Source organism: Amycolatopsis sp. NPDC023774, assembly GCF_040639695.1.
In the GTDB taxonomy this organism is placed as follows: domain Bacteria; phylum Actinomycetota; class Actinomycetes; order Mycobacteriales; family Pseudonocardiaceae; genus Amycolatopsis.
The window spans coordinates 1-453,935 of record NZ_JBFAAJ010000004.1; the positions used below are offsets into that span (position 1 = coordinate 1).

Below are 453,935 nucleotides of genomic sequence, written 5' to 3' on the forward strand. Positions count from 1 at the left end.
TCTTCCTCCCCCGCCCCCTTTTGTGCGTGCGGGCGACACCCCCCCCCCCCCCGCCACATCGGGGCCGCTTCAGGTCAGGAGCGCGCCCGCCGGACTCAGGAGTTCAACCGCTCCGCAGCGGCGTCGATGCGCTCGTCGGTGGCGGTCAGCGCCACGCGCACGTGGTTGCCGCCGGCCGGGCCGTAGAACGTGCCCGGCGCCACGAGGATGCCGCGCTCGGCCAGCCACGCGACGGTGTCCAGCGCCGGTTCGCCGCGCGTGGACCAGAGATACAGCCCGGCCTCGGAGTGGGAAATTTCGAAACCGTTGTCCTGCAGCGCTTTCCGCAACACGAGCCGGCGGCGCAGGTAACGCTCGCGCTGCGCGGCCACGGCCTCGTCGTCGGTCAGGCCGGCCACCATGGCCTCCTGCACCGGCCGCGGCACGATCATCCCGGCGTGCTTGCGGATCTCCAGCAGCTGATTGACCAGCCGGGGATCGCCGGCGATGAACCCGGCGCGGTAGCTCGCCAGGTTCGCCGACTTCGACAGCGAGTGCACGGCCAACAGTCCGTCGAGCCGTCCACCGTGGACAGACGGGTGCAGCACCGACACGGGCTCGGCGTCCCAGCCGAGCGAGAGGTAGCACTCGTCCGACGCCACGATCACGTCGCGCTCACGCGCCCACTCCACGACCTTGCGCAGGTGCTCGACCCCGAGCACCTTGCCAGTCGGGTTTGACGGCGAGTTGAGCCAGATCATGGCCGGACGACGCGGCCCGAGCTGTGTGAGCCCGTCCGCGCGGATCACGTCGGCGCCGGCCAGCAGCGCGCCCACCTCGTAGGTGGGGTACGCCAGCTCGGGGATCACCACGGTGTCACCCTGACCGAGGCCGAGCAGCCGCGGCAGCCAGGCCACGGCTTCCTTCGACCCGATCGTCGGCAGCACCGCGTCGGGCTCGAGACCCTCCACGCCGTAGCGCCGGCCCAGCGCCTCCACCGCGGTGGTCCGCAGCGCGGGCGTGCCGTGAGTGGCCGGGTAGCCCGGGATCTCCGAGACCGACGCCAACGCGTCACGGATCCCGGCTGGAACCGGGTCCACGGGCGTGCCGACGGAGAGGTCGACGAGCCCACCGGGATGCGCCTGTGCGCGGGCCTTGACCTCGGCGAGCGAATCCCAGGGAAAGTCGGGCAGCGGGCGGGTCGTCATTCGCCCTGCGGGGGCAGTGCCTTGATGAAGGCGGGGTCGTGGCTGGTCTTGCCGACCTTGGAGGCACCACCGGGTGAGCCCAGCGCGTCGAAGAAGTCGACGTTGGCCTTGGTGTAGTCGGACCAGTTGTCGGGGACGTCGTCCTCGTAGTAAATCGCCTCGACCGGGCAGACCGGTTCGCAGGCGCCGCAGTCGACGCACTCGTCGGGGTGGATGTACAGCATCCGCTCGCCCTCGTAGATGCAGTCCACGGGGCACTCGTCGATACACGCCTTGTCGAGCACGTCGACGCAGGGCTCGGCGATCACGTAGGTCACTGCGTACTCCTGCTTTTCTCTGCTTAGCCAGTCCCTGCGGACATTACGCGCTTCTCGAGGCACCGGTAGTGCTTAGGCAACCCTTAGCCATACCCCTGGTATGGGGCCGAATGTCCCGCTCAGCGGTCCCGGCGGCGGGGCTTCGGGGCGTTGCGTGCGTCGCCGGTGATGGTGAAGCCCGGGCCGGCGGGCTTGGTGTCGCCCTCGCGCTTCTCCTTGAGAGTGCGTTCGAAACCGTCGGCGATCTCGTCGACCAGGTCGTCGTTGTGCTTGTCGTCCCTGCGCACGTAGCTCATCGGGTCTCCCTGCGAAAATGGGGTGCCGCCTCAAGCACAATCTAACCGTGAACGGCTCGGAAATGCTCGAACTCGTGTGCTCGCGGGCGTGGTCCCCGGTGGTCGACGAACCCCTCGGCGACTGGCGCCTGCGCTGGGCCGACGGCTTCACCGGGCGCGCCAACAGCGCACTCGCCGTGGGTGATCCCGGCCGGAGCGTGGCCGTCGCGTTGAAGGCCGTCTGTGACTTCGCCCACGATCGAGGGATCCCACCCGTCGTCCAGGTGATCCAGGACAGCGCCACCGAGCATGAGGTGGCCGCCGCGGGCTGGCGTGAGTGGACCGAACACGCCGCGGGCTACCAGGTGTCGGTGCTCGTCGGGCCGCTGCCGGCCGGGCCCGCGCAGGACGCGGAGATCCTCGACGAGCCGACCCCGGCGTGGTGGGAGCTGGCTGCCGACAACCCCTCGCCGGGCGCGGCCGAACGCCACGTGCTGAGCACGGGCAAGGTGGGTTATGGCGTGGTCGACGTGGACGACGCTGCCGGCGTCACTGCCGGAGCCGTGCGCGGTGCCGTTGTGGACGGGTGGCTGCACGTGTCACGGCTGGCCGTGCGGCCGGAGTTCCGCCGGCGTGGGCTGGCGTCGGTCCTCATGTTCGCGCTGGCCGGCTGGGGCCGCGCGCACGGCGCGGAGAGGTGGGTGTTGCAGGTGTCGGTGGGCAATGAAGGCGCGTTGAAGCTGTATTCCGCGCTCGGCTGTACGGAGCACCACAGGTACCGCTACTGGGGCCCCGGTGCCTGGGCGTGCGAGGATCCGCAGTCGTGAAGATCGTCGTACTGGTCGGCGGAGTCGGTGGCGCGCGCTTCCTGCTCGGCGTGAAGACCGCACTCGGGATGCCCGCGATCGGCGAGCCGGAGAACCCGTCCCCGAACGAGGTCACGGCGCTGGTGAACACCGGTGACGACGTGTGGATGCACGGCCTGCGCATCTGCCCGGACCTCGACACCTGCATGTACACCCTCGGCGGTGGCATCGACACCGAACGCGGCTGGGGCCACGCGGGCGAGACGTGGGTCGTCAAGGAGGAGCTCGCCGCGTACGGCGCCGAGCCGACATGGTTCGGGCTGGGCGACAAGGACATCGCGACGCACCTGATCCGCTCGCGGATGCTGCGCGCGGGCTACCCGCTCTCGGCCGTCACCGAGGCGCTGTGCGACCGTTGGCGCCCGGGCGTACGGCTGCTGCCGATGTCGGACGACCGCGTCGAGACCCACGTCGTGATCGACGACCCCGACCAGCCGGAGCAGCAGAAGGCGATCCACTTCCAGGAGTGGTGGGTGCGCTACCGCGCCGACCGCCCGGCGCACTCGATCGTCTCGGTCGGCGCCGACGAGGCCAAGCCCGGGCCGGGGGTGCTCGAAGCGCTGGGCGAGGCCGACCTGGTGCTGTTCGCGCCGTCGAACCCGGTGGTGAGCGTCGGCACGACGCTCGGGGTGCCGGGCGTGCGTGAAGCGCTGCGCAAGTCGAAGGCCAAGGTCGTGGGCATCTCGCCGATCATCGGCGGCAAGGCGCTGCGCGGCATGGCCGACGCGTGCCTCACGGCGATCGGCGTGGAGACCTCCGCCGAGGCCGTCGGCCGGCACTACGGCGCCCGCTCCGACGGCGGCGTGCTGGACGGCTGGCTCGTCGCCGAGGAGGACCACGACGTGACGGTGCCGGGTGTCGACGTGCGCGCGGTGCCGCTGCTGATGTCCGATGTGGACGCGACCGCCGCGATGGTGCGGGCGGCCTTCGATGTTGCGGGAGTTTCCGGTGTCTGATTCGGCCAAGCCTGAGTTCAGCGATCACGCCTCGGCGAAGGTAGAGATCCTGCCCGTGACCGGGCTGCCCGAGTTCCGGCCCGGCGACGACCTCACCGGTGCCATCGTCGCGGCCGCGCCGTGGCTGCGGTCCGGTGACGTCGTGGTGGTGACGAGCAAGGTGTTCTCGAAGGTCGAGGGCCGGCTCGTGCGCGTACCGAGCGACCCGGAGGCCCGCGACGCGGCGCGGCGGGAGCTGATCGACCAGGAGACGGTGCGGGTCGTCGCGCGGGTGGCGCGCACGGTGATCACGGAGAACCCGCTGGGGATCGTGCAGGCCGCGTCGGGGATCGACGCGTCCAACGTGCAGGGCGACGAGGTGGCGCTGCTGCCCGCGGACCCGGACGCCTCGGCACTCGCGCTGCGCGGCGGGCTGCGGGAACGGCTGGGTGTCGAGGTCGCCGTGGTCGTCACGGACACGATGGGCCGCGCGTGGCGCGTCGGGCAGACCGACGCGGCGATCGGCGCTTCGGGACTGCGCGTGCTCCACGCGTACGCGGGGCAGATCGACTCACAGGGCAACGAGCTGGCCGTCACGGAGATCGCGGTGGCCGACGAGCTCGCCGCTGCCGCGGACCTGGTGAAGGGCAAGCTCGGCGGCCTGCCGGTGGCGGTCGTGCGCGGCCTGCAGCTCACCGACGACGGCTCCACGGCCCGGAACCTGATCCGCCCCGTCGACGAGGACCTGTTCCGCTTGGGCACCAACGAAGCGCTGGCGCAGGGGCGGCGCGAAGCCGTGCCGCACCGGCGTTCCGTGCGCACGTTCTCCGATGCGCCTGTGGATCCGGCGGTGGTCCGGCGTGCGGTCGCGGCGGCGCTGACCGCGCCCGCACCGCACCACACGCACCCCGTGCGGTTCGTGTGGCTGCGCGACGCCGGGTTGCGCACGAAGCTGCTGGACGCCATGCGCGAATCGTGGCGCGCGGACCTTTCGAGTGACGACTTCACGCCCTCGCAGGTCGAGAAACGCTTGTCGCGCGGCGACATTCTGTACCGCGCGCCCGAGGTCGTGATCCCGTTCCTCGTGCCCGAGGGCGCCCACACCTACCGCGACCAGCGCCGCAACGACTGTGAGCACACGATGTTCACGGTCGCCGCCGGTGCCGCGGTGCAGGGTCTGCTGGTCGCGTTGGCGGCGGAGGACCTGGGCTCGTGCTGGATCGGGTCGACGATCTTCGCGGCCGACCTCGTGCGGTCGACGCTGGGCCTGGACTCGCGCTGGGAACCACTGGGCGCCGTCGCGATCGGGCACCCGCTGGAGACGCCGCCCGTGCGTTCGCCGGGCGAGCCGGGAGAAGGGCTTGTCGAGCTGTGAACTTGCATGCGGACGCCGTGGAGACGCTCACGGCTTGGGCCCCCGGGGCGAAGTCCCAGGAGGCACTGCGCCAGGCGTTCCTCGGTTTTCTGGCCTCGCGCGAGGACACTGTGCAGCGCTCGTGCGAGGCGGGGCACCTCACGGCGTCGGCCGTGGTCCTCGACTCGACCGGTACGCAGGTGCTGCTGACACTGCACCCGCGGGTGGGCCGCTGGGTGCAGCTGGGTGGACACTGCGAGCCGTCGGACCCGTCGGTCGTCGCCGCTGCGCTGCGCGAGGCGACGGAGGAGTCGGGCATGACCGGCCTGGAGATCGGCGCCGAGCCGGTGCACCTCGACGTCCACCCGATCACGTGCTCCCTCGGCGTGCCGACGCGGCACTTCGACGTGCGCTACGCGGTCCGCGCGCCGGCGGGGGCTCTTCCCGTCCGCAGCGATGAGTCCGACGACCTGCGCTGGTGGCCCGTCGACGCCCTGCCCGCTGGGTCGGAGGATTTGGCCGAACTCGTCAACGCGGCCGTTTCGTCCCGTTAGGGTGGCGGGCATGCCCCTGGTGCCCGCCAACCCGCACATCCACACCGGCGACGGCGGTTTCGTGAGCGGCTGGGTCGTGGCCGTGGGGTTCGGGGTGGCGATCGTGCTGGTCGTGGTGGGTGTGATCGTCAGCCTGCGCAGGAAGCGCCGGCGTTAGGGAGGTTCCGCGGTGACCGTGAGCTACGACAGCGCCTCTTCGGTGCCGCCGTTCGAGCAGGTGCGCTCGTCGATCGCCACGCAGATCAACGACGGCGCGCTCGCCGTCGGCACCAAGCTCCCCACCGTCCGGGCGCTGGCCTCGGACCTGGGCGTCGCCCCGAACACCGTGGCGCGCGCCTATCGGGAACTCGAGGAAGCCGGCCTCATCGAAACGCGCGGGCGGGCCGGGAGTTTCGTGGGGACCTCGGGGGACGAGTCGCGTTCGCGGGCCCAGGCGGCGGCTGCCGATTATGCGGCCGCCACGCGGCAGCTGGGGCTGTCGACGGACGAGGCGCTGGCCATCGTGACGGCCGCGCTGCGCTGACCGTCTCGGTTTCGGCCGGCCCCTGACGGCGGGTCCCCCTACGATGGCGTTGGCCTGTGGCTTCTGGCCGCTGGCCGGGGAGAGGGGATTTCGTCGTGAACGCCATTCAGCCATGGCATCTCATCATCTTGTTGCTGCCGGCGGGCATCGTCGTGGCGGGCGTGGCGGGCGTTCGGGCTTCGAAGAAGCGGCGTCAGCAGCCAATTCCGCCGCTGTGGCAACAGCTCGGGTATCCGCCGGGCCCCGGCTTTCCGCAACAGCAGCCTCCGGCGCCCGGCCAGTACCCGCGCCAGCCGTACCCGCCCCCACCAGGTCAGCAATCGCCGTCCGGATTCGGGTACTGAAAGGAGATTCAGCCGCCGTGTCACGTTATGTGCTCCCAGCGCTGTTGATCATCGTGCTGGTGGTCATCCTCGTGCTGAAGTTCACCGTCGGGCGGAAGCCGAAGCAGCAGCCTGGTCCGCAGTACCCGCCGCAGCAGCAGTACCCGCCGCAGCAGTTCGGGCAGCAACCGCCGATGCAGCCTGGGCAGTACCCGCAGCAGCCTGGACACCTCGGGCAACAGCCAGGTCGATATCCGCCGCAGGGATATCCCGCGCAGCAGGGGCAGCCGAATCAGCAGGCTGCGCAGAACTGGCAGCCCTATCCCGCACCGCAGCAGCCCGGACAGCCAGGCCGGCAACAGCCGAACCACCGGCCAGGCCAGGGTCAGCAGCCGCCGCGGTAGGTCACATCGCGCGGTAGTCGCGGAGTTCGATGCGGGGCCCGAAGCGCGGTGCGCGGGCCCCGCCGATCTCCAGATACCGGATGGCGCGCTGGCGTTGCGGGGCGTAGGGCGCGAGGAGCTCGGCCATGACCTCGTCGTCGATGCGGCGGCCGAGGAGCGTGTGGCCGACCATCGAAGGGATGTTGTAGTCGCCGAAGCTGACGGCGTCCGGGTCGCCCCAGGCGCGTTGGGCGATTTCGGCGGCGGTCCACACGCCGATGCCGGAGACCTTGCGCAGCAGGGCCCGCCCCTCGGAACCCCGCAGTGTTACGGCTTCCTCCAGCCGAGGAGCCACGCACGCGGCGTTGATCAATGCCGTCCGGCGTTTGAGGTCCACACCGATGCGATGCCAGTTCCAGTCCACAATGGATCGGATCGCGACCGGCGAAGGCGGCACACGCAGCGAAGCAGGCCCCGGGCCCGGCGCGGGCGTGCCGAACCAGCGGCACAGCTCGGCCCACGACCGGATCGCCTCCTTGCCCGAGACCTTCTGCTCCAGCACCGCCAGCACGAGCGAGTCCCACACGCGCCGCGTCGAGCCGAGGCGCAGGCCGGGTGCGTCGTGGCGCGCGCGGGCGACCACGGGGTGGTGCGCGACGAAGCCGGAGTCGTCATCCTCTGCGCCCAGCAACGCCGGCACGCCGTCGAGCAGGAACTCCGCGCCGGGGCCCCACGCCTCGGCCTCGACGACCCCGTCGGGCCGGCGCAGCAGAGCCAGCGTGCCCTCTCCGGACGGCGTGTTGGCGGCCAGCCACCAGACGCCACGTTCGCTGCGGAAGTTCAGTGAACCGCGCCCACGGCTGAGCGGGCCGAGCACTGTGGCCAGGTCCACGGGGAAGGGTGGTCGCCACTCGATCATGCGTCGCTCGAGAACCGGATGCCGCCGTCGGGCAGGGTGACGCCGGGCCAGACGCGGGCACCGTCGAGGAGCTCGCAGCCCGCGCCGACGGACGCGCCGTCGCCCAGGATCACGCCACGCAGCACGGCGCCCGACCCGACGAACGCGCCGCGGCCCAGTACCGAACGCTCCACAGTGGCCCCGGCCTCGACCACGGCTTCGTCGAACACGACCGAACCGTCGACCGTCACACCGTCGCCGATCACGGCCTTCCCGCCGACCGTCGTCCCGCCCGTCAGCTGAGCCGACGAAGCCACGGAAGCGCCGTCGAGCACCAGCGACTCGCCGGTCGGGCCCGCCAGCGCGGACGTCGGCGCGATGCCGCGCACGAGGTCCGCGCTGCCGCGCACGAACGCCTCCGGCGTGCCGACGTCGAGCCAGTACGAGGAGTCGACAAAGCCGTGCAGGTGTGCCCCGGCTTCGAGGAGCCCGGGGAACGTCTCACGCTCCACCGACACGCGGCGGCCCGCCGGGATGGTCTCGACCACCGAGCGGCGGAAGACGTAGCAGCCCGCGTTGATCTGGTCCGTCGGCGGGTTGGGCGTCTTCTCGAGGAAGGCCTGCACGCGGCCGTGCTCATCCGTGGGGACGCAGCCGAAGCGGCTCGGGTCGGGCACGCGCTGGAGGTGGAGGGTGACGTCGGCGCCGGTGTCCACATGGGTCTGGAGCTGGTGGCGCAGGTCGGCGCCGGAGAGGATGTCGCCGTTGAAGATGATCGCGTGGTCCGCGCGCAACCGGTCGTACACGTTGCGGATGGCACCGCCGGTGTCGAGTGGCTCGTCCTCGACCACGTACTCGAGTTCGAGGTCGAGGGCCGCCCCGTCGCCGAAGTACTCCTCGAAGACTTCGGCGCGGTAGGACGTGCCGAGCACGACGTGGCGGATCCCGGCCGCGCGAATTCGCGAGAAGAGGTGACTCAAGTAGGGGCTGCCGGCCGTCGGCAACATCGGCTTCGGCGCGGACAGGGTGAGCGGCCGCAGGCGGGTGCCCTTGCCCCCGACCAGCACGACGGCGTCGACCTCGAGCTCGGACGTCACAGAAAACTCCTCTTGTATCACGCACCGCTGAGCGACAAGCCGTGGGAAACGCTGACGGCTGCGCCCCCGAGGGCCTACCCTAGACAGGAAACAGGTGGGCCTTTCCCCAGAGGCCCCGGGTCAGTCGGGAGGCCGAGGGGATGGACCCCCGCGATCGCGCGGACGCTTTGCTCGCACGCGCACGTTCCCGCGGCGCCTTCGTGGTGACGCCGGACAACATGACGTCGCCGATGGACGCCTCCAACACGCAGCAGATCCCGAGATCCGTGGTCTCGGAGCTCGACCAGCAGGATCCCGACACGACGACGCAGCTGCCGGCGTCGTTGATCGAGGAGAATGACGAGCACCCGCTGGCGAAGCCGAGCACGACCACGCCGCTGGAGGTGCCGGCCGCGCAGGTGACCACGCCGCTGGTGCCGCGTCCTCAGGCCGCGCCCGTGCCGAGTCCCCTGCGGGAACCCGCCGAGGAAGAGCTGACCGGGCTGGTGCCGACGATCAAGCAGAGCAGCGGCCGGTCGAACCTCTCGCGGCGTCTCGACGGGCTGTGATCAGGCTCCTTCGAGCTTGACGCGCACGGCCAGCCCGAGCTTCACCGCCGCCAGCACGGGCTTCCACAGCACGCCCTGGTGCCGGTCGGCGAGGTAGCGGTAGGCGCTGGCGTGGTGCGCGCGCAGCATCTTCTTCGACACGCGCGCCGTCGACACGCCGCCGATGTGCATCACGCTCGACGAGGGCGCGTAGACGTTCAGCCAGCCGGCCTTCGCCAGCCGATCGCCGAGGTCGACGTCTTCGAAGTACATGAAGTAGCGCGTGTCGAAGCCGCCGACCGAGTCGAACGCCTCGCGCCGGAACAGCTGGCACGAGCCGCTGAGCCACTCGGACGTGCGCTCCTGCGGCGTGGCGTTCTCCTGGCGGTACTGGCGCGTCCAGGGGTTGCCGGGCCAGACCTTCGAGAACACGGCGTGCCCGATCCCCCGCCCGAACGAGGGCAGAAGACGCGCGGACGGGTAGACGGTCCCGTCGAGGTCGTGGATCAACGGCCCGAACGCGCCCCCGCGCGGCCACCGCTGGGCAACCTCGAGCAGCGCGTCCAGCGACCCCGGCTCCCACTCCAGGTCGGGGTTGACCACCACGACCCACCCGTAGCTGTCGTCGAGCGCCGCCACGCCGCGGTTGGCGGCCGTGCCGTACCCGACGTTCTCGCCGATGCTGACCAGCTCGACGTTCTCGCGCTCCGCCGCCTTCTCGGGCCCGCCGTCCGTGGAGGCGTTGTCCGCGATCACCACGCGGACGTCCCGGTCGGTCGCCTTTTCCAGCGTGTCGAGGAACTTCTCGAGCATGTCGCCGGGGAAGTAGGTCACGGTCACGACGGCCAGATCGTCGCCGTAGCTGCGCTGCTCAGTCACGGCACTCATTGTCCCCCGCTCACACACGGCTACGGCCATGCATCGACCCCGTCACCCAGGGTGAGGTTCGGAGGGCCGGTCCCCCTTCGAAGCCAACTCATCGATCACATGGCCGAACAGGCAGCACCTGGCAGCCGTCAGCGCGTTCGGCGGTGCCGGTCCCACGCCTTCTCGTACGCCTCGCGGTGACGTTCCGCCGTCGTGGCCCAGGAGAAGTCCTTGGCGCGCCGCTGGGCGGCCGCGGACAGGAAGGCGCGGCGGGACGGGTCGGCGAGGAGTTCGGTGATCGCGGCGGCCACGTCGCCCGCACCGACGCCGCAGTAGGCGACGGCGTCGCCGCCGACTTCCGGTAGCGACAGGCGGCGGGTGGTCAGGACGGCGGCGCCGCAGGCCATGGCCTCGAGCACGGGCAGGCCGAAACCCTCGCCCAGGGACGGGTAGGCGACCAGTTCGGCCCCGCCCAGGAAGCCCGCGAGAGTCCCGAAGTGCAGGTACCCGGCGCGGATCACGCGCAGGCGGTGGGGCACGGCGTCCAGCGCGCGTTCGACCTGGGTGTCCCAGCCCGGCTGGCCGGCGAGCACCAGAGCGGGCGCGTCCGGCCGACCGGCGACAGCCCGGGCGTAGCCGCGGATCAGGGCCGGCACGTTCTTGCGCGGCTCCAACGCCCCGAGGAACGCGATGTACGGCGTCCGCCCGATGCCGACGGCCGCGCGCGCCGCGGCGATCTTCTCGGGGGACGGCGGGTGAAAGCGTTCCGAGTCCACCCCGTGGTGGATGATTTCCAGTTCCGCGTGTCGCACGGGGGTCACGCGGCCCAGCTCCAGCGCCGTCGCCTGGCTCGGGACGACGCACAGCGTCGCGCGGCGCAGGGCGGCCACGGTCCACGCGCGGAAGAACCGCGCCTTCACCGACGAGTGCAGCACGGGGTCGGTGAAGAACGTCGCGTCGTGCAGCGTCACGACCGAAGCCACACCGCTCGCGAGGGGCATCGTGTAGTGCGGCGAGTGCACGACGTCGGCTGCCAGCTTTCGGACGAGCCGGGGCAATGTCGCCTGTTCCCAGGTCAGGCGGGCTGTGCGGGTGGACGTCGCGGGCGACGCGGGCACAACGCGCGCGCCGGGGGCGAGCCGGTCGTACAGCGACAGGTCACGGGGCTGGCACACGACCGTCAGCCGCGCACCATCCTGGTCCAACGCCGCGACGAGCGAGTCCACGTACCGGCCGACGCCACCCCGATCCGCGGGCACCGCGGTCGCGTCGATCAGCACACGGGGATCACCGGTCACGTGAGCAGAGTACGGCGATCACCCTGCGCGCTGGTGAGGAACCGACGAACTGTGCGGTCTGCTGTGTTGTTCGCCTCGGCTCCGCCGAGGCGGCGAGATCGCCGCAAGCCGGCTTCTTCCCTCCCGATCTCACACGGCCCGTGGGCCGTGCGAGATCGCTCAGTCCGGAGGCCGGTGTGATCTCGCACGCAGGTCAGGTTCGCTGCCCAGGCTCAGGCGGTGCCGAGAGGGAGGTCGCGCGCCGGCCGCCGGCACCACCCACGCGGAGTAGTGGGAAACCGATGCTGGGGTCCGGCAGCAGCTCACGTAAGGCGCTCACGCAGAGCGACGGCCCGCACCGCACCGGCACCCAGCCGACTGCGCGCGCCGTCATCCCACTCACCTCCGTCGCCAGCGCTCGATTCACGTCCAGCAACGGTCCTTGCGCATCAGCACCCAGCCGAGCCCACCGCCGGCACCCAGCCGACTCGAGCGACCCGGCCCGTGATCACGTCCGCTTCCGGTGCGCCGCCCACACCGCCTCCGCCGCAGCGCGCCACGTGAACTCGCGCGCGCGGTCGCGGCCCAGCCGCACCAGTTCCGCTGCGCGCGCCGGCGACCCGAGCACCTCGCGCAGCCCCGCGGCCAGCGCCACCGCGTCACCTCGCGGAACGACCACCCCCGCCCCGCCGGCGACCTCTACCAGAGCCGGCACGTCGGTGTGCACCACGGGGACCCCGGAAGCCATCGCCTCCAGAACCGGCAGCCCGAAGCCCTCCGCCAAGCTGGGCACCGCCAGCACGCGCGCGCCGCGCAAGGCCGTGGCCAGTTCCGCGTCCGTGACCTTGCCCAGCACGTGCACGTCCGTCAGCCCGCGCGAAGCGGCGAGCGCGACCGGGTCGATGCCGCCCCAGCCGGGCTGGCCGGCGAGTACCAAGGCCACATCTCCAACGGCGGCGACGGCGTCCACCAGCACGTCGATGCCCTTGCGCGGCTCGATGGTCCCCACCGCGAGCACGTACTTCGAAGGCAGGTCCAGCACCGCCTCGCCCTGAGGAACCGTGACACCGTGGGGCACCACGCGCACCGGCGCCGTCACGTCCACCAGCACGGCCAGCTCGTCGGCCACCGCCCGCGTCGGCACGATCAAGGTCGACGCCCGACGCGCCGCCCGCGCGATCATCGACCGGTGCCAGCTCACGCCGCGAGCGGTCAGGGTCTCGGGGTGGGTCCACGGCACGGTGTCGTGCACGGTCACGGTCAGCGTCTTGCCCGCGGGCGGGCGCGGCGGGGCGAACGGCGTCGGCGCGTGCACCGCGTCGCCGCCCGGCCACCACCGCACGCCCAGCTGCCACAGCCCGACCAGGGCGCGCGGCGGCACCGGGAGCACACGCGGGCCCTCGACACCTTCGAACTCGATGGACGACACAACTGCGTCTGCTCTGTGGCGCGCGACCACGCTCGACACCGTCCAGCCCGGCGGCGCGGTGCGCGCCAGCGCGGGCAGCAGTTCGGCGGTGTACCGGCCCGTACCACCCGGGACGGGGGCGAGCAGCTGCTCGGCGAGCACTACCAGTTCGGGCACGCCGCTATTCTCACCCAGGTGACCAGCGCGGAAACCGGCAGCACCGTCGTCGTGGTCACCTGGCGTGGCGCGGCTCACGTCGAAGCTTGCCTCGACGCCCTCGCCGCCCAGACGCGTCCACATCGGACGCTTGTGATCGACAACGCCTCCGACGACGGCACTGCGGCCCTCCTGAGCAGCCACCCGTCGAAACCGCAGGTCATCCGGCTCAGGCGCAACACGGGCTACGCGGGTGCGATGGCGGTGGCCCTCGACCACACGACAACCGCGCACATGGCCTGGCTCAACGACGACGCAGCCCCCGAACCCACCTGGCTCGCCGAACTCGAAGACACCCTCGACGAACAACCGCTCGCCGCCGCCGTCACGAGCCGCCTGGAGCTGGCCGACGGCACCACCCAGTCGACCGGCGTCCGCCTCACCGCCGACGGCCACGGCGCCGACCTCACCGAATCCGTCGACGAGGTCTTCGGCTTCTGCGGCGGCGCCGCGCTCCTGCGGACCGATGCCGTGCGCGCCGTCGGCGGCGTCCCCGCGAGCTTCTTCTGCTACTACGAGGACACCGACACCGCGTGGCGCCTGCGCCTCGCCGGCTGGCACGTCGTCTCGGCCCCCGAAGCCCGCGTCCGCCACCTCCACGGCGCGAGCACCAAACCCGGCTCTCCCCGGTTCCACCGCTGGAACGAACGCAACCGCCTGCTCATGCTCCTGCGCTGCGCCCCGGCCGCGATCGCCGTGCGCGAAATCGTCCGCTTCGCCCTGATCACCGCGCTGCTCCCCCTCCGCCGCACCAAGCCCGACGCCGCCAACTTCCACGTCGGCCTCCGCGCTCGCGTGCTGGCCGAAGTGACCATGAGACTCCCCGCCGCCCTGCGCGCCCGCAGACGCACAGGCGAGATCACCACCCTCGGCCGAGGGGCGATCTGGGACGCCTGGGCGGGCCTTTAAGCTGGGCAAGGCCCGACATCACGGACAGGAGCTCGTTTTGGCGCTGGGGGAACCGCAACCGCTCGTCTCGGTGATCGTGGTGAACTACCGTGGTGCCGAAGACACGATCACCTGCCTTCGCGCACTGTCGGCCGACCTGGACTACGAGCACCTCGAGCTGATCTGCGTCGAGAACGCCTCCGGTGGCGACGACGCCGAGCGCATCCGCGCAGCCGTGCCGGATGTGAAGTTGATCGAGTCGCCCGTGAACAGCGGCTTCGCCGGGGGCTGCAACCTCGGCGCGAAGCACGCGGGAGGCACCGTCCTCGCGTTCCTCAACAACGACGCCCGCCCGGCGCCCGCGTGGGTCTCCGCGGCCGTCGCGGAGCTGCAGGCGCAGCCGACCGTCGCGGCGGTGGCCAGCAAGGTCGTCGACTGGGACGGCACCGGCACCGACTTCGTCGACGCGGGCCTGACCTGGTTCGGCATGGGCTACAAGCGCCACGCGGGCAGCCCGCTGGCCGACGTGCCCGAGGCCGAGCGCGACGTCGCCAAGGACGTGCTCTTCGGCACCGGCTCGGCGATGTTCGTGCGCGCCTCCGTGTTCGCCGAGCTCGGCGGGTTCGACGAACGATTCTTCATGTTCTACGAGGACGTGGACCTCGGCTGGCGGCTGAACCTGCGCGGCTGGCGCGTGCGCTATGTACCGGAATCGCTGGCGTACCACCGCCACCACGGCACCATGTCGGCCCTCGACGCACCCGAGACCGGCCGCGAGACCTTTCTGCTGGAACGCAACGCGCTCGCCGCCCTGTACAAGAACCTCTCCGACGAGTCGCTGGCCAAGGCCCTGCCCGCGGCGCTCGCGCTGGCCGTCCGGCGCGCCACCGCCCGCGGCGGGCTGGACCCCGAGCAGCTGAACCTCGAAAAGGGCGTCGGCCCGGTCGAGACGGGTGACCTCGCGGTGGCGCGGACCACGGTCGCGGGTGTGCTGGCGATCGACCGGTTCGTGGAAATGATGCCGTCGCTGGCCGAGTCCCGCGCCGCGGAGCAGGCCGCCCGCGTGCGCACCGACGCCGACCTGCTTCCTTTGCTGCGCAAGGCTTTGGAGCCCGCGTATCCCCTGCCGGACTACCTGCGCGCCCATGACATCCTCGTGGCGGCCTTCGGCATCGAGGGCGTGTTCGGGCAGCGCCGCAAGATCCTCGTGCTGACGGGCGACTCGATCAGCGAGCGCATGGCCGGCCCGGCGATCCGCGCGTGGAACATCGCCGCCACGCTCGCCGCCGAGCACGAAGTGCACCTGATGACCACCAACCCGCTGCTCTCGCCGCCGGCCGCGGCGTTCCGCATCAGCTCGGGGAAGTTCCGGGACCTGGACGGCCCCATCGAGTGGGCCGACGTGATCATCCTGCAGGGCCACGTGCTGGAGCTCGCCCCGACGCTGAAGAAGCAGCACGCGAACAAGATCGTGGTCGCCGACGTCTACGACCCCATGCACCTGGAACTGCTGGAGCAGGGCAAGGGCGTGGCCGACGACCAGCGCGCGCTCGACCTCGCGGGTGTCACGAAGGTCCTCGACGCACAGCTGGAGCGCGCCGACTTCTTCCTCTGCGCTTCGGAGCGGCAGCGCCACTTCTGGCTGGGCCACCTCGCCGCGCTGGGCCGGCTCTCGCCGCGGCTCTACGACGCCGACCCGACCACGCAGTCGCTGCTGGCCGTGGTCCCGTTCGGCCTCTCGCCGCAGGAACCCGTGCGCACCGGACCCGGCCTGCGCGCGTCGCTGGGCCTCGGCGAGTCCGACCGCGTGGTGCTGTGGGCCGGCGGCGTGTACAGCTGGTTCGACCCGCTCACACTCATCCGCGCGATGGATCTGCTCCGCCAGAACCGGGACGACGCGCGGCTCGTGTTCCTGGGCATGAAGCACCCGAATCCCGAAGTCGCCGAGATGGACATCGGCGCGCGCACCATCCGGCTGGCCGACTCGCTGGGCCTCACCGACAAGCACGTGTTCTTCAACGAGCAGTGGGTGCCCTACGGCGAGCGCCAGAACTGGCTGCTCGACGCCAACTGCGGCGTGACCACGCACTACGAGCACGTCGAGACCACGTTCGCCTTCCGCACGCGCGTGCTCGACTACCTGTGGGCGGGCCTGCCGATCGTCACCACGGACGGCGACGCGTTCGCCGACCTCGTCCGCACCGAGCGGCTCGGAGTCGTCGTGCCGGCCGAAGACGCGGAGGCGCTGGCGGCCGCGCTGGAGAAGTCGCTGTACGACGAGGAGTTCGCGGCCGGCTGCGTCGAGCGAATCGCGGAGGTCGCGCGCCGTTACGCGTGGCCGGAGGCGCTGAAGCCATTGGTGGAGTTCTGCCGCGACCCGCGGCCCGCCGCCGACCGGCTGCCGGGCACCGCGGACCTCACGACCACCGCCCCTGTTCGCGGCACGGCGCTGGTTCGCCGAGACGTCGACCTCGTCCGCGAGTACCTGGCGCAGGGCGGCCCGAGCGAGCTGGCCCGCCGCGTCGGCGGCCGCGTCGTGAAGGTCGCCCGGCAACGGTTGCGCCGTGGCTGACCGACCGTTGCGCGTGCTGCTCGACGGCACCCCGCTGCTCGGCTCCCGCACGGGCATCGGCCGTTACACGGCGGCGCTGAGCGAGGAACTGGCGTCGATGTCCGAAGTGGACCCCCGCGCGGTGGCGTTCACGCTGCGCGGCTGGCGAAAGCTGCGCGGCGTCCTGCCCCATGGCGCACGGGCTCGCGGTATGCCGGTGCCCGCGCGGCTGTTGCGGCGCGCGTGGCTGCGTTCCGAGCTCCCGCCGGTCGAGCTGTTCGCGGGCCCCACCGACGTCGTCCACGGCACCAACTTCGTCCTCCCCGGCCGCCTGCGCGCCGCCGGCGTGCTGACCATCCACGACCTGGCCTTCCTCGACGAACCCGGCGAGCTCGCGCCATCCGACCGGACGCTGCCGGAGCTGGTGCGCCGCGGCGCCCGCCGCGCCGACGTGATCTGCACTCCCACCGCGGTCGTCGCGGACTCGGTCGCCGAACGGCTCGATGTCTCCCGGGACAAGATCGTCGTCACCCCGCTCGGCGTGAACCCGGCGTGGTTCACCGCGCGTCCGCCGGACGACGGCCAGCGCGCGAAGCTCCGCCTGCCCGAGAAGTACCTGCTGTTCGCCGGCGCCGCCGGGCCGCGCAAGGGCCTCGACTGGCTGGGCCGCACGCACGCGTCGGCACCCGATCTGCCGCCGCTGGTCTTCGCCGGGCCGGGTCCGTTCCCGCGGCTGCCGCGCTCCGGGCAGACGGGTTATCTGTCCGATGTGGACCTCAGGACCGTGGTCGCCGGGGCTGCCGCGTTGGTGCTGCCGTCACGCGACGAGGGCTTCGGGCTGCCGGTGCTGGAGGCCATGGCGTCCGACGTGCCCGTGGTCTGCACGGACATTCCGGCGCTGCGGGAAGTGGCGGGTCCGTGTGCGACGCTCGTGCCCTACGACGACGTCGACGGTTTGGCAACGGCCTTGCGGCAAGCAGTGCTCGATCCCCACGCGACGGCCACGTCCACGGCCCGCCGCACGCACGCCGCCGGCTTCACCTGGCGCAACTGTGCGACGTTGACCGTCGAGGCCTACCGCCGGGCCGCCGACCGCTGAACCGCCGGTGCGGGCGCACGCTGCGTGCGCCCGCACGAGTCAGCTCCGGAAGTACTCCGCCAACGCCTCGCGCCACGGCCGCAACGGCGTCAACCTCGCGTCGCGCCAGGACGCGTTGGACAGCACCGAATACGCGGGCCGCGGCGCCGGCCGCGGGAACTCTTCGGTCGTACACGGCCGCACCCGCTCGGGATCCGCGCCGATCTCCTCGAAGATCGCCTTCGCGAACCCGCACCACGTCACCTCGCCCCCGCCGGTGCAGTGCAGCACGCGCGACGACGGACCCTCGCCGGCCGCGATCCGCCCGGCCAGCTCCACCAGCCCACCGGCCAGGTCCGCGGACCACGTCGGCGACCCGACCTGGTCGTCCACCACGGTCAGCTGGTCCTTCTCGCCGGCCAGCCGCTGGATGGTCTTGACGAAGTTGGCCCCGCTCTTGCCGTAGACCCAGCTCGTCCGCACCACCCAGGCCGACGCGCCGGACCCGAGCACCGCGTCCTCGCCGGCCGCCTTGGTCCGCCCGTACGCGCTCTTCGGCCCCAACTGGTCCGTGACCTCGTACGGCCGCGAAGCGTCACCCGGGAACACGTAGTCCGTGGACACGTGCACCAACGGCACCCGCCGCGACGAGCACACCGCGGCGAGCACCCGCGGCCCGTCGGCGTTCACCCCGAACGCGCGGACCTCGTCCTGCTCGGCCGCGTCGACCGCCGTGTAGGCCGCCGCGTTCACGACCACCGGGGCCGCACCCGAGGCGGCGGCGCGGGAAACCAGCGCGTTGAGCGCCCCGACCACCTCGCCGGCCGAGCGGAGATCCAGCTCCGCCGAAGCCGGCGCGACCACCTCCACCTCGGGACCCGCGAGCGCTGCCAGGTCGCGGCCGAGCTGGCCGGAACCGCCGGGGACGAGCAGAGCGAGCCGCACCGTCTTACCTCCACACGAAAAACTTCACGAGCACGAAAAAAGTTCAGGATGTCCCGAGCGCGGCGCGGCCCTTCAGCGGCTCCCACCACGCGCGGTTGTTGGCGTACCAGCGCACCGTACCCGCCAGACCGTCCTCGAAGGACACCCGCGGAGCGTAACCGAGCTCGGAGCTGATCTTGGTGATGTCGACGCTGTAGCGCCGGTCGTGGCCCTTGCGGTCCTCCACGGGCTCCACGCGCTCCCAGCCGACGCCCGCCGCGTCGAGCAGCCGCCCGGTCAGCTCGCGGTTGGTGAGCTCCGTGCCACCGCCGATGTTGTAGATCTCGCCGGCCCGCCCGCCGTCGGCGACGAGCTGGATGCCGTGGCAGTGGTCGTCGACGTGCAGCCAGTCGCGCACGTTCAGGCCGTCGCCGTAGAGGGGCAATTTCAGTCCGTCGAGGAGGTTGGTGACGAAGACCGGGATGACCTTTTCAGGGAACTGGTACGGGCCGTAGTTGTTCGAGCACCGCGTGATGCACACGGGCAGCCCGTGTGTGCGGAAGAAGGAGCGCGCGATCAGGTCCGAGGACGCTTTCGACGCCGAGTACGGCGAATTCGGCTCCAGCACGTGGTCTTCCGACCACGAACCGTCCGCGATGGACCCGTAGACCTCGTCGGTGGACACGTGTACGAACTTGCCGACGCCCGCCTCCAGGGCGGCCTGCAGCAGCGTCTGGGTGCCCAGCACGTTGGTGAGCACGAAGTCGGCCGAGCCAAGGATCGAACGGTCCACATGCGACTCCGCAGCGAAGTGCACCACCAGGTCGACGCCGCGCATCAGGTCCGACACCAGGGGGGCGTCGCAGATGTCGCCGCGGACGAACCGCAGGCGGGGACTGTCGGCGACCGGGTCGAGGTTCGCCTCGTTGCCGGCATACGTGAGCTTGTCCAGCACCACGACCTCGGCGTCACGCAGCGTCGGGTAGGCACCCGAAACCGCCTGCCGGACGTAGTGCGATCCGATGAACCCCGCACCGCCCGTGACCAGGACTCGCATCCTTCTCCACCCTTCGTGCCCGCTTCTCGTGCCCGACCGGGCAATCCGACCACCAGACTACGGATGACTCACACGAGACTCGGTAGAGTCTCCCGGAGGCACTCCGGTGCCCACGGGGGCATCGGTGGGGGAGGAATGCGTGACCGAGTGGCCTGGGTCTCCGCCGCCGTTGCAGCGGGTACCGGCAGCGCGCGGCCGCGGTGTGCTCGTGGGGCTGCGCCGCGGTGGCAAGGTCGTGCTCTCGATCCTCTCGATCGTGATCCTGGCGCTGACCTGGTACGGCTGGCAGTTCATCGGCGACCCGCAGGCCGGGTTCACGACCACGCAGATCTTCGACCAGCCCGAGGCGCACGCCAAACCGCTCGACGGCGCCATCGACATCCTCCTCGTGGGCCAGGACAGCCGCACCGACGCGCAGGGCAACCCGCTGCCGCGCGAGGTGCTCGACATGCTCCACGCCGGCATCGCGGACGGTGAAAAGCAGACCGACACGATGATCCTGGTGCACATTCCCCAGAACGGGCAGCACGCGGTCGCGATCTCGTTCCCGCGCGACTCGTGGGTGGAGATCACCGGCGGCTTCGGCAAGCACAAGCTCAACAGCGCGTATGTGTACGCCTACAACGACACGTTCAAGACGCTGCAGCACCGGGGCGCCACCGACCTCAAGGACGTCGACGAGAAGTCCAAGGTGGCCGGTCGCAAGAACCTTGTCGCCACGCTGGAGAAGTTCATCGGCAAGCCGGGCATGATCGACCGCTTCGCCGAGGTGAACCTCGCGAGCTTCTACGAGATCACGAAGGCCATCGACGGCGTGGACGTGTGCCTGAACAAGGCCGTGAAGGAGCAGAAGTCCGGCGTGGACCTGCCGGCGGGCCGCCAGAGCATCTCGGGCGTGCAGGCGCTCGCGTTCGTGCGCCAGCGCTACGGCCTGCCCAACGGCGACCTCGACCGCATCGCGCGCCAGCAGGCGTTCCTCTCGGGCCTGGCCAACAAGGTCCTCTCCGGCGACGTGCTGACCAACCCGGCCAAGATCGCGCAGCTCGTGGCCGCGGTGAAGAAGTCCGTGGTGCTTTCCGAGGGCTGGGACCTCACCGAGTTCGCGGAGCAGATGCGCGGCCTGACAGGCGGCAACGTCGAGTTCCACACCATCTCCACGCAGGGCAACGCGGTGATCGGCGGCGCTGACGTGCTGCGCGTCGACCCGGCCCAGGTACAGGCTGAGGTCGACCGGCTCACCTCCGACGGCACGCCCGACACCCCCACCTCGACGCCCGCCGCCCTGCCCGGCGCCGGTGCCGTCACGGTCGAGCTGTTCGACGGCAGCGGCGCCGACGTCGCCACGCAGACCCACACCTTGTTGCAGGGCAAGGGCTTCAACCTCGCAGGCGACACCAAGCTGTCCAACCGGTCGAGCACGGTGATCCGCTACAACCCGGCCGACGACGCCGCGCTCGCGCTGGTCCGCCAGGCCCTCGGCGGCGATCTCGAGGCCGAGCCGGACTCCGACGTCACCGCCGGGCACGTGCGCGTGCTGCTGGGCACGGACCGCCGCGGCGCCGGTGCCGGGTCGGGGTCGACGGTCACGACCACCCCGACGAAGCCGAGCGCGCCGGCCGCGCCACCCGCTCCGCCGATTACGGCCGGCAGAGTGCCCTGCGTCAACTAGAGTCGGGCACTCAGCGTGGCGGCCGGGGGTGGCCTCTAGGCTGGGCTATGGGGAGGTACGTGGGGTGGACGAGAACGAGGACAAGCCGGAACGGGCCGAGAGCCCGGAGCCGTCGGAGCCGTCACTGCCGTCTTCAGAAGAGGCCGTCGAGCCGGCCGCGGCTGACGAGACTCCGGATTCGGACACGGACGGTGACGAATCCGCAGGGCCTTCCGGGTGGAAGCCGTCGCCCTACCCCCGGTTGGACCTGCCGCAGCCGACGGTGCCGACCCGGCGTGTCCGTCCGGGCCGAGCGGGCCGGATCACCCGGCGGATCGCGCTCGGGCTCGTCTCCGTGCTGGCGCTGGGCGCCACCGGCTACGCGTACGTGACGAAGGACCAGCTGCAGAGCAACGTCCCCACCACCGACGTCCTCACCCCGCGCGCGGGTGAACCGCCGGCCCCGCCCGCCGACGACGGCGCCACCGACATCCTGCTCGTCGGCAGCGACGCGCGCACCGACGCGCAGGGCAATCCGCTGCCGCCGAGCATGCTGAAGTCGCTGCGCACCGAGGAGAAGGCGGGGATCAACACCGACACGATCATCCTGCTGCGCTTTCCGAAGGACGGCAGCGAGCCGTCGGGCGTCTCGATCCCGCGGGACAGCTGGGTCGACATCCCGGGCCGCGGCCAGGCCAAGATCAACTCGGCGTATGGCGTGGCGAAGGCCCAGTTCGCCGACGCCGAGCGCGCCAAGGGCGAACGCGACCAGGCGAAGATCGAGCGCGACTCCGACAGCGAGGGCCGGCGGGTACTGGTCCAGACCGTACAGGACCTCACGCAGATCCGAGTGGACCACTACGCCGAGATCAACCTGCTGGGCTTCTATCTGCTCACCGAGGCCCTCGGCGGCGTGAAGGTGTGCCTGAACCACTCGACGTCGGACAAGGACTCGGGCGCGGACTTCCGGCGCGGCGTGCAGACGGTGTCGGGCGGCGAGGCGCTGTCGTTCGTGCGCCAGCGCAAGAACCTGCCCCACGGCGACCTCGACCGGATCGTGCGGCAGCAGGCGTTCCTGTCCTCGGCGCTGCACCAGGTGCTGTCGGCGGGCACGCTGACCAGCCCGTCGACGATGAGCAGCCTCATGGACGCCGTGCACCGCTCGATCACACTCGACGACGGCCTCGACGTGCTCGACTTCGCGCAGCAGGTGAAGGGTGTGGCGTCCGGCGACCTGAACTTCACGACCGTGCCGGTGATCACGGCCAACGGCCGCAGCGCCGACGGGCAGAGCATCGTCGAGATCGACCCGACGGCGGTGCGCAAGTTCGTCGCCGGCCTGGTCGGGCGCACGCCGATGGGCGGTGGCGGGGCCGCGGCCGGCGCGCCCGCCCCGCAGCTGCAGTCGGGTATCCCCGGCGTGCCCTGCGTCGACTGAGGCCCCGGCTAGCCTGGGCGGCATGAGCCTCACCGAACAGCTGCTGCGCCCGCTGCTGGCGTCGCCGGCGAAACCGCTGATCACGCACTACGACGACCAGCTCGGCAGCCGTGTCGAGCTGTCGGTGGCGACCACGCTGAACTGGGCCGCGAAGACGGCCAACTGGCTCGTCGACGAGTTCGACGTCGAGCCGGGTGACGACGTCGCCGTGCAGCTGCCCGCCCACTGGCAGACCGCCGGCATCCTGCTCGGCGCCTGGTGGTGCGGCGCCCGCGTGGTTCCCGAATCCCCCGGCGCCCGAGTGGTGTTCATCGGCCCGGACGCTTCCGTCGACGCCTCGGCCGTCGCTGTGGTCTCCCTCGACCCGATGGGTCGGGGGCTGTCCACTCCCCCGGCGGGCGGCGCCCTCGACTACCTCACCGAGGCGCGGATGTCGGGCGACCAGTTCACGCCACTGTCGCCCATCCCCGGTGACACTCCGGCACTGGGCTCGTCCACTGTGGACGAGGTCTTGGCGGAAACTCGAGCGCGGGCTGAGAAACTGGGCCTGAGCGCCTCCGACCGTGTCCTGTCCACCCTGGACTGGACCATCCCCGACGGTGTCCTGGACGGCTTCCTCGTGCCCTTGGCCGCGAGCGCCCACCTCGTCCAGGTCACTCACGCGGACCCGGCGAAGCTCGACCGCAAACGCGACGCCGAACGCACCACCACCGACCTCGGCTGACGTCCGCGCCGGGCACCTTCAGGAGACCCCCGCAGGTGCCCGGCACGGAAACGCTGTGGTCAGACGGTTTCCAGCTCCCCCCGCGCCGACCGAGCCTCGCGCCCGCGCCCGAACAGCACGTGGTCCAGCGGCAGGCGGCCGCCGTTGAAGCCGAGGGCGAGAGCGGCCAGGCCGAGCACCAGGACGAGCTCGTAGCCACCCGTGCCGGTGAGGCCGTTGGCGACGTGGACCGAGAGCAGTGCGCCCGCCATGTCCACGACGTAGCCGACCGCGATCAGCGGCAGCAGGAAGCCGGCGACGAACGCGATCGAGCCGAGCACCTCGAGGATGATCGCGAGGACCGCCGCGATCATGGGCAGCGACACGCCGACCTGGCCGAAGAAGTCCGCGGTGGCGCCGACCCCGCTGTTCCACTTCTGCAGGCCGTGGGCGAAGAACACCACTGCCACGCCGATGCGGCCGAGCAGCGGTGCGACGTCCTTGACTCAAGCGAACATGAAAACTCCTGACGGGTGTTCTTCCCACTGCCCCGGCCGCAGTCGGTCGGCCGGAACCGCCGAAGCCCGCTCCGAGGAGTGATCTACCGGAAACCGACAGCCACCGGAAAATAACTCGCTGTACGCGCCCGTCACCGAGCGGTAGCGTGCCCACCGCCCTGTTCGAGACGGTGAGGAGACCCCGATGCGCCGACAGTCCGACCGACCCCAGTTCGGCCTGTCCACCGCATCGATGAGGACCTCACCCGCCCATGAAAACCCTCACCCTTGGCATCATCGCGCACGTCGACGCCGGTAAAACCAGCCTGACCGAGCGCCTGCTCTTCGAGACCGGCGTGATCGGCCGGCTCGGCAGCGTCGACTCCGGCGACACCCAGACCGATTCCCTGGAGCTCGAACGCCGCCGGGGCATCACCATCAAGTCGGCCGTGGTCGCCGTGACCACGGGCGAGCACCGGCTCACGCTCGTGGACACTCCCGGCCACTCCGACTTCGTCGCGGAGGTCGAACGTGCCCTCGGTGTGCTCGACGGCGCCGTGCTCGTGGTGTCCGCGGCCGACGGCGTGCAGGCGCAGACCCGCGTGCTCATGCGAACCCTCACGCGCCTCGGCATCCCCGTGCTCGTGTTCGTGAACAAGATCGATCGCGTGGGTGCGCAGGAAACCGCCCTGCTCGACGCTCTGCGCGAGAGGCTTTCCCCGCGTTGCGTCGCGCTCGACACCGTGATCGGGCTCGGGACGCCGCAGGCGAAACCCGTTCCGCTGCCCCCCGGCGAGGAGCTGGCCGAGGCGCTGGCGGACGACGACGAGTTCCTGGCGTCCTATGTAGAGGGACGCGAACCGAACTACCACGCGGCCCTGGTCCGGCAAGTCGGGCGCGCAGCCGTGCACCCGGTGGTTTTCGGCTCGGCGATCACGGGCTCGGGAGTGGCCGCGCTCGTTTCGCGCGTGCGGGAGCTGTTCCCGGCAAGGGAACGCACGGAGGCCGGAGACCTGGCCGCCACCGTGTTCAAGATCGAGCGCGGGCGCGCCGGGGAGAAGATCGCGTACGTCCGCGTGCGGTCGGGTTCGCTGAGCCCGCGCAAGCCGTTTCCCGTCCACCGCCGCGAAACCGACCGCACGCTCACCGAGCTGACCGGCCGCGCGTCCGCCGTGCGCGTCTACGAACACGGCGCCACCCCGGTCGACGGCCCGGCGTGCGCCGGCGATGTCGCCCGCGTGTGGGGCCTCAAGGACGTGCGGATCGGCGACCAGCTGGGCGAGCCCGACGACACGGCCGCGCCCGGCTTCTTCGCCCCGCCCAGCCTCGAGACGGTGGTGCGGCCCGTCGACCCGGACGACGCCGTGGCCCTGTACTCGGCGCTGGAACGACTGTCCGAACAGGACCCGTTGATCAGCGTCCGCCGCCACGAACACGAAGTCTCCGTGCGGCTCTACGGCGAAGTCCAGAAGGAGGTGATCCGCTCGACGCTGGCCGAGGACTTCGGATTGACCGCACGGTTCGAGGAGTCCCGCATCCTGCTCGTCGAACGCCTGTGCCGTGCGGGCCACGCCGTGGGCCATCGGGCGCCTGACGAACGCGTGTACTTCTGGGCCACCGTCGGCCTGCGCGTGGCACCCGGCCCGCCGGCCTCCGGCGCCGCGTACCGGCTGGAAGTGGAGCTCGGCTCGCTGCCGCTGGCGTTCCACAAGGCGATCGAGGACACCGTGCACGAGCAGCTGCGCGACCGTCCGCGCCCGGTGATCGACTGGGTGGTGACCCTGACCGAAGCCGCGTTCTTCCCGCCGCTCACCACGGCCGGCGACTTCCGCGGCATGACTGCGCTCGTGCTCGCCGAAGCCCTGCGCGCAGCCGTCACCCGCGTGCACGAACCCGTGCACAGCTTCGAAGTCGAGGCCCCGGCGAACGCGGTGAGCGGCGTGCTCCGCAAGCTCGTGGAGCTGCGCGCGGTGCCCGACGAGCCGAAGGTCACGGCCACCGGCTGCACCGTCACCGGCACGATCCCAGCCGCGGCACTGCACGAGTTCGAACAGGCGTTACCCGCTCTGACGCAAGGCGAGGGAGTGTTCTTCAGTCAGTTCGCCGAATACCGGCCGCGCTGAGCGTCACCGCCGGTGCGCCCACGCGGCCCCGAAGCAGTACGCGCCGAAGGCCGCGAGGCCCAACGCGACGATCGTGAGCAACACCGTGCCGAACGGCTGCTCGGCCAACGTCCGCAGCGCCGCGTCGAGGCCGCCGGCCGCACGCGCGTCGGACCGCAGACCGGCGTACCCGAGCAGGACGGCCACTACGGCGAGGACCACGCCTTTCGCCACGTAACCGCCCGTGCCGAGGCGGGCCACCCAGCGCCGGGTCCCCCGCGGCAGCTCGCTGGTGTCGAGGTCTTCGAGGAACGACTGCCGCACGCCCTTCACCCCGGAAGCGACGGCGACCGCCGCGACACAGCACGCCGCGACCACCACGAGCGCGGGTCCGGCGGGCAGCGACAGGAGCTCTCTCGTGGCCTCCTGCTGACGCTTGTTGCCCGCGGACGACCCGGCGCCGACCGCGATCCGGATCGCGCTGTAGCCCAGCGCGAACACCACGATCGCGCGCCCGGCCGAACCGAAGCGCTTGCGTACCCGCTTGCCGCCGAACACCCACTCGTAGCCGGTCGTGGCCATGAGCACCTGCCACAACCCGAACGCGATCAGCCCGACCGCGAGCACCCACAGCACCGCGATGCCGAACGCGTTCGAGCCGATGTCCTGCAGCGCACCGTTCTGGTCCGCGGGTTGACCACTGCCATCGCCGAAGGCGATGCGCAGCGCGAGGTAGGCGACGATCAGGTGCACCAGGCCATAGCACGCCATACCGGCGCGGCCGAGGGTTTGCGCGATCTTGCTGCGGCGCGGGTTTTCGACATGGGGTCTCGCCGCGGGTTCGGCGGACTGGGGAGCGGTCATCGGGCACCTCCGTTCCCGGAGACTTACCCGCCCGCGCCGGTCGTTACCCGCCTGGGCGTGGATCGTGCCGGCGATTGGGCCGTTCGGCGCAACCGGCTCGTCTGTCGCATGTGGACTTAGGCCGGACGGCGGCGCACCGAGTCGAGCGCGGCCCAGCCGCCGTGGGTGGCCAGGAGCGTCAGCACCTGCTCGGCATGGGCGGCGAAGCGCTGGAGGTCTTCGTGGAGCTTGGGTGCGCGGTCGGAGTCCAGTGGCGCGAAGTCGTCCCACCACAGCCCGATCACGGCGCTCGCGCACAGCGCCAGCGACTGGATGACGTGCACGAACTCTTCCGACGGGTCGGCGGAGGTCTCGCGGTACACGGTCTCGATGTCGTCGCACGCGTCGAGCAGTTCGCGCAGCTGCTTGACCGCGTCGGCGGGGGTGCCGTCCCACGCGGCCGTGGGCCAGGCGCGGTCGCTCAGCTCGAGCCACAGGCGCCAGCCGGCGACCAGCTCGGCGTCGTCGCTCGGCTTCCAGGTGTCAGGGACCGGCCAGAACATGTCGACGACTGTGACACTCTGCCGCGGGCCTGCACAACCGGAATGGCACAACGGGACGAAAAGAGTTCGCGTTCGTACCTACTTCTGGAATTCTCGTTTCGTGCTGATCCGCGACGCGACGGGCGAAGACTGGCCCGCCATCTGGCCGTTCCTGCACGACATAGTCGCCGCCGGCGAGACCTATGCCCTGCCCCGTGACCTGGGTGAACACGCCGCACGCGACTTCTGGCTGAGGCCACCGCCCGGTCGCACCGTCGTCGCGGTAAACGATTCCGATGACATTCTCGGCTCGGCGAAGATGGGGCCGAACCGCGAAGGACCGGGCTCGCACATCGCGACCGCGAGCTTTATGGTGGCGCCCGCTTCTGCCGGTCGAGGCGTCGGCCGCGCGCTCGGCGCGCACATGCTGGAGTGGGCCGACGCCGAGGGTTACCACGGCGTGCAGTTCAACGCCGTGGTCGAGACCAACACCCGCGCGGTCGCCCTGTGGACATCACTCGGCTTCACCGTGATCGGCACGGTGCCCGGAGCGTTCCACCACCCGGTGCACGGGTACGTGGGGCTGCACGTGATGTACCAGTCGCTCAGCTGATCACCGGAGGCACGAACACGCACTTCGGGGTCTGCGCGTGCGCCGGGTCGAGCGCGTTGAGCACCTCGTGCCCGGCGATCGGGTCGTACGGGATGCCCAGGTGGTCGGTGAAGTCCGCCGAGCAGACGTCCTGCAGCAAAATGTTCTTCACGTTCGAAGCCGGCTTGAGGAACGCGTTGGTGTAGGGCGTGACCACGTCGTCGTACTTGGTCTGGATCACGGTGTAGTCGATGCCGGGCACGGTGTCGCCCCCGGCGTTGAGGTCGGTGAGGAACGCCGAGCCGCCTGCCTGCTCGTTGCACGACGCGCACGCGAGGCCCACGAGGCCACGCACCGGCGGAATGGCCTGCAGGGTGCTGAGCAGGCCGAACAGGCTCGTGCCGTAGTTCGACGGCGAGAGGCCGACGAGCTTGCCGATCTTCGAGGCCCCGCCGAGGTACTTGATCCAGTAGCGCGGGTTCATCCCGCCCTGGGAGTGCCCGACGACGTCGAGCTTCGCCGCGCCCGTGGCCGCGAGGACCTTGTCCCCGAACGCCGCGAGCTGCGCGGCCGTGCCCGCGACCGGGCCCACGGTCTGCAGGAAGCTGCCCGGCGAGCCACCGAAGTTGCCGGCGAACACGCAGTAGCCGTGGTCGGCGAGGACCTTCGAGAGGTTGGCCCAGTTCTCGTACGCGTTGGCAGTGGTGCCGTTGGACAGCAGCACAGGGTTGGGGTGTTCGGCCGACGGCTTGCAGTTCCAGTCGTTGGCGCCGGGTGGCGCGATGGACGGCTGCACCACGGAGTACAGCGCGGCCGAAATGATGTTCGGCTGGACCGGACCGGTCGGCTCTTTCACCGCCGCGTCCGCGGTGCCGGTACTCAGGGCGAGCGCTCCCAGCGCCGCCACGAGAACCACTACCCGACGCCCGAACGCGCGCACGCCCATCCGCTCCACCTCTCCGTGAACCGATGGTGACCCCAGTCACCTGATCAGTTAACGCGTTGAGGGAGGAACGGCAACTCCTCCGAGTGGGTTACTTGCCCGCAGCGTGGGCTTCGAGGAACTTCTTCAGGTGCGGGTACACGTCCGACGCGTGGGTGAGGCTGAGAAAGTGCGCGCCACTCACGACCGTGACCAGCGGTTCGGCGTTGGGCAGCGCGCCCACGAGCGACTCGGCGCGGGCCATCGGGTACTCGTTGTCGCCGCTGCCGTGCAGCACGAGCACCGGCATTCGGATCTCGCCCGCGCGTTCGAGCACGCTGTCGCGGCTGACGAGCGTCTCCATGATCCGCTGGAACTTCTCCCCTGGGACCTTCAGCCACTTCGTCTTCCAGGCGGACGCTTCGTAGTCGCCGAGGCAGAAGGTGGCAATGCCGTCGACCAGCGGCTCCGGCCCGGCTTCGAGCCAGGCGGCGATCAGGTGCCGGTAGACCGTGGCGGTGCCTTCGGCTTCCTGCTCGGCGGACGTGCCGAGCACGGCCATCGCGGTCACGCGCTCGGGCTGGAGCAAAGCCATGCGCAGGGCGATGAACCCGCCCTGGCTGGTGCCGATCACGGCGGTGCGCTCGATGCCGAGGTGGTCCAGCACACCGAAAGCGTCGCGGGCGACGTCCCAGTAGTCGAAGTCCGCGTCGGCCGGAGTGCCCCCGTGGCCACGTTCGTCGATCGCGATCAGCCGGTAGTCCGCGCCGAAGGACTGGACCTGCGGCTCCCACATGTCGATGTCCATCAGGAAGCTGTGCAGCAGCAGGACAGCGGGGCCGTCACCGCCGTAGTCGACGAAGTGGACCTGCTGCCCACCGTTGACGGTCACCGTAGCCATCCGACACCTCCGCGTTGGGGATCAGCATGGCACATGTCTCACATGCGCCCGGATCGGGCAAGAGGCGGGGAAATCCTCACCCGAATGCCCTCCGGTGGCGCGGGTTTCGCCGGTGCGGCGCGGGTCAGTGCGCGGCGGCGTGCGCGGCGAGGAAACCCTTGAGGTGCGGGTTGACGTCGGCGGCGTGGCTGAGGCTGAGGAAGTGCGCGCCGTCCGCGATCGTGACCAGCGGCTTCGCGTTCGGCAGGCCGCTGACGAGTTCCTCCGCCTTCTCGACGGGGTAGGCGCGGTCGGCCGTGCCGTGCAGCACGAGCACCGGGGTCCGGATCTCGCCGAGTCGGTCGAGCAGGCTGTCGCGGCCGGCGAGGACGCCGATCAGCAGGCGCGCGTGCTCACCCTGGTAGCGCTCGCGCCATTTGGTCTTCCAAGCCGCCGCGCCGTCGAAGCTGTCGCCGAAGCAGATGGCGGCGACGCCGTCGATCACGCCGTCGGGGCCGTCCTGCAGCCACACGTCGCCGAGCTGCCGGTAGACAGCCGCGACCTCGTCGGGCTCGGCGTCGGCCGACGTGCCGAGCACGGCCAGCGCGGTCACGCGCTCAGGGGCGAGCAGCGCCATGCGCAGGCCGACGAACCCGCCCTGGCTGGTGCCGATCACGGCGGCGCGGTCGAAGCCGAGGTGGTCGAGCACCGCGAGCGCGTCGCGGGCGACGTCCCAGTAGTCGAAGGGCCCGTCCGCCGGGGTTTCGCCGTGGCCGCGCTCGTCGATCGCGATCAGCCGGTGGTCGCCACGGAAGGCTTCGACCTGCGGAAGCCACATGTCGGCGTCCATCAGGAAGCTGTGCAGCAGCACGACGGCCGGGCCGTCGCCGCCGTGGTCGACGTAGTGGACCTGTTGCCCACCGTTCACGGTCACCGTGGCCACACCGCACCTCCGCATTGAGACAGACACAGGTTTTGTCTCACGTTCAGGGTGTTTTGGCAAGCGGACTCGGCCATACTGCGCGGATGACCGGCCCTCCCTCCACCGACGACGTCGTCCGCGCGGCGACCGAGGCGTACCTGCGCGGCCGGCCGATCGACATGTCGGCACTCGCGGCCGAGCTCGGCTTGAGCCGCGCGACGCTGTACCGCCGCGTCGGCAACCACGAGCAGCTGCTCGGGCGCGTGCTCGCCGACAGCACCGAACGGACCTACCTCGCGATCGAGGCCGGCGTGACCGGTCCCCCGGGCCTCGCGCGCACGCTGGCGGTGGTGGAGCGGTTCATGCGCACCGTCGTCACGCTCGCGCCGCTGAAGGACCTCGCCCGGCGTGACCCCGTGCTGTTCGCGAAGGTGATCATGTCGCCCGGCGAGGTCGAGTCCCGGGCAGCGCGCCTGTTCACCGAGCTGCTCCACCGCAACGGCCTGCGCTTCGACGCACCGACGGCGTCCGTCGCGCAGGCCGTGATCCGCATCGGCGACTCGTTCATGTACTCCCAGCTCCTCGGCGGCGAACCGCGGCTCGACGACGCCGTGCAGGTCATCGGGCTGCTGCTCGCCACCGCGAAGTGACCCGTCGAGGATCGCCGGCGTGGGGTTGATGTAGAAGTCACCCGAGTGCACGTCGACCCCAGGCGGCACGATCTCGTCGATGCGGTCGAGCACGTCGTCGCCCACCTCCACGTCGGCCCCGGCCAGCAGGTCGGTGAGGTGCTCGGGCCGTCGCGGGCCGATCAGCACCGACGTCACCGCCGGGTGAGCGCGCACGAACGCGATCGCCAGGTGCGGCACGGAGATCCCCGTGTCGGCGGCGAGCTCGGTCAGCTCCGCCACGGCGGCTGCCTTCGCCTGCACACCCGGCCGCGAGAGGTCGAACATCTGCGCGCGGCGGCCGGCGTTGCGGTGCCCGGCCGTCGGGTCGGCGCGGCCGGAGAGCCAGCCGGAGTTGAGCGGGCCGAACGTGAGCACGCCCATGTCGTAGCGCTGCGCGGTCGGCAGCACGCGCTGCTCGATGCCGCGCGTGAGGATCGAGTACGGCGGCTGCTCGGTGCGGAAGCGGTGGTGGCCGCGGCGTTCGGCCGTCCACTGCGCGTCCACGGTCTCCTCCGGCGAGAAGAACGAACTGCCGATCGCCCGCACCTTGCCCTCGCGCACGAGGTCCGAGAGCGCGCCGAGCGTCTCGTCGATGTCGGTGTCCGGGTCGGGCCGGTGCATTTGGTAGAGGTCCACGTAGTCGGTGCCGAGGCGGCGCAGGCTGTTCTCCAGCGCCCGCTTGACCCAGCGCGGTGAGCCACCGCGCTGGTTCGGGTCCTCGCCCATGGGGAGGCCGAACTTGGTCGCCAGCACCACGCTGTCGCGCCGCTCCGCGAGCGCCTTGCCGACGATCTCCTCCGACTCCCCGGCCGAGTAGACGTCGGCCGTGTCGAGGAAGTTGAGGCCGGCATCGATCGCCGCGTGGATCATGCGCACCGACTCGTCGTGGTCGGTGTTGCCCATGGCGCCGAACATCATCGTGCCGAGCGCGTATTCGCTCACGGAGATGCCGGTGCCGCCGAGAATGCGTCGCTTCATGGTTCCCACGCAACCGCCGTGGGCGCCCGAGGGGAGAAGACTCCCTCAACCGGGGGTCCAGCAGACCCCCTCTCAGGGCAGCGATCGGCCCTACGCTCAGTTGCATGAGCGAGCAACTCCGGGACTTCCTGCGCTCGCGCCGAGCGAAGATCACCCCGCCGACGCGAGCCTCGCCTCGCACCCCGCACCCCGGCCCCCGGCGCGTGCTCGGCCTCCGCCGCGAGGAGGTCGCCCAGCTCGCCGGCGTCAGCGTGGACTACTACGTCCGCCTCGAACGCGGCCGCAACCTCAACGTCTCCGAGTCCGTCCTCGACGCGAGCTCCCGCGCCCTGCAGCTCAACGATCTCGAGCGCACCCACCTGTTCACCCTCGCCAAACCCACGCGCTCCCGGCCGCGGCCCCTGCCGCCCCAGCGCATGCGCCCGGGCCTGCAGCTCGTGCTCGACGGCCTCCACCACGTGCCCGCCCTCGTGCTGGGCCGCAGCATGGACGTGCTTGCCGCCAACCGCCTCGCCGGCGCCCTCTACACCGACTTCGACGCCCTCCCTCCTCTATCCCGCAAGATGCCCCGGCTCATCTTCCTCGACGACACCGTGCGCGCCCTCTACGCCGACTGGGAAGGCGCCGCCCGCGGCGTCGTCGCCACCCTCCACCTTTATGCCGGCCGCTACCCCCACGACCCGGCGCTCGCGGAACTCATCGGCGAACTTCTCCCTGCGCGACCAGGACTTCCGCCGCTGGTGGGCGGGTCACGACGCCTTCGAACGCACCCACGGAGTCAAGCACTACCACCACCCGCTCGTCGGCGAACTGACGCTCGGCTACGAAGCCATGACTCCCGTCGACGACCCGAACAAACCCTCGGCATCACGACCGTCGAGCCGGGCTCCCCGTCCGAGGAACGCCTGTGCCTCCTGGCGAGCTGGACGTCACCGGCCAAAGTGGACAGTTAGCTTTCCTTCCCGCGCTCCCCCTCGCCCAGCGTTGTGACCAGACGCGCTCGCAACGCCTCCCGTACCTCGGCGTCATCGGGATCGAGCACCTGACCCCGCTCCCGCAACGCCCGCTCCACTTCCGCCAGCAGCCGCACAGCGCCCGCGGTGTCTCCATCCCGCTCCGCCAGCACGGCACTCGCGAGCACGCCGTACGGCACCAGGTCACCGACGCCGTGTTCCCCCGCGTACCGCCGAACCCCGTCGAACAACTCCCGTGCCCGGTCGACGTCGCCCGACTCCAGCTCGACATACCCGAGGTTCAGCTGCTCCCAGGCCACGAGATCAGCCAGCCCCGCCTCCTCCCGCAACGCGATGCTCCGCGCGAACAACTCCCGCGCTTCCTCCAGCTCGCCCCTCATCCGAGCGACCGCCGCCAGTACATGCACCGGCTCCTGCTCCAGCGCGGAATCGCCATCGCGGTGCGCGACCTCGAGCGCCTCCAGGGCCAGCTCCCGGCACCCGGCCAAGTCCCCACCCCGCACGGCAACCCTGGCCAACATGCACAGCGCGTCGACCTCGCCGGCGGCGTCACCCACGGCCTTCGCCCGCCTGAGCTCAGCGCGACTCAACCGATCGACAACCGCCGTCTCCCCGCGCCGAAACGCAGCCAACGCCTCTTCCGCAAACGCCATTCCACTCCTTTCCCACCCAGCGACCGACCCACCGGAGGTCACCCGGCGGTCGCAGCTCGGTCCCTCACCTTTTGTTCGACCTCGAGACCGGCCCGGCAATCCCGGCTTTCGACGCGCACAGCGGCGCCACTCCGCGTGCCGACAAGACCGCGCCACCCCTGCCACACCGGCCATGCCTTCATCATCACCACTCACCTTTCGGTGCTCCTCGTGCAGCACAGTGCTCCATCAGCACCGCGTTCACCCAGAGTGCCTCAAGCGACGCTGCGCGTCAAGCACTACACTGCTCCTCGTGCAGGATCACCCGGAACCGCCGCGCGAAGCACCCGGCGACGCCATCGGTGCCCAAGCCGAGCGCACCTTCGCCCTGAACATGCGCGCACTGAGAGAAGAACTGGGCGTGTCCCAGGCGGGCCTCGCGAAGAAGCTGGAACGAGTAGGAATTCAGCTCGACAGCACAGCGATCACCCGCATCGAAAAACACGCCGACGGGACCACCGGGCGGACAATTCGCCTCAGCGAAGCCGTCGCCATCGCGAAGGTCCTCAACACTTCGCTCGCGAACATGGTCCTGCCCGCGCGCTCAAGCCTGTTCGAACAACTGTCCCACGCCACAGAAGAGCTGGAATCCGCAACCGACGCCGCCGACACCGCCAATCGCCACCGCGACGACGCCGAGGAAAAAGTCCGCACGTTGCAAAGCCGCTTCGTCGAACGCGAAGTCCCCAGTCTGCAAGAGATCCTGCGCTACACCGCCCGAGACCTGCACCGCCTGGCCGACACCTGGAGCGAGCAACGGGAATCGTTCAAACAACAGCGGATCAACCTGGCGAAGAACACCGATGCGACCGACCCCGAAACCGAGGCGAGGCTGCTGCAGCTCGAAGAAAAAGAACTGATCTGCCTCGACGTCCTCTACCGAATCGAAGACGCCGCCAAGATCCGCGCCGGCTGGCGACGACAATGAAAAGGCCCGCGCACCCGGAAAGGGCGCGCGGGCCGAACACCAAGAACTCAGCCCTTGAGCAGAGCCCGAGCCATCACCATGCGCTGGATCTGGTTCGTGCCTTCGTAGATCTGCGTGATCTTCGCGTCGCGCATCATGCGCTCGACCGGGAAGTCACGGGTGTAGCCGGCGCCGCCGAAGAGCTGCACGGCGTCGGTGGTCACGGACATCGCGACGTCGGACGCGTAGGCCTTCGCGGCGGAGGCCATGAAGCCCGCGCGCTTGTCGCCGCGCTCGGAGGCGGCGGCGGAGGCGTAGACGAGGTGGCGGGCGGCCTCGATCTTCGTGCCCATGTCGGCGAGCATGAACTGCACGCCCTGGAACTCCGAGATCGACTTGCCGAACTGCTTGCGGTCCTTGACGTACGCGATCGCGGCGTCCAGCGCACCCTGCGCGATGCCCAGCGCCTGCGCGCCGATGGTCGGGCGTGTGTGGTCGAGCGTCTTCAGCGCGGTCTTCAGCCCCGTGCCCGGTTCGCCGATGATGCGCTCGGCCGGGATCGTGCAGTTCTCGAAGTAGATCTCGCGCGTCGGCGAGCCCTTGATGCCGAGCTTGCGCTCCTTCGGCCCCACGGAGAAGCCCGGGTCGTCCTTGTGCACGACGAACGCGGAAATGCCGTTGGACTTCTTCTCCGCGTCCGGATCGCTCACGGCCATCACCGTGTACCACGAAGATTCACCCGCGTTGGTGATCCACGCCTTGGTTCCGTTGAGCACCCAGTGATCACCGTCGAGCTTCGCCCGCGCGCGCATCGACGCGGTGTCCGAGCCGGCTTCGCGCTCCGACAGCGCGTACGACGCCATCGCCTCGCCCCGCGCGATGGACGGCAGCACGATCTTCTTCAGCTCTTCCGAGGCCGACAGGATGATCGGCTGCGTGCCCAGCTTGTTCACCGCCGGGATCAGCGACGCCGACGCGTCGACCCGCGCGACCTCCTCGATCACGATGCAGGCGCCCACGGCGTCGGCGCCCTGGCCGTCGTACCCCTCGCCGATGTGCACGGCGTTGAAGCCCGACTTGTTCAGCGCCGCCAGCGCCTCGGTCGGGAACCGCTCGTTCTCGTCGACCTCGGCCGCGTACGGCGCGATCTCCTTCTCGGCCAGAGCCCGGACCGCGGCCCGCAGCTCCTCGTGCTCCTCGGCAAGCTGGTACAGGCCCTCGGCCACTTCCGTCACCTTCTCTGCAGCAATGGGGAGAGTTTTGTCGATGTTAGCGCTCGTTCACGCCGGGCGCGCCGTTCGTTCTTGTGTCGTTGACCGCACTCTTCGTAAGGTCGGGTGATGGCCATCACCGCGTCGACGCCGCCGCCCGGATTGCCCGCTTCCCTCACCTACCCCGAGGTTCCGGTGGGTTCGATACTCGCCGGCGCCGCCGCCCGCTTCGGTGATCGCACCGCGTTCGCCATGGGCGACGACAGCCTCACCTTCACCGAAACGTACGCAGGCGCGTGCCAATTCGCCAACGCACTGCTGGCCCGCGGCATCGGCCATGGCGACGTCGTCGCGATCCACCTGCCCAACTGCCTCGCCTACCCCGTCGCCTACTACGGCACCCTGCTCGCCGGCGCGACCTTCAGCCCGACGAACCCGCTGCTCCCGCCCGACGACCTGGCCTTCCAGCTCACCGACTGCGAGGCCGCCGCCGTGGTTACGTTCGGTCCGGTCGCGGGCACCGTCGCGGCCGTCGCGGACCGGATCCCGGCCCGGCTGACGATCGTCGTCGCGCCGAGTGCGCCCGCCTGGTCCGACGACGTCGTGGAGTTCAAGCAGTTCTTCGCCGAAGCGCCGGCCACCCGGCCCGACGTGGCCATCGACGTCCACCACGACCTCGCCCACCTCGCCTACACCGGCGGCACGACCGGCCGGTCGAAGGGCGTGGAGCTCACGCACCGCAACATCGTGGCGAACACGTTGCAGAGCGCGTGCTGGAGCAGCGGTTCCGTCCCGGCGTTGGACACGCACGGTGACGTGGTCCTCGACCAGATCGGCAGCGAGGACGAGTGGGTCGGACGCCTCGGCACCGGCGTCGCGATCAACCTGACGCCGTGGTTCCACGCGATGGGCGTGATCGCCGGTCTCAACGCCGCGCTGCTCAGCGGTACCCACACCGTGCTGCACGCGCGCTTCGACCCGGCCGCGTACGTCGCCGAGGCCGAGCGCCTGCGCGTGACGTCACTCGGCGGCGCGCCCGCGCTGTTCGCCGCACTACTGGCCACGCCCGCGTTCCACACGGCCGACCTGTCGTCCGTGCGCAGCATCGGCTCCGGGGCGGCGCCGATGAACCACGAGATGATCCGCGCGCTCCACGAGCGCTTCCCCGGCGTCGTGATCGCCGAGGGTTACGGCCTGACCGAGATGACCATGGGTGCGGTGATCTCGCCGTCGTACCGCTCGGGCGTGCGCAAGGTCGGCTCCGTCGGCGGGCCGATCTTCGACACGGAGGTGAAGATCGTCGGCCTCGACGAGGAGCCCTTGCCCGCCGGCGTCGAGGGTGAAGTGTGCCTGCGGGGGCCGCAGATGATGCGCGGCTACCGCAACCGCCCCGACGAAACCGCCGCGGCGCTCGTCGACGGCTGGCTGCACACCGGCGACATCGGCGTGCTCGACGAGGACGGATACCTGTCCATTGTGGACCGAAAGAAGGACATGCTGCTGTACAAGGGGTACAACGTCTTCCCGCGCGAGCTGGAGGAGCTGCTCATCGCGCTGCCGGGCGTCGCGGCGGCCGCGGTGGTCGGCCGTCCGCAGGCCGACGTCGGCGAGCTGCCCGTCGCGTTCGTGGTGGGGCAGCTGGATGCCGACCTGAACGCCCAGGGGCTGATCGCCGCGGTGAACGAGAAGGTGGTGCCGTACAAGCGCATCCGAGAGCTGTACTTCGTCGACGAGATCCCGGTGTCGGCGGCGGGGAAGGTGCTGAAGCGGGAGCTTCGAAAGCAGCTGCCCTGACCTACTGGCCGGCCTTCTCGCGCAGCGCCGCGTCCTTCTCCAGCACCAGCGTCTCCAGGCTGGACTGGAACTCCGCCAGCTTCGACTGCAGCTGCAAGTCCGAAGCCCCCAGGATGCGCACGGCGAGGAGCCCGGCGTTGCGCGCGCCGCCGACGGAGACCGTGGCGACGGGGATGCCGGCGGGCATCTGGACGATGGACAGCAGCGAGTCGAGGCCGTCGAGGTACTTCAGCGGCACCGGGACGCCGATGACGGGCAGCACGGTGGCGGAGGCGACCATGCCGGGCAGGTGGGCGGCACCGCCGGCGCCGGCGATGATGGCGCGCAGGCCGCGGGAGGCGGCGGACCTGGCGTAGTCCAGCATGCGCTGCGGCGTGCGATGGGCGGAGTAGACGCCGACCTCGTACTCCACGCCGAACTCGGCCAGGGCCTGGCCGGCGGCCTCCATGACGGGCCAGTCGGAGTCGCTGCCCATGATCACGCCCACCTGCGGCGCCATATGTGTTCCCTTCAGTGGACTCAGTGGATCTCGTAGCCGTCGAGCCAGACGGCGTGGGACAGCCAGTGGGCCGACAGCAGCGCGCGGTTGCGCAGGTCGTCCATGTTCTCGCCGACGAAGTTGACGTGGCCGAGCTTGCGGCCGGGGCGGTCCTGCTTGCCGTACAGGTGGATCTTCACCTCGGGGTAGCGCGCGAACAGGTGGTGCACGCGCTCGTCCGGGCTCATCTGCGGCGCGACGTCGGCGCCGAGCACGTTGGCCATCACGCACGCGGGCGCGACGAGGTCGGTGCGGCCCAGCGGGTAGTCGAGCACGCCGCGCAGGTGCTGCTCGAACTGCGACGTGCGTGCGCCGTCCATCGTCCAGTGGCCGGAGTTGTGGGGCCGCATGGCCAGCTCGTTCACCAGCAGGCCCTGCTCCGTCTCGAACAGCTCGACGGCCAGCAGCCCCGTGACGTCCAGCATCGACGCGATGCGCAACGCGAGGTCCTGCGCTTCGTGCACGCGCTCCTCGGACAGGCCGGGCGCGGGGGCGAGGACCTCGGTGTTGATGCCGCCGGCCTGCACCGTCTCGACCACCGGATACGCGGCACCCTGACCGAACGGCGAGCGGGCGACCAGCGCCGCCAGCTCGCGCTTCATCTCGACCTTCTCCTCGACCAGCAGCGCCGTGCTCGCGTCGAGCAGCCGCGGCACCACCTCGCGCGCGTGCCGCGCCGTGTCGAGCATCCAGACGCCACGGCCGTCGTACCCACCGCTGGCGGCCTTGAGAACCACCGGCCACCGGTGCGCCGCGCCGAAGCTGATCACGTCGTCCACAGTGGACACTTCGGCGAACGCGGGGCCGGGCACCTCCATGCCGGCCATCATCTCGCGCATCACGAGCTTGTTCTGCGCGAACCCGAGTGCCGACGGCGCCGGCCGCACCACGACGCCCTCCATCACGAGCGTCAGCAGGTGCTCGCCGGGCACGTGCTCGTGGTCGAACGTGAGCACGTCGACACTCTGCGCGAACTTCCGCAGCGCCTCGAGGTCCGTGTGGTGCCCGATGACCACGTCGGACGCCACGAGCGCGGCCGAATCGTCCGCATTCGCCGACAGGACCCTCAGCGACTGACCGAGGGAGATCGCCGCCTGGTGCGTCATGCGGGCCAGCTGCCCACCGCCCACCATGCCCACCACGGGAAGACCGGTTCGTTTGTCCATAGCGCCGATCAGATTACTGGGCGAGGCCAGGCCGAGCTGCGGGTACCGGCTCAGTGACCTGCGCCACCGGCACCCGCGCCCAGCCGCGCACTCCCGATTCGCTTCCCGGCTGCGGCCTCGGTGCGCGCGGTCAAGTGCTTCACGACGTACTCGGCATCGCGGCCGGCGCCACCGACGAGCATCGACGAGAACGCCCACTGGAACGACAGCCCCACGAAGTACAGCCCCGGTGCCGTGATCGCCACGCCGCGCTCCTCACGCGGCCAGCCCGACTCGTCCGTGACGGGCGGGTCGATCCAGGAGAAGTCCTGGCGGAACCCGGTGCACCACACGACGTTGGCGACGTCGAGCACCCGGCCGTCGGCGAGGACGGGCGCACCGCCACGGATGCCGGTCGTGCGGTCAGCGACGTGCTCGACGCCCTCGCGGACCAGGTCGGCGCGCTTGATCCGGATGAGCGGCCCGCCGTGCGTCCGGATTTCCGGTCGCATCATCCGGCCCCACGGCGTCCGCATGGTCAGGATGTGCTTGGCCGCGAAGAACAGCACCGGGAAGAGGACCCGGGCCGGACGCCGGTTGATGTCGAACGGGAGCTCCCCGCGGATCGGCCCGCTGAGCACCACCCGATGACCGGCCCGAGCGGCCTCGAAGGCGATGTCGCCGCCCGAGTGCGACGCCCCGACGACCAGCACCGGCCCGGGCCTGAGCTGCTCCGGGTTGCGGTACTCGCTGGAGTGCAGCTGCCGGATCCCGGGGTCGAGCCGGCCGGCGAACTCCGGAACGCGCGGCGCGCGGCCGAACGTGCCCGTCGCGACCACCACGTTGTCGCAAGTGAACGTCGTGGTCGGGGTGGTCACCTCGAACCCGGTCCCGGTTCGCGACACCCGCGCCACGCGCTGCCCACCCCTCACGGGCAGCGCGAACCTGTGCGCGTAGGTCGCGAGGTAGCCGGCCATCTCGTCCTTGGTCGCGTAGTGCATCGGTGGGCCCGGGTAGGCCATCCCGGGCAGCCCGGCCGCCAAGGCCGGGGTGAACAACCGCAGCGTGTCCCAGTGGCAGCGCCAGTTGTCCCCGATCTGCTCGTTGCCGTCGAGGACCACGAAGTCGCGGTCCCGCCGTGCGAGGTGGTAACCGGCCGACAGCCCCGCTTGCCCCGCTCCGATGACCACGGTCTCGGTGCGCTCGTGCTCGTTCATCAGGTGTGCCTCCTGACCAGCACGTTAGGAGCCGGTGGCGCGGGCGGCATCGAACAGCCGTACCACTTCGGCCGAGGCGGGATGGTCCGTCCGTACCACTCAGATGAGGTGGTGCTGCACCGCGTGGGTGGCCGCGGCGGCGCGCGAGGGCACGCCGAGCTTCGCGAACACGTTCTGCAGATGCCGGCGCACGGTGTGTTCGCTGATCACCAGCCGCGCTGCGATCTGCCGGTTCGACAACCCCTCGGCCACCAGCGCCAGCACCTGCAGTTCCCGCTCGGTCAGCGAGGTCTGCGAGGTCGGTGGAGCCGGCGGAGTGCTGATGCCGGCGCCGAGGCGGTGCAGGACCTCGCGCGCGGTGGCGAAGTCCACCTCGGCCGCGTCGTCGTCACCCGTCAGCTGCCGGGCCCGACCGATGAGCAGGCGCGTGCGAGCCCCGTCGTACGGCGCGTCGAGCTCGGCCCATCCCTCGCACGCGGCGCGAAGCTCGCCGAGCGCGGCCGAGGGATCGCCCTCCGCCAGCAGGACCGAGCCCCGCGCGTGCGCGGCGGTCGCCCGCAGCAGCGGCATCCCGATCTCGGCCGCGATCGCAGTCAACTCGCCGGCCGCGCCGCGGGCGGCGCCCGGTTCTCCGGCGGCCAGCACGATCTCCACCTGCGCCGCGAGCATCCGGGCGCGCACGAGGTGGTCGTCCGCCGCCTCGACCACGGCGTGGCCGATCGCCGAGACAGCCGCCGCCGTCCGGCCCTGGGCCAGGCGCAGCAACGCGCAGCCGGGTTGGGTGGGATGGCCGTACTCGCCGGCTTTCCGGTAACCGTCGTCGGCCGCGGCGAGCTCGCCGCGCAGCCGCCGCAGCTCGGCTTCCTGGTACAGCGCCATGCCGAGCGCCGGCTGCCGGCGCGGGCCGGAGAGCCGCTCACCCGCGCGGCGGGCCTCCGCCAGGGCCTCCGGCCACGCGCCGAGTGCCTGCAGCACCTGCGAACGGTGCACCAGGCACTGGCCGCGGAACAGCACCAGGTCCGGCTGCGCCGCGCACCACGCGCTCAGTGACGCCGTCCACTCCTGCGCCCGGATGACGTCGAAAACCTCGTGGCAGCCTTCGATCGCGCTGCAGTAGACCACTCCGGCGGGGATCGGCGACACCTCGCCCGAGGTCACCGAGACCATCGCCTCGTCGAGCAGCGCCAGTCCTTCGGCGGTGCGGTGCAGCTTGATCAGGGCCCGGCCCTGCGCGTGCCGGCCCAGCGCCAGCAAGTCCGTGTCACCGAAGCGGGAAGCGAAGTCCACTGCGGAGGTGAACGCGTCGTGCGCACCCCGGGTGTCGCCGCCCTGGATGCGCTGCAGGCCGACCGGAACCAGGAGGTAACCCCGTTCGACACAGTCCAGCCCGTGCTCGTCGAGCAGCCGCCGCGCCCGCGCCAGCCAGCCGTTCGCCCGCGCCGGCTCACCCCGCAACAGCAACGGCAGGGCCAGGAAGAACGCACACCGGGCAGCCTCGGCCGGGCAGGCACCGCGCACGTACTCGAGATACGCGCGCTCCCGCGATTCGAAACTCTCGTCGTCGTGCCCGAGCAGATAAGCCGCCGTCGAAAGGCGTACGAGATCGTCCGCAGTCAGTGCCGCACGGCCTCCGGTGAGCCGTGTGTACACCTCCCGCCACGCCTGTCCGGCGAAGGCCCGCTCGGCCGCCTCGCCGTTCACCACCGCCATGCACCTCCCGGCAGTCGTTCCACTGTACGACGCGGATTCGACGCTGGGGAGCGGCGAGGCTACTTCGCCAGCCTCGCCACCGGAGAACTCAGCCGCAGCTCGCGCACTGCCAGGCCGACGATCGTGCAGGCCGCCGCGACGACGTAGGCGTTGCCCAGGATCGACCAGCCCAGGCCCCACGTGAACTCCACGTCAGCGCCGTTCGGGACGAGCATGACGACTTCCGAGGCGAACAGGGCCGCGGCCGCGAGGGCCCACCAGAGGCGGCCCGTGGTGACGAGCAGGGCGATGAGCGGCACCGCCCACACCCAGTGGTGCGACCAGGAAACGGGCGAAAGCAGCAGACCGTAGAACGCCGTCACGAGCAGGGCGGCCACCGGTTCGCCGCGGCGGTGCAGCCGGATCACGAGCCACACGGCGGGCACGGCGAGCACCGCGCCGACGCCGACGGCCACCGCGAGCGACCACGGGGCGAGGGCGGAGGCGCGGCTGACGAGGCCGTTGAGCGACTGGTTGAAGATCCACGTGACCGAGCCGACGCGGCTCGGGTCGGTGGCGGACTTCGTCCAGAAGAACCACGCGTCGTGGGGGATGACGGCGAACATGACCGCTTCGAGGCCGACGAAGGTCGCCAGTGCGCGCAGGCCGTCTTTCCAGCGGCCGGTGAAGAACAGGTGCGGTACGAAGATCAGCGGCGTCAGCTTGATGGCCGCGGCGACACCGATCAGCACGCCCGCCCGGCGTGAGCCACGCAGCGAGAGCACCAGGACGTCGACGACCACGAACGCCATCAGGATCAGGTTGATCTGGCCCAGGAACAGTGTTTTCCACACCGGTTCCAGCGCCAGTGACAACGCGGTGCAGCCGAACAGCCACCAGCGCGAGGGGTGCGCGACGACCGCGATCACCACGGTCAGTGACACCACCGACAACACCGTCACCACACCCCACACCAGCCCGCCCGGCACGAGGGCGAGCGGCAGGAACAACGCGGCCGCGGCGGGGGTGTAGGTGAACGGCAGGCGGACCCAGTCGGGCAGGGTCGTGAGGTCGCCGGTGGTGTAGAGCGGCTCGCCCTTGAGCAGGGTCAGCGGGCCGGCGCGGTAGACGGCGCTGTCGGCGCCGAGGTGCCGGTGGGTGAGCCAGACGACGGCTCCGAGAACGAGTGCGAGAAACGGCAGCGCCAGCAGGCGCGGGTCAGTGAGCCGGCGTGGCGTCGGCACGGTCCGTGGCCTCCCCTGAGCCCGAACCGGAATCCGAATCCGGCCCCGAGCCCGCGGCACGACCGCGCGCCCTCCGCTGCAGCCCCCACCGCAGGATCAACGCGACCCCGAGCACCACCGGCGTCAGGATGTAGGCGTCGCCGAGGACGTTCTGCCACACCTTCCAGTGCAGCTCCACGTTGCGGCCGTTGGGCAGGATCAGCAGCACACAGCTGACGAACACGAACGCCACCAGCCCCGTGCCCAGCCACCGTTTCCACGCGGTAGCGGGCGTCGTCTTCGGCAGACGCGACACGAGCAGCACGATCAGCGGCGCCACCCACACCCAGTGGTGCGACCACGAGATCGGCGACATCAGGAGTGTCCAGAACGCTGTGACCAGCACCGCGGCCAGCGCCTGGCCCTTTCGGTGGAACCGGATCAGCAGCCACAACGCCGGGATCGCCAGCAGCAGCCCGAGGCCCATCGCGGCCTTCGACGCCCACGGCGCGAGGTCGGTGGCTCGGTTCATCAGCCCGTTGAGCGACTGGTTGCCCGCCCAGTGCACCGGCCCGATCCGGCCGGTGTCGGGCAGTGTCGAGGTCCAGTACTTGAACGCGTCGTGCGAGTTGATCACGAACATGAGGCCTTGCAGGACCACGAACGTCGCGAGTCCGCGCAGCGCGTCCTTGCGGCGGCCGGTGATGAACAGGTGGCCCAGGAACACCAGCGGCGTCAGCTTGATCGCCGCCGCGATGCCCACCAGCACCCCGCCCCACCGGCTGCCGCGCGCGCCGAGCACGAGCATGTCCAGCAGGATCAGCGCCATCAGGATCAAGTTGATCTGACCGAGGAAAATCGTGCGCCACACCGGCTCCAGGCCGAGGAAGACCACGAAGAACACGATCGTCGACCGCGCGGGCGAGGCCCACCACCGCGGGCCGTCCTCCTCCGGCCGCGGCAGTGCGCCGATCGAGATCCGCACCGACAGGGCGAGCGCGCTCAGCGAGACCGCCGTCAGGAACCCCCACGCCACCTGCGTCGGCACGAGCGCCAGCGGCACGAAGAACAACGCGGCCGTCGGCGGGTACGTGAAGGGCAGCATCGCCCAGAACGGTTCGGTGGAGAGCGTGTTGGTGTCGTACAGCGAGTCCCCACGAAGCAGCGTGAGCGCACCGCCGCGGTAGACCGCGCTGTCGACGCCCAGCCCCCACTCGTGCGTCCAGCCCCAGATCCCGACGCCGATCGCGACCAGCGGGATCACCGACAAGATCAGGATCGAGCGCGGCCGCACCGACAGCCTGGCGAGTGACTTGCGCAGGGCCAGGCGAGGCTGAGCAGCGCTCACCGGAACTTCGCCGTCGACGGCGGAGGGTACGGTCCTGGTCACCACACCAGGAAATCATGAACGCGCCGGAGCAGGCCCGATGGGTCGGGCCGCGGCCCAGCGTCAGCTCCGGGCGAGTTCCGCCAGCAAGTCGCACGCGCCGTCGTGCGAAGCGGGCAGGCGGACCGCCGAGACGCGCGGCCGGTTGACCTCCCGAAGCTGCGCGTCGACCGACAGCCGGTCGTTCAGGGCCCGGCGCAAAGCCACCCCCTGCGAAGCCAGCCGGCCGTCCCGGCGGCACAGCACGGCGACCACCGACGGCCCCAGCGTCGCATGGCTCTCGCCGGTGTCGAAGACCGCGCGCAACGCTTCGGCCACCAGGATCATCCCCGTGAGACGAGGCCAGCCGGACACCGTGGTCAGGTCCATCGCCACCACCAGCAGCACGTGCTCGTCCGCGGCGCTCGCCCGGTAGACCTCCGCCAGCCGCGTCCGCAGGTACGCGGCGGAAGGCAACCCGGTCAACGGGTCGGTCACCTCCGTGTGCACCAACTGGTCCGTCGCCACGTCCGCCCACGCCAGCGCGGTCACACGCAGTAGCCGCGCGGGTGTGGCGTCGACGTCCGGTGAGACGAAGCCGTCGACCGCCTCCGGGTCGGCGAGCACGGCGTGCAACGCGGCCAGGTCGGACAGCGTCTCCGCGAGGTTCGCGCCCGCGGCGGCCCGGGCGCGGCCGAGGCCGGCCAGCGCCGTTTCGGCGCCTGTCGCGCCGTGGCGGACCACGGCGGCGCACACGGCGTCCACTTCGGGCAGTGCCCAATCGCTGGGGAAGCGCCACCCCGCGGCGAGACTGGCGGTGCGCCATCTGGCCCGCAGGGCGCGCAGGTGCCGGTCCCGGTCGAACCGGGCGCGGGACTCCTGCTCGCCGGCGGGACCGGACAGTGCCCCGGTCGCCGGTACGTCCACTGGCCACCGCTCCTTCCCGGTCGATGTCGATCTTGTCGTGCTCCACTCAGGGGACGTGACACCGCCGTCCGCGTGACGGCGTTCCGGGGTCTTTTTCGCAGGGCCGCCGCAGCGACACACCCGAGACCCGGGTGAACTTGTTGCGCCGACGGAGTCAACACGCCGACCACGAGGTGACGCGTATCGCCGCGTCCGTCACACTGTGCTCGCGTTAGAGAGGTAGATCGTGGCTGGCCAGGCCGCGTGCGCCAGATAAAGGAGCCCCGTGTCCACCGTTCCCGCCGATCTGTCCGGTAAGAGCGACGCCGAGCTGATCGCCGAGGTCCGCTCAGGGAACATCGCCAGCTACGGGCCCCTCTACGAGCGCCACAGCGGCGCCGCCCACAACCTCGCCCGCCAGCTCGCGCGCTCGAGCTCCGAGGCCGACGACCTCGTGTCCGAAGCCTTCTCGAAGGTCCTCGAGACGCTGCGCGGCGGCAAAGGTCCGGACACGGCGTTCCGCGCGTACCTCCTCACCGCCCTGCGCCACACCGCGTACGACAAGACCCGCCGCGACCGCCGCGTCGACCTCAACGAGGACATGAGCGACGTCGGTGGCGCGGTCGGCGAGGCGCTCACTGTCCCGTTCTCCGACACCGCCGTGGCCGGGCTCGAGCGCACGCTGGCGGCGAAAGCGTTCGCGCGGCTGCCGGAACGCTGGCAGGCCGTGCTCTGGCACACCGAGATCGAGCAGCAGAGCCCGGCCGAGGTCGCGCCGCTGCTGGGCCTGACCGCCAACGGCGTGTCCGCCCTCGCTTACCGCGCCCGCGAGGGTCTGCGCCAGGCGTACCTGCAGGTCCACCTGCAGGAAACCGCCGCCGAACGCTGCCACGCCACCGCCGAGCGGCTCGGCGCGTGGACGCGCGACGGGCTGTCCAAACGCGAACGGGCCCAGGTCGAGAGCCACCTCGACGAGTGCGAGGACTGCCGCGGTCTGGCCGCCGAGCTCGCCGACATCAACGGCGGCCTGCGCGCGATCATCGCCCCGATCGTGCTGGGCGGCGCCGCGCTGGGTTACCTCGCGACGATCGGCGCCGCGAAGGCGAGCGCGGCCACGGCGGGTGCCGCCGTCGGTGCCGGCGCCGCCGCGGCGGGTGGCGCCAAGGCCGGCGCCGCGGCCGCCGCTTCCGCGCCCCGGCAGTTCGCGGGCGTCGCGGCTTCGGGCGCCGCCATCGTGGCGGCAGTGGCGGTCGCGCTGGCCGCGGCCGGCTCGCCGCAGGAGATCCCCGTGGCCGCGCAGGTCCCGCCGCCGGCCGCCGCGCCCGCGGTGCCGCCGGCCAAGCCCGCGCCTCTCGCACCGCCGGCCCCGCCCGCGCCCCCGCAAGCGCCACCGCCCGCGGTCCCCGCGCCCCCGCCCGTCCAGCCCCCACCCGTCCAGCCGCCGCCCGCCGCGCCGCCCGCGGCACCGCCTCCGCCGGCGACACCCGCAGCGGCGAAGATGTCGGCGACCACTCCTTCGGGTGATCTCGAACTCCAGCCCGGCGCCGGGCCGGTGAACCTGCCGATCACGGTCCGCAACGACGGCAGCAGCCCGTCCGACCCCGTCCAGGTCGCGTTGAACCTGCCGCCGGGTGTGTCCGCGGTGCCCGCGGGTGGCGGCGGTGCCGTGAGCGGGTTCTCGCGCCAGGCCGATACGCCGGAACCGACCCAGCTCAGCGTCGACTGCCCAGGCGGCACCGGCACCGTGACGTGCAAAACGGGCTCCGGCCTGCAGCCCGGTCAGACCGCGGTGCTCACCTTCCGCCTGCAGGCCGACGACTCCGCGCAGGGCGGCACCGTCACGGGTTCGGTCACGGCGGGTGCGACGATCAAGGTCGCCGTGAGCGTGAAGGTCACCGTGAAGTCGCCACCCGACCTGCTCGCGCTGCAGGCCGACACCGACGGGCTCTCGGCCTTCCCGTGGACGCGCAACCCGCTCGTCTACGTCCGTGTCCGCAACACCGGTGACACCACGAAGCCGGTCACGGTCACCTTCGACCACGCGCTGTACCAGTCGTGGAGCCTCAGCGGATTCCCGTGCCACTCCACGGACACGGGCGCCACGTGCACCACGCGCGGCGCGCTCGCGCCCGGCCAGCACGTGAACCTGTGGGTGCGGCTCAAGGGCCGCCCGGCGCACAACGCGGCCGTGACGGTGAACGCGACGCTCGGCAAGGCGACGCACCAGGCCAAGGTGTCGTTCGGCTGCTGGCTCGGCATCTGCGACGTGCCGTACCCGACGACCGGAGTCCCGCCGACGCCGTCTTCCTCCTCGACGACGACCTCGGAAACCCCCGAATCGTCCAGCTCGTCGAAGAAGCCTCCGCACAGGAAACCGACCCCGCCGAGCACCCCGCCCGCGAAGCCGACGGAGCCGGTCACCACCACCCCGCCGAGCACGCCGCCGACCACCACGAGCGCGCCTCCGACACCGGGAAGCGGCAACTCCGGCAAACCCGGCGAGACTCCGCCGTCGATCGAGCCCCGCGGCTTTTTCGACTGGCTCAGGGGGTAGCGTCGCCCAGGTGCGAGGGTTCCTGGCGAAGCACCGCGAGCTGCTGCGGTTCGCCGTGGTCGGCGGGATCAGCTTCTTGATCACCACGGCGATCACCTACGTCCTGAAGTTCACCGTGCTGCGGAGCAACCCCGTCACGGCGCTCATCATCGGCGTGCTGATCGCCACGATCTTCTCCTACGTCGCCAACCGCGAGTGGTCCTTCCGCACGCGCGGCGGCCGCGAACGTGCCCACGAGGCCGCGCTGTTCTTCCTCATCAGCGGCGTCGCGCTGGGGCTCAACGCGTTGCCGCAGTGGATCTCACGCTATGTGCTCGACCTGCAGATGCCGCACCTCACGCTGCTCGGGCAGGAGGTCGCCGACTTCGTGAGCGGCATGATCCTCGGGACGCTGCTGGGCACGCTGTTCCGCTGGTGGGCCTTCAAGAAGTGGGTGTTCCCCACGGAGGGTGCCCGCCTGCGCGCGGTGAGGTCATCGGACGATGCGGACATTCCCGACCGGAAGGCCGCCTGACACCCGCGATGACCTCGGGTTCTCTAAACTGGCGGGCGTGACCGTTGTCGAGACCGTGCTGGCCCGCACGCCGGAGCCACTGCGCTCGGTGCTCATCAAGCACCGGGAGATGCTGAAGTTCGCGATCGTCGGCGGGACGACTTTCGTGGTCGACAACGGCGTCTGGTACCTGCTCAAGCTGAGCGTCCTCGAGTCGAAGCCGACGACCGCGAAGGCCATCGCCATCATCGTGGCCACGATCGTGTCGTACGTACTCAACCGTGAGTGGTCCTTCCGCACCCGCGGCGGCCGCGAGCGGACCCACGAGGCCGCGTTGTTCTTCGTGATCAGCGGTGTGGCTGTGGTGGTGAACCTGATTCCGCTGTACGTCTCGCGGTACGTGCTGCACCTCGAAGAGCCCTTCGTCTCGAGGTTCGTGCAGGAGCTCGCCGACTTCGCGAGCGGTTCGATCATCGGCATGCTGCTGGCGATGGTGTTCCGGTTCTGGGGCTTCAAGAAGTGGGTCTTCCCGGCTGAGCTGGGCGAACGTCGACGTGAGCAGGTCACGCGCTTGCCGCGGTGAATTGGTTGCTCGCAGACATGCACTTGTCCGAAGTCATGCTTGCCGTTGTTCCTTCTAGACGCCGCCCGCACCGGCAAGGTCGGCCGCGCCCTCGTTCCCGCACGCCGGCGTCGCTCACCTCGTCAAGCTGTCCACCACAGGCGTCCACTTCGGACAGACCGACCCGATCACCCTCGCCTGGCTCCACTCCGCCCGCACGGACGGCGCCGTGTACGTCCCCGAAGGCGACCCCGCGTCGGCCCTGGTGCACGTCGCGAAGAGCCCGAACCCGCCGCCCGTGCGCGCCTGCTCGCCCTGGGCCGGCCGCCTCGGCGATCGACGGCTCGGTCGAGCTCAAACGCCAGCCGGCCGGCCGGGAGGAGGTCGTGTTCGACACGGTGCAACGGCTGCTGGGCCGCAGACCGTTGACGTTCGCCGATGGGGCCAGGGAACTCGCCGGGTGAGCGAGCCGGGGGCCGGTCCCGGCCGCGGCCCCGGCCTCCGCCTCCGGAAAGGGGGCGCGAGGTGGACCGGATCCTGTCGTGCCCGGGTACGTACTCATCGGCGCGATCTGGCCGGTCGGCATGTCCTGGTACACCGTCGTGAAGATCCGCTCGTCCTGGGCGTTTCGCCGCCGGCAGGTGCTGCAGATCGCCGGGGTCAGGGAAACGAACCCCGGTCCTGCCGAGCTGGGTGCGCTGGTGTCGGTCCACCGCACGGCGGGCCGACACCGGCGGCGCCGGGTCGCGCGGTGGGCCACGGTGGTCGGCAAGGCCGGGTTCCCAGCCGTGCTCTGGCACGGCGCTCGCCGACGACTCAGGCGACGACGTGGTGCCGATCGGGGGCTACGCGGCGCTGCCCGCTCTCGCGTTCGCCGTGCCGGCGGGCGGCGTGAGTGTCGGGGCTCGCGACCTGCGGCACGGCGACAAGGAGTTCCGACCGCACGAAGGCGGGTTCCTCCAAACCGATCGGCACGCGCACGGTCAAGTGGCCGATCTCGCCTACGCGCACCAGCGCATCGGCGGCACCCGGTGGACCGCCGTCGGCAAGGCCGAGCTCCGCGACGGCGCGCAGATCGGCGTCGCGGGCCTGGTGGGGAACGGCTTCTCGCGGCTCGAAAAGGCGAAGCGAGCGGCCACCTCGGCCGGTACCCGCGCCGCTCGGGCTAGCGCGGCACCGGCTCCGCCGGCCAGCGGACCTCGCCGACGTCGTCCGGGCGGGGCACCTTCAGGAACAGGCTGAAGATCGCCGGCCGCTTGTTGGACAGCTCCAGGCGGCCGCCGTCGGCTTCGACGAGGGCACGCGCCAGGGCGAGGCCGACGCCGGTGGAGCCGCCGCCGGAGAAGCCGCGTTCGAAGATGTGCGGGGCGAGCTCGTCGGGCACGCCGGAGCCGGTGTCGCCGACCTCGATGACCACCGTCGCGTCGGACTCACCGCGGCGGGCGGCGAGGGTGACGGTGCCGGCGCCGTGGCGCAGGGCGTTGTCCAGGAGGACGCCGATGACCTCGCGCAGGCGGCCCGGGGTCGCGCGGGCCATGAGGCCGTCGGCGATCTTCAGGCGCAGGTTGCGGCCCTCGACGCGTAGCAGCTGCCGCCACTCCTCAGCGACCTCCGGCAGTGTCGCGTGCAGGTCGACGGGCTCGGCGTCCACCTCGCGGGCCGCGCGGGCGGCGGCGAGCAGCTCGTCGAGAGCCTCGGCCAGGCGGTCGGCCTGCTCCTGCGCGGCGCGCGACTCCTCGACGACGTCGGGGTCACCGTGCACCGTCAGCGGTTCCAGCCGCAGCTGCAACGCGGTGAGCCGGCTGCGCAGCTGGTGCGAGACGTCGCCGACGAGCTGCCGCTCCCGCTGCACGAGCTGCGCCAACGCCGAGGCCGACGTGTCCAGCGCCTCCGCGACCATGTCCAGCTCGGCCACGCGGTAGCGACCCGGGTCGGGCCGGAAGTCGCCGCCGCCGAGGCGCGACGCGCGGTCCGCGACGTGCCGCAACGGTTTCGCCAGCCGGCGCGCCGTCACCGTCGCCACGACCGCGCCGGTGCCGACGGACAGCACCACCAGGAGCACCACGAGCAGCGTCACCTGCGTCTGCTTCGTGCGCACGGGACCTCTCGGGATCGACAGGACCACCTCGCCGTGGCGTGCCGTCGGCACGATCTCCACGACCGGGTCGGGCCCGGGGTTGACACCGAGGTGCTTCTCGATGAGCCCGTCGCCGCGGACCTCCAGGAATCCGCCGTGCGGCACGCCGACGCGGAACTGCTGGATGTCGATGTCGTCGCCGTTGGCCACCTGGGTGTCGACGGTCGCGGCGATCACCCGCGCGCGTTCGGCCAGGCTCTCGCGGTTGAGGTTCTCCACCAGCCGCCAGGCCGTGACGCCGAGCGGGATGCCGAGCACAGCCGCGGTCACGAGCACGGCCAGCAGGATCGCCATCAGGATGCGGCGGCGCATGCTCATCGCGCGGCGCTATTCGACGTTGAAGCGGAAGCCGACACCGCGGACGGTCGCGATGCGCCGTTCGCCGTCGGAGTGGGTGGACTTGGCGGGGCGCCCGGCCGCCTCGTCGGCCGCGACGGCGAGCTTGCGCCGCAGCCAGGACATGTGCATGTCGAGCGTTTTCGACGTCTTCGACTCCAGGTCGTTCCACACCTCGGCGAGGATCTCGTCGCGACTCACGACCTGGCCCGCGCGGCTCATCAGCACGCGCAGGAGCTCGAACTCCTTGTTCGCCAGCTGTACCTCGTGCAGGTCGACCGTGACGAGCCGCGCGCCGAGGTCCATGCGGACACCCCCGGACTCGAGCACCTCCGGCACCCGGCGGCGCAGCAGCGCGCGGATGCGGGCCAGCAGCTCCGCCAGGCGGAACGGTTTGGCCACGTAGTCGTCGGCCCCCGCGTCGAGCCCGACGACGAAGTCGACCTCGTCGGTGCGGGCGGTGAGCATCAGCACCGGCAGCTCGGTGCCGCCGGCGCGGAGTCTGCGGCACACCTCCAGCCCGTCCATGCCGGGCAGGCCCAGATCGAGCACGAGCAGGTCGACGCGGTGGGCCGAGGTGGCGCCCAGCACCGCCGGTCCGTCGGTGACGACCTCGACCTCGTACCCCTCTCGCTGGAGCGCGCGGGACAGCGGCTCGGCGATGGTGGGGTCGTCTTCGGCAAGTAGGACCATGCTCACCTCGCCAACCTTACGGCGAACACCCGTGAAACCATCGTGACCGTGCCTGGCTACGAGGATGATCTGACCCTTGCCACCCGGCTGGCTGACGCCGCCGACGCGATCACCACAGCGCGTTTCCGCGCGCTCGACCTCTCGGTGTCCCGCAAACCCGACCGCACTCCGGTGACCGACGCGGACACCGCCGTCGAGGACGCCATCCGTGCGATCCTCGCCACAGAGCGGCCCGGCGACGCCGTCGCGGGCGAAGAACGCGGTGGTACGGCCGGCGCGAGCGGCCGCGCGTGGGTGCTCGACCCGATCGACGGGACCAAGAACTTCCTGCGCGGCGTGCCGGTCTGGGCCACGCTGATCGCGCTGGTCGAGGACGGTTCGCCCGTCGTCGGCATGATCACCGCGCCGCTGCTGGGCCGCCGCTGGTGGGCTTCGCGCGGCGACGGTGCGTACGGCAGTGACGCCGCCGGTGTGCGGCGGCTCGCGGTGTCGGCCGTGGCTTCGCTGGAAGACGCGTACCTCTCCACGACGGACCTCAACACGTGGAGCGAGTACCACTCCCGCGAGAAGTACCTCGCCCTGACGGAGGCCTGCTGGGAGAGCCGCGCGTTCGGCGACTTCTGGCAGCACTGCCTCGTCGCGGAAGGCGCGCTGGATCTCGCGGCCGAGTGCATCGTGAACCCGTGGGACGTCGCGGCCGCGCAGGTGCTCGTGACGGAAGCCGGCGGGCGGTTCAGCGACCTCACGGGCGCGGCGACCTACGAGGGCGGCTCGGCATTGTCGAGCAACGGCGCGCTGCACGACGCCGCGCTGGCTGTGCTCAAGCGCTGAGCCGGCCTGCTCCGGTGCCTGCTCCGACAGGCTCGTGAGTGGCGGTTCGCCCCGCCGCTCACGAGCGGTTCAGTGTCCGGGCAGCACGCCGACGGCGCCGCGCGCGACCTGCGACCACGCGAGGCGGCCGAAGAGGTAGTGGCAGGCGACCTGCTCGGACGTGAAGCGCGCCCAGTCGTAGCGGTTGCCCTGCTCGCGCCAGAAGACTTCCCAGCCCTCGTCGTCGGCCGGCATGAGGCACCACGCGTTGTCGGCCTCGGTGCCGACGGAGACGACCTCCGCGGGCACACCCAGCCGGTCGAGCCAGCGCCGGATCGACTGCGTGTTCATCGCGCCTCCCGCGTGACGTCGGCCAGGAACCCCAGGGTGACCAGCTCGTCGGCGGCCAGCACGGCACGGTAGCGGATCCCGCCGCCCGGCTGTCCGAACCACTCCGGCGCGGTCGAGGTCCACATCGGCACCGGCTTCACCACGCGGTAGCGCCGATAGCCGGCGTGGCGCGCGGACTCGGGCAGCGAGCGCTGCGCGAACGGCGTGCCGTCGGCGGCGAAGAGGCGGCCGTGTTCGTCGCCGAAGCGGTCGAGCAGCGTGTTTTCCGGGAGTACCACGGCGGTTTCTTCCCGAACCGGTGGCCACGCCGGGTCCTCGGCGCCCGGCTCGTAGCCCTCGAAGAGCGCGGCGGGGGGCTGCGAATCGGCGGGCGGCGCGGGCGTGCGACGGAGACCGCGCGAGACGTACTCGAGCGTCGCGGTGTCGTCGAGCAGCGCCGATTCCGGGTGGTCGAACGGCCCGGACCCGTTGTCCGGCAACGGCAGTTGCACCGCGGGGCGGCCGGCGGCCACGGGCAGGTGCCCGATCGGGAACATGTGGACCAGGAACAACGCCAGCACGCTCTCGCGCTCGGTGCGCAGCGCGCCCATCGGCGGAGGCGGGGCGGGCGCCGGGTACGGCACGGGCCCGCGGAAGACCTGGTTGTGCGGCCGCCCGGGAAACGGCAGGCGCGGCGCCGGCTGTGCGGGCGGGAGGCGGGTGCCGGTCGGGGGCGTCGGGACGTCGTCGAACCCGCCGTCGAGCAAACCGCCGTACTGCGCGGGCAGCCGGATGGGCCCGGTGGCCAAGTCGGTGTCGACCGGTTCGGCGTGTTCGGACACGGACACCCTCTTCTCGGTTGCTCCGGCTTCAGGAAAGACGTCCGCCGCGCCAGCCGGTTCCACACAATTCCCCGATAGGGGGAACTTCCGCGCGGCGCCGGACAAGGTGGTGATTCCACCTTATCCGGCGCGGGCGATCTTCCGCCTCACCAACGCCCGCGCCGCTCCGCGTCGTTCGACGACCTCGAAATTCGCGCGCGTGAACAGACCGAGGGTGCCGTGGTAAAGATCCGCGGGCGGCCGGTCGCCGGCAGCCACGGGGTAGCCCTCGACGACATCGGCGCCGCGCTCCGCCGCGTACTCGACGGCCGCGTGCAGGAGTTCCGCCGCCAGTCCTTGCCGACGGCCGCGGCGATCGACGTAGAAGCACGTGAGCGCCCAGACGTTCCCGGGTTCGGCCGAAGCCGCCACGGTAGAGCGCGCCAGGCGCGGGTTGTCCGGCTTCGGCGACACGGCGACCCAGCCGAGCGGCTCGCCGTCGACCACGGCGAGCAGACCCAGCGGTACGCCGGACCCGGCCTCGCCGCGCACGTGCGCCTTGCGTCCGTCGGGCCCAGCGGCCTTGAACTCCGGGCCGGTCAGGCGGAAGAACGCGCACCAGCAGCCGCCCTGCACACCGCCCGGCCCGAACAGCCGCTCGAACAGCGGCCACGACGCTGTGTCGAGCGGGACGAACTCGGGCATCGGGAAGTCAGCCCGCGAGGGCGTTCACGACTCGCGAAGGAGATGGCCGGCCGAGCCGGCCGGCCATCCACACGCTCGTCTCCACGAGCCGGCCGAGGTCCACGCCGTGCGCTACGCCGAGACCTTCCAGCAGCCACACGAGGTCCTCGGTGGCGAGGTTGCCCGTGGCCGATTCGGCGTACGGGCAGCCGCCGAGGCCACCGGCCGAGGAGTCCACGGTGGACACCCCGGCGCGCAACGCGGCCTCGGTGTTGGCCAGGGCCTGGCCGTAGGTGTCGTGGAAGTGCACCGCCAGCGTGGAAACGTCCACTCCGGACTTCTCGAATTCCTGGACCAGCCGGGTGACCTGGCCCGTGGTCGCGACGCCGATGGTGTCGCCCAGCGACAGCTGCGAGCAGCCGAAGTCGAGCAGCCGCTTGCCCGCGCGCACGACCTGCTCGGCCGGCACCACGCCTTCCCACGGGTCGCCGAAGCACATCGACAGGTAGCCGCGCACGTCCAGGCCCTCGGCGCGCGCCCGCGTGACGACCGGCTCGAACATCGCGAACTGCTCGTCGAGCGTGGAGTTCAGGTTCTTCTGCGCGAACGTCTCGGTGGCGCTGGCGAAGATCGCGATGTCGGAGACGCCGGCGTCGAGCGCGCGGTCGAGGCCGCGCTCGTTGGGCACGAGCACCGGGTAGCGCACGCCTTCGCGGCGGTCGAGGCCGGCGAGCAGCTGTTCGGCGTCGGCGAGCTGCGGCACCCACTTCGGGTGCACGAAGCTGGTCGCCTCGAGCGTGGTGAGGCCGGCGCGTGCGAGGCGGTCGAGGAACTCCAGCTTCACCTCGACCGGGACGACGGCGGACTCGTTCTGCAGACCGTCGCGTGGACCGACCTCCCAGATCGTCACGCGCTGGGGCAGGCCTTCGGCGGGGACCCGTTCGGGCAGGCCGACTTCGCGGGCGCCCACGTCAGCGCCGCCGTCCGCGCGGCGGGTGGTTCGTCGGCGGCAGCGGCTCGGTGTCCTGGGCACCACCCCGGCCACCCGGCCCCGGTGCGCCGCGGTAGTCGTCGTACGGGTTGTCGTTGACCTCGCGGTAGATCACCGTGTGCACGCGCTCGACGTGGGGGATGTCGTCGAACTTCAGCGGCTCGTCCGAGGCCGACTCGATGATCAGCGTGCCGCAGCCGAACACCCGGTCCAGCAGGCCGTGCTCGAACTGGACGCTGTTGATGCGCGACATCGGGATGTCGATGCCGGTGCGCTTGACCACGCCTTCGCGCGCGATCAGCCGGTCGGTGGTCACGATGAAGTGCGTGGTCCGCCAGCGCACCAGCGGCGCGAGGAACAGCCACACCACGAGCACGAGCGCCACCACGCCGATGGCGATCATCGCGACGTTGTTCCACGGCGCCGTCGCGTCCTGCGCCAGCAGGATGAGCCAGACGGCGGCCGCGATCGTGATCACGAAGGCCACGAACGGAAAGATCAGCATCTTGAAATGCGGGTGGCTGTGCACCACCACTTCCTCGTTCTGGCTGAGCAAATCGTCCGGATAGGCCACGGCGGACGCTCCCCTGGTGTGTGCCTGTGCTGTGTCTGCGCTGGTCGACTCACCGTACCGGCGCGAGGCGGCCCGCGGCGCCCGGACACCGCGTTTGAAGTCACGCCGGGCGCACGTGCACCACGTCGCCGGCGGACACGGTCACGCGACGGCCGTCGGTGGCGTCGACCAGGAGCTGCCCGGCCGCGTCGAGGTCGGCGGCGCGGCCGGTGAGCGCGCGGTCGCCGGGCAGCTCGACCCGCACGTCCTGGCCGAGCGTGGCGCAGTGGGCGCGGTAGTCGTCGAGCAGGCCGGCCGCGGTGAGGTCGCCGAACGTGGCGCGCCAGCGGCGCTCGAGGTCGTCGAGGCGGGTGAGCAGGGCGAGCGCGACTTCGGTGCGGTCGGGATCGGTGGCGCCTTGTTCGGCGAGCGACGTCGCGGGCAGCCCGCCCGGACCGGCCGGCACGTCTTCGCCGAGCGGCAGCACGTTGAGGCCGATGCCGAGCACGACCGCCGGTTCGCCACCCGCGACGGCCTCGGCCAGGATCCCCGCGCACTTGGCGCGCTCGGGTCCGGCGAGCACGTCGTTGGGCCATTTGAGAACGGCGTCGACCCCCAACTGGGCGGCGACCCCGCGCACGGCGAGCCCCGCCACCACGGACAGTGAGCCGAGCGCCGAGAACGGGACCCCCGCGGGCCGCAGCGCCACGCTCAAGTACAGCCCGGCACCCTTCGGCGAGCTCCACGAGCGGGCCCGCCGGCCGACGCCCGCGGTCTGCTGCTCGGCGAGCAGCACTGTGCGGTCCGCGGCCCCGTTCTCCAGGGCTTCCCGCAGGTCGGCGTTGGTGGAACCGGTGGTCTCCACCACGTCCACCCGGGAGTACCGGTCGCCGAGCCCATCCCGCAGTCGCGCTGCGTCCATGCCAGACATGTGCCCAGAATATGAGAGTCCCCCTAACGTGCAAGCGACTCGCTCGTTATGCAGAGGTGCGCTCTTCTAGATTGGACGCCGTGACGCCGCCTGACCCCGAGCACAGCGCTGTGCCCGATCCAAAAGCCGTGCCCAAGTCCTGGGCGCGCGGTGCGTTCCACCGTGGACTCGTCGCGCTGCCGCTCGTGGCCGGCCTCGTCACCGCGGGCTGGCTGGTGGCCGACCGTGACCAACCCGTCCCGCAGACTCCCGTCGCGACCGCCGCCACGGCTCAGGCCGGACCGTCGGTGCTCGAGGTGAGCGCGCCCGTCGCGGCGCAGGAACCCGGGCAGGGCGCCTCCGGCGGTGGCGGCAAGACGCCGTTGCAGCAGTGGGCCGAGTCGCTCGCCGGCCCCCTCGACATCCCAGCCGACGCGCTGATCGGCTACGCCAACGGCGAACTTGCGCTGCGCTCTGAAGACCCCGGCTGCCACCTTTCGTGGGTGACGCTCGCGGGCGTCGGCGAGGCCGGCTCCGACCACGGCCGCCATGGCGACAACCCGATGGGCCTCTCGCCGGGGGCGTGGAAGAAGTACGGCACGAAGATCCCCGGCATCGACAAGCCGGCTCTCACCGACCCCAGCTCCGCGTCGGTCGCCGCGGGCCGCGCCCTGTGCGCTGGCGGCGCCGACCTGTCCGCGGGCGCCGGCTGGTGGAAGTCGATCGCCGCGTACGCGAGCAAGGACAGCGAGCTGTTCCGTCAGCGCGTGCTCGGCAACGCGCAGCTCTACGCCACGCTGTCCCTCGACCCCGCGAAGGCGCACAGCCCGGCCGTCCGAGCCACCCGCTTCGCCCTCGGCCAGCTCGGCCTCCCCTACGTCTGGGGTGGCAACGGCCCCGACGCGGGGGCCGCGGGCTTCGACTGCTCCGGGCTGACGAAGGCGTCGTACGACAGCGCCGGCGTCGCGCTGCCCCGCACGGCCGACAGCCAGTTCCGCGCCCTGCCCCCGGTCACCGGCGAACCCCAGCTGGGCGACCTCGTCTTCTACGGCTCACCCGCCACGCGCATCCACCACGTCGGCCTGTACCTGGGCAACGGCCTGATGATCAACGCGCCCACGGAGGGCCAGGCCATCCAGATCCACACCTACCACTCCCGAGGCGACGACTACGCCGGTGCGGGCCGCCCGGCCTGATCACCGTCACTTCAGCCGTCCTGGCGACGGCTCGGTCAGCCTTTCGCCGTGCACAGCCAGGAATGCGCTGAGCCGATCCGCTCGCGCCCTACGCACGGGTGAACGCCGACCGGATGTTCCTGACGGACGCGGGTGTCTCCCCCTGCCGAGGGTGACGGATGCGACGAGGACGTGCTGGCTGCCTCCGGTCATCGGCACGACGCGCTTCGGCGCACCACCGACGACGAGGCAGCGGCCACGCTCAGGGAGCTCGGTGGGATCAGACGTGTGCCGGGCGTGCGGGACGAAGGCAGTGCCGGTGCTCGCGCCGACAGCCGCGTGTACCGGCGGCGGCACACCGAGGCGCGCCGATCGACGGTGAGGTGCCGGGGCACGTCCTGGCTTGGGAGGAGCCGGCCGGGCAGCCGCGTCCGGTCCCGTCCGAGCACGACCGATGGTTGCTGGGCGCAGTGCTGACCGTGTTTCGCACCTTGCCCGATGGCGAGGGCTGCGGGGCGGCTCGCGCGGAGCACAAGCGCCACGGGCGCTGGCCGCGGATCTGTTGCGGGACACGGAAAAGACCATCGCCCAAGTCGCCGGCGAGACCGGTTACACCGATGCGTTCGCGTTCAGCGTGGCGTTCAAGCGCGCCCGCGGCGCCAGCCCGTCGGACTGGCGGCGGGCCGTTGCCGGCTAGTTTGCTAGCATGCTATCCTCGCGGGCGTGGGCGACGAGGACGTGAAGCAGTTCAACGTGTACCTGCCGGTCAGCCTGATCAAGCAGGTGAAGATCCGCGCGATCGAGACGGGCTCGTCGCTGTCCGCGCTGGTCGCAGAGGCGCTGCGCGAATACCTCGGACAGGAGGGCGAATGACCACCGAAGGCATCGAGACTGTGGTTCTCGAAACGCACAACTGGGGCAAAGCCGCGAAGTTCTTCCAGTCGCTGGGGTTCGAGCTGGAGTTCGAGACCGACCACCACTCGGGGCAGTTCCGCGGCAAGCGGGGGCCGTCCGTGTTCATCGCCGAGGTGCCGGAGACACAGGAGACGCGCACGCGGCTCGTGCTCAAGGCGCCCGGCGCAGCCGAACCGGGCCCGGACGTCGAGGTCGTGAACCCGTACCAACCCACGCACTACGGCACCGAAGAGATGACTGTGCGCGATCCCGACGGTCGCTTGTGGACGCTTAAGGCGTGAGCTGTGTTGTCTGCCCCGGCTCCGCCGGGGCGTGCGAGATCGCCTTTGAGCCGGCGCGATCTCGCCGGTGGTTGCCTAGGAGCTGGTGCTGCAACGAAGCGTGAGCCTGTGCGTGGTCCTCGGCGCCGGCCTCGATTCCTTCGCTCAGCGTCACCCCGGAAAGACCACCGTCTTCGAGGTCGACCAACGCGGCACCCAGGTGTGGAAACGCGAGCGCCGGCAAGCCCTCGGCCATCCGCTGCCGACGCTGGTGCCCGTCGACTTCGAGTCCGGCCAGTCCTGGCCCGCCGAACTCGAAAGCGCAGGCTTCGAGCCGGCGCAACCCGCGGTGTTCGCGTCCACGTGCGTGAGCAGGTACCTGTCGAAGGCCACGACCGCGGAAACCCTGCGCGCCATCGCCGGCCTGGCGGAAGGCACGACCTTCGCCATGACCTTCCTGCTGCCCCAGGACCTCCTCGGCCCCACCGACCGCCCCGGCCCGCGCACAAGCCGGGACGGCGCGAAAGCCGCCGGCACCCCGTTCGTCAGCTTCTACCGCCCGGAGGAAATGCAGGCGATGGCCCGAGACGCGGGATTCACCGACGTCCGCCACGTCTCCGGAACCGCCCTGGCCGAGCGGTACTCCGCCGGCCGCGCGGACGGGCTGTGGCCGTCCACCGGAGAGGACTTCCTCATCGCCCGGGAATGATCCGGCCACACACCGCGCCAACCGGACGAATGCGCTACTCCACCCCCTTGTTGTTCATTTTCCGACCACGCGCCGGACTCCAACCGGGCACACCCCGGCCCGCTGGCGTCCGCATCATGAGTCGCCCTTCCCCCCGACCCAGGAGGACTCATGATCCGCAAGCGGATCGTGGCCGCGCTCGCCGCGGCGACGCTGGCCGCGGCCGGCATGGTGACGGCGGCCGTCACCACCACCGCCGAACCGGACGTGGCGAACGCCGCCGCGGCCGTACCGGCGTTCGACCACATCGTGCTGGTGATGTTCGAGAACAAGAAGGCCTCGTCCATCACCTCGTCGGCCGCCCCGTACTTCACCTCCCTGGCAACCCAGGGAGCGAAGTTCACCAGCTCCTTCGCCATCACCCACCCCAGCCAGCCCAACTACGTCGCCCTGTTCTCCGGCGCCACCCAAGGCGTCACGTCCGACACCTGCCCCGCCAACCTCGGCAGCAAGGCCAACCTCGGCCAGCAGCTGATCGGCGCCGGCAAGTCGTTCAAGGGCTACTCGGAGTCCATGCCGTCGGACGGCTACACCGGCTGTTCCAGCGGCACCTACATGCGCAAGCACAACAGCTGGGTGGACTTCTCGAACGTCCCGGCCGCCAGCAACGTCCGCTACTCCACCTTCCCCACCGACTACACCCAGCTGCCCACCGTCTCGTTCGTGACGCCGAACATGTGCAACGACATGCACGACTGCTCGATCGGCACCGGTGACACCTGGCTCAAGAGCCACCTCGACTCGTACGCGCAGTGGGCCAAGACGCACAACAGCCTGCTGATCGTCACGTTCGACGAGGACAGCGGCACCTCGGTCAACCAGATCTACACCACGTTCGTCGGCGCCCACGTGAAGCCGGGCAGCTACTCCGAATCCATCAACCACTACACGGTCCTGCGCACCATCGAGGCCTCCTACGGCCTGCCGGGGATCGCGGGCGCGGCGAGCAAGTCGCCGATCCTCGACGTCTGGCAGTGATTCCCGCCGCGGGTGTGTCCCCTGCAGACGCACCCGCGGTCTCCAGAAGGGCGCCCCCGTGTACCTCTCCACCATCGGCCGCAGCGAGCACAAGGTCTCTCGCGGGAAGATCGCCGCGAACGTGCTCGCCCTCGGCACCGTCAGCCTCGTCACGGACATCTCCTCGGAGATGGTCACGGCGGTGCTGCCCATCTACCTCGTCCTCAGCTTGCACCTGAGCCCCGCGATCTACGGCCTGGTCGACGGCCTGTACACCGGCGCGACGGCGCTGCTGCGGCTCGTCGGCGGCTACCTCGCCGACCGCGTGAGCCGGCGCAAGACCATCGCCGGGATCGGGTACGCGATCTCGGCCGTCGCGAAGCTGGGGCTCGTCGCGGCCGGCGCGTCGGCGGGCGCCATCGGCGCGGTGATCACCGCCGACCGCACCGGGAAGGGCCTGCGCACCGCCCCACGCGACGCGCTGATCACCTTGTCGGCGCCGCAGGACATGCTCGGACGCGCCTTCGGCGTGCACCGCGCGATGGACAGCGCCGGTGCGTTCGCGGGACCGCTCGTGGCATTGGGCGTGCTCGCACTGGTCGGCGCTTCGAGCACCGACGCGTTCGACGCCGTGTTCGTCACCAGCTTCTGCATCGCGGCGATCGGCGTGCTGCTGCTGATCCTCTTCGTGCGCGACCACCGCACGCCGCGCCCGGCCACGGGCACGGTGTCCCCTCGTGCGGCGGCAGCGTTGCTGAAATCGGCGCCCCTGCGGCGGCTGCTCATCGCCGCGTGCGTGCTCGGCATGGCGACCATCGGCGACGGCTTCGTCTACCTGCTGCTGCAGCGCCGCGAGGACATCGGCACGGGCTGGTTCCCGCTGCTGGCCGTGGGCACGAACCTCGCCTACCTCGTGCTGGCCGCGCCGCTGGGCTCGCTGGCCGACAGGTTCGGGCGGCTGCCGGTGGTGCTCTGCGGCTACGGCGCGCTGGTCGTGGTCTACCTGCTGCTGGCCGGACCCGTGTCGGGCTGGCCGCTGGTGGTGCTTTCGCTCGCGCTCTACGGCGCGTTCTACGCGGCCACCGACGGCGTGCTGATGGCGCTGGCGGGACCGGTGCTGCCGGAAGCCCTGAGAACCACGGGCATCTCGCTCATCCAGACCGGCCAGGCGGTGGCGTACTTCGTCTCGTCCGCGCTGTTCGGGCTGGCGTGGCAGGTGTGGGGCATCGTGCCGTCGATGGCTGTGGCGGCCGGCGCGGCCGTGCTCGCGATCGTGGTGACGTTCGGACTCCTTCGGAAGGCGCGATGAAAACGCGGATCTTGGTCGCGGTGGCGGGCATCGTGATGCTGGTCGCCGCGGCGGCGGTGTACGTCGGGATGGCGGCGGCGCGCAACCGCGACGTCGCGGCCACCGGCGCGGTGTCCCTGGCTCCCGGCCCGCGGCTGCTCGTGCGCAGTACGGCCGACGCCTCGCGCGGCCACGTGGTCACGGTGTCGGCGGTGGACCCGGATGGCCCGCGCGCGGTGTCGCCGGTGACCTGCGCGCGCGTCTACGCCGCCGCGGGCACCGGCCTGTGCCTGCGCCAAGACGGCGATCTGACCACCTACCAGCTGGCCGTGCTCGACTCCGGGCTCATGTCGAAGCGCGAGATCCCGCTGGTCGGCCTGCCCAACCGTGCGCGCGTCTCGCCGAGCGGCAACCTGGTCGCGTGGACGGTGTTCGTCACCGGAGACTCCTACAACGGTGGCGTGTTCTCCACCCGTGCCGGCATCCTCGACACGCGCACCGGCGAGCTCGCGCCGACGCTGGAGGACTTCGCGGTGACGCTCGACGGCAAGCCGTACCAGGCCGTGGACCTCAACTTCTGGGGCGTCACGTTCACCCGCGACGACCACACCTTCTACGCCACGATGTCCACGGCCGGGCACCGCTACCTCGTCCGCGGCGACTTCCGGGCGCACACGATCGTGTCCATCCGGGAGAACGTGGAGTGCCCGTCGCTGTCGCCGGACAGCACGCGTATCGCGTTCAAGTCGGCCATCGACGACGACCCCGCGAAGGGCTGGCGCCTGTCGGTGCTCGACCTGGCGACGGGCCGCGTGACGCCGCTGGCCGAGACCCGCAGCGTCGACGACCAGGCCGCGTGGCTCGACGAGCGCTCCGTCGCGTACGCCATTCCGCGCGGCACCCAACACTCGGACGTCTGGACCGTGCCCGCCGACGGCAGCGGCGTAGCGCGCGTGCTCGTGCCGGACGCAGAGTCGCCGGCCGCGCTGGGCTGATCGTCGCCTGGACCCCGACGGGTGTCAGACTTGTCCTTCAGCAGCGGATCTGACACCCAGGGAGACCGATGAGCGCGGAGCCGGACCCGGCCGACGTGCTCGCCGCGGAGCTGGCCGCGCTGCGCGCGAGCGCCGGCAACCCGTCGTTCCGCAAGATGGCCGAGCGCTCCGGCCGCATCTCCCACACCACCTTGCACGAGGCGGTGAAGGGCACGCGGTTCCCGTCGTGGGAGACCACGCGGGAGTTCGTGAAGGCGTGCGGCGCGGACGAAGAGCCGTGGCGGGCACGGTGGGTGGAGCTCAAGGGCGTGCCGCCGGTGCCGGAACCCGCCGCCGTGGCCCGGCTCGGCACGTCCGAGCCGAACCCTGCTGAGCCGACCGCTGCCGAGCCGGGCGTCGAAGGTGTCAGCCTCGCGCCCCCGCCGCGCAAGCGCGCTACCCGACGGAACGCCCTGGTCGTGGCCGTTGCTGTGGTCGCCGTACTGGCGGCGGTGGCCGCGTTCGTCATCCCCGGCAAGCTGAGCACCCCGGCGGGTGACGCAAGCGCCCGCATCCCGGGCGACAACACCAAGTTCATCGCCGACGTGACGGTGCCCGACGGCACGGCGGTGCACGTCGGCGTGACCGTGCAGAAGGTGTGGGAGCTCGAGAACGCGGGCTCGGTCGGTTGGCACGAGCGCTACCTGCAGCGCATGGACCTGCCGCCGGCGCCGGGCACCTGCCGCACACCCGACCGCGTGCTGATCGGCGACACCGCGCCCGGCGAGCACGTGATGGTCAGCGTGCCGGTGACCGCGTCGGACGCGCCGGGCCGCTGCTGGATCGGCTGGAAGATGGTCGACGCGGCAGGCACGGAGTTCTTCTCGACGAAGCGTCCGGTGTACGTGCTGGTGACCGTGGTCCCCTGACGCTGTCAGATTCTGTAAGACCTGGTCAGGTCGGTACCGAACACCCCCGCGCCCGCCGGAAAATGGATCGCAGCGAAGGCGTCTCTTCCCCGTCTTCGACGGATTCTGGGGGTCGGTCCGTGGGGTGGCCCGGGCGAAGGGTGCCCCACGGACCGCCGATTTCACGCCGTGCGGCGGAACGTGCTCCGGTAGGCGCTGGGCGAAACCCCGAGTGCGCTTTGCAGGTGCTGGCGCAACGACGCCGCCGTGCCGAAGCCGCACTCGGCCGCGATGCGCTCGATCGGCAGGTCCGTTTCCTCCAGCAGCTGTCGCGCGCGTTCCACGCGCTGCTGCGTGAGCCACTGCAGCGCAGAGATCCCGACCTCCTCGCGGAAGCGCCGCGTGAACGTGCGCACGCTCATCGCCTCCTTCGAAGCCAGGTCACGCAGCGTCAGCGGCCGGTCGAGGTGCTCCAGCGCCCACGCCCGCGCGGCGCCCGTCGACGCGGTCTGCGGCTCGGGCACCGGGCGGCGGATGAACTGCGCCTGCCCACCCTCCCGGTGCGGCGACACGACCGTGCCGCGCGCGACCTCGTTGGCCACGGCCGCGCCGAAGTCGCGGCGGATCAGGTGCAGGCAGAGGTCGATGCCGGACGCGACGCCGGCGGAGGTGAAGACGTTGCCGTCCTCGGCATAGAGGACGTCCGGGTCGAGTTTCACCCGCGGATACTCCAGCTGGAACTCGCAGGCCGAGCGCCAGTGTGTGGTCGCGCGGCGGCCGTCGAGTAGGCCCGCGGCCGCGAGCACGAAGGCACCGGTGCAGATCGACGCGATGCGGGCGCCGGGGCGGACGCGGTCGATGGCGCCGGCCAGCGTCGGCGGGTACGCGCGTCCCGTCGGTTCGTACTCGAGCGACGACGCCGGGACCACCACTGTGTCGGCCTCGTCGATCGCCTCCGGCCCCACCGCGACGGGGATGACGACGTCGGAGTCGGTGCGGACGTCGCCGGGCTCGGGCGTGCACGTGACCACCTCGTACAGCGGCTCGTCCTCGGCCGAGCGCGCCTGGCCGAACAGGCGGTGCACGATGCCGAGCTCCATCACGAGCATGCCGTGGCGCACGAGCACCGCCACGTGGTGCCTCTCCGGGTGCCGGAAAACGGACATGGCCCGATTCTTGCACAGGTTGTCCATCGGGCCACTTTTTCCGGTTCGGCCCGCGAGCGACCCTGACGACATGAACGTCCTCTGGCTCTTCGCCCACCCCGACCCGCACTCCCTCGGTGGCGGACTGCGCGATGAGGGCCTGGCGACGCTGCGCGCCCTCGGCCACGACGTGCGCGAGTCTGACCTGTACGCCATGCACTGGAACCCGGTCGTCGACGAGATCGCCGCGGTTCCGGACGACGTCGCGGCCGAACAGGTCAAGCTGACCTGGGCCGACGTCGTGGTCTTCCAGTTTCCGCTCTGGTGGTACGGCATGCCCGCCATGCTGAAAGGCTGGTTCGACCGCGTCTTCGTGAAGGGCTACGCCTACGACGTGCGAGGCGCGGACGGCCGCACCCTCCGCTACGGCGAAGGCGCCCTCGCCGGCAAACGCGCCCTGGTCGTCGTCACCACCGGCTCGCCCGCCCCCGCCCTCGGCCCGCGCGGCGTCAACGGCCCCCTGCCCGACCTGCTCTTCGGCCTTCAGCACGGCACGCTCTTCTACACCGGCATGTCGGTCCTGCCGCCCTTCGCCGTGTACGACGCGGATCGGATGACGCCGTGCGCCTTCGCTTCGGCCGTTTCGGCGCTGCGCACCCGCTTGCGGGACCTCGCGTGCACCGAACCCCTTCCGTTCCGTCCGCAGAACGGCGGTGACTACGGCTGCCACCTGGTGCTGCGGCCCGAAGTGGCGCCGGGCCGCTCAGGTCTCGACGTTCACCTCGGCTAAGGCTTCCTACCCGCTGAAGAAAGACACGGCCGACTTCATGGCAGCGTCGTCGGCCAGCACGTCGCCGGGCCTGCTGCCGTTGCCCACCAGCACACCACCCCAGTCCATGCCCAGGTACGCGGCGGTCTTCGCCAACGTGCCCACGAGCGGGTCGGCCTGCTCGGACCCCTCACTCAGCACGCTGACGCCCCACAGCGTCTTGCCCTTCATCCGCGCTTGAACTCCGCCCCTGGCATCCGCAGCCACCCCGACCAGTAGTCCAGGTACAGCGTCACGCTCGTCGCCACCGAATACCAGTACACCGGCGAGGCGATCACCAGGTCCGTGGCCGCGAACGTCGCGTCCATCAGCACCTTCTCGTTGCCCGCCGGCTCCGGGCGCTCGCCGTAGCCGTGGCGCCGGTCCTCGAACGCGGGCAGCGGCACCTCCGGCAGCCGGATCGACGCTTGCTCGTACTGCCGGGGGATCTCCCTCGCAGCACGTCGGGCCAGCGTCGATGCCGTGCTTGCGCTGCAAGGCTTTCGTCAGCTCCTGCTCGACCCGGGCGTGGAGCGTGAGCAGCCGGCCCCAGGCGTCTTCGTCGTTGCTCATCGGCCCTCCCCTTGGGTTGTCCGAGTACCGCGCACTCGGCAAGCTGGCGGCCGCCCCCAAGGGCGAGCTGTGGATGCAGTCGCTGGCCGAGGCGGTGGGGCTGAACCAGAGCTCGGTGAGCCGCATGGTCGCGCGCCTGGAGGACCGGGGCCTGAGCGTCCGCGATCTCTGCGAAGACGACCGCCGCGGTGTCTACTCCGTGATCACCGAGGCAGGCCGAGCCCGGCACGCCGAGGTCGAGCAGACCTACCGCACCACTCTCACGGCCGCGCTCGACAAGGCGGGCGCCGACCCCTCGCTGGCGGCCGCGATGCGTCGGTCCGAACCACCTGACTCCGGCGCGGACGCCTCGGGAACTCAGCCCAGCGCGCGGTTGTACGGCGCGAACCTCCGCGCCGCGTCGCCCGGCAGCGGCCTACCGCCGTGGACCAGGCGGGGAGCCGGGGCGATCGGGAGCAGTCCCGAAGCGCGACACCATTCCGAGAGGCCTGTCCGGGTCAGATCCACGTCCACGCGGATCCGTCCGCCGGCCGCACGCGCGATGCCGCGGATCAAAGCCCGGGCCTGCTCCTCGTCGGGCGCGACCACCGGACCGATCACCGTCACGCCGTCCTGCACTGTGCCCAGTGCGAACCCGTCGTCCGTCACGTGGACGTGCTCGGCCTCGAACAGCAGCCGGTCCAGCAACGCCTCCCGCGCGAAGCCCTGCGCGCCGGCGTCGAGTGAGTACACGCGAGCCACGTCGGCGGGCGTGATCGGCCGCGAAACCGGACCGCCGTCATCAGCGAGCACGCCGATGTGGCCTTCGCAGCCGCCGTCGGCCACGAAGCCCAGGGACTTGTACAGCCGCAGCCCGAAGTCACTCGCGTGCAGGAACACCGTGGCGTCGCCGGCGGCCGAGATGGCCTCCGACGTCACGCAGCTGCCCAGGCCCTGGCGTGCGTAGCGGGAAGCGACCACGACCATCGAGATCGACGCGACCGGTCCCGTCTCGACCAGGATCGAGGTTGCGGCGAGCCCGCCGTCCGGCGCGTCGATGCCGAAGCCGCGGCCGACGTCGAGCAGGATCGACCACTTGCGGTGCTCCCGCGGCCAGTCGCGGTCGGCTCCGAGGTCGAGGCAGGCGGACAGGTCGGCGGGCCCGAGCGGGCGGACGGGAAGCACGCCGCCAGCCTATGCCGGGGGAGGCGTACGCCACACGCGAAGCGACCTGGCGGTAGCTAAGCTCCGCTTCATGAGCAGTGCGACGCAGCCGCTCGGGACTCCGCCCGAGGAAGAACCGGACATCCACACCACGGCCGGCAAGCTCGCGGACCTCTACCGCCGCTACGACGAGGCCGTGCACGCCGGATCCGAGCGCGCGATCGAGAAGCAGCACGCCAAGGGCAAGAAAACGGCCCGCGAGCGCATCGACCTGCTCCTCGACGAGGGGTCGTTCGTCGAGCTCGACGAGCTGGCGCGCCACCGCTCCACGAACTTCGGGCTGGAGAAGAACCGCCCGTACGGCGACGGCGTGGTCTCGGGCTACGGCACCGTCAACGGTCGGCCCGTGTGCGTGTTCTCCCAGGACGTCACGGTCTTCGGCGGCGCGCTCGGCGAGGTGTACGGCGAGAAGATCGTGAAGGTCATGGACCTCGCGATCAAGACCGGCTGCCCGATCATCGGCATGAACGAGGGTGGCGGCGCGCGCATCCAGGAAGGCGTGGTGTCCCTCGGTCTCTACGCCGAGATCTTCCGCCGCAACACCCACGCGTCGGGCGTGATCCCCCAGATCTCGCTGATCATGGGCGCCAACGCCGGCGGGCACGTCTACTCCCCCGCGCTCACCGACTTCGTGGTGATGGTCGACGAGACGTCGCAGATGTTCATCACCGGCCCGGACGTCGTGAAGACCGTGACGGGCGAGGACGTGACCTTCGAGGAGCTCGGCGGCGCGCGCACGCACAACACCAAGTCCGGCGTCGCGCACTACCTCGGCTCCGATGACGAGGACGCGATCGCCTACGTCAAGGAACTGCTGTCGTACCTGCCGCAGAACAACCTGTCCGAGCCGCCGGCCTTCGAGCCGGGTGAGCCCGCCGGGTTCTTCGACGACGTGACCGACACCGACCGCGAGCTCGACACGATCATCCCCGACTCCCCGAACACGCCGTACGACATGCACGAGGTCGTCACCCGCGTGCTCGACGACGGCGAGTTCCTCGAGGTCCACGAGCTCTTCGCGCCCAACATCCTCGTGGGCTTCGGCCGCGTCGACGGGCAGAGCGTGGGCGTGGTCGCGAACCAGCCGACGCAGTTCGCCGGCTGCCTCGACATCGCGGCGTCGGAGAAGGCCGCGCGGTTCGTGCGCACGTGCGACGCGTTCAACATCCCCGTGCTCACCTTCGTGGACGTGCCCGGCTTCCTGCCCGGCACCGACCAGGAGTGGAACGGCATCATCCGCCGCGGCGCGAAGCTGATCTACGCGTATGCGGAGGCCACGGTCCCGCTGGTCACCGTGATCACGCGCAAGGCCTACGGCGGCGCGTACGACGTGATGGGCTCCAAGCACCTCGGGGCCGACGTCAACCTGGCCTGGCCGACCGCGCAGGTCGCCGTGATGGGCGCGCAGGGCGCGGCGAACATCGTGCACCGCAAGACGCTCGCGGCCGCCGCGGCCGAGGGGCGTGACGTCGACGCGCTGCGCGCCGAGCTGATCCAGGAGTACGAGGACACGCTGCTGAACCCGTACGCCGCCGCCGAACGCGGGTACGTCGACTCGGTGATCGTGCCGGCGCACACGCGCGGCCACATCACGAAGGCGTTGGCGCTGCTGAAGACCAAGCGCGAAACGCTGCCGCCCAAGAAGCACGGCAACATCCCCCTGTGAGGTCTCCCGTGAGCGATCGCCCCCTGCTCCGCGTCGTCCGCGGCAATCCGGACGACGCCGAGCTTGCAGCTCTCACTGCCGTCGTCGCGGCGGTGGCGGCGGCGTCGTCGGGTGGCTCTCCCGCGCCCGAACGACGGACGTCGTGGTGGAACGACCGCGCGACCCGGCTGGGCACGATGCCGCAGCCGGGCGACGGCGCGTGGCGGGCTTCGGCGCTGCCGCGCTGACCCCGGCTACCCGCAGCCGTCCACGACACGGTCGGCCAGCGCGTCGGTGAACTCGCGCGTGACGGGCGCGCCCGTGACCAGCACGCGGTAGTGGACGGGCCCGATGGCCTGCTCCACCAGGCAGTCGAGCTCGGTGTCGGCGGGCAGCTCGCCCCGGGCGACCGCACGTTCGAACGGCAGCCGATCGCGTTCGTGCTGCCCGTGGATCTGTTCCGCACGCAGGCGCGCGGCCAGCTCCGGGTCGTGCTGGGCCTGGCCGATCAGCGCGCGGAACACCGCGCCGGCGTCGGCCGTGGTCAGGAAAGTCGCGACAGCCGCGAGGTGCTCCCGCAGGTCGCGGCGCAGGTCGCCGTGGTCGGGCGGCACGAGCTCCTCGGCGAGGTCGTCGCCCAGCGCGTCCAGCAGGATGTCCACTTTGGACGGCCACCAGCGGTAGATCGTCTGCTTCGCCACGCCCGCGGCGGCCGCGATCCGCTCGATAGTGAGCCCGGCGAAGCCGTGTTCCACCAGCAGGTCGTCGGCGGCCTCCAGCACGGCGCGGCGCGCGTCTTCGCTGCGGCCGTAGCGGTTCCCGTGGTGCCGGCGCGTGTCCGGCGCGGTGGTGTTTCCCACGTCGGTGAGCCTAATCGGCTTCTAGACAAGACGCAACGTCGCGTCTAGCGTAGGCCGCGGCATAAGGGGGTCACTCGACATGTGTTCCGCGTGTGGCGTGCCGACGCACGTCCTGGAGGAAGGCGGCGAGAACGGCGCGGTCGCGGCCGCGCCGCGCAAGTTCGCCGCGCTGTACAACAAGGACTGCCGCCCGTACCTGTTCGGCGCGGCGCTCGCGATGATGGCCGACAACATCGAGCACGTCATCACGTACTGGGTGTTGTGGGAGAAGTTCCACTCGCCCGCGCTCACCGGGTTCGAGGTGATCAGCCACTGGGTGCCGTTCCTGCTGTTCTCGGTGTACTTCGGCGGACTGGCCGACCGGCACGACTGCCGGCGGATCATCCAGGCCGCGCAGGCGTTGTTCATGCTCGTGTCGGCGCTGTGGGGCGTGCTGATCCTCACCGACACACTGCAGGTCTGGAGCGCGTGCGTGCTGCTGATCTTGCACGGCGTCGCGGGCGCGGTCTGGGGCCCGGGCGAACAGCTGATGCTGCACGACTTCGTCGGCCCCGCCGAACTGCCGAGCGCCGTGCGGCTCAACGCGACCTTCCGCAGCCTGGGGATCCTCTTCGGCCCGGTCGTCGGATCGGCGCTGTTGCTCGGGCTGGGGCCGGTGGCCGGGATCTTCGTGAACGTCGCCTTCTACCTGCCGCTCATGATCTTCTTGTTCCGCACCAAGTTGACCGGCCACACGCGCGACGGCAGCATCGTGGCGCGGCCCCGCGTGGGACTGTTCGACTCGGTGCGGGTGCTGCGTGAGGTCGGCGCGAACCCGACGATGGTCGGGATGATCGTCCTGGCCGGGCTCGGCGCGTTCTTCGTGGGCGCTTCCCTGCAGAGCTCGATGCCGATCTTCGCCCAGGACCTGGGCGCGGGCAGCGCCGGCACGGCGTACGGCGTGCTGCTGTTCGCCAACGGCGCCGGCGGCGTGCTCGGCGGCATCCTGCTGGAGGCGACTGGCCGGATCAAGCCGAGCGTGTTCGCCGCGGTGGTCTCCACGGCGGTCTACGGGTTGTCGAGCCTGTTCTTCGCGATGACGGCGAGCTATCCGCTCGCGTTGGTCCTGCTGGTGATCGGCGGTGTCGCGAACCTGGCGTCGATGTCGATCGGGCAGACCGTGGTGCAGCTGCTGGCGAAACCGGCCGAGCGCGGGCGCGTGATCGGGGTGTACAACGTCTCCGCCAACGGCCTGCGTGCCGGCAGCGGGTTCACCGTCGGACTGCTCGGCGCGGCGGCGGGGTGCACTGGTCGCTGGGGCTGAGCGCGGCCGCGCTGACGGTGGGCACCGGGATTTCCGGCTGGTACTCGCTGTGGGGAAAGCGGGCACGGGAGGCTCGGAAGCAGCTGCAGCACATGGCTGAGTGACGTCCGGGCAGCCGCTGTTCCGGTGCCCGACAGGTCACCGAGCCGGTTCCGGTGCCCACGCCCACCCCGGCACCGCGAGACCCACACCAACCAGCCGCGGCACCCAAGACACGCCTCCGCCCGGTGACAACACCGCAACACCCATGCCCACCCAGCCGACATCCCGTGCTCGCCTCCAGCCACCGCGACACCGCAACAGCCGCCCCCACCGCGACACCCGGCGCCGTTGCCCAACCACCCCCCACCCGCGACACCCCGTGCCCGCGCCCACCCCGGCACCGCGAGACCCACACCAACCCGCCGCGACACCCACGCCCACCTACCCGGCACCCCGGTGCCCACCTCCAGCCAGCCACCCTGACACCGCGACAGCCGCCCCACCGCGACACCCCGCGCCCTTGCCCAACCACCCCCACCCGCGACAACCCGTGCGCGCGCCCATCCACCACGGCACCGCCAGACCCACACCAACCCGCCGCGACACCCCACGCCCACCTACCCCCGCCGCGACACCTAGCCGCCCGCCGTCCGCTTGCCGGGCTGCGGGCGGCGGGCGGCGTCGTTCTCGTCGTTTGCGCTGGTCACGCACCGCGACCGCGGTTTTTGTCAGTGCCCGCGGTTAGCGTGTCTCCTACGTTCCAAGCCTTGCCATCACCGTGCGCGACACCGCGCTCACCAGCGCGAATCACACTGGACCCGCCCGTCCTCGAAGCCGTACAGTCCCCCTGGATATAGTCCACACGGAATAACCGTACTGGATCACTCGAAAGGATCAACAGCCATGGTTGCGGCGAAGCTGACCGCTCTGGGGGTGGCTGTGCTGGAGCTTCTCCACGAAAAGCCGATGCACCCCTACGAGATGGCTCAGCTCATGCGCGAGCGCTACGTGGATCAGCGTGTGAAGCTGAAGGCCGGGTCGCTCTACCACACCGTGGAACGGTTGCAGCACAACGGTTTCGTCGAGATCGTCGACACCCAGCGCGACGGCCGGCGGCCCGAGCGGACCGTGTACGCGATGACGGCGGCCGGCAAGGACGTGTTCGAGCAGCGAGCGCGGGAGATGCTGGGCGACGTCGCCCAGGAGTACCCGGAGTTCCTCAGCGGGCTGGCGGTCATCGACGACCTCGGCCGCGACAAGTCGCTGGCCGAGCTGGAGCACCGTCTCACGCTGCTGCGCGCGAGCGTCGCGGCGGACCAGGTCATGTTCAAGCGCGTCTGCGACGACGCGGTCCCCGAGATCTACTGGCTCGACTTCCGGTACGCGGCCGCCCACCGGGCGTTCGAACTCGAGTGGTGCGAACGCCTGCACGCCGATCTTTCTTCAGGGCGCATCCGGTTCCAGGACGAGAAGCCCTCCCTCAGCCTCATCACCAAGGAAGACCATGAACGCAAGACAAGCTAACCCGTGGGCCGCGCTGAGCGCGTTGTGCCTGGGGTTCTTCATGATCCTGCTGGACACCACCATCGTGTCCATCGCCGTGCCGAACATGCTGAGCAAGCTCAACACGGGCTTGAACTCCGTGGTGTGGGTGATCAGCGTCTACCTGCTGACCTACGCCGTGCCGATGCTCTTCACCAGCCGCCTGGGCGACCGCTTCGGGCCGAAGCGCGTGTTCCTCGCCGGCCTGATCGTGTTCACGGGCGCGTCGCTGTGGTGCGGCCTGTCCGGCAGCGTCGAGATGCTGATCGCGGCGCGCGCCGTGCAGGGCCTCGGCGCCGCGCTGATGACGCCGCAGACGCTGGCGTTCATCACGCACCTGTTCGCGCCCGCCAAGCGCGGCCCGGCAATGGGCGCGTGGGGTGGCGTCGCCGGCCTGGCCACGATCGCGGGCCCGCTGCTCGGTGGCGTGCTGGTCGACCACCTCGGCTGGGAGTGGATCTTCTTCGTCAACGTGCCGATCGGCGTGATCGCCATCGTGCTGACGGTGCTGCTCGTGCCAGACTGGCAGCCGAAACACGCGCACGCGTTCGACTTCATCGGCATCTTCCTGTCGGCGGCCGGGCTGTTCTGCCTGGTGTTCGGCGTTCAGAACGGCCAGCAGTACGACTGGGGCACGGTCTTCGCCGGCATCACGGTGTTCGAGTTCATCGGCGCCGGCGTGGTGCTGCTCGTGGCGTTCGTGCTGTGGCAGAAGTACAACCGCCGCGAACCGCTCGTGCCGCTCGCCGTGTTCGGCAACCGCAACTTCTCCGCGGGCACGCTCACGGCAACGACCGTCGGTTTCACGATGACCGGGTTGTTCCTGCCACTGATCATCTACATCCAGACAGTGCTCGGCCTGAGCCCCACGCTCGCCGGTGTGCTGACCGCGCCGATGTCGCTGCTGTCGGGCGTCATCGCGCCGTTCGTGGGCCGCGCGTCGGACCGCATCAACGGCAAGTACCTCGTGATGGGCGGGCTTTCCGTGCTCGCGCTGGGCATCGGCATCATCGCTGTGCAGGCTCGTCCGGACACCAGCCCGTGGGCGCTGATTCCGGCGCTGCTCGTTTGCGGTCTCGGCATCGGCTGCATCTTCTCGCCGATGAGCAACCTGACCATGGCCTCGGTCCAGCCCCAGCTCGCCGGCACCGCGTCAGGCATCTTCAACACCGCCCGCCAGGTCGGCGGCGTCCTCGGCAGCGCGGCCATCGGTGTGCTCCTGCAGGCCCGCATCAGCGCCTCCATCGCCGACGAGGCCACCACCGCCGCGGCGCAGCTGCCCGAGCAGTACCGCCAGCCCTTCGCCGACGGCATCGCCCACGCCGCGGCGTCCTCGGGCGAGTTCGGCGCCGCCGCGGGCCCCGCGCCCATCCCGGGCCTCCCCGCCGACGTCGCCGCCCAGGCGGGCCGCCTCGCCTCCGAAGCCGTCCACAACGGCCTCACCGACGCCGCCCGCACCACCCTGATCCTGCCGATCGCCGTGCTGATCCTGGGCGTTTTCTCGGCCGCCTTCCTGCGCCGCGTCACCCCCCGCCCCGCCCCGACGCCCACCAGTCCCACCTCGTCGGAAACCCCGGTCACCGCCTGACTGGGTCGTCGACCCGCGTCGGCCGCCCGAGCCACCTGCCGCCACCGAGCCCCGGGCGTGGGCTCGCGTCGAGGCGGCGGCAGAAGCAGGAGTGTTGGAGCCGGTAGTCACCAGCGCCGACACTCACCGGGCTTGGGCAAACAGTCCAGCTGAAGCACGACGCAAACGCGCGCCCCCGTCGCGGGCCGCACGCCGTTCGCGGAGTCGTCGTCAACCAACCGAAGGCGGCCAGGTCGATGGGCTCAGCTCGACGCTGCCATGAGGACGTGCAGCGCACAGATCTTCGTCGCAGCAGGTACCAAAGCCGCGCACTTCCTCGTGATGATCTTCTTCGTTCGCTTGACCGCCTTCCTCAGCTTGTGGAGGTCGCGGATGGAAGCGAGATCCATGATCAGCAGAGCGATGAGCAGCACCGAGGCCCGACCGGGTGCCGGGCGCAACCCACCAACCCGCACTCTGGCGTCGTGAGGCTGCGCCACCCAGCTCCGCCGACCGGGCCGGTCGCATCAGCGCGGCCTCGAGCGCCGTCTCTGTCCGCGGTGGGCGACGGCGGCCGCAGGGACCGTAAGCAGGCGAGGCGGTGCTCAGTGACGCCGACCAGCACCCATGGGTCTCAGCGATCGCGGTGCACAAGACGTGCTGCCCCTCGGCGGCCGGTGCGGGAGCCGGGGCCGAGGGGCGGCACGTTTACCGCGGGAGAGAAAGTCGAGGGCTCAGCGTCGGCTGAGTCGAGGAACCACCGGCCCGGTGGCGCGCCGGCCACGGGCAGCCGGTCACCAACACAGCTCACCCGCGCAAAGGCGGGGAGCTCTTCAGCGCCTCACTACCACCAGCACGAACGGGGTCGCGGTGTTTCGGCGCGCGCAGGCGCGCCCACCACGCGGAGCGCAGCCTGGTCGGCGGCGTGGATTCCGTCACCCGGACCGTCATGCGGCACCGTGGTCCCTTCCCGGCATCCGTTTGATACCGCCGAAGCGAGCTGAGCCCGATATGTTGCGAGCAACAACAAACTAGCTCCACGATCGGGTGTTGCAGGTCACAATTCGGCAACTCTCACTGCGCGCGGTAGCTTTCACCCGTGCGTCTCGTACTTGCATCCCAGTCCCCCGCCCGGCTCGCGTTGTTGCGCGCCGCCGGCGTTGAGCCGAGTGTTGTGGTGTCCGGTGTCGACGAGGACGCCGTGGCGGCGGCGCTCACCGATCCGGCGCCCGATGAGCTGGTGATGGCGCTCGCCGCCGCGAAGGGCAACGCCGTGTTCGCCGAGGTGGCCGGTATCCACGCCGACGCGGTGATCGTGGCGTGCGACTCGATGCTGTCGATCGGCGGTGAGATGGTCGGCAAGCCCGGCACGCCGGAGGTCGCGCGGCGGCGCTGGGAGGCGATGGCCGGCAACTCCGGCGAGCTGCTGACCGGCCACGCCATCATCCGCGTCGAGAACGGCCACCGCACCAAGGAAGCCGCCGGCACACAGCGCACCACCGTCCACTTCGGACGGCCCAGCGCCGAGGAGCTCGACGCCTACCTCGCCACCGGCGAGCCACTGCAGGTGGCGGGCGCGTTCACGCTCGACGGGCTCGGCGGCTGGTTCGTCGAGGGCATCGAGGGCGACCCGTCGAGCGTCATCGGCCTCAGCCTGCCGCTCGTGCGCCGCCTGTTGACCGAGGTCGGCGTGAGTGTCGTGGATCTCTGGACGCCTCCCACATCCTGAGAAGACTTTCCCTCCACCGAGTGATCGAAGAAAGTTCATGTTCGGCCCGGTTCGGGCCTGAACGGGACTTTCGACCTCTGGGGTGGCTTCGTGTCCTTCCTCCGCGCGTACACCAAACCTCGAGTCTTCGCGGCCGCGGTGATCGGCTCGCTCGTCGTGGGCGCGGCGCTCGGCGTCCTCGCACGGACGACGGGCGCCACAACGCTGACCAACGTCCTCCGCGCAATCGGCGAAATCTTCACGACGCTGCTGCAGATCGCGGTGATCCCGCTGGTCTTCACGGCGATCGTGGTCGGCATCACCAGCCTGCGCGGCCTCGGCGGCGGGCGCACGGCCGCGCGGCTCGGCGGCCGCACGGTGCTGTGGTTCGCCATCACGTCGTTCATCGCCTCGCTCATCGGCATCGCGATCGGCAAGCTGTTCAACCCGGGTGCCGGCGGCCTCGGCGCGGGCATCGCGGCCACGGCGAAGAACGCCGACAAGGCCGCCAAGAGCGTGAGCAGCTGGGGCTCCTGGGACGCCTTCATCGAGGGCCTGCTCCCCCAGAACTTCTTCTCCGCCTTCGCCGAGGGCAACACCCTGCAGGTGCTCTTCCTCGCCGTGCTGATCGGCGCCGCCGCCTACAGCCTCGGCGACAAGGCGAAGCCGTTCGTCGACTTCACCACGAGCGTCTTCGAGATCATCCAGCGCTACCTCGGCTGGATCGTGCGCCTCGCCCCGCTCGGCATCGCCGGCCTGATCGGCGCCGCCGTGTCGAACTACGGCGACGCCCTCTTCCGCCCACTGCTCTCCACGACGGCCGCGGTCTACGTCGGCTGCCTGCTGGTGCTGTTTGTCGTCTACCCGATCCTGCTGAAGTTCGTCGCCAAGATCAGCCCCGCCACGTTCTTCGCCAAGGCCGGCACGGCGATCCAGTTCGCGTTCGCCTCGCAGTCCTCCGCCGCGACGCTGCCGCTCACCCGCCAGGCCGCGGTGAACCTGGGTGTCGAACCGTCCTACGCCGCGTTCGCCACGCCACTCGCCAGCGCGACCAAAATGGACGGTTGCGCGGCCGTTTTCCCGGCCATCGGCGCCATCTTCATCGCCAACCTGGCCGGCGTGCAGCTGAGCATCGGGCAGTACGTGGGCATCGTCGTGGTCGCCGTGCTCGGCGCGCTCGCCACCGCGGGCACCACGGGCTGGCTCACCGCGCTCACGCTCACCACCGCGTTCATCGGCCTCGACGCCAAGCAGGTGGCGCTGGGCATCGCGCTCATCTACTCCGTGAACCCGATCATGGACATGATGCGCACGGCCACCAACGTCGCCGGCCAGATCGTGGTCCCGACCATCGTCGCGCGCGCCGAAGGCCTGCTCGACGACACGGTGCGCGACACCCCTGCCCCCAGGGCGAAGGCCGAGCCGGTCAGTGCCTGACCAAACCGCCTGACGAAACCGCCTGACCAAACCGCCTGATCCGACGATACGGCGGCTGGGCAACAGCAACAGCCGAGCTCAGCCGCCGTCCGCACACGGCCGCAGCTCCGAGGCCCGCACCTCGACCTGCGGCCACCCCCTCAGATCCGAAGGGGACACCACCGTCCGGGTACAACCGAGCTCCGTACCGCTGAGCTGGTAGACCTCGGCGAGCACCGGAGCGGCCTGGCACTTGGGCGTGCCCGGTGTCGCATCCGGACACTCGTGCCGCACGACGATCACGTCGGGCCGGCCGTCGGTGTTGACGTCGAAGAGCGAAAGCGTGCCGGCATCGGCGAAGTAGGGTTTCCCGAAGTCTCGCCACACACCGCCCGAGCCGATGAACAGCTCGCCGTACGCGCCGCCCGCGCCGTCACCGCCGCCGACGTCGCCGGTCACCAGGCACGCCGACGTCTCCCCCGCGATGCAGCGCAACGACTGCGCGGTGAGCTTCGCCCCCATCGTGGTGATCGCGAGCTCGAACTCGGTACCCGGCTGCGGCCCCACCCGCACCCGCCCCCAGCCGCCCGACGCGTCGGAGAGCAACACGACCGGGGTACCGCCGACGGTCATCGCGGCCAGCTGGCGGCACGCGCCGCTGCCGCAGGTCGCCGCGGTGGGCGCCGCCGGCTCCAGGCTCACGGGCGGAACACCGGGCGCACCGTCGGGTTTCGGGCGCAGCACGACGACAACCACCAGCGCCGCCACCGTCACCACGGCGGCGAGCACCGCCGTGAGCAGCGCGGACCGCGGGGTCCGGGTCGGCGAAGTCCGCATAACCGAGACTGTAGGCGACCTTGCAGACAGTGGCCGTCTATGTTGTTCCGGTGACGAACCCCAACCTCCCCCCGGCCCTGTACCTGCCGACCGGTCCGGTCTCCGGGACCACCGACGGCGCCACCGGTGCCAACATCGAGCTGCGCCGCACTCCCGACGGCCGCGTGGCCCTGGTCGCGTTCACCGCACTCGACCGGCTGATCGACTGCTGTGGCGAGCACCAGCCGTGGATCATGATCAACACCGAGCACCTGCCGAAGATCCACCAGGTCAACCCCTACGACGTGATCGTGCTCGACTCCGAACTCCCGATCGAGCTGCGCCACACCGCGCGGGTATAACGAAACCACCGGGTGGTCCAGCTCTCATCCCAGCGGGTAGTGCGGTCCGTAGACTCCGGGACACCAGGCAGTGGAGCTCACGGGAGGTACCGGGTGACCGAGCAGGACGTCGCGAGCACGGGTGGTCCGGTGACCAAGATCCTCGTCGCCAACCGCGGTGAGATCGCGGTCCGCGTGATCAGGGCGGCGAAGGACGCGGGTCTCGAAAGTGTGGCCGTGTACGCCGATCCCGACCGCGACGCACCCCACGTGCGCCTGGCCGACGAAGCGTTCGCGCTGGGCGGCACGACCGCCGCCGAGAGCTACCTCTCCATCGACAAACTCCTCGACGTGGCCAAGCGATCCGGCGCCGACTCCGTCCACCCGGGATACGGGTTCCTGTCGGAGAACGCCGATTTCGCCCAGGCCGTACTGGATGCCGGGCTCACGTGGATCGGCCCGAGCCCACAGTCCATTCGCGACCTCGGCGACAAGGTGACCGCGCGGCACATCGCGACGCGCGCCGGCGCGCCGCTCGTGCCCGGCACCAAGGAGCCGGTGAAGAACGCGGACGAGATCATCGCGTTCGCCGACGAGCACGGCCTGCCCGTGGCGATCAAGGCGGCGTTCGGCGGCGGCGGGCGCGGCCTCAAGGTCGCCCGTACGCGTGAGGAAATCCCCGAGCTGTTCGAATCCGCGACGCGCGAGGCGGTGGCCGCCTTCGGCCGCGGCGAGTGCTTCGTGGAGCGCTACCTCGACAAGCCGCGCCACGTCGAAGCGCAGGTGCTGGCCGATCAGCACGGCAACGCGATCGTCGTCGGCACCCGCGACTGCTCGTTGCAGCGCCGCCACCAGAAGCTCGTCGAAGAGGCGCCCGCGCCGTTCCTCACCGACGACCAGCGCGCCCGGATCCACGAGTCGGCCAAGGCGATCTGCAAGGAGGCCGGCTACTACGGCGCCGGCACCGTCGAGTACCTCGTGGCCACCGACGGCACCATCTCCTTCCTCGAGGTGAACACCCGCCTGCAGGTGGAGCACCCCGTCTCCGAGGAGACGACGGGCCTCGACCTCGTGCGCGAGATGTTCCGCATCGCGCGTGGCGAGAAGCTGCGCATCACCGAAGACCCGGAGCCGCGCGGGCACTCCATCGAGTTCCGCATCAACGGCGAGGACGCCGGGCGCGGCTTCCTGCCGGCGCCGGGCACCGTCACGAAGTTCATCTCGCCCAACGGCCCCGGCGTGCGCGTCGACTCCGGCGTAGAGTCCGGCAGCGTGATCGGCGGCCAGTTCGACTCGATGCTCGCGAAGCTGATCGTCACCGGTTCCGACCGCAACAACGCGCTCGAGCGCAGCCGGCGCGCGCTGGCCGAGTTCGTGGTGGAGGGCATGGCGACTGTGCTGCCCTTCGACCGCGTGATCGTGGACGACCCGGCGTTCATCGGCGACGAGAACGGCTTCTCGGTGCACACGCGCTGGATCGAGACCGAGTTCGACAACAAGATCGAGCCGTTCACCGCACCCGATGCCGAGGCCGAGGAAGAAGCGCCGCGGCAGAACGTGGTGGTCGAGGTCGGCGGCCGGCGGCTCGAGGTGTCGCTGCCGGGTGGCTTCGCGCTCGAAGGCTCCGGCGGCGGCGCGACGGCCACGAAGGCCAAGCCGCGCAAGCGCTCAGGCGGCGCGAAGGCGGCGGCGAGTGGCGACGCCGTCACGGCGCCGATGCAGGGCACGATCGTGAAGATCGCGGTAGAGGAAGGCCAGCACGTCGAGGCGGGCGAGCTGATCGTGGTCCTCGAGGCGATGAAGATGGAAAACCCGGTCACAGCGCACAAAGCGGGCACCGTCACGGGGCTTTCGGTCGAGGTCGGCGCCGCCGTGACTCAGGGCACGCAACTTCTCGAGCTCAAGGACTGAAGTTGTGCCGAATGTCGTGGGTCCGCGGACCCGCGGCGGCATACCATCATCGGTGTGACAGAGGTGCCGTCTCCGCAGCTGCGGATCAGCGACCAGGAACGGGAATCCGCGCTGAACGCGCTCGGTGAGCACATGAGCGCGGGGCGGATCGACATCGACGAGTACGGCGAGCGCTCGGCGCGCATTACCGCGGCCAAGACGCGGGGTGAGCTGGCGGGCCTGTTCGACGACCTGCCCGCTCCGCACCCGGTGTACGGCGGTGCGGCGCCTGTCGCGCCCGCGCCTGTTGCTGCCGCGCCTCCGCAGACGGCGGTGGCCCGGCCCCACGGGTGGAACGGTGGCCAGCGAGCGGCGGCCGCACTGGTCCCGCTGGTGTGGATCGCGACGATCGCGCTCATCGCGACGACGACGCTGCCGGCCTTCCCGCTGATCCTCGCCCCGATCGCGCTCACGGTGGTCGGGCGGGCGTTGTGGGGCCACGGCTGGGACCACCGCGGCGATCGCCCCCGGGTCCGGCGCGAACACCGCATCGACCACCGCGAGGCCCGTCGGGAGATGCGTGACGAGATGCGCGACGAGTTCCGTCGCCGACGAGACCGCTGGTGAGGCGCATCCCGTGCCCGACATGCGGCTGAGCGACGAGGAACGCCAGGACGCGCTCGACGTGCTTTCCGAGCACGTCCGCACCGGCCGCCTGGACGTCGACGAATACGGCACCCGTTCGGCCAAGGTCACGGCCGCCAAGCGGGTCAGCGACCTGGAACCCCTGTTCGACGACCTGCCCTCACCCCGGCCGAGCGCGCTGCTGGCGCCGCGGGCCGGGGCCACGGCCGTGCCCGATCCGAGCCCCGCCGGCGACAGCGCGCTGATGCGGTTCGCCCTGCGGTTCGCCGTGCCGATCGCGGTGGTGGTGGCGATCGCAGTGTTCGTGCTGTCGCGCGGGCGGCTCATCCTCGTCTTCGCGCTGCCCTTGGCCATCCTGCTGATCACGGGCTGGCGCCGGCGCTGATCCACCGATCGGTGACGGCCGGCGTCGAACGGTGGACCCCCGGTGTGCGCTTCGAGCTGCGAGAATCGCGCCCGTGATGGGTGTGGTGCCAGGTGCCGTGCCCCCGCGCGGGGAGCGGCCGGCCGGGCCGCTGTTCGCTGCGTCGGGATCGTGGCGCTCGCCGTGTGCACGATCTGGGCGGCGACGGGTGACCACGTCGGTTCGGTGACGCTCGTCGTCGCGGCCCTGTCGGCGGTGTGGCTGCTGCTGCTCGTGCCCCTGTTTCCCGCGGCGGGCGCAGCACCCGTGGCTCGCGGTCGGGTTCTTCTGCGGCCTGCTGGCCGGGGCGGCCGCCCTCACGACGCTCGACACCACATACACGGCCTTCGCGTCGATCGGCTACCCCATCGCGTTCGTGCTGTTCGCCGCCCGCTGGAGCATCTTCGCCGTGACCGCGACGGCCGTGGTTCCCTTGCTGGAAAAGGGAATCTGGGGCACGGACGCGCCGACGCCGGCCTGGGTGTTCGTCGCGTCGGTGGTCGGGCCGATGCTGTACGCCGCGTGGTTCGTCGGCGCGGAGAACGACAAGCGCCAACGCGGCCCTCGCCGAGGCCAACGCGCGCCTCGAAACCGCGCTAGAGGAGAACGCGGGCTCCACGCGCAGCTGCTCACGCAGGCGCGTGAGGCCGGCGTGCACGACGAACGCCAGCGCATGGCCCGCGAAATCCACGACACGCTCGCGCAGGGGCTCACCGGCATCGTCACGCAGCTGCAGGCGGCGGACCGTGCTGCGTCCGCGGAGTCCCGGCAGCGCCACCTCACCCAGGTCCACACGCACGCCAAGGACAGCCTCACGGAGGCCCGCCGCGCCGTGCAGGCGTTGCGGTCCGAGCTGCTCACGGACTCGCGCTTGCCCGACGCGTTGGCGGAGCTGGCGCGGCGCGTCAGGGACACTTCGGGCGTCGCCGTGACCGCGGAAACGAGTGGCGAACCCGTGCCGCTGCTGCCGGAGCTGGAGGTGACGCTGTACCGCGTGGCACAGGAAGCCTCGGCCAACGCGGAAAAACACGCGCGCGCTTCGCGGATCGCCGTCTCGCTCACCTACGCCGGCAACGTCGTCCTCCTCGACGTCCGCGACGACGGCGCCGGCTTCGACCCCGCGTCACCGGCGCGTGGCGAGGGCACCGGGTTCGGCCTGCAGGCGATGCGCCAGCGCGTGCGGCGCGTGGCGGGGACGTTCGCGCTCGAGTCGGCACCAGGCGAAGGCACCGCGGTCAACGTGCAGCTCCCCGCGATCCCGGCGGACCGATGATCCGCCTGCTGCTCACCGACGACCACCCGATCGTCCGCGACGGCCTGCGCGGCGCGTTCGAGGGCTGCCCCGACATCGAGGTGATCGGCGAAGCGGCCACGGGCGTCGAGGCGCTGGCTTTCGTCGCGCGCCACCACCCCGACGTCGTCCTCATGGACCTGCGCATGCCCGAGCTCGACGGCGTCGGCGCGATCCGCCGGCTCGCCACCGAGCACCCCGCCGTGCGCGTCCTGGTCCTCACCACGTACGACACCGAGGCCGTCGTCCTGCCCGCCATCGAGGCGGGCGCCACCGGTTACCCGCTCAAGGACGCGCCCGTCGCCGACCTGCAGCACGCCGTCCGCGCCGCCGCCCGGGGCGAGCCGGTGCTGGCCCCCGCGGTGGCTGCCCATCTGATGGCGTCCCTTCGGAGTCCTGCGCCGGGCGTGCTGACGGCCCGCGAGCTCGACGTGCTGCGCCTGGTCGCGGCGGGCGCGACCAACCGCGCGGCGGCGAGCCGGCTGTTCATCAGCGAGGCGAGCATCAAGACCCACCTGCTGCACGTGTACGCGAAACTCGGTGTGAACGACCGCGCGGCCGCCGTCGGCGAGGCTTATCACCGCGGGCTGCTCTGACTTCACCCGAATGCCGGACAACGCGGGCGCCGTCGTGCTGGCGGGCCTGGGGACGGCACAGGCACAGGCGGACACGTGGCACGCGACTCTGCTGCCGCTGCCACGAGGGCACGAGGACGTGACCGGTTTCCTCACGGGCACCGACGGCAAAGGTGGGTTCGCCGGGGAGTTCATCATCGACGGCACCTCCCAGGTAGTCACCTGGACTCACGGGCAGCCGACAGTCCGCGGCATTCCGGCCGGGTACGAGTTCGCGCGAGTCGACGACGAGAACAGTTCCGGCGTCGTCCTCGGCAACGCCCTCGCTACGACACCGGCATCAGCCGCGGTTTCCTCTTGGACGGCAACGGTTTCCACCTCCTGCCGGTGGTGTCGGGCTACGTCAGCCCGACGCCGTCGCCTTGAACGACCGAGGTGACGTCCTCACGCTGCTCGTCTCCGCGGACCCGGCCAAGAGCGTCGGCGCGTTGTCCCCGGCCTTCGGCTCGGGCCCGGCCACGATCCCACCGACCGGCGACTGGGCCGACGTGGCGGACGTCGACGAGGACGGCACCGTGCTGACGGCGGCGGTCTCTGGCAGAACGGAGTGCTCACGCCGCCGGCGGTTCCGGCCGGGTACTCCTCTGTCGGCGGCTCGGCCATCCGCGGCGGGGTTGTCGTCGGCTACGGCGTCTCCGCGACCGCCACCGAACGACCTTCCGCTGGGCCACCCCGGACCACCCCGAGATGCTGCCGGACGGCGACGAAGCCACCGACGTCAACAGCACCGGGCTGATCGGCGGCCAGCTACCCAACCGGACCACCCCCAACGCCGGCGCCCCCTTCGGCTGGCAGAGCACGGAACCGAACGGCAAGCTGCCGCTGCCCGCCGGCTACGACCGCAGCGACGTGAAAGCCATCGGCGACGACGGCACCGTCGCCGGCATCGTGTCCAACCGGCCACTCGACGAGGGTGGTGTGCCCGTCATCTGGGCGCGCTGAGGGCCTGACTCTGGTTACGCTCGTGGTGTGGAACCCGTGGAGATCAACGCGGGCGCGTACTACCTGCGCCAGCTGCGGGCGGACCGGCACCTCGATGACCGGGCCGCGTTGATGGAGGCGTTCGCCGATCCCGAGCACCGGCGGTACGTGCTGAACTACCGGCTGCGAACGCTCGACGAAGCGACCGAGTACATCGCGCTGCGCACGGCGCAGTGGTCGCGCGACGAGCGGTGCTCGTGGGCAGTCGCGGAGCCGACGACCGGGCGGCTGCTCGGGGAGGTCGGGTTGCGGGACCTGGACCTGACGTTCGACACGGCCGAAGCCTCCGTCTGGACGCATCCCACCGAGCGGGGCAAGGGCGTGGCCGGCACGGCGCTGAACGCGGCTCTCCGCTACGGCTTCGGCGGGCTCGGGCTGCAGGAGATCAGCTACCGGCACGAGGAGAGCAACGTCGTGTCGGCTTCGGTCGCCGCGAAGTGCGGGTTCACGTACGTGGGGCCGGAGCGGACACCGGCGCCGACGGGTGAGCCGCTGATCCGGTGGATCCGCAAGGCCTGAACCGGCGGTGAAAATTCAGCGAAGGCCGCCTCGGCCGAGCCGGGGCGGCCTTCGGGGCAAAGCCGTGAAGGGCACCCCGAGGAAACCCGAGTCCCTCGAGGTGCCCTCCACGGACCTCAGCTCACTGGCTCGATGATCCCCGACCGAGCCTCCGGCGCCGAAGCGCGCAAGGCGTCCGCCGACTCGTCCGTCGGCTGCGACTGCGATTCGCGTTCGGCCTCCACCCGGGCCGTGTAGACGTCGACCTCGCGCTTGATCGTCTCCGCGGACCAGCCCAGCACCTCGCCGACGAGGCGCGCGACCTGGTCGGCGCAGTCGGCGCCGCGGTGGGCGTACTCGATGGAGATGCGGGTGCGCCGCGCGAGCACGTCTTCCAGGTGCAGCGCGCCTTCGTGGCTGGCGGCGTACACGACCTCGACGCCCAGGTAATCGGGCGCGGAGTCGATCGGCTTGAGCAGCTCGGGGCGGCCGTCGGCCAGCGCGAGCACCTCGTGGACCATCGAGCCGTAGCGGTCGAGCAGGTGCCGCACGCGGTACGGGTGCAGGCCGTGCTGCGCGGCCAGGTGGTCGGCCTGGTTCACGAGCGCGTGGTAACCGTCGGCACCGAGCAGCGGCACCTTGTCCGTGATGGACGACGGCGGCCGGCCGGGCAGGTCCACCACGGCCGCGTCGACGGCGTCGGCCGCCATCACGCGGTACGTCGTGTACTTGCCGCCCGCGATGGCCACCAGCCCGGGCGCCACGCGCGCGACGGCGTGCTCGCGGGAAAGCTTCGACGTCTCCTCGCTTTCACCCGCCAGCAGCGGACGAAGGCCGGCATACACGCCCTCGATGTCATCGTGCGTGAGCGGCGTGGCCAGCACCGTGTTCACGTGGTCGAGGATGTAGTCGATGTCGTGCTTCGTGGCCGCGGGGTGCGCCAGGTCGAGGTGCCAGTCGGTGTCCGTCGTCCCGACGATCCAGTGGTTGCGCCACGGGATGACGAACAGGACGGATTTTTCAGTGCGCAGGATCAGCCCCGACTCCGAGACGATCCGGTCGCGCGGCACCACGATGTGCACGCCCTTGCTCGCGCGCACGCGGAACCGTCCGCGTCCGCCCGAAAGCCGCTGCAGCTCGTCGGTCCACACACCGGTGCAGTTGATGACCGCGCCGGCCTGGATCTCCGTCTCGCGCCCGTCCTCGACGTCACGCACCCGCACGCCCGAGATGCGGTCGGCCTCGCGCAGGAAACCCACCACCTGGGTCGACGTGCGCACCACGGCGCCGTAGTGCGCGGCGGTGCGGGCGACGGTCATGGTGTGGCGGGCGTCGTCGGACTGCGCGTCGTAGTAGCGGATGCCCCCGATCAGGGCCGACCTTTTCAACGCGGGAACCATCCGCAAAGCACCCGCACGGGTGAGGTGCTTCTGCCCCGGGACGGACCGCGCGCCGCCCATCGTGTCGTACATCAACAGGCCCGCGGCGGTGTATGGCCGCTCCCACCCGCGGTGGGTCAGCGGGTACAGGAAGCTCACCGGCTTCACCAGGTGCGGGGCCAGCTTGGTCAGCATCAGCTCGCGCTCGTGGAGCGCTTCGCGGACCAGCCCGAACTCCAGCTGTTCCAGGTAGCGCAGGCCACCGTGGAAGAGCTTGCTCGACCGGCTCGACGTGCCGGATGCCAGGTCACGGGCCTCTACGAGGGCCACGCGCAGGCCGCGCGTCGCCGCGTCTAGTGCTGTCCCGGCGCCCACGACGCCGCCACCGATCACGACCAGGTCGAAGGTCTCCTTGCCGAGGCGCTGCCAGGATTCCTCGCGCGCCGCCGGTCCCAGCTTCGCTTCCGTCACCGCGGCTGCCCTCCTCGCGACTGGCTGCTGTGCACCCCTCCAGCATTGCACGACTACCGAGCGCACCGCTCGGCCTGGAAACTTGTCCGTTCCAGCGAGGCAGAGCAGCATGGTAGGTCTCGGCGCAAGGAGGCGTCGACTTGAGAGGGGAAGCGATGAGCGAGCAAATCTCTCAGAGGTCAAACGCTTGGAGCCGACTACGCTCGAACATTGGCGGCGAAATGCTCGCCGAGTTTCTCGGGACAGCCGTCATCATCCTGCTCGGCTGCGGCTCGGTCGCGGTCGCGGTGGTGGGTCTCCCAGGATCCGGTCGGCAGTCGGTCGATTTCGGTGCGTCCAACTGGCTGATCATCGCGTTCGGCTGGGGCTTCGCGGTGATGTTCGCGGTCTACATGTCCGCCGGCGTCAGCGGCGCGCACCTCAACCCCGCGGTGACTCTGGCCTTCGCCGTCCGGCGGAAGTTCGCGTGGGCCAAGGTGGTGCCGTTCTGGGTGGCCCAGGTGCTCGGCGCCCTGGCCGGCGCCGCAGTGGTCTACGCCGTCTACCACGATGCCATCGACGCCTTCAACGCCGCGCAGAACCCACCACTGTCGCGACCGGACTCATTGGGCACGTTCTCCATCTTCGCGACCTTCCCGGCCGAGTACTTCGGCAACGGGGTGTGGGGACCGCTGCTCGACCAGATCGTCGGCACCGCGATCCTCGTCGGGATCATCGCGGCGTTGATCGACAACCGGAACAACGCCCCGGAGAGCAACTTGGGGCCGGCCCTGATCGGCTTCGTGGTCGTGGGGATCGGGCTGTCGTTCGGCACGAACGCCGGTTACGCGATCAACCCCGCGCGTGACTTCGGACCGAGGCTGCTGACCCTGTTCGAAGGGTGGGGGAACAAGGCGTTCCCCGGCAACGGTGCCTGGTTCAGCAACTACTGGTGGATCCCGATCGTCGGGCCACTCGTCGGTGGTTTGGTCGGCATTTTGATTTACGACCTCCTCATCGGCCAGGTCCTGACGGCCCGGGAGAAGGCTCCCGGCGAGTTCCTGCCTGAGCCGGGGCGCGTCCCTGCCGACCAATCGGCCGAGAGCCAGCGGACGAGTGCCGAATGATCCGCGAGATCACCGTTCCGATGGAGCTCGCCAGAGCGAGGGAGCAACGATGACTTCGTACGTAGCCGCGATCGACCAGGGCACCACGTCGACCCGCTGCATGATCTTCGACCACTCCGGCCGGGTGGTCGCCGTCGACCAGCGCGAGCACGAGCAGATCTTCCCGAAGGCCGGCTGGGTCGAGCACAACGCCGAGGAGATCTGGGAGAACACGCGCGCCGTCGCTGCGGGCGCGCTCGCCAAGGCGGACCTGACCGCCAAGGACATCGTCGCCGTCGGGATCACCAACCAGCGCGAGACGGCGCTGGTGTGGGACCGGAACACGGGCAAGCCGGTGTACAACGCGATCGTCTGGCAGGACACGCGCACGGACAAGATCGTCGGCGAGCTCGGCGCGCTGGGCGGTGGCCAGGAACGCTATCGCCAGAAGGTCGGCCTCCCGCTCGCGACGTATTTCTCCGGCCCGAAGGTCAAGTGGATCCTCGACAACGTCGAAGGCGCCCGCGCGAAAGCCGAGGCCGGGGACCTGGTCTTCGGCAACATGGACACCTGGGTCCTGTGGAACATGACGGGCGGCGTCGACGGCGGCATCCACGTCACCGACCCGACCAACGCGTCTCGCACGCTGTTGATGGACCTCGACACGCTGCAGTGGGACGCGGACATCGCCGGGGAGATGGGCATTCCGCTCTCGATGCTGCCGGAGATCCGCTCGTCGTCGGAGGAGTACGGCAAGGTTCGCGAAAAGGGTGCGCTCGCGGGTGTGCCGATCGCCGGGATCCTCGGCGACCAGCAGGCCGCGACGTTCGGGCAGGCCTGCCTCTCGCCCGGCGAGGCCAAGAACACCTACGGCACCGGCAACTTCGTGCTGCTCAACACCGGCACTGAAAAAGTCATGTCGGACAACGGCCTGCTCACCACGGTCTGCTACAAGATCGGCTCCAACGACACCGTCTACGCGCTCGAAGGTTCGATCGCCGTCACCGGTTCGCTGGTGCAGTGGCTGCGCGACAACCTGGGCATGATCGCGTCGGCCGCGGAGATCGAGGAGCACGCCCGCACGGTGGAGGACAACGGCGGCGCGTACTTCGTGCCGGCGTTCTCCGGTCTGTTCGCGCCGTACTGGCGCTCGGACGCGCGCGGCGCAATCGTCGGCCTCACGCGGTTCGTCAACAAGGGTCACCTCGCGCGGGCCGTGCTCGAGGCGACCGCGTTCCAGTCGCGTGAGGTCATCGACGCGATGGACGCCGACTCCGGCGTGCCGCTGAAGTCGCTGAAGGTCGACGGCGGCATGGTCGTGAACGAGCTGCTCATGCAGTTCCAGGCCGACATCCTCGGCGTGCCCGTGATCCGGCCGGTGGTGGCTGAGACCACCGCGCTGGGCGCGGCCTACGCAGCCGGGCTCGCCGTCGGGTTCTGGGAGTCGGAGGACGACATCCGCACGAACTGGGCGCAGGACAAGCAGTGGGACCCGTCGATGGACGAGTCGCGCCGTGAGTCGGAGTACCGCAACTGGAAGAAGGCCGTGACGAAGACGTTCGACTGGGTCGACTGACCCGCGCCTTCGTTTCGGCGAACGGCCCCCGTCCGGCTGCGGACGGGGGCCGTTCGCGTTCTCGGATACGGCACCACGGCGGTATTCGGGTCAGGCTCCCCAGCCCTCTTGGGTGCCGGACTGCTCGTTGGGCGCCATGAGCTGGAACGACGCGCCCTGGTTGTCCTTGGCCACGAGCATCCGCCCGAACGGCGTGTCCACCGGGTTCTCGGTCACCGTGCCGCCCAGCTCGGGGATCTTGGCCGCGGCGGCATCGACGTCGGCGGACCAGAAGTAGGTCATCCAGCCCGGTTCGTAGTCGCCGTTCGCCTGGCCGAGGCCACCGGTCGGGCGGCCGTCGACGTCAAGGGTGGCGTAGGTGAACTCGTCGTTGGAGATGTCGTTGAACGAGTAGCCGAAGACGGTGCCGTAGAAGGTCTTGGCGGCGGCGAAGTCGCGGGACATGCTCTCGTTCCACGCGAGCGTGCCCGGCGCGAGCGTGACCTGCGTGCCGTAGTGCAAGCCGGCCTGCCACAGGCCGAACACGGAGCCCGTCGGGTCTGCCGCGATCGCCATGCGGCCCTGGGTCATCACATCCATCGGCGGCGCGACGACGCGGCCGCCGGCCTCGGTGATGGCGGCCACGGCCTTGTCCACATCGGACACCGCAAGGTACGTGGTCCACGCGGCCGGCATCCCCGCCTGCTCGGCCGGGATCTCCCCCACCCCGGCCACCGGACGCCCCGCGAGCTGCGCCATGCCGTAGTAGCCGGTTTCGGCGCCACCGAACTGGACGTCCCAGCCCAGCAGGCTTTCGTAGAACTTCGCGGCGGCGGTTCTGTCGGGCACCATCAGGTCGACCCAGCACGGCGTGCCGTCGGGCCAGCGTTCGTCGCGGAACAACATCTGCACTCCCCATGATCAGTTGCGATGCGGATTGTGTCTGCGGCCACAGTCTTGCACCGGGCACCGACAAAACCGGAGAACCATCACGAACGAGCAGCGATCAGTGACCGTCGGCGACGAACCGCGCGTAGACGATCACGTTGTCCTCGTAGTTGTGCGCCGCGCGGTCGAACGCGCCGCCGCACGTGATGAGCCGCAGCTGCGCGTCGGGAGTGTCGCCGTACACCGCGTCGCTCGGGAACACGTCCTTCGGCACCTGGTCCACCTTGGTCACTTCGAACCGCGCCGTGCTGCCGTCTTCCCGCTTGATCGACACCTGGTCCCCGGGCGCCATTTCCTTGAGGTGGAAGAAGATCCCCTCGTGCTTGTTGCCGTCCACGTGCCCGAGCACCACCGCCGGCCCACGCTCCCCCGGCGTCGGCGAGTACTCGTACCAGCCGGCTTGCAACGGTGTGCTCACCGGCGGTACCTGCACGGTGTTGTCGGCGTTGAGCCCGAGCGGGACGAGCGTGGAGTGCGCGTCGATCTTCGGGATGTCCAGCGACACCGGTCTGGACTTCGGCAGCACCACGGCCGTCTCGGGCGCCGGCGCGGTCACGGAATGCCCCACCGGCGGTGGCGGCGCCGATGCGGACGGAGCGGCACAGCCACCGAGCGCGGCCAGTGCCGCCAGAGCCACCGCGGCAAGCGTCTTTCTGAGCATGTCTCCCCCTTCGGGTGCCGAGGGCGCACTGAGCACCCAACCAGGTGACCGAGCGCGGTCGCCGGAGGGGCCACGACTCCCTCCGGCGACCGGGTTCCGTCAGCCGCGCGAGCGCCGCCGCGCCAGCACCATCCCCGCGCCGCCGACGGCGAGCACGCCCATCGCACCCGCGGCCACCGCGCGCCCGGAGGACGAGTCGTCGACGGGACCGTCGGTGCCACCGGTCTGCGGCGCCCCACCGGCACCTTGGTGACCTGCTTCGGCGTCGTCGGCGTGGTCAGACTCCCCGAACGTGATCACCGGTGAAGACAGCTTCGTGCTCGTCTTCGGCGGGCACACCACCCGCGCCGTGACCGAGTCACCGGCTTTGGCCGCACGCGGTAGGACCGTCAGCGACAGCTTGGGCCGGCGGTGGTCGCCCGTCGGCGTGGCTTGTCCGGCGTGGGCTTGTCCGACGTGGGCGGGACCGGCGTCGAGGTGCTCGACGGCGGCTGCTCCGGCGTGGCCGGCGTGGCGGACTCGGCCGCGAAGGCGGGCGCCGCCGTGAACAGGCCGATCGTGAGAATCGGCGAAAAAACGGCAATGCGCTTCATCGAAGTTCCCCTCAGCTGATTTCCGCAACGGAGCACAGCGTATTCCGCAACCACGCGCGCACAGTTCTCCCTGCCGCGCGGCCGGTGCTCCTCCGACACCATGAAGACGTCTCTGACCTGCACCGAGTTGTCAGTCAGGGTAACAATGGGGCACGCCGGGAAGCCAGGCAAGCGCACACGAAAAAGCCGCCAGAAATGGTTCCCGGCGGCGTTTTGTGAAACTGGTGCACTATTTGGCGAGGCTTCCGTCGCCCGCCTTGGCGGCGCCTGCCGGAACCGTCGTCACCTGGGCGGCCGGCACGGTGAACGTGGCGGTGTAGTTCTTTCCGCCGCACGCCACCGTGAGCGGGTAATCGCCGGCGGCGGTGCCGGACACGAGGTCGGCGTCGGCGGAGACCGTGGCGTGTACGCCGAGGAAGGGGCCGAAGTCGTAGTTCGCGAACTTCAGCACGGGCGAGCTGAACGTGGTCGAGCCGGCCTTGGCGCCGGGGCAGTCGGCGAGAGCGACGTTGGACTCGCCGCGCTGGAAGTGGTTCACCAGCCCGTGCAAGGCCGCCGTGTCCTGGTTCAGCTGCACGGTCACGGCCGGCGCGGGCGCCGCCGCGGGCCCTCCGGTCGCCGCCACCGCTTGGCCGGCCACGGCGACCGTCCCGATCGCCACCGCCGCAACGAAAACCGCCCTCTTGCGCACCCTCGGCCCCTTGTCCCGCTCAGTCATCAGCCTGTCACCGCACAAGACGCGGCGAGCCACGTGGGGTTGCGCGGGAACGGAAATCCGTTCGAACCAGATCGGTCGGGTCAGTCGAGGTCGTCGTGGCGCATCAGCTGGCGCCCGGCCTCGGTGATCGAGCCCGACAGCGACGGGTACACCGAGAACGTCAGCGCCAGGTGGTCCACCGTGAGCTGGTTCTGCACGGCCAGCGCGATCGGCAGGATCAGCTCACTCGCCGACGGCGCCACGACCACACCGCCGACCACCACACCGGTGGCGGGGCGGCAGAAGAGCTTCACGAAACCGCGGCGCAGACCTTCCATCTTGGCGCGCGCGTTGGTGGCCAGCGGCAGCATGATCGTGCGCGCGGGCACCTCGCCGGAGTCGATGGCGTGCTGGCTGATGCCGACGGTCGCGATCTCCGGGTGCGTGAACACGTTGGCGGCCACGGTCTTCAGCTTGATCGGCGCCACGCCCTCGCCCAGCGCGTGCCACATCGCGATGCGGCCCTGCATGCTCGCCACGGACGCGAGCATCAGCACGCCGGTGCAGTCACCCGCCGCGTAGATGCCGGGGACGGTGGTGCGCGACACGCGATCGACCGTGATGAACCCGCCAGGGCCGGGCTCGATGCCCACGCGGTCGAGACCGATGTCGGAGGTGTTCGGGACGGACCCGACGGTCATCAGGGCGTGGCTGGCCTCGATCACGCGCCCGTCGGCGAGGTGCACCTCCACGCCCTTCTCGGTGCGCTCCACGCGCTCGGCGCGCGCGTGCTTCGCGACGGTGGTGCCGCGCTGGGAGAAGACCTCTTCGAGGACCGCGGCGGCGTCGGCGTCCTCGTGGGGCAGCACGCGGTCGCGGCTGGACACCACGGTGACCTTCACGCCCATCTCGGTGTACGCGGAGGCGAACTCGGCGCCCGTGACACCCGAGCCGATCACGGCGAGGTGCTCGGGCAACTCGGTGAGGTCGTAGAGCTGGCGCCAGTCGAGGATGCGCTCGCCGTCGGGCACCGCGCCAGGCAGCACGCGCGGGGTGGCGCCGGTGGAGATGAGGACGACGTCGGCCTGCAGGGCCTCCGTGGTGCCGTCGGCGTGGGTCACGGCGACCTTGTGTGTCGCCAGGCCCGGCTCGTCGTCGCAGAAGCGGGCGGTGCCGTTGACCACGCGCACACCCTCGCGCTGCACGCGGGCGCGGATGTCGGCCGACTGCGCGAGCGCGAGTCCCTTCACCCGACCGTGGACAGTCGGCAGGTCGACGCTCGTGTCGGCGAGGTCGGTGTTGATGCCCAGCTCACCGAGGTCGTGCATCTTCGCCAGCGCGCCGGACGAGGCGATGAACGTCTTCGACGGAACGCAGTCGTAGAGAACACAAGCGCCGCCCAGGCCGTCACGCTCGACGATCGTCACGTCGGCGCCGTGCTGCGCAGCGACCAAGGCGGCTTCGTAACCCGCCGGGCCCCCGCCCATGATCACGATCCTGGTCACCTGAGGTCCTCCTCGATACGCGTGCGGCCGGTGGTCACAACGTTACGCGGAGGGCTTCGCGACCAGCGAAGTGGCCGGACACGGCATGTGCATCCGCTTGGGCGTGGAGCGGGTCGCTAGGCTGTCGCCCGTGCCGTTGTATGCCGCTTACGGATCGAACATGGAGCCCGCCCAGATGCTGGAGCGCGCCCCGCACGCACCGATGGCCGGCACCGGCTGGCTGGAGGGCTGGCGGCTGACCTTCGGGGGCGAAGACCTCGGCTGGGAAGGCGCGCTGGCCACCATCGTCGAGGACCCGGACTCCCGGGTCTTCGTGGTGCTCTACGACGTGACCCCGCTCGACGAGGCCGGGCTCGACCGCTGGGAAGGCGGCGAGCTCGGCATGCACAACAAGATCCGCCTGCGGGTCCAGACCATGGACGGCTCGGTGCTCGCCTGGCTCTACGTGCTCGACGCGTACGAGGGCGGCCTGCCGTCCGCCCGCTACCTCGGCGTGCTCGCCGACGCGGCCGAAGCCGCCGGAGCGCCCGCCGACTATGTGGATGACCTGCGCACCCGGCCGTGCTCCGGGATCACCGGCTGACCACAGCCCTGTGGACAACTCGGCCGATTTACGCGCCGACCTGGGCATCATGAACGGTGTTCACCCTCAGCCGGTTAAGCTCTGACACCGCTGCACGTTTTCTGCTTGCGACGTTTTGTTTTGCGGCCGTCGGGCGATTTGTCAAACGTGCTTATAGGCGGCTTAGATCCGTTGGAACGTAAGTAAAAACGGTCGTTTCAAGCACTTCCCCGGACCTGACTCGGCGACTGTTGATCACCCGCTGTGAATAGGCAGCCCGGCGGCTCGATGAGGGTTCACGAGACCGGGTGAAATAGGTGTCCACAGGGCTTTGCTCAGACGCAAAAACCACCCGCTTGAGTTATCCACAGCTCGGCTTGGCTGTGGATAACTTAAGCGGGTGAGGTTGTGGACAACTCAGGCCAGAGCGGCCAGCGCGGTGTGCACCAGCGTGCGGACACCGACCATCAGCGCCCGCTCGTCGAGGGTGAAGGTGGGGCGGTGGATGTCGGCCTGAGGGGCCGGCGGGCCGGACCACACGCCGAGGCGGGCGAACGCGCCCTGGACGTGCTCGAGGTACCACCCGAAGTCCTCGCCACCGGAGGACTGCTCCGTGCCGGCGAGGCCTTGCTCGCCGAGAGCGGCTTCGACACCGGCGCGCAGCAGGGCAGTGGACTCCGCGTCTGAGACGACCGGGGGCACTCCACGGCGGTAGTCGAGCGAGAAGCCCACGCCGGTCGGCGCGAGCAGCGACTCCACGGACGACGCGACGAGCGGTTCGAGTGCCGTCCACACCTCGTGGTCGGCCGTGCGCAGGGTGCCGCGCAGCACGCCGTCCTGCGGGACCGCGTTGGCGGCCTGGCCGGCGTGCACCGCGCCCCACACGAGCACCGTGCCCGAGCGCGGGTCGACGCGACGGGAAAGCACCGACGGCAGCGACGTGATGACCGTGCCCAGCGCGTACACGAGGTCCGCGGTGAGGTGCGGCCGCGACGTGTGGCCGCCCGGCGAGGTGAGGCGCAGCTCGATCAGATCGGCGGCCGAGGTCAGCGCGCCCACGCGGGTACCGATCTTGCCGACCTCGAGCCGCGGGTCGCAGTGCAGGCCGAAGATCCGCTCGACGCCTTCGAGCGCGCCCGCCGCGATCATGTCCAGCGCGCCGCCGGGCATGACCTCCTCGGCGGCCTGGAAGACCAGGCGCACGCGGCCGGGCAGCTCGGGAGCGCCGGCCAGCGCGCGGGCCGCGCCCAGCAGGATGGCCGTGTGGGCGTCGTGCCCGCACATGTGGGCCGCGCCCTCCGTGGTGGAGGCGTACGGCAGACCCGTGTCCTCCGTGAGCGGCAGCGCGTCCATGTCGGCACGGAGAGCGACACAGCGCTCGCCCTGGCCGATGTCGCACACCACGCCGGTGCCGCCGGGCAGCACCCACGGCTTGAGGCCGACGGCGCGCAGCAGCGACACGACCAGCTCGGTCGTCGCGAACTCGTGCCGCGACAGCTCCGGGTGGGCGTGGATGTGCCGGCGCCACGCGAGCACGTCGGTGACGTTGGCCCGCAGCCAGCCGTCCAGCCAGAACGGGCCGCGGCCCGCACCGAGATCCTCCACAGGTGCCATGCTGACGCCGGCTTCGGTGATCAGCGCGGTGGGCGCCTCGATCGGGTTGGCCATTCGACCCTCGGAATCACCTGGAACGTCCGGACGTGAATCAAGCACAGTCACGCCGCACCTCCTCCCGCAACACGGGTGGTGCCTGGGGACCCGCACCGTGCCGTTCGATCTGTCGTACGCATTTGCAGATGATCGTGCACCATGCAGGTGGCAAGCCGCGCGCCGCGACGGGGGACCCGAGACGGCCGGTACCGGATCTGCGTTGAACGGCCCGACGGAATTCGGTCAGGGTGAACCGGGCCGCTTCAGCCGTTGCCCTTCTTACGCTTCCGGCGCCCGAAGAACACGATGGCGAGCAGCACGATGGCGATACCGCCCGCGATCAGCTTGTTCCGCGTCTTCTGCGCGTTGGCCTTGTCGGTCTGCGTCGGGTCCAGCACCGGACCCGGTGCCGCCTGCTGCGGGGCCGGGAGCAGTCCTTCCGCACGTGCCGCGCTCTGCGCCTGGACCTGAACCTGAGCCGGCGCATCGACGACGGCCGCCTGCGCCGGAGCCGCGCAGTAGCACAACGCGCCCAGCAGGCCGACCAGCAGCAGTCCCCGCACCTTCGCCATGACATCCCTTCTACGGCACTGCGTCGCATTCTGCCTGCCGAACGGCCGCGACGTCAGCCGCCACGCGGTGGAGCCTCTCCACTCAACCCGCACCACCGCCCGCCGACCGCATCTCCACACGGTGACCGGTCGTCACGGAGCGTGGAGCGGTCATGAGGTCAGACCAAAGTCACTTTGGGGGACCGTTCGTCAGCCGAACGGGACCGGTGGCCCACTGAGGGTGGGTCCGGTGGGCGTTTCGTCGCTTCACCGGCTCGAACGGGGTTGTTGGCGGTGGCTCGGCAGTCGTTCACGGGGTTGGCGGCGGTGGCTCCGCGTTCGTCCACGGGGTTGGCGGTCGCGGCTCCGCGTTCGTTCACGCGGTTAGCGGTGGTGGCTCCGCGTTCGTCCACGGGGTTGGCGGTCGCGGCTCCGCATTTGTCCACGCGTTAGCGACCGCGGCTCCGCGTTCATTCACGCGGCTAGCGGTCCTGGCTCCGCATTCGTTCATACGCCTGTGCGCCGCATGCCGCCCGCGGGATGGCGGTCGGGCGGCCGGCAACGCCACGCGGCGGTTGTCCGGAGAGGCACGCGGCTCAGCCGTCCAACGGCTCCGCGAACGCCGTCAAGATCCGCTCCGCCGCCAGTGTCGCCGTCAGCTCACCCTCGCGGACCGCCCGTTCGACGTCCGCAACCTGCGCGCGCACCGAAGGGTGCGAGGTCAGCCGGTCCAGCAGCTGCTCGCGGACCATGGACCACGTCCAGTCGACCTGCTGTTGGCGGCGGCGGTCGGAAAGCTCACCCGACTCCTGCATCAGCGAGCGGTGGCGGCCGATGGTCGCCCAGATCTCGTCCAGGCCGGAGCCCTCCAGTGCGCTGCAGGTCAGCACGGGCGGCGTCCACGGCGCGTCCTTGCCGTAGATCATCCGCAATGCGCCCGAGAGCTCGCGCGCGGCGCGGGCGGCGTCGCGGGCGTGCGGGCCGTCGGCCTTGTTCACGGCGATGACGTCGGCCAGTTCCAGCACGCCCTTCTTGATGCCCTGGAGCTGGTCGCCCGTGCGGGCCAACGTCAGGAACAGGAAGGAGTCGACCATGTTGGCCACGGCGACCTCGGACTGCCCGACGCCGACGGTCTCCACCAGCACCACGTCGAAGCCGGCCGCCTCCATCAGCACGATCGTCTCGCGGGTGGCCCGCGCGACGCCGCCCAGAGTCCCCGACGTCGGCGACGGCCGGATGAAGGCCCGGGGGTCCACGGCGAGCCGCGACATGCGTGTCTTGTCGCCGAGGATCGAGCCGCCCGTGCGGGTGGAGGACGGGTCCACGGCGAGCACGGCGACGCGGTGGCCGGCCGCGGTGAGGTCCGTGCCCAGCTGGTCGATGAACGTCGACTTGCCGACACCGGGCACGCCCGTGATGCCGACCCGCTGGGCGCCCCCGGCGTGCGGCAGCAGCTCCACGAGCAGCTCCTGCGCCTGCGCCCGGTGGTCCGCCCGGTGCGACTCGACCAGCGTGATCGCCTTGGACAGGGTGCCGCGGTCGCCCGCGAGCACGCCCTTCGCGTAGGCGGCGACGTCGATCCTGCGCGGCAAGGCTCAGGACTCCTGGTGCGCGAGCTGCTCCAGCAGGCCGATCGCCGCGTCGGCGATGACCGTGCCCGGCCCGAAGATGGCGGCGGCACCGGCGGCGCGCAGCTCGTCGTAGTCCTGCGGCGGGATGACGCCACCCACGACGACCATGATGTCCGACCGCCCCAGCTCGGCCAGCTCGTGGCGCAGCGCCGGCACGAGCGACAGGTGCCCGGCGGCGAGCGAAGACACGCCGATCACGTGCACGTCGGCCTCCGACGCCTGCCGCGCCACCTCACCGGGCGTGGAGAAGAGCGGGCCGACGTCGACGTCGAAGCCCAGGTCGGCGAAGCCGGTGGCGATCACCTTCTGGCCGCGGTCGTGGCCGTCCTGGCCCATCTTCGCGATCAGGATGCGCGGCCGGCGCCCCTCGTCCTCGGCGAACTTCTCGACCAGCGAGCGCGCCTTCTCCACGTTGTCCGACTTCCCCACCTCTTCCCGGTACACGCCGGAGATCGTGCGGATCTGCCCCGAGTGGCGGCCCCAGATCTTCTCCAGCGCGTCGGAGATCTCACCGACGGTGGCCTTGGCCCGCGCCGCGTCGATGGCCAGCGCGAGCAGGTTCCCGCCGTTGCCCGCTCCCTCGGTCAGCCGCCGCAACGCGTCCTCGGTGGCCTGCGAGTCACGCTCGGCGCGCAACCGCCGCAGCTTCTCCAGCTGCTGCGTGCGCACCCCGGCGTTGTCGACCTTGAGCACGTCGATCTGCTCGTCGTCGGTGACCTGGTACTTGTTCACGCCGATCACGGGCTGGCGGCCGGAGTCGATGCGCGCCTGCGTGCGCGCGGCAGCCTCCTCGATGCGCAGCTTCGGGATGCCCTCGTCGATCGCGCGCGCCATGCCGCCCGCGCTCTCGACCTCCGTGATGTGGCCCCACGCCTTGCGCGCGAGGTCGTAGGTCAGCTTCTCGACGAACGCACTGCCGCCCCACGGGTCGATCACGCGCGTGGTGCCCGACTCCTGCTGAAGCAGCAGCTGCGTGTTGCGCGCGATGCGCGCGGAGAAGTCGGTGGGCAGTGCGAGCGCCTCGTCGAGCGCGTTGGTGTGCAGCGACTGCGTGTGGCCCTGGGTCGCGGCCATCGCCTCGACGCAGGTGCGCGCGACGTTGTTGTACACGTCCTGCGCGGTCAGCGACCAACCCGACGTCTGCGAGTGCGTGCGCAGCGAAAGCGACTTCTCGCTCTTGGGATCGAACTGCTTCACCAGCTTCGCCCACAACAGCCGCGCCGCACGCAGCTTCGCGACCTCCATGAAGAAGTTCATGCCGATCGCCCAGAAGAACGACAGCCGCGGTGCGAACTTGTCCACGTCCAGCCCCGCGTCGACGCCGGCGCGGAGGTACTCGACGCCGTCGGCCAGCGTGTACGCCAGCTCCAGGTCGGCGGTCGCCCCCGCCTCCTGCATGTGGTAGCCGGAGATCGAGATCGAGTTGTACTTCGGCATGTTCTGCGAGGTGAACGCGAAGATGTCGGAGATGATCCGCATCGAGGGCTGCGGCGGGTAGATGTAGGTGTTGCGGACCATGAACTCCTTGAGGATGTCGTTCTGGATCGTCCCCGCGAGCTGCTCCGGCTTCACCCCCTGCTCCTCCGCCGCGACCACGTAGAGCGCGAGCACCGGCAGCACGGCGCCGTTCATCGTCATCGACACGCTCATCTTGTCGAGCGGGATGCCGTCGAAGAGCTGGCGCATGTCGTAGATCGAGTCGATCGCCACGCCCGCCATGCCGACATCGCCGGACACCCGCGGGTGGTCGGAGTCGTAGCCGCGGTGGGTGGCCAGGTCGAACGCGACTGACAGGCCCTTCTGCCCGGCCGCGAGGTTGCGGCGGTAGAAGGCGTTGGACTCCTGCGCGGTGGAGAACCCGGCGTACTGGCGGATCGTCCACGGCTGGTTCACGTACATCGTGGGGTAGGGCCCGCGCAGGAACGGCGCGATGCCCGGGTACGTACCCAGGAAGTCCACATCGGACAGATCGTCGGCCGTGTACACGGGCTTCACGCCGATGCCCTCGGGCGTCTCCCAGGCCAGCGCGTCGGGGCCCTTACCGGTGGCCTCCTGCACGGCCTGCGCCCACGCGGCGCGATCTACCGGCTCGGGGTTGCCGAGCGGAACGTCGGCGAAATTCGGAATGGTCATGCCGTCACTCCCAGTCGAGCGTGAATGCCGGTCAGGACTTCGAGCGCGTCGCAGCCGGCGAAGACGTTGCCGCTCACTCCGGGGTAGCTCGCCTTGCCGGCGAGCAGCACCGTCTCGGCGCCGAGCGACGCGGCGACGTTGGCCGCTTGCTCTTCGTACGCGGCGTCGGTGCCGCAGAGGCACGCGATGCGCGCGCCGCTCTCGTGAAAGGCAGCGGGCAGGTCGTCGGTCGCGCCCGGGTTCACGGCCTCGAGGCCGCCGGCCTGGAACAGGTTCGCGGCGAACCCGGCGCGGGTGGTGTGCGCGGCGACGGGACCGATGGTGGCGAGGAAGACCTTCGGCCGCTCGCCGTGCTCGGCCAAGTACTTGTCCGAAGCGTCGCGCAGCCGCTCGAACGCTTCGGCGTAGCGGTGTCTCGGCAGACCACCATCCACAGTGGAACTCACGGCCGCCCTGGTCACGGGTTTCTCGGCCAGGTTGGGGAATTCGCTCACGCCCGTGATCGGGTCTCGGCGCGTAGCCAGGCGCTTCGCGCGCTTGTCCCACGTCGCGGCCAGTCGCGCGGCCAACGCGCCCGACGCCAGCTCGGCCTCGACGCCGCCCGCGCCCTCGATCGCGGTGAACTCGGCCCACGCGGCGTTCGCCAGCTCGTCGGTGAGCTGCTCGACGTACCAGGAGCCGCCGGCCGGGTCGATCACGCTGCCCAGCTTCGACTCCTCCAGCAGCACCGCGTTGGTGTTGCGGGCGATGCGCGCGGAGAACGCGTCGGGCAGGCCGATCGCGGAGTCGAACGGGAGCACGGTCACGGCGTCCGCACCGCCGACGCCCGCGGCGAAGCACGCGACAGTGGTGCGCAGCATGTTCACCCACGGGTCGCGCTGAGTCATCATCGCGGGCGAGGTCACGGCGTGTTGGTGCATACCACGTGCGCCGGCGGGCGCTCCGGAAACTTCGAGCACGCGGTCCCACAGCCGGCGGGCGGCGCGGAACTTGGCGATGGTGAGGAACTGGTCGGCCGTGGCGGCCAGGCGGAACTCCAGCTGCGCGGCCGCGGCGGAGACGTCCAGACCGGCTTCGGTCAGCGCCCGCAGGTACGCGACGCCGACGGCGATCGTCGCAGCCAACTCCTGCGCGTCCGAACCGCCGGCCTCGTGGAACGGCAGGCCGTCGGCCACGAGCGTGCGCACCTTCGGGTACTTCGCGGCGACGCGCGCGGCCAGCTCGGCGGCCGGGGCGACGGGCAGCGCTTCACCGGAGCGCGCGCCTACGCCGATCGGGTCCGCACCGAGCACCGCGACGGCCTCACTGGGCGGAATCTCGCGCTCGGCCAATACGTCCAGCAGCGCTTCGGCCGCGGCGGCGTACTCCGCGCCCGCGTCGAGGACCACCGGCGCGAGGTCCAGGTAGACCTCGTTGAGCGCGTCGGCCAGCGCGTCGAGCGGGAGCGCTTCGCCACCGACGCGCAGCCACACGGACGTGGCGCCGCCTTCGAGGTCGGCGAGGATCGCGGCGTTGGTCGCCTTGGCGTCGGCCCGCAGGTGGCGCGCGCGCACGTCCCACCCGGTGCCGATCACGCCTTCCGGCCGCGCGCCGCGGATGAACGGCGGCAGACCCGGGTAGCCGGGCTCGCCGAGGGCGTCTTCGCGCGTGTACAGCGGCTGGATGTCGATACCGTCGTACGTGTGGGTGACGAGTTTGCTCTCCGGCGCCCCCGCGAAGTCCTCCGGCAGGCGGCCGCTCTTGCGCAGCACTCCCGCCACGAGTTCCTGCCACCGGGCCCGGTCAGCGGCCGGAAACTCGGCCGCCAGCGCGAGCTCGGGTTCGGAGATCGGCACCGACTCCGGCCCAGCCACGTTCGTCATACCCAGTGATGGTAGAGGCACGCCAGTGCCGACACCTGTGACTCTAGTCGCCCCGCCAGAGTGTGCAGGGGTATCCGCCGAACACGGGCGGGCAGGTCTTGCACACTGGGTCGAAGAGTGTCGGTGCCTTACGACACAATCAGGGGGTGTCCTCCTCGAAGGAAGAGCCGAACTCGAAAGAGTCGAGCGCTGCACAGTCGAGCGCTGCACAGTCGAACGCAGCCGAGCAGCAGTCCCGTGTGGTCGCCGGGCGCTACCGGCTGCGATCCGTGCTCGGCTCGGGGTCGATGGGCACGGTGTGGTCGGCCTACGACGAGTTCCTCCACCGGCCGGTGGCCGTCAAGGAGATGAAGCTGCCGCCGGGCGTGCCGGCGTCACAAGCGGACGAGTTGCGTGAGCGGACGCTGCGCGAGGCGCGCGCGATCGCGGTGCTGTCCCACCCGAACGTGATCATCCTTCACGACGTCGCGCGCGACAACAACGAACCGTTCGTGGTCATGGAGCTGCTGCCCTCGCGCAGCCTCGCGCACATCCTGCGCGACCACGGGCCGTTGAGCGTGGAGCAGGCGGCCGCCGTCGGCATCGCCGTCGCCGCCGCGCTCGAAGCGGCGCACGACGCCGGCATCACGCACCGCGACGTGAAGCCGGGCAACGTGCTCGTGGCCGGCGACGGGCGGATCAAGCTCACCGACTTCGGGATCGCGCGCAACGTTTCCGAAGCCACGATGACGCGCACCGGCATCATGCTCGGCTCACCTGCCTACATCGCGCCGGAGGTCGCGTCCGGCGGCGCGGTCACGCCGGCGGCCGACCTGTGGGGGCTGGGGGCGACGCTGTTCGCCGCGGTGGAGGGCGCCCCGCCGTACGACGCGGACGGCGATCCACTGGAGACAGTCGGCAAGGTCGTGAATGGCTCGGTGCCCAAGCCGAAGCCGGGTCCGCTGGCCGACGTGATCGCCGCATTGATGAAAAAGGAGCCGGAGAAGCGGATCTCGCTGCGCGAGGTGCGCCACCGGCTGTACCCGTTGCAGGGCAAGACGGCGCTGGACCTGTTCGGACCGGAGCTGTTCCGCACACCGGACGGCAAGAAGACTTCGGCGCAGCTCGACGCGACCGACACGCAGGTGCTCGAGACGGTGGCGCCGACCGACAAGAAGGCGGAGGCCAGTGGCGCGCTGGCAGCGGACCCGGGTCCGCTGCCGTTCCTGCGGCAGGGCGCGGCTCCGACTCCTGCTGTCGCGGCGCCGGTTGCGGCCGCCTCGCCGCGACGCAGTCCGCGGGCGTCGGCGTTGCTGGCCGTGGCGGCGGTGGTGCTGTTCCTCATCGCCGGTGCCGGCGGGTTCGCGCTGGCGCGGCTGATCAGCGGGCAGTCGCTGATCCCGCCGGCCGGCAGCGCGACCTCCGCCGGTGCACCGGGTACGACGGCGCCGCCGCAGGACGTGAAGCTGGTGGAGCAGCACGGCAACGCGAGCGAGACGGCGAACGTCTCGCGCGAGACCCAGTACGTCGTCTCGGTGCCGGATGGCTGGCAGCGCTTCATCGCCGCGCGGACCGCGAGCATCGTCGGCTCGTCCACGGTCGTGCAGTACGTCTCGCCGGACGGGCGCGAGTCGCTGCGCATCGAGCGCTTCCCGAACTTCTTCAAAAAGCACGACGTTTCGGACTACAAGGCGAGCCTGCGGGCCGGGACCGACGACGGCGCGTTCATCGTGAAGGAAGCCACGACGGCCGCCGGAACCGAGATGGTCTACCGCACCGCGGAGCGCGGCGGACCCGGGCAGAGCGGCGCCGACTCCTCGATCACCCGCACGACGTTCGCGTTGCTCAAGACTTCGGGTGAGGCGCTGTGGGCCGTCTCGCTCACCGTGCCGTCGGAAATCGAGCCCGACGGCGTCACCACGTGGGACAAGATCGAGCCGACGCTGTCGTTCCCGGGCCAGCAGTAGGGGTTCAGCCCAGCCCGTCCGGGTACCGCCGGCCCGACTCGGCCGCCTGCGCGAGGCGGCGCAGACCCGCGAACAGCCGGTCGCCCAGCACCGTGCCGACCACGGCCGCTTCCACGATCCGGTCCAGCGACGGATGCGCGGCGAGCGTGTCGAGGTCGACCTCGGCGATGCGGTCGGCGAGCGTGGCGTAGTCCTCGATGCGCTCGATCAGCGCGGGGTGACCGAGCGCGCGGATCGTGCACAGCGTGGTAATCAGCCCGGGCGCCGCGGGATGCTCGGGAGCGAACTTCCAGCCGTGGGCGGCGGTCAGCTTTTCCAGCAGGTCCAGCGCCCACGCGCGGGCCTCTTCGCCGACGTCGCTCGCGCCGCCGACGAGGGCGCGCTGGGTGACGCCGAGGACCTCGTTGGTGGGCTCGCCCGCGTCGATCGCCGCGAGCACGCCGCCGACGGTGGCCACCGACAGGCCGCCGACGTCGAGCAACGCGCGGATGAGCTTGAGTCGCTGCACGTGCTCGTCGCCGTAGCGCGCCTGGTTGGGGCTGGTGCGCTCGCCCGGGTGGAGCAGGCCTTCGCGCAGGTAGTACTTGATCGTCGCGACCGGCATGCCGGACTCGGCGCTCAGCTCGGCCATCCGCACGGCCGCATCAACTCCTTGGTGTTTCAGGACCCGGTGCTTTCAGGGCCGGGTCATTTCAGGGACATCCCTGAGGACTTCTCAGCTTGGATAGTCTAGCTTCCCATAATGGATACTGTGACTATCCATTCTGGGAGGGCATCATGACCTTGCTTACGAGCCGAACGAACGCCTGGCACCGGCCGTCGACACTCTTCGCGGCGGGACTCGTCGTCACCGCGCTGGCCTGCGTCGTCGCGATGGTGGTGGACCCGCGCACCGTGCTCGGCGCGCCCGTGTGGGCGAAGCTGCTGAAGTTCGCCATTTCGGGTGCGCTGTACTTCTTCACGTGGGGCTGGCTGGTGTCGCTGCTGCCCCGCTTCCGCCGGACCGCCCACGTCGCCACGAACGTGGTGATCGTGCTGTTCGCTGCCGAGTACGTGGTGATGGTCTTCCAGGCGGTGCGCGGCCGGCCCAGCCACTTCAACAACGCGACGCCCCTGGACAACACGCTGTTCCAGCTCATGGGCGGCATGGTCGCCGCCATCTGGATCGCGACGCTGGTGCTCACCGTGCTCCTGATGTTCACGCGCCTCGAAGACCGCGCCATCCACTGGGCCGTCCGCACTGGCGCGGTCATCTCACTCATCGGCATCGGCCTCGGTGCCCTCATGACGGGGCCGACGGCCGCCCAGCTGCAGGCGTTGAACACGACCGGCGTGTCGGCCCTCGTGGGCGCCCACAGCGTCGGTGTCCCCGACGGCGGCCCCGGCTTGCCCGTCCTCGGCTGGAGCACCACCGGCGGCGACCTGCGGATCCCGCACTTCACGGGCATGCACGCGCTGCAGCTGCTGCCGTTGGTGGCCCTGGGGTTGGGCCTGCTCGCGACGCGGCTGCCGCGCCTTCGCGACAGCGCGGTCCGCGTCCGCCTGGTGTGGGTCGCGACCTTCGGCTACGCGGGCCTCGTCGCCCTCGTGACCTGGCAGGCGCTGCGCGGTGAGTCGCTGATCCACCCCACCGCCCCGGTCCTTGCGGCCGCCGGGACCCTGCTCGCCGCGGTGGCACTGGGCGTCTTCGCCTCGGTGTACCGCCCGACCCGGGAGCTCGTGCGATGACCGCGCTCACCCACCCACCCCGCCGGGAGCCGGCGCGATGACTCAGCAGTTGTTCACCTGGACCTTCCCGCTCGCGACACCCTTCTGGGCCCTGATGATCTTCGCTCCCACCTGGCGGTGGACGCGGCGGATCATGGCGTCGCCGTGGGTACCCTTGCTGCCGTTGGCGTGCTACTTCGCCATCGCGATCCCGCACTTCGGAGAGCTGTGGCAGGCGGTGAGCCGGCCGGACCTGGCCCCGCTGCAAGCGTTTGCGGGGTCGTCGGCGGGGGCGGCGTTGCTGTGGGCGCAGCTGATCGCGTTCGACTTGTTCCTCGGGCGGTGGATGTTCTTCGAGGCGCATGCGCGGGGGATCCCGTGGTGGCAGGTCAGCCCGGTCCTGGTGCTGACGATCTTCCTGTCGCCGTTCGGGCTGGTGGTGTTCCTGGCGCTGCGCAGTGCCCGGATACGCTCGGCGCCATGACCAACCACGAGGAAGCGGCCGCGGCCGCCATCGCCGAGCGGACCGGCGTCGACAAGCACGACATCGCCGTGGTGCTCGGCTCGGGCTGGCGCCCGGCCGCGAACGTGATCGGGACGGCCGATGCGGAGATCCCGTTCGGCGAGCTGCCCGGTTTCACCACTCCCGGCGCCGTGGGGCACGGCGGGACCCTCCGGTCGCTGAAGATCGGCGACAAGCGCGCACTCGTGCTGCTGGGCCGCACGCACTTCTACGAGGGCAAGGGCATCGACCCGGTGGTGCACAACGTGCGCGCCGCCGCGGCGGCCGGCGCGCGCACCGTGCTGCTCACCAACGCGGCCGGCGGCCTGCGCGAGGGCTTCAGCGTCGGGCAGCCGGTGCTGATCTCCGACCACCTCAACCTCACGGCCCGCTCGCCGATCGTCGGCGCCAAGTTCGTCGACCTCACCGACCTCTACTCCCCCCGCCTGCGCGGCCTCGCGAAGGAGATCGACAGTTCACTGGAGGAAGGCGTCTACGCGGGCCTGACCGGCCCCCATTTCGAGACGCCCGCCGAGATCCGCATGCTGCGGACGATGGGCGCGGACCTCGTCGGCATGTCGACGGTCCTGGAGGCCATCGCGGCCCGCGCCGCCGGGGTCGAGGTGTTCGGGCTGTCGCTCGTCACCAACCTCGCCGCCGGCATGACGGGCGAGCCGCTCAACCACGAAGAGGTCCTCGAAGCCGGCCGCCAGGCGGCCACCCGCATGGGTTCGCTGCTCAAGGAACTCATCGCCCGCGCGTGACGGGTGCCGGGCACCTCGAACGCGAGGCGCCGGGCACTCATCGTCAGACGTAGTCGGGCAGCTGCGCGGCAACCTCGTCCGGCGACGGCATCGCCGCCACCTCCGCCGCCAGCGCCCGCACGGCATCGGCCACGGCCGAGTCCGTCAGCAGCCGCTGGGCCTTCTCGCGCACGGCTTCGGTCGTCACCGCGTCGCCCACCAGCTGGTCACCCACACCCGCCGCGGTCACGGCCTCGGCGTTGCTGAACTGGTCCGCCCCCTGTGGCAGCACGAGCTGCGGTACCCCCGCGGTGAACGCGCCCAGCGTCGTGCCACTGCCGCCGTGGTGCACCACGAGGTCCACGTGCGGCATGAGCTCCGATTGCGGCACCCACGCCTCCAGCCGGACGTTCGCGGGCACCGCACCGAGCGACGACACCTCGACCGACGGCCCGGTGGCCACGAGCACGTCGGCCTCCAGCTCCGCCAGCGCGGAGATCGCCGAGGCGAGGATGTGCGCCTGGCTCATCGGCGTGGTGCCCAGCGTTAGGTAAACCAGCGGACGGTCGCGGTCGCGGGCCGCGACCCCCGCAGGCAGGTCCCCCGGCTCGCTCCAGCCGACCGGCCGCAGCGGCAGCCGCCGCGCGCCCGCCAAGAACTCCGGCGACTGCACCGACGGCGGGCAGATGTCCACGAACGGGTTACCCCAGGAGAACCGCTCCTCCCCGGCGATGCCGAGTTCGATGGCGTGGTCCTCGACCGACTTGCGGATCCCGTCCGCGATCCCGCCCGTCGCGACCCGGCCGAAGCCGTGGCCCATCGCGGGAATTCCGGCCTTCATCGCGGCGAACGCGCCGCCGGGATTGCCGATTTCGTAGACCAGCAGGTCGGGCCGCTGCTTCGTGAACATCGCGTCGAGGTCCGCGATGAAACGGTCGGGCAGCACCCGGCTGAACACCCGGGCGATGGTCGCCTCGAGCTCGGCCGGCGGCACCTCGTTGCGCTTGCGCAAGTCGCCGTCGTACTGCGCCATGAAGGCGTCCTGGATCGTGAGCCCGACATCGACCGGCTCCAGCCCGGCCTTCTCCACCGTCGGGTGGAAGTCGGCTGCCGTCGCGAACACGACGTCGTGCCCGGCATTCCGGGCGGCGACGGCGAGCGGGAGCAGCGGGTAGAGGTGGCCGTAGGACGCGAGGGAGGTGAAGATCAGTCGCACTTTCCCGAGGGTAACGACTTCTCCCGCAACCGCGAGGCGGTTTCCGGCAGAACCTCGACAGTTCTTCGTTGCTCCGCGACGGATCCTTGGGCGAAAAGAAGAATTCAGTCACACCGGTGTCGCGCAGCCCTTCCGACTGCGTGTCCACGGCTTCCTCGTCGCCCGCCACCTCGACCGCATCCCCCGGCCACGTCTTCGCGCTCGACCGCCGCGACGAATTCCGGCGACCGCGCCGCCCTGGCGAACTCCGCCGAATCCGCGCCCGCACGCCGGTTTCGTCGATCGTGCCGCACACCGGCGGCCCGGCGCCCAGCCGCGGCGATCGCGCCGACGCCTTCGTGATCGACGGAACGACGTGCTCCCCGACGTCCTCGGCCCGGCCGGCCACGTCGTGGTGCCGCCCGGCAGCTCGCGGTCCAGCCACGGGCCCGAAAGCCGTGATCGCATCGCCGGAAAACGCGACGTTTCCCCATGCTGCAACGGAACCAGCATCTCAGCCGCCGCGCCGGGCGGTCGACCGGCCGGCCGACCATCCCCGCGACAAACCCGGCCGAGACCAAGCTCTCGCCTCCTGCTGCTCGGTGCCAAGAAGGGCCGCAATTACCACGCGAAGATCCTGGATGCCGGTCACCGCCCGTGGCCCGCGCGCAGCAGGCGGGCGCGGCGAACGAAGCCGCCGGGATCGACGACCTGCTCGTGCTCGTCAACACGACCTCCCCGGCCACCGAGGACGACGTGGACCGCGCCGACACCCGGCTCACCCTCGTCGTGGCCGGAGCGCCGCGTCCGAAACCCGTAGGCTGATCCGGTGCAGAACACGATTACCCCCGAGCTGCGCGACGCCGCCCACCGGTGGATCGCCGAAGACCCCGACCCGTCGACGCGCGAAGAACTGCAGCAAGCGCTCGACCGCGCCCTCGCCGGCGACGCCACCGCGGCCGACGACGTCGCCGACCGGATGGCGGGACCGCTCGAGTTCGGCACGGCCGGGTTGCGCGGGCCGGTGCGGGCGGGGCCGAACGGGATGAACGTCGCCGTCGTCACGCGGACCACCGCGGGCGTGGCGCAGTGGCTCACCGACAAGGGCCTCGCGGGTGGCGTGGTGGTGGTCGGGCGCGACGCGCGGCACGGGTCGGAAGCGTTCGCGCAGGCGGCCGCCGAGGTCCTCACCGCGGCGGGCTTCGCCGTGAAGACGATGCCGCAGCCGCTGCCGACGCCGCTGCTCGCGTACTCGGTGAAGCACTACGACGCGATCGCCGGAATCCAGATCACCGCGTCGCACAACCCGCCCGCGGACAACGGGTACAAGCTCTACGACAGCACCGGCGGCCAGATCGTGCCGCCGTCCGACGGCGAGATCGAGCACGCGATCCAGGCCGCACCCGCCGCGGTCGACGTGCCGCGCGCGCCCGGCGCCGAGGTCGTCGACCCGCGCGCCGCGTACCTCGCCGACGTCGCGAAGCTGCCCCAAAGCCCGGAGCGCGAACTGCGGATCGCCGCCACCGCGCTGCACGGCGTCGGCGCCGCGACGCTGGAAACGGCGCTCATGCAGGCCGGGTTCACCGACGTGCACTTCGTCGCCGAGCAGTCGCGGCCCGACGCCGACTTCCCCACCGTCTCGTTCCCCAACCCGGAGGAGCCCGGCGCCACCGACCTGCTGCTGGCGCTCGCGTCCGAAGTGGACGCCGACCTCGCCGTGGCGCTCGACCCGGACGCCGACCGCTGCGCCCTCGGCGTGCGCGGCCGCGACAGTGAGTGGCGCATGCTGCGCGGCGACGAAACGGGCGTACTGCTCGGCTCGCACCTGCTGTCCACAACGGACAACCCCGACCCGCTCGTGGCCACCACCATCGTATCGTCCTCCCTGCTCGGCGAGCTGGCGAAGGCCGCCGGCGCGCGCTACGCCGAGACGCTCACGGGCTTCAAGTGGCTGGTGCGCGCGGGTGAAGGCCTGATCTTCGCCTACGAGGAGGCGCTCGGCCTCTGCGTGAACCCGGGTTTCGTGCGGGACAAGGACGGCATCGCCGCGTCCGTGTTCGCCGCCGGGTTCGCCGCGACGCTCAAGGCCGCGGGCCGGACGCCGCTCGACGTGCTCGACGAAATCGCCACCCGCCACGGCGTGCACCTGACGGACCAGGTTTCCTTGCGTGTCACCGACCTTGCCGTGCGCGGCAGGCTGATGGCAGGCCTGCGCGCCGAGCCGCCGGTGACACTCGGCAGCACACCTGTCACGCAGGAAGACCTCCTGCCCGACGCCGACGTGCTGCGGCTGCGCGGCGACGGGCTGCGCGTGGTGATCCGACCGTCGGGCACCGAGCCGAAACTGAAGGCCTACCTGCAGGTGGTCACGCCGGTGACCGGAGACCTCGCGACGGCGCGCGAAACCGCGTCGGCGCGGCTCAGCGCGGTGCGGGAGGACGTGAACACGCTGCTGAGCTGATCGAAACGGGGATCCCGGGTTCGACGTCGCGGCTGAGCAGGCTCGGTCCGAGCAGGCCGACGACGTCGACCAGCAGCAGCACCACGAACGCCGCGATGTACTCCCGCCGCCGCAAGACGATGGCGATGAGCAGGCCGACCACCGCGGGCACCATCCACGGCCACAGCCGCTCCACCTCGGTGATCCAGTCGCGGGGCGCGAAAATCGCGTCGGCGAACGCGGCGAAGACCAGTGAGAGCGTGCTGACGAGCCCGGCCAAGCCGAGCAGTACGAGTGCGGCCACGGCAAGACGGGGCCGCAGTCTCTCCCCCATCACCGGACCCAGCCTGCCCGCGCGTGAGCACGGGCACAAGTGGCAGGCTGCGCTCATGGCCACGCTGTTATTCGTGCACCACACCCCGTCGCCGTCGATGCAGGCGATGTTCGAGGCCGTGCTCGCCGGCGCGAAGCACCCGGACATCGAAGGCGTCGACGTCGTCCGCCGCCCGGCGCTCAGCGCGACCGCCGCCGACGTGCTGGCCGCCGACGGTTACCTGCTCGGCACGCCCGCGAACCTCGGCAGCATGAGCGGTGCTCTCAAACACTTCTTCGACACCGTCTACTACCCGTGCCTCGACTCGACGCGGGGCCGTCCGTTCGGCGCGTATGTGCACGGGAACAACGACACCGCCGGTACCGCGCGCCAGCTCGCGTCGATCACGACCGGGCTGGGCTGGACGCAGGTCGCGGACCCCGTGCTGCTCACGGGAGAACCCGACAAGGCGGCACTGGAAGCGTTGCAGGAGCTGGGCGCGACGGTGGCCTCGACACTCATGGGCTGAGCGGCCACTCACCGGCAGACCGCGGAAAAGCAAGGGGCCTGTCACCGGAAGCCCTGGGGGTCGACCTCCGGCGACAGGCCAGATCAAGGGTTCGCTACGAGGCGATCAACCTTGACCGACCAAGCGTACTACAAATGGCTGATCACGGCGAGCCAGACGCAGGGCAAGACCCCGCTCCGGGTTACGAGCACCCCCATAGTGCGGACGTGTCCGAAGCGGGACGCGGCCGCTGTAAACCACTGCATACAGGTGGTGTCAACAAATGCGTACAGTGGACACGACGCTACTATCCGGACAACGGAGAAGGGGGCGGTGATGCCACGGCAACGCACCTTCGCGGAGAAGCTCAGCACGCTCATCGACTCGTCCCGCGCGGACGGCCGCGCACCGCACAGCTACCGGGAGATGTCGGCGGCGATCGAGCGCGCGGGCGGGCCCGCGATGTCGCCGGCCTACCTGCAGCAGCTGGCCACGGGCAAGCGGATCAACCCGAAGATCCACTACGTCGAGGCGCTGGCGAAGCTGTTCGGGGTGCCGGTGACGTACTTCTTCGACGACGAGGACGAGCGCGCCTCCGGTGACGCGCCGGCCGTCGAGGCCAAGCTGATGGCCATGCGCGCGCAGGAGCTCTCGCCGCAGGGCCGCCGTCAGGTCATGGACCTGCTCGACCTCGTCGAGCGCTACGAGCGTGCCGAACGGGAAGGCCACAGCGGACGGTGAAGGAACGCGAACTCCGCAAACGCTGCCGGCAGCTGCTGAAGGACCTCGACATCAGCCCGCCACTCGACGTCGGCAGCTCTGCGAACGCCTCGGCGAGCGTCGCGGCCGCCCGATCCGGCTCATGGCCTACCCGCTCGAGGTGCCCGGCCCGTTCGGCTGCCGGATCGCGACCGCCGCGGCCGACTACATCTTCTTCCAGCAGGAAACCACGAAAGCCCACCAGGACCACATCATCCTGCACGAGCTCGGCCACCTGCTCGCCGACCACGAACCCGGCTGCGACGCGGAACCGGCCGACTTCTTGCGCGGCCCGGCCGTGGAAAGCCTCGACGGCGACGCCGCACGTTGCGGCGCACCTCCGACGACGAGGCCCACGAGTGGGAGGCCGAGACGGTGGCCACGATCATCCTCGAGCGGGCCTCGGTGCTGAACTACACGATCCCGCACGCCGCGGCCGACCACGACCTGCGGCGCATCCACGGCACGTTGGGCGACCACCAGGGCTGGCTGTGACCGTCGCGTTCTTCGCCCTCTTCACCGCCGCGCTCGCCTGGCACGTCTACCAGTTGGTGCGCTCGCCGCGGCTGCCGAACTGGGCCGTCACGGTCACCATCGCCGCGTTCGCGCTGGCGTTCCTCGTGCAGCAACGAGAAGTCACCACGTGGTTCGACGGCCTGACCGCGCCGGGAGGCGCGCGGCTGGCGAACAACGTACTGCTCGCCTGCGGTGTCTGCGCACTGCTGATCTTCTTCCTCGGCTGCGCACTCGGCCCACACCAGGTGCGCCGCGTCGCGCTGGAGCTCGTGCCGCCGACCGTCGCGATCGCCGTGATGACGTTCGCGCCGGCGACCACGCCGGTGCCGCTGCGGGGCGCCGCGCTGGGGCCGGACACGGTGCACGAGCCCGGGATCGCGTGGTTCTACTTCGGCGGCGGGGCGTACCTGATCTACGCGATCACGGCGTACGCGGTGTGGATCGCGCGCTACCAGCGTGTGGCCGACCCGCACCTGCGCACGGGCTTGCGCATCGGTGCGGCGAGCCTCGTCGCGGCGGCCACCGGCAGCGTGGTCCGGGCGCTGTACCTGGTGGTGGCGTGGGTGTTCGACGTGACCTTGCCGGCGTTGCTGTGGCTCAGCGTGCCGCTGGTGGTCCTGGGCAGCGTGCTGTTCCTCGCGGGCATCACCTACCCCGGCGTGCGGGCGCGGGTCGCAGCCGTGGTCCGGCGGCGCCGGCACCGGGCCGACCACCACCGGCTTCCTCCACTGTGGACGCGGCTGGTGGCCGCGTACCCGAGCATCGTGCTGCGGACGCCGGGCAACGGCCGGCGCGACCGGTTCGCCGTGCACCGCCGCTACTACCGGCGCGTGATCGAGATCCGCGACGGCCTGGTGCAGCTGAGCCCGTACCTCGAGACGAATCTGGCCTCGCTCGCGGCCGACGATCCGTCCGCCGCGGCCGCAGCACTGCGGGGCGCGCTGGCTCGGCAGGCGTCGGGTGAGGCGAGCGACGGCGGGCCAAGCTCGTGCTGCCGGCCGGCGGGCGCGGACCTGGAATCGGACGTGCGGCCGCTGCTGTCGCTGTCGGCAACGCTCGCGGGAAAGGAAAGCTGAACGTGGACACCCTGATCACGGCCGCCCGGGTGCTGCCCCGGCCCTCGACCCGGATCGACGGCGGCGCCGTGCTGGTGCGCGACGGCGAGATCGTCGCGGTCGGCCGGCCGGACGACGTGGCCGCGGCGGCGGTCGACCCCGTGGTGCGCGACTTCCCGGACGCAACCGTGCTGGCGGGGCTGTTCAACTCCCACGTGCACCTGTGTTTCGACGCCACGCGCGACATGCTGCCGAACTTCCTGGCCGGCAACGACGCCGATGTCTCGGCCGGTGCGGAGGAACGGGTCGGGCAGCTGCTGCGCGGCGGCGTCACGACCGTGCGCGACCTCGGCGGCCGCACCGTGGTGAAGCCGGCCGGCGGACCGCGGGTGCTCGCGGCCGGGCCGCCGCTGACCGTCCCGGATGGACACTGCCACTTCTTCGGCGGCGTAGTCTCCTCCGACGCCGAGATCCGCGCGCGGATCGACGCCAATGCGGCGGCGGGCGCCGACGTGATCAAGGTGATGGCGGGCGGCGGCCAGATCACGCCGGGCGGCGCCCAGATGTGGGAGTCGCAGTTCGACGCGCGCCAGCTCGGCGTGGTCGTCTCGCAGGCAGCGCGCCGCGGCCTGCCGGTCGCCGCGCACGCGCATGGCGCCGACGCGATCGCCGACTGCGTCGAGGCCGGCGTCTCGACGATCGAGCACTGCACCTTCATGACCGGCCCGCAGCAGACCGATCTGCGTCCGGAGGTCGCGCGCCGCATGGCCAAGGGCGGCGTCGCGGCGTGCTCCACGAGTAGCCGCAACTGGCGGATGATGGTCGAGCGCATGGGCGAGGTGCTCGCGCGGCGCGTCTACGGGCGGCTGCCGTGGCTCGAGGAACACGGCGTGCGGCTGATCTCGGGCACCGACGCGGGCCTGCCGGGCTCCGCGTTCGACGACCCCGTGGGTGCGCTCGAGCTGTACGAATGGCTCGGCTTCTCGCGGCGGCGGATCCTCGAGATCGCCACCGAGGACAGCGCGGCGGGCCTCGGGCTGGGCTCGGTCACGGGGCGACTGGAGCCCGGACTGGCGGCCGACCTGCTGGTGGTCGACGGTGACCCGCTGGCCGAGCTGTCGGCGCTGGGCAAGCCGCTGCTGGTCATGGCGCGGGGCGTCGCGGCTTCCTGAACTACTGAACTACTCACTTACTGAAGTACTGAGTTGCTGAGCAGGGACGGTCTTGACCTTGATCACGCTCCCTTTCGATACACCGACGTATTGAGTACGCTGACGTATCGAAAGCGGGAGGCCTGATGATCGAACCGGCGGCGGACCGCGTGCCGCGCCGTCGCGCGGAGACCCGCCGTCGCCTGCTCGAGGCCGCGCTTCCGGTGTTCGCCGAAGCGGGCTTCGGACGGTCCACAGTGGAGCAGATCTGCGAGCGCGCGGGCTACACACGCGGCGCGTTCTACTCGAACTTCGCCTCGCTCGACGAGCTGTTCCTGGCCGTGTGGGAAGGGCGGTCGGCGGCGATGATCGCGGCCGTGCGCGCGGCGTTCGACGCGTTCACGCCGGTCGATCTGCCCGACGTGCGGGCGGTCGTCGAGCGCGTGCTGCCCGCGATCCCCGTGGACGACGCGTGGTTCCGCGTGAGCGCCGAGTTCACCGCCCACGCCCTGCGCAACCCCGGCCTGCGGCGCGTGATGACCGCGCGCGAGGAGGCGATCGCCGAAGCGCTGATGCCGCTGATGGTCGAGCTGCTCGCGCGGGCCGGCCGCTCGATCCCCGACCCCGTGGCGTTGGGCCAGGCGCTCGTGGCGATGCACGACGGCACCAGCGTGCAATGCCTGATGGACCCCGACAACCCGCTCGTGTGGCAGCGGCGCCGCGACCTGTGTGTACAGGTGATCACGGCTTACACCGAGGAGCTTTGAGTTGGACGCCTTCGAAGCGGACGCGATCGTCGTCGGCGCCGGCTTGGCCGGGCTGGTCGCGACCCACGAGCTGGTGAAGGCGGGGCGCCGCGTGCTCGTGCTGGACCAGGAGAACCGCGCGAACCTCGGCGGCCAGGCGTTCTGGTCGCTGGGCGGGCTGCTGTTCGTGAACAGCCCCGAGCAGCGCCGGCTGGGGATCAAGGACGCCTACGAGCTGGCGTTGCGCGACTGGCTCGACTCGGCCGGCTTCGACCGCGAGGACGAGGACCGGTGGGCGCGCCAGTGGGCCGAGGCGTACGTCCGCTTCGCCACTTATGAGAAGCGCGGCTACCTGCACGAGCTGGGCCTGCGCGTGACGCCGCTGGTCGGCTGGGCCGAGCGCGGCGGTGGCAAGGCCGGCGGGCACGGCAACTCCGTGCCGCGGTTCCACCTGACGTGGGGCACCGGGCCCGAGGTGGTGCGGGTGTTCGCCGAGCCGGTGCTGGCGGCGGAGCAGCGCGGCCAAGTGCGCTTCGCATTCCGGCACCAGGTCGACGAGCTGGTGGAGACCGACGGCGTGATCACGGGCGTGCGCGGGACCGTGCTGGAACCGAGTGATCTGCCGCGCGGCAAGAAGTCTTCGCGGGTCGCCGCCGGTGAGTTCGAGCTGTCCGCGCCGGCCGTGCTGGTGAGCTCCGGCGGCATCGGCCACAACCACGAGCTGGTGCGGCTGAACTGGCCCGTCGACCGGCTGGGCCCGGCGCCGAAGACGATGATCCCCGGCGTTCCGGCCCATGTGGATGGTCGCATGATCGGCATCAGCGAGGCGGCGGGCGCGCGCGTGGTGAACCGCGACCGGATGTGGCACTACGTGGAGGGCATCCACAACTGGGACCCGATCTGGCCGGACCACGCGATCCGGATCATCCCCGGTCCGTCGTCGATGTGGTTCGACGCCAACGGGGTGCGGCTGCCCGCGCCGAACTTCCCGGGGTTCGACACGCTGCAGACGCTGAAGGCCGTGCTGTCGACCGGTTACGACTACTCGTGGTTCGTGCTCACGCAGTCGATCCTCGAGAAGGAGTTCATGCTGTCGGGCTCCGAGCAGAACCCGGACATCACGGGGAAGGACCTGAAGCAGACGCTGCTCAGCCGCGCCGCGAAGGGCGCGCCGGGACCGGTGGACGCGTTCAAGCGACACGGCGTCGACTTCGTGGTGGCTGACGATCTGGCCACGCTCGTCGAGGGAATGAACAAGATCGCGCGCGGGCCGGCGCTGGCCGTTTCGACGCTGGAACGCCAGATCGTGGCGCGTGACCTGGAGGTCGGGAACCGGTACTCGAAAGACCTGCAGCTGATGGCAGTGGCCAACGCGCGCAAGTTCGTCGGCGACCGCGTAGCGCGCGTGGCGAAGCCGCACCGGATCCTCGACCCGGCGCACGGGCCATTGATCGCCGTGCGGCTGAACATCCTCACGCGCAAGACTTTGGGCGGCGTGCAGACCGACCTCGACTCGCGGGTGCTGCGGGCCGACGGTGCGCCGTTGCCCGGCCTGTACGCGGCGGGCGAGGTCGCGGGCTTCGGCGGCGGTGGCGTGCACGGCTACAATGCGCTGGAGGGCACGTTCCTCGGCGGCTGCATCTTCTCCGGCCGCGCGGCCGGACGCGCCATGGCCCGGGCGGTGGAGTGATGCGGCGACCGACCGGCACCGTCCTCGACGTCGACGGGGTCGCCCTGCACCTGCGCGAAGACGGCCCCGCCGACGCGCCGGCCATGCTGCTCGTGCACGGCTTCAGCGGCTCACTGCACTCCTTCGACCGCCTGGCGCCCCTGCTGGCCGACCGCTTCCGCGTGCTGCGCCCCGACCTTCGGGGCCACGGCTGCACGGGCGGCCACACCGGCCTCGACGCAGTCTCCCAGGCCACGACCCTGGCCGGCGCCCTGAAGCTCCTCGGCGCCGGCCACGTGGCGGCCGTCGGCCACTCCTTCGGCGCCGACGTGGTGCTGGCACTGGCTTCGCTTTCGGGGGCGGTGACCCGGACCGTCCTCATCGGGCAAGCGCCGGACTACAGCCACGCCACGTTCCCGCCGGGCAACGGTTTGCTCGCGGCACCGTTCGTCGGCCGCTTGCTGCACCGCTTGGTTTCGCCGGCCCCACTCGGTTTCGTCCTGCGCCGGACCCCGCTGCGCCAGGCTCACGCCGACTTCTCCGCCACCAGCCCGGCCATGGCCCACGCCGTCCTCACCGAACGGCGTCACCGCCTGGCCGCCAACCCGCTCGACGCGCAGATCTCCGCGCTCGGCCTGCCCACCCTCGCGATCCTCGGCCGCCGCGACCGACTCTACGACCACACTTCCGCCGCCACCCGCTACCGCACCGCCGGCGCCGAGGTCAGGTTCCTCGACGCCGGTCACGCCCCGTTCGTCGACCAGCCGGACGAAGTCGCCTCGCTGGTCGCCTCCTTCTCCCTCCAGCCCTGACCCGGCCCCGCCGAGGGGGCGGGACCGGGTCAGCGGGCGCGCGGGAGACACGGAACAGCCCCGCCCGGCTTTCGCCTGGCGGGGCTGTTCCGGTTTGGGTGGCTCGTGGGTAGGTGGGAAGGAGAGCACGCAACAACGAGCGTGCCCAACGGTCGTGCTCGCCCGACCCGTAACCGGCCCGCAACGGAACGGCCCGCCGCGACGCATTCGCGCCGCGGCGGGCGAAGCCGGCCGAACCGCAGCGTCGCGTTTCGCTGTCCCCGCACCGAAAACAGCCCCGCCGGTGTCGCGCCGGCAGGGCTGTTTCCGGTGATCTACAAGGAAGTTCAAGCCGGCGTGACCAGCCCACCCACCGTCGTGGCAACGTCCGCCAGCGCGACCTGCTGCTGTTCCCGCGTGGCCAGGCTCCGGACGGTCACGTTCCCCGCGTCCCAGTCCTCCTGGCCCACGATCACCACGGCCGCCGCGCCGGCCTTGTCGGCGCGGGTCAGCTCCTTGCCGAGCTTGCGGTGCTCGATCGGGGTCGACGTGCGGAGGCCGGCCCGGCGCAGGGACGTCGCGACCTGCCGGGCGGCGTCGGCGAGCTCCTCCGTGACCGGGATGACCATCACGTCCACCTCGTTGCGCGGGGCGGGCGTGAGGCCGTGGGTGTCGAGGAAGTCGATGAGCGTCACGTCGCCCATGCCGAAGCCGATGCCCGGGATGCGTTCCTTGGTGAACAGCGAGGCGAGGTCGGCGTAGCGGCCGCCGCCGAAGAGCGCGCGGCGGTTCTTCGGCGAGGTGTCGAAGACTTCGAAAACCGTCGACGTGTAGTACGCCAGCCCGCGCACGATCATCGGCTCGAACTTCACCAGGCTCGCGGCCGAGCTGGACAGCACGCGCACCAGGTTGGACTGCTCCTTGACCTCCGCGGGCAGCTCGTCGAGCAGCGCGGCGCCGGAGCCGAGGGCCTCGGTGAGCTTCTCGAACTGCTTGTCCGTGAGCCCGATCTCTTCGGCGGACGTGGCGTGCTCCTCCGCGGACGTCTTCTCCCAGCGGTCCACCAGGCCGAACACGGCCGGCAGGTGCTCCGCGGAGACGCCCACGACGTCGGTGAGCGCCGACGTCAGCAGGTTCCGGTCGTTCACGCGCACGGCGAACATGTCCGAGGACGCGCCCACCGACTCCATGAGGTCGTGGATGAGCTCGAACATCTCGATCTCGCAGTTCGCGCTCTCGGAACCGAAGATGTCCGCGTTGATCTGCCAGTGCTCCCGCACGCGGCCGCGCTGCGGGCGCTCGTAGCGGAAGCAGTTCGGGTGGCTGTACCAGCGCACGGGGAACGACAGTGACTTCGCGTTGCCGGCGATCATCCGGGCCACCGACGGCGTCATCTCCGGGCGCAGCGCGAGGCGCTCGCCGCCCTTCGTCGTCAGCGTGTAGAGCTGCTGGTCGGCGATCTCCTGGCCCGACTTCCGCTCGTAGATCTCGGCAGGCTCCAGTACGGGACCGTCGTAACGCAGGAAGCCGTAGCGCTCCAGGACGTCGTAGAGATGGCCGAACACCTGCGTGCGAACGGACATTTCGGCGGGGACGAAGTCTCGGGTCCCCTTGACAGGCGCGGTCGACAGGTATTCAGGCACGTCATCAAGCTTAACGACCGCGCCCAACCCTCAACGGAACGCCACCCCATACGCGGTGAGCAGCGTCGCGGCGCCCAGCAGTACGGCGCCGGTCGCGGTGGTCGCCATGCCGAGGCGCGTGCGCAGCATCGACAGGAAGAACCCACCCGACTGCGCCAGCACGCCGAACAGCAGGAGGAAAGCACGCGACCCACTGCCCGGTGTCCCCGAGCTCGCTGCGGTCGAGCACCTGCAACGCCACCAGCACGAGCACGAGCAGCACCCCAGCGTGCGCATGGCCGGCGCGGAAGAAGCTGTTCTGCCGGTCGTTGGGCACCCCGCGCTCGAGCAGCCCCATCAGGGCGTAGCCGCCGTACATCACGGTGGGCAGCGACACGAGGGCGATGACGGTGAACAGCCGGACCGGTCCGGGCATGGCTTTCTCCTCCCAGAGCGTTCCGGAAGCAACCATAACGACGTTTTAAAACGCTGTCACGGTTAATGCCGCGTGAGCCCGGTCGAAGTTGGCGGTGTCGTGAGCATGGTGAACGGAACGTCGGCACCGGATCAGCGAGATCCTTGATCGAGTACCCCCCGTGCAGCGGCCCGAGCTGGTCACCGTGGCACTGCGCGTCGGTCAACTCGGCCGCGTCGCGCAGCGCCTGCTCCACCCGGTTCTCAACCACTGCACAGCCGAGCTCGGTCTCCTGACGAGACGAGTGCTCAGGCCCGCGTGAACCTCAACGTGAACGTCGCCCCGACGCCCGGCACCCCAGCCGCCGCGATGGTTCCGCCGTGGCCCGTCACGACTTCGTGCACCAGCGCCAAGCCGAGCCCGAACCGGCGGCCCTCGCCCTGGTCGCCGTGGGCGAACCGCTCGAACAACCGCTCCGCATCCCGCTGCGCGAAGCCGACACCGGTGTCGGCAACGCGGATCTCGACGTGCCGATCGTCCGGGTTCTCCAGGGTCACCTCGATCGACCCGCCGGGCGGAGTGTGGCCGATCGCGTTGTCCAGCAACGCCGACAGCACCCGCCGCAACGCCGCCGGCACGCCCGGCACCACGTCGAGAAGTCCCGGCGAGCGGCGCACCTCGATCCGCACGCGCTGGTCCCCCGCGCGCACGGCTTCGGCCTCCACCGCTTGCTCCGCCAGCAGACCCAGCTCCACCGGCTCCAGCAACGGTCGCTCGTTGCATGCCTGCGTCGACAGCAGCAGGTCCTCCACGACCTCACCCAGCTCGCGTGTGCCGGACACCAGCAGGTCCAGGTCGTTCGACGGCACCGGCGCCACCCGGGCCCGCCGCGCGAGCAGTTGCGCGCGTGTGTGCAGGCGGGTGAGCGGCGCGCGCAGCTCGTGCGACGCGTCGGCGACGAAGGTGCGCTGGCGCCGCAACGCCTCGCCCAGGGGCCGGATCGCGCGCGCGGCCAGGACGTAGCCGCTGAAGACGGAAACCAGCAGCACCACCAGTTCCGCAATCACCAGGCCCATCAGCAGCTGTTGCCGGTCGGCGGCCTGGTAGCGCTGGTCGACGAAGACCTGCCACACCTGGCCACCGCGGTCCACCGCGCGGACCGTGTAGGTCGAGCCGGCCAGTGCCTGTTCCGTGGTCACGGAACCGCCGGGCGGCACGGCGGGCGCGGGCGGCGGCGCGAACGGCAACGCGGCGGGCACGTGCCCGGCCGGCGTCACCAGGAACACGCAGCCCGGCGGCGTCGCCGACAGGCCCTGGGCCAGCGTGTAGTCGATCTGCCGGTCGACCTCCTCGCGCTGGCCGTGCACCAGCACGCCGTACGCGATGGCGCCGGCGGCGAGCACGACCAGCGTGATCACCACGGCGATCTGGCTCGCGATCGTCCGCCGCGCGCGCCGCAGCGCCCGTGCGTCGGGATCGACGATCACCGTCACATGGCCCCGATCTGGTAACCCAGGCCGTGGACGGTCTTCACCACCTCGCGCCCCAGCTTGCGCCTCAGGTAGTACACGTAGGTGTCCACAATGGATTCCCCCGTCGAGTCGGCGAACACGTGGGTGCGCAGCGCCTCCCGGGGGTGGATGGCCTTCGGCCGCTGCGCGAGCGTGCGCAGCAGCTCGAACTCGCGCCCCGACAACGTCACGCGCTCGCCGCGGGGCAACACGACCTCGTGGCGCAGCAGGTCGAGCGCCGCGGTGCCGAGCGGCAGGCACTCCGCACCGTCGAGATCCCGCCGGCACAAGGCGCGCAGCCGGGCCAGCAGCTCGTCGGTCTCGAACGGTTTCACCAGGTAGTCGTCGGCGCCCGCGTCGAGGCCGTGGACGCGGTCGGCCAGCTCGCCCAGCGCCGAAAGCACCAGCACGCGGGCGGTCACGGCCCGGCGCCGCAGCCCGGCGAGCACCTCGAGCCCGTCCATCACCGGCAGCCGCCGGTCGAGGATGATCACGTCGTGGTGCCCGGTGAGACCGCGGTGCAAACCGCGCTGACCGTCGTGGGCGAGCTCGACCTCGTAGCCCTCGTCGGTGAGCAGCTCGGACAACATTCCGGCCAGTTCACGATCGTCCTCCACGAGGAGCACTCGGGCTGCCGTTCCTGCCTCTTCGTGCACGCGTTCATACTCGCAGTCAGATCGCCGATTGAACCCTCAACTTTCGTAGGGAATCGATCACTTACCAGCGGGTTGGGCCGAAAGGAGGAACTCCGGCAGCTGATCGGCCGCGTACTTCCGCCGATCGCGGCGATCGAGCCAGCCGAGCACGGGCGAGGTCATGATCGTCGTCACCAGAGCCACCAGCACGAGCACGGTGAACAGAGCGGGCGACACGATCCCCGCCGCCAGCCCGACGTTCAGCGCGATCAGCTGCATCAGGCCCCGCGCGTTGACGAGGACCCCAACGCGCAGCGCGATCGGCTGCGACTCCCCCGCCAGCCGCGCCGCGCCCCACGAAGCGCCGAGCTTCCCGATCACCGCGACCACCACACAGACCACCGCGAACAGCAACAGGTTCGGGTCGGCCAGCAGCGCGAACCGGGTGTTGAGGCCGGAATAGGTGAAGAACAGCGGCAGGAACACGATCTGCCCGAGCGGCATCACCTTCGCGAGCACCTTGTCCGACGCCTCACCGCGCGGGAACGCGATGCCGATCACGAACGCGCCGAACACCGCGTAGAGCCCGATGGTGTCGGTGAACCACGCCGCCGCGAAAAGGATCATCGCCGTCACGAGCACGCGCTGGTCCACCGTCACGCGCGGACTGGTCATCATCTTCGCCAGCACGCGCCGGACGACGAGCCACACGAGCAGCGCGAACAGCAGCCCGCCGCCGACCGCCGTCGCGACCGGTCCCGCCGAGCCCGCGTGCATGCCGAGCACCACGGCCAGCAGGATCCACGCGAGCACGTCGTCGAGCGCGCCACACGCCAGCGCCAGCGAACCGAAACGGGTCGACGCGATGCCGCGCTCGGTGATGATCCGCGTCAGCATCGGGAACGCCGTGATCGCGATGGCCACTCCGACGAACGCGGCCGACACCACCGGCGACACGCCCGGCTTCAAGATGCCCACCCAGCCGGCGCCGAGCACACTGACCCCGACGCCGAGCACGAGCGGCACGACGGTGCCGGCGGAAGACACGGCCGCGACCGTGCGCACCGAGCTCTTGACCGACCCGACGCGGAACTCGTAGCCCGCGCCGAACATGTAGATCACAAGCCCGATCTGCCCACCGAGGTACAGCAGCTTCCGCACGTCGTCGGGGAAGAGCACCTCCTGCGCACCCGGCCAGAGCAGTCCGAGCAGCGACGGCCCGAGCAGCACGCCGGCCACCATTTCACCGACCACAGGCGGTTGGCCGATCTTCACCGCGAGTGCGCTCACCAGCCGCACCACGGCGAGGATCACCACCACCGCCAGGAAAAACGCCGGCGCCGCTTCGGTCGCGGACATCATTCGCCTCCGTGGTTCGCGAAGTAGTTCACGCACAAACGCTTCTGCCGTGCGTCGAGCACCATGTAGGTGCCGAACACGAGCTGGGCGACGCTGCGCCACACGTCTTCCCAGCGGTCGCGCACGGCGAGGTACGCCAGCGGGCCGCGGGTCGAGCGCGCCGAGCCGCGCGGGGTGAGGAACACCGGGCCGCGGTTGGGGATCGAGCGCGTGTGAGCCGCGCTCGACGCGACGGAGTAGCGGCGCAGGAACTCCCGAGTCACCACGCGCATCGTGATCGGCGCCAGCCCGCGAGCCGGACACGCGCGGTTCTGCGCGACGCCGAAGGGCAGGAAGTTCGCGTCCTTTTTGGACAACCCCGCCGGCGCGTTGCTGGGCGCGGCAGCGTGCGCCGGGCAACCGGCCGGTGGCTCCCAGCGCGCCAGGTCGAACTCGTCGGGCCGCTCGAAGCCCGCGTGGTGGAAGTCGGGGTAGCTGAACAGCAGCACGGTGCCGGCGTCGATCGTCGTGTCGTCGAGCTCGATGGCGCCGGTGGTGATGCGGTGGGCGATGCCGAAGAGCGGGTAGGTGCGCAGGCCCTCGTCGATCACGCGGTCGAGATACTGGTCGTCGTCCGGGTTCGCCACCAGCCGCTGCTGCACGTCCGGGTGCTGCGCGATGATCATCAGCAGGTGCGCCATCGCCTCCGACATCTGCACCACTGCGGTGTTGAAGAACGTGCCCTGCAGGTAGAACACCTGCTCGTCGCGCGTGAGCCGGGTCGGCAGCGCGTGCGGGATGTCGCCGAGGCGGCGCCGCAGGTACTTCGTGAGCTTCGCGCGGCGGCGCATGTTGCGGGGCCGCACGCACTTCAGCGCCGAGACGACGTCGTCGGCGTGGCCCACGATGAGGTCGCGCGCCTCGGGCGGGCACGGCTCGCCGAACACGAGCTCGTAGTACAGCTCGGCCCAGATCGGCATCATCTCGTCGCGCAGCCGGATGTGCTTGCCGTCGCCGATCTCCAGGCCGTCGAGCACGTGCTCGGTGACGCGGCGAGTGAGCTCTTCGGACTCCGCGCGCGTCTTCACGAGGATGTGGCGGGTCGTCTTGGCGACTTCGTCGTAGCGCGGACCGGCCTCCAGGTGCTCCTGGTGGACCTGCGGGCCGGGCGCGAGCCAGTACCAGAACAGGTCCGACAGCGCCGCGCCCTTGCTGCGGCCGTTGGCCGCCGGGTCGGCGTACACGCGGCGGAAGTCCTTGACCCCCACGCGGTCACCGGGGATCGGCAGGCCTTCTTCGCCGTTGACCAGCGCGAAGATCTTCACCCGCAGCGCGACCACACGGCCGGGCAGCCACTTCGGCAGCGAACCGACGAGCCCGGCGGCCAGCGCGGCCGTGAGCAGCCGCCTCATCGGACGAGGTCCGCGGTCAGGTCTGCCGATGCGGTGGCCCCGCACAGCGCGAACGTGTGGTCGGTCTCTTCTCGGAGGCGTTCCAGCACTTCCGTCACCCCTTCCTCACCCGCCGCGGCGAGGCCCCACACCACGGGCCGGCCCACGCCGACGGCGGTGGCACCCAGCGCGAGCGCCTTCACCACGTCGGTGCCCCGCCGCACGCCACCGTCGAGCACGAGCGGGACAGTGCCCGCCACGGCTTCGGCCAGCTCGGGCAGAGCGTCCACAGTAGACACCGCGGTGTCGAGCTGACGGCCGCCGTGGTTCGACACCACGAGCCCGTCGACGCCCGCCTCGACCGCGAGCCGCGCGTCGTCCGGGTGCAGTATTCCCTTGAGCAGCACGGGAAGCGCGGTCGTGCGCTTGAGCCAGGCCACGTGCTCCCACGTGAACCCGGCCGACATCTCGATGTCGCGCACGCGACCCGAGCCGTCGCGCAGGTTCTCCACGACCAGCCCGGGCGGCAGGTCGTGGAAACCGTTGCGGTGGTCGCGTTCGCGCCGCCCGAACACCGGCGAGTCGACCGTGACCACGACCGCCCGCACGCCTGCGCGTTCGGCCCGGCGCACCACGGACTCCGTGAACTCGAGGTCCGGCTGCAGGTAGAGCTGGAACCACAGTGCCGGGTCGGCCGCGGCTTGGCGCGCGGCGTCGGCGATGTCCTCCACCGCCGTGGTCGCGGCCATGCTCACCACCAGCACCGTGCCGGCTTTCGCGACCGCCTTCGCCGTCGCCAGCTCACCGTCGGGGTGCGCGAGCCGGTGGAACGCCGTCGGCGACACCAGCACCGGCATCGACAGCGGCGAGCCGACCAGCTCCGTCGCGAGGTCGCGCTTGGCCGCGCCCCGCAGCACCCGGGGCACGAGCACGCGCCGGGAGAACGCCTCTTCGTTGGCCCGAAGCGTCAGCTCGTCGCCGGCGGCACCCGCGTAGAAGTCGTAGTGCGCCGGGTCGAGCCGCTCACGCGCCGCGGCTTCGAGTTCCGCGATCGTGCGCACGGCTCAGGCCAGCTGGTCGGTGAAGAACTTGGTGAGCGCCTCCACGTGCACGGGGCGGTCCCACTCGTTCTCGAGGTTCTCCGTCACGTGGTGCGTGGCCACGAGCTCGCCCCGCCGGTAGTGGCGGATGATCGGGTGCAGGTAGTGGCCCTCGCCGCTGTCGTTCGCGACGTCCTGGCTCGCGCGCTTCACGGTGAAGTCGAACGGGTCGACCTTGTCGTGGTCCGGGCCGTAGTCAAGCGTGATGAGGAAGGCGTTTTCGGCATCGCCCAGCGGGGTGTCGGCGAAGCGGGCCACCGGCATCTCCTCGAGGTAGCACGCCTGGCCGCCCTCGACGACGAGGATGTCGGCGAGGAAACCGAACTGCTGGAACAGCCCGGACGTGCGGTTGATCCGCTTGAGCACGGCGTCCACGAGCTCGCCGGTCTCGGCCTTGAGCACGGTCTGCGGCCACTCGTTGTCGTGGTAGCGCTCTTCGAGCACCTTCGACAGCGCGCGCACGCCGTAGCGGAAGCCGTGGATGAACCCGCTGGTGGCCTTCTTGAAGTCGCGGGCCTGCGTGATCGTGCCGGCGAAGTACAGGCCGGGCACGTTCACCGATTCCCACGACGACGTCTGCGCCGGGAAGCGGTCGTTGATCATGAGCTCGGGGCGGCAGTCCTCGTCGAACATGGAGGCGTCGAAGCGGAAGCCGGTGGCGGCGATCACGCGGTCGTAGCGGATCTCCTTGACCACCTCGTCGGCTCGGACGAAGGCGAACTTCACGTGGTAGCCGTCTTCGTCCTTGCGGATCTCGCGCACGTCGCCGTCGAGAATCGCGTGCTGCAGCTTGAGCTGGTACATGTCGAGGACGCCGGCGTTGAAGGCGCGCAGGTGGCCGACGAAGTGCGTGCGCCAGGCGAGCTTCACCGGCCGCGGACCGGCGACGTGCAGCACGGCCGCGTAGGCGTTGATGCTGTCGGCGGTCTCGAAGGCCGAGTTGGCCTTGCCGAGGATGAGCACGCGCTTGTTGGTGAACTGCGCCGGGTCGGTGTCGAAGTCGGCATACTGGTCCACGAGCTCCATGCCCGGAACGTCGGGGATGTACGGTTTCGTCACGCCAGTCGCCATGATCAGGCGCTTAGTGGTGTAAGTGTTCCCATCGCCGTCGGTGAGTGTGAAGAGAGCGCTTTCCGCGTCACGGCTGATCCGCGTCACCCGGGTGTCGTAACGGATGGCGATCTTGTGCTTCGCTGCGTAGTCGGCGGTGTAACGCACGAACGTCTCGGCCGGCGGGAAGAGCTCGGCGCTGTAGTCGGTGAACAGCAGGGGGTCGGGACCGTCGTCGAGGAGTGAATTCCAGTCGACGCGCAGGTTGAGCTCCGGGTCGGTCCAGCCCGTGTGCTTCTTGTTGACCGAGATCAGCGTGCGGTGACGCGGGAATCTGGTGAAGAACGTGGCCGGCGTGGGGCCCGCTTCCAGCAAGAGGTAGCGGTGACCCGCCTGTTCGAGCTGCCGGCCGAGCTGCAGGCCCGCGGGCCCCGCGCCGACCACCAGATAGTCCAGAACGTCGTCCACCACACCGGCCTCCAGCCTCGATCTTCGCCTGACGGCCGACAGCCTGAACCCGAGATCTCAGAAAAGGCTCAGAGATCCCGAGCAGCGGGTGGGTAGGTGAGAAACCGTGAAGGGCACCTTGAAGGAGTGTCCCTCAAGGTGCCCTTCACCGTTCGGTGGCTCAGCGTGACAGGAGCTTCAACGCCGTCTCGGAGTAGCGCTTGCCGGCCACTTCGGCGGCGGGCACGGCGGCCTCGATCGCTCCAGTGTCCTCTTCGGACAGTTCGAGCACGACGGCGCCGACGTTCTCTTCGAGGTACTTGCGCCGCTTCGTCCCCGGGATCGGTACCACGTCCTCACCCTGCGCCTGCACCCACGCGAGCGCGAGCTGACCCGCGGTCACGCCCTTCTTCTCGGCCAGCGCGCGCAGCGCCTCGACCATCGCGAGGTTCTTCTCGAGGTTCCCGTCGGCGAAGCGCGGTTGCGTCTGCCGGCGGAAGTCGTCCTCGTCGAAGTCCGCGGCCGAGCTGAACTTGCCGGTCAGGAAGCCGCGGCCGAGCGGGGAGTACGGCACCAGGCCGATGCCGAGCTCGCGGCACGTCGGCACCACGGCGTCCTCGATGTCGCGCGACCACAGCGACCACTCCGTCTGCACGGCCGAGATCGGGTGCACGGCGTGGGCGCGCCGGATCGTCTCGGCGCCGGCCTCGGACAGGCCGAGGTGGCGCACCTTGCCCTGCTGCACCAGCTCTGCCATGGCCCCGACCGTCTCCTCGATGGGCACGTCCGGGTCCACGCGGTGCTGGTAGTAGAGGTCGATGTGGTCGATCCCCAAGCGCCGCAAGGAGTTCTCGACCGACTCACGGACGTACGCCGCGTCGCCACGCACCCCACGCTTGCTCGGGTCTTCGCGATCGCGCACGAACCCGAACTTCGTGGCGAGCACAACCTGGTCGCGCCGGTCGGCGATCGCGCGGCCGACGAGCTCTTCGTTGTCCCCCATGCCGTACATGTCAGCGGTGTCGAGCAGGGTCACGCCCAGCTCCAGTGCGCGGTGGATGGTGGCGATCGATTCGGTGTCGTCACCCTCGCCGTAGAACTCGCTCATCCCCATGCAGCCGAGGCCCTGCGCGCTCACTTCGAGCGTGCCGAGACGGCGCGCAGGCAGCGTCGATCCAGCCATGTTCTCTCCTGGAGTTCGGTCGGTGAAGGGCCCCGAGTTCCCCGGGGCCCTTCACAGAACGGGGTTTACTTGCCGGCCGCGCGCGCGAGCCGCTCGGGGTAGCGCGCTCCGGCCACGGCGTCGGCCGGAGCCGCCTGCTCGATCGCGGCGATGTCCTCTTCGGACAGTTCGAGTTGCGCCGCGGCGACGTTCTCTTCGAGGTACTTGCGGCGCTTCGTGCCCGGGATCGGCACCACGTCCTCGCCTTGGGCCTGCACCCACGCGAGCGCGAGCTGCCCGGCGGTCACGCCCTTCTTCTCGGCCAACGTGCGCAAAGCGTCCACAATGGCCATGTTCTTCTCGAAGTTCCCGGCGGCGAAGCGCGGCATCCCGCGGCGCATGTCGTCCTCGGGCAGGTCCTGCACCGACGTCACGGCGCCGGTCAGGAAACCGCGACCCAGCGGCGAGAACGGCACCACGCCGATGCCCAGCTCACGGCACGTCGCCAGGATCTCGTCCTCGATGCCGCGCGTCCACAGCGACCACTCGCTCTGCAGCGCCGTGACCGGGTGCACCGCGTGGGCGCGGCGGATCGTGTCGGCATTCGCTTCGGAAATCCCGGCGTAGCGGATCTTCCCGGCGGCCACCAGCTCGGCCAGCGCGCCCCACGTCTCCTCGACGGGCGTGTCCGGGTCCACGCGGTGCTGGTAGTAGAGGTCGATGTGGTCGACACCCAGGCGCTGCAGCGACTCGTCGCAGCACTGCTTCACGTACGCGGCGTCGCCGCGCGCGCTCATGCCACCGTCCTTCCACACGATGCCGAACTTCGTGGCCAGCACCACCTGGTCGCGTCGGTCCGCGATCGCGCGGCCGACCAGCTTCTCGTTCTCCCCCGCCCCGTACACGTTGGCCGTGTCCAGCAGCGTCACGCCCAGCTCCAGCGCGCGGTGCACGGTGGCGATCGACTCGCTGTCGTCGTCTCGCACCCCGTACGCCTGGCTCATCCCCATACAGCCCAGGCCCTGGGCGCTTACTTCCAGCTCACCGAGTTTCCTCGTAGCGATCACGCGGAGATCTCCTCCATGGCGGACACGTGGCCGAGGACCTTGCGTTCCACCTGGTCGTAGTTGCTGATCTTGTAATCCAGAATGTCCAGGCACCCCTGGAGCTCGGCGATCCGGTCGGCCACCGACTGGCGTTGCTCGACGAGGATCGCCTTGCGGCGCCCGGCGCTCGCGACGCCGTGGCGCCGCAGTGACGCGTACTCGCGCATGCTCTTGATGGGCATGCCGGTGAGCCGCAGCTTGGTGAGGAACCCGAGCCAGTTGAGATCGTCGTCCGAATACGCGCGTCGCCCCGCCGCGTCGCGGGCCGGCGGGTCCAGGAGCTTGATCCGCTCGTAGTACCGAAGGGTGTCGATCGACAGGCCGCTACGTCGTGCGGCTTCCGCTATCGAGTAGCTCATACGCTCGACAGTACGACCTGGAGTGCACTCCAGGTCAAATCCCGACCGGGTGGGGTGCTGCCCGCACCTGCGCAGGTCAGCAGGCGACGAGCGCCACAATGCCGGCTCCGTGAAGCGGATCAGCCGAGGCACGACCGTCCCGGGCCCGCTCTCCGCGCACCCGATCACCCTTCGAAGGGTCGCGTACCGTAACACCGTTGCGTTACGCTGAGCGCATGCCCCGTCCCCGTACGCACGACAAAGCCCTCCGGCTGAAGCTGCTGGACCGGGCCGGCGAGCTGATCTCCGCCGACGGCCCGAAGGCCCTGTCCCTGCGCAAGCTGGCCGCCGACGCCGGCACGTCGACCACGGCCGTGTACTCGCTGTTCGGCAGCAAGCCCGACCTGGTCAACGCGCTGTACGTCGAGGGCTTCCGCCGCTTCGGCGAGCGACTGAACGCCGTGGCGCGGACCGGCGACGCCGTCGCGGACCTGGTGCGCCTCGGCGTCGCCTACCGCGCCAGCGCGCAGGCCGATCCACACCTGTACGCGATCATGTTCACCCGTTCCGTGCCCGGCTTCGAGCCCAACGCCGAGGCCGACCGCCTCGCCCGCGCGACCCTCGAGCCGCTCGAGGACACCGTCCGGCGCGGGATCGCGTCGGGGCAGTTCACGGACGTCGCGCCCGAGGTGATCGTCGTGAGCTCGTGGGGACTGGTGCACGGGCTGGTGTCGCTGGAGCTGTCGGGGAACCTGCCGCCGAAGTTCAGCGTGAGCGGCGCGTACGAGCAAGCCCTGCGCGCCAACGCTTCCGGCTGGCTGAAGTAACCGAGCCCGGCGTGAGCGCCACGGCGCTGACGATCGCCGCCGCCCGCGCCATCGAGACCCACCGCCCGGACGGCCTCATCCGCGACGAGTGGGCCGAACGCTTCGTCAGTGCGGCCGCAGACGTCCGGCTGCCCACCCGCATCGAGGACGTCGCAGGAGGCGACGCCGACCCGCTCTGGGTCGCGGCGGCAGCTACTCCGGCCTGCGCACCCGCGCCTTCGACGACTTCCTCCTCGCCGCGAGCAAGACCTTCACCCAGATCGTGCTCCTCGGCTCCGGCCTCGACACCCGCGCCTGACGCCTCGACCTGCCCGCCGGCCTGCGGTTCTTCGAGCTGGACCGCGCCGACGTCCTCAGCTTCAAGCGGCGCGTCCTCGCCGGAACCGCGTCGCGCACCGCTTCCTCATCGCCGACCTGGCCGCAGCGTGGCGTTCGAACAGCTCGCCGAACGCCCTCTCGTCCCCGCCCGCCGCGCGCCCGAACAGCTCGGCGTCCACGGCTGCCCCTTGGATGGTCACACCGGGAAGTGGCCGGGAACCTCGGAAGTGTTGTGGGTGATTTTCTCGTGGCTCTGGTGGTTCAGGCCGCTTGGTGAGACCGTTTGGTCAGGCCGCTGGCTCAGACCGCGCCGTACTGGCGGTCTCCCGCGTCGCCGAGCCCGGGGACGATGAAGCCGGAGTCGTTGAGCCGCTCGTCGATGCTCGCGGTGACCACGCGCACCGGCAGCCCGGTCTTCTCCAGGTGCTCCAGACCTTCGGGCGCGGCCAGCGCGCAGATGGCCGTGACGTCCGTGGCGCCCCGGTCGGTGAGCAGCCGGATGGTGTACTCCATCGACCCGCCCGTCGCGAGCATCGGATCGAGCACCATCACGGGCCGGTCGGCCAGCGACTCCGGCAACGATTCCAGGTAGGGGGTCGGCTTGAGGGTTTCCTCGTCGCGCGCCAGCCCGACGAACCCCATCTGCGCGTCGGGGATCATCTTGTGCGCCTCGTCGGCCATGCCCAGGCCGGCGCGCAGCACGGGGACCAGCAGCGGCGGGCTGGCCAGCCGGTAGGCCTCCGTGCGCGCGACGGGCGTGTGGATCCGCTCGGTGCGCACCGGCACGTCCCGGGTGGCTTCGTACACGAGCATCACGGTCAGCTCGTGCAGCGCGGCCCGGAACGCCGCGCTGTCCGTCCGCGCGTCACGCATCGTGGACAGGCGGGCCTTGGCCAGCGGGTGATCGACGACGTGCACATCCATGCCGCCTAACTTAGCTGCCGGGTGTCATCCGCGTCTCGGCTCATCTCGTAGTAGTTCACCGCCTCGAAGAAATGCCCCACCACGGGAGCCAGCTTGTCGTACGGCCACTCGGGCACATCCGCCGCGTTCGCATCATCCGGCGGCTCGATGCTGACAATGATCCTCCAGTTGGCGTACGATCCACTGATCTTCCAAGACTGGCGCATGGGTTTCCTCCTCCGCGAGAACACGAGCCAAACGTTCTCCCGATGCCAGAACCGCACGCAACCTTCCTTCAGGTGAGCGATCTATCGTGCCACCATGGCAAGAGGACAAAGTGTGCCCATGACGAAGAACAAAGGGGTCTCCGTGCGGCAGCGGAGGGTTTCCGGGGAACTGCGCCGTCTGCGGTTACTGCGGAAGATGACCTGCAAACAGGTGGCCGAAGGCGTGGACTTCTCGGAGAGCAAGATCTCCCGCATGGAAACCGGCGACCGCGGCTTGTACCCCGACGACGTCGCCGCGATCCTGGGTTTCCTGCAGGCTCCGTCGGATCTGCGGCAAGAGCTCATGGCGCTCGTGAGGGGCGGCGAGGAGCGCAACTGGCATGAAGTGAACGGGAAATTGCCACCGACGTGGAAGGACTTGATCCGGTTCGAGGAGCAGGCTTCGGTCATCAAGAACTACGAAACCCTGCTGATCCCCGGCATTGCCCAGATCCCCGAGTACAGCCGCGAACTCATCCGCGGCAACGATACTTTGCTCACCGAGTCTGAGGTCGAGAGTCTGGTCGCGGCCCGCGCCACCCGGCAACTGATTTTGAGCCGCAGAGATGCCCCCCTGGTTCACCTCATCATCGATGAAATGGCCTTGCACCGTCAAATTGGCGACTCGGCAACAATGCATAATCAGCTCCAGCATCTCCTACAGCTAAGCCGCCGCTCCAACGTAACCGTGGAAATCGCTCCCTTCGCGGCCGGCGCGCACCCAGGTTTGCGCGGCCCGTTTGTCCTCCTCGAATTTCACAACGAGCCGACCCTCGCGCACGTCGAGAGCCGGGGCACCAGCAGCTTTCTCGAAGAAGATGACTACATCGACAGTGTCAAGACCGCTTGGCGCAACATCCGCTCCATCGCCCTGTCATCAGACGCCTCGGCCCGGATGATTGCCGATATGATCGGCGAGTCGACTCAAGCCGAGGAGTACGAACCATGATCGCCCCCGACTTCGCCCAGGCCACGTGGCGGAAGAGCTCCTACACCACCAGCGACTCCAACTGCGTCGAGTTCGCAGCCTGGCGCAAGAGCTCCTACAGCACCAACGACTCCAACTGCGTCGAGGTCGACACCTCACCGGTCGAGATCGGGATCCGCGACACGAAGGACCGCGCGGGCGGCCACCTCACCCTGTCGCCGGCCGCGTGGACCGCCTTCCTCACTTCCGCGCGCTAGCGAACCAGTGAACCCACCGCCGCTGCCAGGCCGTTTCGACGGCCCGGTGGTGGTGGTTCTCGCGTACCCACTCGATGGCGTCGTCCGGGGACAAGCCGGCGGTGGTGGCGAGGCAGGCGAGGACCGTGCCGGTGCGGCCGACGCCTCCGTAGCAGGCCACCTCCACCGATTCCCCGGCCAGCGCGCGGGCGTGCAGCGCGAGGATCTTGCGCCGTGCCTCGGCCCAGTTCAGCGGCAGGAGGAAGTCCGGCCAGTGGATCCAGTCGTGGTCCCAGGTGAGCCCGTCGTCGTGCTTGCGGCGCAGGCGATTCGACCCCAGGTAGAGACCATACGTCGGTGCCGGGCCTGCCGGCGCGGGCCGGCCGAGGCCGCGTCCGCGCACGACGGCGCCGTCGGGCAGTGCGAGGGTCCCCACCAGAGCAGATGCCATCGCCCCATCTTGGCCCTTGTCCGTCGTCGATGAACCCCGGACCACCCCCGATCGGGCTAGGCTGCCCCGGGTGAGTGACGACGCAGCCCTTCCGAGCCCCGACCAGATGCGGGCCTCCGACGCCGACCGCGAGCAGGTCGCGCAGGTTCTGCACCAAGCGCTGTCCGAGGGCCGCATCACGATGACCGAGCTCGAGGAGCGGCTCTCCACCGTCTACGCGTCGAAGACCATCGGCGAGCTGAAGCCCGTCACCCGCGACCTGCCGATGGGCGCCACGCCGTCGCCGCCCACGGCGCCCTCTTCGGCTCTGCAGCCGGCCACCAGCCGCGCCCTCGGCCTCCCCGACAGCCGCATCGGCGGCCACCCGGGCTCGAACGTGTCGATCGGCGTCCTCTCCGGCGCCGTCCGCAAGGGCAGCTGGGTCCTCCCGCCGCAGCACACCAGCGTCGCCTTCTGGGGCGGCACGGAAATCGACCTCCGCAGCGCCCGCTTCGCCGACAAACAGTCGACCATCACCGCCGTCGCCATCATGGGCGGCATCGAGATCACGGTCCCCGACGACATCAACGTCGACGTCACCGGCCTCGGCCTCATGGGCGGCTTCGTCCTCGAAGACAAATCCGGCGCCCCACCAGCACCCCCCACGGCCCCCACCCTGACCATCAACGGCCTCGCTTTCTGGGGCGGCGTGGTCGTGTACCGCAAGAAGGCGAAGAAGGACAACCCGCAGATCGAGTCGTGAGCGCGTTGCCAAGAAGTGAGCATGTGAATCCAGGCGTCGCCGCCGTCCGCCGTCTGGCCGAGCTGGGCTGCTGCACGATCGCGCCCGGCCTGACCGACGCCGAATTCGCCCGCATCGAGGCCGAACACGACTTCGAATTCGCCGACGACCACCGAGCATTCCTCGCGGCCGGGTTGCCGATGAACAGCCCGTTCGTGCCGGAACCAGGGACCTGGACCACCTGGCAGGAATCGTGGCCCGAGTGGCGCGACGGCGACGCCGTCGAACTCCGCAAGCAGCTCGATTGGCCGGTCGACTACCTGCTGTGGGACGTCGAGAAGATCGGATACTGACGCCCGGACTGGGGCACCCGTCCGGAGATGCTCGAGGCAGCCCTGAGCGTGGCCCGCCTGGCCCTGGTCGACATGCCGAAGCTGGTGCCTGTCTACGCACACCGGTTCCTCCCCGCCGGCCGCGGCACGTGCGGGCACCCCGTCCGAACTTCCGGCCGACTGGTCGCCCCAAGCCACGGTGCCGTTCTGGCGCGGCTACGTCGCTCCGCCGTTCAGCGGCTCCACGACCACATGATCCGAATTCCTGTCAATGACTCGGCACAGCGAGGGGTCCTGGCGGTCGAATCCTGACCGCGCAGGCCGCCGCAGCGCTACGCGCCCCTGCTGTTCGGCTTGGTCTCGGCCTCCGGTGCTGCGCGCGTTGTGCTGGAGGAGGCCGGAATCACGCGAACCGAGTTCCCGCCGACTGCTCCTTCGTTCCCCGGGCGTAATCCACAGATTTCCGTGAGTGACCCGGCACAGGACGTGGCCCACCTACACTCACAGGCATGACCACAACCACCAGCCCGAACGCGGCGCCGGACACCCCGGCGCCGCTGGCGGACGTGACTCGCGACGAGGCGAGCCTGCGGCGGTTCCTGCACGGGCTGCCCGGCGTCGACCAGGTCGGGGTCGAACAGCGAGCGGCGGCCTTGGGCACACGCAGCATCAAGAAAGACGCCAAGCGCTGGGCGATCGACACCGCCATCTCCATGGTCGACCTGACCACGCTCGAAGGCGCGGACACGCGGGGCAAGGTCCGCGGGCTCGCGGCGAAAGCCCTGCGCCCGGACCCGGAGCGGCAGGACTGCCCACGGGTGGCCGCCGTGTGCGTGTACCCGGACATGGTCGAGGCCGCGGTCGACGCGCTCAAGGGCAGTGCCGTGCACGTGGCGAGCGTCGCGACCGGGTTCCCGTCCGGACGCACCAGCCGTGAGGTCAAGCTGGCCGACACGCGCCTCGCTGTGGAGTACGGCGCCGACGAGGTCGACATGGTGATCGACCGCGGCGCGTTCCTCGAGGGCCGCTACATGGACGTCTTCGACGAGATCCGCGCGATCAAGGCGGCGTGCGGCGAAGCGCACCTGAAGGTGATCCTGGAAACCGGCGAGCTGGCGACCTACGACAACGTCCGCCGCGCGTCGTGGCTCGCGCTGCTGGCGGGTGGTGACTTCATCAAGACGTCCACCGGCAAGGTCTCTCCCGCCGCGACGCTGCCGGTGACCCACGTGATGCTGCAGGCGGTGCACGACTGGCACGAGCAGACCGGCGAGCTGCGCGGTGTGAAGCCCGCGGGCGGCATCCGCACGGCGAAGGACGCGATCAAGTACCTGGTCGCCGTGCACGAGGTGGCCGGCGAGCAGTGGCTGACCCCGGACCTGTTCCGCTTCGGCGCGTCCAGCCTGCTCAATGACCTGCTGCTGCAGCGGCGCACCCAGGTGGACGGCCACTACAGCGGCCCCGACTACGTGACGGTGGACTGACATGGGCATCTTCGAATACGCCCCCGCGCCCGAGTCGCGCGAGATCGCGAACCTCAAGGACCACTACCGGCCGTTCATCGGCGGCGAGTTCGTCGACGGTTCGGGCGAGCCGCTCAAGACGGTGAATCCGGCCACCGAGGAGATCCTCGCCGAGGTCGGCACCGCGTCGGTGTCCGATGTGGACGCTGCCGTGCGCGCGGCCCGCGCCGCCTACGAGACGGTCTGGTCGCGGATGCCCGGCAGCGAACGGGCGAAGTACCTGTTCCGCATCGCGCGGCTCATCCAGGAGCGCTCGCGCGAGCTGGCCGTGCTGGAGTCGCTCGACAACGGCAAGCCCATCAAGGAATCGCGCGACTCCGACGTCCCCACGGCCGCGGCGCACTTCTTCTACCACGCCGGCTGGGCCGACAAGCTGGAGTACGCGGGCTATGGCCCGAACCCGAAGCCGCTGGGTGTCGCGGGTCAGGTGATCCCCTGGAACTTCCCGCTGCTGATGCTGGCGTGGAAGATCGCGCCCGCGCTGGCCACCGGCAACACCGTCGTGCTCAAGCCTGCGGAGACCACGCCGCTCACGGCGCTGGTGTTCGCCGAGATCTGCCAGCAGGCGGAACTGCCGCCGGGGGTCGTGAACATCCTGCCGGGCGCCGGGGACATCGGCGCGGCGGTGGTGGAACACGGCGACGTCGACAAGATCGCGTTTACGGGTTCCACCGAGGTCGGCAAGCTGATCCAGCGCACGGTGGCGGGCACCCGCAAGAAGCTCACGCTGGAGCTGGGCGGCAAGGCGGCCAACGTCGTGTTCGACGACGCGCCGCTGGACCAGGCCGTGGAGGGGATCGTCAACGGGATCTTCTTCAACCAGGGCCACGTCTGCTGCGCGGGTTCTCGGCTGCTGGTGCAGGAATCCGTGGCCGAAGAAGTCCTGGAAAAGCTGCGCTACCGCGTCTCGACGCTGCGGATGGGCGACCCGCTCGACAAGAACACCGACATCGGCGCCATCAACTCCGCCGAGCAGCTGGCGAAGATCCGCGGGCTCGTGGAATCGGGCGACGCGGAGGGCGCGCAGCGCTGGACCAGCCCGTGCCCGGTGCCCGATCGCGGGTTCTTCTTCGCTCCCACGGTGTTCTCGGACGTGCACCAGTCGATGCGGATCGCGCGCGAGGAGATCTTCGGGCCGGTGCTGTCAGTGCTCACCTTCCGCACGCCGGACGAGGCCGTCGCAAAGGCCAACAACACGCCGTACGGGCTGTCGGCCGGCATTTGGACCGAGAAGGGCTCGCGCATCCTCTGGATGGCGAACAAGCTGCGGGCCGGCGTCGTCTGGGCCAACACGTTCAACCGCTTCGACCCCGCCGCGCCGTTCGGCGGCTACCAGGAGTCCGGGTTCGGCCGCGAGGGCGGGCGCACCGGCTTGGAGGCCTACCTCAGTGTCTGATTCAAATCTGTCTGAGACTCGTATTTCCGTCGCGAAGACGTACAAGCTCTACATCGGCGGGGCCTTCCCCCGCTCGGAGTCGGGCCGGGTGTACCCCGTCACCGACCCGCAGGGGAAGTTCCTGGCCAACGCGGCGCACGCGTCGCGCAAGGACGTGCGGGACGCCGTGGTGGCGGCGCGCAAAGCGTTTCCCGGCTGGTCGGGCGCCACAGCCTACAACCGCGGCCAGGTGCTCTACCGCGTCGCCGAGATGCTGGAGGGCCGGCGCGAGCAGTTCGTGAGCGAGGTCGCCGCGTCGGAAGGTCTCGCGCCGAGCCAGGCGGAGTCCCTTGTGGACGTCGCCATCGACCGCTGGGTCTGGTACGCCGGGTGGACGGACAAGATCGCGTCGGTGCTCGGCGCGGCGAATCCCGTTGCGGGGCCGTACTTCTCGTTCACCGTGCCCGAGCCGACGGGTGTGGTCGGCGTGCTCGCGCCGCAGGAGTCGTCGCTGCTCGGCCTGGTGAGCGTGCTGGCGCCGGTACTGGCCGGTGGCTCCACGGCCGTCGTCGTCTCGAGCGCCGAGCGGCCGTTGCCGGCGATCACGCTGTCGGAGGTCCTGGCGACGTCCGATCTGCCGGGCGGCGTCGCCAACGTGCTGACCGGCCGTGCGGCCGAACTCGGCCCGTGGCTGGCCTCCCACGGTGACGTCAACGCTCTCGACCCCACAGGCGCCACGCCGGAGGACCGCATCACTCTGGCGCGCGAGGCGGCGGGCACGGTCAAGCGCGTGCTCACGGTTCCCGACGCCGAACCTGACTGGACACCGACGCCGGACCTCTCGCGGCTGCGCCGGTACCTGGAGGCGAAGACCGTCTGGCACCCGCTGGGCGTCTGAGCCGGAACAATCCGAAACAAAAGGGGCGGGCGGCACCCCCCGGTGTGCCGCCCGCCCCGAAACAAGACCCGTCACGCGGTCGGCGCGAGCCCCTGTGTCACCGCGCCGACGTCGATGGTGTGGCTGACCGAGTCGGCGTCGACCTCGCCGAGGGTCCAGTCCACGGTGACGTTCGGGTTGATGTAGTCACCGTGCTGGTTGGAGTCGGACGGCGCCACGACGGTGAGCCCGTTGGGCGTCTGCTGCTGGGCGTAGGGCTCGATGCCGGTCCAGTGCAGCGGCACGTAGGCCGAGGAACCGTCGACGAGCGCCACGGCGGGCGCGTCGGCCGGGGCCGTGTTGTCGATCAGCACGTTGTGCGCGCCGACGAGGTCCACCTCGAGGTTGCCGGGCAGGTAGCAGCGCTCGCCCGGGTTGGCGGTGAACTGCAGGGCGCCGTAGCGGTTGCCCGCGCCCGCGCCGCCGTAGACGAGCTTCGAGGTGAACTGGTTCGACGTGCACGGCTGAACAGACGAGGCAGACGAAGCAGGCGCGGCGCTCGCGGTCCCCGCGGCCAGAGCCGTTGCCCCGGCGGCGATCCCGGCGACGGCGACGGCGGCGACAACGCGGCTGATGGTCTTGCGTGTGGTCATGTCGGACTCTCCCCTTGTTCGAATCCCGGGCAGCCTCTCCGCCCGGCAGAGCGACCGTTTTGGTGATTCATTCCCCTCGGTCGCTCTCACCAGGAAAGACGTCCACCTCCCTGGCGGGATGTCCGACTGTGGGATCAGCCGCAGAAACGCAACCCCAGCCACCCCGAAGCGTCACAAAGAGTGAACCCGCGCGCGGGCGCGGTTCAGTTGATGTCGTGCCGGCCCAGCGGCCGGCCCGGCAACGGCGTCCCCGGCCGGGCCTGCAGCCCGTCGATCATGATCGCGATGCTGCGCGCGGTGGACATCCGAGCGATTTCCGGCGAACGGGACTCCAGCTGACGCAGCAGCAGCGCGAACAGCATGGCCACGTCACCCTCGGCGACGTCCGGGCGCAACGTCCCCTCGTTCTGCGCGCCCTGCACCATCGCTTCCAGCTCGATCAGCAGCTCTTCGCGCAACGTCGCGATCGCCGGGTCTTCCTTCAGGATCTCGTGCGCCTTCTTCGACAACATCGCCAGTTGCACGGAAAGGTGCAGCTCAACGGACTGGTGCAGCAACCGCACCAGCGCGCGCCAAGCCGTGGGTTCCTGCTCGGCCGCCTCGCGCGCGTCGTCCAGCACCCGCGAGAAGTTGTCGACGGCCACCGCCCGGATCAGCGCTTCACGGTCGGGAAAGCGCCGGTACAGCGTGCCGACGCCGACGCCGGCCGCGCGCGCGATCTCCTCCATCGGCACCTCGGGCCCGAAGTCCGCGAAGATCGTGCGCGCCGCGGCGATGATCTGGTCGCGGTTGCGCCGCGCGTCCGCGCGCAAGGGGACCTGGGGATCCACACTCATGGCCCACCTTCCGCTCGCCGGGAACTCGTTACGCGCGCAAATTCTCGCATGGACCGCGCTCCATGCACTGCGACCACAGCCCGTCACCCCTTTGCTAGTGGACGAAGATCCTCCGCTTGGGTAACGTGGGTGATGAACCGGAATGTAATCCTCCACATACATTGCGTAAAGGTTCAAAACTACCAAAAGGGGATCCCACCATGCCAGAAGTTGCCGAACCCGAGCTCGCCAGCTTCCCGATGGCGCGCACGTGCCCGTTCGCGCCGCCGCCGGAGTACAAGCGTTTCGAGGACGAGCGGGCGAAGCTCGTCGAGCTCGATTCCGGGCAGCGCGCCTGGGTGCTGTCGAAGCACGAGGACGTGCGCGCGATGCTGAACGACCCCAGGTTCAGCTCCAACCGCTTCAACCCTGGCTTCCCGGTCCTGTTCCGCGATGGAGCCCCGCGGCGCGAACGCAAGCTCAACCCGTCGCTGATCAACATGGACGCGCCGGAGCACGGCCCCGCACGCCGCGAGGTCGTCGGCGAGTTCACCGTGAAGCGCATGAAGGCGCTTCAGCCGCGCATCCAGGAGATCGTCGACGAGCACATCGACGCCATCCTCGCCGGCGACAAGCCCGCCGACCTGGTTTCGGCGCTGTCGCTGCCGGTTCCGTCGCTCGTGATCTGCGAGCAGCTCGGCGTCCCGTACGCCGATCACGACTTCTTCCAGAAGCACAGCTCGCAGATCCTCAGCCGCGAGATCTCCTCCGACGAGCGGCTCGAATCCGTCCTCGCGCTCGAGAACTACCTCGACAAGCTGGTGACGACCAAAGAAGAAACTCCGGCTGACGATCTGCTTGGCCGCCAGATCGCCAAGAGGCGCGAAGAAGGCACGTACGACCACAACGACCTCGTGTCGCTCGCTTTCCTGCTGCTCATCGCCGGCCACGAGACCACGGCCAACATGATCTCGCTCGGCACCGTCGCGCTGCTGGAGAACCCCGATCAGCTCGAGGCGATCAAGGCCGACCCGGGCAAGACACTCGACGCCGTGGAGGAGCTGCTGCGCTACTTCACCATCGCCGAGTTCGCGACCACCCGCGTCGCCACGGAGGACGTGGAGATCGCGGGCGTCACGGTCAAGGCCGGCGAGGGCGTGCTGGGCCTGAGCTACGCCGCCAACTTCGACGGCGACGCCTTCCCCGAGCCCGAGAAGCTCGACATCACCCGCGGCGGGCGTAAGCACGTGGCGTTCGGCTTCGGCGCGCACCAGTGCCTCGGCCAGAACCTCGCGCGCATGGAGCTGCAGATCGTGTTCGACACGCTGTTCCGCCGCATCCCGACCCTGAAGCTCGCCGCCCCGGTCGACCAGCTGCCGTTCAAGCACGACTCCGCGATCTTCGGTCTCCACTGTCTGCCCGTCACCTGGTGAGGGAGGAAGCATGAGCACGATGGAGGAACTCCCGGTCGCCCGGAAGTGCCCGTTCGCGCCGCCGGAGGAGTACACGGCCACGCGCGAAGAGGCGCCGGTGCACCGGGTGAAGATCCCGGACGGCAAACAAGCCTGGACGGTCTCGCGGCACGAGGACGTGCGGGCTGTGCTCAACGACCCGCGGTTCTCCGCCGACCGCCTCCACCCCGACTTCCCGACGCTCGTCCCGGGCGGCAACGTCATCCGCCGCACCGAGGCCGAGCGCACGATGCTGGCCATGGACGCGCCGCAGCACGGCCCGGAACGCAAAGCGGTGCTCGGGGAGTTCACCGTCAAGCGCGTCGCGGAGCTGAAGCCGCGGATCCAGGAGATCGTCGACAGCCTGATCGACGACATCCTGCAGGCCGAGGGACCCGTCGACCTGGTGGAAAAGCTCGCACTGCCGGTCCCCTCGCTTGTGATCTGCGAAATGCTCGGTGTCCCCTACGAAGACCACGACTTCTTCCAGGAGAACACCAAACAGCTGATCAACCGCGCGACCACCGCGGACGACCGGCGCGCCGCGTTCGAGCGCGTGCAGGCGTACATGGGCGAGCTCATCGCGAAGAAGGAAGCCGACCCTGGTGACGACCTGATCAGCCGGCAGATCGCAAAGCGTCGCGAAGACGGCACGTACGACCGGGCGAAGCTCGTCAGCCTCGCGTTCCTGCTGCTCGCGGCCGGACACGAGACCACGGCGAACATGATCTCGCTCGGCACCGTCGCGTTCCTGCGGCACCCGGAGCAGCTGGCGCTGATCAAGGCCGACCCGACCAAGACGCTGACCGCCGTCGAGGAGCTGCTGCGCTACTTCTCCATCGTGGACAACACCACACGCATGGCGAAGGAGGACGTCGAGATCGGCGGCGTCACCATTCCCGCCGGCGACGGCGTGGTGGTGATGACCTACGCGGCGAACTGGGACCCCGAGGTGTTCGAGGACTCGTCGGCGTTCGACATCGAACGCGGGGCGCGCCACCACGTGGCGTTCGGGTTCGGGCCGCACCAGTGCCTCGGCCAGAACCTCGCGCGCACGGAGCTGCAGATCGTCTTCGACACGCTGTTCCGGCGCATCCCGACGTTGAAGCTCGCCCAGGACGTCGACGACCTGCCGTTCAAGGACGACGCGCTCATCTACGGCCTCTACGAACTGCCCGTGACCCGGTGAAGGAGGAGCGATGAGCACGGCCGAGTACCTCGAACTGCCGGTGGCGCGAATGTGCCCGTTCGCACCGCCCGAGGAGTACACGCAGATCCGCGAGGAACAGCCGATCACGCGCGTGAAGATCCCCGACGGCAAAGAAGCCTGGGTGGTCTCGCGACACGAGGACGTGCGGACGGTGCTGAACGACCGCCGATTCTCCTCCGACCGCTTCAACCCGAACTTCCCCATCCTGGTCAAGGGCGGCAACGTCTTCCGCCAGACCAACGCCGAGCGCACGATGATCACGATGGACGCGCCGGAGCACGGCCCCGCGCGCAAGTCGGTGCTGGGCGAGTTCACGGTGAAGCGGGTGAACGCGATGCGGCCGCGGATCCAGGAGATCGTCGACGGGCTCATCGACGAGATCCTCGTGTCCGAGAAGCCCGTGGACCTGGTCGAGAAACTGTCACTGCCGGTCCCGTCGCTCGTGATCTGCGAGCTGCTGGGCGTGCCGTACTCCGAGCACGACTTCTTCCAGGAGAACACGGCGAAGCTCCTCAAGCGCACGGTGAGCTTCGAGGAGCGACGCGCGGCGTTCGAGCGCGTGCGCGGTTACCTCGACCAGCTCATCACGACGAAGGAAGCCGACCCGGGCGACGACCTGCTCGGCCGGCAGATCGTGAAGCTGCGCGAGGAAGGCAACTACGAGCACGGCGGGGTGCTGGGCTTGGCGTTCCTGCTGCTCGTCGCCGGCCACGAGACCACGGCCAACATGATCTCGCTCGGCACCGTCGGCCTGCTGCAGAACCCCTCGCAGCTGGAGACGATCAAGGCCGACCCGGGCAAGACGCTCGACGCGGTGGAAGAGCTGCTGCGCTATTTCACGATCGTCGACACGGCCACCGCGCGCGTGGCGGTGGAGGACGTGGAGCTCGACGGCGTCACCATTCGGTCGGGTGAAGGTGTGCTCGCGCTCGGGTACACCGCCAACTGGGACCCGGCCGTGTTCGACGAGCCCGACAAGCTCGACATCACGCGCGGCGCGCGCCACCACGTCGCGTTCGGGTTCGGGCCGCACCAGTGCCTCGGCCAGAACCTCGCGCGCGCCGAGCTGCAGATCGTGTTCGACACCCTGTTCCGGCGCATCCCCTCACTGCGGCTGGCCGTCGACGTGGCTGACCTGCCGGTCAAGGAAGACGCGTCGATCTACGGGCTCTACCGGCTGCCGGTGACCTGGTAAACATCACCACACTCCCACCACGGGCAAGGAAGAGGAAACCATGAAGATCATCGCGGACACCGGCAAGTGCGTCGGCGCCGGCCAGTGCGTGCTCACCGAGCCCGCCCTGTTCGACCAGAGCGAGGACGACGGCACGGTGATCGTGCTCAACGAGACGCCCCAGGGCGAGCTCGTGGACAAGGCCCGCGAGGCCGTGAACGTCTGCCCGAGCCAGGCGCTTTCGCTGCAGGAGTGAGTCAGTTGGCCGCGGTGAAGAGCACCGTGGTGTAGTCGCAGGTGAACTGGCCGCCGCGGGCGTCGATGGCAGTACCCACGGCGGTCAGCACTTCGTCCTGCTGGTGTTTCGGCACGCGGGTGAGGCCGCCCTGGGTGGGGAGCAGGTCGAGGTACTCGGCGCGGGTGTAGTTCTGCTGCCAGGTGTAGAAGCGCCGTTGTGAGTTGTGGAAGCCTGCTTCGAGCAGGGCTTCTTCGGTTTTGTCGATGATGGGTTTGTAGGCGTCGCTTTTCGGTGTTCTGTCGACCTTGATGGGGAAGGTCGGGGCTACCTTGCGGAACGCTTCGCCGAAGGCTTCGGCGATGTCGTCGGGTGGCAGGAAGAGATGCCAGAAGACGGCGAAGGTCCCGTTCTTCCTGAGAACTCGGGCTGCTTTCTCGGCCCCCCGTCGGGGATCGACCCAGTGCCAGGCTTGGCCGGCGGTGAGGATGTCGAAGGTGCGGTTCTTCGGGTCCCACTCTTCGAAGGTCGCGACTTCGACGTCGATCCCGGTGGTTCGGGCGAAGTCGGCCATGCGGTCGTCGGGTTCTATGCCGAGCACGTGGCAGCCCTTGTCTTCGAGTTGTCGCGCGACGATGCCCGTGCCGGTGCCGACGTCGAGGACCTCTTTGCCGCCGTTGGTCACTTCGGTGATCAACTCGTCGGGATACCTCGGACGCGCACGGTCGTAGCGCCCGGCGTCGATCCCGAACGACTCGGCTGTCTTCCTCAGCTCGTGCGGCTCGGGCCGTTTCTCGCCTTGCTGCTCCGGCAAGGTGGGCATGCGCCCACTCTAGTGGGCACTCGCCCACTTAGCTATCGGAGTTTGCTTTGCCGACCGGCGTCCACCTCCGTGACGTACGCACCCAGCTCTTCGACGCCGCCGAACGCGTCCTGCTCCGCGGCGGGCCGAGCGCCTTGACGAGCCGCGCCGTCACCGACGAAGCCGGCTGCGCGAAAGGCGTGCTGCACAAACACTTCACCGACTTCGACGGCTTCCTGACCGAGCTGGTCCTCGACCGCATCGCCCAGGTCCACGCCCTCGCCGACACCCTCACGGACGCGGCGGGCACCGGCTCGGTGGTGGACAACGTGTGCGCCGCTCTGCAGCAGATCTTCACCTCGGTCGCCGTCTCCATCGTCGCCCTCATCACCTTCCGCGACGAACTCCGCACCCGCCTCCGCACCGCCCGCCCGGGCACCGGCATCCCCCTCGCCTCCGACGCCGCCCGCATGCTCGCGCGCTACCTCACCGCCGAACGCACCCTCGGCCGCCTCGCCCTCGATGCCGACGTCGACACCCTTGCCCCGACGCTGGTGGGCGCCGGGCACCTCCACTTCGCCGACCGCTCCCCGGACGCGTCTTCCTTGCGCCCCATGGTCGCGGCGGTCCTGTCGGGTGTGCTGACATAGGACCACAGCACCCTCACCCGATCCGGCTGGGGGGAAGTACGGCATCCAGGCAAAATCTACTTCACCGCTCCCATCGACAACCCTCGCACCAGGTGGTTCTGCGCGAACCACCCGACGATCATCACCGGCAACGAAGCCAGCAACGCCGCTGCGGACAGCTGCGCCCAGTACAACCCTTCACTCGTGATGAACCCGACCAAAAACACCGGCACCGTGCCGGCGCGGGCAGCCGTCAGGTTCACTGCGTAGAAGAACTCGGTCCACGAAAAGATCACGCAGATCAGCGCCGTCGCCGCGACGCCCGGGGCGACGACCGGCATGATGATCCTGCGCAGCAGCGTGGGGAGGTTGGCGCCGTCGATGTGGGCCGCCTCGATCATCTCGCCGGGAACCTCGAGGAAGAACGAGCGCATCATCCAGATCGCGAGCGGCAGGTTCATCGACGTGTACAGGATGATCAGCGCCCACACCGTGTCGAGCAGGTTGGTGTTCTGGGAGATCACGTACAGCGGGATGATGGCCGCGACGATCGGCAGCATCTTGGTGGACAGGAAGAAGCTCAGCGCGTTCTTCGTCTTCTTCACCGGCGCCAGCGAAAGCGCGTACGCAGCCGGGATGCCGAGTAGCAGCACCAACAGCGTGGACACCACAGTCACGAACGCCGAGTTCGCCAGGTACGGCAGGAAGCCGCCCTTGAGAACCCCGGAGATCTGGTCGAACGTCGGGCTGAAGAAGAGCTTCGGCGGGTCGGTGTAGGCGGCGGACTCCCGCTTGAACGCCGTGAGGATCATCCACGGCAGCGGGAACACGAAGAGGATCGCGACGACCCACGTGACGACGGTGAGCGAGCCCGCCCCGTAGCGGCGCTTGCGCCCGGGAACTGCGGAAACAGCCGTGGTCATTTCGCCCCTCCGTCCACGGAGAACGCGCGGAACATCAGGCGCAGGGCGAACGTCGCGACGATCATCGTGATGATCACGACCACCACACCCATCGCCGACGACTGGCCGATGTCGAAGCCCTCGAACGCGCGCTGGTAGATGTAGAACGGCAGGTTGGTGCTGGCCGTGCCCGGACCGCCCTGCGTCATGAGGAAAATCGCGTCGAAGCTGTTCACGATGTAGATCGCGCCCAGCAGCGTCGCGAGCTGCAGGAACCGTGACAGGTGCGGCAGCGTGATCGACACGAACGTCCGCCGGCGGCCCGCGCCGTCGACCGACGCGGCCTCGAGCACGTCCTTCGGCTGGCTCTGCAGGCCGGCGAGCGTCAGCAGCATCATGAACGGCGTCCACTGCCAGATGACCTGCGCCATCACCGCGGCGAGCGGGAACTGCGAAAGCCAGTCGACGTCGGTGCCGAACACGAAGTGCAGCAGGCCGTACGTCGGGTCGAACATCGTGGTCTTCCACAGCAGCGCGCCGGCCGCCGGCAGAATCAGGAACGGCGTGATCAGCAACGTCCGCACGAAACCGCGGCCGACGAACTTGCGGTCCAGCAGGATCGCCAGGCCGAGCCCGAGCAGCAGCGACACGAACACGCACACCACCGTGAGTACGACGGTGTTGAGCAGCGCACCGAGGAACGTGGAGTCGGTGACGACGTCGGCGTAGTTCTGCAAGCCGACGAAGTGCAACGATCCCGGCCGCACCAGGTTCCAGGACTGGAACGAGTAGTAGATGGTGAGCAGGAAGGGAATCTGCGTCACCGCGATCACAAAGATCAAGGCGGGCAACAGCGGCAGGCGCCGCTTGCCGGCCGTGCCGGTGGCCTTCTTCTTCGTGGTCGCCGGGCGAGTGGTGGCCGGCGCCGTGCCGGCGGGGACCGAGATGGTACTCATCCCTGCACCTCCTGGTACGACTTGCCGACCGTGGCGGCGTACTTCTGTGACTGCGCCAATGCATCAGCCACGGACGTCTGTCCCGCGATCGCCGCGGACAACTGCTGGCTGACGCGTGTACCGAGGTCCTGGAACTCCGGGATCCCCACGAACTGGATTCCCGGGTACGGCACCGGGCTCACCATGGCCTTCTGCTGGTTGGCGTCGGCGATCCCGTCGAGCGTCGGCTGGGCATACGCCTTGGCCGCGTCGCGGTACTGCGGAATCTCGTACGTCGACTGGCGGGTGCCCGGCGGCACGCGGTTCCACCCGTAGGTCTCGCCGACCTTCTTCGCGTACGCCTTGTCGGTCATCCACGCCATGAACTTCCAGGCGTCATCCTTGTCTTTGGCGACCTTCGGGATACCGAGCGCCCACGTGTAGAGCCAGCCGCTGGCCTGAGTCTTCTCGACCGGGGCCGGCGCGTAGCCGTTCTTGCCGACGACCTTGCTGCTGGTGGGGTCTTCGGTGGTGCCGGTCATCGACGTGGCGTCGTACCACATCGCGACCTGACCCTGGGCGTAGCGCGTGCCGCACTCGGAGAACCCGGCGCTGGAGGCGCCGACCTCACCGTGGTCGCGCACGAGGTTCACGTAGAAGTCGGCCGCCTGCGTGAACTCCGGGCTGGTGAGCCTGGCGTTCCAGTCCTTGTCGAACCACTGCGCGCCGAAGGTGTTGGCGACAGTGGTGAACGGCGCGAGGCTCTCGCCCCAGCCCGGCTTGCCGCGCAGGCAGATGCCCGCGATGCCGGCGTTCTTGTCGTCGAGCTTCGCCGCGTAGTCCGCGATCTGCTGCCACGTGGGGTGCGCCGGCATGGTGATCCCGGCCTGCTGGAACAGGTCCTTGCGGTAGACCACAAAGGACGATTCCCCGTAGAACGGCACCGCGTACATCTGGTTCTCGTACGACAGCGACTGCCGGATGCTGGGGATGAAGTCGTTCTCGTCGTAGCCCGGGGTGGCCTTCAGGTGCGGTTCGAGGTTCTCGAGCCAGCCGTTGGCCGCCCACTGCGGGGCCTCGTAGTTGCTGATCATCACCACGTCGAACTCCCCGCCCTGGGTGGCGGTGGACGCGGTGATCTTCGCGCGCGCCTCGTTCTCCGGCAGGGAGACGAACTTGAGGCGCACGCCCGGGTTCGCCTTCTCGAACTCACTCGAGAGTGAGATGGCGTCCTTCATCTGGGGATTCGAGACGATCGCGATGACGAGCGTCCGCCCACCGTTGCCGAACGACCCGGCTCCGGCGCATCCCGTGACGAACAACGCTGTCGCGGCAAGGAGGCACAGGAGTTTACGCACGGCCGCCTCCGGGGAGCACCTGGATCTTGAGGCCGGAGCCGCTGCGCATCTTGGCCAGCGCGTCGGGGTACTGCGCCAGCCCGAAGGTATCAGTGATCAGCGCTTCGGTGTCGATGAAGCCCTTGGCGACGAGGTCCAGTGCGCTCGCGTAGCTGTTGAGCACGGCCATGGAGCCGACGATGGTGATCTCGTCGTTGTAGATGCGGAAGGGCGAGAGCGCGACGCGGGCCTCGGCGGGAGCGACGCCGAACACGAGCAGACGGCCGCCGCGGCGCACCGCGTCGAAGGCCGACTCGATGGCGGGCGCGGCGCCCGTGCAGTCGACCGCCGCGTCGTAGAGCTCACCGTCCAAAGCGGACACGTCCTCGGCCACGGCGGTGGCGCCGAGGTCGGTGGCGCGCGGCAGGCGGCTCGCGTTGCGGTCGACGACCGTGACTTGGGCGCCCGCGCGCTGCAGGAGCTGCTGCATGATCAGGCCCATCGTGCCGGCGCCGACGACGAGGAAGCGTTCGCCCGCCTCGACGCCGATGCGGCGCACGCCGTGCACCGCGCACGAGACGGGTTCGACGAGCGCGCCCTGCTCCCACGTCATCGAGTCGGGCATCTTGTGGCAGGTGTCGGCCGGCACGGCGACGTACTCGGCGAACGCGCCGTTGACGGTGTCGCCGGTCGCGTTCCAGTTGGCGCAGAGGTTGCCGTGGCCGGAGCGGCACGGCGTGCAGTAGCCGCAGTACAGCGACGGGTCGACGGCCACACGGTCGCCGATCTTCCACTCGCCCGGCACGTCGGCACCGAGCTCGACGATCTCGCCGGCGAACTCGTGGCCGGGAACGATGGGGTACGGCGTCGGCGGGAAATGCCCGTCGGCGATGTGCAGGTCCGTCCCGCAGATCCCGCAGGCGCCGACCTGCACGACGACCTGGCGCTCTCCGGGCTTCGGATCGGGAACGTCGCCGGCCCGGATTTCCCCGGGCCGGTCCACGATCGCGGCACGCATGCCTCATCCCCTTCCTGGGCGCTCGTCTGAGCGGTATTAACGTGTGGCGGTGCTAATTGGTGGAAGCATTACAGGCGTTTTCTAGGCGCTTCGTCAACCTTTTGAGTGAGATCCTGCGCTATGGTGCTCATATGAGCAGGAAGAAAGCCCGGCCACTCCTGACCGAGAGCTTGGAGCTGGCCACCATGGCCCGCCGCTTCTACGTGCAGGGCCGCTCGAAGCTGGAGATCGCCGAGGAGTTCGGCGTGAGCCGGTTCAAGGTCGCGCGCCTGCTCGAGACGGCCCGCGAGACGGGCCTGGTCAGGGTGGAGTTCGACCTGCCCGCACCACTCGACGTGGAGCTGTCCGACGAGGTCAGGCGCGCGTACGGGCTTCGCCGCGCTTTGGTGCTCGAACGAGCGGCGGCGAAGGAGCCGCGCGAGGTCGTGCGCCAGAAGGTCGGCACCCTCGCCGCCCACCTCCTCGAGGAGATCGCCCGCCCGACGGACGTCATCGGGCTGTCGTGGGCCCGGTCGGTCAACGCGATGACCGAGGCCATCAGAACACTTCCGCGCTGCCCGATCGTGCAGTTGTGCGGCGTGCAGGCCGGCATGGACATGCGCGGGCGCTCCGTCGAAACCGTGAGCCGCGTGACCTCGGTCTCCGGCGGCGACGCTTATCCGATCTTCGGCCCACTCGTCCTCCCCGACCGCCGGACGACCGAGATCCTGCGCCACCAGCCCGGCATCGCCGAGACTTTCGGGCAGTTCGGCAAGCTGACGAAGGCCGTGGTGAGCATCGGCGCCTGGCAGCCCGGCGAGTCCACCGTGTACGACGCCCTGGACGAAGCCGAGCGCGCCGCCATCGCCGCCCGCGGCGCGACGGCCGAGGTCGCGGCCCGGCTGTTCGACGCGTCGGGAAACGTTCTGTCGACCGGCTTGGCGCACCACGTGCTCGCGATCAGCACGGAGGAGCTGCTCGCGGTGCCGGAAGTGATCGCGATCGGCTACAGCGAGCCGAAGGCAGCCGCAGTGGACGCCGTGCTGCGGTCCGGCATGGTGTCGACCCTGATCACGGATGCTGCCGCTGCGGTGCCGTTGCTGGAGCTGGCGGAGAAGCGGCCGCTGTCAGAGTGAACTGCCGACGGCGAGTCCGCCGGCTCCGGCGCGGCGAGGTCCTCGGGCGCTGCCAGGCTAGGCGGTCAACCGCGAGCACGCCGCTCGACGCGTAGGTCGGCGCTGCCCAGCGAGCGCGAGTCGCGCCCGCTTTCGCGAAGTGAGGCAGCACCGCTGGGGACCGCGCTGATCCCGCGGCGGCTGCGGTGCCGCTGCCCGGGCTGGCGGCCACTGTCAGAGTGAACTGTCGAGGGCAAGCACGCCGGCGAGGATGACGAAGCAGATGCCGGAGCCGACGTCGACCTTGCGCTGGGTCCTGGCCTTGACGCCGGCGACGCCGATGGCCCGGCCGACCAGCACGTAGGCGAGGCCGACGACGAGTTCCACCCCGAGGTAGGCGGAGCCCAGCTCGGCGAGCGCCGCCGGGCTGCCGGTCGTGGTGAACTGCGGCAGGAGGGCGGCGAACAGCAGCAGCGCCTTGGGGTTGCTGATGGCGACGGCGAACTCGTTGACCACTACGGCTCGCAGGTTCTTGCTCTTCGGCGGTTCCTGCGCCTGGCTCATCTCGCGGCGGGCGCGCAGGATGCTGCTGAGGCCGAGCCACAGCAGGTAGGCGACGCCGACCCACTTGAGGATCGTGAGCAGTTCGGCGGACGCGGCCAGCAGCGTCCCCAGCCCGGCCGCGACGAGGGCGATCAGGACCACGAACGCGGCGAACCGGCCGCTGATGCCGGCCATGGCGTGGCCGACGCCGTAGCGGGCGGCGTTGCGCAGGCCGAGCAACTGGTTGGCGCCCGGAATGAGCGACACCACGATCGCGGCGGGGACAAAACCGGCCCAGTCGATCATGGCTCGCCTCCTCGGATTTCGTCCGGGACGGTAACCCGGGTGTCCGGCTGGGGCAGGGTTTGTGACGAACTCTTCAGGCATCACCGGCCTCGAACGGGCGATGTCGCCGTTGGGGCAGTTATCGGCCGAATGCCTGACCCTGACGTACCGCGCGCGACGAGGTCATCGACCTTCGCCGCAACTCACCAGCACATACCGCCTCGCGCCGGCGGGCGGGCTGTCTCGGACAGGACCTTCCCAGTGCTCCCGCCAAGGCGCTCCGCAGCTCACCGCGGCACCGACCCGGGGGTGTTGCGGCAAACGCGAGAGTCAAAGAGCCTGGGCTCTTGCCCGCGCTCAAGCCGCGCCGATCCTGCCGCGCGTCCGACGCCGGCTAGCGAACACGATCTCCTGTCCCCGGCTGAAGTCGCCGGCGTCTCGGGAGATGACGCAGCCGGTGCAAGTCCACGCGCCGCAACAGTGCCTTCGGCTTGCACCGCCGTGAAGGCGTTCGACCTCGCTCCGGGGAAACCTGGCGGACGACGCCGCCACCAGTCGTAGGTGACCGCTCGCGGTGCCGTTGTGCGGCGCTCCGGAGACGCGGTGCCGGAGCTCATCCGGGACGTCGGCCACACTCCGCCGGCCGCGGGCGGCCTGGAGCGCACCGCCTTGCTGGAGGCGACCGTCGCATTCGCGATCGGCCCCGTGGCGCGCCGGATTCGACACGCGGGCGGCGTTCGTCTCGGGGTGATCTCAGGGTGTTCACCGGATGTGCCCGCGGTGGTGTCCAGGCGATTGTTACTGCCGTGACCAGGGTCTCGCCGCGGTGGCGGCAGGCGGTGGTGTGGCTGCACGCGGTGTCGTCGATCGCGTGGATGAGCCAGGCGTTCGGGCTCATGACGCTGACGCTCGTGGCGCTCCAGGGCGACCGGGCCACGCGCGCCGCCGCGATGAACATGGCGCGGCACCTGGACACGGCGTTGCTGGCGCCCATGGCGAACGCCGCCGCGTTCACCGGGTTGGTGCTGGCCGGCGCGACGGCCTGGGGATTCTTCCGGCACTGGTGGGTGCTGGTGAAGTTCGGGCTCACACTGGTGCAGCTGCACGCCGGGATCTTCCTGCTCTCGCCAGCCCTGGAGCACGCCGCCGCGACGGCCACCCCGACGTGGCAACAGGCCGCCGGCGCGAGACTCATGGCGGGCGGGCTGGCCGTGCAGGCGTGGATTTCCGTGGCGAAGCCGTGGCCCCGCACGCCGTGGTCCCCCGCCACCAAACCCGCGACGGCGCCCACGTGGGTGTTCGTGGCGGCGGTCGTCGCGCCGGTTCTCGACACCACTGTGGGTCTGGTGGTGGGCTACCCGTCGCCCGCGCTGTCGCTGGTGATGCTCATCGTCCTGCTCAGCGGGCGGCGGCAGCGCCTGGCCGTGGCCTGACGCTACCGCCGGTCGTCACTCGACGTCCCCACCGCTGGCGGGCTTGGCCTCGACGTCGCCGCCGCTCGCCGGCTTCGCCTCCACGTCCCCGCCGCTCGCCGGCTTCGCCTCCACGTCCCCGCCGCTCGCCGGCTTCGCCTCCACGTCACCACCGCTGTCGTTCTTGTCCTCCACCATGGTTCCCTCCTCCTTCTCGGCCCGGTCAACGCTAGGGCGCGCCGGAGGACACCATGGCCACTCAGGCAAACCTCACTCAAACGGACGCGCGTCGTCAGAGTTGATTGACGTCCACGATGCGCACGACGGCCGAGCCGACCTCGTCCGAGGCGCGCAGATCGACCTCCGCGCTGATGCCCCAGTCGTGGTCGCCCGCGGGGTCGTCGAAGATCTGGCGGACGCGCCACACATCGGGTTCCTGCTCGATGAGCAGCAACGCGGGCCCGCGGGCGTCCGGTCCGATGCCCAGGGTGTCGTGCTCGTCGAAGTAGTCCTCGATCGCGTCTTCCCAGGCGTCGGCGTCCCAGCCGGCGGCGGCGTCGAGCTCGCCCAGAGCGTCGTAGTTGCGACGGGCGGCGAGCTCGACGCGGCGGAAGAGCTCGTTGCGCACCAGGACGCGGAAGGCACGTTCGTTGCGCGTGACGGCGGGGGGTTCGGCGGGCGGACGCTGGGAGACCGGGCCGTCGGCGGAAGAAGGGTGCCGCAGGGCCTCCCACTCGTCCAGCAGACTGGAGTCGACCTGGCGAACGAGCTCGCCCAGCCACTCGATGAGGTCCTGCAGCGCCTCGGTCTTCGCCTCGTCCGGGACGGTGTGGCGCAGCGCGTCGTACGTGTCCGCCAGGTAGCGCAGCACCAGACCCTCGGAGCGCGCCAGCTGGTAGTAGCCGATGTACTCCACGAAGTTCATCGCGCGCTCGTACATGTCGCGCACCACGGACTTCGGGGACAGCTCGTAGTCCGCGACCCACGGGTGGCCCTGGCGGTAGCTGGCGTACGCCGCGGACAGCAGCTCCTCCAGCGGCTTGGGGTACGTCACTGCCTCGAGCAGCTCCATGCGCTCGTCGTACTCGATGCCCTCGGCCTTCATCGCCTGCACGGCCTCGCCGCGGGCCTTGAACTGCTGCTGCGACAGCACGGGCCGTGGGTCGTCCACGGTGGATTCCACAATGGTCACGACATCAAGCGCGTACGAAGGCGATTCCACATCCAGCAGCTCCACCGCCGCCAAGGCGAACGGCGACAACGGCTGGTTCAGCGCGAAGTCGAACTGCAGATCCACCGTCAGCCGCACGATCCGGCCATCGGCGTCCGGAGTGGACAGTCGCTCCACGACACCCGCGGCGAGCAACGCCCGGTAAATGGCGATCGCGCGCAGGATCAGCTTGCGCTGCGTCGGGCGGTCCGAATGGTTGTCCTCCAGCAGGTGGCGCATGTGGTCGAACGCGTTGCCCGGCCGGGAGATCACGTTCAGCAGCATCGAGTGGCTGACCTGGAAGCTCGAGGTCAACGGCTCGGGGTCGGCCGCGATCAGGCGGTCGAAGGTGCTCTCCGTCCAGTTGACGAACCCCTCCGGCGCCTTCTTCCGGACGATCTTCTTCCTCTTCTTGGGGTCGTCGCCCGCCTTCTCGAGAGCCTTGGCGTTCTCCACGACGTGGTCGGGCGCCTGGACGACCACATACCCGTCGGTGTCGTACCCGGCGCGGCCCGCGCGGCCGGCGATCTGGTGGAACTCGCGTGCCTTCAGGTGGCGCTGGCGCACGCCGTCGTACTTGGTCAGCGCGGAGAACACGACCGTGCGAATCGGCACGTTGATGCCGACGCCGAGCGTGTCCGTCCCGCAGATCACCTTGAGCAGCCCGGACTGCGCGAGCGTCTCGACCAGGCGCCGGTACTTCGGCAGCATGCCGGCGTGGTGCACGCCGATGCCGTGGCGCACGAGCCGCGAGAGCGTCTTGCCGAAGCCCGCGGAGAAGCGGAAGTCGCCGATCAGGTCGGCGATCGCTTCCTTTTCGGCCTTCGTCGTCACATTGATGCTCATCAACGTCTGCGCCCGCTCGATGGCCGCGGCCTGGGAGAAGTGCACCACGTACACGGGCGCCTGGCCGCCGTGGAGCAGCTCGGACATGGTCTCGTGAATGGGCGTGAGCGCGTAGCGGAAGGTCAGCGGCACCGGCCGCTGCGCCGACGTGACGACCGCCGTCGAGCGGCCCGTGCGCCGCGTGAGGTCCTTCTGGAAGAACGAGACGTCGCCCAAAGTCGCCGACATCAGCACGAACTGTGCACCGGTCAGCTCGATGATCGGGACCTGCCACGCCCAGCCGCGGTCGGGCTCGGAGTAGAAGTGGAACTCGTCGGCGATCACCTGGCCCACAGGCGCGTCGGCACCGAAGCGCAACGCGATGTTCGCCAAGATTTCCGCGGTGCAGCAGATGATCGGCGCGTCCGCGTTCACGCTGGAGTCGCCGGTCATCATGCCGACCTTGTCGGCGCCGAAGATCTCGATGAGCTGGAAGAACTTCTCCGAGACCAGGGCCTTGATCGGGGCGGTGTAGTAGCTGCGGCGGCCGTGGGCGAGCGCGGTGAAGTGGGCGCCGACGGCCACGAGGCTCTTCCCGGAGCCGGTGGGCGTCGAGAGGATCACGTTGGCGCCCGAGACGACCTCGATCAGCGCCTCCTCCTGGGCCGGGTACAGCTGGATGCCCCGCTCGGCCGTCCACGTGGAGAAGGCTTCGAACAGGGAGTCGGCGTCGGGATCCGCTGGCAGGAGGTCTGTGAGTGTCATCGCGCTGCCCATCGTGCCATCCCCGGGCCGCCGGTTCCCCAGGGGCGATCGCGGCTGCTTGCCCCAACCCGTAGGCTTCGCGGTACCGCGCACCGACCGGGGGATACTTCCGGGCGGGCGCGCGTACACGGGCGGTACTCCGGAGGGTTCGCAGAATGGCACAGGACATCATCCCGATCGAGCTCGGGCTGCCGCAGGGCGACGTCGTCACCCTGTGGGCTCCGCGGTGGCGGGAGGACGGCGAGGAGTGGGAAGCGTTCCTCGGCGACGAGGACGACCTGTACGCCTTCCCCGACGCCGCTCACCTGGCCGCTTTCGTGCGTACGTCCGACCAGCACGACCTGCTCGACCACCCGGCGTGGGACGCGGTGCCGGCGCTGAACGTGCCCGAGCTGATCCCCGACGACGACCACTCCTACGACCTCGTCGGCGTGCCCGAACTGGTCGCCGAGGAGCCCGACTCGTGGACGATCGCGGAGCTCGCGGAGATCGTCGGCATCGTCCGTTCGCTCGCCGACGTCTGCGAGCTCGAGGAGGTGCACGAGGTCCTCGACGCCTACGAGGGCTTCTCGCTCCTGGAGCAGGGCCGGCTGCCGTTCACCGGCCGCGAGGGCGAGGCCCTGTGGAACGACCTGTCCAAGGCCGTGTCCGAGAAGTGGGACATCGTGCTCGACGCGATCGACAACCTCGTGACCGTGCCCGAGGTCGACGCCGCCGTGCTGGAGCAGACGGCCGAGGAGCTGGCGGCGTTCCACGAGGAGTCGGCCGAGGCCGAGGCTGCCCAGCCGGAGGACCTCGAAGCCGTCGACGCGCCCGACTCCGACGAGGAGGAGGACGACGAGCCGGTCGGTTTCTGGGGTGAGGTCGGCATCGACCCGATCAAGATCGTCACGGCCGGCGCCGAGTACTACACGCTGCGCTGCTACCTCGACGACAAGCCGATCTTCCTCGGCAGCGAAGGCGAGATCGACGTCTTCTCCTCCGAGAAGGCCCTGCTCGCCGCCCTCAAGGACGGCAAGGACGTGGCCGACACCGACCTCGCCGACGTGTCCACTTGGGACGACGTGCTCGAGAAGGCCAAGGCCGGCGAGCTCGAGGTCGAGGTCGACGCCGAGAACACCTACGTACTCACCGGCCTCGACGACGACATCGCCGCGGGCGTCGAGTCCATCGACCCCAACCAGCTGGAGCTGGCGGTCGAGCTCATCACCGACGCCGCCGACTGGGCCGAGGACGACTCCGTCGAGACGGCCCTGTCGCAGAACGAAAGCCTCGGCTGGCTGGTCTCCTTCGTGCTGCGCCCGGACCCGACCCGCCTCGAGCCGAGCGCGCCGTTCGACACCGAGCAGAGCGCATGGCGCAAGCTGGTGGAGTCGTTCGAGAACCGCCTGACGGTGGTCTGAACCTCTTGGAGTGAACTGCCGGCGGCCGCACTCGGATCCAGGGTGCGGCCATCGGCGTCTTTCCGGGCCGGGTGAGCCGGGCAACGATTCGGACCGCGTCCCGCTCAGCGGTGCGCTTCGGATTCCGCGCGAACCGGCACCACCGCAATCGCCAGCGCCGGAAAGACAGCCACCACGCAGAATGCCAGCGCGAACCGGCTGTCCCCGATCAGCAGGCCGAGCAGCGGTGGAGTGAGGGCCCCGGCGATGTTCTGCGCGGTGTTCTGGGTGGCCATCGCGCGGCCCGACCAGGCGACGCCGGCGAGCTCGGCGGACGCGGTGAAGCCGAGGCCGTTGTCGGCGACCGTGATGATCGCGGCGAGGACCAGCGCGACCAGCACGAGCCATAGCCACGTCGCGTCGCCGAGGGCCACGAGCAGCATCACGACCACGCCGGCCACCGCGAGCTGCCGCATCGGGCGCAGCCGGCTGCCGACGCGGTCGGACCAGTAGCCCGACCCCAGCCGGCCCGCCGCGCCGAGCACCTGGGCCACCGCGAGGAACACACCGGCCCCCGACGGGCTCCAGTGTTGCTGCGACACGAGGTACACCGGCGCGAACGTCGAGACCGTGAACTGCGGCACGACCAGCAGCGCGCTCGCGCCGTGCACGCGCCACAGCCACGGCTTGCGGTACGGCGAAGGCGGCTTCTCGGCACCGCGCGCGGGGCGCGGCGGCCGCGGCGGGTCGGCCACGAACACCACGACCAGCAGTGCGATCAGGATCGCCAGCACGGCCGGCAGCAGCATCGCGGCCTGGAAACCCCAGCGCGCGGCCAGCGGCGGCAGGCCCAGCGCGGCCACGCCGACACCCAGCGGTTGCGCCGTCTGCCGGATGCCCATCGCCATGCCGCGCTCGGACTTCGAGAACCAGCCCATCACGACCCGGCCGCTCGCCGCGTTGACCGAAGCCGTGCACGCTCCGGCTACAAGAAACACGCCGAAGAGCAGCCCGACCGAGTGATGCCACAGCGCGGCATACACCAGGAGTAACCCTGAAGCACCCAGTCCGAGGGCCATGATCAAGCGCTCTCCGTAACGGTCCGCAGCCGCGCCCCACACGATCAGGGTGAGCAGCAGGCCGATGCTCGGCGCGGCGACGACGGTGCCGGCCTCGGCGAGCGTCAGATCGTCGGCGGCGCGCATCGCAGGGACCAGGAAGGGCAGCCCGTAGAGGAAGGAACAGCTCGCGGTCTGCGCGGCGAGGCCGTGCGCGAGGATGAGCCACCGTCGAGAACTGGACTCCTCGCGTATCGATTCCCCGGCCGCGACCTGCGACATCTTTTCCCACCGTCTCACATATTGAGAATTAGTTCCTACATTCTGAACTTTAGTTGGGCATGCTAACGGACGCAACCGCCTTGCCGGCGGCCGCGTCCGGGAGCGTCGACGGTCAGGCCAGAGCGGCGTACCCGGGCTTGATCACGTCGTTGATCAGCGACAACCGGGCGTCGAAATCGAGGAACGCGGATTTCATGGCATTGATCGTGAACCAGCGAAGATCATCAAGGCCGAACCCGAACGTGGTCGCCAGAGCGGTGAATTCACTGGTCATCGTGCATCCGCTCATCAGCCGGTTGTCGGTGTTCACCGTGACCCGGAAGTGCAGCCGGGCGAGCTGGGCGATCGGGTGCTCGGCGAACGACGAGACGGTGCCCGTCTGCACGTTCGACGTCGGGCAGATCTCCAGGGGTATGCGGCGGTCCCGAACGTAGCTCGCCAACCGTCCAAGGTGGACCGTTCCGTCCGAATCGGTCTTGATGTCCTCGACGATCCGCACGCCGTGGCCGAGCCGTTCGGCGCCGCAATACTGGATGGCCTCCCAAATGGACGGCAAACCGAATGCCTCACCCGCGTGAATCGTGAAATGCGCGTTGTTCGAACGCAGATATTCGAATGCGTCGAGATTTCGGGTGGGCGGAAAGCCGTCCTCGGGGCCGGCGATGTCGAAGCCCGCCACGCCGGCGTCGCGGTGGCGCACGGCCAGTTCGGCGATCTCGAGGGCGCGCGCGTGCTGGCGCATCGCGCATAGCAACGTGCGCACCTTGATCGCGCCGCCCGCCGCGGCCACGCGCTGTGTTCCCTCGTCGAGACCGGTCTGGACCGCTTCGACCACCGCATCGAGTGACAGCCCGCGTTCGACGAACAATTCGGGCGCGTAGCGCAGCTCGGCGTAGACGACGCCGTCGGCCGCGAGGTCTTCCACCGCCTCGGCCGCGACCCTGACCAGCGCTTCCTCGGTTTGCATCACGCCGCAGGTGTGGGCGAACATCTCGAGATAGGACACGAGCGAGCCGGAGTCGGCGGCTTCGCGGAACCAGCGGCCGAGGGCCTCGACGTCGGTGGTCGGCAGGGCGTCGTAGCCCGTCGCTTCCGCGAGCTCGACGACGGTGGCCGGACGAAGGCCGCCGTCCAGGTGGTCGTGCAGCAGGACCTTGGGGGCTCGGAGCAGGGTCGCTGCGTCGAGCGGGGTTACGTCTGACATGCACCAACGGTAGTCTCGTTGTCATTCCCCTACATGGCGGTAACTCCGCGCGTCGAGGCAACCCTCAGCTTTGACGATCAAGGAAGGAATCGGCCATCCGGGTAACGCCGCCGTTATCCCGTCTTGGCGGGGCCCACACGCACAGCAATTTTTCACTGGATAAGCTTCGGGCCACGTCCCTTCCATTCCCCGCCGACGAAGGACACAGCAGTGACCACTGACAACCACATTGCCGCTCCGTCCTTCGACCGGATGCGCAACATGCTGGTGCGCGCGGCCGAAGTGCGCGAGAGCGAACAGCAGCAGATCTTCGACGCGCTGGACGACATCTACGCCCGCCTCGCCCCGGTCGACTCGCTGGGCGCCGTGCGCAAGCGGCTGTCCGAGATGCCCGACCGCACCGAGGTCGGTGTGATCGCGGAGCGCCTCGACGAGGCCATGACGCGCCTGGAGGCCCAGGACAACGCGATCGCCGCGCTCACCCACGCGGTCGAGAGCATCGTCGACAAGCTGGCCAAGCCGTTCGCGCAGCTCGACGGCCGGCTCGACGGCGTCGCCGCGCGCTTCGAGGGCGTCGCCGGCCGGATGGACGGGCTCGAGGACAAGCTGCAGAACATCCACCGCCGGCTCGACGAGCTGGGCGGTCACCTGGACAAGCAGGACGCGAAGCTCGACTCGATCCCGCAGACCACGCAGGGCCCGGTGCGCGAGCGCATCGAGCTCGCGGAGGCCACTTTGCGCGAACGCATCGAGAGCGCGGACGCGAGCCTGCGCGAACGCATCGAGACGGCCGACCACGAGCTGCGCACCCGCGTCGACGAACTCGACCGCGCCACTCGCGAACGCTTCGACAGCACCGCCGACGCTCTCCGCACCGCCATCACCGAGACCGGCGAGATGGTCGACGCCTCCGAGCGCCTCGAAGGTCTGGTCAACCGCCTCGACACGGTCACCCAGCGCCTCGACGACCTGGGCAACCGCCTGGACAAGGTCGAAGACGGCTTCGTCTCTCAGCTGGGCGACCTGGACGGCTCCATCAAGTCCGGCCTCTCCAAGGTCGAGGGCACGCTGGCCAAGCAGCCTGACACCGACTCCGTCGACTCCCTGGTGCGCCGCTCGAACGACGAGTCCGTGCGCCGGATCGGTGGCCAGCTGGACGAGGCCATGGCCACCTTTGCCGAGCTGATGCTGGGTGGCGGTCCGGCCGTGCAGCAGATCGCGCCGCCGGCTCCGGCGCCGCGGCAGCCGCGGCGTAGCTCGCGCAACGGCCGGTCCCCGAAGGCGGTGGACCCGAAGGCGAAGAACGGGTCCGAGCCGGAAGATGCTGCTGGTGAGTGAGGTCTAGTGCTCTTGACGAAAGCCCCCGCCTCGGCGGGGGCTTTCGTCGTCTGAACCACCTGACGAACGCGTCCCGCAGGCTTCCTGCGGGACACTCTTGTGTTCAGGGCTGGGACAAAACCCCGCTCTCCGCAGGCGGCGTCGAGAACCAGTCAAGACGCGTGGACGAGTTGCTGTGCGGTCTTCGGCTTGGGCGGCTACTGCGGGTCTTCGGTGTGCCGGGGATAGCGGAACTGGTCGGGGTACAGGTGCCAGGCTTCGAGGGTGGAGGCCAGGTCCGGTTCACCGACCACGGTCGCGGTCTTGATCAGGATCGCTCCGACTTCGTGGTCGAAGCTGTCGAGGCGGCCAGCGGCGTAGTCCCAGCTGGAGTGTGAAGGTGCGGCGTGGTCGGCTCGTTTCCAGCATTGGCTGCGGGCTTCGGTATCCGCTGCGGTGCTGAGCGGGCTGATGTCGATGAATGCTCGTCGGCCGGGTCGGGAGGCCGGCAGTTCGGCGACCAGTCGCCGGCCGCGTCGCAGCGCGGTCAAGGTGTCGGCGAGCCACTGACCCGCGCGGTCGGTCGGGTGGGATGGCGTGCTCACGAGACCGCCGCCGCTCCCCGCCGCTCGACGAGCCGGCCGTGGTCGAAGAGCGCACCCGCACGGACAAGGGCGACGAGGTGAAGTGCCGTCACCGCGGGCCGCCGGGCCGAGCGGGGGCCCTCGGTGAGTTCGGTGCGGCGGCGCACAGTCGCCGACACCTCGCCCGCGGCCGGGCGGACGTTGGCACCGCACGCGGAGTCCGGGACCGCGGCGAGCATGGCGTGCCTTCCCGCCCGACGCGCCAATGTCGGCCTGCCTGAGACCTCTTACTCGATCACCGCAAAGGTGGACAAAATCGGTGGCCAAGGCGATCGGGGCCGAGTCGTCCACCACTCAAGGATGGTGTCAACAACTCGGCGCGAGTCAGGAGCGGATGGTCTCCAGGACGATCGGCCCCACAGCCGGAGCCGTGTCCGACACCGAGAACGCACCCTCCAAAGCCGCCAGCGCGCCGGCCACCGCGGCGGGCGTGTCGGTGTGCAGTTCCAGCAGCGGGTCGCCCGCAGAAACCGCGTCACCGGGTTTGGCCAGGCACAACACGCCCGCGGCCGCCTGCACCGGGTCTTCTTTGCGGGCCCGGCCCGCGCCGAGGCGCCAGGCGGCGACGCCGACCGCGTAGGCGTCCAGAGAAGACAGGACGCCGGAAGCGGGGGCGGGAACCACGTGGACATGCGCAGGCGTAGGAAGCGGAGCCGACGGATCACCACCCTGAGCGGTGATCATGCGCGACCACGTTTCGTACGCCTCGCCCGAAGCCAGCACCGCCGCGGGGTCCACTGAGGACAAACCGGCCAAAGCGAGCATCTCGCGGGCCAGCGCGACCGTCAGGGAAACCACGTCGGCAGGACCGCCGCCCTGCAAGACCGAGACCGCCTCGGCGACCTCCACGGCGTTGCCGACCGCGCGGCCCAACGGCACGTTCATGTCCGTGATCAGAGCCGTCGTCGCGACGCCATGGGCCGCACCGATGGAGACGAGGGTGGAGGCCAGCGAACGAGCGTCCGCCACTGTCTTCATGAAGGCGCCCGAGCCCGCCTTCACGTCCAGGACGAGGCCCGACGCGCCCTCGGCGATCTTCTTCGACATGATCGACGAGGCGATCAGCGGGATCGACTCCACGGTCGAAGTGACATCCCGCAGGGCATACAGTTTCTTGTCCGCCGGAGCCAAGCCCTCGGTGGCCGCGCACACGACCGCGCCCACCGAAGACAACTGCGCCGTGATCTCGTCCAACGACAGCGCCGCGCGCCAGCCCGGGATGGACTCCAGTTTGTCCAGAGTCCCGCCCGTGTGGCCGAGGCCGCGGCCGGACAGCTGCGGCACGGCGGCACCACAAGCTGCGACGAGCGGGGCCAGCGGCAAGGTGATCTTGTCGCCGACACCGCCCGTCGAGTGCTTGTCCACCGTCGGGCGCCCGACGGAGAGCGACAAGCGTGAGCCCGACGCGATCATCGCGCCCGTCCAGCGGGAGATCTCCGAAGGGGCCATCCCGCGCAGGAAGATGGCCATCGCCAGGGCGGCCATTTGTTCTTCGGCGACAACACCGCGCGTGTAGGCGTCCACCACCCAGTCGATCTGCGCGTCGGACAGCTCGCGGCCGTCGCGTTTGGCCCGGATGATGTCGACCGCCGCGAAAGTCACGGGAGGTCCTCGGGGCCGAAGGCGTCGGGCAGGACGTCGGACATCGGCAGGATCCCTCGCGGAGTGTCGACCAGACAGGCGGATCCGCCCAGCTCGAACAGGATCTGCCGGCACCGCCCGCACGGCATGAGCAGCTCACCCGCGCCGCTGCGGCAGGCGACGGCCACCAGCCGGCCGCCGCCCGACAACCGCAGCTGGCCCGCCATCGTGCACTCAGCGCACAAACCCAAGCCGTACGAAGCGTTCTCGACGTTGCAGCCCGTCACCATCCGGCCGTCGTCCACAATACCGGCGACGCCGACGTGCAGGCCGGAGTAAGGGGCATAGGCCGAAGCAGCAGCGGTGACCGCCGCCGCGCGCAGGGCGTCCCAGTCGAACGAGGTCATCAGTCGCCCTCCCCACGCCGGTAAGGCGCACCGTCGGCCTTCGGTGGACGAAGCCGTTGCGACGCCACCGCGAGCACGATCAGCGTCACGAAGTGCGCCGTGTACGGGATCAGGTCGCTCGGCAGCGTGTCGTTGGTCCAGTAGATCGCGTACAGCGCCCCGGCGGCGATCACGCCGAGCGCGGCCGACAGCCAGCGCTTCCGGAACAGCTGCACGATCACGATGATCGCCACGAGGATCACCGCGCCGTACAGCAGCGCGAGCACCGCCTCGCCACCGCCGGCGAGCTGCAGGCCGTCCGCGTACCCGAACAACGCCGCACCGCCGAGCAGGCCGCCCGGTCGCCAGTTGCCGAAGATCATGGCGGCCAGACCGATGTAGCCGCGGCCGTTGGTCTGGTTCTCGAGGTAGTCCGCGCCGCCCTTGAGCAGCACCAGCGAAGCGCCACCCATGCCGGCGAAGCCACCGGAGATCAGCACGCCGAGGTACTTGTAGCGGTACACGTTGACGCCCAGCGACTCCGCGGCCACCGGGTTCTCACCGCACGAGCGCAGCCGCAGGCCGAACCGCGTGTGCCACAGGAGCCAGTAGCTGACCGGCACGAGGATGATCGCGATCATCGTCAGCGGCGCGACGCCGGTGATCAGGCCACGCAGGATGCCGGCGACGTCGGAGATCCCCACGCGCTGCTCGTTCTCCAGCGTGCCGAGCCAGTCGGACAGGCCCGACGCGGAGTACGTGTCGAACTTCGGCACCGGCGGCGACTGCCGCGGGTTTCCCGAGATCGGCTCGAAGATCAGGTTCGCCAGATATTTCGCGACGCCCAACCCCAGCAAGTTGATCGCCACACCGGAGACGATGTGGTTGACGTTGAAGGTCACCGTCGCGACCGCGTGCAGCAGGCCGCCGATGGCGCCGAACGCGATGGCCGAGATCAGGCCGACCCACACGCCGCCGTAGTACGCCCCCCAGGCCGCACCGAACGTCCCGAGGATCATCATGCCTTCGAGACCGATGTTGACCACGCCCGCGCGCTCGGACCACAGGCCGCCGAGCGCACACAGCAGGATCGGCAGCGCGAGCCGCAGCGCCGTCGACGCCGTGTTGCTCGACGTCAGCGCCGAAACACCCGTCGCGTACGAAGCCGTGGACATCACCGCGATCGCCACCACGGCCCAGATCACGCCGCGCACCCAGCCGGGGACCCGTCGTCGCCGCTCCACCACCGGCTCGGGCATGCCGGAGGCGGGCCCCGGCATGGAGAACTCCGTCACCTGGCTCACACCGCACCGCCTTCTGCCACAGACGAACCCTTGCGTCCGTTGCCGGCGAGCGCCCGGCCCACCCTGCGTTGTTCGGCCGCGAGGTCGGCGCGGCGCACGATCTCGTACGCGACGACGACCGACAGCACGATGATGCCCTGCATGATCGTCGCGATCTCCTTGGACACGTTGATCTGCTCCAGCGACACCGCCGAGGTGTCGAGGAACGCCCACAGCAGCGCGCCGAACGCGATGCCGCCGGGGTGGTTGCGGCCCAGCAGCGCCACGGCGATGCCGGTGAAGCCGTACATCTGCGTGGCCGTGATGCCGTAGCTGTAGTCGCGGCCGAGCAGCTCCGGCATGGCGACGAGACCCGCCACCGCACCGGAGAGCAGCATCGCGATCAGCGTCATCCGCTTCGCGCTCACGCCACCGGCGGCCGCGGCCGTCGAGGACTCGCCGCTCGCCTTGAGCTCGAAGCCGAACCGCGTGCGGTTGAGCATGAACCAGTAGGCGATGCCGATCACGATGGCGATGAAGAAGAACCCGAACAGCACACCCGAGCCGAGCGGGATGCCCGGGATCCGACCCGACGGCGCGATCGTGCGCGTGCCGATGTTGTTGCCCGACTGCACACCGAACTGGTCGGCGTTGACGAGGAACGCGATGATGCCGGCGACGATCGAGTTCAGCATGATCGTGGAGATGACCTCACTGACGCCCCGGGTCACCTTCAGCACCGCGGGAATCGTCGCGTACAGCGCGCCCGAGGCGACCGCCACCAGCAGGATCACGATGGTGTGGAGGACCGGCGGCAGCTGCAGCGCGCCCCCGATGATCGCGGCGACCACGGCCGCGAACCGGTACTGGCCCTCGACGCCGATGTTGAACAGGTTCATCTGGAAGCCGATGGCCACCGCCAGCCCGGACAGGTAGTACACCGTCGCGAGGTTCACCGTGTCCACGGCGGTGGAGCCCTTGAAGAGCTGCCCCACCATGGTCCCGTACGCCTCCAGCGGGTTGGCGCCGGAGATGACGAGCGCGATCGCCGAGAGCAGCACGGCGAACACGATCGCGAGCAGGGGCGGCAGCAGCCGCGTGCGCCACGAAGTCATCACGCTTCTTCACCTTCTTCGGCACCGGTCATGGCGGAACCGAGTTCCTGCGGGGTCACCGTTGCGGGGTTCGCCTCGCTCACCAGGCGCCCGCGCAGCATCACGCGGATCGTGTCGGAGAGCCCGATCAGCTCGTCGAGGTCGGCGGAGATCAGCAGCACCGCCAGGCCGTCGGCGCGCGCCTGCCGGATCTGTTCCCAGATCATGGCCTGCGCACCGACGTCGACACCGCGCGTCGGGTGCGAAGCGATGAGCAGCACGGGGTTGCCCGACAGCTCGCGCCCGACGATCAGCTTCTGCTGGTTGCCGCCCGAGAGCGCGGCGGCCGGCACGTCGATGCCCGGCGTGCGCACGTCGTACTCCCGCACGATGCGCTCGGTGTCGCGGCGCGCGCCGGCGATGTCGAGCAACTGTCCACTCGAGACGGGTTTGCGCGTCTGGTAGCCGAGGATCCGGTTGGCCCACAACGGTTGCGTCAACAGGAGGCTGTGGCGCGTGCGGTCTTCGGCGATGTAGCCGATGCCGGCCTCGCGCCGCGCGAGCGTGCCCAGCTTGACCAGGTCGTGGGTTTTGCCGTCGGCCTCGAGGAGCTCGATGTGGCCGCCGCTGGCCTTGCGCATGCCCATGAGCGTCTCGACGAGCTCGGTCTGGCCGTTGCCCTCGACGCCCGCGATGCCGAGCACCTCACCCGCGTGCACGGTGAACTCGATGTCGTCGAGCAGCTTCAGCGACGAGTTCTCTGCCGTGAGGCTCAGGCCGGTCAAGCGCAGCACGTCGCGGTCGGTCACCGTCGACTCGCGCGTCTCCGGGCTCGGCAGCTCGGAGCCCACCATCATCTCCGCCAGCTGACGGCTGGTGATGGACTTCGGGTCGACCGTGCCGACGGTGGTGCCGCGCCGGATCACCGTGACGGTGTCGGCGATCGCGCGCACCTCGTCGAGCTTGTGGGAGATGAAGAGGAAGGTGTAGCCGTCGGCCTGCATCTCGCGGACCGTGGTGAACAGCGCGTCGACCTCCTGCGGCACGAGCACGGCGGTGGGCTCGTCGAGGATGATGATCTTCGCGCCGCGGTAGAGGACCTTCACGATCTCCACGCGCTGGCGGTCGGCCACGCCGAGCTCCTCCAGCAACGCGTCCGGCTCGGCGCGCAGGCCCGTCTGCTCCGAGAGCTTCTTGAGCCGGGCACGCGCTGCACCGCCGATGCCGTGCAGGGCCTCGGCGCCGAGGAACACGTTCTCGGACACGGTGAAGTTGTCGGCGAGCATGAAGTGCTGGTGCACCATGCCGATCCCGGCCTGGATGGCGTCCTGCGGGTTGCGCAGCTTCACCTCGGTGCCGTTGATCGCGATGGTTCCCTCGTCGGGCTGCTGCATCCCGTAGAGGATCTTCATCAGGGTCGACTTGCCGGCGCCGTTCTCGCCGCAGAGGGCGTGCACCTCGCCCGCTGCCACGGTGAGGTTGACGTCGGAGTTGGCGACCACACCCGGGAACCGCTTGGTGATCCCGGTCAGCTGGACGGCCGTCGTGCCCCGGTCTGGGACGGCATCGGCCTCGGCAGTGCTCATGGAGGGGGATCCAGTTCTGTCGAAACGCGTGAGGGCTCGGAAGGAAGATCCTTCCGAGCCCTGGCACGTGGCGGGTACTACTTGGTCGGCTTGTCCGAAACCTGGATGGCGCCCGAGATGATCTGGGCCTTGTACCCGTCCAGCACGTCCTTGATGTCGTCGACCTTGCCGCCGGAGGTGGCATAGCCGACGCCGTCGACCTTCAGATCGAAGCGCTGCGGCAGCACGCTCAGGTCACCCTTCGCGTCGGCCTGCAGGAAGTCGAACACCGCGACGTCCACGCGCTTCATCATCGAGGTGAGGATGATGTCCTTGTCGGCGGCGACCGTGGCCTGGTTGTACTGGTCGGAGTCGACCCCGATGGCCAACGCCTTGCCCGACGTCTTGGCGGCGTCGAACACACCCTTACCGGAGGCACCGGCGGCGTGGTAGATCACGTCCGCGCCGTTGTTGATCTCGGCAGCGGCCTTGACGTTGCCCTTGGCCGGGTCCTGGAAACCGGAGAAGTCACCGGCCGGCGTCAGGTACTCGTCCTCGATCTTGACCTTGTTCGACGCGGCCCTCGCACCCTGCAGGTAGCCGGCCTCGAACTTCTGGATCAGCGGCGTGTTCACCCCACCGACGAAGCCGATGTGGCAGTTCTTGCTCTTGTAGACGGCGGCGACGCCGGCCAGGAACGAGCCCTGCTCCTCGGCGAACACCAGCGGCGTCACGTTGGGGAGCTTGATGGTGTCGTCGTCGACGATCGCGAACCGGGTGTTCGGGTGCTTCGGCGCGACGGCGGCGACCGACGGCGCGTAGGCGAAGCCGACCGCGATGATCGGGTTCAGGCCCTGCGACGCCATCTGCTCGAGCCGCTGCTGCTTGGCCGACTCACTCTCGCTCGGGCTGGCCGTGCTCTCGCTGACGGTCGTGATGCCGAGCTCGGACTTCGCCTTGTCGACGCCGGCCGCGGCCGCGTCGTTGAACGAGGCGTCACCCCGGCCGCCGATGTCGAACGCCAGGCCGACCTTGAGCTTGCTGCCGTCCACCTTCTCGCCGGACGAGCTGCTGGTCGTGGCTGCTGCCGGAGCCGCGGGCGGCTTCGGCGCGGTGACGCAGCTCGAGCCCGAGCTACCGGCCGCGGCGGTGTTGTTGCTGCTGCCCCCGCCGGTGTCCTTCGCGCACCCTGCCAAGGTGAGGACCCCGGCCATGGTCGCGGCGGCCAGCGCGGTTCCACGCATGCGACGCAACGTGTGTCTCCCTCCCCGCTGATCCAGCGGACTAAGTGGAAGCGACCCGGCCCCCGTGTCTTCCGTGAGTGCCGAGTTCAACCGCCAGACCGTACCCAACCGCCAGACAACCGCCATAGGAAAGGCACGCTACGTAACACAAACGTTTACTCAGCGGTCTGATTCGCGACCGATCGTGTACTTACGGTGATCCACTGAATCAGGCAAGTGCTCACCAGCTGTCACGGCCCGGGGTGCCGCGGCCCGGCGGCACCACGCGCTGGAACCCGTCCGGACGATCTTCGTCCACCGCCCGGCGAAGGGCCTTAACGAACGGGCGTTGCGGACATCACGAAACCCATTCGGGCCCAGCTGGTTTTTCACCCGCCACCGCAAGCGGTACCGGCTGCTGAATCGAATCGACCGGGCCGGGAGCCGCAGGTCGGATTCGCCCTGGACCGCCCGTCTCGCGTGGCCGGGGCCACACGTCCGAGTGGTGCGGGACGCTCCGGGTGTCTGGTCCATCACAGAGACGAACCCGGAGGTGAGCCGGGTCCAGATGGCGGGTCTAGCATCCTTTCATCCACGCTCGATGGCCCTAGATCTCGGCACCGCTGCCGGCGTTGTCCCCAGTGGAAGGACGCGGAAGCGGGTGCGGACCTCACCGGTCAGCCGGGCACAACAGATGACGCTGGAGGCCGTTCACCGATGTCCACCACGGCGAGCACTGCCACCGAGGCAGGAGCGAGCGATCGGGCGGGTGCCTCACGCCGGCAGGGGACCTTCTACCGGGGCGACCCCGGCATGTGGTCCTGGGTGCTGCACCGCATCACCGGCGTGCTGACATTCTTCTTCCTGTTCGTGCACGTGCTCGACACCGCGCTCGTCCGCGTGTCGCCGAACACCTACGACCAGGTGATCGACACGTACAAGACGCCGCTCGTGAACCTGCTCGAAGTCGGTCTCGTCGGCGCGGTCCTCTTCCACGCCCTCAACGGCATCCGGGTCATGCTGGTCGACTTCTGGTCCAAGGGGCCGAAGTTCCAGAAGACGATGCTGTGGGTGATCGGCGTCGTGTGGGTCGTCGTGATGATTCCCGGTGCGTTCTTCATGCTGAAGCGCACGGCCGAGATGCTCTTCGGGGGTAACTGACCATGGCCGACTCACTCGTCATCGAATCGCCGCGCACTCCGAAGCGCCCGGCGGCCCGCCGCAGCAACTTCGAGCTCTACAGCTGGCTGTTCATGCGCATCTCGGGCCTCGCGCTGATCATCCTGGTGCTGGGCCACCTGCTCATCATGAACATCCTCGACGGCGGTGTGCACCGCATCAACTGGGGCTTCGTCGCCGGTCGCTGGGCTTCGCCGTTCTGGCAGTTCTGGGACCTCGCGATGCTGTGGCTCGCCGAGATCCACGGTGGCAACGGCCTGCGCACGATCATCGACGACTACGCCCGCAAGGACTCCACGCGGTTCTGGCTGAAGATCCTGCTGTACGTCTCGATGGTCCTGATCCTGGCCGTCGGCACGCTGGTGATCTTCACGTTCGACCCCGAGATGCCCGCCAGCTAGGCGCGCCCACCACACACAGTGCTCGATTCCTGATAAGCGGAGCAATCCCTATGCAGTTCCACAAGTACGACGTGGTGATCGTCGGCGCCGGCGGCGCCGGCATGCGCGCGGCCATCGAGGCCGGCCAGCGCGCCCGCACCGCGGTTCTCACGAAGCTGTACCCCACGAGGTCCCACACCGGCGCGGCCCAGGGCGGTATGTGCGCCGCGCTGGCGAACGTCGAAGAGGACAACTGGGAGTGGCACACCTTCGACACCGTCAAGGGCGGTGACTACCTCGTCGACCAGGACGCCGCGGAGATCATGGCCAAGGAGGCCATCGACGCGGTCCTCGACCTCGAGAAGATGGGCCTGCCGTTCAACCGCACGCCCGAGGGCAAGATCGACCAGCGTCGCTTCGGTGGCCACACCCGTGACCACGGCAAGGCGGCCGTGCGCCGCGCCTGCTACGCCGCGGACCGCACCGGCCACATGATCCTGCAGACGCTGTACCAAAACTGCGTCAAGTACGGCACGGAGTTCTTCAACGAGTTCTACGTGCTCGACCTGGTGACCAGCGAGGACGAGAACGGCAACCCCGTCGCGTCGGGCGTCGTGGCCTACGAGCTGGCCACCGGCGAGCTGCACGTGTTCCAGGCCAAGTCCGTCGTGTTCGCCACCGGCGGCGCGGGCAAGATCTTCAAGACGACGTCGAACGCGCACACCCTCACCGGTGACGGCCTCGGCATCATCTTCCGCAAGGGCCTGCCGCTGGAGGACATGGAGTTCTTCCAGTTCCACCCGACCGGCCTCGCGGGCCTGGGCATCCTGATCTCCGAAGCCGTCCGCGGCGAGGGCGGGATCCTGCGCAACGCCGACGGTGAGCGGTTCATGGAGCGCTACGCCCCCACCATCAAGGACCTCGCGCCGCGCGACATCGTCGCCCGCTCGATGGTCCAGGAGGTGCTGCAGGGCCGCGGCATGGGCCCGAACAAGGACTACGTGGTCCTCGACGTGACGCACCTGCCGGTGGAGGTCCTCGAGACCAAGCTGCCGGACATCACCGAGTTCTCGCGCACCTACCTCGGCGTCGACCCGGTGAAGGAACCCGTGCCGGTGTTCCCCACCTGCCACTACGTGATGGGCGGCATCCCGACCAACGTCCACGGCGAAGCGCTGCGCGACAACGAGAACGTGATCCCGGGCCTGTACGCGGCCGGCGAGGTCGCGTGCGTCTCGGTGCACGGCTCGAACCGCCTGGGCACCAACTCGCTGCTGGACATCAACGTGTTCGGCCGCCGGGCCGGCATCGCGGCCGCGGAGTACGCGCTGGCGCACGAGCACGTCGAGCTGCCGGAGCTGCCGACCAAGCTCGTCGAGGACCAGATCGCCGGCCTGCTGTCGGAGCACGGTGACGAGCGCGTCGCCGACATCCGCAAGGAAATGCAGCAGACGATGGACTCGCACGCCTCGGTGTACCGCACCGAGGACACGCTCAAGCAGGCGCTGACCGACATCCAGGCGCTGAAGGAGCGGTACACGCGGATCACCGTGTCGGACAAGGGCAAGCGGTACAACACCGACTTGCTCGAGGCCGTCGAGCTGGGTTTCCTGCTCGAGCTGGCCGAGGTTCTGATCGTGGGCGCCCTGGCGCGCAAGGAGTCGCGCGGCGGCCACGCCCGCGAGGACTACCCGAACCGCGACGACACGAACTTCATGCGCCACACCATGGCGTACAAGCAGGGTGAGGGCCTTTCGGCCGACATCCGCCTCGACTACAAGCCGGTGACCTTCACGCGTTACGAGCCGATGGAGCGGAAGTACTGATGACTGCGGCAACCACCGAAGAAGCACCCGCGGCCGCGCAGGACCACACGCCGATCACGGTCACGCTGAAGATCCTGCGCTTCAACCCCGAGGTCGACACCGAGCCGCACTGGGAGTCCTACGACGTCCCGGCGCAGCGCACCGACCGGCTGCTGAACCTGCTGTTCTACGTCAAGGACTACATCGACGGCACGTTCTCGTTCCGCCGGTCGTGCGCCCACGGCGTGTGCGGCTCCGACGCCATGCAGATCAACGGCATCAACCGGCTGGCCTGCAAGGTGCTCATGAAGGACCTGCTGGAGACGGGCGGCAAGAAGACCGTCATCACCATCGCCCCGATCAAGGGCCTGACGACGTTGAAGGACCTCTACGTCGACATGGACCCGTTCTTCGAGGCCTACCGGTCGGTCAAGCCGTACCTCATCAACTACGGCCACGAGCCCTCCCGCGAGCGCATCCAGTCCCAGGCCGACCGCGACCGCTTCGACGACACCACCAAGTGCATCCTCTGCGCCTGCTGCACGTCGTCCTGCCCGGTCTACTGGAACGACGGCTCGTACTTCGGCCCGGCCGCGATCGTCAACGCGCACCGCTTCATCTTCGACTCCCGCGACGACGCGGCCGAGGAGCGCTTGGACATCCTGAACGACTCCGAGGGCGTCTGGCGCTGCCGCACGACGTTCAACTGCACGGACGCTTGCCCGCGAGGGATCCAGGTGACGAAGGCGATCCAGGAAGTGAAGAGAGCACTTTTGTTCAAGCGTGTCTGAGAATTTCGTTGCGAGAGGCCCCCACCCTGTGCCCGGGTGGGGGCCTCTCCGCGTTCTGCGCCTCGCGAAAAGCAGACATAACTCCCCTGTTCGGCGCTAACACGACCCTGCGTGACTGGGCTATTCTTAACCGTTACCGATGACTCGGACGGTCGTGCGACGGGGAACGAACAGATGAGTGCTGGTGCGGAACTGCGGAAGGTGCTTTCCCAACACTTGGCACCGTTCATCGCAGATCTCGAAGAACTCGTGTTCCGACATGGCTACTTGCGGGTGTTCGCGGCGACGGTCGCCATGCTCGGCAGCGTGGGCCTGCTCGGCGAGGTGCTCGGCATGGAGTGGTTGCGCACGACGTTCGCCAGCATCGCGGGCGGGTTGTTCGTGATCGCCAGCGCGATCTCCTTCGCCGGCACCCACAAACTTCGCAACCAGGTGCAGCACAGCGAGGAGCTGCTGCACAGGTACGCCGACGCGCTCGCCGTGCGCACGCGCAAGCCCATCGCCGTTCAGGAGTGGATGCAGGAAGTGACCATTGAGGACAACGGTGACGCGTTCTGCCGCCGCGTGCTCGTGCTCCACGAGGCGAACGACAACATCCCGCGTTATCTGTCCGTGAATCTCGTCTACTACGGCACCACGCCGATGACCGAGCGGGACCGCCGATTGGTGCAGTGCAAGGCTTTCCACGCGGGAACCGAAGACATCGACCAGAAGACCCGCGCCAACGCGACTTCGATCTGGTCCACGTCCGCGAACGGGAAACCGAAACTGGACATCTACATCCATCTCGGCACGGTCGTTCAGGAAGGCGACGTGGTCACCGTGGAATGGACCTGGCCGAAGTACTCGGTGGACCTGATGTCGGGGAACGAGCCGGAATCGTTCGACGTGATGTTCCGCAAGGAAATCAGCAAGTTCGAGCACCGGGTGATCTTCCGCAACGTCAAACGCGACTCGGCCTTCGTCGTGCGAAACCAGGGCGCGCAAGGACTGCGGCGGCTCCGGCAGGGCAAGGACGTGATCGTGGAGTTCTCCGCGGCGAACCCGAAAATGTCTCAGTACATGGGATTCATCGCCGACTATTCACCGGATTCTTGACGGGCATAAAAAAACCCGGAGTGCGGACTCCGGGTTTTTTTCGGATGCACGATCGGAACAACCGATCAGTTGCCACCCGTTTCGGAACCGCCGGACATACGAATTCCATTCAGGTAATGCGAGCCAACGCTGGAGCGGCTCGCGTGAGCGTTGACCTTACTCCATTCGCGCTCCGCTGTCATATCGGCTGGCGGCCGTATCCGGCGGACGCCGAGCCACCCTGCCCCGGGATCAGGAGTCGTCCGAAGATCGTTCCTTCGATCGGGTGGAGCGCAGCGCTCGCCAGCCCAGGACGCCGATGATCGTGCCCAGCACGAAGGACACCACCGTGAGCACCGCGTGCACGATGAAGTACGCCGTGGGGGAACCATCGGCTGACCAGGACTGGGAGCTGGCCCAGAGGTTCTTGGCGAAGGTGATCCAGATGATCCAGGACCACACGCCGAACAAGAGCAGGAAGACCGCGGTACCTCGCGAAATGCGCATGTCCCTGAGTATGCAACCGGGCTCTCGACGCTAGATTGCGTGGGTGCACAGCGTTTTCTCCCGGTCGCTCCCGGTCCTCGTCGCGGTGATGGCCATTGGGCTGTTCGGCGGCGGAATCGGCCCGACGGCAGCCGTAGCCCAGGCCCAGCCCTGTCAGGACCAGGCCGCGCCGCCGGCGCCGGTGGACACGTCGGAGAAGCCGGCGCCCGGGCAGCCGACCCCGCCGCCGTTGCCGGTACCCGTGGAGCCGGTCGGGGGGCTGCGCATGGGCGGCTGCGGGATGATCCTGCCCGACGGCGCGCTCAACCCGCCGGACGGCAACACGGCCGCGTCATGGGTGGTACAGGACCTCGACACCGGCGACGTCATCGCGGCGAAGAACCCGCACGCACGGGAGCGGCCGGCGTCGCTCATCAAGACGTTGCTCGCGCTCGTCGTCACCAGCGAGATGAGGCCCGACCAGATCGTGGTGCCCACGAAGGAGGACGTCGAGCAGGAGTGCACCTGCGTCGGCATCGTGGCGGGTGCGAGCTACACCGTCGACCAGCTGCTCCACGGCCTGCTGATGCATTCGGGCAACGACGTCGCCCACGCGTTCGCGACCGCGCTCGGCGGCGTCGACATCGCGACCACGAAGATGAACCTGCTGGCCCAGCGCATCGGCGCCACGGACACACGCGCGGCGACGCCGTCGGGCCTCGACGGGCCCGGGATGTCGACCTCGGCCTATGACCTGAGCCTGATCTTCCACTACGCGATGAAGCAGCAGGAGATCGCGCAGGCGGTGGCCACGAAGTCGTACACGATTCCGGCAGTGGGCGGCAAACCTGCCATTCCGGTCTACAACGACAACAAGCTCCTCGGCGTCTACCCCGGCTTCCTCGGCGGCAAGACCGGCTTCACCGACGACGCGCGCCACACCTACGTCGGCGCCGCGGAGAAGGACGGCCGCCGCCTCGCCGTGGTGATGATGCGCGCGGAGCAGCGGCCGACGAAGGTCGTCGACCAGGCGGGCGAGCTGCTCGACTACGGCTTCGCGCTCGAAGCCGACCACGCCGAGCCCGTCGGTCGCATCGCCTACGAGGCCCTCGTGGCCACGGCGCCGCCCGCTCCCCCGGCGAACGTCGCCGCCGGCGCCGCGTCGTCGGCCGCTTCGCCGAAAGACCCATTCGGTACCACGGGCTGGATCCTCACGCTGGTGGTCGCCCTGATCATCATCGGCGGGTTCGTGGTCGGCCACCAGCGCAAGAAACAGGCCGAGCAGTAGATCAAGCCTAGTCCCGCCGTCGTCCCATCCAACCGAGCAGAGCACCCACGCTGAACACGCCCGCGGCCGTGCCCAAGCCGAACCCGCGCTGGACGGTCACGCGCGGCTCCAGCAGCACGGGCGCCGGCGGCCGCACGACCTTGCGCTGGTTCTCCTTCGCGGTCGCCGTCCACGCGGTGACCATGAGGAGGAACCGCGAGACGAGGTTCGCGAACACGAGCAGACCGATGATCGGCCCGAAGATCGCCGCGGCCGGGGAGTTCGTCACGCTGGCCAGGTAGATCGACGCCACCTGCTGCAGGATGACGAACCCGATCGCGGCGACGATCGCGCCCTTCACCGCGCTGCGCATGGCCACGTGCTCACGCGGCAGCCGCGCGATGACCCACACGAACACGAGCGTGTTGGCCGCCAAGCCGAGGATGATCGTGGCCACCCGCAGCACCCATACCGCCCAGGTCTCGTGCTCCAGGCCGACGAGTTCGAGCAGGTACTGCCCCACCCCGCCGCCCGCGGCGGTCACCGCGAACGACACGATCAGTGCCACGCCGAGCCCCACGAGCGACAGCAGGTCCTTGATCGTGGTCGACACGATCGGCTGTTGTTTCTTCTCCTGGCCCCACTGTGCCGTGAGCGCGTCGCGCAGGTTCGACATCCAGCCGATGCCCGAGTAGAGCGCCAGGAGCAGACCGAAGATTCCGATGCCGCTTCCGGATTTGATCGCCGCGTCGACGATCTGCGTCACGAGTCCCTGGAGCGCGTCAGGCACGGAGCTTTTGATGCCGGCGGTGATCTGGTCGATTACCGCCGGGTTGTCGCCCACGACCATGCCCACGATCGCGAACGCCACCATGAAGATCGGGAACACCGAAAGCACGCTGAAGTACGTGATCGCGGCGGCGTAGTGATTGCCGTAATGCTCGCCGAAGGATTCATTGGCACGGATCAGGTGATCCAGCCACGGGTACTTCCGCCGCAGCCGAGGCAGCAGCTTTTCCTGGTCACCATTCTTGTTCGCCACCGTAAAACGCTAACCACGGTGGGTGATAGCCGCAACGCGAGCGGGTACCCGCGGGTCAGTCCAGAGCGGCGACCACCGCTCGGTAGGCGTCGTCGACGCGACCGGCCGACGTCGTGATACGCGCGCCCACGGCCGGTCGGTGAGGAGGGATTCGAGGCGGTCGTGGAACGCGGCGGCGTCGGCCGCGGAGGTGCCGTGGTGGTGCGGTCCGGGCGTGCGTGCGGCGAAGCGGGCCAGGACGTTTTCGCGGGTGTCCATGAGCATCAGCTCGTGAAAGGAAGCGCCGACGTCGTGAGCCAGTTCCGCCAGCTGTACAAGGAACTCCGGACGCCCGAACAGCTGGGGGACGACCACGTCGTGACCCGCGGTGAGGTGCGCACGAGCGGCCGCGAGGGCCAACGCGCGCGCCGCCAAGCCGCCCGTTTCGGGGCCGCGTGCGCCAGCCCCCGACAAGTGAACGGACACGGTCGATGTCGAGGTTCAGCGTCGGCGGGTGGTCTTCCGCGAACCGCTCCGCCAGCGTCGACTTGCCGATGGCGGGCGGTCCGTTGAGGACGATCAGCCGCACCTACGTTCCCTGAAAACCCTGTGCGATCTTCTGCCTGGCGGGCACCAGGAGGCTGTTGGCCTCGGCGAGGGTGCTGCCGTTGGGGTGCCCGTCGTGGTCGATCAGGTACAGCTCGAAGGCGAAGCGGCCCTTGCGGAAGATCAGCACGCCCTGGGTTTTCACCGACATGGGGTCGGTCATGATCCGCGACTCGTCGCCGATCGCGGCCGAAGGTGCCTGGCCGCCGTGCGCGCCCGCGGTGTTGTCGACGTGTTCCTTGGCGGCCTCGGCGGACAGGAAGCTCGTGGCGGTCAGGAAACGGGCCTTGCGCGAGAGCGGGTCGTCCTCGCCGGTGCCGCGCTCGCAGGTGAGCTGCACGTAGTTGCGCTGCTGCGGGTCGTGCGGGAACGCGATGTCGCCGACCGCCGTGCCCGGCGTCTCGGACACCAGCGGCGACGCGTCGGTGCCGATGGCAGGGCTCACCACGTCGGCCGTGAGCAGCGGCCACGGCTGCGCGGCCGGTTCCGAGAACACCGGGCTCGAGTAGTCGACGGTGCTCGGGCCGGTCGGCGCGTTGGTCTGCTTCTCGAGGTTCTGCATCACGCGCTTGGCGATGTCCTGCAGCTTGCCGGCGCTGCCGTTGCCCTTGAGGTCGAAGTCGAAGCTCGCCACGGTGTCGCCGAGGATCACGGTGGCCTGGCCCGACGCGTCGGGCGCCGGAACCGGGCGGCGCTTCGAGTAGGCGTGCACCGGGCCGAGGATGATGCTCGCCGGTGCGCCCGCGAACGCCGCGGCCGCCTCGGCGACGGGTGGCACGTAAGCGGGCTGCGACACCGCGACCGCCAGGCTCTCCTGCAGCGTGCCGTCCGTGGACTCCGGGGCGTAGGCGCACTTGTTGAGCGCCAGCCCTTCGCCCATGGAGTACGTGATGGCCGAGGTGTCGATCGGACCCTTGCCGTCGCCCGCCAGGTAGACGCGCTCGAAGTTGACGGAGTTCGGGTCGGGCCGCGAGCCGACCTTCACGCCGAGGTCCTTCAAGTCGTTCAGCGACAGCAAGTTGCAGGCCTCGATCACCGGCTTGCCGCTGACTCGCACAGCCTGCGGGTTCGGCTTCTCCTCGAGCGGCGCGGCATCCGGGTAGTCGGAGCCCTCGTGGCCGGGTCGCTGGGTGGTCTGGCCGTCGGCCACGGCCATGGCTTTCTGGCTGTCCGGAGTGGACTCCCCGCACCCGGCAAGCAGCCGCAGGACCGCCAAATGGACAGCCGTGTCTTCACTTCTTGTGCCCCGACAAAAGATCGATCAGCGAGAGGCGGGCAGGAAGCCCAGCCGCTCGTACACGGTGGCGAGCGTGGGCGCTGCCACCTCCCGCGCACGCTGCGCACCGCGGGCGAGAACCTTGTCGAGCTCGGCGACGTCATCCATATAGGACTGGACTTTGACCTGCAGCGGCGTGACCCACTCGACGAGCACCTCGGCGAGGTCCTTCTTCAGGTCGCCGTAGCCCTTGCCCTCGTACGCCGCTTCGAGGTCGGCGATCGAGCGCTCGGTGAGGGCCGAGTAGATGCTCAGCAGGTTGGAGACGCCGGCTTTGTTCTCCGCGTCGAACTTGACCTCGCGACCGGTGTCGGTCACGGCGGAGCGAATCTTCTTGGCCGAGCGCTTGGGGTCTTCGAGCAGCTCGACGAGACCGTTGGCGGCGGACGCCGACTTGCTCATCTTCGCCGTCGGGTCCTGCAGGTCGTAGATCTTCGCGGTGTCCTTGACGATGTAGGGCTCGGGCACCGTGAACGTCTTGCCGAGGCGGTTGTTGAAGCGCTGCGCGAGGTTGCGCGTGAGCTCCAGGTGCTGGCGCTGGTCCTCGCCCACCGGCACGGCGTTGGCCTGGTAGAGCAGGATGTCGGCGGCCTGCAGGATCGGGTATGTGAACAGGCCCACACTGGCGCGGTCGGCGCCCTGTTTGGCCGACTTGTCCTTGAACTGCGTCATCCGGCTGGCCTCGCCGAAGCCGGTCTGGCACTCGAGCACCCAGCCGAGCTGCGCGTGCTCGGGCACGTGGCTCTGAACGAACAGGGCACTTCGGTCAGGGTCGACGCCGATCGCGAGCAGCTGCGCGGCCGACCGGCGCGTGCGCTCCAGCAGCACCTTCGGGTCCTGCTCCACCGTGATGGCGTGCAGGTCGACGACGCAGTAGAAGGTCTCGTGCGTGTCCTGCAGCTTCACCCACTGCCGCAGGGCGCCGAGGTAGTTGCCGAGGTGGAACGAGTCGGCCGTCGGCTGGATCCCGGAAAGCACCCGCAGGCGCCCGTTCTGTTCGTCGGACACGTCGGCGATTCTTTCAGGAGCCGGAGAGGCGGGTCACAGGGAGGTCTCCCTGGCGCGCTCGGCGGGGTTCCCGGAGGCGTTTCTCAGGGGTGCTGGATCGGCGCGAGGGGCCGGGTGGGCCCCTCGGTGTCGGCGGACTCAGGGGCGGGCAGGGCCGTCGCGGTCGCCGCACGCGCCTTGCGCCGCTGACGCAGGACGCCGAGGGCCATGCCGACGATACCCAGGGCCACGGCGACCAGCCCGACCGGACCGAGGATGCCGAAGCCCGCCGAAGGGGTCTCCGCACGGGCGACGCCGTCGTCGGCGAGCGCCGTGCCGCTGCCCGCGAGCAGCAGGACGGCCGGCAGCACGACGAGCGTCGCCGATCGAGCCGAGCGCAGCGTGGACCGCAACAGGAGATGACCTGGGTTGCGCACCGGAGTGCCTCCCGCGAAGTGATGTTCCTGGCGAGATCTCTCACCCGTAAGGATGAGTCATACAGTGAAAAAACTACCGAGCGTGTCAAGACCTGTCGGTTCTGATCAACTCGGGCGCCGAGACTAGCGCCCGTCCGGGGAGGGCGGGTGGCCACCCCCAGGCTGACGGCGTCACTGGTGGTCAGGGCGCTATTGCCGGTTTTTCGAGCGCCCGAGGTCGCTCGAACGACTGCCATGAGTGTCGGGTTGGTCCGGTTCCGGTCGCGCGGCGCGAGCAAAACGTGAAAGGCGTTCACCCGTTCGGCGGCGACGAACTACGGACAGCAAGTTATTCACCAACTCCGTTGGTTTGATCGCGTCTTTTTGACCTGAACCCGAAGCCGGACCCTGGTTTTTTCTCCGGTTATTGGTCTATACCTTTTTGGTATAGACCAAATCAGGGCGAACAAAGGAGTGAGCCCATGTCTCTCCGAAGGATCCTCACCGCCGTCGGGATGGCCGCCGCTGCCGCGATCACGGTGCTCGTGCCGGCCGGCACCGTTGCCAACGCGGCCCCGGCCGCGAGCTTCGTCGTCAGCGAGTCGCAGTTCAACCAGATGTTCCCCGGGCGGAACTCTTTCTACAGCTACAGTGGACTGACCGACGCGCTCGGCGCGTACCCCGGCTTCGCGAATTCCGGCACTGACACCGTGAAGAAGCAGGAGGCGGCGGCGTTCCTCGCGAACGTGAGCCACGAAACCGGTGGCCTGGTGTACATCGTGGAGCAGAACACCGCGAACTACCCGCACTACTGCGACACCAGCCAGTTGTACGGCTGCCCGGCGGGCACCGCCGCGTACTACGGGCGCGGCCCGATCCAGCTCAGCTGGAACTTCAACTACAAAGCCGCGGGCGACGCGCTCGGCATCGACCTGCTGAACAACCCGAACCTTGTGCAGAACGACTCGGCCGTCGCGTGGAAAACCGACCTCTGGTACTGGAACACCCAGTCCGGCCCCGGCACCATGACCCCGCACCACGCCATGGTCAACGGCCGCGGCTTCGGCGAGACGATCCACAGCATCAACGGCTCCATCGAATGCAACGGCGGCAACCCCGGCCAGGTCCAGAGCCGCATCGAGGCGTACCAGAAGATCACCGGCATCCTGGGCGTCGACCCGGGTGGCAAACTCAGCTGCTGAGGCTGTTGCAGGTTGCCCGGCACAAGGGCCCCTCGGTGGCGGCCGAGGGGCCCTTGTGCTTGGCAGGTAAGGAAATCAGCCCCGGCGGCGCGGCGGTGGTCCGGCTGGGCCACCACGCCGCACCCCGTTGCCTGATTCGGCGGGCAACGCATAACCGCGCCCATCCCACGGCGCGCCGCGCGACGGCCCGCGTGACGGGCCTCGACGCGACTCGCCGCTCAGTGAGCGAGTGCGTCACGTACGAGCTCTTACCGCGCGCGCAGCGACCCAGGCACAACCAAGCGCGCCCCACCGTCACCCGCGTTCGACACCGAGCAGCAACCCGCGGGCGATCGAGCGCGCCACGCACCGAGCCATTACCGCACGCGCGGGGCGAGCCGAGCACAACCAAGTGCGCCCCCCACCGCCACCAGCGTTCGACACCGCGCCGGGGCCGCAAACCACGCGGTGCCCCCACACCCCGACAGGGCCGCACACCATGCAGCAACCCCCACGCGGTGAGCGAGCCCGCCACGCACCGAGCCATTACCGAACGCTCAGCGACCCGACCACAACCAAACGCATCCCACCGCCACCCGCATTCGACACCGCGCCGCCACCGGAAACCACGCGGCGCCCCACACCCAGGCAGGACCGCACACCAAGGAAATCAGCCCCGGCGGCGGCACAACCGGCGCCGGGGCTGTGCCGCGCTTCGGCCGGCGGTCAGCGGGGGAATGGGACGTCGTACGTCGCCGTGACCGGGGCGTGGTCGGACCAGCGTTCGGCGTAGGTGGCGGCGCGCTCGACGACGACCGACTGCACGGCGTCGGCCAGGGCCGGCGTGGCGAGCTGGCAGTCGATGCGCCAGCCGGAGTCGTTGTCGAAGGCCTGGCCGCGGTAGGACCACCAGGTGTACGGGCCCGGGCCGTCGTGGAGGCGGCGTTGCACGTCGGCATAGCCGGCTTCTTCGTAGACGCGGCCGAGCCAGGCGCGTTCTTCCGGCAGGAAGCCCGAGTTCTTGTGGTTGCCCTTCCAGTTCTTCAGGTCGACGGTGTCGTAGGCGATGTTCCAGTCGCCCACGACGACGACCTCGCGGCCGGCCGCGGCGGACTTCGCGCGCAGCTCGCCGAGGTAGGGCAGGAAGGCCGCCATGAAGCGCTCCTTCTCGTCCTGACGCTCGGTGCCGACGTCGCCGCTCGGCAGATACAGGCTCGCCACGACGACGCCCGGCAGGTGCATCTCGAGGTAGCGCCCGCTGTCCTCGAACTCGGGCTCGCCGAAGCCCACGCGCACCTCGTCGGGCTCTATGCGGCTGTAGAGCGAGACGCCGTTTCGCCCCTTCACAACCGAGGGCGCGTGGGCGGCGAACCACCCCTCGGGTTCGACGACGTGCGCGGGCAGCTGCGCGGCCTCGGCCCGCACCTCCTGGCAGGCGACGACGTCGGCCTTCGTGGTGGCGAGCCACTCGACGAAGCCCTTCTTCACGGCGGCCCGCAGGCCGTTGACATTCACGGTGGAGACGGTCAGCACCCCGCGCACGCTACCCGCCGGGCCCGACAATCCTGTGCCAGACTGCGCGCATGGCGGGACTCACCGTGCTCGGCAGCTGCGGTGCCTGGCCCGAACCCGGCCACGCGTGCGCGGCATTCCTTCTCTCGCAAGGAAACCGCCACGTAAAGTGCTCGATCTCGTACGGCCGGCTTCTTCTCGCATGTGAGCGCCGGCGAGCTCGACGCGGTCGTGATCATCCACGAGCACCCCGACCACATCGCGGACCTCACGGCGCTCAGCCGCGCGCGGCACTACACCGTCGAGGACCAGCGCGGGCCGCGGCGAAACGCGACCGGCGCAAGGCGCGCACGCCGGCGCTGATCGCGGCGCTGGCCAGCGTGCTCACGGTGGCGCTGGACTTCGCGGGCGTCTGGCCTTTCGAGCCGGTCAGCGCCGAAAACCACTCAGCACTTCGAGCCCTCGAGCGGCTTCACGAAGCTGCTCGCCACCCACTTGCCGTCGGAGACCTTTCGGAACCCGTTCTGCTGCACCGGAAGCGCGTCGAACTGAGCACCGTTGAGGTACTTGCCGACGATCTTCCCGTTGCCGTCCGGGGTTTCGCGCGCGTTGAGCACGTCGGCGGTCACCGCGACCTTGCACCCGGTCGGGGAACCCTGGGCATCGGCCTGGCCCTTTTGGTTGAGGACGTAGATCACGATCACGGCAACGATCGCACCGATGATGATCAGGGTCTTCTTCGGGATCAACCCCAGGATCACGGCCGCTCCTCAGTCTCCACGAACCTCAGTCGCCAGAAATTGGGCTCTACCAGGGTAGACACGGAGAACGTCCGCCCGACAGGTCCGGCCGCGCAGACCACCCGGAGGCGCCAACCGCGTCACCATCTGGTGACAACCGGTAGTCATCGCGAAGGGGCACCTCGGAAGACTCCTCCGAGGTGCCCCTTCGCGATGGCGGGAAAGGCAGGTCAGCCGGTAGCCGGTGCGGCCTTCGAATCAGCCCTGGGCGATCTTCTTGGCCAGGTTCTCGTCGAGCGTCCCGAGGAACTCCTCGGTGGTCTGCCACGCCTGGTCCTTGCCGACGAGCAGCGCCAGGTCCTTCGTCATCTTGCCGCCTTCGACGGTGTCGATGACCACGCGCTCCAGCTTGTTCGCGAAGCCGATGAGCTCCGAGTTGGAGTCGAGCTTGCCGCGGTGCTCCAGGCCCCGGGTCCACGCGTAGATCGACGCGATCGGGTTCGTGGAGGTCGGCTTGCCCTGCTGGTGCTGGCGGTAGTGGCGGGTGACCGTGCCGTGGGCGGCCTCGGCCTCGACGGTCTTGCCGTCCGGCGTGCGCAGCACCGACGTCATCAGGCCGAGCGAGCCGAAGCCCTGGGCCACGGTGTCGGACTGCACGTCACCGTCGTAGTTCTTGGTGGCCCAGACGTAGCCACCCTCCCACTTGAGCGCCGCGGCGACCATGTCGTCGATGAGGCGGTGCTCGTAGGTGAGGCCCTTGGCGTCGAAGTCGGCCTTGTACTCCGCCTCGAAGATCTCCTGGAACACGTCCTTGAACATGCCGTCGTAGGCCTTGAGGATCGTGTTCTTGGTGGAGAGGTAGACCGGGTAGCCGCGGTCGAGGCCGTACTGCAGCGACGCGCGCGCGAAGTCTTCGATCGACTTGCGGTAGTTGTACATCCCCATGGCGACGCCGCCGCCCTCGGGGAAGTTGGTGACCTCGAACTCCATCGGCTCGGATCCGTCGGCCGGGGTGTAGGTCATGGTGACCGTGCCGGGGCCGGGGACCTTGAAGTCGGTGGCCTTGTACTGGTCGCCGTGGGCGTGGCGGCCGATGATGATCGGCTTGGTCCAGCCCGGTACCAGGCGCGGCACGTTCTGCATGATGATCGGCTCGCGGAAGACCACGCCGCCGAGGATGTTGCGGATGGTGCCGTTGGGGCTCCGCCACATCTTCTTGAGGCCGAACTCCTCCACGCGCGCCTCGTCGGGCGTGATCGTGGCGCACTTGACGCCGACGCCGTGCTTCTTGATGGCGTTGGCGGAGTCGATGGTGATCTGGTCGTCGGTGCGGTCCCGCTCCTCGATGCCCAGGTCGTAGTAGTCCAGGTTCACGTCCAGGTACGGGTGGATCAGCTTGTCCTTGATGAACTGCCAGATGATGCGGGTCATCTCATCGCCGTCGAGCTCGACGACGGTGCCCTGGACCTTGATCTTGGCCATGAGCAGCGGTGCTCCTTCCGCGGATCTTCGCGTTACTTCTTCGACTCATCGGTAGCGGTACAAGCGTACTGCTTGCCGGAGCGGGATGGTTCCAGAAGTGGTCGGTATCAAGTCTCCACCCCTCGCGCGGGGCTCCGACGGGTGGGCACGCACCACACGTCCGCCGGTGACGGAACCGGGTGAGGTCCGTGACCATCCCTTCGGGAACCAGCCACTCGGGAGGTCACGCTGTGTCGTACTCCGACCCGTACACCACCTTTCAACCACCCGCCTACCAACCACCGCAGCCGAGCCGGGCCTTGGCCGGGTGTTCAGCGGGCTGCTGGGCCTCGTCCTCACACCCGTGGCGCTGGGCCTGCTCGCGGCTGGGGGCTACCGGCAGCAGGTGATCGTGATGGAGGCCTTCGCCGCGCGCCGCGACGCGCTCGGCATCGCCCTGATAGCGGCCGGCGCGATCCTGTTACTGGGCGTGGCGGCCGCTGGGCGCGTGGTCGTCCTCGGGACCGCTGCTCGGCGGGCTCGTGTGGGGCGTGCTGCCCGGCGCGATCGCGCCGGCGACGCCGGAATGGGGGTTCGACCTGTTGAACGGTCTCCCGCACGGCGGGCTGTCGTTCGGGTTGACGTCGTGGCTGTTCTCCGGCGCGCTGCTGGCCGCCGGGTTTCTGCTGGTGGGCACGGGTCTGGCGACGACGGTGGCGCGACGGGGACCTGGGCGGTGAGTCGGTTCGGGCCGCAGTGAGAACATCGTCACATGGGTCTGTTCACCGTGGCCGAGGCGCGCGCCGAGCTCTCCCGGCTGCTCCCGGTCCTCGCCGAACTCGTCCGGGTGCGCGCCGACGCCGCCGAGCTCGCCGCGTCGCTGCGCCCGGGCGGCCGCGACACCGACCTCGGCGGCCTGCCGGAGTGGAAGGCCGCGCAGGCCCGTCTCGACGAGCTGATGACCACCGTCCAGCGCACGGGCGCCGAGCTGAAGGGCTTCGCGCCCCTGCTGGTCGACTTCCCGGCATCGTTGGACGGCGACGACGTACTGCTCTGCTGGCTTGAGGGCGACCGCGAGCTCGCCTGGTACCACCGCGCCGACCTCGGCTTCGCGGGCCGCCGTCGGTTGAGCTGAAATTCGCTGGTCAGGGCCACTACCGTAGGGCTTCGTGAGCTCGATCTTCGACGAAATGGCCGCCGAGTACGACGACGATCTCTTCCACCCGCTGGTGGCGGACACCTTGGTCTCCTTCTTGCCTTCCCGCCCCGGCTTGCTGCTCGACGTGGCCACCGGCACGGGCGCCGCGGCGTTCGCTTCGCTGCGGTTGTCACCCGGCTCGGTGCTGGGGGTGGACATCTCCGAGCGCATGGTGGCGCTGGCCCGCGCGAAGGCTCCCAAGCTGGACCCGGCCGGGGTGATTTCCTGGCAGGTGGGGCCGGCTGTGCCGCTGCCTTGTGCCGACGGGACCGCCGACGCGGTGGTGTGCGCGTCGGCTCTGCACTTCCTCGGGGTTACCGCGCTGGCCGATTGGGCGCGAGTGCTGCGGCCGGGTGGGGTCGTGGCGTTCAGCATCTCTTCGTCGGCCCGGTTCAACCCGTGCGGCTCGATGTCCGAGGTGATGGCTCACGATCTGCGGATCCCCGGTTCGGAGGCAGAAGCTGCGGCTCTGGCCACGGACGCGGGCTTCCACTCGGCGACGGCGCAGACGGTGACCGCGCACCTCGGTGGGCGCGACCGGCTGGTGTTCGCGGTGCGCGCGGTGCGCTAGCCGTGGAAGTGGGCCTCGCCGGTCGTGGCGGGGCCGGCCGGGCCGGAGCAGTGCAAGACAAAGGTCGTGTCGAGATCAGTGAGGGTGCCGTCGGCTGCCCGGGCCAGGTCGGCGACGGTGAAGTCGGCGGTGGCGTCGCCGGCGACGTCGTCGCACGCCTGGGTGCCGTCGGCCTGCGTGCCGCGGAAGGCGGCGAAGCCCGCGGTCGTCAGCTGCGGCTCGGTCTGGCCCCGGAACCGGGCGCCGGTGTAGGTGCCTACGTGCAATTCCTGGCCGGCCGGCGCGCTGAGCTCGAGGCGGGCCCAGTCCCAGCCGCCGTCGGCGTCGACCTTCACGGCGCCGTCGTACTCCCAGACGCTCAGCTGGTCCGCATCCCACGAGGCGCTGCCGACGAACGCGTGCGCCCCCGCCTCCGACGAGTAGGTGAAGCCGCCCTGCGGATCCGCCTGAGCCGTGGCGACGCCTGTCGTGCCCACCAGGCACGCCGCAGCCGCGACAACCAGCACTCGCCTCAACACCATGATTTTTCCTCCCTGGGGGACCACGACCGCAGCCCCGGCGAAGATCCTTCCGACTCCGGGGCCGTCGCGGATAGCCGCCGTTGGGCGGATCCCGATCAACGGGACATCGCGGGTGCTTCGCCGCGGGTGTGCTCGTCGCGGTGTGGCGTGCGGGTGCTCGGCTCGTCCGCGGTCGCGCCAGGGCGGCCCGAAGAACTTCACGATCGGGGAGCCCGTGATCAACCGCCGCCGCGCGTTGCCGCCTCGGTGTCGGCATCCCGGCCCGTCGAGGGGGTGACGGAAGCCGCGGCCCGGACGAAGACCTACTTCTTCGCCGCCGCCTCAGCCTTCGCAGCCTTCTTGAACGCCCGAACCTCCGCCAACGTCTTCGCGTTCACCACATCAGCGATAGACCGCCGCGATCCACGATCCCCATACGCACCCGCCGCCTCGCGCCACCCCTTGGGCTGCACGCCATACTGCTTACCCAGCAGCGCAAGAAAAATCTTCGCCTTCTGCTCCCCATACCCAGGCAGCGCCTTCAGCCGCTTGAGCACCTCAGCACCATCGGGCTTGGGCCGCCCCTCAGTCCAGATCGCCTCGGCGTTGCCGTCATAGTGCTCCACCAGGAACTGACACAACGCCTGCACCCGACGTGCCATAGACCCGCCGTAGCGGTGGATCGCCGGGGGCGTCACACACTTCTCGACGAACTCGTCCGTATCGGCCTCCGCGATGCGCCGCACGTCGAAGCCGCCCATGCGGTCGGCGATCTTGCGTGGGCCGAGGAAGGCGACCTCCATCGAGATCTGCTGGTCGAGGAGCATGCCGACGAGCAGCGCGACCGGGTCTTCGCTCAGCAGCTTGTCGGCCTCGGCGTCGCCGCTCAGGTGCACTTCACGCGTCATGCGGTCCATTTTGGCAGGTCGCGAGCCAGACGCGCAGCTCCCCGAGCGGGGTGGCGCCGGAGGCGAGGGCCGAGGCCAGCTCGTCGCCGTGTTCGTAGCCGACGATCGGCAGGCCGGGAACGCGGCGGCGACCGCGCGGCCCAGTCGTCGCCGGTGAAGTTCCACAGGCCGACCGCGGCCGCACCGCGGTGGGCGATGGTCGGGCCGTCGAGGTGGACGAGGGACGGGTCCGGTGCCGCAGCCAAGGCCACCCCGGCGACGACAGCACCGGGAAATGCAACCAGGTCGCTGAGAACAGCACCTCGAAGCCCGGCAGGTCGAGGGACGCGAAGCTGTCCTTCACGGAGCAGCCGGCCGAAGCGTCCAGGAAGGGCAAGATGTCGGCGGCGGTGGCGTCGAGCGACAAGGTGACCGTGTCGGGATAGAACTGCGGCGTGCGCGCGTGCGCCGTCACGCGCGCGGACCGAAGGCGCCGGAAACGCCGCTGATGCGGCAGAAGACGTCACACCAAGCCGCGTTCTCCGAGACGGCCGCGCTCAGCAACGGGCGAACCACAGCACGTCCGGTTCCCCGCGCGGTACCGGGACCTCGACCACCCGTACGTCAGCGAAGCGCCCCTGCAACCGATCCGTGAACGCAGGAGAAGCGCCGGCGCTCCAGACCGCCAAGACGCCGCCCGGGCGCAGCAGGCGGGCCAGACCGTCCACTCCGGACTCGCCGTACAACGGGGCGTTGCCCTCCGTCACCGTCCACTCGGGACCGTTGTCGATGTCGAGGCAGAGCGCGTCGAACGTTTCTCGCGAAGAACTCAGCCACGAAACCAGATCCGCCTCCACCAACGACACCCGGTGATCCTCCAGTGCCGCACCGTGCACCTCGCACAGCGGGCCGGTGCGGTTCCACGCGATCACCGCCGGCTCGCGCTCCACCACCACAACCGACCCGACGTGCGGGTGATCCAGCGCCGCCCGCAATGAAAAACCCACCCCCAGCCCGCCGATGAGCACGCGGGCGCCCGGCGCGAGCAGATCTGCGGCCCCGGTCACGAGCAGCCGTTCGGATTCCCCGTTTCGGGTGTCCATCAGGAACACACCGTTCTCGATCACCTCGAGCGCCGCGCCTTCACGGCGGAGCACGAGCTCACCACCCAACCCGTGGGCCACGTCCAGCACCTCAGCCACACGGCCAGCTTTTCACAACTGCCCTGTACGCGGCCGCGAGGCGCTCCTACGCTGAACCATGGAGGTGAAACCCCATGCACGCGACAGTAGGAGACGAGATCCAGGTCCACGGCCGCACGGTGGGGGCCGCCGAGCAGCGCGCCGAGATCCTCGAGGTGCGCGGCCCGGACGGCTCACCACCGTACGTCGTGCGATTCGCCGACGGGCACGAGGCACTGCTGTACCCCGGGCCCGACTGCGAGATCCTGACGGACTAGCCGACGGCCACTTCTTCCCGGGCCGCCACGCGACGAGTGCGGCGGGTCTCCCAGAAGAACACCATCACCGCGATCGCGACGGCGCTCAGCACCGCGGCGATCTCCGGCAGCACCGTCGGCCCGGCCGACGTCAGCACCGCGCCGCCGACAATGCCGGAGAGCCCGACGCCGAGGTAGATCGCCGACGCGTTGAGCGAGAGGGCCAGCCCGGCGTGCCCGGGCGACAGCTCGATGAGCCGGTGCTGCATCGGCGGGTTGATCGCCCACGTGATCGTGCCCCACACGAAGAACGTCACGCCCGCGCCGGCCACGGTCACCGACGTGAACGGCAGCAGCGCCAGCACGACGGTCATCGCGCCCAGCACCAGGAGCACCGGCACGCGCGCGCCCCACCGGTCGGCCGCGCGGCCACCGAGGTAGTTGCCCAGGGCGCCGCCGATGCCGTAGCAGAACAACAGCACCGTGACGGTGCCGCCGGTGATGCCTGCCGTCGCCGCGAGCAGGGGCGACGAGAGCGTGTAGACCATGAACGCGCCGAGGCACGCGAGCACCGTGGTGACGAGCAGCGCTACCACGCGCTTGTCGCGCGCCACCGCGAAGCGCTCGGCCAGCCGCACCGCGGGCGGCGGTGCGACCCGCGGCAGCACGAGCCGCACGGCGACCGCACCGGCCAGCGACAGCACGCCGACGAGCAGGAACGCGGCCTGGTAGTCCCACTGCTGCGAAACCAGGCTGCCGAGCGGCACCCCGAAGATCAACGCGACCGTGAGCCCGCCGAACACCATCGCGACGGCGCGGCCGCGGCGTTCGGGCGTGGTCAGCTCCGCGGCCACGGCGCTGGCGGCCGGTGTGAATACCGCGGCACCCACGGCCGTGACAACCCGCGCGAGAAGCAGCATGGTGTAACCCGGCGCGACGGCGGCGAACAGGTTGCCGAGACCAGTGACGACGAGCGCGGCCACGAGGAGCGTCCGGCGCTCCCAGCGGCCGGTGACGGCGGCGAACAACGGCGAGCCGATCGCGTACGCGATGGCGAACGACGTGACGAGCTGCGCAGCGGCGGTGGCCGACACGTGCAGCTCCGAGACGAGGGAAGGCAGCAGTCCGGCGACGATGTAGCCGCTGGTGCCGACCCCGAAAGCCCCGAACGCCAGCACGGCGTTCCGCGAGCTCCCCGAGGTGGAGACGCTGGACATGGTGGTGCCCCCAATAGGTGACCGGGATTGGTTCGACGAACGTCGTAGTTCGATGGCGACCGTACACGGCGGGCCTGACAATTTCGAGGGACGTCGTACTATGGATTCATGGCCGCCACCACGCACCTGACTCCGCTCGTCCACCCCGAGCGCGACGAGATGACCGTCGAGGCCGTGCTGCGCGCGCTCGCCGACCCCGTGCGCCTGGCGATCGTGCGCCAGCTGGCCCGGTCGGAGGCCGAGGTGTCGTGCGGCGGGCTCGAGGTGCCGGTGACCAAGTCCACACTCACGCACCACCTCGGCATCCTGCGCGCCGCGGGCGTGATCGCCGGCCGCCAGGACGGCACGACGCGGTTCAACTCCTTGCGTCGCAACGATCTTGACGAGCTGTTCCCGGGCCTCCTCGACGGAGTGCTCGCCGCGCGCCGCTGACGGTCGCGTTGAGTGAAGAGCCTCACCCGGATACCGGGATGACAAACCCACACCCCATCGGTTGAACTGGGTTGCAGACAGCACGACGGCGTCGGGGCCGCACACGGCTGTCTTGTTTTTTGCCCTTCGTCTAAAGCGCTTCAGAACGGGGTCGCCCCGGGCTGAGTAATCGATTTCTCACGAAAGGAGAGCCGTGCCCGTCGCGTTGCTCGCGCTCGCCATCGGTGCCTTCGGCATCGGGACCACCGAGTTCGTGATGATGGGTGTGCTGCCCCAGGCCGCCGCGGACTTCCACATCGACATCCCCACCGCCGGCTACTTCATCTCCGCTTACGCGCTCGGCGTCGTGATCGGCGCCCCGCTGCTGACCGCGGTGGCCGTGCGGCTGCCGCGCAAGGCCATGCTGCTCGCGATGATGGGCCTGTTCACGCTGGGCAACGCCCTGTTCGCGCTGTCGCCGAACCAGGGTTTCGGCATCGCGTTCCGGTTCCTGGCCGGCCTGCCGCACGGCGCGTTCTTCGGCGCCGGCGCAGTGGTCGCGTCGAGCCTGGTGAAACCCGGCGACCGCGCGAAGGCCGTGTCCATGATGTTCATGGGGCTGACGTTGGCGAACGTCGTCGGCGTGCCGCTCGGGACGTTGCTGGGCCAGCAGGTGGGCTGGCGGGCCACGTTCGGAGTGGTCGCGGTGATCGGCCTGTTCGCCATTGCCGCGATCGCCAAGCTGGTGCCGCACCAGGGCCGGCCGGCCGAGGCAACGCTGCGAGGTGAGCTGGGCGCGTTCCGGCGGCCGCAGGTGTGGCTGGCGCTCGCGATCGTGACGTTCGGGCTCGGCGGGGTCTTCGCGTGCATGTCGTACATCGCGCCGATGCTCACCGACGTCGCCGGCTACTCGCCCGCGGACGTGACGCTGCTGCTGTCGCTGGCGGGTGTCGGGATGACCGTCGGCAACTACCTCGGCGGCCGGCTCGCGGACCGGGCGCTGATGCCTTCGCTGTACGCGGCGATGTTGTCGCTGGCCGTGGTGCTGGGGATCTTCACGCTGACGGCCCAGTCGAAGGTCGGCGCGGCGATCACGATCTTCTTCGTCGGTGTCGCGGGCTTCATGATCGGCCCGATGATGCAGACGCGGATCATGCAGAAGGCCGGTGGCACTCCGTCGCTGGTGTCGGCGGCCGTGCAGTCGGCGTTCAACATCGCGAACTCGATCGGCGCGTACCTCGGCGGGCTGGTGATCGCCGGCGGCCTCGGGCTGGTGGCGCCCAACTGGGTCGGCGCGACGCTGGCCGTGCTCGGGCTGTCGATCGCCGCCGTCTCCGGCACGCTCGACCGGCGCGACGCCCGCGCGGCCGAGCAACGGGAGCTCGCTCTGGCTTCGTGATCCGGACCAGAGCCGAAAACACAGCGGCCCCGCACCCACCCGGTGCGGGGCCGCTGTCGGTTGAAGGCTTCAGGACGTGGCGTCGAACGGACCGCCCGTGATCGTGAAGGCGATGTACAGCACGGCGGCGCACAGAGCCGCGTACGTGACGATGTCCACGACCTTCCCGCGGATCGCCAGCAGCCCGACGCGGTCCTCCGGCAAAAGCAGCCGCAACACCCCACCCACGAGCAGCGCGGCGCCGACCAGCACCGCCCCCTCTCGCCAGTGGTACTGCAGGATCCGCAGCGCTGCGGCGAGAAGCAGCAGCATGACCAGCCCGAACGGCACGTGAACGGTCCACGACCGTTTCGTGTGGGGCCGGTCGGCGGTCATGGTCACCGGCTCGCGGTCGCGCGCTCGGCGGCTTCGACGACGTTCGACACGAGCATCGCGCGGGTCATGGGGCCGACGCCGCCGGGGTTCGGCGAGAGCCAGCCCGCGACTTCCGCCACGCCCGGGTCCACGTCGCCCGTGAGCTTGCCGTCGACGTGGGAGACGCCGACGTCCAGCACGGCCGCGCCGGGGGCCACCATGTCCGGCTTGATGATGCCGGGGACACCGGCGGCGGCGATGACGATGTCGGCGCGGCGGACCTCCGCGGCGAGGTCGCGCGTGCCGGTGTGGCAGAGCGTCACGGTGGAGTTCTCACTGCGGCGCGTGAGCAGCAGGCCCATCGTGCGGCCGACGGTGATGCCGCGGCCGACCACGGTCACGTTGGCGCCGTCGAGCACCACGCCGTGGCGGCGGAGCAGCTCGATGATGCCGTACGGCGTGCACGGCAGCGGGCCGGGCTGGCCGAGGACGAGGCGGCCGAGGCTGGTGGGCGCGAGGCCGTCGGCGTCCTTGTCCGGGTCGATGCGCTCGAGGACGCGGTTGGCGTCGAGGTGCTTGGGCAGGGGCAGCTGCACGATGTAGCCGTGGCAAGCCGGGTCGGCGTTGAGGTCGTCGATGACGGCCTCGAGCTTCTCCTGCGAGATGTCGGCGGGCAGGTCGCGGCGGATCGAGTTGACGCCGATCTTCGCGCTGTCCGCGTGCTTCATCTTCACGTACGAGTGCGAGCCCGGGTCGTCGCCGACCAGCACCGTGCCCAGCCCCGGGACGATGCCCCGCTCGGCGAGCGCGGCCACCCGCGGGCGCAGCTCCGCGAAAATGGCGTCCTTGGTGGCCTTGCCGTCCAGAATCTTCGCCGTCACGGTGACCATTCTCGCAAAGCGCCGCTCGCGCCCGGACCTCGCCCGGGGCGCACACGCAGCGTGCTCGCCGCGCCACCCGATCGGCCCGCGCGTCGCGGCCGGACGCGCAGGGCCACCGGCCGTAGACTCGTCGTCACCCCAACGCCGGAGCCCAGACCCCAGCCCGCACGGGTGTGTGATCTTGAGCATCGCGCGTCGACCGAGGTCAGACCGCCCCTGAGTGGCAAAAGACCAATGCGGGGTGCGTTCGCGCGCGCGAACAGTCAAAATGTTCCCGTGGCACAACCGACGACGCAGCTGAACGCGACCGAGCAGGACACACTGGTCAAGCAGATCGGGCTCGCCCTGCTGCGCGCAGCACCGCGCGACTGGCGAAAGGTCACGGTGGAGTACCGGGCCGTCGGCAGGTACCACGAGCTGACGGGCGAGATCCGCACCGAAGACGGCACCGGGCACGAGTGGGTCGCCACCCACGACATCGCGACGCTCTTCGGCCGGCTCCGCGCGGGCATGTACCGCGACGGCCGCGGCACGTGGTTCAACGCGCGCTACCAGCTCGACCACCCGTCGAGCTACAACCTCGAGTACAACCGCGAGGAGCCCACGTGGCACCTCGCGCCGCCGCCCCAGGCGTACCAGGACGAGCTGCGCATGTTCCCCCGTACGGAGGAGAACGTGCCGGAGTGGCTGATCCGGCGCCTGTCCGGCCTCGGTCCCGAGCAGCCCGGCCCGCACTTCCGCATCGCGCGGATCTTCGACACGATCGGTCCCGCCGGGCGTCCGGTGATCAACCGGCCCGACCTCGACGTCGCCGAGCAGGACCGCCTGCTCGACTACCTCGACCACGCGCCCGTGGTGGTGCAGGACCGCGGCTACGACATCGACCGCCTGGCGCAGACGCCCGAGGCGACCGTGCCCGTGGCCTTCCACAGCGACGGCCAGTGGATCTGGCCGGCGGCCGTGAACTTCTACCTGCGGCAATACGGCGTATCGCCCGAGCCCGATCTGGTGGAGCACATCCGGGCCAACGGCTTCCAGCTGCCGCAGGTCGACGACGGCGCGCTGCAGGGCGCCGCCGCCTACCTCACGCGGGGCAGCCAGCAGCAGCGTCCGGGCCCGCCGCCGCAACAGCAGCAACCGCAACAGCCGCCGCAGTCGCCCATGCCGCCCGCTCCCCCCGCCGCGCCGGCGCCGCCGGCCCCGGCTTCCGAAGCGGCGCCACCCGCGCCGGTCGACGTGCCGCTCGCCGTGCACACGCCGCCCGCCGAGCCGAAGGCGCCGACCGAACCGCCGTTCGAGCAGGTCTTCGACGGGTCCGGCCCGCAGCACGACGAAGGCCCGGGCTTCGAGAACGAGCAGTACCAGGACGAGCACTACGACGAGTTCGGCGACCACTTCGCCGGTGAGGACCAGTTCGAGGACCAGCAGCCTGCAAACTTCGAACCGGCCCACGACCAGGCTCCCCACGGTGCCGGGTCGAACGCGGGCGCGCCTCCGAACGGCGGCGGGGCCGACCACCCGACGCCGGTGGCGGAGCGGACCGCGATGTACGCGCCCGTGGACCCCAACACGGCATCGCCGGCGCACGAAGAGCAGCAGCGCACGGCGATGTACGCGCCCGTCGAGCCGGGGGCCGCTTCGCCGCAGCAGCACGACGAGCAGCGGACGGCCCTTTACGCGCCGGTCGAGCCGAACTCCGCCCCGCCGGAGGAGGACGCCGAGCAGACCGCGCTCTACGCGCCCGTCGACGCCCCTCCGGTCGAGCAGCCGCTCGAGGAAGAGCCGGTGCTGTTCACCCACACTGAAGCACCTTCGCGCCACGAAGAGCCGGCCGAGCAGCACACCGCGCTGTACGCCCCGGCCGATCGCGGCCAAGAACAGTACGAAGACACCGAGCAGTACGAAGACACCGAGCAGTACGAGGACGCCGAGTCGTTCGAGGACGCGCAGTCGTTCGAGGACGCGCAGTCGTTCGAGGGTGGCCAGCCGCTCGAGAACACGCAGACCTTCGAGAACGGCCAGTCGTTCGAGAACAGCCAGCGCTTCGAAGGCGGCCAGTACCAGGACGAGCAGTACGAGGACGAGCAGTACGACGAGCAGCCGTACGGCAAGTCCCAGTACGGCGAAGGGCAGTACGGCGACCAGCCGCGCGACGGTGGCGCCCCCGCCGGCCGGCAACCGGACTTCGATTCAGGCCCGCCGACCGCGATGATCACGCCCGACGAGGGTGTGCCGGGTGTCCCGCCGGTACCCGAAATGCCCGCGCCGCCGCGCACCGCCGCCCGGCCGGAGCCGGCCGCCGAGCCGCAGGCTCCGCAGCGGCCGTCCCAGCAGCCGCCGAGGCGGCCGCGCCGCGAGCTGCCGGCCGAACCCGCGCTGGCGAAGCTGCAGACGCGCCTCGACGAGCTGGACGTGCCGGACGCCGCCTACCAGCTGGGCACGCCGACCGAGCGCGGCTGGACCGTGGAGCAGGTGGACGAGGGCTGGCGCGTCGGCTGGTACGACGGCGAGCTGATCAACCCGGCCGTCTTCGGCGACTCCGACGACGCCGCCGCGTTCATGCTCGGCAAGGTCCTGCTGCACCCCGACGGCCACGAGCCCGCCGAGGAGCAGCCGCCCGCGCCGCCGGCGGAGCCCGTGGCCGAAGCGCCGAAGCCGCCGGTGGTGGCGACGCTTTCGCCGGAGGTCGCCACGGGTTCGTTCCCGGTGCGCCCGCGCGAGGCCGTGCCGCCGCAGGAGCAGACGGCGTTCACGTCGGCCGAGGAGCTGCTGGGTGACGAGCCCGAGGCGGAAGAGCCGCCGCAGCGACAGGTCCCGCCGCCCCCGCCTGGGCAGCCGGCGACGCAGGTGACCCCGCCGGTTCAGCCGCTGCAGCAGCGCCGGGAGCCGCCGATGCCGCCCGCGCCCCCGGTAGGTGGCGGGCTGGGCCTGCCGACCGGCCCCGGTGTGCCGCCGGGTGCTCCCGTCGGCGGACCGGGTGGGCCCGGTGGCCCTGGCGGTCCTGGTCTCGGTGGGCCGGCCGGTCCCGGTGGACCGGGTGTGCCCGTCGCACCACCGCGTCGGGAAGAGGCGGCGCGGGCCAACGGAGCGCCGCGAACGGCCGCCGGTGGGAGTGGCAACAACCAGTGGCCGATCGGGCCGCTGTCGGGTGAGCCGCCGCTGACGTTGTTCCGCGGCAAGGAAATGCGGGAGCTGCCCGCGGGCAGCGAGCTCGACCGCTTCGGTGGCCCGAGCGGCAACCTGACCTACGCCGCGGGGACGCCGTTCGAGGAGCGTTCGCTGGTGCCGGAGTGGGTGCACCGGCCGTACCACGTGTACCGCGTGCAGCGTCCGCTCGAGACGCTCGCCGGTGTCGCGATCCCGTGGTTCAACCAGCCCGGCGGGGGTTCGGCGTACCTGCTGCCCGCGTCGATCGAGGAGCTGCTGGCTGAGGGCGATCTGCTCGAGCTGGAGCCGGGCGAACCGCCGATCGACTGAGTTGTTTTGGTGACAAGGGGCGGGGCCTGCGGGTCCCGCCCCTTGTCACCTGTTGCGGGTATAGCGGTGCTTGACGCCGGCCGGGAAGTACTCGGGATCGCCGGCGGGACGCAGGACGACCTCGGGCAGCTGCCGTTCGGCGGGCACGTAGTGGGCGAACTCGCTGTTGAGGCGCAGGAGCTGGTCGCGGATCGAGGTGGCGAGCAGCACGGCGTCGCCTTCGCGGCCGGGTGCCAGCTCCACGGTGATCCGCAGCCGACGGTCGCGGTCGGCGTCCTCGTACGTCTCGAGCACGAACTTGCCGGTGACCCAGCCGCTGACCTGCGGCTGTTCGAGGCCGACGGTCACGTTCTCCGGATAGATGTTGGCGCCGAAGAACGACACCGTGAACAAGGAGCGGCCGAAGAGGTAGACGAACGGCAGGTCCGGGCCGTCGGCGGGCGTGAAACCGTGGCTGGAGCAGAACTCCAGTAGTTCGGCGTGCGAGAGGACGCCGCCTTCGTCGGCGATGTGGTAGCGGATCAGGGGCACGCCGTTGTCGCCGGAGAAGAGCAGGGTTCCGTTGTCGGCCTCGAAGAAGCGGCTGGCGGGGTCGTACTGAACAAGCGTCGGGAGACGGGATTCGCCGAAGAGCTCGCGGGCGAGCTCCGGTCGTCCCGCGAGAAAGCGGCGGATCGACACGGACGTGGGGGTTTCGGTGCCGAGCACGCCGGCGTCGGCGGTGCCGTAGAGGGAAACCATGTCCGTGACCGGATCGGCGACGCCCGCGCGTGAGGCGACGAGGTCGCGCCACTCCTCGCTGAACACCTCGCCGGCGAACACCATCTTGATCACGTGGCCGGCCCAGCCGGCGCCGCTGTCGACCACGTCCTTGACGAACGGCGGGTAGCCCATCAGCACGACCTGCTCGAAGTGCGGCGCCAGCTCCGGCAGTACGCGCAGGATCTCGGCCTTGTTGTTGCCCGGCGCGACGGTGGTGATCGGGAAACCCTTGGCGGCCAGGTGCCGCACGCACGCGGCCGTGAACAGGCCGCCGACCCACGTGCCCAGCGGGAAGCAGACGACGGCGAGCGTGCTACGGGTGTCGGCTTCGAACGTGCGGAAGACCGTTTCGAAGCGCTCGGCGACGTGCAGTTCGTCGGCCAGGGACCGCGGCCAGATCGTCGGGGCGCCCGACGAACCCGACGAGACGGCGATCATGTCGCACGCGTCGAGGCGGCCGCCGCGGCAGAGCTCGGGCAGCGGGTACTGGCTCTGGTAGGTGGCCTTCGACGTCAGCGGGAGCCGCCGGAAGTCGTCCGCGCTCCGGACGGCTTCGGGGTCCACGTCGGCGCCCGCGAGGAACTTCCGGTACGCGGGCACGGTGGCGGCCACGTCGTGGAAGAAGCCGACGACGTCGAGGGGACGCCGCTCGCCGGCGAAGAACGCCTGGTAGGCCTGGATCACGTCGTCGGGTTGCACCCGACCATCATGTCCCGGCACCCAGGCAGGCGGCCAGCGCCGGTGGCTCGTGCGTGCCCGGTTCTACTTGACGATGAGGCCGTGGGCGGCGGCGAACCCGATCGCCGTTTCGACGTCGACGTAGGCGCCGCGCAGGTCGGCCTGCACGAGGGCGTTGGCGTCGAGCCGGGTGCCACGCAGGTCGGCGTCGGGGAGCTTGGCGCCGAGGAGGCGGGCGCCGGTGAGGTCCGAGCCGCGCAGGTCGGTGCCGGTGAGGTCGGCCTCGGTGAGGTTGACCTCGCGCATGCGCAGGCCGGACAAGTGCAGCTTGCGCAGCCGGCCGCGGGCGAGGGAGGCCAGAGACAGGTCGCACTCCGTGAGCGCGATGCCGAGGAATCGGCAGTCCACAAAGGACGAACCGAGCAGCGAGCACGAGGACCACCGGCTGTCGGCGAGCACCGCGCGGTCGAACGTGCAGCTGCGGAAGGCCGAGGCGTCGTGGCGCGAGCCGGCGAGGTCGGCCTTGGTGAAGTCGCAGTTGTCGAACGTGCAGCCGCGCGTGCGCAGGTCACGCAGGTCGGCCTCGGTGAAGTCGCAGCCCGTGAACTGACGCTTTTCCCACCACTGCCCGGAAAGCACGGCGTCGCGGTAGTCCTCACCGGTCTCGATCACCTCGACAGGATGTCACACGGCTTCAGCGGGTCTGGCTCAGCGCCCTCGCCGGTGCTTTGTCGGGGTCAGCGGAAGTCCCGCGACTTCGCCGTGATCCGCAGGGCAACGGCTCCAGCTTCTGAGCGCGCACGCTCGCCACGCCGTCCGCCTTCTCGACGACGCCGCGGACCAGCAGGGCGGTGCTGGAGCGCGCGACGCGGTGGAAGCGTTGCCAGAGGCCGAGGGTGCAGACGACGTTGACCATGCCCGTCTCGTCCTCGAGGTTGATGAAGGTGACGCCGCCTGCGGTGGCGGGGCGCTGGCGGTGCGTGACGGCGCCGCCGACGAGGACGCGGGCGCCGTCGGGCTGGTCGAGCAGGCGGGAGGCCGGGACGACGCCCAGGGTGTCGAGGTGGTCGCGCACGAACTCCGTCGGGTAGCTGTCCGGCGAGAGGCCCGTGGCCCACACGTCGGCGGCGGCGAGGTCGAGCTCGTCCATCCCCGGCAGAGTCGGAGCGTCGACGCCGGGGGCCGTGCCCGGCAGCTTCTCCGGGCGGTCGTGCGCGACGGCGCCCGCGGACCACAGCGCCTGCCGGCGGTCGCCGCCGAAGCACCCGAACGCGCCGGCCGTGGCGAGGGCCTCCAACTGCGGCGCGGTGAGCCGCACGCGGCGGGCGAGGTCGGACATGCTCGTGAACTCCCCGCGGGAGCTTCGCTCGGCCACGATCTTCTCCGCAAGCTCGTCGCCGATCAACCGCACAGTGCCGAGGCCGCCGCGGACGGCGTGAAGGCTTCCCTTTCCCGGCAACGGTTCCAGCGTCGCATCAGGTTGGCTGCGGTTGATGTCGGGGCCGAGCACCGTGACGCCGTGGCGCCGCGCGTCGGCCACCAGCGACTGCGGTGAGTAGAACCCCATCGGCTGCGCGCGCAGCAGTCCCGCGCAGAACGCGTCCGGGTGGTAGTACTTGAAATACGCGCTCGCGAATACCAGGTAGGCGAAGCTCAGTGCGTGGCTCTCCGGGAAACCGAAGTTCGCGAACGCCTTGAGCTTCGAGAAGATTTTCTCCGCGAGCTCCAGCTCCAGGCCCTTGGCGGTGGCGCCGTCGAGGAACCGCTGCCGCAGCAGCTCCATCTTCCGCTCGGACCGCTTGGACCCCATCGCGTGGCGCAGCTGGTCGGCCTCCGCGGCGGTGAAGTTCGCGACGTCGAGCGCGATCTGCATCAACTGCTCCTGGAACAGCGGCACGCCTTTGGTCTTGTGCAACGCGTTCTCCAGCAACGGGTGGTCGTACTCCCAGTTCTCGCGCTTCTGCTTGCGCCGGATGTACGGGTGCACGGAGCCGCCCTGGATCGGGCCGGGGCGGATGAGCGCGACCTCCACGGCCAGGTCGTAGAACTCCTTCGGCCGAAGCCGCGGCAGCGTGGCCAGCTGGGCGCGGCTCTCGACCTGGAACACGCCGATCGCATCGGCGCGGCAGAGCATCTGGTAGATGTTCTGGTCCTTCAAGTCCAGGTCGGCCAGATCGATCTTCTCGCCCTTGTACTCCTCGACAAGGTCGAGCATGTAGTGCAGCGCGGACAACATGCCCAGGCCCAGCAGGTCGAACTTCACCAGCCCGGCCGCGGCGCAGTCCTCCTTCTCCCACTGCACCACGCTTCGGTTCTCCATCCGCGCCCACTCCACGGGCACGACCTGGCTCACCGGCTCCTGGCAGATCACCATGCCGCCGGAGTGGATGCCGAGGTGGCGCGGAAAGTCTTCGAGTGCGAACGCGAGCTGCACGACGTCGTCGGGGATGTCGTGGTCGTGGTCCTTCTCGGTGCTGCGCAACGCTCCCCAGCGGTCGATCTGCTTGCTCCACGCGTCCTGCTGGCCTGGTGAGTAGCCGAGCGCGCGGGCGGCGTCGCGGACCGCGGAGCGGGCACGGTAGGTGATCACATTGGCGACCTGCGCGGTGTTGAGGCGGCCGTGTTTGGCGAAGACGTATTGGATGGCCTCTTCGCGGCGGTCGGACTCGATGTCGAGGTCGATGTCGGGGTAGCCGTCGCGGTCGGGAGCGAGGAAGCGTTCGAAGAGCAGCTTGTACTTCACCGGGTCGACCTTGGTGATGCCCAGGGCGTAGCAGACGGCGGAGTTGGCGGCCGAGCCCCGGCCCTGGCAGAGGATGGTGTTGTCGCGGCAGAAGCGCACGATGTCCCAGACGATCAGGAAGTAGCCGGGGAAGCCGAGGTCTTCGATGATCTTCAGCTCGTGCTCGATCTGGGCGTACCCGGCGGCTTCGTCCGCCCTGCCGAGGTAACGCTCTTCCGCACCCTTCATTGTGAGGTGGCGCAGGTACGTCGTCTCGGTGTGGCCCTCGGGCACCTCGAACGGCGGCAGCTCGGGCGCCAGGAGCTCCAGCTTGAACGAGCATTCGACGCCGAGCAGCGCCGAGCGCTGGACCGCGCCGGGGTAACGCCGGAAGCGCTCGGCCATTTCCGTGCCGGAGCGCAGGAAAGCGGCGCCGTCGCTGGGCAGCCAGCCTTCGAGGTCGTCGATGCTGCGGCGCGCGCGGATCGCGGCGACGGCGTCGGCGAGGCGACCGCGTTCGGGGCGGGCGTAGTGCGCGGCGGTGGTGGCGACGGTGGGCAGGCCGAAGTCCTTCGCCAGTTCGGCGAGCAGGTCGTTGTGGATGCTGTCCAGGGGCTGGCCGTGGTCGAAAAGCTCGACGTAGACGTTGTCGCGGCCGAAGAGCTCCACGAGCTTTCTCAGCTTCGTGGCAGCGGCAGCCGGGCCTTCGCCCAGCAGCGCCTGCCGGACGGAGCCTTTGCGGCAGCCGGTGAGCACGGCGCACTGGCCGGTGATCTCCTCGGCAACGGCGCGCAGGTCGTAGACAGGACGGCCCTTTTCGGCCCGCTCTCGCTCGCCTGCGGCACCGACGGTGCTGTCGTAGCCGCGCAGCTGGCCGGAAGTGATGGCGCGGCACAGACTGCGGTAGCCGTCGTCGCCGCGCGCGAGCAGGAGCAGGTGCTCGCCTTCGGGGTCGGCGACGCCGTTCTGCGGGGCGGAGAGGCCGAAGCTCAGCTCCGTGCCGAAGACCGTGGCAACGCCCAGCTCCTTGGCGGCTTCGGCGAAGCGGACGACACCGTACATGCCGTCGTGGTCGGTGAGCGCGATGGCGTCGAGGCCGAGCCGCGCCGCCTCTTCCACGAGCTCCTCGGGGTGGCTGGCGCCGTCGAGGAAACTGAAGTTGGAGTGGCAATGCAGCTCGGCGTACGGCACGCGCGGGCCGGACTCCACCTCGCTGCGCGGCGGCGGCACGTCGGCGGGGCGGCGGTAGACGTCGCGCTTGCGACCCCACGCCGGGCTGTCGCCGTGGTCGCCGGGTGGCACGTCGCCGTCGCCGGACAGGGCCCGCGCGAGGTCCTGCCAGGGGACGGGCGGATTGTTCCAGCCCATCTAGTCGTTTTCGGGGGAACTGCGGGGCCCCGGGATGAGCGGGGGGTCGCGGCGCACGTACGCGGTTTCGGTTTCGTCGTCCATCAGTCGTAGATCCCTTCCACTGTCCACACAGGATTTTCAGTGCCGGAGCACAGGACGAGCACGGCTTCGTCGGCGTCGTCTCGTCCGGAGGCGGCCAGGAGCAGCTGCAGGCGGGCCTGTTGCGGCGTGGCCACGCGACGGCTGGCCGCGACGGGCCACGGGCCGGCCCAGTCGAGGACCGTCCGCGGCGGGCCGCCCGCGACGCTCAGCCGGCACGGCGGCGCCGTGAGCTGCTTGCGGCTGGTGATGCCCACGGGCATGCCTTGCTCGTCCACGACCTTTACCGGCACGGGCTGTTCGAGCACCGTCGCGGGTGACGGCGCCGGCAGGCGGCCCGGCCACGTGGCGTCCGGCGGTGAGACGGGCTCGCGCGGGTCGCCCCACGGGATGAGGCGGACGCGGCCGGCGGGGTCGCGGCCGCCGTCGAGGATCGGGGTGACGACGCCTTCGGCGCCGAGCAGGCCCTGCACGCGCACGAAGGCGCGGGCGGCGCGTTCGGTGGTGAGCTCGTCGTCCTCACTGCGGTTGCCACCGTGCCAGAGGCCGAGCTGCAGGGACTTGCCCTCGACCGTTTCCTCCGGCTCCAGCCGCAGCCGCGCGACGCCCGAGGTGGGCCGGTTACCTTTCAGCCAGCCCTCGAACTGCCACCGCACGCGGTCGGCGGCCCCTTGGGGCGTCAGGGGTTCCGCGCACCGCCAGACGCGGCCGAGCTGCTCGCCGTCCTCGGTGGTGGCGTAGATGCCGAGGCGCGTGCACGCCAGGCCGCGGCCGGCGAGAGCTGCGTGGAACCGCGCGCCGAGGTTCTTGGCGAGGAACGCCGCGACGTCGATGCGCTCCAGCACCGGGTCGAACTCCTCGGTGAGCGTGAGGTCGGCCGGCGGTTTGCGGCGCAGCGGAGGACGCTCCGACAGCCCGCGCGCCAGGCGGTGGGCGAGCACACCGTCGAGCGCGAAGCGGGACATCACGTCGCGCTCGGTCAGCTCCGCGAACGCCCCGAGCGTCTTGAGGCCCAGGCGCGTGAGCAGGTCGACGAGCTCCTTGCGGTCGACGTCGGGCTGGTCCAGCTCGGTGATGCGCAGGGGCGCGAGGAACTGTGCTGTTTCCCCGGGCGGCACGAACTCACCGTGCCGGGCCGCGATCGTGGCCCCGAACAGCCCCTCCGCCACCCCGACCTGGCACTCGACACCCGCCACCGCGGCCACCTGGTCCAGCAGCTTCTCCGCGAGCGGGTGCTCGCCGCCGAAGTACCCCGCCGCGCCCGCCACGGGCACCGCGATCAGCCCCGGCCGCACCACCTCCAGCCCGACGACCAGCTCCTCCACGGCGCGCGCGACGTTCTCGAACAGCCGCGCGTCCCGCCCGTCGTCCACGCCGAACACGCCCAGCTCGGGACACTTCGACTCCGCCTCCCGCCGCCGCATCCCCCTTCGCACGCCGTTCTGGCGCGCCACCGCGGTACACGCCACGACCCGGTTGGCGAGAAACACCGCGGCCGGCTTGGTGAGCGGCGCACCGGCCGCGGCGACCGCCGCGACGGCGGGCCAGTCGGGGCACCAGAGGACGAGCATCCGGGTGGGGAGGTTGGTGGTTCTGGCAGGTTCTCGGGTGATGGTCATCCGGCCACCTCGGGGTGTCTGATGTGGAGGGATGTCACGCGAGTTCCGCGGTTCTGCGCCGAACGGCCTGCTGCGGCGGACCACGATCGGGATCCGGCGGTGGCCGGAAAGCAACGGTCCTGCGAATCGGGCGCCCGCCGGCGCAAAGCCGACCTGCGCGGCACAACGGCGAAACCCGCGTGGGCGGCGATCCCCTCCGGCTCCCCGCCGGTCTTCACACGACCATCTTGCACAAAGTTCGGCGCGGCACTGCGACCGAAGCGACGTGAATCGCGTAGTCGTCGCCCCAGCGATCTGCGTGGCGAAGCGGGCGCGAAACCCGCGCCGGCGGCGGTCATCCCACGGCCTCCTCGTCGAGACGCTGCAGCGGAAGACCCACCGGCACCGCGAGCGGCTCCGCAGGAAGCGCACGGCCGTCGGGACCGGGCAAGGCGATGGAAACCGACCGGGGCCGGGCAGCGGAACCCCGCCCACGAGCGTGGATCTCGGCGGGCCGGGAGCGCAGAAACCCCGCCCCGGAGCCGAGTAACCCCGTCCACTCGCCCGGGAGGCAGTGGAGTTCCACGTCGGCCGCAGGCCAGGGGCCGAGGGTGAGCAGGACGGTGCCGCGGTGGCGGGCGCGGGCGGAGAGGCGCCGGGCGACCGCCGGGCGGACGGAGCGGGGCTCGGTGACCACGAGGTCGACGCCGTCGAGCAGGGCGGCGACCACGGACGGGTACTCGGCGCCCGGGCGGGGCACGAGGGCGAGGCGCGACACCGCGACGCCGTGTTCCGCCGCCGCGGCGATGCCCAGGGAGGGCACGCCGACCACCGCCGCCCACGACCCGGCGGCGGTGGCCTCGGCGAGCAGGGCGAGGAGCAGCGACGGGGAGCGGTGGATCGCCACGGTGCTCCCGCGCCGAAGCCCCGCGTCGGGCAGCAGGCCGGCCAACGCCGGGGACACCGGGAGCACCCTTCCCGTCGTCCTGGCGTGCTCAGCCTGCTCCGCGACCCGGCTCGCCGTGCTCACACCGGGCAGCGCAGCGAGCCGAGCCACCGGCTCCACCACTGCCGTCACCGCACACCCCTCCCCTTCACACACACGCCGGCGCCCACCCTCACCGCGGGCCCAGGCCAGCGCCCCACAGGACGAGCACCGACGCACCGCGGGGAAGGCGGCCCTCGACACCCTGCATCGAACACCTGTTCGATGTCTCAAGTACACCGGGATCCGGCAGCCGTGTCAAGCCGGGTGTGACTGTGACTCTTACCTGCCACCTGTGAGCTGCCTCTGCCATTGGTCTCGTGTCGGCTGGTGCCGGGCGAACCGCGTCGAGGTCGGTCGCGAGCCACCGGGCGCTGTCTTGGGGCAGCACGCCAACAGGTGGCGCTGATCGCGCCGCATTGGCCTGGCCGGAGTGCTCAGGTTGAGGTGCGAGGGCGGCTGGTCATCCGGAAAATCGTTGACAGGCCTGTCTTTTTGGCCCGTCGCGCCGGTGCCGAACTGTGGGTGGGCCCCGCCGTTCGTGAACCGCGCTGAGCCCGGCTCACGTGCTGGCCGTGCATCGCACGCACCTCGGACGTTTTGAGGCTCCGGCGAGCGGCACCGCGTGGCCTGGGCCCCGTCGTTTCGCCGAGTCTTTCGCCTCGGCGGGTGCCGTCCGATCATGGGTGTATCCGCCTACGGCAGGTGCGGGTCCGAGGTGGCGTCGAGTTGAGCGGCGAGTCGCTGGGCGTAAGGGTCCAGCGCTTGGAGGAACGTGTGTGTGGCTGCGACCTCCTGGCGGAACTGATGGTGTAGGGCTTCGAGATCGACTGAACGTCCCCCCAGGACCGTCCTAAGTGGAGCAGCAAAACCCGAAGCGCGACAACCACAGCACCCTCAGTGCCCGCGATACACTGGCGAGAACAGGGCCACCGGCCCGCACCAACTCCGAGCGAAGCTGGTGGAGACAAGTATGAAACACCTCGCCCTGCGGCCGTTCGCCGAGGAAGACCTGCCGGTGCTCGATCGGTTCGCTACGGAGCCCGAGGTCCTGGGCGCGTTCCAGTGGGCCGGGTTCACCAGCGCGCAGGCCCGCAGACGGCGGTTCGCCGAAGACGGGTTCATCGGTGACGAGTCCACGGCCCTCGCGGTCACCGTGGACGGCGTCGTCGCCGGGATGGCCAGCTGGGAGGCCGCCGATCGCGGCGGGCCGGCGGGTGGCTGTTTCGAGATCGGGGTGACGCTGCTGCCCGACCACCGCGGCCGCGGCCTCGGCACGAAGGCCCACCGCCTGCTGGTCGAGCACCTGTTCCGCTTCACGCGCGCCCACCGGCTCGAGGCGTTCACCGACAGCGAGAACCTCACCGAGCAGCGCGCGCTGGAGAAGGCTGGCTTCCACCGGGAGGGCTTGATGTGCCAGGTGACCTGGCGAGACGGTGCCTACCGCGACGAAGTCGTGTACGCACGCCTTCGCGAATAACGATGGGGCCGGCCCTCGAAAAAGAGAGCCGGCCCCCACGAAAACGTCAGTGCGCGAAGTGGCGCGTCCCCGTCAGGTAGAGCGTGACGCCCGCCTTCTCGGCCGCCGCGATCACCTCGGCGTCGCGGATGGACCCGCCGGGCTGCACGACGGCGCGCACGCCGGCCTCGAGCAGCACCTCGAGCCCGTCCGGGAACGGGAAGAACGCGTCGGACGCGCCGACGGAACCCTTCGCCCGGTCGCCCGCGCGCGCGACCGCCAGCCGCGACGAGTCGACGCGGTTGACCTGGCCCATGCCGACGCCGACGGTCGCGCCGTCGTGAGCCAGCAGGATCGCGTTGGACTTCACCGCGCGCAGCGCGCGCCACGCGAAGGCCAGGTCGGCCAGAGTCGCCGCGTCGGCCGCCGTGCCGGTGGCGAGCTGCCAGTTGGCGGGGTCGTCGCCGGGCGCGTCGATCGCATCGACGGTCTGCACGAGCACGCCGCCGGAGATCGGCCGCAGCTCGACGGGCGCCGGGTTCTCGATCACGGGCAGCTTCAGCAGCCGCACGTTCTTCTTGCGCTGCAGGATCTCCAGCGCCTCCGGCTCGAAGTCGGGCGCCAGCACGACCTCGGTGAACACCTCGGCGATCTGCTCCGCCGCGTCCACGGTCACCGGGCGGTTCGTGGCGATCACGCCGCCGTAGGCCGAAACCGGGTCGCACGCGTGGGCCTTGCGGTGCGCCTCGGCGATGTCCGCGCCCACCGCGATGCCGCACGGGTTGGCGTGCTTGATGATCGCGACGGCCGGGTCGGCGAAGTCGAACGCGGCGCGGCGAGCGGCGTCGGTGTCGACGTAGTTGTTGTACGACATGGCCTTGCCGTGCAGCTGCTCCGCGTGCGCGAGGCCCGGCTGCGTGCTCCGGTACAGCGCGGCCTTCTGGTGCGGGTTCTCGCCGTAGCGCAGTACGTCGCCGCGGTCCCAGGTGGCGCCCAGGAAGTCGGGGAAACCGGAGTCGTCCGCCGGCGCGTACACGTTGGCGAACCACGAAGCGACCGCCGAGTCGTACGCCGCCGTGTGCGCGTACGCCTGCGCGGCGAGCCGCTTGCGGTCGACGAGCTCGAAGCCGCCCGCCGCGACCTGCTCCAGCACCCACGCGTAGCGCGCCGGGTCCACGACCACCGCGACGCTGCCGTGGTTCTTCGCAGCCGCGCGCACCATCGCCGGGCCGCCGATGTCGATGTTCTCCACGCAGTCCTCGGGGCTCGCGCCCGACGCGACCGTCTGCGTGAACGGGTACAGGTTCACCACGAGCAGGTCGAACGCCGCGATCTCGAGCTTCCGCAGCTGCTCGACGTGGTCGGGGTTGTCCTGGTCGGCCAGCAGCCCCGCGTGCACGCGCGGGTGCAGCGTCTTCACGCGGCCGTCGAGCGACTCGGGGAACCCGGTCACCTGCTCGACCGGCGTGACGGGGACCCCGGCGTTCGCGATCACCTTCGCGGTGCCGCCGGTCGACACGATCTCCACGCCCGCGGCGTGCAGACCGGTCGCGAGCTCGAGCAGGCCGGCCTTGTCCGAGACGCCGATCAGCGCGCGCCGGACCGGGCGTCGTCCCTCTGCAGTGCTCACGAAAACCTCACCTTTCGTCCGTCCACGGTGCAGCCACCACGGCCGAGTCGCTCGATCGTTTCAACCAGCAGCCTGCGTTCCACGGCCTTGATCCGCTCGTGCAGGACGTCTTCGGTGTCCTCGGCCTCCACGACCACCGCCTCCTGGGCGATGACGGGGCCGGTGTCCACGCCCGCGTCGACGAAGTGCACGGTCGACCCGGTCACCTTCACGCCGGCCGCCAGCGCGTCGGCGACCGCGTGCATCCCCGGGAACGACGGCAGCAACGCCGGGTGCGTGTTGATCACCCGGTTCGCGAACCGGGACAGAAACTGCGCGCCGAGGATCTTCATGAACCCCGCCGACACCACCAGGTCGGGCGAGTACGCGGCAACGGCCTCGGTGAGCGCCTTGTCCCATGCGTCACGATCGGGGTGGTCGGCGACGCGGACAGTGAACGACGGCACGCTCGCGCGCTCGGCGCGGGCCAGCGCCTCGATGCCTGTTCGGTCGGCGCCGACGGCCACGACCTGCGCCGGGAACGCGGGGCGCGCGACGGCGTCGAGCACCGCCTGCAGCAGCGTGCCCGAACCGGACGCGAGCACGACGATCTTCACCGGGGTCGGCAGGTCCAAGCGGCTGGCCAGAACGGGCTCCTTGCACGGCGGCGGCGCACCTCGGGCGCACCGCGCTTCACCAGGTCACCCCAACCCTAACGGTCGCGCTCGCGGCCCTCGTCCTCGCCGGAGTCGTCGGTGGACTCGGTCACAGCTCCGGACCCGTCGGAGGCATGCTCCGGACGCGTTTCCGGCTGGTCGAGCGAGACGTCTTCGGGCAGCTCGAGGCCCAGTTCGGCCTCGGCTTCGGCGTCGAACTCGTCGTAGTCGGGCTCGGGCTGCCGGGGCCGGGGAGCTGTTCCGGGCTCCGGTTCCGGCTCGGTGAACTCGGCCTCGAACTCGTCGGTGTCGAGTTCTTCCGGGTCGACGTCGGCCAGCACCTCTTCGGGATCGAGTTCGTCGACGTCTTCCTCGCCCGGTTCGTCCGTGCCCGCTTCGGACTCGTCGGAATCTTCGGCCAGGTCGTCTTCGGCCAGGCCCTCTTCGTCGACGAACTCTTCGCCGAACTCCTCCTCGACGTCCAGCGTGTCCGGCGGCGCGGCGGGTGCGTGCGCACCAGCGAAGAACGCCACGAACCCACCCGGGATCACGATCCAGCAGAACGCCACGATCGACGCCACCCCGACCGGCACGCTCACCGGGTCGAAGGGGCCATCGGCGAGGCGTCCGCCCGCGAGCGTCCCGAGCACCACGCAGCCGAACCCGACCACGGCGCCCGCGATGGCGACGATCCGGATCCGGCCGGCCGGGTCGTCGTCCGCGTGGCGCACCGACCAGCCGACCAGCGCGCCGACGGCCGCCGGCAGCACCAACAGCACGGGCCACCACGCGGCGGTGTGCTCGGGGATGCCGCCGAGCAGCGGCACCGCGGGCACGGAGCCACCGCGGTAGCCGACGAGGCTGACGTCGAGCGAGCCGATCGTGAAACCGGGTCCGCTGACGAACGACAGCGCCGCCACCACGGCGTTGGGCAGGTAGGCCACCGAAAGCAGGAACAGTCCGAAGCTGTTGCCGAACGAGGGCTCGAACAGATCATCCACAGTGGACATCGAGGCCGCCGTGGCGACCGTGAACACGATCGCGCCCACCGCCAGCAGTGCCGCGAGCCCCAGCGCGCCCGCGCGCAGGCCTCGTGCGGCCAGCGGGTCGAGCCGGTCGGCGATCGCCGCGGGCAGGCCGCAGCGCCGCAGTGCGCCGCCCGTGGCCGCCAGCACGGCGAACACGCCGGGCACCACGAACGCCAGCACCGGGTTCACCCGCACCGGCGCGCTCAGGGAGAGCAGCCCGATCAGGAGGCCGAACAGCGCGTGGGCGGCGCCGATCACGGAGATCAGGGGAACGGCCCGGCGCAGCGTCGTGCAGCCCAGCCGCAGGGCGGCGCCGGACGCGGTGCGGGCCACGAGCAGCACGGCGCCGATCGTCGGCAGCAGCGGGAGCACACCCAGCGGGTGGCCGCCGATGCCGAGCTGCACCTGGAACCCCGCGAGCCAGCCGGGGCCGGCCGAGAGCAGCACGTCGGCGGCGGAGAACGCGGTGCGCTCGGCGGTCAGCGCGACGAGTGCCACCACCGTCGCGACCACGGCGTACTCCGTGATCAGGGGGCCGAAGGCGGCGGTGAGCAACACCCGCACCCGGGTGGCCGGAGCGGCCTCGGCGTCGAGTTCGACGGTGTCGCCCACCGGCTCGCCGCCCGGCGGGCGTGGAGATCTGGTGAGCAGCTGCATGCTTCGCACCTTGACACCCGCGCTGGGCCGTCCAGGTGAGGCACGCCGCCCGGCCCAGGCGTGGCGAAGTTAACCCACCCGGTCGGGGCACCCGGACAACAAAAACACCCGCTGTGACACGGAGAGTCACAGCGGGTGTTTTCACGAGGTGACAAGCGCCCCAACGCCACATTCGTTGCGCCCAACGCACCGAACGCCGCATTGGAGCGGTCGGCCCGGGCGCGGCGATCAGCTCTGCTGGCCGAAGCCGCCCGGCGGCGTGCCCGGGGGCTTGCCCTGCTCCCCCTGCGGCTGCTGGAAGAACTGGCCCTGCTGCGGCGCGTACGTGGTGGCTTGCTGACCCGGCGGCGTCACACCCGGCTGCTGCGGGTACTGGCCCGGCTGCTGCTGCTGCGGTTGGAATGGCCCGGCCTGGCCGTACTGCTGGTGGCGCGGCACGGCGGGCTTGGGCGCCGGCGGCTTGAGCACGCCGTACTCCATCAGCAGCGCGGCCACCGCGACCAGCATCTGCACGATGCCGAGAATGAGCACCACCGTGACGATGCCCGGTGTGCTCGCCTCGGCCACCACCGTGTCGAGCGTCCCGAGCGCGCCGACCACGCTGAACAGCGCGGCGAACGGCAGCACCCGCGGCGCCTTCGGCAGCGCGTGCAGCGCCGCGAGCAGGCCACCGGTGAGCAGGAAGATCGTTTCCTGGCCGACGTCACCCGCTTCGTCGGAGAAGCCGATGAAGTACTGGACGACGCTCAGCACGGTCACCACGAGCGCGAGGACGAGCGGGAGGTTCTGCGGCAGCACGGGCCCGGCCGAGGGCGGCGGTCCCTGCTGCGGCTGCTGTTGCGGGAACCCGCCCGACGGGGGCGGTCCCTGAGGGGGCTGCTGCTGGCCACCGCCCTGCTGGGGGTAGCCAGGCCCGCCGCTGGGGAAGGTCATCGGAAGCTCTCCTGTCGTTCGCCGGCAACTCCGGGGGAAGGTGGCACCCGGACGAATCACGTGACGGCCGCGTCGGGCGAACGCTAGCGCATCCGAGGGTCCCCCGTCTGGGCCGTTGGACGCACGGGATGCCCGATCGGTTGCGGCCGGAAACGCCGCGGGCCGGGCACCGATCCCGGCGCCCGGCCCGCGTTGACCGCGTTTATGCAGGTCAGAGGTTGTTGTACAGCTCGCGCGCGAGGACGGCGGTCTCGCTCGGGGTCTTGCCGACCTTCACGCCGGCGGCCTCGAGTGCCTCCTTCTTCGCGACCGCCGTGCCGGAGGAACCGGACACGATGGCACCCGCGTGACCCATGGTCTTGCCCTCGGGGGCGGTGAAGCCCGCGACGTAGCCGACCACCGGCTTGGTGACGTGCTCCTTGATGAAGGCCGCGGCCCGCTCCTCGGCGTCACCACCGATCTCACCGATCATCACGATGACCTTGGTGTCGGCGTCCTTCTCGAACGCCTCGAGGGCGTCGATGTGGGTGGTGCCGATGATGGGGTCACCGCCGATGCCGACGGCCGTGGAGAAGCCGATGTCACGCAGCTCGTACATCATCTGGTAGGTCAGCGTGCCGGACTTCGAGACAAGGCCGATGTGGCCCGGGCCCGAGATGTCGGCGGGGATGATACCGGCGTTGGACTTGCCGGGGCTGATGACGCCCGGGCAGTTCGGGCCGATGATGCGGGTCTTGTTGCCCTTGGCGACGGCGTGGGCCCAGAAGTAGGCCGAGTCGTGCACCGGGATGCCCTCGGTGATCACCACGGCGAGCGGGATCTCGGCGTCGACGGCCTCGATCACGGCGTCCTTGGCGAACTTCGGCGGCACGAAGATGACCGACACGTCGGCGCCGGTCTCCTTGATCGCCTCTTCGACGGTGCCGAAGACCTTGAGGTCCTTGCCCTCGATGGTCACGGTCTGGCCGGCCTTGCGGGCGTTGACGCCACCCACGATGTTCGTGCCGGACTTCAGCATCTTGGTCGCGTGCTTCATGCCCTCGGAGCCGGTGAGCCCCTGCACGATGACCTTGCTGTTCTCGTTCAGGAAGATCGACATCTCACGCACCTGCCGCGGCAAGCTCGGCAGCCTTGTCGGCCGCGTTGTCCATTGTGTCCACCACGGTGACGAGCGGGTGGTTCGCGTCGGCCAGGATCTGGCGTCCCTCGACGACGTTGTTGCCGTCCAGGCGGACGACCAGCGGCTTGGTGGCCTCGTCGCCCAGGATCTTCAGGGCCTCGACGATGCCGCGGGCGACCTCGTCGCACGCGGTGATGCCGCCGAAGACGTTGACGAAGACGCTCTTCACGTCGGTGTCGTTGAGGATGACGTCCAGACCGGCCGCCATGACCTCCGCCGACGCGCCGCCGCCGATGTCGAGGAAGTTCGCCGGCTTCACGCCGCCGTGCTTCTCACCCGCGTACGCCACCACGTCCAGAGTGGACATGACGAGCCCGGCGCCGTTGCCGATGATGCCGACCTGGCCGTCGAGCTTGACGTAGTTGAGGTTCTTGGCCTTGGCCTTCGCCTCGAGGGGGTTCTCGGCGTCCTTGTCGACCAGGGCTTCGTGCCCGGCCTGACGGAAGGAGGCGTTCTCGTCCAGGGTGACCTTGCCGTCGAGGGCGATGATCTTGTCCTGGGGGTCGCGCACCAGCGGGTTGACCTCGACGAGGGTGGCGTCCTCGGAGACGAAGGTCTCCCAGAGCTTCACGACCACATCGGCGGCCTCGTCGATGATGTCGGCCGGGAAGTTGCCGGCCTTCAGGATCTCGAGCGCCTTCGCCTTGTCGACACCGGCGATCGCGTCGACCGGGATCTTCGCGAGCGCGTCGGGGCGCTCCACCGCGAGCTGCTCGATCTCCATGCCGCCCTCGGAGGACGCCATCGCCAGGAACGTGCGGTTCGCGCGGTCCAGCAGGAAGGAGAAGTAGTACTCGGACGCGATGTCCGACGCTTCCGCCACGAGCACGCGGCGCGTGATGTGGCCCTTGATGTCGAGACCCAGGATGGCTTCCGCCTTCTCCTTGGCCTCGTCCGGCGTCTGGGCCAGCTTGACGCCACCGGCCTTGCCGCGACCGCCGACCTTCACCTGCGCCTTGACGACGACCTGGGTGCCGATCTGCTCCGCGGCGGCCTTGGCTTCTTCGGGGGTGTTTGCCACCGAGCCCGGCAGAACCGGTACTCCGTGGGCGGCGAAGAGATCCCTCGCCTGGTACTCGTAGAGGTCCACTACTCCAGTCTCCTGACGACACGCCACTGTGGTGGTCCGTTACCGAACCGCGCTGTCGGACCAGTCGAGGTTAGCGACCAGCGCAGAAGCAGGGGACTCCGCACCTGGTGAAGTCGGTCACCGTGCGCGGTCAGGGGGTGTGAGTCCGCCCACCGGGGAGCTTTTTTCGCGCCCTGCGGCGGCCGTGGCGGCGGATGTCGCCGTGACGACGATCGCGGCGAGGCCGAACCAGAACCCGAGCGCGGGCGTCCGTCCGGCGATCCCGACGAGCGGCAGCTGTGCCACGTGGACGGCCAGCACGAGCGCCGCCCCGGTGAGCGCGGCCGCGGCGGCGCCGGGCCGCGAGCGGACGCTCAGCGCGAGCACGCCCAGGACGACCAGGAGCGCGGTGAGCAGGCCCCACGACGGAGTGTCGAAATCGGACCAGAGCCCGGGCGAGGGATAGTCGGGCGCGGTGAACACGGGCGTGCCGAAGGCGAGGACGGACAGGACCGCGGCCGCGGCGACGGGCAGCAGCACCCGGGGGCGCGGGCCTTCCGTGCCTTCGTCGTCGCGCTCGACGACGCCGGTGATGGCGGCAGCGAGGGCCATGAGCCCGGCGAGGCCGAGCGCGATCGCGGTGAAGACGGCGCCGGCGCCGAGGTGGTAGCTGATGGTGCCGCCGAGACCGTCCAGCCCCGTCAGCCCGGTCGCTTGTGACGCGGTGATGGCAGTGCTGAGCACGGCGGTGCCGGCGAGGACGACGCCGGCCCAGAGGACGGCGAGGATGCCGCGCGCGGTTTTGTACGCGAACAGGAACGGCACCGGGAGGACGACGAGGACCGCGGCCGTGAGCAGGAGCCAGCGGGCGGGGCTCTGGGTCGCAGTGGCCGCGTCGAGCTGTGGCGCGAGGGCGCCCACGACTCCGACCACTGCGGTCAGCAGGGCGAGCAGGGCGGTGGCGGTGCGCCACAGCGTGAGGCTCGGGACGCGCGCTTCGCCGGCGAAATCGGTGCGTTCGACCTGCGCGGTTTGCGGTGTCGCCAGGGGTGCCAGGACGAGCACCACCAGCATCGCCACGACGGCGACGACCGGACCCCACGCGAGGTGCAGTCCGCTGACCGCCAGCCCGCCGACCAGCGGCGGCAACGCCACGGCGAACGTCGCCGCCGCCGCGCCGCCGAGCGTCCCGCGCGCCACTCCGTCGGACGCCGCACCGAGCCCGAGCACGACGGCGAGCAGCAGCGCACCCGCCATGACGAGGTAGCCGGTGAGCGCCAGGCCGGGGCCTTCGAACGCCGAGTGCGCCGGGAAGAACGGGTTGTCCGAGATGACGGGCACCATCAACAGGCCGATGCCCGCGGCGATGGTGAGCAGCGGCACCACGAGCCGCCAGCGCCGTCGCCCGCCGTCGTCGCCCGCGATCTCGTTGAGCCGCCGCGCCACCTGCCCGGCCGCGATCCCGGCGGCGATCGTGAGGGCGTGGCCGGCCAGGAGCAGCCAGAACCCGGCACCGACCGCGCTGCGGTCCAGCAGGCGGTCGGGGAGGTACAGCTCCGGGCGGACGGTTTTGGAGCTGTTGGCGAAGAACTGCAGGTCGAGGAGGAGCCGGCCAAGGGCCAGGGCGGCCAGGCCCACGGTGAGCCCGGCGGCCAGGCCGTGCCTGCCGCTGTAGGCCGCCGCGGCGACGATGCCCGCGGGGATCAGCGCGAGGAGGGTGAGGAGGGGCCAGGCGAGGTAACCCGGGTTCGCGTCGGGTGAGACGGGGAGGATCGCGCCGGCCGTCAGGGCGAGGGCTCCGATGCCGAGGAGCACGACGGCGGTTTTGAGCTCCGGGGAGGGGGTGCGGTCGACGTATTCCAGGTCGGGGTCGAACTGCGGGCGGGGGGCCTGGCCCGGTTCCGTGGTCGGGGCACCGCTGGGCTTGGTGCGGGTGACGCCGTCGCTGACCGCTGCGCTCTCCTTGCTCGCCTCGCCACGACTGCCTCGGCTGCGCCGACTCGTGGCGGCTTCACCCACCGAGCCGCGGTTCACGCTTGCGTGGCCGGGTTCCCCGGCGGTGTCGATCGCGTTGGCGGGTGCCGGGCCGTTCGCGAGGACGTCGCCCTTCGCGCGGGACGAGACGCCACCGGCGGCATCGAGGTCGGCCGCGGCGCCGGGGCTGCCGGCGGGCGTGCAGCCGCTCGCGCGGCGGGTCTGGGCGCGGGCGCGCTCGCGGGCGGCGGCCTTGCGCTCGGCGAGGCTGGGCCGTCGGGGGCCGGCGGACGGCCTGGGGCTGTCCGGGTCGGAACCGGAACGGGCCGGGGAGGAGTCCCCGTCGTGGGGTCCTTCGGACGAAGTCATCGGACGCGACGCTAGCAAGTCGGACACCGAGCGGCCCCCGCAGTGGGACCGCTGCGGGGCGGTCGGCGGCGGCAGGGCACGGCTTCGCCGGGGCTGCAACCGGTGGCGGCAAGGCGTCGGCCCACGTCGGCAAGTTGGTCGGGCGAGCGGGTGATCATCCGCGGAGGCGAGTGACCGGCGCCACAGGCGCGGGCGTGAATTCCCTTCAACACGAGGCCGCAAACGTTTATTTCAACGAGCGGACCGTTTGGTCGGGTGCGAGGGGACCGTTCGGGGGCGCGAGTGCCCGAAAGTCCTGTAACAGAGATCACACTGATCGGAGTAGTTTCAGATTAACTTTGGGTAATCCCTAAAGCTAGCAGCGTGATGGGAGCCGCCCGTTCGGCCGAAACGGCGGGGACATCTTGCTCACAACGGTGCCCCTTCGTTACTGTCCCCCGGTCCCCATTACAGTCAGGTCACGAAGCGCGGCGCCGAGCGAACCACCCCCGAGGTTGGTTCAACGGGACCCCCGCCCGTAGTCCGCGACGACCCGGCTCCCCGACGATGGAAGGCCCTGTCTTGGCTTCACACCGCTCCCCCGGCGGCCAAGCCCCTTCCCCGGCGCTGAAGGACGCACTGGACGGTGCGGTCATCCGCGTGCGGGGTTCGCACCGCATCGCACCGCCGTCCTCCGCCCTGCGTGGGCGGGTCGTGGTCGCAGCTGTCGCGGCCGGCGCGTTCGCCGCTGCCGCCGCGGGCCAGACCCTCAAGACCGTGACGACCGACTCCGACGCCGCCGTCACCCCGCTCGCCAACGCCCAGGACGCGAGTGCCTCGTTCACGCTCGGCAGCGCGGGTTCAGGGGGAGCCCCCGAGTTGTTGCCCGCCGGGCACTCGATGGACGCCTCCGCCGAGGCCGCCCGCATGGCCGACAGCCTGAAGGTCACCGAAGCCCGCGAGAAGGCCGAAGCCGCAGCCGCTCAGAAGGCCAAGGAAGAAGCCGAGCGCCCCAAGACCTGCCTGCCGGCCCACGGCACATTCACCTCGGGCTTCGGCGCTCGCTGGGGCAGCAGCCACCTCGGCATCGACATCGCGAACTCGATCGGCACCCCGATCTACGCCGCCTCCGACGGCACCGTCATCCAGGCCGGCCCCGCCAGCGGCTTCGGCCTCTGGGTCCGCATCCAGCTCGACGACGGCACCATCCAGGTCTACGGGCACATGAACAGCTTCTCCGTCCACGAAGGCCAGAAGGTCAAGTGCGGCGAGCAGATCGCCGAGATCGGCAACCGCGGCGAGAGCACCGGCCCGCACCTGCACTTCGAGGTCTGGCAGAACGGCACGAAGAAGATCGACCCGCGCCCGTGGCTCGCCGCTCGCGGCATCGTCGTCTGAGTTACGGCCGTCTCTCCTTGCTGTTCTTCGGTTCAACACCGTTTTCCGGCTGCAACACTGTTCCACCCGGCCACGGTCAGCGCCCCCGCGCTCGCCGTGGCTGTGTGCTTTCCGGGCCCTGCCGAGGGCAACCGGCCGCCCGCGCCGCGATGTCCCCGACACTGCCGCCAAGACGCCGAGAGAACCGACGGGTTTTTCGTGAGCCGCCGAGACTCTGTGATCGATCCGCTCGCTTCCACCTCCTAGCTCTGCCGAGTTCAGCCGTTCCTGCGCCCCCTGGCCACGTTCCGGCCCCTGCGATGGCGCTCGCCGTCGCAGTGCGATGCCCCGCTGCTTCCGCAGCACCGCTCTGCCAGACCCCAACCTCGCTCCGGACTCCCCTGGCTCCGTGACCAGCCGCGCCGAGCGACCGGCCGCCCCGGCCCGCGCATACGTCGCTCATGCGACCACCAACAGCATCGCCAAGCGCTACCGCGAGCAGGCGATTCCGCCGCGCGCGAAGCTACGGCCCCGCCCGAACGGCCAGCACGGAGTCGGACCGACCACCTCGCTCCGGACTCCCCTGGCTCCGTGACCAGTCGCGCCGAGTGACCGACCACCCGCGCCCGCGCGCCCGCCCGTGCGTCACTCACGCAACCACCGACAGCATCCCTCAAGCGCTACCGCGAGCAGGCGAATCCGGCGCGCGCGAAGCTACGGCGCCGCCCGAGCGGCCAGCACGGAGCTAGCGTTCCCCGGTGGGCGCGCGGCGGATGAAGTAGGCGACGGCGACCTGCCAGACCGTGCAGAGGCCGGCCGGGCGGCGGAGGGGCCAGCGGCCCAGGCGGCCCGCGCCGCAGGTTTGGCAGTGGCCGTCGGGGCCGAGGTCGTGGTGGCGGAGCAGGGCGCGCCACGCGGCGGCCAAGCGGTGGGCTTCCCCCGAAGCCCACCCGGAGGCGGGCTCGGAAGAGCCGGGAGAACCGAACTCCGACGGGCCCGCAGCGCCGCTCCTCGAGCCGGCCGAACCGCCGGCACCCCCTGTGGGTCCCGAAGTCCCCAGAACTCCCTGTAAATAGTCCTGCACCCCCGCGGCCAGGACCCCGAACAAGATCGCGTCCACACCCTCGTGCTCCCTCCCGAGGCGGCCGGCGAACGAGCACCAGCCTACCTCATCCATTCGAACTTGTGTTCGACTGAGGGAGCCTAACCGAGGGGTCCGACAAAAATCAGAGCTTCACCATCGGCACGCTGCCGATCAGCATGAGGCGGACCTTGCCGGATGCGCCGAAGTCGATGGTGGCCGTGGCGCGGGGGCCGACGCCGTCGCAGGAGATGACGGTGCCGAGGCCGTACTTGTCGTGACTGACGCGGTCGCCGACGTCGAGCTTGAGGGCCACCATGTCCTTCCAGCCCTTGCCGAACGGAGACGACGAAGTAGTAGTCGACGGAGACCGCCGGCCCCACGTGGTGGCCGCGCGCGGGCCCGAAGAAGACGAGCCCGAAGAAGACCCGAAGTTGCCGAAGCCCGGCGAAGACGGCTCCAGCCGGCGCCAGTCGACGAGGTCCGGTGGCAGCTCGTCGAGGAAGCGCGAAGCCGGGTTCATCTGCGGCTGGCCCCACGCCGAACGCACCAGCGCCCGCGAGACATACAGCCGTTGCCGCGCGCGCGTAATGGCCACGTACGCGAGCCGACGCTCTTCCGCAAGCTCCGTCGGGTCACCGAGGGCGCGCATGTGCGGGAAGACGCCGTCCTCCCAGCCCGTGCAGAACACCACCGGGTACTCGAGGCCCTTCGCGGTGTGCACGGTCATCAGCGTGACGACTCCGGCGCCGCCGTCGCCCTCGTCGCCGCCGTCGGGCGACGGGATCGAGTCGGCGTCGGCGACCAGGGACACGCGCTCCAGGAACGCGGCGAGCGAACCGGGCGCGGGCACGCCGTCGTCGAGCACCAGCTCGGCGTTCTCGTCCTGCTGGACCTCGGCGGTGAACTCCGCGAACTCGCGCGCCACCGTGACGAGCTCCGTGAGGTTCTCCACGCGGGAGGCGTCCTGCGGGTCGTCCGACTCCTCGAGCTCGGCGCGGTAACCCGTGCGCTCCAGCACGGCCTCCAGCAGATCGTGCACCTCGGACCCCGACGCCGCCAGCTCGCCCAGGTCGTCGAGCAGCGACACGAACCCGGTGATCGCCTTGGCCGACCGCGGGTTCAGCAGCGCCACCTTGCCCTCGACGGCATCGCGCAACGCCGCCGCGAAGGTGATGCGCTCGCGCTCCGCGTGCGTGGCCACCACGGCCTCCGCGCGGTCGCCGATGCCGCGCTTGGGCACGTTGAGGATGCGGCGCAACGACACCGTGTCGTCCGGGTTCGACAGCACGCGCAAGTAGGCGAGCATGTCGCGCACCTCGCGCCGCTCGTAGAACCGCACGCCGCCGACGACCTTGTACGGCAAGCCCAAGCGGATGAAGATTTCCTCGAACACCCGCGACTGGTTGTTGGTGCGGTAGAAGACGGCGACGTCGGAGTAGTCGGCCTCGCCTTTCTCCGCCAGCGCGTCGATCTCGCCCGCGACGAACGCGGCCTCGTCGTGGTCGTTGTCCGACACGTAGCCGACGATCTTCTCGCCGTCGCCCGAATCCGTCCACAGGCGCTTCGCCCGCCGGTTGGGGTTGCGCTCGATCACGGCGTTGGCCGCCGACAGGATCGTCTGCGTGGAGCGGTAGTTCTGCTCCAGGAGGATGGTGTGCGCGTTGGGGAAGTCGCGCTCGAACTCCTCGATGTTGCGGATCGTCGCGCCCCGGAAGGCATAGATCGACTGGTCCGCATCACCCACCACGACCAGCTCGGCCGGGTCGATGCCGGTGTCGGTGGCCTCGGTCCCGGCCAACACGCGCACCAGCGTGTACTGCGCGTGGTTCGTGTCCTGGTACTCGTCGACGAGGATGTGGCGGAACCGTCTGCGGTAGTACTCCGCGACGTCCGGAAACGCCTGCAGCAGCGAGACCGTGCGCATGATCAGGTCGTCGAAGTCGAACGCGTTGGCCGCTTCGAGCCGGCGCTGGTACTCGACGTAGACCTCGGCGACGCGGCGCTCCAGGTCGTTGGCGGCGTTGGCCACCGCCGCGTCGGGGTCCGTCAGCTCGTTCTTGAGGTTCGAGATGTGCACCGCGAGCGTGCGCGCGGCGTACTTCTTCGGGTCGATGTCGAGGTCGCGCGCGACGAGCGTGATGAGCCGCTTGGTGTCGTCCGAGTCGTAGATGGAGAAGCTCGACGACATGTCCAGCGTCTTCGCCTCGCGGCGCAGGATCCGCACGCACATCGAGTGGAACGTGGACACCCACATCGCGTTGGCGCGGCGGCCGACGAGCGACGCGACGCGCTCACGCATCTCGGCCGCGGCCTTGTTGGTGAACGTGATCGCCATGATCTCGCCGGGGTGCACACCCCGCTCCGCCAACAGGTACGCGATGCGGCGCGTGAGCACGCGGGTCTTGCCCGACCCCGCGCCGGCGACGACGAGCAGTGGCCCGCCGGCGTGCATGACCGCTTCGCGCTGCGCGGGATTGAGGTCCTCGAGCAGCTCGGCGGCGGCCTTGCGGGCGGGCGCGGGCTTTTCTGCGGGGAGATCGAAGAGGGTGTCCATCGCCCATCCACGCTACCCCTGGGGCACGACAGGTTCTCAACAGGCAACTGCGCCTGTCGACGTACGCCGCGGTGCCGCCTCCCGTCCGACGCGCACAGGCGTTCGCGGGCGGAGCATCGAACGGTATGGACGACAAGATCCCCGCCCGGTTGAGGGCATCCGACGGCGACCGAGAACGCGTCGCCGCGACCATCCAGTCCGCCGGTTCCGAAGGCCGGCTCACGCTCGAAGAGGTCGAGGAACGGCTCGGCGCGGTCTACGCGACGCGGTACGTCGACGAGCTCGGCGCGCTCACCACCGACCTGCCGCGCCCCGAAGTCGCGCGCCGGCCGGAATCCGGCTGGCCGCTCACCCGCGCCGCGTTGCGCGAGCACCCGGCGCTGAGGATCCACGCCGCGATCGTCGTGGCGCTGGCGGTGCTGCTGATCGTGCGGTGGGCGGTGCTGGGAGTCGGGTTCTTCTGGCCGGCGATGCCGTTGTTCTGGCTGTTCGTCACCCTCGTGGTGCACGCGCGGGTGCGGAGTTTCCGGCGGCGCGGGGAAACCCCTGTGCCATACTGATCGCGTGCGGCACAGCAGTGAGCGATTTTTCTACGGGACCCGGACTCCGGCTCCCGTGATCGCGTAGTGCCCCACCCGCCATCACCCGCAGCCCCGGAGTCCACGGACCCGGGGCTTTCGCCGTCCCAGGGGCCACTGGGAGTCCGGACTTCAGAGAGGTCCCGATGAACGCGCAGACTCAGAACGCCGACGGACAGCCCGCCGAGAACACCGCTGCCGGCGAGGACATCTCCGCGCTGCGCAAGGAGATCGACTGGCTCGACGCCGAAATCCTGCGGCTGGTCAAACGCCGCGTGGAGGTGTCGCAGACGATCGGCGCGGCCCGCATGGCCGCCGGCGGCACGAGGATCGTCTACAACCGCGAGATGGACGTGCTCGCGCGCTACCGCGAACTGGGTCCGGAAGGTCGCCAGCTCGCGATGGCGCTGCTCAACCTGGGCCGTGGCCGCCTCGGCCGATGAACTTACGGCCACATCGGGGACTTCCCCGATCCGCCGGTCCGCGAAAACGGGCAGACTGGACCCATGATTAACGTCATCGCCGTCATCATCGCGATCGCGAGCGTGCTGGCGGCACTGGGCCATGTCGGTTACCTGGCGCTGCTCAACAACGCGGCGGGCAAGCGAGCCGGCGGTGCACCAGTCGCGCAGTACGTGCGCAGCCGCTGGGTCATCGCCGGTGGTACCACCGCGGCATCACTGTTCGCTTGGCTGCTCACATTAGGGGGAACTGGGGCCGACATCGTCGCCATCATCATTGCCGTGGGTAGTGGTGCTGTGGCGACGAAGGCACTCAAGTCGACCCAGGAGAAGTACCGTAGCGGAGGGTGACCGGCGCAAGCTGCGGAAATCGCACTGCGTAGCGTGACCCCGCGCCCGTTCGGTCACACCCGACAGAGTGAAACCTGTGCAAGTTGCAGGTTGCCCCGAGACTTTCGTCTGGCGGTTTCCTAGTCTTGGGTTCGTGAGGACCCATGCGTCTGGGTCGGGCGACCCCCGGAGGACGCGCGGGAGCTGCGGCTCCGCGCGCCCACTGCCGCGTGCGCGTGCAGATGCGCGGGAGTTCGCAAGTGTGGACGCAAGTGACTCCGTTCGCGCCTCTGCTCCGATCGGGTTGATCGGAGTGCCGGTGCCGTCACGCTCACACCGGGGAGGGGTCGGACGGGCATGACGGGAAACGCGATGGGTGGGTCGAGAAGGTCGAACCACCCGGACACGGTGACGGCCGCGGAGGTCACGGTGCCGGGCAGGCACCGGGCTCGCAGTCTTCAGGACACGGACACGTGGACGCCCGTGGTCCCGCCGCACGGCGGAGGCCACCACCGCCACCGGCCCGGCGGCGAGCACGTCAACGCACCGGCCGGCGCCCTGCCGTTGCCCCCGCCCCGCCGGCGGGCGGCCGATCCGCGCTCGACGTTCGCGCCGTTGCACGGGACTCTGCCCACGCCCGGGCCCGGAGTGCTGCTACCGCATGCCCCGCAGGCCCGGCAGACGCCCCCGCGCCAACCGATCGCGCTCCCGCAACCGACGCGCAGGCCGGACGAGCCGCGCGAAGAGCACCGGGTCCACGAGGACTACCGCGCCTACGCCGCGCTCCCCGAGCACGCCCTGAACGGACGCGGCCCGTACGCGCCGCCGACGCGAGCCCGCACCGAGCTGCCCCAGCCCGGCCACGGCGACCGGGGCTCCACCTCCGGCCGGCTCGACGAGTCCGGTCCGATCGACGGCCCTCCGGCGCCCGCACCCGAGTCACCCTGGAGCGGGGCACAGTCCGGCGACCTCGCCGACGCGGCCGGGCCGGAGTTCGCGCAGGACCAACGACGAACGCCCGCCACGCAAGCCGTGCCGCCGCTGCTCGGCGACCTCGCCGAGGTGGCCGGGCCGCAGTTCGCGGACGACGAGCGGCGCGGGCCCACCGGACAGGCCGTGGTACCGGACCCCCAGCCCGTGAGCGAGATCGACCGCGCCTGGGCGGCGCCGGGGACCACGCGTTCGCTCGCCGACGTGCCGATGCGCGACGGGCTCGGCCGGGCGCAGGTGCGCCGCAGCCGGCGCGAGCGGGTCGCGGCGACCGCGGCCACGCTGGCCCAGCCGCAGGCCCCGGAGCACGACGAGGCCGAGCTCGCCCGCGCGCACGTCGAGCTCAGCGCGCCGCCGGAGCCCGCCGCCGAGCAGCCGGCGAAGCCCGAGCCCCCGCGGCGCCAGCGCGTCACGCTGCGGGCCCCGGCCAAGCCGCGCGTTCGCGGTCCGTTCGACGACGCCTCGCTCGACGAAGACGACGAAGTGCGCGTGTACGCCGCTCCCCTGCTCGACGGGCTCGGCAAGTTCGACCTCGGCTCCGTGCCCGCGTCGGTGACCCCGCCCAAGACGTGGCGGAAGGCGGCGTGGTTCGCGACCGGCGCGTCGGGCGCGGTGGTGGTCGGGCTGCTGTTCGCCGGGACCTTCCTCGTCGGCGGACCCACCACGACCACCGACGCGCTGGGCGGCGGCTGGCCGGGCCGGCAGAACGGCGGCAACCCGCTGATCCTCCCGGACCCGTCGCTCGGCCAGCAGGGCAGCACGGGTGGCGACCCGCATGAAAGCAGCAGCTCCGGCGGCAGCCGCTCCGGAACCCGGGACGAAGACCCGAACACCCACCCGCAGAACGCCGTGGGCTCTGGGACCAGCGAAGACCAGTCGCCGACGGACACCTCGTCCGGCGGCGACTCGTCGGACCCCGTCACCACCGGGCCGACGTCGACGCGGGCCCAGCCGCCCGCGAAACCGCCGATCACCCCGGCGCAGCGCGAGACCTCGCCGACCACCGTCTTCTACGCCGCCGGCCAAGACCCCAAGGCGATGGGGGACAACTCCGAGAAGTTCTTCAACACCGTCACCACCGACCCGAACGAGGCCGCCGCCGTCACCACCGGGGACCTCAAGCAGGAGGGCCCGCAAGGCCTGCGCCAGCGCTACGCGAACGTCGCGTACTTCGAGGTCAAGAAGGTCGAGATCGACCCGGACAACAACACGACGGTCAACACGCTCGAGGTGACCCACACCGACGGCACCAAGACCGTCGAGCAGCGCACGCTCACCTTCGGCGACGACGACAAGATCGCCGACGACGGCGCCTGACCAGGCATGATCGTCCGGCACGGGCCGACGTTTCGTGCAGGTGCAAAGTGCCCGTTCCGATGCACGTGCGGTGCGGTAAGCGGTTGAGCTTGCTCCGGGTGGGTGACATAAGCTGCCGCTCGTCGTATGACGACGGCATTCCGCCGACTGAGCCTGGCGGGCGCCCGTCGCCACAGGGTTACCTGGCGACAGCGGGTCCGGGAACCGACCACGAATCGGCCGACCGGACCAGCGGCGGACTACCGAACGGCCGTACCGCCGTCCCCCGAAACCCCAGAGCGAGGACTTCGTGCTTGATCGGCAGCGCACACGGCGTGAGACCCGCGAGGTCACTGCCGTCCGCGTCGAGGACGTGATCCCTCCCGAGCTGCTCGACGGCGTCGGCGACGCGGACCGCGACTACCTCGAGCAGGTCTTCCGCGAGCCGCAGAAATACCTGCCGCCGCGGTCGCACCGCGCGGAGACCGCCAGATCCGCCGAGCCGGCCGAAGAGCCCGAGAGCCGCTTCGCCCGCCGTGCCAAGCAGGTGGGCCTCGTCGGCGCCGGCGCGCTCGTCGCTGGCGCCGTGGTCACCGCGGCCCTGCTCAGCGGCGGCCCCCGGCCGAACACGCCGGTCGCCGAGGACACCATCCCCACCGGTTTCAGCGGCGCCGCCGCGCTCGGCGGCCAGGCCGTGCCCGGCCCGCAGGAGCACGGCGCCGGCGGCACCACGTCCGGGCACCGCGGGGGCATACAGACCGAGTCCGGCACCGGCACCACGCAGCCGGCGCACGAAACCGGCTCGACCACGCAGCAGACCGGCGCGCCCAGCACGGCCGCACCGAGCACCACGCCGCCGTCGGAGCACTCCCAGGCCGCGGGCGCGGAGACCACGTCCGACGCCGACAAGCTGCGGGCCGTGAAGGCCTTCTACGCCTCGATCGACAAGAACCCCGACAGCGCGCTGGCGCTGCTCGCCCCCAGCCTCGCCCAGGGCGAAGCCGGCAGCCTGGTCCGCGCCTGGAGCGCGGCCCGCTCGATCGACGTCCAGGAGACCCGCGTACAGGACGACGGCTCGGTGGTCGCCGTCGCGGTGCTGCACCAGGCCGACGGAACACTGCTCCGCGTCACGCAGCTGTTCGACGTCGTGGAGCGCGACGTCATCTCCGAAGCGCGACTGCTCTCCGCCGTCGCATTCTCGTGACCTGCGGCGATCCTGTTCCGGGTAGACGATCAGACCGTGCCGAGTGTGTGTGCACAGAGTGAACGCCTAGCCTTGTCGCGGGCCGGTCTCGGGAAAACCGGCACACGGCCCACGACAGGTGCTTACGCTGCGGTGCTGCGGCCGGTTCGAGGTCGCATCTTCGGGGTGGGCACGTCCCGCTCCGGGCAGTCGGAGCCCCAAAGGGAGGTCGCGTGAGCGACGAGGGTCGTCTGGTCGCCGGCCGGTACCGCATCATCGGCCGGATCGGCACGGGCGCGATGGGTGCCGTCTGGCAGGCACACGACGAGGTGCTGGGCCGCACGGTGGCTGTCAAGCAGCTGCTGATGCAGCCGGGCCTCGATGAGCACGACGCCGAAGACGCCCGGCAGCGCACCATGCGCGAGGGCCGCATCGCCGCGCGCCTGCACCACCCCAACGCGATCTCGGTGTTCGACGTCGTCACCGACGACAACGGCCAACCGTGCCTGATCATGGAGTACCTCAACTCCACGAGCCTGGCCCAGGTCCTGCAGGAGCGCGGCACGCTGCCGCCGCTGGAGGTCGCGCGGATCGGCGCGCAGGTGGCCGCCGCGCTGCGCGAGGCGCACGCGGTCGGCATCGTCCACCGCGACATCAAGCCGGGCAACATCCTGCTGGCCGGCAACGGCACCGTGAAGATCACCGACTTCGGCATCTCGCGCGCCAAGGACGACGTCACGGTCACCAAGACCGGGATGATCGCCGGCACGCCCGCCTACCTCGCGCCCGAGGTCGCGATCGGCGGCGACCCGGGCCCCGAGTCCGACGTGTTCTCGCTCGGCTCCACGCTGTACGCCGCGTGCGAAGGCCAGCCGCCGTTCGGGCTGTCGGAGAACACGCTGAGCCTGCTGCACGCTGTGGCCGCGGGGCAGATCAACCCGCCGCGCCAGTCGGGCCCGCTCGCGAGCGTGCTCGCCGTGCTGCTGCACCCCGACATTCACCACCGGCCCACCGCCGAGGAGTGCGAAGAGCTGCTGGCGGCCGTCGCGCGCGGCGAGACACCGCTGGGCGGGCCCGCTGACGAGACCGTCATGGCGCCTTCCGCCGGCACACTGGGAGCCGCCGCCGTGGCCGGTGCGGCCGCCACGCGCCTGTTCCCAGAAGAGGACATGGACGACGCCGCGCACTCGGGCACGCTGCTCGACGCGCCCGGTCCGGCGCAGCAGTACTACGACGACGAGGACGAGTACCCCGAAGCCGCCGCCTACCCGCAGAACGACTACGACCAGTACCAGGCGGAGCCCCCGCTGTACGGCGACCCCGGTCGCAACGGCCTGGCCGCCACCCGCGCCGTCCCGACCCACGACGTCTACGACGACGACCAGTACGACGACGGCTACGACGAGCCGCCGCCCCCGCGCGCGCAGACCAGCCCCACCGACGACGAGGACGAGAAGCCCGGCGCGTGGAAGAAGCCGGCGATCATCGGCGCCATCGTCGTGGTCGGCCTGGTGGCGCTCGGCGTGTGGCTGCTGAGCTCGAACAACCCGCCGGACGCGTCGCAGCAGCCCGCGCCCCCTGCCACTTCGTCGAACGTGGTGCCGACCACAAGTTCAGTGCCTTCGACCGAGGAAGCAACCACGAGCGAGGAAGAGACGTCCTCTTCAGAGGAGTCCTCTTCCCGCGAGACGACGTCGTCTCGCCGGACATCCCAGCGGAACACTCCTTCGCGGGAGACCTCGTCCGAGCAGGAGACCCCGTCCACTACGTCGAGTTCGAAGACCGTCTCGCCTCCGACCTCGTCGGACACGTCCACGGGCAGTCCGCCGTCGTCGAACAGTTGATCCAGGATCAGATTTGAGTTCAGAAGGCACCATCGTCGGCGGCCGGTACCGGCTCGACCAGCCGATCGGCCGTGGCCGCGCGGGCATCGTGTGGCAGGCGTTCGACACGCGGCTGTTCCGCACGGTCGCGATGAAGCGCATGTACCTGCCCGTCGGCCTGCCGCCGGACCGCGCCGAACAGGCGCGTGCCACGGTGATGCAGGAGGGCAAGGACGCCGCGCGCGTGGACCACGCGAGCGCGATCACCGTGTACGACGTGCTGCCCGACGGACCTGACGTCTGGCTGGTGATGGAGTACATCCCGTCGCGTGGGATGGCGTCGTTCCTCGCCGAGCACGGGCGGCTCACGCCCGAACAGGCGGCGTCGCTCGGGATCATGCTGGGCGACGCGATGGCGGCGATCCACGCGGCCGGCATCGTGCACCGCACGCTCGAACCCGGCACGGTACTGCTGGCCGACGACGGCGGTGTGAAGCTCACCGACATCGGCATCACCGGCGGCGGGGCGCATCCCGCCTACCGCGCGCCCGAGGTCACCCGCGGTGCCCCGGCCTCGCCGGCCGCCGACGTGTTCTCGCTCGGCGCCACGCTGTACACGGCCGTGGAGGGCGTGCCGCCGTTCGGTGAGGACGGCGAGGGGTCCGAGCGGCCGCCGCAGAACGCCGGCGTGCTCGCCGGCGCGTTGCGCAAGATGCTGCGGATGGACCCGACGGCGCGCCCGACGATGGCCGACACGGTGGCCGCGCTCAGCGCCATCACCGAGGGCCGCGAGCAGACCGCGTTCATCCCGCCGACGGCGCCCGCGATGCCGACCATGCCCGTGTCGTGGCCGCTCCCCCTGCAGCAGTCGGGACCCGGTCAACCACCTGGTCAGCCTGGTCACCCGGCGCCACTGATGCAGATGCCGGTGCAACAGGTGCCCTACGCACCGGCCGCTCCGCAGCCCATGCAGCAGCCGATGATCGCCCAGCCCACGCAGCAGATGCCGCCCCAGCAGCAGCAGCAAATGCAGCCGCTGTCCGCGCGGTTCGTGCCGTCGGCCGCTCAGCAGGCGGCGTCGGCCGCGGAGGTGCGGCAGAAGGCGGCCGCCCGCCGGAAGCTGATCCTCACGGTTGCCGCGATCCTGTGCGCGGTGCTGATCGGCATCGGCGTTTCCGAGCTGTTCTTCGTCTGAGTCGTAAGGCCGTAAGGGCCGTCAGGCGGCCTTCGCGGTCGCCTCGCGCATCGCGTCGATCAGCGTCCGCACGGCCGGATTTCCGACGGCCCGCGCGGCGATGGCGGCGTGGATGATCCGGCACGGCTCGGGGTTGCGGATCCGCCGCACGGCCACGCCCGGGTGCGCGGGCCCGACGCCCAGTTCCGGCACCAGCCCCACGCCGAGGCCGGCCGCGATGAAACCCTGCGCCGTGAGGTAGTCCTCCGACTCGACCACGATGTTGGGCGCGAACCCGGCCGAGGCGCATGCGCCGTCGAGGATCGCGCGGCACATCCCGGGCATCGGGTCCACACCCACCCACGGTTCGTCGGCGAGGTCGGTCAGATCGAGCACGCGCTTGCGCGCCAACGGGTGCGCGCGGGGCAGCACCGCGCGGTACGGGTCGTCGAGCAGGTGCACGAGCTCGATCCCCTTCGCCGGCGGCGCGGGCCGCGGGAAGACAACGATCGCGACGTCGGCGCGGCCCTCCTCCACCTCGGGCATCGGGTCGTCGGGGTCGACGAGCTTGAGGTCGAGCCACACGCCGGGGTGCTCGCGGCGGACGGCGGCCACGGCGTGCGGGATCACCGACGCACCGGCCGTGGCGAAGTAGCGGATGGCCAGCTTGCCGGTGCGGCCCTCCTTGAGCTCGGTCAACGCCGCTTCGGCACGCGCCAGCTCCGCGCTCAGCGTCTCCGCGTGCTCCGACAGCAGCACGCCCGCAGCCGTGGCGCGGATGCCGCGGCCGACGCGTTCGAGCAGTTCGGTGCCAGCTTCGCGTTCGAGGACCGAAAGCTGCTGGCTGATCGCCGACGGGGTGTACCCGAGGTTGCGCGCCGCGGCGGTGATCGACCCGCTGGTGATCACCGCGCGCAGCACCTGCATTCGCCGCACGTCGAGCATGCCCGAATTCTACAGCTCTGCTTAAGCGTCCCTGCAGTTATTTTCGCTTGTCCTTACGTCTCGGCGGGGCCACGCTGGACCGTGGCCGTGAGGAGGAACTGGGGTGGGCGAGACGAAGACCCTGCTCAGGATTGCCGCGCTGGCACTGATGTGGGGTTCGAGCTTCTTCTGGATCAAGCTGGGGCTCGCGGCGTTCTCGCCGGTGCAGCTCGTGCTGGCGCGCTTGGTGCTCGGCGCCGTGGTGCTCGTGGCGCTGTGCCGGCTCGGGCGCCGGCGGCTGCCGACGGACAAACGCACGTGGCGCCACCTCACCGTGGCCGCGTTCTTCCACAACGCGTTGCCGTTCCTGCTCTTCGCGATCGGCGAGACCACCGTGGACTCCGGCATCACGGGCGTGCTGAACTCGACGACGCCGCTGTGGGTGCTCGTGGTGGCGCCCTTCCTCGGGGTCCGCCACCGGATGACGGCGCTGCGCGCGGCCGGGCTCGTCGTGGGCCTCGCCGGGATCCTGCTGATCTTCGCGCCGTGGGAAGCGTCCGGACTGCTGAGCTGGGGTGCGCTGGCCTGCCTCGCGGCGGCGGCGAGCTACGGATTCGCCTTCGTCTACGAGGGCCGCTACCTCTCGGACACGGGCGACTCGCCCTACGCGCTGTCGGGCGGGCAGATGATGATCGCCGCCGGGTTCCTCGTGCTGGTGGTGCCGTTCGGCGGGCTGTCGCCGGTGCACCTGACGCCGCTGGCCGCGTTCGCCGTGGTGATCCTCGGCATCGGCGGGACCGGGGTCGCGTTCGCCCTCAACTACCAGCTGCTGGCCAGCGAAGGCGCCGTCGCGGCGTCGGTCGTCGGGTACCTGCTGCCGATCGTGTCGGTGGCGCTGGGCGCGATCTTCCTGCACGAGCAGCTGAGCTTGCGCGTGATCGCGGGCATGGTCGTGGTGCTGGGCGGCGTCGCGCTCACGCGGGTGCAGCGGAAGAACGAGGCCGTGGCTCCGCCGCCGCTGGTCGCTCCCGAGCGAGTCTGACCCCACCCGAAGCGCCCCAATGTGGCGTTCGGTGCACAACGCAACGAACGCCGCATTGGGTGCGCTCAACGCAACCAACGCCACATTGGGGTGCTTCAGACGAGCCGGCGGTCCGAGGCCCAGCGGGACAGCTCGTAGCGGTTGGACAGCTGGGTCTTGCGCAGGACGCTCGACACGTGCGTCTCCACCGTCTTGACCGAGATGAACAGCTCCGACGCGATCTCCTTGTACGCGTAGCCGCGCGCGAGCAGGCGCAGGACGTCGCGCTCGCGCGGGGTGAGCAGGTCGAGCTCCGGGTCGTTGATCGGCGCCGAGCCGGGCCGGTCGGCGAACGCGTCGAGCACGAACCCGGCCAGGCGCGGGGAGAACACGGCGTCGCCGTCGGCCACGCGCACGATCGCGCGCACGAGTTCCTTCGACGAGATGGTCTTGGTGACGTAGCCGCGCGCGCCGCCGCGGATCACGGCGATCACGTCCTCGGCGGCGTCGGATACCGACAGCGCGAGGAACACGACGTCGGGCAACTCCGGGCGCACGCGGCGCAGCACCTCGGCGCCGCCGCCGTCGGGCATGTGCACGTCGAGCAGCACGACCTGCGGTTTGGTGCGCGCGATGCCGGCGACGGCGTCGGCCACCGAACCGGCTTCGCCGACCACCTGCACCTCGTCGGTGATCGAGTCGAGCTCCGTGCGGACCCCGGCGCGGAAGAGCGCGTGGTCGTCCACGAGGAACACCTTGACCGGCTCGCGCTGGGTCTCCGTCACCGTGCTGCTCCCTCGCTCGTTGTCGCCCAGGCTGAGCATAGCGACGTCACGCCGCACCCTTGGCCGCTTTGAGCGGCATGGCCAGCTGGACTTCGGTGCCCTCCCCCGGCGCGGTGCGCAGCTTGCACGTGCCGCCGTGGCGTTCCATGCGGCCTCGGATCGAGTCGGCGAGGCCGTGGCGGTCGGCCGGGACCACGTCGGGGTCGAAGCCCTTGCCGCGGTCGCGGATGAACACGGTGACCTCGGTGGGCTCGACCTCGGCGTACACGCTGACCTCGTCGACGCCGGCGTGCTTGGCCGCGTTGACCAGCGCCTCACGGGCCGCCTGCACGACGGCGGTCAGGGGTTCGTCGATCTCGACGTCGCCGACTACCACCTGGCTCACGGAGATCGCGAAGGTGTCCTCGACCTCGCCGCACGCGGCGCCGAGCGCCTCGGACAGCGGGACGGCGCCCTCTTCCTGCTCCTTCGACTTCTTGTCGCTCGGCTTGCCGTAGCCGCCGGGGCCGTAGAGCCAACCGCGCAGCTCGCGCTCCTGGCCACGCGCCAGCCGGGCGACCTCGTGCGGCTGGTCGGACTGACGCTGGATCAGGGCGAGCGTCTGCAGCACCGAGTCGTGCAGGTGCGCGGCGATCTCGGCACGCTCGTCGGTGCGGATGCGTGCGCGGCGCTCGTCGCCGAGGTCGCGGACCAGGCGCAGCCAGAACGGGATCGTCAGCACGGCGACGCCGACCAGCGTGGCGAGCACGGCGATCAGGGCGAACTTGACCTGGTCGAAGCTGCCGCTGCGGAAGACCACGACCCCGATGCCGGTGGCCACGAGTGCCACCCCGGCCAGAATCCGGATGATGGCGGCGCTGCGGCCGCCGCCACCCACGAACGCGCCCGTGACGCCGTCGCGCGCGCCCGTGCGCCAGCGCCGGCGTTGCGATTCGTCGGCCTCGCGCCAGACCACGGCCGCGCCGAGCATGGCGATGGCCAGCGGCACGGCGACCCAGCCGCGGATGGTGCCGCTGAGCGTGCCGCTCGCGATGGCGAGGCCGATGCCGAGCGCGATGAGGCCGAACGCCTGCTGACGTTCCTTCGTCGCCTTCTTGCTGTCGGCTTCGGCGGTGTCCTCGGCCTGCTGCGGCACGAAGACCCACAGCAGCCCGTACGCGAGCAAACCGGCACCGTTGAGCGCCGCGAGCAGCGCGAACGCCGTGCGCACCCACACCACGGGCACGCCGAGGTGGTCCGCGAGCCCGCCCGCGACACCGGCCACGGCCCGCCCGCTGCGGCGCCGGTGCATCTTCGGCCGCCCGGCCTGCCCGCTGACCTCGGAAGCACCGGAGGCACCGGAAGTCCCAGGGGTCCCGGATGCCCCGGATGCGGCGGTGGCCGTCACGACGGCAGGCGGCACCGGCCCGCGGACCGGGTCGCTCACCTGCCCGGCGGCGCCGAGGTCGAGGAAGTCCTGCACGCCGTCCATCGTCACACGCGGCGAGGAGTTCTGACATCGGGGAAGCCCCTGATCACGACCCGGACACCGGCCGCACTCAGGGGAAACCTCAGGGAACGTCCCCGATGTGGCGCCGCCGCGGGTCGCGCATGCTTTGCCGTATGAGTGGTGCGAACGAGGCGCCGAGCCCGAAGTCGAATCCTTTCAACGGCTTCGAGGAGACGGTGAAGGATTTCTGGGTGAGCCGGCCACGCCGGCCGCACGTGGGGCGCAAGGTCGCGGGGGTCGCGGCGGGGCTGGGGAACCGGTACGGCATCGACCCGGTCGTGATCCGGGTGGCGCTGGTCGCGGCGATGGTGTTCGGTGGCTTCGGGCTGGTGTTCTACCTGCTCGGCTGGTTGCTGTTCCCGAGCGAGGGTGACGAGACGTCGGGCTTCGAGGCGATGCTCGGTCGCGGGCACTCGACGATGTCGAAGGCGTTCGCCGCAGTGCTGACGCTGGCGTTGATCCCGGCCGTCGGGTGGACGTTCGGCAACGGCTGGTTCGACGGCGGTGGCCTGATCGGGTTCGCGCTGCTCTCGGCAAGCCTCTACCTCCTGCATCGCAGCCGCGGGCAGAACAACCGCCCGGCGCCGGTCGTCGCGTACCCCGCGTATGAGACGGCCCAGGCCGTGCCCGGAACCGGAGCCTTCACGATGACGGACACCACGACGGAGCCCATGGGCACCGCCGCTCCCGGCTGGGACCCGCTGGCCGCCGATCCGGCGGGCTGGGACCTGCCCGACCCGGCGGGACCGACGCCGGAGAACCCGTACCACTACGAGTCCGGCGATCCGACCCCACAGCCGCGTCAGCCGCGGTCGAAGATCGGCGGCGTGACGATGGCCGCGGCCGTGGTTGTGGCCGGCGTCGGCGTGGCCCTGAACCTCAACGGCGTCGACTGGTTCTCGGTGCGCCACATCATCGGCCTGGTGCTGGGCGTGCTCGGCGTCGGCATGGTGGCGGGCGCGTTCGTCCGCGGGTCCCGCGGGCTGATCGGGCTCGCGGTGCCCCTCGCGATCGTCGGCATGATCATGACGACCAGCGCGTTCAACGGCGTCGACCTGCGCGGCGGCGTCGGCGACCTCGACGCGACCCCGCACTCGGTGGCCGAGCTGCAGCCGGTGTACCGGCACGCGGCGGGCGACATCGACCTCGATCTGACGCAGCTGCCGGCCAGCGACCCGATCACCACCTCGGTCAGCAACGGCGCCGGTGACACCCGGGTCACCGTGCCCGCGACGGCCGACGTCACCTACACCTGCAAGAACTCCGCCGGCGACGTCGACTGCCTCGATCGCTCCACGAGCGGTGTCGGCCAGGCGGCCCTGACGGGCACCGACTTCGGCGACGACGGGCCCGGCGGACAAAAGATCACCCTGAACGTGACCAACGGTGCCGGCAGCGTGGAGGTGCTCCGTGACTGACAACTCGAACATCCCGACCCGCCGCCGCGGCGTGGATGTGATCACCCTGATCGTGGGTCTCGCGACCCTGCTGGTCTCGGGTTACGTGCTCTCCGACGGCGCGAGCTGGCTGCCCACCTTCGACTTCCGTTGGGTCGTCGCGGGCGGCGCGGTGTTCATCGGGGTGCTGCTGCTGGCGGCTTCCTTGCGGCGCAAGCGGTACTGACCCGCCGGAAGCACCACCGCACTACTGAACGGCGAAGGGCCCCGTCGAATCCCGACGGGGCCCTTCGCCGTTCAGCCGACGCTCATTCCCATTCGATCGTGCCCGGCGGCTTGCTCGTCACGTCGAGGACAACGCGGTTGACCTCCGGCACCTCGTTGGTGATGCGCGTGGAGATGCGTTCCAGCACCTCGTACGGCAGCCGGGTCCAGTCGGCGGTCATGGCGTCCTCCGACGACACCGGGCGCAGCACGATCGGGTGGCCGTAGGTGCGGCCGTCACCCTGCACGCCGACGCTGCGGACGTCGGCCAGCAGCACCACCGGGCACTGCCAGATCTCGTGGTCCAGGCCCGCGGACGTGAGCTCCTCGCGCGCGATGGCGTCGGCCGCCCGCAGCGTCTCGAGCCGGTCGGCCGTGACCTCACCGATGATGCGGATGCCCAGGCCCGGGCCCGGGAACGGCTGGCGCCGAACGATCGTCTCGGGCAGCCCCAGCTCGAGGCCCACGCGGCGCACCTCGTCCTTGAACAGCAGGCGCAGCGGCTCGACGAGCTCGAACTGCAGGTCGTCGGGCAGGCCGCCGACGTTGTGGTGGCTCTTGATGTTCGCGGTGCCCTCGCCGCCGCCGGACTCGACGACGTCGGGGTAGAGCGTGCCCTGCACGAGGAACTTGTAGTCGCCCTGCGCCTTGAGGTCGCGCTCCGCCTGCTCGAACACGCGGATGAACTCGCGCCCGATGATCTTGCGCTTCTCCTCCGGGTCGGTCACGCCGGCGAGCGCGCCGAGGAACCGTTCGCGCGCGTCGATGGTCACGAGCTTCACGCCCGTGGCCGCCACGAAGTCCTGCTCCACCTGCGTGCGCTCGCCCGCGCGCAGCAGGCCGTGATCCACGAACACGCACGTGAGGCGCTCGCCGATCGCGCGCTGCACGAGCGCCGCCGCGACGGCCGAGTCGACGCCGCCGGACAAGCCACAGATCGCCCGCCCGGCACCGATCTGCTCGGCGATGCGCGTGACCTGTTCGTCCACAATGGACGACGTGGTCCACTGCGGCTTGATGCCCGCGATGTCGGACAGGAACCGGCGCAGCACCTCCTGGCCGTGGGGCGAGTGCGCCACCTCCGGGTGGTACTGCACACCGGCGAACCCGCGGTCGACGTCTTCGAAGCCGGCCACGGCCGCGCCGTCGGAGCTGGCGGTGACGACGGAACCCTCGGGCGCCTTGGTGACGCTGTCGTTGTGGCTCATCCACGCCGTCTGGTGGCCCGGCAGACCGGCGTGCAGGCGCCCGCCTTCGCCGACCACGCGCACGTCGGTGCGACCGAACTCGCGCACGCCGGTCGGCTCGACGACACCGCCGAGCGCGCGGGCGAGCAGCTGGTGGCCGTAGCAGATGCCGAGGATCGGCACGCCGGCCTCGACCAGCTTCGGGTCCATGCCCGGGGCGCCCTCGGCGTAGACGCTCGACGGGCCGCCCGACAGGATGATCGCCGACGGGTTCTTGGCCAGCAGGTCCTCGGCGGTCGAGCTCGACGGCACGACCTCGGAGTACACCTGCGCCTCCCGCACACGGCGGGCGATCAGCTGCGCGTACTGCGCCCCGAAGTCGACGACGAGTACCGGACCGGTGGGATTGGCCACCTACGACCTCCAGGCGAATGAGCGCTTTTGCCTCCATCGTCCCAGGTGGGCTGGGTCACGCCGCCCTCACCCCGTAACTGTGCCCCGAATGAGGACCGCACCTGTCCGCGAAGCGGCCTACGGTTCGCCCATGACTGTCGCATGGACCACAGAACTGCACGACCAGCTCGACTGGCACTGGCAGCACCACGTGCGCCCGCGCCTCGACGGGCTCACCGACGACGAGTACTTCTGGCAGCCCGTGCCGAACTGCTGGACCGTGCGTCCGCGTGCGGAGAAGCCGGACGGGCCTGGGGCCGGCGACTTCACCGTCGACTTCGCGTACCCGGAGCCGGTGCCGCCACCCGTAACGACGATCGCTTGGCGCCTGTCGCACGTCATCGTCGGCGTGCTCGGCATGCGGGCCGCGTCGCACTTCGGCGGGCCGGCGATGAGCTACGAGACCTTCTCCTACGCCGGCACCGCGGCCGAGGCGCTTGACCAACTCGACTTGGCGTACGCGAACTGGATCGGCGGAGTGAAGGCACTCGACGCCGAGGCGCTCGCGCGGCCGGTGGGCAAGGCCGAGGGGCCGTTCGCCGAGTACCCGATGGCGGCGCTCGTGCTGCACATCAACCGCGAGACCATCCACCACTGCGCGGAAGTGCTGCTGCTGCGGGATCTCTACCGGAACCGCTGACACGACGACGGCCCGGTCCCCCGACCGGGCCGTCGTACCCCCCGCACCCGGCGAGCTAGGCGCGCACCTTCGGTATGAGCAGGAACCCGAGTGCCATGCCCAGCAGCGCTGGCAGACCGTGGTTGTCGTGCGCGAGCGTGTCGACGACCGCGAGCGGCGCCACGAGGATGGGCACCACGATCGCCTGCGTCGGCAGCTTCACGCCGTGACGGGCCGGAGCCCGCAGCAGCGCCATGGCCAGCGCCCCAATGAGCCCCGCGACGCACATCGAGTTGCCGGCGCCGACGGGCTGCAGCCAGAGGTAGCTCATGACCTGGCCGAACAGCCCGCACCCGAAGTACAGGACGAACGTGCGCACGCAGCCGAAGTAGCTCTCCGCCAGCGTGCCGAAGATCGCCAGGATCGCCAGGTTGAAGATGCCGCCGAGGAGTCCGCCGTCCTGGAAGAACATGCCGGTGAGCAGCCGCCACCACTGCCCGGCATCGATCGCCGCACCGTCTCGCCGGACGTGCTCCAGCAGCCCCGGCACCGCGAGCTGAGCGATGAGCGCCGCCGCCGTGACGAGGAACACTGCGCCCGTGAGGACGGGCACCCGGCGCGGGCCGATCCGGTCGAAGACGGCCACGAACGGGTTGCTGTGCCAGCGTTCCGAGGTCGGGTTGGTCATGCTCTGAACCTAAGGGGAGACCCGCCTGGGCACCCCGGACATTTGTCATGACACGGCCGGGGCATGCGTCATGAGGAATGAATCCCGGCCCGGATGACTCGGAACAGGGAGACGCGAAAACCCGGAAAGGATCTTTATGCGAGCGACACTCATCTACGGCGCCGGCGACGTCCGGGTGGAGACGGTGGCCGACCCGAAGGTGGCCCAGGCGACGGACGCCGTGGTCCGCGTCGTGCGCTCCTGCATCTGCGGCAGCGACCTGTGGCCGTACGGCGGCATGCCCGCGCAGGAGAACGGCCGGCCGATCGGCCACGAGTTCCTCGGCGTCGTGGAGGAAACCGGTGCCGACGTGACCAGCGTGCGCAAGGGCGACCTGGTCGTGGCGCCGTTCGTGTACTCGGACAACACGTGCGAGTTCTGCCGCGAGGGCCTGCAGACCTCCTGCCTGCACGGTGGCAACTGGGGCGTCGACGGCGTGGACGGCGGCCAAGGCGAGGCCGTGCGCGTGCCGCAGGCCGACGGCACTCTCGTAAAGCTGCCGCACACTGACGACGAAGACCTGCTGGCCTCACTGCTCACCCTGTCGGACGTGTTCTCCACCGGCCATCACGCGGCCGTGACCGCGGGCGTCGTGCCGGGCAAGGCGGTGACCGTGATCGGCGACGGCGCAGTGGGCCTATCCGCCGTGCTGGCCGCGAAGCGCCTCGGCGCCGAGCACATCGTCCTCATGGGACGCCACCAGGCGCGTACCGACCTGGGCCGCGAGTTCGGCGCGACGGACGTCGTGGCCGAGCGCGGTGAGGAGGGCGTCGCACGCGTGCGCGAGCTGACCGGCGGCCACGGCACGCACACCGTGCTGGAGTGCGTGGGCACGAAGGCGGCGTTCGAGATGGGTCTCGGCGTGGTGCGGGCGGGCGGTGCGCTGAGCCGCGTGGGCGTGCCGCAGTACCCGGAGGGCCCGATCGGGCGCCCGGTGTTCACGCGCAACATCACGATCACCGGCGGCGTGGCCCCGGCGCGCCACTACATCCCGCAGCTGCTGCCGGACGTGCTCGAGGGCCGCTACCAGCCGGGCCGCGTGTTCGACCGGACGATCGGGCTGGCCGACGTGCCCGCGGGCTACCAGGCGATGGCTGACCGCGAGGCGCTGAAGGTTCTGGTCAAGCCGTGAGCGACGCGCCGCGTGAGCCCCGTAAGGGTGGGGGTTCACGCGGCGCGCACCGCGCCCCCATACCTTGGTACGCATGGACATGATCACCCCGGAGCCGCGGCCCGCGTGGGTCGCCGGACGGGCGGAGCAGGGGGCCGAGACCCTCGTCGTGCGGCACCCGGTCGACGGCAGCGAAGTGGCGACCGTGGCGGTGCCCGGCGCGGAGCAGGTGGAGCGCGCCGTGGCGGCCGCCGCGAGCGTCGCGCGGGAGTTCCGCCGCTCCCCCGCGCACGAGCGCGCGGCGGCGCTGGAGCAGGTCTCGCGTGGGTTGCGGCTGCGCGCCGAGGAGATCGCCGAGGTGATCACCGCGGAGAACGGCAAGCCGCTCAAGTGGGCGGAGTCCGAGGTGAGCCGCGCGGTATCGGTGTTCCGTATCGCTTCCGAAGAGGCGCGGCGGTTCAGCGGCGACGTGCAGCGGCTCGACGCCGACCCGTCGGGCGACGCGCGGCTGGCGCTCACGCGGCGGGTGCCGCGCGGGCCCGTGCTGGGGATCTCGCCGTTCAACTTCCCGCTGAACCTGGTGGCGCACAAGGTCGCGCCGGCGTTGGCGGTCGGCGCGCCGATCATCGTGAAGCCGGCGCCGCGCACGCCGTTGTCGGCGCTGATCCTCGGCGAGATCCTGGCCGAAACGGACCTGCCGCCCGGCGCGTTTTCCGTGCTGCCGCTGGGAAACGAACAGACGCAGGCGCTGGTGGGCGATCCGCGGCTGCCCGTGGTGTCGTTCACCGGCTCCGGCCCCGTCGGCTGGTCGATCGCCGACGCGGCGCCGCGCAAGCACGTGGTGCTGGAGCTCGGCGGCAACGCGGCGGCCGTGGTCCTGCGTGATTGGCCAGACCCCGAGGGCGCGGCGCAGCGCATCGCGACGTTCGGCAACTACCAGGCCGGCCAGTCGTGCATCTCGGTGCAGCGGGTGATCGTCGACACGGCGGTGGCCGAGGAGTTCGTGCCGGCACTCGTGGAGGCCGTGGAAGCGCAGCAGACGGGTGACCCGTACGACCGCAACACCGACGTCGGCCCGGTCGTCGACGAGGCCGCGGCCGAGCGGATCATCGCGTGGGTCGAGGAGGCCGTGGCCGCCGGCGCGAAGGTGCTCACCGGCGGCACGCGCGAGGGCACCCAGGTCGCGCCGACGCTGCTCACGGACGTGCCACCGGACGCCCGCGTGTGGGCGGAGGAGGTCTTCGGGCCGGTGCTGGCGGTGTCCGTTGTGGACGGTGTGGACGAGGCCTTCGCCGCGGTCAACGACTCCGCGTACGGGCTGCAGACCGGGGTGTTCACCTCCGACGTGCAGCTGGCGTTCCACGCGGCGGCGGAGCTGGAGGTGGGCGGCGTGATCATCGGTGACGTGCCGTCGTACCGGGCCGACCAGATGCCGTACGGCGGGGTGAAGGGCTCGGGCGTCGGGCGCGAGGGCGTGCTGGCGGCGATGAACGACCTCACCGAGGAGCGCGTGACGGTGTTCACCGGGGTGGATCTGTAGGCGCGGGGACTCCCCGGGCTCGTGACGGCTGAACGCCGGCGCGCAGCCGTCCGGCCGGGGGCACGCCGGTCGGGGCTGGTCGCTGCCGCAAGGCCACGACCGATCCGGCCAGCAGCGCGACGGCGGTGACGCCGGCGGTCAGGATGGTCGCGTGCGTGCCGGCGGCGGCCAGCGCCACCGGCAGGGCCACCCCGACGCTGCCACCGAGCGGCTGCAGCGTGGTGCCGACAGCGCCGGCGACTCCCGCATGGGGCCCGGCGTCCTGGTTCATGGCGCTGTTCGCGTTCGCCATCACCTGGGAGGTGCCCAGGCCCACGAGTCCCAGGGCGGCGAGGATGGCGCCCAGCCCGTCCGGCGAGACGGCGAAGGTGATCTGTCCAGCACCGATCAAGGCGAGCCCGACGCCGATGGCCAAGGCCGGTGACCTGGCGCCGGCTCGGCGGGAGACGAACAGCCCCAGTTGGATGGTGGCGGGGTAGATGAGGAAGAGCGCGCCGTCCACCAGCGGGCGGAGTGTTCCTGCTGGAGTGAACGGCTGGCCGCCACGAAGGTGGCGATCGTGGCGACTCCCCACAGCAGCAGCCCGAGGCAGGCAATCCGCCGCGCCGGCTCGCGAAACAGCGCGACCGGGATGAGGGTGCGCGCGAGCTCCAGCCGGAAGCGGCGAACACGCCGATCACCGCAACGCCGGCGAGACCGAAGGCCGCTGCCTGCCCTGGCACGTCGACCACCGTGAGCCTGATGATCGATGCCGCCCCGATCGCCAGGAGGGCACCGCGCCACCAGCCGCGCCCGTGTCCGGGTGACCGGTCGACCCGGCCCCCGGCGAGGATCGACAAGACGAGCGCGACCGCGACGAACACGACGTTGACCTCCAGGCAGGCACGCCGGCTCGCGAGGTGCGTCAGCACGCCTCCGAGCACCACGCCGAGAGCGGTTGCGCTACCCATGATCATCCCGAAGGCGCCGTACGCCTTTTGGCGCCCGCACCGGGAAACGCGGCCGAACGCCGCGCCATCGCCGCCGGAGTCATGGCCGCCGCATCGACGCCTTTGGCGACTCGGGCACTGATCAACACCCAGCCGCGACCCCTACCGCGGATGCGACGCCGAATAGGATCAGGCCGAGGCTCATCACGCGGGCGTAGCCGGCCGCCTGCGCGATCCGGCCGCCTGCGATCATGAGCGAACCCCCGGCGAGGACGTAACCGGCCATGACCCATGCGAGCGCCCCGGGGGACAGGTGCAGATCGGACGCCATCCCGGGGATCGCCGGCGCCAGGATCGTCGCGTCGACGGCGACCATCAGCTGGGCCGTCACCATCGCCCCGAGAACGAACCAGGGTGTCGGCTTCGTGATCACAAGTACCCGCATGGTTGGTCTCACCAATAGAGCGTTGGTATCACCAACACAAGGTGGAGCCGTGACCGAGCGACCGCCCCAGCGGCTTTGGGACACGCCCAGCCGGCTGCGCACCCAGATCGCGGCGGGCGGAGGCCGGCTGAGCCGTGAGGTCTTCGACTCGGTCGGCGCCGGTCGCTACCACTGCGCGATCCTCTGCGCCGTCGAGGAGTTCGGTCCCTGCTGTCAGGCCGAGCTCGGCAGGCGCCTGCGCATGGACAGGAAGGACGTGGCCCAGCGTGTCGTCGAGCTCGAGGACGAACGCTGCGTGCAGCGCCGTGCGGATCCGGCCGACCCTCGGCGCAACCTCGTCCGGCTGACTGCCGGAGGCCGTGAACGGCTGGACCTCATTCAGGCCCGGTTGGCGGTGGCTCAGAACGAGCTGATGGCACCGCCAACCCCGCAGGAGCGAGCCGGCCTCGTCGCGGCACTGCAGAAAATCCTCGACCGCTAGGCGCCTTCGCCGAGGTTTGGTCAGGCGCTCTGCGCGAACTTGAGGACGCCGTCCGGGTCGTAGGTCTTGGCGACCTGGTCGAGCCGGGCGGCGTTGTCGCCGTAATAGGCGGTTTTCCAGTCGGGCATGGCCGGGTCGAGGTAGTTGACGTAGCCGCCGCCGGCGCCCGCGTCGGCGAGTCCCCTGACCACAGTGGACACCGACTTGGCGACGGTGGTGTGGTTGCCCGCCGTGGCGGGCGCGTAGACCTGGATGCTGGCGAGCGCCTTGCGGTGCGGGAACGCGGTGTCGCCCGGGGCGACGTCGGCGACCGCGCCGCCGAGGCCGTCGATGAGCAGGTCCATGCCCTTGTGACCGGCGGCGAGGCCGCTGACCTGCGCGCCCGCCACCGGGTCGGTGATGATCCGCGACGAGGCCACGAACGTCTGGCGCGCGGAACTGCCGGAGAAGTAGTTCATGGCGCCGCCGTAGCTGAGGCTCTTCATCGTGCGGCTGGACGGCGAGGCGTTGAGCTTGGCCAGCAGGGTGTTCAGCTCGGCGGTACCGCCGACGAACGCGCCGCCGACCCGGCACGACACCGGCGAGCCGCCGGACACGACGAGGTTCGACCAGAGTTCGGGCGGGGTCGTAGGAAGCCACTGTTGCCACGCGTCGAGCACGTCACCCGCCGAACCGCCCGGGAAGTGCAGCGAGAACACCGTGATGCCGGGCGCGGGGTCGGTGCGGAAGGTGAACGACGTCACGATCCCGAAGTTGCCGCCTCCGCCGCCGCGCAGCGCCCAGAACAAGTCGGGCTCGGAGTCGGCGCCGGCGGTGCGCAGCTTGCCGTCGGGCGTCACGACCTGGGCGGAGACGAGGTGGTCGCAGGTGAGGCCGTATTTGCGCGCCACGACGCCGATGCCACCGCCGAGGGTGAGCCCGGCGATGCCGACCGTCGGGCACGAGCCGGCGGGCAGGCAGCGGCCGGCCTTGGCCAGCGCCGCGTAGACGTCACCCAGCCGCGCGCCGGCGCCGATCACGACCTGGTCGCCCTGGACCTGGACGCTCGACATGCTGCCGACGTCGACGATCAGGCCGCCGTCGGGCACGGAATAGCCGGCGTAGCTGTGTCCCCCGCTGCGCGCGGCGATCGGCAGCCTCGACGCGGCTGCTTCGAAGCAGGCCTGCACGTCCTCGGGTTTTCGCACTTTGGCCACGGCGGCCGGGGTGTGGCCGTCGAACAGCGGGTTGAAGCCACGCTTGGCGGTGGCGAAGCCGCTGTCGGTGGGCAGTACGAGATCGCCGCTGAGCTTGCCCCGCAACGCGTTCCAGTCCGGCGGCCCGGACGGCTTCGTCGACGGAGGTGGCGTTGTGGTCGTCTGGGTCGGCGTCGCCGGCGGCTGCCCGGGCGGCGCCGAGTCCGGTGCACACGCGGCGGCCACCGCACCGAGGGTGGCGAGCCCGGCGGCCCGCAGCAACGTCCTTCTCCCGACAGTCATGTTTGATCAGACGTTCCGGACAGCGGGGTGGTTCATCGGGTCGCCCGAGCGGGTGTCGGCCGGCTCGGCAAGCAGGGTCCCGGGCGGTCTGCTGGTTCTGCCGACGTTCGGCCGGAAAGGGTCGGGGCCGAAGACTTGGCCGGTGTAGGAGCGGGTGGCGGAGCGGCTCGAGACCGCCGCTGCCGAGACCAGGACGGCCACCACTGAAAACCACCGCATGACTCGGGCCTCCCTACGAGCAGACGCGGAAGTCGCGAAGGAACCGCGCCGTGCCCGGCTCGGCGGCGAGGACCCGTCGCGCCGCTTCGAAGGAGGTGTGGACCTGGCCGGCGTCGGTCTGGAGCTGGGGGCCGAAGGTCGCGGCGGCCGCGGGCGACAGGGCGGTGACGCGCTGCTGGATCCGGGTGAGGTCGGCCTGCAGTTGGACGTACACCGTGGTGAGGCGGTCGCGGGTGGCGCTCGGCGAGGCACCGGCGACGTGGGCCGCGTTGGTTTTCACGACTTCGACCAGCGTCGCGAGGTTCTGTTCTGCGTCCCACTGGGCCTTCTGGCGCTCCGCGGTGGTGGCGTCGGCCATGGCCGCGTAGGGGACGGCGCCGTAGCCATTGTTCTGGAGGGCCAGCAGCGCTGCAGACGGACCGCCGCAGAACTCACCGACCCAGTGGTAGGCCTGCGTTTCCGCTGGTGAGAGAACCGGCGACGACGAGGCCGGCGAAGAGACGGGAGCCGCCGGCTGGGCCGTCGAACAGCCCGAAGCACCAGCGACGACCAGCACCGCCACCACCGAAAACCACCGCATGAGCTGGGCCTTTCCACGAGTAGATCGGGTAGTCGCGCAGGAACCGCCCGGCGACGGGCCAGGCGGCGACGCTCTGGCGAGCCGGTTCGAAGGAGGTGTGGCCCCGAGCGGCGGCGTCGCGCAGATCGGGGCCGATGCAGAGCTCGCCCGCCCGGGTCCCGAGCCCGGGTTTGCCAGCGCACCAAGCCGGCTCCTCCCCAGTACCCGGCAAAGCCGAGCACAACGGGAAAATCGCCTCACACCAGGGAGTTGAACTCCGGCACGGGGCCCTCCAGCGCTTCGCCGGGGCCGCGGCCCGAGAGCCACGCGAGGACGTCTGCGGGGGAACCGGAGACCAGGCCCTCCGCGCCGGAAGCCATGGTCCACGTGTGGGTGCCGTCGGTGAGGCGGATCGGGGGCAGCTCGCCGAGGTACATGCGGATCATGTTGGCCACGACGTCGTCGATGTGGTCGCCCAGCAACGAGCACGCGCTGGTGAAGTCGTGGCCGGCGTCGAGGTCGACGAGGTGGATGGTGGTTTCGGCGAGGCGCAGCGTCAGGGCGTCGGCGCCGGTGATGGGCTGGCCGCCGCGGCCGCGGACGGGCGCGGTCCACGCGTGGTCCGGCAGCGAGGCTGCCAGGTCGACGAGCCGCTCCCCCGACGCGACCACGTCGGCGAGGATCTCGGCGGCACCGCGGGAAGCGCCGGCGGCGATGTCGTCGTCGCGGGCGGTGCCGGGGCCGTACATGGGGTGCTCGACGCCGGTGGCCGCCCAGGTCAGGAGGTTGCCGACGGCGTCGGCGTTACGGGCGAGGTGCGTGAGCAGGTGCGCGCGTGTCCAGCCGGGCAGCGCGCTCGGCGCGCGCACCGCGGTCTCGTCGAGGGAGCCGATGACCAGGGCCCACTCGTCCTGCAGTTCCCGCACGCGGGTCAACGCCGTTGTCGTCACCCGGCGATCGTAGGAGCTATCGGCCGGAGGAGCTATCGGCGCAGCGCGGCAGGGGCGTCGGAGGGAACCGCGGGGTTCTTCGGCGCCACCGCCTCGAGCCGCGCGTACGGCGCGTCCTGCCCTGGGCGCCGGTCCGCCTCGCCCTTGTTGGGCCAGAACGAGAACGCCCGCTCAGCCTGCGCCGTGATCGTCAGCGACGGGTTCACGCCGAGGTTGGCCGTGATCGCCGAACCGTCCACAACGGACAGCCCCGGATAGCCGTAAACGCGGTGGTACGGGTCGATCACGCCGGACTCCGCGCTGTCGCCGATCGGCACGCCGCCGATGAAGTGGGCCGTGAGCGGGATGTCGAAGATCTCGCCCCACGTGCCGCCGGGCATGCCACCGATGCGCTCGGCCGTGCGGACGTTGGCCTCGTGCCCGGCCGGGATGAAGCTCGGGTTGGGCTCGCCGTGGCCCTGCTTCGACGTGTACTTGCGCCGCCCGAAGAGCCCCGGCCGCGTGTACGTGGTGATGGAGTTGTCGAGGCTCTGCATCACCAGCAGGATCACGGTCCGTTCGCTCCAGCGGTAGCCGTTGAGCAGCTTCGCGGACTGCAGTGGGTGCTTGACCAGGAACGTCAGCGCCTGGCGCCAGCGCGGCACCGGCGAAGCGCCGTCGGTGGCGACGGTCTGCAGCAGGCTCATCACGTTGCTGCCCTTGCCGTAGCGCACGGGCTCGATGTGGGTGTTCTCGTCCGGGTGGATCGACGACGTGATCGCGACACCGCGGCTGAAGTCGCGCGTGGAGTCCACCGCGGTGCGCGCGGCGCCGATGATCGCTTCGGAGTTCGTGCGCGTCAGCTCACCCAGCCGCCGTGACAGGCTAGGCAGCGCGCCCGTGTCTTTCATGCGGTGCAACAGGTTCTGCGTGCCCCACGTGCCGGCGGCGAACACGACCTGGCCCGCTGTCACGGTGGTGCGGAAGCGCTTCGAACGCGTGCCGGTCTTCTGCAATGTCACGCGGTAACCGTCGCCCGCCGGCTCGACCGACGCGACGGTGGTGAGCGGGATGACCTTCGCGCCGTCCTGCTCGGCGAGGTAGAGGTAGTTCTTGACCAGCGTGTTCTTCGCCCCGACGCGGCAGCCCGTCATGCAGGCGCCGCACTCGGTGCAGCCGACGCGGTCGGGTCCGGCGCCCCCGAAGAACGGGTCGCGCACGGTCTCGCCGGGCTTGCCGAAGTACACACCCACCGGCGTCGGGTGGAACGACTCGCCCACGCCCATGTCCTGGGCGACGTCGCGCATCACCACGTCGGACGGCGTCAACGTCGGGTTCGTGACCACCCCGAGCATCCGGCTCGCCTGGTCGTAGTGCGGCGCGAGCTCCGCCTCCCAGTCGGTGATGTGCGCCCACTGGCGATCGGCGTAGAACGACTTCATCGGGCGGTACAACGTGTTCGCGTACACCAGCGACCCGCCGCCGACACCCGCGCCGGCCAGCACCATCACGTCGTTGAGCATGTGGATGCGCTGGATGCCGTAGCAGCCGAGCCGCGGTGCCCACAGGTACCGCTTGAGGTCCCACGACGTCTTCGCGAACTCGTCGTCCGCGAACCGCCGTCCCGCCTCCACCACGGCGACGCGGTAGCCCTTCTCGGTGAGCCGCAGCGCCGCCACGCTGCCTCCGAACCCGGACCCCACCACGACGACGTCGTAGTCGGGCCCGCTCTGCGCTGTGGTGGTGTTACTGGCAGTCACAGGTCCGAGCGTAACTCGGGTATGTCCTTCTGACCAGAGGTAAGTTACTCACTGGTTACATCACCGGATCGCAGCTGCCCGGCCCGGCCGACCGATACGATGCCCGCCGGTGACGGTGAATTCGGTCCGAGCCCGGCGGCGGGCCGGCGCGGGGGCCAGACCGGCTTGAAGGTGCGCCTGCGCGAGATCCGCCCCGCCGACCACCGCGTGCTCGCCGGGTTCGACCGCGTCGCGGCGCGCAGCCACGACCTGCGTCTCGGCGGCTACCGGCACTGGGCCGCGCACCGCGGCCACGCAGCCGATCCCGGCGACGACTTCCACTTCGCCATCGAAGCGGTGCACAGCCGGCAAGTGGTCGGGTCCATGTGGATCCAGGCCGACCCGGCGACGCGCCGCTTCAGCTACGCCATCGGGATCGGCCCGCAGCATCGCCGTTGCGGGTACGCCGCCGACGCCGTCACCGTGCTGCTCACGGTCATGTTCCAGCAGCGCGGCTACCGCGAGTGCGTGGTGAGCGTGAACGGCGCGAACTTCGCTTCCCTTGCGCTGCACGGAGAACTCGGCTTCCGCGAGGAAGGCCGGCCGCGCGACACCGAGCTGCGGCACGGAGAGGTGCGATACCCCGTCCTGATGGGACTCACCGCGACCCGGTTCGCCGCACACCAGTCGACCATGCGCGGACCCCTCCGTCCTGAGCGCGGACGGCACTGGAGAACTCCGCGGCGCGGCCGGCACTGGGCGTCCCGCACGGCGTCGTGAAAAAGGCCCCCACGTCCAGGACGCGGGGGCCTCACCAAGCTGACGATCAGCGGCGGACGGTCAACCCGACCCGCTGGAACTCCTTCAGGTCCGAGTACCCCGTCTTCGCCATCGCGCGCCGCAGGGCGCCGAAGAGGTTCACCACGCCCTCGGCGTCCGACGAAGGGCCGAAGAGCAGCGTCTTCAGGTCCACCGCGTAGTCGGAGTCCGGGCCGGCCACGACGCGCGAGCGCGGCAGCGACGGGTGGGCCGCGGCGGCGGTCCAGTAGAGGCCCTGGCCGGGGGCGTCCGAGGCGGTCGCCAGGGGCGCGCCGAGCATCACGGCGTCGGCGCCGCAGGCGATGGCCTTGGCGATGTCGCCCGAGGTGGTCATGCCGCCGTCTGCGAGCACGTGGACGTAGCGGCCGCCGGTCTCGTCGAGGTAGTCGCGGCGGGCGGCCGCGGCGTCGACGATCGCGGTGGCCATGGGGACGCCGATGCCGAGCACGCGGTCGGTGCTGGTGACGCCCGTGGTGTAGCCGTGGCCGACGATCACGCCCGCCGCGCCGGTGCGCATGAGGTGCATGGCCGTGCGGTAGTCGCTCACGCCGCCGGCGATCACGGGCACGTCGAGGCGGCCGATGAACTCCTTGAGGTTGAGCGGTTCCGTGTCGCGCTGCACGTGTTCGGCGGAGATGATCGTGCCCTGCACCACGAGGATCTCGACGCCGGCGGCCAGCAGGTCGGGCGTGAGCTCGGCGGCGTGCTGCGGGCTCACGCGGGCGGCCACCGTGACGCCCGACTCGCGGACGGTCTTGATCGCCTCGCTCAGCAAGTCGAGCCGGACCGGCGCGGCGTGCAGCTCCTGCAGCTCGCGGACGACAGCCGCGGGGTCCTCGGTGTCCTCAGCGGCGCGCACCAGCCGGAAGATGGCGTCCTCGACGTTGGCGTGGCGCGCCCACAGGCCCTCGGCGTTGAGCACGCCCAGGCCGCCCAGCTCGCCGATCGCGACGGCCGTGCCCGGCGACACGATGGCGTCGGTCGGGTGCGTGACCAGCGGCAGGTCGAAGCGGTAGGCGTCGATCTGCCAGGCCGTCGACACCACCGACGACGACCGCGTGCGCCGCGACGGCACGATCTCCACGTCATCGAGGTCAAACGCCCGCCGCGCGGTGCGACCCATCCCGATCTCGACCAGATCCCGCACGTGATGTCCCTTCTCGCACCGACGACAACACCCTCCATTGTCGCTAGTCCGCGTGGGTGACGAACGCACGGGGGGCGTTCGAGGGCGAACAACCCCACGTTGTCGAGCGCTCCGGGAGGTTGTTTGCCACCCGCGCTTGCGCCGCTGTTGGATGCGTCGGACGACGACAGGGGGACAAGAGTGGCGCTGGGACAGGACTTCCGACGGCTGTGGCTCGCCTACGCGACGAGCACCGCAGGCACGTTCCTCGCGCTCGACGCGTTCCCGTTCATCGCCGTGACGGTGCTCCACAGCAGCACCACGGAGGTCTCGGTGCTGGCCGCCGCGGGCCTGGCCGCGGGCGCGCTGATCGCGGTGCCGCTGGGCCCGTGGGTGGAGTTCCGGCGCAAACGGCCGGTGCTGGTGGCGATGGACACCGTGCGCTTCGTCGCACTGTTGACCCTGCCACTCGGCTATGTGCTGGGCGGGCTCAAGTTCGGGCAGCTTGTGGCCGTGTCGGTGGTCGTGGCGGCCGCGAACATCGTGTTCACGGCGGCCAGTGGTGCGTACCTCAAGGGCATGGCGACGGGCGAGGACCTGCTCGTCGCCAACGGCCGGTTCGAGACCACGCAGTGGACTGCCACCGCCGTCGGCCCGCCGTCGGGCGGCGCGCTGATCGGCGCGTTCGGACCACTCACGACAGTGGTGCTCGACAGCGTCAGCTACCTGCTCTCCGCGCTCGCGATCGGCGCCATCCGCACGCCCGAGCCGCCGCCCACGGCGCGCCCGTCGACGGTCCGGACCAAAGACGTGCTCGACGGCTGGCACTACATCCTCGGCCACCCGCTCCTGCGCGCGTTGTTCCTCAACACCACGCTGGTCAACGGCCTGATCATGGCGACCTCACCCCTGCTCGCAGTGCTGCTCCTGCGGGAGCTCGGGTTCGCCGCGTGGCAGTACGGGCTGGCGTTCGGCGTGCCGTGCCTCGGCGGGCTGCTCGGCTCGCGGCTGTCGCGCCGGATCACCGCGCGCTTCGGCCCCGAGCGCGTGCTGCTGGCGACGGGCACGCTGCGCGTGATCTGGCCGGTGGCACTCGCGTTCACGCCGCACGGGCTCGCCGGGCTCGGGTTCGTGATGCTCGTCGAGTTCGGGCTGATCCTCACGATCGGCATCTTCAACCCCGTCTCGGCCACCTACCGGCTGCAGGAGACCGAAACCTCGCGCGCCGCCCGCGTGCTGTCGGCGTGGGGCATCACCGGCGGCGCGACGCGGGCCGCGCTGACGCTGGTGTGGGGCGCGCTCGGCGCGTGGCTCGGCACGCGCGAGGCGATCGGCCTGGCGGGCCTGCTGATGCTGGTCACGCCCGCGCTCCTGTGGCGGGTCAGAACAACGTCACGCCCGCCACGGCCCCCGCGACCGCGGAAAGCAAGCCCACCGCCAGCGACACCGGCAGCGCCCGCTTCCCGCCCCGCACCATGAGGAACACCGCGTAGGCCAGCACGATCACCCCGAGCACGCCGCCCCAGACCGGCCCGACGAACAACGAGGTGCGCACGATCGTCGTCTCGCCGCCGCTGCGCACCGCGCGCACCGCACCGGAGTGGTCGGCCCGGGTGAGCTCCACGGCGGCACCGACGCCGGCGTCGAGGCCCGGGTCGTCGCCGGAGACCTCGACGTCCTCGCCGATCTGTGTGGTGAACCGCACCACGTAGCGGATGGGGCGGTCGCCGGCGCCGCGTACTTCGCGGCAGCTCACGACCTGCGCGGCCTCGACGTGCGCCGGCCCTCCGTACTCCACCACGAGACCCGCCGCGACGGTCGCCGGCACGGCGAAGCCGACGACGACCACGAACAACTCGGCGAGACGATCGCTTTCACCGCACCACTCAGCCGCACCACGGCCGTCGCCGGGAGGGGACAAATGCCCGCCGGGTCAGAACGAGACGGCGCGCCACGGGAAGGCACCACCCGTCGTGATACCGACATCCCGCCCGGCCCTTCGAGAAGATCAACGACCTGGTCGAAGCGTGGTGGTACGGGCGGAATGTCGGGAAGATCCGAACGGACGGACTTGCCGGACTTACCGCGCGGAGTAGTTCGGGGCCTCGACGGTCATGGTGATGTCGTGCGGGTGGCTCTCCTTCAGCCCGGCCGCGGTGATGCGGACGAGCTGCGCCTCCTGCAGCTGCGGGATCGTCTCGGCACCCGCGTAGCCCATGCCCGCACGCAGGCCGCCCACGAGCTGGTGCACGACGTTGGCCAGCGGCCCGCGGAACGGGATGCGGCCTTCGATGCCCTCCGGGACGAGCTTGTCCTCGTTGAGCACGTCGTCCTGCGCGTAGCGGTCCTTGGAGTACGACTTGCCCTGGCCGCGCGACTGCATCGCACCCAGGGAGCCCATGCCGCGGTACACCTTGAACTGCTTGCCGCCCACGAGGATCAGGTCGCCGGGCGACTCGGCGGTGCCGGCGAGCAGGCTGCCGAGCATCACGGTGGACGCGCCGGCCGCGATGGCCTTGGCGATGTCACCGGAGTACTGGATGCCACCGTCGCCGATCACCGGGATGCCGGCCGGGCGGCAAGCCTGGTCGGCCTCGTAGATCGCGGAGATCTGCGGCACACCGACACCGGCGACGATGCGCGTGGTGCAGATCGAGCCCGGGCCGACGCCGACCTTCACGCCGTCCACACCCGCGTCGACGAGCGCCTGCGCGCCCGCGCGCGTGGCGACGTTGCCGCCGACGATGTCGACGGTGTCGCCCAGCTCCTTCTTCAGCAGCTTCACGGTCTCGACCACGGCGCGGGAGTGGCCGTGGGCGGTGTCGACCATCAGCACGTCGACACCGGCCTCGGCCAGCGTCATCGCGCGCTTGTGCCCGTCGGCGCCGACGCCCACGGCCGCGCCGACGATCAGGCGGCCGTCGGTGTCCTTGGTGGCGTTCGGGTACTGCTCGGTCTTCACGAAGTCCTTGACCGTGATCAGGCCGCGGAGCTTGCCCGCGCCGTCGACGATCGGCAGCTTCTCGATCTTGTGCCGGCGCAGCAGGCCGAGCGCGGCGTCGGCCGTGACGCCGACCTGCGCGGTGATCAGCGGCGCCTTCGTCATGACGTCGCTGACCAGGCGGGTGTAGTCCACCTCGAACCGCATGTCGCGGTTGGTGATGATGCCCACGAGCGAGCCGGACGCGTCGGTGACCGGGACGCCGGAGATGCGGAAGCGGGCACAGAGGGCGTCGACCTCGGCCAGCGTGTCGTCGGGCGAGCAGGTGACCGGGTCGGTGACCATGCCGGCCTCGGACCGCTTCACCACCTCGACGGCGGCGGCCTGCTCGTCGATCGGCAGATTGCGCTGCAACACACCGATACCGCCCTGACGTGCCATGGCGATCGCCATGCGGGCCTCGGTGACGGTGTCCATGGCGGCGGAGACCAGCGGGACGTTGAGGGTGATGTTGCGCGTGAGGCGAGTACTCGTGTCGACCCCGCTGGGCACCACGTCGGATTCGGCCGGCAGCAGCAGCACGTCGTCGAAGGTCAGGCCCAGCATCGCGAACTTGCTGGGCACGGGGGCGGTGATGCTTTCGCTGGTCATAGCGGGCGAAGGGCCTTCCTGGCGGGGGTGAGCGATCTGGCCGAGGGGCTGGCTGAGCCTTCCCCTCATGATATCCGGGCTCCGCCCCTGACCCGGGTGGGTGGGGACGGGCGCCACACGGCGGGTACCGTGCAGGCCGTGCCGCACGACGTGTTGCCCCCCGACCCCTTCGCGGACGACCCGGACGATCCGGCCCGGGCGTTCCTCGATCCCGAAGACCAGCTGGACGAGCCCATCAGCCCGGACGAACGCACCGAGCTGCTGGCCGACCTCTCCGACCTGGCGGTGTACCAGGCTCTCCTGGAGCCCCGCGGCGTCCGCGGCATCGTCGTGGACTGCGGCGAATGCGACGAACCCCACTACCACGACTGGCACCTCCTGCGCGCCAGCCTCGAACAGCTCCTCGCGGACGGCCGCATGCGCCCCCACGAGCCGGCCTTCGACCCGAACCCTGGCGACTACGTGAGCTGGGACTACTGCCGCGGCTTCGCCGACGGGGTGACGGCGAACGAGAGCGCGTACTGAGTTTCGGTGCTGCGTTGAACGGCCCTGGTGAGACTGCTCACCGGGGCCGTTCTCGTCTGGGCGCCTTGTCCCGAACGGCCCCGGTGGTCTTCGGATGCCGGGACCGGTTTGCTGTGCTCGGGCTTGCCGCTTCGGTGGGAGCTCGCGGCTGCTGACCAGCCGCGGCGGCGAGGACGGAGCCCGCCCTCCCGAGGGGGCCATCCCAGCCCAGTCTATCGACCACCCCCGACGAAACCGCTGTTCAGACCGCGAAGGCACGAAGCTGTCCACAACTCGGCAACCCTGTGGACAACCGGCCCGCCGCGCCCGGCCGACAACACCCGCGCACGAAAAACGCCCCGGCCGGAGCCAGGGCGCTTTCGACGCTGAGCCTTACGGGTTCTCCGGCGTGTTGTTCTGACCGCCGACGCTCCCGCTTTCCGAGGATTCGTTGCGGGGGCTGCCACTGCCGCTGCCGGGGTCGTTGCCCGTGACGTCGGTGGGTGTCGTGGACGGCGGCGGCGTGACGGTGGTGGTGTCCGGCGGCGGAGGCGGAGGAGGCGGCGGCGCGGCGACGCTGGTCGTGTCCGGCTGGCTGGTGGAGCCGGTGCCGGGCAGGGAGGTCGGCTGGCCGCTCGACTGCTGCGACGCCGTGTTGGCCGGGTTGTTGACCGGCGGCGGCGTGGACGGGTTGTTGGACGGGTTCTGGCCCGTCGAAGGCACATTGGGCGCACCGAGTTGGGCGGCGAGCTGGCGGTGCTGCTCCAGCAGCTGGTCGCGGTTCTCGTCGTCGGTGACCTGGTTCAGGGCGGCCTGCGCGTCGTCAAGGGCCTTGCGGGCGTCTGCGAGACGGTTGTCGGCCAGGGCGAGGTTGGCCTTCTCGAGGTCGAGCTTCGCCGCGGCGGCGGCTTCGACCGAGTGGGCGTGGTCGGTGTACAGGACCTTGGTCAGGCCCCACAGCGTGTCGCCGGGCTGGGCGTCGCGGGCGGCGAGGCCGGTGCCGGCGAACGCGATGGCCACCGCGGCGCACGCGGCGGCCACCGGCACCAGAATGCGGCGCCGGCGATTGCGGTCGGCACGTTTGCGCGCCAGCGAAGCCGTCTTCACGGTGGTGACGGCGGTGTCGACGTCGACCAGCTCGGCCAGCGGCTCGCTGTCGATGTCGCGGCGCCAGGCGAGCAGCAGCGCGTTGAGCTCCTGGTCGCCGAGCCCGTCGGCGATGGCCGGATCCGTGCCGCCGAGCGCGTCGAGCAGTGCGTCGTCGGCCTGGATGGCCGTGAGGTCACCGTCGGCTTCCGGGTCGAAGGCCGTCATGCCGCTCGTGAACGCGGACGGCGACAGGTCACGATCGTCGTCGTGATCGGTCACTCAGATCACCTCCTCGGCGGCGAGCACCTTACGCAGGCGGGCAAGCGCTCGGTGCTGGGCCACTCGAACGGCACCCGGCGTCGACCCGACGGCCTCCGCCGTCTCTTCCGCCGACAAGCCCACCACGACGCGCAGCACGACGATCTCGCGCTGCTTGTCGGGGAGCACCTGCAGCAGCTGCGCCATCCGCTCGTTCAGCTCCCCTTGCAACGCGCGCTGCTCCGGACCGACGCCGACCTCGACCTCGTCGGGGACCTCGGCCACCGGTTCAGCCCGGTTGCGGGCGGCCGCGCGGTGCGCGTCGGCCACCTTGTGCTGGGCGATCCCGTAGACGAAAGCCAGGAACGGGCGGCCCTGTTCACGGTACGAAGGCAATGCCGTGAGCACCGCGAGACACACCTCCTGCGCAACATCGTCTGCCGAAGCGAACGAACGCTCCTGCCTGCCAACCCGAGCACGGCAATACCGCACTACCAGGGGGCGGATGGCCGCCAGCAGCCGGTCCACCGCCTGAGGATCTCCCTCTACGGCAGCGGCGACCGGCTCATCCGGTCCATCCCCCACATTGGCCATCGCAGACAACAGTCCCAGTGTTACGTGTAGGCGTGCAAAGAATCCGGCGCGTGGTCATCGTGCCCCCCGCCCGCCGGTGACAGTTACCGTACCGTCGGCGACCTTTCCGACAACCGCCAGAGGTGGCCACCGGCGTGCCGCGTCCGTGGACGCGGCTGCACCGCACACATCGATCTGAGGACCAACGAGCGGCTGACCTGCGGGGTACGGTTTGCTGCCCGGGAGGGTGGCGCCGGATGGCTAAGCCTGCCCGAGCGGTGGGGACGAAGGCGACGAACGTGACAGGTGACACATCTGTCACCGATGGCACAGGTCAAGACCGAGGACACAGGTACGGGCCAGGGCGGCAACCCTGGCCCGTCGTCACCGTGGCGTCAGAACGGACAACCTGTCACGCGGAGCGTGGTCTAGCGGGTTTTCAGCTTCAGGACACGAGGCCACGGCGGAAACCGTGGGCCACGGCCTGGGCGCGGTCGCGGACGCCGAGCTTGCGGAACAGCCGCCGCGCGTGCGTCTTCACCGTGTCCTCGGACAGGTACAGCTCACGGCCGATCTGACCGTTGCTCTTGCCCTGGCTCATGCCGCGCAGCACCTGCAGCTCACGTTCGGTGAGCTGCACGCCGGGGTCCGACGGCTGGCGCGGCGCCGGCACCGAGGTGCTGGCGAGCGTGTGGGCCAGTGCGGCGACCAGCTCGGGGCGCGAGGCGTCCCAGCGCAGGTAGCCGCGGGCACCGCCGGCGATGGCGGCGGCGATGCTGCCGGCGTCGTCGGGGGCACCGAAGACGATGACGTTCGCCTGGGGGTTCGCGGAGACGAGCCGCCGAGTGGCTTCGACGCCCGTCGGGACCGCGCGCTGCGTCCCGACCAGCACGACGTCGACCGGCTGACGGGTGTACCGGGCCAGCAGCTCGTCACCGTGCGCTACGCAGTCGATGCGACTGACCCCTGGGACCGCGGACATCACACGGGTGAGCCCTTCGCGGACACTGCGTCGGTCGTCGCAGATCAAGACCGTCGTCACGGGGTTTCCTTCCTGCAGCCGGGTGACATTCCACTTCCCCTATCGGACGCTTTAGCCCGAACCTTGACACGATCCGGTGGCTTTTTTTGAAGTTTCTTAGCCCGGATGCCGGAACGGCGTTTCCAGAGGGCTCAACCCGACCCCTCGGGTACCCATGGTGAATCTTCTGCGATCCGCATCACGCAAGGATCTGCGTGCCGTAACACTGCGTGCAACACCTCGAGGCTTCTGAATCGATACTTCTCGGCGTGTCCGGGGTCCAGATCGGCCGCCACGCGGGTGGCCACCCAAATAAGTGAATAGAGTTCGTATTTTTCCGCGGTCATGGCGGCATTTGTGACGACGTCGAGTGCAGTAGCGCGTTGCTCCGGTTCCCCGGCCGTCGCGAGTGCGACTCCGAGCACGATGTCGGATTTGACGACGTGCCGGCGGGAGCCGCGCACTCGCGCCGTTTCCGCAGCTCGCCGCGCGGGCGCGATCGCTTCACGCGGGCGGCCGGCGGCCAGCTCGATCTCGGCGCCGACCCATCCGCCGCGGACGGTCGCGCGCCAGCGGTCGTCGGCCTCCGCCGCACGGGCGGCCAGGCGCCGGGCGGCGGCGAGGCGGCCCAGAGCGAGGTTGTCGGCGGCCAGGCCGAGCAGGGCGTCGGCTCGCGCGCCGGTCGCGTCGAGACCGTCCGGGTCCGTCCGGGCCCCGGCGGCACCGTCCAGGGCCACCAGCGCCTCCCCGTCCAGCACCCGCGCGGCGACGTGCCCACCGAGCTGACGGCGGTGCGACGCCAGGGTGGTCGCGGCCAGCGAGGCCAGCACGGGGTCGGCGCCCCGGCGCAGGTCGGCCAGCGCCGTGGCCGCGGCGGCGTAGCGGCCCTGGGCGCCGAGCACGACGGCGGCCAGCAGCCGCTGCCGGGGAGCGGCGGAGCGCGAGGCGGTGACGGGCACCGGCGGCGGCACGAGATCGCCGAACGCGAGCTCGGCGAGGGAGGTTCGGAGCACGGGACCTTTCTAGCGCCCTGCTCCGACAAGTACGTGCTCGACGCGGCCCGCGGCGGCGGGCAGGTCGGCGAGCAGCTCGACCTTGTCCGGCAGCGTGGCCGCGTCCCAGCCCGGCCCGCACGCGAACAGGCGGCTGCGCTGGCGGCCGCGGGACACGCGCGCGAACAGCCGAGGATCCGCCACCTCGCGCCGGTGCGCCCACAGGACCACCGCGGCGGGCGCGCTGCGTCGCACAGCCACCGCCAGGACCTCCGCGGGCAGCGGCACGCCGAACAGCTGCGCGCCGATCCGCCGCCCGGCCAGCGCGGCCGCGAGCGCGTAGACGGGCATGGTGTCGCGTTCCTCCGGCACGCAGGCGAGCAGCACCGGACGCAGGTTGAGGGGCGCGTCGAGGACGGGCGTCGCGCGCACGAGCGCCGCGTAGACGCATTGGGCCAGCAGGTACTCGACCTCGGCACCGGCGCTGACCCCGCGCCAGCGCGCGCCGAGCGCCGTGAGCACCGGCTCGACCACACCCGACCACGCGGCGAGCACGCCGAGCTCGTCGAGGGCCTCGGCGAGCATGCGCTGCACGGCGCCGACATCCATGGCCAGCGCGGCCGTGCTCAGGCGGCGGGCCAGGCGCGACGGGACCTCGCCGTCGGCGGGCGCGGGGTGCGCCGGGGTCGCGGGTTCGTCAGCGGGCGGGACGATCGCCGTGCGCGGCATCTGCTGCAGCGCGTAGCGGGCGGCCTCGGCCGTCGACGCGCCGCGGAGCAGGGCGCGCTGCATGAGCTCGAGGCGGTCGATGTCGGAGCTGCCGTAGCGGCGGTGCCTGCCGTCGGTGTGGCGGCTGGGGCCGAGGCCGTAGCGGCGGTCCCAGGTACGGAGGGTCGACGGGGCGACCCCGAGCCGGCGAGCGACCGAGGCCACCGGCAGGGTGGGTTCTCCTTCACGCGCTCCGGATCCCACCCGGCCAATATCCAGGTCCGCGAGAGTCACGGCAACCGGAGCCAAAACCCCTGCTCACCATTCCGGGGGATGCCTAACGGCTGAATCATCCCGAAGCCCTTGAACAACTATTGGCGCGCTTCTAACGTTACCGCCGTTGCACCGAATGGAGTATCGGCACCACAGCAGAGCAGCTAATGGCATCGACCGGATGACGGAGGCGGTCAGGATGGCAGACACGCGCAGGCTCCCCGGTCCCAACGCAGATATGTGGGACTGGCAGCTGGAGGGGTCGTGTCGGGGAATGGACAGCGCGGCGTTCTTTCACCCGGACGGCGAGCGGGGGCCGGCCAGGGCACGCCGTGAGGCCAGGGCCAAGGCGGTCTGCCTGGCCTGCCCGGTACTGGACATGTGCCGGCGGCACGCACTGGCCGTGCACGAGCCCTACGGGATCTGGGGCGGACTGTCGGAGTCCGAACGGGAGAACCTGATCAAGCAGGACAAACGAGCACTGAGCATGTCCGGCGGCTGAGCGCGCTCACGAACTCGCGACAGGGGCGGTGTCCATTTCGGACGCCGCCCCTGTCGCGTTTTCGGTTGCCTTGGCGCCAGGCCAGCACGACATCGCCGCGTCGATGATCGCGGTGAGCCCGGGCAGGCCGACACCGTCGCGAGCCTGCATCGACAGGCCGAACAAGATGGTGGCGTAGTACGCGCCGAGCGCCTCGACGTCGACGGTTCGGGCGAGCTCACCCTCCTCGACCCCGCGGTGCAGGCGGGCGCGGATCAGCTCGCGTACCTCTTCCCGTTGCGCCTTGAGGTGATCGCACACGTCCCGGTTCGCGGGCGAGCAGTTCGTGGCGGCGAGCACGACCATGCAGCCTGTCGGGTGCTCGGGGTCCACGTACGTGTGGGCGTTGTCGCGAAGCATCGCTTCGATGGCCGCGCGTGCCGTCGGCTCTTCGCGCAGCGCGCGGGGCGTGTAGCTGCCGTACGTCTCGCCGTAGCGCTCGACCGCTTCGCAGAACAGCGCCTCCTTGCCGCCGAAGGCCGCGTACAGACTCGGCGGGTTGATGCCCATGGCACCGGTCAGGTCGGCCAGCGACGTGCCCTCGTAGCCGCGCTCCCAGAACACGAACATCGCCTGGGTGAGGGCGTGTTCACGGTCGAACGCGCGGGGCCGGCCTCGCGGTGACATGGACCACCTTCTTTAGCGAGCGATACAGAAAACCTTGACGGCCCCATGGTACGTCGTCTTTTATGTAGTCATCGATACAGAAAGGGTGACTCATGGGTTCGCTTGACGGCAAGGTCGCACTGGTCACCGGCGGTAGCCGGGGCATCGGCGCGGCGATCGCGAAGCGGCTGGCCGAGGACGGCGCCGACGTCGCAATCACATACGAACGCTCCGCGGACAAGGCGGCCAAGGTGGTCGCCGGGGTCGAGGAACTGGGCCGGCGCGGCCTCGCCCTGCAGGCCGACTCCGCGGACGCCGCCGCGGTGACGGCGGCTGTCGACCGCGTCGCCGAGGAGCTCGGCGGGCTCGACATCCTGGTCAACAACGCCGGCATCTCCGTCGCGGCGCCGATCGACGAGCTCTCGCTCGCCGACATCGACCACACGCTCGCGGTGAACGTGCGCGCCGTGTTGGTGGCCACACAGGCGGCGCTGAAGCACCTCCCCCGCGGCGGCCGCGTCGTGTCGATCGGCAGCGACCTGGCCGAGCGCGTGCCGTTCCCGGGCATGAGCCTGTACTCGGCGAGCAAAGCGGCGCTGACCGGCTTCACGCGCGGCCTGGCTCGCGACCTCGGGCCGCGGGGCATCACCGCCACCGTGGTCCACCCGGGCTCGACGAACACCGACATGAACCCGGTCGACGGTCCCGCCTCCGCGGCCCAGGTGCCGCACATCGCGCTCGGCCACTACGCGGACGCGGCCGACGTCGCCGCGACCGTGGCCCACGTGGCCGGCCCGGACGGCCGCTACCTGACCGGCACGGCGATCACGGTCGACGGCGGCTTCACGGCGTAACCGGCCGGCGTCACCGGGGCCGCGCCGCCAGACCGGTCCAGAACCGAAGCGCGGCGCGGTCCAGCTCGAGGGCCGGCTGCGTGGCGTGGTCGGACGCGGCGGCGGTGCCGTGGCCCGCGATGCGGCTGCGGTGCTGCTCGACCTGTCCGACCGCGAGCTGCGAGAGGCTCTCGGGGTCGGTGAGGTCGCTGAACGCGAGCTTGAGCCAGGCCACGGTGCGGATCTCGGTCGGTTCGGCGTCGGGGCGGCTCAGCCGCCGCCGCAACCCCGATGGCCGGATTGGGTGACGCAGTAAGTCTTGCGGCGGCCAGAGGTCTCCTGGTTGCCGTGGAGCAGGCCTGGTTCCTGCAGCTGACCGGAAATCGCGTACAGCTGCGCGTGCGAGCTGGGCCAGTATCGCCCGATCGAGCGGCGCAACGCCTGCTTCACCGCATACGGCGTGCTCACGCCGAGCTGGGCGACCATGCCGAGCACCACGTAGGCCCTGGCGGAAAGCTCTCGCGTTCCCGAAGTCATCGGCACCTGGAAACCCGGCGGCCAAGATCTTCGTCACGCGATCGGTCAGGCCGCGGCGACGGCAGACGGCGAGCTGCAGATCGAGCGGCGCGACTGGCACGTTGTGCCCGCGCCAGCGCACGTGGTCGAGGCGGGCGGTGGGGCGTTGCTCGTGGAGTCGCCCGTGTCGTGGACGCCGGCGATCCACTCGACCACGCACCCCCGCGAACGCCGCCCGCGCGGTCGGCGGACAGAGAAGTCGAGGTCGCCGCCGGGGCCGGCGTCGATCCCGCGCACGACCAGGGCACCGGAGCCGTAGCGGAACCAGCTCAGGTCGCTGCCTTCGACGCGGTTCAGGACGATCTCCAGCGCGTCCTCCCACGGCACCGAGCGGCGGGCGTTTTGCAGCAGCATGTCCTCGAGGTGGCGCGCGAAGTTGGCGTGCCCCGGACGTCGCCGGTGGCGGACAGCCGGCGGACGAACCGGTCGGTACTCGCGGGGGCGAAACCCCGGTGCACCAAGCGATCCTGGTAGAGCGTGACATTCGTGCGGACCTCGTAGGTCGCGCGATCGCCGTCGAGGTCGAGCGAGGTGGCCAGGTTCACAGACGCTCCCCGGGGCCAAGAGAAGCGGGGCGGTACCCCCTCGGAAGGGAGTACCGCCCCGGTTCGGCGTGCTGGGTGGAACTAGTGCGAGTGACCGTGGCCGTGGCCGGCGTCGGGTTCCTCGTCGACCGGCTTCTCGACCACGGAGCTCTCCGTGGTGAGCACGAGCCGGGCGATCGACGCGGCGTTGGCGACCGCAGAGCGGGTCACCTTGACCGGGTCGACGATGCCCGCCGCGATCAGGTCGGTGAGCTCGCCGGTGGCGGCGTTGAAGCCCTGGCCCCAGCTCTGCTCCTGAACCTTGTTCACGATGACCGCGCCCTCGTGGCCCGCGTTGCTGGCGATCCAGAACAGCGGGGCGGTGAGCGCGTCGCGCACGATGCGGACGCCCGTGGCCTCGTCACCAGTCAGGCCGAGGTCGCCCTCGAGCTCCTTGACCGCGTGGACCAGCGCCGAGCCACCACCGGGGAGGATGCCCTCCTCGACGGCCGCCTTCGTGGACGCCACGGCATCCTCGATGCGGTGCTTGCGCTCGTTGAGCTCGGTTTCGGTGGCCGCGCCGACCTTGATCACGGCCACGCCGCCGCCGAGCTTCGCGAGCCGCTCCTGCAGCTTTTCGCGGTCCCAGTCGGAGTCGGTGGTCTCGATCTCCTTGCGGATCTGCGCGATGCGGCCGGCGATGGCGTCCTTGGAGCCCGCGCCGTCGACGATCGTGGTGTCGTCCTTGGTGACGACGATCCGGCGCGCGCGACCCAGCGAGCTGAGGTCGATCTCCGACAGCTTCACGCCGATCTCGGCGGAGACGACCTCGCCGCCGGTGACGAACGCGAGGTCGTCCAGGAACGCCTTGCGGCGGTCGCCGAAGAACGGCGCCTTGACCGCGACGGCGGTGATCGTCTTGCGCAGCGAGTTCACCACGAGGGTGGACAGCGCCTCGCCGTCGACGTCCTCGGCGATGATGAGCAGCGGCTTCTTGGCCTCGACGACCTTCTCCAGCACCGGGAGCAGGTCGGCCAGCGCCGAGATCTTCTCGCGGGACAGCAGGATGTAGGCGTCCTCGAGGATCGCCTTCTGGTCCTCGGGGTTGGTGGCGAAGTGCGCCGACAGGAAGCCCTTGTCGAACTGCACGCCCTCGGTGATCACGAGCTCGGTCGCCAGGGTCGACGACTCCTCGATGGTGATCACGCCGTCCTCGCCCACGCGCTCGACGGCCTCGCCGAGCAGCTGGCCGATCGTGGCGTCGCGGGAGGTGACGGTGCCGACCTGCGCGATGTTCTCGCGGCCCTTGACCGGGGTGGCCTTGGACTTGAGGATCTCGACGACCTTCTCGGCCGCGGCCTCGATGCCCTTGCCGACCGAGGTCGGGTTGGCACCGGCGGCGACGTTGCGGAGGCCGTGCTTGACCAGCGACTGGGCCAGCACCGTGGCGGTGGTCGTGCCGTCACCGGCGACGTCGTTGGTCTTCGTGGCCACGTTCTTGGCCAGCTGCGCGCCGAGGTTCTCGAACGGGTCGTCGAGCTCGATCTCACGGGCGACGGTCACGCCGTCGAGGGTGATGGTCGGGCCGCCGAACTTCTTGTCGAGAACGACGTGGCGACCACGCGGGCCGAGGGTCACCTTGACGGCGTCGGCGAGCTTGTTCACCCCGCGCTCGAGCGCGCGACGAGCGTCCTCGTCGAAACTGATCTGCTTGGGCATAGCGTGTTCCGCTTACCTTTCAGGGGATTTTGAACGCAAGAACGCCCCGTCCCCCGGCTTGTGCGGGGCCCGGGGCGTCATGCGCTGCGAGCGGACGTCAGTTGATGACGGCCAGCACGTCGCGGGCGGAGAGGATGAGGTAGTCCTCGCCGTTGTACTTGACCTCGGTGCCGCCGTACTTGGAGTAGATCACGACGTCGCCCACGGCCACGTCGAGCGGCACGCGGTTGCCCTTGTCGTCGATCCGGCCCGGGCCCACGGCCAGAACCTTGCCCTCCTGGGGCTTTTCCTTGGCGGTGTCGGGGATGACGAGGCCGGAAGCGGTCGTCTCCTCGGCCTCGCTCGTCTGGACAACGATCTTGTCCTCGAGCGGCTTGATGTTCACGCTCACCGGGTTGACCTCCACGGTCGTCGAAAGCGTCGGCAGGATGACTTACGGCTTCGACCACCCCCGCCGTCGCGGGTGCCGGGCGTGTTCGGGCCGTTCGATTAGCACTCTAGCCACGGGAGTGCCAGCATTGCAAGGAGGGTCCATCTGAAGTGGGGGAATCCTCGGGGAGGCGCGCTGACCGGGGATTTTGTTTCGCACTGTTCCGCCACCCGTGGCTAGGCGCCGTCGATGAGGATGAGCAGGCCGATGCCGATCAGCACGACGGGCAGGACGACGTCGCCCGAGCGCGCGAGCGCCCGCGCGACGGCGGGGCGCGTGGCGAGGTGGCGGCCGGCGGCGAGCCAGGCGGCGACCAGCACGAGGAACACGACGGCGTAGACGCTCGTGCCGCCCGGGCCGGCGGTGGCGAAGACGGGGACGTAGACGCCGATGTTGTCGCCGCCGTTGGCGAGCGTGACGGCGGCGACTTCGAGGGTCCGCGGGCCGCCGGGGCGAGTGATATCCCCGTCGTCGCCGCGGTGGCGCCAGGCCTCGACGGCGGCGCGGAGTCCCAGCGCGATCGGCAGCAGGCCGAGGTACGGAATGAAGCCGGCCGGCAGGAACGTCACCCCGAACGCGGCCGCCACGGCGACGGCGAGGGTCGCCAGGAATCCGAGGTACTGGCCGATTACGACGGCCCCGGTCGCGCCGGATAGGCCCGCGCCGCGGGCGAAGAACAGGGCCAGCACGAGGATGTCGTCGACGTTGGTCACGGCGAACACGCCCACGGCCTGGCCGACGACCTTCGGGCTCACCCTTGCGACAGTGCCAGGACTCGCTCGATCAGGCGGGTTTGGTGGCGCGGACGATCGCCGAGTGCATGCCGTCGGCGACGGTGCGGGTCGGGGTGAGCTCGATGTCGGTGAAGCCGGCCACCTCGAGGCCGCAGCGGTATTCGGCGAAGGACAGGGCGCCTGCGATGCAGCCGACGTAGTCACCGCGTTCGGCGCGCTGGGCCGGGGTGAGGGTGTCGTCGGCGACGACGTCGGACACCCCGATCCGCCCACCGGGCTTGAGGACGCGGAAGGTTTCCGCGAAGACGGCGGGTTTGTCGGTGGACAGGTTGATCACGCAGTTGGAGATGACGACGTCGACGGAGCCGGCGGGCAGCGGAATGGCTTCGATCGCGCCGCGCAGGAACTCGACGTTCGTGGCACCGGCCTTCTCGGCGTTGGCGGTGGCCAGCGCCAGCATCTCGGCGGTCATGTCCAGCCCGTAGGCCTTCCCGGTGGGGCCGACGCGGCGGGCCGACAGCAGGACGTCGATGCCGCCGCCGGAGCCGAGGTCGAGGACGTGGTCGCCGGGCCGAAGATCGGCCACAGCGGTCGGGTTGCCGCAGCCCAGGGAGGCAGCGACAGCCTCAGCGGGCAGCTCGGCGCGCTCGTCGGCGGCGTAGAGGCCGGAGCCGAAGTCCACCTCGACCGGTGCCGGGCCACAGCAGGCGGTGCCGCCCGAGGTGACTTCGCGGGCCGCCGCGGCGTAGCGCTGTCGCACGGTTTCACGCAAGTCAGTCATCGCGCTTCTCCTCGCTGGATCAGCCTATATCGACGTTTGTGGATACAACCTTGTGCCCTGGATCGGCAGATGTCAATATAGAAGCATGTCGATGCAAGAGCTGCCGGTGCTCGACCAGCCCGACGCGTGCTGCGCGGGGCTGACCTCCGCACCACTGGCCGACGCCGAGGCCACCGAGCTGGCCCGCGTGTTCAAAGCGCTGGGCGACCCGGTGCGGCTGCGGCTGCTGTCGATGATCGCCTCCCGCGAGGGCGGCGAGATGTGCGTGTGCGAGCTGACGCCGGCGTTCGACCTCGCGCAGCCGACGATCTCGCACCACCTGAAACTGTTGCGCCAGGCCGGTTTGATCGACTGCGAACGACGGGGCACGTGGGTCTACTACTGGGCTCTTCCGTCCGCGATGGAGCGCCTCGCGGCTGTGTTGCGCGCGCCGCGATCAGCACCGGCGTGACGACGTCGCTCGTCCGCCGGGCCGCGGCCGAGGCCGTGGGAACGGCGTCCCTGGTAGCCGTGGTCGCCGGCTCCGGCGCCCAGCCCGCCGCGCCGTCGCACGATGTCGGCGCGCAGCTGGTGGCGAACTCGCCGGCCACCGTTTTCGGGCTCGGCACGCTGATCACGTTGTTCAGGTCGGTGTCCGGCGCGCATTTCATCCGCTGATCTCGCTGGCGGCCTGCCTCACCCGTCGCTGGGGTTTCGCGTTGCCCTCGCGAAGGGGCTGGGCGAGGTCCGGCGCGTCACGAAGGGTCCCGTCGCGATCCTGACGTGCGATCCCGACCGGGTGCGGGACTTCTGGTTGTACGAGTACGCCCCGAAAGTGCTCGACACGGAGGCGCGGAGGTACCCCGACGATCAGTGAGATCGCGAAGTGCCTTGGCGACACAGAGGTCGTGCCCGTGCCCGTGCCGCGGGACTGCGTCGACGGGTTCAACGAGGCGGCTTAGTACGCGCGGCCGGAGATGTTGCTGGAGCCGGCGGCGCGGCAAGCGTGTTCGGCTTGGAGCTTTGTCGGCGAGGCGGCCGAGGAGCGCTTCGCCCGGAAGCTCACTCGGGATCTCGCCGACGGGACCTGGGCGGCCAAACGCCGAGCCCTCACCGGCCATCCGGTGTTCGACGGCTCCCTCGTGCTCGTGGCCGCTGACGACCGCTGGGCGAAAGCGCCGTCGCGGAGGCTTACGAGGCGCGCGGGTTTCTGGTTAAGTTTCGCCGGAAAAGCACCGACACCTGGGGGTTCCCACCAATGGTCCACTCTGTTGCGCGGCGGCTGGCCGTCGCGGGCGGGGCGGGGCTGCTGGCGGTCGCGTTGGCGACGTCGGCACCCGCCCAAGCCCAACCAGCAAACCAACAGCGCCAACAGGACTTCGCGAGCGCGGCAAGCGAGTTCGGCGTCCCGCTCGACGTGTTGCTCGGCGTGTCGTACCTGGAGTCCCGCTGGGACTACAACGCCGGCACGCCCAGCACCGCCGCCGGTTACGGGCCGATGCACCTCACCGACCTGCGCACGGCCGGCGTCGTGACCAGCGAGTTCGACCAGAACGGCGAAGACCCGCGCGGCGACGACGCCCGGCCGGCGCTGCACCCGAAGCCGGCGCGGCAGCCCGCGTCGATCCCGCCCGGCCTGCAGACCGTGGACCAAGCCGCGGCCCTGCTCCACACGGACGCGGCGACGCTGCGCACCGACCCGAAGCAGAACATCCGCGGCGGCGCGGCCCTGCTTGCCCAGTACCAGCGCAAGCTCGGTGTACGCAGCGAAGACGCGAAGGACTGGTACGGCGCCGTCGCCGCGTACAGCGGCTCCGAGGACGTCACGGCGGCCCAGACCTTCGCCGACGAGGTCTACCGCACCATCGCCACCGGCGAGACGCGCACGACCGACGACGGCCAGGCCGTCACGCTCGCCGCAACCCCCGGCGTCACGCCCGACAAGGCGCAGGCCGGGCGGCTGGGCCTGCGCAACGACGCCCCGCCCGCCACCGAATGCCCCCAGTCCGTGGCCTGCGAGTCCGTGCCCGCGCCGTACCAGGAGCTGCCGGACGGCGACTACGGCAACCACGACATCGCGAACCGGCCGCAGAGCCAGAAGATCGACACGATCGTCATCCACGACACCGAGGGCTACTGGGACGACGCGCTCACGCTGGCGCAGGACCCGACCTACCTCGCGTGGCACTACACCGTGCGCTCGCAGGACGGCCTGATCGCCCAGCACGTGCCCACGAAGGACGTCGGCTGGCACGCAGGCAACTGGTACGTCAACACGAAGTCCATCGGCGTCGAGCACGAGGGCTTCGCCGCGCAGGGCACCTGGTACACCGAGGCGATGTACCGGTCGTCGGCCAAGCTCGTCGGGTACCTGGCGAAGCGCTACGGCGTGCCGCTCGACCGCGCGCACATCATCGGCCACGACAACGTGCCGGGCACCACGCCCGCCACGATCCCCGGCATGCACTGGGACCCGGGCCCCTACTGGGACTGGTCGCACTACTTCGACCTGCTGGGCGCGCCGATCAAGGCCACCGGCCGGGCCGGCTCGTCGATGGTGACGATCGCGCCGAAGTTCGCCGCCAACCAGCCCGTGTTCACCGGCTGCGACAAGATCGGCTCCGGCACGCCGTGCGCCGCGCGCGGCTCGGAGGCCGTGGTGCTGCACACCGCGCCGGACGCCGCGTCTCCCTTGCTGTCCGACGCCGGGCTGCACGGCACCGGGCCGTCCACTATGGACGTCTCCGACGTCGGCAGCCGCGTGGCCACCGGCCAGCAGTACGCCGTGGCCGGACGCCAAGGCGGCTGGACCGCGATCTGGTACCTGGGCCAGAAAGGCTGGCTGCCCAGCAACACCGTGGTCCCGGCGAGCGGTCTCGTGGCCACGCCGAAGCCCGGCAAGGCGACGATTCCCGTGTACGGGCGGGCGTTCCCGGAGGCATCGGCGTACCCGGCCGGGATCGCGCCGCAAGCGCCGGCCCCCATGCCTTACACGTTCGCGGCGGGCCAGACGTACTCCGTCGGCGGCGTCGTTCCGTCGGAGTACTACTCGGCGACCACGTTCGACGTGTCGGACCACGTGGTGGTGCGCGGCAAGATGAAGTACGTGGAAGTCCAGTTCGGACACCGCGTCGAGTACGTGAACCTCGACGACGTGGTGCTGAAGCCGGCTTTCTGAGTCAGAGAAACGAGAAGGGCCCCCCGCGGAGGGGCCCTTCTTCGTTTCCTCAGCTGTCCAGCGCCACCTTCACGCCGTTGGTGACCTCGGTGTTGCGCCGCGTCTTGGACCAGCCGTTGCGGCCGCGCACGAGACGGGTCACAGCGCGCCAGGACGTGATGTAGAAGGTGTAAATGTAGGCCGCGTACAGCAGGCCCATCCCGAGGCCGCGGAAGATGTTCTTGCTGCCCAGGCATTTCATCTGGTAGATCGGGCCCCACACCACGAACGGCAGCAGGCCGAACGAGCCGTAGATGGCGAAGAGGATCCAGGCGCCGCCGGTGAACCAGGTCCAGACCTGCGCCGGGTCGCCGGCTGTGGTGGCCAGCAGGAGGATGAACGGCACCGGGTACAGGAGCGAGCCGAGCAGCTGCATCCACGGCTGCGCCAGGTAGTACATCATCTCCGCGGCGCCCAAAGTGGACACGTGCGGCGAGTCCCAGATCCGGCGCAGGTACCGCGAGCACTGCATCGTGCCCTGGCCCCAGCGCGTGCGCTGCACGAGGAAGCGCCGCAGGCTGTACAGGCCTTCCTGCGCCACGTGGGAATCCGGGGTGAAGCCGGTGCGCCAACCGGCCGTGAGCAGGTGGACGCCGAGCTCGAAGTCCTCCAGCAGGGAGCCGCGCCAGGGCTGGTGCTCGTCGCCGCCGATGGAGTCGAGGGCGGCCAGGCGCGTGAACTGGCCGTTGCCGCCCATGGAGATCGTGCCGGTGAAGCCGCGGGAGGTCTGGATCGCCGCGATCGCCGTGCGGAACTCCAGGTCCTGCAGCTGCGCCAGCTTGAGGCCGAATGCGCGCGCGAACCAGGTGCGCCCCGGCGGACGGGTGCGGACGTTGCTCATGCGCACGTCGAGCTGCACGGCACCGAGCTTCTCGTCGCCGAAGAGGTGCTCGGCCGCGCAGACCTCGAGGCAGTTGGCGGCGGGGCGGCCGTCGGCGTCGACGACCACCACGACCACGTGGTCGCGGTCGGTGCCGGGTTCGAGCCATTCGTTGAGGGCCTGGTAGGCGGCGTTGAGCGCGTCGCCCTTGCCGGTGCGGGCCTCGGGCCGCTTGCGCGCCACCAGGTGCAGGTTGGGGTCGTAGCCGCCGTTGCGCCGCCACACCGAGCGGACGACACGGGCGGTGCGGTCGTCGGAGTCGTCGTCGACGACCCACACGTGCGCGCGGCGGAAGGTGGCGCGCAGGTAGCGCACGGTCTCGCGGATCACGGCTTCCTCGTCGCGGCACGGCACGAAGAAGTGCCAGGCGAACGCGTCGGGGTCGCCCACCGGGGCGGGTTTGCGACGCAGGTAGGGCACCACGATCATCGCGACGTAGACGGTGAACGCGACGCTCATCGTCAGCGCGAACGCCTGGGTGATGGAGAGCAGTACCTTGAACCCGGTGTCGTTCACGCGGCCGCGCCCTGGTTCTTCTCCGCCTTCGTCTTGCGCGTCGCGAGCCAGACGAACAGCACGAGCGACACCGCGCCGCCGAGCACGCTGACCATCGAGCCGAGCAGGGTGTGGCCCCAGTAGTAGCCCTCGTCGGTACCCAGGGCGTGGACCAGACCGACGATGGTGAGAATGCGCAACTGGTTCACGAGAATGACGACGATCGCGGCAATTGCCAGCGAGAGAAACAGTCGGCGCGCATTCTGCGGACGGAAGTAGAGGAGTACCGCGGTCACGAGCAGAAGTGGCAGCAAGAGGAATACAGAAGAGCATTCCGGGGTCATTCTCAACCCGAACGGAGTAGCGCCGGTCAACCCGAAGTACACGGATTCACGACTACCGGCCACATAAACACCCGATGAGGTGATGATCCGAAGTATGGCCCCCGCGAGTTGCACTTCCAACTCGCGGTAGGACCGCTCCACGAGCACGAGGACCACGCCGACCGCGACCACCCCGAGCACCGCCATACGCAGCGGAAACCGGGAGACGGGGGACACAGGTGTGTTCGCTACTGCCACGACGACCCTCTCAGCCGGAAACCTTGGAAGAACGGCGGACCCCGGCGCCAGCGTAGGACACAGGTGCCGGAACTTTCGACGGGTATCCCCCTTCTCAGGGATCTCCCAGCGCCTTTCGGCACGAATGGCGAGAACCTTGCTAGGCCATTGGGGTGATGCCTGCACCGACGTGGGAACCGGTCCGAATAAACCACCCGATACGGTGGTCTGCCCGGAATTGTGTGCCATTTCCGGCAACGCCACCGATATTCGATCAGCGTGCCGACTCTTGATCAGCGGGATTCGTCCGTGCAGCGGCTCGCCCTGACAAAAATCGGAGGACCAGTGAAGAAACACCTCTTGCGACGAGGCGGGACGCTCGCCGCTGTGGTGGCGAGCGTCGCCCTCGCCGGAGCAGTTCCGGCCTCGGCGGCGCCCGGTGACGGCTCCGCCTACGGCGTGAACGTCGACGTGAAGCTGCTCGGCGCGTCCGCGGTCAAGCTCGGCCCGCTGGCGGCGGCGAACACCAACGGACCGACGAGCAACAGCACGGTCAGTGCCAACGCCGCCGGGATCCTCACCGCAGGCGTCATCAACACCTCGGCCGTCCGGGACGAGAACTCGGGGGCGGTCACGGCGAAGGCGAGCACCGCCGACGTGGGGCTGCCGCTGCTGAAGGCCGCGCTGGGCAACGTCGGGATCAAGGCCGTGGAGGCCGTGTGCACCGCGACCCAGGAAGGCGTCAAGGGCAGCTCGACGCTGGTCGGGGCCGATCTGGGCAGTGTCGGCGACGTCGACTCGAACCCGGCGCCGAACACGCAGATCAAGGTCGGCCTCGGCCCGGTCAACGTGGCGACGCTGATCCTCAACGAGCAGATCAAGAACAAGGACGGCAGCCTCACGGTCAACGCCCTGCACCTGAAGCTGCTGGGCGGCGTCGTGGGCGCCCTCGGCAGCGGCGACGTCGTCGTGTCGTCGGCGACCTGTGGCCCGGCCGCTCCGCCGATGCCGCTCGCGTCGGGTGCCGGCCTGTGGGTGGGCCTCGGCGTGCTCGCGGCCGTCGCGGTGCCCGTCGGCCTTCGGTTCACGCGTCGTCGCTCGGTCGCCTGACCGGCCCGGGGTGATCGACTGATGTACAAGATGCCAGGTGCGGGCGTCGGCGTCGCCGGTGGCGGCGTGGGCACTCTCGCCGCCACCGGCGCCGACGTCGGCTGGTGGATCACGGTCGGCGCGCTCCTCGTGGTCCTCGGGACCGTCGCGGTGATCGCCGCGTACCGCCGCAACCGGCGGCTCGCCCGCGGTTAGCGGCGCCGTGGGCCACCGGCTCCAGCCCGTGGCCCGCGGTTCCGCGACCGCGCCGGGCTGCCCGCCTCCCGCGGGCAGCCCGGCGCCACTTCACAGACCGAACAACAACGAGGGGCGACCGGCCACAAGCGACAGTCGGCAACCGCGGCGACCATCACCGGGCGACCGGCACCGCGCGGCTGTGCTCAGAACCGGCGCCACCCACGCGGCCCACCCGGGCCGCTGTGGCAGCAACGAGCCGAAGAACACAACGACAGGGCGCACGTGATGGCAACGGTGGTGCCACTGCGGCTGCCATCGAACGGTGCCGCTTGCGGGCACCGGTACGGGTGTCCTGCACCCCGCCAGTCGCCCGGGACGGAGGCCAACCTGGAACCCAGCGCACCTCGAGAACCACCCGCCCAGACGTCGCAAGCAGCGCGGGCACAGGCCACCGGCAAGACCGACGCGACGGGCACCCGCCCGTCGCCCGGAACGGAGACCAACCTGGAAACCAGGCCACCTCGACAACTACCGCCCAGTCGCCACAACCGTCGGCACAGGCAACCGGCACGACTCGCGCGACCGGCACCCGCCGGTCGGCAGGCAGCGGCGCGAAACCGCGGCGCCTCCGGGCGCGCGGAAGCAGGACACACAACCAAACAGCACAAGCCCCGCCACCGGCAGCCGCACCCGCGGCGGCTCGCGCGCGGCGCGCGGTGAAAGACCCGGCCGTTCGCTCGAACGTCGGTGGGCTGGGGTTTCCGGGACACTCGAAAGTGTGGAGCACGTGGACGTGATGTTGCTGGCCGGCACGCGGCCGGAGGCGGTGAAACTGGCACCGCTGGTTGTGGCGCTCGAGGGGCGCGACGGGGTGCGGCCCGTGTTGGTGCACAGCGGCCAGCACCAGGGGATGGTGGAGCAGGCGCTCGTGCCGTTCGGGCTGGGCGTGGACGCGTGGCTGGACGTGCCGGCGCGGGTGAGCGGGACGCAGGCCGAGCTGGTGAGCGGGCTGTTGCCGGCGTTGGACGCGCAGTTGCGGAGCCTCATGCCGGCGGCGGTGGTCGTCCAGGGGGACACGACGACGGGGCTCGCGGGAGCGCTCGCGGCGTTCTGGCTGGGGATTCCGGTGGTGCACCTCGAGGCCGGGCTGCGCACGAACGATCTCGCCGCCCCGTTCCCCGAGGAAGGCACGCGGCAGATGGTGGCGCGGATCGCGGCGTTGCACCTGGCTCCGACCGAGGCGGCGGCGAAGGCGTTGCGCGCGGAGGGCGTGGCCGAGGAGAAGATCGTGCTGACCGGGAACACGGTCGTCGACGCGGTGCTGGCGATCACGGCGCGTGACCTGCCCGCACACGACCCGGCGCTCGCGTTGCTGGAGATGGAGATCGCGGAGGCCGGGGAGCGGCTGGTACTGGTCACCTCGCACCGCCGGGAGTCCTGGGGCGAGCCGCTGGACCAGACCCTGAACGCCGTGCGGCAGATCGTGGAGACTCACCCGGACGTGCAGGTGCTGTTCCCCGTCCACCCCAATCCCGCGGTGCGGGCGCAGGTGACGGCGACGCTCGGCGGCGTCGAGCGCGTGACGATCACCGAGCCGCTCGAGTACCCCGACCTCGTGCGCGCGCTGCGACTGGCGTCGCTCGTGCTCACGGACTCCGGCGGCATCCAGGAGGAGGCGCCGACGTTCGGCACGCCCGTGCTGGTGCTGCGCGAGGTCACGGAACGCGCCGAGGCCGTCGACGCCGGGTGCGCCTGGTTGGTGGGCACGGATCCGGAGAAGATCACCGGCACCGCGACCCGGCTGCTGGCCGGGAGCCTGTGCCCCGCGCAGACGCCGAACCCCTACGGCGACGGCCACGCCGCCGAGAAGGCCACCACCGCGATCGAGCGCCTGCTGGGCGTGAAAACCGCGCTGGAGCAGGCCCGCTCCTACTGTGCCGATCGTTGGTAATCCGACCACAGTCACGGCCGAATGGCTTCGTAGCGACAGTTACGTGCGGCGAGGGGGGTCGGCCTGCTTTTGGCCGGATTACTAAAGTGACACGATCTCGACCGAAAGCCCGGGGGTCGCCGAGAACTCCCACGGTGCTGTCGGCCGCCCGGCCGCGACGACGTGGGCGCCGAGCGCCGCGATCATCGCGCCGTTGTCCGTGCACAACCGGGGCCGCGGCACGCGCAGCTCGATGCCGGCAGCGGCGCAGCGTTCGGCCGCCAGCTCCGACAGCCGCGAGTTGGCCGCGACACCGCCGGAGATCACGATGGTGCCGATCCCCTGCTCTTGAGCCGCCTTCACGGCCTTCGCGGTCAACACATCCGCCACGGCTTCCTGGAACGAAGCCGCGACGTCGTTCACCGGCACCTCGCCACCGTCGCGTTCGACGTTCTCCACCCACCGGGCCACGGCGGTCTTCAAGCCCGAGAACGAGAAGTCGAACTTCGCGTCGCGCGGACCGGTCATGCCCCGCGGGAACGCGATCGCGGAGCCGTTGCCCAACCGAGCCGCCTTGTCGATCGGCGGCCCACCCGGGTACGGCAGATCCAGCACACGGGCGACCTTGTCGTAGGCCTCACCGGCGGCGTCGTCCACAGTGGACCCGATCTCGGTGATCTTCGACGCGATGTCGTCCACGCGCAGCAGCTGCGTGTGCCCGCCGGACACCAGCAGCGCGAGCACGGGCGACGGCAACGGACCGTGCTGCAGGGTGTCCACGGCGATGTGCCCGGCCAGGTGGTTCACGCCGTAGAGCGGCACGTCGAGCGCCGACGCGTAGGCCTTCGCCGCCGACACCCCGACCAGCAACGCACCGGCGAGCCCCGGCCCGGCAGTCACCGCGATGGCATCCACATCGGACAGCTTCAGCCCGGCCGTCGCGAACGCCCGCTCGGCCGTGGGCACCATCGCCTCCAGGTGCGCGCGGCTGGCGACCTCGGGCACCACGCCGCCGAAGCGCGCGTGCTGCTCGACGCTGGAGGCGACCTCGTCGGCGAGCAGTTCCACCGCGCCGTCGTCGTGCAGGCGGACGAGGCCGACGCCGGTCTCGTCGCAGGAGCTCTCGATGCCCATGATGACGCGCGACATCAGCCGGCCACCTCATCTCGTGCCGGGGTCCGCGCCGGGCGGGCCATGGTGAACGCGTCGGCTCCGGAGGGCTGGTAGTAGCGCTTCCGGATGCCGAGCTTCTCGAAACCGTGCCGTTCGTACAGGCCGACGGCCGTGTCGTTGTCGGTGCGCACCTCGAGGAACACGGGCGCCGACACCTCGTCGGCGCGCTCGAGCAACGCGCGCAGCAGAGCCTTGCCGATGCCCTGGCCCTGCGCCTCGGGTACTACGCCGATGGTGTGGATCTCCGCCTCGTACTCACCGCGGCGGCCGACCACGGCGAGGCCGCCGTAACCGAGCAGTTCGGTGCCGTCCTCGGTGCGCGCGGCCAAGTAGAAATGGCCCTGGTCGAGCTCGGAGTGGAACGCGCGGGCGCTCCACGGGTCATCGCCGGGGAAGAGCACCTGCTCGATCTCCGCGCAGCGCTTCAGGTCGCTGCGGCGCAGGCGGTCGAGCTTCATGGCGACGTCACCCTCTTGCGAGCGGTGGGCTCGACGGCGTCGGGTCGGCGCAGGTACAGCGGCGTCAGCGGCTCGGGCGTCGCACCGGACAGCAGAGCTTCGCGGGCGACGCGGACCAGCCCGGCGGGCGACGGGAACCGCGGCTCGATGGGCACGACGCCGACCGCGTCGGCGTACTGCAGCGCACCGTCACCCGCGGCGACGCGGGAAGTGGTCTCGACCTCGGCGGGCCGCTGCACGTGGGGCCCGCTCACGCGCGTGCCGGCCGCGTCGTACTCGGCCCAGTACACCTCGCGACGACGGGCGTCGGTGAGCACGAGGAACGGCTTGTCGGTGCGCACCACCTCGGCGGCGATCGCGTCGAGGCTGCCGACGGGGTGGACGGGGATGCCGAGCGCGTGGCCGTACGCCGCGGCCGTGGCCATGCCGGCGCGCAGGCCCGTGAACGGGCCAGGGCCGACGCCGCACACGATCGCGTCGAGGTCGCGCAGGGCCACGCCCGCTGCCTCGGCCGCCGCGAGGGCGTGGGGCGTGATGAGCTCGCCGTGGGCTCGCGGGTCGACCGTGACGCGGTCGGCCCGGGTGGTCAGTTCCGACTCGTCCACGGCGACGATGCCCGCGGTCACGGCCGGGGTCGAGGTGTCGATCGCCAGTACCAGCACGGTTTCCCAGCTTACGTCCAGTCCCGGAGTGCCAGGCTGGCGGGCCGAAGGGCAACCCGGCACCGTGTGAATCGCGTCGCAGGTGGCCGAGGTCACGGCGCGGTACGGTGCCGGTGAGACGCCCGCCGACGCCGCGCCGCAGGAGGTCCTCACCGTGCCCGATTCGCTGTTCCCCGCGATCACCGCCGGCTCTGGCAAGGAGGCGTTGCGCTTCGGTGACCAGGCGCTCACGTACGCCGAGCTGGGCGCGGTCGCCGGTTCCCTCGCGAGTGAGCTGCCCGCCGGCCGGGTCGCGGTGTGGGCGACGCCGACACTGCACACCAGCGTCGCTGTGGTCGCCGCGCTGCTCGCCGGGGTGCCCGTGGTGCCGCTGAACCCGAAGATCGGTGAACGCGAGCTGACCCACATCCTGGCCGACAGCGAGCCGGCGCTGGTGCTGGCGGAGGCCGGTGCCGAGCTGCCACCGGGGCTGGCCGAGCTCGACCGTCGGGACATCCCGCTCACCGGGTCGGGCTCGGTGCCCGCCGACGAGCCGGACGCCGAGGCGCCCGCGTTCATCGTCTACACCTCCGGCACGACCGGCCCGCCGAAGGGCGTGGTGCTCCCCCGCCGCGCGATCTCGTCCACGCTGGACGCGCTGGAAGACGCGTGGGAGTGGACCGGCGACGACGTGCTGGTGCACGGGCTGCCGCTGTTCCACGTCCACGGGTTGATCCTCGGCATCCTCGGCCCGCTGCGCCGTGGTGGCTCGGTGCGGCACCTCGGGCGGTTCTCGACCGAGGGCGTCGCGAAGGAGCTGGCCAGCGGCGCGACGATGATGTTCGGCGTCCCGACGATGTACCACCGGATCGCGGAGGCAGTGGCCGACGACGCCGAGCTGGCCTCGGCCCTGCGCGGCGCGCGGCTGCTGGTGTCCGGGTCGGCGGCGCTGCCCGTGCACGACCACCAGCGCATCACGGCGGCGACCGGGCAGCAGGTCGTGGAGCGCTACGGGATGACCGAGACGCTGATGAACACCAGCGTCCGCGCCGACGGTGAGCGCAAGCCGGGCACGGTCGGCGTGCCGCTGGCGGGCGTCGAGCTGCGGCTGGTCGACGAGGCGGGCAGGGAGATAAGCGCAGCGATCACCGGTCTTGATCCAGCCGAGACCGTCGGCGAGATCCACGTGCGCGGGCCGAACCTGTTCACCGAGTACCTCAATCGCCCCGACGCCACGGCCGCCGCCCTCGCCGACGGCTGGTTCCGCACGGGCGACATGGCGACGCGCGACGCCGACGGATACGTGAAGATCGTCGGGCGCAAGGCCACCGATCTCATCAAGAGCGGCGGGTACAAGATCGGTGCCGGGGAGATCGAGAACGCGCTGCTGGAGCACCCGGGCGTCGCCGAGGCGGCCGTGACGGGTGAGCCGGACGACGATCTCGGTGAGCGGATCGTGGCGTGGGTGGTGCCTGCCGGTGCGCGGCCGTCTGCTTCGGAGTTGGCTGACCACGTGGCGAAACTGCTGGCGCCACACAAGCGGCCACGGGTCGTGCGGTATCTCGATGCGTTGCCGCGCAACGACATGGGCAAGATCCTGAAGCGAGCGCTGGGGTGAGGCCCTCGGCCCGCGAGGTCATCGCGCAGGTGTCGACGGGGTTCACCGAGCTGTCCGATGTGGACAGTTCAGTGGACGACCCCCTCGGCTGGCCCGGCTACCGCGAGGCCTACGCGGCGGCCTCGGCGCGGACGGGCGAGACAGAGTCCGTGGTCGTCGGCGAGGCTCTGGTGGGTGCGACGCCCGCGGTGCTGGTGGTGTGGGAGTTCGGGTTCCTCGGCGGGTCGATCGGGCGAGGGACCGGTGACCGCGTGGAGGCGGCGTTTTCCTTGGCGCGGTCGCGGAAACTGCCGTTGGTGGCGTTGATCGCGACGGGCGGCAGCCGCATGCAGCACGGCATGCGCGCGTTGTCCCAGCTGCAGCGGATCGCGCGCGCTTCGGCAGCGGCGCGGGCGGACGGCGTCGCGCAGATCTCCGTGCTGCGCGACCCGACCACCGGCGGTGGCTGGGCGACGCTGGGCGCGAGCGCCGATGTGGTCTTGGGGCTGCCGCTGGCGCAGGTGGGGTTCGCGGGCTCGCGGGTGCGGCCGGCGACGTCGCCTTCGGAGGCCTACACAGTCGAGGCGAAGTACGAGTGGGGGCAGGTCGACCAGCTGGTTTCGCCCGATGCGCTGGGGGCGGTTCTGGAGCGATGGCTCCGGCTGGTGAGTTCGCGGTCTTCCTCGCCGGCTCCTCCGCCGGCGGCTCTGCGTGACGTTTCGCTGCCCTCGACAGGCTGGGCCGCCGTCCGCGCCGCCCGGTCCTCCCGGCGCGCCCGCGCGGCTGCGTATGTGGACGCGTACTTCGACTGGCACGAAACCCTCCGCGGCGACCGCACCGGCGCCGTCGACGAGGGCGTGCTGTGCGGCTTCGGCTGGCGCGACGGCCGTGCGCTCGCTTTCGCCGCCCAGTGCGGCACCGCGACGCGTCCGGCGGGCTTCCGCACGGCCGCGCGCCTCGTCCGGCTGGCCTCGCGGCTCGGCATCCCGGTCCTGACACTCGTCGACACCCCCGGCGCCGCCAACGACGCCGGCGCCGAAGAGGGCGGCGCCGGCCCGGCCATCGCGGCACTGTTCGAAGCGATCGCCACCGCGACCGTCCCCGTCACCACCCTGGTCATCGGCGAGGGCGGCTCCGGCGGGGCGCTGGCCTTCGCGGCGCCGGACAACACGTGGATCGCCCCGGACGCCTACTTCTCCGTCACTTCACCGGAGGCGGCGGCCGCGATCCTCAAGCGCCCCATGGCGGAGGTCCCGGCCACGGCCGACCAGCTGCGGTTGCGGCCGCAGGACCTCGTCGAGCTCGGCTTGGCGCGGGGGATCGTCGAGGCCTGAAACGGTGTTGCGCCCGCCGTGAGAATGGTGGCGTGAAGATCATCGTGGTGGGGGCGAGCGGGACCGTCGGCAGCGCGGTCGCCGCGGCGCTGGAGACGGCCGGCCGGGCACGAGGTCGTCCGGGCGTCGCGGCGGGGGGCCGGTGCACGTTGACCTGGAGGACACCTCGTCGATCGAGGCGCTGTTCCACGCGGTGCGTGAGGTCGACGCCGTGGTGTGCTGTGCGGCGAGTGGGCCGCTGCTGGACTTGGCTTCCGCCAGCGACGAGGAGTTCGCGGACGGGCTGCGCGGCAAGCTCCTGGGCCAGGTCGCGTTGGCCCGGCACGCGCTGCGCCACTTGCGGGACAACGGGTCGATCACGCTCACGGGGGAACGTCGCCGCGCCGTTGGCCGGTGGTTCTCTCGGTGCGCTGGTCAACGCCGGCCTGGAGGGTTTCGTGCGCAATGCCGCCGCCGAGCTGCCGCGGGGGTTGCGGATCAACGTCGTCAGCCCGGGCTGGGTGGCGGAAACCCTGGCTGCGCTGGGTATCACGGACGCCGTCGGTACATCCGCTGCCGAGGTGGCCCGCTGGTACGTGGGATGCGTTTCCGGGACGGGATCCGGGCAGACGATCACCGGCTGACGCGCCGCGTGCGACGGGCTCTGGTTGGTTGTCAGGTGCAGCCGGATTGCCATGGGCGCGGCAAGGTGCCCTGCGCCGGCGAGACTTGCCGAGCACTGTTGCGGGTTACCGTTCGCGGCATGGACTTGCCAACCAGTTTGCGGTGTCGCCAGGCCGGAACTGGACATCTTGCCCAACGGCGACGGCACCCACCGCCGGCCCGTCACCTTGCCGGCGGGCTCCGCCGCGCCGTAGCTGCAGCCGGCTTGCCACGGGCGCGGCGACATGCCACCTGCCTGGCGAGACTTGCCGAGCACCGTTGCGGGTTGCCATTCGCGGCATGGCCTTGCCACACGGTTGGTGGCGTTGCGGAGCCGCACATCTTGCCATCCACCACGGCACCCGCCGCTGGTCTGTCACCGAGCCAGGCGTGCGGCAGCGCACGGGGCCGGGCACGGCGACCGAGGAAGCCTAAGCCGACGGCAGCGCCGACATCCGAGACGCCCACGAGCCGTGCGGCTCAAGCGAAACCTCGCGCACGTCTTCGTCCCGGCGGGACATCCGCACGACCAGGTAGTCGGATGACAGCCGTTCCGCCGAGCCCTCGCCCCACTCCACCACGACCGCCGAACGTTCCAGGTCCGTGTCGAGGTCCAGGTCGTCGAGCTGGGCGAGGTCGCCGCCGAGACGGTAGGCGTCGACGTGGATCAGGGGTACGCCCGCGGCGCCGGCTGCGTGGACGCGGGCCAGCACGAACGTCGGTGAGCTGACGCGCCCGCCGACACCCAGGCCGTCGGCGATGCCGCGCGTGAGCGTGGTCTTGCCGGCGCCCAGGGGGCCCGCCAGCAGCACCAGGTCGCCCGCACGCAGGGACGCGCCCAGTGACCTGCCGAAGGCCATCGTGTCGTCGGGGGTCGCGAGAAGGAACGTCACCGTGTCCACCACCAGTTCCGCCGGTTGGGTGCGGCGCTTCCGGAACAGCGCTGCAGAAGATCGATGAGCCGGCCCGTGACGAGGTCGGGCTGTTCGAGCTGCACCATGTGGCCCGCGCCGCGTACGCGCACGAGCTCGGCCTCGGGCAGCTCGGCCGCGATGCGCTCGGCGTGCGAGAACGGCGTGAACCGGTCGGAGTCGCCGCCGATCACGAGGACCTGGGTGTGCTTGAGGCCCGCCAGGGCGGCGTAGCGGTTGTGGCTGCCGAGCGTGTCGACGAAGTTCACCAGGCCCCGCACAGGCGTCACCGCGAGCATCGAAATCATGAAGTCCACCAGCCGCGGCGAGACGTCGCGGCTGCCGAACGCGAGGCGCCGCACGGCTTGCCGCTCCAGCTGGCCGCCCGCGGCACGCACGAACTCCACCAGCCCCGGCTGCCAGCCCGCGAGGTTGCCGACGCCGCGCGTCAACGGGTTGTACTTCGACAGCAGCGAACGCGGCAGCCCGCGCGCGCCCACCTCACCCGCGGCCGTCGCGATGAAGGCGACCCCGCACACGCGATCCTCGAACAGCGAAGGATTCTCCGCCGCCAGCTCCATGATCACCATGCCGCCCATGGAATGTCCGACGAGGAGGATCGGCCCCTCGGGCACCATCGCGCGCAGCACGCTGTCGAGGTCGTGCGCCAGCTGTTCGATGGTGCTGGTCTCGGCCGTCGCCGCGCCGGACAGGCCGTGGCTGCGGTGGTCGTAGTACACCTGCCGCACGCGCGGCAGCCGCAGCGAGGCGATGGCGCGGCGCTGGAAGTGCCAAGACTTGCGGGACAACGCGAACCCGTGCACGCCGACCAGCGTCAGCTCGGGCTCGCCGCCGTCCTCGGGGTCGATCTCCTCCACCGAAAGCGGCGTGCCGTCCTCGGCCGCGACCGTCGACGTGCGGTCGGGCTTCAGCTCGCCCAGCTGCTCGTCCACGTACTGGTCCTCACTCTGCCTGCGTTGCTGCGCCGCGACGAGGGCCGCGGCGGCCGTACCCGTGGCCACCGCGCCGAGACCGCCGACGATCGCCCACAACCGAGCCGAAGGGCTCACGGCCGCTCCCCCAGGTACCGCCGCCGCACGCGCGGGCGGTACATCGACGTGACGATCTCGTAGTCGATCGTGCCCAGCTTGTCGGCCCATTCGCGCGCGGTCGGCTCGCCACTCGAACCCGCGCTGAAGAGCACCACTTCTTCGCCGACGGCCGGGGCGTCGTCACCGCAGTCGACCACGACCTGGTCCATGCACACGCGCCCGACGACCGCCCGGCGCCGCCCGCACAACCACACGTCCATGCGGCCCGACAACGACCGCGGCACGCCGTCGGCGTACCCGGCCGGCACGAGCGCCACCGTGGTGTCGCGCTCGGCCGTCCACGTGTGTCCATAGGAGACGGACTCTCCCGCGGGCAGGCGTTTCGTGAGCGCCACGGCCGCGCGGAACGTCATCGCCGGTCGGAGGTCTTCGTGCTGCGGCACGGGGTTCAACCCGTACATCGCGATGCCGGGCCGCACGAGGTCGAAGTGCAGGTCGGGCCGCGTCAGCACGGCCGCGGAGTTCGCGAGGTGCCGCAGGGGGTCCAGCCCGGCCGCGCGCGCGGTGTCGTACGCGTCGGCGAAGCGCTTGGCCTGGATGTCGATCGACGGGTGGCCCGGCTCGTCGGCGCACGCGAGGTGCGACCAGACGGCGACCACGTCCACGCCGGACGAAGCCGCGGCCGCGGCGACCAGCTCGGGCCAGTCGGCGGGCTGACACCCGTTGCGCGACAAGCCCGTGTCGATCTTGAGGTGCACTCGAGCGCGGCGCCCCACCTGCTGCGCCGCCGAGGCGATCCGCTGCAGCTCGTCGACCGAGCTCACGCCCAGGTCGATGTCGGCGAGAATGCCGGGCCCGAAGTCGACCTCCGGCACGTCCAGCCAGCTGAACAGCCGCACCGACAGCCCGGCGCGGCGCAGGTCCAGCGCCTCACCGAGCGAGCACGTGCCCAGCCAGGTGGCGCCCGCCTCGACCGCGGCCCGCGCGACGGGGACCGCGCCGTGGCCGTACGCGTCGGCCTTGACCACGGCCATCACGGCCGAGCCGGCGGCGCGGCCGGCCAGCAGGGCGACGTTGTGGCGCACGGCGTCGAGGTCGATCACGACCTCCGCGCGCGGGAAACTGGCAGTCATAACGGCCACCAGTTTCCCACGCGGCCGGGTCAGGGCAGGCGCAGCCCGGTGGTGCCGGAGAACACGTGCAGCTCGTCGGGACGGATCCGCAGGTGCAGCGTGTCGCCCATCGACGGGGTCTGGCGCGGGTCCACGCGCACCACGACGTTCTTCGACGCGCCCTCGGCGGCCAGTTCACCCGCACCGCCGGCGAGCTTGCCGTAGACGAACGCGTCGGAGCCCAGCTCTTCGACCAGGTCCACCTTGATGGGCAGCGTGCCGTTGGTGTCGGTGGTGGCTTCGAGCGACTCGGGGCGGAAGCCCAGGGTCACGGTGTCGCCGTCGGCGGCCGAGCGGATCGACGCCGCCAGCGGGACGCTCGCACCACCGACCTCGGCGCCGTCGGCGGTGAGCTTCGCCGAGACGAGGTTCATGGCCGGCGAGCCGATGAAACCGGCGACGAACACGTTGGCCGGGTGGTCGTACAGCGCGCGCGGGGTGTCGCACTGCTGCAGCAGGCCGTCGGACAGCACCGCCACGCGGTCGCCCATCGTCATGGCCTCGACCTGGTCGTGGGTCACGTACACGGTGGTGACACCGAGGCGGCGCTGCAGCGCGGCGATCTGGGTACGGGTGGAGACACGCAGCTTGGCGTCCAGGTTGGACAGCGGCTCGTCCATGAGGAACACCTGTGGCTCACGCACGATCGCGCGGCCCATGGCGACACGCTGACGCTGGCCGCCGGAGAGCGCCTTCGGCTTGCGGTCGAGGTACTGCTCGATGTCGAGCAGCTTCGCGGCCTCGAGCACCTTCTGCTTGATCTCCGACGCCGGGCGGCCCGCGATCTTCAGCGCGAAGCCCATGTTCTGCGCGACGGTCATGTGCGGGTACAGCGCGTAGTTCTGGAACACCATCGCGATGTCGCGCGACCGCGGCGGCAGCTGCGTCACGTCGCGGTCACCGATCCAGATCGAGCCCTCGTCGACGTCCTCCAGGCCCGCGAGCATGCGCAGCGCGGTCGACTTGCCCGAACCCGACGGGCCGACCAGCACGAGGAACTCGCCGTCGGCGATCTCCAGCTCGAGTGCGTCGACGGCGGGCCGCTCGGTGCCGGGGTAGCGCCGGGTCGCCTTGTCGTAGGTGATGGTGGCCATCGGTCAGTCCTCTCCGAATTTCGCGGGAACCCCGTGCGCGGCTTCCCGCACTTCGAGGTGGCGTCGCTGGATCTCCTTGCCCACGGCGCGTTGCGCCTCGGCCGGCTCGTCCAGCACGAGCCGGTTTCCAGGTCCTTCGGCCACCCACGCGGGTGGTTCGGCGGTGCCGGCCAGCGCCCAGGCGGCCTGGCGCGCGGCACCGAGGGCGACGTACTCGCCTGTCTCGGGGATCACCACGGGCACGCCGAGCACGATCGGCGCCACGGCCCGCACGGCGGCCGACTGCGCACCGCCGCCGATGAGCAGCACGCGGCGGACGTCCATGCCCTGCGCGCGCACGGCGTCGAGGCCCGCGGCCAGGCCGCACAGCATGCCCTCGACGGTGGCGCGGGCCAGGTTCTCCGGCGTCATGTTCGCCCTGGTCAGACCGTGCAGCGAGCCGGTCGCGCCGGGCAGGTTCGGGGTGCGTTCGCCGTCGAGGTACGGCAGCAGCGTGAGCCCGCCGGCGCCCGGCTCGGCGGCGAGCGCGAGGCGGTCGAACTCGGCGAGGTCGACGCCGAGCATCGTCGCGCCCGCGGTGAGCACGCGGGCGGCGTTGAGGGCGGCGGTGAGCGGCAGGAAGCGGCCGGTGGCATCGGCGAACCCGGCGACCAGACCGCTCGCGTCGGCCGATCCCGTCTCGGCCACGCCGAAGACGGTGCCGCTGGTGCCGAGGGAGATCGCGGCGTCGCCGGGCGCGAGCTCCAGCGCCAGCGCGGCGGCCATGTTGTCGCCGGTGCCCGCGGAGACGAGGACGCCGTCCGGCACCTCGAACTCAGTGTGGCCGGCGGTATGACCAGCACTGTCGGCGGGGCCGAGCACGGTCGGCAACTCGGGCGTGCGGCCGCCGAACGCGTGGGCCAGGACGTCGACGCGGTAGGCGTTCTCCGTCGGCGAGAAGTAGCCGGTGCCGGACGCGTCACCGCGGTCGGTCACGGCCTGCTCGGGCTTGCCGAGCAGGCGCCAGGTGAGCCAGTCGTGCGGCAGCAGCACGCGCGCGACGCGGTCGGCGTTGGCCGGCTCGTGCTCGGCGAGCCAGCGCAGCTTGGTGACGGTGAAGCTCGCGACCGGCACGGACCCCACGGACTTGGCCCAGACACCGGCACCGCCCAGTTCCTCGGTGAGGTCCTGGGCGGCCTGCGCGGAGCGCGTGTCGTTCCAGAGCAGAGCGGGGCGCACCACCTCGCCGGCCTCGTCGACCGTGACCATGCCGTGTTGCTGGCCACCGATGCCGAGGGCCTTCACGCCGTCGAGCACACCGTCGGTGGCCTCGCCGAAGGCCTGCCACCAGGCCGCGGGGTCGACTTCGGTGCCGTCGGGGTGCGGCGCACGGCCGGTGCGCACGACGGCGCCCGTGCGCGCGTCGCAGACCACGACTTTCGTCGACTGGGTCGACGAGTCGATCCCGGCCACCAGCTCAGCTGTCATAGGGCTGCCCCTCCTCGACGTGCTCGACGGTTTCCACGGCCGTGCCCGCGTTGAGCGCGGCCTCGATCTCCTCGGTCGGGGTGGCCTCGCTGGTGATCAGGAGGTCGTAGTCGCCGACGTCGCCATGAGCGAAGGTCGCGGTGCGACCGAACTTCGAGTGGTCGAGCACGAGCACGTTGCGGTTCGCGGCTCGCAGCACGGCCTTCTTGAGCTCGGCGTAGTCCTGCACGGGGTGGAAGAGCCGGCCGACGGCGACGGCGCTCACGGACACGAACGCGATGTCGGCGCGGGTGCGCTCCAGCAGCGCCAGCACGTCGGGACCGGAGCAGGAGTCGTACTCCGCGTGGTAACGGCCGCCGGCGACGACGACGGTCACGCCGTCGCCCAGCAGCTTGGCGGCACGCAGCGAGTTGGTGATCACCGTGAGCCCGTCGAGGTCGGCGAGGCGTTCGACCAGGGGGAACAGTGTGGTGGAGTCGTCGACGAACACCGTCTGGCCGGGTTCGACGTGCTTGATCGCGGCCTCGGCGAGGGCTTCCTTCTCGGCGGAGTGCAGCGTGAAACGGCTGGCGGTCTCCATCGTGAGCGCCGGGTAGGCCTCGACCTTGCCGCGCAGCTTGCGCAGGAGCCGGCGGTCAGCGAGGTCGTCGAGGTCGCGGTGCATCGTCATGAGGCTCACGCCGAACCGGGCGGTGAGGTCGTCGATGCGCGCCTCGCCGTGCTCGATGACGTGGTCGAGGATGTCCTGCCGCCGCTGCTCGACGGCCGCGTCCGACGGTCGGGTCCTAGGCACGGCGCACCTCACCGTCGACCCGGTTGAGGGTCACCTGAACGGGGGCGCCAGTGCTCACACCTCGTTCTTACCAGATTTTATCGGGTTAGTTAACGGGTAACTCGATAACTTCTACGTCGCTGGTGCCCCGGACGAGCTTGAGCGCTCCCGGGATCGCGTCGACCAGGCCGGAGGCGGAGGTCGGCACGCCGTCCGCGGCGAGGGCCCCGGCGAGCGAGTGCACCTGCGCGCCCGCGGCGGCGGCCAGCCACGGGTCGAGGCCGGCGGCGAGCAGCGATCCGATGAGGCCGGTGAGGACGTCGCCGGAGCCGGCCGTCGCGAGCCAGGAACCGCGCGGGGTGTTGACGGCGACGCGGCCGTCCGGCGCGGCGATCACGGTGCAGTGGCCCTTGAGGAGGACAACGGCGTCGTACTTCCTGGCGGCGTCGCGAGCGGCCTGGACGCGGTCGGCGCCGGGGCGGGTGCCCATGAGGCGCTCGTACTCGCCGGCGTGGGGCGTGAGCACGAGCGGGGTGCCGGGGTCGCGGGCGTCGAGGACGTCGGGGTGCTGGGCGATGATCGTGGTGGCATCCGCGTCGGCACACACGGGCACGCCCTGACCGAGGATGTGGCGCAGCACTTCGCGGCCTTCGGAGCCGGTGCCGATGCCCGGGCCGACGACCCAGGCCTGCACGCGGCCGGCGTCGGTGACCGAGCCCGTGGCGACGATCTCGGGCCAGCGGCTCCGGACCACGTCGGCCGCGGGGCCGGCGTAGCGGACCATGCCGGCGGTGGCGTGCACGGCGGAGCCCGACGCGAGCACGGCCGCGCCCGGGTACGTCGCGGAACCGGCGGCGATGCCGACGACGCCCTGGGTGTACTTGTCGTCGCCCGCGCCGGGAATGGGCCAGAGGTCGGCGAGGTCCGTGAGCTCAAGGCGCTGCAGGTCGGGTTCGCCGAGCTCGGGGCGCAGGCCGATGTCGACGAGCACGACGTCGCCGCATTGCCGGGGCGCCAGCGCGTGGACGGGTTTGGGCGCCCCGAAGGTGACGGTGAGGGTGGCGGTGACGTGGGGGCCGGCGACGGCCCCGGTGTCCGGGTCGACGCCGCTGGGGAGGTCGACGGCGACGATCGGCGCCTGGACCTTCTCGACGAGTTGGGCGGCCTCCGGGCGCAGCGGGCCTTTGCCGGAGATGCCGACGATGCCGTCGACCACCACGTCAGCCTTGCTGATCCACTGTGGACTGTCCTCGACGGACACCACGCGGCCGCCGGCTTTGCGCAGGGCGGCCAAACCCTGGGCGTGCGCCTTCTCCGGCTTCAGCAGCACAGCCGTGACGGCCACGCTGCGGCGACGCAGGAACGTGCCGGCCCACAGCGCGTCACCACCGTTGTCACCGGAGCCGACGAGCAGCACGACCCGCCGCCCGGCGACGCCGCCGGCGCGTTCGGCCAGGAACCCCGCGAGGTGCGTGGCCAGGCCGAACGACGCCCGGCGCATCAGCTCGCCTTCTGGCGTGACGGCGAACAGCTTGCCCTCCGCCTCGCGAATCCGTTCCGTGATCCAGATTCCCTGCACGGCGGGCCCTCCGCGTTGTTATTCGACGGTCACGGACTTCGCCAGGTTACGCGGCTTGTCGACGTCGTACCCGCGGGCGCGGGCGATCTCCGCGGCCAGCACCTGCAGCGGCACGGTGGAAACCAGCGGCTGCAGCAGCGTCGGCACGGCCGGGATCTCGATCAGCTCGTCGGCGAACGGCCGCACCGCCTCGTCGCCCTCCTCGGCGATCACGATGGTGCGGGCGCCGCGGGCCTGGATCTCGCTGATGTTGGACACCAGCTTCGAGTGCAGCACCGCGCGGCCCTTGGGCGAGGGCATGACGACGACGATCGGCAGGCCTTCCTCGACCAGCGCGATGGGGCCGTGCTTGAGCTCGCCCGCGGCGAAGCCCTCGGCGTGCATGTAAGCGAGCTCCTTGAGCTTCAGCGCGCCCTCCAGGGCGACCGGGAACCCGACGTGGCGGCCGAGGAACAGCACCGCCTTGGAGTCGGAGATCCGGCGGCCGAGGTCCCTGACCTGGTCCACAGTGGACAGCACCTTCTGCACGGCGGCCGGCATGGCCTCCAGCTCGGCGAACTCGCGAGCGACCTCGTCGGGGTACTTGGTGCCGCGCGCCTGCGCGAGCGCCAGGCCCACGAGGTAGTTGGCGGCGATCTGCGCGAGGAACGCCTTCGTCGATGCGACCCCGATCTCGGGGCCGGCGTGCGTGTAGAGCACGGCGTCGGACTCACGCGGGATCTGCGCGCCGTTGGTGTTGCAGACGGCGAGCACGCGGGCCTTCTGCTCCCGGGCGTGGCGGACGGCCTCCAGCGTGTCGGCCGTCTCGCCGGACTGCGACACGGCGACGACAAGCGTGTCGCGGTCGAGCACGGGGTCGCGGTAGCGGAACTCGCTGGCCAGCTCGACCTCGACGGGCAGCCGCGTCCAGTGCTCGATGGCGTACTTGGCGACCAGGCCCGAGTGGTAGGCGGAACCGCAGGCGACGACGAAGACCTTGTCGACGTCACGCAGGTCCTGATCGGAGATGCGCTGCTCGTCGAGGATGATCCGGCCGGCCTCGAAGTGGCCGCGCAGCGTGTTGGCCAGTGCCTCGGGCTGCTCGTCGATCTCCTTGAGCATGAAGTACTCGTGGCCGCCCTTCTCGGCGGCGGACAGGTCCCAGTCGACGGTGAACGGCTTGGCCTGCGCGGCGTCGCCGTGGAAGTCGGTGACCTCGTAGCCGTCGCGGGTGATGACCACCAGCTGGTCCTGGCCCAGCTCCACGGCCTCGCGCGTGTGCTCGATGAACGCGGCGACGTCGGACGCGACGAATGTCTCACCCTCGCCGACCCCGACCACCAGCGGCGAGGAACGGCGCGCGGCCACGATGGTGTCCGGCTGGTCGGCGTGCGTCACGACCAGCGTGAACGCGCCCTCCAGCCGCCGGCACACGGCCGCGACACTGGCGGCGAAGTCGCCCTGCGTGTCGCCTGCGTTGTACGCCCGGGCAACCAGGTGCGCGGCGGTCTCGGTGTCGGTGTCGCTCGCCATCTCCACGCCGTCGGCCTCGAGCTCCGCGCGCAGGGCGGCGAAGTTCTCGATGATGCCGTTGTGCACCACGGCGACCTTTTTCGAGGCGTCCTGGTGCGGGTGCGAGTTCCGATCGACGGGTGCGCCGTGCGTCGCCCAGCGGGTGTGGCCCATGCCGGCGGTGCCGGTGAAGCCGTCCCTGCCCACGGCGTCGAGCTGCGCCTCGAGGTTGGCGAGCCGCCCTGCCTTGCGCTCGACCCTCAGCGCGCCGGCGCCGTCGAGCACCGCCACCCCGGCCGAGTCGTAGCCGCGGTACTCCATCCGCCGCAGGCCACCGAGGACCACATCCAGCGCCGGCCGGTGTCCGACATATCCCACGATTCCACACACGCGAACAAGCCTAACGAGGGATGTCCAGTCCCCTACTCCGGTACCTTCCCGAGGCTTTTCAACCCGTCTGACCAGCGGAATTCGAGTGGTGGCGGTGGGGAGTGGGGTGGGGGTGGGTCGGCCCCTGATCGGTGGGGTTCCGGGCTTTTCGGCGCTGTGTCGAATCGGGGTGTTCCCGCTCGTGTAGAGGGTGAATCGAGAGGAGAACGGCAATGCGTTCGATCAGCGTCACCATGAACACCACCCTCGACGGGGTCGTGCAGGGCCCCGGGCGGCCCGACGAGGACACGCGCGGCGGGTTCCCGCACGGGGGCTGGGGCACGAGGTACCAGGACGAGGTCCTCGGCCGCGAGATGGCCAGGGGGATGAACCAGCCCGGCGACATGCTCTTCGGGCGCCGGACGTGGGAGGACTTCATCGGCGCGTGGGCAGGGCGCGCCGACGGCAATCCGTTCACCGCGCATCTCGACGCCGTCACCAAGTACGTGGCCTCGACCACCCTCGGCAGCGCCGACGCGTGGCAGAACTCGATCCTCCTGCCCGGCGAAGCGACGAAGACCGTCGCCGAGCTGAAGGCCGAGCCGGGGAACGACCTGGCGATCGTCGGCAGCGCGGCGCTTGTGCGAAGCCTGCACGCGGCCGGGCTGGTCGACCGCTACACGCTGGTGATCCACCCGCTCACCCTCGGCGTCGGCGCGCGGCTGTTCGACGGCCCGGCGCCGCTGACGGAGTTCGAACTCACCCGCAGCGTCGCGACCACCAAGGGCGTGCTCATCGCCTGCTACGAGCGCACGTGACCTGGCCCGGAGCGGCGGGCGGGCCGGGGCCGGGTGCGGGCAGTAAGGTCACGCGCATGGCCAGCAAGCCCAAGCAACTGCTCGCGGAGCTGTCACACCCGGGACCCCACGAGGTCCTGCGCGGCAACCTGGCCCTGGTCGGGCTGCCGGGGGTCGTGTTCACGCCCCGCCAAGGGCTGGGGCTGCCGGCCATCGCGTTCGGGCATGGGTGGCTGCAGCCCGCGTCGCGCTACCGGCACCTCCTGCACCACCTCGCGAGCTGGGGCGTGGTCGCCGCCGCGCCCGCGACGCAGGGCGGGCCGCTGCCGTCGTACCGCCTGCTCGCCAGCGACCTGCTGACGACGCTCGACGTGGTCACCACCGTCCGCCTCGGCCCCGACGGCATCAGCGTCGACCCGGCCAAGCTCGGCCTCGCCGGCCACTCCACCGGCGGCGGGTCCGCCGTCCTCGCCGCCGCCCGAGCCGCCGCGGCGGACGACTCCGCGCGCCCGCGCATCCGCGCCGTCGCGACAATCACCGCCGCCCAGACCCTCCCCTCCGCCTCGGTCGCCGCCCAGCTCATCACTGCCCCCGGCCTGCACCTCGCGGCGGAGGAGGACCTGGTCGCGCCGGCCGTGGGCCATGCGGAAGCCATTGCCGCGGCTTGGGCTGGGCCCGTTCAGCTGCGCACGTTGGGGAAGTCCTCGCACCTCGGCGTGACGGAGGGGCGGCACTGGAGCCAGCTTTTGCTCCACGGCAAACCGCACCGGCGCACCCAGCAGCTGACGCGGGCGTTGTTCACGGCGTTTTTCCTGACGCACCTGACGGGCACGGAGCGGTACCTGCCGCTGCTGGACGCCGACGTGAAGCGGGCGCCGATCGACCTGACGGAAGAGCCGGCTGCCTGACGGTCGGTGACCGGGGTTGGGGTGGAGGGGACCTTCATCGCTTCGGTCGGCGGGTGCGGGCTGCTCCTGGGCTCGGGTGCGCTTGGTTGGTGTTCGCTCCGGGTGCGAATGGCTTTCGCCACGCCGCCGACGTGTGAAGGGGCCTTCACCGGTTCCGAGTGCGGGTGAGGGCTGGACTCGACCCGGGTTGGCATCGTTTGCCCCGACAGCGGAGTCACCATTTCGCCACTCCGCCGGCGTCTGACGGGACCTTCACCGGTTCCGAGCGCGGGTGAGGGCTGGACTCGGCCCAGGTTGGCACTGAGAAGGCCTGAAGGGACCCTTCACGCCTGCACACGGCAGCCGAGTGGAGTCAGTCGACCATCCAGGTGTTGTTCGAGAAGTCGTGGTCGTCGAAGCGGCCCGGGCGGGCGGGGTGGCCCGGGGTTGGCGGGGTGGCCTCGTCGGGCCGCGGGTCGGCGGGTGGGGTGAGGTCGATGGTGTGCGTGCGGTCGGTCATGGTTTGTTCGGTGAGCCAACCGCCGGCTTCGCGGTGGCGGCGCCGGAGGTCCTGGGCCCGGGTGAGGTAGCGGCCGTGCATGGCGGCATCGCGGTGGAGGGACGCGGCGGCGGCGGACGTGGCCGAGGTGACGTGGCCGTCGCGGAGGGCGCGTTGTTCCTGGTGTTCACGGGTGGCGGCATCCTGGGCCGCGCGGGCGGCGGCGAGTCGGTCGGCGGCGGTCAAGGTCGGTTCCGCCATCCCGTGAGCTGGTGAGCAGCGGGCAAAGTGCGCCGGCCGGGAGTGGTGAGGATCCGGTCGGATAACCACCGGGGTTCGGCCGGCTGAGCCGCGGCGGTCGTGGCGTTCGCGCGGCGTGAGGCGGGCCGGTCGGCGGTGCTTGAGATCCGCTGCTCCGGCCGGCGGGCCGTGGTCGTGGCCCGATGCGGGGCGGGCGGGTCAGCGGCGGTCAACGCCGGGCCCGTCGTCCAGGGAGCCGCTGATGCGGCCGGCCGAGCCGCGGGTGTCGAAGACGTCCGTGCCGAGGCGGGCGGCGGGGCGTGTTTGGTCGCCAGGGGCGGTGCCGAGGCCGTTCAGGCCGGGGAGGGACAGGGCGCCGAAACCGTTCATGCCGTCGGGGAGGGAGTCGGGGCCGGGGCCGAGGGGGTCGAAGGTGACGTCGCCGCCGGGGGCCGTGCCGAGTTCCGCGGAGGGGTGCTGATCTTGGGGCGGGTCGACGATGTGGGCGCCGAGGTCGGACAGGGAGGCCGAGGCCGTGGTGCTGTCGTCCGGGACGTCCAGGTCGCCCGAGGTCGAGCCTGACGACGGGTCGAAGTCGGCCGGGACCACGGGGACACCCAGGGCAGGAGTCGGTGAATCCAAGGGGAAGCCTGGACCGGGAGTCGGCGAGCCGACCGGGAGCCCGAGAACGGGAGTCGATAAATCCGCAGGCCGCCCCGCGGCGGGATTGCGTGAACCCACCAATGGATCCACTGTGGATGTCTCGGTCGGAACAGTCAGGAATCCCACCAGCGCGCGGAAATGGCCGTCGATAGTGGAGGTGGCCGTCGCGCACAGACCCTGGAACGCGGCGTAGCGGCTGCTGAACTCGGTCGCGAAAGGACCGTTCAGCCATTGGCGGGCGGCGCGGGTGGTGTAGTCGTTGTCGCCGGGTTCGCAGTCGCGTAGGCGGTGGTGGAGGTCGTCGCCGGGGCTGGCGGAGTCGAGCCACTGGGCGAGGTCGAGCAGCTCGTCCTTCGAGACGGCGCCGCCTTGGGCCACCTCGGCAACCCGTTGCGCCACCGGCAAAGGCGCGCCCGCGATCGAGTCGGTGCGGAGTTTCAGCGATTCGTCCACTTTGGTCTTCAGAGCGGTGAAGACGTGGGTCATCGTCTCGGGGATGAGCTGGGCGGCGCCGGCGAGGTGGTCGAGCAAGTCATCCGGCCGGAGGCGGCTGTACACGCTCTGAGCGGCCGTCGCGGCGGGGCTTTGCCAGTCGCGGAAGAGGGTGGTGATGGCGGTGGTCGCGTCGGTGTGCGTGGACTCGAGGGTGTCGCGTGTGCGGGCCAGTGCGTCGGCGTCGGCGAGGAATTTGCGGAAGTCGAGGCCGGCGCTGTCCTGGAACCTCAGCCGGATGTCGTGCTCCACGTCGATCTTCGTGGCCGCGAATGCGTTCCAGACCGAGGCCCACTGTGCGAAGAAATCCAGCGCCGGCTCGGCGAACGCGAGCAGCTCGTCGGACGTCGCCACCCCGACGCCGCCAGGCCCGGGGCCACGCAGCGCGTCGGTCATCGGTTCGCCGTGTTCCGCGCGGCGTCGACGTGCTCGTCCTCGATCGACGCGTACCGCCCCGCCGCCACGTCGACGCTGCCACCGAACCTCGCGAGCTCATCGGCGTACGCCTGGACGGCGTCACTCAGCGCGGCGAACCCGTTGCGGTACGCGGCAAACGCCCCGTCGTGCCCACGCCCGAAATCCGCCTCGGCGACCTGCGACGCCACCCCGGACACCCGCCCGGCCGCCGCCTCGAGCGCGCCCTTGGCGGCGCGCATCGCCTCCGCGTCCGCCCGGTGGCTGCCCTCCGGCATGACCGCCCCCTCACTCCGCCGCCCCGCCCCCACTCCGACGCACGCCGACAGCGCTCGGTGTCGGTCCCGTGCACCGGAAATCTAGCGAGCCAGGAGGCTTGAGTCGACAGAAGCGCTCAGTTCTCGTCGTCGAGCAACGAGCCGCTGATCCGGCGGCCGCTCGACGTCGACTCGAACAGACCGGACCGGTACGGGTTCGACCCGCGCTCCTGGTCACCGCCGGTGTTGCCGAGCCCACCGCCACCCATCATGCCGCCGCCCATCATGGCCATGGGCTGTCCTTGCTGGTCGGTCGTGGTCGGGGCCGTGCCGAGGTCGCCGGAGGTCGGAGCGGTGGCGCCACCACCACCCTGCCAGTCGGCCGGTTCGGAGGTTTCGCCGAGACCGTCGTCGAACGCGGGGCCGAGGCCGCTGCGGCTGTCCGTGGGATCGGTGAGCGACTGGGCGGTGGTCGAGTCGTCCACGCTCGGCTGAGCGCCCGACGTCGCCGTGGCATCCACGGGGTCCGCCGGCATCCCGACATCCGGCGCGGCATGGTGACGACCGGTCGGCGCGCCGGCGTCAGTCGCGTCGTGGGCGCCGGAATGATCGACCGGGCCGCCCTGGTCTGATGCACCGTGACTGACCGGGGTGGCACGGTCGATTGGACTGGTCTGGTCCGACATCCCGGCGCCGTGCTGAGCCGCCGCGGGCTGCGCGAGATTCCCGGCGAGCTGTCCGTCCGCAGTAGCGGGGTGGAGGTCGCCGTCGTCGCCGAGCGTGTATTTCGTCGGCTGGCCGGAACCGTCGTCGACAGTCACCACCGTGGGACCGTCCGCGCCGTCGGGACGCTCGGCGGTGATCTTGAGGTTCCCGTCGTCGACGTGAATCTTGCCGTCGGGACCCGGCTGGTAGACCTGGCCGGACGTCGCGGTGCCGGCCGGCGTGCCGTCGGGCTGCGGCGCCTGGCGACGACCGTCGTCAGGCTGGCCCGACGCGTCCTGCGCGCCGTCGCGCCCCTGCGGACCGAAGTCGGCGCCCTGGCCTGGCGCGGGATCCTCGCCGAAGTCGAGCTGGTACTGCTTCTCCTGCCCGGTCCCGTCGTCGACGGTGATGCCCATCTTCCCGTCGTCGTCCGGCTCGGACATGGAGATCTTGTTGTCGCCCTGCTCGACGGTCACCGTCTCGGGTTCCGTCGCGTCGGACTTGATCGCCACGCCGGTCTTCGGGTCGATCGGGTACGGCTGGCCCGTCGATGGGTCCACCTCGAGCGGTTGGTGCGTGACGGGGTTGAGGTTCGGATCCGCTGCTGCCGGCGCGGTCACGGCGGGGGTTGGCGCCGGGGTGGCCGGCGGCGGAGTCATGCTGCCGCCACCACCGGCCGAAGACGGGCCGCCTGAGCCGCTGCTGTGCCCGCCGGAGCTGCTGGTCTTGGTGCCACCGCCGGGGTCGGGCGACGCGCCGAGGTGCAAGGAGCCGAATGGGTCCGTCGGCACGTTCAGACCATCCGAGAACGCCCGCAGCGCGTTGGTCGCGGCGGTGTGTGCGTTGCGGATCGCCTGCCGGAAGGTGGTCATGGCATCGGAGTACTGCACGCTGTACTCGTCCATCTGGCTGCACAGCTTGTCAGACCACTTGGAGTCGTAGTCCGTGTCGAGGTCCACTGACATGTGCCGAATGTCCTGCGGCGCGATCGGCCCAGTTCCATGTTCCTGGCTTCTTGCGACCTCGGACCCATTTCGAGCATTGCCCCAAAGGGCCGCGATGCTGTCGTCATCTCCCTTGTCACGGCCCCATTTGATGGCGTCGTCGAGCCGGTCGATGAACATCGACAGGCCGTCGCAGTCGTCGGGGTTGTGAGCATCCAAGAAGGCCTTCGGCCTCTGGCCCGGCGCATCCGGCAGCTTCGCCAAATCGGCGATCGGCGGTCGGACCGTGTGCCACAGGTTCTGCAGCAACTGGCTGAACCCGTTGACCGTGCCGCTGTAGTCGCCCAGAACCTTGTTCAGGTCGTCCATCTTCTCGCCGGCGGAGTCCGCGGCCTTGCCTTGCCAAGCCGCGGACAGATCCTGCTTGACCTGGCCGCTCGCGTCCTGCGCCGCCTTCGCCGCCTTGCCGAGGTTGGCCGCTCGGCCCTGCGCGCCCCAGAAATAGCCGAAGCCGAAGCCGCCCAGTTCCCCGAGGAGGCGGGTCTCCTCATCGCCCTGGCCGTACGGCGCCGCGAACTGGAACGCGAGATTCCGCGAAGGATGACCGATCCACCGCGCGTAGAGGCCGCCGAGCTTGCCGGTCATCTTGTCGTGGAAGCCGGTGAGCGACTTCAGCATGTTGTCGGACGTGTCGTCCAGGTGGACGTCAGCCGGGGGCTGCAGCGGGGCGATGATGCTGTCGCCGAGCCGGCCGGTGGCAGGAGGTGGGGTCACGGTCAGGCCTCCCTGCCCGCGTCGGTGATGCCCCAGGCTCTCTCCTGCTCGTTCTCCGAGTGCAGGGTCGCCGATTGGTTGAGCCGCGTGGCGTAGTCCTTGAGGAACGCTCCGCCCTTCGTGGCGGAGTCCCCGAGCGCCTGGGCTTTCGCGACATACGCGCCGGCCGCTTCGGAGAGGCCGGGGATCTTGCCGAAGTGCGCGGGCGTCAGCTGCGACTGAGCAGTGTAGGTCTTCATCTCGTCGAACGACGTCGCCATCGAGGACACCTCGTTCGCGACGTTCTTCACCTGATCCGGTTCGATGTTGAATCCGGCCAACGCACTTCTCCCCTCGTGCGGAACAGCTGCCTCAGTGGTCGTCGACCCAGTTCGTGGCCGAGAAGTCGTCGTCGACCTCCAACGCGCGGTGCCGGGCGGCCGGGCGGTCCGGGGCCTCCGGCGGTGCCGGCCGGAACGCGGGCACCACCGGCTGCGGCGGCGCTTCCACAGCGGTCTCGTCCTCGAACCGGAAGATCGCGCCGTCTTTGGCGTTGTCCGCCGCCCGTTTGGCGGCCAGTTCCGCTTCCTTCGACGCGGCGGAATCGCTCTCGGTTCCAGCGGCCTCACGCTCCGCGCGCAGCTGCTCGCTGCGGGCGCGGTTCTCCTCGACGAGCTTGGCGAACTCCGCCTGACGCGTCTCGTCGTCGGCCAGCGCGCGCTCGTGATCGGCCCGGTACTGGGCTCTGACCTCCTCCATCGCCACCAGGCTCCTGGTGAACTGAGGACTCAGCCCCACTTGCCCGTCCATCCCACTCCCCCGGTCGATCCGCACTGCATGCGGAATGTACCTCCGGGGTCACCAAGGGCGCAGGACGTCCACCGGAATCGGGATGATCAGGAGACCGCGGACACCACTCCGGCCAGCCGGTCCGCCGCCGCTTGGGCCGTGGCGTGGGCCGGGGCCTCGACCATGACGCGGACGAGCTGTTCGGTGCCCGAGGGGCGCAGGAGGACGCGGCCTTCTTCGCCGAGTTCGGCTTCGACCTCGCCGACGGCGTCGCGGACTTCGGAGGAGTCCGCGACGGCCGCCTTGTCCGCGACGGGGACGTTGACGAGGACCTGGGGCAGGCGGTTCATCACGGAGGCGAGCTCGGCGAGCTTCTTGCCGGTGGCGGCCATGCGGGACATGAGGCGCAGGGCGGTCAGCAGGCCGTCGCCGGTGGTGGCGTGGGCGGGGAGGACCACGTGGCCCGACTGTTCGCCGCCGAGGGCGAGGCCGGATGCGCGCAGCTCTTCGAGCACGTAGCGGTCGCCGACGGACGTCGTGACGACCGTGATGCCGTGGGCCTTCATCGCGAGGTGCAGACCCAGGTTGCTCATCACGGTGGCGACGAGCGTGGCCTTCACCAGTTCGCCGTCCTCGGCCAGCGCGAGGGCCAGCACGGCCATGATCTGGTCGCCGTCCACGAGCTCGCCCGAGGCATCCACCGCGACGCAGCGGTCGGCGTCGCCGTCGTGGGCGATGCCCAGGTCGGCGCCATGCTCGACGACGGCGGCCCGGAGCAGGTCGGGGTGGTTCGAACCGCAGTGCTCGTTGATGTTGATGCCGTCCGGCTCCGCGTGGACGGCGACGACCTCGGCGCCGGCGCGGCGGTAGGCCTCGGGGGCGGCGACGGCGGACGCGCCGTTGGCGCAGTCCACCACGACCTTCAAGCCGTCGAGCCGGTGCGGCGTGGCCGAGACCAGGTGGTCGACGTACAGGTCGAGCGCGTCGGAGACGTCGGACACGCGCCCGACGCCCGAGCCCGTCGGACGGACGACGTCGGCGCCGCCCAGGCCTGCCTCGATCTCGTCCTCGATGCTGTCGGGAAGCTTGTGCCCGCCCGCGGCGAAGAGCTTGATGCCGTTGTCTGGCATGGGGTTGTGCGAAGCCGAGATCATCACACCCAGGTCGGCTTCCAGCGCACCCACGAGGTACGCGACGGCGGGCGTCGGCAGCACGCCGAGGCGCAACACGTCGGCACCGGCGGACGCGAGGCCCGCCACCACGGCGGCCTCCAGCATCTCGCCACTGGCGCGCGGGTCGCGGCCGACGACGGCCACCGGGCGGTGCGAACGGTCGTGCGCGGCGAGCACACGCGCGGCGCTGGCCGCGAGCGAAAGCGCCAGCTCGGGGGTCAGCTCGGCGTTGGCCAGGCCTCGTACCCCGTCGGTACCGAACAGTCGGGCCATCTCCACGACCTCCTAGGTCCAAATCGACCACGACAACCTAGCGGCGGCTGCGACCCGGCCGGGCCCCTGCCCCCACCCCAGGAATGTCGCGGACCGCGCGCGAAATGCATCACTGTGGGGCAGATGGGACCCATGAGGTCCCAGAGAACACGTTCAGACAGCACTCGGAAAGCACGAGAGCGCCCTTCCGATGGACGGATGGGCGCTCCCGAGGTTGCCCCTTCGCAGGGACATGGGGGTACGAAACCCCCACACGACTCAGCGCTTGCTGTACTGCGGAGCCTTGCGGGCCTTCTTCAGGCCGTACTTCTTCCGCTCCGTGGCGCGCGCGTCACGGGTCAGGAAGCCGGCCTTCTTGAGGGCCGGGCGGTCGTCGGCGTCGACCTCGACCAGGGCGCGGGCGATGGCGAGGCGCAGAGCGCCGGCCTGGCCCGAGATGCCGCCGCCGTGGAGGTTGGCGAAGATGTCGAACGAGTCCGGCTTGTCGACCGTGACGAGCGGCTCACGGATGAGCTGCTGGTGCACCTTGTTCGGGAAGTACTCCGCGAGGCTGCGGCCGTTGAGCTTGAACTCACCGGTGCCGGGAACGACGCGGACGCGGACCACGGCCTCCTTGCGACGGCCGACGGTCTGGGCGTTGCCACCCGCGGCGCGCGACGGACGCGGGGCGGCGGGCGTCTCGCTGGTGGCGACGGCCTCGCCCTCAGGGGTCTCGGTCGAGGCGACGACCTCGGTCTCGGTGCTGGTCACAGACTGTTCCTCACTCACTGCGCGACCTGCGCGATCTTGGTGATCTCGCGCGCCTGCGGCTGCTGCGCGGCGTGCGGGTGCTGCGGGCCGGCGTACACCTTCAGCTTCTTGGCCATGGCGCGGCCGAGCTTGTTCTTCGGCAGCATGCCCTTCACGACCTTTTCGACAAGGTGCTCGGGCTTGGTGTCGAGCAGCTCGCCGAAGGAACGCTTGCGCAGGCCACCGGGGTAGCCACTGTGGCGGTACGCGAACTTCTGGTCGCGCTTGTTACCGGTGAGCGCGACCTTCTCGGCGTTGACGATGACGACGAAGTCGCCGGTGTCCACGTGCGGGGCATAAGTCGGCTTGTGCTTGCCGCGCAGCAGCGTGGCGACCTCGGTCGCGAGCCGGCCGAGCACGACATCCTCGGCGTCGATCACGTGCCAGGCACGAGTGACGTCGCCGGGCTTGGGGCTGTACGTGGGCAAGGGTCTACCTCGTCGTCAACATTGCGTGTGGGTTCTGTGCGGGCCTAGCGCTGACGCGCCGCAACGCACAACGACATATGAAGATACGCCCCTGCTCACGCGACCGTGCAGCGGGGGTGCAACAGGAGTGCGTGGTGGCCGAGACCTCCGGCAACCGCGCTCTTCGGACGCATTCGCAAGTGTACCGGCCGACCTCGCGGAACCACCCACGCGGGCACGCGCGGCACGCCACGATGAGACGATCCGCGCGGACAGCCGAACACCCCGGGGGAAGCGATGACGAAATGGGCAAGCCGGGCGGCGCTCGCCCTGGGTGCCGTGCTGGTGCTCGCGACCGCGTGCGGGCAGGCCCCCGCCGGCACCGCGCTGCCGAACCCCCGGAACCAGCCCACAGCTGCACCCCCCGAGCCCGCAGCAGTCCCCCGCCAGTGGTCCGCAGCCCCAGCCGTACGGCGGGCAGCAGGTGCCGGGCGTACCGCCGCAGCAGCAGGGGGCGGCGTTCGGCGGGCGGGTTCCAGCCGGCGACGTACGGTGGGCTGGGTGCGTTCTCCGCCGAGGCCGGAAAGTCGGCGCCGCGGTCGAAGCGGCCGTGGGTAATCGGCGGCGCGGCCGTGGCCGTGCTGGTGATCGGCGCCGGCGCAGCGTGGCTGCTCGGCGCGCTCCAAGGGGACACGCTCGACCAGAAGTCGTTGCAGGACGGCGTTTCCCGCGTGCTCGTGGAGAACTATGGCGAGCCCGACATCAAGAACGTGGCCTGCCCCTCGGGTGAGTCCACTCAGAATGGCACCACCTTCGACTGCACGCTGCAGCTCGGCGGGCAGCCGCGCAAGGTCACGGTGCGGGTGCTCGACGACAAGCCCGAGTACGAGGTCAGCGCGCCGCACTGAACGGATTCCGCAGCCGGCGTCCACAGTGGACCGAGTGGAGATCCGGAACCAGGGCACGAAAAGCGGCGGGCCCGCACCGAAGTGCGCAGCCCGCCGTGGTTTCGGTGCCCTGGACTCAGCGGGGGACGGTCATCAAGCGCCTCGTTCTCGGTTCACTTTTGGAACAGATTCGTGACGTCTTTGTCCGTGCGCTGGTAACCGTCCGCGATCTCCGGCAGCGCCTTCGTGAGCTGAGCGAGCAAAGCCTTGAGGTCATCGAACGACTGGTCCCACTGCGCCTGGGCGTCCATGTACTGCCGCTGGGCCTCACCGCTCCAGCTGTTGATCAGCGGGTTGAGGTCGCTCTTCAGCTGGTCGAACTGCGCCCCGAGCTGCGTGCCGGCGGTCGCGCAGTCCTCAGCCGCTTGGTAGATGGTGGCCGGGTCGACGAGAATGCGTCCCATGACTAACTCCTGTCAAAATTTGTAGGCGTAATAGGTGAACTCAACGTAGCCGGTACGGAATCAGCCGAGAACGCCGAAGCCCTTGTTGAAGCTGTTCACGGTTTCCTGCTGTTCCTGCTCGGCGCGCTGGTACTTCGAACCGGCTTGCTGGAGCAGGTCGGCAATGTTCTGCAATGCCTGGTTCAACTTCTTGCCCGCCGCGTCAAAGCGCTGCATCACGTTGTTGAACGCCTGCGCCGCGTCGCCGTCCCAGCCCGCGCGAGTGGCTTCAATTTCACCGCTCAGCTTGCTCAGGTGCTGGTCCATCGCCACGCGGACGTCGGTCACGCGGTTCTCAGCGTTGGTGAACTCTTCCGGAGTCCCCTCAAAGCCGCCAGTCGCCATGGGAACTACCCCCTTCGTCGGTTGTTGTGCGTATCGGCCTGCGTCGTCGCCGTACACCCCTACGACGAAGACATTGCCAGGTTCGGTTCACGCTTGCTGCAAGATATCTTAACTAGTTTGCTTTTGCGAACAACTCCGCCGGGATCCGGCGGCGACGAAGGTCGTCCGGCGCCGGGTGGATGAGCAGAGAACCGTGCCCCTCCTGGGGATTCAGCGCACGCGATGCGACGATGAACTGCTCTCACGGTTTCGGCTCATGATTCGCAACTGCGAAAAGTCCTCTTCGTCATCACTCGTTCGTGCAGCCGGCGAGGGAACTTCGGGCTCGGACCGGACCAATTCGGCCTCCGTCGTCAGGTGCGGCATCGGCAGTCCGCACGCCGCGCGGAACCGGGCGGCGGCACCGCGCAGCACCCGCGGAGTGGGTTCGACGGCGCCACCGCCCGATAGCCGGTGACGGGCGTAGGCCTTCAGCAGCTCCCGGTTGTCCTCGCGGTGGCGGACGTTGCGGGCGAGCGCGGTGCTGGCGACCCGGCGCGCGTGCGTGACCGCGTCCTGCCCCACTCGCGTGAAAGCCGCCGCGGCGGACTCGGGTTCCGACGGCACGGGCACTCCTTCAGCTGGTGATCTTCAGCGTCCGCACGATCTGCTCGCAGGCCGTGTCGACGCGTTGCCGCAACGCGGGGGCTTCGTACTGACACCCCACGTGCACCCGGATCTTTCCCTGCACCACCACATACCAGTTCACGGTAAGCTGGTCGCTCTTGCGCTGGTGGTACCCGATCACGGTGCGGCCACCGTACGTCAGGTTCGGATCGAAGGCGCTGTAGTTCAGGTCCCTGGCCGCCTGCGCTTGCAAAGAGTTCACGAGTTGCGCGCGGTCGACGGTCGCGTCGTAGTCCATCACGAACTCCTGCGCGACCACGAGGTCGTTGCCGGTGGCCGCGTTCTGCGGGTGCAGGATCACCTGCCGCTCGGCGACCTGGTCGGAGGTCTGGACCCAGTCCGGCGGCGCGCTGATGCTGAAGTCGTACTGGACGAACGTCTTGCCCTGCTGCGCCGCCGGCTCGTCGCTACCGCGGTTCACCACGAACAGCACCGCCGCGGCGGCGACTACGACCACCGCCACGACCACGACGATCACCCACAGCCGCTTCCGGCCGCGCGTGCCGGTGGCGCCGCTGTCCGACGCCCACGGCTGCCCGAGCGGTCGGACTGGACCACCCGGCGGCGCGAGGCCCGGCGGACCCGGCGGACCGGCGGGCCCTGCGAACCCGCGGCCCGGGGTCGCGCGCACCGCGGGGATCGGTCCCGACGAAGGCGGGGAAGGCGACCTCGGCCGGGCGCGGGGCGGGGTCGGCCGGGACAACAGCTCCGTGCGGCCCTCCCCCTCACCCTGCGCGGTGCCCGGCCGCCGCAGCTCACCGGGACGGACGACGTCGGTGCGCTGGTCCGGCAACGGGCCACTCGGTGAACCGGGCGAGCGCGCCACCGAAGCACCGGGCAGCGCACCCGTGCGGTCGGGGTCCACGAGCACCGCCCGCAGCGCGCCGCGCGCCACCACCGTCTCCGGCTGGTCGAGGCTGGTGGGCACCACGCCCGTGCGCTCGTGGACCAGGCGCGAGATCATCGGGATCCGGCTCGAACCGCCGACGAGGAAGATCGCGGTGAGCTGCCGGGGCCGCAGTCCGGCGTCGGCGATGGCCGCGCTGGTGAGCTCCACCGTGCGCCCGAGCGGCGCCGCGATCAGCTTCTCGAGGTCTTCGCGTGTCACGTGCGCGTCGGCGAACGGCGGCGGCATCGGCACGTCGGTGTAGGTGTGGCGCGACAACGTCTCCTTCGCGCCGCGCACGTCCTGCCGCAGCACGCGCCGCCGCCGCCGGTCGGTGAGCTCGCGGCCCGTGACGAGCTGCTGCCACGCGTCCGGATCGGCTCCCGACACCAGCGAGCCGACGTGCTCCAGCAGCGCCTGGTCGATGTCCGCCCCGCCGAAGCTCGGGTCGCCGCGGGTGGCAAGGACCTGGAATCCGCCGCGGGCGCCGGGACCACGCCCGGCTTCGGGCAGCCGTTGCACGACGCTGACGTCCACCGTGCCGCCGCCGAGGTCGAGCACGGCGAGCGCTTCGCCGGGCCGGCCGCTGAACTCCACGGTCCGCCCGTCCGGCGAAGCGACGGGCGCGAAGGTGGCCGCGTGGTACACCGCTGCGGCCACCGGCTCGGGCACCAGCGCGACCTCGCGCGCCAGCCGGCCCGCCGCCTGGCGCAGCAGCCGGGTGCGGATCGCGCCCCAGTCGGCGGGATGGGTGAGCACGAGCAGGTCGACCTCGGCGTCGCCGGCGATGCGGCGTGCCTCGGCCACCGCCCGGCCCAGCACGACGTGGACGACGTCGGTGACCCGCAGCACAGAGTCGCCGAGCAGCAGCTCACCCTCGTCGATGCGCCGCTTCGGGTTGGGCTCGTAGCGTGACGGGTCGACGGCAGCCTGCCGCTCGGCCTCCTGGCCGACGAACAGGGTGCCGTCGGCGGCCGCGAAGACCGCCGACGACATCAACGGCTGGCCGTCGATCACCACGACCTGCGGCTCGCGGCCGTTGACGGAGGCGACGACGCAGGTGCTGGTGGTCCCGAAGTCCACCGCCACCCGCACCGTCACCCGACGCTCCTGCCGTCGCCCGCGCGGGACTCGCGCACGTCGATCAGTCGGGCTGGATCCACGACACCTGCACGAGCTGCCTGCCGTTCTTGCGGCTGAGCATCACGCCCCGGCCCGGCGGCATCGCGCTGGGCCGGATGTTGCCGATCAGCGCGCCCTCGTCCTTCGACCCGTTCATGACCATGCCCGGCGCCGCGATCTCCTTCAGCTTGCCGATGATCGAGTCGTACGAGGCCCGCGACGCACCACCGCTGCGGCGTACGACGATCAGATGCAGGCCGACGTCCTTCGCCTGGGCGAGGAAGTCCGCCAGCGGCTTGAGCGGGTTGGACGTCTGCGTGGCCACGAGATCGTAGTCGTCGACCAGGATGAACAGCTCCGGTCCGGTCCACCACGACCGGTTCCTCAGCTGGTCCTGCGTGACGTCCGGACCCGGGAGGCGCCGGGTCATCGACCCGTGCACGTCCTTGACCATGCTCTCCAGCTGGTTGGCCGACACGGCGTAGCCCAGCAGCGAGTCACCCTCGAGGAACCCGAGCATCGTGCGCCGGTAGTCGACCAGCAGGATCACACCCTCCTGCGGCGAGTAGCGCTCGGCGATACCCCGGCCGATCTGGCGCAGCAGGTTGGTCTTGCCCGACTCGCCGTCGGCGAACGCGAAGAAGTGCGGGTCGGCGTCGAAGTCGAGGTAAACCGGTGCGAGGTCGTCCTCGTTGACGCCGAAGGGCACCAGCTTCGTGTTGCGCTTGGCGTCGATCTTGAGCACCTCTTCGTAGGTGATCATCTCCGGCAGCAGGCGGACCTGCGGTGCGGAGCGGCCACGCCAGGCGCCGCGGATCTTCGCCACGGCGTCGGCCACACCCGCGGCCAGCGACTCGGCGTCGCTGGAGCCGTCGATGCGCGGCAGGCCCGTGAGCATGTGCAGCTTGTCGCGGGTCAGGCCGCGGCCGGGGCGCCCGGCCGGGATGTTGACCGCGATGCGGCGGTCGATGTCCGACTCGGTCGGGTCACCGAGGCGCAGCTCGAACCGCGTGCCCAGCATGTCCTTGATCGCCGGGCGCAGGTCGGCCCACCGGTTGGCGGAGATGACCACGTGGATGCCGTACGACAGACCCTGCGTGGCCAGCTGCGTGATGGACGCCTCGAGCTCGTCGAAGTCGTCGCGGATGGCGCGCCAGTTGTCGACTATCAGGAAGGCGTCGCCGAACGGGTCCTGCTCGGCCGGGATTTCGCCGCGCCGCTTGCGGTTGCGGAACTCGGTCATCGAGTCGATGCCCAGCGCGCCGAACCGGCCTTCGCGCTCGGTCATGAGCGTGGTGAGCTCGGCGACGATCCGGCGCGCCTTGTCCGGCTCACGCCGGGCCACGGCGACACCACCCACGTGCGGCAGGTCGGCGAGACCGCCGAGCGTGCCACCACCGAGGTCGAGGCAGTAGAACTGCACTTCCTCGGGCGTGTGCGTGAGCGACATCGACATGATCAGTGTGCGGAGCATGGTCGACTTGCCGGCCTGCGGGCCACCGGCGATCACCGCGTGGCCGGCGGCACCGGAGAAGTCGGCCCACAGCAGGTCGCGCCGCTGCTCGAACGGCCGGTCGACGATGCCGAGCGGCACCTGAAGGCGGCCGTTGCCGAAGAACCCGACCGGGGACAGGCCGCGGTCGTCGGTGGGGTTGAGGTTCGGCAGCATCGTGTCCAGGGAGTTGGACTCGTCCAGCGGCGGCAGCCACACCTCGTGCGCGGGCGGGCCCTGGCCGATGAACCGGTCGACCATCACCTCGAGCTCGCTCGGTTCGGTGGCCTCCTCGGACTGCTTCGGCTTCGCGACCTCTTCGACCGGCTCGAGCTCGGGCTCCGGCTCGGGCGGCAGCTCGACGTAGTCGGGCACGAACAGCTGCGGGCGCTTGTCCGCGCGCACGACCGTGGCCACGGGGCCTGCGGCCTTGATGCCGGCGGGCCGGTACGGGCCCGACACGTACGACGCCTTGAACCGGACCATCGTGGAGGTGTCGTACTTGAGGTAGCCCGAACCCGGGATCGACGGCAGCTCGAACGCGTCCGGCACGCCGATCGCGGCGCGCGACTCCGCGGCGGAGAAGGTCTTCAGGCCGATCCGGTAGGACAGGTAGGTGTCCAGACCACGTAGCTTGCCCTCCTCCAGTCGCTGCGACGCGAGCAGCATGTGCATCTGCAGCGACCGGCCGACGCGGCCGATCTGGAGGAAGATGTCGATGAAGTCCGGCTTCGCCGTGAGCATCTCGGAGAACTCGTCGATGCAGATGAACAGCGCGGGCAGCGGGTCGAGGTCGGCGCCGTTCTCTCGCGCCTTCTCGTAGTCCCACACGTTCTTGTAGTTGCCCTTCGCCAGCACTTCCTGGCGGCGGGACACCTCGCCCGCGATGGCGTCCTTCATGCGGTCGACCAGCGTGAGGTCGCCCGCGAGGTTGGTGATCGTGGCGGCGACGTGCGGGGCCTTGTCCAGGCCGAGGAACGTCGCACCACCCTTGAAGTCGACGAGGATCATGTTGAGCGACGTGCTCGAGTGCGTGGCGAGCAGGCCCAGCACCAGCGTGCGGAGGAACTCCGACTTACCGGAACCGGTCGCCCCGATGCACAGGCCGTGGGGGCCCATGCCCTCCATCGCCGCTTCCTTGATGTCGAGCTCGACGGCCTGGCCGTACTCGCCGACACCGAACGGCACGCGGTAGCGGTCGCGCACCGGCCGCGGGCGCCAGGCCCCCTGCACGTCGAACGTCATCGGGTCGCCCGGGATGCCGAGCAGCTCCAGCAGCGTGGGGTTGGACAGCAACGGCTCGTCGTCCGACGCCTCCGTGCCGCCACCGCCACCGACGCGGTACGGCGCGATCAGACGGGCGAGCGCCTCGGCCTCGACCACCGACAGCGTGTCCGGCCGGCCGAACCACTCGACGCCGCCGGCGCTGCGCGCGCCGAGGCGGTCGGGCTCGACCACGAGCCGCAGGCCACGGCGGGCCGACAGGTTCCCGAGGGTGTCGGACAGGTCGACGAGCGTGACGCCGACCAGGCCCTCCTCCAGGATGATCTGCTCTTCGCGCGTGACCTCGGCGTCGTCGATCACGATCACGACGTGCGGCTGGTCTGGCGCGGGCGTGGCGTTGCGGGAGAACCGCTGCCGGTCGCGCAGCTCCTCGTCGAGCCACTGCTCGATCTGGGCCAGCGAGCCCGCCATCATGCGCAGCTGGCCGATGCCGTCGGACATCGTGGGGTGCTGGACGTGCGGGAGCCACTTCGCCCACTCCCACTCCTCCTTCGCGCGGCCCGCGGTGGCGATCGCGATCATCACGTCGTCGGGGCTGTGGAAGGTGATCAGCTGCGCGAGCATCGCGCGGGTGAGGCCACGCGTGAGCGAACGCTCGCCCTGCATGCTCACCGCGGCGAACCCGCGCAGGGTGATCTGCGTGGGCAGGTCGGGCACGATCGAGTGCGCGCGCACGAACCGGCGCAGCGCGAGGGTGGCGATCGGCTCCAGCTCGTCGACCGGGCCGGTCTGCGGCGGCACGAGCCGCGTGGCGAGGCGGTGGGAGCTGCGGCCGACGCGCAGGTGCAGGAAGTCCTGGTCGTTCTGCCGGCGTTCCCACATACGGCGGCTGGCCGCGAGCGACCACAGCGACTGCGGGTCGGGGTGCACCCACTCGAGCGCGGCGCGCTGGTCGACCATCGCCTCGCGGGCCCGGTCGCGCATCTGGCCGAGGTACCGCAGGTAGTCCTTGCGGTCCTCGTCCATCTCGGCCTTCTTGGCCCCGCCGCCCTTGCCGCCACCGCCGGCGAGCATGCCGACGGTGCCCATCAGCATCATGCCGCTCATCATGATCGTGGTCGGGTTCTTCCCACCCGCCGTGAACATGAAGACCATCATCCCGAGCGACGCGAAGATCATGACGCCCGGAATCGCCTTCGCGACGATGTTGCCCGGGATCGTGCGGGGTACTTCGGGTGGGGGCTCCAGGTGCACCTCGCCGCCCGGCGGGCGCGGCGCCGCCAGCCGCGGCGACTTCTTGAACTGAAGCGTGCTCATCGAAGGACCCCTCTATTCCAACTCGACGATTGCCGGCCGGCTCCCGCGCTCGGGCGCGCGTGACAACCTATCGAACGTCGCCGGGGAAATTCGGCCAACGCCCGGAAGTGCACCGCGCTTGCCCCCTCATCGGATACCGACGGATCCCGGCACGTCCGGCATCTCGCCCGCGAACCCGTTTCCTCTGATTTCCGGAGTGTACGACCCACCACCGACAGCGAGGACCCGAATCGGCCGATCCCACCTGGTCGCGCCGCCCTTCCGTCGTCCGGCCGGTGTACTTTCGCCAGGGATTTTCGGACAGTCGATGATCCCGGCTCCGGGGTTCGGTATAAGTTCCCCCGGGAGCTGACTCTTCAGAGCGGGGGCATCTAGTGGCAACGGGCACGACGGTATTCAGCAGGGTGACGGTGGTCGCGCCGAACACCCGGATCGACGTCGCGCTTCCGGCCGACGTCGCGGTGGCCGACCTGCTGCCGATGCTGCTGGAGATGGCCAAGGAGACCTCGCCCGACGGCGGCGCGCGCCACGGCGGCTGGGCACTGGCCAAGCTCGGCGACGCCCCGCTCGACCCGAGCCGGACGCTGGCTTCGCTCGGCGTCGTGGACGGCGAGTTGCTGCAGCTGCGCAAGCGCAACGAGAACCCGCCACCGCCGCTGTACGACGACGTGGTCGACGCCATCGCCGAGTCGACGCCCGACAGCTTCCGCCCGTGGACCAAGGAGACGGCGCGCCGCTTCGGCCACGTCGCCGGCGGCCTCGCGCTGTTCGTCTCCGCGCTGGCGCTGTTCATGAGCGGCTCGCTCTACGGCGGCAGCGCGCTCGGCGCGGCCATCGCCGGCGGCCTCGGCGCGATCGCCTGCGTGGCGGTCGGCGCGACGCTCGCGAAGGCTTACCAGGCCGAGGCCACGGGCGTGCTGATCGCGGCCGCGGGCGGCCTGCCGCTGGCGTTCGTGAGCGGCTTCTACATCGTGCCCGGCCTTTCGGTGCGCGCGAACCTGCTGCTGGGCGCGGTCCTCGTACTCATCGTCTCGGCGGTCTGCATCCTGATCATCGGCGCCGGCATCCGCGTCTTCATCGCCGCGGCCACGGCCGGCGCGTTCGGCGCGATCGCGTTCCTCGTCGCCACGCTCGTGCCCGGCGCCACCACGGCCGGTGTGGGCGCCGGTGCGGTCGCCGTGTCGCTCGCCTGCATCTCGATCCTGCCGCGCGCCACGATCTGGCTCGCGAAGCTCCCGCTGCCACACGTGCCCAGCACCGCGGAGGAGCTGAAGGAAGACTCGGGTTTCCCGGACTACCAGGCCATCGAGCAGCGCACCGCGATCGCCCACGACTACATGACCGGCCTGATGATCGGCTGCGGCGCCACCACGGCCATCTCCGCCGTGATCGCCGCGACCGCGCCCGGCTACTTCGGGATCATCCTCGGCGTGGTCGCCACACTCGTGCTGCTGCTGCGCGCCCGCGCGTACGCCAACGGCGCCCAGGCGATCGCGCTGCTGACCACCGGCATGGTGTCCGCGGCCGGCATCCTCGTCGGCTGGCTCTTCGCCACCACGGCGGAATACCGGCTGCTGTACGTGTTCGGCGCCCTGATCGTGGTCGCCGCGGGCTCGCTCGTGGTCGGCGTGATCTTCCCGAACCAGCGCTTCTCGCCGCCGCTGCGGCGCACCGTGGAGATCCTCGAGGCGATCTGCATCGCGGTCGTGCTGCCGCTCGCGCTCGGCGTGATGGACCTCTACACGACGCTGCGCCACCTGAACCTCAAGTGAGGCGGCAGATGCGCGCGCGAGGTCCGTTCGTCCGGCGGCTCGGGATCGGTGGCCGCACGGGAGTCGTCCTGCTCGCGGCCGGGCTCGGGGTGCTGTCGCCGTTCGCGATCGCCTCGCCCGCGTCGGCTCAGCAGGGCTCCGACGCCGCGGGCACGTGGGCGACGCCTCCGCAGGTGGACGAGAGCGCGCTGCCGCCCGACGAGCGCAAACCCGACCAGACCTATACGAAGAAAACCGAGTGCGTGAAGCGCAGCCTCGGGCAGAACATCGAGATCAACACGATCCCGTGGGGCCAGAGCTACCTGCAGCTGGACAAGGCCCAGCAGATCGTGCGCTCGGCCAAGGGCACGGTCGGCGGGGGCATCACCGTCGCCGTGGTCGACACCGGCGTCACCCCGCACCCGTGGTTCCAGGACCGGGTCGAAAGCGGCGGTGACTACGTCGCGAAGCCGGACAACGGCGCCGCGCCCGGCCTGCAGGACTGCGACGGCCACGGGACCGAGGTCGCCGGCATCATCGCGGGCAACCCGCAGGACCCGAAGGTCGGCTTCATCGGGGTCGCGCCCGACGCCACGATCCGTTCGTACCGGCAGCTGAGCTCGAACTACGCCGTCGACCAGAACGCCTCGAACAACACCGGGCAACCCGGTGGCGGCACCGGCAATCCGCCTGGCGACCAGAACGGGGGTCAGAACGGCAGCACCCCGCCCAGTGGCCAGAACGGCGGTCAGCTGCCCGGCACCGGCGGTGGTGGCGGTGAGGTCGGCGGCGGTACCGCTCCCCAGCAGGACGACAAGGGTGACACCCGTCAGCTGCAGAAGGAAGGCACCGCGGGCACGCTGAAGACGCTGGCCGAGATCATCCACGGCATCGCCGAGCGGGGCGAAGCCAGCGTGATCAACATGTCGGTGGACCACTGCCGGGCGGCCGACGGGACCGGCAGCATCCAGGCGGGCGAACAGCAGGTGCAGGCCGCGGTGAAGTTCGCGGCCGACCGCAACGTGGTGGTCGTCGCCGCCGCGGGAAACGTCTCCGACGACTGCCCGCAGAACGACCAGGCCGACCCGAACAAGCCGCGCTCGATCGTCACGCCGCCATGGTTCGCCGACGACGTGCTGTCGGTCGGCGCGATCGACGAAACCGGCGGCGTCGCGTCGTTCAGCGTGCACGGGCCCTGGGTCGGCGTCGCCGCGCCGGGCACCGACATCGTGTCGCTCGACCCGGCCGAGGGCTCGACGGGCCTGGCCAACCTGACCATCGAGGGCACCCAGCAGTCGCCGATCCAGGGCACGAGCTTCGCCTCGCCGTACGTGGCCGGCGTGGCCGCGCTCGTGCGCCAGATGTACCCGCAGCTCACGGCTCGCCAGGTGATCCAGCGCATCGAGGCCACCGCGCAGCACCCGGCCGCGCCGGGCGGGCGCGACGACTTCGTGGGCTACGGCGTGATCGACCCCGTGGCCGCGCTCACCGCGAACCTGCCGAACGACGTCGGTGAGCTCGCGAAGCCGAAACCCGTGGTGCAGACGGCGGTGCTGCCGCCCGCCGACTCCATGAGCTCGACGCCGATGATCGTCGCGCTCGCCGGCACCGGCGGCGGCATCGTGGCGCTGCTGATCACGCTGTTCGTGATGCACACGATCCGGCGCAATCGCCCGACCGGGCCGCCGAGCTGAGCACTACCTGCCCGAAGACGTTGAAGGGGCCGTACACCGTGGAAAGGCGGTGTACGGCCCCTTCGGTCAGTTCTGGGGTTTCTTGGTCTTGGCGGGCTTGCGAGGGTCCTCCCCGATCACGGGTGGCGTGACCGGCGCGGGATCGCCGAGGAGCTCGGAAGGCTTGGCGGGCGTGCGGTTCCTGGCCTGGCGCGAGCCGCCACCTCCACCGCCCATGCCGCCCCCGCCCATGCCGCCCATCGTCATCATGGGCATCATCGACATGCCACCGGACTCGTTCTGGGCGGCCGGCACGGGCGCCGGGGCGAGACCTTCCGGTCCGATCGGCGGCACGCCCGCCTGCCCCTGCGTGAGGCGAGGGTCGGCGCCGGTTTCCTTGCCCTGGTGGAGTTCCTCGGCCGCGGACGCCGAAACGGAGTCGTCGGCAGGCGGTGTCGCGGCGTCGGTGTCGGTCGCTGAGGTCGCGGCTTCCGCGTGGATCGCGGCGGCTTCCGCGTGGACCTGTTGAGCCGCGTCGTCGTGCGTCGGCTGCTCAGATGCGGACGGCCCCGCGGTGACCGCTGAGTGCTGCTGCGCCGGCGCGGATTCGGTTTCGTGCAGCCGAAACTGTTCCTGCGGGTAGTGCTGGCGCACGGCGATGCTCGACTGCTCCCCCGCCGGCGCGTCCACGCCGTTGCACAGCTGCGCGAAGTGCTGCAGCACGTCTTCCGCCGCGTCGTAGAGCGATTTCACCGACTGCGTGGTCTCGCGCAGCTGCGTGCGCGAGCGGCTGACGCCACCGACCGGCAGCATCGCCGACTCCGACAGCAGGTCGGCCGAGTCCACCAGCACGTCGGTGGCGTCGGCGACGATCTTGCGCAGCGATCCGGCCAGTTCCTCCAGCGCGCCCGCCAGCTCGTCCAGCGCGTCTTCGACGCCTTCGCTCGCGGACCGGATTTCACCCAGGTAAGTGACAAACGCGTCGGCGTCCTCGCCGGACCACGACGCGTCGAGCCGGCCCAGCTCGTCAGCCAGGTCGGCGGAAACGCCGCCCGCCGTCTTCGCCGCGGTGCGCAGGCGTTGGGCTTCCTCGTCGAGCTCGCCCCAGCGGCCGACGAGCGGCCGGTAGTACGTCTCGACGGGGTCGGTCACGCCGAGCTCACCCGCGAGCTCGGACACGAACGCCAGCGACGGCTCCGTCACGACAGCCCCCCGGCATGCTTGATCTGCTCCGCCGCGTCGGCGTCACGCTGCGCGTGGCCGGCGGTGAGCTGGTCCAGGGCCTCCGCGGCCGAACGCAGCGCGACCGCGCCCGCCTGCAGCTGCTGCCGCAACGTTGCGGACGCCCGCGCGTACGACTGGTCCAGACCGAGGCGGCCACCGAGCTCGCCGTACGCCTCAGACGTGGTCGCTCCCGCACCGACGCCGCCCGCGGCCGTGTCCAGCTCGTCGGCGGCCAGCGCGACCTTGGCCGCGTAGCCGCCGACGACTTCGCCGTCGATGTTCAGCGCGTTGTTCCCCGCTGCCACGACATCCCTCCGCTCACCCGACTGTCTTCGAGTGTGACGGAAGCGAGCCCGCTTCAGTTCCCCGCCGGCTGCCCGGCCTGCTGGTTGGGCGGCGACTGGAACGAACCGGCGTTCGGGTCGATCGGCACGGAGTCGAACTGCTTCATCACGTTCTGCGTGTTCAGCGACGAACCCGTGGGCAGCAGGCCGATGATCGACTCCGGCGCGGGCAGCGCGTTGGTCAGGCCGAGCGCGCCGGCCGTCGCCTGGTCCGGCACGCCGTAGCGGAGGCCGCGGTCGCTGATCAGCTGGATCGGGCCCTTGAAGAACGTCGCGCTCGACTCGGTGGCCGACTGCACCACGGCGCCGAAGCCCGGCGGCATGTAGAACCCGGTGATCGGCAGGCCGTTCGGGCCGGTGTTGCTGATGCTCTGGACCTTGCTCGAGCCGTCGGCGTTCGTCGTCTCGGCCGGCAGGCCCTTGCTCACGTACACCGACGTGTGGGCCGTCTTCTTGTTGATGTCGAACGACCAGCCCAGGCACGCCACCGGCGAGCCCTGCGTGGCGTCGAGCACGGTCGGGGCCTTCTCGGGGTAGTTGGCCACGTCCACGAAGCCCTGGTCGTTCGGCTGCAACTGCTTGACATTGTTGAGCTTCGCCAGGCCGAGGTCGGTGATCCTGCTGCCACTGCCGTTCTTCGCCGTGCGCACGATGTCGGCGACCGCCGAGGACACCTTCTCGATGCCGGCCTGGGTGATCAACCAGAAATCGGGCTGAGCGCCGGACGGGGTCGTGGAGAACACGTCGCCGACGGTGAGACCGTCGAAGTCCTGCGGCGGCGTCTCACCTGTGCCAGGGACGACCGGCGGCACCAGCTTGCCGACGTCGGGGATCGCGTTGAGGAACGCCTGGGAAGCCTTGCGCGCCTTGGCCGGCAGCTGTAGCGCCGCCCGCACCGGGTCGCTGTCGCCGAGGTCGACCTCGGCGCGCACGGTGTTGGCGTCGGGCCGCGCCTGCGTGGCCTGCAGGCGGTAGATCAGGTAGGTCTTGCCGTCGTCCGCGCGGCCGAGCAGCGCCTGGCTCCGGTTCAGCTCCGTGCCGACGTTCGCGACGCCACCGATCACCGTGGTGTCGGTGCGGTTCACGCTGTCGGGGTCCGGCAGTCGCGTGTCGAGCGCCACCTGGTCGCAGACCGCCCAGTTGGGAGAAATGCGCTGGGTCTCATTGGGCAGAAGTTGTGGCCCATCGGGAATGCCGGTCAGCTTCTCGCGCGGAATGTTCTTGAGCTGTTCATCGGAGACGACGGTCGGATTCACCACCGCGGCCGGCGCCGCATTCCCGGCGGGCTGCGCGCCGCCTTGTGCGCCTTGCGTCGCCTGCTGCGACTGCGCGAGCAGGATCAGGCGGGCGGAAGCGAGGTTGAACGTCGGAATCAGTTTCTGCGGATTTCCCGTGACCACGTAAACGGTGCCGGACTGCTCACCGATCACGATGCCGCCCGACGCGGGCACCGACGGAGCGGGGCTGAGCAGGGCGATCAACACGAAAACCACTGCGCCGAGCACGCCGAGGATCACCCCGACGACGGTCGCCCGCGAGTGTGTGCGCATCGGGTCGTGGAGCATCACCGCGTCGCGGCGGACGAGCGCCGACTGCATCCGGCGCATGACGAACTTGTAGGCCTGAACCTGACTCTTAGTCGTGGGTGTTGATGGCATTCTCGACCTACAGTCCTCCCCGTCGCGGTACGGTTCCGCAGGATAGCCGTACGGGGACCGTCTGGTGTGGGGTTTCTACCAACTCAAGCTAGGGTCGGACACCTCGGGACCGGCTTTCCGGGAACGTAGCACTCACGAGGGGAAGAGAACGCGCGGATGTCCGTCACCACGCCTCCACGTCCGCCAGGGCCCCCCGGGCCACCGCCGCCCGGAGGACGTCCTCCGGGCCCGCCGCAGCGGCCGGGCAGAGCAGGCGGACCGGGTGGACCTGGTGGCGTGCCGGGCGGTCCTGGCGGAGTCCCGCGTGGACCCGGTGGCCCGGGGGCGCCCGGTGCTCCCGGGGGGCCCGGCCCCCGTGGCGGCGGCCCGGGCGGGCCCGGTGGACCTGGCGGTCCGGGTGGACCCGGCGGCCCCGGAGGTCCGGGGGGACCTGGCGGGCCCGGTGGACCTGGGGGACCCGGTTCCGGCGGTCCCGGTCCTGACGGCCCCGGTGGCTCGCCGCAGGGCGGTGGCACCGCGACCGCGACGCGCCTGGCCCCGCCCTCGCGTCAGCGTTCCGGCGGCATCAACCTCGGCGCACTGCCCGTGGCGAACCTCGTGCTCCTCGAGGTGGGTGTCGCGATCGGACTCGTGCTGCTCGCCATCGACATGGAGCAGTTGAAGTACATCGCCATCGGGGTCGCGGCCGTGTTCCTCATCTTCGCGTTCCTGCGCTGGGGCGGGCGCTGGTTCACCCAGTGGCTCGGCCTGACGCTGCGCTACCGCTTCCGTTCGCACGACCGCGTCGCGACCCCGCCGCCGCCCAGCAGCCTCGAAGAGCTGGCCGCGGAGAACAGCACGGTGACGGGCCCGGACGACGCGCGGGTGAACCTGCTGCGCCTGGCCGTGCCGGACCTCGTGGTGGCGCACGGCGTCGACCACGAGCGCCAGCAGGTCGGCCTCGCCTGGAACGACGGCACGTGGACGGCGGTGCTCCTCGTGGAGCCGACGCCCGCGCTGATCACCCAGGCCGGCGGCGCGCCGAGCCTGCCGCTGTCGGCGCTCGCACCGTGCCTCGAGGACCGCGGTGTGGTGCTCGACTCGATCCAGATGATCTGGCACAGCTACCCGGGTTCCGCGGCGCTGCCGTCGGACTCGCCGGCGCTCAGCTCGTACATGGAGGTGCTCGGCCCGCTGCCCGCGGCGGCCCGGCGCACCACGTGGATCGCGATCCGTCTCGACCCGCGCCGCTGCCCGGAGGCGATCCGGGAACGCGGCGGCGGCGTCGTCGGTGCCCACCGCGCGCTGATCGGTGCGTTGTCACGCGTGCGCAACGCGCTGGAGTCGCAGGGCGTGCCGACGCGGCCGCTGGACCCGGACGAGCTGCTGCGCGCCAGCATCTCCGCCGCGGAACTCACGGCCGTGGCGGGTTCGTCGACGAAGGTCACGTTGCAGGAGAGCTGGACGGGCGTCACGGCGGCCGGCATCGGGCACTCCAGCTACGCGATCACGAGCTGGCCCAAGGGCAAGATCACCGGCAGCCTCGACGCGCTCACGAGCGTGCGCGCGCTGTCCGCCACGGTAGCCATGTCGATTTCCCCCGCGGCGGACGAAGGCCGGATCGGTCTGCGCGGCGTGGTGCGCGTGAGCGCCCGCAACCCGCGTGAGCTCGAGGCGGCCGACCAGCGGCTCAAGTCCATTTCGGAGCGGCTCGACGTCGACCTGACCCCCTTGCGCGGCCTGCAGATCTCGGCGTTCGCCGCCACCCTGCCGATCGGAGGTACGGCATGAGCACCCGCCTTCGCGACGCCGGGCAGAACCCCGGCGTGGCCCCGGAGTTCACGGTCGACCCCGCGATGCTCGACGCGATCAGCCCCTCGGGCGACCGCGGCGGCATCGTCCTCGGCTCGGGCCTGAAGGGCGAACCGCTCACCATCTCCGCCCTGCGCTCCACTCCGACGCGCATCGTGCTCGTGGGCGGGCTGTACCTGGCCCGTCAGGTCGCGCTGCGCGCGATGGCGGTGGGTGCGTGGGTGGTTGTGGCCACCGGGCGTCCGGCGGCCTGGCAGGTGCTCTCCCAGGCCGCCGGCAACCGCGACGGACGGCCGTCGCCCCTGGTGCAGATCCGGCGCCTGTCGCCGGTCGAGCTGCCGCGTCCCTCGGAGGACGCGCCGCTGCTCGTGGTCACCGACGGCGGCCCGACCCCGCAGGACCTCTTCCCGCCGCGCTCGCCGTGGCAGACGACCGTCTACGTCCTGCCGTACCTGCACCCACAGGCCGGCGCGACGGCCAACGCCGCGGATCTCGTGCTGATGCAGCGCCTGCCCGCCGGCCAGGCCGAGCTGGCGGCCCGCATCTGGCGCCTGCCGCCGCAGATGATGCGCCAGCTGACCACGCTCAAGGACGACCAGGTCGTGGCTCTGGGCCGCAACCTGTGGCGACCACTGCGCCTCGTGACGACGCAGAAGGAACAGCAGCTGCTCGGCCCGGTGCGCCGGGGCGACTGAGCCGGTTTCGCTTGTGGTGAAGGCCTCCTCGGCGCGTTCGCGGAGGCCTTCGCGGTATTCAGATCAGGAGCTCGGCGACGGCGCCCGGCGCCTCCCGCATCGCGTTGTGAGCGGTGGGGAGGTCGTGGACGCGCCAGACCGCATCGGCTCGGAGTCGGGCGCGGAGTCCGGCGAAGCGGGTGTGGTCTTCCCAGCCGGCGCAGTAGACGAAATCGCGCCGGGGCACACGCTCGACGGCTCCGGTCAGCCGGATCGTCTGCACGAGGGAGGCGAGGGGGTGGGGACGGCGGCGGGGATCGCCGCCGTGCGGGGCGCGGAACGGCGGACGGACGGCGTGGCCCGTGTCGGCCGCACCGGCCAAGAACGACTGCCGGTAGCCCTCGGTGGTCAACGACCAGCACGAGTCGCCGTCGCGCGGAACGTAGGCGTCGAGATGAACCAGACGGGACACGCGCCCGCCGACGCGGTCGGCGGCGGCGGCGATCACCATCCCGCCGTAGCTGTGGCCGACCAGCGTCGCGTCGGTGATCCGGGCGCGATCCAGGAGACTCACGACGTCGTCGGCGTGAGTGTCGAGGTGGGCGCTCGCCACCGTCGCGTCGTCATCGTCGGGCCGCAATCCCGTCAGGGTCAGGGCGTGGACGGTGTGCCCGGCCCGCTCCAGCATCGGGATGACCGACTCGAACGTCCAGGCACCGTGCCACGCACCGGGCACGAGGACGAACGTCGCCATGGCAGATCTCCTGCTCGGCTCGCGATCGAGGACCACACTAGATCAGCACGACCGCAGTGTGACGCACCACCGATAAGCCGCCCGTTGATGCCCGTTCGCCGCCAAGTTCAGCACCTGGCTCCCCGGCAGGCCGCGAGTCCGCTAGCGGCGCGACAGCACGTGGGCGTCGAGGAAACCCCGCTCGGCCCGCGGGTCGTGGACGAGCCGGGCGGACTCGGCGAGGCCGGCGCCGGCAAGCAGCTCGGCGAAGTGGTCGACCGGCCAGCTGTAGGCGGGCGCGACCTTGTGGTCGAAGCGGACCGGCTCGGGGCCGTCGGTCGCGAAGAACGAGACGAGTGCCAGACCGCCCGGGGCCAGCACGCGCGTCAGCTCCGCGAGCAACGCAGGCAGTTCCGCCGGCGGGGTGTGGATCAGTGAGTAGTGGGCGACCACGCCGCCGAGGGAGCCGTCCTCGAGCGGGAGGGCTTCCGTCCGGACCTCGTCGAACCGCAGCGCCGGGAACGACTTGCGGGCGTGCTCGACCATGCCCGGGGACAGGTCGAGCCCTCGGGCAGCCAGCCCCTGGTCGCACAGGAAAGCGGTGATGTGGCCGGGACCGCAGCCGATGTCGGCCACGTGCGAGTTGCCCGTCGCGGCCACCAGCTCGGCGAAGGTGCGGACCATGGTCCGTGTGAACGGCATCGTCTCCAACTGCCGGTCGGCGAAAAGCGAGGCGTACAGCTCGACGACGCCGTCGTAGGCCGCCCTGGTCTCGTCCTGGTGCTCCCCCATGCGGAGAGAAGCTACAGGTCCTCGGCGGAGCGGACGTTGCGCGTCTGCTCGGCGCGCGCGGCGAGTTCGGCGTCCGGCGGGTAGTCGACGGCGGTGAGCGTGAGGCCGTGAGCCGGGGCGACGGCGCTGTCCCGCGTGCCGCGGGCGAGGACCTCGGCGGGCCAGGAGCGGGGACGGCGCCCGTCGCCGACCATCAGCAGGACGCCGACGAGGCTGCGGACCATGGAGTGGCAGAAGGCATCGGCGGAGACGCGGGCTTCCAGCAGGTGCTCGTCGAGCCGGGTCCATTCCAGCTGCTGCAGCTCGCGGATCGTGGTGCCGCCCTCACGCTGCTTGCAGTAGGCCGCGAAGTCCTGCAGGCCCAGCAGGTCCGCGGCGGCCTCGTTCATGGCGTCCGTCGACAGCGGACGGCCCCAGGCGAGGGTGTCGTTGCGGCGCAGCGGATCGACGCCCCACGGCGCGTCTGAGACGCGGTAGCGGTAGTGGCGGCGGATGGCCGAGAAGCGGGCGTCGAAGCCCGCGGGGGCGACGCGGGCGCCGAGCACGCGCACGTCGGCGGGCATCAGCTTGTTCCAGCGGCCCGTCATGCGCGTCAGGTCTGGGATGCCCTGCGCGTCCACGGGTACGCGGCCGGGAGCGCCGGGCTCCAGCGGGACGACGTCCACGTGCACGACCTGACCGGTCGCGTGCACGCCGGCGTCCGTGCGGCCCGCGACGACCACGGACTTGGGCACGGACGCGCCGGGCGGCTGACGCTGCAGGGCCGCTTCCAGCTCGGCCTGCACGGTGCGCCGGCCGGGCTGGCGAGCCCAGCCCGAGAAGTCCGTGCCGTCGTAGGAAACGTCCAGGCGCAGACGAACGAGCCCGCCTTCCCTGGAGGGAGTGGCGGGCTCGTCCGGTGTCGACTGTGCCGTCAGGACTTCAGTCCTTCTTGGCGTCCGCGTCGTCAGCGGCCTCGTCCGAGTCCGACGAAGCCGCAGCTTCCTCGGAGTCCGAAACAGCCGCGGCCTCGGTGGTCTCCTCGGCCGGAGCCTCGGCGACGGCTTCTTCCGACGTGGTCTCGTCGACCACGGCGGCCTCGGCCGGCTTCTCGTCCTTCGCGAACTTCGTCTTGCGAGCCCGCTCGGCTTCCGACGTCACGGTCTTCTCCGCGACCAGTTCGATGACGGCCATGGCGGCGTTGTCGCCCTTGCGCGGCATCGTCTTGGTGATGCGGGTGTAACCGCCGGCGCGCTCCGCGAAGTGCGGACCGATCTCGGCGAAGAGCTTGTGCACGACGTCCTTGTCACGCACGACCTTCTGCACCTGGCGACGGTTGTGCAGGTCGCCCCGCTTCGCCTTGGTGATCAGCTTCTCGGCCAGCGGGCGCACCCGGCGGGCCTTCGCCTCGGTCGTGGTGATCTTGCCGTGCTCGAACAGCTGCGTGGCCAGGTTGGCCAGGATCAGCCGCTCGTGCGCGGACGACCCGCCGAGCCGGGCTCCCTTGGTAGGGGTGGGCATTGGTTCTCCTAGTTCAGCTGCACAGCTCCAGGCCTACGCGGCCTTACAGCTGCTCCGTCTCTGCGTAGTCCTGGCCATCGTCGTGGCCCTCGTCCGAAATCCCGCCGCCGATGCCGGCAACGCTTCCCGACCAGCCCTCACCGTCGTAGCTGGAGGCAGCCGCGGTCGGGTCGAACCCGGGCGGGCTGTCCTTGAGCGCCAGGCCGAGACCGACCAGCTTCAGCTTGACCTCGTCGATCGACTTCGCACCGAAGTTGCGGATGTCGAGCAGGTCCGCCTCGCTGCGCGAGACGAGCTCGCCCACCGTGTGGATGCCTTCGCGCTTGAGGCAGTTGTACGACCGGACGGTGAGGTCCAGATCCTCGATCGGCATCGCGTAGGCGGCGATGGTGTCCGCTTCCTGCGGCGACGGGCCGATCTCGATGCCCTCGGCGTCGACGTTCAGCTCGCGAGCGAGGCCGAACAGCTCCACCAGCGTCTTGCCCGCCGACGCGACCGCGTCGCGCGGCGTGATCGACGGCTTGGTCTCGACGTCCAGGATCAGCTTGTCGAAGTCGGTGCGCTGCTCGACACGAGTGGCCTCGACCTTGTAGGTCACCTTCAGCACCGGCGAGTAGATCGAGTCGACCGGGATCCGGCCGATCTCGGCGCCGGCCTGCTTGTTCTGCAGCGCCGGGACGTAACCGCGACCGCGCTCGACGACGAGCTCGATCTCGAGCTTGCCCTTGCCGTTCAGCGCCGCGATGTGGAGGTCCGGGTTGTGCACGGTGACGCCGGCCGGGGGCACGATGTCGGCAGCCGTGACCTCACCGGGGCCCTGCTTGCGCAGGTACATGGTGACCGGCTCGTCCTCTTCCGAGGACACCACGAGCTCCTTGAGGTTCAGGATGATGTCGGTGACGTCTTCCTTCACCCCGGGAACGGTGGTGAACTCGTGCAGCACGCCGTCGATGCGGATGCTCGTCACGGCCGCGCCCGGAATGGACGACAGCAGCGTGCGCCGCAGCGAGTTGCCGAGCGTGTAGCCGAAGCCGGGCTCCAGCGGTTCGATGGTGAACCGGGAGCGGGTCTCGTTGACCGTCTCTTCGCCGAGAGCCGGCCGCTGGGAAATCAGCATTCTTCCTATTTCCTTTCCAGACGACGCCCGCCATATGACGTCGAAGGGATGGCGCGGCGGCGGCGCACCTGTTGCGCCGCCGCCCGTAACTCGATTACTTCGAGTAGAGCTCGACGATCAGCTGTTCCTGAACCGGAACGTCGATCTGCGCACGCTCCGGCAGCTGGTGGACCAGCACGCGGAGGTTGGACTGGACGACCTGCAGCCACGCCGGGATGGGGCGCTCGCCGAAGGACTCCTTCGCCACCACGAAGGGCAGCATCGAGAACGACTTCGGCCGCACGTCTATGATGTCCCACTTGGAGACCTGGAAGGACGGGACGTTGACCTTGACGCCGTTGACCAGGAAGTGGCCGTGGCTCACCAGCTGGCGCGCCTGGCGGCGCGTGCGGGCGATGCCGGCGCGGTAGATCACGTTGTCCAGCCGGGACTCGAGGATCTGGAGCAGGTTCTCACCGGTCTTGCCCGGACGCCGCACGGCTTCCTTGTAGTACCGGACGAACTGGCGCTCGAGAACGCCGTAGGTGTAGCGAGCCTTCTGCTTCTCCTGCGACTGCAGGAGGTACTCGGACTCCTTGATGCGCCCGCGGCCGTGCTGGCCCGGCGGGTAGGGGCGACGCTCGAAAGCCTGGTCGCCGCCGATGAGGTCAACCTTGAGGCGACGCGAAATACGCGTCGCGGGGCCGGTGTAACGAGCCATTTCTTCTTACTCCTCCCCGTTCCTCAGACCCGGCGCCGCTTGGGCGGGCGGCAGCCGTTGTGAGGCTGCGGGGTCACGTCCTGGATGGTGCCGACCTCGAGACCGGCGGCCTGCAGCGAGCGGATCGCCGTCTCGCGGCCCGAACCCGGGCCCTTCACGAAGACGTCGACCTTCTTCATGCCGTGCTCGGCAGCCTTGCGGGCGGCGTTCTCAGCGGCCATCTGCGCGGCGAACGGGGTGGACTTGCGCGAGCCCTTGAAGCCCACGTGACCACTCGACGCCCACGCGATCACAGCGCCCGTGGGGTCCGTGATCGAGACGATGGTGTTGTTGAACGTGCTCTTGATGTGCGCGTGACCGTGCGCAACGTTCTTCTTTTCCTTGCGGCGGACCTTCTTGGTCCCCGCCGCGGTACGAGACTTCGGTGGCATGTTCTGAGGGTTCTCCTGTTAGCGCGCGTTCTCTTGGTGAGCGGCAACCGCTTCGGCCTGACCGCGTCGGATGATCGATCCGGCGTCGGTGTACAGGTTCCGCAGCGCCATCGGGCGGGCGTAGAGCGCCTTGGGCGAGACACAAGCCGTGCCGCGACGGTTCCCGCCGCCCATCTGCACGACCTTCTTGCCCTTGACGCTCACTTCTTGCCAGCCTTCTTCTTGCCGGCGACCGTCTTCTTCGGACCCTTGCGGGTGCGGGCGTTGGTCTTGGTCCGCTGACCGCGGACGGGCAGACCACGACGCCAGCGCAGGCCCTGGTAGGTGCCGATCTCGATCTTGCGACGGATGTCGGCGTTCACCTCGCGACGCAGGTCACCCTCGACCTTGAAGTTCTCGTCGATGTAGTCACGAAGCTTGATGAGGTCCTCATCGCTGAGGTCCTTCACGCGGGTGTCCGCGTTGAGCTCGGCAGCAGCGATCATCTGCTTCGAGCGCGTACGGCCGATGCCGTAGATGTAGGTCAGCGCGATCTCCAACCGCTTCTCGCGGGGGAGGTCTACGCCAGCGAGTCGTGCCATGGGCGCTGGTGCTCCTTCTTCGATTTCGTCTTCAGGTCTTCTCCCCGTCCGGTTCCGGAACCGACTCGCCTGTCGTGCCCGCGGCTTGCGCTGCGGGTGTCCCGGCCCCGGCCTGAAGTCCGGGGGTGAACCGGACCGCTCACGCGGCCCGGCAGGTGCGGGGAGGGTGTGTAGCCGTCAATCCGCTCTGCTGGAGTGCGGTGCTCAGCCCTGACGCTGCTTGTGACGCAGGTTCTCGCAGATCACCATGATCCGGCCGTGGCGGCGGATCACCTTGCACTTGTCGCAGATCTTCTTGACGCTCGGCTGGACCTTCACGTCTGTCGACTCTCCTGCTTCTTCTCAGCTCTTCGTGATCACTTGTAGCGGTAGACGATGCGACCACGAGACAAGTCGTAGGGCGAAAGCTCCACGACGACCCTGTCCTCGGGCAGGATGCGGATGTAGTGCTGCCGCATCTTGCCGCTGATGTGGGCAAGAACTTTGTGGCCGTTCTCCAACTCGACGCGGAACATCGCGTTGGGGAGCGGCTCGACCACGCGGCCTTCGACCTCGATGGCCCCGTCTTTCTTAGCCATGTCCTCCGCAATCCCTGAATGCACGCTTGATGCACACAGCGTGATCGGTTTGAGCTCGAGTCCCTTGCTTACTGGGGTGCTGCTTCGGCACACTCCACCCCGACTCCGAGTGTTCGCGAGAGTTCACGAGCGCGCAGGAACCGGCGCGGTGAGTACGCCGACTTGACAGTGTACGCAACTCGTGTCGCGACCCCCAAACGGGGGGTAACTGTGCTACAAGCCGGCGGTGGGGCGCCTGGGTTCCAGTATGCCTGAAAACGAGCCGACCTGCGAGAATCGCCTGGTCAGGTGAACTTTCGCCGGCTGGGTGAGCGGCGGCGTCAGTCCTCTTCCGGCGCGGTGAGCACCCAGGGGCCGTCCTCGGTGATGGCGACGGTGTGCTCCCAGTGCGACGCGCGGGAGCCGTCGGCCGTGACCACGGTCCAGCCGTCCTCGAGCTCCACGGTCTCGCCGCCGCCCCCGGTGAGCATGGGCTCGATCGCGAGCGCCATGCCGACCGTCAGCCGCGGGCCCTTGCCGGGTTTGCCGACGTTGGGCAGGAATGGGTCCATGTGCATCTGACGGCCGATGCCGTGGCCGCCGTACTCGAGGATCATCCCGTATTCGACGCCGTTGTCGCGGCCCGCCTTCTCGGCCGCGGTCTGCACGGCGAACGAGATGTCGGTGAGCCGGCCGCCCGCGCGCACGGCCTCGATCCCGGCCCACATGGACTTCTCCGTGGCGGCGGACAGCGCGAGGTCCTTCTCACTGACGGCGCCGATCGCGAGCGTCACGGCGGAGTCGCCGTGCCAGCCGTCGAGGATGGCGCCGCAGTCGACCGAGAGCAGGTCACCGTCGGCCAGCACCTGCCGGCTCGACGGGATGCCGTGGACGATCTGCTCGTTCACCGACGCGCAGATCGACGCGGGGAAACCGTGGTAGCCCTTGAACGACGGCACAGCTCCCGCGTCGCGGATCGTCTGCTCGGCCAGCTCGTCGAGCTCGGCTGTGCTGACGCCCACTCGCGCACGCTCGCGCACGGCGGCCAGCGTCCTCGCGACGACCAGCCCGGCCGCCCGCATCGCCTGCAGCTCGCCCGGCGTCTTGACCTCGATCATGCGCCCACGGCGGAGCACTTGCAGAACACGCAACCCTCCGAGATTCACGTGCGGTCGCGCAGCGCTTTCAGCACGCGGTCCGAGATCTCGTGCACATCGCCCACGCCGTCGACAGCCACCAGGATGTCGGCGTAGTACTCCAGCAGTGGAGCCGTCTCGGACCAGTAGATCTGCTGACGGCGGCGGATGACCTCTTCGGTGTCGTCGGCGCGGCCGCGGGCCATCAGCCGGGACACGACCACGTCCTCAGGCACCTGCAGCTGGATCACGGAGTCGATCGCGCAGTCGGCTTCCTTCAGCATCTCGCTGAGGACCTCGGCCTGCTTCGTGTTGCGGGGGAAGCCGTCGAGCAGGAAGCCGGCCTTCGCGTCGGGCTCGGCGAGCCGCTCGCGGACCATCTCGTTGGTCACCGAGTCGGGGACGAGCTCACCCGAGTCGAGGTAGCGCTTGGCCTCCTGGCCGAGCGGCGTCTCCTGACCGACGTGTGCGCGGAACAGGTCGCCCGTCGAGATGTGCGGAACCCGCAGCTGCTCCGACAGGGCCACCGCCTGCGTACCTTTACCCGCACCGGGCGGGCCGACGAGAACCACACGCGTCACTTCAAGAACCCTTCGTAGTTGCGCTGCATCAGCTGGCTTTCGATCTGCTTCACGGTGTCGAGGCCGACACCCACCATGATCAGCACAGCCGTGCCACCGAACGGGAAGTTCTGGTTGTTCCCGCTGCCGGTGAGGGACAGGAAGAAGTTCGGGAGGATCGCGATGATGCCCAGGTACAGCGAGCCCGGCAGGGTGATCCGGCCGAGGACGTAGCTCAGGTATTCGGCGGTGGGACGACCCGGGCGGATACCCGGGATGAAGCCACCGAACTTCTTCATCTCGTCCGCACGTTCGTCGACGTTGAACGTGATCGTGATGTAGAAGTACGTGAAGAAGATGATCAACGCGAAGTACAGCAGGATGTGCACCCAGCTGCTCTGGTTGACCAGGTAGTTCTGGATGAAGGCCTGCCAGCCGGAGTTGCTGTTCGGGTCGCCGATGAGCTGGCTGAGCAGCTGCGGCAGGTACAGCAGCGACGACGCGAAGATGACCGGGATGACACCGGCCTGGTTCACCTTGATCGGCAGGTACGTCGACGTGCCGCCGTACATCCGGCGGCCGATCATGCGCTTGGCGTACTGCACCGGGATCCGGCGCTGCCCCTGCTCCACGAAGATGACGCTCGCGATGATCACCAAACCGAACACGCAGATCATGACCAGGGCGACCGCGCCGCCGTTGCTCATGATGTTGGCGCCCTCGGTGGGGATGCGGGCCGCGATGTTCAGGAAGATCAGGACCGACATGCCGTTGCCGACGCCGCGCTCGGTGATGAGCTCGCCCAGCCACATCATGACGGCGGTGCCCGCGGTCATGGTGCAGACGATCAGCGCCAGCGAGTAGACGCTGTTGTCCGGGATGATCTGCTGCTGGCAGCCCTGGAAGAGGGTGCCGCGGTCGGCCAGCGCGACAACGCCGGTGGCCTGCAGGATCGCCAGGGCGATCGTGAGGTACCGGGTGTACTGCGTGAGCTTGTTCTGGCCGGCCTGGCCTTCCTTCTTCAGCTCTTCGAACCGCGGGATCACCACGGTCAGCAGCTGGATGATGATGCTCGCCGTGATGTACGGCATGATGCCGGTCGAGAACAGCGACAGCTGGAGCAGCGCACCACCGCTGAACAGGTTCAGCAGCTGGTAGACGCCCTGCTGGTCGGCCTGAGAGCTACAGGCCTGCACGGCGGAGAACGAGATCCCCGGGGCCGGGATGGCGGCACCGATCCGGTAGACCGCGACGATGGCTAGCGTGAACAGGATCTTCTTGCGTAGATCCGGCGTCGCGAGAGCCGAGCGGAAGGCGCTGAGCACGCGGGGGACCTCCTCGGCGTCGTCGGCTGTCCTACCGACGATCGGCTTGGCCGGCACGAGGCCGGCGGGAACACAGCTCACTGGCAGGCAAGCCAGGAACGCCTCAGGGCACAGTGGTCCCGAAGCGTGTCGCCGACTCTAACAGCTTCGCAGGGCGTGTCCGCAGCGCGTGTGCGTTTTCCGTCTCAGCCGGGCCGGAGGCGCCTGGGACGATGCCGCAGGTTGGACCGTTCGCAGGCGAAATGATCACCTGTTCGGCCCCGGTCTTCGGTAGGTGTCCCAGTGGCCGCTACACGGTGGACTCACGGGTGCGGCGAGGGTGCTTTGTTGCGGGGCATAGGAATCGGGTCGCGGGGCACGAGTACCGCACGCCCGGCCACAACGTCTTCAGTGGCTCTCAGCGGACGCCTCCGGCCCGCTCCTCGCGACGTCGCTCGCTGAGGCCGCGAACGCGCGTACAGCGCCTGTGGATCAGCCCACAAACGACTCGGGCCCACCCAGCTGTGCGCTGGATGGGCCCGAGTCGTGGTGCCAGGTGCTTCAGTTGCCTCAGTTGGCGGTGGCGGAACCACCGGCAGCTTCGAGCTTCTCCTTGGCAGAGCCGGAGAAACCGTCCGCGGTGACGTCCAGCTTCACGCCGTTGACGTCGCCGTTGCCGAGGACCTTCACGAGGCTGCCCTTGCGGACGAGACCGCCCGCGACGAGCTCCTCGACGCCGATCTTGCCGCCGTCCGGGAACACGCGGGCGATGTCGCCCACGTTCACCGGCTGGTACTCGGTGCGGAAGCGGTTCTTGAAGCCACGCAGCTTCGGCAGCCGCATGTGGATGGGCATCTGCCCACCCTCGAAGCCGGCGGGCACGTTCTTGCGGGCCTTGGTGCCCTTCGTACCACGGCCGGCCGTCTTGCCCTTGGAACCTTCACCACGGCCCACGCGGATCTTGTCGCGCTTGGCGCCCGGAGCCGGACGCAGGTGGTGGATCTTGATGGCCGTCATGCCTGGACCTCCTCGACCTCCACCAGGTGGCGGACGGTGTGGATCAGGCCGCGCACCTGGGGGGTGTCTTCACGCACGACGCTCTGGCGGATCTTGCGCAGCCCGAGGGTGCGCAGCGACTCGCGGTGAGCGTGCTTCGTGCCGATCTTGCTCTTGACCTGGGTGACCTTCAGCTGAGTCATGTCAGACCCCCTGGCCCGCGCGCTGGCGCAGCATCCGGGCCGGAGCGACGTCCTCGAGCGGGAGACCGCGGCGGGCCGCGACCTCTTCGGGACGCTGCAGACCCTTCAGGGCCGCGACGGTCGCGTGCACGATGTTGATCGCGTTGTCGGAGCCGAGCGACTTCGACAGCACGTCGTGGACACCCGCGCACTCCAGCACCGCGCGCACCGGGCCACCGGCAATGACACCGGTACCGGCCGAAGCCGGACGCAGCAGCACGACACCGGCGGCTTCCTCACCCTGGATCGGGTGGGGAATGGTGCCGCCGACGCGAGGCACGCGGAAGAAGTTCTTCTTCGCTTCCTCGACGCCCTTGGCGATGGCCGCGGGAACTTCCTTGGCCTTGCCGTAGCCGACGCCGACCTGGCCGTCACCGTCGCCGACGACGACGAGGGCGGTGAAGCTGAAGCGACGACCACCCTTCACGACCTTCGCGACGCGGTTGATCGTCACGACCTTCTCGAGGTGCGGGGTCTTGTCCTGGGCCGCCCCGCCACGGCCGCTGTCGCGCCGGTCCCGGCGGTCGCGACGGTCACCGCGGTCGTTGCCGCCCTGACCGCCCGGTCCGCCCTGGCCGCCGCCGAATTGCCGCGTACGTCCCGGCATCAGGCTTTCCTTCCATTGACGAGCATCTGCATCAGAATTCCAACCCCGCCTCACGGGCAGCGTCGGCGAGCGCGGCGATGCGGCCGTGGTAGGCGTTGCCGCCGCGGTCGAACACCACAGCCGAGATCCCGGCCGCCTTGGCGCGCGAGGCGACGAGTTCGCCGACCTTCGCGGCCTTGGCCTTCTTGTCGCCGTCGGCCGCACGGACGTCCGCCTCGAGGGTGGACGCCGACACCAGGGTGTGGCCGGCGAGGTCGTCGATCACCTGCACGGCGATGTGCCGCGAGGAACGCTTGACGACCAGCCGCGGACGAACCGGCGTGCCACTGACCTTCTTGCGCAGGCGGAAGTGCCGACGGGCCTTCGCGACGCGGCGGCGGGTCGAGATGTCCTTGCCGACCGGCTTGCGCTTCGTCGTAGTCGTGTCGCTCATGATCACTTACCCGTCTTTCCGACCTTGCGGCGGATCTTCTCACCCTCGTAGCGCAGGCCCTTGCCCTTGTACGGGTCGGGACGGCGCAGCTTGCGGATGACCGCGGCGATCTGGCCGACCTTCTGCTTGTCGATGCCGGACACCGAGAACCGGGTGGGGGTCTCCACCTTGAAGGTGATGCCGTCCGGCGCCTCGATCTTCACCGGGTGGCTGTAGCCGAGGGCGAACTCGAGGTCCGAGCCCTTGGCCTGCACGCGGTAACCCACGCCGTGGATTTCCATCTTCTTCTCGTAGCCCTGGGTCACGCCCACCACGAGGTTGTTCACCAGGGTGCGGGTGAGCCCGTGCAGGGCACGGCTCGTGCGCTCGTCGTCCGGACGCTTCACCAGCAGAGTGCCTTCTTCGCCGCGCTCGACGATGATGGGCTCCGCGACGGTGTGCTCCAGGGTGCCCTTGGGCCCCTTGACCTCAATGTGCTGACCGTTGATGGTCACCTCGACCCCGGAGGGGACGGCGACCGGCAGCTTTCCGATGCGTGACATGTCTGTGCCCCCTTCCTTACCAGACGTAGGCGAGGACTTCGCCGCCCACGTTGTTGCGCTTGGCCTGACGGTCGGTCTGCAGGCCGCCGGACGTCGAGATGATCGCGACGCCGAGGCCACCCAGCACGGACGGCAGTTCGGTCGATTTTGCGTACACCCGCAGACCCGGCTTCGACACGCGCCGGAGGCCGGCGATGCTGCGCTCACGGTTGGGGCCGTACTTCAGCTCCACAATCAGGTTCTTGTGCTTCTCGCCCGGCTCGTCGCGGTAGCCCGCGATGTAGCCCTCGCGCTTGAGGATCTCGGCGATGTTCGCCTTGATCTTCGAGTGGGGAAGCACGACCTCGTCGTGGTACGCCGAGTTCGCGTTACGCAGACGCGTCAAGAAGTCTGCGATGGGGTCGGTCATCGTCATGGTGACCTGTCAACCTTTCTCGCCTGGTTCCCCGCCCTGTCTGGGTCCGGGTATCCCGGAGAACACAGCGGGCGGGGCCTGTGGCGAACTGGGAAATAGTTTCGAGCCTCTTACCAGCTGGACTTGTGGACGCCGGGCAGCTCGCCCGCGTGCGCCATCTCCCGGAGGCAGATCCGGCAGAGCCCGAACTTGCGGTACACCGAGTGCGGCCGACCACAACGGTTGCAGCGGGTGTAACCCCGCACGGCGAACTTCGGCTTCTTGGCGGCCTTGTGGACCAGCGCTTTCTTGGCCATCGGCTCAGTTCTCCTTGAACGGGAAACCGAGCTTGCGCAGCAGCGCCCGGCCCTCGTCGTCGGTGGTGGCGGTCGTGACGACGGTGACGTCCATACCGCGCGGACGGTCGATGTCGTCGGGGTTGATCTCGTGGAACATCGACTGCTCGTTGAGACCGAACGTGTAGTTGCCGTTGCCGTCGAACTGCTTGCCCGACAGACCGCGGAAGTCGCGGATACGGGGCAGCGCGATGGTGAGCAGCCGGTCCAGGAACTCCCACATCCGGTCGCCGCGCAGCGTCACGCGCGCACCGATCGGCTGGCCCTCACGCAGCTTGAACTGCGCGATGGACTTGCGGGCCTTGCGGACCTCCGGCTTCTGGCCGGTGATCAGGGAGAGGTCGCGGACCGCGCCCTCGATCAGCTTGCTGTCGCGGGCGGCGTCACCCACACCCATGTTCACGACGACCTTCACGACGCCGGGAATCTGGTGCACGTTGGGGATGGAGAACTCCTTCTGGAGCTCGCCCTTGATCTCGTCGCGGTACCGGGTCTTCAGACGCGGCACGATCTTCTCTGCGGTGGTCATGTCAGATGTCCTTGCCGTTCCGGCGCGAGACCCGGACCTTCTTGCCGTCCTCGCCGATGCGGTAGCCCACGCGGGTCGGCTTGCCGTCCGAGTCCACGACCATCACGTTCGACACGTGGATGGGCGCTTCCTGGGTCACGATGCCACCGGACTGCGCACCACGCTGGGTCTGGGTGATCCGGGTGTGCTTCTTGATCCGGTTCACGCCTTCGACCAGCACGCGGTCCCGCTCCGGGTAGGCCTGGATGACCTTGCCCTTGGCGCCCTTGTCCTTGCCGGCGATGACGACGACCGTGTCGCCCTTCTTCACCTTCATCACAGCACCTCCGGCGCGAGCGAAATGATCTTCATGAACTTTCGGTCGCGCAGCTCGCGGCCCACCGGGCCGAAGATGCGGGTGCCACGGGGCTCGTTGTCGTTCTTGATGAGCACAGCGGCGTTCTCGTCGAAGCGGATGTAGGAACCGTCCGGACGACGGCGTTCCTTCACCGTGCGGACGATGACGGCCTTGACGACGTCGCCCTTCTTCACCCCGGCAGCCGGGATGGCGTCCTTCACGGTGGCGACGATGATGTCGCCGATACCCGCGTAGCGCCGCCCCGAACCGCCGAGCACCCGGATGCAAAGGATCTCCTTCGCGCCGGTGTTGTCGGCAACCCGTAGCCGCGACTCCTGCTGGATCACGTCAACTCCTGTATGTCGCGCCGGTTCTCGCGTGTTGTCTCACAGCGCGAGCCTTGCGGAACCAAGGACTCCGAAGAGCCCTGCTTACTTGGCCTTCTCCACGACCTGCACGAGGCGCCAGCGCTTCGTCGCCGACAGCGGCCGGGTCTCCATCAGGGTGACCCGGTCGCCCACGCCCGCCTCGTTGTTCTCGTCGTGCACCTTGACCTTGGTGGTGCTGCGCAGAACCTTCGAGTAGCGCGGGTGCTTCTTGCGGTCTTCGAGCTCGACCACGATCGTCTTGTCCATCTTGTCCGAGACGACGTAGCCCTCGCGCACCTTGCGGTAGTTGCGCACGACCTTCTCGGTCTCGGTGGTGGGCTCGCTCATGCGGCACCTTCACTCTCGCTGTCGGGGGCCACGGAAAGCCCGAGCTCCCGCTCGCGCATGACCGTGTAGATCCGCGCGATGTCCGTGCGGACGGTGCGCAGCCGACGGTTGTTGTCCAGCTGCCCGGTCGCCATCTGGAAGCGGAGGTTGAAGAGCTCCTCCTTGTATTCCTTCAGACGCAGCACGAGCTCTTCCGCGGTGAGCTCACGAAGCTCCGATGCCTGGGCGGCGCCGTTGGCCATCAGAACTCACCACCTTCACGGGTCACGATGCGGCACTTCATGGGCAGCTTGTGGATCGCGCGACGAAGGGCCTCGCGGGCCGTCTCCTCGTTCGGGAAGCTGATCTCGAACATCACGCGACCCGGCTTCACGTTGGCGATCCACCACTCGGGCGAACCCTTACCGGAACCCATGCGGGTTTCGGCCGGCTTCTTGGTCAGCGGGCGGTCCGGGTAGATCGTCGTCCACACCTTGCCGCCACGCTTGATGTGACGGGTCATGGCGATACGAGCGGACTCGATCTGCCGGTTCGTCACGTAGCTGTGCTCAAGCGCCTGGATGCCGAACTCGCCGAAGCTGACCTTCGTACCGCCCTTGGCGGCGCCGTGGCGCTTCGGGGAGTGCTGCTTCCGGTGCTTGACCCTGCGCGGGATGAGCACGTCTCAGCCCTCCGTCTTTTCTGCGGTCTCGGCAGCCGGGGCCGCTTCGGTCGCCACGGGTGCCGCGTCTTCGGTCTTCGCGGCGGCGGCGGCGCGGCCGGCTTCGGTCGAGGTGGCCGTCGTGCCCGAGGCGCCGGAGCGGCGCGGACGGGACGGACGGTCGCCACGGTCGCGGCGCGGGGCCCGCTCGGCAGCCGCGGCGGCGTCGCGCGCCTCGCGGGCCTTGAGGCCACCGACCAGCTCACCCTTGTAGATCCACACCTTCACGCCGATGCGACCGAACGTCGTCTTGGCCTCGAAGAAGCCGTAGTCGATGTCGGCGCGCAGCGTGTGCAGCGGGACGCGGCCGTCGCGGTAGTGCTCGGAGCGGGACATCTCGGCACCGCCGAGACGACCGCCGCACTGCACGCGAATGCCCTTGACCTGCGGCGAGCGCATGGAGGTCTGGATCGCCTTGCGCATCGCGCGGCGGAACGCCACGCGGTTGCTCAGCTGCTCCGCGACACCCTGCGCGACGAGCTGCGCGTCGGCCTCGGGGTTCTTGACCTCGAGGATGTTGAGCTGGACCTGCTTGGCGGTCAGCTTCTCCAGCGCGCCACGGATCCGGTCGGCCTCCGCGCCGCGGCGGCCGATGACGATGCCCGGCCGGGCGGTGTGGATGTCGACGCGGACGCGGTCACGGGTGCGCTCGATCTCAACCTTGGAGATGCCGGCGCGCTCCATGCCCGTGGACAGCAGCTTGCGGATCTTCACGTCCTCGGCCACGTACTCCGAGTACTGCTTGTCGGCGTACCAGCGCGACTTCCAGTCCGTGGTGATACCCAGGCGGAAGCCGTGCGGGTTGATCTTCTGGCCCACTACCGGCCACCTGCCTTCTTCTTGCTCTGAGCCTTCTTCACGTCGGCCTTCGGACGCGACTCCACCTCGACGGTGATGTGGCTCGTCCGCTTGCGGATCCGGTACGCGCGGCCCTGGGCCCGCGGGCGGATGCGCTTGAGGGTCGGGCCCTCGTCGGCGTACGCGTTCTTGACCCAGAGCGTCTCCGGGTCCAGCTGAAGGTTGTTCTCGGCGTTGGCCACGGCGCTGGCGAGCACCTTCGCGACCGGCTCGCTGGCCGCCTGCGGGGCGAACCGGAGCACGGCCAAGGCGTCGGCGGCGCTACGTCCCTTGATGAGCTCGATCACCCGGCGCACCTTGGTCGGCGAGTCCCGGACGAAGCGAGCCCGCGCGTAAGCCGTAGGCAGAGCCTCGACCGTCGCGTCGTTCTGGGCGTTCATCGCTACTTCCCTTGTCTTGTTTCGTGCCCGCTCAGCGGCGGCGCGACTTGCGGTCGTCCTTGATGTGACCCTTGAAGGTCCGAGTCGGGGCGAACTCGCCCAGCTTGTGACCCACCATGGCCTCGGTGACGAACACCGGGACGTGCTTGCGGCCGTCGTGCACGGCGATCGTGTGACCCAGGAAATCCGGGATGATCGTCGAACGACGCGACCAGGTCTTGATCACGGTCTTCTTGTTGGCCTCGTTCAGCGCGTCCACCTTCTTGAGCAGGTGGTCGTCCACGAACGGGCCCTTCTTGAGGCTACGTGGCATGTTGTTCTACCTCCCTGCTCAGCGCTTGTTCTTGCCGGTGCGACGGCGGCGGACGATGAGGGCGTCGCTCGGCTTGCGCCGGCGCGTACGACCCTCGGGCTTACCGTTCGGGTTGACCGGGTGGCGACCACCGGAGGTCTTGCCCTCACCACCACCGTGCGGGTGGTCGACCGGGTTCATCACGACACCACGGACGGTGGGGCGCTTGCCGCGCCAGCGGTTACGACCCGCCTTGCCCCAGTTGATGTTCGCGTGCTCGGAGTTGCCCACCTCGCCGACGGTCGCGCGGTTGCGCACGTCGACGTTGCGGATCTCGCCCGACGGAAGCCGCAGCTGGGCGTAAGGCCCGTCCTTGGCGACCAGCTGCACGCGGGCGCCGGCGGAACGCGCCATCTTCGCGCCGCCACCGGGGCGGAGCTCGATCGCGTGGACCACGGTGCCGACCGGGATGTTGCGCAGCGGCAGGTTGTTGCCCGGCTTGATGTCGGCGCGGGGGCCGTTCTCGACGGTGTCGCCCTGCTTCAGCTTTTCCGGCGCGATGATGTAGCGCTTCTCGCCGTCGGCGTAGTGCAGCAGCGCGATGCGCGCGGTGCGGTTGGGGTCGTACTCGATGTGCGCGACCTTGGCCGGCACGCCGTCCTTGTCATTGCGACGGAAGTCGATGACGCGGTAGGCGCGCTTGTGGCCGCCACCCTTGTGCCGGGTGGTGATCTTGCCCGACGAGTTGCGACCGCCCGAACCGCTCAGCGGACGCAGCAGCGACTTCTCCGGCGTGGAGCGGGTGATCTCGGCGAAGTCCGAGACGCTCGAACCGCGACGACCCGGGGTCGTCGGCTTGTACTTGCGGATGCCCATGTCAGCTCAGTCCTTTACGCGGTGGGTCCGCCGAAGATCTCGATCGCCTTGCTCTCAGGCGAAAGAGTCACGATGGCGCGCTTGGTGTCCTTGCGCTTGCCGAAGCCCGCGCGAGTCCGCTTCCGCTTGCCCTGACGGTTGGCCGTGTTGACGCTGACCACCTTGACACCGAACACCTTCTCGACCGCGATCTTGATCTGGGTCTTGTTGGCGTCCGGGCGGACGATGAACGTGTACTTGTGGTCCTCGAGCAGCCCGTAGGACTTCTCGGAGATGACCGGCGCGAGCAGGATGTCGCGGGGGTCCGGAATGGCGACCGAGCTCACTTCTCGTCACTCCCTTCCGTAACCTCGCCCGACCGCGCGGAGGCCTTGACGGCCTTGCCACGGACGGGGCCTGCGACGAACGCGTCGTACGCGGCCTTGGTGAACACGACGTCGTCGTTGACCAGCACGTCGTAGGTGTTGAGCTGGTCCGCCCAGAGCAGGTGCACCTCGGGCAGGTTCCGCAGCGAAACCCAGGACAGCTCGTCGTCGCGGTGCAGCACCACGAGAACGCGCTTCGCCTGCGTCACGGCGGCGATCGCGGTCTTGGCGGCCTTGGTCGACGGCTTCTCACCGGAGACCAGTTCGGTCACGACGTGCAGCTGGCCGGCGCGGGCCCGGTCCGAGAGGGCGCCACGCAGAGCGGCGGCCTTCATCTTCTTGGGGGTGCGCTGGGTGTAGTCACGCGGCGTGGGGCCGTGGACGACGCCACCGCCGGCGAACTGCGGTGCGCGGGTCGAACCCTGGCGGGCACGACCGGTGCCCTTCTGCCGGTACGGCTTCTTGCCGCCACCGGAGACCTCACCACGGGTCTTCGTGTCGTGCGTGCCCTGGCGCGCGGCGGCCAGCTGGGCCACCACCACCTGGTGCATCAGCGCGACATTGGCCTGCACGTCGAAGATCTCCTCGGGGAGGTCCACGGTGCCGTCGGCTTTACCGGCCGGGGTCTTCAGCTCGACGCTTGTCATTCGGAGTTACCACCCTTCGCGGCGCTGCGCACGAACAGCAGGCCGCCCTTGGGACCGGGCACGGCGCCCTTGATCAGCAGCAGGCCGTCCTCGGCACGCACGGCGTGCACGGTGAGGCCCTGCGTGGTGACCCGGTCCGAGCCCATACGACCCGCCATGCGCAGGCCCTTGAAGACGCGGCCGGGGGTGGCGCAGCCACCGATGGAACCCGGCTTGCGGTGCACGGCCTGAGCACCGTGGCTCGCGCCCTGGCCCTTGAAGCCGTGGCGCTTCATGACACCGGCGTAGCCCTTGCCCTTGCTGGTACCGGTCACGTCGACCTCGACGCCGGCGGCGAACACCTCAGCGGTGATCTCCTGACCGACCTCGTACGTCTCGGCGTCCGTGGTACGCAGCTCCGCGAGGAAGCGCCGCGGGGTCACGCCCGCCTTGTCGAAGTGGCCGGTGCGCGGCTTGTTCACCTTGCGCGGGTCGACCGCACCGAACGCCAGCTGCACGGCCGCGTAGCCGTCCTTGTCCTGGGTCCGAACCTGGGTGACCACGTTCGGACCGGCCTTGACGACGGTGACCGGGACAACCCGGTTCTGCTCGTCGAAGACCTGGGTCATGCCGAGCTTGGTGCCCAGGATGCCCTTCATCTGCCTGTCAGACATGAGTCTCTTACTCTCCGCCGCTCGCCAGCCGCTACTGGATGTTGACGTCGACGCTCGCCGGCAGGTCGATGCGCATGAGCGCGTCGACCGTCTTCGGCGTCGGGTCGAGGATGTCGATCAGACGCTTGTGCGTGCGCATCTCGAAGTGCTCGCGCGAGTCCTTGTACTTGTGCGGCGAGCGGATGACGCAGTAAACGTTCTTCTCGGTGGGCAGCGGCACCGGCCCGACAACACGGGCGCCGGTGCGCGTGACCGTCTCCACGATCTTGCGCGCCGAGGTGTCGATCGCCTCGTGGTCGTAGGCCTTGAGCCGGATGCGGATCTTCTGTCCCGCCATGGTGGCTGCTCGTTCCTTCGTCGTCTCGTGCCGCTTGTCTCGTCAACCTGGGCCGGAGCCCCGGTTTCAGCAGTTCAACGGCCCTGTCCCCGGTCCACGCGGTCGGGCGTGTCGCGCCCGACGCACAGACGGATCCCGTGGGATCGTCCTGCCTGGTCTTCCTCAACGTGAGGAGGCCGCGAGCCCGCCATGCCGTTCCTCGAATACCGCAGGATCAGCACTGCCGGCCGGTTGGCCTTTGCCCGCTAGCCTCACCCCGAAGGAAGAGCTGGACGGACCGTGGCTGCTCGTACAGGGGCGGCCGGAACCCCGTGAGTCATTCGCACAACTCTGGGATTCGGCCGCCCCGGGACGAGCAACCTGAATAGTGTCGCACACGTGAGTTGACGCCCTCGACCGGGGGGTGTATTGCCCCGGTCGAGGGCGTCGAAATCACTTGATGATCTTGGTGACCTGACCCGCACCCACGGTGCGGCCGCCCTCGCGAATAGCGAAGCGCAGGTTCTCGTCCATCGCGACCGGCTGGATCAGCTGGACCGAGATGTCCGTGTTGTCGCCCGGCATGACCATCTCGGTGCCCTCGGGGAGGGTCACGACGCCGGTCACGTCGGTCGTACGGAAGTAGAACTGCGGGCGGTAGTTGTTAAAGAACGGGGTGTGACGGCCACCCTCGTCCTTCGACAGGATGTAGACCCGGCCCTCGAAGTCGGTGTGCGGGGTGGTGGTGCCCGGCTTCACGACGACCTGGCCGCGCTCGACGTCCTCGCGCTTGATGCCGCGGAGCAGGAGGCCGACGTTGTCGCCCGCCTGGCCCGAGTCGAGCAGCTTGCGGAACATCTCGACACCGGTGACAGTCGTCTTCTGCGACTTCTCCTTGATGCCGACGATCTCGACCTCTTCGTTGACGTTGACCACGCCACGCTCCACACGACCGGTCACCACGGTGCCGCGGCCGGTGATGGTGAAGACGTCCTCGATCGGCATGAGGAACGGCTTGTCGAGCTCACGCACCGGGTCCGGCACGTTGTCGTCGACGGCGGTCATGAGCTCGAGGACAGCCTCGGCCCACTTGGCGTCGCCCTCGAGAGCCTTCAGGCCCGACACGCGCACGACCGGCGCGTCGTCGCCCGGGAACTCCTGCGAGGACAGCAGCTCGCGGACCTCCAGCTCGACGAGCTCGAGGATCTCCTCGTCGTCGACCATGTCGGCCTTGTTCAGCGCGACCACGATGTAGGGCACGCCGACCTGGCGGGCGAGCAGCACGTGCTCGCGGGTCTGCGGCATCGGGCCGTCGGTGGCCGCCACGACCAGGATCGCGCCGTCCATCTGGGCGGCACCGGTGATCATGTTCTTGATGTAGTCCGCGTGACCGGGGGCGTCGACGTGCGCGTAGTGACGCTTCTCGGTCTGGTACTCGACGTGCGAGATGTTGATCGTGATACCGCGCTGGCGCTCTTCGGGCGCGTTGTCGATCTGGTCGAACGCACGCGACTCGTTGAGCTCCGGGTACTTGTCGTGCAGAACCTTGGTGATCGCCGCGGTCAGCGTGGTCTTGCCGTGGTCGACGTGACCGATGGTCCCGATGTTGACGTGCGGCTTGCTCCGCTCGAACTTCGCCTTCGCCACTGGAATGTCCTCCTGGACTGATTTCGCTTTGTGCTCCCCGGCCGACGTGGCTGCCGGCCGGGGATTGTTACTCGTCGTCTTTGCTGCGGACGTTCAGGAGTGTTCCTTATGCCCGCGAGCGAGGGGGAACTACTCCCCCGTCGCCTTCGCGATGATTTCCTTCGCGACGTTCGCGGGAACCTCGGCGTAGGAGTCGAACACCATGGAGTAGTTCGCGCGACCCTGGGTGCGAGACCGCAGGTCGCCCACGTAACCGAACATCTCCGACAGCGGCACCAGTGCCTTCACGACACGGGTACCGGCGCGCTCCTCCATGGCCTGGATCTGGCCACGGCGGGAGTTGAGGTCACCGATCACGTCACCCATGTAGTCCTCGGGAGTCGTGACCTCGACGGCCATCATCGGCTCGAGGATGACCGGGCCGGCCTTCTTCGCGGCTTCCTTCATCGCCATGGAACCGGCGATCTTGAACGCCATCTCCGAAGAGTCGACCTCGTGGTACGCACCATCCAACAAGGTGAACTTCAACCCGACGAGCGGGTAGCCGGCCAGCACGCCGTACTGCATGGCGTCCTGCGCGCCCGCGTCGACCGACGGGATGTACTCCCGCGGCACGCGGCCACCGGTGACCTTGTTGTCGAACTCGTAGAGTGCACCGTCCGTCGTCTGCAGCGGCTCCAGCTTCACGATGACCTTCGCGAACTGGCCGGAACCACCGGTCTGCTTCTTGTGCACGTAGTCGAGCTTGTCGACCGTCTTCTTGATCGTCTCGCGGTAGGCGACCTGCGGCTTGCCGATGTTCGCCTCGACCTTGTAGTCGGACTTCATGCGGTTCACCAGCACCTCGAGGTGCAGCTCGCCCATGCCCGCGATGATCGTCTGGCCCGTGTCCTCGTCGAGCTGAACCTGGAAGGTGGGGTCCTCCTCGGCCAGCTTCTGGATCGCGAGCGACAGCTTCTCCTGGTCGGCCTTCGTCTTCGGCTCGATGGCCACGCGGATAACGGGATCCGGGAAGGTCATCGACTCGAGGACGACCGGGTTCTGCGGGTCGGCCAGCGTGTCACCGGTCGTGGTGTCCTTCAGGCCGATGACCGCGTAGATGTGGCCGGCCTGGGCCTCCTCGACCGGGTTCTCCTTGTTGGAGTGCATCTGGAAGAGCTTGCCGATGCGCTCCTTGCGCTCCTTGGTCGCGTTGACGACCTGGGCGCCCGCGGAGACCTTGCCCGAGTAGACCCGGATGTAGGTCAGCTTGCCGAAGAACGGGTGCGCCGCGATCTTGAACGCGAGCGCGGAGAACGGCTCGTCGACCGACGGCTTGCGCAAGACCGGGGTCTCGCCGTCGGGCAGCGTGCCCTCGACGGCCGGCACGTCCAGCGGGGACGGCAGGTAGTCGATGACCGCGTCCAGCATCGGCTGCACGCCCTTGTTCTTGAACGCGGAGCCGGTGAGCACCGGGTAGGCCTCGCGCGCGACCGTGAGCTTGCGGATGCCGGCCTTGATCTCGGCCTCCGTGAGCTCCTCGCCCTCGAGGAACTTCTCCATCAGGGAGTCGTCGGCCTCGGCGACCGTCTCGACCAGCTTCTCGCGGTACTCGGCGGCGCGGTCGGCCAGCTCGGCGGGGATGTCCTCGACCGAGTAGTCCTCACCCTTGCTCACTTCGCCACGCCAGGTCAGCGCCTTCATGCGGACCAGGTCGACGACACCCTCGAAGTCGTTCTCGGCGCCGATCGGCAGCTGGATGACCAGCGGCCGGGCACCGAGGCGCTCCTCGATGGTGCGCACGGTGAAGTAGAAGTCGGCGCCCAGCTTGTCCATCTTGTTGACGAAGCAGATGCGCGGGACTTCGTACTTGTCCGCCTGCCGCCAGACCTGCTCGGACTGCGGCTCGACGCCTTCCTTGCCGTCGAAGACGGCCACGGCGCCGTCGAGCACGCGGAGCGAGCGCTCCACCTCGACGGTGAAGTCGACGTGCCCGGGGGTGTCGATGATGTTGATCTGGTGATCGGCCCAGAACGTGGTGGTGGCAGCCGAGGTGATGGTGATACCCCGCTTCTGCTCCTCCTCCATCCAGTCCATGGTGGCGGCGCCGTCGTGGACTTCGCCGATCTTGTAGTTGATCCCGGTGTAGAACAGGATCCGCTCGGTGGTGGTGGTCTTACCGGCGTCGATGTGCGCCATGATCCCGATGTTGCGGACCTTGTTCAGGTCGGTCAGCACTTCACGTGCCACGAGAGTGTTCCCCTGTCTCAAGCGTGGGGCCCGGCATGGCTTGGATCGGCAGCCGGGCGGTCATCACCAGCGGTAGTGCGCGAAGGCCTTGTTGGACTCGGCCATCTTGTGCGTGTCCTCACGGCGCTTGACGCTGGCGCCAAGACCGTTGCTCGCGTCGAGCAGCTCGTTCTGCAGCCGCTCGATCATGGTCTTCTCGCGGCGGGCCTGCGAGAAGGAGACCAGCCAGCGCAGGGCCAGCGTGGTGGAGCGGCCGGGCTTGACCTCGATCGGCACCTGGTAGGTGGCGCCACCGACGCGGCGGCTCTTCACCTCGATGGTGGGCTTCACGTTGTCGAGCGCGCGCTTCAGCGTGACGACCGGGTCGGTGCCGGTCTTCTCGCGAGCGCCTTCCAGCGCGCCGTACACGATGCGCTCGGCCAGCGACCGCTTCCCGTCCTTCAGCACCTTGTTCACCAGCTGGGTGACCAGCGGGGAGGCGTAGACCGGGTCGGAGATCAGAGGCCGCTTCGGGGCCGGACCCTTGCGGGGCATTAGCTCTTCTCCTTCTTCGCGCCGTAGCGGCTGCGCGCCTGCTTGCGGTTCTTCACACCCTGGGTGTCGAGCGAACCGCGGATGATCTTGTAGCGAACGCCCGGCAGGTCCTTCACCCGGCCACCGCGCACGAGCACCATCGAGTGCTCCTGCAGGTTGTGGCCCTCACCGGGGATGTACGCCGTGACCTCGATGCCGCTCGTCAGCTTCACACGCGCAACCTTGCGCAGCGCCGAGTTCGGCTTCTTCGGGGTCGTGGTGTACACGCGGGTGCACACGCCACGACGCTGCGGGCTCCCCTTGAGGGCCGCGGTCTTCTGCTTGGCAGCCTTGTCCTGGCGGCCCTTGCGGACCAGCTGCTGGATCGTGGGCAATGGACCAGCTTTCTGTCGCGATCTTGCTTCTTCGTGTCTTCACCGGCCCCCGCGGTCGGGCGTGTCGGCCCGCGTCACGGTCTCGCGACCGGTAACTTCCCGGAGGGGTTTTCCGTCGGAACCCCACGTGGACGAGGCCGGTGAACCGGGTGCGCGAGCACCCCGCTCATGCCGTACGGCACGCGGAGCGGCCCGACGCCTGCCGGGCACGGTCTCCAAAGATACCCGGCCACCTGACGGGCGGTCCGGGCGGGGGGTCCGAAGTGACGGTGACCGCCCATCGTAACCCCAGATGAGGGCTCTGCGGCCAGAGCCGCGCGGCGTCCCACCAAGCGGTCTCATCAAGCGGCCGCACCAGGCGGCCCCACCAAACGGGGCGGCCCCACCAAACGGGGCGGCCCCACCAAACGGGGCGGCCCCACCAAACGGGTGCCGTCATTCACAACGTGACGGACGTCCCCGCTATTCCTCGTCCGGCTTCGCGTGGTCGGGCCGCCCCGGGTGGGGGTCGCGCGACAGGTCGATCAGCGGGTGGACGCCGGCCCCCTCAGGCGCGGCGTGGCTCCCCTTGGTGTCCTTCTGCCCTTCTTCAGGCCGGTCGGCGGTGCCGTTGCCGTCCATGACGCACTCCTCAAGTCGGTTTCCCTGCGGCTCGCACGCTACCCATTTCCACGAACAGGTGACACACGGGGATCGAACGTCGCTTTCCCGACGTGATCGACTTGCGCGTTAACCAGTGGACACGCGGCCGACCATGATTTCGTGACCGAGAACTGGACCATCTCGCCGATCGCCGTCGACCACTTCGACGCGCGCGCGATCCTGCGCGAGTACCTCACGGACGTCGCGAGCCGCTACTGGGGTCGCCCGGCCACGGAGGCGGAGGTCGACGAGGCCCTGGCCGACGCACCGAGCACCGACCTCGTGCCGCCGACCGGCGCGTTCCTCGTCGCCCGCCTGCCCGACGGCACCGTGGCCGGCTGCGCCGGCACGCGGGTGGTGCGGCCGGGGCTGAACGAGCTCACGAAGGTGTACGTGCGCCCGGCCCACCGCGGCCGGGGTGGCGGCGCGCGCCTCGTCGCGGCAGCCGAGGAGGCGGCGCGGTCGCTGGGTGCCGAGGTGCTGCGGCTCGACACCCGCCACGACCTCGTCGAGGCACGGGCGCTGTACGCGCGGACCGGGTACACGGAGGTCGAACCGTTCAACGACGACAAGTACGCGGAGCACTGGTTCTCGAAAACGCTCGGGTGAAACGGTTCCACACCGTCCACACCGGATTTCCGCCGTCCGCAAAGGACTTTCGGGGGCGATCGGGCACCGGGGCGGCGCCGTCGCCTCTTCCGGGAAAAGATTCACGACTTCGCAGCGCGAACACGACAGAAGCGGCATAATCCGCACGTCCGCACACCCGTCGTGCACGTGAGGGGGCCGCTGTGTCGGCTGAGATGGATCGTCTCGTCGCCGAGTTCGAGAAGTTCCAGAGCAAGATCAAACAGGCCGAGGCGAACTTCGCGAAGGTCGGTGACCTGCAGAACGACGTGGTCGCGCTCGAGGCGACGGCGATGTCGCCCGACCGCGCCGTGACCGTCGTCGCGGGCCCGGGCGGTTCCGTGAAGGACATCCGCCTCACGACCGAGGCCCTGCGCCAGCAGCCGCAGCAGCTGGCCACCACCATCCTCTCCACCCTGCACCGCGCCGTCGCCGACGCGGCCGTGAAGCAGGCCGGCATCGTCGACGCGCACGTGGGCGCCGCCTTCGGCCTCGACGTCTCCGGTCAGGTCCTCGAGGCGCAGGCCGAAGCCATGGGAACCACCGCGGAAGAGCTGAAGTCCAAAGCAGCGGAGGCGCAGCCGGGCCCGCGCCGGCTCACGGACGAGGACCTCGAACACGGCGACATCCTGCGCCGCGACGAACCCCCGGCCGCGGCCCCGCCGCCCCCGGCCCGCCCCGCCGACGACGGCGTCCGGCGCCTGTGGGACCACGAGGAGGACCGATGAGCCACGACGTAGACCCCCAGATCCTGAGGAATTACGCCTCCGGCACGTTGCCGCACTACAAGGACGAGGCGACGAAGTTCGGCAACCTCGTCAACTCCGCCGATGTCACGGACAAGTCGTGGGGCCTGATCGGGCTGGCGGTGAAGCAGACGTACACGAGCAAGCTCGAAGATCTCCGCCAAATGCTCGAACTGATGAAAACCGGCGTCGACACGCTCGGCGGGAAGCTGAACCAGGCCGCGGAGATCTACGACGGCCACGAGAAGGACACCGTCATGGCCTTCGGCAAGTTCAAGGCGAACATCGACGGACCGCTCTGAGCAGGGGGAGACCGAAATGGCCGACAGCATCGCCGACGGCGTCAAGGTGGAGCACGAGGGCGAGGGTTTCCGCCACGACGCCAACGAAGCCGCCAAGAAAGCGCCGATCATCGGCAAAGGGGTCGAGGGCGTCGAACGAGGTATCACGGGCTTCAGCGAAGCCGACGACGCCGGCGAGTTCGCGGCGGCCACCGGGCAAATGCTTCAGGACGGCGCCGGCTTTGTCGCCGGCGCCGCGGTGGACGTGGCGAGCTTCGCGCTCGACCCCGTCGGCTGGCTGGTCAGCAACGGCCTGAACATGCTCCTGGAACTGATCTCGCCGCTGCAGGACGCACTGCACTTCGTGACGGGCGACGGGCCCGCGCTCAAGGAGGCGGCCGGCAACTTCAGCGAGATCGGCGTGGGCTTCGTCAAGCTCGGCGACGACTTCGCCAAGAAGGGCAAGGACGAGCTGCGGACCTGGCAGGGCGACGGCGGCAACGCGGCCCGCAGTTCACTGGACCAGTTCTCCGAGGGCATCAAGGGCATCGGCTCGACCACCGGCGGGGTCGGCGAGACGCTCCAGATGTGGTCGATGGTCATGACCGTCATCGAAGAGGTCGTGAAGGCGATCATCAGCGAGCTGGTCAGCTGGCTGATCTACATCTGGCTGCCGGCTCTCGCCGCCTCGATCGTGAGCCTCGGCTCATCGGTCGCCGCTGCGATGACCGCCTCGATCGCCAAGGCGGCGAGTGCGTTCACCAGGATCACGTCGAAACTGGGGAAGCTGGGCGAGCTGCTCCAGAAGTTCATGACCTTCCTCGCGAAGTGGACCGACGACCTGATCAAGCAGGGCCGCAAGCTCACCCCGTCGGGCGCCCCGGGCATGACACCGGGCATGGAGAAGGCCGCCACCGGCGCGCTCGCCTCGGCGACGAACTCCCGAGGCATGGCAACGGTCGAGGCGCTGAAGGAGTCGGTCAAGGCCGGCGGCGAAGAGGCCCTCAAGGGCGTGACCGGCGTGAAGATCGGCGACCTCGACAAGGGCTCGGCCTACAGCGGCAAGGCCGGCTTCGACTTCGCCAACAAGGCGGTCGACAACACCCGCGACCTCCTGAAGTCGCGCGGAGGCAGCGACGCGGCCGGCTATCACTCCGAAGAGGACACCCGCGAGAACCTGGACATGGACCAGTAGATGGACCTGTTCGAGCCGTGGTTCATCGTCGGCGGCTACGCGCTGGGGTTCGTCCTGCTGTGGCTGGCGAACCGGCTGGAGCGGCGCAGCGGCGTGGCCGCGACGGTGTGTTGTGCGCTGTGCGGCGTGGCGTTCTCGGAGACGTCGCTGTACTGGCTCTCGGCCGGCACCGGAAGCAACGTGCCGCAGCTGCTGTGGATCGTGTTCCCGGTGGCGTTCGCCGCGCTGGTGGCGTGGCGGGGCTGGCGGCAACGCACGTGGATCGCGCGCACGGCCTCGGACGGTCGGCAGACGTTCGGCGTGCTCCCCCACCTCGGCCGAGGGGTGACGCTCGGCCACCCGGACCCCGACCCCGTGCGCACGACGGTCGAGTTCGACCAGCAGGGCCACCGGGTTCTGGGCATCGAGTACTCGATCACGCCACGCCGCGACGAGCGGTTCGCCGAGGTCGCCAAGGTCGCCGAGCAGATCGACTCGATCTACTCGGCAGTCGAACTGCGGATTCCCGCGGTGCCTGCCCTGACGATCTCACCGAAGACCGGGGCGTTTGAACCCGAGCACTTCACCCCGTTGGAAGACGCCCGGATCACCCGCAACGCCTTCGGCTGGCTGCGGCCCGACACGAGTCTCGACAGCTTCGAGGTCGACGCCGAGTTCGACCGCCGATTCGCGGTGACCACGTCCGACCCGGAGTTCGCCGCGGCCGTGCTTACCGAAGAGGTCCGCGCGCTGCTCCTCGGTGACCTGTGGTTCCGCGTGCACACGGTGGCCCTCCACGGCAACGCGATGTGGACCAGCGAATCAGGCGGGCTGACTGAGGACCGCATGTTCGGCAACTCACGTCGGCTCGCAATCCTGGCCGCCACGGTTCCTGCCGCGGTGTGGGAGGTCTGGGGCGGTGACCGCGGGTTCGCTTCGGTGACCACCGGCTCGGACACGAGCTACCTCGCCTGGAACGGCGGCCGCGGTGGTGCCGTGCGCACGCCGGTCAACCGCTTCCGCGAGGCCGCGGACCGGCAGCCGGTCACCTCGGTGTCGCTGACCACGCGCACGGTCATCGCGCTCGTGCTCGTCCTGACGGGCCTGCTGCCGATCGGCAATTCTCTGTCGGCGCTCGTCAACGTGGCGCCCCAGACCCAGCTGTCCGTCCTCGAAGTCCACGAAGGCTTTGCCGGAAGCTGCTCCCGAGGGCGCGGCAGCTGCACCGGCAGCAACGACTGGGTCCGCGGCACCTACGTCCTCGACGGTGAGACCCACGACGTATCGACCGAATGGGTCGACACGCTGCCCGCCAAGGGCGCTGTGGTCGACGTGGAGATCGGGCCCCTGTGGTGGCACCCGGTCTTCGAGAGCAGTCTCGCCGCGGTGGTCACCCTGCTCCTCGCCCTGCTGCCCCTCCTGGCGGGCGCGCTGCTCGCCAAGGCCACTTACCGGCCGCGGCCACCCCGACGCGTCAGGAAGCTGCGCAGGACACAGGAAGCCACCGTCACGTAATCACAGCCGGGTGCCGCAGTCGCCGCAGAAAGCGGCGCCGGCGGTGGAGGGCTTGCCGCATTCGGTGCAGTGGACTGTGGGGCCAGGGACGAGCCGCAGGAGGCGCAGAACTTGCCGCCCTCGGCTTTCACGCGGCAGCTCGGACAAGTCAGGTGGGCGCGGGTGTCCAGGTCGAGGTCGCGGGTCCAGTCGCGGGCGCGGTCGCGGATCTGGTCGCGCTGTGCGGAGCCTGGGCGCGCGAGATCTCCTCCGCGACGCTCGGCGGGCAGCGCAGGCACTGCCCGATCTCGGCATTCCAGCACTGGTCCGTGCACATCCAGTCCCCGCAGCCGCGGCGCTGGCGGAAGCTCGGCCCGATCTCCTTGACCGCGGCCGCGAGCGCGCGGTCGTTCGTGGCGCGGTCGTAGCGCCACTGGTCGGCCGAGTAGCGCAGGTCCTGCAGGCTGCCGCCGAAGAACGAGCCCACCGCGCGCAGGACGCCGCGGCCCGTTCCGACCGCATCGCGCTGCAAGCCTGACCGGCGGCCGTTCCCGCAGCGTTCACGCGGAACTCGAACTGGTAGCCCTGCGTGTTCGAGATATCCGAGAAGTTGTCCGTGAACGGCACGACGTCAGCCACGGCTGCCCAAGTAGGCGCACTCCCCGGCGCGGGGACTGTAGAAGTGCCGCCAACAATGCGACTACCCAGAGCAGTCATCTCAGCTGACGCCCCCGCAAGAAGAAGGCCCCCGCCCCGGAAACCCGGGACGGGGGCCTTCTCAGCTACTCAGACGGTCAGCGGAAGTCGCGACCGAAGTCGTAGTCGTCCAGCGGAACAGCGGCACCGGTGCCCGAACCGAACACGTCCGGGGTGTAGTAACCGTCGTCGTAGGACGGGATCGCGTAAGCCGCGACCCGGGCCTCCTCGGTCGGCTGAACCTGGATGTTCCGGTACTTGTTGATGCCGGTACCGGCCGGGATCAGCTTACCGATGATCACGTTCTCCTTGAGGCCCACGAGCTTGTCCGAGCGGCCGTTGATGGCCGCGTCGGTCAGGACGCGCGTGGTCTCCTGGAACGAGGCCGCCGACAGCCACGAGTCCGTGGTCAGCGAGGCCTTCGTGATGCCCATCAGCACCGGGCGACCCGAAGCCGGCTCGCCACCCTCGGCGACCGCGGCGCGGTTCGTCGCCTCGAACTTGGTCCGCTCGGGCAGCTCGCCCGGCAGGAAGTCCGTGGCACCGGAGTCGATGATCGTCACGCGGCGCAGCATCTGCCGCACGATGACCTCGATGTGCTTGTCGTGGATCGACACACCCTGCGCGCGGTACACCTTCTGGACCTCGTCGGTGAGGTGCATCTGCGCCTCACGCGGGCCCATCACGCGGAGCACCTCGTGCGGGTCGGGCGTGCCCTCGAGCAGCTGCTGACCGACCGCGACGTGGTCGCCGTCGCCCAGCGGGCCGTTCGGGGTGTTGGCGAGCCGCTGCCGCTTGGACAGCTTGTCGAAGACGATCTCCTCCGACCCGTCGTCCGGGATCAGGGTGATCTTCCAGAACCGCTCGCTCTCCTCGATCCGCACGCGGCCGTCGACGTCCGCGATCGGCGCCTTGCCCTTCGGCACGCGAGCCTCGAAGAGCTCGGTGACACGGGGCAGACCGGTCGTGATGTCGTCACCGGCGACACCACCCTGGTGGAACGTACGCATCGTCAGCTGCGTACCCGGCTCACCGATCGACTGGGCGGCGACGATGCCGACGGCCTCGCCGACGTCGACGAGCTGGCCCGTCGCCATCGAGCGGCCGTAGCAGGTCGCGCACACACCGACCGCCGACTCGCAGGTCAGGACCGAGCGGACCTTGACCTTCGAGATGCCGCTGGAGAGCAGCTTCTCGATAGCCGGGTCGCCCACGTCGTCGCCCGCGTTGAGCACGACGTTGCCCTTGGCGTCCACCGCGTCCGTCGCGAGGTTCCGCGCGTACACGCTGGTCTCCACGTGCTGGTCGCGGATCACCTTGCCGTCGCCGACGTCCTCGCCGACGACCATGGAGATACCGCGGGTGGTGCCGCAGTCGATCTCGCGGACGATGACGTCCTGCGAGACGTCCACCAGACGACGGGTCAGGTAACCCGAGTCGGCGGTACGGAGAGCCGTGTCCGCCAGACCCTTCCGGGCACCGTGCGTCGCGATGAAGTACTCCGCCACCGACAGGCCTTCACGGAAGTTGGCCTTGATCGGACGCGGGATGTACTCACCCTTCGGGTTCGACACCAGACCACGCATCCCGGCCAGCGACCGGACCTGCGTCATGTTGCCCGCCGCGCCCGACTTCACGATCATGGCGATCGGGTTGTCGTCCGGCAGCGCCGTCTCCATGATCTTGTGGACCTCTTCGGTGGCCTGCGTCCACACCTTGACGAGCTCGTTGTTGCGCTCGGTGTGGGACAGCTGACCACGCTGGTACCGCTTCTCGACCTGGTCTGCCTTGCCCTCGTACTCGTCGAGGATGGCCTTCTTGCCCTCGGGCACGAGCACGTCGGAGATGGCCACCGTGACGCCCGAGCGGGTCGCCCAGTAGAAACCGGCGTCCTTGAGCTTGTCCAGCGTCTGCGCCACCTGCGTCATCGAGTAGCGCTCGGCGAGGTCGTTCACGATCGCGGCCTGACGCTTCTTCGGCATCGGCTCGTTCACGAACGGGTAGTCCGCCGGCAGCAGGTCGTTGAACAGCACGCGGCCCAGGGTCGTCTCGGCCAGCCACGTCTTGCCCGGCTCCCAGCCCTTCTCCGCGAGACGCGCTTCGTCGGCCTTGGCCGGCTGGCGGTCCGTGACGCGGATCTTGATGGGAGCGTGCAGGCTCAGCGCCTTGCGGTCGAATGCCATGATCGCCTCGGCCGGCGAGGAGTAGGCGTTGCCCGCACCCTCGGCCTTCTCGTTGAGGCGGGTCAGGTGGAACAGACCCGTGACCATGTCCAGACGCGGCATGGCGAGCGGACGGCCCGACGCCGGCGACAGGATGTTGTTCGCCGACAGCATCAGGATGCGGGCCTCAGCCTGAGCCTCGGCCGACAGCGGCAGGTGCACCGCCATCTGGTCACCGTCGAAGTCCGCGTTGAACGCCTCGCAGACCAGCGGGTGCAGCTGGATGGCCTTGCCTTCCACCAGCTGCGGCTCGAAGGCCTGGATACCGAGGCGGTGCAGGGTCGGTGCGCGGTTCAGCATCACCGGGTGGCCGGTGATGACCTCTTCGAGCACGTCCCACACCTGCGGGCGCGAGCGCTCCACCATCCGCTTGGCGGACTTGATGTTCTGCGCGTGGTTCAGGTCGACCAGCCGCTTCATGACGAACGGCTTGAACAGCTCGAGCGCCATGTCCTTCGGCAGACCGCACTGGTGCAGCTTCAGCTGCGGGCCGACGATGATGACCGAACGGCCCGAGTAGTCCACGCGCTTGCCGAGCAGGTTCTGGCGGAACCGGCCCTGCTTGCCCTTGAGCAGGTCGGACAGCGACTTCAGCGGCCGGTTGCCCGGGCCGGTGACGGGACGACCGCGGCGGCCGTTGTCGAACAGCGCGTCGACGGCCTCCTGCAGCATCCGCTTCTCGTTGTTCACGATGATCTCGGGCGCGCCGAGGTCGATGAGCCGCTTGAGGCGGTTGTTGCGGTTGATCACGCGGCGGTACAGGTCGTTCAGGTCCGACGTCGCGAAGCGGCCACCGTCGAGCTGCACCATCGGGCGCAGGTCCGGCGGGATGACCGGCACGGCGTCGAGCACCATGCCGCGCGGGTCGTTGCCGGTCGCCTGGAAGGCGGCCACGACCTTGAGGCGCTTGAGCGCGCGCAGCTTCTTCTGGCCCTTGCCGTTGCGGATGGTGTCGCGCAGGTTGTCGGCCTCGGCGGCGACGTCGAACTCGGTGGCCAGCTTCTGGATGGCCTCCGCGCCCATGCCGCCGGTGAAGTACTCGCCGTAGCGGTCGACGAGCTCGCGGTAGAGCAGCTCGTCGGCGATCAGCTGACGCGCGTCGAGCTTCGTGAAGGTCGTCCAGACCTCCTCGAGGCGGTCGAGCTCGCGGCCGGCGCGGTCGCGCAGCTGACGCATCTCGCGCTCGCCGCCTTCCTTGACCTTGCGGCGCACGTCGGACTTGGCGCCCTCCGCCTCCAGCTCGGCCAGGTCCGCTTCCAGCTTCTGCGCGCGAGCCTCGATGTCCGCGTCACGCTTCGTCTCGAGGTTCTTGCGCTCGACGCCGATCTCGTTCTCGAGGGTCGGCAGGTCGTTGTGGCGCAGCTCCGTGTTCACGCCTGTGATGACGTAAGCCGCGAAGTAGATGATCTTCTCGAGGTCCTTCGGCGCCAGGTCCAGCAGGTAGCCCAGGCGGGAGGGAACACCCTTGAAGTACCAGATGTGGGTGACGGGCGCGGCCAGCTCGATGTGGCCCATCCGCTCACGGCGCACCTTGGCGCGGGTCACCTCGACGCCGCAGCGCTCACAGATGATGCCCTTGAAGCGGACGCGCTTGTACTTGCCGCAGTAGCACTCCCAGTCCCGGGTCGGACCGAAGATCTTCTCGCAGAAGAGGCCGTCCTTCTCGGGCTTGAGCGTCCGGTAGTTGATGGTCTCCGGCTTCTTGACCTCGCCGTACGACCACTGACGGATGTCGTCAGCCGTGGCGAGACCAATGCGGAGCTCATCGAAGAAATTGACGTCCAGCACGTCTAAGTCCCCTTGGGGTTGTTTCGGCTAGAGGGGTCGGCGGTGGAGCGGGGACCCACGGGAGGCAGGTCCCCGCTCGACACCGGTCAGTGCACGACGTCGTCCACGCTGGGCGACTCGTTGCGGGACAGGTTGATGCCGAGGTTGGCCGCGGCGCGCTCGAGGTCCTCGTCGTCGGAGTCGCGCATCTCGATGGCCGCACCGTCGCTGGAGAGCACCTCGACGTTCAGGCACAGCGACTGGAGCTCCTTCAGGAGCACCTTGAACGACTCCGGGATACCCGGCTCGGGGATGTTCTCCCCCTTGACGATGGCCTCGTACACCTTCACGCGGCCGACCACGTCGTCCGACTTGATCGTGAGCAGCTCCTGCAGCGTGTAGGCAGCGCCGTACGCCTGCATCGCCCAGCACTCCATCTCACCGAAGCGCTGGCCACCGAACTGCGCCTTACCACCCAGCGGCTGCTGCGTGATCATCGAGTACGGACCGGTGGAGCGGGCGTGGATCTTGTCGTCGACCAGGTGGTGCAGCTTCAGGATGTACATGTACCCGACGGACACCGGGTACGGGTACGGCTCGCCGGAGCGGCCGTCGAACAGCGTGGCCTTGCCGTTCTCCTTGACCATGCGCTCGCCGTCGCGGTTCGGCTTGGTCGAGCCCAGCAGCCCGGTGAGCTCCTCTTCCTTCGCGCCGTCGAACACCGGGGTGGCGGTGTTCGTGTTCGGCGCGACGTCGTAGAGCTCCTCGGAGAGGTTCTTCGCCCACTCCGGGTTGCCCTCGATCGTCCAGCCCTGCGACGCCAGCCAGCCCAGGTGCAGCTCGAGGATCTGGCCGATGTTCATCCGTCGCGGAACACCGTGGGTGTTCAGGATGATGTCGACCGGCGTGCCGTCCTCCATGAAGGGCATGTCCTCGGCGGGCAGGATCTTGCCGATGACGCCCTTGTTGCCGTGGCGGCCGGCGAGCTTGTCGCCCGGCTGGATCTTGCGCTTCTGGGCCACGTAGACGCGGACCAGCTCGTTGACGCCGGGGGGCAGCTCGTCGTCGTCCTCGCGCGAGAACACGCGGATGCCGATGACCTTGCCGGTCTCGCCGTGCGGCACCTTCAGCGAGGTGTCGCGGACTTCGCGGGCCTTCTCACCGAAGATCGCGCGCAGCAGGCGCTCTTCCGGCGTCAGCTCGGTCTCGCCCTTCGGCGTGACCTTGCCGACCAGGATGTCGCCGTCGCGGACCTCGGCACCGATGCGGATGATGCCGCGCTCGTCGAGGTCGGCGAGCACCTCCTCGGAGACGTTCGGGATGTCCCGGGTGATCTCCTCGGCGCCCAGCTTGGTGTCGCGGGCGTCGATCTCGTGCTCCTCGATGTGGATCGACGTGAGCACGTCGTCCTGCACCAGGCGCTCGGAGAGGATGATCGCGTCCTCGTAGTTGTGGCCCTCCCACGGCATGACCGCCACGAGCAGGTTCTTGCCCAGCGCCATCTCACCGTTCTCGGTGGACGGGCCGTCGGCGATGACCTGGCCCTTCTCGACGCGGTCACCCTCGTCGACGATCGGGCGGTGGTTGAAGCACGTGCCGTGGTTGGAGCGGCGGAACTTGTACAGTCCGTAGCTCTTCCGCGTGCCGTCGTCGTGCATGATCGTGATGATGTCCGCGGACAGCTCCTCGACCACGCCGGCCTGCTCGGCCACGAGGACGTCACCGGCGTCGACCGCGGCGCGCAGCTCCACACCCGTGCCCACGTACGGGGCCTGGTTGCGCAGCAGCGGCACGGCCTGGCGCTGCATGTTCGCGCCCATCAGCGCGCGGTTCGCGTCGTCGTGCTCCAGGAACGGGATCATCGCGGTGGCGACGGAGACCATCTGCCGCGGCGACACGTCCATGTAGTCGATCTCGAGCGGGTCGATCAGCTCGACCTCGCCGCCCTTGCGGCGACCCAGGACCTTGCTCTCGACGAAGTGGCCGTCGTCGGTGATCGGCGCGTTGGCCTGCGCCTTGACGAAGCGGTCTTCCTCGTCGGCCGTGAGGTAGTCGACCTGGTCGGTGACCTGGCCCTCGACGACCTTGCGGTACGGCGTCTCGATGAAACCGAACGGGTTGACCCGCGCGTAGGAGCAGAGCGAACCGATCAGGCCGATGTTCGGGCCTTCCGGCGTCTCGATCGGGCACATGCGGCCGTAGTGCGACGGGTGGACGTCGCGAACCTCCATGCCGGCGCGCTCACGGGACAGACCCCCGGGGCCCAGCGCCGAGAGGCGGCGCTTGTGGGTCAGGCCCGACAGCGGGTTGTTCTGGTCCATGAACTGCGACAGCTGCGAGGTCCCGAAGAACTCCTTGATCGCCGCACCGATGGGGCGGATGTTGATCAGGGTCTGCGGCGTGATCGCCTCGACGTCCTGCGTGGTCATGCGCTCGCGCACGACGCGCTCGGTGCGGGAGAGACCGACCCGGATCTGGTTCTGGATCAGCTCGCCGACCGTGCGCAGGCGGCGGTTGCCGAAGTGGTCGATGTCGTCGGTCTCGACCGGCACCTCGACGTTCGACACGCTGGTCATCTTGTCCTCGCCGGCGTGGAGCCGGACCAGGTACTCGATGGCCGAGACGATGTCCTCTTCGGTCAGCGTGCCGGTGTCGTACGGGGTGTCAAGACCGAGCTTCTTGTTGACCTTGTAGCGGCCGACCTTGGCCAGGTCGTAGCGCTTCGGCTTGAAGAACAGGTTCTCCAGCAGCGTCTGCGCGCTCTCCTTCGTGGGCGGCTCGCCCGGACGGAGCTTGCGGTAGATGTCGAGCAGCGCCTCGTCAGTGCCGGCGGTGTGGTCCTTCTCGAGGGTGGCCAGCAGCGTCTCCGAGAAGGAGAAGCGCTCGCGGATCGCCTCGGTGGTCCAGCCCAGCGCCTTCAGCAGCACGGTGACCGGCTGGCGGCGCTTGCGGTCGATGCGCACGCCGACGGTGTCGCGCTTGTCGACGTCGAACTCGAGCCACGCGCCGCGGCTCGGGATCACGCGCACGCTGAAGACGTCCTTGTCGGTCGTCTTGTCGACACTGCTGTCGAAGTACACGCCCGGAGAACGCACGAGCTGGGACACGACGACCCGCTCGGTGCCGTTGATGATGAAGGTGCCCTTGTCCGTCATCACCGGGAAGTCGCCGAGGAAGACCGTCTGGCTCTTGATCTCACCGGTGTTGTTGTTGACGAACTCCGCCGTGACGAACAGCGGGGCCGCGTAGGTCATGTCCTTGTCCTTGCACTCCTCGATCGAGGCCTTGACCTCGTCGAAGCGCGGCGCGGAGAAGGACAGCGACATGGAACCGGAGAAGTCCTCGATCGGGGAGATCTCGTTGAGGACCTCCTCCAGGCCGCCGACCGGGTTCTCGTCACCTTCGTTGACGCGGCGCTCGAACCACGCCTCGTCGCCGGTGAACCACTGGAACGACTGGAGCTGCACGTCCAGCAGGTTGGGGGTGTTAAGGGGCTCGCGAATCTTTGCGAAAGAGACCCGCTTGGGCGCGCCGGGGATACCCGTGGACTCCGAGCGGGATACAGCCGAGGTGGTCGCAGCAGTGGCCTGGTTCGCGGGAGAGACTGCCAAGATGCGTCCTTCCGGGGACAATGAGCGGTGAGCAGCCGCAATGGCAACAGGTGCCGTCGCGGACTGTCAGGGGTGCCGTGTGCCCACTATCCTAACTACCGGCTCCGGGCAGCCTGAAAGAGGGCAGCGCAAAGAGGCAGTCTAGCCCGAACGACGCGGTCTGTCCAGGGGGCGCTCCCGATGGGGCCCAGCCTGCCTCGCGGCGTTTTAGCAATGCCTCCGACCCGCCCGGGTTCTGCGTCCCTCCCGCAAGGTTCGCGCTCCCGGCCGTGACCGTTGGCAGTAAGCCTGAACCCACGACGCCTTCGAGTCAAGATGCCACTCGGGGGTCCGACCGGTTGGCGCAGCGTCGATCGGGGCATGCGGAGGGTGACAAGCGGGATGATCATCCCGGTTACCTGTCAGTACCTGCGGAATCGCGGTCGAGGGACGGGTCGGAGAGGGATTCAAACGGTGTTCTGCGTCACAAAAGGGTGTCGTGGGGGGTGAATGGCCCGGTCGGCCCAGGGTGAGGTGGGGGCGCGGATCAGGGGCAGCGGTGGGTTGTGAGCAGTCCGGGTGCGCTGGTCCGTGACCTCTATGGGCCCGGGTGTGGTGCCCGGCCCATAGGCGCCCGTGCGCCTTGGGCCACGGGCAGCTTGGCCGGCCATGGGCGGCTCGGCGCTTGTCCACAGGCCAGCGGCCGGCGGCGGGGTTGTCCACAGATTCGATTCCGGGCGTTTTTCGAGGTCAGAGGCCGATAGACTGGGATGGGGACGCCCCCCGAGGGGAGGGCGGGGGATCGTCCGGCGAGAGTGCGGGGATTGTTTACCAGGAGTGTGGGGCATTGTCCGGCGGACGTGCGGGCATTGTCCGGCGGGAGCGCGGGGCCTTGGAGCGGCAGGGGCGGTCCGGGAGTTGTCGACGGCTCGGCGGCGTCGGGATCGAGCCGCGCCAGTACGCAGCGCGCCACGAGGATCCGGCCAGACTGGGTGGCAGCGCTGTTGCGACCGCCGCCGGAACCGTCCGTGATCTGTGGGGCCGAGTTCCGCGGTACGTCCGGGCAGACAAATCCGGCATCGGCATGATTGCGTGTCCATCCGGCGAGATTGTCCGGGTTTCGTGAATTCCCCACCGCTAAAATCGGAGCCGATCCCGTCGCCGGCTCACGACGGAGTGCTCGTGCTCGAGACCGCTCGGCGCTCCGCCGTGGTCCTCGCCGTGGCGCGGGCCGCACTCACCGTCGGAGGCATTCTGGCCATGGCCTCATCCGAACAGACCGCCACAGACACCACCGGCACCGCGGGCCACACGATCGGCCGGCTCGGGCCGCTCACCGACCTGGTGGTCGAGCGGCTGCGGATGGGCGATCGCGTGGCCGCGTCGAAGTTCGGCACCGACAAGCCCATCGACGACCCGGCGCGCGAGGAGCAGGAGCTCGCCGCGGTGCGCACGCGTGCGTTCGCGCTGGGGCTGGACCCCGAGCGCACGGCTGCGTTCTTCTCCGACCAGATCACCGCCAGCAAGGTCGTGCAGCGGGGGCTGTTCGACCGCTGGACCGCGCGCCCCGAGCAGGCGCCCACCACGCGCCCGGACCTCACCGAAATCCGCGCCGAGCTGGACGAGCTCACGACGTCGCTGCTGACCGAGCTGGCGGCCACGAACGACGTCCGCAAGCCCGGCGCCCCGTGCCGCGTCGACGTGCTCGAGGCGCAGATCTCGCCCGCCGTCGTCGACCACCTGGACGAGCTGCACCGCACGGCGCTGCGCACGGCCCTGCAGTCGCTCCGCTGAGGGCCCCGACAAAACAAAAGAGGCCCGGCACCCGCTCAAGGCGGGCACCGGGCCGTCCGCTTCGACTTACTTAGACGGCGGCGGCGAGGCCGGCGCCTTGGCCGCGGGCGGCGGCGGGGCCTTGTACGTGTCGAGGTCGGTGATCTTCCACGTGTCGCCCTGCAGCTGCGCGTCGACGTGCAGCTGGGCCGAGCCGGCGGTGGTCTGCTTGGTGTCGGCGCGCGTGGAGGTCTGGTCCACGAACACCATCACGCGCGCGAGGTCGCCGTTGAGCATGATCACGGCGCTGCGCGTGACCTTGCACGTCACCACCATCTTCTGCTGCGGCGCGAGGCGCTTCACCTCGCCCATGAGCGAGTTGTACTTGGCTTTGACGCTGTCGTTGGCGAGCAGGCCGTTGGCGGCGTCCTCGGTCTTCTTGATGTTGTTGTAGTCGTAGGAGAACAACGCCTCGGTGGCCTTGGAGACCTGGTCCTTGACCTGCGCGGTCTTCGCGACATCCAGCAGCGCCGTGTTGCTCGTGGAGTCGGCGGCGTCGTCGTAGCCGAGCTTGAAGAACACCGCGCCCGCGGCGAACACCAGGCCCACCACGAGCAGCACGACGGTCAGCACGACCGTGCGGTCCTGGCGCGGCTGCTTCGCCCACGGCGGCGGCACGGCGGGCGCGCCGGCGGCCTCCTGCTCGGCCTCGGCGACGTTCACGGGCTTCGCGCGACCCGAGTCCCGGCGCTTGCGGCGGGGAGCCGCGCGGACCGGTTCGTCGGTTTCCCCGGGCGTTTCGGTGTCCACGGCTTCGCCGGTGAGGGCGTCGACCTCGGGTGCGTCCTCCGCCGCGGTGTCCACGTCGGAAGCGTCCGAAGCGTCCTCCGTGGCGAGCCCCCGCGACCGCGAGATCCCCGCGCTCTTCGGGAACCGGATCTCCTGCGTGACTTCGGACGGGTCCGCGCTGGTCAGCGGGCCGGTCCGCGGCACCGGACGCGGGCGCGGCTTGGCCGCGGCGGGAGCCGGAGCGGGGGTCGGCCGCTCGTCGGTGGACGCAGGTGCCGCGTCCGCGCTCGACGGCTTGCGCAGCCCGGCCACCCTCGGCCGGCGGGCCGGCGGGGTGCTGCTGCGGGGCGGCTGGCGGCGGGAGGGGGGCACTAGGAGAACTCCGTTCTGCGGTGAAGCTACTGGCCGGAGGCGACGAGGGGGACGTTGTCGATGCCGGACAGTTTCCAGTCGTTCCCGACGCGGGTCATCGAGACCTCCAGCCGCAGCGCCTTCGAGGAGCTCTGCGCGCCCTGGGTGACGTCGGTGTTGATGGCGGCCAGGAAGCTGGCTTTGCCCTCGTGGTCGTCGAGCTCCTCGACCGCGATGTCCTGCACGGTCGTGGTGACCTTCGTCTTCGCGTCGGTCAGCGCCTTGCCGTAGGTGGGCTTGAGCTGGTCGATCTGCTTGGCCATGTCGTCGTCGGACACGGACTTCTGGCGGGCGAAGACGGCGTCGAGGTTCTGGTAGTCCACCTCGGTGTAGGCCTTCACGGCGTTGGCGCCCGCCTTCACGACGTCGTCACGCGACAGCGCCAGGGCCGCGTTCTCCCCTGTGCCCGCGACCCACCACATGATCCCGAAGACCACCGCGACCACGAAGGCGGCGAGCGCGAACGCCCCGGCGCCGAAGAGCCACACGCGCGGCGAGCCCGGCAGGGACCGCTTGGCCGGCGAGGCGGCCGCGTCCGACGCGGTCTCCGAAGCGGAAGCCGGGGCCTCCGGCGGCGACGAGGTCACCTCTTCCTCGGCGGCGGCCTGTTCGGAACTCATATCACTCCAGGGTAGGTAACGGTCATCAAATCCTCGTCAGCGCGGACCAGCTCAGCCGGCGAGGCCGAGCAGCGCCCCCAGGCTGTTCAACGAGACACCCGGGCTCCCGGCTACGCCCGGCACGGCGGCGTCGCGCATGTCCTGCAGCTCCTGGGCCGGACGGCCCGCGTTGGCGTCTACATCGGCCTGCGACGGTGTGACCGGGGCCCCGCCGTACGGCGCGTTCTGCGAGCCGCGGACGTTGATGGGGCTGCCCTTGGGCTCGGCACAGTACACGTTGTCGTCGGCCGGCCGAGGTGACGTGTCGGCGCCCGTGCGGTACTGGCTGTAGGGCAGGTAGCCCTTCGTGCAGGCCGGCGGGTTGAACAGGTTCAGCACGAGCCCGAGGTGGGCGGTGCCGTCACCCGGCGCCACGCTGGAGGCGGCGCCGGCCAGTGCCGGGTAGGTCACCAGGCCCTGCTCGATGCCGTCGAGCCGGGTCACGGTGAGGTTGGCTGTGGTCAGCAGGTTCGCCGTCAGCGCGCCCAGACCCGGCCCGGTCTCGTTGACGACCTGGTCGATCTGCGCCGCGACCTGCGGCGTGATGCCGATGAGCTTGCGCAGGTCACCGTCGGAGTTCTTCAGCGTGCCCGTGAGCTCGTTGAGGTTTTCCGAAAAGTCCGCGAAGTTCGACGCTTCGTGGTTCTGCGTGTCGAGCGCCTGGCCGCCGGCGTCGAGCAGCTGCACGGTCTGCGGCAGATACTGCTGGGCCGTGGCCGTGAAGCTCTGCGCGGTGTCGAGCAGCTGCTGCAGGTCGCCGCCGGTGCCGCGGAACGCGTCGTAGGACTCGTCCACGACCGTGCGCAGCGAGTCGGTGGGCACCGAGGCCGCCAGCGAGTCGAGGTCGGCCAGCAGCCGGTCGGTGCTGACCGGCACGGTCGTCTTCGCCGCCGGGATCACCGAGCCGCCCGCGAGGTACGGGCCCTTGTCGTTCTTCGGCCGCAGGTCCACGTACTGCTCACCCACGGCCGAGCGGTTGGCGACCACGGCGTCGAGGTCCGCGGGCACCTGCGGCGCCGACGGGTCGATGTTGAGGTCGGCCTCCAGGCCGGTCTGCGTGAGCCGCAGCTGGCCGACGCGTCCGACGTTGAAGCCGCGGTAGGTCACCTCGGCGTTGGTGAAGATGCCACCCGACTCGTTGAGCTCGAGTTTCACCGTGTAGCCGCTGCTGCCGAACACCGAGCCGAGGCCGGCGAAGCGGACCAAGGCGTAGACGAGCGCCACGATCGAGATGATCGCGAAGGCCACGAGCTGGAACTTCGTCTTGCGCAGCAACATCAGCCCGCACCTCCCGAGAGGATCCCGAAGAGCCCGGACAGCCCGCCCTGCGAAGGCTGGCCGCCGCCCTGGCCACCGCTGGAGTTCGGCTTCTGCGAGCCCGAACCCGAGCCCGTCTGGCCGGGGATCGGCAGCGGCGGCGGCTGGTCGCCCGGCGTGCCGCTGACGCCACCGGTCAGGCCCGGCAGCGGCAGCAGGTTCGACAGCGAGTTGTCCCGGCTGCGGCCCAGGTTGTCGATGATGTCCTTGAGGTTCAGGTCGACCTTCGCGAAGAGGTTGAAGTAGTCGCCCTTCACGTCGTCGTAGGCCTGGTCGGTGAACGGGAAGGTCAGCAGGATCTGCAGCGCCTGCGGCAGGTCGTTGCCCGCCTCGCCGAGCTTCTGCAGCGTCGGCGTGAGCGCCTTGAGGTCGGCCACGAGGTCCGCCTTGCTCTTGTTCACCGTGTCGGTGGCGACACCGGAGAGGTTGTTCAGCGCGTTGAGCATGGTCACGAGCTGGCCGCGCTGCTGCTCCAGCACGCCGATGCCGGGGCCGAGGTTGTCGACGGCGCCCACCAGCTTGTCCTTCTGGTCCCTGAGCGTCATCGACAGCCGGTCGAGCCCGTCGAGCGCGCGGGTGATGTTGCGCGACTGCTCGTCGAGGTTGGTCACGAGCTCGTTGGCGTTGTCCAGCAACGCCTTGATGTCGGGCTCCTTGCCCGACGTCGCGTTGTTGAGCTCCTTGGTGATGGTGTTGAGCTGCTCGACACCACCGCCGTTGAGCAGCAGCGACAGCGCGCCGAGCACCTCCTCGACCTCGACGTCGCGGCCGGTGCGCGCGAGCGGGATCGTCGCGTTGTTCGCGAGCGTGCCTTGCGCCTGGCCGTCGCCGGGCGAGGAGAGCTCCACGTACTTCTCGCCGAGCAGGCTCGACTGCTTCACATTGGCCAGCGCGTTGGCCGGCAGCTTCACGTCGCCGTTGATCTCCACGGTGACCTCGGCGTGCCAGCCGTCGGGGGTGAGACCCACGGACTCGACCTGGCCGACCGGCACCTCGTTGACCTTCACACCGGCCTGCGGCACGAGGTCCAGCACGTCGGAGAACTGCACTTTGACCTTGTACGGGTGGCTGCCGAGGTCGGCGCCACCGGGCAGCGGCACGTCGTAGATGCCGGTGAACCCGCAGCCGGACAGCACCAGCGCGGACACCGTGGTGACCACGCCGGCGGCGGCGACCCTCCTGAGGCGCTTCATGCTCAGCTCCCCGTCCCGTAGACCTGGCCCGCGAGCGGGAGCGGCAGTGGCGGCAGCTTGCCGTTCTGCAGTGACTGCACGACCTGCGCGGTGGACGGCAGCGGCACGAGCCCGTCGACCACGCCGGCGATCGAGCCGCACGTGTTGCCGAGCAGCTTGAGTGCTTCGGGCGTCTGCTTGAGCAGGTTGCAGACCATCACCAGCGGCGGCTGCGTGAGCTCGTTGAGGTTCGGCCGCGCGTCGAGCGTGCCCGAGGAGCCGTTGTAGACGTTGACCAGGTTCGACAGCGCCACCGGCGCCACGTCGAGGATCTCGGCGAGCGCACTGCGCTGGTCCACGAGCACCTTGGTGACGCTGGCCAGCTTGTCCACATTGGACTTGAGCCGGCCGCGGTTCTGCTCGATGAAGCTCTGCACCGACTGCAACGTGGTGCTCAGCTGCTGCACGGTGGCGGCGAGGTCGTCCTTCTCCCCCGCCAGGTACCCGCTCACGTCGGCGAGCTGGCTCTCGAACTGGCGCACCTGGCTGTCGCTGTTGACGAGCGTCTGCGAGAACTGGCCGAGGTTCTGCACGGTCTGGAACAGGTCGTCCTTGTTGCCGGCGAGCGTGCCGGACGCCTGGCCGAGCTTGGCGATCGTGTCGTGCAGGGCCTGGCCGTTGCCGTCCACGTTCTTCGCGACGGTGTTGAGCAGGTCCGACAGCGAGCCGTTTTTGTTGGCGCCGTTGGGGCCGAGGGTCTCGCTGACCTTCGCGAGGCTCGCGGCGAGCTGGTCGACCTCGAGCGGCACCTCGGTGCGGTTGAGCGGGATCACGGCGCCGTCGGAGATCTTCGGACCGCCGGTGTACGCCGGGGCGAGCTGGATGTAGCGGTCGCTGACCAGCGACGGCGAGACGATCAGCGCCTTGGCGTCGGCGGGCACCGGCACCGAGCGGTCGTACTCGAAGTCCACGCGCACCTGGTTGCCCATGGGCTGGACCTTGGTGACCGTGCCGAGGTCGACGCCCAGCATCCGCACGCTGTTGCCCTCGTAGAGGCCGACGGCGCCGGAGAAGTACGCGGTGAGGTGGTTGCGCCCCGCGTCCTTGAGCGTCCACCAGATGCCGCCCGCGACCACGAGGGCGAGCACGACGGCGATGGACGCGCCGCGCAGCAGCGACTGGCCGAACCGGGTGTCACTCATTTCGTGTAGCACCCTTCCTGGTTGATCGGGCCGACCGACGGCGCCACCAGGCCGCAGATGTAGTTGTCGAACCAGTGCCCGGTGCCGATGGTGTTGGTGAACACGCGCACGAACGGGGCGAACTTGGCGATGCCCTGGGCGAGCGAGTCCTGGTTGCGTTGCAGCATCGACGTCAGCTGGTCCAGCTGCGTGAGCACGGGGTCGAGCTGCTTGTCGTTGTCGTCGACGAGGCCCTGCAGCTGCGTGGCCAGCTCCTTGGAGCCGTCGAGCAGTGCGGTGATGGCCTGCTCGCGCTTGGAGATCTCGTCGAGCAGCTGGTTGCCGTCGGTGATCAGCTTCTGGACCTCGGCGTCGCGGTCGACCAGCGTCTGCGACACCTCGCGGGTGTTGGCCAGCAGGTTCGACAGCTGGGCGTCGCGCGAGGCGATGGTGTCCGAGAGCTTCGACAGGCCCGAAAGCGCACCCTTCACGTCCTCGGGGGTGTTGGCGAAGGTCTGCGTAATGGTGTCGAAGCTCTTCGCGAGCTGGTCGGTGTTGATGTCGTCGACGGTCTGGGAAAGACCGCGGAACGCGTCGAGCACGTCGTAGGGCGACGTCGTGCGGTCGCGCGGGATCGGCTGGCCCGGGTTGAGCGTGCCGACGCCCTGCGGGTCCAGCGACAGGTACTTCTGGCCCAGCAGCGTCTTGATCTTGATCGCGGCCGAGGTCTTGTCGCCGAGCCAGGCGTCCTTGACCTTGAACGACACCTTGACGCTGGCGCCGTCGAGCTTGATCTCGGAGACCTTGCCGACCTTCACTCCGGCGATGCGCACGTCGTTGTCGGTCGTGAGCCCGGCGGCCTCGGAGAACTCGGCGCTGTAGGTTGTGCCGCCGCCGATCACCGGCAGGTCGTCGGAGTTGAGCGCGGCGACGAAGCCGAGCACGAGGACCGCGAGCCCGACCAGGGCGATCGGGACGGGGTTGCGCTTCTGGAAGGACTTCATCCGCTGCACCTATCCCGGGTCGACGGCAGCACAGTGGCGTCGAGAGGCTTGTTGATCAGCGGCGGCAAGGCGATGCTCCCCTTGACCTCGCACGCGTAGAAGTTAAACCAGGAGCCGTAGTCGGCGGTGCGGGTCAGCGCGCTCACCTTCTGGGGCAGGAACTGGATGAAGTGCTCCAGCGTCGGCTCGTTCTTGTTCAGCTTCGTGGTCAGGTCGCCCAGCGCGCTGATGTCGTCCTTCAGCGGCTGGCGCGCGTCGCCGAGCAGGCCGGCGGTGGTCTGGGCCAGGTTGCCGAGGCTGTCGATCGCGTCGCCGATCGGCTTGCGGTCGGCGGCCAGGCCGGACACCAGCTGCTGCAGTTTCACGATCAGATCACTCAGCTGCGGCGTGTGCGCGTTGACCGTGTCGAGCACCGAGTTGAGGTTGTCGATGACCTCGCCGATCACCTTGTCCTTGTCGGCGATCGTGGTGGCCAGCGAAGCGGTGTGCGACAGCAGGCTCTCGACGGTGCCGCCCTCGCCCTGCAGTACCTGGATGACCTCGTAGGAGAGCTTGTTCACATCGTCCGGGTTCAGCGCGGTGAACAGCGGCTTGAACCCGTTGAACAGCTCGGTCAGGTCCAGCGCGGGCGTGGTGCGCTCGAGCGGGATCGTGCCGCCCGGGGGCAACGTCTTGCCGGAGGTGTCGCTGCCTTCGCCGAGCGAGAGGTAACGCTGGCCGACGAGGTTGCGGAACTTGATCTGAGCGGTGACACCCGCCGGCAGCTGCCGTCCCGCGTCGACCTCGAAGTCGACCTGCGCCTGGCGCTTGTCGACGATCTTCACGTCCTTCACCGTGCCCACGCGGACGCCGGCGATGCGGACGTCGTCGCCGTTGAGCAGCAGCGTCGCGTCGGTGAAGCGCGCCGAGTAGTCCTTGGTCGCGGTGGTATTGATGTTCGCGATGCTGATGCCGAGCACGGCGGTGAACAGCACGGTGATCACCACGAAGATCGACAGCTTGATCAGCGGTGCGGCCAGTCCCCTCACTTCACCGTCACCTCCGCACCCCGGTAGAGCGGGCCGACGAGCAGCGATCCCCACCCGGGGAAGTCACCTTCCGGCATCCCGACCTGCGGGGACACGAGCTGGCCGAGGAAGTCGTTCTCCGCGCCCGAGTACGCCGGGTCGCCGCCGCTCGTACCGCCGCCGAGGCCCGCGGCGTCGGCGAGGAAGTTGCCCGGGTTCACGCCGGTGCTGTGTGAGTTGGGCGATGTCGTGTGGGTGGTGCCGTCCTTGAACGCGCCGTCCGGCGGCTCCTGCGGGAACGGGTTCGGCAGGTTCTTGAGGTCGTAGCAGCGCGGGCCGCGCTTGTCCTCGAACCGCGGCTCGTCCTGGCCGGCCTTGTAGGGACCGCGGTTCACGACCACCTCGATCGTCGCGTGCAGGCCGGGCTCCTTCGTACCCTTGCCCAGCGCCTTGTCGACGACCGGCACGAGCTTCGACATCTGCCCGATCACGCACGGGTACTCCGGCGCGTACTTGGCGAGCAGCTCGGCCGTGGGCCGCGCGGTGTCGGCGAGGCTGATGATGTTCTGGGAGTTGGCTTCCAGGAACGACTGCACGTCCTGCGAAGCCGCGGTCAGGTTGCGGTAGAGGCTCGCCAGGTTCTGCTGCTCGTCCACCACGGTGCGGGTGGTCGTGCTCAGGTTGTCGAGGCTCTGCACCAGGTCCGGCGCCGACGCGCTCAGGTTGTCGGAGAAGTCCGCCAGCGCCTTGAGGTTGTGCTGCAGCTGTGGCTCGTGCGGGTTCAGCTTGCCGATGTAGTCGCCCAGCTGCGAGAGCGTCTCGCCGAGCGGCTTGCCGCGGCCCTGCAGGGCGGTGGAGATCGCGGTGAGCGTGCTCGACAACTTCTGCGGCTGCACCGCCTGCAGCACCGGCAGCAGGTGCTGCAGCGCCTGCTCCAGCTCGATCGCACCCGAGGTGCGGTCCTGCGGGACCACGTCGCCGTCGGTGAGCGTCTTGGCCGACGGGTTCTTCGGGATTTCCAGCGACACATAGCGTTCGCCGAAGAGCGTCTTGGGCAGGAAGCGCGCGGAGACGTTCTCGGGGATCAGCTTCACGTAGTCGGGCTGCAGCTCGAGCGTGAGCTCGGCCCCGTCGGTGGTGGCCGCGATGGTCTTGACCGACCCCACGATCAGGCCGCGCACCTTCACGTCCGACTGCTCCAGCAGCTGGTTGCCGATGCTGTCGGCCTCGAGCTTCACCGTCACGAACTTCGTGAACGCCTTGTCGTACAAGGCGATGCTCAGGGCCACGCCTCCCACGAGCAGCGCCACGAGCAGCAGGCCCAAGAGCCTGCGCCGCAGTGTTGCCACCGGCCCACCCGCCCCGCCTGCGATCATCCCGCAATCCTCACCGTGACGTCGGTTCCCCAGATGGCGAAACCGATGAAGAAGTTCACGATCGAAACCGTGACGATGGAAAGGCGAACCGCGCGGCCCACGGCCACGCCCACGCCGGCCGGCCCACCGGAGGCGCGGTAGCCGAAGTAGCAGTGCGAAAGAATGATCAAGACGCTGAAGATCAGCACCTTGATGAACGAGTACAGAACGTCTTGCGGTGGTAGGAAGAGGTCGAAGTAGTGGTCGTAGGTTCCCGCTGACTGGCCGTAGATGTAGATGACCACCAGTCGCGACGCGAGGTAGGAGCTCAGCAGGCCGATGATGTAGAGCGGGATCACGGCCACGAACCCGGCGATGATCCGCGTGGTCACCAGGTACGGCAGGCTCGGCACACCCATGACTTCCAGCGCGTCGATCTCCTCGGAGATCCGCATGGCGCCCAGCTGCGCGGTGAAGCCGGCGCCGACCGTGGCCGACAGGGCCAGGCCCGCGACGAGCGGCGCGATCTCGCGGGTGTTGAAGAACGCGGTGAGGAAGCCGGTGAACGCCGAGGTGCCGATGGAGTTCAGGGCCGAGTAGCCCTGCAGGCCCACGAGGACACCGGTGAAGAGCGTGAGGCCGACCATCACGCCGACCGTGCCGCCGATGACCGCGAGCGAGCCGGAGCCGAAGCTCACCTCGGCGAGCAGGCGCAGGACTTCCTTCATGTAGCGGCGCAGCGTGCGCGGCGTCCACAGCAGCGCGCGGCCGTAGAAGGACATCTGGTCGCCCAGCGTGTCCAGGGTCTCGAGCGGACGGTGGGCGACGCGCTTGGCACCCGAGATGAACGTCATGTCAGTCCAGCTTTCCGGGCACGATCTGCAGGTAGATCAGCGTGATCACGAAGTTCACGACGAAGAGCAGCAGGAACGTGATGACCACCGACTGGTTCACCGCGTCGCCCACGCCCTTCGGGCCGCCGCTGGGGTGCAGACCCCGGTAGGCGGCCACGACCGCGGCGATGAAGCCGAAGATCAAGGCCTTGAGCTCACCGACCCAGAGGTCGGGCAGCTGCGCCAGCGCGGAGAAGCTGGCCAGGTAGGCGCCCGGCGTGCCACCTTGGAGGACGACGTTGAAGAAGTAACCGCCGAGCACGCCGATGACGCTGACCATGCCGTTGAGCAAGAGCGCGACGAGCATCATCGCGAGCGTGCGCGGCACGATCAGGCGCTGGACCGCGGAGACGCCCAGCACCTCCATCGCGTCGATCTCCTCGCGGATGGTGCGGGCGCCGATGTCGGCGCAGACCGCGCTGCCGCCCGCACCGGCGACCAGCAGTGCGGTGACGAGCGGGCTGGCCTGCTGCACCGTGGCGAGCACGGAGCCGGCGCCGGTGTAGGACTGCGCGCCGAGCTGGCGGGCGAGCGCACCGAACTGCAGCGAGATGACCGCGCCGAACGGGATCGCGACGAGCGCTGTCGGCAGGATCGTGACGCTGGCGACGAACCAGGCCTGCTGGATGAACTCCCGCAGTTGGAACGGGCGCTGGAAGATGCCGCGGATGATGTCGAGACCGAGGGCGAACAGGTTCCCGGTTTCGCGGAGCATGCCGTGCCCGGGGATTTTCCTCGCCGGTGCTGCGTTCGAGCTCACGCGCCACCCGGCCCGTTGCCGCCGGGGCCGAAGTAGCCGCTACCTGGCCCTTGCGGGCTGGAGCCGCCGGGGATCCGGGCGACTTGGTCGGCGGGCAGCTGGCCCTGGTGCTGGTTCGGCACGGGGCCGCGGTCGGAGATCCGGGGGATCTGCTGTGTGTCCTCAGGGCCGGGCCGACGGGCCGGCGCGCGGGCGGCGTGCACGTTGTAGTGCCGCTGCTCCTCCGGGCTGAGGGATTCGATGATGCCCTCCTGCGCGGCCGGCGGGAGCGTGTGGAGGATCCGCATCACGCGGTCCATCCGGCGGCGGGCGCCCGCGCGCTCGGGCAGGCCGGGGCTGGGCTGCATCTGCGGGACGACGCCGCGGACGTCCTCGTCGGGCGAGCCGTCGGAGTGCCCTGCGGCGGCTTCGGCCTCTTCGCGGGCCATCGTGGCAGTGTCCTTCTCCTCGGACATGCCGATGGGGCCGCGCTTGCGGCCGTTGAGGAACTGCTCGACCACGGGCTCGTCGCTCGTGAGCAGCACCTCGCGGGGGCCGAACATGACGAGTTCCTTGCGGAACAGCATGCCCAGGTTGTCGGGCACGGTGCGCGCGAGGTTGATGTTGTGGGAGACGATGAGGATCGTCGCGTCGATCTGCGTGTTCAGGTCGATGAGCAGCTGGGAGATGTACGCGGTGCGCACGGGGTCCAGACCGGAGTCCGGCTCGTCGACCAGGATGATCTGCGGGTCGAGCACCAGCGCCCGCGCGAGGCCCGCGCGCTTGCGCATACCGCCGGAGATCTCGCCGGGCAGCTTCTTGTCCGCGCCGGCCAGGCCCGTCATCTCCAGCTTTTCCTGGACGATGCGGCGGATCTCGGACTCGGACTTCTTGGTGTGCTCGCGCAGCGGGAAGGCGACGTTGTCGTAGAGGTTCATCGATCCGAACAGCGCGCCGTCCTGGAACAGGACACCGAAGAGCTTGCGGATCTCGTAGAGCTTGTGCTCGGAGCACGTGACGATGTCCACGCCGTTGATCACGCAGCGGCCCTTGTCGGGCTTCAGCAGGCCGATCATGGACTTGAGGAACACCGACTTGCCGGTTCCCGACGGGCCGAGCATCGCGGACACCTCACCCGGGGGCAGCGTCAGCGTCACGTCCCGCCAGATGGTCTGCCTGCCGAAGGACTTCGTCAGACCTTCGATGACCACCTCGGCGCCCATCACACCTCCAGGAGCTGTTCCGCGTCGTCGCGCACCGCTGCCCCGCCGCAACTGGCAGCGGAGCCCGCGCCGATGCGCGCCGCGATCTCCGCGTCAACCAGGTGCAACGAGCTGAGTGCGAACAGGTTACTCACCAGTTTTCCGGCCTGGCGAGGCCGGTGAGCACCTCACCCGTTCGTGGCCTTGTCCGGTGACCGCTGGCAGCACGGTAGTGCACGTCACCCCGTGACGCAGATCCAGATGGCCCAACGATCGGGTTACGGCTGGTCCAAGCGGGCGAATCGGACCCGAACGGTGATCAGTCGGTCGCCGAGGCGGCGAACGGGAAAGGGGCGGGCATCCGAGTGGATGCCCGCCCCTTCACGAGGTGGTGCGACAGGCGCTTGCGCGCCCGGGATCACTTGATGGTGATCTTGGCGCCGGCGGCCTCGAGCTTCTCCTTGGCGGCCTCGGCGGCGTCCTTGTCGACCTTCTCCAGGAGGGCCTTGGGAGCGGCCTCGACCAGCTCCTTGGCCTCCTTCAGGCCCAGGCCCGAGACGACCTCGCGGACGACCTTGATGACCTGGATCTTCTTGTCACCGGCGGACTCGAGGACGACGTCGAACTCGTCCTGCTCCTCGGCGGCGGCCGGGGCGGCACCCGCGGGGCCGGCGGCGGCGGCGACGGCGACCGGGGCGGCGGCGGTGACGTCGAAGGTGGTCTCGAACTCCTTCACGAAGTCCGACAGCTCAAGAAGGGTGAGCTCCTTGAAGGCGTCGATCAGCTCGGCGGTGCTCAGCTTCGCCATGATGGCTTCCTCTCAGAAAAACGAACTCGACGTTCGGGGTGGGGGTGATCAGCTCTCGGCGGGTGCTTCGGCTGCTTCGGTACCGGCGGCGTCGCCCTGCTTCTCCTGCAGCGCGGCAGCCAGGCGGGCGACCTGGGACGCCGGCGCCTGGAACAGCGCGGCGGCCTGGGACAGCTTCGCCTTGAACGCGCCCGCTGCCTTGGAGAGCAGGACCTCACGGCTGTCGAGATCGGCGATCTTGCCGATCTCCTCCACGGACAGCGCTTTGCCGTCCATGTAGCCGCCCTTGATGACAAGCGCGTTGTTGTCCTTCGCGAAGTCGCGAAGCGCCTTCGCGGCGTCGACCGGCTCACCTTCGACGAAGGCGATCGCGGTGGCACCGACGAACAGGTCGTCCAGACCCTGGACACCGGCGTCCTCGGCGGCACGCTTCACGAGGGTGTTCTTCGCGACCCGGTACTTGGCACTGGTGCCGAGAGCGCGGCGCAGCTGGGACAGCTGGGACACGGAGAGGCCGGTGTACTGGGTAACGACGGTGGCCGAGCTGCTGCGGAAGCTCTCCGCGATCTCGGCGACGGCCGCCACCTTGTCGGGCTTCGCCATGGTCGCCTCCTCTCTTGGCTAGTGGATTCCACTGGTCCTTCGAGAGCCCTCTGAGACGAAAAAACGCCCACGCGCAGTCAGCACGGGGCGTCACACGGCATTTCCCCAGGGGAAGCCGAACCTCGTTCCTCCTGCGCGGGCCGCCCGCTCATCTCGCGGGACCTTCGTTCCGAGCGCCGTGGAGCACCCGGAAAACCAGCGGTCTTCGGTAGAACCGTCGCCAACTATACGTGAGGGCTTTCCGGCCTTTCGCCCACCCCCTGCCTGACCAGCGACAAGCCGCCCGGACTCGGGGATTCGCCGACGAGCGGGCATCATTGGTGACGTGGCGGAGCAGCGTGATCACGGACAGCCGGACAACCCCACCGGCCCCGGCCCCCGACCTGCCGACGGCACGCGACCGGTTCCGGGCGGGTGGCCGCAGCTCTCGGGGCAATCTGGTTCTGAGGGCCGGCCAGGCTCACAGCAGCCTCCGGCGCCTGGGGCGCCTCAGCACGGGTTGCCGCCGGGTTCGCAGCTGTCCGCGTCCGCACAGAACGGCCGGACTCCGGCACCAGGGTTCCCGCTGCCACAGCCGTCCGGGCAGCAGAACAGCCTGCCGTCGGATTCGCAGCCGCCTGGCGCGGAGTCTGCCCACCTCCCCGCGTTGCCCCAGCCTTCCCAGCCCGCTCCCGGAGAGCCGCAGCTGGATGCCGCGCAGCTCGAGCAGTTCCGCCAGTTCCAGCAGTTCCAGGACTACCTCCGCTTCACCCAGGCCCAGCAAGGCAAACAACCCGCTCCGATGCCCGACGCCGGCCTCGTCCCCGCGGGCACCCGCCAGCCGCAGACCCAGCAGGGCCGGCAGCCGCCCGTACCCCCGGGCCCGCCGGGAGCGTTGGCGCCGTACGAGGAACCCCGCCGTCGCCGCCCGGTCCCCCGCTGGCTCAAGCGCCTCGGCGGGAAGGTCCTGGGCTGGGTGATCGTGCTGGTGATCCTCGGAATCGCGGCCACGTGGGCCTACCGCCATTACTTCCCCAGCGACGACGGCAAGTCCTCCGCCCAGATCGCGGCCGAGGGCGGCGGGACCTACCACACGAACCACATCTTCTCGACAAACCCGTACGAGGCCGTCCGCTTCGTCTACCACAACATCGCGCAGGGCCGGGTCGAAGACGCGTGCGGCCGGTTCGACGAGCCCGTCCAGACCAAGTTCGCCCAGGACGTCGGCCAGCCCGACTGCAAGGTGGCCGTCGAGAAGCTGCACGCGCAGGTCACCAACCAGAACGACTACGCCGAATCCCTGCCCTCGTACGTCTCCGGCGCCCCGCCCGCGGGCGTGGTGACCATCGACTCGTGCGACTACGCCATTTCCGGCGGCCCGGCGCTCGGCGTCTTCACCGTGTCCCAAGTGGACAAAGGTCAGTGGCTGATCACGGGCCACTCGCCGGGGCCGGAGAAGTGCGGGCCGCCGTCACCCTCGAACTCCACTCCCCCAACGACCTGACCAGCTCCGGCAGCCGCGCAGCGACCACTTCGGACGGTGCGGCCAGCGCCGCGGCCGCCACCACGCGCCCCGACTCCGTGACGGGCACGGCCACCGCGGCCATCGTCTCCATGGCGTGCCCGGAGTCGACCACGGCGTAGCCCCGCGCGCGAATCTCCGCCGCCTCCGCAAGCAGGTCGACCCCCGTGCGGGTGTCAGGCTCCTGCGCCACCACCGCGCGACGGTCGGCTTCCGGCAGTGAAGCGAGCAGCACGCGCCCCGCCGCCGTGCGCGGGAGCGCGGAGCGAAGAGACCGGGAAAGCGCGTAGTCGAACGGCTCGTCGGTGCCGGCCCAATCGACGTACACCGCGTTGTCGCCCACCTGCACCGCGAGCAGCGCTGCGCACCCGGCGGCCACGCTCAGCTCGGCCAGCGACTCGTGCGACACCGACCGCACCGGCACGCGGCCGGAGCGCACCGTGAGCACGTGCGGCGCCGGGCCGAGCACGAAGTGCCGCTCCTGCTCATCGAGGTACCCGACGGCGGCCAGGCCGTTCACCAGCTTCTGCACCGACGACACCGGTGCATCGAGCCGCGCCGCGAGCTGCGTGAGCGTCAGCCCCGAAGCACTGTTCGCGACCGCCTCGAGGATCGCGGCGACGCGGTCCACCGTGCGGTGATGTTGTCGAATACCCATATAGGAAGCAGAGTATCACATTGCGTAGCATACTTAGCCTACCTAACTTAATGGGAGAGCCAATCGATCAAGGAGGCACGAAGTGTCCGAAGGCGCCCTGCACGGCATCCGCGTGATCGCCTTTCGTCCGTGGTCATGGGCCCCTACGCCACCCAGATCATGGGCGACCTCGGGGCCGACGTGGTCAAGGTCGAGTCACCCGCGGGCGACAGCACCCGCCGTACCCACCCCCAGCGCCACGACGGCATGGGCGCGCTCGCGCTCAACGTCAACCGCAACAAGCGCAGCGTCGAGCTCGACCTGAAGTCGGCCGCCGGCCACGACGCCTTCCTCCGCTTGGTGAAGACCGCTGACGTGCTGGTCACCAACATGCACCCCGGCGCGCTGCGGCGCCTCAGCTTGGACTACGAGCAGCTCGCGGAGCTCAACCCGCGGCTCGTCTACTGCAACGCGCAGGGCTTCCGCACCGACTCCGACCGCGCGGGCCTCGCCGCCTACGACGAGATCGTGCAGGCGTCGTCCGGCATGGCCGACCTGATGCGCCGCGCGACCGGCACGCCCACCTACGCGCCGACGATCCTCGCCGACAAGCTGTGCGCGCTCACCATCGTGTACTCCGTGCTCGCCGCTGTGGTGCACCAGCGCACGACCCGCCGCGGCCAGCGCGTGGAGGTGCCGATGGCCGACACGATGCTGGCGTTCAACCTCGTCGAGCACCTCGCGGGCCACACGTTCGGGCCCGCGATCGGGCCGATGGGCTTCAACCGGTCGATGACCGAGGGCCACCAGGCCGCGCGGACGGCCGACGGCTGGGCCTGCGTCCTGCCCTACACCGAGAAGAACATCGCCGACTTCTTCCGCGCGGCCGGACGCGAAGACCTCGCCACCGACCCGCGGTTCGGCGACCCCGCGAGCCGCGCGAAGCACTACGGCGAGCTGTACGACGAGATCGGCAAGCTGTCGGTCGAGAAGACCACAGCGGAGTGGCAGAAGATCTGCGCCGAGCTGTCCATCCCGTTCGCACCGGTGCTGGAGCTGGAAGACGTGGAGACCGACCCGTACTACACGGGCAGCGGCCTCGTCTCGCCCGCCGAGCACCCGACGGAGGGCACGTACCGCCAGGTCGGGCCGCCGATGATCCTGTCGGACACGCCGGCGTCGGTGCGCCGCCACACGCCCGCGCGCGGTGAGCACACGAGGGAGCTGCTCGCGGAGCTCGGCTACGCCGGCGAGGACATCGCGAACCTCGTCTCCCCCGTGTCCGAGTAGGCGAAGAAGTCGGCCAGCGCCAGGGCGAACGCGGGGTCCGCGACGGCCGTCATGTGGTCGCCCGGGACGCGGACCAGGCGGGCGCCCGCGATGCCGATGGCGAGGCGCTCGGGCTGGGCCGCGAGCTGGTCGCGTTCGCCGGCGAGGATCAGGGTGGGGACGGTGACCTCGGTCAAGGGGATGGATGTGCGGCGTGAGGCGCGCAGAACGGCGGCCAGGGCGTCGACATCGCCGCCCGTGCGGCGGGCGAGGCGGCGGAAGGGGCGGACCTGGGCGGGCACGTCGGCGTGGTCGTCGGCGAGGAGGCCGTCGGCGAGCTGTTCGGGCTCGACCACGCGCGTGTCGACGCCGCCGAAGTCGATGATGCCCGCGCCGACGCCGCCGGTGGCCAGGCAGCGCACCCGCTTGTCCGCGGTGGCCACGAGGAGGGCGACGATGGCGCCCATCGAGTAGCCGGCGAGGGAAACCTCGTCCAGATCCAGCTCGTCGAGCAGGGCGGACACGTCCCGGGCCATCACGTCCTGGCCGTAGCAGGCCGGGTCGTGGGGTTTGTCCGACGCGCCGTGACCGCGGGCGTCGAGGCCGATCACGGTGAACCCCGCCTCGACCAGGGTGCGGACGACGCCGGTGCCGACCCAGTTCACATGGGCGTCCGCCGCGAAGCCGTGTTGCAGCACGACCGGGCGACGGTGCCGGCCGTCGCCTTCCCACACCGTGTAGCTCAGGCGGAGCCCGTCGGGAGCGGTGAACGTCGTCGTCGGCATAGTGTCCATGAGACACGAAAAAAGGGCGGCCACGCACATTGCGTGACCGCCCTTTCGCGTGATGTGCGACTCAGACGGCCGCGTCCTCGCTGAGGAGGTTGCGCGTCCGCAGCGGGTCGACCGGGATGCCCGGGCCCATCGTGGTGGTGAAGGTGATCTTCTTGACGTAGCGGCCCTTGGCCGACGACGGCTTGGCGCGCAGGATCTCGTCCAGCGCGGCCGCGTAGTTCTCCACCAGCTTCTCGGTGTCGAACGACGCCTTGCCGATCACCAGGTGCAGGTTGGCCTGCTTGTCGACGCGGAAGTTGATCTTACCGCCCTTGATGTCCTGCACGGCCTTCGTGACCGCGGGGGTCACCGTGCCGGTCTTCGGGTTCGGCATCAGGCCACGCGGGCCGAGGATGCGGGCGATGCGGCCCACCTTGGCCATCTGGTCCGGCGTCGCGATGGCGGCGTCGAAGTCGAGCCAGCCACCCTGGATGCGCTCGATCAGCTCGTCCGTGCCGACCGCGTCCGCACCAGCGGCCTCGGCCTCGGCGGCCTTGTCGCCGACGGCGAAGACGATGACGCGAGCGGTCTTACCGGTACCGTGCGGCAGGTTCACGGTGCCGCGGACCATCTGGTCGGCCTTGCGCGGGTCCACACCGAGACGCATCGCGACCTCGACGGTCGCGTCCATCTTGGTCTTGGAGGTCTCCTTCGCCAGCTTCGCGGCCTCGAGCGGAGCGTAGAGACGCTCCTTGTCGATCAGCTCGGCAGCCTGGCGGTAGGCCTTGCTGTGCTTGGTCATGCTTCTGTCCTTACTTCGTCAAGACGGATCAGTGTGGTGACGAGCCAGCACTTGGCTCTCCCACGGTGGTGCGTTGAGAGCTTCAGCCCTCGACCGTGATGCCCATGGAGCGGGCGGTGCCGGCGATGATCTTCGCCGCCTGGTCGATGTCGTGGGCGTTGAGGTCGGTCTCCTTGGTCTTGGCGATCTCGCGGACCTGGTCCCAGGTGACCTTGGCGACCTTGATCTTGTGCGGCTCGCCGGAGCCCTTCTCCACGCCCGCAGCCTTGAGCAGCAGCTTGGCGGCCGGCGGCGTCTTCAGCTTGAAGTCGAACGACCGGTCTTCGTACACGGAGATCTCGACCGGGACGACGTCCCCGCGCTGCGACTCGGTCGCGGCGTTGTAGGCCTTGCAGAACTCCATGATGTTGACGCCGTGCTGGCCCAGCGCCGGGCCGACCGGCGGGGCCGGGTTGGCCTGGCCCGCCTTGATCTGCAGCTTGATGATCGCCGCAAGCTTCTTCTTCTTGGGTGGCATTACCTTGTGTCCTTCTTACTGACGTGAGTCCCCCGCACACCTGCCAGTACGCGGGGACTGCCGGTCGGTATTCCCGACCGTCAGATCTTGGAGACCTGGGTGAACGAGAGCTCGACCGGGGTCTCCCGGCCGAAGATCGACACCAAGACCTTCAGCTTCTGTCCGTCGACGTTGACCTCGGAGATCGTCGCGGGCAGCGTGGCGAACGGGCCGTCCATGACGGTGACCGACTCGCCGACCTCGAAGTCGACCTCGACGGCGCCGCCACCGGACGGCGTGGACGCCGCGGCGGCCTCGCCCTTGCCGGCCTTCGCCGGGGCTTCCTTCTCGACCTGCGGCGCGAGGAACTTCAGCACCTCGTCCACGGTGAGCGGCGACGGGCGCGAGGTCGCGCCGACGAACCCGGTGACGCCCGGCGTGTTGCGCACCGCGCTCCACGAGGCGTCGTTCAGGTCCATCCGGACCAGGATGTAGCCGGGCAGCACCTTGCGCTGCACCTGCTTGCGCTGGCCGTTCTTGATCTCGGTGACCTCTTCGGTCGGAACCTCGATCTGGAAGATGTAGTCCTCGACGTCCAGCGTCGTGGTGCGGGTCTCGAGGTTGGTCTTGACCTTGTTCTCGTACCCGGCGTAGCTGTGTACGACGTACCACTCGCCCGGCGCGGCCAGCAACTCGGCGCGCAGCGCGGCGACCGGGTCGTCGGACTCGGCGGCCGGCTCGGCCTCGACGGCTTCGTCGGTCACGACGGCTTCGTCGGTCACGACGGCTTCGTCGGTCCCGGCGTCGGCTTCGGCTTCGCTGTCGTCAGCCTCGGTGTCGGCTTCGTCGTCGGCGCTCTCGTCAGCGCTGTCTTCGACGGCTGCGTCGACCTCTTCGCCGGCGTCGGGCACCTCGACGGGCTCGAGGTGAGCGGACTCCTCGTCGCCGAGTGCCGCGTGCACCTGCTCGTCGGAAAGCTCGGTCAGGTCGCGACCGGCTCCTGTGCCGTTGTCGGAGGTCACGTTCCGTCCTCTCAGTTGATCACTTGCCGGGCTCGGGCAGGCCGGCCCGCGCGGCGCACGGTGGCGCGCCTCTTCGGCGTCAGCCGAAGACCAGCCCGATGACCTGCTTGAAGGCCAGGTCGAGGCCGCTCACGAGGGCCACCATGAACACCACGAACACCAGCACGACCGCGGTGTAGGTGACCATCTGCTTGCGGTTGGGCCAGATGACCTTGCGCAGCTCCGCCCAGACCTCGCGGACGAACCGCATGATCCGCGCGAAGACCGACGCCTTCTTCGGCTTCTGGTCCCGCTTCGGGGTCGGCGCACCCTTGGCGTCGGCGGGCTTCGCGACCTTGTCGCCCGCCTTGCCGGACGGCCGCGTGCCGCCCGAACGCGCTTCGGACTTGCCGGACGGGCGGGCGGAAGCGCGGCGCTCGCGCCGAGCCGCGGCGGTCGCCGGGCGGGACTCGACCCCGGGCTTCTCGCCCGACGCGTCCTGCTCGTGCTCGCCGCTGGCGTCGCTGTCGCTCACGACCACTCCTCCGCTCCACCAGTACCCGTACGCAGGGGTGACAGGACTTGAACCTGCAACCTGCGGTTTTGGAGACCGCTGCTCTGCCAATTGAGCTACACCCCTGTGGAACCTGGTCGCCCAGGCTCCGGAGGACGCATTCCATCGTCCCCACCATCCAGCGGGGATGACCGTAGTGCGTTCCGAGTTCCGAAGTCTACGGCAAGCCGGATCGAGGCCCGCAACCGCGCCCCCCTCGTTGGTCGGGCGCCCTCGCATCGGCCCCCCGGCGCCCTGCTCCAGCGTGCCGGGAACGTGCCCGGCGGGCGCCGCCAGGCCGTGCCAGGATGGCCGCATGCGCCCGTCCGCGATTAATCCGGAAACGACCCTCCGCCCGGTGGTCGACGCGGATTCCGCGGTCGTTCATCCCGTATTCGCGGGGCACTTCGGAAGCCGCCGGAAAACCTTGCCGCACCGAGGAAATTCCGGCACCCCGCCCGAGAATCCGGCGATCCCCAGCGAGGTCCCCGGCTCAGCGCCTGATCTTCGTTGTCCCGCAAGGAAAGTCGTCCCCGAGGAGGCCCGGTGAACGCGTTGCGACTCGGACTCGCACTGCCGCAGTACGGCAAGCTCGCCGACCCCACTGCCATCGCCGGATTCGCCGCCGCGGCCGAGGAGATCGGCTACGCTTCGCTGTGGGTTGGTGACCGTGTGCTCACCCCCCTCGAACCCTCGGACCTGTACCCGGGAGGCGGGACGCCGGAGCGGCCGTACCCGCCGGAGTTCATCCACTTCGTCGACCCGTTCGTCGCGCTGACGGCCGCCGCCGGTGCCACGAAGACCGCACGGCTGGGCATGAGCACGCTCTCGGCGCCCGTCTACGCGCCCGTGCTGCTCGCTCGGACGCTCACGTCGCTCGACCTACTCTCCGGCGGCCGGCTCGACGCCGGGTTCGGCCTCGGCTGGCTGCGCGACGAGTACACCGCCGCCGGCGCGCCGTGGGCGGGGCGCGGCGGGCGCCTCGACGAGCTGATCCAGGTCCTGCGCACGCTCTGGACCGCCGACCCCGCGGGCCACGACGGCGAGCGCTGGCAGATCCCCGAGTCGCACGTCGGGCTGCGGCCCGCGCAGAACCCGCACCCGCCGATCCTGCTCGGCGGCATGTCCGAACGCGCCCTGCGCCGCGTCGGCACGAGCGCCGACGGCTGGCTCCCGACGCTGCTGCCCGCGCCGTACCTGCACCGGATGTGGTCGGTGATCGCCGACGCGGCCACCGAAGCCGGCCGGGACCCGGCGACGCTGCGGCGCCCGCTGCGCGTCAACCCGCGCGAGGGCACATCCGTGGTGACCGTGACCGACCTCGCGTCGGCGCTGAAGGGTGCCGCCGACGAGGGGTTCACCGAGGCATTCGTGGACCTGCACTACATCGCCGACGGCGTCGAGCACGCGCTGGAGCTGGCCGACCAGCTGCGCGCCGCCGTGGACCGATAGGCGTCTCACCCGGATACCCGTCGTCACACAGGGTCGCGGACCGGTAGAAACAATCAGGTGGCGGCGAAGAAGAGCGGCGGATGCGGGTTGCTGATCGTGGTGGTGGTGATCGCGCTGCTCGGGGTGGGGTACTACAACTCGAAGCACGGGTCCTCGACCGAGCCGCCGGACGGCGCCGGCACTGGAGGCGGTACGGGCCGCTACGTGGCGCTCGGCGACTCGTACACCTCCGCGCCGCGCACGGGGAAGGCGGCGGGCACGCCCGCGGGCTGCGACCGTTCGGACAACAACTACCCCCACCTGGTGGCCGCGAAGATCAAGCCGGCGCAGTTCGTGGACGCCAGCTGCAGCGGCGCCACCACAGCGGACCTCACCGGCTCCCAGCCGACCCACAACGGCACGAACCCGCCGCAGCTGGACTCCGTGACGTCGGCGACCACGCTCGTGACGCTGGGCATCGGGGGCAACGACGTCGGGTTCATCGCGCTGGCAGCCAGCTGCACCACCTCGCACCGCGACGGCGCGCCCTGCCACGAGCGCCTCACCGCGGGCGGCCACGACCAGCTGTCGGACCGCATCGACGCCGTGGCGGGCAAGCTCGGCGCGGTGCTCGACAAGATCCACGCCCAGGCCCCGAAGGCCCGGGTGGTCGTGGTCGGCTACCCCACCGTGCTGCCCGACGGCGAAGGCTGCTGGCCCGCGATCCCCGTCGGTTCCGGCGATGTCGCGTACCTGCGTGACTCGTTGAAGCACCTCAACGACGTGCTCGAAGAGCAGGCCAAAGCCCACAACGCGGGCTACGCCGACACGGCCGGGCCCAGCAAGGGCCACGACGTGTGCACGGGCTCGGGCACGCGCTGGGTGGAGGGCCTGGTACCGACGTCGGCCGCGGCCCCGCTGCACCCCAACGCGAAGGGCGAAGCGGGGATGGCGACGGCCGTCGAGCCGGTGGTGAGCTGACGCGCCCCAATGTGGCGTTCGGTGCGCTCAACGCACCGAACGCCGCATTGGGTGCGTTGAATGGGGCCTGGGCGCGCAGCGCCTCCGTTGAGGGTGGTGGCGGGGGGCATGGATGGAGCAACCAACGCCACATTGGGGAGCGCGGGGCCGGGGTCAGGCGCGGACGAGCGCCTGCGGTTTGCCCAGCACGGTTTTGCCGTCGAACTTCACGACCAGGTCCAGGCGGGCGACACCGTCGTCTGAGATCGCGCCGACCTTGCCGGCCAGTTCGACGAGGGCGCCCTCGGCGTCGTCGGGCACCGCGACGGGGCGGGTGAAGCGGGCGCTGAAGTCCAGCAGGCGCGAGGGGTCGCCGAGCCAGTCGGTGACGACGCGGCCGGCCAGGGCCATGGTGAGCATGCCGTGGGCGATCACGTCGGGCAGGCCGACTTCCTTGGCGAAACGCTCGTTCCAGTGGATCGGGTTGAAGTCCAGCGCGGCGCCCGCGTAGCGGACCAGCTGCTCGCGCGTGACGCGCACCTGCAGCGAGGGCAGTTCGTCGCCGACGTTCACGCGTTCTCCCCTCGCACCACGAGCTGCGCGCGGGTGGTACAAACCAGCTTGCCGTCGGCGTCGGTGATCCGGGCACTGACGTTGATGAAGTCGTTGCCGGCACGGGCCATGATGTTGTCGATGGTCGCGCCGATCTCCAGCACGTCGCCCGCGTGCACGGGGCGCTCGTAGGTGAAGCCCTGGTCGCCGTGGACCATGCGCGAGTAGTCGAGCCCGAGTTCCGGGTCGGCCACGATCCCGTTGACCTTGGGCAGGTTCAGGAGCGTGAGGAACGTCGGGGGCGCGACCACGTCCGGAAAACCGGCCGCGCGAGCCGCCTCCGGGTCGCGGTAGATCGGGTTCGGGTCCCCGATCGCCTCGGCGAACTCGAGGATCTTCTCGCGGCTCACTGCGTACTTTCCGGCGGGCGGGTAGCTCCGCCCGGCGAACGACTGGTCCAAAGGCACCCGCTGAGGCTAGCCGACCCGAACCGGTTGTCCGAGAGGTCCCCGGGGCCTGCCCTCAGCCCGCCCGGAACTGGCCCTGAACAGCGAAAAGCCGCCTCGGCGCTGGGCCGGGACGGCTGTTCGAAGCTGGACGAGAACCGCTGACGTCAGCGGGTCTCTTTGTGAGTCCGGTGCGTACCGCAGTTCGGGCAGAACTTCTTCATCTCCAAGCGGTCCGGGTCGTTGCGCCGGTTCTTCTTGGTGATGTAGTTGCGGTGCTTGCACTCCTCGCACGCCAGCGTGATCTTGGGTCGCACGTCGGTGGCAGCCACAGCGTTTCCTTCTCTCTCAGTACCGAACCCGCACCCGCGCCGCTAGCCGCACGACGCGGGGGTCCAGGGGGCTTGCCCCCTGGCGGGGGTCTGGGGGTTCGACCCCCAGGGTTCAAGCGGAGCGGCTGTGGCTCGCGCGTTCTGCGAGCACAATCCCCTCAGCTGCGTAGCGGTGGCCGGACTTGAACCGGCGACACAGCGATTATGAGCCGCTTGCTCTGCCAACTGAGCTACACCGCCCTTACATGACCCAAGCCGCGACACGCGGGCGTGACGCGGCTAGAGGTCGAGAGCCCCTTTACGGAATCGAACCGTAGACCTTCTCCTTACCATGGAGACGCTCTGCCGACTGAGCTAAAGGGGCCTGCCTCTTGCGAGGGCTTGCAAAGATTACCAACCCGGTTCACCCGGCCGTGCAACCGGGGTCCCCTTAACGAAAAACCTCAGGTCAGCAGGGTCAAGACCGTCTCCGAGTGCCGGCCCGGCGACCGCGCTGTGCGGGCCTGCAGCCAGGCCTCCAGCCGGTCCTCGGGCAGCGGCCGCGAGATCAGGTATCCCTGGGCGACGTCACACCCCATCGCCTCCAGCTGGTCGCGCGCGACGTCCTCTTCGACGCCCTCCGCGACCACCGTGAGGCCCAGCGAGTGCCCCAGTTCGACGATCGAGCGCACCACAGCGAGGTCGCCGAGGTCGGTGCCCATGCCGAGCACGAAGCTCTTGTCGATCTTCACCTGGTCCACCGGCAGCTGCCGCAGGTACGCGAGTGACGAGTAGCCCGTGCCGAAATCGTCCACGGCCAGCACGATGCCCAGCGAGTGCAGCTCGCGCAGGATCGGGAGGGCCTTTTGCGGGTCGGACATCACACCGGATTCGGTGAGCTCGAACGTGAGCAGCTCGGGCGGCACGTCGTAGCGCTCCAGCTCGCGCTGCACCTTCGCCGGGAAGTCCTCGTCGGCCAGGTTGCGCACGGAAAGGTTCACGGCCGCGGAGATGCGCAGGCCCTCGTCGAGCCACTTGCGCACGCGCTTGAGCGAAGCCTCGAGCACGAACGACGTCAGCACGCCGATCAGGCCGGCCGCCTCGATGGCGGGCACGAACTCGTCCGGGCCGAGCCGGCCGAACTCCGGGTGCACCCAGCGCACGAGCGCCTCAACGCCCTGCACCTGACGGTTCGGCAGCGTGATCTTCGGCTGGTAGTGCACGGACACGTGCCCGTCCTCCAGCGACTGCCGGAACTGCGTCACCATCTGGAAGCGACGCAGGAAGATCTGGCCCATGCTCGGCACGTAGCCGCGGACCTCTTCGCCGCCGCGGGTGGCGCGGACGGCGACGTCCGCGCGCTGCAGCAGGCCGTCGACGTCCACGGGTTCGCCGCCGTCCTCGACGGAGGTGGTGGCGTAGCCGATCATCGCGTTGGCCTCGACCGAAAGCCGGTCGACGGGGTAGGGCGCCGAGAGCTGCACGCGCAGGCGTTCGGCCGCGGCGTGGGCGTTCTCCGGCGTGCAGCCCACGAGCAGGGCGGCGAACGACGCCCCCTCCAGCCGCGCGAGCGGCACGTCCGGGCCCAGCGCGTCGCGGATCCGGCGGCCGGCGGCGATCACCATGCGGTCGGCCCACGAGTAACCCAGCGCGTCGCTGACGGTCGAGAAGACGTCGAGGTCGATCCGCAGCACCACGGCGTTGGCGAAGTCGCGCAACGGCTCCTTGGCGACCTGCTGGAAGCCCGGCCGGTTGAGGTGGCCGGTGAGCGGGTCGTGGTAGGCGTCGTGGCGCAGGGTCGCGAGCAGGCGCCGGTTGTCGAGCGACGTCGCAAGGTGGCTGGCCATCGTGCCGAGCAGCTGCACGTCGTACTTGCCGAAGCCGCGCCAGCGGGAGAGCCGGTCGTGGGCCTCGACGACGCCGAGCAGCTGGTTGGCGCTGCGCAGCGGCACCACGAGCGCCTCCTGCGCGCCGCGGTTGAGTAGCGCCGCGCGGACGTCGGGGTTGGCCTCGGTGATGCGGAAGTGGCGCACGTGGGCGCCGGGCAGGCGCTGCAGCGGGTCGTCGGCGTTCGGGTCGACCGGCGGCAGGTCGTCACCGGCCACGACCACGCGCATGGTGTCCTTGGCCTCCAGGCGCAGCCGCAGCACGACGCGGCCGGCGGCCAGCTGGTCCTTGATCCGCTCGGCGATCGTGGCCCACTCGCGCACGTCGACGCCGCCCACGAGCTCGTCGGCGCGCCCGGCCGGTCGCGCGGCGGCCTGCTGGCCCGAGCGCGCGACCATGAGGCTGACGTCGGACAGCGCCTCCATGTCCCGCTGCTCGCGCAGCAGGTCGGAGTAGGCCCAGTACAGCGCGGTCAGCCCGAGGAACACGGCCAGCACCAACGGCCACGCCTGCGGGGTGTTCGCGATCACGAGGTAGCCGCTCAGGCCCACCGATGCGTTCACGAAACCGACCACGAGGATGCGGCCGGTGAGCCGGATCGCGGTGCTCACGCGCATGCGGCGGCGCAGCACGCGCACGGCGGCCAGCGCGAGCAGCGTGCTGACCAGCGGCGCGGTGAGCGTGCCCGCCAGCGCGGCGACCCAGGGCATGGCCTCGCCACCGCCCACGGCCTGCTTCACGAGCCCCGCGACGGCGAACGCGCCGGTGATCTCGAGCAGGAACGCGCCCGCGTTGTAGAGGACGCGCCCGGCGACCTTGCGGGCCAGCAGCGTGCCGATGCCCGCGACCAGGTGCGCGGCCAGGACGACCTCGAAGGGAGCAACGAAGAAACCGATTACCAGCGGAATTTCTGTGAACGAGATCGTCCACGAAATGCCGCTTCGGACGTCAACGTTGATGCCCAGCTGTTCGGCGAGCAGGAACGCGAGCGCCAGCACTGGTCCGATCCACCAGAGCTTGGCCGAGCCGTGAAAAGGCAACCAGGAAGCGACCGCGAACGCGGTGATCAGACCCAGGCCGAGAACGGCGAAGGTGTAAATGCGGAACCGGCGTTCGTCCGTGCGGGCCTCGGTGAAGGTCCCGGAAACGGCGCCCCCCTTGGCCTGTTTCGCCGCTGGGGCGGCATCAGGCCTGCCGTTGCTGTCCGGCATCCGACCTTCCTTCCCGGCTGCCCACCGGTCGCGCTCGTCAGTGACGTCAGGTGTGGACAAGGGCCATACCGTACCCCGGAGGGCGTACCCGTGTCCCTTTCGAGACAGTAGGAGATCACCCCAGGGTTAACAATGGGCTTGTGGCGCTGACCTGCGTGGACCAAGGAGTGAAACTCCCCGTTCGTGCCTGATTCCGCGGCCCGGAGTGTGTTCAGGGGTTCTGCCGAGTTCTGCGGGGCGACAATGAAGTACATGCACAACGATGTGACAGCCACCGGGCACGCGGCGCGGATCGCCACGGTCGACGCGCTGCTCCCCGTGCCCCGGCCCTTCGAAGTCCACGACGACGCCACTCTCCTGTCGGTGCAGGTAGGAGACACGACGGCGGCCGGTCTGGCCACCAGCACCGAGCTCGGCCCCGACAGCGCCCAGTCCATCTGGCGGGCCCTGACCGAGCACCGGCTCGAGGTCCAGCTCGCTGGTCCGGACCCCGCCGCCGGCCTCGATGCGTTGCTCACTCGATGGGATGAACACCTGTCGACCATCGCCCGCCCGGGGGATCCCGAGTGCTCCGCCGTGGTCTCCCGGCCCAGCCGTGACACTGCCGGCGTGGCCGAAATGCTGCGCCACGGCTTCGCCCCCGTCGGCGTGATCGCCGTCCGCCCGGCCCAGCGCATGGCCGCCTCGGGGCCCACGACGACCCCCGGCGTGCGCATCCGCCACGCCACGCCGGACGACCTCGACACCGCCCTGCGCCTCATGCTCGAGCTCCAGCGCTACGACGCGCAGTTCGGCCGTGTGACGGTGCGGCCCGGCATCGACGAGCTCGTCGGCAAGGAGCTCCTGGGGTTGCTGGAGCGCCCGGAGCCGCAAGTGTGGATCGCCGAGCTGTACGGGCAGGCGCTCGGCCTGGCCGTGCTGCAGATGCCTGACGAGACGGCGTGGATCCAGCACCGGGCGGCGGCTTCGCGGATCGGGTACCTGTCTTCGCTGGCGGTCGCGGAGGCGGCCCGGTCGGCCGGCGTGGGTTCGGCCCTGGCGGCCCACGCGCACCAGGTGTTCGACGAGGCCGGGGCCGATGTCGTGCTGCTGCACACGGCGGTGCCGAATCCGCGGTCGACGCCGTTTTGGTACGCGCAGGGGTATCGGCCGTTGTGGACCGGGTGGCAGCGGAGGCCGGCGGTTCGCTAGCTCAGCTAGCCGGTGGCGCGGTGGCGGGTGAGGGAAAGCTCGACCACCGGGATTTCGCCGTCGCGCCCGTGTTGCCGCTCGGCCGGAGGGAGATCGTCGTTGTCGCTCGCTACGCTTGGCCTTCCGCGACGAGGGGAGTTCCGACGTGAGCGAGCAGCCGGCGTCCGCGCCGAAGGCGCCCGAGGGCGTGGACACCGAGAAGCCCTCGGCGGCGCGGATCTACGACTGGTATCTCGGCGGCACGCAGAACTGGGCCGTCGACCGCGAGTTCGGCCGGCGCGTGGAGCAGCAGTGGCCGCTCGTGCGGCCGGGCGCGAAGCAGAACCGCGAGTTCATGAACCGCACCGTGCGCGCCGCACTCAAGGCGGGGATCCGGCAGTTCATCGACCTCGGCTCGGGGGTGCCGACGGCCGGCAACGTCCACGAGGTCATCGAGGCCGAGCTGGACGACGACGACCGCGCCACCGTGTTGTACGTGGACTACGAGCCCGTGGCCGTGGCCCACGCGACGCTGATCCTCGAAGAAGAAGCCGCCACCGACTGGGCCGGCATCCTGCAGGCCGACCTGCGCGACCCCAAGGCCGTGCTGCGTTCGCCGACCACGCGCGAGTTCATCGACTTCTCCCGGCCGGTGTGTCTGTTGATGATGGCGGTGCTGCACTTCGTCGGCCCGGACGACGACCCCGAGGGCCTCGTCAAGGCCTACCGAGACGCGCTGGCACCGGGCAGCTGGCTGTCCATCTCGCAGATGAGCGAGGGCGACGGCGACGGCCCGGCGCTCGAAGGCCTGCGCTGGTTCGTGGAGCAGTACCGCAAGACCAGCAACCCCCTCTGGATGCGCGACCGCGACGACATCCTGCCGTTCTTCGGTGGCTGGCCGTTGCTCGAGCCGGGCATCGTGCACCTGCCGGACTGGCGGCCGGAGCGTGAGCTGAACGCGGTGGAGGCCGAGGCCAGACCGTTCGCGTGGTGCGGGGTCGCGGAGAAGCCGTGACCGCGCCGGACGCGCCGGCCGGGGTGGACGTCGAGAAGCCGTCGGCCGCGCGCGCCTAGGACTAGTACCTCGGGGGCAACCGCCTTGGCCGGGAGACCCGGGCGGGGCGGTGGGCGTCGGGCGCGGTGGGCGCCGGGCGCGGTGGGCGTCGGGCGCGGTGGCTCGCGGCCGCCTGGCAATGCGCAGCGCCCCGAACTGCTGTTGATCACGATCGGCCTCGCCCGCGCATGCAGTCGCCCGAAACGGTGCCGGCGACCGCTGGGATCTGCCTTCACCTCGGCTTCTTGCATCGGTGACTTCGACCTCCGAAACTCTTCGGCCAAAGTTGCCCACAGGCACGCTGAGTTGTGGACAACTCGGCCCGCCAGAGGCTCGAACACGGGTTTTGTCGGGGCCGGCCGATAGAATGGACAAGGGCACGCCCCCTTGGGAGGGCGGGGGTTTGCGCCCGAGGATGGCGCCCCGATAGGCACGCCAGGTCGAATACGGTGCGTACTGTTGATCACCGCATGGCACCGTTTCTACCCGTGTCGCTGGACGCCTTTCCCCTCGCTGCCGCTTACCCGCACGTGGTCGCGGTGCGCGTGGTCACCGTTCCGTGTCTGAGCCAGAGATGAGATCCGCGCGGCAGGCGGCCACGGAGCCGTCCCAGCACGGGTCCGGTCGGATCGGCGACCGGAGTGGTCGGCGAAAGCCGAGGGGCGGGCGCGGTGGGCGCTGTCCGGGTCGAGGCGTGACCATGGCGGCAGGCGACGGAGCCTTCGCCTGGAGCGGGGATCGCGGAGCCGTGACCGGGCACACGGTGCTCTGACCAGCGCGAATGCCTGATCGCTGCCAGCGAACGCTCCTCGGGAAACAAACCCGCCCCACGGATAGTTGAGCAAGGCAGACTCAACTAATCGAGGAGTGCACATGTCAGATCCCCGCCTCCTGCCCGTTCTCCCGCTCGATGACGACGTCGTGCTGCCGGGCATGGTGGTCCCGCTCGACCTCACCGACGCCGAGACCCGGGGCGCAGTGGAGTCCGCTCAGGCCAAGACGCCCGCAACGGCGTCGTTCCCCGGCATCCGCTCCGGCGCGGCCACCAAGGCCGAAGTGCTGATCGTCCCCCGCATCCACGGCGAATACGCCGAGATCGGCACGGTCGCCACCGTCGAGCGCATCGGCCGGGTTCCCGGCGGCAAGGCCGCCGTTCTGCTGCGCGGCACCGGCCGCGCCGTGGTGGGCCGCATCGCGGACGGTCCCGGCGCCGCGCGCTGGGTCCACGCCGACGAGGCGACCGAGTTCACCGACGACCGCTCCACGCAGCTCGCGTCGGAGTACAAGGCCGTGGTCATCTCGCTGCTCCAGCAGCGCGGTGGCTGGCAGATGATCGACGCCGTCCAGCAGGTCGAAGAGCCCTCCGCGGTCGCCGACCTGGCCGGCAACGCGCCGTACCTGGCCACGGAGCAGAAGCTCGAACTGCTGACCACGCTCGACGTGAGCAAGCGGCTCGAGAAGGCCATGGAGTGGAGCAAGGAGTACCTCGCCGAGCTCGAGGTGACCGACACCATCCGCAAGGACGTCCAGGAGGGCATGGACAAGCAGCAGAAGGAATTCCTGCTGCGCCGCCAGCTCGAGGCGATCCGCAAGGAACTCGGTGAGCTCGACGGCACCGCTGAGGACGACGACTACCGCGCCCGCGTCGAGGCCGCCGAGCTGCCCGACAACGTCAAGAAGGCCGCGCTGGCCGAGGTCGACAAGCTGGAGCGCACCTCCGAGCAGTCGCCCGAGGGTGGCTGGATCCGGACGTGGCTCGACACCGTCCTCGAACTGCCGTGGAACGAGCGCACCGAGGACGTCTACGACATCGCCGCCGCGCGCGCCGTGCTCGACGCGGACCACGCGGGCCTCGACGACGTCAAGGCACGCATCATCGAGTACTTGGCCGTGCGCAAGCGTCGCGCGGAGTCGGGACTCGGCCCGGTCGGCGGACGCCGTTCGGGTGCCGTGCTCGCCCTCGCGGGCCCTCCCGGGGTCGGCAAGACTTCGCTGGGTGAGTCCGTGGCGAAGGCCATGGGGCGCAAGTTCGTGCGCGTCGCCCTCGGTGGCATCCGGGACGAGGCGGAGATCCGTGGGCACCGTCGTACGTACGTCGGCGCGCTGCCGGGCCGCATCGTGCGGGCCATCAAGGAGGCCGGCTCGATGAACCCGGTCGTGCTGCTCGACGAGATCGACAAGGTCGGCGCCGACTACCGCGGCGACCCGACGGCCGCCCTGCTGGAGGTGCTGGACCCGGAGCAGAACCACACGTTCCGCGACCACTACCTCGAGGTGGAGCTCGACCTGTCCGACGTCGTGTTCCTCGCGACGGCCAACGCGCTGGAGACCATCCCCGGTCCGCTGCTGGACCGCATGGAGCTCGTCACCCTCGACGGCTACACCGAGCACGAGAAGGTGACGATCGCCCGTGATCACCTGCTCCCGCGCGAGCTGGAGCGCGCCGGCCTCACGACCGGCGACGTGGTGATCACCGATGCGGCGTTCAGCCGGATCGCCGCCGAGTACACCCGCGAGGCGGGCGTGCGCGACGCGAACCGGACGATCGCCAAGCTGCTGCGCAAGATCGCGACGAAGGTGGCTCTGGACGAGGCCGCGCTGCCGGTTTCCCTGGACGCGGCCGACCTGGAGGCCTACCTGGGCCGCCCGCGCCACGTGCCGGAGTCCTCGCTGCCGACCTCGACCCAGCGCACGTCCATCCCGGGCGTCGCGACGGGCCTGGCCGTGACCGGCGCGGGCGGCGACGTGCTCTACATCGAGGCGTCGCTGGCCGACCCGGAAAGCGGCTCGACGGGCCTTCAGCTCACCGGCCAGCTCGGTGACGTGATGAAGGAGTCGGTGCAGATCGCGCTCTCGTACCTGCGCTCGCACGGCGCGGAGCTCGAGCTGCCCGTCAGCGACTTGAAGGACCGCGGCATCCACGTCCACGTCCCCGCGGGCGCGGTGCCGAAGGACGGCCCCTCGGCCGGCGTCACCATGACGACGGCTCTGGCGTCACTGCTGTCCGGCCGGGTCGTGCGCGCCGACGTGGCGATGACCGGCGAGGTCTCGCTGACCGGGCGCGTGCTGCCGATCGGTGGGGTGAAGCAGAAGCTGCTCGCCGCGCACCGGGCGGGGATGAAGACGGTGATCATCCCGCAGCGCAACGAACCGGACCTCGATGATGTGCCGGCGGAGGTGCTGTCGCAGCTGGACGTGCACGCTGTGGCGAATGTCCGTGAGGTGCTGGAGCTGGCGTTGACGCCTGCTTCGTCGGAGGTTCCGCAGGCTGCGTGAGTTTTCGTGTGAATGGCCCCCGTTTCCGTTGGGAACGGGGGCCTTTCACTGTTCGAAGCCCTCCACGACAACCTGTTCTTCTGCTCCTAGAAAGGTTTCCGCGCGCCGCTCGATGTCGGCCAGCTGCGCCGCGGCCCGCGAGCACGGGAAGCCGAACTGCGCGAGCACCCGCTCCGACGCGAGCGTCAACGCCGCCCGCGAGCGCTCGACGAACTCCGCGACCGGGTACGCCTCCCCCGCGGCGAAGTGCTGTTCGACCACAGTGGACGGTGAATAGCACCACTGCACCGAGGAATCCGGCCAGCGCACTCGGAACACGACCTCGGGCATGGGTCCTCCTCGATGTTGCATCGAGTGGACACCACGCACGTTTCGCCGGTGTTGCGCGAAGGTGGCTGTGTGATCAGGGCAACAGCCCTCGGGGAAGCCACTGTTCGGTGAACCGATGCCGGCCGAGGCCGACGGAGTCGAATTCGTCGTGGTGGGATCCGGCGTCGACGCCCAGGCGGCGGAGGGATTGGGAAACCGGAGAACCCTCGGGCGGGTTGACGAGCTCGTCTTCGAAGACGTGGATCGGGCCGAAGACGACGGCTCCCGCTTCCCACACCTGGGCGGTGCTCGGGCCGTCGCCGCCGAAAAGTTCCACCTCGACGTAGGCGATGGGGCCGGCCCACGAGCAGCGGGCCAGGACCTCTTCGAAACCGCGAGGGAATTCCAGGAACGGCGCGAGCTCGGGGGCTTCGGGGTCGGCGACCGAGGCGGCGTAGTCCTTGGTGACCGGGACGAGCGAAAGGCACTGTCCGAGCGGGACGATCACCGGGTCCCCGGGGAGCGCGCGAAGGACGGCGGCCGTGGCGATGACGGCTTCCAGAAGGTACGCCGTCAGAAGTCGAGCTTGCGCCACTCGAAGTGGGTGCGCCAGGTGTCGTCGTGGGTGGCGAAGGCGAGGAAAACCGTGACGACGTCGTCGAGCGAGGTGACGTCGGTGCGGTAGTGGCGGTCCGGGGAGCCGTCGCGGTGTTCAAGGGCGTAGTGGCCTTCGGAGGCGCCCGCGTGCCGGCCTCGGCCAACCTGGACGTAGGCGTCGTCGCGTTCGAGGACGGCGTGCCAGTTGGTGCGGGACAGGCGGTGCAGGGCGGTGCGGATGGTGGTCGCGTCGGGGTTTTCGGCGCGGGAGCCGTCGGCCGACGTCAGGGTGAGCGCGCCGGGGTTATGCACTTCGCCGCTCTGCGGGTCGTACGCGACGAGGCCGTGGCGTTGTGCCAGGGCGAGGACGAAGCGGGCGACCTCTGCGTGCGGCGAGGTGATGGGCATGACGACGGCGCATCCGGTCACGTCCAAGCCGGCGGCCCACGGCGAGTTCTCGAAGTCGTCGACCAGCTCCGGGTAGCGCGCCGTGAGTTCGCGGTGGAACGCGGTGAGCTGCGGGTGCTTCACGTCGCTTGGTTCGGCGTCGACGAGCTGGTCATAACGCGCCTTCGCCTCGGCGGCGCTGACCTCCGCGGGCGCGAACCAGACGGCAAGATCGAAACTCAACGGCAACCCCTCCCCCAGTCACGCTAACTCTACGTCGCCTCGACGCGGCCGAGCATGGAGCCGAGCTTGGTGAGGGCGTAGTAGATGTCGATGTCGATCACGACCTGGCGGTGGCGCTCCAGCGTCTCCGGCAGGCGGGCGAGCAGGGCGGGCGCGGTGTCGGGGTTGAGGAGGAGCTCGTCGAGCCGCGCCTGGCCGCCGAGGGCGTCGATGAGGGCTTGGACGTCCCAGTCGTCCCAGGCCTCGTACGTCGGGTCCTCGACGTCCACGTCGGACGGCACCGCCGCGCGGCACACGTAGATCATGAGGTGGTCGAACTCGTCGAGGGCGCCGGCGTGGGCGTCGTGCCAGCTCGGCGGGGGTGCGGGGAAGCTGCTGCGGAACGGGTGGAACCCGATGACCTCGCCCATGTCCGGAAGTCTGCCATCCCGTTCGGGGGTGAATCCCCTGGTCGGGCCTTTGATCACCCGAAATTGTCGGACCCCGCCGCTAGCCTCGCGGCGTACCGACTGGGGAAGGACCACTGTGGAACTCGCGACGCACCTGCCACCCGCCGACCGCGAACGGGTCGAGGCGCGGCTGCAACACAACCTGATGGCGTGGCTCACCACCGTGCGGCCGGACGGGCAGCCGGTCACCGTGCCCGTGTGGTTCCTCACGCGCGACGACGGGACCTTCCTGCTCTACAGCCGCCCCGACACGCGGAAGCTGCGCAACATCGCCGCCAACCCTAAGGTCAGCCTGGTGCTGGACGTCACCGACCTCGGCCGCAACGTCGTGCGGATCGAAGGCGCGGCCACGCCCGCGACGGCCCCGCCGGCCGACCGGAACGCGGCGTACCTGGCCAAGTACACCGAACGCATCGCGGCGCTGTTCGATACGCCTGAGCGGTTCGCCGAGCTGTTCTCCGTCGCGGTGGTGGTGACACCGACGAAACTGAGCACCTCGTGAAACAACAAACCCCCACGAGTCTTCGCGGGGGCTGGTGTGGCAGGTGAGGGATTCGAACCCCCGAAGGCTGAGCCGTCTGATTTACAGTCAGATCCCTTTGGCCGCTTGGGTAACCTGCCATGGCCGGGTGACCGGCCGCGTAGAAGGATACCCAACGGTCCGACGCGCCGATCAACCGGGGACCCCACCAGGCGGCAGGGGCTAGGCTGGTGGCCCCTGACGAGCGAGTACGAGGTGTGAGGACACGTGGCGGATCCCTCTTTCGACGTGGTGAGCAAGGTCGACCGCCAGGAGGTGGACAACGCCCTGAACCAGGCGAGCAAGGAGCTGGGCACCCGGTTCGACTTCCGCGGCACAGGCACGAGCATCACCTGGTCCGGCGAAGAAGCGCTCACCATCGAATCGGAGACCGAGGAGCGGGCGCTCGCCGCCGTGGAGGTCTTCAAGGAGAAGCTGATCAAGCGCAACATCTCGCTGAAGGCGTTCGAAGCCGGCGAGCCCGCGCTGTCCGGCAAGATCTACAAGATCGGCGGCAAGATCCTTCAGGGCATCGCGTCGGACAAGGCGAAGCAGATCGCCAAGTTCATCCGCGACGAGGGCCCGAAGGGCGTCCAGGCGCAGATCCAGGGTGACCAGCTGCGGGTGTCGGGCAAGAAGAAGGACCAGCTGCAGGACGTGATCGCCTTGCTGAAGGGCAAGGACTTCGAGATCGCGTTGCAGTTCACGAACTACCGCTGAGCCACCTGACGAACTGCGTCGGAGTCTGGCCGTAGCGGGATTTGACCGCGCGGATCAGGTGGCTGATGTCCGAGAACTGCCAGCGGGCCGCGACTTCCGAGACGGTGGCGCGGCCCGCGGCCAGGTCTGCGCGGGCGCGTTGCAGGCGGCGCCGCTCGTCACGACGCCGTGAACGTCCACTGGCCCTCGTACGCCTGGACCTCCACCAGGGTCGGGCCCGGCACCGGGAAGTCCGCCGTGGTGGCGCCGATCGCGTTGAGCGCCAGGTCCATGGTGCCGCCGCCCTGGACCCAGACGGCGGAGTTGCCCCGCGAGCCGGTCTTGAAGGTCGCGTGGGTGACGCCCGCGGGGATCACCAGTACGGCGTCGCCCTTGCCGGCGTAGGGCTTGCCGGCCGTGACGGTGGGCAGGGTGCGGTGGTCGGAGAGAGTGGCGGTCCACGAGGAGTTCGCGGTGATCGTGAGGGCGCGGGAGGGGTCACGGCCTTCGATGGCGTTGAACCAGACCGTGCCGTGGTACGCGCCGATGGCGTTGATGAGCGAATTCTCGTCGCCGTCGGTGTGGACGAAGATGTTCGAGTCGCAGCGCGGGCAGTCGAACGTGAGGTAGCCGGGCACGTCGGTGGGCCACGACAACTGAACCGTGGCGTCGCCCTTGCCGGTGTCGGTTTCCTTCGCGGCTTCAAGGCGACGCGGGGGCGGGGGCGGCGGCACCGAGCTGGACGAAGGCGCGTTGAGACCCAGCGACCCCAGGAGCACCCCGCGCCCCGACGGCTGGACGCTGCACGAGGCCGTGATCAGGCCCGCGAGCAGCAGCACCGCAACACGCCCACGGACGCGCGTCATCAGACATTCCCCCTCGTGAGCTGCCACGCAGCGCTCACGTGATCTTTCGTCACCCTTTGACGATCCGTTACCTCCACCGGACACCCGATCGGGCGATTCAAACCCCTCGACCGGGTGGAGTCCCAGCGCTGACCTGCGGAAGCTCCGCAAAGCGGGCCGGAACGGGCGCGGTTGCGTGGTGTAATCGCGCGGCCCGCCGTGAGAGAGGTTCAGGATGCGCCGTTGGACACCCGTGATCGCCTTCCTCACGTCACTGGTGGTGCTGGCCGCTGGGCTCACGCCCGCGTCGGCCGTGGTCGACAAGCAGCAACTGGTGCCGGGATACGGCTCGTACGCGCGGCTGATCCGCCTGCAGTACTCGCCGTTCGGCAAGGGCCACATCCTCGCGTCGCTCACGAGTGAGGACGGAGGCGGCAAGTTCACGCCCATCATGGAGAGCACCGACGAGGGCGCGAGCTTCCACAAGATCGGCGAGATCCGCGACCCCGACGGCAAGCTCGGCGAATGCTGCGGCACCCTCTACGAGCTGCCCCAGCGCGTCGGCCGGCTGCGCGCGGGCACCGTGCTGTGGGCCGCGAGCTACCGGCAGGACGCGGGCTCGCAGCGGCGCATCGGCATCAAGGTCTGGGCCAGCTCCGACGGCGGGAAGCGCTGGACGTACCTGTCCGAGGCCGCGATCTCGCACAACCACGACGGCATCTGGGAGCCAGAGTTCACCGTCGACGCCGGCGGCACGCTCTGGCTGCACTACGCGGACGAGACGCAAGCCCCGAAGTACGCGCAGGTACTCAACCGCGTCGCGTCCACCGACGGGATCCACTGGGGCACCAAGCAGCTCACGCTGGCCATCCCGCCCGACCGCGTCCGCCCGGGCATGCCGATCATCCGGCGCCTGCCCGACGGCCGGTACTGGTTCAGCTACGAGATCTGCAACTACGGCGACCGCTACTGCGACCCGTACTACAAGATCTCCGCGGACGGCGCGAACTGGGGCGATCCCGCCGATCCGGGCACGCGCGTGAACACCGCCAGCGGCAACTACTTCCAGCACGCGCAGACCGTCACGCTCTTCCCCGGCGGGCCGAACGGCGTGCGGCTGGTGATGGTCGGGCAGATCTACACCAACGCCAAGGGCACGCCGGTCGCCGGCAACGGCCAGACCCTGCTCGCCAACGACAACCTCGGCGCCGGCAACTGGTACCCGCTGCCCGCCCCCATCCTCATCACCGGCATCTACAACAACTTCTGCCCCAACTACTCGTCCACGCTGTTGCCGGTGGACGGCGGCAAGAACGTGCTGGAGATCGCGACCGAGTACAACCTCGGCTGCAAGGCCTACTTCGGCAAAGGTCCGATGGGCTGACACACTCACTCTCCGAAGGTGAACGCCACGAGTGAGGAGACGGATGAAGGGCATCGTGCTGGCGGGGGGCAGCGGGACGCGCCTGCACCCGATCACGCAGGCCGTGTCGAAGCAGCTGCTGCCGGTCTACGACAAGCCGATGATCTACTACCCGATCTCGGTGCTCATGCTCGCCGGGATCCGCGAGATCCTGGTGATCTCCACGCCCGCCGACCTGCCGAACTTCCGACGCCTGCTGGGCGACGGCAGTCAGTTCGGGCTGTCGTTCAGCTTCGCCGAGCAGCCCAGCCCCAACGGCCTGGCCGAAGCCTTCGTCATCGGCGCCGACTTCGTGGGCGACGACTCCGTGGCCCTCATCCTGGGCGACAACATCTTCTACGGCCAGGGTTTCTCGCGCACCCTGCAGGACGCGTCGACCGACCTCGACGGCTGCGTGCTCTTCGGGTACCGCGTCAAGGACCCCGAGCGCTACGGCGTCGGCGAGATCGACGGGTCCGGCAAGCTGGTGTCGATCGAGGAGAAGCCGGTCAAGGCGCGGTCCAACAACGCGATCACCGGGCTGTACTTCTACGACAACGAGGTCGTCGACATCTCGCGCAGGCTGAAGCCGTCACACCGCGGCGAGCTGGAGATCACGGACGTCAACCTCACCTACCTGCGTGAAGGCCGCGCCACCCTCATCGAGCTCAGCCGCGGCTTCGCCTGGCTCGACACGGGTACGCACGACTCGCTGCTGGAGGCGGGGCAGTTCGTGCAGGTGTTGGAACACCGCACCGGGGTGCGCATCGCCTGCCTGGAGGAGATCGCGGCCCGGATGGGCTTCATCAGCGCGGACGAGTGTTATGCGCTGGGCACGAAGCTGGCCAAGTCGGGGTATGGGGACTACGTGATGAGTGTGGCGCAGTCGTTGGGTGCGACGGGTTCCTGAGGCTGGTGCCGGGCTGGTTCGCGGCCGGCAGGACTGCTGCGGCACGGGTCAAGCGAGTGGCGGGGGCCACTGGCGCGGCACCGGCAGCGCGGGGCTTCACGACCGATGACACCACTCAGCGCCCGCCCCGCGAATCAGCCTGGTCGGCGGGGGTGCGGACGCGGCTGGGTCACGAGCGCATGGGCCAGTGGGAGCGGCGCCCGACTGAGGCGGCTCACAAGCTCCGGCCGGACGGCACGGTTTCGCGATCGCCGGCGCGGCTGCGGCACGGCCCAAGAGCTGGTGGCGGTAAGGCGGGTCCGGGGTCCGCGAGCGGCAGAACGCTCGCGACTCACGTCGCCCACCACAGCTTGGTCGGCGCGTCCGGCGGTGCCGCAAGCCGCGCTCGTGGGTGCAAGCAGGTCAGAAGCCCCGCGCCATGGCTTCCAGGCGGCGGATGCGGTCCTCGATCGGCGGGTGCGTCGAGAACAGCTTCGACAGCCCCGCGCCCGGGCGAAACGGGTTGGCGATCATCAGGTGGGACTGCGAGACGACCGCCGGTTCGGGGGCCAGCGGCGCAGCGCGGGTTCCGCTTTCCAGTTTGCGTAGGGCCGAGGCCAAGGCGAGCGGGTCACCCGTGAGCTCGGCGCCCGAGGCGTCCGCCTGGTATTCGCGGGAGCGGCTGACGGCGAGCTTGATCACCGACGCGGCGATGGGGCCGACGAGGACGAGCAGCAGGGACACGAACGGGTTGCCGTCGCGGCTGTTGCCGCCGAAGAAGAACGCCAGGTTGGCGAGGACGCTGATCACGCTGGCGAGCGCGCCGGCGACGCAGGAGATCAAAATATCCCGGTTGTACACGTGCGACAGCTCGTGGCCCAGGACGGCGCGCAGCTCTCGTTCGTTGAGCAGGTCGAGGATGCCCGTGGTGCAGCACACGGCGGCGTGCTGCGGGCTGCGGCCGGTGGCGAACGCGTTGGGCGCGACCGTCGGGCTGAGGTAGAGCGCGGGCATCGGCTGGCGCGCGGTGGTGGCCAGCTCGCGCACGATGCGGTACATCGCGGGCTGCTCGACTTCCGACACGGGCCGCGCGCGCATGGCGCGCAGGGCGAGCTTTTCGGAGTTGAAGTACGCGAACGCGTTGACCCCGAGCGCCACGAGCAGGCCGATGATCAGGGCGCCGCGGCCGAAGAGGCCGCTGATCGCGATGATGATCGCCGACAGCAGACCGAGCAGCAACGCCGTCTTCAGCCCGTTCTGGTGCTTGTGCACGCGGCCCGCCTCCGTCCGCTCTCAGGGGTGATTACTCATCGGAAACAACGCGATCGGGCGACCCGAAGTTCCTTCACATGATTCACGAGCGGGTTAGGGTCGGAAAAGTTTTCCCAGGTGATCATCCTCGGCGGAGGTGGGCGATGCACGGTCCCGGACTGAGCCGACGAGGGCTGTTCGCCCTGGCCACGGCGGGTGTGGCCACGGCCGCGCTGGCCGGGACCGCGTGGGCGGAGCAGGTGAGAGTCGTCGACGTCGGCGGGGCGATCACGGCCGTCGCGGTGAATCCGGTCACGGGGCTTGTGTACGTGACCGACTCGAACTCCGGCTCCGTCGCGGTGATCGACCCGGCCGCGGGACGCGTGACCACGATCATCAACGTCGGCGGCAAGCCCAGCGACCTCGCCGTGGACTCGGCCGCCAACCGCGTGTACGTGGCCAACCCGCCGGGCGGCACCGTGATCGCGCTCGACGCGCTGAGCCACCAGACCGTGAGCGTCGTCGGCGCGGGCGCCGGCGCCTCGTCGCTCGCCGTGGACTCGGCGGCGAACAAGGTCTACGCGGTGAGCGGCACCCAGGGGACGCTCGCCATCCTCGACACCCTGAGCCTCACCACGCAGCGGATCGTGGCCGCGCCGAAGCCGAGCCTCGCGGGGGTCGCGCTCGACACCGGGCGCCGCATCGCCTACTGCACGAGCCCCACCACCGACTCGGTCGAGGTGTACGACATCGACGCCGGCAAGTTCACCAGCAGCGCCGGAGTCGGGGCGTCGCCCACGGGTGTGGTGGTGCACCAGGCGAGCGGCACCGTGTTCGTGGCCAACTCGGCGATCCACCACATGTCCATTGTGGACGCAGTAACCCGCAAGCAGACCAAGACGGTGTTACTGCGCAGCGAAGCTTCCGCGATCGCGGTGCACCAAGGCACCGACACCGTCTACACCAACGGGGGCCAGAACGGACTGTCCCGCGTGGACGGCAAAGCCGGTGTGCTGACGGGCGAGCTGAGCCTCGGCGTGAACCCCGGCGAGGTGGCCGTCGACCAGCGTTCGCGCGCTGTTTACGTGACGGATCCCTTGCACGGAACCGTTTCCGTCATCCGCAATTTCTGACGCCGCAGCTGGTGTAACTCCAGGTATACGTTCAGTGATATGAAACTCGGACTGCAGCTCCCCAACTTCACCTGGCCAGGAGGGCCGTCGACGCTCGGCGCCGACCTGGCCTCCGTCGCCCGCTCGGCCGACCAGGCCGGCTTCGAGTACCTGGCGGTGATGGACCACTTCTTCCAAATCCGCGGCGTCGGACCGAGCGAGAACGAGATGCTCGAGGCGTACACGGCGCTGGGCTTCCTCGCGGCGCACACCGAGCGCGCGAAGCTGCTCACGGTGATCACCGGCGTGATCTACCGTCACCCGGGACTGCTCGCGAAGGCCATCACGACCCTCGACGTGCTCTCCGGCGGCCGCGCGGTGCTCGGCATCGGCGCCGGCTGGAACGAGGAGGAGTCGAAGGGCCTCGGCTTCCCGTTCCCGTCCACCGCCGAGCGCTTCGAGCTGCTCGAGGAGAACCTGCAGTACATCCTGCAGATGTGGGACGAGGGTGACGCCGCGTTCTCCAGCAAGCACTTCGAGGCCGAGCGCTTGCTGAACTCGCCGCAGTCGCTCACGCGCCCCCACCCTCCGATCATGATCGGCGGCGGCGGCGAAAAGAAGACGCTGCGCTTCGTCGCCAAGTACGGCGACGCGTGCAACATCTTCAACACGCCCGACGTGGCGCACAAGCTCGACGTGCTGAAGCAGCACTGCGAGAACGAGGGCCGCGACTACGACGAGATCGCCAAGACCGTCTACCACACCCTCGACATCGGCCCGAACGGCGAGAAGGCGGGCGAGCTCGTGGCGGAGCTGGAGCGGCTCCACGGCCTGGGCTTCCACGCGGCGATCGGCACCATCCCGACGCTGCCGGACGTGTCGGCGATCGAGAAGTTCGCGACCGAGGTCATCCCGGCGGTCGAGAAGCTGGGCTGAATCTTGGCGCCTCGGCTCGGCCGAGGCGGCAAGATCGCGTGGAGCCGATCTCGCGTGGTGGTTCGGGAAGCGCTGGTGACGCCGTCCGCGACGCGCTCGGCGTCGGCGCGGGTGTGGAGCGAGCGGGAACGGCTTGCGGACGCCGTTCGGTACGCCCGACGGGTGTGAGCCGACCGGGCCGAACCGCCCGCCGTTGCTCAGGTCGCCGCCGAGCGCTTGCCGAACTCTCCGCAGCCACCACCAATGCCGCCGCTGGTCACGGTCGGCGGCGCCGACGTGAACGGGAGTCCGCCGGCCACGGCCACCAGCTGGAGTGAAGCGCGGCCGCACCCCGGACCGGACCGCGCAGTCCGGTCCGGCCTCGCCACGGTCGCCAAGGCCGTGGTGAGGCCGGGCTCGATCCTCGTCGCCGAAGGGCCGCTTCGTCCGGATCTGCCGCCGAGGCCACCAACGCGAGTTCGCGTCGACAGACGCGCTGGACCATCCCCGCGACGCAATCACAACTCATCGCCGGGGTGCGGGAAAACCCACGCGCCCCGACGAGGAGTTACTCTCCGCGCACGGCGCACGGCAAGGTAAAGACCACGCCACTCCCCTTCTCCCACCAGGGGAACAAGCCGGGAAAAGCGCGGCGAACCGGGCTGAGCACATCTCATTCGGAAAACGGTGGTCCACCCCGCACACGCTCGCTGTAACGACCCCCCGCTGGTCATCGACGTGTCTAGCACGCAAGCCGCGAGCCGAGGAGCCCGTTGATGACCACATGCCGACTCTGCGGTTCGACAGCTCTGGTGAGTGTCGTCGATCTCGGAGCGACCCCGCCGTGTGAGCGGTTCCTGACCGCGGAACAGCTGGCCGAGCCCGAGAACACCTACCCGTTGCACCTGCAGGTCTGCACGGAGTGCCGGCTGGCGCAGATCCCGCCGCTGATTGCCCCCGAGGACACGTTCACCGATTACGCGTACTTCTCGTCGTACTCGACGTCGTGGGTCGAGCACGCACGCCAGTACGTCACCGAATCGGCCGAGCGGCTCGGGCTGGGGCCGGGCTCGTTCGTGGTCGAGGTGGCGAGCAACGACGGTTACCTGCTGCAGCACGTCGTCGAGCGCGGAATCCGGTGCCTGGGCATCGAGCCGTCGGTGAACGTCGGGCAGGCGGCGCGCGACAAGGGCGTGCCGACGAAGACGGCTTTCCTCAGCCCCGAGACGGGGCGCGACGTGCGCGAGGAACACGGGCCGGCGAACCTCGTCGCGGCGAACAACGTGTACGCGCACATCCCCGACATCATCGGTTTCACCCACGGCCTGCGCGCCCTGGTGGCCGACGACGGGTGGGTCAGCATCGAGGTACAGCACCTGCTCACGCTGATCAGCGAGAACCAGTACGACACGATCTACCACGAGCACTTCCAGTACTACACCGTGGAATCCGCGCGCCGGGCGCTCGCGGTCGGCGGACTGTCCGTTGTGGACGTCGAACTGCTGCCCACGCACGGCGGCTCGATCCGCCTGTGGGCGCGGCCCATGGAGGTCGCCGGCGAGCCGAGCGCGCGGATGGTCGACGTGCTGGAGCGCGAGAAGGCCGCGGGTCTGCACGAGCTCTCCGGCTACACCGAGTTCGCCGAACGCGTCACGCGCGTGCGCCTCGACCTGCTGGATTTCCTGGTCAAGGCGGCGAAGGAGGGCAAGACCGTGGTGGGCTACGGCGCACCCGGCAAGGGCAACACGCTGCTGAACCACTGCGGCATCCGCCCCGACGTGCTCGCCTACACCGTCGACCGCAACCCGTACAAGCACGGCCGCTACACCCCGGGCACGCGGGTGCCGATCCTCGAGCCCGAGCGCATCGCGGCCGACAAGCCCGACTACGTCCTCGTCCTTCCCTGGAACCTCAGGAAGGAACTCACCGAACAACTGTCCTATGTAGACGACTGGGGCGGGCGGCTCGTGTTCCCGATCCCCCGTCTCGAGATCGTCGAGGTGAAGAAGTGAAGGTAGTCCTGTTCTGCGGCGGCTACGGCATGCGGATGCGCAACGGAGACGCCTCCGACGTGCCCAAGCCGATGGCCATGGTCGGCCCGAGACCGCTGATCTGGCACGTGATGCGCTACTACGCGCACTTCGGCCACACCGAGTTCGTGCTGTGCCTGGGCTACGGCGCCCACCACATCAAGGAGTTCTTCCTCAACTACAAGGAGACGACGTCCAACGACTTCGTGCTCCGCGACGGCAAGCCGGAGCTGTTGAGCACCGACATCTCCGACTGGACCATCTCGTTCGTGCAGACCGGCATCGAGTCGCCGATCGGCGAGCGCTTGCGCCGCGTGCGCGAGTACCTCGACGGCGACGAGATGTTCCTCGCCAACTACGCCGACGTGCTCACCGACGCGCCGCTGGACACGATGGTCGAGCGCTTCGAGCAGGCCGACGCCGGCGCGTCGATGATGGTCGTGCCGCCGCAGTCGTCGTTCCACTGCGTGGAGATGGACGAGGGCGGGCTCATCGGCTCGATCACCCCCGTCAGTGACATGCCGCTGTGGGAGAACGGCGGGTACTTCGTGCTGCGCCAGGAGATCTTCGACCACATCCCGGAGAACGGCGACCTGGTCGCCGACGGTTGTGGCGAGCTCGCCAAGCGCGGCCGGTTGCTGGCCTATCCGTACCGCGGCTTCTGGAAGCCGACCGACACCGTGAAGGAACGCTTCGCGCTCGACGAGGGCTACACCCGCGGCGAGCGGCCGTGGGCGCTGTGGGAACAGGACCGGGTGCACGCGTGATCACGCTCCGCCCGCAGCGGCTCGGCAGCGTCGTGGTGCTGGGTGCGCACTGCGACGACATCGCCATCGGCGCCGGCGGGACGCTGCTCACCCTCTGCGAGCAGCGGCCGGGCCTCCGCGTCGACGCGCTGGTGCTGTCGGGTGGCGGCACCGAACGCGAGGCCGAGGAACGGGCGGCGCTCGCCGCGTTCTGCCCGGCCGCCGACCTCGACGTCACGGTGCTGAAGCTCCCCGACGGCCGCCTCCCGGCGCACTGGGACGAGGCCAAGAACGCGCTGGAAGACCTCAAACAGCGCACCGAGCCGGACGTGGTCTTCGCACCGCGCACGGTCGACGCGCACCAGGACCACCGCGGCCTCGCGCAGCTGGTGCCCACCGTCTACCGCGGGTACCTGGCGCTGGGCTACGAGATCGTGAAGTGGGACGGCGACCTCGGCCGGCTGGCGGCCTACGTCCCGCTCGCGGACGAGCTGGCCGAGCAGAAGGTGCGGCTGCTGCAGGAGCACTACGCCTCCCAGCGGCACCGACCGTGGTACGACCGCGAGGCCTTCCTGGGCCTCGCCCGCATCCGCGGCATCGAGTGCCAGCAGCGGTACGCGGAAGCGTTCGAAGTGAACAAACTCGTTCTCGACCTGAGGGGCTGACTGACATGCGGGTGTTGCTGACCGGGCACACGGGATATCTCGGCACGGTGATGGCGCCGGTGCTCACCGAAGCCGGGCACGACGTCGTCGGCCTCGACTCCGGGCTCTTCGCGGGCTGCCTCCTCGGCCCGGCGCCGAAGGAACCGCCGTCGATCACCGTCGACCTGCGCGACGTGCGACCCGAGCACCTCGAGGGGTTCGACGCGGTGATCCACCTGGCCGCGCTGTCGAACGACCCGCTGGGCTCGCTCGCACCGGAACTCACCTACGACATCAACCACCACGCGTCAGTCCGGCTGGCGGGGCTGGCCAAGGACGCCGGCGTCGGCCGCTATCTCTACGCGTCCACCTGCTCGGTCTACGGTGCCTCGGGCGGCGGCCTGGTCGACGAGGACGCGCCGCTGCGGCCGGTGACGCCGTACGCGGAGTCGAAGGTGCGCGTGGAGGACGCGGTGTCGAAGCTCGCCGACGCCGGCTTCACGCCGGTGTACCTGCGCAACGCCACCGCGTTCGGCTTCTCGCCGCGGCTGCGCGCCGACATCGTGCTCAACAACCTGGTCGGCCACGCCTACCTCTCGGGCGAGGTGCTCGTGCTGTCGGACGGCACGCCGTGGCGCCCGCTGGTCCACGCGCGTGACATCGCCCGTGCCTTCACCGCCGCGCTCGACGCGCCCCGTGAGGCCGTGCACAACAAGGCGTTCAACATCGGCACCGAACGCAACAACGTGACGGTGGCGGAGATCGCGCAGGAGGTCGTGGAGGCCGTGCCCGGCTCCAAGCTGCGCATCACCGGCGAGGCCGGCGCCGACCCGCGGTCGTACCGCGTGGACTTCTCGCGCTTCCGCGAGGCGATTCCGGGCTTCGAGTGCGAGTGGGGCGTGAAGGACGGCGCGTTGCAGCTGATCGACGCCTACCGCGCCTACGAGCTCACCAAGGAGCAGTTCGAGCGCCGCTTCACGCGGCTCAACTGGCTGAGCGACCGCCAGGCCGCGGGGGCCGTCGACGACACGCTGCGGCACCGCTGATGCTCACGGGGGGCGAGATGCACGCGCTGGTGGAGCGGCTGTACCCGCTCTGCCGCAGCATCACGGGGGACGGTGTGCGCCAGACACTGGCGATCGTCGGTGAGCACCTGGACCTGCAGGTGCACGAGGTGCCCACGGGCACGCAGGTGCTGGACTGGACCGTGCCGCAGGAGTGGAACATCCGCGACGCGTACGTGGCGGATGCCTCCGGCCGGCGCGTGATCGACTTCCGCGAGTCGAACCTGCACGTGGTCGGCTACAGCGTGCCGGTGGACGAGACGATGAGCCTCGCCGAGCTGCGCGGGCGCCTGCACACGCTGCCCGAAAGCCCCTCCTGGGTCCCCTACCGCACCAGCTACTACTCGTCCACCTGGGGTTTCTGCGTCGCGCAGGACGTGCTCGACGCGTTGCCCGAGGGCGATTACCACGTGAAGATCGACTCGACGCTGGCCGACGGCTCGCTGACCTACGGCGAGCACGTCGTGCCCGGCGAGGTGAGCGACGAGGTGCTCGTGTCGTGCCACGTCTGCCACCCGTCGCTGGCCAACGACAACCTCGCGGGCATCGCGGTGGCCGTGTCGCTGGCGCAGGAGCTGGCAGTCGGGAAGCCGCACTTCACGTACCGCTTCCTGTTCATGCCGGGCACGATCGGCGCGATCACGTGGCTCGCGCGCAACGCCGAGCACGTCGACCGCGTGAAGCACGGCGTGGTGCTGGCCTGCGCCGGCGACCGCGGCTCGCTCACGTACAAGCGCAGCCGCCGCGGTGACGCGGACATCGACCGCGTGATGGCCCACGTGCTCAAAGACAAGCCGCACGAGATCCGCGAGTTCTCGCCGTACGGCTACGACGAGCGGCAGTTCTGCTCCCCCGGCTTCAACCTCGGCGTCGGGTCCCTGACACGCACGCCGTACGCGGGCTACCCGGAGTACCACACGTCGGCCGACAACCCGGCCTTCGTTTCGCCGGCGGCCATGGAGGACACGCTCGACACGCTGCAGACGGCGTTCTCCGTGCTGGAGCGCAATCGCCGCTACGTGAACCTCAGCCCCTACGGCGAGCCGCAGCTCGGCAAGCGCGGGCTGTACGACTCGCTCGGCGGCCGCAGCGACGCCAAGGAAGCTCAGATGGCGATGCTGTGGGTGCTGTCCTTCTCCGACGGCGAGCACAGCCTCCTCGACATCGCCGAACGCGCGGACCTGCCGTTCGGCGCCGTGGCCACCGCCGCCCAGGCCTTGCAGGTCGCCGGCCTGCTCAAGGAGTGAGGCCGAGTGCCTCCGATCCTGCGTTCGCGGGCCGTCCGCGCCATGGCGGGGCGGCTGAGCTGGGGCCTGGGCGACCAGGCCGTGTCGAGCCTGACCAACTTCGTGGTGGGTCTCTACGTCGCGCGGTCTCTGGGCGCGGCGGCGTTCGGACTGTTCAGTATCGCCTGGGTCACCTACGGCGTGCTCCTCAACGTCTCGCGCGGCCTGGCCACCGACCCGCTGATGGTGCGGTTCTCCGGCGTCGCCAAGTCGCGCTGGCGCGAGGCGCTCGGCCAGGCCGTGGGCACGGCACTGCTCGTGGGTGTCGCGAGCGGCGCGGTGAGCGTCCTTTTCGGACTGATCGTGGGCGGGTCGCTCGGCGGCGCGTTCGTGGCCCTCGGGGTGGTGCTGCCGTTCCTGCTGGTGCAGGACTCGTGGCGGTTCGGCTTCTTCGCCGCGGGCACCGGGCAGAAGGCGTTCGTGAACGACGGCATCCAGGCCGTGGCGCTGTTCCCGGCGCTGGTGATCGGTGCGCGCCACGGCACCGTGGTCGCCTTCCTGCTGGCCTGGGGTTGTTCGGCCGGCGTCGCGGCGGCGTTCGGCTGGGTGCAGACGAGCGTGCTGCCGCGGCTGGGCGGAGTGCGCGCGTGGCTGCGCGACCACCGCGAGCTGGGCGTGCGCTACCTGCTGGAGAACGTGAGCAACAGCGGGTCTTCGCAACTGCGCGCGTACGGGCTGGGTGCGGTCGCCGGCCTCGCCGCGGTCGGCACGGTACGCGGTGCGGAGCAGCTGCTCGGGCCGTTCCTCGCGTTGCTGATGGGGCTTTCGCTGGTCACGGTGGCGGAGGGGGCGCGGGTGCTGCAGCGCTCGCCGCACCGGCTGTGGCACTTCTGCGTGGTCCTCGGCGGCGTGCAGGCCGCGGCCGCGCTGGCGTGGGGCCTCGGGCTGCTGCTGCTCATCCCGGCCGAAGCCGGCCGGTTCGTGCTCGGTTCGCTGTGGGACACGTCGTCGCTGCTCATCCTGCCGGTCACGTTCGCCGTGGTCGGCGCGAGCTTCACGACGGGTGCGACGGCGGGTTTGCGCGCGCTGGGCACAGCGAAGCGCAGCCTGCGTTCGCAGCTGATCGCCTCGGTGCTCTACGTCGTGTTCGGCCTGATCGGCGCCGCGCTCGGTGGTGCCGCCGGGTCGGAGTGGGGCGTCGCGATCGCAACGATCACCGGATCGGCCGTGTGGTGGTGGCAGCTGCGGATCGCCCTGAAGGACCACTTCGCCATCGCCGAGGACGTGCCCACCACGCCGGCCCCACGCACGGCCGAGCACTCCCTCGAGTTCCACCCGGTGTCGGGTTCGTTCAGCCATGAAGAGCTTCATTCGGCCTCAGACGGAATGACAGAAATGAGAACGGGATGAGCACGGTTCCCCGGCTGACCATCGGTCTGCCCGTGTACAACGGCGAGGAGTTCCTGGGCGAGGCGCTCGACGCGTTGCTCGGTCAGACGTACGAGGACTTCGAACTGGTCATCTCCGACAACGCGTCGGCCGACGGCACCGAAGAGATCTGCCGCCAGTACGCCCAGAAAGACTCGCGCATCCGCTACGTGCGCCAGGCCCGCAACATCGGTGCCACGCCCAACCACAACGTGCTGCTCGACCTGGCGCGCGGCGAGCTGTTCAAGTGGGCCTCGCACGACGACCTTTACGGACGCGAGCTGCTGGCCAAGTGCATCGCGGTCCTCGACGAGCGGCCCGAGGTCATCCTGGCGCACTCGCACCAGGCGATCATCGACGAGAACGGCGCCGTGACCGTGCCGCTGGACTACGTGCACAAGACCGACGCGCCCCGGCCGTCGACGCGGTTCAAGAGCCTGCTGTTCGAACCCGGCGGCGACGACTTCTACGGCGTGATGCGCACCGACGTGCTGCGCCGCGTCACGCCGATGGACAGCTACCACCACGCCGACCGCACCTACGTGGCCGAGCTGGCGCTGCACGGGCCGTTCCGCCAGGTGCCGGAGCTGCTGTACTTCCGCCGAGACCACCCGGACCGCGCCGAGCGCGCCAACCCGAGCAAGCGCTCACGGTGCGCGAACCTCGACCCGAAGCGCGGCAACCCGATCACGAACCCGACAGCGCGGCTGCTGGCCGAGTACGTGTGGGGTTATGTGCACGGGATCCGCACGGCGCCGCTGTCTTCGCGCGAACGCCGGGCGTGCTACCTCGCGCTCGTCGAGTGGTTCACGAGCCGGGCCCGCCCGGGCGGCGGCGGCGAGCGGGTGGAGGACCGCGCGCCGGTGGCGGCCGACGAGCTGTCGATGACCGTCGACCTGGTCGTGGCCGGCCGCGAGCGGCGGGTTTCGTGACCACACGCGTCGGTGTGTTCGGGCTCCTGGGCTCGGGCAACCTCGGCAACGACGGGTCGCTGGAAGCCGTGCTCGGATTCCTGCGCGCAGAACACCCGGACGCCGCGGTGACGGCGTTCTGCGGCGGACCGGAGGTCGTGCGGGCCCGCTACGGCGTGCCCGCGGTGCGGCTGAACTGGTACTCCGACGAGTACCGCACGGCGGCCGGCGTGCGCGCGATCGCCACGAAGGCGCTGGGCAAGCTCGTCGACGTGGTGCGCACGGCGCGCTGGGTGCGCCGCCAGCACGTGGTGATCGTGCCGGGCATGGGTGTGCTGGAGGCGACGCTCCCGTTACGGCCGTGGGGTTTCCCCTACGCGTTGTTCCTGCTTTCGCTGCTGGGGCGACTGTTCGGCACGAAGGTGGCGCTCGTCAGCGTGGGCGCCGACCGGATCACCGTGCCGGCCACGCGGTTCCTGGTGCGGCAGGCGGCGCGGCTCGCCTCGTACCGGTCCTATCGCGACGCGCTGTCGCGTTCCGCCATGGCGGACATGGGGGTGCGGACGTCCGGTGACGGCGTGTACCCGGACCTGGCGTTCGCGTTGCCGACGCCGGTCGCGGACGAAAACCCCCGGGCCGTGGGGGTCGGGGTGATGGCCTACTACGGCGGGAACGAGGACCGCGCGCGGGGCGAGGAAATCTACCGGTCCTATGTGGATTCTCTGACGGAGTTCGTGCGGTACCTCGTGGCCGGCGGCCGGCCCGTGCGGCTGTTCATCGGCGACCGGGCCGACCTCGCCGTGGTGGACGAGATCGTGGCCACGGTGGGCTCGCCGCTGGTCACGGCCGAGCCGCCGGGGTCACTCGGCGAACTGATGACCGCGATGGCCGGAGTGGGCACGGTCGTGGCCACGCGGTATCACAACGTGCTTTGTGCGCTGAAGGCCGGGAAACCGACCGTCGCGATCGGTTACGCGAAGAAGAACGACGTGCTGATGGCGGAAATGGGCCTCGGCGAGTTCTGCCAGGAAGCGCGGTCGGTGGACGTGCCGCGGCTGATCGCGCAGTTCGAGGAGCTGGAAAGCCGCGCTGCGGACCTGAAAGCGACGCTGGACGAGCGCACCGAGGACAACAAGCAACGTCTGAAATCCCAGTTCGCCGTGCTGTCATCCACACTCTTCCCCGTTTCGGAGGCCCGATGAAAGCCATTCCCGTGCCGGCGATCTCCGGCCTGATCCTCTTCCAGCCGACCCCGCACCGCGACGAACGCGGGTTCTTCTCGCGCACGTTCGACGCGGACGTCGCGCGGTCCGTCGGCATCGACCCGGACGCGTTCGTGCAGGACAGCGTATCGCGGTCCGTGCGGGGCGTCGTGCGGGCGTTGCACCTGCGCTCGGGCGCCGGTGAGGCGAAACTGGTGCGCTGCTCGTTCGGCGAGGTGTTCGACGTGGTCGTGGACCTGCGGCCGGAGTCGCCGACTTTCCGGGCCATGGAAACGTTCCGGCTTTCCGGCGACACCCAGGTGAGCATTTACATCCCGGCCGGGTGCGCGCACGGGTTTCAAGCACTTTCCGATATCGCTGACGTCTCGTATCGCATCGATCGCGTGCACAATCCGGACGAAGACGTCAGTATCGCCTACAACGATCCCGCACTCGCCATTCCGTGGCCGCTGCCGCCCACGCTGATGTCCGAACGCGACAAGTCGGCGCCGCCGCTGGCCGACGCCTTGCGCACTTGAGACCCAGAAGGTGACCACAATGGACCTGCCCCGCTCCCGTGCCGCGAACGAGCGGCTGCACCGGGTGATCCCCGGCGGCGCGCACACCTATGCCAAGGGTGAGGACCAGTACCCCGAGCACCTCGCGCCCGTGATCTCCCACGGCCGCGGCGCGCACGTGTGGGACGTCGACGGCAACGAGTACGTGGAGTACGGCTCGGGCCTGCGGTCGGTGAGCCTCGGGCACGCCCACCCGCGCGTGACCGAAGCCGTGCGCCGCGAGATCGAACGGGGCAGCAACTTCGCGCGTCCGTCCATTGTGGAAGCCGAGGCCGCGGAGCGGTTCCTCGAGAACGTGCCGACCGCGGACATGGTCAAGTTCACCAAGAACGGCTCCGACGCGACGACCGCCGCGGTGCGGCTCGCGCGTGCCGTGACGGGCCGGCCGCTGGTCGCGTTGTGCGCCGACCACGCGTTCTTCTCCACCGACGACTGGTTCATCGGCACCACGGCCATGGCCGCCGGCATCCCCGGCGAGATCACGGACCTGACGGTGCGGTTCCCGTACGGTGACCTCGCGGCGACCGAGGCCTTGCTGCAGCAGCACGACGGGCAGATCGCGTGCCTGATCCTCGAAGCCGCGACGCAGCAGGACCCGCCCGCCGGTTACCTCGCGGGCCTGCGCGACCTCGCCCACCGCTACGGCGCGCTGCTGGTGTTCGACGAGATGATCACCGGCTTCCGCTTCTCCGAGCACGGCGCGCAGGGACTGTTCGGCGTCACGCCGGACCTGTCGACGTTCGGCAAGGCGCTCGGCAACGGCTTCGCCGTGTCGGCGCTGGCGGGCCGCCGCGAGTTCATGGAGCTCGGCGGTCTGCGTGACCCGCGCGACCGCGTGTTCCTCCTGTCCACGACCCACGGCGCCGAGACGCACTCGCTCGCCGCGGCGATGGCCGTGATGGACACGTACGAGGCCGAGGACGTCACCGCCCGGCTGCACGCACTGGGCGCGCGGCTGGCCGCCGGCGTCCGCGAAGTGGCGGCGTCGCACGGCGTGGCCGACCACGTGGTGGTGCGCGGCCGCGACAGCAACCTGGTCTTCGGCACGCTCGACGCGTCCGGCGCACCCTCGCAGGACTACCGGACGTTGTTCCTGCGCCAGCTCGTGACGGGCGGCGTGCTGGGGCCGTCGTTCGTGGTCAGCGCGGCCCTGACCGAGGCGGACATCGACCACACCGTGGAGGTGGTGGCCGGCGCGTGTGTGGTCTACCGCAAGGCGCTGGACGCGGGCGACCTGTCGCCGTGGCTCGGCGGGCGGCCGGTGAAGCCGGTGTTCCGCCGCAAGGCCTGAGCTACTTGACGAGCACCAGGTAGGCGAAGCCCAGCACACGCCGGTACGCGGTGACGTACTCGCGTTCGCGGGTGTCGAGCCACTCGCGCGTCTCGACGGCGCGCGGGTCGTCGGGGTTTGCCAGCAGCCACCGCAGCCGGCCGGCGCGGGAGGTGGACTCGAAGTCGTCCCACTCGCGCTGGTCGGCGGTGCTCAGGTGGAGCACGCGCCAGCCCGTGTCGCGGCAGGCTTCGAGGAGGTCGGGCAGCGGGAGGACCTCGTCGCCGAAGATTTCCTTCGCGGCGGGCGTGGGTTCGGCCGACCAGCAACCTTCGCCGTAGAGCAGGCGGTCGGTGACGCCGGCGAGGGCGGCCAGGGCCTGGCGGGTGCCGCCGAAGGCGTGGGACGCGCCGATGCAGAGCGCGCGGTCGGCGCGGCCCTGCCAGGCGGCGGCGTCCTGTTCGACGAACTCGACCTGGGTGCCGCGTTCCTTCGCCGTGCGGCGGCCGCGTTCGATCGCCACCTCGTCGGTGTCCACGGCGATGCCTCGCGCCGAGGTGCCGTCGACCGCGCGGATCAGCAGCTCATCCCAACCGGCGCCGAGGTCGACGACGGTGCCGTTGGTGACGTCGAGGCGGTCGAGCAGCAAGGCGGCGTGGGTTTCGTCGAGCGGGGCGTTCCAGCGCATGGCGCAGCGGCGGGAGAGGGTGAAGGCGTCGGGCACGGCGACAGCCTCGCTGCCGGGTCGGGCCGGTGTCATGTGGTTTTCACGTCGGGCCGCTCAACGGGCTGACCGGCAACGCGGATGTACCACCAGCGCAGCCAGGATCTGGCAGCGCTGTTGGGGAGTGCGCGACCTCATCGGCGACCTGGTCGGGCACATGATCAGCGGGGCGTTGCAGGTGGTGTTCACGCTCGGGATCGGGCTGACGTGGGTGGTGCAGCAGGTCGTGAACGCGGTCACCAAGACCGCGTCGAAGATCACCGACGTCACGACGAAGCTGAGCAGAAGTTCAACGACATCGCACAGCCGGCCGGTGTGCCGAGCCCGCACGAGAAGTACCTCGACTCCAGTCCGAACGGCAAGCTGGCGGGCCAGGTGATCGAGTCGGCGAAGGAGGAGGGCGTCGATGTGATCGGCATCGGTGGCAACCCAGCGCGTGACCTCGACGGCGACGCCGGGCTGTTCCAGCGTCACGTGGTGTTCAACTCCTCCGGCGCCGAGTCGGTGCAGCGAGGCGCACGGCGAACCGCACCCGTCCAACGGGGAACGGCATGGGCGGCTTTCTGCAGCGGATCGACGGGTCGCCGGACCTGAGCTGATCAGTCCACTTCGGAAATGATCCACCAAGTGCGCAACTTCGCGGAAATGTGTTGTCGGACAAGGGAGATTCACTCGTCGGGGCAGTCGGCGAACTCCATCAGGGAAGTTACGGGTGCGATGGCGGACCGTAGCGTGGGCCCATGGGTAGATCCGTGGCCGTCGTGGTGGGGCTCGTAGTGCTGGCGAGCGGTGTTTTCGGCACCGCCGCCGAAGCGACGGCCTCGGCCGGGCCCGCCGCGGTGTGCGGCACGACGGTGCCGGAGTACGCGTCGGCGCCGTCCGGGGCCGTGGTGGTGGATCCAGCGCACGACAGCGAGCTCGCGCAACGCACGTCGGCCAGCCCGGCGGGCACCACGTTCTGGCTGAAGCCGGGCACGCACACGCTCGGCACCGACCCGTTCGGCCAGGTCCAGCCCAAGGACGGCGACACCTACCTCGGCGCACCGGGGGCGATCCTGGACGGCCGCGGCGTCAACCAGGCCGCGTTCACCGGCCAGGCCAAGGACGTGACGATCCGCGGCCTCACCGTGCGGGGCTTCGCCGCACCGCAGGACCAAGGCGTGGTGAACCACGACTCCGGCACGCACTGGGTCATCGAGGACAGCACCATCGAGGACAACCGCGGCGCCGCCTTGATGGCCGGCGACCGGCAGGAAGTCCGGCGCAGCTGTCTGAAGGACAACGGCCAGTACGGCATGAACGCCTACCGCGCCGGCGACGGCATCACCGGGCTCGTGCTGGCGGGCAACGAAATCACCGGCAACAACACCGACGACTGGGAGACCAAGTCGCCGGGCTGCGGCTGCAGCGGCGGGGTGAAGTTCTGGGCCGTGAACGGCGCCGACATCACTGGCAACTGGGTACACGCCAACCACGGCCCCGGCCTGTGGGCCGACACGAACGACAACGACTTCCTCGTGCGGGACAACGTGATCGAGGACAACGACGCCGAGGCGCTGTTCTACGAGATCAGCCACAACCTCACCGTCAGCGACAATGTGTTCCGCCGCAACGGCCTCGTCGCCGGCCGCGCCCGCGCCGCCATGGGCGACAACTTCCCGGTCGCCACGATCTACCTCTCCGAGTCCGGCGGCGAACCCCGCCTGGGTGCGCGCACGCACCAGATCGACATCGGCGACAACACCTTCGAGGACAACTGGGGCGGCGTCGCGCTGTGGGAGAACGCCGACCGTTTCTGCAACAGCCCGGCCAACACGTCCACGGGCTACTGCACGCCGTTCGCCACGAAGGCCCAGTGCAGCGCGCCGGGCATCGCGCAGAAGCCGCTTTACGTCGACTGCCGCTGGAAGACGCAGAACGTGACGGTGCACGGCAACACGTTCACCTTCGACCCGGCGCACCTGGGCTGCACGCAGTTCTGCGGCCGCATGGCGGTGCTGTCCAACTACGGCAGCTACCCCGACTGGTCTCCGTACCAGGGTGACGTGGTGCAGCAGGCCGTCACCTTCGGCCAGAACAACCACTTCAGCGACAACACGTACTCGGGGCCGTGGATGTTCGTCGCCCACGACACCAGCCGGGTGCTGACGCCGGAGCAGTGGCAGGCGGGGCCGTACGGGCAGGATCAGGGCAGCAAGTTCTGACGCTGTTGGCTCTGCCGCTTCACCGGGTCTACAGCCGTGCGGCGACGCGGTCGATGGCGAACGCCGTGGCCGGGATGACGACGAGCGCCGCCGCGAAGCCGCCGATGGTGTCGGTCGGGTAGTGCGCGCCGAGGCCGACTTCGGCCCAGGCCATCACCGCGCCGCAGAGGAGCGCGAGGGCGAGCGTCCACGTGATGGCGGCGGCGCGGCCCAGGCGATCGGCCAGCACGAACGCGCCGATCAGCGCCAGCGCCGTTGCGAAGGCGGTGTGGCCGCTGGGGTAGGACAGGAAGTGGCCGTGGATGGTGCGGCCGGTGATGGGCTTGAGCAGCGACGTCACGGCGACCGTGAGCCCGCAGCCGACGAGCGTGAGCACGGCCGTGCGGGGGCGGTGGGCGAGCAGCGCGCCGCCGGCGACGAGCACGATCACGATCGCCGAGCCCACCGGTTCACCGACGAAATCGACAGCGGTGGCGAAGTACCACCAGGGATCCGGCAGCAGGTCCGGGCCGGGCAGGAGCGGCGTGTCGAACGCGGTGGGCCGCGACTCCCCCGCGAACAGGACCGCCAGGACCACCAGCACGACCAGGCCGAGGCCGGCGGCGACCAGCATCGGCGTGCGCACGGAGACCGGCAACGCGGGCGGCGCCGCGCGGACGGCGGATCTCATCGAGCGGATCTCAGCAGCTGGGGATTCTTCATCGAGCCGAACGCCCTCTCACCCGCGGAACCCGTCGAGCCGACCGCGGCCGGCACTCCCATCGAACCCGAATCGCCGTCACTTCGGCGTCAAGTGGTGCGGTGGGCGGCGATCGCGGCTTCGTAGCCCTCGACCAACCGGCGGAAACCCACGGACGGGGTGAAGTCCTCGTCGTAGCGCTGGCGGGCGGCGTCGCCCATCTTGCGGTTGCGTTCAGGGTCGGCGAGGACGTCGCGGAGGGCGTCGGCAAGGGCCGAAGCGGAACCGGGCTCGTGAAGGACGCCCGTGACGCCGTCGGAGATCAGTTCTTCGAAGGCGCCGTGCACGGGTGCGACGGTGGGGACGCCGGCGGCCATCGCCTCGACCACGACGAGGCCGAACGCCTCCAGCCACGCCGAAGGGGCCACCACCGCCGCCGCCGAAGCCGTCAACGTCTGACACGAGGCCTTGTCTTGCAGGCCGACGTACGAGACGTCCGAGCGCGAAGCGGCCCACGCCCCCACGTCTTCCGAAAGCGGCCCGGTTCCCGCGACCACCAGCGGCAGTCCCAGCGACCCACCGAGCCGGTCCCACGCCGTCATCAGCAGCGGCACGCCCTTTTCCTCCGTCAGCCGGCCGAGGAACAGCACGTGGGAACCATCGGAAGTCCGCCGAACGCCTGGGTCGGTCACGAAGTTGTGCTTCACCGTCATCCGCGACGCCGGCATCCCCGCGTCCACCAGCAAGCGCCGCTGGGCGTCGGAGATGCAGAAGAAGCGCGTCACGTCGCTGTGCCACCGCGAGCGGTTCAGCAGGAGATTCGCGGCCATCGGCACCGTCGCCGCGGCGGAACCCCGGTAACACCCGTGCCGAACCGCGGGAACGGGCGCGCCGCCGACGCAGTCCGTGCAGATCCGCCCGTCGCGATAGAGCGTGCCGGGCGGGCAGACCATGCCGTAGTTGTGCAGTGTGGCCACGACCGGCACGCGCGCGTCCGCGCAAGCCGCCAGCACCGAAGGCGACAGCAGCGGAAAAGTGTTGTGGATGTGCACCACATCCGGCCGCTCGACCTGGAGCCGAGCCGTCAGCTCAGCTCGCGCCGAACGGTTCCACGGCACCTGCACCGGCACCAACGCCTTGCGCGGCAACGACATCGTCGCGATGTCGTCGCTTTGCCGTTCGAACAACGACACGCGAACGCCGCCGCCGGCCAGCAAAGCCGTCTCCGCCTCGACGACGTTGTTCTCCCCGCTCGGCTGCTCGGAGCGGTAGCGGTTGTGGACCACGAGCACCTTCATGCGGGCTGCCCCTTCGGAATGAACTCTTCGTCGGAAGCGGCCCGCACCGTGCCCTGCGCCAGCAGCGACGCGGCCAGCGCCAGGTGCAGCAGGTACGGCGACGCGTCACCAAGCCCGGCCTCGGTGTAAGACGCGGAAACGCAGTAGGTGATCAGGAAGATCGCACACGCGCGCGCCAGCGACGGCGGCCGCAGCACCGCCACGGCGACCAGCACCAGCAGGAACGCCGCGACGATCGCGATGCCGGTGAATCCCTGCTCGTGGTAGACGGCGAGCCAGCTGTTGTCGATCGGCAGCCCGTCGTAGGACTTGTCGGTGAGCCCGACGCCGAAGATGTACTCGTTGACCGTGCGCGGCGCGGCCAGCAGCGCGTCCCACACCTTCGCGCGGCCGGTGAGGCTGGAGAAGTTCTCCTCACTCTGCCCGCGCAGGAACCACGCCTGCAGCAGACCGCCGAGCACCACCCCGGCGAAGCCCGCCGCCAGCACGAACGTGGTGAACACCTTGCGCGCGCGGGCGTTCGTCATGGCCAGCGACAGCAGGGCGACGACGAGGCCGGCGACGAGACCGAGCGTCGCGGTGCGCGTGTGCGAAAGCAGCAGCAGCCCAAGCGAGGGCACGATCACGATCAACGCGCTCGTCATCGTCGTGCGCTTGCCCAGCCACAGCAGCGCCGCCAGGCCCGCGATCACAGCCGCGTACTGCCCGACCTGAGGCGGCGTCAGCGGCCACACCGCGCCCGCGAGCCGGCCGCCGTAGCTCTCCGGCATGGCTTTGCCCGGCGCGATCACGAGCCCGATCGCCACCGACACCAGCACGGCACCGAACATCTTGATGTGGTGGCGCACGAAGGTGAACCTGCCGTTCCACCACCGCGTGAGCAGCCACAGCGTCGCAAGGAACACCCCGAAACGGAAACAGCGGAACAGCGACCCGAACCCGGCCTCCAGGTGCAGGCTCGCGACGGTGCTCGTGACCAGCAGCAGGGTGAGCAGGAGCAGGTACGCGCTCGGCCGGATCTTCAGTCGCGGGTTCAGCGCCAGCGCGATCACGAACGCGGTCATCAGCGCGCCCATGGTCACCAGCTGGCTCACCGCGCGCGGCAGCGGGATCACGGTCTCCGCGCCGGTCGAGCCGAGCGTGTTGAGGATCAGCAGCGCCCACGCGGCGCCGACGAGCTTCGGCGTTGGCTCGCCCGTCTCCGCCGCCGTCGGTTGCCGGATGCTGGTCAGCAGTGGCGTTTTGACCTGGGGCATCGGTCAGCCTCCTCCGCCGCGCTCGTACGTCGTGCGCGCGTCCTGGTTGTACGGCGCGCACTCCCACTCGCCGATGCCGAGGACGTGGCTCATGTCGGTGGCGATGAACGTCCACGGCCCGACGTACGCGTTGTCGTGCCAGGTGTTGCCCTGCCCGAAGGTGATCGCGTTCTGCACCACGTCACCCTTGTACGGCGACCAGTCCGGATAGGTGCCGAAGTTCGACAGCAGGCCCATGCGCCCGCACGTCTCCTCGCAGCCGATCGCCGAGGGCACCAGCGAGAAGCGGTTGTTGTGCACGTCCACGCGCTGGGTCTTCCAGCGGCAGTCGTCGTAGAGCGGCTTCTGCGCGATCGCCGGCGCCGCGCACTTGGCCGTGTCGGGCTGGAGCCTCGTGCAGACACCGCTGGAGGTGTTGGCCGGGCTGTTGCAGAAGCGGTCCGCGTTCTCCCACAGAGTGATGCCGTTCCAGTTGTTCTCGAACACGTTGCCGTAGATCTCGAGCTTCGACGTGCGGGCCTTCACTCGCGGTTCGCCACCGGACTCGGAGAGGTAGATCGTCGCGGTCGGGAACGAGTCACCGCGGTCGGCGTAGTCGCGGCCGTCCACGAGGTTGTTGCGCCGGATCGTGTTGTTGCGGATCACGGCGTTGTAGCTGGTCTCGTAGATGATCGCCGCGCTGTCGTTGTTCTCGATGAGGTTGCCCTCGATGAGGAAGTCGTTGTCGTTCGTGTCAGCCCACAGGCCGGTGCCGCGGTTGTCGTGCACCCAGTTGCCGGTCACGTCGGCGCCGTTGACGGCCCAGAACTTGATGCCGCCGGTGCAGCCGCAGCCGTCGATCTTCTTCTCCCAGTCACCGGTGTTGTTGCCGGTGATCTCGTTGCCGCGCACCACCAGTCCAGTGATGTCGTCGCCGGCGGAGAAGGCGTTCATGCCGTACTGGCCGTTGCGGCGCAGGCAATTGTCGAGCACCTGCTGCTTGTTGCCGGCCATCAGGGCCGCGCCGTCGTTGTCCTGCAGGGTGGTGTGCTGGATGACCCAGCCATCGCCGGAGTCGTGGTTCACCACGCCCTCGTCGCGCGGAGCGACGAAGTTCTGCACGGTGAGGTTGGTGATCTTCACGTTCTTGGCGTGGCCGGTGAACGCGTACTGGTTGAGCTTGCGGCCGTCGAGCACCGCGCCCGGGCCGCCGATGAAGACGTCGCCGTCCTTGGGCTGGACCTGGTCGAACCGGTCGTCACCGAGATGGTGGCTGCCCGGCGCGAGCCAGAACGTGGTGCGCGCCGCGGCGCCCCGTACCTGCGCCGCGAGGTCGTCGGCCGGCGTCACGGTCACCGCACCCGCGGGGGCGGTGGCCGGGCCGGGCGGCATCTTGTCGCACACCGCAGCCACCGGCCCGGACGGCGCCGCCGACGTCGCCGCGGCCTGGCTCGACGCGGCGTCGTCGTCGGGCACGCTCGTGCACCCGGCGAGGACGAGCGGGCACAGCAGACCCAGGAACAGCACCAGCCTGCTGGTCGATCGCACCGGGTGGATCCTCTCGAAGTCAGGGAAAACGCAGGATCGTCGTCAACGGCGTCGTGACGAAGCCAGTGCCGACGAGCGTGTTGGCCGGTTCCCGGCGGCCGAAGCCGGCCGAATACCAGCCGAGCGGCGGATTCTCCTCGCCGCGGTGCGCGGTCCACGTGAGCTCGGGCGGCAGCTCCATGGTCGCCGTGTTGCCGAGGTCGCGTCCGAACAACAGCCAGCTCAGCTGCGCCGTGCTGCCGCTCAGGTCGACGGTCACCGTGGGGCCGAGGTGGAACGTGAGCTTCGCCGGCAGCGTGGTGTCGCCGAGCACCTCGTCGACCACGGTCAGCGTGCGTCCGTCCAGCTCGACGCACCGCTGGTGCCGCGCGGCGCCGTAGCCGTCGTGCTCGGCGCGCCACCGCGTGGGCCCCACGGCGAGCGTGCGGGTCTGCGCGTGGCGGGTCCACAGGAACGGCCCGCCCGAGGTCGACTGGTCGGTACCGCCGAGCTGCAGCGTGTTGTGACCGAGGGTCGAGCGGAAGTACGACCGCCACTCGGGTTCACCGTGGTAGCAGTAGGTGCCCGGGTCGGCGAGGATTTCGACGCCGAGGTAGCGCACCTCGATCGAAAGCGCGTCGGCGTGCGCGTGCGCTGCGATGGACAGGAACCCGTGCGGGCCGCTGTCGCACCGGCACCAGATCTCGGGCGCACCGGGTTCGCTGCGCAGGATCGTCATGCCCGCGTCGAACAGGTCGTGCGGACGCTGCGGCGGGCGCGGATCCGTCAGCTCCGGCACTCGCCCGCGCAGAGTGGTGAACAGCGCTGTGCGGACGTCGCCGCGCGGCAGCTTCGGCCACCACTCACACCGGCCGAACAGGGCATCGCCCGTGGCGAGCAGGGAAGTCCACCGGTTCGTGCCGGGTCCGTCCACGACCAAGCCGTAACCGTCGTCGGCGTCGCCCTGGCGCGGCGGCTGCCCGCCACCGTCCACAATGGCTGCCAGTGCGTCGCACATCCGGCGCAGGACGAGCCAGGTCGACTCGGGCACGAGCGGGCCGGCTTCGAGCGCGGCCGCGAGACCCAGCTCCAGTACCAAGCCGTGGTACTCCGTGGCGAGCTCGCGGTTGAGGCCGGACGCGAACGTGTTGGCTTGCAGTTGCGTGTCCAGCGAGCGCAGGGCCGCTCCGCGCCAGGCCTCCGACTCCGGGAACCAGTCGAACGCGCACGCGGCCGCCAGCTGTCCGGCTTCCTCGGCGATCACGTGGTTGTTCGCGGACGAACCCCGGCTCGGGAACGCCGCGAGCCAGCGCTGGTGGTGCCAGATCTGGTGCAGTGCCTCGGGGTTGTCCTCGAACAGGCCGGACGCGCCGGACCAGCCGTCGAGCAGCCTCCGCACCCACACCCACGACAGGAGCCGGATGCCGAGCTCGATGCCGCTCACCCAGTGCACGCCGCGCATCGGCGGATTGGCCGCCCACCAGGACTTCAGGTGGTCGGCCACGCGGTGGGCATAGCGGTCCTCGCCAGTCAGCGCGTACGCGGCCGCCAGCACGGTGAGGTGCTGGTGGCGCGAGGGCTCCCAGATCTGCTTGATGTCGCCGACCGCGTCCTCGTCGCGGTAAGCGATGTCGAACGAATACGCGTCGGCTGGCGCGCGCCGTCCGGTCTTGGGGTCGAAGGACCAGTCGGGCGCCACGAGATCGGTGCGCTCGACGCCGAAGTACTCGGCGTGTCCGTCCATCAGCCGGTCGGCGGCGTCCAGGAGGTCGTGCCTCCGGTAGTCGCTCACCTCGGGACGCGGCGCGGGCAGCGCCGGGAACATGCGGTGCGGCAACCACTCCGCCTTCTGTTTCGCGACCCCACGCCACTGCTGCTTGCGCAGCACGTCCGTGGCGCGCCCGGCGACCTCGGCCGGGCTCATGGCCGAGAGTCTTCGCAGGTACCAGGCGGGATCCATCAGCCGAGCACCTCTTTCGGCTCCAGCCGCACCGGCGCGCCGGTCTCCAGGCTGCGGTTCACGGCCAGCGTGGCCAGCGTGGTGCTCACCAGCGACTCGACACCGATCGGCATCGCGACGCCGGTGGTCAGAGCCGTCACGAACGCTTCGATCTCGGCCTTCTGGCCCTTGTCGCGGCCCTTCGGGATGCGCGAGCTGGCCCAGCGCTTCTTGCCGTACACCGAGGCGCGCGCGAAGTCGTCGAACTTCAGCACCTTGCCGTCGGCCAGCACCTCCAGCGTCTCCTTCTGGAACGACGTGGAACCGCTGGTCACGTAGCTGATGGCGGCGGTCGAGCCGTCGGCGTAGCGCAGCAGCACCTGCAGGTCGTCGTTGCCCGGCGTCGCGGTGGCGTAGACGGAGATCGGGTCGCTGCCGAGGAACCAGCTCACCGTGTCGATGAAGTGACCGCCCTCGCCGGCGAACCGGGAGCCCTCGGAGCCGGCCTGGTTGTACCAGCTGGTGGACTCCAGGCGGCCCGCGTTCACGAGGTAGCGCACCGAAGCCGGACCGAGGCGCGGCCCGAACTGCACCTTGGCCTCGTTGAGCAGCGGCGCGAACCGGCGGTTGAAGCCCACCTGCAGCCGGCTGTTGCCCGACTCCTCGATGGCCTCGACGATCCCGCGCAGCTCCTTTTCCGACAGCGCGAGCGGCTTTTCCACGAACACGGCCTTGCCCGCGAGCAACGCGCGGCGCGTGAGCTCGGCGTGGGAGCTGTGGCGCGTCACCACGAACACCGTGTCCACCGACTCGTCGGCGAGCAGCGCGTCGAGGTCCGTGGTGGCCTTGGCGAAGCCGAACTTGCGCTTGGCGTTGGCGCCCGAGAGCGCCGACGTGGTGACCACTTCGGACAATGCCACGCGGTCGTGAGTCACCAGGTGCGGGAGCAGCATCGATGACGCGTAGTTGCCGGCACCCACGAACCCGACGCGCAGCCGTCCGCGCGGGGTCGCCCGCGTGCTCAACGCGGCGGGCGGCGCGACCGACGACACCACCGGCCCCGCTTCGCCCTCCGGACCGGCCGGGTACTGGAACAGCACCGCGACAGCCTTGAGCTCACCGTCCTGCAGCGACTTGTACGTCTCCACCGCGGTCGAGAAGTCGGCGGTGTGCGTGATCAGCGGCTCGACATCCAGCTTGTCGCGCGCGGCCAGGTCGAGGAAGCACTCGATGTTCCGGCGCTCGGTCCAGCGCACGTAGCCGATCGGGTAGTCGCGGCCCTCGAGCTCGTACTCGGGGTCGTAGCGACCCGGCCCGTACGAACGCGAGAAGCGGACGTCGAGCTCCTTCTCGTAGTAGGCGTTCCACGGCAGGTTGAGCGAGATCTTGCCGATGTCCACCACGCGGCCGCGGTCGCGCGCGAGCCGCGCGGCCAGCTCCACCGGGTCGTTCGAGGCGCCGCCGGCGGCGAGATAGACCTGGTCCACGCCGTGGCCGCCGGACAGCTCCACGACGGCGTTGTCGACCGTGCCCGAGCCCGGGTGCGCACAGGTCAGCGCGCCGAGCCGTTCGGCCAGCTCGCACCGCGACGGGTCCGGGTCCACCCCGACCACGCGCACGCCGGAGGCGACCAGCAGCTGCACCACGAGCTGCCCGATCAGGCCGAGGCCGATCACCAAAGCCAGGTCACCGAGCTGAGGCTCGCCGCGGCGCAAGCCCTGCATCGCGATCGACCCGACCGTGCCGAACGCCGCGTGTCGCGGTTCGAGCCCAGCGGGCACGCGCGCGTAGAGGTTCTTGGGTACCCAGTTGAGCTCGGAGTGCAGCGCGTGCTCGTTGCCGGCGCACGCCACGACGTCGCCCACCGCGACGTCGTCGATCCCCGCGCCGACCTCCACCACCACTCCGGAGAGCGAGTAGCCCAGCGGCGTGTAGGAGTCGAGCTTGCTGGTGACCTTGCGGTAGGTGGCGGCGAGGCCGTTGGTGGCCACGCTCTGCATCACCTTCGCGACCTGGTCCGGCCGCGAACGCGCCTTGCCGATCATCGACATGCTCGCTTCGGACACCTTCATCATCTCGGTGCCGGTCGAGATCAGCGAGTATCCCGTGCGCACGAGCACGCCGCCCGGCTTGCACGCCGGGGCGGGGACGTCGAGGAGGGCCAGCTCCCCGCTCTTGTAGTTCTGCACTACCTGCTTCACAGCACTCCTAGCTGCTCGGAATAGTCGTCGAAGAAGCGGCGCGGTACCAGTACTCGAGGGTCAACACGTGCCAGAGGTGCTTCGCGCGGTCCTGCTGCCCGGCCGCGTCCTCGGCCACGAGCTTCCGCAGCGCATCGCGGCGCAGGAACCCGGATTCGACGAGCACGCCCTCGTTCACGACCTCCCGCACCAGCGGGGCCAGGTCGCGGCTCATCCAGGCCCGCAGCGGCGCGCTGAAGAGACCCTTCGGGCGGTAGACGATCTCCTTCGGCAGGATCGCCAGCGCGGCTTCCTTGAGCGCCGCCTTGCCCTGGCGGCCGACGATCTTCTTGTTCCCCGGCACCCGAAACGCCGCCTTGACCACCTCGACGTCGACGAACGGCGTGCGCACCTCGGTGGAGGCGGCCATCGTCGAGCGGTCGGTGTAGGTGAGGTTGAGGCCGGGCAGGAACATGCGCGTGTCGGCCAGGCACATGCGGTTGACGTAGTCACTCAGCGCCTGGTCGTGGTAGGTGTCCGCGTGTTCGGTGAGCACGTCGTCGACGTCGGCGGCCAGATCCGGGTTCACGAGGTCGAGCAGCTCGCCGCGGTCGTACATCGTGTAGCTGCGCCGGAACGCCGTCTCCTCCGGCAGCTCCGCGAACGACAGAAACCGCTTGGCGAAACGCACCGTGCGGTAGCCGCGGCTGGCGGAGGCGACGGGCAGGCGGTCCACCACCGTCTCGATCGGCTTGCGCACCAGACCCGGAACGCGTTGGTAGCGCAGGGCGAGCTGGTTCGCGTAGTGCTTGCGGTAGCCGGCGAACATCTCGTCGGCGCCCATGCCGGACAGCAGCACCTTCACGCCGGCTTCGCGCGCGGCCGAGCAGATGAGGAACGAGTTGATGGCCGCGGGGTCGCCGATGGGCTCGTCGAGGTGGTAGGTCATGCGCGGCAACAGGTCGAGCACCTGCGGCGCGATCTCGATCTCATGGAGGTCGACGCCGAACTGCTGCGCGACTATCCGCGCGTACTTCAGGTCGTCCGGCATCGCCTCGAACTTGGCGTCCTCGGCGCGGAAACCGATGGTGTAAGCGGAAATCCCGGGCTGCTGCCGCGCGGCGAGCGCGGTGAGGTAGCTCGAGTCGAGACCACCGGAGAGGAACGTGGCGACCGGGACGTCGGAGAGCAGGTGCTTACTCGTGGAGTCGGCGATCACCTGGTGGAGGTCGACGTCACCGCGGTAGGCCTCGCCCTCCTCGGCGACCTGGCGCAGCGACCAGTACGCGCCGCGCTCGCTCGTGCCGTCGGGACGGAAGCGCACCCACGTGCCGGGCTGCAGCTTGTCGACCTCGCGGTACGCGCAGCGGCTGTCGGGCACCCAGTAGTACAGCAGCGACGCGATGAGTGCCGCTTGGTCGACTTCCAGCGTGCCGCCGAGCTCGGTGGCCAGCGCCTTGAGCTCCGAGGAGAACGCGACGCCACCGCCTCGCCGCACGAAGAACAGCGGCTTGATGCCCAGCTGGTCGCGCACCAGCGTGAGCTCACCGGTGCGCTCGTCGAAGACGCCGAACGCGAACATCCCGCGCAGGCGCGGCAGACAGCCGACCCCCCACTCGCGCCACGCGCGCAGCAGCACCTCGGTGTCGGACGTGCCGCGGAACCGCACGCCCTTGCCTTCGAGCTCCGCGCGCAGCTCCGGGGCGTTGTAGAGCTCACCGTTGTACGTCAGCGCGAGCCCCTCGGCCACCATCGGCTGCGCGCCCGTCTCGGACAGGTCGACGATCGACAGCCTGCGGTGTCCGAAGTGGACTTCTCCGGCGCCGGCCCGGTGGTCGTAGCGTCCCGAACCGTCGGGTCCTCGGTGCGCGAGGCACTTCGTGAGCCGATCCGTGAGCGGGCCGCCGTCCGGCCAGTGGTAGGCACCTGCGATGCCGCACATGTGCGTGACCCTCTCTAGCTTTCCGGACCGGACTGGACGGGCGCGAAGTTCTTGGTCGGCATCTCGGAGTTGCCGGGTTCGGACTTGCGCTGTTCCGGCGCGCGCTCCTCGGGGTTGCGCGGCACCGGGCTCAGCCGGCGCGTCGGCGCGTCGAGGTGGCCGTTGGTCTCGACGGGCGTCGCGGGCTTGGCCGGTTCGACGACCGGGGCTTCGATCGTCGTGTCGTTCACATCGTGCTCGACCGGCCAGTCGATCGGCTTCTCCGGCTCCTGCTCCACGAACTTCCGCAGCGGCTCGGCCGGCTTCTCCCCGCCCGCACCCAATGCGGCGTTCGGTGCGTTGAGCGCACCCAATGCCGCATTGGGGCGCTCCACCTGCTTGGCCGCGACCACGGACGCCCGCCCGCGCAACGCGGTGTGCAGGCCGTCCCACAGCGTCCCGTCGGTCTGGTCCTTCGGGTCCGGATCGACGAGCACCACGCCCAGGATCGGGATGCCGCAGTCGGCGAGCTGCCGGGCCACGGTGTGCAGCCACAGCGTGTTCGCGTACCCCGAGCGCACGACCAGCACCGTCTCCGTGCCGAGGTACGCCAGGTCCGTCCACGCCGTGCCGGGCGCGACCGTGCCGACGCCGAGCCGGTAGACCGCGCGCTTGCTCGACGGGTCGCCGACCTCGACCACCTTCACGTCGCCGGCCACGGTCAGGCGCTTCGCGTCGTGGCCCGGCAGGTCGTCGATCACCACGACCGGCCCGTCCTCGGCCAGCTCCGCCGCCATGTCCAGTGCGAGCCCCGCGGCCACGCCGGGCGCGCCGAGTTCCAGCAACGACAGCGGCCCGCGTTCGGCCCGGGCCGCCCGCACCAGCGTCACGGCCACGCGCTTGCGTTCGACCACCGGCTTCGACTTGGCCCACAACCGCTTCGGCCCGCGCAGCTTCGACGGCAGCTGCGCGATCACCGACGCGCCGAGGTGCTCGGAGACCTCGCGCCGCAGCACCGGCCGGTCGCGCACGAGCGCGGTGACCATCGCCAGGGCCAGCCCGAGGGCGAGCCCCAGCGCGAAGCCGATCGCACCGTTGGTGGCGGCGGTCTTGAGCAGCGACACCTTCTGGATCGCCGGCGCGTCCACGATCTGCGTGCCCGCAGCCACCTGCGGCGTGCCGATGCCCGCCTGCTGTGCCTGGTTCTGCAAGTCGGCGATCTTCGACACGAGGTCCGCGCGCTGGGTGTACAGCTGCTCCAACGTGCCGGCGTTGGCCCGGCTGCCCTTGTCCGCCTCGGTGGCGGCCTGCGAGTCGATCTGCGCGAGCTGCTGCTGCGCCTGCGTGCGCTGGTCGAGCAGCGCCTTGGCCTGCGCGGTCGCGGCGGCCTGGTTGCGCTGCACGTGGTCGGCGATGAAGACGTCCGCCAGCGCCTGGGCCTTCGCGAGCGCGTCTTCCTTGGTCTTGGCCGTGACCGTCACCTGCATGACGTTGTTGGTCAGGCCGAGGCCGGTGTAGTCCTTCAGGAAGTCTTCGGTCGCCTCGGTGCTGTGCACCTTCTTCAACGCGGCCGACGCGATCTTGGCGGTTTCCAGCACGGCGACGTCGGTGCGCATCAGCGTGCCGCTGTCGGTCGGTGAGTCGTCCGGGTGGACCACGATGATCTTGGTGATCGCGGTCGGCGGGGCCGGCAGCAACACGGCCACCGCGCCACCGATCACCAGGCCCAGCAACGCGAAGGTGATCCACAGCCGGCGGTGCCGGCGCACGGCGACGACGAGCCGCTGGAAGTCGATCAGTGGCGGCGAGGAGCTCTGCGAACCGGTCACGACGAACCTGCCATCACGTCACGGTCCACCGGGACCTGGGGTGGATTCGCCGCGGCGGGAACTCTCCGCGGTTTCCCGGTGACGCGGACCGGACGCGTGAGGACGGCGCCGAGCACCTCGTGGCCCGCGTCGGCGCACGCCTCGGCGATCGCCACGAGCTCCCACGCGCTGCGGCTGCCGACCGAGAGCACCACGAGCACCCCGGCGGTGCCGTCGGGCACGGTCGGCTGCACGCCGGAGCCCACGGTGACCTCCGTGATCGTCACCCGCACCCGCACCCGCTCGGTCTCGGCGACCTTCACGAACTGCGTCGCCGCGCGCCGCGCCGCGCTGTCACCCGCGGCGACGAGCACGAGCAGCCGCAACACGCCGTCACGGTCGGTGCCCAGCCGGGCGAACACCCGGCGGTACCGCACCTCGCGGCTGGACTCGTCGGCCGAAGCCGGCACCTCCGGCAGGTTCCACGGCTTGTCGCTGCCCGTGATCCGACGCAGCACGCCGCGGAAGCCGGCGGTGCGCTCAGGCTCGCCGGTCTCCGGCACGTCGACGCTCGCCAGCACCGGCGCACCCAGCGCCGAGCCGATCTCCGTCTCGCTGCGCGGCCGGCGGTCGCTGCGGGCCCCGAAGAGGTAACTGAGCAGACCGATGAGGAAGAACAGGATCGCGCCACCCCCGGCGAGCTGCGGCAGCGTAGGCGCCGCTTGCGAGGTCGGCTTCTCCGACGGCCCCATCACGACCATGTTCCCGGCGCCCGTGGCCGCGTCGGCCGCGTTGAGGTTGTTCATCGCCTGCTCCAGCGAGGTGCGCAGGCCCTGCAGCTCCGTGCGGACCTGCACGCCTTCCACCGTCTGGCCGTCCGTGACCGAACGCGAGAGGTCGAGGATGCGCTGGTTGGTCTGCGCCACCTGCTGGCGCAACGCCTCCCGCTGCTCCTGCGCGAGCTGTGCCGACGTGTCGGCCGAGTTCGCCAGCAGCTGCGTGGAGTACTTCACGAACTCCTTGGCCACCTGATCGGCCAGCTGCTGCGCGTGCTCCGGGCTGTCGCCCGACGCGGTGATCGCCACGACGTTGCCCTGCGCCACCGAGGCCGTGACCTTCTTCTGCAGGTCCGGACCGGCCTCGCGCATGCCGAGCGCTGCGGCCGCGCGGTCCAGGACCACCGAGCTGGTGGCCACCTGGGCCTGCGTCAGCAGCTCGTCGGCCTGGCGCGGGCCCTGCAGCAGCACGCTCGCCGTGGTTTCGTACCCGGGCGAAAGCACGACCGAAGCCCCCGCACCGACGCCCGCCCCCACGACCACCAGGATCAGCAGCGCCCTCCAGCGCCTGCGCAGAACCTGTCCCACCATCGAAAGCCGTACCGTGTCGTCACTCAAAACCGGGGTCTCCCCTCCGAAAGTGGCGTACCGGTCACTGACCCCGTCGTCGCGCTGGAGGCGTTGGTTACACCGAACGCACGAACCTTGTTCAAACCGCGATCAAGCACACGGGCTCAGCGCACAGCCCGCTCGTACGCGGCGAGCAGCGCTTTCTGCGAGTTCGCCCAGGCCAGTGGCCCGCTGACCCGCGCCTTGCCGAGTTCGCCCATCCGGACGCGTTCGTTCGGGTCGTCGAGCAGCACGGCGACGAGCTTCGCGAACTCGGTCACGTCGTTGGCCGGGGCGTAGAGCGCGGCGTCCCCCGCCGACACGCGGGCCTCGCGCAGCTCGAAGGAGACGATGGGCTTGCTCATCGCCATGTACTCCATGATTTTGTTCATGGTCGACACGTCGTTGAGCGGATTGAGCGGGTCGGGCGAAAGGCACACGTCGGCCGCGGACAGGTAGCGCAGCAGGTCGGCGTCGGACACGCGGCCGGTGAATTCGACCTGGTCGGCCAGGCCCAGCTCCTTCGACAACGCCACCACGTCGTCGAACGCGTCGCCGGCGCCCACGAACACGGCGTGCCAGTCGTCGCGGCCGATCTCGTCACGCAGGGAGGCCAGCGCGCGCAACGCGTAGTCCACGCCGTCCTGCGGCCCCATCACGCCGAGGTAGCAGAGCAGGTGCGGCTTGCCGCGTTTGAGCTCCGGCTCCACCGGCACCTCGTGGAAGCGCTCGACCACGGGTGCGCTGCGGACCACGAACACGTCCTCGGGCCGCTTGCCGCCGCGGATGAGGGCGACCTGGCGATAGCTCTCGTTGGTGGCGATCACGACGTCGGCCGCGCGGTAGGTGGAGCGCTCGAGCGCGCAGACGCCGCGGTAGAGCAGGTCCTGGCCGCGGTCGAAGCGCGACAGGTACAGCTCCGGCACGAGGTCGTGCTGGTCGAAGATGAACTTCGCGCCCTGGCGCTTGAGCATCCGCGCCACGAGGAACAGCAGGTCCGGCGGGTTGCAGGCGTGGACCACGTCGACGCGGCCGACCTTGCGGGCCAGCCGGAACGTGTGCCAGACCGCGGAGCCGTACTCCTGCAGGTACCCCGCGGGACCACCGGTCGCCGCCTTCAGGGGGTAGCGGTAAATGTGCACCTCGTCGATGACGGCTTCGGGTTCGGTGTCGCGTTTCGTGCCCTGCGGGCAGATCACGTGCACCTCCCAGCCGGCGTCGCGCAACGTCTGGCACTCCTGCCACACGCGGCGATCGAACGGGACCGAGAGGTTCTCGACCAGGATCAGGGCTTTTTTCTTGTCACCAGGCAAGGCCGACGTATCCCTCTTCGGCCCGGCGCGCTTCGGCGTCGGGGAGGCGGACGAGGTCGACGAGCGTCTGCTCGCCACCGTGGGGAAGCGCGGCCAGCACGGCCGGGTCGGCGGTGCCGACGAGGCACACCTCGGCGTGCTCCAGCACCTCTTCGACCGAGCCCGCGAGCAGCGAACCGAGGTGCGGCAGCCGCGCATCGATGTACTCGCGGTTGGCGCCCATGAGCCGCGAAAGGCTCACGTTGGCGTCGTAGATCTTGAGGTCGAAGCCCTTGCCCAGCAGCCGCTCGGCGAGCTCGACGAGCGGGCTCTCGCGCAGGTCGTCGGTGCCCGGCTTGAACGACAGGCCGAACAGGCCGACCTTGCGCTTGCCGGTGCGCGCGACGAGGTCGAACGCCCGCTGCAGGTGATCTTCGTTGGAGGGCAGCACGTGCGCGAGAATCGGCACCGACACGTCGGCGCGGCGCGCGGCGTAGACCAGTCCGCGCAGGTCCTTCGGCAGGCACGAGCCGCCGAACGCGAAGCCCGGGCGCAGGTACGCGGGACTCACGTTGAGCTTGCGGTCGGCGAGGAAGACGTCCATCACCTTGTGCGAGTCGAGCCCGAGCGCGCGGCAGACGGCGCCGAGCTCGTTGGCGAAGCCGATCTTCAAGCCGTGGAAGGCGTTGTCGGCGTACTTGGTCATCTCCGCCACCTGGATCGGCACGCGGAAGACGTCGCCGGGCAGGCCCGTGTAAAGCTCGGCCACGATGTCGCCGCTGGCCGTGTCGAGCTCGCCGATCACGGTCTTGGGCGGGTCGAAGAAGTCGCGGACGCTGGTGCCCTCGCGCAGGAACTCCGGGTTCACCGCCACGCCGAAGTCGACACCCGCGGTGCGGCCGCTGGCCTTCTCCAGGATCGGCACCAGCAGGTCGAGGCAGGTGCCCGGCAGCATCGTGCTGCGGAACACCACCGTGTGCCGAGTTTCCTTCTGCGCCAACGCTTCGCCGATTTCGTCGGCCACGCGTTGGAGGTACTCGGTGGACAGGCTGCCGTTGGGCGCCGAAGGCGTGCCCACGCAGACCAGCGACACGTCGGTCGCCGCCACCGCCTCGGCCACGTCGATGGTCGCGCGCAGCGCCCCCGACGCCACGACCTCGGCCGTCAGCTCACCGATGCGTTCCTCGACCACCGGCGCGTTGCCGCGCCTCACCAGGTCGACCTTCACCGGGTTCACGTCGACCCCGACGACCTCGTGCCCGTTCCCCGCCAGACAGGCCGCGGACACGCACCCCACATACCCCAGCCCGAAGACACTGATCCTCACGCTTGAACCTCCGCCCGCATTCGCTGATCCCTTGGTCGGCGCGCGGACGCAGTTCGTTACCCGTTCAGGCCCGTGGAGAAATGGCAACCGGATTTGCGTATCGATTGTGCGCTTTTTCGGCAGTGTTTCAGCTCAGCGTAGTGGTCTCGACAACATTTTTCGTTGCCGTAGCGCCATTTCGGCCAAGAAGCGACGAAACGCCAGAGAAGCTCGCCAAAGCTTCCCCGGCGCCGTTGTCCGTCAGGTTCAGTTGTTGTTCACGAACGTGCCGGCCTGGTTCTGTCCGGTGCTCGTGGCCATGCTGTGGTTTTCGATCGGCGAGACCTTCGAGTTCTTGAAGCAGATGTAGGTCACGCGGAGTCGGTGCCACCGCTGGACGGGTCGGGGTTGGTGCCGAGATCCTTGGCCGTCGCGTACAAAGCCTTGCCGATGATCCCGGTCGCCCCGGTGTCACCGATGACGGTGTATTCGATTTTCCCGTGTAGATCACCGCGCAACTGCCGCCACCCTTGAGCCCGGACGAGCTGTAGTTCCACGTGCCGCTCGAACTCGGCACGACGATGTAGGGCAACGTCGCGGCATTCAGCGGCCGGCCGTCGCTCTGGTGGAACGCGGTGTCGTCCTGAAAACAGCAGTCGGTGTCCTCATTGCACTGCGACGTCCGCTGCTGTCCGTCGCAGTCGATGTCCATGTCGGCCTTCCAGAACACGGCCCCGTTGGCGTCGCACACGGCGACGGTGTTGGCGCCCGCGTCCTCGTCGGTCTTGTACTTGCCGTTCGAGATCTGGCTGCACCTGGCGGTCTTCGCCAGCAGCTACGCCGCCGTCGGGCCCGCGGCCGGTGCCGCGACGACCCGGGCGTGGTCCGGGCTAGCCATGGCGGTCGCCGCCGCGGTGATGCCGGCGGCGGTGGCGTCGGCCTCGGCCGCGCCCGCGAAACTCCGCCGCGCGGCTTCCCGCCAACCGGAACACTCCCAATGCGGCGTTGGTCGAGCTCAAGGCACCGAACTCCGCATTGGGTGCGTTGGGCGCACCGAACGCCACATTGGTGTGATGTGGCCCGGGCGGGGCGAGGATCAGAAGGTGAGCAGTCCCGTCAGCCGGCCGGACCAGCGGTGCCCGTAACGGCCCACCAGCACGCCCTCGGCCCACTCGCGGTCGAGGTCGTGGCGCACCTCGACGCGGTGCTGCAACCACTCCCCGCCGCGAACATTCGAACTGCCCGGACCCGAACCGGCATACACGCGCGTCGCGCCGGCTGCCCGCAGCCGCCCGAGCACGCGCCGGTCGACGCGGCGGCCGGACAACGAATAGCGGCACACCGCGCGCCCGCTCAGCTCGCCCAGCAGCCGCGGCGCCGCGTCCAGCTCGCGCCGCAGCACGCGTTCCTCGAACCGCCGCGCGCTGAACCGGTCCCAGCCGTGCGACCCGACGTCCATCCCAGCCGCGACGAGCTCCCGCAGCCCGGCGCGGTCCACGAACCCGCGCGAGCCGACGCGGCCGGCGAGCGGGAAGAACTCCCCGCGCAGCCCCCGCTGCACGAGCCGCGGCAAGGCGACCTCGACGTCGGAGACGTTGCCGTCGTCGAAGGTCAGCCGCGATTCAGGGCACTTCGCGACGACGTCGAGCAAGGTCTCGAACTGCTCCACCGTGATCCAGCGCTCGTCTTCGCCCGGATCGAGCGCGCGCTGGGGCCTGCCGATGCCGTGCACGGTGAAGTTGACCATCGCACCTCGTCCCGGTTCGGAGCGTCGGACCTCCTGTGTCCCGATTGATCGGATTGGCAAATGGAGTAGTTACACTATCTACACAAAGTTATTTGCGAATCTCCAAAGTGCAGCACTTCGGCCCGCCGCCGGCCTTCCGCAATTCGGAAATGTCCAGGTAGACGGGCTCGTAGCCGTGCGCAGCCAGCTGCGCACCCAGCCCGACGGCTTCCAGGGGCAGCACGACGTTGCGTCCGTCGGAGACGCCGTTGAGGCCGAAGCACTCGGCGTCGGCGGCCGTGGCGATCACGGCGTCGGGGAACAGGCGCCGCAGCACGCGCTGCGAGCCGGGCGAGAAGGCCTCCGGGTAGTAGGCGATCTGCGCCGCCGTGGTGTCGGTCGCCTCGGTGAGCACGAACAGCGCCGTGTCGAGGTGGTAGTAGCGCGGGTCGACGAGGCTCAGCGACACCACGGGCACGCCGAGCACCTCCTGCGCCTCGGCGTGCGCGGCCGGGTCGGTGCGGAAGCCGGTGCCGGCGAGCAGCAGCTTGCCCGTCCAGGCGAAGTCGCCCTCGGCCTCGTTGATGCGCTCCGGCATGGTCAGGTCGCGGTAGCCGTGTTCCACGAACCAGCGGCGGAAGTGCTCGGCCTCGGCCGCGCGCTGCGGCGCCCGGAAGCGCGACCCGAGCACGCGCCCGTCCACGACGGTGCCGGAGTTCGCCGCGAACACCATGTCGGGCAGGCCCGGCTGCGGCTCGATCTCCTCCACGGTGTGGCCGAGACGGCGGTAGGTGTCGCGCAGCTCGGTCCACTGCGCCACCGCGACGTCGGCGCTGACCGGCTTGGTCGGGTCCATCCAGGGGTTGATCACGTAGTCCACCGCGAAGAACCGCGGTGGGCACATGAGGTAACGGCGGGTGGTGGGCACGCGCTGCACAGACTCTGCCTGCATGGTTGAAGGGTAAGGTCGGCCTAACCGCGCAATCAATCGCTGTTCGCTGCGCGCATACCTGCTAAACATTGCGTGTGAACACCATTGACCAGCGAATCGTTTCCTGCCTGGTGGCCAACGCGCGGTCCAGCTACGCCGAGATCGGCAAAGTCGTCGGATTGTCCGCCCCGGCGGTCAAGCGCCGCGTCGACCGGCTGCTGGAAGCGGGCGTGCTGCGCGGCTTCACGGCGGTCGTCGACCCGGAGGCGCTCGGCTGGGGCACCGAGGCTTTCGTGGAGGTGCACTGCCAGGGCAACGTCACGCCCGCCCGCATCCGCGCAAGGCTTGAACCACTGCCGGAGGTCGTGGCCGCGTACACGGTCTCGGGCGCGGCCGACGCGATCGTGCACCTGCGCGCCGCCGACATCCACCATCTCGAGACGGCGCTCGAACGGCTGCGCGGGCTGGAGATCATCGACCGCACCGTTTCCACGGTCGTCCTGTCGCGACTGCTGGAACGGCCACCGACCCCGCAGAGCTGACCGGAAGGGCCGGACAACCGGCCTGAGGTTCATCGCCGAACTCGCATGAACTTTATCCACATGGCGGGACGCGGGTGCGGGACCAGTCCATTCGGTGGCATCGTCCACGCCGCAGACCGGGAAACCCGGTTTGTGTGGCCCATCGGTGGGAGACGTGCGTCACTGCGGTTCCCCGGAAATCCCGTTACCATCGGTTACAGGTAACAATGGGCGCCCGCCGCCGGTGACGGGATGAAGGCTTCCACTTCGGGTACCCCACACTTCGGGAACTCCCGAGTCCTCGACGAGTAACCTCGGAGGTGGCCTGGTGATCCAGCCGACATCGCCGGGCGGGCGTTTCCCCGGGGGCCGACTCGGGGTCGTCGCAGCACGTCGGGAGAGAGGGATTCCCTGACCCATGAGCACGAGTGCGAACGGTGGTCCGGGAAGCACGGCGGCCGGCAACGGTCACAGCAGCGCTTCCTTGACCAGCTCGAGGTCGACCGAAGTCAGCAAACTGGACCGGGTGGTCATCCGGTTCGCCGGTGACTCGGGCGACGGCATGCAGCTGACGGGCGACCGGTTCACGTCCGAGGCCGCGGCCTTCGGCAACGACCTGTCGACGATGCCGAACTTCCCCGCCGAGATCCGCGCGCCACAGGGCACGATCCCGGGCGTCTCGTCGTTCCAGGTGCACTTCGCCGACTACGACATCCTCACGCCCGGCGACCGGCCCGACGTGCTGGTGGCCATGAACCCCGCGGCGCTGAAGGCGAACCTGCGCGACGTCCCGCAGGGCGGCACGATCATCCTCAACACCGACGAGTTCTCCAAGCGCAACCTCGTGAAGGTCGGGTACGACAACGACCCGCTCGACGACGAGACGCTGTCGGCCTTCCAGGTCCACCGGGTCGCCATGTCGACGCTGACGCAGGGCGCGCTCGCCGACACCGGCCTCGGCAAGAAGGACGCCGAGCGGTGCAAGAACATGTTCGCGCTCGGGCTGCTGTCGTGGATGTACCACCGGCCGACCGAGGGCACGGAGCGGTTCCTGCGCGAGAAGTTCGCGAAGAAGCCGGACATCGCCGAGGCCAACATCCTGGCCTTCCGCGCGGGCTGGAACTACGGCGAGACCACGGAGTCGTTCGCGACGACGTTCGAGGTCGCGCCGGCGAAGCTCGATCAGGGCACCTACCGGCAGATCACCGGCAACACGGCGCTCGCGTACGGGATCGTGGCGGCGGGGCAGCAGTCCGGGCTGCAGATCCTGCTGGGCACCTACCCGATCACCCCGGCGTCGGACATCCTCCACGAGCTGTCGAAGCACAAGAACTTCGGCATCATCACGTTCCAGGCCGAGGACGAGATCGCCGGCATCGGCGCGGCGCTGGGCGCCTCGTACGGCGGCGCGCTGGGCGTGACCTCGACGTCCGGCCCCGGCATCGCGCTGAAGTCGGAGACCATCGGGCTCGGCGTGATGACGGAACTGCCGCTCGTGGTCATCGACGTGCAGCGCGGCGGCCCGTCCACGGGACTGCCGACCAAGACCGAGCAGGCCGACCTGCTGCAGGCGATGTTCGGCCGCAACGGCGAGTCGCCCGTGCCGATCATCGCACCGCTCTCCCCCGCCGACTGCTTCGACGCGGCACTGGAGGCCACGCGGATCGCGCTGAAGTACCGCACGCCGGTGCTGCTGCTGTCCGACGGCGCGATCGCCAATGGCTCCGAGCCGTGGCTCATCCCCGACGTCGCGGACCTGCCCGACCTGCGGGTGGAGTTCGCGCAGGAACCCAACTCCGACAATGGCTCCGGCGAGTTCTGGCCCTACGTGCGCGACCCGGAGACGCTGGCGCGCGCGTGGGCGGTACCGGGCACGCCGGGGCTGCAGCACCGCATCGGCGGCCTCGAGAAGGCCGACGGGACCGGGCACATCTCCTACGACCCCGACAACCACGACAAGATGGTGCGGCTGCGCCAGGCCAAGATCGACGGCATCGACGTGCCCGACCTGGTGGTCGACGACCCGTCCGGCGGCAAAGCGCGGGTGCTCGCGCTCGGCTGGGGCTCGTCCTACGGCCCGATCGGCGCGGCCTGCCGGCGCGTGCGGAAGCTGGGCATGCCGATCGCGCAGGCGCACCTGCGCCACCTCAACCCGCTGCCGCACAATCTCGGGGAGATCCTGCGGTCCTACGACAAGGTCGTGGTGCCGGAGATGAACCTGGGCCAGCTCGCGCTGCTGCTGCGCGCGAAGTTCCTGGTGGACGTGCGCTCGTACACCAAGGTGGCGGGGCTGCCGTTCAAGGCCGAAGAGCTGCAGAACGTGTTCGCCGACATCATCACCAGCACCGTTCCGGAGGGCGTCAAGTGACCGCCATCGATCTCGGACTGCCGCAGCTCGGTGGTCTGGACCTCGTTCCCACCACCGACGAACCGCAGAAGGCCAAGGACTACAAGTCCGACCAGGAAGTGCGCTGGTGCCCCGGCTGTGGTGACTACGTGGTGCTCAACGCCGTGCAGTCGTTCCTGCCGACGCTGGGCCTCAAGCGCGAGAACATCGTGTTCATCTCGGGCATCGGCTGCTCGTCGCGCTTCCCGTACTACCTCAACACCTACGGCATGCACTCGATCCACGGCCGCGCGCCGTCGATCGCGACCGGCCTGGCCACCACGCGCCCGGACCTGTCGGTGTGGGTCGTCACCGGCGACGGCGACGCGCTGTCCATCGGCGGCAACCACCTGATCCACGCGCTGCGCCGCAACGTGAACATCAAGATCCTGCTATTCAACAACCGGATCTACGGTTTGACCAAGGGCCAGTACTCGCCGACCTCGGGCCAGGGCATGGTCACCAAGTCGACCCCGATGGGTTCGGTGGACACCCCGTTCAACCCGCTCTCGCTGGCGATCGGGGCCGAGGCGTCGTTCGTGGGCCGCGCGTTGGACTCCGACCGCAAGGGCCTCACCGAGGTGCTGGAGGCGGCGGCCCGCCACCGCGGCTCGGCGATCGTCGAGATCTACCAGAACTGCCCCATCTTCAACGACGGCGCCTTCGACGTCCTGAAGGACAAGGACGAGGCCGCGTCCCGGCTCATCCCGCTGAAGGCGGGCGAGCCGATGCGCTTCGGCGCGCAAGGCGAGTTCGGCGTCCGCCGCGGCGAGTGGGGCGGCCTGGACATCGCCAAGGTGAGCGACATCGGCGAGGACAACCTGGTCGTCCACGACCCGACCGTCGCCGACACGTCGTATGCCTTCGCGCTGACCCGCCTGGGTGATCAGAACCTCAACCACGTCCCCACGGGCATCCTGCGCCAGGTCGAACGCCCCACCTACGACGACGGTGCCCGCGCTCAGGTGGAAGAGGCCCGCGCCGCCCGCAAGCCCGACCTTCAGGGCCTGCTGCGCGGCAAGGACACCTGGACTGTCGTGTAGTTCTCGGGTTGTCGAAAAGGCCTCCCCGCTCGTGGCCGGGAGGCCTTTTTCTTTGCCGGGTACGGAACTCAGCCACACCGCGAGATCGCGCCGGCGCACAGGCGATCTCGCACGCCTCGGCGGAGCCGAGGCAAAAAATACAGCTTTCCTGGTTGCCCCGGCGAAGCCGCAGGCAATCAGGAAAGCGGCCGAAAGCCGACTCGCTCGGCGTCCGCCGAAGTGCGGAACCACACCTCTGCCACCATGCGCGGGAATTGCGGTGATTCCTCGGTGCAGTACCGCAAAGCCGTGACGCTGGCCTTGACCGTGAAGGCGTCCGACGGGCGGCCGCCGCCGGGGCGGGGCATGGCGGAGCCGGGGCCGAAAGGTCCGGGTGGCACGGAGTCCTCGCCGGTGTCGCGGGCCGGGGGCGGTTCCGGGGCGGCCATGGCGGCGACCTGGTTGGGCTGCACCGACGGCTCGAACAGCGACCCGCTGTGCGCGCCCGCGAGGTCCGGCGCGCGGCGTTCGACCGGGCGCATCGACGGCTGGATCGGCCGCGGCGGTTCGAAGCCTCCGCGCGGGGATTCGCGGGGCTGGCGCTTGGGCAGGCCGCCGGGCTCCAGGGGTTCCTCTGTGGACTCTTCGGGCTCGTCCGCCACGGCCGTCTGCTGGGCCGTGGCCGGCGCCGGCGTCAGGTGCTCAGTGGACTCCGGCTCGTCGAGGTAGTCGCCGCCCGGCGCTTCCTCGAAGGGCGAGCGTTCCGGCAGTTCCTTCGAGAACCAGTCCGATTCGGACTGTTCCGCGGCCGGCGTGGGCTGGAAGAGCGACACCGGCTCGTCGGGCACGACAGGCGGCTCGAGCCGGCTCTCGAACGACGAGGGTTCCAGCTTGCTCTCGAACGGTTCCATCGCGCGGTGGTAGCCGCTGCCGTGGTCCTCGCCCTCGAGATCGACCGCGTGGTGGTAACCGTTGTCCGATTCGCGGGAGACCGGGCTGAGGTACTCCGTCGCCGCCGCGCGGTAGACGTCACCACTGTCCACGGAGGACGCCGGGGCCGGCTCGTCCGCTTCGGGCGAAGCGTCCGCTTCCGGCGCGGTGCGGTACTCGGCGTCGTACTCCGCCTCCGGGTCGAACCCGGCGGGCGGCGCCGCGGCGATCAGCTCGGTCGGTGCGTGCTCACGCTCATCGCGCGTCCACGCCGGTTCGCTGTCGAGCTCCGCGCGCTCGGACGTGAAGGCCGGCGACCCCATCGGTTCCGGGGCTTCGGGAGCGTCGACGGGCGGCAGCACTGACGTCCGGCCGGACGCGGCGGCCAGCGCGGCCGAGTTGGCCGGGGTGCGCGCGTTCTCGGCGTGCGCGGACGCCAGCGCGTCTTCCAGCTCACGAACGCGCTTGCGGGCAGGCAACACGAGGACCAACCAGGCCACAAGCGCGCCGACGAAGAACGCCAACAGGCTCCACAGCCAGACTTGCCCGAAAATGGACATCTTTTCTGCCCCTTTTAGTGCGTCCGCGCGACCAGGTAGTCGGCCACCGACTCGCAAGCGTCTCGCGCAGGGGAAGCGGGCAGCGCTGCGAGCTCGGCACGTGCTCGCGAAGCGTAGTCGGAAAGGGTGACGCGCGCGCGTTCGAGTCCGCTGGAGCGGCGCAGCAGCTCCAGCGCCTCCTCGACCACCTCGTCCTCGGCGATCGGGCCGGCCAGCAGCTCCACGAGCCGCGGGTCGGTGTCCGGGTCGGCCAGCGCGTAGAGCATGGGCAGCGTGCGCACGCCTTCGCGCAGGTCCGTGCCCTGCGCCTTGCCCAGCTCGTCGGAGGGCGACGCGATGTCGATGATGTCGTCGGAGATCTGGAACGCCGTGCCGATGATCTCGCCGAACCGGCGCAGCGCCTGGATGTACTCCTCGGGAGCGCCGGACATCATGCCGCCGAAGCGCCCGGACGTCGCGATCAGCGAGCCCGTCTTCTGCGCGATGACGGTGAGGTAGTGCTCGACCGGGTCGTCGCCGGGGCCGGGGCCGACCGTCTCGCGCATCTGGCCGGTCACGAGCTCGCCGAACGTCTCGGCGATGATGCGCGCCGCGTCCGTCCCGAGGTCGGCGACCAGGCGTGAGGCGTGGGCGAAGAGGAAGTCGCCGGTCAGGATCGCGACGGTGTTGTCCCAGCGCGCGTTGACACTCTCCGCGCCGCGCCGCATGGTCGCCTCGTCCATCACGTCGTCGTGGTACAGCGTCGCCAGGTGCACCAGCTCCACCGCGGCGGCGGCGATGAGCACGTGGTCACCCTGGCGGGGCCCGAACTGCGCCGACAGCAGCGTGAACAGGGGACGAAAACGTTTGCCCCCCGCCTCGACCAAGTGCAACGCCGCGTCGTGCACCGCCTGCACGTCGCTCTTCACGACGTCGCGCAGCATCGCCTCGACGTCGGCCAGCCCTCCGGCGATCGCCCGCAGCAGGTTCTCGTCCTCGATCTGCAGCCCGACGGTCGCGCGCAGGTCCTCGACAGCGCCATCCCGCGCAGCGGTGGCTCCCGCCCCCGGGGGTGGTGAAGACACAGACACGTCGGCTCCGCTCTCTCATGCGCCGGTCGGGTTATCCGGCTTTCAGAGTAGTGGCTACCCCTGGCACGCCGTTTACCCGCTGTCCAGGGGAAACGGTGACGAACATGACACCGGAGGGCAACCCGGTCCCAGAAGTCAAGGCGGGGCCCCGAACGGGTTGATCCCCCAGCACGGACGAGTGATCAACGCCCGGCAGCGCAACGGGCGAAACGGGCGCGCGGATATTCACTCAGTGGGAGAGCCGCCGGTCCCGACAAGTTCCCCGGCAGCAGAAGGAGGACAAGCATGCGTAACACGAACGTCAGGCGGGCGGGGCTCGTCGGTGCGTTACTGGTGGCCGGGAGCGTGCTCGCGGGTGCACCGGCGTGGGCGGACACGCCGGCCGGGGTGGCTGACCTCGGCGAGGCGAGCTTCACGAAGGGCTCGACCACGGTGACCGTGCCGTCGCTGGCGCCGTGCGCGGTGGAGGGGCCGACGAGCGCGTCTGCGGGCTCGCTGAGCAAGACCGGCCTGAGCTGGGGCGGCGGCACGTCGTCCTGCACGACCACGGTCGTCGACCCCGACAACGACACCACCAGCACCAAGTCCACGGCCACCGGCAAGAACTTCGAACTGTCGGCCCTCGTCAGCGCCGGCGGCCCGCGCATCCGGCTGTCGAGCTACACCGTCACGTGCGACGCGGTCCAACGCCAGACGAGCGCAAACTGGACGTTCAGCGGCCTGGGCGGCATCACCGGCCTGCCCTCGCCCGTGCCGGCGGGCTACACGAAGCCCATCACGAAGGCCGGGGGCACCGTGCTGGCCAACGCCGTGTTCAACACCCAAACCCTCCCCGGCGACGGCAGCATCAGCCTCACCATGCTGCGCATCGACTTCCTGCCGGCCTCCGGCATCACAGGCAGCGTGACGGTCGGCCGCACGGCCTGCTCCCCCACGCCGTAATGGGACGATCCGTGAAGGGCACCCGAAGGACGCCGAGTCCGTCAGGAGCCCTTCACGGCGTTTCAGGCCAGGAGCGCAGCACGCAGTCCGGCGTCGTGGAGCAGGTCGAGCAGAGCGGCGTCCGGGAAGATTCGCGGAGCGCCCGGCAGCCAGGCCTGGCGGAGCACTGCGTGTAAAACGTCGGCGTGCCGCTGGTCGCGCGGAGTCCAGATGGCGCGGCGGCGGGTCTGGGTGTCGCCGTTCCACCAGTGGAACACCAGCGCAGCCACCTTGGTCGGCAGCCGCAGCGCGCCCGCGTTCCAGCAGGGGGCGGTTGAGACCGCACACCTCGATCTTCGCGCGGCCCTTGTCGGTCAGCGCGCGACAAGTGCCGATGGACAGCACCAGGAACAGGTGGTCCAGCGGGTCCTCGGCGGTCGGGTCGATGAGCAACGGCTGTCCTGAGACGTCCACCGGAAACCGATCGCGCTTGTGGTAGTCGTACGCCAGCAGGTGGTCGAGCCAGTCGAACGCGCGGCGCGGGGCCCGTGCGACCGGTTCGAAGCGGTCCACAGTGGACCCCAGCCCGTCGCCGCAGTACATGCAGTAGCCGCGGCCAGAGGCCACCGCGGCCAGGTGCGTGCGGATCGAGCGGCGGGCGCCCCGCGCGGAAGTCCACAAGCGACGCGTGGTTTTGCTGTCTCCGGAAGGAATCCGCGAGGTCAGCCGCGCGAGCTCGAGAGCGACCGCGGCAGGCAGGGCCACGCGGCGCAGCGGATCACCGTTCGTCGAAGTGGCGCGTGACGTCGTCGACGCGGCTGGGCGGTGAGCTGCTCAGGCGGTCGCGCAGCGGCTCCCACTCACGCACGCCGTTGGCGTCCGCCTGGCCCGTGGCCACGAGCAGCTCCACAGCCCGCGGCGAAGACGGGCTGTCGAGCCCGAACAGATCTGACAGCACGGCGTCGTCGCCGCTGCCGTAGACCACGCGCTGGTACAGCTCGTCCGACACCACCCGAGGCGGCTCCTGCTCGTCGGGCCCCGGCAGGCGGATCAACCCACCGGAATCGGCCGCCCGGCACACGTCCAGGCTGTGTGTGCTCACCACGAACTGGATCCGTGCGAAGTGCGCCTTCAGCCACGGCCCGATGCGTTTCTGCCGCGACACGTGCAGGACCTTGTCGACCTCGTCGACCAGCACCACACGCGACGCCTCGATCCCCAGCTCCGCGTCCGCCGACTGCCGCACGAGGTCGACGAGCAGCGCCGTCACGGTTCGGTTCCCGTCGCTCATCTCGCGCAGCGGGAAACGGTCGCCGCGGTAGGAGGCCCACAGGCAGTCGGAGTCGACGTCGCGCATGCGGTAGTCGTCGGGCAGCAGACCGTCGCCCAGCAGCGTCAGCACCAAGTCCTTCAGCTCCCGCGTGCCCGCCTTGCCCTCCAACGCCCGCAAGTGCTGATTGATCAGCCGGGTCACACCTTCGGCCGGTGACGCGTCTTCGCTGAACAGGCTCGCCACGCGCGCGAACTGGCCGCGCATCAGCGACTGCGCCTCGGGGGCACCCCGGCCAGCCGCCGGAACGGCCTGTAGCCGGCGCAGAACGCGGGCTCCTCGCCCACTACGTCGACGTCGATCGAGCTGCCCCCGGTGACCAGGCTCTCGGCGAACGGCGGCTGCACGAGGGCCTGCGCCAGCGCCCGCAGGAACGTCGTCTTGCCCGACCCGTTGCGCCCGGCCAGCACGGTCCAGCCCGGCCCCGGCAGCTTCAGGTCCACCTTGCGGGCACCACGGAGCCCCCCAGGACGTCCGTGATCCGCACCCGCTCGATGTGCCTTGAGCGTAACGGCCGGTACGACGAAGTAACCACTCCGCGAGATCGCGCCGATTGCTTCCCTCCCGACATGATCGGCCCCGGGGGGCCGACCACATCGGGGGGAAGGAGCCGGCTCAAAGGCGATCTCGCGCGCCTCGGCGGAGCCGAGGCCAAGTTACGAAGCGAACCCGCCGGAGCTTGCCCAGCCCAGGGCGAACGACGGAACCAGGCCCAGCACCAGCGTCACCACCACGCCGAGCGTGATGGCCGCCGTGGTGAAGCCGCCCGGGATGGCGACGGTCGGGCCGTCGGCCGCCGGCTCGGAGAAGTACATCAGCACGATCACCCGCAGGTAGAAGAACGCGGCCACCGCGCTGAACACCAGCGCGATCACCACCAGCGGGGCCATGCCGTCGGACAGCGCCGCGGAGAACACCACGAACTTGCCCACGAACCCGCTGGTCAACGGGATACCGGCCAACGCCAGCAGCAAGAACGTGAACACCCCGGCCAGCACCGGCGAGCGTTTCGCGAGCCCCGCCCAGGCGGACAGGTGCGTCGCCTCACCACCGGCGTCGCGGACCAGGCTGATCACGCCGAACGCGGCGAGCGTGGTGAAGCCGTAGGCGAGCAGGTAGAACAGCGTGCTCGACAGGCCGTCCTCGGTCATCGCGATGGCACCGACGAGCAGGAAGCCCGCGTGGGCGATCGAGGAGTACGCGATCATGCGCTTCACGTCGGTCTGCGTGAGGCCGAGGATCGCGCCGATCGCCATCGAGATGATCGCCACGGCCCACAGCACCCCGCGCCACTCCCAGCTCGTGGAAGAGAACGCGACCGACAGCACGCGCAGGATGGCGCCGAACGCGGCGACCTTCGTGCACGCCGCCATGAAGCCCGTGACCGGAGTCGGCGCGCCCTGGTAGACGTCCGGCGTCCACGTGTGGAACGGGCCGACCGAGCCCTTGAACAGCAGACCGACCACAAGCAGGCCGAGGCCCGCGAACAGCAGCGTGTCGGAGCGGTCCGAGCCGGCCGCGGCGTTGGCGATGTCGGCGAGCTTCACGGAGTTCGCGTAGCCGTAGAGCAACGCGAGGCCGTAGAGGAAGAACGCCGAGGAGAACGCGCCGAGCAGGAAGTACTTGACCGCCGACTCCTGCGAGATGAGCCGGCGCCGCCGCGCCAGACCGCACATGAGGTACAGCGGGAGGCTCAGCACCTCGAGCGCGATGAACATCGTGAGCAGGTCGTTGGCCGCCGTGAAGGCCATCATGCCGCCGAGCGCGAAGAGCGTGAGCGGGAAGACCTCGGTCTGCGACGTCACCGTCCCGACCGCCTGCGCGCGATCCTGCACGGTGCCGGGGCTGATCGCGGCCTGCGCCACGAACGCGCCACCGGGCTCCACCTTGCGGTCGGCGATGAGGAACACCGCGCCGAGTCCCAGCAGGAGCAGTGTGCCCCACAGGAACAGCGACGGGCGGTCCACCGAGATCGCGCCGGCGAACGTGGTCACGCCCGCCTTCGGCGCCGTCTTGGTGGCGTACATGATCAGCGAGACCCCGGACGCGAGGATCGCGATCACGGTCACGAAGACCTGCGCGTACCAGCGGGAGGCCTTCGGCGCGAACGCCTCAACCAGCACGCTGACGCACGCGACGCCGAAGATGATCAACAACGGCAGCACGGCCGCGTAGTCGATCGACGGTGTCGCCACCTGGGCCGTCGGAGCCTGGGAGAGAACAGGCTCAATGAGACTGTCGAGCACGGTTTACTTGCCTCCCTGCACGGCAGACAGCGTCGCCTGCACCGACGGGGTGATCGTGTCGAGCACCGGCTTGGGGTAGAAACCCAGGCCGATGATCAGGATGACCATCGGGGCCAGGATCGCGATCTCCCGCCCGCCGAGGTCCTTGATGGCCTTCTTGGCCCCGAGCTCCGGCGCCATCACCGTGCCCGGGCCGCCGCCCACCCCGATGAGCGCGTCACCGCGCACCGGGCCCTGCATGATCCGCTGGTAGAGCCACAGCACGTACGCCGCGGCGAGCACCATGCCGACCGTCGCGATGATCGTGTACACCGGCTGGGTCACGAACGAGCCGATGAGCACGAGGAACTCGCTCACGAACGAGTTGGTGCCCGGCAGCGACAGCGCGGACAGACCGGCGATCAGCAGCATCCCGCCGAGCAGCGGGGTCACCTTCGCCATACCGCCGTAGTCGGAGATCCGCGTGGACCCGCCGCGCATCACGATCAGGCCGATCACCACGATGAGCATCCCGGTCGAGAGGCTGTGGTTCAGCATGTACGACACGGAGCCGATCATGGCCTGCTCGTTGAAGGCGAAGATGCCCAGCGAGATGAAGCCGAAGTGGGCGATCGAGACGTAGGCGATGAACCGCTTCATGTCCGACTGCCCGGCCGCGAGGATCGAACCGTAGATCACGCCGATCACCGAGAGCACCAGCACCAGTGGCGCCAGGGTCTTGCTCGCCTCGGGGAACATCGGCAGGCAGTAGCGCAGGAAGCCGAACGTGCCGACCTTGTCCAGGACACCCACCAGCAGCACCGCGACGCCGATCGGGGCCTGGCCCGCGGCGTCCGGCAGCCAGGTGTGGAAGGGCACCAGTGGCGCCTTGATCGCGAACGCGAGGAAGAAGCCGAGGAACAGCCAGATCTGCGTGCCCGTCGGCGCGTCGCGCACGACCGTGACCAGCGTGGCCCAGTCGAACGTGCCCTTGCCCAGCTTGTCGGCCGCCAGCGAGTACGCGCCGATCGCCGAGGCCAGCATGATCAGGCCGCCGAGGAACGAGTAGAGGAAGAACTTCACGGCCGCGTACTGCCGGTTCGCGCCGCCGTAGCCGCCGATCAGGAAGTACATCGGGATCAGCATGATCTCGAACAGCACGTAGAAGAGGAACACGTCGGTCGCCGCGAACACGCCGATCGTGATCGCCTCCTGCAGCAGGATCAGCGACAGGAACCCGCCGGCGCTGCGACCGGCCGGGAGCTTGTCGGTGAGCCCGAGCGCGCCGACGACGATCGGCACCAGCAGGGCGATCACCGCGATCATGATCAGCGAGATGCCGTCGGTGCCGAACGAGATGTGGATGCCGAAGGTGGGGATCCAGTCCATCGAGGTCGCCTGCTGGATCCTCGCGCCCGAGGGCGAGTAGCTCGCCCAGAACGGGATGATCAGCAGGAACTCCACAATGGACACGACCAGCGCGGTCGCGATCGCGGCCCGGTCGTTCCCCTTGAGGAACGCCAGCACCAGCGAGCCGACCAGCGGCAGCAGGATGAGCGCCAGGAGCCAAGTCATGTCAGGAGAACCTCACCAGCAGAAGGGCCGCCAGAAGCAGGAACGTGCCGCCGAGCATGGACAGCGCGTACGACCGGACGAAACCGGTCTGCAGGCGCCGCAGCCGGCCGGACCCGCCGCCGAGGGTCGCGGCGAGGCCGTTGACTGCCCCGTCGACCCCGCGGTTGTCGACGTACACCAGCGCCCGCGCGAGCCAGGTGCCCGGGCGGGCGACCAGCGTCTCGTTGAGGGCGTTGCCGTACAGGTCCTTGCGAGCCGCCCGGACGACCCAGGAGACGTGCTCCGGGCGTTCCACGGGGATGTCCCGACCGGGCCGGAAGATCCAGATCGCGAGCAGCGCGCCGATCAGGGCGAGCGCGAGGGTGAGCCACGGGATCGCCGCGGCCGAGATCGGGGCGTGCTCGGCCTCGTGGAACTCGCCGACCGTCGGGGCCAGCCAGTTCTCGAACCGGTCGCCGATCGCGAAGAACGCACCCGAGCCGACGGATCCGATCGCCAGGATCGCCATCGGGATCCACATGATCGGCTTGGACTCGTGCGGGTGGAAGTCGCGGCCGTCGGAGCTCTTGATCTCCTGCCAGCGCGCCTTGCCGAAGAAGGTCATCATCATCAGGCGCGTCATGTAGAACGCGGTGAGCCCGGCGCCGATGATGCCCGCGAGGCCGAACACCCAGCCACGCCAGCCCTCCTGACCGAACGCGGCTTCGATGATCGCGTCCTTCGTGTAGTAGCCCGCCAGGAACGGGAACCCGATCAGCGCGAGGTAACCGAGGCCGAAGGTGACGAACGTGATCGGCATCTTCTTGGCCAGGCCGCCGAACTTGCGCATGTCGACCTCGTCGTTCATGCCGTGCATGACCGAACCGGCCCCGAGGAAGAGCCCGGCCTTGAAGAAGCCGTGGGCCACCAGGTGCATGATGCCGAGCGCGTAGATGCCCGGCCCGAGGCCGACCGCCAGCATCATGTAACCGATCTGGCTGACGGTGGAGTAGGCGAGCACCTTCTTGATGTCGTCGTAGGCGCAACCCACGATGCACCCGATCAGCAGCGTGACCGCGCCGACGAGCGTGACGACCAGGCGGCCGTCCGGCGTCGCGGAGAAGATCACGTTGGAGCGGGCGACGAGGTAGACACCGGCGGTGACCATCGTTGCCGCGTGGATGAGGGCCGAGACCGGGGTCGGGCCCTCCATCGCGTCCGGGAGCCAGGCCTGCAGCGGGAACTGGCCGGACTTACCGCAAGCACCGAGCAGCAGCAGGATGCCGATCGCAGTGATCGCGGCCGGCGGGATCTGGCCGTTGGTCAGGCCCTCGAAGACCTGGGTGTAGCCGGTGGAGCCCGTGTACTTGAACATCAGGAAGATCGCCAGTGCGAGCCCGACGTCACCGACGCGGTTCATCAGGAACGCCTTCTTCGCGGCGGTGGCCGCGGACGGGCGGTTCTGGTACCAGCCGATGAGCAGGTAAGACGCGAGACCCACACCTTCCCAGCCGAGGTACAGCGTCACGAAGCTGTTGCCCAGCACCAGGACCAGCATCGAGGCGACGAAGAGGTTCAGGTACGCGAAGAAGCGGTACCGGCCCTCGTCGTCAGCCATGTAGCCGATCGAGTAGAAGTGGATCAGCATGCCGACGCCGGTGATCAGCAGGACGAACGTCAGCGACAACGCGTCGATGCGCAGCCCGAAGTCCACCTGGAGCTGCCCCGCGGGGATCCACGAGTACAGGTTGACGTTCTCGGTCGCGTTGCCCGCCGTCGAGAAGAACAGGATCACGGCGTAGACGAAAGCCAGGGCGACGGTGGCGGTGCCGAGCAGGTGCCCCCAGGCCTTCGTCCGTTTCCCGGCCAGCAGGAGGATCAGGGCGCCGAGGGCCGGCAGGGCCACCAGCAGCCACGATGATGCGGTCACACTAGCCCTCTCAGTACTTCAGCAGGTTGGTGTCGTCGACCGAGGCCGAGCGCCGGGTGCGGAAGATCGACATGATGATCGCCAGGCCGACCACGACTTCGGCGGCGGCCACGACCATCACGAAGAACGCCATCACCTGGCCGTCGAGCCCACCGTTGATGCGGGCGAACGTGACCAGGCTGAGGTTCACCGCGTTCAGCATGAGCTCGACGCACATGAACACGACGATCGCGTTGCGGCGGACCAGGACGCCCACGGCGCCGATGGAAAACAGCAACGCCGACAGCAGCAGGTAGTAGCTCGGGGTCACTTTCCTTCCCCTTCTTCGTCGGTGCCCGCGGCAACGCTGTCGCCGCCGACCAGCGCGTGGGCGTCGGGCTTCGGGCCCTCGTCGGCGATGAGCTTGCGCTCGCGCATGAGCTGCAACGCCGAGGTGGACTCGATGATCGCCGAGAGCGACTCCGGCGCGATCGAACCGTCGGGCAGCAGGGCCGGCACCGCGACCGAGTTGGCCGTCGCGAACACACCCGGGCCGGGCAGCGGCGACGGGCGATCGTGCTCGCCGCGGAAGCGCAGCTTCACGAGCTCGCGCTGCGGGAGCTTGCCGCCCTTCTTGTGGCGGTCGGTGAACGCCAGCACCATCGCGCCGAGTGCGGCGGTGATGAGCAACGCCGACGTGAGCTCGAACGGGAAGAGGTACTGCGTGAAGATGATGCGCCCGAGGCCGCCCGCGCCACCGCCGTTGGCGGCGTACGGGTCGAGCGCCGGGGCCGGCGTCACGTTCACCAGCGAGCGGAAGACACCGGCGGAGATCAGCGCGGCGAGCCCGATGCCGAGGATCGTCGCGGCGAACCGCTGTCCGCGCAGCACCTCGACCACGGAGTCGGAGCTCTCGCGGCCGACCAGCATCAGCACGAAGAGGAACAGCATCATGATCGCGCCGGTGTAGACGATGATCTGCGTGAACCCGAGGAACGGCGCCGACTGCGTCATGTAGAGCGCGCCCAGGCTCAGCATCGTGAGCACCAGCCACAGGGCCGAGTGCACGGCGTTGCGCGAGAAGATCATCCCGAGCGCGCCGAGCAGCGCGAGCGGGCCGAGGATCCAGAACGCGATCGCCTCGCCCACCGACACCGAGGTCGACGCCGGCGGCGGTGCCTGCGCCAGAAGGGCCGTGATCATTGCTGGGCCTCCTGCTGCTGCGCCTTGGCCAGTTCGGGGCCGTTGACGTAGTAGTCCTGCTCGTTGTCGCCCAGGCGCATCGGGTGCGGCGGCTGCTCCATGCCGGGCAGCAGAGGGGCGAGCAGGTCTTCCTTGGTGTAGATGAGGCGCTGGCGGTCGTCGTCGGCGAGCTCGTAGAAGTTGATCATCGTCAGGGACCGCGTCGGACAGGCCTCGATGCACAACCCACAGCCGATGCAGCGCAGGTAGTTGATCTGGTAGTCCGCGCCGTACCGCTCACCCGGGGAGAAACGCGCCTCCTCGGTGTTGTTGCCGCCCTCGACGAAGATCGCGTCGGCCGGGCAGGCCCAGGCGCACAGCTCGCAGCCCACGCACTTCTCGAGCCCGTCCGGGTGGCGGTTGAGCTGGTGGCGGCCGTGGTACCGCGGCGCGGCCGGGGCACCGGCCTCCGGGTACTCCTCGGTGGCGACCTTCTTGAACATCATCGCGAAGGTGACGCCGAAACCCTTGATGGGATTCAGGAAGTCAGTTGCCGCCATCTTCTGCCCCTTCCTGTGCTGCGGTGCCGACAGCCGCCGGCTTGCGCCGGGCCGCCCTCGCCTCCGCCTTGGCCAGCGCCTTCTGGCGCGGAGTGCTCTCGGGGACCTTCAGGTCCAGCGGGGGCACGGGGAACCCGCCGCCCGTGAGGTCGACGTAGTCGCCTTCCGGCAGCTTCTTGTTCGGCACCGCCAGGCTGATCAGCACGAGCACCACCAGCACGACGCCGACGCCGACGAGGATCTGCGGCCAGCTCCACTGGATGGTCTTGATCGCGACGACCACGAGGATCCAGACCAGGTTGATCGGCACCAGGACCTTCCAGCCGAGGCGCATGAACTGGTCGTACCGCAGCCGCGGCAGCGTGCCGCGCAGCCAGATGAAGCAAAACAGCAGCACGAACAGCTTTGCGAAGAACCAGAGCATCGGCCACCAGTTCTGGTTCAGCGGCGAGTCGTCGCCGACGAACGGGAACCGCCAGCCACCGAGGAACAGCGTGGTGCAGAACGCCGAGACGATCACCATGTTCACGTACTCGGCGAGGAAGAACATCGCGAACTTCATCGAGCTGTACTCGGTGTGGAAGCCGCCGACCAGCTCCGACTCGGCCTCCGGGAGGTCGAACGGCGCACGGTTCGTCTCGCCGACCATCGAGATCAGGTAGATCACGAAGCTCGGGATGAGCATGTAGAAGTACCAGCCGTGGGCCTGCGCCTCGACGATCTCGGACGTCTGCAGCGACCCGGAGTAGAGGATCACCGCGACGATCGAGAGGCCCATCGCGATCTCATAGGAGATCACCTGCGCGGCCGAGCGGAGACCGCCGAGCAGCGGGTACGGCGAGCCCGAGGACCAGCCGGCGAGCACGATGCCGTACACGCCGATCGACGAGCACGCGAGGATCACCAGGACGCCGACCGGCAGGTCGACCAGCTGCAGCGTGGTCGTCTGGCCGAAGATCGAGACGACCGGGCCGAACGGGATGGCCGACAGCGCGATCAGCGCGGGGACCGCGGCCAGCACCGGTGCGAGGAAGTACACCTTGCGGTCGGCGGTGTCCGGGATGATCTGCTCCTTGAACGGGAGCTTGATCGCGTCGGCCAGCGACTGCAGGTACCCCCCGGGTCCCACGCGGTTGGGGCCGGGCCGGTTCTGCATCCGGCCGACCGCCTTGCGCTCCCACACGATCAGGAAGATCGTGAGGATCGGGCCGATCAGCAGGATGATGACCGCCTTGAACAGGATCAGCCACCACGGGTCGTCCGCGAGCAGGCGAGCGCGTTCTGCCGCGTCCGGCACCTGCGCCAGGAACGGCATGAGCTGCGGGCTCACTGTTCACCTCCGGAAATCTGCACCAGCGCGCCGTGACCCGCGGCCAGTGCGGCGCGGACGGCGGAGCCGTCGGAGTTGCCCGGGAGCCACACGACCCCCTCGGGCAGGTCGGCGACCTCGACGGGCAGCGTGATCGAGCCGCGCTCGGTGGACACGCGGACCGTGGCGCCCACGCCTTCGGCGGTCTTCGCCGAGAGCCGGGCCACGGGCTTGCGCTGCGTGCCCTTGAGGTGCGGTTCGTCGTCCTGCAGCGAGCCGTTGTCGATCAGCTGCCGCCAGGTGGCGAGCACGGCCTGGCCGGCGCCCGGCACCGGCGCGGGCTGCGCTCCGGTGACGATGTGGCCCCAGTTCGTGGTGCCCTGGCCGAGCTTGGCGAAGCCGGCCGCCGCGGCGGCCGGCGTCTGCGTGAACAGGTCCACGTCCATCTCGACAGCGAGGGTGTCGAGCACCCGGCCGTCGGCGAGGGCGCCGGTGCCTTCCACCGTGATGTCGAAGTCGCGGCGGCGGCCTTCCCAGTTGAGGTAGCTGCCTGCCTTCTCGACCGACGGCGCGATCGGCAGGACCACGTCGGCCCGCTCGGTGACCTGGCTCGTCCGCAGTTCCAGGCTGACCACGAAGCCCGCGTTGTCGAGCGCGCGCCGGGCCAGGTCCGGATCGGGCAGGTCGTCGGGGTCGAGCCCGCCGACGACCAGGCCGTCGAGGTCGCCGCCCGAGGCGGCTTCCAGGATGCCGGTGGTGTCGCGGCCCGGCCGCGCCGGCAGCTCGGCGCCCCAGTGCTTTCCGACCTCGGCGCGGGCCGCGTCGTCGGTGACCGAGCGCCCGCCCGGTAGCAACGTCGGCACGCAGCCGGCGGCCAGCGCGCCGCGTTCGCCCGCCCGGCGCGGGATCCACGCGAGCCGCGCGCCCGTGCGCTCGACCAGCGCCTGCAGCGCGGAGAACAGGCCGGGAACCTCGGCGGCGCGCTCGCCGACGAGGACCACCGCGCCACCGCCGCTGAGCGCGGAGTCGAGGTCCGGCGCGTGCTGCGCGATGCCGTCGACCGCGGCCGCTTCGCCACCCGGCACGCAGGCCAGCAGCTCACCGAAGGTCTTGCGCACCGACGAGGTGGTCCACTGTCCCAAGTGGACGACGCGGGTGCGGTTCTTGCGGGCCGCCTTGCGCAGCCGCAGGAACACGATCGGCGCCTCGTCCTCGGGCTCGAAGGCCACGCACAAGACCGTGCGGGCCTGCTCGATCTCGCCGAACGTCACGCCGGTCTCCGGCGTGGTGGCCACGACAGACGAGGTGAGGAAGGCCAGCTCCTCGGCCGAGTGCGCGCGGGCGCGGAAGTCGATGTCGTTGGTGCGCAAGGCGAGCCGGGCGAACTTCGAGTACGCGTAGGCGTCCTCGACGGTCAGCCGGCCACCGGTGAGCACCCCGACGCCCTTGCCGTCACGGGCCTTCGCCAGCCCGGCGGCCGCGACGCGCAGCGCGTCGGTCCAGGAGGCCTCCGCCAGCACGCCGGCCTCGTTGCGGACCAGCGGGCGACGGATGCGGTCGTCGGCTTGCACGTAGCGGAACCCGAAGCGGCCCTTGTCGCAGAGCCACTCTTCGTTGACCTCGGGGTCGTCGCCGGCGAGCTTGCGCTGCACCTTGCCGCGGCGGAAGTCGGTGCGCTCCGCGCAGCCCGAGGAGCAGTGCTCGCACACGCTCGGCGAGGACACCAGGTCGAACGGGCGAGACCGGAACCGGTAGGCGGCGCTCGTGAGTGCACCGACGGGGCAGATCTGGATCACGTTGCCCGAGAAGTAGCTCTGGAACGGCTGACCCGACGTGGTGCGCGAGGCCAGGTCCAGCACGTCGGCCGTCTCGGCGGTGCCGATCTGCTGGTGCGCGCCGCGTTCGAGGAGTTCGATGAACGGGTCGCCCGCCACCTGCGCGGAGAAGCGCGTGCAACGCTGGCAGAGCACGCAGCGCTCGCGGTCCAGCAGCACCTGCGACGAGATCGGCAGCGGCTTCGGGAACGTGCGCTTGGTGTCCACGAACCGCGACTCCGCGCGGCCGTGCGCCAGCGCCTGGTTCTGCAGCGGGCACTCACCGCCCTTGTCGCAGATCGGGCAGTCGAGCGGGTGGTTGATGAGCAGCAGCTCCATCACGCCCTGCTGCGCCTTGTCGGCGACCGGCGAGGTGAGCTGCGTCTTCACGACCATGCCGTCGGCGACCGTCATCGTGCAGGAGGCCTGCGGCTTCGGCATCGGCCGGCCGCCCATCTCCACCTCGACGAGGCACTGGCGGCAGGCGCCCGCCGGGTCGAGCAGCGGGTGGTCGCAGAAGCGCGGGATGACCGTGCCGAGCCGCTCGGCCGTGCGGATCAGCAGCTCGCCCTTGGGCGCGATGACCTCTTCACCGTCGATGGTCAGCTTGACGTGGCCCTCGGGAACAGGGGTTTCCTGGGCGGTCGCTTTGTCGGGTGCGATCGTCATGCCTGTGCTCCCACCAGTTCGGGCTGGGCGGCCTTGTTCTTCTCGCACAGGTCGAGGAACTCCTGGCGGAAGTACTTGATCCCGCTCTGGATCGGCGACACCGCGCCGTCACCCAGGGCGCAGAACGAGCGGCCGAGGATGTTGTCGCAGACGTCCAGCAGCGTGTCGATGTCCTCGGCGGTGCCGTGGCCCTCGACCATGCGCTCCAGGA

General features: G+C 70.1%; 447 protein-coding genes, 4 tRNA genes and 7 pseudogenes (1 of these 458 running past the window's edge). 173 read left to right on the forward strand and 285 right to left on the reverse strand.

Going from position 1 to position 453,935, the window contains the following annotated elements; all coding sequences use genetic code 11:
* Positions 1-95: 95 nt before the first annotated feature.
* The 3 genes from dapC to AB0F91_RS12185 form a co-directional block, all read right to left on the reverse strand.
* The gene (gene dapC / locus AB0F91_RS12175) at positions 96-1,187 is read right to left on the reverse strand and encodes a succinyldiaminopimelate transaminase (RefSeq protein ID WP_360597114.1); all 1,092 of its coding nucleotides are present in this window, start codon (positions 1,185-1,187) and stop codon (positions 96-98) included.
* Positions 1,184-1,504, reverse strand: coding sequence for a ferredoxin (gene fdxA / locus AB0F91_RS12180; RefSeq protein WP_360597115.1), 321 nt, complete (start codon positions 1,502-1,504; stop codon positions 1,184-1,186). The genes dapC and fdxA overlap by 4 nt, the downstream gene beginning before the upstream one ends.
* 119 nt (positions 1,505-1,623) lie before the next feature.
* Positions 1,624-1,800 (reverse strand): hypothetical protein, encoded by a 177-nt coding sequence (locus tag AB0F91_RS12185; RefSeq protein WP_220246383.1) that lies wholly within the window; start codon positions 1,798-1,800, stop codon positions 1,624-1,626.
* Positions 1,801-1,847: 47 nt separating this feature from the next.
* On the opposite strand from AB0F91_RS12185, the gene AB0F91_RS12190 reads away from it, so the two are divergent.
* From AB0F91_RS12190 to AB0F91_RS12225, 8 genes are all read left to right on the forward strand, one after another.
* On the forward strand, positions 1,848-2,606 hold the full coding sequence (locus AB0F91_RS12190; RefSeq protein ID WP_360597117.1) for a GNAT family N-acetyltransferase: 759 nt from the start codon (positions 1,848-1,850) through the stop codon (positions 2,604-2,606).
* Positions 2,603-3,601: a 2-phospho-L-lactate transferase gene (gene cofD, locus AB0F91_RS12195; RefSeq protein ID WP_360597118.1), complete on the forward strand. Its 999-nt coding sequence runs from the start codon at positions 2,603-2,605 to the stop codon at positions 3,599-3,601. Before AB0F91_RS12190 ends, cofD begins: the two co-directional genes overlap by 4 nt.
* Complete coding sequence (locus tag AB0F91_RS12200; RefSeq protein ID WP_360597120.1) at positions 3,594-4,955, forward strand: coenzyme F420-0:L-glutamate ligase; 1,362 nt, start codon at positions 3,594-3,596, stop codon at positions 4,953-4,955. Before cofD ends, AB0F91_RS12200 begins: the two co-directional genes overlap by 8 nt.
* Positions 4,952-5,488 (forward strand): NUDIX hydrolase, encoded by a 537-nt coding sequence (locus AB0F91_RS12205; protein ID WP_360597122.1) that lies wholly within the window; start codon positions 4,952-4,954, stop codon positions 5,486-5,488. Before AB0F91_RS12200 ends, AB0F91_RS12205 begins: the two co-directional genes overlap by 4 nt.
* A gap of 10 nt (positions 5,489-5,498) precedes the next feature.
* Positions 5,499-5,645 carry a hypothetical protein gene (locus tag AB0F91_RS12210; RefSeq protein WP_220246378.1) on the forward strand — a complete coding sequence of 49 codons (147 nt, stop codon included), beginning with the start codon at positions 5,499-5,501 and terminating at the stop codon, positions 5,643-5,645.
* A 12-nt stretch (positions 5,646-5,657) separates the two neighbouring features.
* On the forward strand, positions 5,658-6,011 hold the full coding sequence (locus tag AB0F91_RS12215) for a GntR family transcriptional regulator (protein WP_360597123.1): 354 nt from the start codon (positions 5,658-5,660) through the stop codon (positions 6,009-6,011).
* 95 nt (positions 6,012-6,106) lie between these two features.
* The gene (locus AB0F91_RS12220) at positions 6,107-6,355 is read left to right on the forward strand and encodes a hypothetical protein (protein WP_360597125.1); all 249 of its coding nucleotides are present in this window, start codon (positions 6,107-6,109) and stop codon (positions 6,353-6,355) included.
* A gap of 17 nt (positions 6,356-6,372) precedes the next feature.
* On the forward strand, positions 6,373-6,738 hold the full coding sequence (locus AB0F91_RS12225) for a hypothetical protein (RefSeq protein ID WP_360597127.1): 366 nt from the start codon (positions 6,373-6,375) through the stop codon (positions 6,736-6,738).
* Position 6,739: 1 nt separating this feature from the next.
* Here AB0F91_RS12225 and AB0F91_RS12230 read toward each other — a convergent pair whose 3' ends face one another.
* Both AB0F91_RS12230 and AB0F91_RS12235 read right to left on the reverse strand, forming a co-directional pair.
* Positions 6,740-7,633 carry a DNA-3-methyladenine glycosylase 2 family protein gene (locus AB0F91_RS12230; RefSeq protein WP_360597791.1) on the reverse strand — a complete coding sequence of 298 codons (894 nt, stop codon included), beginning with the start codon at positions 7,631-7,633 and terminating at the stop codon, positions 6,740-6,742.
* Positions 7,633-8,712 (reverse strand): NDP-sugar synthase, encoded by a 1,080-nt coding sequence (locus AB0F91_RS12235; RefSeq protein WP_360597129.1) that lies wholly within the window; start codon positions 8,710-8,712, stop codon positions 7,633-7,635. The genes AB0F91_RS12230 and AB0F91_RS12235 overlap by 1 nt, the downstream gene beginning before the upstream one ends.
* A gap of 140 nt (positions 8,713-8,852) precedes the next feature.
* Between AB0F91_RS12235 and AB0F91_RS12240 the strand changes: the two genes are divergently transcribed.
* On the forward strand, positions 8,853-9,260 hold the full coding sequence (locus tag AB0F91_RS12240; RefSeq protein ID WP_285970370.1) for a hypothetical protein: 408 nt from the start codon (positions 8,853-8,855) through the stop codon (positions 9,258-9,260).
* Here the strand turns inward: AB0F91_RS12240 and AB0F91_RS12245 are convergent, their stop codons facing one another.
* From AB0F91_RS12245 to AB0F91_RS12255, 3 genes are all read right to left on the reverse strand, one after another.
* Positions 9,261-10,118 carry a glycosyltransferase family 2 protein gene (locus AB0F91_RS12245; RefSeq protein ID WP_360597130.1) on the reverse strand — a complete coding sequence of 286 codons (858 nt, stop codon included), beginning with the start codon at positions 10,116-10,118 and terminating at the stop codon, positions 9,261-9,263.
* 137 nt (positions 10,119-10,255) lie between these two features.
* A complete protein-coding gene (locus AB0F91_RS12250; RefSeq protein WP_360597792.1) occupies positions 10,256-11,386 on the reverse strand; it encodes a glycosyltransferase family 1 protein in 1,131 nt (376 codons plus the stop codon).
* Between the two features lie 505 nt (positions 11,387-11,891).
* Complete coding sequence (locus AB0F91_RS12255) at positions 11,892-12,968, reverse strand: glycosyltransferase family 1 protein (protein WP_360597132.1); 1,077 nt, start codon at positions 12,966-12,968, stop codon at positions 11,892-11,894.
* 18 nt (positions 12,969-12,986) lie between these two features.
* Between AB0F91_RS12255 and AB0F91_RS12260 the strand changes: the two genes are divergently transcribed.
* From AB0F91_RS12260 to AB0F91_RS12270, 3 genes are read left to right on the forward strand one after another with little or no spacing between them, the layout of a single operon-like run.
* Positions 12,987-13,916: a glycosyltransferase family 2 protein gene (locus AB0F91_RS12260; RefSeq protein WP_360597133.1), complete on the forward strand. Its 930-nt coding sequence runs from the start codon at positions 12,987-12,989 to the stop codon at positions 13,914-13,916.
* 37 nt (positions 13,917-13,953) lie between these two features.
* Positions 13,954-16,467: a glycosyltransferase gene (locus AB0F91_RS12265; RefSeq protein ID WP_360597135.1), complete on the forward strand. Its 2,514-nt coding sequence runs from the start codon at positions 13,954-13,956 to the stop codon at positions 16,465-16,467.
* Positions 16,460-17,545 (forward strand): glycosyltransferase family 1 protein, encoded by a 1,086-nt coding sequence (locus AB0F91_RS12270; protein ID WP_360597137.1) that lies wholly within the window; start codon positions 16,460-16,462, stop codon positions 17,543-17,545. The genes AB0F91_RS12265 and AB0F91_RS12270 overlap by 8 nt, the downstream gene beginning before the upstream one ends.
* A 39-nt stretch (positions 17,546-17,584) precedes the next feature.
* On the opposite strand, the gene rfbD is transcribed toward AB0F91_RS12270, so the two are convergent.
* A complete protein-coding gene (rfbD, locus tag AB0F91_RS12275) occupies positions 17,585-18,469 on the reverse strand; it encodes a dTDP-4-dehydrorhamnose reductase (RefSeq protein WP_360597139.1) in 885 nt (294 codons plus the stop codon).
* A gap of 43 nt (positions 18,470-18,512) precedes the next feature.
* Positions 18,513-19,505, reverse strand: a complete 993-nt coding sequence (gene rfbB / locus AB0F91_RS12280) for a dTDP-glucose 4,6-dehydratase (RefSeq protein WP_360597141.1) — start codon at positions 19,503-19,505, stop codon at positions 18,513-18,515.
* A gap of 139 nt (positions 19,506-19,644) precedes the next feature.
* Between rfbB and AB0F91_RS12285 the strand changes: the two genes are divergently transcribed.
* From AB0F91_RS12285 to AB0F91_RS12295, 3 genes are all read left to right on the forward strand, one after another.
* On the forward strand, positions 19,645-21,174 hold the full coding sequence (locus AB0F91_RS12285) for an LCP family protein (protein ID WP_360597142.1): 1,530 nt from the start codon (positions 19,645-19,647) through the stop codon (positions 21,172-21,174).
* Between the two features lie 262 nt (positions 21,175-21,436).
* A complete protein-coding gene (locus AB0F91_RS12290; RefSeq protein ID WP_360597793.1) occupies positions 21,437-22,591 on the forward strand; it encodes an LCP family protein in 1,155 nt (384 codons plus the stop codon).
* A gap of 22 nt (positions 22,592-22,613) precedes the next feature.
* Complete coding sequence (locus AB0F91_RS12295) at positions 22,614-23,315, forward strand: TIGR03089 family protein (RefSeq protein ID WP_360597144.1); 702 nt, start codon at positions 22,614-22,616, stop codon at positions 23,313-23,315.
* 59 nt (positions 23,316-23,374) lie between these two features.
* On the opposite strand, the gene AB0F91_RS12300 is transcribed toward AB0F91_RS12295, so the two are convergent.
* Positions 23,375-23,782: a DoxX family protein gene (locus tag AB0F91_RS12300; RefSeq protein ID WP_360597795.1), complete on the reverse strand. Its 408-nt coding sequence runs from the start codon at positions 23,780-23,782 to the stop codon at positions 23,375-23,377.
* Positions 23,783-24,063: 281 nt separating this feature from the next.
* On the opposite strand from AB0F91_RS12300, the gene AB0F91_RS12305 reads away from it, so the two are divergent.
* Positions 24,064-25,914 (forward strand): translation factor GTPase family protein, encoded by a 1,851-nt coding sequence (locus AB0F91_RS12305; protein WP_360597146.1) that lies wholly within the window; start codon positions 24,064-24,066, stop codon positions 25,912-25,914.
* A gap of 3 nt (positions 25,915-25,917) precedes the next feature.
* On the opposite strand, the gene AB0F91_RS12310 is transcribed toward AB0F91_RS12305, so the two are convergent.
* Positions 25,918-26,757 carry a DUF1206 domain-containing protein gene (locus AB0F91_RS12310; RefSeq protein ID WP_360597148.1) on the reverse strand — a complete coding sequence of 280 codons (840 nt, stop codon included), beginning with the start codon at positions 26,755-26,757 and terminating at the stop codon, positions 25,918-25,920.
* Between the two features lie 116 nt (positions 26,758-26,873).
* Entirely contained in the window at positions 26,874-27,299 is a 426-nt protein-coding gene (locus AB0F91_RS12315) for a hypothetical protein (protein ID WP_360597149.1), read from the reverse strand.
* Positions 27,300-27,399: 100 nt separating this feature from the next.
* On the opposite strand from AB0F91_RS12315, the gene AB0F91_RS12320 reads away from it, so the two are divergent.
* Complete coding sequence (locus AB0F91_RS12320; protein ID WP_360597151.1) at positions 27,400-27,891, forward strand: GNAT family N-acetyltransferase; 492 nt, start codon at positions 27,400-27,402, stop codon at positions 27,889-27,891.
* Here the strand turns inward: AB0F91_RS12320 and AB0F91_RS12325 are convergent.
* The 3 genes from AB0F91_RS12325 to AB0F91_RS12335 form a co-directional block, all read right to left on the reverse strand.
* Positions 27,884-28,816 carry an alpha/beta fold hydrolase gene (locus AB0F91_RS12325; protein ID WP_360597153.1) on the reverse strand — a complete coding sequence of 311 codons (933 nt, stop codon included), beginning with the start codon at positions 28,814-28,816 and terminating at the stop codon, positions 27,884-27,886. The genes AB0F91_RS12320 and AB0F91_RS12325 overlap by 8 nt on opposite strands.
* An 88-nt stretch (positions 28,817-28,904) precedes the next feature.
* A complete protein-coding gene (locus tag AB0F91_RS12330) occupies positions 28,905-29,693 on the reverse strand; it encodes an alpha/beta hydrolase (protein WP_360597154.1) in 789 nt (262 codons plus the stop codon).
* Between the two features lie 124 nt (positions 29,694-29,817).
* The gene (locus AB0F91_RS12335; protein ID WP_360597156.1) at positions 29,818-30,615 is read right to left on the reverse strand and encodes an alpha/beta hydrolase; all 798 of its coding nucleotides are present in this window, start codon (positions 30,613-30,615) and stop codon (positions 29,818-29,820) included.
* Positions 30,616-30,956: 341 nt separating this feature from the next.
* Between AB0F91_RS12335 and AB0F91_RS12340 the strand changes: the two genes are divergently transcribed.
* A complete protein-coding gene (locus AB0F91_RS12340) occupies positions 30,957-31,244 on the forward strand; it encodes a QsdR family transcriptional regulator (protein WP_360597797.1) in 288 nt (95 codons plus the stop codon).
* 78 nt (positions 31,245-31,322) lie between these two features.
* Here AB0F91_RS12340 and AB0F91_RS12345 read toward each other — a convergent pair.
* Positions 31,323-32,243 (reverse strand): annotated as a pseudogene (locus AB0F91_RS12345) (aldo/keto reductase); the annotation flags it as partial.
* A gap of 104 nt (positions 32,244-32,347) precedes the next feature.
* Here AB0F91_RS12345 and AB0F91_RS12350 point away from each other — a divergent pair.
* Positions 32,348-33,196, forward strand: coding sequence for a helix-turn-helix transcriptional regulator (locus AB0F91_RS12350; RefSeq protein ID WP_360597158.1), 849 nt, complete (start codon positions 32,348-32,350; stop codon positions 33,194-33,196).
* On the opposite strand, the gene AB0F91_RS12355 is transcribed toward AB0F91_RS12350, so the two are convergent.
* Complete coding sequence (locus AB0F91_RS12355) at positions 33,193-33,774, reverse strand: tetratricopeptide repeat protein (RefSeq protein ID WP_360597159.1); 582 nt, start codon at positions 33,772-33,774, stop codon at positions 33,193-33,195. The genes AB0F91_RS12350 and AB0F91_RS12355 overlap by 4 nt on opposite strands.
* 388 nt (positions 33,775-34,162) lie before the next feature.
* Here AB0F91_RS12355 and AB0F91_RS12360 point away from each other — a divergent pair, with 388 nt between their 5' ends.
* A complete protein-coding gene (locus AB0F91_RS12360) occupies positions 34,163-34,837 on the forward strand; it encodes a helix-turn-helix transcriptional regulator (protein WP_360597160.1) in 675 nt (224 codons plus the stop codon).
* A gap of 47 nt (positions 34,838-34,884) precedes the next feature.
* On the opposite strand, the gene AB0F91_RS12365 is transcribed toward AB0F91_RS12360, so the two are convergent.
* A complete protein-coding gene (locus AB0F91_RS12365) occupies positions 34,885-36,051 on the reverse strand; it encodes an acyl-CoA dehydrogenase family protein (RefSeq protein WP_360597161.1) in 1,167 nt (388 codons plus the stop codon).
* A gap of 105 nt (positions 36,052-36,156) precedes the next feature.
* On the opposite strand from AB0F91_RS12365, the gene AB0F91_RS12370 reads away from it, so the two are divergent.
* Positions 36,157-37,821 carry an AMP-binding protein gene (locus AB0F91_RS12370; protein ID WP_360597163.1) on the forward strand — a complete coding sequence of 555 codons (1,665 nt, stop codon included), beginning with the start codon at positions 36,157-36,159 and terminating at the stop codon, positions 37,819-37,821.
* Position 37,822: 1 nt separating this feature from the next.
* On the opposite strand, the gene purE is transcribed toward AB0F91_RS12370, so the two are convergent.
* The 7 genes from purE to AB0F91_RS12405 all read right to left on the reverse strand — a co-directional run bounded on the left by purE (position 37,823) and on the right by AB0F91_RS12405 (position 45,926).
* Positions 37,823-38,320, reverse strand: a complete 498-nt coding sequence (gene purE / locus AB0F91_RS12375) for a 5-(carboxyamino)imidazole ribonucleotide mutase (protein WP_360597165.1) — start codon at positions 38,318-38,320, stop codon at positions 37,823-37,825.
* A gap of 20 nt (positions 38,321-38,340) precedes the next feature.
* On the reverse strand, positions 38,341-39,525 hold the full coding sequence (locus tag AB0F91_RS12380; protein WP_360597167.1) for a 5-(carboxyamino)imidazole ribonucleotide synthase: 1,185 nt from the start codon (positions 39,523-39,525) through the stop codon (positions 38,341-38,343).
* Positions 39,526-39,575: 50 nt separating this feature from the next.
* Positions 39,576-40,721 carry an NAD(P)-binding domain-containing protein gene (locus AB0F91_RS12385; RefSeq protein ID WP_360597169.1) on the reverse strand — a complete coding sequence of 382 codons (1,146 nt, stop codon included), beginning with the start codon at positions 40,719-40,721 and terminating at the stop codon, positions 39,576-39,578.
* Between the two features lie 99 nt (positions 40,722-40,820).
* Positions 40,821-42,431 carry a LuxR family transcriptional regulator gene (locus tag AB0F91_RS12390; protein ID WP_360597170.1) on the reverse strand — a complete coding sequence of 537 codons (1,611 nt, stop codon included), beginning with the start codon at positions 42,429-42,431 and terminating at the stop codon, positions 40,821-40,823.
* 59 nt (positions 42,432-42,490) lie between these two features.
* Positions 42,491-43,621: a glycosyltransferase 87 family protein gene (locus AB0F91_RS12395; RefSeq protein WP_360597799.1), complete on the reverse strand. Its 1,131-nt coding sequence runs from the start codon at positions 43,619-43,621 to the stop codon at positions 42,491-42,493.
* Positions 43,622-43,628: 7 nt separating this feature from the next.
* On the reverse strand, positions 43,629-45,023 hold the full coding sequence (locus AB0F91_RS12400; RefSeq protein ID WP_360597172.1) for a glycosyltransferase 87 family protein: 1,395 nt from the start codon (positions 45,021-45,023) through the stop codon (positions 43,629-43,631).
* A gap of 60 nt (positions 45,024-45,083) precedes the next feature.
* Positions 45,084-45,926: a GGDEF domain-containing protein gene (locus tag AB0F91_RS12405; RefSeq protein WP_360597174.1), complete on the reverse strand. Its 843-nt coding sequence runs from the start codon at positions 45,924-45,926 to the stop codon at positions 45,084-45,086.
* Between the two features lie 265 nt (positions 45,927-46,191).
* Here AB0F91_RS12405 and AB0F91_RS12410 point away from each other — a divergent pair, with 265 nt between their 5' ends.
* The 3 genes from AB0F91_RS12410 to AB0F91_RS12420 are packed head-to-tail and all read left to right on the forward strand — an operon-like array spanning position 46,192 to position 49,535.
* Entirely contained in the window at positions 46,192-48,459 is a 2,268-nt protein-coding gene (locus AB0F91_RS12410; RefSeq protein ID WP_360597176.1) for a sigma-70 family RNA polymerase sigma factor, read from the forward strand.
* Between the two features lie 10 nt (positions 48,460-48,469).
* The gene (locus AB0F91_RS12415) at positions 48,470-48,973 is read left to right on the forward strand and encodes a GtrA family protein (protein WP_360597178.1); all 504 of its coding nucleotides are present in this window, start codon (positions 48,470-48,472) and stop codon (positions 48,971-48,973) included.
* A gap of 37 nt (positions 48,974-49,010) precedes the next feature.
* Positions 49,011-49,535, forward strand: coding sequence for a GtrA family protein (locus AB0F91_RS12420; RefSeq protein ID WP_360597180.1), 525 nt, complete (start codon positions 49,011-49,013; stop codon positions 49,533-49,535).
* A gap of 795 nt (positions 49,536-50,330) precedes the next feature.
* Here the strand turns inward: AB0F91_RS12420 and AB0F91_RS12425 are convergent.
* The 3 genes from AB0F91_RS12425 to AB0F91_RS12435 all read right to left on the reverse strand — a co-directional run bounded on the left by AB0F91_RS12425 (position 50,331) and on the right by AB0F91_RS12435 (position 52,680).
* Positions 50,331-50,525, reverse strand: coding sequence for a hypothetical protein (locus AB0F91_RS12425; RefSeq protein ID WP_360597181.1), 195 nt, complete (start codon positions 50,523-50,525; stop codon positions 50,331-50,333).
* Positions 50,526-50,679: 154 nt separating this feature from the next.
* Complete coding sequence (locus AB0F91_RS12430) at positions 50,680-51,963, reverse strand: ATP-binding protein (RefSeq protein WP_360597800.1); 1,284 nt, start codon at positions 51,961-51,963, stop codon at positions 50,680-50,682.
* A 15-nt stretch (positions 51,964-51,978) separates the two neighbouring features.
* A complete protein-coding gene (locus AB0F91_RS12435) occupies positions 51,979-52,680 on the reverse strand; it encodes a response regulator transcription factor (RefSeq protein WP_360597801.1) in 702 nt (233 codons plus the stop codon).
* 42 nt (positions 52,681-52,722) lie between these two features.
* Here AB0F91_RS12435 and hisN point away from each other — a divergent pair, with 42 nt between their 5' ends.
* A complete protein-coding gene (gene hisN, locus AB0F91_RS12440) occupies positions 52,723-53,511 on the forward strand; it encodes a histidinol-phosphatase (protein WP_360597183.1) in 789 nt (262 codons plus the stop codon).
* Between the two features lie 69 nt (positions 53,512-53,580).
* On the opposite strand, the gene AB0F91_RS12445 is transcribed toward hisN, so the two are convergent.
* From AB0F91_RS12445 to AB0F91_RS12470, 6 genes are all read right to left on the reverse strand, one after another.
* Entirely contained in the window at positions 53,581-53,841 is a 261-nt protein-coding gene (locus AB0F91_RS12445) for a hypothetical protein (RefSeq protein ID WP_220246333.1), read from the reverse strand.
* On the reverse strand, positions 53,838-54,662 hold the full coding sequence (locus AB0F91_RS12450) for a TNT domain-containing protein (RefSeq protein ID WP_360597185.1): 825 nt from the start codon (positions 54,660-54,662) through the stop codon (positions 53,838-53,840). The genes AB0F91_RS12445 and AB0F91_RS12450 overlap by 4 nt, the downstream gene beginning before the upstream one ends.
* A gap of 120 nt (positions 54,663-54,782) precedes the next feature.
* Positions 54,783-55,346 (reverse strand): GNAT family N-acetyltransferase, encoded by a 564-nt coding sequence (locus tag AB0F91_RS12455; RefSeq protein ID WP_360597186.1) that lies wholly within the window; start codon positions 55,344-55,346, stop codon positions 54,783-54,785.
* Between the two features lie 7 nt (positions 55,347-55,353).
* Positions 55,354-56,295 (reverse strand): hydroxymethylglutaryl-CoA lyase, encoded by a 942-nt coding sequence (locus tag AB0F91_RS12460; protein ID WP_360597187.1) that lies wholly within the window; start codon positions 56,293-56,295, stop codon positions 55,354-55,356.
* Position 56,296: 1 nt separating this feature from the next.
* Positions 56,297-56,890, reverse strand: coding sequence for a PH domain-containing protein (locus tag AB0F91_RS12465; protein ID WP_360597189.1), 594 nt, complete (start codon positions 56,888-56,890; stop codon positions 56,297-56,299).
* Between the two features lie 100 nt (positions 56,891-56,990).
* Positions 56,991-57,800 (reverse strand): biotin--[acetyl-CoA-carboxylase] ligase, encoded by an 810-nt coding sequence (locus AB0F91_RS12470; RefSeq protein ID WP_360597191.1) that lies wholly within the window; start codon positions 57,798-57,800, stop codon positions 56,991-56,993.
* Positions 57,801-57,880: 80 nt separating this feature from the next.
* Between AB0F91_RS12470 and AB0F91_RS12475 the strand changes: the two genes are divergently transcribed.
* The 9 genes and pseudogenes from AB0F91_RS12475 (at position 57,881) to AB0F91_RS12515 (ending at position 65,025) form a co-directional block, all read left to right on the forward strand.
* Positions 57,881-58,975, forward strand: coding sequence for a C40 family peptidase (locus AB0F91_RS12475; RefSeq protein ID WP_360597193.1), 1,095 nt, complete (start codon positions 57,881-57,883; stop codon positions 58,973-58,975).
* Between the two features lie 526 nt (positions 58,976-59,501).
* Positions 59,502-59,651: pseudogene (locus tag AB0F91_RS12480) on the forward strand (AraC family transcriptional regulator); the annotation flags it as partial.
* 26 nt (positions 59,652-59,677) lie between these two features.
* Positions 59,678-59,827 carry a CopG family transcriptional regulator gene (locus tag AB0F91_RS12485; RefSeq protein ID WP_360597195.1) on the forward strand — a complete coding sequence of 50 codons (150 nt, stop codon included), beginning with the start codon at positions 59,678-59,680 and terminating at the stop codon, positions 59,825-59,827.
* Positions 59,824-60,150: a VOC family protein gene (locus tag AB0F91_RS12490; protein WP_360597197.1), complete on the forward strand. Its 327-nt coding sequence runs from the start codon at positions 59,824-59,826 to the stop codon at positions 60,148-60,150. The genes AB0F91_RS12485 and AB0F91_RS12490 overlap by 4 nt, the downstream gene beginning before the upstream one ends.
* 85 nt (positions 60,151-60,235) lie before the next feature.
* On the forward strand, positions 60,236-60,838 hold the full coding sequence (locus tag AB0F91_RS12495; protein ID WP_360597199.1) for a class I SAM-dependent methyltransferase: 603 nt from the start codon (positions 60,236-60,238) through the stop codon (positions 60,836-60,838).
* 150 nt (positions 60,839-60,988) lie between these two features.
* Positions 60,989-61,855, forward strand: a complete 867-nt coding sequence (locus AB0F91_RS12500; RefSeq protein ID WP_360597200.1) for an alkaline phosphatase family protein — start codon at positions 60,989-60,991, stop codon at positions 61,853-61,855.
* A 58-nt stretch (positions 61,856-61,913) separates the two neighbouring features.
* Positions 61,914-63,143, forward strand: coding sequence for an MFS transporter (locus AB0F91_RS12505; protein WP_360597202.1), 1,230 nt, complete (start codon positions 61,914-61,916; stop codon positions 63,141-63,143).
* On the forward strand, positions 63,140-64,117 hold the full coding sequence (locus AB0F91_RS12510) for a hypothetical protein (RefSeq protein ID WP_360597204.1): 978 nt from the start codon (positions 63,140-63,142) through the stop codon (positions 64,115-64,117). The genes AB0F91_RS12505 and AB0F91_RS12510 overlap by 4 nt, the downstream gene beginning before the upstream one ends.
* A gap of 68 nt (positions 64,118-64,185) precedes the next feature.
* A complete protein-coding gene (locus AB0F91_RS12515) occupies positions 64,186-65,025 on the forward strand; it encodes an NBR1-Ig-like domain-containing protein (protein WP_360597206.1) in 840 nt (279 codons plus the stop codon).
* Between the two features lie 161 nt (positions 65,026-65,186).
* On the opposite strand, the gene AB0F91_RS12520 is transcribed toward AB0F91_RS12515, so the two are convergent.
* Entirely contained in the window at positions 65,187-66,170 is a 984-nt protein-coding gene (locus AB0F91_RS12520; protein WP_360597208.1) for a helix-turn-helix domain-containing protein, read from the reverse strand.
* Positions 66,171-66,240: 70 nt separating this feature from the next.
* Between AB0F91_RS12520 and AB0F91_RS12525 the strand changes: the two genes are divergently transcribed.
* Entirely contained in the window at positions 66,241-66,939 is a 699-nt protein-coding gene (locus AB0F91_RS12525) for an NAD(P)H-dependent oxidoreductase (RefSeq protein WP_360597209.1), read from the forward strand.
* A 6-nt stretch (positions 66,940-66,945) separates the two neighbouring features.
* On the opposite strand, the gene AB0F91_RS12530 is transcribed toward AB0F91_RS12525, so the two are convergent.
* Both AB0F91_RS12530 and AB0F91_RS12535 read right to left on the reverse strand, forming a co-directional pair.
* On the reverse strand, positions 66,946-67,149 hold the full coding sequence (locus AB0F91_RS12530; protein ID WP_360597211.1) for a hypothetical protein: 204 nt from the start codon (positions 67,147-67,149) through the stop codon (positions 66,946-66,948).
* The gene (locus tag AB0F91_RS12535) at positions 67,146-67,430 is read right to left on the reverse strand and encodes a hypothetical protein (protein ID WP_360597802.1); all 285 of its coding nucleotides are present in this window, start codon (positions 67,428-67,430) and stop codon (positions 67,146-67,148) included. The genes AB0F91_RS12530 and AB0F91_RS12535 overlap by 4 nt, the downstream gene beginning before the upstream one ends.
* A gap of 62 nt (positions 67,431-67,492) precedes the next feature.
* Here AB0F91_RS12535 and AB0F91_RS12540 point away from each other — a divergent pair.
* A pseudogene (locus AB0F91_RS12540) lies at positions 67,493-67,843 on the forward strand (MarR family transcriptional regulator); the annotation flags it as partial.
* Positions 67,844-67,887: 44 nt separating this feature from the next.
* On the opposite strand, the gene AB0F91_RS12545 reads toward AB0F91_RS12540, so the two are convergent.
* Entirely contained in the window at positions 67,888-68,694 is an 807-nt protein-coding gene (locus AB0F91_RS12545) for a GNAT family N-acetyltransferase (protein WP_360597212.1), read from the reverse strand.
* Between the two features lie 70 nt (positions 68,695-68,764).
* Between AB0F91_RS12545 and AB0F91_RS12550 the strand changes: the two genes are divergently transcribed.
* Together AB0F91_RS12550 and AB0F91_RS12555 are read left to right on the forward strand one after the other, a co-directional pair.
* Entirely contained in the window at positions 68,765-70,399 is a 1,635-nt protein-coding gene (locus AB0F91_RS12550) for an acyl-CoA carboxylase subunit beta (protein ID WP_220246313.1), read from the forward strand.
* An 8-nt stretch (positions 70,400-70,407) separates the two neighbouring features.
* Positions 70,408-70,626, forward strand: coding sequence for an acyl-CoA carboxylase subunit epsilon (locus tag AB0F91_RS12555; protein WP_360597214.1), 219 nt, complete (start codon positions 70,408-70,410; stop codon positions 70,624-70,626).
* 6 nt (positions 70,627-70,632) lie between these two features.
* On the opposite strand, the gene AB0F91_RS12560 is transcribed toward AB0F91_RS12555, so the two are convergent.
* Positions 70,633-71,238, reverse strand: coding sequence for a TetR/AcrR family transcriptional regulator (locus AB0F91_RS12560; RefSeq protein ID WP_360597215.1), 606 nt, complete (start codon positions 71,236-71,238; stop codon positions 70,633-70,635).
* A gap of 97 nt (positions 71,239-71,335) precedes the next feature.
* Between AB0F91_RS12560 and AB0F91_RS12565 the strand changes: the two genes are divergently transcribed.
* The 3 genes from AB0F91_RS12565 to AB0F91_RS12575 all read left to right on the forward strand — a co-directional run bounded on the left by AB0F91_RS12565 (position 71,336) and on the right by AB0F91_RS12575 (position 75,653).
* Complete coding sequence (locus tag AB0F91_RS12565; protein ID WP_360597217.1) at positions 71,336-72,541, forward strand: MFS transporter; 1,206 nt, start codon at positions 71,336-71,338, stop codon at positions 72,539-72,541.
* A gap of 885 nt (positions 72,542-73,426) precedes the next feature.
* The gene (locus AB0F91_RS12570; protein WP_360597219.1) at positions 73,427-74,047 is read left to right on the forward strand and encodes a helix-turn-helix transcriptional regulator; all 621 of its coding nucleotides are present in this window, start codon (positions 73,427-73,429) and stop codon (positions 74,045-74,047) included.
* Positions 74,028-75,653 (forward strand): DHA2 family efflux MFS transporter permease subunit, encoded by a 1,626-nt coding sequence (locus AB0F91_RS12575; RefSeq protein ID WP_360597221.1) that lies wholly within the window; start codon positions 74,028-74,030, stop codon positions 75,651-75,653. The genes AB0F91_RS12570 and AB0F91_RS12575 overlap by 20 nt, the downstream gene beginning before the upstream one ends.
* Before the next feature lie 242 nt (positions 75,654-75,895).
* Here the strand turns inward: AB0F91_RS12575 and AB0F91_RS12580 are convergent, their stop codons facing one another.
* Positions 75,896-76,066, reverse strand: a complete 171-nt coding sequence (locus tag AB0F91_RS12580; RefSeq protein ID WP_360597222.1) for a hypothetical protein — start codon at positions 76,064-76,066, stop codon at positions 75,896-75,898.
* A gap of 665 nt (positions 76,067-76,731) precedes the next feature.
* Here AB0F91_RS12580 and AB0F91_RS12585 point away from each other — a divergent pair.
* Positions 76,732-77,361: a nucleoside triphosphate pyrophosphatase gene (locus AB0F91_RS12585; RefSeq protein ID WP_360597224.1), complete on the forward strand. Its 630-nt coding sequence runs from the start codon at positions 76,732-76,734 to the stop codon at positions 77,359-77,361.
* A 90-nt stretch (positions 77,362-77,451) separates the two neighbouring features.
* Positions 77,452-78,777, forward strand: coding sequence for a dicarboxylate/amino acid:cation symporter (locus AB0F91_RS12590; protein ID WP_360597225.1), 1,326 nt, complete (start codon positions 77,452-77,454; stop codon positions 78,775-78,777).
* A 78-nt stretch (positions 78,778-78,855) separates the two neighbouring features.
* Here the strand turns inward: AB0F91_RS12590 and AB0F91_RS12595 are convergent, their stop codons facing one another.
* Positions 78,856-79,593 (reverse strand): hypothetical protein, encoded by a 738-nt coding sequence (locus AB0F91_RS12595; protein WP_360597227.1) that lies wholly within the window; start codon positions 79,591-79,593, stop codon positions 78,856-78,858.
* Positions 79,594-79,643: 50 nt separating this feature from the next.
* Here AB0F91_RS12595 and AB0F91_RS12600 point away from each other — a divergent pair, with 50 nt between their 5' ends.
* From AB0F91_RS12600 to AB0F91_RS12635, 8 genes are all read left to right on the forward strand, one after another.
* Positions 79,644-79,934, forward strand: a complete 291-nt coding sequence (locus tag AB0F91_RS12600; RefSeq protein ID WP_360597229.1) for an SAV_915 family protein — start codon at positions 79,644-79,646, stop codon at positions 79,932-79,934.
* Between the two features lie 93 nt (positions 79,935-80,027).
* Positions 80,028-81,824 (forward strand): acetyl/propionyl/methylcrotonyl-CoA carboxylase subunit alpha, encoded by a 1,797-nt coding sequence (locus tag AB0F91_RS12605; protein WP_360597231.1) that lies wholly within the window; start codon positions 80,028-80,030, stop codon positions 81,822-81,824.
* A gap of 54 nt (positions 81,825-81,878) precedes the next feature.
* Positions 81,879-82,430: a DUF1707 domain-containing protein gene (locus AB0F91_RS12610; protein ID WP_360597232.1), complete on the forward strand. Its 552-nt coding sequence runs from the start codon at positions 81,879-81,881 to the stop codon at positions 82,428-82,430.
* Between the two features lie 19 nt (positions 82,431-82,449).
* Positions 82,450-82,833: a DUF1707 domain-containing protein gene (locus AB0F91_RS12615; RefSeq protein WP_360597804.1), complete on the forward strand. Its 384-nt coding sequence runs from the start codon at positions 82,450-82,452 to the stop codon at positions 82,831-82,833.
* A gap of 394 nt (positions 82,834-83,227) precedes the next feature.
* A complete protein-coding gene (locus tag AB0F91_RS12620; protein WP_360597234.1) occupies positions 83,228-84,124 on the forward strand; it encodes a sensor histidine kinase in 897 nt (298 codons plus the stop codon).
* Positions 84,121-84,738, forward strand: coding sequence for a response regulator transcription factor (locus tag AB0F91_RS12625; protein ID WP_360597236.1), 618 nt, complete (start codon positions 84,121-84,123; stop codon positions 84,736-84,738). The genes AB0F91_RS12620 and AB0F91_RS12625 overlap by 4 nt, the downstream gene beginning before the upstream one ends.
* Before the next feature lie 726 nt (positions 84,739-85,464).
* A complete protein-coding gene (locus AB0F91_RS12630) occupies positions 85,465-85,719 on the forward strand; it encodes a hypothetical protein (RefSeq protein WP_360597237.1) in 255 nt (84 codons plus the stop codon).
* Between the two features lie 27 nt (positions 85,720-85,746).
* Positions 85,747-86,277, forward strand: a complete 531-nt coding sequence (locus tag AB0F91_RS12635) for a GNAT family N-acetyltransferase (RefSeq protein ID WP_360597238.1) — start codon at positions 85,747-85,749, stop codon at positions 86,275-86,277.
* A gap of 116 nt (positions 86,278-86,393) precedes the next feature.
* Here the strand turns inward: AB0F91_RS12635 and AB0F91_RS12640 are convergent, their stop codons facing one another.
* Entirely contained in the window at positions 86,394-88,106 is a 1,713-nt protein-coding gene (locus tag AB0F91_RS12640) for a glycerol-3-phosphate dehydrogenase/oxidase (protein ID WP_360597239.1), read from the reverse strand.
* 155 nt (positions 88,107-88,261) lie between these two features.
* Between AB0F91_RS12640 and AB0F91_RS12645 the strand changes: the two genes are divergently transcribed.
* Positions 88,262-89,212: an MIP/aquaporin family protein gene (locus AB0F91_RS12645; RefSeq protein ID WP_360597241.1), complete on the forward strand. Its 951-nt coding sequence runs from the start codon at positions 88,262-88,264 to the stop codon at positions 89,210-89,212.
* 49 nt (positions 89,213-89,261) lie between these two features.
* Positions 89,262-90,767 (forward strand): glycerol kinase GlpK, encoded by a 1,506-nt coding sequence (glpK, locus tag AB0F91_RS12650; RefSeq protein WP_360597243.1) that lies wholly within the window; start codon positions 89,262-89,264, stop codon positions 90,765-90,767.
* Between the two features lie 90 nt (positions 90,768-90,857).
* Here glpK and AB0F91_RS12655 read toward each other — a convergent pair whose 3' ends face one another.
* From AB0F91_RS12655 to AB0F91_RS12665, 3 genes are all read right to left on the reverse strand, one after another.
* Complete coding sequence (locus AB0F91_RS12655) at positions 90,858-91,652, reverse strand: VOC family protein (RefSeq protein ID WP_360597245.1); 795 nt, start codon at positions 91,650-91,652, stop codon at positions 90,858-90,860.
* 100 nt (positions 91,653-91,752) lie between these two features.
* A complete protein-coding gene (locus AB0F91_RS12660) occupies positions 91,753-92,355 on the reverse strand; it encodes a class F sortase (RefSeq protein WP_360597246.1) in 603 nt (200 codons plus the stop codon).
* Positions 92,356-92,454: 99 nt separating this feature from the next.
* A complete protein-coding gene (locus AB0F91_RS12665; RefSeq protein ID WP_360597248.1) occupies positions 92,455-92,655 on the reverse strand; it encodes a hypothetical protein in 201 nt (66 codons plus the stop codon).
* 147 nt (positions 92,656-92,802) lie between these two features.
* Here AB0F91_RS12665 and AB0F91_RS12670 point away from each other — a divergent pair, with 147 nt between their 5' ends.
* The gene (locus AB0F91_RS12670; RefSeq protein ID WP_360597249.1) at positions 92,803-92,967 is read left to right on the forward strand and encodes a hypothetical protein; all 165 of its coding nucleotides are present in this window, start codon (positions 92,803-92,805) and stop codon (positions 92,965-92,967) included.
* A gap of 210 nt (positions 92,968-93,177) precedes the next feature.
* Here the strand turns inward: AB0F91_RS12670 and AB0F91_RS12675 are convergent, their stop codons facing one another.
* Positions 93,178-93,639, reverse strand: a complete 462-nt coding sequence (locus AB0F91_RS12675; protein ID WP_360597806.1) for a hypothetical protein — start codon at positions 93,637-93,639, stop codon at positions 93,178-93,180.
* Positions 93,640-93,746: 107 nt separating this feature from the next.
* Positions 93,747-95,150: an NAD(P)H-quinone dehydrogenase gene (locus AB0F91_RS12680; protein WP_360597250.1), complete on the reverse strand. Its 1,404-nt coding sequence runs from the start codon at positions 95,148-95,150 to the stop codon at positions 93,747-93,749.
* Positions 95,151-95,280: 130 nt separating this feature from the next.
* On the opposite strand from AB0F91_RS12680, the gene AB0F91_RS12685 reads away from it, so the two are divergent.
* On the forward strand, positions 95,281-95,733 hold the full coding sequence (locus tag AB0F91_RS12685; RefSeq protein WP_360597252.1) for a gamma-glutamylcyclotransferase: 453 nt from the start codon (positions 95,281-95,283) through the stop codon (positions 95,731-95,733).
* Between the two features lie 396 nt (positions 95,734-96,129).
* Here AB0F91_RS12685 and AB0F91_RS12690 read toward each other — a convergent pair whose 3' ends face one another.
* The 5 genes from AB0F91_RS12690 to AB0F91_RS12710 form a co-directional block, all read right to left on the reverse strand.
* A complete protein-coding gene (locus AB0F91_RS12690) occupies positions 96,130-97,431 on the reverse strand; it encodes an amidohydrolase (RefSeq protein ID WP_360597253.1) in 1,302 nt (433 codons plus the stop codon).
* A 194-nt stretch (positions 97,432-97,625) separates the two neighbouring features.
* Positions 97,626-97,934 carry an LPXTG cell wall anchor domain-containing protein gene (locus AB0F91_RS12695; RefSeq protein ID WP_360597254.1) on the reverse strand — a complete coding sequence of 103 codons (309 nt, stop codon included), beginning with the start codon at positions 97,932-97,934 and terminating at the stop codon, positions 97,626-97,628.
* Between the two features lie 575 nt (positions 97,935-98,509).
* Positions 98,510-99,505 carry a methylmalonyl Co-A mutase-associated GTPase MeaB gene (gene meaB / locus AB0F91_RS12700; protein WP_360597255.1) on the reverse strand — a complete coding sequence of 332 codons (996 nt, stop codon included), beginning with the start codon at positions 99,503-99,505 and terminating at the stop codon, positions 98,510-98,512.
* A 3-nt stretch (positions 99,506-99,508) separates the two neighbouring features.
* Positions 99,509-101,677, reverse strand: a complete 2,169-nt coding sequence (gene scpA / locus AB0F91_RS12705) for a methylmalonyl-CoA mutase (RefSeq protein WP_360597257.1) — start codon at positions 101,675-101,677, stop codon at positions 99,509-99,511.
* Entirely contained in the window at positions 101,674-103,539 is a 1,866-nt protein-coding gene (locus AB0F91_RS12710) for a methylmalonyl-CoA mutase subunit beta (protein WP_360597258.1), read from the reverse strand. The genes scpA and AB0F91_RS12710 overlap by 4 nt, the downstream gene beginning before the upstream one ends.
* A gap of 239 nt (positions 103,540-103,778) precedes the next feature.
* Between AB0F91_RS12710 and AB0F91_RS12715 the strand changes: the two genes are divergently transcribed.
* Positions 103,779-105,485: a serine/threonine-protein kinase gene (locus AB0F91_RS12715; protein WP_360597807.1), complete on the forward strand. Its 1,707-nt coding sequence runs from the start codon at positions 103,779-103,781 to the stop codon at positions 105,483-105,485.
* A gap of 4 nt (positions 105,486-105,489) precedes the next feature.
* Here the strand turns inward: AB0F91_RS12715 and AB0F91_RS12720 are convergent, their stop codons facing one another.
* Positions 105,490-106,116: a MerR family transcriptional regulator gene (locus AB0F91_RS12720; RefSeq protein ID WP_360597809.1), complete on the reverse strand. Its 627-nt coding sequence runs from the start codon at positions 106,114-106,116 to the stop codon at positions 105,490-105,492.
* Between the two features lie 146 nt (positions 106,117-106,262).
* Between AB0F91_RS12720 and AB0F91_RS12725 the strand changes: the two genes are divergently transcribed.
* The 3 genes from AB0F91_RS12725 to AB0F91_RS12735 are packed head-to-tail and all read left to right on the forward strand — an operon-like array spanning position 106,263 to position 108,458.
* Entirely contained in the window at positions 106,263-107,213 is a 951-nt protein-coding gene (locus tag AB0F91_RS12725) for a hypothetical protein (protein ID WP_360597260.1), read from the forward strand.
* Between the two features lie 37 nt (positions 107,214-107,250).
* Positions 107,251-107,676 (forward strand): ABA4-like family protein, encoded by a 426-nt coding sequence (locus tag AB0F91_RS12730; protein ID WP_360597262.1) that lies wholly within the window; start codon positions 107,251-107,253, stop codon positions 107,674-107,676.
* Complete coding sequence (locus AB0F91_RS12735) at positions 107,673-108,458, forward strand: purine-nucleoside phosphorylase (RefSeq protein ID WP_360597263.1); 786 nt, start codon at positions 107,673-107,675, stop codon at positions 108,456-108,458. The genes AB0F91_RS12730 and AB0F91_RS12735 overlap by 4 nt, the downstream gene beginning before the upstream one ends.
* A gap of 43 nt (positions 108,459-108,501) precedes the next feature.
* Here the strand turns inward: AB0F91_RS12735 and AB0F91_RS12740 are convergent, their stop codons facing one another.
* Positions 108,502-109,653, reverse strand: a complete 1,152-nt coding sequence (locus tag AB0F91_RS12740; RefSeq protein WP_360597265.1) for a glycosyltransferase — start codon at positions 109,651-109,653, stop codon at positions 108,502-108,504.
* 636 nt (positions 109,654-110,289) lie between these two features.
* Between AB0F91_RS12740 and AB0F91_RS12745 the strand changes: the two genes are divergently transcribed.
* Entirely contained in the window at positions 110,290-110,457 is a 168-nt protein-coding gene (locus AB0F91_RS12745) for a hypothetical protein (protein WP_360597266.1), read from the forward strand.
* Positions 110,458-110,461: 4 nt separating this feature from the next.
* Positions 110,462-112,093 carry a phospho-sugar mutase gene (locus AB0F91_RS12750; protein WP_360597268.1) on the forward strand — a complete coding sequence of 544 codons (1,632 nt, stop codon included), beginning with the start codon at positions 110,462-110,464 and terminating at the stop codon, positions 112,091-112,093.
* Here AB0F91_RS12750 and AB0F91_RS12755 read toward each other — a convergent pair.
* The gene (locus tag AB0F91_RS12755) at positions 112,053-112,376 is read right to left on the reverse strand and encodes a hypothetical protein (RefSeq protein ID WP_360597270.1); all 324 of its coding nucleotides are present in this window, start codon (positions 112,374-112,376) and stop codon (positions 112,053-112,055) included. The two genes, AB0F91_RS12750 and AB0F91_RS12755, sit on opposite strands and share 41 nt — an antisense overlap.
* A gap of 85 nt (positions 112,377-112,461) precedes the next feature.
* On the opposite strand from AB0F91_RS12755, the gene AB0F91_RS12760 reads away from it, so the two are divergent.
* From AB0F91_RS12760 to AB0F91_RS12795, 8 genes and pseudogenes are all read left to right on the forward strand, one after another.
* Positions 112,462-112,914: an NAD(P)H-dependent oxidoreductase gene (locus tag AB0F91_RS12760; protein ID WP_360597271.1), complete on the forward strand. Its 453-nt coding sequence runs from the start codon at positions 112,462-112,464 to the stop codon at positions 112,912-112,914.
* Between the two features lie 315 nt (positions 112,915-113,229).
* Positions 113,230-113,634: a helix-turn-helix transcriptional regulator gene (locus tag AB0F91_RS12765; RefSeq protein ID WP_360597272.1), complete on the forward strand. Its 405-nt coding sequence runs from the start codon at positions 113,230-113,232 to the stop codon at positions 113,632-113,634.
* Positions 113,631-114,147, forward strand: a pseudogene (locus AB0F91_RS12770) (hypothetical protein). Before AB0F91_RS12765 ends, AB0F91_RS12770 begins: the two are co-directional and overlap by 4 nt.
* Entirely contained in the window at positions 114,144-115,244 is a 1,101-nt protein-coding gene (locus AB0F91_RS12775; RefSeq protein ID WP_360597274.1) for an MAB_1171c family putative transporter, read from the forward strand. Before AB0F91_RS12770 ends, AB0F91_RS12775 begins: the two are co-directional and overlap by 4 nt.
* A gap of 2 nt (positions 115,245-115,246) precedes the next feature.
* Positions 115,247-116,395 carry an amidohydrolase family protein gene (locus AB0F91_RS12780; protein ID WP_360597276.1) on the forward strand — a complete coding sequence of 383 codons (1,149 nt, stop codon included), beginning with the start codon at positions 115,247-115,249 and terminating at the stop codon, positions 116,393-116,395.
* Positions 116,396-116,520: 125 nt separating this feature from the next.
* Positions 116,521-117,141 (forward strand): TetR/AcrR family transcriptional regulator, encoded by a 621-nt coding sequence (locus AB0F91_RS12785; protein WP_360597277.1) that lies wholly within the window; start codon positions 116,521-116,523, stop codon positions 117,139-117,141.
* Position 117,142: 1 nt separating this feature from the next.
* Positions 117,143-118,810, forward strand: a complete 1,668-nt coding sequence (locus tag AB0F91_RS12790; protein ID WP_360597278.1) for an FAD-binding dehydrogenase — start codon at positions 117,143-117,145, stop codon at positions 118,808-118,810.
* Positions 118,810-119,601, forward strand: a complete 792-nt coding sequence (locus tag AB0F91_RS12795; protein ID WP_360597280.1) for an alpha/beta hydrolase — start codon at positions 118,810-118,812, stop codon at positions 119,599-119,601. The genes AB0F91_RS12790 and AB0F91_RS12795 overlap by 1 nt, the downstream gene beginning before the upstream one ends.
* Before the next feature lie 326 nt (positions 119,602-119,927).
* On the opposite strand, the gene hisS is transcribed toward AB0F91_RS12795, so the two are convergent.
* The 11 genes and pseudogenes from hisS to AB0F91_RS12850 all read right to left on the reverse strand — a co-directional run bounded on the left by hisS (position 119,928) and on the right by AB0F91_RS12850 (position 131,716).
* Entirely contained in the window at positions 119,928-121,223 is a 1,296-nt protein-coding gene (gene hisS, locus AB0F91_RS12800) for a histidine--tRNA ligase (protein ID WP_360597281.1), read from the reverse strand.
* A gap of 30 nt (positions 121,224-121,253) precedes the next feature.
* Positions 121,254-121,638 (reverse strand): annotated as a pseudogene (locus AB0F91_RS12805) (hypothetical protein).
* Between the two features lie 287 nt (positions 121,639-121,925).
* A complete protein-coding gene (locus AB0F91_RS12810) occupies positions 121,926-123,104 on the reverse strand; it encodes a HAMP domain-containing sensor histidine kinase (protein WP_360597282.1) in 1,179 nt (392 codons plus the stop codon).
* Between the two features lie 2 nt (positions 123,105-123,106).
* Entirely contained in the window at positions 123,107-123,754 is a 648-nt protein-coding gene (locus AB0F91_RS12815; RefSeq protein WP_220246266.1) for a response regulator transcription factor, read from the reverse strand.
* Between the two features lie 87 nt (positions 123,755-123,841).
* Positions 123,842-125,122 carry a cation:proton antiporter gene (locus AB0F91_RS12820; protein ID WP_360597284.1) on the reverse strand — a complete coding sequence of 427 codons (1,281 nt, stop codon included), beginning with the start codon at positions 125,120-125,122 and terminating at the stop codon, positions 123,842-123,844.
* Positions 125,122-126,513 (reverse strand): cytochrome P450, encoded by a 1,392-nt coding sequence (locus AB0F91_RS12825; protein ID WP_360597285.1) that lies wholly within the window; start codon positions 126,511-126,513, stop codon positions 125,122-125,124. Before AB0F91_RS12825 ends, AB0F91_RS12820 begins: the two co-directional genes overlap by 1 nt.
* Positions 126,510-127,553, reverse strand: coding sequence for an alpha-hydroxy acid oxidase (locus AB0F91_RS12830; protein WP_360597286.1), 1,044 nt, complete (start codon positions 127,551-127,553; stop codon positions 126,510-126,512). Before AB0F91_RS12830 ends, AB0F91_RS12825 begins: the two co-directional genes overlap by 4 nt.
* A gap of 3 nt (positions 127,554-127,556) precedes the next feature.
* Positions 127,557-129,110, reverse strand: a complete 1,554-nt coding sequence (locus AB0F91_RS12835) for an NAD(P)-binding domain-containing protein (protein WP_360597288.1) — start codon at positions 129,108-129,110, stop codon at positions 127,557-127,559.
* Between the two features lie 160 nt (positions 129,111-129,270).
* Complete coding sequence (locus AB0F91_RS12840) at positions 129,271-130,272, reverse strand: aldo/keto reductase (protein ID WP_360597290.1); 1,002 nt, start codon at positions 130,270-130,272, stop codon at positions 129,271-129,273.
* Positions 130,273-130,337: 65 nt separating this feature from the next.
* Entirely contained in the window at positions 130,338-131,318 is a 981-nt protein-coding gene (locus AB0F91_RS12845) for an aldo/keto reductase (RefSeq protein ID WP_360597291.1), read from the reverse strand.
* Entirely contained in the window at positions 131,315-131,716 is a 402-nt protein-coding gene (locus tag AB0F91_RS12850) for a MerR family transcriptional regulator (RefSeq protein WP_220246259.1), read from the reverse strand. Before AB0F91_RS12850 ends, AB0F91_RS12845 begins: the two co-directional genes overlap by 4 nt.
* Before the next feature lie 215 nt (positions 131,717-131,931).
* Between AB0F91_RS12850 and AB0F91_RS12855 the strand changes: the two genes are divergently transcribed.
* Both AB0F91_RS12855 and AB0F91_RS12860 read left to right on the forward strand, forming a co-directional pair.
* Complete coding sequence (locus AB0F91_RS12855; RefSeq protein ID WP_360597293.1) at positions 131,932-132,522, forward strand: TetR/AcrR family transcriptional regulator; 591 nt, start codon at positions 131,932-131,934, stop codon at positions 132,520-132,522.
* 88 nt (positions 132,523-132,610) lie between these two features.
* Entirely contained in the window at positions 132,611-132,820 is a 210-nt protein-coding gene (locus AB0F91_RS12860) for a class I SAM-dependent methyltransferase (RefSeq protein ID WP_360597294.1), read from the forward strand.
* 320 nt (positions 132,821-133,140) lie between these two features.
* Here the strand turns inward: AB0F91_RS12860 and upp are convergent, their stop codons facing one another.
* Positions 133,141-133,764, reverse strand: coding sequence for a uracil phosphoribosyltransferase (gene upp / locus AB0F91_RS12865; RefSeq protein ID WP_360597295.1), 624 nt, complete (start codon positions 133,762-133,764; stop codon positions 133,141-133,143).
* A gap of 5 nt (positions 133,765-133,769) precedes the next feature.
* Entirely contained in the window at positions 133,770-133,970 is a 201-nt protein-coding gene (locus tag AB0F91_RS12870; protein WP_360597297.1) for a hypothetical protein, read from the reverse strand.
* Positions 133,971-134,088: 118 nt separating this feature from the next.
* Here AB0F91_RS12870 and AB0F91_RS12875 point away from each other — a divergent pair, with 118 nt between their 5' ends.
* Complete coding sequence (locus AB0F91_RS12875) at positions 134,089-134,958, forward strand: helix-turn-helix transcriptional regulator (RefSeq protein WP_360597299.1); 870 nt, start codon at positions 134,089-134,091, stop codon at positions 134,956-134,958.
* Positions 134,955-135,194: a DUF397 domain-containing protein gene (locus AB0F91_RS12880; RefSeq protein WP_360597301.1), complete on the forward strand. Its 240-nt coding sequence runs from the start codon at positions 134,955-134,957 to the stop codon at positions 135,192-135,194. The genes AB0F91_RS12875 and AB0F91_RS12880 overlap by 4 nt, the downstream gene beginning before the upstream one ends.
* Here the strand turns inward: AB0F91_RS12880 and AB0F91_RS12885 are convergent.
* The gene (locus AB0F91_RS12885; protein ID WP_360597302.1) at positions 135,178-135,624 is read right to left on the reverse strand and encodes a protein tyrosine phosphatase; all 447 of its coding nucleotides are present in this window, start codon (positions 135,622-135,624) and stop codon (positions 135,178-135,180) included. The genes AB0F91_RS12880 and AB0F91_RS12885 overlap by 17 nt on opposite strands.
* Positions 135,625-135,730: 106 nt before the next feature.
* Here AB0F91_RS12885 and AB0F91_RS12890 point away from each other — a divergent pair, with 106 nt between their 5' ends.
* The 5 genes from AB0F91_RS12890 to AB0F91_RS12910 all read left to right on the forward strand — a co-directional run bounded on the left by AB0F91_RS12890 (position 135,731) and on the right by AB0F91_RS12910 (position 140,473).
* Positions 135,731-136,366, forward strand: coding sequence for a DUF1707 domain-containing protein (locus AB0F91_RS12890; RefSeq protein ID WP_360597811.1), 636 nt, complete (start codon positions 135,731-135,733; stop codon positions 136,364-136,366).
* A 23-nt stretch (positions 136,367-136,389) separates the two neighbouring features.
* On the forward strand, positions 136,390-136,698 hold the full coding sequence (locus AB0F91_RS12895; RefSeq protein WP_360597304.1) for a hypothetical protein: 309 nt from the start codon (positions 136,390-136,392) through the stop codon (positions 136,696-136,698).
* 488 nt (positions 136,699-137,186) lie between these two features.
* On the forward strand, positions 137,187-138,161 hold the full coding sequence (gene deoC / locus AB0F91_RS12900; protein WP_360597305.1) for a deoxyribose-phosphate aldolase: 975 nt from the start codon (positions 137,187-137,189) through the stop codon (positions 138,159-138,161).
* A 1-nt stretch (position 138,162) separates the two neighbouring features.
* Positions 138,163-139,596 (forward strand): aldehyde dehydrogenase family protein, encoded by a 1,434-nt coding sequence (locus tag AB0F91_RS12905; protein ID WP_360597306.1) that lies wholly within the window; start codon positions 138,163-138,165, stop codon positions 139,594-139,596.
* On the forward strand, positions 139,589-140,473 hold the full coding sequence (locus AB0F91_RS12910) for an aldehyde dehydrogenase family protein (protein WP_360597308.1): 885 nt from the start codon (positions 139,589-139,591) through the stop codon (positions 140,471-140,473). Before AB0F91_RS12905 ends, AB0F91_RS12910 begins: the two co-directional genes overlap by 8 nt.
* Before the next feature lie 71 nt (positions 140,474-140,544).
* On the opposite strand, the gene AB0F91_RS12915 is transcribed toward AB0F91_RS12910, so the two are convergent.
* Complete coding sequence (locus AB0F91_RS12915; RefSeq protein WP_360597309.1) at positions 140,545-141,105, reverse strand: DUF4232 domain-containing protein; 561 nt, start codon at positions 141,103-141,105, stop codon at positions 140,545-140,547.
* Between the two features lie 203 nt (positions 141,106-141,308).
* A complete protein-coding gene (locus tag AB0F91_RS12920) occupies positions 141,309-141,941 on the reverse strand; it encodes a helix-turn-helix domain-containing protein (RefSeq protein ID WP_360597310.1) in 633 nt (210 codons plus the stop codon).
* Between the two features lie 200 nt (positions 141,942-142,141).
* On the opposite strand from AB0F91_RS12920, the gene AB0F91_RS12925 reads away from it, so the two are divergent.
* The 4 genes from AB0F91_RS12925 to AB0F91_RS12940 are packed head-to-tail and all read left to right on the forward strand — an operon-like array spanning position 142,142 to position 146,011.
* Complete coding sequence (locus tag AB0F91_RS12925; protein WP_360597312.1) at positions 142,142-143,353, forward strand: cytochrome P450; 1,212 nt, start codon at positions 142,142-142,144, stop codon at positions 143,351-143,353.
* A gap of 10 nt (positions 143,354-143,363) precedes the next feature.
* A complete protein-coding gene (locus tag AB0F91_RS12930) occupies positions 143,364-144,560 on the forward strand; it encodes a cytochrome P450 (RefSeq protein WP_360597313.1) in 1,197 nt (398 codons plus the stop codon).
* 10 nt (positions 144,561-144,570) lie between these two features.
* Positions 144,571-145,776 carry a cytochrome P450 gene (locus AB0F91_RS12935; RefSeq protein ID WP_360597315.1) on the forward strand — a complete coding sequence of 402 codons (1,206 nt, stop codon included), beginning with the start codon at positions 144,571-144,573 and terminating at the stop codon, positions 145,774-145,776.
* A gap of 40 nt (positions 145,777-145,816) precedes the next feature.
* Complete coding sequence (locus AB0F91_RS12940) at positions 145,817-146,011, forward strand: ferredoxin (protein WP_360597317.1); 195 nt, start codon at positions 145,817-145,819, stop codon at positions 146,009-146,011.
* A 1-nt stretch (position 146,012) separates the two neighbouring features.
* Here the strand turns inward: AB0F91_RS12940 and AB0F91_RS12945 are convergent, their stop codons facing one another.
* Positions 146,013-146,813, reverse strand: coding sequence for a class I SAM-dependent methyltransferase (locus AB0F91_RS12945; protein ID WP_360597318.1), 801 nt, complete (start codon positions 146,811-146,813; stop codon positions 146,013-146,015).
* A 47-nt stretch (positions 146,814-146,860) separates the two neighbouring features.
* Between AB0F91_RS12945 and AB0F91_RS12950 the strand changes: the two genes are divergently transcribed.
* Positions 146,861-147,442: a TetR/AcrR family transcriptional regulator gene (locus AB0F91_RS12950; protein ID WP_360597319.1), complete on the forward strand. Its 582-nt coding sequence runs from the start codon at positions 146,861-146,863 to the stop codon at positions 147,440-147,442.
* A gap of 56 nt (positions 147,443-147,498) precedes the next feature.
* Here AB0F91_RS12950 and AB0F91_RS12955 read toward each other — a convergent pair whose 3' ends face one another.
* The 4 genes from AB0F91_RS12955 to AB0F91_RS12970 are packed head-to-tail and all read right to left on the reverse strand — an operon-like array spanning position 147,499 to position 151,613.
* Positions 147,499-148,344 (reverse strand): carbohydrate ABC transporter permease, encoded by an 846-nt coding sequence (locus AB0F91_RS12955; RefSeq protein ID WP_360597321.1) that lies wholly within the window; start codon positions 148,342-148,344, stop codon positions 147,499-147,501.
* Positions 148,341-149,279 (reverse strand): sugar ABC transporter permease, encoded by a 939-nt coding sequence (locus AB0F91_RS12960; RefSeq protein ID WP_360597322.1) that lies wholly within the window; start codon positions 149,277-149,279, stop codon positions 148,341-148,343. Before AB0F91_RS12960 ends, AB0F91_RS12955 begins: the two co-directional genes overlap by 4 nt.
* Positions 149,276-150,616 (reverse strand): sugar ABC transporter substrate-binding protein, encoded by a 1,341-nt coding sequence (locus AB0F91_RS12965; RefSeq protein WP_360597323.1) that lies wholly within the window; start codon positions 150,614-150,616, stop codon positions 149,276-149,278. Before AB0F91_RS12965 ends, AB0F91_RS12960 begins: the two co-directional genes overlap by 4 nt.
* Entirely contained in the window at positions 150,609-151,613 is a 1,005-nt protein-coding gene (locus tag AB0F91_RS12970; protein ID WP_360597325.1) for a zinc-dependent alcohol dehydrogenase family protein, read from the reverse strand. The genes AB0F91_RS12965 and AB0F91_RS12970 overlap by 8 nt, the downstream gene beginning before the upstream one ends.
* Positions 151,614-151,744: 131 nt before the next feature.
* Here AB0F91_RS12970 and AB0F91_RS12975 point away from each other — a divergent pair, with 131 nt between their 5' ends.
* Positions 151,745-152,728 carry a sugar-binding domain-containing protein gene (locus AB0F91_RS12975; protein WP_360597327.1) on the forward strand — a complete coding sequence of 328 codons (984 nt, stop codon included), beginning with the start codon at positions 151,745-151,747 and terminating at the stop codon, positions 152,726-152,728.
* Between the two features lie 213 nt (positions 152,729-152,941).
* Here the strand turns inward: AB0F91_RS12975 and AB0F91_RS12980 are convergent, their stop codons facing one another.
* Positions 152,942-153,556, reverse strand: coding sequence for a LysE family translocator (locus tag AB0F91_RS12980; protein WP_360597329.1), 615 nt, complete (start codon positions 153,554-153,556; stop codon positions 152,942-152,944).
* A gap of 785 nt (positions 153,557-154,341) precedes the next feature.
* Between AB0F91_RS12980 and AB0F91_RS12985 the strand changes: the two genes are divergently transcribed.
* Positions 154,342-154,968 (forward strand): hypothetical protein, encoded by a 627-nt coding sequence (locus AB0F91_RS12985; protein WP_360597330.1) that lies wholly within the window; start codon positions 154,342-154,344, stop codon positions 154,966-154,968.
* A 15-nt stretch (positions 154,969-154,983) separates the two neighbouring features.
* Here the strand turns inward: AB0F91_RS12985 and AB0F91_RS12990 are convergent, their stop codons facing one another.
* A complete protein-coding gene (locus AB0F91_RS12990) occupies positions 154,984-155,145 on the reverse strand; it encodes a hypothetical protein (RefSeq protein ID WP_360597331.1) in 162 nt (53 codons plus the stop codon).
* A gap of 94 nt (positions 155,146-155,239) precedes the next feature.
* Positions 155,240-157,747 carry a DUF3516 domain-containing protein gene (locus tag AB0F91_RS12995; RefSeq protein WP_360597333.1) on the reverse strand — a complete coding sequence of 836 codons (2,508 nt, stop codon included), beginning with the start codon at positions 157,745-157,747 and terminating at the stop codon, positions 155,240-155,242.
* A 155-nt stretch (positions 157,748-157,902) separates the two neighbouring features.
* Here AB0F91_RS12995 and AB0F91_RS13000 point away from each other — a divergent pair, with 155 nt between their 5' ends.
* Positions 157,903-159,150, forward strand: coding sequence for a primosomal protein (locus tag AB0F91_RS13000; protein ID WP_360597335.1), 1,248 nt, complete (start codon positions 157,903-157,905; stop codon positions 159,148-159,150).
* Positions 159,151-159,254: 104 nt separating this feature from the next.
* Here AB0F91_RS13000 and AB0F91_RS13005 read toward each other — a convergent pair whose 3' ends face one another.
* Positions 159,255-160,469, reverse strand: coding sequence for an MFS transporter (locus AB0F91_RS13005; RefSeq protein WP_360597336.1), 1,215 nt, complete (start codon positions 160,467-160,469; stop codon positions 159,255-159,257).
* Positions 160,470-160,581: 112 nt separating this feature from the next.
* Positions 160,582-161,673, reverse strand: coding sequence for an adenosine deaminase (locus AB0F91_RS13010; RefSeq protein ID WP_360597338.1), 1,092 nt, complete (start codon positions 161,671-161,673; stop codon positions 160,582-160,584).
* Positions 161,674-161,883: 210 nt separating this feature from the next.
* On the opposite strand from AB0F91_RS13010, the gene AB0F91_RS13015 reads away from it, so the two are divergent.
* Positions 161,884-163,011, forward strand: coding sequence for a PA containing protein (locus AB0F91_RS13015; RefSeq protein ID WP_360597340.1), 1,128 nt, complete (start codon positions 161,884-161,886; stop codon positions 163,009-163,011).
* Between the two features lie 197 nt (positions 163,012-163,208).
* Here the strand turns inward: AB0F91_RS13015 and AB0F91_RS13020 are convergent, their stop codons facing one another.
* The 8 genes from AB0F91_RS13020 to AB0F91_RS13055 form a co-directional block, all read right to left on the reverse strand.
* On the reverse strand, positions 163,209-163,595 hold the full coding sequence (locus AB0F91_RS13020) for a hypothetical protein (protein WP_360597341.1): 387 nt from the start codon (positions 163,593-163,595) through the stop codon (positions 163,209-163,211).
* Positions 163,592-163,813 (reverse strand): hypothetical protein, encoded by a 222-nt coding sequence (locus AB0F91_RS13025; RefSeq protein WP_360597343.1) that lies wholly within the window; start codon positions 163,811-163,813, stop codon positions 163,592-163,594. Before AB0F91_RS13025 ends, AB0F91_RS13020 begins: the two co-directional genes overlap by 4 nt.
* A 145-nt stretch (positions 163,814-163,958) precedes the next feature.
* The gene (locus AB0F91_RS13030) at positions 163,959-165,236 is read right to left on the reverse strand and encodes a thymidine phosphorylase (RefSeq protein ID WP_360597345.1); all 1,278 of its coding nucleotides are present in this window, start codon (positions 165,234-165,236) and stop codon (positions 163,959-163,961) included.
* A complete protein-coding gene (locus AB0F91_RS13035; protein ID WP_360597346.1) occupies positions 165,233-165,622 on the reverse strand; it encodes a cytidine deaminase in 390 nt (129 codons plus the stop codon). The genes AB0F91_RS13030 and AB0F91_RS13035 overlap by 4 nt, the downstream gene beginning before the upstream one ends.
* Entirely contained in the window at positions 165,622-166,881 is a 1,260-nt protein-coding gene (locus tag AB0F91_RS13040) for an ABC transporter permease (RefSeq protein WP_360597813.1), read from the reverse strand. Before AB0F91_RS13040 ends, AB0F91_RS13035 begins: the two co-directional genes overlap by 1 nt.
* Before the next feature lie 20 nt (positions 166,882-166,901).
* Positions 166,902-167,999, reverse strand: a complete 1,098-nt coding sequence (locus AB0F91_RS13045; RefSeq protein WP_360597348.1) for an ABC transporter permease — start codon at positions 167,997-167,999, stop codon at positions 166,902-166,904.
* Positions 167,999-169,564 carry an ABC transporter ATP-binding protein gene (locus tag AB0F91_RS13050; RefSeq protein ID WP_360597350.1) on the reverse strand — a complete coding sequence of 522 codons (1,566 nt, stop codon included), beginning with the start codon at positions 169,562-169,564 and terminating at the stop codon, positions 167,999-168,001. The genes AB0F91_RS13045 and AB0F91_RS13050 overlap by 1 nt, the downstream gene beginning before the upstream one ends.
* Positions 169,565-169,641: 77 nt before the next feature.
* The gene (locus AB0F91_RS13055) at positions 169,642-170,787 is read right to left on the reverse strand and encodes a BMP family ABC transporter substrate-binding protein (RefSeq protein ID WP_360597351.1); all 1,146 of its coding nucleotides are present in this window, start codon (positions 170,785-170,787) and stop codon (positions 169,642-169,644) included.
* A gap of 696 nt (positions 170,788-171,483) precedes the next feature.
* Here AB0F91_RS13055 and sdhC point away from each other — a divergent pair.
* The 5 genes from sdhC to AB0F91_RS13080 all read left to right on the forward strand — a co-directional run bounded on the left by sdhC (position 171,484) and on the right by AB0F91_RS13080 (position 176,019).
* Positions 171,484-171,927 carry a succinate dehydrogenase, cytochrome b556 subunit gene (gene sdhC, locus AB0F91_RS13060; RefSeq protein ID WP_360597353.1) on the forward strand — a complete coding sequence of 148 codons (444 nt, stop codon included), beginning with the start codon at positions 171,484-171,486 and terminating at the stop codon, positions 171,925-171,927.
* A 2-nt stretch (positions 171,928-171,929) separates the two neighbouring features.
* Positions 171,930-172,346: a succinate dehydrogenase hydrophobic membrane anchor subunit gene (locus AB0F91_RS13065; protein ID WP_220246220.1), complete on the forward strand. Its 417-nt coding sequence runs from the start codon at positions 171,930-171,932 to the stop codon at positions 172,344-172,346.
* Between the two features lie 50 nt (positions 172,347-172,396).
* A complete protein-coding gene (sdhA, locus tag AB0F91_RS13070) occupies positions 172,397-174,151 on the forward strand; it encodes a succinate dehydrogenase flavoprotein subunit (protein WP_360597355.1) in 1,755 nt (584 codons plus the stop codon).
* On the forward strand, positions 174,151-174,921 hold the full coding sequence (locus tag AB0F91_RS13075) for a succinate dehydrogenase iron-sulfur subunit (protein WP_360597357.1): 771 nt from the start codon (positions 174,151-174,153) through the stop codon (positions 174,919-174,921). The genes sdhA and AB0F91_RS13075 overlap by 1 nt, the downstream gene beginning before the upstream one ends.
* A gap of 216 nt (positions 174,922-175,137) precedes the next feature.
* Positions 175,138-176,019 carry a hypothetical protein gene (locus tag AB0F91_RS13080; RefSeq protein ID WP_360597358.1) on the forward strand — a complete coding sequence of 294 codons (882 nt, stop codon included), beginning with the start codon at positions 175,138-175,140 and terminating at the stop codon, positions 176,017-176,019.
* A gap of 231 nt (positions 176,020-176,250) precedes the next feature.
* On the opposite strand, the gene AB0F91_RS13085 is transcribed toward AB0F91_RS13080, so the two are convergent.
* Complete coding sequence (locus tag AB0F91_RS13085) at positions 176,251-176,505, reverse strand: hypothetical protein (protein ID WP_360597359.1); 255 nt, start codon at positions 176,503-176,505, stop codon at positions 176,251-176,253.
* Between the two features lie 43 nt (positions 176,506-176,548).
* Here AB0F91_RS13085 and AB0F91_RS13090 point away from each other — a divergent pair, with 43 nt between their 5' ends.
* Positions 176,549-177,772: a serine hydrolase gene (locus AB0F91_RS13090; RefSeq protein WP_360597360.1), complete on the forward strand. Its 1,224-nt coding sequence runs from the start codon at positions 176,549-176,551 to the stop codon at positions 177,770-177,772.
* 7 nt (positions 177,773-177,779) lie between these two features.
* On the opposite strand, the gene AB0F91_RS13095 is transcribed toward AB0F91_RS13090, so the two are convergent.
* From AB0F91_RS13095 to AB0F91_RS13115, 5 genes are all read right to left on the reverse strand, one after another.
* Positions 177,780-178,793 carry a YhjD/YihY/BrkB family envelope integrity protein gene (locus tag AB0F91_RS13095; protein WP_360597362.1) on the reverse strand — a complete coding sequence of 338 codons (1,014 nt, stop codon included), beginning with the start codon at positions 178,791-178,793 and terminating at the stop codon, positions 177,780-177,782.
* A gap of 9 nt (positions 178,794-178,802) precedes the next feature.
* Positions 178,803-179,207, reverse strand: a complete 405-nt coding sequence (locus AB0F91_RS13100; RefSeq protein WP_360597364.1) for a hypothetical protein — start codon at positions 179,205-179,207, stop codon at positions 178,803-178,805.
* Between the two features lie 154 nt (positions 179,208-179,361).
* Positions 179,362-180,594, reverse strand: coding sequence for a hypothetical protein (locus AB0F91_RS13105; RefSeq protein WP_360597365.1), 1,233 nt, complete (start codon positions 180,592-180,594; stop codon positions 179,362-179,364).
* Between the two features lie 45 nt (positions 180,595-180,639).
* Entirely contained in the window at positions 180,640-181,662 is a 1,023-nt protein-coding gene (gene trpS / locus AB0F91_RS13110) for a tryptophan--tRNA ligase (RefSeq protein WP_360597367.1), read from the reverse strand.
* Between the two features lie 83 nt (positions 181,663-181,745).
* Positions 181,746-182,078: a hypothetical protein gene (locus tag AB0F91_RS13115; protein ID WP_360597369.1), complete on the reverse strand. Its 333-nt coding sequence runs from the start codon at positions 182,076-182,078 to the stop codon at positions 181,746-181,748.
* Between the two features lie 461 nt (positions 182,079-182,539).
* Between AB0F91_RS13115 and AB0F91_RS13120 the strand changes: the two genes are divergently transcribed.
* The gene (locus tag AB0F91_RS13120) at positions 182,540-183,259 is read left to right on the forward strand and encodes a chitinase (protein ID WP_360597371.1); all 720 of its coding nucleotides are present in this window, start codon (positions 182,540-182,542) and stop codon (positions 183,257-183,259) included.
* Between the two features lie 705 nt (positions 183,260-183,964).
* Here the strand turns inward: AB0F91_RS13120 and AB0F91_RS13125 are convergent.
* Positions 183,965-184,780: an exodeoxyribonuclease III gene (locus AB0F91_RS13125; protein WP_360597373.1), complete on the reverse strand. Its 816-nt coding sequence runs from the start codon at positions 184,778-184,780 to the stop codon at positions 183,965-183,967.
* A gap of 174 nt (positions 184,781-184,954) precedes the next feature.
* Between AB0F91_RS13125 and AB0F91_RS13130 the strand changes: the two genes are divergently transcribed.
* Positions 184,955-185,113: a hypothetical protein gene (locus tag AB0F91_RS13130; RefSeq protein ID WP_360597375.1), complete on the forward strand. Its 159-nt coding sequence runs from the start codon at positions 184,955-184,957 to the stop codon at positions 185,111-185,113.
* A gap of 83 nt (positions 185,114-185,196) precedes the next feature.
* Here AB0F91_RS13130 and AB0F91_RS13135 read toward each other — a convergent pair whose 3' ends face one another.
* Entirely contained in the window at positions 185,197-185,511 is a 315-nt protein-coding gene (locus tag AB0F91_RS13135; RefSeq protein ID WP_360597377.1) for an SH3 domain-containing protein, read from the reverse strand.
* Between the two features lie 237 nt (positions 185,512-185,748).
* Complete coding sequence (locus AB0F91_RS13140) at positions 185,749-186,972, reverse strand: NADP-dependent isocitrate dehydrogenase (RefSeq protein ID WP_360597379.1); 1,224 nt, start codon at positions 186,970-186,972, stop codon at positions 185,749-185,751.
* A gap of 530 nt (positions 186,973-187,502) precedes the next feature.
* Between AB0F91_RS13140 and AB0F91_RS13145 the strand changes: the two genes are divergently transcribed.
* Genes AB0F91_RS13145 through AB0F91_RS13155 form a run of 3 tightly spaced genes read left to right on the forward strand, consistent with a single transcriptional unit; the run spans position 187,503 to position 188,720 of the window.
* Positions 187,503-187,691 (forward strand): hypothetical protein, encoded by a 189-nt coding sequence (locus AB0F91_RS13145; protein ID WP_360597380.1) that lies wholly within the window; start codon positions 187,503-187,505, stop codon positions 187,689-187,691.
* 32 nt (positions 187,692-187,723) lie between these two features.
* A complete protein-coding gene (locus tag AB0F91_RS13150) occupies positions 187,724-188,086 on the forward strand; it encodes a DUF2203 domain-containing protein (RefSeq protein WP_360597381.1) in 363 nt (120 codons plus the stop codon).
* Between the two features lie 34 nt (positions 188,087-188,120).
* Positions 188,121-188,720, forward strand: coding sequence for a class I SAM-dependent methyltransferase (locus tag AB0F91_RS13155; protein ID WP_360597383.1), 600 nt, complete (start codon positions 188,121-188,123; stop codon positions 188,718-188,720).
* On the opposite strand, the gene AB0F91_RS13160 is transcribed toward AB0F91_RS13155, so the two are convergent.
* The 4 genes from AB0F91_RS13160 to AB0F91_RS13175 form a co-directional block, all read right to left on the reverse strand.
* Entirely contained in the window at positions 188,717-189,241 is a 525-nt protein-coding gene (locus AB0F91_RS13160; RefSeq protein ID WP_360597385.1) for a hypothetical protein, read from the reverse strand. The two genes, AB0F91_RS13155 and AB0F91_RS13160, sit on opposite strands and share 4 nt — an antisense overlap.
* 302 nt (positions 189,242-189,543) lie before the next feature.
* Entirely contained in the window at positions 189,544-190,128 is a 585-nt protein-coding gene (locus AB0F91_RS13165) for an HhH-GPD-type base excision DNA repair protein (RefSeq protein WP_360597386.1), read from the reverse strand.
* A complete protein-coding gene (locus AB0F91_RS13170) occupies positions 190,118-190,582 on the reverse strand; it encodes a hypothetical protein (RefSeq protein WP_360597387.1) in 465 nt (154 codons plus the stop codon). The genes AB0F91_RS13165 and AB0F91_RS13170 overlap by 11 nt, the downstream gene beginning before the upstream one ends.
* Positions 190,583-190,664: 82 nt before the next feature.
* On the reverse strand, positions 190,665-191,309 hold the full coding sequence (locus AB0F91_RS13175) for a spermidine synthase (RefSeq protein ID WP_360597389.1): 645 nt from the start codon (positions 191,307-191,309) through the stop codon (positions 190,665-190,667).
* A gap of 74 nt (positions 191,310-191,383) precedes the next feature.
* Here AB0F91_RS13175 and AB0F91_RS13180 point away from each other — a divergent pair, with 74 nt between their 5' ends.
* On the forward strand, positions 191,384-191,566 hold the full coding sequence (locus tag AB0F91_RS13180; RefSeq protein WP_285970551.1) for a DUF1918 domain-containing protein: 183 nt from the start codon (positions 191,384-191,386) through the stop codon (positions 191,564-191,566).
* On the opposite strand, the gene AB0F91_RS13185 is transcribed toward AB0F91_RS13180, so the two are convergent.
* Entirely contained in the window at positions 191,563-192,762 is a 1,200-nt protein-coding gene (locus AB0F91_RS13185; RefSeq protein WP_360597390.1) for an MFS transporter, read from the reverse strand. The two genes, AB0F91_RS13180 and AB0F91_RS13185, sit on opposite strands and share 4 nt — an antisense overlap.
* A 108-nt stretch (positions 192,763-192,870) precedes the next feature.
* Here AB0F91_RS13185 and AB0F91_RS13190 point away from each other — a divergent pair, with 108 nt between their 5' ends.
* Both AB0F91_RS13190 and AB0F91_RS13195 read left to right on the forward strand, forming a co-directional pair.
* On the forward strand, positions 192,871-193,194 hold the full coding sequence (locus AB0F91_RS13190) for a metalloregulator ArsR/SmtB family transcription factor (protein ID WP_360597391.1): 324 nt from the start codon (positions 192,871-192,873) through the stop codon (positions 193,192-193,194).
* Between the two features lie 193 nt (positions 193,195-193,387).
* Entirely contained in the window at positions 193,388-194,572 is a 1,185-nt protein-coding gene (locus AB0F91_RS13195; protein WP_360597393.1) for an MFS transporter, read from the forward strand.
* Between the two features lie 69 nt (positions 194,573-194,641).
* On the opposite strand, the gene AB0F91_RS13200 is transcribed toward AB0F91_RS13195, so the two are convergent.
* Together AB0F91_RS13200 and AB0F91_RS13205 are read right to left on the reverse strand one after the other, a co-directional pair.
* Positions 194,642-194,947: a DUF3017 domain-containing protein gene (locus AB0F91_RS13200; RefSeq protein WP_360597815.1), complete on the reverse strand. Its 306-nt coding sequence runs from the start codon at positions 194,945-194,947 to the stop codon at positions 194,642-194,644.
* 2 nt (positions 194,948-194,949) lie between these two features.
* Positions 194,950-195,807 (reverse strand): bifunctional methylenetetrahydrofolate dehydrogenase/methenyltetrahydrofolate cyclohydrolase, encoded by an 858-nt coding sequence (locus AB0F91_RS13205; protein WP_360597394.1) that lies wholly within the window; start codon positions 195,805-195,807, stop codon positions 194,950-194,952.
* Between the two features lie 234 nt (positions 195,808-196,041).
* Here AB0F91_RS13205 and AB0F91_RS13210 point away from each other — a divergent pair, with 234 nt between their 5' ends.
* The gene (locus AB0F91_RS13210) at positions 196,042-199,284 is read left to right on the forward strand and encodes a glycohydrolase toxin TNT-related protein (protein WP_360597395.1); all 3,243 of its coding nucleotides are present in this window, start codon (positions 196,042-196,044) and stop codon (positions 199,282-199,284) included.
* A 45-nt stretch (positions 199,285-199,329) separates the two neighbouring features.
* Here the strand turns inward: AB0F91_RS13210 and AB0F91_RS13215 are convergent, their stop codons facing one another.
* The 5 genes and pseudogenes from AB0F91_RS13215 to AB0F91_RS13235 form a co-directional block, all read right to left on the reverse strand.
* The gene (locus AB0F91_RS13215; RefSeq protein WP_360597397.1) at positions 199,330-200,745 is read right to left on the reverse strand and encodes a phenylacetate--CoA ligase family protein; all 1,416 of its coding nucleotides are present in this window, start codon (positions 200,743-200,745) and stop codon (positions 199,330-199,332) included.
* Positions 200,746-200,808: 63 nt separating this feature from the next.
* A complete protein-coding gene (locus AB0F91_RS13220; protein ID WP_360597398.1) occupies positions 200,809-201,396 on the reverse strand; it encodes a pentapeptide repeat-containing protein in 588 nt (195 codons plus the stop codon).
* Positions 201,397-201,461: 65 nt separating this feature from the next.
* Positions 201,462-204,814: pseudogene (locus AB0F91_RS13225) on the reverse strand (error-prone DNA polymerase).
* A gap of 83 nt (positions 204,815-204,897) precedes the next feature.
* Positions 204,898-206,466 carry a DNA polymerase Y family protein gene (locus AB0F91_RS13230; RefSeq protein WP_360597817.1) on the reverse strand — a complete coding sequence of 523 codons (1,569 nt, stop codon included), beginning with the start codon at positions 206,464-206,466 and terminating at the stop codon, positions 204,898-204,900.
* 382 nt (positions 206,467-206,848) lie between these two features.
* Entirely contained in the window at positions 206,849-207,571 is a 723-nt protein-coding gene (locus tag AB0F91_RS13235; protein ID WP_360597400.1) for a hypothetical protein, read from the reverse strand.
* A gap of 880 nt (positions 207,572-208,451) precedes the next feature.
* On the opposite strand from AB0F91_RS13235, the gene AB0F91_RS13240 reads away from it, so the two are divergent.
* Entirely contained in the window at positions 208,452-208,958 is a 507-nt protein-coding gene (locus AB0F91_RS13240) for a GNAT family protein (protein WP_360597402.1), read from the forward strand.
* Between the two features lie 46 nt (positions 208,959-209,004).
* Here the strand turns inward: AB0F91_RS13240 and purH are convergent, their stop codons facing one another.
* From purH to AB0F91_RS13275, 7 genes are all read right to left on the reverse strand, one after another.
* On the reverse strand, positions 209,005-210,567 hold the full coding sequence (purH, locus tag AB0F91_RS13245) for a bifunctional phosphoribosylaminoimidazolecarboxamide formyltransferase/IMP cyclohydrolase (RefSeq protein ID WP_360597403.1): 1,563 nt from the start codon (positions 210,565-210,567) through the stop codon (positions 209,005-209,007).
* Positions 210,564-211,181, reverse strand: a complete 618-nt coding sequence (gene purN / locus AB0F91_RS13250) for a phosphoribosylglycinamide formyltransferase (RefSeq protein ID WP_360597405.1) — start codon at positions 211,179-211,181, stop codon at positions 210,564-210,566. Before purN ends, purH begins: the two co-directional genes overlap by 4 nt.
* 77 nt (positions 211,182-211,258) lie before the next feature.
* Positions 211,259-212,887, reverse strand: coding sequence for a DUF6350 family protein (locus AB0F91_RS13255; protein ID WP_360597407.1), 1,629 nt, complete (start codon positions 212,885-212,887; stop codon positions 211,259-211,261).
* Between the two features lie 228 nt (positions 212,888-213,115).
* A complete protein-coding gene (locus AB0F91_RS13260) occupies positions 213,116-213,820 on the reverse strand; it encodes a DUF5336 domain-containing protein (protein WP_360597409.1) in 705 nt (234 codons plus the stop codon).
* A 211-nt stretch (positions 213,821-214,031) separates the two neighbouring features.
* Positions 214,032-214,919 carry a succinate--CoA ligase subunit alpha gene (gene sucD / locus AB0F91_RS13265; RefSeq protein WP_360597410.1) on the reverse strand — a complete coding sequence of 296 codons (888 nt, stop codon included), beginning with the start codon at positions 214,917-214,919 and terminating at the stop codon, positions 214,032-214,034.
* 1 nt (position 214,920) lies between these two features.
* Entirely contained in the window at positions 214,921-216,090 is a 1,170-nt protein-coding gene (gene sucC / locus AB0F91_RS13270) for an ADP-forming succinate--CoA ligase subunit beta (protein ID WP_360597411.1), read from the reverse strand.
* 117 nt (positions 216,091-216,207) lie between these two features.
* Complete coding sequence (locus AB0F91_RS13275) at positions 216,208-218,412, reverse strand: hypothetical protein (RefSeq protein ID WP_360597413.1); 2,205 nt, start codon at positions 218,410-218,412, stop codon at positions 216,208-216,210.
* Between the two features lie 693 nt (positions 218,413-219,105).
* Between AB0F91_RS13275 and AB0F91_RS13280 the strand changes: the two genes are divergently transcribed.
* A complete protein-coding gene (locus tag AB0F91_RS13280) occupies positions 219,106-219,789 on the forward strand; it encodes a M23 family metallopeptidase (protein WP_360597819.1) in 684 nt (227 codons plus the stop codon).
* 724 nt (positions 219,790-220,513) lie between these two features.
* Here AB0F91_RS13280 and AB0F91_RS13285 read toward each other — a convergent pair.
* Together AB0F91_RS13285 and pcrA are read right to left on the reverse strand one after the other, a co-directional pair.
* On the reverse strand, positions 220,514-220,945 hold the full coding sequence (locus AB0F91_RS13285) for a hypothetical protein (RefSeq protein WP_360597414.1): 432 nt from the start codon (positions 220,943-220,945) through the stop codon (positions 220,514-220,516).
* Positions 220,946-220,994: 49 nt separating this feature from the next.
* Entirely contained in the window at positions 220,995-223,406 is a 2,412-nt protein-coding gene (pcrA, locus tag AB0F91_RS13290) for a DNA helicase PcrA (protein ID WP_360597416.1), read from the reverse strand.
* A gap of 125 nt (positions 223,407-223,531) precedes the next feature.
* Between pcrA and AB0F91_RS13295 the strand changes: the two genes are divergently transcribed.
* The 7 genes from AB0F91_RS13295 to AB0F91_RS13325 all read left to right on the forward strand — a co-directional run bounded on the left by AB0F91_RS13295 (position 223,532) and on the right by AB0F91_RS13325 (position 231,262).
* Complete coding sequence (locus AB0F91_RS13295; protein WP_360597418.1) at positions 223,532-223,966, forward strand: DUF1707 domain-containing protein; 435 nt, start codon at positions 223,532-223,534, stop codon at positions 223,964-223,966.
* 164 nt (positions 223,967-224,130) lie between these two features.
* Complete coding sequence (locus AB0F91_RS13300) at positions 224,131-224,427, forward strand: chorismate mutase (RefSeq protein WP_360597420.1); 297 nt, start codon at positions 224,131-224,133, stop codon at positions 224,425-224,427.
* A gap of 63 nt (positions 224,428-224,490) precedes the next feature.
* The gene (locus AB0F91_RS13305) at positions 224,491-224,796 is read left to right on the forward strand and encodes a hypothetical protein (protein WP_360597421.1); all 306 of its coding nucleotides are present in this window, start codon (positions 224,491-224,493) and stop codon (positions 224,794-224,796) included.
* A gap of 336 nt (positions 224,797-225,132) precedes the next feature.
* A complete protein-coding gene (locus AB0F91_RS13310) occupies positions 225,133-227,082 on the forward strand; it encodes a hypothetical protein (RefSeq protein ID WP_360597422.1) in 1,950 nt (649 codons plus the stop codon).
* Between the two features lie 289 nt (positions 227,083-227,371).
* Positions 227,372-228,265 (forward strand): hypothetical protein, encoded by an 894-nt coding sequence (locus AB0F91_RS13315; protein WP_360597423.1) that lies wholly within the window; start codon positions 227,372-227,374, stop codon positions 228,263-228,265.
* 212 nt (positions 228,266-228,477) lie between these two features.
* Positions 228,478-230,088, forward strand: coding sequence for a serine/threonine-protein kinase (locus AB0F91_RS13320; protein ID WP_360597425.1), 1,611 nt, complete (start codon positions 228,478-228,480; stop codon positions 230,086-230,088).
* A gap of 13 nt (positions 230,089-230,101) precedes the next feature.
* Positions 230,102-231,262 (forward strand): serine/threonine-protein kinase, encoded by a 1,161-nt coding sequence (locus AB0F91_RS13325; RefSeq protein ID WP_360597426.1) that lies wholly within the window; start codon positions 230,102-230,104, stop codon positions 231,260-231,262.
* Positions 231,263-231,283: 21 nt separating this feature from the next.
* Here AB0F91_RS13325 and AB0F91_RS13330 read toward each other — a convergent pair whose 3' ends face one another.
* Positions 231,284-232,186: a LysR family transcriptional regulator gene (locus AB0F91_RS13330; protein ID WP_360597427.1), complete on the reverse strand. Its 903-nt coding sequence runs from the start codon at positions 232,184-232,186 to the stop codon at positions 231,284-231,286.
* A 103-nt stretch (positions 232,187-232,289) separates the two neighbouring features.
* Between AB0F91_RS13330 and AB0F91_RS13335 the strand changes: the two genes are divergently transcribed.
* Positions 232,290-233,207 (forward strand): DMT family transporter, encoded by a 918-nt coding sequence (locus AB0F91_RS13335; RefSeq protein WP_360597429.1) that lies wholly within the window; start codon positions 232,290-232,292, stop codon positions 233,205-233,207.
* Positions 233,208-233,302: 95 nt separating this feature from the next.
* On the opposite strand, the gene AB0F91_RS13340 is transcribed toward AB0F91_RS13335, so the two are convergent.
* Together AB0F91_RS13340 and AB0F91_RS13345 are read right to left on the reverse strand one after the other, a co-directional pair.
* Entirely contained in the window at positions 233,303-234,010 is a 708-nt protein-coding gene (locus tag AB0F91_RS13340) for a response regulator transcription factor (RefSeq protein WP_360597430.1), read from the reverse strand.
* Between the two features lie 7 nt (positions 234,011-234,017).
* Positions 234,018-235,262, reverse strand: a complete 1,245-nt coding sequence (locus AB0F91_RS13345; RefSeq protein ID WP_360597821.1) for a PspC domain-containing protein — start codon at positions 235,260-235,262, stop codon at positions 234,018-234,020.
* 311 nt (positions 235,263-235,573) lie between these two features.
* Between AB0F91_RS13345 and AB0F91_RS13350 the strand changes: the two genes are divergently transcribed.
* Entirely contained in the window at positions 235,574-236,878 is a 1,305-nt protein-coding gene (locus AB0F91_RS13350; protein WP_360597432.1) for a PspC domain-containing protein, read from the forward strand.
* A complete protein-coding gene (locus AB0F91_RS13355) occupies positions 236,871-237,083 on the forward strand; it encodes a hypothetical protein (protein WP_285970580.1) in 213 nt (70 codons plus the stop codon). Before AB0F91_RS13350 ends, AB0F91_RS13355 begins: the two co-directional genes overlap by 8 nt.
* Before the next feature lie 82 nt (positions 237,084-237,165).
* Here AB0F91_RS13355 and guaA read toward each other — a convergent pair whose 3' ends face one another.
* Positions 237,166-238,722 (reverse strand): glutamine-hydrolyzing GMP synthase, encoded by a 1,557-nt coding sequence (gene guaA, locus AB0F91_RS13360; RefSeq protein ID WP_360597433.1) that lies wholly within the window; start codon positions 238,720-238,722, stop codon positions 237,166-237,168.
* Positions 238,723-238,852: 130 nt separating this feature from the next.
* On the opposite strand from guaA, the gene AB0F91_RS13365 reads away from it, so the two are divergent.
* On the forward strand, positions 238,853-239,401 hold the full coding sequence (locus AB0F91_RS13365) for a DinB family protein (protein WP_360597435.1): 549 nt from the start codon (positions 238,853-238,855) through the stop codon (positions 239,399-239,401).
* 55 nt (positions 239,402-239,456) lie between these two features.
* On the opposite strand, the gene AB0F91_RS13370 is transcribed toward AB0F91_RS13365, so the two are convergent.
* Positions 239,457-240,068: a rhomboid family intramembrane serine protease gene (locus AB0F91_RS13370; RefSeq protein ID WP_360597436.1), complete on the reverse strand. Its 612-nt coding sequence runs from the start codon at positions 240,066-240,068 to the stop codon at positions 239,457-239,459.
* A gap of 136 nt (positions 240,069-240,204) precedes the next feature.
* On the opposite strand from AB0F91_RS13370, the gene AB0F91_RS13375 reads away from it, so the two are divergent.
* On the forward strand, positions 240,205-241,239 hold the full coding sequence (locus AB0F91_RS13375) for an alcohol dehydrogenase catalytic domain-containing protein (RefSeq protein ID WP_360597437.1): 1,035 nt from the start codon (positions 240,205-240,207) through the stop codon (positions 241,237-241,239).
* Positions 241,240-241,312: 73 nt separating this feature from the next.
* On the forward strand, positions 241,313-242,758 hold the full coding sequence (locus AB0F91_RS13380) for an aldehyde dehydrogenase family protein (protein WP_360597439.1): 1,446 nt from the start codon (positions 241,313-241,315) through the stop codon (positions 242,756-242,758).
* Here AB0F91_RS13380 and AB0F91_RS13385 read toward each other — a convergent pair.
* A complete protein-coding gene (locus tag AB0F91_RS13385; RefSeq protein WP_360597441.1) occupies positions 242,739-243,260 on the reverse strand; it encodes a hypothetical protein in 522 nt (173 codons plus the stop codon). The two genes, AB0F91_RS13380 and AB0F91_RS13385, sit on opposite strands and share 20 nt — an antisense overlap.
* 569 nt (positions 243,261-243,829) lie before the next feature.
* Complete coding sequence (locus AB0F91_RS13390; RefSeq protein ID WP_360597443.1) at positions 243,830-244,132, reverse strand: MFS transporter; 303 nt, start codon at positions 244,130-244,132, stop codon at positions 243,830-243,832.
* 49 nt (positions 244,133-244,181) lie between these two features.
* Between AB0F91_RS13390 and AB0F91_RS13395 the strand changes: the two genes are divergently transcribed.
* A complete protein-coding gene (locus AB0F91_RS13395; protein WP_360597445.1) occupies positions 244,182-244,613 on the forward strand; it encodes a MarR family winged helix-turn-helix transcriptional regulator in 432 nt (143 codons plus the stop codon).
* A gap of 20 nt (positions 244,614-244,633) precedes the next feature.
* Here AB0F91_RS13395 and AB0F91_RS13400 read toward each other — a convergent pair whose 3' ends face one another.
* The 4 genes from AB0F91_RS13400 to AB0F91_RS13415 all read right to left on the reverse strand — a co-directional run bounded on the left by AB0F91_RS13400 (position 244,634) and on the right by AB0F91_RS13415 (position 249,558).
* Entirely contained in the window at positions 244,634-246,091 is a 1,458-nt protein-coding gene (locus AB0F91_RS13400) for an FAD-dependent oxidoreductase (protein WP_360597447.1), read from the reverse strand.
* Between the two features lie 232 nt (positions 246,092-246,323).
* Positions 246,324-246,890, reverse strand: coding sequence for a hypothetical protein (locus AB0F91_RS13405; RefSeq protein WP_360597449.1), 567 nt, complete (start codon positions 246,888-246,890; stop codon positions 246,324-246,326).
* Positions 246,891-247,126: 236 nt separating this feature from the next.
* A complete protein-coding gene (locus AB0F91_RS13410; RefSeq protein WP_360597452.1) occupies positions 247,127-247,819 on the reverse strand; it encodes a maleylpyruvate isomerase family mycothiol-dependent enzyme in 693 nt (230 codons plus the stop codon).
* A 32-nt stretch (positions 247,820-247,851) separates the two neighbouring features.
* Positions 247,852-249,558, reverse strand: a complete 1,707-nt coding sequence (locus AB0F91_RS13415; protein WP_360597454.1) for a GMC family oxidoreductase — start codon at positions 249,556-249,558, stop codon at positions 247,852-247,854.
* 171 nt (positions 249,559-249,729) lie between these two features.
* Between AB0F91_RS13415 and AB0F91_RS13420 the strand changes: the two genes are divergently transcribed.
* Entirely contained in the window at positions 249,730-250,317 is a 588-nt protein-coding gene (locus AB0F91_RS13420; protein ID WP_360597822.1) for a GNAT family N-acetyltransferase, read from the forward strand.
* 46 nt (positions 250,318-250,363) lie between these two features.
* Here AB0F91_RS13420 and AB0F91_RS13425 read toward each other — a convergent pair whose 3' ends face one another.
* Positions 250,364-251,503, reverse strand: coding sequence for a GuaB3 family IMP dehydrogenase-related protein (locus AB0F91_RS13425; RefSeq protein WP_360597455.1), 1,140 nt, complete (start codon positions 251,501-251,503; stop codon positions 250,364-250,366).
* 180 nt (positions 251,504-251,683) lie between these two features.
* Here AB0F91_RS13425 and AB0F91_RS13430 point away from each other — a divergent pair, with 180 nt between their 5' ends.
* Positions 251,684-252,961: an MFS transporter gene (locus AB0F91_RS13430; RefSeq protein WP_360597457.1), complete on the forward strand. Its 1,278-nt coding sequence runs from the start codon at positions 251,684-251,686 to the stop codon at positions 252,959-252,961.
* Here AB0F91_RS13430 and AB0F91_RS13435 read toward each other — a convergent pair.
* Positions 252,864-253,337, reverse strand: a complete 474-nt coding sequence (locus AB0F91_RS13435; protein ID WP_360597458.1) for a hypothetical protein — start codon at positions 253,335-253,337, stop codon at positions 252,864-252,866. The two genes, AB0F91_RS13430 and AB0F91_RS13435, sit on opposite strands and share 98 nt — an antisense overlap.
* Positions 253,338-253,562: 225 nt before the next feature.
* Positions 253,563-255,074, reverse strand: a complete 1,512-nt coding sequence (guaB, locus tag AB0F91_RS13440) for an IMP dehydrogenase (RefSeq protein WP_360597460.1) — start codon at positions 255,072-255,074, stop codon at positions 253,563-253,565.
* Between the two features lie 129 nt (positions 255,075-255,203).
* On the opposite strand from guaB, the gene AB0F91_RS13445 reads away from it, so the two are divergent.
* A complete protein-coding gene (locus tag AB0F91_RS13445; RefSeq protein ID WP_220247349.1) occupies positions 255,204-255,599 on the forward strand; it encodes a DUF5319 domain-containing protein in 396 nt (131 codons plus the stop codon).
* 372 nt (positions 255,600-255,971) lie between these two features.
* Here the strand turns inward: AB0F91_RS13445 and AB0F91_RS13450 are convergent, their stop codons facing one another.
* The 5 genes from AB0F91_RS13450 to AB0F91_RS13470 form a co-directional block, all read right to left on the reverse strand.
* Positions 255,972-256,892: an anti-sigma-D factor RsdA gene (locus tag AB0F91_RS13450; RefSeq protein ID WP_360597824.1), complete on the reverse strand. Its 921-nt coding sequence runs from the start codon at positions 256,890-256,892 to the stop codon at positions 255,972-255,974.
* A 54-nt stretch (positions 256,893-256,946) separates the two neighbouring features.
* Positions 256,947-257,519 (reverse strand): RNA polymerase sigma factor ShbA, encoded by a 573-nt coding sequence (gene shbA / locus AB0F91_RS13455; protein WP_360597826.1) that lies wholly within the window; start codon positions 257,517-257,519, stop codon positions 256,947-256,949.
* Positions 257,520-257,943: 424 nt separating this feature from the next.
* A complete protein-coding gene (locus AB0F91_RS13460) occupies positions 257,944-258,540 on the reverse strand; it encodes a response regulator transcription factor (RefSeq protein WP_020662719.1) in 597 nt (198 codons plus the stop codon).
* Between the two features lie 131 nt (positions 258,541-258,671).
* Positions 258,672-259,532 carry a hypothetical protein gene (locus tag AB0F91_RS13465; protein ID WP_360597461.1) on the reverse strand — a complete coding sequence of 287 codons (861 nt, stop codon included), beginning with the start codon at positions 259,530-259,532 and terminating at the stop codon, positions 258,672-258,674.
* 9 nt (positions 259,533-259,541) lie between these two features.
* A complete protein-coding gene (locus AB0F91_RS13470; RefSeq protein WP_360597463.1) occupies positions 259,542-260,483 on the reverse strand; it encodes a MerR family transcriptional regulator in 942 nt (313 codons plus the stop codon).
* 190 nt (positions 260,484-260,673) lie between these two features.
* Here AB0F91_RS13470 and AB0F91_RS13475 point away from each other — a divergent pair, with 190 nt between their 5' ends.
* Positions 260,674-260,994: a WhiB family transcriptional regulator gene (locus AB0F91_RS13475; RefSeq protein ID WP_220246148.1), complete on the forward strand. Its 321-nt coding sequence runs from the start codon at positions 260,674-260,676 to the stop codon at positions 260,992-260,994.
* 6 nt (positions 260,995-261,000) lie between these two features.
* On the opposite strand, the gene AB0F91_RS13480 is transcribed toward AB0F91_RS13475, so the two are convergent.
* On the reverse strand, positions 261,001-261,660 hold the full coding sequence (locus AB0F91_RS13480; protein WP_360597465.1) for a TetR/AcrR family transcriptional regulator: 660 nt from the start codon (positions 261,658-261,660) through the stop codon (positions 261,001-261,003).
* 92 nt (positions 261,661-261,752) lie between these two features.
* Here AB0F91_RS13480 and AB0F91_RS13485 point away from each other — a divergent pair, with 92 nt between their 5' ends.
* Positions 261,753-262,493 (forward strand): SDR family NAD(P)-dependent oxidoreductase, encoded by a 741-nt coding sequence (locus AB0F91_RS13485; RefSeq protein WP_360597467.1) that lies wholly within the window; start codon positions 261,753-261,755, stop codon positions 262,491-262,493.
* Between the two features lie 10 nt (positions 262,494-262,503).
* Here AB0F91_RS13485 and AB0F91_RS13490 read toward each other — a convergent pair whose 3' ends face one another.
* The 7 genes from AB0F91_RS13490 to arsM all read right to left on the reverse strand — a co-directional run bounded on the left by AB0F91_RS13490 (position 262,504) and on the right by arsM (position 267,236).
* The gene (locus AB0F91_RS13490) at positions 262,504-262,707 is read right to left on the reverse strand and encodes a hypothetical protein (RefSeq protein ID WP_360597468.1); all 204 of its coding nucleotides are present in this window, start codon (positions 262,705-262,707) and stop codon (positions 262,504-262,506) included.
* Positions 262,708-262,742: 35 nt separating this feature from the next.
* A complete protein-coding gene (locus tag AB0F91_RS13495) occupies positions 262,743-263,009 on the reverse strand; it encodes a PadR family transcriptional regulator (protein ID WP_360597469.1) in 267 nt (88 codons plus the stop codon).
* Positions 263,010-263,054: 45 nt separating this feature from the next.
* Positions 263,055-263,402, reverse strand: a complete 348-nt coding sequence (locus AB0F91_RS13500) for a hypothetical protein (protein WP_360597471.1) — start codon at positions 263,400-263,402, stop codon at positions 263,055-263,057.
* Between the two features lie 272 nt (positions 263,403-263,674).
* Positions 263,675-265,291, reverse strand: coding sequence for a chaperonin GroEL (groL, locus tag AB0F91_RS13505; RefSeq protein WP_360597472.1), 1,617 nt, complete (start codon positions 265,289-265,291; stop codon positions 263,675-263,677).
* 97 nt (positions 265,292-265,388) lie between these two features.
* Complete coding sequence (gene groES, locus AB0F91_RS13510) at positions 265,389-265,682, reverse strand: co-chaperone GroES (protein ID WP_009072407.1); 294 nt, start codon at positions 265,680-265,682, stop codon at positions 265,389-265,391.
* Between the two features lie 215 nt (positions 265,683-265,897).
* Positions 265,898-266,476: a cadmium resistance transporter gene (locus AB0F91_RS13515; RefSeq protein WP_360597474.1), complete on the reverse strand. Its 579-nt coding sequence runs from the start codon at positions 266,474-266,476 to the stop codon at positions 265,898-265,900.
* A gap of 28 nt (positions 266,477-266,504) precedes the next feature.
* A complete protein-coding gene (gene arsM, locus AB0F91_RS13520; RefSeq protein WP_360597475.1) occupies positions 266,505-267,236 on the reverse strand; it encodes an arsenite methyltransferase in 732 nt (243 codons plus the stop codon).
* Between the two features lie 85 nt (positions 267,237-267,321).
* Between arsM and AB0F91_RS13525 the strand changes: the two genes are divergently transcribed.
* The 3 genes from AB0F91_RS13525 to AB0F91_RS13535 all read left to right on the forward strand — a co-directional run bounded on the left by AB0F91_RS13525 (position 267,322) and on the right by AB0F91_RS13535 (position 270,393).
* Positions 267,322-267,687, forward strand: coding sequence for a metalloregulator ArsR/SmtB family transcription factor (locus AB0F91_RS13525; protein WP_360597476.1), 366 nt, complete (start codon positions 267,322-267,324; stop codon positions 267,685-267,687).
* On the forward strand, positions 267,684-267,893 hold the full coding sequence (locus tag AB0F91_RS13530; protein ID WP_360597477.1) for a hypothetical protein: 210 nt from the start codon (positions 267,684-267,686) through the stop codon (positions 267,891-267,893). Before AB0F91_RS13525 ends, AB0F91_RS13530 begins: the two co-directional genes overlap by 4 nt.
* Positions 267,894-268,473: 580 nt before the next feature.
* Positions 268,474-270,393 carry an N-acetylmuramoyl-L-alanine amidase gene (locus tag AB0F91_RS13535; protein WP_360597478.1) on the forward strand — a complete coding sequence of 640 codons (1,920 nt, stop codon included), beginning with the start codon at positions 268,474-268,476 and terminating at the stop codon, positions 270,391-270,393.
* Positions 270,394-270,442: 49 nt separating this feature from the next.
* Here the strand turns inward: AB0F91_RS13535 and AB0F91_RS13540 are convergent, their stop codons facing one another.
* A complete protein-coding gene (locus AB0F91_RS13540; protein ID WP_360597828.1) occupies positions 270,443-271,771 on the reverse strand; it encodes a glycosyltransferase in 1,329 nt (442 codons plus the stop codon).
* Between the two features lie 53 nt (positions 271,772-271,824).
* Positions 271,825-272,367, reverse strand: a complete 543-nt coding sequence (gene xrtP, locus AB0F91_RS13545; protein ID WP_360597480.1) for an exosortase P — start codon at positions 272,365-272,367, stop codon at positions 271,825-271,827.
* Positions 272,368-272,712: 345 nt separating this feature from the next.
* On the opposite strand from xrtP, the gene AB0F91_RS13550 reads away from it, so the two are divergent.
* From AB0F91_RS13550 to wecB, 3 genes are all read left to right on the forward strand, one after another.
* Positions 272,713-273,477, forward strand: coding sequence for a choice-of-anchor P family protein (locus tag AB0F91_RS13550; RefSeq protein WP_360597481.1), 765 nt, complete (start codon positions 272,713-272,715; stop codon positions 273,475-273,477).
* A gap of 21 nt (positions 273,478-273,498) precedes the next feature.
* Positions 273,499-273,672, forward strand: coding sequence for an LPXTG cell wall anchor domain-containing protein (locus AB0F91_RS13555; RefSeq protein ID WP_354876031.1), 174 nt, complete (start codon positions 273,499-273,501; stop codon positions 273,670-273,672).
* A 769-nt stretch (positions 273,673-274,441) separates the two neighbouring features.
* On the forward strand, positions 274,442-275,605 hold the full coding sequence (gene wecB, locus AB0F91_RS13560; RefSeq protein WP_360597830.1) for a UDP-N-acetylglucosamine 2-epimerase (non-hydrolyzing): 1,164 nt from the start codon (positions 274,442-274,444) through the stop codon (positions 275,603-275,605).
* An 81-nt stretch (positions 275,606-275,686) separates the two neighbouring features.
* Here wecB and tsaD read toward each other — a convergent pair whose 3' ends face one another.
* Genes tsaD through tsaB form a run of 3 tightly spaced genes read right to left on the reverse strand, consistent with a single transcriptional unit; the run spans position 275,687 to position 277,877 of the window.
* The gene (gene tsaD / locus AB0F91_RS13565) at positions 275,687-276,733 is read right to left on the reverse strand and encodes a tRNA (adenosine(37)-N6)-threonylcarbamoyltransferase complex transferase subunit TsaD (protein ID WP_360597482.1); all 1,047 of its coding nucleotides are present in this window, start codon (positions 276,731-276,733) and stop codon (positions 275,687-275,689) included.
* Complete coding sequence (rimI, locus tag AB0F91_RS13570) at positions 276,733-277,215, reverse strand: ribosomal protein S18-alanine N-acetyltransferase (RefSeq protein WP_360597484.1); 483 nt, start codon at positions 277,213-277,215, stop codon at positions 276,733-276,735. The genes tsaD and rimI overlap by 1 nt, the downstream gene beginning before the upstream one ends.
* Positions 277,212-277,877 carry a tRNA (adenosine(37)-N6)-threonylcarbamoyltransferase complex dimerization subunit type 1 TsaB gene (gene tsaB / locus AB0F91_RS13575; protein WP_360597485.1) on the reverse strand — a complete coding sequence of 222 codons (666 nt, stop codon included), beginning with the start codon at positions 277,875-277,877 and terminating at the stop codon, positions 277,212-277,214. Before tsaB ends, rimI begins: the two co-directional genes overlap by 4 nt.
* Before the next feature lie 154 nt (positions 277,878-278,031).
* Here tsaB and AB0F91_RS13580 point away from each other — a divergent pair, with 154 nt between their 5' ends.
* The 3 genes from AB0F91_RS13580 (at position 278,032) to AB0F91_RS13590 (ending at position 281,410) form a co-directional block, all read left to right on the forward strand.
* On the forward strand, positions 278,032-279,474 hold the full coding sequence (locus AB0F91_RS13580; RefSeq protein WP_360597831.1) for an acyl-CoA synthetase: 1,443 nt from the start codon (positions 278,032-278,034) through the stop codon (positions 279,472-279,474).
* Entirely contained in the window at positions 279,471-280,787 is a 1,317-nt protein-coding gene (locus AB0F91_RS13585; RefSeq protein ID WP_360597486.1) for a carboxyl transferase domain-containing protein, read from the forward strand. Before AB0F91_RS13580 ends, AB0F91_RS13585 begins: the two co-directional genes overlap by 4 nt.
* A 386-nt stretch (positions 280,788-281,173) precedes the next feature.
* Positions 281,174-281,410 (forward strand): SDR family oxidoreductase, encoded by a 237-nt coding sequence (locus tag AB0F91_RS13590; protein WP_360597487.1) that lies wholly within the window; start codon positions 281,174-281,176, stop codon positions 281,408-281,410.
* A gap of 450 nt (positions 281,411-281,860) precedes the next feature.
* Here AB0F91_RS13590 and tsaE read toward each other — a convergent pair whose 3' ends face one another.
* From tsaE to glmS, 8 genes are all read right to left on the reverse strand, one after another.
* Positions 281,861-282,334: a tRNA (adenosine(37)-N6)-threonylcarbamoyltransferase complex ATPase subunit type 1 TsaE gene (tsaE, locus tag AB0F91_RS13595; RefSeq protein WP_360597488.1), complete on the reverse strand. Its 474-nt coding sequence runs from the start codon at positions 282,332-282,334 to the stop codon at positions 281,861-281,863.
* On the reverse strand, positions 282,319-283,410 hold the full coding sequence (locus AB0F91_RS13600; RefSeq protein WP_360597489.1) for an alpha/beta hydrolase: 1,092 nt from the start codon (positions 283,408-283,410) through the stop codon (positions 282,319-282,321). Before AB0F91_RS13600 ends, tsaE begins: the two co-directional genes overlap by 16 nt.
* A complete protein-coding gene (gene alr / locus AB0F91_RS13605; RefSeq protein ID WP_360597490.1) occupies positions 283,407-284,525 on the reverse strand; it encodes an alanine racemase in 1,119 nt (372 codons plus the stop codon). Before alr ends, AB0F91_RS13600 begins: the two co-directional genes overlap by 4 nt.
* Positions 284,526-284,554: 29 nt before the next feature.
* Positions 284,555-285,658 (reverse strand): sn-glycerol-3-phosphate ABC transporter ATP-binding protein UgpC, encoded by a 1,104-nt coding sequence (gene ugpC / locus AB0F91_RS13610; protein ID WP_360597492.1) that lies wholly within the window; start codon positions 285,656-285,658, stop codon positions 284,555-284,557.
* Between the two features lie 3 nt (positions 285,659-285,661).
* On the reverse strand, positions 285,662-287,125 hold the full coding sequence (xylB, locus tag AB0F91_RS13615; protein WP_360597494.1) for a xylulokinase: 1,464 nt from the start codon (positions 287,123-287,125) through the stop codon (positions 285,662-285,664).
* Positions 287,115-287,918 carry a DeoR/GlpR family DNA-binding transcription regulator gene (locus tag AB0F91_RS13620; RefSeq protein ID WP_360597496.1) on the reverse strand — a complete coding sequence of 268 codons (804 nt, stop codon included), beginning with the start codon at positions 287,916-287,918 and terminating at the stop codon, positions 287,115-287,117. The genes xylB and AB0F91_RS13620 overlap by 11 nt, the downstream gene beginning before the upstream one ends.
* A gap of 85 nt (positions 287,919-288,003) precedes the next feature.
* Positions 288,004-289,476, reverse strand: a complete 1,473-nt coding sequence (locus AB0F91_RS13625) for an NAD(P)H-hydrate dehydratase (protein ID WP_360597497.1) — start codon at positions 289,474-289,476, stop codon at positions 288,004-288,006.
* A gap of 18 nt (positions 289,477-289,494) precedes the next feature.
* Positions 289,495-291,357, reverse strand: coding sequence for a glutamine--fructose-6-phosphate transaminase (isomerizing) (gene glmS, locus AB0F91_RS13630; RefSeq protein ID WP_360597498.1), 1,863 nt, complete (start codon positions 291,355-291,357; stop codon positions 289,495-289,497).
* A 212-nt stretch (positions 291,358-291,569) separates the two neighbouring features.
* Here glmS and AB0F91_RS13635 point away from each other — a divergent pair, with 212 nt between their 5' ends.
* Together AB0F91_RS13635 and AB0F91_RS13640 are read left to right on the forward strand one after the other, a co-directional pair.
* Positions 291,570-292,154 (forward strand): dihydrofolate reductase family protein, encoded by a 585-nt coding sequence (locus AB0F91_RS13635; protein ID WP_360597499.1) that lies wholly within the window; start codon positions 291,570-291,572, stop codon positions 292,152-292,154.
* A 56-nt stretch (positions 292,155-292,210) separates the two neighbouring features.
* A complete protein-coding gene (locus AB0F91_RS13640; RefSeq protein ID WP_360597500.1) occupies positions 292,211-293,041 on the forward strand; it encodes an alpha/beta hydrolase in 831 nt (276 codons plus the stop codon).
* Positions 293,042-293,393: 352 nt separating this feature from the next.
* Here the strand turns inward: AB0F91_RS13640 and AB0F91_RS13645 are convergent, their stop codons facing one another.
* The 9 genes from AB0F91_RS13645 to rplM all read right to left on the reverse strand — a co-directional run bounded on the left by AB0F91_RS13645 (position 293,394) and on the right by rplM (position 301,438).
* Positions 293,394-293,780, reverse strand: a complete 387-nt coding sequence (locus AB0F91_RS13645; RefSeq protein ID WP_360597502.1) for a hypothetical protein — start codon at positions 293,778-293,780, stop codon at positions 293,394-293,396.
* A gap of 198 nt (positions 293,781-293,978) precedes the next feature.
* Positions 293,979-295,310: a hypothetical protein gene (locus AB0F91_RS13650; protein ID WP_360597503.1), complete on the reverse strand. Its 1,332-nt coding sequence runs from the start codon at positions 295,308-295,310 to the stop codon at positions 293,979-293,981.
* The gene (locus tag AB0F91_RS13655) at positions 295,307-295,606 is read right to left on the reverse strand and encodes a hypothetical protein (RefSeq protein WP_360597505.1); all 300 of its coding nucleotides are present in this window, start codon (positions 295,604-295,606) and stop codon (positions 295,307-295,309) included. Before AB0F91_RS13655 ends, AB0F91_RS13650 begins: the two co-directional genes overlap by 4 nt.
* A gap of 116 nt (positions 295,607-295,722) precedes the next feature.
* A complete protein-coding gene (locus tag AB0F91_RS13660) occupies positions 295,723-298,008 on the reverse strand; it encodes a hypothetical protein (protein WP_360597507.1) in 2,286 nt (761 codons plus the stop codon).
* A gap of 2 nt (positions 298,009-298,010) precedes the next feature.
* Entirely contained in the window at positions 298,011-298,328 is a 318-nt protein-coding gene (locus AB0F91_RS13665; protein WP_360597509.1) for a hypothetical protein, read from the reverse strand.
* A 31-nt stretch (positions 298,329-298,359) separates the two neighbouring features.
* Positions 298,360-298,746 carry a hypothetical protein gene (locus tag AB0F91_RS13670; protein WP_360597511.1) on the reverse strand — a complete coding sequence of 129 codons (387 nt, stop codon included), beginning with the start codon at positions 298,744-298,746 and terminating at the stop codon, positions 298,360-298,362.
* Positions 298,747-298,883: 137 nt separating this feature from the next.
* Positions 298,884-300,221 carry a phosphoglucosamine mutase gene (gene glmM / locus AB0F91_RS13675; RefSeq protein ID WP_360597512.1) on the reverse strand — a complete coding sequence of 446 codons (1,338 nt, stop codon included), beginning with the start codon at positions 300,219-300,221 and terminating at the stop codon, positions 298,884-298,886.
* A gap of 258 nt (positions 300,222-300,479) precedes the next feature.
* A complete protein-coding gene (gene rpsI / locus AB0F91_RS13680) occupies positions 300,480-300,971 on the reverse strand; it encodes a 30S ribosomal protein S9 (RefSeq protein ID WP_360597513.1) in 492 nt (163 codons plus the stop codon).
* A gap of 14 nt (positions 300,972-300,985) precedes the next feature.
* Complete coding sequence (rplM, locus tag AB0F91_RS13685) at positions 300,986-301,438, reverse strand: 50S ribosomal protein L13 (protein ID WP_220246114.1); 453 nt, start codon at positions 301,436-301,438, stop codon at positions 300,986-300,988.
* Between the two features lie 428 nt (positions 301,439-301,866).
* Between rplM and AB0F91_RS13690 the strand changes: the two genes are divergently transcribed.
* Positions 301,867-302,325 (forward strand): DUF4333 domain-containing protein, encoded by a 459-nt coding sequence (locus AB0F91_RS13690; protein WP_360597514.1) that lies wholly within the window; start codon positions 301,867-301,869, stop codon positions 302,323-302,325.
* A 152-nt stretch (positions 302,326-302,477) separates the two neighbouring features.
* On the opposite strand, the gene AB0F91_RS13695 is transcribed toward AB0F91_RS13690, so the two are convergent.
* The 5 genes from AB0F91_RS13695 to eccCa all read right to left on the reverse strand — a co-directional run bounded on the left by AB0F91_RS13695 (position 302,478) and on the right by eccCa (position 309,859).
* A complete protein-coding gene (locus tag AB0F91_RS13695; protein WP_360597516.1) occupies positions 302,478-302,768 on the reverse strand; it encodes a WXG100 family type VII secretion target in 291 nt (96 codons plus the stop codon).
* Positions 302,769-302,828: 60 nt separating this feature from the next.
* Positions 302,829-303,152 (reverse strand): WXG100 family type VII secretion target, encoded by a 324-nt coding sequence (locus tag AB0F91_RS13700; RefSeq protein ID WP_360597517.1) that lies wholly within the window; start codon positions 303,150-303,152, stop codon positions 302,829-302,831.
* A 210-nt stretch (positions 303,153-303,362) separates the two neighbouring features.
* Positions 303,363-303,758, reverse strand: a complete 396-nt coding sequence (locus tag AB0F91_RS13705; protein WP_360597519.1) for a hypothetical protein — start codon at positions 303,756-303,758, stop codon at positions 303,363-303,365.
* A 10-nt stretch (positions 303,759-303,768) separates the two neighbouring features.
* The gene (locus AB0F91_RS13710) at positions 303,769-305,805 is read right to left on the reverse strand and encodes a type VII secretion-associated protein (protein WP_360597521.1); all 2,037 of its coding nucleotides are present in this window, start codon (positions 305,803-305,805) and stop codon (positions 303,769-303,771) included.
* A 43-nt stretch (positions 305,806-305,848) separates the two neighbouring features.
* Positions 305,849-309,859 carry a type VII secretion protein EccCa gene (gene eccCa, locus AB0F91_RS13715; protein WP_360597523.1) on the reverse strand — a complete coding sequence of 1,337 codons (4,011 nt, stop codon included), beginning with the start codon at positions 309,857-309,859 and terminating at the stop codon, positions 305,849-305,851.
* A gap of 404 nt (positions 309,860-310,263) precedes the next feature.
* Here eccCa and eccD point away from each other — a divergent pair, with 404 nt between their 5' ends.
* Positions 310,264-311,631, forward strand: a complete 1,368-nt coding sequence (gene eccD, locus AB0F91_RS13720) for a type VII secretion integral membrane protein EccD (RefSeq protein ID WP_360597524.1) — start codon at positions 310,264-310,266, stop codon at positions 311,629-311,631.
* 8 nt (positions 311,632-311,639) lie between these two features.
* Positions 311,640-313,304 carry a S8 family serine peptidase gene (locus AB0F91_RS13725; protein ID WP_360597525.1) on the forward strand — a complete coding sequence of 555 codons (1,665 nt, stop codon included), beginning with the start codon at positions 311,640-311,642 and terminating at the stop codon, positions 313,302-313,304.
* 66 nt (positions 313,305-313,370) lie between these two features.
* On the opposite strand, the gene AB0F91_RS13730 is transcribed toward AB0F91_RS13725, so the two are convergent.
* Genes AB0F91_RS13730 through eccB form a run of 3 tightly spaced genes read right to left on the reverse strand, consistent with a single transcriptional unit; the run spans position 313,371 to position 316,449 of the window.
* On the reverse strand, positions 313,371-314,486 hold the full coding sequence (locus tag AB0F91_RS13730; RefSeq protein ID WP_360597527.1) for a WXG100 family type VII secretion target: 1,116 nt from the start codon (positions 314,484-314,486) through the stop codon (positions 313,371-313,373).
* A complete protein-coding gene (locus AB0F91_RS13735) occupies positions 314,483-314,812 on the reverse strand; it encodes a hypothetical protein (RefSeq protein WP_360597528.1) in 330 nt (109 codons plus the stop codon). Before AB0F91_RS13735 ends, AB0F91_RS13730 begins: the two co-directional genes overlap by 4 nt.
* Before the next feature lie 53 nt (positions 314,813-314,865).
* A complete protein-coding gene (eccB, locus tag AB0F91_RS13740; RefSeq protein ID WP_360597833.1) occupies positions 314,866-316,449 on the reverse strand; it encodes a type VII secretion protein EccB in 1,584 nt (527 codons plus the stop codon).
* A 645-nt stretch (positions 316,450-317,094) separates the two neighbouring features.
* Between eccB and eccE the strand changes: the two genes are divergently transcribed.
* Both eccE and AB0F91_RS13750 read left to right on the forward strand, forming a co-directional pair.
* A complete protein-coding gene (gene eccE / locus AB0F91_RS13745) occupies positions 317,095-318,279 on the forward strand; it encodes a type VII secretion protein EccE (protein ID WP_360597529.1) in 1,185 nt (394 codons plus the stop codon).
* The gene (locus AB0F91_RS13750; RefSeq protein WP_220246102.1) at positions 318,276-318,995 is read left to right on the forward strand and encodes a hypothetical protein; all 720 of its coding nucleotides are present in this window, start codon (positions 318,276-318,278) and stop codon (positions 318,993-318,995) included. Before eccE ends, AB0F91_RS13750 begins: the two co-directional genes overlap by 4 nt.
* Positions 318,996-319,053: 58 nt before the next feature.
* Here AB0F91_RS13750 and AB0F91_RS13755 read toward each other — a convergent pair whose 3' ends face one another.
* The 40 genes from AB0F91_RS13755 to AB0F91_RS13950 all read right to left on the reverse strand — a co-directional run bounded on the left by AB0F91_RS13755 (position 319,054) and on the right by AB0F91_RS13950 (position 344,029).
* Positions 319,054-319,728: an alpha/beta fold hydrolase gene (locus AB0F91_RS13755; RefSeq protein ID WP_360597531.1), complete on the reverse strand. Its 675-nt coding sequence runs from the start codon at positions 319,726-319,728 to the stop codon at positions 319,054-319,056.
* A 141-nt stretch (positions 319,729-319,869) separates the two neighbouring features.
* The gene (locus tag AB0F91_RS13760) at positions 319,870-320,499 is read right to left on the reverse strand and encodes a class I SAM-dependent methyltransferase (protein ID WP_360597532.1); all 630 of its coding nucleotides are present in this window, start codon (positions 320,497-320,499) and stop codon (positions 319,870-319,872) included.
* A gap of 11 nt (positions 320,500-320,510) precedes the next feature.
* Positions 320,511-321,347, reverse strand: a complete 837-nt coding sequence (gene truA / locus AB0F91_RS13765; protein ID WP_360597835.1) for a tRNA pseudouridine(38-40) synthase TruA — start codon at positions 321,345-321,347, stop codon at positions 320,511-320,513.
* Positions 321,348-321,420: 73 nt separating this feature from the next.
* Positions 321,421-321,999, reverse strand: a complete 579-nt coding sequence (gene rplQ, locus AB0F91_RS13770) for a 50S ribosomal protein L17 (protein ID WP_360597533.1) — start codon at positions 321,997-321,999, stop codon at positions 321,421-321,423.
* 43 nt (positions 322,000-322,042) lie between these two features.
* Positions 322,043-323,116: a DNA-directed RNA polymerase subunit alpha gene (locus AB0F91_RS13775; protein WP_285970652.1), complete on the reverse strand. Its 1,074-nt coding sequence runs from the start codon at positions 323,114-323,116 to the stop codon at positions 322,043-322,045.
* 94 nt (positions 323,117-323,210) lie between these two features.
* Entirely contained in the window at positions 323,211-323,816 is a 606-nt protein-coding gene (gene rpsD, locus AB0F91_RS13780) for a 30S ribosomal protein S4 (protein WP_326568113.1), read from the reverse strand.
* Between the two features lie 23 nt (positions 323,817-323,839).
* Positions 323,840-324,247 carry a 30S ribosomal protein S11 gene (rpsK, locus tag AB0F91_RS13785; RefSeq protein ID WP_247060546.1) on the reverse strand — a complete coding sequence of 136 codons (408 nt, stop codon included), beginning with the start codon at positions 324,245-324,247 and terminating at the stop codon, positions 323,840-323,842.
* Positions 324,248-324,265: 18 nt separating this feature from the next.
* Positions 324,266-324,451 (reverse strand): hypothetical protein, encoded by a 186-nt coding sequence (locus AB0F91_RS13790; protein ID WP_285970654.1) that lies wholly within the window; start codon positions 324,449-324,451, stop codon positions 324,266-324,268.
* Positions 324,448-324,828: a 30S ribosomal protein S13 gene (gene rpsM, locus AB0F91_RS13795; RefSeq protein WP_204091690.1), complete on the reverse strand. Its 381-nt coding sequence runs from the start codon at positions 324,826-324,828 to the stop codon at positions 324,448-324,450. Before rpsM ends, AB0F91_RS13790 begins: the two co-directional genes overlap by 4 nt.
* Before the next feature lie 204 nt (positions 324,829-325,032).
* Positions 325,033-325,146: a 50S ribosomal protein L36 gene (rpmJ, locus tag AB0F91_RS13800; RefSeq protein WP_004558882.1), complete on the reverse strand. Its 114-nt coding sequence runs from the start codon at positions 325,144-325,146 to the stop codon at positions 325,033-325,035.
* A 38-nt stretch (positions 325,147-325,184) separates the two neighbouring features.
* Positions 325,185-325,406 carry a translation initiation factor IF-1 gene (gene infA, locus AB0F91_RS13805; RefSeq protein ID WP_004558881.1) on the reverse strand — a complete coding sequence of 74 codons (222 nt, stop codon included), beginning with the start codon at positions 325,404-325,406 and terminating at the stop codon, positions 325,185-325,187.
* Between the two features lie 320 nt (positions 325,407-325,726).
* Positions 325,727-326,503: a type I methionyl aminopeptidase gene (gene map / locus AB0F91_RS13810; protein WP_360597537.1), complete on the reverse strand. Its 777-nt coding sequence runs from the start codon at positions 326,501-326,503 to the stop codon at positions 325,727-325,729.
* Positions 326,504-326,547: 44 nt separating this feature from the next.
* On the reverse strand, positions 326,548-327,102 hold the full coding sequence (locus tag AB0F91_RS13815; RefSeq protein WP_360597539.1) for an adenylate kinase: 555 nt from the start codon (positions 327,100-327,102) through the stop codon (positions 326,548-326,550).
* The gene (secY, locus tag AB0F91_RS13820; protein WP_360597836.1) at positions 327,099-328,406 is read right to left on the reverse strand and encodes a preprotein translocase subunit SecY; all 1,308 of its coding nucleotides are present in this window, start codon (positions 328,404-328,406) and stop codon (positions 327,099-327,101) included. The genes AB0F91_RS13815 and secY overlap by 4 nt, the downstream gene beginning before the upstream one ends.
* 549 nt (positions 328,407-328,955) lie before the next feature.
* Positions 328,956-329,402: a 50S ribosomal protein L15 gene (gene rplO / locus AB0F91_RS13825; protein ID WP_360597541.1), complete on the reverse strand. Its 447-nt coding sequence runs from the start codon at positions 329,400-329,402 to the stop codon at positions 328,956-328,958.
* Positions 329,399-329,584, reverse strand: coding sequence for a 50S ribosomal protein L30 (rpmD, locus tag AB0F91_RS13830; RefSeq protein WP_020643215.1), 186 nt, complete (start codon positions 329,582-329,584; stop codon positions 329,399-329,401). The genes rplO and rpmD overlap by 4 nt, the downstream gene beginning before the upstream one ends.
* Before the next feature lies 1 nt (position 329,585).
* A complete protein-coding gene (rpsE, locus tag AB0F91_RS13835) occupies positions 329,586-330,230 on the reverse strand; it encodes a 30S ribosomal protein S5 (RefSeq protein ID WP_004558874.1) in 645 nt (214 codons plus the stop codon).
* 31 nt (positions 330,231-330,261) lie between these two features.
* Positions 330,262-330,669: a 50S ribosomal protein L18 gene (gene rplR / locus AB0F91_RS13840; RefSeq protein ID WP_285970659.1), complete on the reverse strand. Its 408-nt coding sequence runs from the start codon at positions 330,667-330,669 to the stop codon at positions 330,262-330,264.
* Positions 330,666-331,205, reverse strand: a complete 540-nt coding sequence (rplF, locus tag AB0F91_RS13845; RefSeq protein WP_360597543.1) for a 50S ribosomal protein L6 — start codon at positions 331,203-331,205, stop codon at positions 330,666-330,668. Before rplF ends, rplR begins: the two co-directional genes overlap by 4 nt.
* 16 nt (positions 331,206-331,221) lie before the next feature.
* Positions 331,222-331,620: a 30S ribosomal protein S8 gene (gene rpsH, locus AB0F91_RS13850; protein WP_220246088.1), complete on the reverse strand. Its 399-nt coding sequence runs from the start codon at positions 331,618-331,620 to the stop codon at positions 331,222-331,224.
* 110 nt (positions 331,621-331,730) lie between these two features.
* Positions 331,731-331,916, reverse strand: coding sequence for a type Z 30S ribosomal protein S14 (locus AB0F91_RS13855; RefSeq protein WP_326568105.1), 186 nt, complete (start codon positions 331,914-331,916; stop codon positions 331,731-331,733).
* Between the two features lie 4 nt (positions 331,917-331,920).
* The gene (rplE, locus tag AB0F91_RS13860; RefSeq protein WP_360597545.1) at positions 331,921-332,484 is read right to left on the reverse strand and encodes a 50S ribosomal protein L5; all 564 of its coding nucleotides are present in this window, start codon (positions 332,482-332,484) and stop codon (positions 331,921-331,923) included.
* 1 nt (position 332,485) lies between these two features.
* Positions 332,486-332,800: a 50S ribosomal protein L24 gene (gene rplX, locus AB0F91_RS13865; RefSeq protein ID WP_204091700.1), complete on the reverse strand. Its 315-nt coding sequence runs from the start codon at positions 332,798-332,800 to the stop codon at positions 332,486-332,488.
* On the reverse strand, positions 332,800-333,168 hold the full coding sequence (gene rplN, locus AB0F91_RS13870) for a 50S ribosomal protein L14 (RefSeq protein WP_004558867.1): 369 nt from the start codon (positions 333,166-333,168) through the stop codon (positions 332,800-332,802). Before rplN ends, rplX begins: the two co-directional genes overlap by 1 nt.
* 84 nt (positions 333,169-333,252) lie before the next feature.
* Complete coding sequence (rpsQ, locus tag AB0F91_RS13875) at positions 333,253-333,537, reverse strand: 30S ribosomal protein S17 (RefSeq protein ID WP_360597546.1); 285 nt, start codon at positions 333,535-333,537, stop codon at positions 333,253-333,255.
* Positions 333,534-333,779, reverse strand: a complete 246-nt coding sequence (gene rpmC, locus AB0F91_RS13880) for a 50S ribosomal protein L29 (protein ID WP_220246084.1) — start codon at positions 333,777-333,779, stop codon at positions 333,534-333,536. The genes rpsQ and rpmC overlap by 4 nt, the downstream gene beginning before the upstream one ends.
* On the reverse strand, positions 333,779-334,198 hold the full coding sequence (rplP, locus tag AB0F91_RS13885; protein ID WP_091618501.1) for a 50S ribosomal protein L16: 420 nt from the start codon (positions 334,196-334,198) through the stop codon (positions 333,779-333,781). Before rplP ends, rpmC begins: the two co-directional genes overlap by 1 nt.
* Before the next feature lie 3 nt (positions 334,199-334,201).
* Positions 334,202-335,056, reverse strand: coding sequence for a 30S ribosomal protein S3 (gene rpsC / locus AB0F91_RS13890; protein ID WP_360597548.1), 855 nt, complete (start codon positions 335,054-335,056; stop codon positions 334,202-334,204).
* Positions 335,056-335,475 (reverse strand): 50S ribosomal protein L22, encoded by a 420-nt coding sequence (rplV, locus tag AB0F91_RS13895; protein WP_220246082.1) that lies wholly within the window; start codon positions 335,473-335,475, stop codon positions 335,056-335,058. The genes rpsC and rplV overlap by 1 nt, the downstream gene beginning before the upstream one ends.
* Before the next feature lie 31 nt (positions 335,476-335,506).
* The gene (gene rpsS, locus AB0F91_RS13900) at positions 335,507-335,788 is read right to left on the reverse strand and encodes a 30S ribosomal protein S19 (RefSeq protein ID WP_153035997.1); all 282 of its coding nucleotides are present in this window, start codon (positions 335,786-335,788) and stop codon (positions 335,507-335,509) included.
* 18 nt (positions 335,789-335,806) lie between these two features.
* On the reverse strand, positions 335,807-336,643 hold the full coding sequence (gene rplB, locus AB0F91_RS13905; protein WP_360597549.1) for a 50S ribosomal protein L2: 837 nt from the start codon (positions 336,641-336,643) through the stop codon (positions 335,807-335,809).
* Between the two features lie 14 nt (positions 336,644-336,657).
* A complete protein-coding gene (gene rplW / locus AB0F91_RS13910) occupies positions 336,658-336,969 on the reverse strand; it encodes a 50S ribosomal protein L23 (RefSeq protein ID WP_003102087.1) in 312 nt (103 codons plus the stop codon).
* Positions 336,966-337,655 carry a 50S ribosomal protein L4 gene (gene rplD / locus AB0F91_RS13915; RefSeq protein ID WP_360597551.1) on the reverse strand — a complete coding sequence of 230 codons (690 nt, stop codon included), beginning with the start codon at positions 337,653-337,655 and terminating at the stop codon, positions 336,966-336,968. Before rplD ends, rplW begins: the two co-directional genes overlap by 4 nt.
* Complete coding sequence (gene rplC, locus AB0F91_RS13920) at positions 337,652-338,308, reverse strand: 50S ribosomal protein L3 (protein WP_360597553.1); 657 nt, start codon at positions 338,306-338,308, stop codon at positions 337,652-337,654. Before rplC ends, rplD begins: the two co-directional genes overlap by 4 nt.
* 31 nt (positions 338,309-338,339) lie before the next feature.
* Complete coding sequence (rpsJ, locus tag AB0F91_RS13925; RefSeq protein ID WP_003102098.1) at positions 338,340-338,645, reverse strand: 30S ribosomal protein S10; 306 nt, start codon at positions 338,643-338,645, stop codon at positions 338,340-338,342.
* 432 nt (positions 338,646-339,077) lie between these two features.
* A complete protein-coding gene (gene tuf, locus AB0F91_RS13930; protein WP_360597555.1) occupies positions 339,078-340,271 on the reverse strand; it encodes an elongation factor Tu in 1,194 nt (397 codons plus the stop codon).
* 129 nt (positions 340,272-340,400) lie between these two features.
* A complete protein-coding gene (fusA, locus tag AB0F91_RS13935) occupies positions 340,401-342,500 on the reverse strand; it encodes an elongation factor G (protein WP_360597556.1) in 2,100 nt (699 codons plus the stop codon).
* Between the two features lie 63 nt (positions 342,501-342,563).
* The gene (rpsG, locus tag AB0F91_RS13940) at positions 342,564-343,034 is read right to left on the reverse strand and encodes a 30S ribosomal protein S7 (RefSeq protein WP_007031033.1); all 471 of its coding nucleotides are present in this window, start codon (positions 343,032-343,034) and stop codon (positions 342,564-342,566) included.
* A complete protein-coding gene (rpsL, locus tag AB0F91_RS13945) occupies positions 343,034-343,408 on the reverse strand; it encodes a 30S ribosomal protein S12 (RefSeq protein ID WP_003102113.1) in 375 nt (124 codons plus the stop codon). Before rpsL ends, rpsG begins: the two co-directional genes overlap by 1 nt.
* A 462-nt stretch (positions 343,409-343,870) precedes the next feature.
* The gene (locus AB0F91_RS13950) at positions 343,871-344,029 is read right to left on the reverse strand and encodes a hypothetical protein (RefSeq protein WP_220246074.1); all 159 of its coding nucleotides are present in this window, start codon (positions 344,027-344,029) and stop codon (positions 343,871-343,873) included.
* Positions 344,030-344,170: 141 nt separating this feature from the next.
* On the opposite strand from AB0F91_RS13950, the gene AB0F91_RS13955 reads away from it, so the two are divergent.
* The 5 genes from AB0F91_RS13955 to AB0F91_RS13975 all read left to right on the forward strand — a co-directional run bounded on the left by AB0F91_RS13955 (position 344,171) and on the right by AB0F91_RS13975 (position 348,393).
* Complete coding sequence (locus AB0F91_RS13955; protein ID WP_360597557.1) at positions 344,171-344,659, forward strand: GNAT family N-acetyltransferase; 489 nt, start codon at positions 344,171-344,173, stop codon at positions 344,657-344,659.
* A 182-nt stretch (positions 344,660-344,841) separates the two neighbouring features.
* Positions 344,842-345,405, forward strand: a complete 564-nt coding sequence (locus tag AB0F91_RS13960; protein WP_360597558.1) for a YbaB/EbfC family nucleoid-associated protein — start codon at positions 344,842-344,844, stop codon at positions 345,403-345,405.
* Positions 345,402-345,725 carry a type VII secretion target gene (locus AB0F91_RS13965; protein ID WP_360597560.1) on the forward strand — a complete coding sequence of 108 codons (324 nt, stop codon included), beginning with the start codon at positions 345,402-345,404 and terminating at the stop codon, positions 345,723-345,725. Before AB0F91_RS13960 ends, AB0F91_RS13965 begins: the two co-directional genes overlap by 4 nt.
* Positions 345,726-345,741: 16 nt before the next feature.
* A complete protein-coding gene (locus tag AB0F91_RS13970) occupies positions 345,742-346,899 on the forward strand; it encodes a hypothetical protein (RefSeq protein WP_360597561.1) in 1,158 nt (385 codons plus the stop codon).
* A complete protein-coding gene (locus AB0F91_RS13975) occupies positions 346,900-348,393 on the forward strand; it encodes a hypothetical protein (RefSeq protein WP_360597562.1) in 1,494 nt (497 codons plus the stop codon).
* A 148-nt stretch (positions 348,394-348,541) separates the two neighbouring features.
* Here AB0F91_RS13975 and AB0F91_RS13980 read toward each other — a convergent pair whose 3' ends face one another.
* The 3 genes from AB0F91_RS13980 to AB0F91_RS13990 all read right to left on the reverse strand — a co-directional run bounded on the left by AB0F91_RS13980 (position 348,542) and on the right by AB0F91_RS13990 (position 356,668).
* Positions 348,542-348,904 (reverse strand): hypothetical protein, encoded by a 363-nt coding sequence (locus tag AB0F91_RS13980; protein ID WP_360597564.1) that lies wholly within the window; start codon positions 348,902-348,904, stop codon positions 348,542-348,544.
* Between the two features lie 262 nt (positions 348,905-349,166).
* Positions 349,167-353,078, reverse strand: a complete 3,912-nt coding sequence (locus AB0F91_RS13985; protein WP_360597565.1) for a DNA-directed RNA polymerase subunit beta' — start codon at positions 353,076-353,078, stop codon at positions 349,167-349,169.
* 86 nt (positions 353,079-353,164) lie between these two features.
* Entirely contained in the window at positions 353,165-356,668 is a 3,504-nt protein-coding gene (locus tag AB0F91_RS13990) for a DNA-directed RNA polymerase subunit beta (protein ID WP_360597567.1), read from the reverse strand.
* A gap of 1,161 nt (positions 356,669-357,829) precedes the next feature.
* Here AB0F91_RS13990 and aroQ point away from each other — a divergent pair.
* Positions 357,830-358,441 carry a gamma subclass chorismate mutase AroQ gene (gene aroQ / locus AB0F91_RS13995; protein ID WP_360597568.1) on the forward strand — a complete coding sequence of 204 codons (612 nt, stop codon included), beginning with the start codon at positions 357,830-357,832 and terminating at the stop codon, positions 358,439-358,441.
* 66 nt (positions 358,442-358,507) lie between these two features.
* Here aroQ and AB0F91_RS14000 read toward each other — a convergent pair whose 3' ends face one another.
* The 14 genes from AB0F91_RS14000 to rplJ form a co-directional block, all read right to left on the reverse strand.
* On the reverse strand, positions 358,508-359,581 hold the full coding sequence (locus AB0F91_RS14000; RefSeq protein WP_360597570.1) for a hypothetical protein: 1,074 nt from the start codon (positions 359,579-359,581) through the stop codon (positions 358,508-358,510).
* Positions 359,582-359,607: 26 nt separating this feature from the next.
* A complete protein-coding gene (locus tag AB0F91_RS14005) occupies positions 359,608-360,240 on the reverse strand; it encodes a hypothetical protein (protein ID WP_360597572.1) in 633 nt (210 codons plus the stop codon).
* A gap of 51 nt (positions 360,241-360,291) precedes the next feature.
* On the reverse strand, positions 360,292-361,557 hold the full coding sequence (locus AB0F91_RS14010) for an MlaD family protein (protein WP_360597574.1): 1,266 nt from the start codon (positions 361,555-361,557) through the stop codon (positions 360,292-360,294).
* Complete coding sequence (locus AB0F91_RS14015) at positions 361,557-362,789, reverse strand: MCE family protein (protein WP_360597575.1); 1,233 nt, start codon at positions 362,787-362,789, stop codon at positions 361,557-361,559. Before AB0F91_RS14015 ends, AB0F91_RS14010 begins: the two co-directional genes overlap by 1 nt.
* 2 nt (positions 362,790-362,791) lie before the next feature.
* Positions 362,792-363,970 (reverse strand): MCE family protein, encoded by a 1,179-nt coding sequence (locus AB0F91_RS14020; protein WP_360597577.1) that lies wholly within the window; start codon positions 363,968-363,970, stop codon positions 362,792-362,794.
* Positions 363,967-364,953: an MCE family protein gene (locus AB0F91_RS14025; RefSeq protein ID WP_360597578.1), complete on the reverse strand. Its 987-nt coding sequence runs from the start codon at positions 364,951-364,953 to the stop codon at positions 363,967-363,969. The genes AB0F91_RS14020 and AB0F91_RS14025 overlap by 4 nt, the downstream gene beginning before the upstream one ends.
* A complete protein-coding gene (locus AB0F91_RS14030; RefSeq protein WP_360597579.1) occupies positions 364,950-365,981 on the reverse strand; it encodes an MCE family protein in 1,032 nt (343 codons plus the stop codon). The genes AB0F91_RS14025 and AB0F91_RS14030 overlap by 4 nt, the downstream gene beginning before the upstream one ends.
* Positions 365,978-367,336, reverse strand: coding sequence for an MCE family protein (locus tag AB0F91_RS14035; protein ID WP_360597581.1), 1,359 nt, complete (start codon positions 367,334-367,336; stop codon positions 365,978-365,980). Before AB0F91_RS14035 ends, AB0F91_RS14030 begins: the two co-directional genes overlap by 4 nt.
* The gene (locus AB0F91_RS14040; RefSeq protein WP_360597583.1) at positions 367,333-368,169 is read right to left on the reverse strand and encodes an ABC transporter permease; all 837 of its coding nucleotides are present in this window, start codon (positions 368,167-368,169) and stop codon (positions 367,333-367,335) included. The genes AB0F91_RS14035 and AB0F91_RS14040 overlap by 4 nt, the downstream gene beginning before the upstream one ends.
* A gap of 1 nt (position 368,170) precedes the next feature.
* On the reverse strand, positions 368,171-368,923 hold the full coding sequence (locus AB0F91_RS14045; protein ID WP_326838172.1) for an ABC transporter permease: 753 nt from the start codon (positions 368,921-368,923) through the stop codon (positions 368,171-368,173).
* A 41-nt stretch (positions 368,924-368,964) separates the two neighbouring features.
* The gene (locus AB0F91_RS14050; protein ID WP_360597584.1) at positions 368,965-370,170 is read right to left on the reverse strand and encodes an ATP-binding cassette domain-containing protein; all 1,206 of its coding nucleotides are present in this window, start codon (positions 370,168-370,170) and stop codon (positions 368,965-368,967) included.
* A complete protein-coding gene (locus tag AB0F91_RS14055) occupies positions 370,170-370,304 on the reverse strand; it encodes a hypothetical protein (protein WP_285970684.1) in 135 nt (44 codons plus the stop codon). Before AB0F91_RS14055 ends, AB0F91_RS14050 begins: the two co-directional genes overlap by 1 nt.
* A 263-nt stretch (positions 370,305-370,567) precedes the next feature.
* Complete coding sequence (gene rplL / locus AB0F91_RS14060) at positions 370,568-370,957, reverse strand: 50S ribosomal protein L7/L12 (protein WP_360597586.1); 390 nt, start codon at positions 370,955-370,957, stop codon at positions 370,568-370,570.
* A 48-nt stretch (positions 370,958-371,005) separates the two neighbouring features.
* Positions 371,006-371,560: a 50S ribosomal protein L10 gene (gene rplJ / locus AB0F91_RS14065; protein ID WP_360597588.1), complete on the reverse strand. Its 555-nt coding sequence runs from the start codon at positions 371,558-371,560 to the stop codon at positions 371,006-371,008.
* A 646-nt stretch (positions 371,561-372,206) separates the two neighbouring features.
* Between rplJ and AB0F91_RS14070 the strand changes: the two genes are divergently transcribed.
* Positions 372,207-373,043, forward strand: a complete 837-nt coding sequence (locus AB0F91_RS14070; RefSeq protein ID WP_360597589.1) for a hypothetical protein — start codon at positions 372,207-372,209, stop codon at positions 373,041-373,043.
* Here the strand turns inward: AB0F91_RS14070 and AB0F91_RS14075 are convergent.
* Positions 372,970-373,692 (reverse strand): helix-turn-helix domain-containing protein, encoded by a 723-nt coding sequence (locus AB0F91_RS14075; RefSeq protein ID WP_360597590.1) that lies wholly within the window; start codon positions 373,690-373,692, stop codon positions 372,970-372,972. The genes AB0F91_RS14070 and AB0F91_RS14075 overlap by 74 nt on opposite strands.
* A gap of 162 nt (positions 373,693-373,854) precedes the next feature.
* Here AB0F91_RS14075 and AB0F91_RS14080 point away from each other — a divergent pair, with 162 nt between their 5' ends.
* Positions 373,855-374,988 carry a CoA transferase gene (locus AB0F91_RS14080; protein ID WP_360597592.1) on the forward strand — a complete coding sequence of 378 codons (1,134 nt, stop codon included), beginning with the start codon at positions 373,855-373,857 and terminating at the stop codon, positions 374,986-374,988.
* On the opposite strand, the gene AB0F91_RS14085 is transcribed toward AB0F91_RS14080, so the two are convergent.
* From AB0F91_RS14085 to AB0F91_RS14110, 6 genes are all read right to left on the reverse strand, one after another.
* Entirely contained in the window at positions 374,940-375,752 is an 813-nt protein-coding gene (locus AB0F91_RS14085) for an alpha/beta hydrolase (RefSeq protein ID WP_360597593.1), read from the reverse strand. The two genes, AB0F91_RS14080 and AB0F91_RS14085, sit on opposite strands and share 49 nt — an antisense overlap.
* Before the next feature lie 70 nt (positions 375,753-375,822).
* Positions 375,823-376,542: a 50S ribosomal protein L1 gene (rplA, locus tag AB0F91_RS14090; protein ID WP_220246051.1), complete on the reverse strand. Its 720-nt coding sequence runs from the start codon at positions 376,540-376,542 to the stop codon at positions 375,823-375,825.
* Between the two features lie 82 nt (positions 376,543-376,624).
* Complete coding sequence (gene rplK / locus AB0F91_RS14095) at positions 376,625-377,059, reverse strand: 50S ribosomal protein L11 (RefSeq protein WP_360597594.1); 435 nt, start codon at positions 377,057-377,059, stop codon at positions 376,625-376,627.
* A gap of 80 nt (positions 377,060-377,139) precedes the next feature.
* Positions 377,140-378,060 carry a transcription termination/antitermination protein NusG gene (gene nusG / locus AB0F91_RS14100; protein WP_360597596.1) on the reverse strand — a complete coding sequence of 307 codons (921 nt, stop codon included), beginning with the start codon at positions 378,058-378,060 and terminating at the stop codon, positions 377,140-377,142.
* A 79-nt stretch (positions 378,061-378,139) separates the two neighbouring features.
* The gene (gene secE / locus AB0F91_RS14105) at positions 378,140-378,574 is read right to left on the reverse strand and encodes a preprotein translocase subunit SecE (RefSeq protein WP_360597598.1); all 435 of its coding nucleotides are present in this window, start codon (positions 378,572-378,574) and stop codon (positions 378,140-378,142) included.
* Positions 378,575-378,606: 32 nt separating this feature from the next.
* A tRNA-Trp gene (locus AB0F91_RS14110) sits at positions 378,607-378,679 on the reverse strand.
* 459 nt (positions 378,680-379,138) lie between these two features.
* On the opposite strand from AB0F91_RS14110, the gene AB0F91_RS14115 reads away from it, so the two are divergent.
* Together AB0F91_RS14115 and AB0F91_RS14120 are read left to right on the forward strand one after the other, a co-directional pair.
* Positions 379,139-380,044, forward strand: coding sequence for a TIGR03619 family F420-dependent LLM class oxidoreductase (locus AB0F91_RS14115; RefSeq protein ID WP_360597600.1), 906 nt, complete (start codon positions 379,139-379,141; stop codon positions 380,042-380,044).
* Positions 380,045-380,101: 57 nt separating this feature from the next.
* Entirely contained in the window at positions 380,102-381,004 is a 903-nt protein-coding gene (locus AB0F91_RS14120; protein ID WP_360597602.1) for an SGNH/GDSL hydrolase family protein, read from the forward strand.
* Positions 381,005-381,157: 153 nt separating this feature from the next.
* Here AB0F91_RS14120 and AB0F91_RS14125 read toward each other — a convergent pair whose 3' ends face one another.
* The 6 genes from AB0F91_RS14125 to AB0F91_RS14150 form a co-directional block, all read right to left on the reverse strand.
* Positions 381,158-381,556, reverse strand: coding sequence for a MaoC family dehydratase (locus tag AB0F91_RS14125; protein ID WP_360597604.1), 399 nt, complete (start codon positions 381,554-381,556; stop codon positions 381,158-381,160).
* A complete protein-coding gene (locus tag AB0F91_RS14130; RefSeq protein ID WP_360597606.1) occupies positions 381,553-382,002 on the reverse strand; it encodes a MaoC family dehydratase N-terminal domain-containing protein in 450 nt (149 codons plus the stop codon). The genes AB0F91_RS14125 and AB0F91_RS14130 overlap by 4 nt, the downstream gene beginning before the upstream one ends.
* Before the next feature lie 146 nt (positions 382,003-382,148).
* The gene (gene rpmG / locus AB0F91_RS14135; RefSeq protein ID WP_020668467.1) at positions 382,149-382,313 is read right to left on the reverse strand and encodes a 50S ribosomal protein L33; all 165 of its coding nucleotides are present in this window, start codon (positions 382,311-382,313) and stop codon (positions 382,149-382,151) included.
* A 167-nt stretch (positions 382,314-382,480) separates the two neighbouring features.
* Positions 382,481-382,553 (reverse strand) — tRNA-Met (locus tag AB0F91_RS14140).
* 51 nt (positions 382,554-382,604) lie between these two features.
* A tRNA-Thr gene (locus tag AB0F91_RS14145) sits at positions 382,605-382,677 on the reverse strand.
* A gap of 79 nt (positions 382,678-382,756) precedes the next feature.
* Positions 382,757-385,390 (reverse strand): EAL domain-containing protein, encoded by a 2,634-nt coding sequence (locus tag AB0F91_RS14150; RefSeq protein ID WP_360597608.1) that lies wholly within the window; start codon positions 385,388-385,390, stop codon positions 382,757-382,759.
* Positions 385,391-385,642: 252 nt separating this feature from the next.
* On the opposite strand from AB0F91_RS14150, the gene AB0F91_RS14155 reads away from it, so the two are divergent.
* From AB0F91_RS14155 to lon, 3 genes are all read left to right on the forward strand, one after another.
* Complete coding sequence (locus AB0F91_RS14155; protein ID WP_360597610.1) at positions 385,643-386,581, forward strand: GNAT family N-acetyltransferase; 939 nt, start codon at positions 385,643-385,645, stop codon at positions 386,579-386,581.
* Positions 386,582-386,726: 145 nt separating this feature from the next.
* The gene (locus AB0F91_RS14160; protein WP_360597612.1) at positions 386,727-387,575 is read left to right on the forward strand and encodes an SAM-dependent methyltransferase; all 849 of its coding nucleotides are present in this window, start codon (positions 386,727-386,729) and stop codon (positions 387,573-387,575) included.
* 912 nt (positions 387,576-388,487) lie between these two features.
* Positions 388,488-390,890, forward strand: coding sequence for an endopeptidase La (lon, locus tag AB0F91_RS14165; RefSeq protein ID WP_360597613.1), 2,403 nt, complete (start codon positions 388,488-388,490; stop codon positions 390,888-390,890).
* 45 nt (positions 390,891-390,935) lie between these two features.
* Here lon and AB0F91_RS14170 read toward each other — a convergent pair whose 3' ends face one another.
* The 4 genes from AB0F91_RS14170 to AB0F91_RS14185 form a co-directional block, all read right to left on the reverse strand.
* The gene (locus AB0F91_RS14170; RefSeq protein ID WP_360597614.1) at positions 390,936-391,220 is read right to left on the reverse strand and encodes an MSMEG_0570 family nitrogen starvation response protein; all 285 of its coding nucleotides are present in this window, start codon (positions 391,218-391,220) and stop codon (positions 390,936-390,938) included.
* A 73-nt stretch (positions 391,221-391,293) separates the two neighbouring features.
* Positions 391,294-391,794, reverse strand: a complete 501-nt coding sequence (locus tag AB0F91_RS14175) for a hypothetical protein (RefSeq protein ID WP_360597615.1) — start codon at positions 391,792-391,794, stop codon at positions 391,294-391,296.
* A complete protein-coding gene (locus AB0F91_RS14180) occupies positions 391,773-392,426 on the reverse strand; it encodes a hypothetical protein (protein ID WP_360597617.1) in 654 nt (217 codons plus the stop codon). The genes AB0F91_RS14175 and AB0F91_RS14180 overlap by 22 nt, the downstream gene beginning before the upstream one ends.
* 29 nt (positions 392,427-392,455) lie before the next feature.
* On the reverse strand, positions 392,456-392,836 hold the full coding sequence (locus AB0F91_RS14185; protein ID WP_360597619.1) for a hypothetical protein: 381 nt from the start codon (positions 392,834-392,836) through the stop codon (positions 392,456-392,458).
* A 115-nt stretch (positions 392,837-392,951) separates the two neighbouring features.
* Between AB0F91_RS14185 and AB0F91_RS14190 the strand changes: the two genes are divergently transcribed.
* The gene (locus AB0F91_RS14190) at positions 392,952-393,377 is read left to right on the forward strand and encodes a TIGR03667 family PPOX class F420-dependent oxidoreductase (RefSeq protein ID WP_360597621.1); all 426 of its coding nucleotides are present in this window, start codon (positions 392,952-392,954) and stop codon (positions 393,375-393,377) included.
* Positions 393,378-393,414: 37 nt separating this feature from the next.
* On the opposite strand, the gene AB0F91_RS14195 is transcribed toward AB0F91_RS14190, so the two are convergent.
* Positions 393,415-393,496: transfer RNA gene (locus tag AB0F91_RS14195), tRNA-Tyr, on the reverse strand.
* A gap of 127 nt (positions 393,497-393,623) precedes the next feature.
* Between AB0F91_RS14195 and AB0F91_RS14200 the strand changes: the two genes are divergently transcribed.
* Positions 393,624-394,115, forward strand: coding sequence for a YajQ family cyclic di-GMP-binding protein (locus AB0F91_RS14200; protein ID WP_360597623.1), 492 nt, complete (start codon positions 393,624-393,626; stop codon positions 394,113-394,115).
* Here AB0F91_RS14200 and AB0F91_RS14205 read toward each other — a convergent pair.
* Entirely contained in the window at positions 394,099-394,260 is a 162-nt protein-coding gene (locus tag AB0F91_RS14205; protein WP_360597838.1) for a helix-turn-helix domain-containing protein, read from the reverse strand. The genes AB0F91_RS14200 and AB0F91_RS14205 overlap by 17 nt on opposite strands.
* Positions 394,261-394,273: 13 nt before the next feature.
* Positions 394,274-394,960 carry a hypothetical protein gene (locus AB0F91_RS14210; RefSeq protein ID WP_360597624.1) on the reverse strand — a complete coding sequence of 229 codons (687 nt, stop codon included), beginning with the start codon at positions 394,958-394,960 and terminating at the stop codon, positions 394,274-394,276.
* A 214-nt stretch (positions 394,961-395,174) separates the two neighbouring features.
* Here AB0F91_RS14210 and AB0F91_RS14215 point away from each other — a divergent pair, with 214 nt between their 5' ends.
* Together AB0F91_RS14215 and rfbA are read left to right on the forward strand one after the other, a co-directional pair.
* Positions 395,175-396,323: a sialidase family protein gene (locus tag AB0F91_RS14215; RefSeq protein ID WP_360597626.1), complete on the forward strand. Its 1,149-nt coding sequence runs from the start codon at positions 395,175-395,177 to the stop codon at positions 396,321-396,323.
* A 43-nt stretch (positions 396,324-396,366) separates the two neighbouring features.
* Positions 396,367-397,251, forward strand: coding sequence for a glucose-1-phosphate thymidylyltransferase RfbA (gene rfbA / locus AB0F91_RS14220; RefSeq protein ID WP_360597627.1), 885 nt, complete (start codon positions 396,367-396,369; stop codon positions 397,249-397,251).
* Positions 397,252-397,653: 402 nt separating this feature from the next.
* Here rfbA and htpX read toward each other — a convergent pair whose 3' ends face one another.
* Positions 397,654-398,502 carry a zinc metalloprotease HtpX gene (gene htpX, locus AB0F91_RS14225; RefSeq protein WP_360597628.1) on the reverse strand — a complete coding sequence of 283 codons (849 nt, stop codon included), beginning with the start codon at positions 398,500-398,502 and terminating at the stop codon, positions 397,654-397,656.
* A gap of 143 nt (positions 398,503-398,645) precedes the next feature.
* Here htpX and AB0F91_RS14230 point away from each other — a divergent pair, with 143 nt between their 5' ends.
* The 12 genes from AB0F91_RS14230 to AB0F91_RS14285 all read left to right on the forward strand — a co-directional run bounded on the left by AB0F91_RS14230 (position 398,646) and on the right by AB0F91_RS14285 (position 411,628).
* Complete coding sequence (locus tag AB0F91_RS14230; RefSeq protein ID WP_360597630.1) at positions 398,646-399,614, forward strand: hypothetical protein; 969 nt, start codon at positions 398,646-398,648, stop codon at positions 399,612-399,614.
* Positions 399,615-399,653: 39 nt separating this feature from the next.
* Positions 399,654-400,529, forward strand: a complete 876-nt coding sequence (locus AB0F91_RS14235) for an LLM class F420-dependent oxidoreductase (protein ID WP_360597632.1) — start codon at positions 399,654-399,656, stop codon at positions 400,527-400,529.
* A gap of 755 nt (positions 400,530-401,284) precedes the next feature.
* Entirely contained in the window at positions 401,285-402,520 is a 1,236-nt protein-coding gene (locus tag AB0F91_RS14240) for a class I SAM-dependent methyltransferase (RefSeq protein WP_360597634.1), read from the forward strand.
* Positions 402,517-403,305: a glucose-1-phosphate cytidylyltransferase gene (locus AB0F91_RS14245; protein ID WP_360597635.1), complete on the forward strand. Its 789-nt coding sequence runs from the start codon at positions 402,517-402,519 to the stop codon at positions 403,303-403,305. Before AB0F91_RS14240 ends, AB0F91_RS14245 begins: the two co-directional genes overlap by 4 nt.
* Positions 403,302-403,949, forward strand: coding sequence for a PIG-L family deacetylase (locus tag AB0F91_RS14250; RefSeq protein ID WP_360597637.1), 648 nt, complete (start codon positions 403,302-403,304; stop codon positions 403,947-403,949). The genes AB0F91_RS14245 and AB0F91_RS14250 overlap by 4 nt, the downstream gene beginning before the upstream one ends.
* Before the next feature lie 5 nt (positions 403,950-403,954).
* Positions 403,955-404,974, forward strand: a complete 1,020-nt coding sequence (locus AB0F91_RS14255; protein ID WP_360597639.1) for an SDR family oxidoreductase — start codon at positions 403,955-403,957, stop codon at positions 404,972-404,974.
* The gene (locus AB0F91_RS14260; RefSeq protein WP_360597640.1) at positions 404,974-406,239 is read left to right on the forward strand and encodes a DUF4910 domain-containing protein; all 1,266 of its coding nucleotides are present in this window, start codon (positions 404,974-404,976) and stop codon (positions 406,237-406,239) included. The genes AB0F91_RS14255 and AB0F91_RS14260 overlap by 1 nt, the downstream gene beginning before the upstream one ends.
* 42 nt (positions 406,240-406,281) lie before the next feature.
* The gene (locus AB0F91_RS14265) at positions 406,282-407,628 is read left to right on the forward strand and encodes a hypothetical protein (protein ID WP_360597840.1); all 1,347 of its coding nucleotides are present in this window, start codon (positions 406,282-406,284) and stop codon (positions 407,626-407,628) included.
* Positions 407,625-408,578: a glycosyltransferase family A protein gene (locus AB0F91_RS14270; RefSeq protein WP_360597641.1), complete on the forward strand. Its 954-nt coding sequence runs from the start codon at positions 407,625-407,627 to the stop codon at positions 408,576-408,578. Before AB0F91_RS14265 ends, AB0F91_RS14270 begins: the two co-directional genes overlap by 4 nt.
* Positions 408,575-409,759 (forward strand): polysaccharide pyruvyl transferase family protein, encoded by a 1,185-nt coding sequence (locus AB0F91_RS14275; protein ID WP_360597642.1) that lies wholly within the window; start codon positions 408,575-408,577, stop codon positions 409,757-409,759. Before AB0F91_RS14270 ends, AB0F91_RS14275 begins: the two co-directional genes overlap by 4 nt.
* Complete coding sequence (gene rfbC / locus AB0F91_RS14280; RefSeq protein WP_360597643.1) at positions 409,756-410,298, forward strand: dTDP-4-dehydrorhamnose 3,5-epimerase; 543 nt, start codon at positions 409,756-409,758, stop codon at positions 410,296-410,298. Before AB0F91_RS14275 ends, rfbC begins: the two co-directional genes overlap by 4 nt.
* Before the next feature lie 19 nt (positions 410,299-410,317).
* The gene (locus tag AB0F91_RS14285; RefSeq protein ID WP_360597645.1) at positions 410,318-411,628 is read left to right on the forward strand and encodes a glutamate-1-semialdehyde 2,1-aminomutase; all 1,311 of its coding nucleotides are present in this window, start codon (positions 410,318-410,320) and stop codon (positions 411,626-411,628) included.
* Position 411,629: 1 nt separating this feature from the next.
* Here AB0F91_RS14285 and AB0F91_RS14290 read toward each other — a convergent pair whose 3' ends face one another.
* A complete protein-coding gene (locus AB0F91_RS14290) occupies positions 411,630-412,367 on the reverse strand; it encodes a class I SAM-dependent methyltransferase (protein WP_360597647.1) in 738 nt (245 codons plus the stop codon).
* 21 nt (positions 412,368-412,388) lie between these two features.
* Positions 412,389-412,805, reverse strand: coding sequence for a hypothetical protein (locus AB0F91_RS14295; protein ID WP_360597648.1), 417 nt, complete (start codon positions 412,803-412,805; stop codon positions 412,389-412,391).
* Positions 412,806-413,071: 266 nt separating this feature from the next.
* Here AB0F91_RS14295 and AB0F91_RS14300 point away from each other — a divergent pair, with 266 nt between their 5' ends.
* On the forward strand, positions 413,072-414,535 hold the full coding sequence (locus tag AB0F91_RS14300) for a right-handed parallel beta-helix repeat-containing protein (protein ID WP_360597650.1): 1,464 nt from the start codon (positions 413,072-413,074) through the stop codon (positions 414,533-414,535).
* Between the two features lie 28 nt (positions 414,536-414,563).
* Here the strand turns inward: AB0F91_RS14300 and AB0F91_RS14305 are convergent, their stop codons facing one another.
* From AB0F91_RS14305 to ddaH, 14 genes and pseudogenes are all read right to left on the reverse strand, one after another.
* Positions 414,564-415,205 (reverse strand): phosphatase PAP2 family protein, encoded by a 642-nt coding sequence (locus AB0F91_RS14305; RefSeq protein ID WP_360597651.1) that lies wholly within the window; start codon positions 415,203-415,205, stop codon positions 414,564-414,566.
* Positions 415,206-415,324: 119 nt separating this feature from the next.
* A complete protein-coding gene (locus AB0F91_RS14310) occupies positions 415,325-416,512 on the reverse strand; it encodes a glycosyltransferase family 4 protein (RefSeq protein ID WP_360597652.1) in 1,188 nt (395 codons plus the stop codon).
* Positions 416,509-417,768: an O-antigen ligase domain-containing protein gene (locus AB0F91_RS14315; protein ID WP_360597653.1), complete on the reverse strand. Its 1,260-nt coding sequence runs from the start codon at positions 417,766-417,768 to the stop codon at positions 416,509-416,511. Before AB0F91_RS14315 ends, AB0F91_RS14310 begins: the two co-directional genes overlap by 4 nt.
* 3 nt (positions 417,769-417,771) lie before the next feature.
* Positions 417,772-419,139 carry a right-handed parallel beta-helix repeat-containing protein gene (locus tag AB0F91_RS14320; protein ID WP_360597842.1) on the reverse strand — a complete coding sequence of 456 codons (1,368 nt, stop codon included), beginning with the start codon at positions 419,137-419,139 and terminating at the stop codon, positions 417,772-417,774.
* Positions 419,140-419,314: 175 nt separating this feature from the next.
* The gene (locus AB0F91_RS14325) at positions 419,315-421,234 is read right to left on the reverse strand and encodes an alginate lyase family protein (protein ID WP_360597655.1); all 1,920 of its coding nucleotides are present in this window, start codon (positions 421,232-421,234) and stop codon (positions 419,315-419,317) included.
* Positions 421,234-423,414 carry a bi-domain-containing oxidoreductase gene (locus tag AB0F91_RS14330; protein WP_360597657.1) on the reverse strand — a complete coding sequence of 727 codons (2,181 nt, stop codon included), beginning with the start codon at positions 423,412-423,414 and terminating at the stop codon, positions 421,234-421,236. The genes AB0F91_RS14325 and AB0F91_RS14330 overlap by 1 nt, the downstream gene beginning before the upstream one ends.
* A 7-nt stretch (positions 423,415-423,421) precedes the next feature.
* Positions 423,422-425,335, reverse strand: a complete 1,914-nt coding sequence (asnB, locus tag AB0F91_RS14335; RefSeq protein ID WP_360597658.1) for an asparagine synthase (glutamine-hydrolyzing) — start codon at positions 425,333-425,335, stop codon at positions 423,422-423,424.
* A 14-nt stretch (positions 425,336-425,349) separates the two neighbouring features.
* Positions 425,350-427,143: a Wzz/FepE/Etk N-terminal domain-containing protein gene (locus AB0F91_RS14340; protein WP_360597659.1), complete on the reverse strand. Its 1,794-nt coding sequence runs from the start codon at positions 427,141-427,143 to the stop codon at positions 425,350-425,352.
* Positions 427,140-428,489, reverse strand: a complete 1,350-nt coding sequence (locus tag AB0F91_RS14345) for an exopolysaccharide biosynthesis protein (RefSeq protein WP_360597661.1) — start codon at positions 428,487-428,489, stop codon at positions 427,140-427,142. The genes AB0F91_RS14340 and AB0F91_RS14345 overlap by 4 nt, the downstream gene beginning before the upstream one ends.
* 143 nt (positions 428,490-428,632) lie before the next feature.
* The gene (locus AB0F91_RS14350) at positions 428,633-429,820 is read right to left on the reverse strand and encodes a glycosyltransferase family 4 protein (RefSeq protein WP_360597662.1); all 1,188 of its coding nucleotides are present in this window, start codon (positions 429,818-429,820) and stop codon (positions 428,633-428,635) included.
* Complete coding sequence (locus tag AB0F91_RS14355) at positions 429,810-431,126, reverse strand: nucleotide sugar dehydrogenase (protein ID WP_360597664.1); 1,317 nt, start codon at positions 431,124-431,126, stop codon at positions 429,810-429,812. Before AB0F91_RS14355 ends, AB0F91_RS14350 begins: the two co-directional genes overlap by 11 nt.
* A gap of 246 nt (positions 431,127-431,372) precedes the next feature.
* Positions 431,373-432,003 (reverse strand): annotated as a pseudogene (locus AB0F91_RS14360) (glycoside hydrolase family 75 protein).
* A gap of 198 nt (positions 432,004-432,201) precedes the next feature.
* Positions 432,202-432,852 (reverse strand): polysaccharide deacetylase family protein, encoded by a 651-nt coding sequence (locus AB0F91_RS14365; RefSeq protein ID WP_360597665.1) that lies wholly within the window; start codon positions 432,850-432,852, stop codon positions 432,202-432,204.
* Positions 432,853-432,940: 88 nt separating this feature from the next.
* Positions 432,941-433,783, reverse strand: coding sequence for a dimethylargininase (gene ddaH / locus AB0F91_RS14370; protein WP_360597667.1), 843 nt, complete (start codon positions 433,781-433,783; stop codon positions 432,941-432,943).
* Positions 433,784-433,857: 74 nt separating this feature from the next.
* On the opposite strand from ddaH, the gene AB0F91_RS14375 reads away from it, so the two are divergent.
* The 3 genes from AB0F91_RS14375 (at position 433,858) to AB0F91_RS14385 (ending at position 437,712) form a co-directional block, all read left to right on the forward strand.
* On the forward strand, positions 433,858-434,304 hold the full coding sequence (locus tag AB0F91_RS14375) for an Lrp/AsnC family transcriptional regulator (protein ID WP_360597669.1): 447 nt from the start codon (positions 433,858-433,860) through the stop codon (positions 434,302-434,304).
* Positions 434,305-434,701: 397 nt separating this feature from the next.
* Positions 434,702-436,651, forward strand: coding sequence for a 2-oxoacid:acceptor oxidoreductase subunit alpha (locus AB0F91_RS14380; RefSeq protein WP_360597671.1), 1,950 nt, complete (start codon positions 434,702-434,704; stop codon positions 436,649-436,651).
* The gene (locus AB0F91_RS14385; protein WP_360597673.1) at positions 436,648-437,712 is read left to right on the forward strand and encodes a 2-oxoacid:ferredoxin oxidoreductase subunit beta; all 1,065 of its coding nucleotides are present in this window, start codon (positions 436,648-436,650) and stop codon (positions 437,710-437,712) included. Before AB0F91_RS14380 ends, AB0F91_RS14385 begins: the two co-directional genes overlap by 4 nt.
* A gap of 176 nt (positions 437,713-437,888) precedes the next feature.
* On the opposite strand, the gene AB0F91_RS14390 is transcribed toward AB0F91_RS14385, so the two are convergent.
* Positions 437,889-439,181 (reverse strand): hypothetical protein, encoded by a 1,293-nt coding sequence (locus tag AB0F91_RS14390; protein ID WP_360597674.1) that lies wholly within the window; start codon positions 439,179-439,181, stop codon positions 437,889-437,891.
* Positions 439,182-439,195: 14 nt separating this feature from the next.
* Positions 439,196-440,245 (reverse strand): polyprenyl synthetase family protein, encoded by a 1,050-nt coding sequence (locus AB0F91_RS14395; protein WP_360597843.1) that lies wholly within the window; start codon positions 440,243-440,245, stop codon positions 439,196-439,198.
* Positions 440,246-440,536: 291 nt separating this feature from the next.
* Here AB0F91_RS14395 and AB0F91_RS14400 point away from each other — a divergent pair, with 291 nt between their 5' ends.
* The gene (locus tag AB0F91_RS14400) at positions 440,537-441,193 is read left to right on the forward strand and encodes a hypothetical protein (RefSeq protein ID WP_360597676.1); all 657 of its coding nucleotides are present in this window, start codon (positions 440,537-440,539) and stop codon (positions 441,191-441,193) included.
* A gap of 62 nt (positions 441,194-441,255) precedes the next feature.
* Here the strand turns inward: AB0F91_RS14400 and AB0F91_RS14405 are convergent, their stop codons facing one another.
* The 12 genes from AB0F91_RS14405 to nuoF all read right to left on the reverse strand — a co-directional run.
* A complete protein-coding gene (locus AB0F91_RS14405) occupies positions 441,256-441,450 on the reverse strand; it encodes a hypothetical protein (protein ID WP_360597677.1) in 195 nt (64 codons plus the stop codon).
* A gap of 500 nt (positions 441,451-441,950) precedes the next feature.
* Positions 441,951-442,709 (reverse strand): AAA family ATPase, encoded by a 759-nt coding sequence (locus tag AB0F91_RS14410; protein WP_360597679.1) that lies wholly within the window; start codon positions 442,707-442,709, stop codon positions 441,951-441,953.
* Complete coding sequence (locus AB0F91_RS14415) at positions 442,709-442,945, reverse strand: AAA family ATPase (protein WP_360597680.1); 237 nt, start codon at positions 442,943-442,945, stop codon at positions 442,709-442,711. Before AB0F91_RS14415 ends, AB0F91_RS14410 begins: the two co-directional genes overlap by 1 nt.
* Before the next feature lie 213 nt (positions 442,946-443,158).
* On the reverse strand, positions 443,159-444,733 hold the full coding sequence (nuoN, locus tag AB0F91_RS14420; protein WP_360597845.1) for an NADH-quinone oxidoreductase subunit NuoN: 1,575 nt from the start codon (positions 444,731-444,733) through the stop codon (positions 443,159-443,161).
* Positions 444,734-444,751: 18 nt separating this feature from the next.
* Complete coding sequence (locus tag AB0F91_RS14425) at positions 444,752-446,302, reverse strand: NADH-quinone oxidoreductase subunit M (RefSeq protein ID WP_360597681.1); 1,551 nt, start codon at positions 446,300-446,302, stop codon at positions 444,752-444,754.
* A gap of 1 nt (position 446,303) precedes the next feature.
* Positions 446,304-448,211, reverse strand: a complete 1,908-nt coding sequence (nuoL, locus tag AB0F91_RS14430; protein ID WP_360597683.1) for an NADH-quinone oxidoreductase subunit L — start codon at positions 448,209-448,211, stop codon at positions 446,304-446,306.
* Between the two features lie 10 nt (positions 448,212-448,221).
* Entirely contained in the window at positions 448,222-448,521 is a 300-nt protein-coding gene (gene nuoK, locus AB0F91_RS14435; protein WP_360597685.1) for an NADH-quinone oxidoreductase subunit NuoK, read from the reverse strand.
* The gene (locus AB0F91_RS14440; RefSeq protein WP_360597687.1) at positions 448,518-449,393 is read right to left on the reverse strand and encodes an NADH-quinone oxidoreductase subunit J; all 876 of its coding nucleotides are present in this window, start codon (positions 449,391-449,393) and stop codon (positions 448,518-448,520) included. The genes nuoK and AB0F91_RS14440 overlap by 4 nt, the downstream gene beginning before the upstream one ends.
* Positions 449,390-449,932: an NADH-quinone oxidoreductase subunit NuoI gene (gene nuoI, locus AB0F91_RS14445; protein WP_360597689.1), complete on the reverse strand. Its 543-nt coding sequence runs from the start codon at positions 449,930-449,932 to the stop codon at positions 449,390-449,392. The genes AB0F91_RS14440 and nuoI overlap by 4 nt, the downstream gene beginning before the upstream one ends.
* A complete protein-coding gene (gene nuoH / locus AB0F91_RS14450; RefSeq protein WP_360597847.1) occupies positions 449,919-451,247 on the reverse strand; it encodes an NADH-quinone oxidoreductase subunit NuoH in 1,329 nt (442 codons plus the stop codon). The genes nuoI and nuoH overlap by 14 nt, the downstream gene beginning before the upstream one ends.
* Before the next feature lie 11 nt (positions 451,248-451,258).
* Positions 451,259-453,724, reverse strand: a complete 2,466-nt coding sequence (locus AB0F91_RS14455) for an NADH-quinone oxidoreductase subunit G (RefSeq protein WP_360597691.1) — start codon at positions 453,722-453,724, stop codon at positions 451,259-451,261.
* Positions 453,721-453,935: the end of an NADH-quinone oxidoreductase subunit NuoF gene (gene nuoF / locus AB0F91_RS14460; RefSeq protein ID WP_360597693.1), read on the reverse strand. It continues 1,075 nt past the right edge of the window; only the last 215 of its 1,290 coding nucleotides appear in the window; its start codon lies off the right edge, out of view; it ends in the stop codon at positions 453,721-453,723. Before nuoF ends, AB0F91_RS14455 begins: the two co-directional genes overlap by 4 nt.

Excerpts from the sequence above, each read along its gene's own strand:
- dapC (WP_360597114.1), bottom strand. The coding sequence starts at position 1,187 with ATGACGACCCGCCCGCTGCCCGACTTTCCCTGGGATTCGCTCGCCGAG.
- AB0F91_RS12185 (WP_220246383.1), bottom strand. The coding sequence starts at position 1,800 with ATGAGCTACGTGCGCAGGGACGACAAGCACAACGACGACCTGGTCGAC.
- AB0F91_RS12210 (WP_220246378.1), top strand. The coding sequence starts at position 5,499 with ATGCCCCTGGTGCCCGCCAACCCGCACATCCACACCGGCGACGGCGGT.
- AB0F91_RS12240 (WP_285970370.1), top strand. The coding sequence starts at position 8,853 with ATGGACCCCCGCGATCGCGCGGACGCTTTGCTCGCACGCGCACGTTCC.
- rfbB (WP_360597141.1), bottom strand. The coding sequence starts at position 19,505 with ATGCGAGTCCTGGTCACGGGCGGTGCGGGGTTCATCGGATCGCACTAC.
- AB0F91_RS12295 (WP_360597144.1), top strand. The coding sequence starts at position 22,614 with ATGAGCCTCACCGAACAGCTGCTGCGCCCGCTGCTGGCGTCGCCGGCG.
- AB0F91_RS12305 (WP_360597146.1), top strand. The coding sequence starts at position 24,064 with ATGAAAACCCTCACCCTTGGCATCATCGCGCACGTCGACGCCGGTAAA.
- AB0F91_RS12310 (WP_360597148.1), bottom strand. The coding sequence starts at position 26,757 with ATGACCGCTCCCCAGTCCGCCGAACCCGCGGCGAGACCCCATGTCGAA.
- AB0F91_RS12315 (WP_360597149.1), bottom strand. The coding sequence starts at position 27,299 with ATGTTCTGGCCGGTCCCTGACACCTGGAAGCCGAGCGACGACGCCGAG.
- AB0F91_RS12325 (WP_360597153.1), bottom strand. The coding sequence starts at position 28,816 with ATGGGCGTGCGCGCGTTCGGGCGTCGGGTAGTGGTTCTCGTGGCGGCG.
- AB0F91_RS12330 (WP_360597154.1), bottom strand. The coding sequence starts at position 29,693 with ATGGCTACGGTGACCGTCAACGGTGGGCAGCAGGTCCACTTCGTCGAC.
- AB0F91_RS12340 (WP_360597797.1), top strand. The coding sequence starts at position 30,957 with ATGCGCACCGTCGTCACGCTCGCGCCGCTGAAGGACCTCGCCCGGCGT.
- AB0F91_RS12350 (WP_360597158.1), top strand. The coding sequence starts at position 32,348 with ATGAGCGAGCAACTCCGGGACTTCCTGCGCTCGCGCCGAGCGAAGATC.
- AB0F91_RS12370 (WP_360597163.1), top strand. The coding sequence starts at position 36,157 with ATGGCCATCACCGCGTCGACGCCGCCGCCCGGATTGCCCGCTTCCCTC.
- purE (WP_360597165.1), bottom strand. The coding sequence starts at position 38,320 with ATGGCGCCGCAGGTGGGCGTGATCATGGGCAGCGACTCCGACTGGCCC.
- AB0F91_RS12380 (WP_360597167.1), bottom strand. The coding sequence starts at position 39,525 with ATGGACAAACGAACCGGTCTTCCCGTGGTGGGCATGGTGGGCGGTGGG.
- AB0F91_RS12385 (WP_360597169.1), bottom strand. The coding sequence starts at position 40,721 with ATGAACGAGCACGAGCGCACCGAGACCGTGGTCATCGGAGCGGGGCAA.
- AB0F91_RS12390 (WP_360597170.1), bottom strand. The coding sequence starts at position 42,431 with ATGGCGGTGGTGAACGGCGAGGCGGCCGAGCGGGCCTTCGCCGGACAG.
- AB0F91_RS12430 (WP_360597800.1), bottom strand. The coding sequence starts at position 51,963 with ATGCGCCGCCGCATCCTGATGGCGATCCTGCTGGCCGTGCTCGTGACC.
- AB0F91_RS12435 (WP_360597801.1), bottom strand. The coding sequence starts at position 52,680 with ATGGTCCTACTTGCCGAAGACGACCCCACCATCGCCGAGCCGCTGTCC.
- AB0F91_RS12445 (WP_220246333.1), bottom strand. The coding sequence starts at position 53,841 with ATGAACACGCAGTCGATCCGGCGCTGGCTCGACCGGCTGGGTGTGCCC.
- AB0F91_RS12455 (WP_360597186.1), bottom strand. The coding sequence starts at position 55,346 with ATGCCCGAGTTCGTCCCGCTCGACACAGCGTCGTGGCCGCTGTTCGAG.
- AB0F91_RS12470 (WP_360597191.1), bottom strand. The coding sequence starts at position 57,800 with ATGTCTGGCATGGACGCAGCGCGACTGCGGGATGGGCTCGGCGACCGG.
- AB0F91_RS12490 (WP_360597197.1), top strand. The coding sequence starts at position 59,824 with ATGACCACCGAAGGCATCGAGACTGTGGTTCTCGAAACGCACAACTGG.
- AB0F91_RS12500 (WP_360597200.1), top strand. The coding sequence starts at position 60,989 with ATGATCCGCAAGCGGATCGTGGCCGCGCTCGCCGCGGCGACGCTGGCC.
- AB0F91_RS12510 (WP_360597204.1), top strand. The coding sequence starts at position 63,140 with ATGAAAACGCGGATCTTGGTCGCGGTGGCGGGCATCGTGATGCTGGTC.
- AB0F91_RS12515 (WP_360597206.1), top strand. The coding sequence starts at position 64,186 with ATGAGCGCGGAGCCGGACCCGGCCGACGTGCTCGCCGCGGAGCTGGCC.
- AB0F91_RS12520 (WP_360597208.1), bottom strand. The coding sequence starts at position 66,170 with ATGTCCGTTTTCCGGCACCCGGAGAGGCACCACGTGGCGGTGCTCGTG.
- AB0F91_RS12525 (WP_360597209.1), top strand. The coding sequence starts at position 66,241 with ATGAACGTCCTCTGGCTCTTCGCCCACCCCGACCCGCACTCCCTCGGT.
- AB0F91_RS12530 (WP_360597211.1), bottom strand. The coding sequence starts at position 67,149 with ATGAAGGGCAAGACGCTGTGGGGCGTCAGCGTGCTGAGTGAGGGGTCC.
- AB0F91_RS12550 (WP_220246313.1), top strand. The coding sequence starts at position 68,765 with ATGAGCAGTGCGACGCAGCCGCTCGGGACTCCGCCCGAGGAAGAACCG.
- AB0F91_RS12570 (WP_360597219.1), top strand. The coding sequence starts at position 73,427 with ATGGTTGCGGCGAAGCTGACCGCTCTGGGGGTGGCTGTGCTGGAGCTT.
- AB0F91_RS12575 (WP_360597221.1), top strand. The coding sequence starts at position 74,028 with ATGAACGCAAGACAAGCTAACCCGTGGGCCGCGCTGAGCGCGTTGTGC.
- AB0F91_RS12595 (WP_360597227.1), bottom strand. The coding sequence starts at position 79,593 with ATGCGGACTTCGCCGACCCGGACCCCGCGGTCCGCGCTGCTCACGGCG.
- AB0F91_RS12615 (WP_360597804.1), top strand. The coding sequence starts at position 82,450 with ATGCGGCTGAGCGACGAGGAACGCCAGGACGCGCTCGACGTGCTTTCC.
- AB0F91_RS12625 (WP_360597236.1), top strand. The coding sequence starts at position 84,121 with ATGATCCGCCTGCTGCTCACCGACGACCACCCGATCGTCCGCGACGGC.
- AB0F91_RS12630 (WP_360597237.1), top strand. The coding sequence starts at position 85,465 with ATGCTGCCGGACGGCGACGAAGCCACCGACGTCAACAGCACCGGGCTG.
- AB0F91_RS12645 (WP_360597241.1), top strand. The coding sequence starts at position 88,262 with ATGAGCGAGCAAATCTCTCAGAGGTCAAACGCTTGGAGCCGACTACGC.
- glpK (WP_360597243.1), top strand. The coding sequence starts at position 89,262 with ATGACTTCGTACGTAGCCGCGATCGACCAGGGCACCACGTCGACCCGC.
- AB0F91_RS12655 (WP_360597245.1), bottom strand. The coding sequence starts at position 91,652 with ATGTTGTTCCGCGACGAACGCTGGCCCGACGGCACGCCGTGCTGGGTC.
- AB0F91_RS12660 (WP_360597246.1), bottom strand. The coding sequence starts at position 92,355 with ATGCTCAGAAAGACGCTTGCCGCGGTGGCTCTGGCGGCACTGGCCGCG.
- AB0F91_RS12695 (WP_360597254.1), bottom strand. The coding sequence starts at position 97,934 with ATGGCGAAGGTGCGGGGACTGCTGCTGGTCGGCCTGCTGGGCGCGTTG.
- scpA (WP_360597257.1), bottom strand. The coding sequence starts at position 101,677 with ATGACCATTCCGAATTTCGCCGACGTTCCGCTCGGCAACCCCGAGCCG.
- AB0F91_RS12710 (WP_360597258.1), bottom strand. The coding sequence starts at position 103,539 with ATGACGAACGTGGCTGGGCCGGAGTCGGTGCCGATCTCCGAACCCGAG.
- AB0F91_RS12720 (WP_360597809.1), bottom strand. The coding sequence starts at position 106,116 with ATGGCCGAGCTGAGCGCCGAGTCCGGCATGCCGGTCGCGACGATCAAG.
- AB0F91_RS12725 (WP_360597260.1), top strand. The coding sequence starts at position 106,263 with ATGACCTTGCTTACGAGCCGAACGAACGCCTGGCACCGGCCGTCGACA.
- AB0F91_RS12730 (WP_360597262.1), top strand. The coding sequence starts at position 107,251 with ATGACTCAGCAGTTGTTCACCTGGACCTTCCCGCTCGCGACACCCTTC.
- AB0F91_RS12735 (WP_360597263.1), top strand. The coding sequence starts at position 107,673 with ATGACCAACCACGAGGAAGCGGCCGCGGCCGCCATCGCCGAGCGGACC.
- AB0F91_RS12760 (WP_360597271.1), top strand. The coding sequence starts at position 112,462 with ATGGCCACGCTGTTATTCGTGCACCACACCCCGTCGCCGTCGATGCAG.
- AB0F91_RS12765 (WP_360597272.1), top strand. The coding sequence starts at position 113,230 with ATGCCACGGCAACGCACCTTCGCGGAGAAGCTCAGCACGCTCATCGAC.
- AB0F91_RS12785 (WP_360597277.1), top strand. The coding sequence starts at position 116,521 with ATGATCGAACCGGCGGCGGACCGCGTGCCGCGCCGTCGCGCGGAGACC.
- AB0F91_RS12795 (WP_360597280.1), top strand. The coding sequence starts at position 118,810 with ATGCGGCGACCGACCGGCACCGTCCTCGACGTCGACGGGGTCGCCCTG.
- AB0F91_RS12820 (WP_360597284.1), bottom strand. The coding sequence starts at position 125,122 with ATGTCCGCGACCGAAGCGGCGCCGGCGTTTTTCCTGGCGGTGGTGGTG.
- AB0F91_RS12825 (WP_360597285.1), bottom strand. The coding sequence starts at position 126,513 with ATGAGGCGGCTGCTCACGGCCGCGCTGGCCGCCGGGCTCGTCGGTTCG.
- AB0F91_RS12840 (WP_360597290.1), bottom strand. The coding sequence starts at position 130,272 with ATGGCTGGATCGACGCTGCCTGCGCGCCGTCTCGGCACGCTCGAAGTG.
- AB0F91_RS12850 (WP_220246259.1), bottom strand. The coding sequence starts at position 131,716 with ATGAGCTACTCGATAGCGGAAGCCGCACGACGTAGCGGCCTGTCGATC.
- AB0F91_RS12855 (WP_360597293.1), top strand. The coding sequence starts at position 131,932 with ATGCCCCGTCCCCGTACGCACGACAAAGCCCTCCGGCTGAAGCTGCTG.
- upp (WP_360597295.1), bottom strand. The coding sequence starts at position 133,764 with ATGGATGTGCACGTCGTCGATCACCCGCTGGCCAAGGCCCGCCTGTCC.
- AB0F91_RS12870 (WP_360597297.1), bottom strand. The coding sequence starts at position 133,970 with ATGCGCCAGTCTTGGAAGATCAGTGGATCGTACGCCAACTGGAGGATC.
- AB0F91_RS12875 (WP_360597299.1), top strand. The coding sequence starts at position 134,089 with ATGACGAAGAACAAAGGGGTCTCCGTGCGGCAGCGGAGGGTTTCCGGG.
- AB0F91_RS12880 (WP_360597301.1), top strand. The coding sequence starts at position 134,955 with ATGATCGCCCCCGACTTCGCCCAGGCCACGTGGCGGAAGAGCTCCTAC.
- AB0F91_RS12885 (WP_360597302.1), bottom strand. The coding sequence starts at position 135,624 with ATGGCATCTGCTCTGGTGGGGACCCTCGCACTGCCCGACGGCGCCGTC.
- AB0F91_RS12890 (WP_360597811.1), top strand. The coding sequence starts at position 135,731 with ATGCGGGCCTCCGACGCCGACCGCGAGCAGGTCGCGCAGGTTCTGCAC.
- deoC (WP_360597305.1), top strand. The coding sequence starts at position 137,187 with ATGACCACAACCACCAGCCCGAACGCGGCGCCGGACACCCCGGCGCCG.
- AB0F91_RS12905 (WP_360597306.1), top strand. The coding sequence starts at position 138,163 with ATGGGCATCTTCGAATACGCCCCCGCGCCCGAGTCGCGCGAGATCGCG.
- AB0F91_RS12915 (WP_360597309.1), bottom strand. The coding sequence starts at position 141,105 with ATGACCACACGCAAGACCATCAGCCGCGTTGTCGCCGCCGTCGCCGTC.
- AB0F91_RS12920 (WP_360597310.1), bottom strand. The coding sequence starts at position 141,941 with ATGAGTGTGGATCCCCAGGTCCCCTTGCGCGCGGACGCGCGGCGCAAC.
- AB0F91_RS12925 (WP_360597312.1), top strand. The coding sequence starts at position 142,142 with ATGCCAGAAGTTGCCGAACCCGAGCTCGCCAGCTTCCCGATGGCGCGC.
- AB0F91_RS12930 (WP_360597313.1), top strand. The coding sequence starts at position 143,364 with ATGAGCACGATGGAGGAACTCCCGGTCGCCCGGAAGTGCCCGTTCGCG.
- AB0F91_RS12935 (WP_360597315.1), top strand. The coding sequence starts at position 144,571 with ATGAGCACGGCCGAGTACCTCGAACTGCCGGTGGCGCGAATGTGCCCG.
- AB0F91_RS12940 (WP_360597317.1), top strand. The coding sequence starts at position 145,817 with ATGAAGATCATCGCGGACACCGGCAAGTGCGTCGGCGCCGGCCAGTGC.
- AB0F91_RS12945 (WP_360597318.1), bottom strand. The coding sequence starts at position 146,813 with ATGCCCACCTTGCCGGAGCAGCAAGGCGAGAAACGGCCCGAGCCGCAC.
- AB0F91_RS12955 (WP_360597321.1), bottom strand. The coding sequence starts at position 148,344 with ATGACCACGGCTGTTTCCGCAGTTCCCGGGCGCAAGCGCCGCTACGGG.
- AB0F91_RS12960 (WP_360597322.1), bottom strand. The coding sequence starts at position 149,279 with ATGAGTACCATCTCGGTCCCCGCCGGCACGGCGCCGGCCACCACTCGC.
- AB0F91_RS12970 (WP_360597325.1), bottom strand. The coding sequence starts at position 151,613 with ATGCGTGCCGCGATCGTGGACCGGCCCGGGGAAATCCGGGCCGGCGAC.
- AB0F91_RS12975 (WP_360597327.1), top strand. The coding sequence starts at position 151,745 with ATGAGCAGGAAGAAAGCCCGGCCACTCCTGACCGAGAGCTTGGAGCTG.
- AB0F91_RS12980 (WP_360597329.1), bottom strand. The coding sequence starts at position 153,556 with ATGATCGACTGGGCCGGTTTTGTCCCCGCCGCGATCGTGGTGTCGCTC.
- AB0F91_RS12990 (WP_360597331.1), bottom strand. The coding sequence starts at position 155,145 with ATGGTGGAGGACAAGAACGACAGCGGTGGTGACGTGGAGGCGAAGCCG.
- AB0F91_RS12995 (WP_360597333.1), bottom strand. The coding sequence starts at position 157,747 with ATGACACTCACAGACCTCCTGCCAGCGGATCCCGACGCCGACTCCCTG.
- AB0F91_RS13000 (WP_360597335.1), top strand. The coding sequence starts at position 157,903 with ATGGCACAGGACATCATCCCGATCGAGCTCGGGCTGCCGCAGGGCGAC.
- AB0F91_RS13005 (WP_360597336.1), bottom strand. The coding sequence starts at position 160,469 with ATGTCGCAGGTCGCGGCCGGGGAATCGATACGCGAGGAGTCCAGTTCT.
- AB0F91_RS13010 (WP_360597338.1), bottom strand. The coding sequence starts at position 161,673 with ATGTCAGACGTAACCCCGCTCGACGCAGCGACCCTGCTCCGAGCCCCC.
- AB0F91_RS13025 (WP_360597343.1), bottom strand. The coding sequence starts at position 163,813 with ATGCTCGCCGCGGTCCCGGACTCCGCGTGCGGTGCCAACGTCCGCCCG.
- AB0F91_RS13035 (WP_360597346.1), bottom strand. The coding sequence starts at position 165,622 with ATGACCTCGTTCGACTGGGACGCCCTGCGCGCGGCGGCGGTCACCGCT.
- AB0F91_RS13040 (WP_360597813.1), bottom strand. The coding sequence starts at position 166,881 with ATGCCGGGGCCCGCCTCCGGCATGCCCGAGCCGGTGGTGGAGCGGCGA.
- AB0F91_RS13045 (WP_360597348.1), bottom strand. The coding sequence starts at position 167,999 with ATGACTTCGTGGCGCACGCGGCTGCTGCCGCCCCTGCTCGCGATCGTG.
- AB0F91_RS13050 (WP_360597350.1), bottom strand. The coding sequence starts at position 169,564 with ATGAGCACTGCCGAGGCCGATGCCGTCCCAGACCGGGGCACGACGGCC.
- AB0F91_RS13055 (WP_360597351.1), bottom strand. The coding sequence starts at position 170,787 with ATGCGTGGAACCGCGCTGGCCGCCGCGACCATGGCCGGGGTCCTCACC.
- sdhC (WP_360597353.1), top strand. The coding sequence starts at position 171,484 with ATGTCCACCACGGCGAGCACTGCCACCGAGGCAGGAGCGAGCGATCGG.
- AB0F91_RS13065 (WP_220246220.1), top strand. The coding sequence starts at position 171,930 with ATGGCCGACTCACTCGTCATCGAATCGCCGCGCACTCCGAAGCGCCCG.
- sdhA (WP_360597355.1), top strand. The coding sequence starts at position 172,397 with ATGCAGTTCCACAAGTACGACGTGGTGATCGTCGGCGCCGGCGGCGCC.
- AB0F91_RS13075 (WP_360597357.1), top strand. The coding sequence starts at position 174,151 with ATGACTGCGGCAACCACCGAAGAAGCACCCGCGGCCGCGCAGGACCAC.
- AB0F91_RS13085 (WP_360597359.1), bottom strand. The coding sequence starts at position 176,505 with ATGCGCATTTCGCGAGGTACCGCGGTCTTCCTGCTCTTGTTCGGCGTG.
- AB0F91_RS13120 (WP_360597371.1), top strand. The coding sequence starts at position 182,540 with ATGTCTCTCCGAAGGATCCTCACCGCCGTCGGGATGGCCGCCGCTGCC.
- AB0F91_RS13140 (WP_360597379.1), bottom strand. The coding sequence starts at position 186,972 with ATGGCCAAGATCAAGGTCCAGGGCACCGTCGTCGAGCTCGACGGCGAT.
- AB0F91_RS13150 (WP_360597381.1), top strand. The coding sequence starts at position 187,724 with ATGGGTCTGTTCACCGTGGCCGAGGCGCGCGCCGAGCTCTCCCGGCTG.
- AB0F91_RS13160 (WP_360597385.1), bottom strand. The coding sequence starts at position 189,241 with ATGGTGTTGAGGCGAGTGCTGGTTGTCGCGGCTGCGGCGTGCCTGGTG.
- AB0F91_RS13165 (WP_360597386.1), bottom strand. The coding sequence starts at position 190,128 with ATGACGCGTGAAGTGCACCTGAGCGGCGACGCCGAGGCCGACAAGCTG.
- AB0F91_RS13180 (WP_285970551.1), top strand. The coding sequence starts at position 191,384 with ATGCACGCGACAGTAGGAGACGAGATCCAGGTCCACGGCCGCACGGTG.
- AB0F91_RS13185 (WP_360597390.1), bottom strand. The coding sequence starts at position 192,762 with ATGTCCAGCGTCTCCACCTCGGGGAGCTCGCGGAACGCCGTGCTGGCG.
- AB0F91_RS13190 (WP_360597391.1), top strand. The coding sequence starts at position 192,871 with ATGGCCGCCACCACGCACCTGACTCCGCTCGTCCACCCCGAGCGCGAC.
- AB0F91_RS13200 (WP_360597815.1), bottom strand. The coding sequence starts at position 194,947 with ATGACCGCCGACCGGCCCCACACGAAACGGTCGTGGACCGTTCACGTG.
- AB0F91_RS13210 (WP_360597395.1), top strand. The coding sequence starts at position 196,042 with ATGCGGGGTGCGTTCGCGCGCGCGAACAGTCAAAATGTTCCCGTGGCA.
- AB0F91_RS13230 (WP_360597817.1), bottom strand. The coding sequence starts at position 206,466 with ATGCTCGTCCTCTGGTGCCCCGACTGGCCCGCCGTCGCGGCGGTCGCC.
- AB0F91_RS13240 (WP_360597402.1), top strand. The coding sequence starts at position 208,452 with ATGAAACACCTCGCCCTGCGGCCGTTCGCCGAGGAAGACCTGCCGGTG.
- AB0F91_RS13255 (WP_360597407.1), bottom strand. The coding sequence starts at position 212,887 with ATGCAGCTGCTCACCAGATCTCCACGCCCGCCGGGCGGCGAGCCGGTG.
- AB0F91_RS13260 (WP_360597409.1), bottom strand. The coding sequence starts at position 213,820 with ATGACCTTCCCCAGCGGCGGGCCTGGCTACCCCCAGCAGGGCGGTGGC.
- sucD (WP_360597410.1), bottom strand. The coding sequence starts at position 214,919 with ATGTCGATCTTCCTGAACGAGAACAGCAAGGTCATCGTGCAGGGGCTC.
- AB0F91_RS13275 (WP_360597413.1), bottom strand. The coding sequence starts at position 218,412 with ATGACTTCGTCCGAAGGACCCCACGACGGGGACTCCTCCCCGGCCCGT.
- AB0F91_RS13285 (WP_360597414.1), bottom strand. The coding sequence starts at position 220,945 with ATGGATGAGGTAGGCTGGTGCTCGTTCGCCGGCCGCCTCGGGAGGGAG.
- pcrA (WP_360597416.1), bottom strand. The coding sequence starts at position 223,406 with ATGGACACCCTCTTCGATCTCCCCGCAGAAAAGCCCGCGCCCGCCCGC.
- AB0F91_RS13295 (WP_360597418.1), top strand. The coding sequence starts at position 223,532 with ATGGACGACAAGATCCCCGCCCGGTTGAGGGCATCCGACGGCGACCGA.
- AB0F91_RS13300 (WP_360597420.1), top strand. The coding sequence starts at position 224,131 with ATGAACGCGCAGACTCAGAACGCCGACGGACAGCCCGCCGAGAACACC.
- AB0F91_RS13305 (WP_360597421.1), top strand. The coding sequence starts at position 224,491 with ATGATTAACGTCATCGCCGTCATCATCGCGATCGCGAGCGTGCTGGCG.
- AB0F91_RS13310 (WP_360597422.1), top strand. The coding sequence starts at position 225,133 with ATGACGGGAAACGCGATGGGTGGGTCGAGAAGGTCGAACCACCCGGAC.
- AB0F91_RS13330 (WP_360597427.1), bottom strand. The coding sequence starts at position 232,186 with ATGCTCGACGTGCGGCGAATGCAGGTGCTGCGCGCGGTGATCACCAGC.
- AB0F91_RS13340 (WP_360597430.1), bottom strand. The coding sequence starts at position 234,010 with ATGCTCAGCCTGGGCGACAACGAGCGAGGGAGCAGCACGGTGACGGAG.
- AB0F91_RS13345 (WP_360597821.1), bottom strand. The coding sequence starts at position 235,262 with ATGCACCGGCGCCGCAGCGGGCGGGCCGTGGCCGGTGTCGCGGGCGGG.
- AB0F91_RS13350 (WP_360597432.1), top strand. The coding sequence starts at position 235,574 with ATGAGTGGTGCGAACGAGGCGCCGAGCCCGAAGTCGAATCCTTTCAAC.
- AB0F91_RS13365 (WP_360597435.1), top strand. The coding sequence starts at position 238,853 with ATGACTGTCGCATGGACCACAGAACTGCACGACCAGCTCGACTGGCAC.
- AB0F91_RS13370 (WP_360597436.1), bottom strand. The coding sequence starts at position 240,068 with ATGACCAACCCGACCTCGGAACGCTGGCACAGCAACCCGTTCGTGGCC.
- AB0F91_RS13375 (WP_360597437.1), top strand. The coding sequence starts at position 240,205 with ATGCGAGCGACACTCATCTACGGCGCCGGCGACGTCCGGGTGGAGACG.
- AB0F91_RS13380 (WP_360597439.1), top strand. The coding sequence starts at position 241,313 with ATGGACATGATCACCCCGGAGCCGCGGCCCGCGTGGGTCGCCGGACGG.
- AB0F91_RS13390 (WP_360597443.1), bottom strand. The coding sequence starts at position 244,132 with ATGCGGGTACTTGTGATCACGAAGCCGACACCCTGGTTCGTTCTCGGG.
- AB0F91_RS13400 (WP_360597447.1), bottom strand. The coding sequence starts at position 246,091 with ATGACTGTCGGGAGAAGGACGTTGCTGCGGGCCGCCGGGCTCGCCACC.
- AB0F91_RS13405 (WP_360597449.1), bottom strand. The coding sequence starts at position 246,890 with ATGCGGTGGTTTTCGGTGGTGGCGGTGCTGGTCGTCGCTGGTGCTTCG.
- guaB (WP_360597460.1), bottom strand. The coding sequence starts at position 255,074 with ATGACCAGCGAAAGCATCACCGCCCCCGTGCCCAGCAAGTTCGCGATG.
- AB0F91_RS13450 (WP_360597824.1), bottom strand. The coding sequence starts at position 256,892 with ATGACGGCCTTCGACCCGGAAGCCGACGGTGACCTCACGGCCATCCAG.
- shbA (WP_360597826.1), bottom strand. The coding sequence starts at position 257,519 with ATGGCCAATGTGGGGGATGGACCGGATGAGCCGGTCGCCGCTGCCGTA.
- AB0F91_RS13475 (WP_220246148.1), top strand. The coding sequence starts at position 260,674 with ATGACGGAGGCGGTCAGGATGGCAGACACGCGCAGGCTCCCCGGTCCC.
- AB0F91_RS13480 (WP_360597465.1), bottom strand. The coding sequence starts at position 261,660 with ATGTCACCGCGAGGCCGGCCCCGCGCGTTCGACCGTGAACACGCCCTC.
- AB0F91_RS13485 (WP_360597467.1), top strand. The coding sequence starts at position 261,753 with ATGGGTTCGCTTGACGGCAAGGTCGCACTGGTCACCGGCGGTAGCCGG.
- AB0F91_RS13495 (WP_360597469.1), bottom strand. The coding sequence starts at position 263,009 with ATGACTTCGGGAACGCGAGAGCTTTCCGCCAGGGCCTACGTGGTGCTC.
- AB0F91_RS13500 (WP_360597471.1), bottom strand. The coding sequence starts at position 263,402 with ATGCTGCTGCAAAACGCCCGCCGCTCGGTGCCGTGGGAGGACGCGCTG.
- groL (WP_360597472.1), bottom strand. The coding sequence starts at position 265,291 with ATGCCCAAGCAGATCAGTTTCGACGAGGACGCTCGTCGCGCGCTCGAG.
- arsM (WP_360597475.1), bottom strand. The coding sequence starts at position 267,236 with ATGACTGACTTGCGTGAAACCGTGCGACAGCGCTACGCCGCGGCGGCC.
- AB0F91_RS13525 (WP_360597476.1), top strand. The coding sequence starts at position 267,322 with ATGTCGATGCAAGAGCTGCCGGTGCTCGACCAGCCCGACGCGTGCTGC.
- AB0F91_RS13535 (WP_360597478.1), top strand. The coding sequence starts at position 268,474 with ATGGTCCACTCTGTTGCGCGGCGGCTGGCCGTCGCGGGCGGGGCGGGG.
- AB0F91_RS13540 (WP_360597828.1), bottom strand. The coding sequence starts at position 271,771 with ATGAGCGTCGCGTTCACCGTCTACGTCGCGATGATCGTGGTGCCCTAC.
- AB0F91_RS13555 (WP_354876031.1), top strand. The coding sequence starts at position 273,499 with ATGTACAAGATGCCAGGTGCGGGCGTCGGCGTCGCCGGTGGCGGCGTG.
- tsaD (WP_360597482.1), bottom strand. The coding sequence starts at position 276,733 with ATGTCGCGCGTCATCATGGGCATCGAGAGCTCCTGCGACGAGACCGGC.
- rimI (WP_360597484.1), bottom strand. The coding sequence starts at position 277,215 with ATGAAGCTCGACCGCCTGCGCCGCAGCGACCTGAAGCGCTGCGCGGAG.
- alr (WP_360597490.1), bottom strand. The coding sequence starts at position 284,525 with ATGACTGCCAGTTTCCCGCGCGCGGAGGTCGTGATCGACCTCGACGCC.
- ugpC (WP_360597492.1), bottom strand. The coding sequence starts at position 285,658 with ATGGCCACCATCACCTACGACAAGGCGACCCGGCGCTACCCCGGCACC.
- xylB (WP_360597494.1), bottom strand. The coding sequence starts at position 287,125 with ATGACAGCTGAGCTGGTGGCCGGGATCGACTCGTCGACCCAGTCGACG.
- AB0F91_RS13635 (WP_360597499.1), top strand. The coding sequence starts at position 291,570 with ATGCGTTCGATCAGCGTCACCATGAACACCACCCTCGACGGGGTCGTG.
- AB0F91_RS13640 (WP_360597500.1), top strand. The coding sequence starts at position 292,211 with ATGGCCAGCAAGCCCAAGCAACTGCTCGCGGAGCTGTCACACCCGGGA.
- AB0F91_RS13645 (WP_360597502.1), bottom strand. The coding sequence starts at position 293,780 with ATGGCGGAACCGACCTTGACCGCCGCCGACCGACTCGCCGCCGCCCGC.
- AB0F91_RS13650 (WP_360597503.1), bottom strand. The coding sequence starts at position 295,310 with ATGACCGACGCGCTGCGTGGCCCCGGGCCTGGCGGCGTCGGGGTGGCG.
- AB0F91_RS13655 (WP_360597505.1), bottom strand. The coding sequence starts at position 295,606 with ATGCCGGAGGGCAGCCACCGGGCGGACGCGGAGGCGATGCGCGCCGCC.
- AB0F91_RS13670 (WP_360597511.1), bottom strand. The coding sequence starts at position 298,746 with ATGGAGGAGGTCAGAGCCCAGTACCGGGCCGATCACGAGCGCGCGCTG.
- glmM (WP_360597512.1), bottom strand. The coding sequence starts at position 300,221 with ATGGCCCGACTGTTCGGTACCGACGGGGTACGAGGCCTGGCCAACGCC.
- AB0F91_RS13695 (WP_360597516.1), bottom strand. The coding sequence starts at position 302,768 with ATGGGACGCATTCTCGTCGACCCGGCCACCATCTACCAAGCGGCTGAG.
- AB0F91_RS13700 (WP_360597517.1), bottom strand. The coding sequence starts at position 303,152 with ATGGCGACTGGCGGCTTTGAGGGGACTCCGGAAGAGTTCACCAACGCT.
- eccCa (WP_360597523.1), bottom strand. The coding sequence starts at position 309,859 with ATGAGCACGCTTCAGTTCAAGAAGTCGCCGCGGCTGGCGGCGCCGCGC.
- AB0F91_RS13725 (WP_360597525.1), top strand. The coding sequence starts at position 311,640 with ATGCGCGCGCGAGGTCCGTTCGTCCGGCGGCTCGGGATCGGTGGCCGC.
- eccB (WP_360597833.1), bottom strand. The coding sequence starts at position 316,449 with ATGCAGTCGGCGCTCGTCCGCCGCGACGCGGTGATGCTCCACGACCCG.
- AB0F91_RS13750 (WP_220246102.1), top strand. The coding sequence starts at position 318,276 with ATGAGCACCCGCCTTCGCGACGCCGGGCAGAACCCCGGCGTGGCCCCG.
- AB0F91_RS13755 (WP_360597531.1), bottom strand. The coding sequence starts at position 319,728 with ATGGCGACGTTCGTCCTCGTGCCCGGTGCGTGGCACGGTGCCTGGACG.
- AB0F91_RS13760 (WP_360597532.1), bottom strand. The coding sequence starts at position 320,499 with ATGGGGGAGCACCAGGACGAGACCAGGGCGGCCTACGACGGCGTCGTC.
- rplQ (WP_360597533.1), bottom strand. The coding sequence starts at position 321,999 with ATGCCCACCCCTACCAAGGGAGCCCGGCTCGGCGGGTCGTCCGCGCAC.
- AB0F91_RS13775 (WP_285970652.1), bottom strand. The coding sequence starts at position 323,116 with ATGCTGATTTCCCAGCGGCCGGCTCTCGGCGAAGAGACGGTCAACGAG.
- rpsD (WP_326568113.1), bottom strand. The coding sequence starts at position 323,816 with ATGGCTCGTTACACCGGCCCCGCGACGCGTATTTCGCGTCGCCTCAAG.
- rpsK (WP_247060546.1), bottom strand. The coding sequence starts at position 324,247 with ATGCCACCGAAGTCTCGTACCGCGGCGGGGACCAAGAAGGTCCGCCGC.
- rpsM (WP_204091690.1), bottom strand. The coding sequence starts at position 324,828 with ATGGCACGACTCGCTGGCGTAGACCTCCCCCGCGAGAAGCGGTTGGAG.
- infA (WP_004558881.1), bottom strand. The coding sequence starts at position 325,406 with ATGGCTAAGAAAGACGGGGCCATCGAGGTCGAAGGCCGCGTGGTCGAG.
- map (WP_360597537.1), bottom strand. The coding sequence starts at position 326,503 with ATGATCGAGGTCAAGACGCCGGGCGAGCTGCAGGCGATGCGGGCGGCC.
- rplO (WP_360597541.1), bottom strand. The coding sequence starts at position 329,402 with ATGACGGCCATCAAGATCCACCACCTGCGTCCGGCTCCGGGCGCCAAG.
- rpmD (WP_020643215.1), bottom strand. The coding sequence starts at position 329,584 with ATGACTCAGCTGAAGGTCACCCAGGTCAAGAGCAAGATCGGCACGAAG.
- rpsE (WP_004558874.1), bottom strand. The coding sequence starts at position 330,230 with ATGCCGGGACGTACGCGGCAATTCGGCGGCGGCCAGGGCGGACCGGGC.
- rplF (WP_360597543.1), bottom strand. The coding sequence starts at position 331,205 with ATGTCACGCATCGGAAAGCTGCCGGTCGCCGTCCCCTCCGGGGTCGAG.
- rpsH (WP_220246088.1), bottom strand. The coding sequence starts at position 331,620 with ATGACGATGACCGACCCCATCGCAGACTTCTTGACGCGTCTGCGTAAC.
- AB0F91_RS13855 (WP_326568105.1), bottom strand. The coding sequence starts at position 331,916 with ATGGCCAAGAAAGCGCTGGTCCACAAGGCCGCCAAGAAGCCGAAGTTC.
- rplE (WP_360597545.1), bottom strand. The coding sequence starts at position 332,484 with ATGACCACCGCAGAGAAGATCGTGCCGCGTCTGAAGACCCGGTACCGC.
- rplX (WP_204091700.1), bottom strand. The coding sequence starts at position 332,800 with ATGAAGGTGAAGAAGGGCGACACGGTCGTCGTCATCGCCGGCAAGGAC.
- rpsQ (WP_360597546.1), bottom strand. The coding sequence starts at position 333,537 with ATGAGCGAGCCCACCACCGAGACCGAGAAGGTCGTGCGCAACTACCGC.
- rpmC (WP_220246084.1), bottom strand. The coding sequence starts at position 333,779 with ATGGCCAACGGCGCCGCCCAGGCATCGGAGCTTCGTGAGCTCACCGCG.
- rplV (WP_220246082.1), bottom strand. The coding sequence starts at position 335,475 with ATGAACGCCCAGAACGACGCGACGGTCGAGGCTCTGCCTACGGCTTAC.
- rpsS (WP_153035997.1), bottom strand. The coding sequence starts at position 335,788 with ATGCCACGTAGCCTCAAGAAGGGCCCGTTCGTGGACGACCACCTGCTC.
- rplB (WP_360597549.1), bottom strand. The coding sequence starts at position 336,643 with ATGGGCATCCGCAAGTACAAGCCGACGACCCCGGGTCGTCGCGGTTCG.
- rplD (WP_360597551.1), bottom strand. The coding sequence starts at position 337,655 with ATGACAAGCGTCGAGCTGAAGACCCCGGCCGGTAAAGCCGACGGCACC.
- rplC (WP_360597553.1), bottom strand. The coding sequence starts at position 338,308 with ATGTCTGACAGGCAGATGAAGGGCATCCTGGGCACCAAGCTCGGCATG.
- rpsJ (WP_003102098.1), bottom strand. The coding sequence starts at position 338,645 with ATGGCGGGACAGAAGATCCGCATCCGGCTCAAGGCCTACGACCACGAG.
- rpsG (WP_007031033.1), bottom strand. The coding sequence starts at position 343,034 with ATGCCCCGCAAGGGTCCGGCCCCGAAGCGGCCTCTGATCTCCGACCCG.
- AB0F91_RS13950 (WP_220246074.1), bottom strand. The coding sequence starts at position 344,029 with ATGGACGGCAACGGCACCGCCGACCGGCCTGAAGAAGGGCAGAAGGAC.
- AB0F91_RS13965 (WP_360597560.1), top strand. The coding sequence starts at position 345,402 with ATGAGCCACGACGTAGACCCCCAGATCCTGAGGAATTACGCCTCCGGC.
- AB0F91_RS13970 (WP_360597561.1), top strand. The coding sequence starts at position 345,742 with ATGGCCGACAGCATCGCCGACGGCGTCAAGGTGGAGCACGAGGGCGAG.
- AB0F91_RS13975 (WP_360597562.1), top strand. The coding sequence starts at position 346,900 with ATGGACCTGTTCGAGCCGTGGTTCATCGTCGGCGGCTACGCGCTGGGG.
- AB0F91_RS14005 (WP_360597572.1), bottom strand. The coding sequence starts at position 360,240 with ATGAGTTCCGAACAGGCCGCCGCCGAGGAAGAGGTGACCTCGTCGCCG.
- AB0F91_RS14010 (WP_360597574.1), bottom strand. The coding sequence starts at position 361,557 with ATGTTGCTGCGCAAGACGAAGTTCCAGCTCGTGGCCTTCGCGATCATC.
- AB0F91_RS14015 (WP_360597575.1), bottom strand. The coding sequence starts at position 362,789 with ATGAAGCGCCTCAGGAGGGTCGCCGCCGCCGGCGTGGTCACCACGGTG.
- AB0F91_RS14020 (WP_360597577.1), bottom strand. The coding sequence starts at position 363,970 with ATGAGTGACACCCGGTTCGGCCAGTCGCTGCTGCGCGGCGCGTCCATC.
- AB0F91_RS14025 (WP_360597578.1), bottom strand. The coding sequence starts at position 364,953 with ATGAAGTCCTTCCAGAAGCGCAACCCCGTCCCGATCGCCCTGGTCGGG.
- AB0F91_RS14035 (WP_360597581.1), bottom strand. The coding sequence starts at position 367,336 with ATGATCGCAGGCGGGGCGGGTGGGCCGGTGGCAACACTGCGGCGCAGG.
- AB0F91_RS14040 (WP_360597583.1), bottom strand. The coding sequence starts at position 368,169 with ATGACGTTCATCTCGGGTGCCAAGCGCGTCGCCCACCGTCCGCTCGAG.
- AB0F91_RS14045 (WP_326838172.1), bottom strand. The coding sequence starts at position 368,923 with ATGCTCCGCGAAACCGGGAACCTGTTCGCCCTCGGTCTCGACATCATC.
- AB0F91_RS14050 (WP_360597584.1), bottom strand. The coding sequence starts at position 370,170 with ATGGGCGCCGAGGTGGTCATCGAAGGTCTGACGAAGTCCTTCGGCAGG.
- rplL (WP_360597586.1), bottom strand. The coding sequence starts at position 370,957 with ATGGCGAAGCTGAGCACCGCCGAGCTGATCGACGCCTTCAAGGAGCTC.
- rplJ (WP_360597588.1), bottom strand. The coding sequence starts at position 371,560 with ATGGCGAAGCCCGACAAGGTGGCGGCCGTCGCCGAGATCGCGGAGAGC.
- AB0F91_RS14080 (WP_360597592.1), top strand. The coding sequence starts at position 373,855 with ATGGGCCCCTACGCCACCCAGATCATGGGCGACCTCGGGGCCGACGTG.
- AB0F91_RS14085 (WP_360597593.1), bottom strand. The coding sequence starts at position 375,752 with ATGCCGACGACGACGTTCACCGCTCCCGACGGGCTCCGCCTGAGCTAC.
- rplA (WP_220246051.1), bottom strand. The coding sequence starts at position 376,542 with ATGACCAAGCACAGCAAGGCCTACCGCCAGGCTGCCGAGCTGATCGAC.
- rplK (WP_360597594.1), bottom strand. The coding sequence starts at position 377,059 with ATGCCACCCAAGAAGAAGAAGCTTGCGGCGATCATCAAGCTGCAGATC.
- AB0F91_RS14150 (WP_360597608.1), bottom strand. The coding sequence starts at position 385,390 with ATGCCGGACAGCAACGGCAGGCCTGATGCCGCCCCAGCGGCGAAACAG.
- AB0F91_RS14155 (WP_360597610.1), top strand. The coding sequence starts at position 385,643 with ATGCACAACGATGTGACAGCCACCGGGCACGCGGCGCGGATCGCCACG.
- lon (WP_360597613.1), top strand. The coding sequence starts at position 388,488 with ATGTCAGATCCCCGCCTCCTGCCCGTTCTCCCGCTCGATGACGACGTC.
- AB0F91_RS14170 (WP_360597614.1), bottom strand. The coding sequence starts at position 391,220 with ATGCCCGAGGTCGTGTTCCGAGTGCGCTGGCCGGATTCCTCGGTGCAG.
- AB0F91_RS14185 (WP_360597619.1), bottom strand. The coding sequence starts at position 392,836 with ATGGGCGAGGTCATCGGGTTCCACCCGTTCCGCAGCAGCTTCCCCGCA.
- AB0F91_RS14210 (WP_360597624.1), bottom strand. The coding sequence starts at position 394,960 with ATGACGCGCGTCCGTGGGCGTGTTGCGGTGCTGCTGCTCGCGGGCCTG.
- AB0F91_RS14215 (WP_360597626.1), top strand. The coding sequence starts at position 395,175 with ATGCGCCGTTGGACACCCGTGATCGCCTTCCTCACGTCACTGGTGGTG.
- rfbA (WP_360597627.1), top strand. The coding sequence starts at position 396,367 with ATGAAGGGCATCGTGCTGGCGGGGGGCAGCGGGACGCGCCTGCACCCG.
- AB0F91_RS14230 (WP_360597630.1), top strand. The coding sequence starts at position 398,646 with ATGCACGGTCCCGGACTGAGCCGACGAGGGCTGTTCGCCCTGGCCACG.
- AB0F91_RS14235 (WP_360597632.1), top strand. The coding sequence starts at position 399,654 with ATGAAACTCGGACTGCAGCTCCCCAACTTCACCTGGCCAGGAGGGCCG.
- AB0F91_RS14240 (WP_360597634.1), top strand. The coding sequence starts at position 401,285 with ATGACCACATGCCGACTCTGCGGTTCGACAGCTCTGGTGAGTGTCGTC.
- AB0F91_RS14255 (WP_360597639.1), top strand. The coding sequence starts at position 403,955 with ATGCGGGTGTTGCTGACCGGGCACACGGGATATCTCGGCACGGTGATG.
- AB0F91_RS14260 (WP_360597640.1), top strand. The coding sequence starts at position 404,974 with ATGCTCACGGGGGGCGAGATGCACGCGCTGGTGGAGCGGCTGTACCCG.
- AB0F91_RS14265 (WP_360597840.1), top strand. The coding sequence starts at position 406,282 with ATGGCGGGGCGGCTGAGCTGGGGCCTGGGCGACCAGGCCGTGTCGAGC.
- AB0F91_RS14270 (WP_360597641.1), top strand. The coding sequence starts at position 407,625 with ATGAGCACGGTTCCCCGGCTGACCATCGGTCTGCCCGTGTACAACGGC.
- rfbC (WP_360597643.1), top strand. The coding sequence starts at position 409,756 with ATGAAAGCCATTCCCGTGCCGGCGATCTCCGGCCTGATCCTCTTCCAG.
- AB0F91_RS14285 (WP_360597645.1), top strand. The coding sequence starts at position 410,318 with ATGGACCTGCCCCGCTCCCGTGCCGCGAACGAGCGGCTGCACCGGGTG.
- AB0F91_RS14290 (WP_360597647.1), bottom strand. The coding sequence starts at position 412,367 with ATGACACCGGCCCGACCCGGCAGCGAGGCTGTCGCCGTGCCCGACGCC.
- AB0F91_RS14300 (WP_360597650.1), top strand. The coding sequence starts at position 413,072 with ATGGGTAGATCCGTGGCCGTCGTGGTGGGGCTCGTAGTGCTGGCGAGC.
- AB0F91_RS14305 (WP_360597651.1), bottom strand. The coding sequence starts at position 415,205 with ATGAGATCCGCCGTCCGCGCGGCGCCGCCCGCGTTGCCGGTCTCCGTG.
- AB0F91_RS14310 (WP_360597652.1), bottom strand. The coding sequence starts at position 416,512 with ATGAAGGTGCTCGTGGTCCACAACCGCTACCGCTCCGAGCAGCCGAGC.
- AB0F91_RS14315 (WP_360597653.1), bottom strand. The coding sequence starts at position 417,768 with ATGCCCCAGGTCAAAACGCCACTGCTGACCAGCATCCGGCAACCGACG.
- AB0F91_RS14320 (WP_360597842.1), bottom strand. The coding sequence starts at position 419,139 with ATGCCGCCCGGCCCGGCCACCGCCCCCGCGGGTGCGGTGACCGTGACG.
- AB0F91_RS14325 (WP_360597655.1), bottom strand. The coding sequence starts at position 421,234 with ATGGATCCCGCCTGGTACCTGCGAAGACTCTCGGCCATGAGCCCGGCC.
- asnB (WP_360597658.1), bottom strand. The coding sequence starts at position 425,335 with ATGTGCGGCATCGCAGGTGCCTACCACTGGCCGGACGGCGGCCCGCTC.
- AB0F91_RS14345 (WP_360597661.1), bottom strand. The coding sequence starts at position 428,489 with ATGGTGGGACAGGTTCTGCGCAGGCGCTGGAGGGCGCTGCTGATCCTG.
- AB0F91_RS14365 (WP_360597665.1), bottom strand. The coding sequence starts at position 432,852 with ATGGTCAACTTCACCGTGCACGGCATCGGCAGGCCCCAGCGCGCGCTC.
- ddaH (WP_360597667.1), bottom strand. The coding sequence starts at position 433,783 with ATGCAGGCAGAGTCTGTGCAGCGCGTGCCCACCACCCGCCGTTACCTC.
- AB0F91_RS14380 (WP_360597671.1), top strand. The coding sequence starts at position 434,702 with ATGAGCACGAGTGCGAACGGTGGTCCGGGAAGCACGGCGGCCGGCAAC.
- AB0F91_RS14390 (WP_360597674.1), bottom strand. The coding sequence starts at position 439,181 with ATGTCCATTTTCGGGCAAGTCTGGCTGTGGAGCCTGTTGGCGTTCTTC.
- AB0F91_RS14400 (WP_360597676.1), top strand. The coding sequence starts at position 440,537 with ATGCGTAACACGAACGTCAGGCGGGCGGGGCTCGTCGGTGCGTTACTG.
- AB0F91_RS14410 (WP_360597679.1), bottom strand. The coding sequence starts at position 442,709 with ATGCGCGGCCAGTTCGCGCGCGTGGCGAGCCTGTTCAGCGAAGACGCG.
- AB0F91_RS14425 (WP_360597681.1), bottom strand. The coding sequence starts at position 446,302 with ATGACTTGGCTCCTGGCGCTCATCCTGCTGCCGCTGGTCGGCTCGCTG.
- AB0F91_RS14440 (WP_360597687.1), bottom strand. The coding sequence starts at position 449,393 with ATGATCACGGCCCTTCTGGCGCAGGCACCGCCGCCGGCGTCGACCTCG.
- nuoI (WP_360597689.1), bottom strand. The coding sequence starts at position 449,932 with ATGGCGGCAACTGACTTCCTGAATCCCATCAAGGGTTTCGGCGTCACC.
- nuoH (WP_360597847.1), bottom strand. The coding sequence starts at position 451,247 with ATGCCGTTCCTGGCGCAGGTGCCGGACGCGGCAGAACGCGCTCGCCTG.
- AB0F91_RS14455 (WP_360597691.1), bottom strand. The coding sequence starts at position 453,724 with ATGACGATCGCACCCGACAAAGCGACCGCCCAGGAAACCCCTGTTCCC.